A 461,373-nucleotide genomic window follows, 5' to 3' on the forward strand; every position below is an offset into this window, starting at 1 on the left:
ACCCACCGATGAACGACTCTCACACCGAGTGGATCAGTTCTCGGGGTCCGGCCACTCGAGCAGGCTGCTGCCAGCGGACTCGATGAGCTCGCGGAGCTCGGTGTCGGCGCTCTTCATCCGCTTATCGATCACCACCAGCTCGGCCACGTACTCGGCCGCCAGACGACGCCGCGTTCGTCCAGCGACGTCCCGCGGTCGCACGCCAGCGAGCAGCGTCTTGGCCTGCGTTGCGGACAGGTGCTTCCGCGCCCCGCCGGGCAGCAGCTCCAGTAACAGTCGGTGGATCCGGTTCACCGTCTGCGTGCGTGCGACGCCGAGCTCATCACGCCGGTCGATCAACAACCGCAACGCCACCGTGGCGTCATCGACGTCGATCACCCGCAGATCATGGCTGCGAAGTCCGACGAGAGCGACCGAGTGCGCGTCAACCGGGTCGGTCTTGCGGCCTTGCCCGGTGGAGAACACCCTGGCCCGCGCCGACAGCTTCGCGGGCACGTCCACCACCGGCTCACCATCAGCGACGAGGCGCTGCGCCAAGTGCCGCCCGACACCGTTGCAACCCTCGACGGCCCACACCCTGTCCGGGTGCTTGCGGCCGGCCGCGAGCATCGCCTGATAACCGTCGCGATCAGTACTGAACCGGCCCTGATCCAGCACACGCTCCCAGCCGTCGATCACCTCGATCGTCGCCGACCGCTTGTGCGGATCCATCCCGATAACCACTCGTCCCACGTAGATCAACTCCCCACTCGAACCGATAGAAGGTCGACGAGGAGGGCAGTGCTACTTCGAGCTGGGCAGTCCCCTCTTGAGCCTCTCCACGCCACGGTGACCGGCGGGACCGCATGCCATGAGTGAGTCTCACGAACAACGCCGTGGACAGCCGCATTGAGAGCGCCCCGCCGACCACCTCGACCGAGCCTTGGCCAGGCCCGACCGTGCGTCAATCAAACAAGTAGCCGCGTTGAGCGCGACCGCGCTGCCATCACGTGCTGTCGACTTCCGCTGCTCGCCGGATGCGCTCGCGGGCCTTATCAAGATAGGTCGCGCCCATCACGAGCCTCGCCCTTCCTGCTCGACAAGGTAACGCTGCTCGGCCACGAGGACGGCAAGAAGCTCATCACTACCACTGGCGTAATTCGGCCACAGGACTGAACCGTCGTCGCGGGTCAGATCTACGACGACATCGTCCCCCTCATGCCGAATGCTGAACCTTCCTCTGAGCACAGAACGAGCCTCGGCAATCAAGCTGTCCGTGACGTCGCGTTCGATCACTTCCCAAGAGTCTCAGACCCGAATGCCAAACGCACACTCATGCCGCGTTGAGCGCTCGCCTCCGGCACGGGGACTGTCCTGAAAACGGTGTTTCCGGCCTGACACGCTTGGCGGGAGCTGGGCGAGAAGGGTTGGCCTCTGATGCCGACAACACTGGACGGCGTGGCGAAGAAGAAGGCCGACGAGCAGTCGGCGGAGCAACAGGCTGCGGTCGAGTTGGTTCGGGCAGCGCGGGAGCAGGGGCTGTCGCTGACCGGCCCGAACGGGCTGCTCAAACAGCTCACAAAGACGGTGCTGGAGACCTCGTTGAACGAGGAGATGACCGAGCACCTGGGCTATGAGAAGCGTGACCCGGCCGGCGCCGGAACGGGCAACATCCGCAACGGCACCCGGCCGAAGACGGTGTTGACCGAAGCGTCCGGGCCGGTCGAGATCGACGTCCCGCGCGATCGGGCGGGGACCTTTGAGCCGCAGATCGTGCGCAAGCGGCAGCGGCGGCTCAACGGTGTCGACGAGGTCGTGCTCTCGCTCTACGCCAAAGGCTTGACCACGGGCGAGATCAGCGCGCACTTCGCCGAGATCTATGGCGCCTCGGTCAGCAAGGAGACGATCTCGCGGATCACCGACAAGGTGCTCGAGGAGATGCAGGAGTGGACGGCCCGGCCGTTGGACTCGACTTACGCGGCGATCTTCATCGACGCGATCGTGGTCAAGGTCCGTGACGGTCAGGTCGCGAACCGGCCGTTCTATGCGGCCATCGGGGTCACGTTGGCCGGCGAACGCGACATCCTCGGGCTCTGGGCCGGCACCGGCGGGGAGGGCGCGAAGTTCTGGATGGCGGTCCTCACCGACCTGAAGAACCGCGGCGTCAACGACTCGTTCTTCGTCGTCTGCGACGGGCTCAAGGGCCTGCCCGAGGTCGTGTCCAACATGTGGCCGCAGGCGATCGTGCAGACCTGCATCATCCATTATGCCGACCTCCGGGTTATGCCGATGTGGTCGCGGTATCCGTAGCAGGGCAACGGTTTCGTGCTGGCGAGGTCGGCATAATCAGAGTCCTTCGAGCCAGGCGATGATGCTGTCCGGCGCTTGGTATCGGCTCGGCGGACTACCGAGTGGCCGGGTCCGGGCGATCGCTCGCTCTTTGATGTCGAGGTCGGCGAACAGGTAGATCCGTGTTGTCTCGATGCTTTCGTGGCCGAGCCAGAGCGCGATGACGGCGGTGTCGACGCCGGCGTGCAGTAGCCGCATCGCGGTGGTGTGGCGGAGGACGTGGGCGGTGATTCGCTTGGTTGCCAGGCTCGGGCATCCGCGTGCCGCGGTCTGGGTGTGTTTGGCGATGCGGTGTTCCACGGCGTCGCGGCTGAGACGCTGGCCGGTCCGGCCGGGGAACAGTGGAGCGCCTGGTGGGCTGTCGTGCTCGGCGAGCCAGCTCCGAAGGGTGGTCACGGTGTCGGTGGTGAGCGGGGTGATCCGTTCCTTGCGGCCTTTGCCGCGCAGCTGACGTGCGCACCGGTGCCGAGGTGGACGTCGCGTGTGGTGAGGCCGGTGAGTTCGGAGATCCGTAGCCCGGTCTGGATGTCGAGTTGCAGCAGGGCGTGGTCGCGCCGCCCGGTCCAGGTGTCGGGGTCCGGTGCGCCCAGCAGGGCCTCGACCTCGGCGTCGGTGAGGTAGGTGACCAGCACGTGGTCGCCGCGTTTGGGTGGGATGGCCAGCACTCGGGAGATGCTGGCGGCGTGCTCGGGATGCTGCAGTGCAGCGAAACGGAACAGTGAGTGGATTGCGGCGAGGCGGGCGTTGCGGGTGCGGATGCTGTTGCCGCGCTGGTGTTCGAGATGGTCGAGGAAGGCGCCGATCATCGGTGCGTCGAGATCGGCGATGTCGAGGCGCGACGGGGGGACACCTGCCTGATCGGCGGCGTGGGCGAGCAGTAGCCGCAGTGTGTCGCGGTAGGCGGCGATGGTGTGGGCGCTAGCGTTGCGCTGGCGGATCAGCCGTTCGGTGAAGAACGCCTGCAGGGTCGGGGCGAGCGCGGTCATGACCGGCCTGCTCGGGGCCGTTCGAGGCGTTGCCCGGCCAGGGCGAGCAGCTCCGGTGAGGCGGACAGATACCAGTAGGTGCCGGCCGGGTCGACGTGACCGAGATAGGTCGAGAGCAGCGTGAGCCGTGTCTGCCCGTCCTGCCCGGCGGCGTAGGCGTCGAGCATCGAGGCGACCGCGAAGGAATGCCGCAGGTCGTGGATGCGTGGCCGGCACGACGCCGACCGGGCAGTCAGCCCGGCTTGCTGGACGAGACGGTGGAAGGTCCAGTGGACGTTGCAGTAGAGCAGCCGGGTGCCGGCGGTGGAGATCAGCAACGCCGGGCTGGTCGGGGTCGGGTGCATCCGGTCGCGTTCGCGCAGGTAGCCGCGTAGCCCGGCGACGGTGGAGGGATGCAGGACCAGTTCGCGGCTCTTGTTGAACTTGCCATGCCGGACCACCAGCAGTCCGCGACGCAGGTCGATGTCGGCGCGGTCGAGCGCGAGTGCCTCACCGACCCGCATCCCGGTGACCGCGAGCAGCCCGATCAGGGTGGCGATCGTGGCACGCCGCAGCGGCGTCGACAACGAGTCTGCCGCGGTCAGCAGCGCGGCGATGTCGGCTGTGGAATACAAGTACGGACTGGCCCGTCGGGCCCGCCAGGGCAGCAGGTCGGTTGCCGGGATCTCCGTCGCGGGGTCCAGGGTGTGCAGGTAGGTCGCGAAGCCGCGCACTACTGAGAGCCGGTAGGCCCACCAGTTCCCGTCGCCGCCGGCGGGTAGGCGCGACCAGGCCAACGACGCCTCGCTGGTCACGATCGTGACCCCGGTGGCGTCGAGATGGTCGAGGAACTGGTTGAGCAGCTTCTCCGGACGCACCAGCCGATACCCCAACGCCCGACGCATCGCCAAGTAGTCGCCCAGCGCATCGTGCAACGCCGTGGTCATGGCCGGTCACCCACGTTGGAACACGGCCTGGGCTGTGGCCAGGGCCGTGCGAGCACCTGCAACGCGTCGCGGTCCACCTTGGCGTAGATCGCGGTTGTCAGTGCGCGGCGCTGCCGCAGCACCAGCCCGACCTCGGTCAGCGGGGTCCCGGCGCGCAGCATCTGCGTCGCCGCAGTGTGCCGCAACCGGTGCGCGTGCATAGTGCCGAGCCCGGCGCGTTGGGCGGCGTCATGCACGACCATCGACACTCCGGCCGTGGTCAACGCCGAGTGCGGGGCTTTGGCGCGGACGAACACGCTGCGGCCCTGCGCAGTCGTTGGGCGCCCGCTCTGCAGGTAAGCGACGATCGCCTCACCGACATCGGCCGGCAGCGGCAGCCGTTCGGCGCGGTTAGCCTTGCTACGCACGACAATCTCGCCGGCGTGCCAGTCGAGATCGTCCAGCCCGAGCGCGGCGACTTCGCCCGCCCGCAGCCCGAGCCGGGACAGCAGCAACAAGATCGCATAGTCCCGGCGACCGCGGCGACGGCGCCGATCACAACTAGCCAACAGCCGCCGTAGTTGCTCCGGCTCGAGCGCGCGGGGCAGCCCGGCCAGCCGCCACCCGGCCACCGAGGGCACCGCGGTGGCCAACGGCGTCGCGATGACGCCGTCGATGTGCAGGAACGTCAACAGAGACCGCAGCGTGGTGACGATCAGCTTCGCCGTGCCCGGCGCCCGTCCCGGGCAGGCAGCCAGCACGAAGCCGGTCACGTCCGCGGCCGTCAACCCGGCCAGGTCCAATTGGTCGCCCCGCAGCCGGCCGGTAACGAACGGTCGCATCGCGTCGAGGTAGCAGCGAGCGGTGCCCGCCGTCAGGCCTCGCTCGCTGATCAAGTAGGCCCGGTAACGCTCCAGCAGCGCCGCCACCGGCCCGACCGCCACGTCTGCCACCGGCAGCATCCCGAGCTGATCGAGATAGCTCAGCAGCGGACGCATCGCCTTCATCGATCGGTAGTTCACATACCCCGCGGCCCGCCGCTCGCGCAGATACCGATCGACCACCGCGTCAGCCAGCTCGCCGACACCCAGCCGCTCGGCTGCAAGCCACCGATCCAAGTGCGCGATGAAACAGACGTGCTGCTCCAGCGAGCACCGCGTATAGCCGAGCCGTGCGAGCTCGTCGGCGAACCCCGACACGTGTGACTCCAGCGGCCCCCGCACGAACGACCGAAACAAAAACACCATGACGCTCTCCTCTCCACGATGGAGAGGCAAGCGTCGATCAGGTCACCGGATTATGCCGACCTCGCCAGCACGAAACCGTTGCCCTGCAACGGATACCGCGACCACATCGGCATAACCCGGCGGTCGGCATAATGCGTCTTATGCCGACGTCGGCATAAGGTCCATCTGATCCGCAACACCTTCCGGCTCACCAGGCGCAAGTACTGGGACGAGATCAAACGCGATCTGAAGCCGATCTACACCGCCGTCAACGCCACCGCCGCCAGGGCGGCGTTCGACGACCTGGCCGAGAAATGGGGCACCCGCTACCCGGCCGTCGTGCGGCTCTGGGACAACGCCTGGGCCGAGTTCATCCCGTTCCTGGACTACGACGTCGAGATCCGCACCGTCATCTGCTCGACCAACGCCATCGAATCCCTGAACGCCCGCTACCGCCGGGCGATCAAGGCCCGCGGCCACTTCCCCAACGAGCAGTCAGCGTTGAACATCCCTGCCTCTACCTGGTGACCCGATCACTGGACCCCACCGGCCAAGGCCGGGCACGATGGACCATGCGGTGGAAGCCAGCGCTCAACGCGTTCGCGATCACCTTCGCCGACCGATTCCCGGCCGCCGAAACCTACTGATGAACACCGCCGGAAACACCGTTTACGAGATAGACCCGAAGGTTGCGGAGAGTCTCTTCCGCCCAAACCTCGTGCAGCGACCGCAGATGGTCAGCATCGTGAACCGCCCCGGCGAGTCCGGAGACTCCGTTCCTTGGAAGGGTTGGAGTCATGTCGGCAAGAACATCGAAGAGGTACCCGGTCGAGCTGCGTGAGCGGGCGGTCCGGATGGTCACAGAGATCCGTGCCGAGCATGAGTCGGAGTGGGCGGCGATGGGTCGGGTCGCTGAGCTGCTCGGGATCGGGACGCCGGAGACGGTGCGTAAGTGGTGCCGTCAGGCCGAGGTCGATGTCGGTGCCCGGCCGGGCGTCACGTCGGAGGACTCGGCAGAGATGAAAAGGCTCAAGCGGGAGAACGCAGAGTTGAAGCGGGCGAATGCGATCTTGCGGTCGGCGTCGGCTTTCTTCGCGGCCGAACTCGACCGGCCACTGCACTGATCGTCGCGTTCATCGACGAGCACGTCGGCGACCGACAGGTCGACGCCGACGGTTCGGGTCTGCGCTGGGGTGTCGAGTCGATCTGCGAGCAGCTCACCGATATGGGCTGCAAGATCGCCCCTGCGACCTACTACGAGCACCGCTCCCGGACACCATCCAAACGGCAGATGCGAGACGAGGAGTTGAAGTCGCGGATCACCGCCGCGCACGCCAGCAACTACGGCGTGTTCGGCGCGCGGAAGGTCTGGCTGACCCTCAACCGGCAACGTGCTGACGGCGAGGCTGCGATCGCGCGGTGCACCGTTGACCGGCTCATGGCCGAGCTCGGGCTGGCCGGCGCGGCGCGGGGCAAGGTCAAACGCACCACGATCAGCGACCCACGCTCGCCGAAGCCGCACGACCTGGTGAACCGCAATTTCCGGCCGCTCGCGCCGGACCGGCTCTGGGTCGCCGACTTCACCTACGTCTCGACCTGGTCGGGCTGGTGCTACACCGCGTTCGTCATCGACGCCTACGCCCGACGAATTCTGGGCTGGTCGGTCGCGACCACCATGACCAGCCAGCTCGTCGTCGACGCCGTTGATCAAGCGGTCTGGACCCGACACCGCGACGGCAAGGACCTCACCGGCCTGATCGCACACCACGACCACGGAGTCCAGTACCTGTCCGTCGCCTACTCAGAACACCTCGACGTCGCCGGGATCAAACCCTCGACCGGCGCGGTCGGGTCGTCCTATGACAACGCGCTGGCCGAGTCCGTGATCGGCCTCTACAAGACCGAACTGATCAAGCCTCGACGACCCTGGAAGGGCTTCGACGACCTCGAGCTCGCCACCGCCGAATGGGTCGACTGGTTCAACCACCGCCGCCCGTTCGAGTACTGCGACGACCTCACACCCGTCGAGGCCGAACACGCTCACTACGCTCACCACCAGGCCCCAGCGACCGCCGGAGTCTCAGGTTAGAAAGTTTCCGGACTCGCCGGGGCGGTTCACTCTGCGAGATGACACGTGGAGCAATCGACGTTTGTTATTGATTGGCGTTGCTAGTGCGCGGCGGGATGAGCGGCTGCCCGGGTTTCCAGCGGCCTCTGGCACCGCGGGGGAGCCCGCGGCCGAGTTCATGAGAGGCTGCTACCAGCACAGGGCTTAGCGCGGTGGCCGCCGACCACCTGCCGGCGTCCAGCCCCGTGGCCGCCTGTGCCGCGGGTGAGTGCCGACTCGGCCGGACCGACTGCCGGGGTTGGCTGCTGGTCGCAAAGTGGCGTGACCGCGCCGGCGCAATGCCGGTCTCGGCGATGGCCCCGCCCATCTGTCACGGGGCCGCCGATGCTCGACGTCGCCCCGACACCCCGTTCCTTACCAGCTCGTTTGCCCCGCCCAACCCGCGCTCACAAGCGTTCACGCCGCCGATGCCGTCCGCCTGGACGCGTACTCAGAAACTCGGCACAACAGATAGGACACACCTCATGCATCCAGGTTTAGTTTCGTCGTGACGGTTTAGGATCGGCCGATGGCACGGAAGGCGGGACGGCGGCAGGAGGCCCTCCGGCGGGCCCGGGATCGGCAGCGCGCGACCGACGCAGCCGAGCCCGCACCCAGTCCGGTGACGCCCCGTCAGATCCTCATGATGGACCCGCGCGTCACCGACGGGGCCCGCCGCCGCTTGGCCGCCGCCGTGTGCGGGTGGTGCGACGGCCCGGTCGAGGTCAAGGCCCGTGGGCGGATCCCGAAGTGGTGTTCCGCGGCCTGCCGGCAACGGGCCTGGGAACAGGCGCGGGCAGCCACGTCAGGGCGCGGAGCGGTCGAGATCGTCGAACGACGCATCGAGGTGCCGGTCCCGGCGCCTCCGCGCCAGGCGGAATGGGCGCCGGTGCTTCGACACCTAGCCGACCAGCTCGCCTACCGCATCCATGAACGCAACCTCGACGAGATCGCCGCCGCTCTCGACGAAGCCCTCGACGTCCTGCGGCGACGACAGGCGGCCCGCACATCGAAGTGACACGTCACCTCGCCGCCAGTGACACGTCACTTCTCGGACCGCCCCGTCACTTCGGGCGAGCGACGATCAACCAGTCGGCCGTCGAAGGCCCGGCGGGGGCGACCGCCGGGCAACCGGACGGTGTATCCAATCGTCATGCCTGACGAGGTCAGACACTTCGAGGCCCGGATCCATTTGCGGGGCCGGACGCAAGGTGAAACCACCACGCCACCCGACAGATCATCGCTGCCCGGCTGGGCAACCGGGACGAGCACTGGGGAGTCTCGGGCCGGGCCAATCCCGACCGCTACGGCGTCAGCTTGAACCGGAACTGCGAGAAGACCTTGCCAGCATCCGTATGAAGCCAGACGCCGCTCATCGATGCGACACGCGCCGCCTTGCTGACGCTGATTGCGAATTGGTCGGGAATTCGAGATCCACACTTGACGGCCACAGGGTTCTGGCCGAAGCCTGGCATCTGCGAAACCGCCCCGTGATCGGGCACCATGATCGCGCCGTCTCTAGGTGGCCGGACGCCCCACGTCACGACTTTGATCCCGCCGGACGGCTTAGCGGCCGCAACCTTCGTGATCGTCACCGGGGCGCCTCGAGTGCAGATCGCCCGAATGACCACGTCGTAGTCCGGACCGGCAACGGTGTGCGGGAACGACGCTCCAACCTGGCCCGAGCCGAGCACCTTGAGCGCCTGGCTCTTGCTAGGCGCAGACGAGCAGGCTGCGAGCAAGGTCAGCGCGGCGAGAAACCCGCACAGCGTCCGCACAGTGAGCAGTCCGGAGTGCTGGCCGAGGACACCTGGTCGCCGTCCGCCGCTGAGTCCGGCGACGAGCACCCGCCTCCAGCGTTGCGCCAGACGCGCCGCCGCAAATCGCCGGTACTGCACGTCTGCCCGTTCCCCTGGTTTGGCTGCCTATTCCCAGTGCGGGTGGCCGTCGTGGTCGCTGTCGGTGCAGACGTAGGCGGTTCCGTTGGCGTCGTAACCGGTGTGGCCTTCGCTCGCGACCGGGCAGAACTCGCCGCCTTGGATGCAGGTGCCGCTGGAGGTGACGGTGCAGGAGTGGTGCACGGGCGTCGGCTTGGGCTTGTGGGTGACCTTGTTCTTGACGATCAGCGTGCGCCTCGGGCTGCTAAGGCGCCGGTATCGGGTGTACGCCTTGGCTCGATAGTGCTGGGTCGAGTAGGTGTAGTAGGCGTGGAAGCCGCTGGCGCACAAGTTGCCGTGCAGCGTCTCGCCCTCGGTGTACGGGGCCTGCTCGTCGGGGCAGAACGAGGCGCTGCCGTCCGTCTGGGATGAGTGGGTCGTCTGGCCTGGGTATTCCGATGCCGTGCAGTCGGCGGTCGTGACCTCGCTGTTGGAGTCGACCGCGGTGACGGTGCACAGGGTGTCGTCCGGTGCGAGACCGCCGTCGCCAGGGTGGAAGGTGCGCACCGTCCGGGTCTTGGCGACCCAGTGCCAATTGCGGTAGGAGACGTTTACCCTCAGGCGGTAGGTTCCTGGCCGCAGGCGCACGGTCTTGCCGTAGGCGACGCGGTGGCCGCCGGTGTAGGCGGCGATCTTGTAGGAGTGCACTTGTCGGTGCTGGCCGGCTTTGACGTGGACCGATGGCCGCACTGTCGTCTTCTTGCCGTTGTGCACCGTGCGGTTGTGCGGCGTCGTGATGACGATGCCGCGGACCGTGTTGGTGTTGGTGCTGGCCATCGCGTCTGTGGGGGTCGCGACCATCGTCGCGGCGGTCAGGATGCCGACGGCAAGCGCGGCGATTTTCTGTTTCATGGTTGCCCCCCGCCGGGTCATTCAGCCACGACTCCTCGCCGACAGCAAGCGCCGGGGGCGTCAACCCGCCGCCCCCGGCCAGCTCCACTGCTAGCGAGCCCCGGCGGTCGCTATAGGTAGCTGATCGACTCGGCTGCACAGTGTCGGACGGCGCGCCTGGCTTGTTCGCCCGGGAGGCGTGGCAGTACGCCTCCGTCAGCGAGCGCGCCTCAGATGATCGGAATGCGATTCAGACATTTCGGGCCTGGGTGCATGAGGTGTGTCGGGCCGAGTTGGAGGCCTTTCAGTTAGCGTCCGCCGGCCGGCAGCGTCGTCGGATGACCGTTTCCTAGTGGGCTGGCGGTGAATTCGGTGGCGAGAAGTTGGGCCGGCCGAGGCTCGGCATTCTCAGTCCCCCGCGCGAGCTGACGAGGCCACCGTCACTCATGCGCCGGTCGCAAGTGTCGCCAGGCCCTGGGCGCGAACCGGCCGCTGGTTAGCGATAGGCCGGCCGGTTGTCGATCCGCGGCCGATGCAGGTCGCCTACTTCGGTGTCCGCGAAACCGGGTCAGGCGCCGTCGGCGTAGACCTCGTTCAGGACGCGGGTGAAGCGTTGCGCTCGCGTTGTAGAAGCTGGCTCGGATGCCGGCCATGCCGCTGAAGCCCTGATCAGTGCTCCACCGCTGCGGAAGCGGCCCAAGAGGGTGTCGAGTACGCGCAACGAATCTCAGCAGTCAGGTGGACGTGGGCATGGTGTCGCCAACTTGCTACGGCCTTGTGACCTGTGCTAGTAACTTGTGTACCGCGAGGGCCAGATGCTGGCGGGGCAGCAGCAAATTATTTGCAGCTCCGCCAATATTGAGAGCTCGGCGTCTCGAGGCCGAGGCTCGGCACTTTCTCGGCTGGCCACCGCGCTTGCATTCTCATATTCGCCTGCGTTCCACATTTCGGCTTCGCTGTTACGTGCAAGCGATGAAAATACGCTACGGCCCCAACGCCAATTCGCCGACGTTCTGACCGGCTGAAGACAATCCGCCTAGACCAACTGCGTTAGGCGGCCTTCGAGTCGGCGTAGACGGCACTTCCCGTGACAGGTGACACCTGCCTATCTGGGTCTATGGCCGCGCGCCAAAGTTGGCGAGCGGAAAGGTAGCTTGCGCGATGGGTCCTTTAGAGCGAGTAGCACTTCCACGAATCTTTGGTGCCGTATTGAGCGAGTTGACCATTTGTGATCGCCTACAGGCGCAATGCTGAGGCCGATGCCAAGCCGGTCATGCTTGTCTCTCGAGAGCTGAGCTGCGTCGCTGGCCGCAAAATTCTTCTTGTTGCCGCCGATGGGTCGACGCCGACGACCACACGAGCGAAGCTCTCCATGGGCGGGGGAGTGCGGACACGGAGCTACTCCGTCTGCGGAGTGCTCCACTGAGCGCCTTTCACTCCTCAATGGCACCCCAGTTCCGTCTTCGAAAGCTTTCCGCAGACCGGTGTTGCGCATGGGCCGAAGCCGTTGCAGGTAGCTACGGTCGCGCTCGATCAGCTTCGGGGTTGTCTTCCAACCTCGCCGGCACGCAGCAGCGGGCGTAAGGGTCTCGGGATCTGTGCCGGTGGGTGCGGGCTTCCTACTTTCGTGATTGTCAAGAGGCTCTCGCCACCATCGCAACATCAGGCGTCTCGTACTTACCTGGGAGGTCGGAACAATTTAGAGGGTCAGTCGGATATATGTAAGCATTCTCATCGCCTCCCGAAACCGGATCGACGCTGAGAAAAATCTCCCTGTGCTAGGCAAGTAGACAAGTGCGCCCATGAGCACAACGCCGCCGAGCGCGTCCGAGCTTCGTCCGAAAGAGCTTTTCCATCCATCGACTAGCGGGTCCGAAGGGCCTCTTGCTTCGGAAGTCAGGCGCTGTTCGTACCTGTGGCCGGGATCGTGTCCCCGACGCGAGTTTCGTCGCGTGCGCCTCGAGGCGCTTTGGTCGCCTATGATCTCGTCGGCGTCTAGCGGCATCGGGTCGGACGCAGCTAGGCGGAAGGTGGGCGGGCATGGGCGCACGACACCGCGAATCCGTCGCTTCGCGCCCCCAATCTGTCAGCGAGCATCAGCCGGCACCGATAGCGTTTGACCGACTGGCGGGCAGGATCCACAGTGACTAGCTCGGGTCCGCACAGGGGGGAGCCGGCACCCTTCACGGACACCAGCGGAAAGCTCGCGGAGCTGACGAATTGGGTCTACGTCGGCAGCGGCGTCAGCGGCACTGTGTGGCGGGCCGATCAGCCACGCCTCAATCGCACGATCGCGGTGAAGCGCTTCCATGCACAGGTGACCGGACGACGCCACGTCGGGGCGTTCGAGGACGAGGTCAAGGCGCTCGGTGCGCTGTACCACAGGCCGGGCGTGATCGACCTGATCGATGCGCTCACCGATGACGAGGGTCATCCCGTGCTCCTTATGCGCTTTTACGGCCGCGGATCCTTCGATCAGATGCTGGCGAAGTTGGGTCCGCAGGACGCCAGAGAGATCACCGAAGTCGGCCGTCGTCTGGCAACCGAACTCGCGGCGGCTCATGCCATGCAGATCGTCCACCGCGACGTGAAGCCGGCAAACATCCTGATCTCGGACGATGACGAGCCGGTCCTATCGGACTTCGGCATCGCCGCAGTGGGCGGACGTCTGTCCGACACCCGGTACTGGGCGAGCACGCCGCTGCACGCGGCTCCGGAGATCCTCGAGCAGGGAGGCGTCTCGCCCGCGGCGGACGTGTGGTCGCTGGCCTCGACGATGGTCACGCTGATGACCGGCGCGGCGCCCTTCGAACCGGAGCCCGGCGACGGCGACGGCGTCGAAGAGCTGCTGCTGCGCATCCGCACCGGGAACATGCGCCCACTGCCGGAGCACCGGGTTCCCGCTGAACTGCGGGATGTACTCCGTCGCGCGCTCGACCCCGATCCCGCGAACCGGACGACGTCAGCTGCGGACTTCGCCGCGCGGCTGCAGGATGTTCAGTTGTCCCAACGCTGGTCTCGAAGCACCCCTGCCCCTCGGCCGCAGCCGCCCGACTCGGTGTTCGGACTGTCTCAGACCAATCTGACGCCGCTGACGCCTCAGCGGTCAACGTGCGGCGCGCCGCAGCCGCACGCCGAAAAGGGAACTGGCTGGGAGCACACATCACTCAACCCACTGGCACCCGAGCGCCCGCCGGACGCCGCTTCCCAGACAGACGAGGGCGACCGCAAGCGCCGCTGGGTGGTCGCCGCCGCGCTTGCGACGACAGCGGTGCTGGTATTCGCGGTCGTCGCCCTGATCGCGTCGCGACCCGGCGCCACGCATACGGCGACGACGCGCACGACGTCGCCGCGGACATCGCCAATCCCCTCGACCTCGCCGCAATCCGGCACAGCCGGCGCCGCGGCGACCCCGACCGGCGTCAAAGTCCACCAGGAGGGGACGACAGTCATTGTCACCTGGTCGGGCCAGCAGCCTGCCTCGGCAATAGCCACTGTCGTCAGCGACGGGACGACCACCCAGGTCGCGACCGGGCAGCGGTACGAAGCGACACGGGTTCCAGTCGGTGCACCGCGCTGCTACTCGGTCGGGTGGGTCGACGGGCTACAGGGAAGGCCACGCTACAGCGACCCGGTGTGCATAAACGGAGGGGCACCGGTGGCAGAGACCTCGAGCTGACACCCAAGCGATGCCGGACTGCTTAAACCAAGGCTGCAGGCACCTGCCGCGTGATCCAGATCGACCGAACTCCTCAGATCCGAAATCGTTGTTCTGAAGCACGAAACGACGTCCCCAGTGGAGGAAGCATGACGAGTCCGGCCACCGCACTTCTCAGCGCGGTGAATGCGGAGGTGATCGGCAAGGAACTCGCGGTCGAGCTCGCTGTCGTGTGCCTGCTGACCGAAGGGCACCTGCTGGTGGAGGACAACCCCGGAACAGGAAAGACGACACTCGCGCGCGCCCTGGCATCGGCGTCCGGCGGCAGCTGGAATCGAATCCAGTTCACACCTGATCTGCTGCCGACGGACGTCACCGGGGTGAGTATCTACAACCAGGGGACGACGCAGTTCGAGTTCCACGAGGGTCCGGTGTTCTCCAACGTGGTCCTGGCCGACGAGATCAATCGCGCGTCACCGAAGACGCAGAGCGCGCTCCTCGAGGTGATGGAGGAGCAGCAGGTTACCGGTGACGGCGTCACCCGACCTGTCCCGCGCCCTTTCACCGTGGTCGCGACACAGAACCCGGTCGAGATGGAGGGCACCTACCGCTTGCCGGAAGCCCAGCTCGACCGCTTCCTCATGCGCTTACGCCTCGGCTATCTCGACGCGGAGCACGAGCTGCGAGTCATCACCGGAAGTTACCGGGCTTCGTCGGTGGACCGACCGGCCCCGACGGCGTTCGGTGGGCACAGGCCTATCGGACATGCTCAGGCCGAGGCGATGCACTCCGCGATCGTCGAGATGGTCGCCGAGGCGGCCCGGGTCACGGTCAGCGATGCTCTTGGGCGCTACGTCGTCGAGTTGGCCGCGGCTACGCGCCACCACCCGCGGGTCCGGCTCGGGGTGAGCACACGAGGCGCTCTGGCGATGGTGCGCGCCTGCCGGTCGTTGGCGTTCGTTCGGGGTCGCGACTACGTGAACGCAAGCGATGTGCAGGAACTGGCGCCACACGTGTGGTCGCACCGGCTGATCCTCACACCGGAGGCCGAGTTGGGCGGCGTGACCGACGAGCAGCTGGTAGCGGAGGTCCTGGCAGGAGTGACTACGCCGGACGTTGCGCCAACGCAGTACACCCGACCGTGACCCCAGGGGCGGGGGGCCACGGCGCGCGCCCGCGTCTCGAGCGCACCGCGTATGGCGTTCTCGCCGGCGCGGTGATGCTCGGTGTTGCCGGGCTGGTGCTCGCCTATCCGGCGTTCGTCCTGGTTGGCTTGGCTGGTGTTCTGGTCGTCGCGTGGTCATTTCTGGTGGTGTTGCTGCCGGTCCGGCTCGAGGTGCGCCGCGTCGTACGACCGGCCCGTGTACCGCGATTGGAGCCCGCCGCCGGGGTGGCGACCGCGTCGAACGTCGGACGCCGGCGTTCGACGGCGGTTGAGGCGAAGGACACGGTCGATGACGTGGAAGTCCCCTTCGATCTCCCGGAGCTGCACCCGGGCAGGCAGGCGACGCGTTCGTTCGCTATCCCGACGAGACGACGCGGCTTGGTCCCAGTCGGGCCTCTGATTCTCACGCGACGCGACGGATTCGGGCTGGCGCGGCGAACGCTTCGGGTCGGTGACATGAGCGAGGTGCTGGTGCTCCCGCGCGCGCTTGACCTGCCTGAGGTAACGGCGAGCCTGCGGCACTCCATGGAGGGCGTCAACGACTCTCGCTCGGAGGGCGCGCTGGACTTTCACATTCTGCGGGACTACGTGCCGGGCGACGACCCGCGCCGGATCCACTGGAAATCCTCTGCGCGTACGGGCCAGCTCCAGGTGCGGCAGAACGTCGATCCGACTCGCCCGTCGGTGGTGGTCATCTGTGACGGCATCCAGCTTCGCGACGTTGCGGTCGACGAGACGGAGCAGGCCGGCCGTGCCGCCGGCGGGGACTTGAATCCCATCCGCGACGGTGCTGCCCGCGGTGCGGGGCGCTGCTCAAGTCGCGGTGCGGATCGCACTGCGGGCGGTTCGCCCGATGAGGGAAACGAAGCCGTCGAGGTGGCCGTGGACTGCGCCGCCAGCGTCGTTGTGTCCGCGAACAAGTCGGGCTCCCCGGTGTGGCTCGATGTGCTCGGCGGCGATCGTGTCGCGTTGCGTGACGGCTCTGGCGCGGCGATGGTTAGTCAGCTCTTGGACGCCTTGGCAATGACGAGGTTCCCGTCAACGTCGGCGTCCGGACGAGCTTCGCTGCTGTCCTCGGCCATCCGGCAGGCGTGTGCGCAGGGTCCGGGGAGTTTGGCCGTGGTCTGCACGGCGGCACGGCCCGAGTCGCTGCCGCCGACGGTGGCGTCGCTGGCAGCGCATTTCACCATGGCCGTTGTTGTCCACCCCGGCACCGGCGCACCGTCACAGGCCCCCGACAGCGGCCTGTGGTTCATGCCGATCGAGCGAGTGGAGCAGCTCGCCCGCCAGTTGCGGTTGACGCGGATGGCGGCGTGAGCCCCCCAAGCGCCGTTGGTGGACCGGTCCAACAGGCCGACTCGGTGGCCGCCGGATACGCCGAACAGGCGCGTGCGGCGGGCGCAGTCGGTGGCCGGCATGCTTCGGTGCGCCGCGACGCGGAGATGAGCACAGCGAGTTCGGTGATCGCGAGGCTGGCGACCGGGGTCGGGCTCATGGCAGCAGCCGGCGTCCCACTGCTCAATGTCTACGGCACCAGTCAGGGGATTCGGCTGGTCCTCCTTGCGGTGGTGCCGTCGACCGTCCTCAGCCTGGCACGGGAGGTCGCGGCCGCGCGAGGGCTGCGAGTCGTCGCGGCATTTCGGCTGCTCGCCGTCCTCCTGGGCGTCGTCGCGAGTCTCATCCTCGTTCCCGCCGGTAGTGCCGCGTCCGGCGCGCTGACGAGGCGTCTTCGCGACGCGCTTACCGGTACCTGGCACCGGGTGCTGAGCGTTGCGCTGCCGGTACCACTGTCACATCCCTACGCCGACGGGGTCGCGATCGTGTTGTCGTTGGCGACCGCCGCGGTGTGTTCACTGACAGCGCGACGGCGGGCGGGACAGGCGATCGGGGTCGCTGTCCTGGTCTGGGCCGGGGCCGTGTGTCTCGGCATTGGCGGCCAGTGGGGTGCGACCGTGCTTGGCTGTCCGCTCGCCGCCGCGGCGTGCCTGGCCCTCCTCGCCCGGGTCCCGTCGGCCGGTCAAGGGTCGCAGCCCGTCCCGGATCGCGACCGCGCACCGGGGCGGAACCGGCCGACCGGATCGGCCGCCCGACGCGTCTCGGCGTTGTCGGCTGCCGCGGTCCTTCTCGCGGCGTCGGCGGCCGTGATCGTAGGCCTGCCGCACGGTGTCGCCCGCGACCCGCGTGACGTGGCCGTGCCGGCGGATCGTCACCCGTTGGAGGCAAGTCCGCTCGCGTTGTTGTCCTCGCGGCTGCGTGCACCTGGGCAAGCGGCGTTCGTCGCGCGCGGAGGATCGAGCGACGCGGGCGCCGGCTGGCTGCTCCTGACCTACGCCGACTATGACGGCTCGCAGTGGCAGACTCCAATCCAGGCGCGCGACCTGCCAACGGCGGTACCCCCCCGGCTGCCCGCTGGGGCGCGTTACCGCGACGTGCTGACCCTGGTGTCGCCCCAGACCCTGATACCGCACAACGGGACGGTCGTCGCCTCCAATACCGCGGGACTGCGGTACGACCCGTCTGCGGGCTCGCTGGTGGCGCCGCTGCCGGTCAATTCAGCCTCCGTGGACACGATCGTGGAGTCGCCGACGTCGGCGCAGTTGGCGCGCGCCACAGTGCCGACCGGGGTGTCGCCCGAGCTGACCGCCGTGCCCTCGTGCACTCCGCCGGCCATCGCGCGCCTGGTGCAACAGGCGCGAACGGCGGGTGGACTGCCCGACGAGCAGGTTGTGCGGTTGGAGAGCGCTTTCCGCGCCACCCCGTTCGTCTTCGATGCAAGCGCCGTACCAGGAAGCGGGTGCGCGCGCCTCGACCAGTTCCTCTCGGCGCGACGAGGCACAAGTGAGCAATTTGCGTCGGCATTCGCCCTTGCCGTGCGCATGCTCGGGTTGCCTGCTCGGCTAGCCGTGGGCTACGGGCCCGGAGCTCGAGGACCAGGCGGCGCGACGATCGTAACCAACGCTGATGCGCGCGCGTGGGTACAAGTGGAGTTCACTGGCGCGGGCTGGGTCGACTTCTTCCCGACGCCGTCCGGTCACGGGGCCTACAGCCGACCGGCGGAGAAGCAGCCCGCGCTCTCGCACGTCCGGGGGGCGGTTGCGGAGGGCCGTAATTCGACGGCCACCTCGCATGGCCCGACACCGACGCCACCATCTCGACGCTCGGCGGGGGGCGCGCTCCCCGCGTGGCTGTGGGCACTGATCGGCGTTGTGGTCTTGATGATGGCGCTGCTGGCACCGTCGGTTGTGCGAGTGATGCGCCGGCGACGCAGACTCGCGGCCGGGCAGCCGGGTGCGCGCGTGCTGCAGGCATGGTCGACGTCACTGGAGCCGCTACGTCTCGGGACGCTGCTCACCGATGACGCCACGTTCACATCCATCGCCGCCATGAGGTTCTGGGGCGAGCCAGTCCAAGGCTCGGGGCGACCGACACGTCAGGATCGTGGACGGCAACTCGCGGCGGCCGTGACGGAACTTTCCCGGCTGGCCGAGGCGGCGCTCTACCGGTCAACGTCGGACGATCGTGCGGGCACCTATGACCCGGCATCGCGTGCGATCAGCCTCGGCAAGCACGTTCGGCGAGGTGCAATCAGGACGTTGCCGATCCGTCAACAAATTCGCCTCGCCCTGCGTTGGAATTGACAAGAAACAGAGCTCTCTCCATCGCCGCGTGCAGTTCCCGTTGCTAGGATCTTGCGAGATCTGCACGGCTTGAACGACCCATCGGGAGGAAAGGCATGTCCTACATTCGCGTGACCCCAGAAGAACTTGACGAGAATTCTACCGCCGTGTCCAACGGCGCGAACCAGGTAAACGAGATTTTGACCCAGCTGCTCGGGCAGATCAACGATCTCGCCTCACGGTGGCAGGGGTCCGGTGCAACGGCCTTCCAGCAGCTGTACGACGAGTGGAACCGGGGCGCCCAGATGACCCACGAGGGCATGCAGGGCATCGCCACATTCCTGTCCCAGGCCGCGAGGACCTACGAGGACGCGGACGGCACGATCGCCACTGCTGCTCAGAGTTCCTGATCGCCCTCGCGAGTCCAGAACCGTCGGGATGGCCGGCTTCGGCGTCGACACTGACGCGCTTCACCAATTCGGAGACCAGATCGCTGCGATCTGTCGCGACTTGGGTGACCTTCTGACCGGATCCCCACCGAACACCGCCGAGACCGGACACGGCGACCTTGCGCACGCGCTCGACCTGTTCCACCTGCACTGGTCGACGCAAGAATCAAGCCTGATCGAGAGCCTGATGAATGTGCGCAAGGTCGTACATGACGCACTCGCCACCTACCTGAAGGCCGAGGGTTTGGTTACCGGGGCGGCAGACGGGTCCACCTCGTGACCGCGCGGGCAGGTGCTGACGCGCAGCCCGCAGGACCGCTGATCGAACCCCGGACGATGGAGCGGCAATGAGCTCGTGGGACGACGTCGGCGGCGACCCGGTCCCGGGCGACCTCGGAGCGCTGCAGGGATACGTTAATCAGTTGCAGGCGGTCGCCGATCACGGCCGCGAGCTCGAGCAACAACTCCGCGCGCTCCATTCCGGTATGGGTGAGATTCGCTGGACGGGGGCCGGCGCGGCTGGAGTGAGCAGCGTCATCGAGAAGAACTTTCCGCCGCTGATCGCGTTTTGGTGCGCCCATCGTGACGCGGCGACCTCGTTGGCTCGCTACGCCAGTGAAGCGGAGGCTTGGCGTGTGCAGGCACAGGCCCAGCTTGCGGCGTACTCGTCGGCGGCGAATGATCTTGCGGCCGCACAGGCACGGGTGGGACCGGCGACATCGAGTCAGTGGAGCGCCGACGCACAGATCGTGGAACTGAACGCCGCGCTGAAGGTGCTCGAGGCACAACGCGCGACAACATCCGCGCTCGGACATCCGACAGCGCACATCGATTGGCAGATCCACGAGACGGCAAACGCTCTGATGGCCGAGCACCGGGCACGTTCCACCGCGGAGAACGAGCTGGCGGATGCGCAAAGATGTGTGGACGACGCACAAGGCCGGGAACACGCGGCGCGGGCGGCGATCGACCAGATCCGTGACGAGGTAAATCGAAGTGCGAATCAGACCCGCATCGAGATCCTCGGTCTCGTCGGTATCGTCCCGACGCACAACTGGTTGGTCAGGGGCGTTGACGACGTCATGAGCGGGTACCAGAAGACCCAGGTCCTCCGCGAGTCGTTCGTGGACGCTTGGACGACGACTGCCGGCTGGGTCAACGACGTGGCGTTGGCCACCAGCTGGATCCCCGTGTGGAACGTCGTGATCAACGGTGCTGCCCAAGCCATGAATGTCCCGATGGCGATCGGTTATACGATCGAGCTCTGCAGTGGCAACCACAAAGCCGCGACGATCGAGGGACTTATCGGTTCGATCCCATTCGGCGCTGCACTAGCCCGAAATGTTGAGCGGGGCATTAGGGTGCGAAACGCTGCCGGGTTCGTCGAACGGACGGGACAGGACCTGCTCAAGCCCGACGAATTCAACTCAATCCTCGGGAATCTGAAACGGGCGCGCTGGTATGACGATGCGCGGGAGGCGACGGGACTCATTCGTGGCGTGGAGGTGGCGCCTCGACTCGTCGGTAATTCGATCATGAATCGCTCTCTCCTGGTCGCCAAGTCGGTGCAGGACGGTTACGACCGATTCGATGAAACACGGCGCGCGGTTCATTACGCGAACGTGGTCTGGGACGCGGCAGGCAGGACACCCGCTGGGCGCGCCGTCGAGTCCAGTCTCGAGTCGATGCCCGTTGACACACTGCCATCGATACGGACCGTCCGAATTCACCTGCCCCGACCGGTGCCGCTGCCGTGATCGACTTCGGCGACAGTCGCACGATGGACGAGCGCGTCGAGTTCGAAATCGACCTCGTCGGTCCGTGGGAACCGATCAACTTCGATTCGCCCGAGTCCGCATCAGCGCTCCGATCCCTCGGGTTCGAACCGTCATCCCTTGCGGCGCGCGAACCTCGCGGCCAGGTCGTCCTCGCCGCAGCGATGATCGACAGCCCGATGGACGACGAGGACGTCCTTGCCGTCTCCGCCTCCCTCGTCATCTTTCATGTTCGTCAAGCCAGCAATTTGACGATCGGCGAGAATGGCCAGATCGTCCCCGAGGTGTCACGGCAGACGACCGAGGTCAATTGGCCGGATTCGCCTCCGCTTGGCATCAGGCGCATGACCTATGTCGTGCCGGCTCCTCAAGGTGACCAGAGTGTCGTCATCATGTTCGCGACTCCGAACCTGACCTTAATTGATGAGATGGAGACCATTTTTGATCTCATCGCGTCTACCGCGCGGTGGGTCTGGGCACCGCCTTCCTAGCAGGTGACGGTGCGGTCGGCCGGCCTTGCTAGCGATTCGCGAGCTGGATGGGGAGCGTCCGACCGTCTTGAACGATGATCGCGCGGCCTCGCGGTCCGCCCACGCAGAAGGCCGGGTTGATCCCCAGCTCGAAGTTGCGAACCTGTACCGCGTCGTCCGGCCGCAAGTAGAGCAGCGTCCCGGCGCGGGCTAGCGCCTTGATCGCGGCGGACGGGAATCGCCCAGCCAGGTGGGTTGCCGCAAACAGGCATCGGGGCGGACCCGATTCGAGTCGATGCACGAGGGCGTCCGGTAGATCTGAACCGTGCAGATCCTCGACCAAGACGACATCGTCGGGGTCGTCCAGCAGTTCCGTCCAGTCCGTTGCCTCGGCCGCCGACGGGTCGATGACGGTCGCCCCGGTGAGCGCCGCGAATGGCGTGCCGGCCCCGGCGAGCACGGTGAGCCGGCGCCGGCCGTCGTTGAGAGCCTCGCCGATACGCAGCAGAGCGGTGGTCCGGCCGCTCAGACCAGGACCGGTGATCAGTACCGGGAACTGCTCCAGACCAAGTTCGACCGGTCGCGCTTCATCGTCGCCGAGGCCCAAGACCATGATCCCGCGGGCGGGGGGCGCGAGCGCGTCGCTCGAAACCTCCTCAGGCAGATCCTGGATGCGCAGCGGACCCGCGTGACCTGACCGATCATACGAGTCGAGTTGGGAGGCGAGTTCGCGCAGCGCGTCGTTTTGAGCGGGTGCCTCGGCTGTGCCGCCGATCACGGCGACCTGCACCTGGCTTCCGTGCGCACTCTCGAAGCCACGGCCGGCCGAGAGCCCCGTCAGGGTCACGCGATGGCTCAGCCCGTACTGCGCCGGGGTCAGGCCAGCGTCGTCGCGCAGTACCAAGCGGTGCGGGAATCGCGCCAGCCACTTCGGGCGTGCCATGACATCATCGCCCGCGGCGAGCACGGTGACACCGGACGCGCTGCCAGTCCGCAGGATCCGTTCCAGGGGCGCTGTCAGCGGCGAGCTCTCGGCTGGTACGAGTTCCTCGAAATGATCGATGATCAAGACGATCCGCGGAAGCGGGGGTGCCTCCGAGAAATGGAGGTTGTACTCGGACAGGTTCCCGTACCCGTCGAGCACGCGAACCCGCCGATCGATCTCACTGACCAGGCGGCCGAGCAGCCGCACCGCGCGGGAGTCGGTCGTGCCGACGACGGTTCCCGTGTGCGGCAATGCAGTGAGCACCTGCAGACCTCGGGCGCCGTCGATCGCATGGATGTGCAATCGGTCAGCGCCGAGCTCCTGAGCCCAGGACAGCGCGGCGGTCCGCAAAGCCGTCGTGCGGCCGCTGCCGCCCGCACCGATGATCGCAACGTTGCCGGCGACCAGCGGCAGGCGGTAAGGCGGGTGGGTCCGGGTCGTGAGGTCATCACGTTGCCCGACAACCGGACCGGGCCCATCCGCGACGTCCGGAGTCGAGGGGTGACATGCGTGACCGGGGCTGATGCTCGCCAGCGGGACCAACCCGGGAAGCAGGTCGGTGAACGGTGCCGGCCGCTTGCGGTACCCGAGCATGTCCGAGGTGGCACGGATCGTGGAAACGAGGTCGTTCGCCTCGGTGCCGATCGCGACGGCCGGCGCGGACGGGTCCGCAGTGGGGCCGGGTGCCGATGAGGCGAATCGCGAGGGTGCGGCGGCGTCCCCCGCCGACCAACACCAGCCATTCAACGTGATGCCACCCAGTCGCTGGTGATCGAGCGGAGCGCGCGACCAGCCGGACTGGATCAGCACGGGAGGGCGATCACCTACCCTCACGAGGGCCCTCCCCGGGGCGTCCATCGGAATACGCGCAGCGTCCCTGTTCTCGATCACCGCGATCGAATCCTCGACGCTTCCCGCACGCAGACTGACCCTGATGGCGGCATTGCTGCTGATGTCGGCCGTGACGGCCCGGCCTACCTGTTGGGTGGCCAGGACGAGGTGAATGCCGAGAGACCGGCCGGCGCGCGCCATCGACACGATGCGCGGGATGAAGTCGGGCAGCGCGTCCTTGAGCTCGGCGAACTCGTCGAGCGCGATGACAAGCCGTGGTATCGGCTCGAGGTCGGGCTGGCGCTGGCGCAGCTCCCGGTAGGAGCGCAGGTCTATCGCGCCGGCGCCTTCGAACAGGCGCTGCCGGGTCTGCGCCTCGATCCGCAGTGCGTCGAGCGCGCGGGTCGTCATCTCGAGGGTGAGATTCGTCAGGGTCGCGACACAGTGCGGGAGCTCACGGACCGTGCGGAATGCGGACAGTCCCTTGAACTCGACGAACAGGAAGTTCAGATCGTCGGGAGAGCGATTGCACGCCGCCGCGAGGATCCAGCTCTGCAGGAGGTCGCTCTTGCCGGCGCCAACGGTGCCACCGATCAATGCGTGAGCAGTCTGGTCGGCGAAGTCCAGTCCGAGCGGCCCTTCGTCACTCATCCCGAACATCGCGGGTCTCGGTTCGGCCTCGGCCCATCGGGTCGCGATCCAGTCGCTGTCGGGCCGCTGCCCGAACACCTCATACAGGCTCACGGTGCGGGGCAGTTGACTCACGGCGCCCCGCCCGGTCACTGGCCGCCGTAACGGGGTGAGGCTGCGCGCCGCGACCACGGCGTCCTCGGCCGTGCAGCCTTCCGGGACTCCTCGCACCTCCTCCCTGGTCGCACGGTTGATCATCGTCAGGATGCCCGGTCCCACATCGAGATGGATGCGGGTCTGCTCGGGCAGCGAATACTGGTCACGCGCGATCACCACCGCGCTGACAGTGCTTCCGTCGCAATAGTCGAGGAGATCAGCGACGTCACGCCGCTGGGTGATTCGTTGATCGGTGTCATCGATGAGAACGACCGTGAACGTTCCGGACGATAATGCGGCGGTGGCTCGATTACCACTGCGGGAGTCGTCGATCAAGGCGCGCAGACGTGCGATGGTGTTGTGAATCTGATCGTCGGTGCGCGCTAGGTCGACGGCCCGCTGCTCGCGTAGCCAGCTGTGCGGCAACCAGCGGAACCACTCCCACACCTCGGACCGCGGCTGAGGCGACAGTCCGACGAGACGGACGTCCTCGGGCGTGTGCAGCGCGGCCAACTGGAGTCCCACCGACCGAAGGAGTGCATCACGCCCGGCCTCACTGCCGCTGATCGTTGTCACGGCGACATTGCGGAGGCTTGTGACTAAGGGTGCCTTCTCGTGAACCGGGCCAGTGGAATGAGCGTGGTCGCCGGCTATTTGTACGGTGGCCGCGACACGCCCCGTTCCGAGACGTACTTGAAGGAAGTCCTCGTCCTGTGGTGATCGCTCCCAAAGGCGTTCGAGTCGCTGCCCGGCGATCATTCGCACGAGTCCGGTTGTCGGAGCACACTCCTCGCGGCGACGGAGGTCCAACTCGATCGCAGTCGTGAGCTGCGTCTCAGCGGCGGCGACGGCAGAGCGGTGCGACGTCGACTTCTCTCTGTTCTGTTGACGTTCGGTGCGACGGGTGGACCACATGTTGGCGCCGATCGTGACTGGGCTGAGCAGGCCGAACAGCAGGAAGGTGGGTTGTCGCGTGACGGCGAAGATGACGCCGGCGAAGACCAGCGGGACGACGGCCATGATCCAGGGGAACTTGCGGGTCGCCGGCGCGGCGGAAGCACGGGGGAAGTCGACGGTGACCGGCGGGTGCGAGGTTCGTAGCGACGGCGTGCGGTCGAGGATGAGTCCGCCTTTGCCGTCCGGGGTCAGGGTGGCCGGACGGGAGCCTGGCCGGTCGCCGAACTCGGCGCGGAACCGCAGCGTGTACCCACCGATGACGATTGTGCTGCCGTCATGAATGATCGATGAGTTCTCGACCAATACGTTGTCGACCAGAACGCCATTGGTGCTCGTATCGGCGAGCGTGATCGCGCCTCGATGACGAGTGACTGTGGCGTGGTATCGCGAGACGTCACCGTGAGCCAGGACGATGTCGTTGTCCGGCGCCCGACCGATCGCCACCCGGTCGGCGCTGATCTCGAACCGCCGCCCGGTGTCGGCACCGAGGATGATCTCCAACCATCCGATTCGAGGTGCGGTGTGGCTGTCGCCCGCTGGGGCGAGCCCGCGGTCCGTGGTCCCGACGATTGCGCCGTCGGTGAGTCCGCACGCCGCGAGGCTCGCGTCCGGGTCCAATACCGTGGCGCCGTCGATCCGTTCCCCCGCGCGACGGTGAGTGAGGAGTGTGGGGGAACGGCTGTCGATGACCCGACCAGTGAGATCCGCGACCGAAAGGTCATCCGGTGCGTCCAGCACGCAGTCCACTGGTGCATTCGCGCCGTCCTCCAGCGTGATGCGCAGCTGCAAGGACTACCCCGTCGGTCTACTCGTCACGGCGATCATTGGTGGTCGTACCCGCTGATTGTCGCGCGCAGTTGGTCGGTGCTGCTGGAGTAGTTCGGCGCCCCGTCCGGACAGCTGTTCGACGCGGTGAATGTTCCGAGCGAGCCTGGGATCGTGTAGAGCGTGATGATCTTACCTGCGGTCGCGCTGAAGCTGAACGTGACGGACCCTTGCTCGCCAGCGCTGACATCGATCGGAGCGAAATGGAATGTCACGTCACCAGTCGCCGGCTCGGTGTCCTGCTCATTCACGCCCCCGATGCGCAGCGTTGCTGTCGTCGACACCGGCGCGGTGTCGACCTGCGTCGTGACGGTGTTCAGCGTCGCCACTCCGCTCGGCACGGTGAAGGTCTGCGTCGCCGTGCCCCCGGGGTCCGACAGTGAGTTGTTGGGGTTTCCCCGGCACATCGCGTGACCAGTCCTAGGATTGAGGGCGTAGTTGTCATAGGCGTTAACAGGTTGCGGGACGCCGCCGGTGGCGAACGATGTGCTCTGTTGTGTGCCGGTACCCGCACCGTTGTGCGCGGTGACCGTAACGGCGTACTGGGAATACCGGCTGAGCGGTGCGAGAGTCAGCACGGCGCTGCCGGAAGAGTCGGGCGTTGCACTCCCCTGAGCGACGGTCGTGCCGTCGCTCGCACGAGTGACGCTCCACTGGAACCGATCGATCGCCTCGCCCTGTTCGCAGGTCGTGTCACACTGCGCGTTCACCGTGGCGCTGCTGCCGTCGGAGCTGCTCTGGGGCGGGCCGACCGTCGGGGCGCTCGGGGCGCCGTAGGCGGTCACCGGCCCCGCCGGATCGGATGGAGGACTCTTGGCACCGCTGAGGCCGACGGCAGTCACGGTGTAGGTCTCAGGGGCGCCGATTGTGATGCCGTCGCTCGTCGTGATCGTGCGCCTCAGTTGTCCGGCGCCCGTCTCGTCGGCGTCGATGGTGACGCTGCTCCCGCTGCTGGTGGTCGCGATGATCTCGTATTTGCCAATGTTGTAACCGTTGTTGGGCGCCGTCCAGCTGACGAGGACCTGGCCCGCGGACGGCGCGCTCGCGTCCACCAGGGTGGGTGTCGAGGGCACGACGTTCGTCGGTATGACGTTCTCGCGTGTGGCTGCCGTGCCCATTCCGACACCGTTGCGCGCCGAGACGCTGACCGTGTAGGGCGTCCCGTTGTTCAGATTGGTGATCGCCTTGGTGTAGCTCGCGCGCTTGTGCGCGGCGATCGTCGCCTGGCCGACCGGTGCGCCGTTCTGCGACCACTGCACGGAGTAGTCGATCACCGGGGATCCATTGGGGCTGGCAGCCTGCCAATTGACGATGACCTTCTGATCGGCTGGTGTAACGTCGCCCAGTGGCGGCGCCCCCGGCGCAGCGGGTGGTTGGGACGACCCTGGCTTCGATGGTTGGCGCGGCGAAGATGACCCGGAGCCGCCGCCCCCACCAGCGCCTCCGGTAGGTTGCTGCGTCTGGCTGCCGGTCGGGGTTCCCGTCTGAATCTGGACCGGATTGCGCGGGGGGGTCTTTCCTGGCGCTGTTCGTAGCGCCTTACGCGTGGACCTAGCGGTGAACTTCTGGACCGGCACGAGTCGACCGCTTGGCTCCAGCACCATGGCGCTCGCCCCGCCGGTGTCGTTGACGAAAACCAGCCCGTCCTTGAGCACGAGCTGGTTCGCCCGGCCCGCCCGCAAGGTCCCGACCTGACGAATGGTTCGCAGCTCGGTGTTCACCACGAGCAGGCGTCCGCTGTCCTGATCGAGCAGATCCACGGTAACGCCGGTCATCACGGGCGACAGGGGTGTGATTCCGGTGGGTAGCGGGGTCACGGTCGGCGTGCCGTCCACCGGAACACCGATGACGCTGGTACCGGACACGAGGCTTACCGCGGGGACGGTGTCGGATCCGACGACGAGAGCCGTTTCCGGGATCGGTTGAGAGATCGTGGTTATGTGTCCGTAGTCGATGGGGTGGACCGTGCGAGTGGTGCTGTCGACGGCCACGACGTGCGTCGCGGCAAGGGTGACTGCGAGCCGATCTCCCGGATGTGCCCCAATCCCGACATCGCGGTGTGCGCCGTCGTGCACACGCGCGATGGTGCCGCGCGCCGGTAGTGCCGCCCAGAGGCGTCCTGAATCGTCGACGACCGCGGAGGAAACCGAACCGCCAAGCCTGATCTGCGGACCGACCGGGGTCAGGGCAGGGCTGCTGGCATCGAGCTGCTGGACGAGCCCGGTTTGTTCATCGACCGCGTAGATGGCGTGTTGACCGACCTCCGCGGTGGTGTTCGAGAACAGCACCTTCGGCAGGCCCGCCCGGAAGGAGGCGTTACTAACCTTGGTGACGTGACCGTTCGCGTCGACGACAACAGCACCATCCGGGCCGTTGACGACGCTGAGTTGCCCGGGACGGTTTGCCGCGCGCACCTGGGTAATGGTGGCTCCGGAGTACCCGTCGATCAGGCTGACGGTTCCGTTGACGGCATTGGCGAGCCAAGCCTGGCCGGTGCGAAGGATGATCGAGGTGCCGCCGGAGCCCTTGCCGAGCAGACCGAGTCCGGCGCCCAGCAGGATGACGATGCCGCCGATCGCTTTGTAGCGACGGGAGGGGCGTGCGAGTAGCAGCCGTAGTGGATCGGATCGGCGCGAGCTCTTGCGCGTGAACCTACCCATGCGCGCGGCTTCGTCCGCAACAGCGCTCTTCACCGTTGCGGCTCCCGTGGCCATGCAGCATTGATTTCCCTCCGCGGTCGGTTGAGAGTAAACCGCGGTTCCGGCCCCCACCACCTCGCGACACATTTTCTTGAAAGCGAGCCCTCAACCATCTTCTGGTCCAGCGGGTCCGCTGCCGGTGTGGTTGACAGCGGTTGCGAGTCGTCAGGACGCGGTGGCGGTGTGAACTCGCGTGATCACACGCTCCTGTTCGACCCATCTACGCTGGCGAAGATGCCTCGTCCTACCCATTAGCGGGACCGTCTGTGGGCCTACGACGCGGGTCCTGCGGACTCGAGCGGCGTCCACGTTTTCCTTCCCTAACACCCATCGGGTGGAGATTTACCGGACACGTACGTCAACCGGCGACGAGGCGGATACCGGCGTAGGGATAGTCAGAACGGAGGCGGGCGAGGACGTCGAAAGGCCCGCGGTCGCTGATCTCGGCCGGAGCGAACAGTCGTTCCCGACTACCTGCGTCGTGCCGACCGTGCCGCCAGCGTCGACCTGGTTGAACACCTAGGCGGCGACGGCGAGGGTGTTGTCGCGTTCCCGAGATTGCCGGGTAGCCCGACGTATTCCGACTGGCGGTCAACACCGCCAGTCGCTCACGCATGACAGTGACGCCCGACCTTCGGTGCCTGCTCCAAGAGGCGGCACCACCACAACCGCGGCTCGTCGCACGGCACCAACTTCGGCTGGCATCAGCTGCGCCGCCTCGACGATCAGATCAGCCGCGTCCAGACGGAAAGTGGGACTCCATGGCGGAGCGCAACGCTGCTCGGATACACGATGATCGAGACCAGAAGCTGCTCACCATCGACGAGGCCGCGGCCATCGTCCGCGCCCCTGTCGCCACCCTGCGCTACTGGAGACACCTCGGGACCGGACCCCGCAGCTTTCGCCTCGGCCGACGCGTTCTCTACCGCTACGACGACCTCACCTCTTGGATCAACAGCCACCACGACGGCCGCAACGAGATGTAGCCGCGAGCGAGCATTCGTCTAAGACGACGTCAGTATCGAACATGATCTTTGCCGGTCCGCGTTTGGTCCGCAGAAATTTCAGAAACGTCAGAAAACGGCAGGAGTCGATCAACGGTCTTCAACATCGTGAAGGCCAGTAAATCCGCGGCTTGCAAGCAGTTTCCGTCGTCGTTTCACGAGAATAGAAAACGCTCTGGGGCACTCTTCCAAACTGATTGTGCGGGTTCGATTCCCGTCGCCCGCTCCACCGTCGCCCGCTCCATCGCATGTCCGCGTTTTGGCTCGTCGAGCACGTTTGACGGCACAACCTCCGGCCCCGAGGCGCAACAGGGCTGACCGCAACTCGAACGGCGGTCGCGTGCGGCTTCCGCCGACGGCGGCGCCACGGGCAGGATGAACGCGTGACTGCCTACTGGATCAGTGTGTACAAGGAGATCGTCGACGAGGCCAAGCTCGCGGCGTACGCCAGGTTGGCGGGTCCTGCCCTCGAGGCCGCCGGCGGCACCTTCCTCGCCCGCGGCCTGCCCGAGCAGACCTACGAAGCGGGCGAGCAGACCCGCACAGTCATCATCGCGTTCGACTCCGTCGACGTGGCGAGGAACGCGCACGACAGCGCGGCCTACGGCGAAGCTCTCGCCGCGTTGGACGGCGGCGCGAGGAGGGACCTGCGCATCGTGCCCGGGCTCAGCTGAGCGCACCGGTCTGGCCGGCAGCGCCTGCGAGGTAGCCACGGCGCCGGGTATGGCGCGCGAGTCCCGACCGACCCCGCGCGGCCTGGCGGGGTCACCGTCTGCTTCGCGAGTCGACGCTCTTGCGGCTCGGTGGACAGTCCTTGGACACGGCCCGCGAGACGAGGATGCCAGGCGGGTCGCGCGGGATTGGTGCCATACTGGCACCATGAAGCGGATGAACCTGCGGGACGTGCCGGATGACGTTTACGCCGCGCTCTCCGCTGCGGCGTCGACGAACCGGCAGTCCCTCAACGCCTACGTCGTCGACCGGTTGACCGAAGCGGCTCAAGTCGCTCGATTGGACGACTATCTGGACGCGTATCGGCCTGCGGCTGCCAGCGCGGTGTCCCTCGAGGACGCCGCCGCGGCTGTACGCGAGGTGCGCGAAGCGTCGTGAGCCTCGCGGTCGTCGACGCCTCCGTTCTGGTGGCGTTCTATCTCTCTGACGACCGGCGCCGCGGTGACGTCGTGCATCGGCTTGCCGCCGGCGACGCGCTGTACGCGCCGGAGCATCTGGACGCCGAGGTCATCTCCGCTTTGCGCGGCCTTGCCCGGGTGAAGCCGGCCGTCGAGCCAACAGTGCCGGCCGCGCTGCGCCACCTCGCCGGATTCCCTGTGCGCCGCATGCCGCTGGCGCCGCATCTCGAGCGTATGTGGGAGCTCCGCGCCAACGTGACCGCCTACGACGCCGCCTACGTCGCGCTCGCCGAGCAGCTGTCGTCCCCGGTCATCACCTGCGATGCCAAGCTGGCCGCCGCTAGCGGAACCCGCTGCACCTTCGACCTGATCATCTGACGTCCGAGGCGCCAAGACCCTGCGGCTCTGAGACGACAGCGGCCGCCGACTCGGCGCCGCCGGGCAAGACATCGCCATGGATCGAGAGCACACCGCAGCCAGGCAAAGCCTTCGCAGACCGTCAGCCACGAACTCTCGCAGGACGACGGTGGGGAAGTGGCCCGCTACTTCAGCGATGACGGCGCCGACCGGCTGCGCAGCGTCGTGTTCGCTGCCGCCGTCTCGCCATTCCTGATGCAGACCAGTAAGCGCTGCTAGCGTCCGATCACGTTCGCCGACTTCACGCTCGACGAGATTGAGAGCGCACCGGCCACACTCTGCGTCAGGTGGGGTGGCGGTGGACCCGCAGTCGTGTTGCTGCATGGACATCCCCGCACGCACACGACTTGGCACGCCGTCGCGCCATTGCTCGCGAGGTCGCACACCGTCGTCGCACCCGTCCTGCGCGGCTACGGCCGCTCGACGCTGCCACCTGATCAACCCGATCATGCGCAGTCGTCCAAGCGTGCGATGGCCGCAGACGTCGCGGCTCTGATGACGAAGCTGGGACACGAGAATTCGCCGTTGTCGGACACACCCCAGAGGAAACGCAGAGCAAGGAAAGGAAGCGGATCTCGGGCGGCTCACGTCATCCTGGGTCGGTGAGCTTTGCGAGCGGGTCGTCAGTCGCACCCCCGGCCGGGTTGGCCGCCCTGGTGGTCGAGGACGAGCCGGACCTCGCCGACGTCCTGACGCGCGTGCTCACGTTGGAAGGCTGGTCGACCCGCACGGCCCGGGACGGCATCAGCGCGATCTCCGCGGCGCGGTCTCGACCGCCGGACCTCGTCGTGCTCGACGTGATGCTGCCGGACATGAGCGGACTGGACGTGCTGCGGCACTTGCGGCAGGCGAATCCGAAGGTGTGTGTGCTGTTCTTGACCGCCCGCGACGCGCTGGAGGACCGGATCGCCGGGATCACCGCCGGCGGCGACGACTACGTCACGAAGCCGTTCGCGATGGAGGAGCTGCTGGCTCGGCTGCGCGGTTTGGTCCGGCGCGCCGGGCTCGCGGCCGATGCCCCCGAGCCAGGTCTGGTGGTCGGCGATCTGGCGATGGACGAGGACGCGCGGGAGGTCACCCGGGCCGGTGAACCGGTCGACCTGACGGTGACGGAGTTCGAACTGCTGCGGTTCCTCATGCGCAACCCGCGCCGCGCGTTGTCGAAGGCACAGATCCTCGACCGGGTGTGGAGCTATGACTTCGGCGGTGACGCGCATGTGGTGGAGCTTTATATCTCCTATCTACGGCGCAAGATCGATCGCGGCCGCGAACCGATGATCCACACCGTTCGCGGCATCGGCTACATCCTCAAACCGGCGCTGTCGGCGGCGTCGCCGGGGGAGCCCGGGCCGTGAAGCTGGGTCGGCCTCGCGCGCCGCGCACGCTGCGCGGGCGTCTGGTCGCGTTGCTCGGTGTTCTCCTGACGATCGGGTTCGCCGCTGCCGCGCTGATCACGGTCTTGGTGGTGCGGCATGTGCTCATCGACCGTCTCGACTCGCAGTTGCAGGCGGCGGGCGACCGGTTCTCGGTGAGCCTGGAGCACGACGACCACGACGCCGACAACGGTCCGAGCCGCTACGGCGGCGTCGAGGGGCAGCTTGCTGGCACGCTCGGCGCCCGACTGCTCGACGGCACGGTCACCGAGGCGGCCATCGTCGGCGATCACGACACCTCCGACCAGGTGCCAGAGTCGGCAAAGGCTCGGCTACGGACGCTCACCGCGGACATGACCCCGCGCTCGATAGACCTGCCGGGCCTGGGCACATACCGCGTCATCGTCGCTCGAGGTCATGACAACGATCTTCAGGTGACCGGGCTGCCGGCCGAGCCGGTCGAGAACACCATCGACAAGCTCGTCCTCATCGAGATCGCGGTGTTCGCCGGGACACTGCTCCTCGTGGCGCTCGCCGCCACGGGACTCGTGCGCTTGATGCTGCGGCCGCTCGCGCGCGTGGCGGACACCGCAAGCGAGGTCTCGGCCCTGCCCTTGGGCTCCGGCGGGGTCTCCCTGCCCCATCGGGTTTCGACCGGGACCCACGGCAGCGAGGTCGACACGCTGAGCCGGGCTTTCAACACGATGCTCGAGCAGGTCGAGGCGGCCCTGCGCACGCGCGCCGCGAGCGAGGATCAGTTGCGCCGGTTCATCGCTGACGCCAGCCACGAGCTGCGCACGCCGGTCGCGGTCGTGCGCAGCCATGCCGAGCTGGCGCAGCGCGCCGGCGCGGCTGCCGACGGCGCCGGATCGATCCTTCCGGACGAGGTCGTGCACTCCCTGGAGAGAATCACCGCGCAGGCCGGCCGCATGGGCCGACTGGTCGAAGACCTGCTGCTGCTCGCCCGCCTCGACTCCGGCCGCCCGCTCGCCCACGGCGACGTCGACATCGTCCGAGTCGTTCTGGACGCTGTGGACGACGTGCGGCCCACAGCCGCCGAACACCGGTGGCGTCTGCGCCTGCCGCCGCACTCGGTGTGGGTCGACGGCGACGCCCACGCGCTTGGGCAGGCGGTTGCCAACCTGCTGGCTAACGCCGCAGCGCACACGCCGCCGGGCACGACCGTGACCGTGACCGTCGAGCTGGATGGCCTGGACAGCGCCGCAGAAACAGCTCGGCGCGTGCTCCTCGCCGTCGCCGACGACGGGCCGGGAATGAGCGAGGAGCTGGCCGCTCGGGCGTTCGACCGCTTCGTCCGCGGCGACCACGCCCGCGGCCTCAGCCGCGGCAGCAGCGGGTTGGGGCTGCCGATCGTGTCCGCAATCGTCGCGGCGCACAACGGCAGGATCACGCTCGACTCGACGCCGGCCGGCACGACTCTCCGCGTGACGCTGCCCGTGAGCGACAGTCCCGACGCGGCAGGGGCGGAGAACGACGCCGCGGATTTCCATGAGCGCTCCACAGGACGGTGAGAGAAACCCGAGAGGTTGCGTTGCGACGCTGATGTCCATCGCACCCGAGGAGATTCGTCCGCCGATGTCCGCGACCGTCAGCCAACCGCGTGCCCCGCGTGCCCTGCGTCCGCAGGACGCGCCGACGCCGACCCGCCCCGGCGCGCGGATCTCGCCGAACACAGCCCTGGCGGTCATCGCGACCGGCGGCCTCGCCGTGCTCGGCCTGTGGTGGCAGGACACCACCTTCGTGAACGGCCTGGGCGACTGGCTGACCAACGCCGGGCGCATCACCGGCCTGGCCGCCGGCTACACGATCCTCGTCGTCCTCGCCCTGATGGCCCGGGTGCCGGCGCTCGACCGCGGCGTCGGCTCCGACCGGCTCGCCCGCTGGCACGCCGCCGCCGGTCGCTACGCCGTCAGCCTCGCCGTCGCCCACACCCTGCTGATCATCTGGGGATACGCGGTCACGGCGCGCACCAGCGTGATCGCAGAGACCGGCGCCGTCGTGCTCAGCTATCCCGACGTGCTCATGGCCACCGTGGCGCTAGGGCTGTTTCTGCTTGTCGGCATCAGTTCGGCGCGCGCCGCCCGCAAACGCCTGCGGTACGAGACCTGGCACCTGGTGCACCTGTACACCTACCTGGCGATCGGCCTCGCGTTCAGCCACCAGTTCGCCACCGGGGCCGACTTCACCGACACCCGCGTCCAGGTGCTCTGGGCCGGGTTCTACCTCGTCGTCGGCGGCCTGCTCGTCTGGTACCGCGCCGTCACGCCGCTGGTCAACCTCGCCCGACACACACTGCGCGTGGTCGCCGTCGTCCCACACGGGCCGGACGTGCTGTCAGTGGTCGTCGCGGGACGCAATCTCGCCCGCCTCGGCGCGCAGCCGGGCCAGTTCTTTCGGTGGCGCTTCCTCACCCGGGATCTCTGGCCCGCGGCCAACCCCTACTCGCTGTCCGCGGCGCCGCGTGGCGACCAGATGCGGATCACCGTCAAGAACGCAGGCGCCCACAGCGACGCGCTGGCGCGGCTTCGGCCCGGCGCCCGAGTGCTCGCCGAAGGCCCCTACGGCGCGTTCACCGGCGACGCCGCCCAGCGGTCCCTTGCGGGCCGGCGCAGCGGCAAGGTGCTGCTCATCGGCGTTGGAATCGGCATCACGCCGATCCGCGCGCTACTCGAGACCATCCCCGCCGCGCCGGGCGGCATCACGCTGCTCTACCGCGCCCGGCACAGCGGCAACCTCGTGCTCCGCGAGGAGATCGAGCACGTCGCCGCCGCCCGCGGCGCCCGGGTCCACTACCTGCTGGGGTCGCGGCACGAGGGCAGCGGCCACCTGACGCCCGCGCAGCTCCTGCGGCTCGTCCCGGACCTCGCCGAGCACGAGGTGTATCTCTGCGGTCCGGACGAGCTCATCGGCCGGCTCGCCCGCGACCTGCGCAAAGCGGGAGTGTCCCGCGCCGCCATCCACTTCGAGTCCTTCACCTTCTGACCACCAGGTCGGCCATAACGAAAGCCATGTGATGAAACGCCTCGTCCTCTCGATCACCGGCACCATCGCCGGGCTGATCGCCCTGCTGTCGTTCAAGACCGAGACGCAGCCGACCGCCATCACCGGCGCGCTGCCCGCCGCTGGCCTCGGCGGCCAGAGCAGCAGCACAAGCACCACGACGAACGGCGCTTCGTCCCCGTCCAGCGAAGCGACCACCGGGAGCACTGGGAGCACCGCGAACGCGGCCAAGGCCTACCTCGGCTCCGCGATCACCACCCGGTACGGCGTCATCCAGGTCAAGGTCACCGTGCGGGCCAAGAAGATCACCAACGTCAGCTTCGCCCAGCTCACCGCCGATGACGGCCGTTCGGCGCAGATCAACTCCGACGCCGCGCCGCAGCTGCTGCAAGAGACGCTCAGCGCGCAGTCCGCGAACGTCGACACGATTTCCGGCGCCAGCTACACCAGCGACGGCTACCGCCAGTCCCTGCAGTCCGCCCTCGACAAGGCCGGCATCTGATGTCGCCAAGCTCGCCTGCCGACATCCATGTGACGGCGCCTCGATCGGCCCCCGGCCCGCTGCGGCACGTCGAGCAATGCATGGGCACGGCGTTCTCATTCCACCTCGCCGCCCCAGGCGTTACCCGCCACGACCTGCAGCCCGTGCTGTCCTGGCTGCACGACATGGACGCGCTCTTCTCCACCTACCGCCCAGAAAGCCAGATCAGCCGCATCAACGCCGGGCAGTTGTGCGAGGCCGACGCCGACGACGTGGTGCGCCACGTCCTCGCCGCCTGCGAGCAGCACCGCGCCGACACCGACGGCTACTTCGACGCCCGCGCCGACGGATACCAACTGGACCCGTCCGGCTACGTGAAGGGCTGGGCCATCCAGACAGCCTCCGACATGCTCACCGCCGCAGGCTCGGCCAACCACTGCGTCAACGGCGGCGGCGACGTCGTCTGCGTCGGCCGTCCGGCGCCGGACCGCCCTTGGCGAATCGGCGTCGCCGACCCGCACCATCGGGACACCATCGTGCGGACGGTGAGCGCCGCCGGCCCGATCGCCGTCGCCACCTCGGGACTCGCCGAACGCGGCGCGCACATCCTCGACCCGCACACCGGGCGGCCGGCCGTCGAACTCGCCTCCGTCACCGTGGCCGCACGCGACCTCGTCACCGCCGATGTCTGCGCCACCGCAGCCGCCGCAATGGGCGCTGAACGTGCGCAGGCTTGGCTGCGCGGCCGGCAGGGGTTGCTGTGCACGCTGATCACCGCCGACGGCGTCGTGATCGACTTCCCGGCCCGCGCAGTTTCCCCATGACATCCGTCGGGCTCACGAGCCCGGGTTGGGCAGGTGTTTCGGGAGCGAGCCGGTGGGCGGGCCGCGCCCGCCGCGCTCGCCCCGCCGACGAGCGCGCCGACGAAGGCGCCGGGCAACGTCACCAGTCCGACCGTGCGGGTCTGGTCCAAGGCAGGGACGAGCGCCTCAAACGCCGCGCCGGGCTATGTCGCGCACTGCCTGCCGCGAAGTCGCGCCCAACGCGAGCCACGCCTCGATCTCGTCTCGTCGACGCGCAAGGCCTTCGGCCAGCCGTCGACCGGTCAGGATCGCCGCAGTCATGGTCTCGCCGATAACGATCCCGGATACCGCGACCAGGTCCGCGAGCACGGCCGCGGCCGCTGCGGGCGCGGCGAACACGCCACGCAGAGCTGCGGCGACCATCGTCAACTGGACCGCGGCCTCGCGCTGGCCCATACGACCATCCGCCACTGTGGGATCTGGGCAATGGCCAACGTCGTGACGGCCACGCCGACGAGCAGCGCGAGGCCGACGCCCGGGCGCGTCCATGCGGCGACCGGCACGCAATTGATACTGCTTAGGTTGTAGTATTACGGATCGGGCCAGCCGGCCTAACTTGGTCAGCATCGAACGGTCGCGTCGGGCGCGCGGAGATCGTCGGCCGGCCGCTGGACGTCTGACCGGGTCGCCGAGACGGCGGCGACGAGCACAATGATCAGCGCAGACGCCACGGCGGTGACCACGCCGTCGCCGAAGCCGAGCCCGGAGCCGAGCGAGTGCGGCTTGCCGAGCCAATCCGCGATCGACGCGCCCAGGGGGCGCGTGAGGACATAGGCGAGCCAGAACGCGAGCACGCTGTTCATTTCGAAGCGAGTCCAGCCGAGCGCCGGGAGGAGCATCACCACGCCGAACAGGACCGCGGACGCGCCGAAGCCGAGGCCGAGTTCGGTGGCGGTGAAATCTCCGGCTGCGGTGCCCAGGGCAAAGGTCGCGAGCACCGTCGACCAGTAGAACAGTTCCCGGCGCGTGGTCGTGATCGAGTGGATCGACAACGTGCCCTCGCTGCGTCGCCAGCGCCAGAACAGGACGGTGACCACGCATCCCCAGAACAGCGTCGAGACCACGTAGGGCACGCCCACGCCGACGTGCAGCGCGTCGGCGAGCATGGTGCCGAAAACCGCGACCATGGCGACCGCGAGCCAATAGGCGGCGGCAACATACCTGCGGGTACGCAACTGGATCGCTAGAGCAAGGCCCAGGCCGCCGGCGCCGACAACGCCAGCGAGGGCCAGGTTCACCCCGCCGAGCCAGTCCGACGCGGCCTCGCCCATCCCGGTCGTGAGCAACTTGATCACCCAGAACAGCACGGTGACCGCAGGAACCTTTGCGGCGAGCGGCGTCGATGGGAGATGTCGGAGTGTCGGCATGTGGCGGGCTCGGCCCTTCTGATCGGAGCGACGATCCCGCAGAACCTACTATGTCGTTTGTAGTAAGTGGTTTCCGCGATGGCAGGGGCTCAGCACGCGATCAGCTCCGCCGCTCGACCACCACCTCCCCCCGGAGCTGGTCATCGCCTACGGCCCGCCGAGTGGTACGTCGGTCCGCCTGCTGCCGCGTGCCCGAGCGGCACGGCTCGGAAATCATGCCTGCCTCCGGGCGGATGCCCATGCGTATCGCGGCGAGCGGTGAGACATGACCGCATGCCTCGGACACAGCCCGCCGGCTGCGGACCGCGGGGCCATCTCCACGATGTTCGCCAATGTGCCGGTGAGCTTGTGGCTCGCGGTGGTCACCCGGGTTGTTTGTCGACCGACGCGGCGTAGATCTGCTCGATCGAAGCCGCCAGCTGAGCGCTGAACTGCTCGTCGCTCTGGTCGTCGCGCAGGCCCTCGAGCAGCGCCCGGGAGAAGCTCGCGATCATGCTGGCGTCCTTGCCCAGCTTCGCGCAGGCCTCGTCTCGGTCGTACCCGCCGGACAGCGCGAGCACCTGCAGCACGCGCGGATCGGCCTTGAGGTCGGCATAGAGATCTGGCTGCGTCGGGATCGTCAGCTTCAGCATGATCACCGCGTCCTCGCTGAGCGCGCCGACCGACGTGACCAGCGCGTCGTGCAACAGGCGCTCGGCCTCGACCTTGTGTGGGCTGTCGATGCTGACTTCCGGTTCGAGAATGGGGACCAGGCCGGCGGCGGAGATGTGCGCGCCGTACTCGAACTGCTGGTCGACGATGGCCGCCACGCCCTGCGCGTCGGCGTCCTTGATCACCGATCGCATCTTCGTGCCGAAGATCCGGTGCCGATTCGCCCGTTCGAGCAGATCGTCCAGCGCGTCGATCGGCTTCATCAGCTGCACGCCGTGCTTCTCCTCGGCCAGACCCTTGTCGACCTTGAGGATCGGCACGACCTGCCTGTCCTCCCAGAGGAATTGCCCGGTCGGCACGCCGTGCACGTCGCGATCCATCGTCTGCTCGAACAAGATCGCGGCGAGCACTCGCGATCCGTCGAAGGACGGGTCGGTGACGACCCGAGCGCGCATCGCGTGGACGAGGTCGAACATCTCCTCGTCCGTGCTGTAGCGGTCCTCGGCGACGCCGTATTCGGCCAACGCCTTCGGGGTGCTGCCGCCGCTCTGGTCGAGGGCCGCGAAGAATCCCCGGCCAGCGCGGATCTTCGCCAGCTGCGTCGTGTTCATGACGTCATCGTGCCCTCATCCAGCGCGGATGACTCGCAGCTCGGCTGAGCCGGCCCAGCCGGCCCAGCCGGCCCTCGAGTGAGGGCGCAGCCGATAGCGCCGACCGAGCGAGGACAGTGATCAACCATGCGCACCGGCATCGCCGTCCTGCTCGCGGTGGCGTCCGCCCTTGCCTTCGCCGTCGCGAGCGTGGGACAGCAGCGTGCTGCCGCCCGGACGTCGGATCAGGACGCCCGGGACGGCCGGTTTTTCCTCCAGCTGCTGCGGGATCCGAAGTGGCTCGCCGCGACCGGCGGCAACGCCGTCGGCTACGTGCTGCAGGGCGCCGCCCTTGGCGTCGGGTCGGTGGTTGTCGTGCAGCCGATCCTGGTGACCGCACTGCTGTTCGCGCTGCCGCTGAGCGCCCGCCTTAGCCACGAGCGGGTGCCCGCGAACGTCGTGCTGTCCGGGCTGCTGCTGACCGCGTCGCTGTCGGTGTTCGAGGTGCTGGGCAACACCAGCAAGGGCGTGAGCCACGGCGGCTACCAAGGCTGGCTGATCGTCGCGGCTATCGGGGTCCCGATCGTGGCCGGCTGCCTGATCCTCGCCCGAGCGCGGCATGGCGCGGTGCGCGCCGCCATGCTCGCCATCGCCGTCGGACTGCTCGGCGGCGTGCTCGCGGTGCTGACCAAGAGCGTCGTCGACGCCGGCGCCGGCGGCCTCGGGCAACTAGTCGGCGCCGGCGAGACCTACGGGCTGATCGTGGTCGGCGTGGCAGGCATCTACCTTCAGCAGCTCGCGTTCCAGGCCGGCGCGCTGCGCACCTCGTTGCCGATCATGACCGTCCTGGAGCCGCTCGTCGCCGCCGTGCTGGGCCTGACGCTGCTGCACGAGCATGTGCAATCGGGTGGGCTTCGGCTCTCGGCGGTGCTGCTCTCGGCGGCGCTCGCAACGGCTGCCACTGTCGCGCTCGCACGGGCGCAGGCCGGCGCGCCGACCTCCTGAGCCGGGCGTTGGGCGTTTTCGATCGCGCTCGGCGGCGGTCAGCATTCAGGTAGTCGTCAGGTGGGCGTACGCCGCGGCGAGAACCGAGGCGTCCGTAGGACAGCGGGCTGCGTTCGAGGGACCGTAACGCGGGTTGACGGCCCGAGTACGTCGGTTTTGGTGCCCGGGCCACGCGCGGCATGTCGACGGAACTGTCGGACGTGGCTGGGAGTCTGCGGGCAGGTCGAGCGGCTTGCGGGAACGGTTGACGGGCCCGCCAAGCTCGGGATATTATCGTACACATGTTCGAGAACGTGGATGGGGACGCGGGGGTGACGCTGCTGTCCGGGCTGGTCTCGAGGCTCGCGGATCTGGATCAGCGCGTCCAGGACGGGGTGCGGATCGACCGGATCCGCCTGTTGGAGCAGCTGAAGGCGGCGGCCGCCGCGGCGCAGGCCCGGGAGAGCTCGGCGTTCGCGGACTCCCAACGCGCCGCCCAACTGGCGGACGGGGTGCCCGCCGCCCGGGCGTCGCGGGGGGTCGCCGCGCAGGTGGCGTTGGCGCGGCGGGTCTCGCCGTACCGCGCGCAGCGCGAGCTCGGCTGGGCGCGGATCCTCACCGCCGAGCTGCCCGCCACCTTCGCCGCGCTGCAGGCCGGGCAGACCACCGAGTGGCGGGCGATGATCATCGCGCGGGAGACCGGCTGGCTGTCCCGCGAGCACCGCGCCCAACTCGACGCCCAGCTCGCCCCCGACCTGCCCCGGCTGGGCGACCGGCGGGTCGAGGCCGAGGCGAAGAAGCTCGCCTACCGGCTCGACCCACACGGCTACGTGGACCGGCTGCGCACGGTCGCGGACGAGCGGCGGGTCACCCTGCGCCCCGCCCCGGACACGATGACCCGGTTGACCACGCTGCTGCCCGTCAAACAAGGGGTCGCCGCCTACGCCTCGCTGACCCGCGCCGCCGACACCCTCATCGGCCAAGGCGATCCCCGCACCCGCGGACAGGTCATGGCCGACACCCTCGTCGAACGCGTCACCGGCCAAACCACCGCCGACACCGTGCCCGTCGAGATCAACCTCATCATCACCGACCAAACCCTCTTCGGCGACGGCGAACACCCAGGCGAACGCCCGCGCACCGACTCCGCCGGGCGCGGCCCGGCGGCCGGGGCGGACGAGCCGGGCGTGCTGATCGGCCACGGACCGATCCCCGCCCCGATCGCCCGCGACCTCGCCCTCGACCCGGAGGGCGCCCCCCGCTGGATCCGCCGCCTCTACACCGCGCCCGACAGCGGCCAACTGATCGCGATGGAATCCCGGCGACGGCTGTTCACCACAGCCCAGCAACTGTTCGTGCGGCTCCGCGACCACGGCAACTGCCGCACCCCCTGGTGCGACGCGCCGATCAGGCACACCGACCACATCCACCCCGCCGAACACGGCGGACCGACCAGCATCCACAACGGCCAAGGCGCCTGCGCCGCCTGCAACTACGCCAAACAAGCCCCCGGCTGGACCGCACGCACCAGCCCCGCCGGCGCCGGCGACCAAGTCACCATCACCACCCCCACCGGCCACCAATACCAAAGCCACCCACCAGACCCACCCGGCACGGCCAACCAGCGAAGACCCACCGAGGTCGATAGCCACAATGTGCGCCACACCGACGGCGACGGCGACGGCGAAGTCGCCGCCGGCCAAGCAGCCTGAGCCGCGCCGCGCCGCGCCGCGCCGGGTTGGCGCCGGCTCTCCCGCGCCAGCTTGAGCCACGTGGCGCGGTTGTGGGAGGGTGACGGGCGACGGCAGTGAAGGAAGTCCGGTGCGAATCCGGCGCGGTCCCGCCACTGTCACCGGGGAGCGAACCTCGACATGCCACGGCCACCCGGCTGGAAGGCGAGGCTAGCGTCGATCCGGGAGCCAGGATACTTCGGCCGTCGGCAAGTCCAGCACATCCAGGGGCGCGGAAACCCGACGGAGGACGTTCGTGAGCACCAATTCGCCACCACCCGATTTTCCGAGCGCCGGCATACAGCGACGCGCCGGCTGAATGCCCGCCCGTCTGGCCGTGCCCGCGGGCTTGGCCATCGGCTGTGCTCTTGACGCGCTGTTCGGCGACCCGTCCCGTCGGCACCCGGTCGCGCTGTTCGGCCGCGCCGCCGGCGCGCTCGAACGGCGTCTCTACGCCGACGACCGCCGATCGGGCGCGGTGTTCGCGGCAGCCGCGGTCGTGCCGCTGACCGCCGCCGCGTTTGTCGTCGACCGGGCTGCAACCCGCCGGCCGGTGGTGCGCGCCGGGCTGGTCGCCGCCGCCACCTGGGCCGCGCTTGGCGGCTGTAGCCTGCGCCGCGCCGGGGCCGCGATCGAAAGCCGCGTCCGCGCCGGCGACCTCGTCGGCGCGCGACAGCTCATCCCGACGCTGTGCGGGCGTGACCCGCAGTCGCTCGACCTCGACGGCGTCACCCGGGCCGCCGTCGAGTCCCTTGCCGAGAACACCTCCGACGCCGTGGTCGGCCCGCTCGTGTGGGGTGCGCTGGCCGGCCTGCCCGGCGTCGTCGGTTATCGCGCCGTCAACACTCTCGACGCCATGGTCGGGCACCGTACCCCGAGGTATGCACGGTTCGGGACTGCGAGCGCTCGGCTGGACGACTTCGCCAACCTCGCGCCGGCACGGTTGACCGGCGCAATCACCCTCGCCGCCGCGCCAGCCGTGGGCGGGGACGCCGCCGCCGGCTGGCGCGCTTGGCGAGCCGACGCGCCGCGCCACCCCAGCCCGAACGCGGGCGTCTGCGAGGCGACCGCGGCCGGCGTGCTCGACCTACAACTGGGCGGCCCGACCGTCTACGCCGGGCGGACCGAGCTGCGCCCCGTGCTCGGCTCCGGGCGTCGGCCCGGCGTCGGCGACATCGCCCGGGCCGCCCGGCTGTCCCGCGCGGTCCAACTCGGCGCGCTCGCGGTGTGCGCAACGGCGGCCGCGCTGCTGCCGGACGGGGCAGGCGCGTGAAGGGCGCGCTGCTCGTCGCCGGCGCGAGCTCAGACGCCGGCAAGAGCCTGCTGACCGCCGGCATCTGCCGACACCTCGCCGACCGCGGCGTCTCGGTCGCGCCGTTCAAGGCGCAGAACATGTCGAACAACTCCGCGGTCACCGCCGAGGGCGCGGAGATCGGCCGCGCGCAGGCGCTGCAGGCCCGCGCCTGCCGCATCGAGCCCACCGCGGACATGAACCCGGTGCTGCTCAAACCCGGCGGCGATCGGCACAGTCACGTCGTCCTGCGCGGCCGCCCGCACGCCGAGGCCAGCGCGCTCGGCTACCGCACGCTGAAGACGACGCTGCGCCAGGCCGTGCTCGACAGCTTCGACCGGCTGCGCGCCAGCTACGACGTCGTCGTCTGCGAGGGCGCCGGCAGCCCCGCCGAGATCAACCTGCGGGACACCGACGTCGCCAACATGTGGCTCGCCGACCAGCGTGACCTGCCGACGATCGTGGTCGGCGACATCGACCGGGGCGGGTTGTTCGCCGCCCTGCACGGCACGCTGGCGCTGCTGGACGAGCGCGACCAGTCGCTGATCGCCGGCTTCGTCGTCAACAAGTTCCGTGGCGACGACCGGCTGCTCGCGCCCGGCCTGCGAATGATCACCGAGCGCACCGGCCGGCCGGTGCTCGGCGTGCTCCCGTGGCTGCCGAACCTGGTGCTGGACACCGAGGACTCGCTGTCGGTCGCACGGACGGCGACCGGCGGTCCGCCGGTCGGCTCGGACATGCTCCACGTCGCGGCGATCCGGCTGCCGCGCACCTCGAACTCCACCGACCTCGACGCGCTCGGCTGCGAGCCTGGTGTCGTGGTGCAGTGGACGACGTCGCCGGCCGAGGCCGCCGCCGCCGACCTCGTCGTGTTGCCGGGCAGCCGGGCCACCGTGCGCGACCTGAAATGGCTGCGCGAGACGGGGCTCGCGGACGCGATCACCGACCGCGCCCGGGCCGGGCGGCCGGTGCTCGGCGTGTGCGGCGGCCACCAGATGCTCGCCGAGACGATCGTCGACGACGTCGAGTCGCGCGCGGGCACGACGCCCGGCCTCGCGCTGCTGCCCACCACCGTCCGGTTCGCCGCGGACAAGACCGTCCGGCGCTCGTCCGGCGTCGAGTACGGCGCCATCGTCGACACCGCCTACGAGATCCACCACGGCGTCACCGAGGCCATCGGCCCGTGCGAGCCGTTCCTCGACGGCCAGCGCCGCGGCGCGGTATGGGGCACGTCGTGGCACGGCAGCCTCGACTCGAACGACTTCCGACGGGCCTTTCTGCGCGAGGTCGCCGTGGCGGCCGGCCGCGACTTCGTCCCCGCGGCGGACACCGACGTCGCCGCGCTGCGCGAACGGCAGCTCGACCTGCTCGGCCGCGCTGTCGGCGAGCACCTCGACACCGCCGCGCTGGACGCGCTGATCGAAGGCGGCGCGCCGCCCGGTTTGCCGACGCTGTTCTCGACGCTCACGACGAAGGCGTTCGCATGATCCTCCTGCTCTCCACGTCCGACACCGACCTGCTCGCCGCGCAGGCGGCCGACGGACCGGTGGCCTATCGCTGCGCGAATCCGACACGCGTCGAGCCTGGCGACGTGTCCGCGCTGCTCGACGGCGTCGAGCTGGCAGTCGTCCGGCTGCTCGGCGGCGAGGCGACCTGGCCCGTCGGGCTGGCAGCGGTCGCCGCGTCCGGCGTGCCGACCGTCGTGCTCGGCGGCGAGGCCGCGCCGGACGCCGACCTGATGGCCCGCTCGACCGTTTCGACCGGGGTTGCGAGCACTGCTCTCGGTTATCTGGTCGAGGGCGGCCCGGCCAACCTGGCGGCGCTGGCCGCGTTCCTGTCCGACACCGTGCTGCGCACCGGGCACGGCTTCGACCAGCCCGTCTCGACGCCGGCGGTCGGCGTGCGCGGCGGCGCCGCACCGCCCGACCCGGACGGCCGGCCCCGCGTCGGCGTCGTCTATTACCGGGCGCACGAGCTGGCTGGGAACACCGCATTCGTCGACGACCTGGCTACGGCGCTCGAGGTCGCCGGCGCGCAGCCGGTGCCGGTGTTCTGCGCGTCGCTGCGCGGGTTGGCCAGCGCTGGCAGCTGGGACGCGCCGTTGCTGCGGCTGCTGCGCGGCTGCGACGCGCTGGTGATCACGGTGCTCGCCGCTGGCGGCGTCACGCCGGCCGACGCGTCCGCAGGTGGCGCCGAGGACGCGTGGAGCATCGGCGCGCTGGCCGACCTCGACATCCCGTTGCTGCAAGGGATCTGCCTGACGAGCAGCCGTGCCGCGTGGGCCGCCGCCGACTCGATGTCACCTATGGACGCGGCGATGCAAGTGGCGATCCCGGAATTCGACGGCCGGATCATCGGCGTCCCGTTCTCCTTCAAGGAGGCCGGCGACGACGGCATCCCGCGCTACGTGGCCGACCCCGAGCGCACCCGCCGGCTGGCCGGCCTGGCGCACGCCCACGCGCGGCTGCGGCACGTGCCCGCAGCGCAGCGGCGGATCGGCATCCTGCTGTCGTCGTATCCGACCAAGCACGCGCGCGTCGGCAACGCCGTGGGGCTGGACACGCCCGCCTCGGCGGTGCGGCTGCTCGCCGCGTTGGCCGACTCCGGCGTCGACGTCGGCGGGCCGCCGCCGCAGGACGGCACCGCGCTGATCCACCAGCTGATCGCGGCCGGCGGCCACGACGTCGAGTGGCTGACCGAGGCGCAGCTCGCCGCGGCGCCGGCGCGGCTGCCGGCTGAGGCCTACGCGCGGCTGTTCGGCGAGCTGCCGGCCGAGCTGCAGGCGGCCATGCGCGAGCACTGGGGCGAGCCGCCCGGCTCGCTCTACGTCGACGGCGGGGTCGGCGGCGGCGACATCGTGCTGGCCGGGCTGCTGCTCGGCAACGTCGCGCTGATGATCCAGCCGCCGCGCGGGTTCGGCGAGAACCCGATCGCGATCTACCACGACCCGCTGTTGCCGCCGAGCCACCACTACCTCGCCGCGTACCGGTGGCTGGCCGACGACTTCGGCGCGGACGCGATCGTGCACCTCGGCAAGCACGGCACGCTGGAATGGCTGCCGGGCAAGGGATTGGGCGCCTCTGCCGGGTGTGCGCCGGACGCGGTGCTCGGCAACCTGCCGCTCGTCTACCCGTTCATCGTCAACGACCCGGGCGAGGGCACCCAGGCCAAGCGGCGCGCGCACGCGGTGGTCGTCGACCACCTCATCCCGCCGATGGCCCGCGCCGACACCTACGGCGAGATGGCCAAGCTCGAGCAGCTGCTCGACGAATACGCCAGCGTCGCCGCGCTCGACCCGGACAAGCTCGCGACAGTGCGCGACCAGATCTGGGAGGTGGTGCAGGAGGCGCAGCTGCACCACGACATGCACGCCGACGCGATGCCCGACGCAGACGAGTTCGACGACTTCGTCCTGCACCTGGACGGCTATCTCTGCGAGATCAAGGACGTGCAGATCCGCGACGGCTTGCACATCCTCGGCGACGCACCGATGGGCGAGGCGCGGGTCAACCTGGTGCTCGCGATCCTGCGCGCCCAGCAGGTGTTCGGCGGCGCGGCGCCGGTCGACGGGCTGCGCGCGACGCTCGCGCGCGGCTTCGGCCTGGACGAAGCGGCGCTGCTCGCCGAGCCGGGCGCCCCCGCGCCACCGAGCGGTCGGCTGCCCGCGCTCGTCGACGGGCCGGCCGCGTCGGCCGCCGACCTCGTCGACCTGCTGGAGACGCTGGCTCGACGGTTGGTGCAGGGCATGGAGGACGAGGGCTGGACGTTGGACGCGGCCTCCGGCGTGCTCGAGCGGACGCTCGAGACGCAGGCGCCTGACGTCGCCGCGGTGCTCGACTTCGCGGTCCGTGAAATTGTGCCGCGCCTTGCCGCCACCACCGATGAGCTCGACCGGACGGTGGGCGCGCTCGAGGGCCGCTTCGTGCCGCCCGGCCCGTCCGGCTCGCCGACTCGCGGTCTGGTGTCGGTGCTGCCGACCGGCCGCAACTTCTACTCCGTCGACCCGAAAGCCATCCCCTCGCGCAACGCCTATGCCGTCGGCGTCGCCCTCGCGGACTCGCTGCTCGCGCGGCACCTCGCCGACCACGGGACGTATCCGGCGTCCGTCGGGCTCACGGTGTGGGGCACGTCGGCGATGCGCACGCAGGGCGACGACATCGCCGAGGTGCTCGCGCTGCTCGGCTGCCGCCCGGTCTGGGACGACGCGTCGCGCCGCGTCACCGGCTTCGAGGTGATCCCGCCGGCCGAGCTGGGCCGTCCGCGGATCGACGTCACGGTGCGCATCTCCGGCTTCTTCCGGGACGCCTTCAGCCACGTCATCGACCTGCTCGACGACGCGGTGGCCGCCGTGGCCGCGCTCGACGAGCCGGCCGAGCAGAACTACCTGCGCCGCCATGTGGAGGCAGATCTCGCCGAGCAAGGCGATTGGCGCCGTGCCACGCTGCGGATCTTCGGCTCCAAGCCGGGGGCCTACGGAGCGGGCCTGCTGCCGCTGATCGACGCGCGCAACTGGCACGACGACGCCGACCTCGCCGAGGTGTTCGCGGTTTGGGGCGGCTACGCCTATGGCCGCGGCCTCGCCGGCGTGCAGGCGCGGCCGGACATGGAACGCAGCTTCGCGCGCATCGCGGTCGCTGCGAAAAACGCGGACACCCGCGAGCACGACATCATGGACTCCGACGACTACTTCCAATATCACGGCGGCATGATCGCAATGGTGCGGCACCTGACCGGCCAGTCGCCGGAGGCCTACATCGGCGATTCGGCGACGCCGTCGGCCGTGAAGACCCGCACGCTCGCCGAGGAGACGCAGCGGGTCTTCCGCTCGCGCGTCGTGAACCCGAAGTGGATCTCGGCGATGCAACGGCACGGCTACAAGGGCGCGTTCGAGCTCGCCGCGACCGTCGACTACCTGTTCGGTTACGACGCCACCGCCGGCGTGGTGCCGGACTGGATGTATGAGAAGCTCGCCAGCGCCTACGTCTTCGACGACGGGGTCCGCGAGTTCATGCAGCAGGCCAATCCGTGGGCGCTGCGCGGCATCACCGAGCGGCTGCTCGAGGCCGCCGAGCGCGGCATGTGGGCCAAGCCCGAGGAGCAGACGCTCGACGGGCTGCGCGCCGCCTACCTCGCCGGCGAGGATGACCTGGAGGGACGCGAATGACCACCCCACGAAATCGCTCCGCACAGAACGCTCCACGATCCCGCGGGGGCCCCGGGTGAGCGGCTACCCGTTCAGCGCCGTCCTCGGGGCGGACGACATGCGCCTCGCGCTGGTCCTCAACGCCGTCTCGCCGCAGATCGGCGGTGTGCTCGTGCGCGGCGAGAAGGGCACCGCCAAGTCCACTGCGGTGCGCGCCCTCGCGGCGCTGCTGCCGCCGATCCGCGCCGTGGTCGGCTGCCGGTTCGGCTGCGACCCGGCCGCGCCCGAGCCGGGCTGCCCCGATGGCCCACACCCGGTCGGCGCCGCCGCCGCCGCATACCGGCCGCGGCTGGTCGAGCTACCGGTCGGCGCGTCGGAGGACCGGCTGATCGGCTCCCTCGACCTGCAACGCGCGCTCTCCGACGGGGTGCGCGCCTTCGAACCCGGGCTGCTCGCCGACGCGCACCGCGGAGTGCTCTACGTCGACGAGGTCAACCTGCTCGCCGACCACCTCGTCGACGTGCTCTTGGACGCCGCCGCAATGGGCCGCAACCACGTCGAGCGGGACGCCGTGTCCGTCACCCATGCGGCGCGCTTCGTGCTGATCGGCTCGATGAACCCGGAGGAGGGCGAGCTGCGCCCGCAGCTGCTCGACCGTTTCGGCCTCGCCGTCGACGTCGCCGCCAGCCGCGATCCGCAAGTCCGCGCCGAGGTGGTCCGCCGCCGGCTCGCCGCCGACGCCGACCCGGACGGGTTCGCCGCGCGCTGGGCCGACGACGAGGCGGCGCTTGCCGGCCAGATTGCCGCCGCCCGCCACCGGCTGACGTCGGTCGTGCTGCCGGACGCGGCGTTGCGGCAGATCGCCGAGGTGTGCGCGGCGTTCGACGTCGACGGCATGCGGGCCGACATCGTCACCGCGCGCACCGCGATAGCGCACGCCGCCTGGTCCGAGCGGGACGAGGTGGACGCCGACGACGTCCGAGCGGCCGCGCTGCTCGCGCTGCCGCACCGACGCCGGCGCGCCCCGTTCGACGAGCAGGGCATGGACACCGAGCTGCTCGACGAGGCGCTCGAGCGTTCCGCCGCGCAGCAATCGTCCGGGCCGTCCGAGCCGTCGGGCGCGTCCGAGCCGTCGGGCCCGGGACAGCCGGAGGACGACGGGCCGGAGGACGACGGGCCGGAGGACGACGGGCCGGGCGGCGGCGCTGCCCCGTCGGACGGCCCGCACCAGGCCGGCGCCAGCGGGTCGAGCGGCGCGCCGCCGCAGCAGAGCCCGCTCAGCCCCGCCGCTGCTCCGGCACGAGCGCTCACCGGCTCGACGGCTCGGCGGTTGGCCTCCGCCCCGGCCGGCCGCCGCGCTCCCGCCCGCACCGGCCGCGGCCGGATCGTCGGCATCCTGCCCCGCGGCGCGACCGACGGGCCGGTCCATCTGCCCGCGACGCTGTTCGCCGCCGCGCTCCGGCAGGCGGACGCCGGCAGCGTCCCGCGCTCGGCCGGCGTCGGGCGTTTGGCAAGTGTGGACGGGTTTAGCGCCTCCGGGGGCTTCAAGGCTTCCGGCAGTCGCGGCGCCCGCACCCGCCCGGTCCGCTTCGCCGTCGAGGACCTGCGCCGAGCCGATCGCCGCGGGCGCGAGGCCAACCTCGTGCTTTTCGTCGTCGACGCCAGCGGCTCCATGGGCGCGCGCAGCCGGATGGCGCAGGTCAAGGGCGCCGTCCTCGGGTTGCTCGTCGACGCCTACCAGCGCCGCGACAAGGTCGCGCTGATCACCTTCCGGGCAACCGGCGCCGAGGTCGTCCTGCCGCCAACCACCTCTGTCGAGTTCGCGCTGCGCCGGCTCGAGGGCATCGCCACCGGCGGCCGCACCCCGCTCGCCGCCGGCCTGACCAAGGCGTTGCAGGTAGTCCGGATCGAGCAGCTGCGCGACCCGTCGCGACGCCCGCTGATCCTGCTGCTCACCGACGGCCGCGCGGACAACCGGGCCGCAGTGCGCGCCGCGCCGGCGCTACGCGGCCACGATCTCGTCGTCGTGGACTGCGAGCAGGGTCCGGTGCGTCTCGGCCTCGCCCGCGGACTCGCCGCCGACCTCGGCGCGCAATGCGTTCCGCTCGGCGACTGCGCGCCTTCCGGACTGAGCGCCGCCTGATGCCGCAGGGCAAACCCGACACCGTCCCCGACGACGGGCTCACCACCCGGCAGCGCCGCAACCGGCCGCTGGTCGTCGTGCACACCGGCGCGATGAAGGGCAAGTCGACGGCCGCGTTCGGGCTGGCGCTGCGCGGCTGGAGCGCCGGGCTGCCCGTCGGCGTCTTCCAATTCGTGAAGTCAGCGAAGTGGCGCGTGGGCGAAGAGGCGGCGTTCGTCGCGCTCGGCCAGTCGTACGAGCGCACTGGCGAGGGCGCGCCGGTGGCCTGGCACAAGATGGGCGAGGGCTGGTCGTGGATTCAGCGGGCCGGGACGGAGCAGGATCACGCCGCCGATGCGCTCGAAGGCTGGCGGCAGATCCAGCGCGATCTCGCCGCCGAGCGGCACGGCGTCTACGTGCTCGACGAGTTCACCTATCCGCTGAAGTGGGGCTGGGTGGACGTCGACGAGGTCGTTGCGACGCTGGCCGCGCGGCCAGGCTTCCAACACGTGATCATCACCGGCCGGGACGCGCCCGCCGCGCTCGTCGAGGCAGCTGACCTCGTCGTCGAGATGACGAAGGTGAAGCACCCGATGGACGCCGGGCAAAAGGGCCAGCGGGGCATCGAATGGTGAGCGCTTCGGACCGCCGACCCCTAGACAGTGGTCAGTTGTGGCCTCAGTGGGCGGTGAAAGGTGACCACTGACCGACGTAACCGACCACTGTCGGGACATTCGAGCGGCAGGACGGCGTCCGCGCTGCCGCGCATCGTGATCGCCGCGCCGGCCAGCGGGTCGGGCAAGACGATGATCACCACCGGCCTGCTCGCGGCGCTGCGTCGCACCGGCCTGCGAGTCAGCGGCCACAAGGTCGGGCCGGACTACATCGACCCCGGCTATCACGCGCTGGCCAGCGGCAGGGTCGGCCGCAACCTCGACCCCTGGCTAGTCGGCGAGGACCGCGTCGCGCCGCTGCTGCTGCACGGCGCGCAGCACCTCGAGCCCGCCGACATCGCGGTCGTCGAGGGCGTCATGGGCCTGCACGACGGCGTCGTCGGCAGTGACGCGGGCTTCGCGTCCACCGCGCACGTCGCCCGGCTGATCGGCGCCCCGGTGGTGCTCGTGCTGGACACGACCGCCCAGGGTCGCACCGCCGCGGCGGTGGTGCACGGGCTGCAGTTGTTCGATCCGCGCGTGCGGGTCGGCGGCGTGATCCTCAACCGCGTCGGCAGTCCGCGGCACGAGAGCCTGCTGCGCGCGGCGATGGCCGAGGTCGGCGTGCCGGTGCTCGGCAGCGTCGCCCGATCGGCCGAGGCCGTCACGCCCTCGCGGCACCTCGGGCTGATCCCGGCCGCCGAGCGGCGGGCGGACGCCGAGCAGGCCGTGGCCGCGCTCGCCGATCTGGTCGCCGACGGCGTCGACCTGGCCGCCGTCATGGAGCTCGCCCGAACGGCGCCGCCGCTGGACGTCAAGGCGTGGAATCCGGCCCACGAGGTCGCCCGGGTCGGGGACGGGGTGCGCGTCGCGCTGGCCGGCGGCGCGGCGTTCAGCTTCGGCTACGCCGAGACAGCCGAGTTGCTGACCGCGGCCGGCGCCGACGTCGTGACCGTCGACCCGCTGCGCGACACCGCGTTGCCGGCCGGCGCCGCCGGGCTCGTGCTCGGCGGCGGCTTTCCCGAGGCGCACGCCGAACAGCTCGCGGCGAACACCGGTCTGCGCGCGGACGTCGCCGCCTTCGACGGGCCGATCGCCGCCGAGTGCGCCGGCCTGCTCTACCTGTGCCGCAGCCTCGACGGCGCGCCGATGGCCGGTGTGCTGGACGCCGCCGCCGCGATGACGCCGCGGCTGACGCTGGGCTACCGCGAGGCCGTCGCCGACGTCGACTCGCCGGTCGCCGCGGCGGGGGAGCGGGTGCGCGGCCACGACTTCCACCGCACCGCCACCGACCCGGCGCACGGGGAATCAGCGGCGTGGCGCTACGCGGGCGCCGGCCGCGGCAACCGGCACGGGTTCGCGTCGCGGCGCGTCCACGCGGCGTACCTGCACACGCATTGGGCCGGCCGACCAAGCGCCGCCGAGCGGTTCGCGGCGGCGTGCCGTGGCTGACCCGACCGCCGGCAACGGGCCGCTGCTGACCGGCGTCGGCGTCGGTCCGGGTGATCCCCAGCTGCTGACGCTGGCCGGCCTCGCCGCGCTGCGCGACGCCGATCTGGTGGTCGTCCCCGTCCGCGACGACGTCGACGAGGTCGGCTACGCCGAGCGGGTGGTGCGCCACCACCTGCCCGACGCGCGGATCGCGCGGGCGCCGTTCGCGCTGACCGAACGAGAGGGCGTCACCCCGCGCCGCGCGCAGGCGTGGGACGCGGCCGCGGCGCTCGTCGTCGACGCCTTCGCCGCCGGCGCGGCGACGATCGCGTTCGCGACGATCGGCGACCCCAACGTGTACTCGACATTCGGCTACCTCGCAGCCTCCGTACTTGAAGGTATGCCGACCCTGACGACCCGCACCGTCCCCGGCGTGACCGCGATGCAGGCGCTGGCCGCGGCGAGCGGCACAGTGCTCTGCGAGGGGCGCGAGCCGCTGGTGCTGATGCCGGTGCTCGGCGATCCGGCCGAGCTCGACGCCGTCCTCGCCTGCGACCTGCTCGCCGGCGCCACCGTCGTCGCGTACAAGGGCGGTCGGCGCTGGCCGGCGCTGCGCGACGTGCTCGCCGCGCGCGGCCGGCTCGCCCACGCAGTGGTCGGCAGCCACCTCGGCCGTCCCGACGAGAGCGTCGGCCCGGCGACGGCAGTCGACGCCGCGGCCGGCGCCGAGCTGCCGTACCTGTCCACCGTCCTCGCGCCGCCAGCCCGCGGTGGGCGAGGAGGCAAGCTCTAATGGGCACCGGAAACGTCGTGTTCGTCGGCGCCGGACCCGGCGCCGCGGACCTGCTCACGCTGCGCGCCGCGGCCGCGATCGCGCGCGCCGACATCGTCGTGTGGGCGGCCAGCCTCGTGCACCCGGACGTGTTGGCCCACGCCCGCGCGGACGCCGAGATCGTCGACTCCTCGCAGCTGCCGATGGAAGGCGTCCTCCCGCTGTACGAGCGCGCCGCCCGGGACGGGCTGACGGTCGCGCGGGTGCACTCCGGCGACCCCGCGCTGTGGGGCGCGGTCGGCGAGCAGATCGCCGAATGCGAGCGGCTGGGCCTTGCCGTCGAGATCGTCCCTGGTGTCTCGGCGTTCTCCGCGCTCGCGGCGGCCGAGCGGCTCGAGCTGACCGTTCCCGAGGTAAACCAGTCCGTCATCCTGACCCGCCTCGAGGGCGGCAAGACGCCGATGCCGGCGGGCGAGTCGGTTCGCGAGTTCGCCGCGCACGGCTCGACGATGGCGATCTTCCTGTCCGCCGCGCGGTCGAAGCAGCTGCAGGACGAGCTGCTCGCCGGCGGCTATCCCGCCGAGACGCCGGTGATCGTCGGCTACCAGGTCAGCTGGCCGGACGAGCTGATCGTGCGGTGCACCGTCGGCACGCTCGAGGAGACGACCAAGCAGCACAAGCTCTGGAAGCACACGCTGTTCCTCGTCGGCCGCGGTCTCGACGCGCACGGCACCCGCTCGCACCTCTACCATCCGGGGCACTTCCACGGCTTCCGGCGGGCCGACCGCGTTGCCCGGCGGGCGCTGAAGGGCGCGAGCCAATGACCGATGACCGTCCCGAGCTGCGCGAGCCGGACCTGCCGCGCACCGCGAAGTCGCGGCCGAACGCGCTGCGCACCGGCTGGACCACCGGCGCGTGCGCCGCGGCGGCGGCGAAGGCGGCGGCGACCGCGCTCGTCACCGACAAGCCGCAGACGAGCGTCGAAATCGCGTTGCCGTCCGGGCGCCGGGTCGGCTTCGACGTGCACCGCTGCGACGTCGTGTCCGGGCAACGTGCCGAGGCGGTCGTGGTGAAGGACGCCGGCGACGACCCGGACGTCACCCACGGCGCGCACCTGACCGCGCAGGTCGGCTGGCGCGCCGCCGCCGGCCTGGAGCTGCGCGGCGGCCCGGGCGTCGGCACGGTGACCAAGCCTGGCCTCGGCCTGACCGTCGGCGAGGCGGCGATCAACGACACCCCGCGGCGCATGATCGGCTACTCGGTGGCCGAGGTGCTGGACGTGTCGCAGCGCGGCGTGACGGTCGTGATCAGCGTGCCGGACGGCGAGAAGATGGCGCGCAAGACGACCAACGCCCGCCTCGGCATCCTCGGCGGCATCAGCATCCTCGGCACCACCGGCGTCGTGCGGCCGTTCTCCACCGCGTCCTGGCGGGCGAGCGTCGTGCAGGCGGTTGCCGTGATGGCCGCGCAGGGCGAGAGCGTCGCCGTGCTGTGCACCGGCGGGCGCAGCGAGCACGGCGCCCGCGCGCTGCTGCCCGAGCTGCCCGAGGTGTGCTTCGTCGAGGTCGGCGACTTCACCGGCGCCGCGATCACCGAGGCCGTCGAGCGCGGGCTGACGTCGCTGGTGTTCGTGGGCATGGCCGGCAAGTTGGCGAAGCTGGCGGCCGGCGTGCTGATGACGCACTACACGCGCTCGAGGGTGGACACCGACCTGCTGGCTCGCATCAGCGAGTCCGCCGGGCTGCCCGCCGCCGTCGTCGACGAGGTGTCCGGCGCGAACAGCGCGCGGCACGCCTACGAGATCTGGCAGCGCGAAGGCGTGCTGGCCGCAGCCGGCGCGGATCTGTGCGCCCGGGTCGCGGACGTGCTGCGCCGGTTCAGCGGCGAGGCGTTGGCGGTCGACGTGGCGATGGTGGATTTCGCCGGTAGCGAGCTGGTCGCCTCGTCGGGCAGGTGGGCCGCATGAGCGTCACGGTGGTGGGGGTGTCTTCCGCGGACGCGTTGACGGACGCGGGCCGTGCCGCGGTCGCGGGCGCCCGGCTGCTGATCGGGTCGCCGGCGAACCTGGCTACGGTCGGCGCGCCGGCCTCCGCCGAACACGTGGAGCTCGGACCGTTGGCGCCGGCGCTGGAACGGCTCGCGCGCGACGACGACGCGGTCGTGGTGGCCAGCGGCGACCCGGGTTTCTTCGGCGTCCTGCGGGCGCTGCGCGCGGCGGGCCATGATTGCGCGGTGCTGCCGGCGGTCTCCGCGGTCGCGGCGGCGGCGGCGCGTGCCGGGCTGAGCTGGGACGACGCGGTGGTGGTCTCCGCGCACGGTCGCGACCTGCGCCCGGCGCTCAACGCGTGCCGCGCGTTCGGGTCCGTCGCGGTGCTCACCGGGCCGGGCAGCGGGCCGGTCGAGATCGCCCGTGGCATTGCCGGGTGGCCGCGCGAGCTCGTCGTCGCCGCCGACCTGGGCCGCGCGGAGGAGCAGGTGGTGCGGCTGCCTGCGGACGTGGTCGCCGAGCGCGACCCGGCGGACTTCCCGGCGTCGACGGTGGTGTTCGCGCTCGCCGCCGACCGCCCGTCCGCGATGCGATGGAACAACCAGCCGGCCGCCGCGCCGGCGTCCGGCTGGGCGCTGCCCGAGCAGGCCTACCAGCACCGCGACTCGATGATCACCAAGGCCGAGGCGCGCGCCTTTGTCCTCGCCCGGCTGCGCCCCTCGCTCGGCCGGCTCGTCTGGGACGTCGGCGCCGGCAGCGGCTCGGTCGGCGTCGAGTGCAACCGGTTCGGGGCGGCCGTCGTCGCGATCGAGCGGGATCCAGCCGCCTGCGAGCTCATCGCCGCCAACGCCGCCGCGCACGGCGCGCACGTGCGGATCGTCAACGGCGTGGCGCCGGGCGCGCTCGCCGACCTGCCCGAGGCAGACGCCGCGTTCGTCGGCGGCGGCGGCCTGGCGGCGGTGCGCGGCGTCGTCGAGCGTGCGGTGCCGACGGTGGTCGCCGCGTTCGCCGCGCTGGATCGTGCGCTCGCCGCCCACCGGATTCTCGCCGACGCCGGCTACCGGGTCGAGGGCGTGCAGCTGTCCGCCGCGCGGCTCGCCGACCTGCCGGGCGGCTCGCTGCGGTTGGCCGCGGAGAACCCGGTGCTCGTGCTCGCGGCGGAGGGCGCATGACCGAGCGATCGCACACGGTCGGGCTGGTCGCCGTCACCGCCGCCGGAAACGCGCTTGCGGCGCGGATCGAGACGGCGCTGCCCGGCCGCGCGGCCAGGGTGGCGGCGGGGTCCACCGGCGCCGACTCGCTGCGCTCGGCGTTCGCCGAGTGCGATGCGGTCGTCGCCGTCATGGCGGCGGGCGCCGTCGTGCGCATCCTCGCGCCGCAGATCGCCGCCGGCTCGAAGCAGACAGACCCGGCCGTGCTCGTGGTGGACGACGCCGGCCGGTTCGTCGTGCCGGTGCTCGGCGGGCACGCGGCCGGCGCGAACGCGCTTGCCGTCGAGGTCGCCGAGGCGCTCGGCGCGCAGCCGGTGCTGACGACCGCCACAGACGCCCAAGGCCTGCCCGGCCTCGACGCGCTCGGCTGGCCGGCCCATGGCGATCTGGCCGGGGTGGCCCGCCGGCTGCTCGACGGCGAGCCGGTGCGGGTCACGATGCCGCGGCGCTGGCCGCTGCCGTCGCTGGGCCCGTCGGCGGTGGTCGAGATCGGCGACGACCCGTCCTCCGACGGCGTCGCAGTCTCCGACCTCGTCGACGTCGACGCCGCTGTCGTGCTGCGGCCGCCGTCCCTGGTCGCCGGCATGGGCGCTAGCCGCGGCGTCGAGGTGGACGAGGCGGACGAGCTGCTGCGCACGGCGCTGGCCGACGCAGGGCTCGCCGCGGAATCGGTCGCCGTGATCGCGAGCGCCGAGATCAAGGCCGACGAGGCGGGTCTCGTCGAGCTGGCGCAGCGCTGGGGCGTGCCGTTCGTCGTGCATCCCGCAACGCTGCTGGAGCGGGTGCGGGTGCCGAATCCGAGCGAGGTCGTCCGGCGCGCGGTCGGCGTGCCGAGCGTGGCCGAGGCCGCTGCGCTGCTGGGCACGCGCGGGCGTGCGGACGACGCCGAACTCGTCGTGCCGAAGCGGGCCAGCGCGCACGCGACCGTCGCGATCGCCCGGCACGCGCCGCGCGGGCGGCTCGCGGTGATCGGCCTCGGCCCCGGCTCGGCCGATCTGCTGACCGCGGCCGCGCGCAGTGAGCTGCGCCGAGCCGCGGTGGTCGTCGGCTTGGACCAGTACGTCGACCAGATCCGCCATCTGCTGCGGCCGGGCGTGGAGGTGCTGGCCTCCGCGTTGGGCGCGGAGGAGGAGCGCGCGCACACCGCCGTCGCAAAGGCCCGCGAGGGGCATGCGGTCGCGCTGATCGGCTCGGGCGACGCCGGCGTGTACGCCATGGCGGCGCCGGCGCTCGAGGTCGCCGACGACTCGATCGACGTGGTCGGCGTGGCCGGAGTGACGGCCGGACTCGCCGCTGCGGCGGTGCTCGGCGCCCCGCTCGGGCACGACCACTGCTATCTCAGCCTGTCCGACCTGCATACCCCGTGGCCGGTGATCGAGCGTCGCGTTCGCGCCGCGGCCGAGGCCGACCTCGTCGTCGTCTGCTACAACCCGCGCAGCGTGAAACGCGACTGGCAGCTGGACCGCGCGCTCGAGCTGCTCGCCGCGCACCGGCCGCCGGACACCCCGGTCGGCGTCGTGCGCAACGCCACCCGGCCGGACCAGACGGCGTGGGTCTCCACGCTGGCCGACCTCGACACCACGCGGGTCGACATGTACAGCCTGGTGATCGTCGGCGCGAGCACGACGCGGATCGTGGGGGGCCGGATGGTCACGCCGCGCGGCTACCGGTGGGCGCCATGACGGCGACGGCGACGGCGACGGCGATTCGCGCGGTCGTCGGCGCGTGCCAGGGCTGCGGCGGCTGCCTGCTGACCTGCCCCGAACGCGCCATCCGCCCAGTGGGTCTTGGCCCCGTGGCGAAGCGACACGCCGGGGCATCGGCCGGTGCCGGGCCGACCCTGGTGGTGCTAGACACCTGCACTGGATGCGGGGACTGCGTCGAGCTGTGCCCCGTCGACGCTATCGAGCTGGTCGAGCTCGCCGGAGGCGCGACATGAGGACTGTGCATCCGATCGAGGCCGAGTCGTATCGCATTCTCAACGCGAGAGTCGACCTCTCGGCCCTTCCACCGCTGACCAGAGCGGTCACCGAACGGGTGGTCCACGCCAGCGCCGACCTCGGCTACGTCGCCGACCTGCGCTGCGACGAGGGCGCGCTGGCCGCCGGCCGGGCCGCGCTGCTCGCCGGACGGCCGGTCGTGGCCGACGTCGAGATGGTCGCCGCGGGCATCACTCGGCGCGACCTGCTCGGGCCGGTGCTCTGCCGCGTCGCCGACCCGGCGGCGTCGGCGCTCGCGCAGGAGGCCGGCATCACGCGGTCGGCCGCGGCCGCGCGGCTGGCCGCCGACGAGGCCGGCCCGGGCGCGGTGTGGGTGATCGGCTGCGCGCCGACGGCGCTGTTCGAGCTGCTCGCGCTCGACGCCCGCCCCGCGCTCGTGATCGGCCTGCCGGTCGGCTTCGTCGGCGCTGCCGAGTCGAAGAACGCGCTGCGCGGATCCGGGCTGCCCGCGGTGACCAACGTGAGCGAGAAGGGCGGGTCGGCCGTGGCCGCCGCCGCGCTGAACGCCCTGCTGTACAAGGAGGAATCCACATGACTCACACGGATCAGAGCCGCGCCCTGCTGGTGGTCGGGCACGGCACCCGCAGCGCGGAGGGCGTCGGCCAGTTCACCGCCTTCATCGACCGGCTGAGCCGGCGCGCCGACGCTCCATACCCTGCGGTATCCGGCGGCTTCATCGAGCTGTCCGACCCGCCGGTCACCGAGTCGGTGGGCGCGCTCGTCGACGCCGGCCATCGCCAGCTCGCCGCGGTGCCGCTGGTGCTCGTGGCGGCCGGGCACGGCAAGGGCGACATCCCGGCCGCGCTGCTGCGCGAGCAGGTGCGGCACCCGGGAATGACCTACCGGTACGGACGTCCCCTAGGGCCGCACCCGACGCTGCTGCGCATCCTCGAACGCCGGGTCGACGAGGCGCTCGGCGGCGCCGCCGACCGCGCTGATGTGCACGTGCTGCTCGTAGGTCGCGGCTCGAGCGACCCCGACGCGAACGCCGAGGTCGCCAAGGTCGCCCGGCTGTTCTGGGAAGGCCGCGGCTTCGCCGGCGTCGAGCCGTCCTTCATCAGCCTCGCCGAGCCGAGCGTGCCCGCCGGTCTGGAGCGGCTGCGGCGGCTCGGCGCCGAGCGCATCGTGGTGGCGCCGTACTTCCTGTTCGCCGGCGTGCTGCCCGAGCGCATCGTCGAGCAGACCTTGAGGTATGCCGCAGAGCATCCCGAGCTCGTGATCGCCTGCGCCGAGGTCATGGGCGACACCGACGAGCTCGCCGAGCTGGTGGTCGAGCGCTATCACGAGACGCTGGCCGGCGACATCCGGATGAACTGCGACACCTGCATGTACCGCGTCGCGCTGCCCGGCTTCGACCACCGCGTCGGACAGCCGCAACGCCCGCACCACCATCCCGCGGACGGCGCGCACGACCACGGTGAACACGACCACGACGAGCACGACCACGCCCACGGCGACCACGGCCACCCGCACAGCCCGGATCACGTCGCCGTCGGACAATGACCGCGCTGTCCGAACTGCGCCATCACGGCGACGCAGAGCTGTCGCCGGGGCTGCTGGACCTGGCCGTCAACGTGCGGCCGGGGCCGATGCCGGCCTGGCTGTCGAGCGCCGTGCTGTCGGCCTGCGGGCGGTTGGACGCCTACCCGGACCCGACGGCGGCCCGCGCCGCCGTCGCCGACCGGCACGGCCGCCTGCCGGACGAGGTGCTGCTCACCGCGGGCGGCGCCGCGGCGTTCACGCTGATCGCGCAAGGCCTGCCGACCGGCCGTGCCGCCGTGCTGCATCCGCAGTTCACCGAGCCGGAACTCGCCCTGCGCGCGGCCGGCTGGACTATCGAGCGGGTGTTGCTCGAGCCCGGCGCGGCGCTCGACTCGGCGCAGGTGCCCGCCGACTGCGACCTCGTCGTGCTCGGCAACCCCACCAACCCCACCGGCGTGCTGCACCCGGCCGACGCGGTGCGCGCGCTACGCCGCCCCGGCCGCGTGGTCGTCGTGGACGAGGCGTTCATGGACGCCGTGCCGGGCGAACCGGCGAGCCTGGCCGGCGATAAGGACCTCGCCGGCGTGCTCGTCGTGCGTTCGCTGACGAAGACGTGGGGGCTCGCCGGGCTGCGGATCGGCTACCTGGTCGGCGATCCCGCCCTGCTCGACGCGTGCCGGGCCGTCGAGCCGCACTGGGCGGTGTCCACCCCGGCGCTCGCCGCCGCCGCCGCGTGCGTGACACCGGTCGCCCGCGCCGAGGTCGACGCCAGGGCGCACCGGGTGACGCAGCTGCGCGAGCACCTGCGTGCCGGTTTGACCGAGCGCGGATTCGAGGTCGTCGCCGGCTCGGTCGGGCCCTTCCTGCTCACCCGTCACCCGCGACGTCCGGACGTGCACGCGGAGCTGCGTCGGCTCGGTGTCGCGGTCCGCCGAGCGGACACCTTCCCCGGCCTCGACAGGGGCTGGGTGCGGATCAGCGTGCGCGATGTCCGATCCACCGAGCGGCTGCTGGCCGCTCTCGACGGCGATCCGGATCCCATACCTATAGGTATGGTCACGCTCGTCGGCGGCGGCCCTGGCGCCGACGGCTTGATCACCGTCGACGGGTTGCTCGCGTTGCAACGGGCGGACGTCGTGGTCGCCGACCGGCTCGGGCCGCTGGATCTGCTTGCGCAGCTGGGTCCCCACGTCGAGATCGTCGACGCGGCCAAGAACCCACGCGGGTCGGCGATGCCGCAGGACAAGATCAACGATCTGCTGATCGAGCACGCGCTGGCCGGCCGCGAGGTCGTGCGGTTCAAGGGCGGCGACCCGTTCGTGTTCGGCCGCGGCCACGAGGAGCTCGAGGCGTGCGCCGCTGCCGGCGTGCCGACCCGCGTGGTGCCGGGCGTCAGCAGCGCATTCGCCGGACCGGCCGCGATCGGCGTGCCCGTCACCCACCGCGGCGCCACGCACGGCGTCACGGTCGTCTCCGGCCACCTCCCGCCGGACCATCCGAACAGCCTGGTCGACTGGTCGGCCGTCGCGCGGTCCGGCACGACAATCGTCGTGCTCATGGGCGTCGCCACGCTGCCAGCCATCGCCGACGTGCTGCGTGCGGGCGGCCTGCCGGCGACCACCCCGGCGGCGGTGGTCGCCGACGCCGGCGGCCGCGCCCAGCGCGAGGCGCGCGGCACGCTCGCCACCATCGCCGGCACCGCGGCGGACGCCGGCATCGCGCCACCTGCGATCGCCGTCATCGGCGCGGTCGCCGCGCTGTCGACGCCACGGCCGGCCGAGGGCGGCGCGTCGGCATGAGCTGGCCTCGGCCCGTCGCGACCGTCGGCGACCGCACGTCCGCGGCCGAGCGCGCCGCCGACCCGACCGGATGGGCCATGCCGCCGGACACCGCCGCAGCGCTGCGCGAGGTCATCGCCGCGCGGCGCGACGTCCGGCGGTTCCGCCCCGACCCCGTGCCTGCGGCGCTGCTGCGCCAGGTGCTCGACGCCGGTCATCACGCGCCCTCCGTCGGGCACTCGCAGCCGTGGCGCTTCGTCGTCGTCACCGAGCAGGCGACGCGAGAGCGCGCCGCCGCGCTCGCCGACCGCGAACGGCTGCGCCAGGCCGAGCAACTCGATCCCGACCGCCGCGCCCGGCTGCTCGACCTGCAACTGGAGGGGCTGCGCGAGGCGCCGTTGGGCATCGTCGTCGCGTGCGACCGCCGCGCGCCCGCCGCCGGTGTGCTGGGCCGGGCCACGTTCGCCGACTCCGATCTGTGGAGCTGTGCCTGCGCGGTGCAAAACATTTGGCTCGCCGCCCGCGCCGTGGGGCTCGGCGTGGGCTGGGTGACGCTGTTCCGCCCCGCCGACCTCAGCGCGCTGCTCGGCCTGCCGGACGGCGTCGACACGCTCGGCTGGCTGTGCCTCGGCTGGCCGGACGAGCGGCCGCCCGACCCGGGCCTAGAGCGGCGCGGCTGGTCGCGCCGGCTGGACCTGGACGACGTCGTGTTGCGCGACCGCTGGCCAGCGGCCGATCCGCCCGCGCCGCCCCCGTCGCATCTGGCCGCGCCCGACCAGACTGCCGTCGTCGCCGGCCGAGACAGCGGCGACGAGCTGCTCGCCGCGCCCGGCTCGCTCGGCGTGCTGGACGCGGCCGTCGACCGGGTGCTCGCCCTGCCTGGGCCGCCGCCGACGACCGGTGCGCTCGTGCTCGCCGCCGGCGACCACCCGGTCGTGCGGCACGGCGTCTCCGCCTATCCCGCCTCCGTCACCGCCGACGTCCTCGCCGCGACCGTCGCGGGCGAATCGCTCGCCGCCGCGACCGCGCGCGCAGCCGGCCTGCGGATCGTCGCCCGGCACGCGACGGCGACGAGGCCGCAAGGCGACCTCGTGTCCGCAGACGCGCTCGCGGCCGCCGATGTCGACGCGTTGCTCGCCGAGGGCGCCGAGATCGGCCGCGCCGTCGCGGCGCACGGGCTCGTCTGTCTCGGCGAGGTCGGCATCGGCAACACGACTGTCGCCGCCGCGCTCGCCTGCGCGCTGCTCGACGTCGATCCGGACGATGTGGACGACCTCGTCGGTCTGGGCGCCGGGGCGGACGCCGCGATGCTGGCCCGCAAGGCCGATGTCGTCCGGCGCGCGCTCGTCCGGGCACGCGAGGCGCACGGCGAGGCGCTGTCCAGCCCGACCACATCGCTTGCGGCGGTTGGCGGCCCGGAGTTCGCGCTGCTCGCGGGCGTGGTGCTCGGCGCGGCCGACGCCGGCGTGCCGGTCGTGCTGGACGGGCTGGCGACGTCCGTCGCGGCGCTCGTCGCCGTCCGGTTGGAACCGGCTGCCCGCGCCTACCTCGTCGCCGGCCAGCGCAGTCGCGAGCGCGGGCACGGCCTGGTGCTGGCCGAACTCGGCCTCGAGCCGCTGCTCGACCTCCGGCTGCGGGCGGGCGAGGGGGTCGGCGCCTGCCTCGCGGCGCAGCTGCTGCTGTCCGCGCTCGCCGTGCGCGCGACCGCCGGCCGAACGCGGTGATCAGGCGGCGCCGACGCGCCGGTCGCGAGCTGGTGCTCGGCGGCGCGCGGTCGGGCAAGTCGCGTTTCGCCGAGCAGCGGTTGGCCCGCGCGCCGGCCGTCGACTACGTGGCGTGCGGCGCGCCGCCGTCGGCCGACGACCCGGAGTGGGCCCGCCGCGTCGCGCTGCATCGCGCGCGGCGGCCGTCGAGCTGGCGCACGGTCGAGACGCTCGACGTGGCCGGCGTGCTGCGCGCGCCCGGCGGCCCGGCGCTGATCGACTGCCTGTCCACCTGGCTGGCCCGGACGATGGACGAGTGCGGCGTGTGGACGCCCGAGCCGGGCGCCGACGACCGGCTCGCCGCGGCGGTCGACGACCTCGTCGCAGCGTGGACGGCGTCCCGGCGGCGGGTGATCGCCGTGTCGAACGAGGTCGGGTCCGGCATTGTGCCCGCGACCGAGTCCGGCCGGCGGTTCCGCGACGAGCTCGGCGTGCTCAACGCGCGGGTGGCCGCGGCGGCGGACGGCGTGTGGCTGCTGACCGCCGGCCTGCCGAGACGCCTGCGATGAAGGAGGCCGGCCCACGCGGCGCACTGCTCTGCGCGTTCGGGATGTTCAGCGTGCTGCCCGTCCCCGCGCGCTTCGCGACGCCCGGGCCACGCGTCGTGCGCTGGTTGCCGGTGGTCGGGCTGGTCGTCGGCGCGCTGGCCTTCGCGCCGGCGCTGGCGGTGTGGCGCGGCGGCCCGCACGGCGCGCCGCTGCTCGCCGCCGCGCTGGTGCTCGGCACGTCGGCGGCGCTGACCCGCGGACTGCATCTCGACGGATTGGCCGACCTCGCCGACGGCCTCGGCAGCGGCCGGGTCGCCGGCGAGGCGTTGACGATCATGCGACGATCCGACGTCGGCGCACTCGGCGTCGGCACGCTCGTGTTGGTGCTGCTCACCCAGCTCGCGGCGCTGGCGGCGGTGTTCGGCGCGGACAGCCGGCCGGCCGCGCTGGCCGCGGTGCTGACCGCTGCCGTCACCGGCCGGGTTGCCGTGGTGCTCGCCGCGCGCCGGGGCGTGGCCGCGGCCGCCGGCTCGTCGTTCGGCCGGCTGGTCGCCGGCAGCGTCGGGCCAGGGGAGTGCGGGCTGGCAGTGGTCGCGCTGCTCGCCGCTGCGGCCGGCGGTCGCTGGCTGGCTGGCGGCGACCTGCGCTGCTGCCTGTGGTCGGCCGGCGCGGTCGTCGTCGCGCTCGGCGTCGCCGAGGCGCTGCGCCGGCACGCCACCAGGCGGCTCGGCGGCGTCAGCGGCGACGTCTTCGGGGCCCTCGTCGAGGTCGGCGCGACGTCGGTGCTGCTCGTGCTCGCCGTCGAGACGGTCTGGCGATGAGCGGCGCCGCTGCTGGCTGCGAACGCGGCCCCGGCGCTCGATAGGGTCTGAGCCGATCCACCGCCCAGCGCGTTGAGGAGTGCCGAACATGTCCTACGCCGTCGCCCGTCCGCGCCGTCTGGTGCTCGCCGACCTGATCCCCGGCGCGCGCGTCCGCGACATCGCGCTGATCGCCGTCGGCGCGGGGCTCACCGGCGCCGCGGCGCAGGTCTCGATCCACACGTCGCTGTCCCCGGTGCCGTTCACCCTGCAGACGCTGGCCGTCCTGGTCGTCGGCGCGTCCTTGGGAACAGTGCGCGGGCTGCTGTCGATCGGGCTCTACGCGGTGGCCGGCGTCGCCGGCGTGCCGTGGTACGCCGACCACCACCACGGGTGGGGTGGCCCGAGCTTCGGCTACATCGTCGGCTTCGTGGTGGCCGCCGGCATCGTTGGCGAACTCGCTCGCCGCGGCAACAGCCGCTCGGTCACCGGGACGGTAGGGCTCATGGCCATGGGCACCGCCGTGATCTACCTCGTCGGCGCCGTCTGGTTGGCCAATGACCTACACCTGTCGGCCAGCAAGGCCGTCGAGCTCGGCGTCACCCCGTTCCTGGTCACCGACGCGATCAAGATGGCCGTCGCGGCGCTGGTGCTGCCCGCAGCCTGGAAGCTCGCCCGCCGCTGAGACTCGGAATGGCCGGCCGCCCGCCGGGGTTGCGCCGGACGTCAGCAGCACCCGCGAGAGAGGCGTCCGCCATGTCCGGCAAGACCGTTCTGCAGCCCGGCCCGGACCATCCGATCACGGTCGAGCCGAACTCGTCCCGCGTGGTCGTCAGCGTCGGCGGGAAGGTCGTCGCCGACACCACCCACGCCCTGCAATTGCACGAGTCGACTTACCCAGCGGTGCAGTACATCCCGCGCGCGGACGTCGACCTCACCCAACTCGAGCGCACCGACCACTCGACCTACTGCCCCTACAAGGGCGACGCGTCGTACTACAGCCTGCGGGCCGGCGACGACCTCGCCGAGAACTCGGTCTGGACGTACGAGGCGCCGCACGACGCGGTCGCTGCGATCAAGGACCACCTCGCGTTCTACGGCAACGTCGCCGACGTCGCCGTCTCGCCCGCCTGACCCGTTGGACGCATCGGCCGGTCACGGCGCCTGGCAGGACGGGCACCAGAACAGGTTGCGGCCGACCAACACCTCGGTGCGGATCTCGGTGCCGCACACCCGGCACGGCTCGCCCGCGCGGCGGTAGACGTACACCGACTCAGCACGGGTGAGCCGCCCGCGGCGCGGCCGGTCGTCGGGCCGGATCGTGACGATCCGGCCGGACCGCACGCCAGCGCGCATCAACTCCACAAGGTCGGCCCACATGTCGAGCCACAGCTCCTGCGGCACCCCCCGGCCGGTCGCGAACGGGTGCAGGCGGTGCCGGAACAGCAGCTCCGCGCGATAGACGTTGCCGACCCCCGCGAGCACCTGCTGGTCCATGAGCAGCGCGGCGATCGGCGTCCGGCTTCGGGTCACGCGCTGGAAACCGAGCAGCGGGTCGCTGCCGCGCCGCAGCGGGTCGGGACCGAGCCGGGCGAGCACGACCTCGACCTCGGCCGGCGACATCAGCTCGCATGCCGTCGGGCCGCGCAGGTCCGTCCACACCCTGTCCTTCATCGGGGCGTCGTTCGTCGCGGCGTCGTTCGTCGGGGAGTCGTTCATCTCCGCGTCGTTCGTCAGCCGCAGGCGCAGCGCCCCGCGCGGTTCCGGCGGCTCGCCGGCACCGGTGGTGAACTTGCCGTAGAGGCCCAGGTGGACGTGCAGGATCTCGCCCCCTATTCCGTCGGCCCGGTCATAGCGGTGGAACAGGTGCTTGCCGTAGGCCTCCGCTTTGATGAGGGTCGCGCCGTCGATGCGCGCCGCGCCGTCGGCAAAGCGGCCTTGCGGGCTGCTCGCGCGCACCGTGCCGCCGCCGAACAGCCGCTGCTGGTCGCGAGCCAGCCGGTGCAGCGTGTGGCCTTCGGGCATGCGGCGGCTCCGTCTCCTACACTCAGACACGCTTGGTTCGCCACGTTCCGGGGTGTGGCGCAGTTTGGTAGCGCACTCGCTTTGGGAGCGAGGGGCCGTGGGTTCGAATCCCGCCACCCCGACCAGGTTTCACCGTAGTTCGCAGGTCTTGCGGAGGTCGACGGCGGGCACCGCAGTAGCTCGCATCCCACGAACTCCCACGAACTCCCACGAACTCTCTCGTCGGGCTCGGCGTCGCCACCTCACCTACCGACACTCCGAATGAGGAGATATGAGCGCTGGAGACCGCCCGGTCGGCGCACAGCTTCAGGCGCTACCGTGCGCGGACCGACACCGGCAAACCAGCCCGGGTCGCCGGCTCTGGCGGGGGTACGGGTGAGCGGTCTCGTCGAGTCTCCACCGGGCGCGTCGCTATACGACGCCAAGCGCGATTCGCTCTACCTCAAGCCGCGGCTGCGAGGCTGGGCGCACCTGCTGTCCTTCGAGGTCGTGCTGGTCCTCGGCACGCTCTTGATCGCGTCCGCGAACGGCCCCGGGCAGAGCGCGGTCGCCGCGGTGTACGCCGTCTCGGTGGCCGGCATGTTCGGCGCCAGCGCGCTGTACCACCGGGGCAACTGGGGACCGGCGGCGATGGCTCGGCTGCAACGGCTCGACCACCTGATGATCTTCGTTGTGATCGCTGGCACCGCCACCCCGCCACTCGCCCTCTGCCTGCCGTCGCCGTACTCGGCGCTGGCGCTGTCCGGCATCTGGCTGCTGACCTCGGGCGCGGCGGCGCTGCGGCTGACCCGGATGAAGACGCCGGAATGGCTCGCCGGGGCTATCTTCATCGCCCTGGGCTGGACGGCCGGCGCGTCCGTGCCGGCGGTGTGGATGCACGCCGGAGTGGCGCCGGCCGTGCTGTTCGTGGCGGGCGGTCTGCTGTACACCGTGGGGGCGCTCGCTTATCACCGTCGCTGGCCAGATCCGATTCCGGCGGTGTTCGGCTATCACGAGGTCTTCCACACCTTCGTGTGCCTGGCCGCCGCCTGCCACTTCGTCGCCATCGCCTGCTTTTTGTTCTAGCGGGAGCCCACGGCTCGGACGCTGAGGCCGGTCACAGCTCATTCACGGTCCCAACGCCCCTGGCGTCGGGTAGAAAGCGATCATGCTGCTCCTCGTGCTGCACCGCTGCGCCCGTCGGGCGCGCGTCCGCGCCGCCCGGTGACCGGACCGGACGGGGCTGGACCGGACGGGGCTGGACCGGACGGGAGCGCGGCGTCGGACGCCCCGCGGAGCGGCCGGGCGCCCGAGCCGCCGACCCCCGACGCGACGACCACCCCCGCGGCCGACGCCCAGGACTCCGCCGATGCCGGCCGACGGCTCCGGCACGATCTCGACGCGCACTCGGCGGCCGCCGGCGACGGTCTCGCCCGGGCCGTCCGCGATGTCGATCCGACGCGCCGCGACGACGCCTCCGGCGGCGAGGACGCGACTGCGCCCGAAGGCTGACTGCTGAACGCTGAGAAGGCGTTCGACCGCCGGCTGGGACGCCGGCCGGCCGGACCGCCCCGAGCGGCTGCATAGACTGGCCAGGCGACGCGGCCGTTCTGCGGCAGCGGGCGGCGTCTCCTGGCGTTCGCGCGACCGGCCGCCGCGACGCCGACCACCTGACCCGCGCAAGGAGCACCCGCACGTGAAGAGCACCGTCGAGAACTTGAGCCCGACCCGGATTCGGCTCGCCGTCGAGGTGCCCTTCGACGACCTCAAACCGAACCTCGACAGCGCGTACAAGACGCTGGCCCAGCAAGTGCGCGTCCCCGGTTTCCGGCCCGGCAAGGTGCCAGCCCGCGTCATCGACCAGCGCGTCGGCCGCGGCACGGTGCTGCAAGAGGCCGTCAACGAGGCGCTGCCGCGCCTCTACGGCGAAGCCGCGCGCGAGCACGAGCTGCAGCCGCTCGGCCAGCCCGAGATCACCGAGATCACCAACGTCGAGGAAATAGTCGATGGGTCCGATTGGCACTTCACCGCCGAGGTCGACGTCCGCCCGGAGATCACCTTGCCCGAACTCGACGGCATCGCGGTGGCGGTCGACGACGTCGCGGTCGGCGACGAGGAGGTGCAGGAGCAGCTGGACGAGCTTCGCGAGCGCTTCAGCACGCTCGTCGGCATCGAGCGCGCGGTCCAGAACGACGACTACGTCTCGATCGACCTGACCTCCACCGTCGACGGCGCGGAGTTCGAGGGCGGTTCGGCGAAGGGGCGCTCCTACGTCGTCGGCTCCGACGACTTCATCGCCGGCCTGGACGACGCGCTGCTCGGCAAGTCCTCGGGCGACACCGCGGAATTCGTCTCGACGTTGCGGCACGGCGACCACGCGGGCGAGCAGGCGCAGGTCGTCGTCACGGTGAAGTCGGTGAAGGTGAAGGAGCTGCCCGAGGCCGACGACGAGTTCGCGCAGCTGGCCAGCGAGTTCGACACGATCGACGAGCTCACCGCCGACCTGCGCGAGCGGCTCGGCCGGGTCAAGGCGCTGGAGCAGGGCGCCCAGGCGCGCGACCGGCTGCTCGAGCACCTGATCGAGACGGTCGAGTTCCCGCTGCCGGAATCGGCCGTCACGTCCGAGGTCGAATACCGCGAGCACGACCTCGTGCACTCCCTCGGCCACGACGACGCCCTGTTCGAGCGCTACCTCGAGGCTCAGGGCAAGACGCGCGAGGAGTTCGACGCCGAAATGCGCGAGAGCGCGGAGAAGTCGGTCCGGGTGCAGTTCATCCTCGACGCGATCGCCGAAAAGACCCAGGTGCAGATCGGCGACTCAGAACTCACCGAGTACCTCGTCCGGCAGGCCGCGCAGTACCAGATGCCGCCGCAGGAGTTCGCCAACCAGATCGTCCAATCCGGCAACCTGCCGATGCTCGTGGCCGACATCCGCCGCAACAAGGCGCTGGCCGTGGTGTTGGAGAACGCCGCGGTCACCGACGCCTCCGGCAACCCCGTCGACCTGGCCGCGTTGGACAGCGAGCTAGCCGCAGACACCAGCGACGTCAACGACGAGGACGACGACGAGGCTGAGGACGACTAGTCAACTCGCGTCACGCCCTGAGCGAACGCGGCCCGTTTTCGGGCTTCCGTGTCGGCTCCCTTCGTTAGGGTCGGCAGCGAGCGACAAATCCAGCGAACACGGAAGGTTGGCCGCAGTGAACCGATTTGACCCGCAGCCGTTGCGCGTGACCGAGATGCGCGCTGACATGCGGTCGGCCGGCGCCGGGATGAACCTGAACGACTCGGTCTACGAGCGGCTGCTGCGCGAGCGCATCATCTTCCTAGGCCAGCAGGTCGACGACACGATCTCGAACCAGATCTGCGCGCAACTGCTGCTGCTCGCGGCGGAGGACCCCGAACGCGACATCAACCTCTACGTCAACTCGCCCGGTGGCTCGGTGACGGCCGGCATGGCCATCTTCGACACGATGCAGTTCGTCGAGTGCGACATCGCCACCTACGCGATGGGGCTCGCGGCCTCGATGGGCCAGTTTCTGCTGTCGGCCGGGGCCCGCGGCAAGCGTTACGCGCTGCCGCACGCGCGCATCCTGATGCACCAGCCCCTCGGCGGCATCGGCGGAACCGCGTCGGACATCGCGATCCAGGCAGAACAGATGAAGCTCATCAAGGTGCAGATGGCCGAACTGATCGCCGAGCACACCGGGCAGCCCCTCGAAAAGATCCAAGCCGACTCGAACCGCGACCGTTGGTTCACCGCCGACGAGGCGCTCGAGTACGGCTTCGTCGACCACGTCGTCAGCCGGGTCGCGCAGGTGCCCGGCAGCAACAGCCCGGCACCGGAATGAGGCCGGCGCCAATGAGGCCAGCAACCAATGAGAAGGGCCTGACATGACTCACCAGTCGCCGCAGAGCCGCTACGTGTTGCCGTCGTTCGTCGAGCGGACGAACTACGGCATCAAGGAGTCGAACCCGTACAACAAGCTGTTCGAGGAGCGCATCATCTTCCTCGGCGCGCCGATCGACGACGTCGTCGCCAACGACGTCATGGCGCAGCTGATTGTGCTCGAGTCGACCGACCCCGACCGCGACATCCAGATCTACATCAACAGCCCCGGGGGCTCGTTCACCGCGCTCACCGCGATCTACGACACGCTGCAGTACGTCCGCCCCGAGATCCAGACGATCTGCATGGGCCAGGCCGCGTCCGCGGCGGCGGTGTTGCTGGCGGCCGGCACGAAGGGCAAGCGGTTCGCGCTGCAGAATGCCAGGATCCTGATCCATCAGCCGTCCGGCGAGGGCCAGGGCCAGGTGAGCGACCTCGAGATCCAGGCCAACGAGATCCTCCGCATGCGCGCGTTGCTCGAGGACATTCTGGCCAAGCACACCGGTCAGACGGTGGAGAAGGTGCGTGCGGACATCGAACGCGACACCATCCTCACCGCCGAGCAGGCCAAGGATTACGGGATCGTCGACCAGGTGATCACCTCTCGCAAGTTCGTGCCCGAGGTCTGATCGGGCGACCCGGGCAACCGACGGCGGCGACCCGGTTTGCGGGCGACGCGTCGGTTCCCACAGGTTGATAACGAGCGACTTTCGCGCTGTTTGCGGGTAGCGTGCGTGGCCTGAGGCGACTCGGACGCGCGCCGGCCGCGGCGCTCTCCACCATTTTGCGAATCTGAAGCATCAGAGGGGACGGGCCGTTCAGTGGCACCACGTGTCGGCGAGACTGGCGACCTGCTCAAGTGCTCCTTCTGCGGGAAGAGCCAGAAGCAGGTCAAGAAGCTCATCGCCGGCCCCGGCGTGTACATCTGCGACGAGTGCATCGACCTCTGCAACGAGATCATCGAAGAGGAACTCGCGGAGAGCAGCGATTTCAGCTTCGACGAGCTGCCCAAGCCGAACGAGATCTACGAGTTCCTCAACGGCTACGTCGTCGGCCAGGACCAAGCGAAGAAGACCCTCGCCGTCGCCGTCTACAACCACTACAAGCGCGTCCAGGCCGGCGGGGACACCAAGCCCCGAAACGCCGACTCGGCGGTGGAGCTGGCCAAGTCCAACATCCTGCTGCTCGGCCCAACCGGCTCCGGCAAGACCCTGCTCGCGCAGACGCTCGCCCGGATGCTCAACGTCCCGTTCGCGATCGCCGACGCCACGGCGCTGACGGAGGCCGGCTACGTCGGCGAGGACGTCGAGAACATCCTGCTGAAGCTGATCCAGGCCGCCGACTACGACGTGAAACGCGCCGAGACCGGCATCATCTACATCGACGAGGTCGACAAGATCGCCCGCAAGGCGGAGAACCCCTCGATCACCCGTGACGTGTCCGGCGAGGGCGTGCAGCAGGCGCTGTTGAAGATCCTCGAGGGCACCGCGGCGTCGGTGCCGCCGCAAGGGGGTCGCAAGCATCCGCATCAGGAGTTCATCCAGATCGACACGACGAACGTGCTGTTCATCGTGGGCGGCGCGTTCGCCGGGCTGGACACGTTGATCGAGTCGCGGGTAGGCAAGAAGGGCCTGGGCTTCGGCGCCGAGCTGCACACCAAGTTCGACAAGGAGACGAAAGACGTCTTCGGCGACGTCATGCCCGAGGACCTCATCAAGTTCGGGCTGATCCCCGAGTTCATCGGCCGGCTGCCGATCATCACCTCGGTCCGCCCGCTCGACCGCGACGCGCTGGTGGAGATCCTGACCGAGCCGAAGAACGCGCTCGTCCGGCAGTACGGCAAGCTGTTCGAGCTGGACAATGTCGAGCTCGAGTTCACCGACGACGCGCTCGAAGCCATCGCCGACCAGGCCGTGCTGCGCGGCACCGGGGCACGCGGCCTGCGCGCGATCATGGAAGAGGTCCTGCTGTCGGTGATGTATGAGGTGCCGTCCCGCGAGGACGTCGCCCGGGTCGTCATCACCCGGGAGACCGTGCTCGACCACGTCTACCCGACCCTCGTGCCGCGCGAGGCGCCCAAGCGCGAGCGCCGCGAGAAGAGCGCCTGACCCCTTTCTAGTCTTGCAACCGCTGACCCTGCCCGCCGACGGCTGGCACGACTGGCTGGCCGCCCGCGTCGACGCGCAGCTCGCCGAGGCCGCCCGGCTGCTCGACGAGCTGCGTGCGATGGACACCGGCGACGCGCTGCGTGTGCTCGAGCTGTGGAACGACGCGGACATCGCGCTGCGCGGCGCGGACGCTCTCGCCGGGCTGCTGCAGGAGGTCCACCCCGATCCCGCGGTCCGCGAGCTCGCCGAGGAGAGCTCCCGGCGCGTCGACCGGGCCCGCACCGAGCGCGGCCAGGACCGCCGGCTGTTCGAGGTCGTCGAGGACGCCGGCTTGAGCAACTTGGAGTCGGACGCCCAGCGGCTGCGCGAGCACGTGCTGCGCGACTTCCGCCGGTCCGGCGTCGACCGCAGCGACGACACCCGGGCCCGGCTGCGCGCGATCTCCGAGCGGCTGACCGAGCTGGATCAGGAGTTCTCCCGGGTAATCCGCGACGACGTCCGCTCGGTCCGCCTCCGCCCGGAGCAGCTGGCCGGCCTGCCCGAGGACTTCGTCGCCGCTCACCCGGTCGACGAGGACGGGCTCGTCACGATCACCACCGACTACCCGGACTACCTGCCGTTCCGGGCCTTCGCCCGCGACGCCGCAGCCCGCCGCGCACTGACCGTCGCGTTCCTCGATCGCGGCTACCCCGCCAACGACGCGGTGCTGCACGAGATGTTCGCGTTGCGCAACGAGCAGGCCAGCATCCTCGGCTACCAGAGCTGGCCGGACTTCGACGCGGACGTGAAAATGATCGGCTCCTCGCCGGCCATCGCCGAGTTCATCGAGCGATTGGCTGACGCCGCAGCGCCGTCCGCCCAGCGCGACCGCGAGCAGTTGGTCGCTCGACAACGCCAGGATGAACCCGACGCGACCTCCTTCGACGCGTCGTGCTCGGCGTACTACCAGGAGCTGCTGCGCCGTGAGCGTTTCGACGTGGACGCCCAGCAGGTGCGGCGGTACTTCGACTTCGAACGGGTGCGCGCCGGCCTGCTCGACGTCACCGGCCGGTTGTTCGGCGTTGAATACCGCGAGCACGACGGGCCGAGCTGGCATCCGGACGTCGCCGGGTACGACGTGGTGGCCGACGGCCATCTGCGCGGCCGCATCTACCTCGACCTGCATCCGCGTGAGGGCAAGTTCAAGCACGCCGCGCAGTTCGACCTCGTCGGCGGAGTCCGCGGCCGGCAGCTGCCCGAGGGCGTGCTGGTCTGCAACTTTCCCCGCGGGCTGATGGAGCACACCGACGTCGTCACGCTGTTCCACGAGTTCGGCCACCTCGTGCACCACGTGCTCGGCGGCGACCAGCGCTGGGCGCGGTTCTCCGGCGTCGCCACCGAATGGGACTTCGTCGAGGCGCCGTCGCAGATGCTGGAGGAATGGGCGTGGGACGCCGACGTCCTGCAGACCTTCGCCACGGACGCCGACGGCCACCCCATCCCGCGCGACCTCGTCGAGCGGATGCGCGCCGCGAAGGACTTCGGCAAGGGCCTGTTCGTGCGGACGCAGCTGTTCTACACGGCGCTGTCCTACCTCGTGCACCGCGACCGGCCGGCCGACCTCGCGCGGACGACGCGCGACCTGCAGGCGCGCTATGACGTGCTGGACTACCTCGAAGGCACGCACTTCTACGCCTCGTTCGGCCACCTCGGCGGCTACTCGTCGGCGTATTACACCTACCTCTGGAGCCTGGTGATCGCGAAGGACCTGTTCTCCGCGTTCGACCCGGCAGACCTCTTCGCGCCCGACGTGGCGCATCGCTACCGCGACCGCATCCTCGCGGCGGGCGGCTCGAAGGACGCCGGCGACCTGGTCGCAGACTTCCTCGGCCGGCCGTTCACGTTCGACGCGTTCGCCGAATGGCTGGATCGCGCCCCGCAGCCGAGCAGCTGATCCCGTTCCCGTCAGTCCAGAAAGACCTGCGTCCGGTCGGCGACCGGCCGGTAGCCAAGCTGTTGGTAGATCTTGTTCGACGTCGGGTTCGTCAGGTCGGTGAAGAGCACCGGCACGTCACCCGCGGCGAGGATGTGCCGGGTCGCCTGCGCGGTGGCCGCCGACGCGAAGCCGTGCCCGCGCCGGTCGGGCGGCGTGTACACGGGACCGATCCGGGCCACGCCGAAGGCTGCTTGCTGGGCGACGGCCAACGAAACGGCCTCGCCGGCCGCGTCCACCCACAGCCACGGGTGGCGCACGCTCAGGATGCGCTCGGCCTGCGTTCGCGTCTCCTCGGCCGACGGCGCCCGCTCGTGCGCGTCCACGGCGAAGCCTGCGAGCCACTGCGCCAGCAGCCCGAGGTCGTCAGCGTCCGCCGGCCGCGCCGCTCCGGCCACGCCGACGGGCTCGGTCAGCTCGTCCAGGCGGAACAGCCGCTGGGAGTGGTGGATCGTCGCCGGCCGGCCGAGCCGGTCGAGGAGGTCCTCGACGATCGGCTGCGGCCCGGCGATCCCGGCCAGCGAGGCCAACGCGGCGAGCGCCTGGGCCAACCCGGCGAGGTCGGCCCAGCCGTCCGTCACGGTCACCGGCCACCTGGCGGCTGCGCGGGCGGCCAGCGAGCCGCCCTCATCCCAGGCGCACCAGCCGGCTGCGCGCAGGCCGTCTTCGTCGGCGCGCACCGTGCCGAGCACGGTGTGCAGCACCGGGTCCTCGGCGAGTTTGCGGTCCAGCCGCTCGACGATCTCGGCGACATCGGTGGTGGCGCGGACGCTCATGCCTCGATCGTCGCTGCCGATGCCGCGCTCGCGCCACCGGTTATCCGCGCGCGCGGCTTTCGTAGGATCGCAGACGTGACCGATCCCGCCGCGCCCTCGACCTTGCCGAGTCAGTACCGGCCGGCGGACGTCGAGGGACCGCTCTACGAGCGGTGGGTCGAGCGCGGGTACTTCACCGCCGACCCGAGCAGCGGCAAGCCGCCGTTCTCGATCGTGATCCCGCCGCCCAACGTCACCGGCACCCTGCACCTGGGGCATGCGCTCGAGCAGTCGATCATGGACGCGCTCACCCGGCGGGCGCGCATGCGCGGCTCGGACGCGCTGTGGCTGCCCGGCATGGACCACGCCAGCATCGCGGTGCAGAACCTCGTCGAGCGGCACCTCGCCGAGACCGAGGGCAAGGGCCGCTTCGACTACTCGCGCGAGGATTTCATCGGCAAGGCGTGGGAGTGGAAGGAGCGTTTCGGCGGCCAGATCCTCGGCCAGATGCGCCGCCTCGGCGACGGCGTCGACTGGAGCCGCGAGCGCTTCACCATGGACGACGGCCTGTCGCAGTCCGTCCAGACGATCTTCAAGCGGCTCTACGACGACGACTTGATCTACCGCGCCGAGCGGATCATCAACTGGTGCCCGCGCGACCTCACCGCGCTGTCCGACATCGAGGTGGAGCACGCCGACGAGCCCGGCGAGCTCGTGTCGATCCGTTACGGGGACGGCGACGCCTCGATCGTCGTGGCGACCACCCGCGCCGAGACGATGCTCGGCGACACCGCCGTCGCCGTGCACCCCGACGACGAGCGCTACCGCAGCCTGATCGGCACGCAGGTGCCGCTGCCGCTGACCAATCGCACGATCCCGATCATCGCCGACGAGCACGTCGACCCGGCGTTCGGCACCGGCGCGGTGAAGGTGACCCCGGCGCACGACCCGAACGACTTCGAGATCGGCCGCCGGCACGACCTGCCGATGCCGACGATCATGGACGAGCGCGCCGTGATCACCGCGCCCGGCCCGTACGCCGGCCTGGACCGGCTGGAAGCCCGCTACGCGATCGTCGCCGCGCTGCGCGAGGAGGGCCGCATCGTCGAGGAGAAGCGGCCCTACACGCACTCGGTGGGCCACTGCTCGCGCTGCGACACGGTGATCGAGCCGCGGCTGTCGCTGCAGTGGTTCGTGCGGGTCGAGACGCTCGCCAAGGCCGCCGGCGACGCCGTCCGCGACGGCCGCGTCGTGATCGAGCCCGAGTCGATGCGCGGCCGCTACTTCCAGTGGGTCGACAACCTGCGCGACTGGTGCATCAGCCGGCAGCTGTGGTGGGGCCATCGCATCCCGGTGTGGTACTCCCCGGATGGCGACGACGTGTGCCTAGGGCCGGACGAGACGCCGCCGGCCGGCTGGACCCAGGACGAGGACGTCCTGGACACCTGGTTCTCCTCCGCCCTGTGGCCGTTCTCGACGCTCGGCTGGCCCGCCGACACCGAGGATCTGCGCGCGTACTACCCGACCACGGTGCTCGTCACCGGTTACGACATCCTCTTCTTCTGGGTCGTCCGGATGATGCTGTTCGGCGTGTACGCGATGGACGACGGCGGGCCGGAGAACGCCATACCGTTCCGCACGGTCTTATTGCACGGGTTGATCCGCGACGCGTCCGGCAAGAAGATGTCGAAGTCCCGCGGCAACGTGATCGACCCGCTCGTGTGGATGGACGAGTACGGCGCCGACGCGGTCCGGCTGTCGCTGCTGCAGGGCGCCAACCCCGGCGCGGACCAGTCGGTCAACGAGGAATGGGTGGTCGGCGCCCGCAACTTCTGCACCAAGTTGTGGAACGCGACGCGGTTCGCGCTGATCTCGGGCGCGACGACGACCGGCGCGCTGCCGGCCGACCCGGTCGGGCCCGACGCGTGGATCCTGTCCCGGCTGCACGAGGTGATCGCCGAGGTCGACGCGCTCTACGCGGGCTTCGAGTTCGCGAAGATCGTCGACGTCCTCTACCACTTCGCGTGGGACGAGGTGTGCGACTGGTACATCGAGCTCGCGAAGCTGACGCTCAACGGCGGCAACGCGAGCGCGGCGGCAGCCACCCGGCGGGTGCTGGGCGAGGTGCTGGACGCGCTGCTGCGGCTGCTGCACCCGATGATCCCGTTTGTCACCGAGGCGTTGTGGACGGAGCTGACCGGCGGCGAGTCGGTCGTGATCGCGCCCTGGCCGTCCTCGTCGGCGGAGTTCGCCGCGCCGGCCGCCACCGCGGACGTCGAGTCGATCCAGGCCGTCGTCACCGAGGTGCGCCGGTTCCGCTCGGACCAGGGCGTCAAGCCCAGCCAGCGCGTGCCCGCCCGGCTGGCCGGGGCCAACGCGGCGACCGAGCCCGCGATCCGCGCGCTGCTGCGGCTGGCCCGGCCCGCCGACGGCTTCGCCGCGACCGCGTCGCTGACGACCAGCGCCGGCGTGCGCGTCGAGCTCGACCTGTCCGGCGTGATCGACGTGGCCGCCGAGCGCGCGCGGCTGGCGAAGGACCGGGCGGCCGCGGTGAAGGAGCGCGAGGTCAACGCCGGCAAGCTGGGCAACGCCGCGTTCACCGACAAGGCGCCCGAGCCGGTGGTCGCGAAGGTCCGCGCCCGGCTCGCCGCCGCCGACGCCGACCTCGCCCGCATCGACTCGGCGCTCGCCGCGCTGCCGGTTGGCTGAGGACCGCTGAGGACCGTCGATCGACACCGCCCGGCCGCCGGAGGACAGTTCGCCAACATGGCCCTGAGCAAGCAGCTGAGTTCTGGCGAGCTGAATCGACGGCGCGCCCGCGCGGCGCATCCGCGCAAGGCGGAGACGCACCCGCTCACCCCGGTGGGCACGCTCGCCGAGCACGGCATGCCGGCCGAGACGGCCTACGAGCTGATCTCGGCCGACCTGCTGCTCGACGGCATGGCCCGGCTTAACCTCGCGACCTTCGTCACCACCTGGATGCCGCCGTACGCCGCGCGCCTGATGGCGGACACCGCCGACAAGAACATGATCGACAAGGACGAGTACCCGCAGACCGCGGAACTCGAGTCGCGCTGCGTCAGCATCCTCGCTGATCTGTGGAACGCGCCGGCCGAGCGGTCGGCCACCGGCTGCTCGACGACCGGCTCGAGCGAGGCCGTCATGCTGGGCGCCCTGGCGTTGAAGTGGCGCTGGCGCGAGCGCATGCGCGCCGCCGGCAAGCCAGCCGACCGGCCCAACCTGGTGATCGGCGCCAACGTCCAGGTCTGCTGGGAGAAGTTCTGCCGCTACTGGGACGTCGAGGCGCGGCTCGTGCCGGTCGAGGGCGACACGCTGCACCTCACCGGCGAGCGCGCGGTCGCGCAGTGCGACGAGAACACGATCGGCGTCGGCGTGATCCTCGGTTCGACCTTCGACGGCAGCTACGAGCCGGTCAAGGAGATCGCCGACGCCCTGGACGACCTGCAGGCGCGCACCGGCCTGGACATCCCGATCCACGTCGACGCGGCGTCCGGCGGCTTCGTGGCGCCGTTCCTGCAGCCGGAGCTGGAGTGGGACTTCCGGGTGCCCCGCGTGCAGTCGATCAACGCCTCGGGCCACAAATACGGGCTGGTGTACCCGGGCGTCGGCTGGATCGTGTGGCGCGAGCCGGCCGCGCTGCCGAGGGACCTGGTGTTCGACGTGGCCTACCTCGGCGGCCACATGCCGACCTTCGCGCTGAATTTCTCCAGGCCGGGCAGCGAGGTGATCGCGCAGTACTTCATGTTCACGCACCTCGGGTTCGAGGGCTATCGCGCGGTCCAGCAGCAGTCCTCCGACGTCGCGCGGTACCTCGCCGAGCAGATCGAAAAGCTCGGCCCGTATCGGCTGATCACCCGCGGGGAGCAGCTGCCGGTATTCGCCTTCGCGCTGGCTCCGGAGGTGCGCAACTACACCGTCTACGACGTGTCCGACCGACTGCGCCAGAAGGGCTGGCTGGTGCCGGCGTACACCTACCCGGCGAACCGGGAGGATCTCGCCGTGCTGCGGATCGTGGTGCGTTCGGGCATGAACCACGACATGGCCGACCGGCTCGTCGCCGACTTGCGCGAGGACACCGAGTTCTTCTCCTCGCTGGACGCGCCGCTGCCCCGGCCAGGGAACTCGCACCCGTTCGCCCACTGATCCGCAGTTCTCCGGCGGCCGGCTCTACGTAGACTGACGGGTCGTGGCACCGGAGGACAACCCGCGCGACGCGGCGCAGCTGCGCGAGATCGAGGCGTCGATCTTCGGCCGGCGCGGCGAGGGGCACATCCGGCCGACCAACGAGCGCATGCAGGCCCTCGTCGACCTCCTCGGCGACCCGCAGCGCTCCTACCGCTCCGTCCACCTCACCGGCACGAACGGCAAGAGCAGCACTGCTCGGATGGTCGACGAGCTGCTGCGCGGCTTCGGCGTGCGCACCGGCCGCTACACCAGCCCGCACCTCGCGCGCGTCACCGAGCGCATCGTGGTCGACGGCCAGCCGGTCGGCGACCGCGCGTTCGTCGAGGGCTACCGCGAGCTGCAGCCTTACCTCGACATCGTCGACAAGCAGTTCGACGTGCCGCTGTCGTTCTTCGAGATCGTCACCGCCCTGGCGTTTTCGATCTTCGCCGATGCCCCGATAGACGTCGCCGTGGTCGAGGTCGGCCTCGGCGGCACGTGGGACAACACCAACGTCCTGGACGCCGACGTGTCGGTGGTGACGCCGATCGGGCTGGACCACATGCAGTACCTCGGCTCGACGGTCGCCGAGATCGCCGGCGAGAAGGCCGGGATCATCAAGCCCGGCGGCGTCGCCATCCTCGCCGCGCAACCCCCGGAGGCCGCCGCCGAGCTGCTGCGCAGGGCAGCTGAGGTCGGCGCGTCGGTCGCCCGCGAGGGCCTCGAGTTCGGCGTGCTCGACCGCCGGATCGCCGTCGGCGGCCAGTTCCTGACCCTGCAGGGCCTGGCCGGCCGTTATGACGAGATCTTCCTGCCGCTGCACGGCGCGCACCAGGCGCAGAACGCGGTGCTCGCGCTCGCCGCCGTCGAGGCGTTTTTCGGCGCCGGCGCGGAGAGCGGGCCGCTCGACATCGAGATCGTGCGCTCGGCGCTTGCCGCGGTGCGCTCGCCGGGTCGCCTCGAGCCGGTGCGCTCGGCGCCGACAATCCTGCTCGACGCCGCGCACAACCCGGCCGGCATGACAGCCTCGCTCGTCGCCGTCGCCGAGGCGTTCCAGTTCCGCCGCCTCGTCGCGGTCGTCGCGATGATGGCCGATAAGGACATCGCCGGCATGCTCGAGCTGCTGGAGCCGGCTGTCGACGAGCTCGTGGTCACCCAGACGTCCTCGGACCGCGGGCTGCCCGCCGACGAGCTTGCGGCCGCCGCGGTGCCGCTGTTCGGCGCGGACCGGGTGACAGTCGAACCGCGGCTGGACGACGCGATCGAGGCGGCCGTCCGGCTCGCCGAAACCGGCGACGACATGTTGGGCGGCGACGACGTGCTGGCCGGCGCGGGCGTTCTGGTGACCGGGTCAGTGGTCACCGCCGGCGAGGCGCGCACCCTGCTGGTGCGCGAGGGCCCCGGGTGAGCGAGCCCGACGCGCCGCTCGCCCCGACGCCCGAGCAGTACGCCGAACGCGCCCGGCGGGCGAACAAGGCGACCCGCGGCGCGCTCGCCGGCATCCTCGGTCTCGAGGCGGTGATCGTGCTGCTCATCCCGCGGGCCATCGCGTTCACGACCGGTCTCGGCCCGGTGCGCACCGGCCTGTGCTTCGGTCTGGCCGCGCTCCTGGTGCTCGGCGCCGGCCTGCTGCGCCGGCCCTGGGGCATCGCCGCGGGCTCAGCGCTGCAGGTGCTGTTCGTCGCCACCGGCGTCATGATCGCGACGATGTTCCTCATCGGCGCGATCTTCATCGCCATCTGGCTGCGCATCCTCATGCTCCGGCACGAGATCGTCGGCTCGCCCGGCGGCCTGCGGATGCTCGCCGGCTGACCCTCTCGCCGGCTGACCCTCTCGCCGGCTGACCCTCGCGCCCGCGCCGATAGGCTGCCGGACGTGAGCGCCGAAGCCGTCGAACGCACCCTTGTCCTCGTCAAGCCCGACGGCGTGGCGCGCAACCTGACCGGCGAGGTGCTGCGCCGGATCGAGGCGAAGGGCTACCGGCTGGTCGCGCTCGAGCTGCGCCCAGCGACCCCGCAGCTGCTCGCCCAGCATTACGCGGAACACGAGGGAAAGCCGTTCTACCAGCCGCTCGTCGACTTCATGCTCGAAGGCCCGATCGCGGCCGTGGTCGTCGAGGGCAATAAGGCGATCGCCGGCTTCCGCTCACTCGCGGGCGCCACCGACCCGACCGCCGCCGCGCCCGGCACCATTCGCGGCGACCTCGGCCGGGACTGGGGGCTGCCGGTCGTCCAGAACATCGTGCACGGGTCGGACTCGCCGGAGTCCGCCGCGCGCGAGATCGCGCTCTGGTTCCCGACCCTCGCCAGCTGAGCCCTCGCCGCTCCCTTTCGACCGATGATCTCGGCCGGAATCGACGGATGCGCAAGTCGGCACCGAGATCATCGCGAGCCGACAGTCACACCCGTATCACCAGTCTCGCGCGTCGCAGCCGAGAACTGACCCGCTGCGACCCTACGATCGCGAATAGCCGCCTCTGCCGCGCCGACCGCGATCTGCGCTTTGTCTTCGAAGGGTCCGACCGTGACGCTCGCCCCGCTGGCCAAGCGCGCGTTGGCCACGCGGGTCACCCAGCGGGGCGGGGACCTGCTCGGCGGCGACCTCGCGATCGATCTGGGCACCGCCAACACGCTGGTGTACGCGCGGGGGCGGGGCATCCTGCTGAACGAGCCCTCGGTGGTCGCGGTCGACACCTCGACCAATTCCGTCGTGGCGGTGGGCGCCGAGGCCAAGCGGATGATCGGCCGCACCCCGGACCACATCCGCGCGGTGCGCCCCCTGCAGGACGGCGTGATCGCCGACTACGACGTCACCGCGGAGATGTTGCGGCACTTCGTGCGCAAGGTGCTGCGCCGGCGCGGGGCCTTCACCGGCCCGCGGGTGATCGTGTGCGTGCCGTCCGGCATCACCAGCGTCGAACAGCGGGCGGTCAGCGAATCGGCTTACGCCGCAGGCGCGCGCAAAGTGCACCTGATCTCCGAGCCGATGGCGGCCGCGATCGGCGCCGGGCTGCCGGTGAACCAGCCGTGCGGCTCGATGGTCGTCGACATCGGCGGCGGCACCACCGAGGTCGCGATCCTCTCCCTCGGCGGCATTGTGGCGTCCACCAGCGTCCGGGTGGCCGGCGACGCGATCGACACCGCGATCGTCGACCACGTCCGCGCGCACTTCTCGCTGCTGATCGGCGAGCGCACCGCCGAGGAGCTCAAGATCTCCGTCGGCTCGGCGTACCCCGCCGCGGGGCCCAAGAACGCCGAGATCCGCGGCCGGGACGTCGCGACCGGCCTGCCCCGCAACGTCACGGTGTCCGGCGACGAGCTGCGCAAGGCGATGGACCCGCCGCTGCTGCGAGTGATCGCCGCCGTCCGGGCAACCCTCGACCGCTGCCCGCCGGAGCTGTCCGGCGACCTCGTGCGCGACGGCATCGTGTTGACCGGCGGCGGAGCATTGCTGCGCGGCCTGGACGCCCGGCTGGAGCACGAGCTCGGCGTGGCGGTCCATGTCGCCGACCGCCCGCTCGACTCGGTGGTGCTCGGCACCGCCACCGTCGTCGAGCACTTCGAACAACTGCAGAAGGTCGTCGTCGACGGCCATCGTCGGTAGCCGCGCGTCGTGCGTCGGCTCACGAAGCGGCAGCGCGTCGCGGCGATCGTCCTGACGGTTGTCGCGCTCGCGTTCATCACCCTCGACCTCGGCGGCGGCTCGCTCGGCAACGCGCACGACGGCGTGCGTGGCGCGCTCGGCTCGCTCTACCGCGGAACCGACTCGGTGCTCGGCCCGGTGCGGCGCTGGGTGCAGGGCGTGCCGGGCGCCGGCAGCAGCCAGAGCCGGATCGACGCGCTGCGCCGCAGCAACGCCGAGCTGCGCGCCCAGCTCGCCCGGGCGCAGGCCGACGCGCGGGTGTCGGCACAGGTGGCCCAGCTGCAGCACGCCGCGAACGCGTCCGGCGAACGCGTGCTGCCCGCTCTCGTCACCGCCTACGGGCCCGGGCAGGGCTTCGACTGGACGGTGACCCTCGACGTCGGCAGCACCAGCGGCGTGCGGGCCGGGCAGACGGTCATGAGCGGCGCCGCGCTCGTCGGCCGGGTGCTGCACGCCGACGCGGACAGCAGCGTCGTGCTCCTGGCCGCGGACCCGGGCTCCGGCGTCGGCGTGCGCGATCTGCGCACCGGGGAGCTGGGCGTGGTCACCGGCCGCGGCGCCGCCGGGTTCTCCTTCGCCCCGCTCAAACCGGGCGCCCAGGTCCACGTCGGCGACCGGCTGCAGACCGGCCCGACGAGCGCGAGCCGCTACCTCGCCGGGCTGTCCGTCGGCATCGTCACCAGCGTCCGCGCGTCGGCGGACGGCACGGTGCGCGCGGTCGTCGCGCCGACCACGTCGCCGACCGCGGTGGACGTGGTCGGCGTCGTCGTCGGCGCCCAGCCGGCGGTCGCCGACCGCGCGGCGCTGCAGCCGAAGGCCGCGCGGTGACCCGCGCCCGGGTGGCCGCGGCCGCGGCCGGCGTCGTCACCGCCTTGCTGCTGCAGGCGACCGTCGTCGGGCCGGCCGCCGCGCCGTGGCCGGTCAGCCTGCCGGCGGTGCTGGTGGCGGTGGTCGCGCTCGTGGACGGACCGGGCCCGGGCATGTCCTTCGGGTTCGCCGTCGGCCTGGTCGCCGACCTGGGCTCGCACCATGCTGCAGGAGTGCTGGCGCTGTGCTGGCTCGGCGTCGGGCTAGTCTGCGGCACACTCGCGCAGCGCCGGTCGGCGCGGCGCGACGCGCTGGTGGCCGCGGTCGTCTGCGCCCTCGCCGCCTCGCTCGCCACGTTGCTGCTCGCCGCGACGCACGGCGGCGGCTCGGCGGGCGACGCGCTCGGCTACCTTGCGCCGACGGCGGTCGGCGACCTGGTGCTCGCGCTGCTGCTGACGCCGCTCGTGCGCGCGATGCTGCGCGCGAACTCGCTGCGCGCGGCGCAACCGGTGTTCACCGAGCTGGTCCTCAGGCCGACCATGGGCGACCACCATGGGTGACCGCCGTGAGTGACCGCCGGCCGCCGACGCCGCGCCGGCTGGGCATCATCGTCACGTTGGTCGTGTCGCTGATGCTGACGCTGTTCGCCCGGCTCTACTACGTCCAACTCCTGGACCCGCACAAGCCGGCGCAGACGGCCGACCAGCTGCACGAGGGGACGATCATCCTGCCGGCGCCGCGCGGGCTGATCGTCGACGCGCGCGGCCGCCCGCTGGTGGCGAACACCTCCGCGCAGGTGGTGACCGTCGACCGCGACACCTTGCTCGCCCGGCCGGACAAGGGCGCGTCGGTGTTGCGCAAACTCGCCGCGCTGCTCGGCACCACCGCGACAGCGCTCGGCAAGCAGATCACGCCCTGCTCGCCGACCGTCCCGGCGCCGTGCTGGACCGGCGAGCCGTACGCACCGGTGCCGGTGGCGACCAACGCCTCGACGAAGATCGTGCTGGCCATCAGCGAGCGGCGCGAGGACTTCGCCGGCGTCGCGGTGCAGACGGTGACGCTGCCGAGCTACCCGAACGGCTCGCTCGCCGCGCAGCTGCTCGGCTACACCAACCAGATCACCGCGGCGGACAAGAAGCAGAACTCCGCGCTCACCGACGCCGACACGATCGGCGTCAGCGGCCTGCAGCAGGAGTACGACAGCGTCCTGCGCGGCGTCGACGGCAAGCAGCTCGTCGACCTCGACCCGCAGGGCTACACCGTTCGCAACGGCGCGCAAGTGCCGGCGACGCAAGGCGACACGCTCGTCACCAGCATCGATCTCGCGGTGCAGCAGCTGGCCGAGAAGTCGCTCGCGCTGCAGATCGCGGCCTCGCGTCGAGCCGGCAAGCCGGCGACCGGCGGCGCCGTGGTCGTGATGGACCCGAACACCGGGCGCATCCTCGCCGCCGCCAGCTACCCGACCTACGACCCGACGCTGTTCGTCGGCGGCATCTCGCAGGCCGACTACGCCAAGCTCACCAGCCCCGCCGCCGGCGCCCCGCTGCTCAGCAGGGCGATCAACGGCGCGTACGCGCCCGGCTCGACATTCAAGCTGATCACCGCGTCCTCGCTCGTCTCGCACCACGAGATCAACACGACCGACACCTATCCGTGTCCCGGGTCGCTCACGATCGACGGACGGGTGAAGACGAACTACGACTCCGAGGTGCTCGGCGACCTCAACCTGGAGAACGCGCTCGGGTACTCCTGCGACACGTTCTTCTACGGGCCGGCCGCGCGCGAGTACTACGCCGACCAGGCGCGCATCGCCAAGGGCGAGAAGGCACACGAGTACCTCCAGCGGACGGCGGCGGCGTTCGGCGTCGGCCGGGCGCCGGGCGTCGACCTGCCGAGCGGGGAGCAGACCGCCGGCAGCTACGCCGACCGGGAGACCCGGCTGGCGCGCTGGACAGCCGACCGCGCCGAGTACTGCGCCGCCGGACGGCGGGGCTATCCGGGCGTCAAGAACGCCGCCGACCGCGCCTACCTGACCCTGCTCGCGCAGCAGAACTGCACCGACGGCTGGCGCTACCGCGCCGGCGACAACGCCGACCTGGCGATCGGCCAGGGCGAGACGACCATGTCGCCGCTGCAGCTGGCGATCGCCTATTCGGCGATGCTCAACGGCGGCCGCATCTGGGCGCCCACGCTCGGCTGGGCGGTCGTCGACGGCGCCGGCACGGTCGTCAAGACGATCCGGCCGACCGTGCGCGGCCGTGTCCCGGTCAGCCAGAAGACGTTGAACTACATCGCGAAATCGCTCGACTTCAGCCGCGGCTGGGCGGTGTCCGGCGCGTTCGCATACCTGCACACGAAGATCCAGGACGAGCTCGGCGGCAAGACCGGCACCGCCGAGGTCTACGGCAAGGCCGACACGTCCTGGCTGGCGAGCTGGGGGCCCACCTACCAGCGGCACGGCAACGTCAAGGCGCGGTTCGTCGTGGTCGGCATGATCGAGCAGGCCGGCACCGGCGCGACCGCGGCCGGCCCGATGCTCAAGCGCATCTGGGAAGGCCTGCTCGGCGCGCACGGCAATGCGGTGATCCCCGACGCGAAGCCCGAGTCGGCGCTGCCGGCCATCGCCCCGCAGACCACGGTGACCACCCGATGACGCCGCCCCCCATGACCCTGGCCGCCCGCGACCCGCGCGCCCCGTTCCGGCTCACGCCCGCGCTGACGCCGCTCGAACGGCGGGTGCGCGGCTATGACATTCCACTGCTGCTGCTGGCGCTCGCGCTGTCGCTGATCGGCGCGCTGCTCGTCTGGGCCGCCACCCGCGACACCCAGCGGGCCGCGCACGCGGACCCGCAGGCGTTCCTGTACCGGCATCTGATCAACCTCGCGATCGCCGCGGTGCTGACAGCGCTGGCCGCTCGGCTCGACGCCCGGCTGCTGCGGCTGTTCGGCCCGGTCGTCTACCTGGCCAGCCTGCTCGGGCTGTGCGCGGTGCTCGTCGTGGGCACGACGATCAACGGGGCGCGCGCCTGGATCCGGCTCGGCGGCGGTGTCGAGCTGCAGCCGTCGGAGTTCATGAAGCTCGGGCTGATCGTCGGCATGGCGGTGCTGTTCAGCCAGCGGGCGGCCGAGCGGGACAACCGCGACCATGGCGACGGGCCGCCCACCATGTCGGACGTGCTGCTCGCCCTCGGGCTGATCGCCGTGCCGCTGGCGCTGATCCTGGTGCAGCCGGACCTCGGCTCGGCCATGGTGCTGGCCTGCGCCGCGTTCGGGGTGCTGGTGGCCGCCGGCGTCCGCGCCCGCTGGACGATCGGCATCCTCGTCGTCGGCGCCGTGCTCGCCGTGCTCGCCGTCAAGGGCGGGATGCTGCAGGGCTACCAACTGCAGCGCTTCCGCTCCCTCGTCGACCCGCAGCGCGACATCCAGGGCGCGGCCTACAACGTCAACCAGGCGCGCATCGCGATCGCCAACGGCGGCCTGTTCGGCACCGGGCTGTTCGCCGGGCCGCAGACGAACGGCGGCTACGTCCCTGAGCAGCGCACGGACTTCGTGTTCTCGGTGGCGGGGGAGGAGTTCGGCCTCGTGGGCGGCGGGTTGGTGATCGCCCTGCTCGGGCTGCTGTGCTGGCGCGGGCTGCGCATCGCCCGCGACGCCGACGACGCCGGCAAGCTCGTGGCGATCGGCGTCGTGTGCTGGTTCGCCTTCCAGACTTTCCAGAACGTCGGCATGAATCTCGGCCTGACGCCGGTGACCGGCGTGCCGTTGCCGTTCGTCTCCTACGGCGGCTCGTCGATGTTCGCCCAGGGCCTTGCGATCGGTCTGCTGCAGGCCGTCCGCCGCCATTCGTCGACCTCGCCCTGACGGCCCGCCGGCCACCCTTTCTCTTGCAAGTTGTCCTCGCTTGGCGGGGTCGGGACCCGGCGAGGCAAGGACAACTCGCGGTGCGTCAGGGTTGTGGCGACGCGGGCACGACGGCGCGCCGCGAAGACAGCGTCGAACCCGCGCTCGCGACGACGACGAGCGCGACCGCGATCGCCAGCGTGACCGTCAGCGGCTGGCCGAGCACCGCGACGCCGGCCAGCGCGGCCACGGCCGGCTCGATGCTCATCAGCAACCCGAACACCGCCGCGGTCAGCCGGCGCAGCGCGATCATCTCGAGCGTGTACGGCACCAGCGAGGACAGCATCGCAACGCCGAGGCACGGGCCGAGAACGTCGGCGTGCAGCAGCGCGGTCCCGCCTTCGACGATGCCGGCCGGCAGCACCAGCAACGTGCCGACTGCCGAGCCGAGCGCGAGCCCTTCCGCCGCGCCGAAATGGCGGCCGACGCGTTGCGCGAGCAGGATGTAACCGGCCCAGCAGCACCCAGCCACCAGCGCCAGCAGCACGCCGAGCGGGCGGACGCCGTTCTCGCCGCCGCGCAGTGCGAGCAGCGCCACGCCGCTGCCGGCGAGCACCACCCACACGACATCGCGCGGACGCCGCGAGCCGGCAATCGCGACACCGAGCGGGCCGAGGAACTCGATGGTCACCGCGACGCCGAGCGGCAGCCGATGCAGCGCCTCGTAGAAGCTCCAGTTCATCGCGGCCAGGTTCAACCCGTAGCCGGCGACCAGCGCCAGCTCGGCGCGGCTTCGCCCGCGCACCGACGGCCGGGTGATCACCAGCAGCACGAGCGCGCTGAGCAGCACCCGAAGCAATGCGACGCCGGCCGGACCGGCCTTCGGGAAGATCGTGTCCGCGAACGCCGAGCCGAACTGGACGGAGCACATTGCGCCCAGCAGCGGCAGCTCGGGCGGTATCGACGTCGCCCGGGGCACATCGCGATCCTGCCAGCCGAGCGCAGCGGCGCTCTACGCGTCAAAGGCGGTGGCGGATCCGCACCGGCCCCGCGAGCAACCCGCCCGCCTGTCGGTGGCGCATGGCAGCATCACCACATGCTCGCTTCCCGCCGTGCCGCAGCCGCGCTGACCATTGGCGCCGGCGTGCTCGCGTCCGTCGCCGTCCCACCGCCCGCCGGCGCAACGCCGCAAGCGCCGCGAGCGCCGCATGCGCACGTCGGCAGTTCCGGCGCCGGCGACCCATACTTCCCCCGTCAGGGCAACGGCGGCTACAACGTCCGGCACTACAAGCTCGCCATCGCCTACCGGCCGAAGGGCCACCACCTGCGCGGCGTAGCGAAGATCACCGCCCGGGCCACCGAGGCGCTGTCCCGTTTCGACCTCGACCTGCGCCGGAACCTGCATGTCTCCTCCGTCAAGGTCAACGGACGAGCGGCGCGGTTCCGCCAGCCGGCCGACCTCGTCCAAGAGCTGGTCATCACGCCGAAGAAGGCGCTGGCGAAGGGCCGCCGGTTCGTGGTGGTGGTCCGCTACGCCGGCGTGGCCAAGCCGATCACCGACCCGGACGGCTCGCTGGACGGTTTCATCCCGACCGACGATGGCGCGTTCGTGGCGAGCGAGCCGCAGGGCTCGCCCACCTGGTTCCCGGTCAACGACACCCCGCGCGACAAGGCGACCTACTCGGTGTCGATCACCGTGCCGAAGAGGCTCGTCGCGGTGTCGAACGGCCGGCACACCGGCACCCGCACGCACGGGCGCTTCCGAACCTGGTCGTGGCGGCTCGCCCAGCCGGTCTCCAGCTATCTGGTGACGGCGACGATCGGCCGCTTCCACGTCACCACCGGCAAGACGAAGAAGGGCGTCCGCTACTTCATCGCCGTCGACCCCCGTGAGGCCAAGGCGAAGACGGTGTTGAAGAAGCTGCCGGCCATCGTCGACTACTTCACCAAGATCTACGGGCGCTACCCGTTCAGCAGCACTGGCGCGATCGTCGATCACGCGCCCAACGTGGGCTACGCGCTCGAGACGGCAAGCCGCCCGCTGTTCGACAGCGCGCCGGACATCGCGACCCTGTCGCACGAGCTCGCGCACCAGTGGTTCGGCGACGAGGTCACGCTGCGGCGATGGCGCGACATCTGGCTGAACGAGGGGTTCGCCGAGTTCTCGTCCTGGCTGTGGGACGAGCACAGCGGTGGCAAGACCGCGGCGCAGCATTTGCGAGACCTGCTCGCGAAACCGGCGTCGGACGCCGACGAATGGCTGCCCGCGCCGGGCAATCCAGGCGCCGCGGACGAGATCTTCGCCGACTCCGTGTACGACCGCGGGGCCGGCACATTGGAGGCACTGCGGCAAAAGCTCGGCAACCGGGTGTTCTTCAAGATCCTCCGCGGCTGGGCCGCGAAACACCGCTACGGCAACGCGACCGTCGGCCAGTTCACCGCCTACGCCGCCGCGGTGTCGCACCGCGACCTGACCGCCTTCTTCGACAACTGGCTCTACCGCGCGGCAAAGCCGACGTCCTGACCGCAATCGCCCGCTGCCGACGCTGAGTGGCTCGCGGCGAACGAAGCAACATCGCGACGGAGTCAGAGGAAATTCAGGAGATACGCCTCGCGCGCCGCTCGGTTGGAGCCCTCCAATATCTCCTGCCACCGCTCCAGATGGTCGACGAGGTCAGGCGCAAGCCAGCTCGCGGCTCCACAGTGCTCAGCCTGGCCGCGGCCGCGAAATCCGTGCGGGAGATCCGGAACTCGCAGCTGGTCCAGCAACAGGGCTGTGGCGGCGGCTCCGGCTTCGAGGGGCGGTCGTCGAAGCGCTGTGCCAAGGCGACTCAGTTCTGCCGATCTCTGTTGTGGGAGAGCGTCGCGGTAACGCCTGAGCGGTCCGCGTCCATCGGCGTCCCAGACCCCCTCCTGGACGAGGGCGTCGGCGAACGTGCGGGCTGTGACCGGCGCGTGGTGCAGCCACCATGCCAACGGCTTGTCAGGCTCATCGGCGACCGCGGTCAGCAGCTGGTCGGCTGGCGTGAATCCAGTGGGAGTTGTGTCTATCTCCAGACCGTCGGTCAGCGCGCCGGCCAGGGCTAGGTCGATCAGCAGGGCGGCCCGCAGCGTTGGATCGACGGCCGACGAACGGGGCCGCGCGCAGACGAGGGGCGCAGCGAGGCGGGTCACGCGCAGCGCCACCCATTGGCCGGTCCCGTCCATAACGGTCAGGGTGCCACCCACCGTGCCAGGGCTCGGTCTGCTGGAGCGCCCTCGACGCTGCGCTGCTTCCACGTCAGTGGTCACTTGGACGGGTCGGTGGGCAGGACTTCGCGACCACTAACCCGTCAAATGACCACTGTCGGCGGGGTTGGGCGGCCCAGACACCCGTAGACTGCGGCGACGTGCCCGTCGAGTCGCTGTTCGCCAAGCTGGAGCCCCTCCTGCCGGCGGTGAGCAAGCCGATCCAGTACGTCGGCGGCGAGCTGAATTCGCGCAGCAAGGACTGGGACGCCGTCGACGTCCGCTGGGCGCTGATGTATCCGGACGCCTACGAGGTCGGGCTGCCGAATCAGGGCGTGCAGATCCTCTACGAGGTCCTCAATGAGCGCGCCGACACCCTTGCCGAGCGCACCTACTCGGTATGGCCGGACCTCGAGGCGTTGATGCGCGAGCACGGCATCGGCCAGTTCACCGTTGACGCGCATCGCCCGGTCGCCGCGTTCGACCTGCTCGGCGTGTCCTTCTCCACCGAGCTCGGCTACACCAACCTGCTCACGGCGCTCGACCTCGCCGGCGTGCCGCTGCATGCCGCCGACCGGACGCTCGAGCACCCGGTCGTCGTCGCCGGCGGCCACGCCGCGTTCAATCCCGAGCCGATCGCCGACTTCGTCGACGTCGCCGTCCTGGGCGACGGCGAGCAGATCGTCGGCGTCATCAGCGACATCGTCGGCGCGTGGAAGCGCGCCGGCCGGCCCGGCGGCCGCGACGAGCTGCTGCTGCGTCTTGCGGCGACCGGTGGGGTCTACGTGCCGCGCTTCTACGACGTCGCCTACCTGCCCGACGGCCGGCTCGCCGCGGTGACCCCGAACCGCGCCGGCGTGCCCGAGCGGGTCAGCAAGCACACCGTGCTGAACCTCGACGAGTGGCCCTACCCGAAGACGCCGCTGGTGCCGCTCGCCGAGACCGTGCACGAGCGCATGTCGGTGGAGATCTTTCGCGGCTGCACCCGCGGCTGCCGGTTCTGCCAGGCCGGCATGATCACCCGACCGGTGCGCGAGCGCTCGATCGACGGCATCGGCGAGATGGTCCGCGCGGGGCTCGCCGCGACCGGTTTCGAGGAGGTCGGCCTGCTGTCGCTGTCCAGCGCCGACCACTCCGAGATCGGCCCGCTGGCCAAGCAGCTCGCCGACCGGTACGAGGGGGAGCAGGTCGGGCTGTCGCTGCCGTCCACCCGCGTCGACGCGTTCAACATCGACCTCGCCAATGAGTTCTCCCGCAACGGCCGACGCTCCGGCCTCACGTTCGCCCCTGAGGGCGGCTCCGAGCGGCTGCGCCGCGTGATCAACAAGATGGTCAGCAAGGACGACCTGATCCGCACCGTCAGCACCGCTTACGGCCAGGGCTGGCGGCAGGTGAAGCTGTATTTCATGTGCGGCCTGCCCACCGAGACCGACGAGGACGTGCTCGAGATCGCCGAGATGGCGCACGACGTCATCCGCGCCGGCCGCGAGGCCGCTGGCCACAAGGACATCCGCTGCACGGTGTCCATCGGCGGGTTCGTGCCCAAGCCGCACACCCCGTTCCAGTGGGCGGCGCAGGCCGCGCCCGAGGTCGTCGACGCGCGGCTGCGCAAGCTGCGCGAGGCGATCAACGCCGACCGCTCGCTCGGGCGCAACATCGGCATGCGCTACCACGACGGCGAACCCTCGCTCGTCGAAGGGCTGCTGTCGCGCGGCGACCGGCGCGTCGGCGCGGTGATCGAGCGGGTGTGGCGCGACGGCGGCCGGTTCGACGGCTGGAGCGAGCACTTCTCCTTCGCCCGCTGGCTGACCGCGTGCGACGCGGTGTTCGGCGCCGGCGGCTCCGCCGGTGTCGACGGCGTCAACCTGGCCTGGTACACCACCCGCGAGCGCGACGGTGAGGAGGTGCTGCCGTGGGACCACCTCGACTCCGGGCTGGACAAGCAGTGGCTGTGGGACGACTGGCAGGACGCGCTCGGCGAGTTCGAGCAGGACGACTGCCGGTGGACGCCCTGCTTCGACTGCGGTGTGTGCGCCAACCTCGGCACCGACATCCAGATCGGCCCCACCGGCCGATCGCTGTTGCCGCTGGCTGGCGTCGCTGGGCGGGCTGATGGCGCGGCGCACGCCTGACGGACCACCTCCGCCGCCGGTCGTCCAACGGGTGCGGATCCGCTACGCGAAGCGCGGGCGGCTGCGGTTCGCCTCGCACCGCGACTTCGCCCGGTCGTTCGAGCGGGCGCTGCGCCGCGCCGAGGTCCCGATGGGCTACTCCGCGGGCTTCTCGCCGCACCCCAAGATCAGTTACGTCGGCGGCGCGGCGCCAACGGGCGTGGCCAGCGAGGCGGAATACGTCGAGATCGGATTGGCTCGGGAGGTCGACGTCGAGCAGTTGCGCGCCCGGCTGAACGCGGCGCTGCCGGACGGGCTCGACCTCCTCGACGCGGTGCTCGCCGGCCCCGGCTCGCTCGCCGAGCGGATCACCGGAACCGAATGGCACATCGAGTTGCCTGGCGTCCCGCTCGACGAGGCTCGGCGGGCCGTGCGGTTGTTTCTCGATCAGGTCGAAGTGGGCGTCGAGCGGATGACGAAGAACGGCCGGCGGACCGTCGACGTCCGCGCTCCGATCGTGCGTCTGAGCGTCGCCGACGACACGCCCGGCGAGGCTGGCGCCGCGCCCTGTGCCGAAGGCGCAGCACGATCAGGCGGTAGTCGTGCGATACTGACGGTGGTCGTCCGGCAGGTGATCCCTACCGTTCGACCCGACGATGTCGTTGCCGCACTGGCTGCCGTCGCCGGTCTCGCCCCAGCAGCACCGCCTCTCGCGGTGCGCTTGGCGCAGGGACCGCTTGACGACGACGGTGTGATCGGTGATCCGCTGGACGCGGATCGGATGAACGCCACGACCGCGTCGTAGCCGATCAACTGCACGACGTCGGCAGGCACGATCGCTGTATCCACGGGTCGCGAGCACGCAACCCATGCAGACTTCGCAGGCAGCACGCCGGCCCCGTCGGCCGTTGCCAGCCAGACCGCCTCTGCGCGGTCGCGGCGCCGGAGGGCGCCGCGCCCGGAGGCCGAACGGAGAAACGAGCCGATGCTCGAACCCGAAGACCCCACCAGCACCACAAACCCCGAGAACGAGTCGCCGTACGCGGCGGACTCGCAGGCCGCCACGGCGAACGCCGCGGACGCAGCTCCTGCGCCCCGCAAACGTGCGCCTCGCAAGGCGGCTGCCGACGGCGCCACCCCTCGCAAGCGCGCCCCCCGCAAGGCGAGCGCGGATCAGCCGACGCTCGGCGTCTCGGCCGAACCAGGGCCCGGCACGTCGACGACGCCGGCAGCCGACGACGCGCCGGCGGACCCCGGCGCCGCCGCGGGTTCGGCTGCCGCGGCGGCCGATGGGCCGGCCGCGGTCCCGGCGAAGAAGGCCGCTCGCAAGGCGGCGCCGCGCAAGGCCGCCGCGAAGAAGGCGGCCCCGCCCGCAGCCGACGAGTCAGGCCCCGCCGCCGACGAGGCCGCCGCCGATCCGCTCGCGACCGAGCCGCCCGCCGCGGAGCCGCCGGCCGAGGCCGCCGTCCCGGCGAAGCGGGCGCCGCGCAAGCGCGCGGCGAAGAAGGCCGCCGAGCCGATCGTCGCCGCCGACGCCGCCGACGCCTCTGCTGATGCCGCCGAGGCCCCAGCCGAAGGTCCGACTGCCGCGTCCGCCGCACCGGGCGTGCTGTTCAGAGCGCCGAGCGAGCCGACGGCCACGCGTCGCCGGCGTTCGCGGTCGACGGCGGACCCGGCGCCGATCGAGATCTCGGCTAGCGCGGATCCGCAGGCCGTCTTGGCCGATCAGCGCGCCGACCTGCCTGCCGATTCGGACGCGGACGAGGACGAGCTGCCCGGCGCAGACCCAGACGACGTCCGCGAGGCGGCCATCGAGCAGGCCAGCGGCGCGCGTCGTCGGCGCCGCCGCGGTCGCCGCGGCCGGGGCAGCCGCGCTGCCGAGGCCGAGCACGCGGACATCGAGGACGACTCCGACGACGCCGACGAGCCGGCGTCCGACGACGCGGCCACCGCCGATTCCGCGATCGACTCCGCCAGCGCGTCGAGCGACGACGCGGCCGGCGGCGACTCGCCCGGCTCGACCTCTCGCCGGCGCCGTCGGCGCAGGTCGGGCAACGGCGACGACCAAGGTTCCGACGACCCGCCGAACACGGTCGTCCACGTGCGCGAGAAGCGTTCCGACGGCCATGCCGACTCAGACGACGGCGTCCGCGGCGTCAAGGGCTCCACGCGGCTCGAAGCGAAGCGCCAGCGTCGCCGCGACGGCCGGGAAACCACCCGCCGCCGCGCGCCGATCCTCTCCGAATCGGAGTTCCTCGCCCGCCGCGAGGCCGTCGACCGCGTGATGGCCGTGCGGCAGACCGGTGAGCGCACCCAGATCGCCGTGCTCGAGGACGACATCCTCGTCGAGCACTACGTGACCCGGGCCAGCTCGACGTCCTACGTCGGCAACGTCTACCTGGGCCGCGTGCAGAACGTGTTGCCGTCCATGGAGGCCGCGTTCATCGACATCGGCAAAGGCCGCAACGGCGTGCTCTACGCCGGCGAGGTGAACTGGGACGCCGCAGGGTTGGAGGGCAAGTCGCGGGCGATCGAGCACGCGATGAAGTCCGGCGACTCCGTTCTCGTCCAGGTGACGAAGGACCCGATCGGCCACAAGGGCGCCCGGCTCACCAGCCAGGTCTCGCTGCCCGGCCGCTTCCTGGTGTTCGTGCCGGGCGGCGAGATGACCGGCATCAGCCGGCGGCTGCCGGACACCGAACGGCACCGGTTGAAGGCGATCCTGAAGAAGATCGTCCCAGAAGACGCGGGCGTCATCGTGCGCACCGCCGCCGAAGGCGCGAGCGAAGAGGACCTCGCCCACGACGTCGAGCGGCTCACCGCCCAGTGGGCGAACATCGAGGCGACGACCAAGCAGAAGTCCAACGCCCCGGTGCTCGTGCACGGCGAGCCGGACCTCGCGACCCGAGTCGTCCGCGACGTGTTCAACGAGGACTTCAAGCGGCTCGTCGTGCAGGGCGACGACGCCTGGACAACGGTGTCGGAGTACGTGTCCGGTGTCGCGCCCGACCTCGGCGAGCGGGTCTCCCGGCACGCGGGCGAGAACGACCTGTTCGCCGAGCTGCGCATCGACGAGCAGCTGCGCAAGGCGCTGGACCGCAAGGTGTGGCTGCCATCAGGCGGCTCGCTGGTCATCGACCGCACCGAGGCGATGACCGTCATCGACGTCAACACCGGCAAGTTCATCGGTTCCGGCGGCAACCTCGAGCAGACGGTCACCCGCAACAACCTGGAAGCGGCCGAGGAGATCGTGCGTCAGCTGCGGCTGCGCGACGTCGGCGGCATCGTGGTGATCGACTTCATCGACATGGTGCTCGAATCCAACCGCGAACTCGTGCTCAAGCGGCTGACCGAGTGCCTGGGCCGTGATCGCACCAAGCACCAGGTCGCCGAGGTCACCTCGCTCGGACTGGTGCAGATGACCCGCAAACGGGTCGGCGAGGGCCTGCTCGAGGCGTTCAGCGAGACGTGCGAGGTCTGCAACGGCCGCGGCGTGATCATCCACGGCGAACCGGTCGACAAGTCGTCGAACAACGGCTCGTCCGGGTGGGACGACGACGCCGACAACGGCCGGGGCAAGTCCGGCCGCCGCCGCCGCGGCGCGCGTGCCGGCGGCCCGGCCGAGCCGGTCGAGGTGCTGCCGCCCGCGACGGACGAACGTCGGCAGGCGGCGAACGCCGCCATCGCCGCCATCCACCGCGCGGCCAACGGCGTCGAAGAAGGCGATGTCGATGCCGATGTCGATGTCGACGACGCGGCGCCCGTGGGCGACAGCCTCCTCGACGAGCTCGCCAGCGGGCTCGTCGACGCTGCCCAGGTCGGGGAATCGCAGGACGGGGAATCGCGGGACGCCGTCCCGACCGCCGCGAACGGGCACGGCGTTGCGCCGGCGGTTGGTGCTGACTCGGTTGTCGCTGAACCGGTTCTCGCTGAGCCGATTCCTGCTGAGCCCGTTGCCGTCGAGCCGCCGTCCCAGACGACGACGGAAGCCGCTCAGCTCGCCGAGCAGGTGTTGGCCAGCGTCGCGATCGTCGAAAATGGCGCACAACCTCGCCCGGCAACCGCTGAGGAGCCCGAGCCGGCAGCGCCCGCGCGCCGTCGCCGGCGGGCGGCCAGCCGTCCGGCCGGCCCGCCCGTCGCCCCGCCCGGCGCCGGCTGACAGCACGATTTTGCCGCCGCACCCGATGGTGTCGTAATCTGAATGACGGCCCGCTGCGCGGTGGGCCTTGAACGCGAGCGGGCGCATTCGCAGTCCGCACCGCAATCCCAGCAAGGAGTGGATCCGCGATGTACGCCATCGTCAAGACCGGCGGCAAGCAGTACAAGGTCGCCGAGGGCGATGTGATCGAGGTCGAGAAGCTCAATGCCGCGCCGGGCGCCGAGGTGGCGCTCGCGCCCGTCCTGCTCGTGGACGGCGAGGCCGTCACCCACGACGCCGCGGCCCTGTCGGCCGCCACGATCACCGCCGAGGTGGTCGCGCAGACCAAGGGCCCCAAGATCCGTATTCACAAGTTCAAGAACAAGACCGGCTACCACAAGCGGCAGGGCCACCGTCAGCCGCTGACCCAGATCCGCGTCACCGGCATCAGCAAGTAGGGAAGAGCGACGACATGGCACACAAGAAGGGCGCATCCAGCTCCCGCAACGGCCGCGACTCGAACGCGCAGTACCTCGGCGTCAAGCGTTTCGGCGGCCAAGTGGTCAAGGCCGGCGAGATCCTCATTCGCCAGCGCGGCACCAAGTTCCACCCCGGCGCCGGCGTCGGCCGCGGCAAGGACGACACGTTGTTCGCCCTCGAGGCCGGCGCAGTGCAGTTCGGCACCCGCCGCGGCCGCAAGACAGTAAACATCGTTTAGGGTCGCCGGTCCGCCTCCCCGGGACTCCTCCGCCTCCCCGCCACTCGCCCGCCTCCCCGCCACTTTTCTGTTGTTGTCTCTTTCCAGCCCGAGGTTCCGACTCGTCGCTGCCTGACTGTTCCAGCGCGAGGTTTTGATGGCTAGTTTTGTTGATCGGGTTGTGTTGCATGTCGGCGCGGGCAACGGCGGGCACGGAGTCGCGTCCATCCACCGCGAGAAGTTCAAGCCGCTCGGCGGCCCCGACGGCGGCGATGGCGGCCGGGGCGGGGACGTCGTGCTGACGGTCGACAACAACGTCCACACCCTGCTCGACTTCCACCACCACCCACACCAGCGGGCCGGCAACGGCAAGCAGGGCGCGGGCAGCCACCGCAACGGCGCCGACGGCGGCGACCTCGAGCTGCAGGTGCCGGATGGCACGGTAATCCTGGACGAGGCCGGGACGGTGCTCGCCGATCTCACCGGCCAAGGCGCGCGGTTCGTCGCCGCGCGGGGCGGTCGAGGCGGCCTCGGCAACGCGGCGCTCGCCTCGACCAGGCGCAAGGCGCCCGGCTTCGCGCTGCTCGGCGAGCCCGGCGAATCCCGCGACCTCGTGCTCGAGCTGAAGAGCGTTGCCGACGTCGGGCTCGTCGGCTTCCCCAGCGCCGGCAAGTCCAGCCTGATCGCGGCGATCTCCGCAGCGCGTCCCAAGATCGCCGACTATCCGTTCACGACGCTCGTGCCGAACCTCGGCGTGGTCAGCGCCGGCGACGTCACCTTCACCGTGGCAGACGTGCCCGGGCTGATCCCCGGCGCCGCCGCCGGCAAGGGGCTCGGCCTGGATTTCCTGCGGCATGTCGAGCGATGCGCGCTGCTGCTGCACGTCCTCGACTGCGCCACGCTCGAACCGGGCCGCGATCCGTTGAGCGACCTCACCGCTCTGGAGACCGAGCTCGGCGAGTACGCCGGGACGTTCGGGGAGCTGCTCGCCAAGCCCCGGCTCGTCGCGCTGAACAAGGTGGACGTGCCCGAGGGGCGTGAGCTCGCAGAACTCGTCCGGCCCGATCTCGAGGCGCGCGGGCTGCGGGTCTTCGAGATCTCCGCGGTGTCGCACGACGGCCTGCGCGAGCTGACCTTCGCCCTCGCCGAGGCGGTCGCCGCGGACCGCGCCGCGCGGCCCGCGCCGGAGGCCCAGCGCATCGTGCTGCGGCCGACGGCGGTCGACGACAGCGGCTTCACGATCCATGCCGATCCGGAGATCTCCGGCGGATACGTTGTGCGCGGCGAGAAGCCGGAGCGGTGGATCAGGCAGACCGCCTTCGACAACGACGAGGCCGTCGGCTACCTCGCCGACCGGCTCAAGCGGCTCGGCGTCGAGGACGAGCTGGCCCGCTTGGGCGCGGAACCCGGCGCGGCGGTCACGATCGGCGGCGTCACCTTCGATTTCGAACCGACCGGCGGCGTCGACGATTCGGCCTACACGCCGACCCGCCGCGGGTACGACGTCCGGCTCGCCGACGACACCCGCAACCGCGCGCAGCAACGGCTCGCCGCCAAGAAGGCGCGCCGTTCGGGGGAGTGGGACGACGACGCGGACGCCGCGATCACCGAGCCGGTCGGCGCGGCCGTGGCCGACGGCGCGGCTGTGCGAGACGGCGCGGCTGTGCGAGACGTCGCGGCTGTGCGAGACGGTGCGGTGGGGGTGGCCGACGAGTGAGCCGCCCGGCCGTCGCGACCGCCCGGCGCATCGTGGTCAAGGTCGGCTCGTCGTCGCTCACCGCGCGCGGCCGGCTCGATCCGCAACGCCTCGACGCGATCGTCGACGCGCTTGCCGCGCGGGTGGCCGACGGCCGGCAGGTGGTGCTGGTGTCCTCCGGCGCTATTGCGGCGGGGATCGGACCGCTCGGTCTGAAGACGCGCCCGCGCGACCTCGCCACCCAGCAGGCCGCGGCCAGCGTCGGGCAGCTGTTGCTCGCCGAGCGCTACGGCCAGTCGTTCGCCCGCTACGGCCTGCGCGTCGGGCAGGTGCTGCTGACCGCAGACGACCTGCACCGGCGCGGGCACTACCGCAACGCGGACCGCACGCTCGAGCGGCTGCTCGCCCTCGGCGTCATCCCGATCGTCAACGAGAACGACACCGTCGCGACCCACGAGATCCGTTTCGGCGACAACGACCGGCTCGCCGCGCTCGTGGCGCACCTGGTGCACGCCGAGGCGCTGGTGCTGCTCACCGACGTCGACGGGCTCTACACCGGCAGGCCGGGCGCCGCCGGGTCGCAGTTCATCCCGGAGGTCACGTCGATGGCCGAGCTGGCCGGGGTGGACGTGTCGCGCGCCGGCAGCCACGTCGGCTCCGGTGGGATGTTGACCAAGATCGACGCCGCCGCGATCGCCACCAGCGAGGGCATCCCGGTGGTGCTGTCGGCGTCCGTCCGGATCGCCGACGCGATGGCTGGCCAGGCGGGCACGGTCTTCTCCGCCGCAGGCGACCGCAGCGCGTCGCGGCTGTTCTGGTTGCGGCACGCGACCACGCCGCGCGGCCAGCTGATTCTCGACGCGGGCGCGGTGGCCGCGGTGGTGCAGCGGCGGATGTCGCTGCTGCCGGCCGGCGTCACCGCCGTGCGCGGGGAGTTCTACTCCGGCGAGCCGGTCGACCTAGTCGGTCCGGACGGCGTGCCGGTGGCCCGCGGCCTCGTCGGCTATGACGCGGCGGACCTGCCGCCGCTGCTCGGCCACAAGACCAGCGAGCTACCCGCCGAATTCCGCCGCGAGCTGATGCATCGCGACGACGTCGTCCTGCTCTGATCGCCGACAGTGGTCATCTGCGAGCTCAGTGGTCAGACGTAATTGACCACTGAGGGCGGTAACTGACCACTGACGTCTGCCTGCACGGCTGGACAGCTAAAGTCCGCTCATGGGGTGGCCGGACTTCATCGTGATCGGCGCGCCGAAGGCCGGCTCCACGGCGCTGCACGTCGCCCTCGAGCAGCACCCGCAGCTCTACCTGTCGCAGCCAAAAGAGCCGAAGTTCTTCCTGACCGACGGCCGCCGGCCGCGCCGGGCCCAGCAGCGCGGGCCGGGTGACGCGCACAGCGCCCAGGAGTGGATCTGGCGCCAGGACCGCTACCAGCGGCTGTTCGACGCGGCGCCGCCCGGCACGCTGACCGGCGAGAGCACGCCGTTCTACCTCTGGGACACGGCGGCGCACGAGCGGATGGCGCGGCTCGTCCCGCACGCCAAGCTGATCGCGGTGATCCGCGATCCGGTCGACCGGGCCTACTCCAACTGGACCCACTTGCGGTCGGACGGCCTCGAGCCAGAAGCCGACTTCCTGCGCGCCTGCCAGCTCGAGCCGAGACGCGCCGCGCGGGGGTGGGCGCCGTTCTGGCGCTACCTCGGCCTCGGCCGCTACGGCGAGCAGCTGCGGCATCTGCACGAGCATTTCCCGCCCGAGCAGGTGCACGTCGTCCGCTACCGGGCGCTGATCGACGAGCCGGCGCAGACGCTCGACGCGATCACCGGCTTCCTCGGCGTCGCGCAGGGCGTGGTCACCTCGATCCCCGGCTCGAACGTGTCCGCCTGGGCGGGGCCCAACGCGGTGAACGCCGGCCTGCGCCGGCTCGTGCGCGCAGGCGCGGCCGTCGGCAGCTTCTTGCCGCCGGACGCGTGGCGGCAGGCGTCGCGGCCGCTGCTCGCTGCGCTGCACCGCGGCGACGCGCATCGCCCGAAGCTCGACGTCGGGGTGCGGCGCGAGCTCGTCGCGCAGTTCACCGACGACGTCGCCTTGCTGGAGCGGCTGCTGGACCGCTCGTTTCAGGACTGGCTGGGCGACAGCGGGCGCGGCACGTACGCGGTGCGCAAATCGTTGGCGCCGTCCGAGCGCGACGCCTCCCAGTAGAGCCGGGTGCCCGTCGGCGTCTCCGCCAGCGAGACATACCGCAAGGTACGGCCCGTCGGAGTAGGGCCGGCGATCGGCACGAAGCTCGACGGGTCGTCGCCTGCCGCGATCCCGGTCCGCTCGAACCAGTTCTGCGCGGCGTTCTCCCGCCCGTCGTAGAAGGCCAGCCACTGCGCGCCGCTGCGCAGCACGCTGGTGATCCGCGCGCCGCGGGCGTCCCAGCTGCCTGGCGTCGGCGACAGCGCGGTCGGGCCCTCGTCCCACGTCAGCCCGTCCTCGCTCGTGAGGTAGACGCTGGTCATCCGGTCGGCCTCGTCCTCGCCGCCGTCGAGCGGGTGCCGGCAGCACCACATCTGCCACTCGCCGCCGACGCGGCGGACCACCGGGTCCTTCCATGCGCTCGTCGCGCCGCCGGCAAGCACGACGGTCCGCTTGCCGTCGGCCAGGTCGGCCAGCTCGTCGGCGTCGATCGCCTCGACCCACCAGTGCTTCGACGCGAGGGTCGAGCAGGCGACGTAGAGCCGCCAGCCGCCGCCGTCGAGGGGGACCAGGGCGGGACGTTCGAGCGAGGCGCACTCGAACTGCTCGCTGGTGACCGTCGCGACCGTCTCGAACGACTGGCCGTCGTCCGAGCGGGCGACGACGTTGGCGTAGCCGCGGCCCTCGGTCACCGGCCGGCGCAGCCGGTAGGCCAGGTAATACCCGCCGGCTGACCACACCGCCGACGGGGCGCCCGCCCAGTAGCCAGGCCCCGATCCGGGCGGCTCGACGACGACCTCGGCGGCGGGATCGGCCAGCAGTTCGAGCAGTTCGGCCGCCTGAGTCACGTCCTCGAGGCTATCGACTGCCGCGATCGTGCCGGCCCACCCCCGTCCAGCGCGAGTTGTCCTCGCGTCGTCGGGCCGTGCGCCGACGAAGCGAGGACGACTTCGGCGTGTGGGGGTGGGTGATCGCGACGGTCCGGCTGGACCCGCCACGTGATGTGCACAACACTGGGTCGAACAGCGGTTCGACCCAGGAGAGCAGATGGCCTACTTCGTCACCGGCGCAACGGGCTTCATCGGCCGGTTCCTGCTCGCCGAGCTGCTCAAGCGCGAGGGCGCCATTCACTGCCTGGTCCGCGCGAGCTCGCTGGACAAGCTGGACGAGCTGAAGGCGCGGCTGGGCGCGGACGACGACCGCATCGTCCCGGTGGTCGGCGACCTCGGCGCGGAGCGGCTCGGCGTCGACCAGGACGACGTCGACCGGCTCGCCGGCCAGGTCGAGCACTTCTTCCACCTCGCCGCGATCTACGACCTGACCGCCGACGCGGACACGCAACGCGCCGCGAACGTCGAAGGCACCCGGCACGCCTTGCAGCTGGCCGAGGCCGTCGGGGCGGAACACTTTCACCAGATCAGCTCGATCGCCGCCGCCGGGCTGTACCGGGGCACGTTCACCGAGGACATGTTCGACGAGGCCGAGGACGTCGGCCACAACCCCTACTACCAGACCAAGCACGAGTCCGAGGCCGTCGTCCGGGCCGAGACGACCGTGCCCTGGCGGATCTACCGGCCGGGCGTCGTCGTCGGCAGCTCGCAGACCGGTGAGATCGACAAGATCGACGGGCCGTACTACTTCTTCCGCGCGATCCAGCGTGTCCGCGGGCTCGCGCCGTCCTGGCTGCGCACCGTGGGCGTGGAGGGCGGCGAGATCAACATGGTGCCGGTGGACTACGTCGCCCAGGCGTTGGACTACCTGGCGCACCAGCCCGACCTCGACGGCCAGACGTTCCACCTCATCGACCCCGACCCGTTGACCGTCGCCGGCGTGCTCAAGGCGCTGACGAAGGCCGCGAAGGCGCCGCAGCCCGCGCTCAACCTCGACGCCCGAGTGCTCGACGCGCTGCCGGCGCGCTTGACGGCGACTCTGACGAGCCTGCCGGGCACGCGCCAGGCGACCGATCTGCTGCTCGCCGAACTCGGCATACCTCGGGAGATGTTCGCTTACCTCACCTACCCCACGCACTTCGACTCGACGAAGACCCAGGCGGCGCTGGCCGGCTCGGACATCGAGGTCCCGCCGTTCGCCATGTACGCCCAGCAGCTCTGGGAGTACTGGCAGCGCAATTACAGCCCGGACCGGCGCAAGGACAAGCTGCTCGCCCGCGCCATCCGCGGCAAGACCGTGATGATCACCGGCGCCTCGTCGGGCATCGGCCGCGCGACGGCGCTGCGAGTCGGCGCCGCCGGCGGCAAGGTCGTCCTCGTCGCCCGCGGCGCGGACAAGCTGGAGCAGACCAAGATCGAGATCGAGGATCTCGGCGGCACCGCGTTCGTCCACCGCTGCGACCTGTCGGACATGAGCGACATCGAGCGGATGGCAAAGGAGGTGCTGCAGGAGCACGGCCGGGTGGACGTGCTGGTCAACAACGCCGGCCGGTCGATCCGCCGCTCGATCGCGCTGTCCTACGACCGCTTCCACGACTTCGAGCGGACGATGCAGCTGAACTACTTCGGGCCGGTGAAGCTGATCCTGGCGCTGCTGCCGGTGATGCGCGGCCGCAGCGCCGACGGCCGGCGGGGCGGGCACATCCTCAACGTGAGCTCGATCGGCGTGCAGACGAACATCCCGCGGTTCTCCGCCTACGTCGCCTCGAAGGCCGCGCTGGACGCGTTCTCGCGCTGCATCGCCTCCGAGGTGATCGACGACGGCGTGCACCTGACGACGATCCACATGCCGCTGGTCCGCACGCCGATGATCGCCCCGACGAAGATGTATGACCGGTTCCCGACCATGACGCCGGCCGAGGCCGCCGATCTCATCTGCAAGGCGATGATCCGCAAGCCGAAGAAGGTCGGGACCATGATGGGCAACGCCGGCGAGCTCGCGTACCAGATCGCGCCCCGCGGGGTGGACGTCGTGCTGAACGCCGGTTACAAGCTGTTCCCGGACTCGCATGCGGCGCGCGGCGACAAGCCCCACAGCGGCAAGGACCGGCAGCAGCCGTCGACCGAGAGCGTCGCGTTCGCGCACATCCTGCGCGGCGTGCACTGGTAGCGAGCGACGGCTGGGCCCGACGAGCCGCTCGGTGCGCATAGGTTGGCACGATGAGCGACGGCAGCCAGCCCAGCGAGCCCAGGACGGGCGACAGCGACGGCCGCCTGCCCGATGACTCGCCCGCTGAGTCCGTGGCGGAGCAATACCCGCGCCCCCCGCTGCACACCGAGCCGGCGAGCGCCGGCGGGTCCGACGTGCCCGTGCCGTTCCTGCCGCCGTCGCAACGCGGATTGAGCGGTGCGCGGCACTACGCAGCCGACCAGCCCTATTCGCCGCGCCAGCCCGCGCAGCCCGTAGTCCGGCCGGCGACCCCGCGGCCGGAGGACCTGCTCGTCCCGAATCACGCGCCGGAGACAGCCGAGCCCGCCAGCTGGGGGTGGCGCGGCAAGGTGCACCGCGGCACCGGCGGCCTGCTCAAGCCGAAGGCCGGCCGGCGGGAGCGCGCGTTCCGGGACGCGATCCTCCGCATCCGGCGCAGCTTCTCCCGGCCGATGACCGTCGTCGTCATCCAACCCAAGGGTGGCGCCGGCAAGACGCCCACGACGATCTGCCTGTCCGCGGCGTTCGGCGCCCACCGCGGCGGCTACGTCGTGGGCTGGGACGACAACGAGACCCGCGGCACGCTCGCCGTTCGGGTGGCCAATCCCGACGATCGGCGCACCACCGCGTGGGACCTGCTCGGCGATCTGGCGGCCTTCGAGCGCTTCGACGCGCGGGTCGGCGACCTCGGCCACTACGTCCGCTCGCAACCGGACGCGCACTTCGACGCGCTGGTCAGCGACGACCATCCGGGCAACATGTCGCAGATCGGCGAGCAGGAGTACCAGCGTCTGCACACCGTGCTGCAGCGCTTCTACCGGATGATCGTCGTCGACACCGGCAACAACGTCCGCTCCCCGAACTGGCAGGCGGCGGTGAATTCGGCCGACGCCGTCGTCGTGGTGTCCAGCTATCAGCGCGACGTCGGGTACAGCGGCTCGTGGGTGCTCGACCATCTGGCGCAGACGGGCCGCGAGCAGCTCGCGGCCAACGCCGTCACCGTGTTGACCGCGGCCGACCCGACCACCGACCGGGCGGTGCGCGAGCAGCTGCTGGCGCACTTCGCGGCCCGCACCCGGGCGGTGTGCGAAGTGCCCTACGACCCGCAGCTCGCCCACGGCGGCCCGATCAGATGGCACGACCTGTCGAGCGCGTCGCGCACCGCCTGGACGTTGGCCGGCGCGACCGTCGTCGACGTGCTGGTCGAGCGCGACGAGCAGGCGATCGCAGCGCGCCGCGAGGGCTGATCAGGCGTCCGTCGGTCAGGGTCAGCGCAGCGGTTAGCGTGGCGTGCATGCCTGCTGTCCCCGGACGTGCCCCGTTGTTGCTCGAGCTTGATCTGACCATACCTCCGATTGAGGTCGAGCCGGAGGACGTGCTGGGCAAGCTGCGCAGCCGGTCGCGGCCCCGCCTGCGCGCGGTGCTGCGCGCGCTGCACGAGGCGGGCGACAGTCCAAGGGTGCGCGGGCTGATCGTCAAGGTCGGGGGAGCGGAATTGCCGTGGGCGGTCATGCAGGAACTGCGCGCCGGCCTCGTCGCGTTCGCCGCCAGCGGCAAGCCGACGCTCGCCTGGGCGGAGTCGCTCGGCGAGGGCAACGGCACGGTCGACTACGTCCTCGCGACCGGCTGCGCGGAGATCTGGCTGCAGCCGAGCGGCGAGCTCGGCCTGCTCGGCGTCGCGGCCGAGACGACGTTCGTGCGCGGCGCGCTCGACAAGCTCGGCGTCGAGCCCCAGCTGGACAAGCGGCACGAGTACAAATCGGCGGCTGACCGGATCATGCAGACGGAGTTCACCCCGGCGCATCGCGAGGCGGTCGACCGGATCGTCGAGTCGACGTGGGACACCGGCGTCACCGCGATCGCGGCCGGTCGTTCGCTGTCCGAGCAGCAGGTTCGGGAGCTGGCCGACACCGCGCCGCTGAGCGCGCAGGACGCACTCGACGCAGGGTTGATCGACCGGGTCGGCTATCGCGACGAGGTGTACGGCGACCTGCGCAAACGGCTCGGCGCGGTCGAGCTGCTGTTCGCCGACCGGTGGTCCCCGCGCCGCTCGCCGGCCCAGCGGATGCGCCGCGGCGGAGTCGTCGCGCTGGTCGAGGGGCACGGCGAGATCGCCGGCGGCCGTAGCGGCTCGGGCCCGCGCGGCCGGCGGATGGGCAGCGACACGGTGTCGGCCGCCCTGCGCGCCGCCCGCGAGGACGAGAAGGTGCGCGCGGTGCTGTTCCGGGTGGACTCGCCCGGCGGGTCGGCCGTCGCCTCGGACACGATCTGGCGCGAGGTCGTGCTGACCCGCGAGGCCGGCAAGCCGGTGATCGTGTCGATGGGCGCGCTGGCCGGCTCCGGCGGCTACTACATCGCCTGCCCGGCCGACGTCGTGCTCGCCCAGCCGACGACGATCACCGGCTCGATCGGCGTGCTCGGGGGCAAGATCGTCCTCACGGAGCTGCTCGCCCGGCTCGGCCTGACGACCGGCGTGGTCGCCCGCGGCGGCAGCGCGCGGATGTACTCGCTGCGAGAGGGGTTCACCGACGGCGAGCGCGAGCGGCTGTCGGCGATGCTCGACCGGGTGTACGCCGACTTCGTGCAGAAGGTCGCCGACGGCCGCGGAATGTCCGTCGACGCGGTGGACAACGTCGCGCGCGGGCGAATCTGGTCCGGCGCGGACGCCGTCGGCAACGGCCTCGTCGACCAGCTCGGCGGCATCCGCGACGCGGCGCGGATCGCCCGCGAACGCGGCGGGCTGCGGCCGGACGCGCCGGTGCGGCCGGCGGTTCGCGTGTCCCCGCTCGAGCGGCTGCGCCGGCCCGCGTCCAGCGAGGACCCGCGGGCCGCCCGGGCTGTCGCCGGTTGGGGCGAGCTCGCCGCGCTCGCGCAGCTGCTGGAACTGCCGTTCGGCGGTCCGCTCTCGATGCCGGCGCTGCGCTTGGTCTGACGCTGCGCTTGGTCTGACGCCGCGCTTGGTCTGACGCCGCGCTTGGTCTGACGCTGCGCTTGGTCTGACGCTGCGCTTGGTCTGACGCCGCGCTTGTCGTTGGCACGGCGGGCGACCGTACGATCTCCTTCCATGGCCGGGCGCGTCGGGATCATGGGCGGCACCTTCGACCCCATTCACCACGGCCACCTGGTCGCGGCGAGCGAGGTGGCGTCGCTCTACGACCTCGACGAGGTCATCTTCGTGCCGACCGGCGAGCCGTGGCAGAAGACCGAACGGCGGGTCAGCCCGGCCGAACACCGCTACCTGATGGCCGTCATCGCGACCGCGTCGAACCCGCGGTTCTGGGTCAGCCGGGTGGACATCGCCCGCGCCGGCCCCACGTACACGATCGACACGATCCGCGACATCGCCGACCTGCGCCCCGGCGCCGAGCTGTTCTTCATCACCGGCGCCGACGCGCTCGCGCAGATCCTGTCCTGGAAGGACGCCGAGGACGCCTTGCAGCTCGCCCGCTTCGTCGGCGTGACCCGGCCGGGCTACGAGCTGTCCGACGCGCACCTGCCGATCGACGCCGCGCAGCTGCTCGACGTGCCGGCGCTCGCGATCTCCTCGAGCGGCTGCCGCGAACGCGTGGCCGACGGCCGGCCCGTCTGGTACCTGGTGCCGGACGGCGTCGTGCAATACATCAACAAGCACGAGCTCTACCGCACGTAGACTGGCTCGTCGTGACGGCGACCGAGGAAGCGACCCAGCTCGCGACGACGATCGCGCAGGCGGCCGCGGACAAGCTCGCCACCGACATCGTGCTCATCGACGTCAGCGACCGGCTGGCGATCACCGACGTCTTCGTCGTCGCCACCGGCAGCAACGAACGCCAGGTCGAGGCCATCGTGGACGCGGTGGAGGAGCAGGCCAGGCTCGCCGGCTCCAAGCCGATCCGCCGCGAGGGCCAGCGCGACGGCCGGTGGGTGCTGCTCGACTACGGCGATGTCGTGGCCCACATCCAACACTCCGAGGAGCGGGTGTTCTACGCCCTGGAACGGCTGTGGAAGGACTGCCCCTTCCTGCCCTTCACCGACGCCGCGCAGGCGCGCCGACCGGTCGGCGCAAGCTCTTCCGCCGGCTCCAGCGCGGGCTCTGCCGCGAGTTCCGACGCCGCCGTCGCCGACCGCGACGCCGACCGGCGCTAGGTGGGGCCGCGCCGGGTCGTCGTGCTCCGGCACGGCCGCACCACGTGGAACGCCGAGCGCAGGTTCCAGGGGCACGCCGACCCGCCACTGGACGACGTCGGCCGGATGCAGGCCTATGAGGTCGGCGAGATCCTCGCCGCGATTCGGCCGGACGTGCTGGTCAGTTCCGACGCCCAGCGCGCCGCGCAGACCGCCGACATCGTCGGCGCGGCCATCGGCCTGCCGGTGCTGCTCGACCACCGGCTGCGCGAGCGCGGGCTCGGGCACTGGGAGGGCCTCACCCGCGACGAGGTCGCGCAGCAATATCCGGACGAGTACGCGGACTGGGTGGCCGGGCGAGACGTCAGCCGACGGGGCGGCGAGTCCCGCGAAGAGGTCGCCGCCCGGGTGCTGGCGGCGTTCGCCCAGCTGCCGTCGGCGCAGCTCGCCTTGCTGGTCACCCACAGCGCGACGGCGATGGCGCTGACGAACGGGTTGCTGGGCATCCCGCAGTCGGCGCATCCGCTCGGCCCGCTGGCGAACTGCCACTGGACGGAGTTGATCGCCGAGCAGCATGAGGGCGACGAGCCGCGGTGGCGGCTGCGCGGGCACAATCTGGGCGTCCCGGGCGTGGTCGTCCCGCTGCCGGTGCGCGAGCCGGCGGGCGAGGACGAGACGAGCGACGCCGACGCCTGAGCAAGTGACCGACGCCATAGGTGGTTGAGCGTTCTGCTATCGGCGGAAAGCCTTTACAGTTCGACCTGGTGCCCCCGCGCCCGGTGGCGACGGACGGCGGGCGCGGGGCGCGCACCCCTTGGTTTCCTTGTCGTATCCTTGGCGACGTGATGACGGCTCACCTGCTTCTTACATAGGCCGCGCTGGCGTCCTAGACGACGGGACAGCGCGGCCGAGCCTCTGCCTGGTGCAGGGGCTCTTGCTATGTGCGAGACGTCCACCGCCGACGCGGACCAGTCGGGCGCCAGCCGCACCCGCCGCATATCACTGCACGAGGAGCCCACGATGACCACCGCCGCCGAACCCGGCGCCACCACGAAGGACGCCACCCCCAAAGACGTCACCGCGGAAGACGCCGTCCCGCCGTTCCGCTACACCGCCGCGCTCGCCAACCGCATCGAGGTCGACTGGCAGAAGCGTTGGTTCGAGCAGGGCACGTTCAACGCGCCGAACCCGGTCGGCGAGCTGTCCGACGGCTTCGACCGGGTGGCCATCCGCCCGCACTGTTACGTGATGGACATGTTCCCGTACCCGTCCGGCGCCGGGCTGCACGTCGGCCACCCGCTCGGCTACATCGGCACCGACGTCTACGCCCGCTACCGCCGGATGCGCGGCGACAACGTCCTGCACACGATGGGCTTCGACGCGTTCGGTCTGCCCGCCGAGCAGTACGCGGTCGAGACCGGCCAGCATCCGCACACCACCACCTACGGCAACATCGAGGTCTTCGTGGCCCAGCTGCGTCGCCTCGGCCTGGGTCATGACGAGCGCCGCCGGGTCGCCACCACCGACCCGGCGTTTTACCGGTGGACGCAATGGATCTTCCTGCAGATCTTCAACGCCTGGTACGACGCCGCGGCGGACAAGGCGCGGCCGATCGCCGAGCTGATCTCCGAGTTGGACGCCGGGACCCGCCAGCCGAACGACGGCGCGAACCCGTTCGACCGACCGTGGGTGGAGCTGTCCGAGGTGGAGCGCCGGCAGGTCGTCGACAACCATCGGCTGGCCTACCGCAGCGAGTCGACGGTCAACTGGGCGCCCGGGCTGGGCACCGTGCTGTCCAACGAAGAGGTCACCGCGGACGGCCGCAGCGAACGCGGAAACTTCCCGGTGTTCAAACGGCCGCTGCCGCAATGGATGATGCGGATCACCGCCTACGCCGACCGGTTGGTGCGCGACCTGGAAGAGATCGACTGGCCGGACAAGGTGCGCACGATGCAGCGCAACTGGATTGGCCGCAGCACCGGCGCGCAGGTGTCGTTCGCGACACCCGCGGGCGACCTGCAGGTCTTCACCACCCGGCCGGACACGTTGTTCGGCGCCACTTACATGGTGGTCGCGCCGGAGCACCCGCTGGTCGACGCGCTGACCGCCGACGCGTGGCCCGCCGGCGGCTGGCCCGAGGGCGTGGGCGACTCGTGGACCGGCGGGCACGGCGACCCGCGCTCGGCAGTCGGCGCCTACCGCGCTGCGGCCGCCCGCCGGTCCGAGCTGGACCGGCAGGCCGGTGACCGCGCCAAGACCGGCGTGTTCACCGGCTCGTTCGCGACGAACCCGGTCACCGGCACGCAGATCCCGGTGTTCGTCGCCGACTACGTGCTGATGGGGTACGGCACCGGCGCGATCATGGCCGTCCCCGCGCAGGACGAGCGCGACTGGGAGTTCGCGAAGGCGTTCGAGCTGCCGATCATCCGCACTGTCGCGCCGCCCGAGGGCTGGGCGGGGGAGGCGTTCACCGGCGACGGGCCGGCGATCAACTCCTCGATCGACGGGCTGTCGCTGGACGGGCTGGACGTCGCGACCGCCAAGGCGACGATGATCGAATGGCTGGAGGCGAACGGTCGCGGCCGCGGCACGGTCACCTACCGGCTGCGGGACTGGCTGTTCAGCCGGCAGCGCTACTGGGGCGAGCCGTTCCCGATCGTCTACGACGAGACCGGCCTGCCCATCGCGCTGCCCGAGTCGATGCTGCCGGTCGAGCTGCCGGAGACCGACGACTTCTCGCCCAAGTCGTTCCCGCCTGACGACGCCGAGTCGACGCCCGAGCCGCCGCTGGGCCGGCTGGCCCACTGGGTCGACGTAGAGCTGGATCTGGGCGACGGGCCGAAGGCCTACCGCCGCGAGACGAACACCATGCCGAACTGGGCGGGTTCCTGCTGGTACGAGCTGCGTTACCTGGACCCGACGAACGCCGACACGCTGGTCGACTCCGAGATCGAGCGCTACTGGATGGGCCCCAACGCCGACCGTCCGCTGGGCGGCGTCGAGCTCTACGTCGGCGGCGTCGAGCACGCGGTGCTGCACCTGCTGTACGCGCGGTTCTGGCACAAGGTGCTGTACGACCTGGGGCACGTGTCGTCGTCGGAGCCGTTCCACCGGCTCGTCAACCAGGGGATGCTGCAGCTGCCCGCGTACACCAACGCCGACGGGTTCTACGTGCCGGCGGCGGAGGTGGTCGAGACGCAGGGTCGCTTCTACTTCGACGGCGTCGAGGTGAACCAGGAGTTCGGCAAGATCGGCAAGTCGCTGAAGAACGTGGTCAACCCGGACGAGTTCATCGCCGAGTACGGCGCGGACACCTTCCGGATGTTCGAGATGTTCAGCGGGCCGCTGGAGCAGTCGCGACCGTGGGACTCCAAAGCGATCGTCGGGCCGTACCGGCTGCTGCAGCGGGTGTGGCGCGTCGTCGTCGACGAGCAGACCGGCGAGTCGCAGGTGTCTGACGAGCCGATCCCCGACGAGCTGAATCGCCTGCTGCACAAGGCGATCCACGCCGTGCGCGAGGGCTACGAGACGTTGCGTTTCAACACGTCCATCGCGCGCGTCACCGAGCTGAACAACGCGGTCACGCAGGCGTATCCGCGCGGCGGCACGCCGCGGGCGCTGGCCGAGTCGCTCGTGCTGATGCTCGCGCCGCTGGCGCCGCACGCGGCCGAAGAGCTGTGGTCGCGGCTGGGCCACGACACGTCGCTGGCGTGGACGCAGTTCCCGGTCGTCGACGAGTCGCTGCTGATCGAGGAGACGGTCGAGATCCCCGTCCAGGTCAACGGCAAACTGCGCGCGGTCATCAAGGTGGACGCCGGCGCCGACGCGGCGGCGCTGGAGGCCGCCGCGCGCGAGGACTCGCGGATCGCGGCCGCGCTGGAGGGCAGGGCGACCCGGCGGGTCGTCGCGGTGCCCGGCCGGCTCGTGAACTTCGTCGTCTGATGCCGGTGGGACTCTGATGTCGGTGGGACGGGTGGCCGTCGTCACCGACTCGACGTCGTGCCTGCCTGCGGACGAGCTGGGCCGCCTCGGCGTCTCCGTGGTTCCGTTGCGGGTGACCGTCGGCTCGCGCACCTGGACCGACGGCGTGGACATCACGGCCGGGGAGATCGCCCGGGCACTGCGCGACAAGCAGCAGGTCTCGACATCGCGCCCTTCGCCCGCGGAATTCGCGGCGGTGTTCCGGCGGCTGCTGGACGGCGGCGCGTCGCACGTGGTGTCGGTGCACCTGTCGGCGGCGCTGTCCGGCACGTGGGAGGCGGCGGTGCTGGCCGCGCAGGACTTCCCGCACGGCGCGGTGCGGGTCGTCGACTCGCGATCGACGGCGATGGCGCTGGGGTACGCGGTGCGGGCGGCGGCCGAACGCGCTCTGGACGGTTCGCCGGCCGCTGCGGTGCAAGGCGCCGCGGCGTCGACAGTCGACTCCACCCGGACGTTGTTCTACGTCCATACCTTGGAGTATCTGCGCCGAGGGGGGCGGATCGGGACGGCGGCGTCGTTGTTCGCGACGACGCTGTCCGTCAAGCCGCTGCTGCAGGTGGTGGAAGGGCAGATCGTCGCGCTGGAGAAGGTGCGCACGACGTCGAAGGCGCTGAGCCGCCTCGTGGAGCTGGCCGCGCAGGCGGCCGGCGACGGCAAGGTGGACCTCGCGGTGCACCACCTCGCGGCGGCGGAGAAGGCCACTGGGCTGGCGACCGCGCTGGCCGCGGCGATCCCGGGCGCGGGGGAGTGCGCGGTGTCCGAGCTGGGTCCGGTGATCGGCGCGCATCTCGGGCCCGGCGTGCTCGGCGTGGTGCTCGCCCGCCGCTGACCTGCTCGCGCGCGGGGCCCGGTAGCACTGACCGCCGACATTTTGCAGCCGAGTGTGCACAGCCGGCGTCCCTGTCCACAGCTGCTCGTGATCTGCGCCGGGAGCGTGGACGCCTGCCTAGCGTCGGGGCGGTGCGAGGCGAGTCGGCGCGGGTGGCTGCGCGAGTGCGGGAGCTGATCGACGCGGCGCATGCCGGCGACGAGGACGACGACGACGAGGGCGCCACTCGGGCGCGCCTCGGCTTCGGCGGCAGGCGCAGCGATCGCGTGCCGCTCGCGCGTCGGCTGCTCGCCCGGGTGCCGCTGCGCCTGGATCCGGGCCGGCGCGGCGCGCTCGGCGTCGGCCTGGCCGTCGCGGTGGCGGCGGTTGTGACCGCGATCTGGCTGGCCGCCCAGCGTCCGCAGTCGACTCCGGTGTCCGCGCGTGTGCCGGTGCTGCCGTCCTCCGCGACCCCGGTCGGCACAGATCAGCCGGCTGCACCGGCCAGCCCGGCTGTTCGGACGGGCGCACCGTCCGGGTCGCCGAGCGCCTCGCGCTCGACGGTCGTCGTCGTGGACGTGGCCGGCAGGGTGCGCCGGCCGGGTCTGTACCGCCTGCCGCTCGGGTCGCGCGTCGATGACGCGGTCACCGCCGCGGGCGGCGCGCGGCCAGGGGTGGAGCTCACCAACCTCAACCTCGCGGCTCGGCTTGCCGACGGGCAGCAGATCCTGGTCGGGCTGCCGGCGGCGAGCGGCGCGCCTGCGGCGCCCGGGTCGGGCGCGGTCGAGGCGGCCGGTTCGGGCGCGCCCGCCGGCGAGCTGGTCGACCTCAACACCGCGACGCTCGACGGGCTGCAGGCCCTGCCCGGCGTCGGCCCGGTGCTGGCCCAGCACATCCTCGATTGGCGGACCGAGCACGGCCGGTTCACCGCGGTCGACCAACTCAACGACGTCAGCGGCATCGGTGACGTCAAGTTCGCCGCGCTTCGCTCGCGAGTGACGGTCTGACGTGCGCGCACGGTCAGGTCAACCTGGCGGCCACCGTGTCGTCGCGACCCCGCTCGCGACCCCGCTCGCGACGGCCGAGCCGCTCGACTTCCGGCTGGCGATCGGAGCGATCGCGGCGTGGTTGGCCGTACTGGGTTTCGGCGGCCGCTCGCCGCTGGTGGTCGTGACGACAGCGGGAATCGCAGCTCTGGTCGGCGTCTTGGCGCTTGTCGCCGGCCGCCGGTTGCGGCGGGCGGGACCGGCGCTCGCGCTGATCGCATTTTGCGTCGCCCTGGTGCTCGTGCCGCTCGCGGCGAGGCTGACGCACGTCGCGGATTCGGCGCTCAGCGCGCTAGCCCGGGAACATGCGGTGGTCGTGCTGACGGCCCGGGTCGCCAGCGACCCGGCCGTGCTCGCCGCGAAGGGCATCGCCGGCGCGCCGCGTGTCGCCGTCGACGTCACAGCCGCCCAGGTGCGCGCGGCCGGCCGGACTGTCGGCTCGGACGGCGCGGTGCTCGTGCTCGCCGACGCGGCCTCCTGGCGCGACGTGCTGCCCGGCCAGCTCGTGCAAGTCGCCGGCGAGCTGTCGCCCGCGTTGGACCGCGCGTCCATGTCGGTCACGCTCTTCGCTCGCGCCCCGCCGCAGCTGCTCGGCGCGCCGCCGTGGTGGCAGCGACTCGCCGGCGACGTCCGCGGCGGGCTCCGGCAAGCCGCGGCTGGGCTGCCCGAGCAAGCGCGTGGCCTGCTGCCGGGGCTGATCGACGGCGACACCGCGAATCTCGACCCGGTGCTGGCCGAGCGGTTCCGGCTTGCCGGCCTCACCCACCTCGTGGCCGTCAGCGGGACGAACTGCTCGATCGTGGTGGGCGCCTTGCTGCTGGTGCTTCGCCGCGCGCGGCTGCGGCCGTGGCTGCAGGCCCTGCTCGGCGGAGCGCTGCTGATGATGTTCGTCGTCGTCGCGCGTCCGTCGCCCAGCGTGCTGCGGGCTGCGCTGATGGCGGCGGTCGCGCTGGTGTCGCTGGCGACCGGCCGACCGCGCTCGGCCATCCCCTCGCTGGCCGCGGTCACGCTCGGGCTGCTGCTGTGGGACCCGACATTGGCGGGCAGCGCGTCGTTCGCGATGTCGGTGTTGGCCACCGGCGCGTTGCTGGTCCTCGCGCCTGGCTGGGCGCTGGCGTTGCGCAGACGCCGGGTGCCGGTGGGCGTTGCCGAGTCGATCGCCGTCGCCGCGGCGGCGCATCTGGTCACCGCGCCAGTCGTGGCCGCGATCTCCGGGCGGGTGAGCCTCGTGGCGATCCCGGCGAACGTGCTTGCCGAGCCGGTCGTCGCGGTGACGACGGTGCTCGGCTTCGCCGCGGCGGTCGTCTCGCCGTGGTGGCTGCCCGGCGCGTCCGGGCTGGCCTGGCTGGCCGGCTGGCCGTGCCGCTGGCTGATCGCCGTCGCGGATTTCTTCGGCGGTCTGCACGGCGCCACCGCGCCCTGGCCGGGCGGCGTCGGCGGCGGACTCGCGCTGCTCGCCTTGCTCGCGGCGCTGGTGATCGGCGCGCTGCGCACCGGCCCGCGGCGCGCGCTCGCAGCCGCCGGGGCGACGTGCGTGGCCCTGGCCATCCCGATCCGCGCGGCCACCTCCGGCTGGCCGCCGCCGGGATGGATCTTCGTGGCGTGCGACGTCGGCCAGGGCGACGCGTTGGTGCTGAACGCCGGCGCCGGGGCCGCCGTCGAGATCGACGCCGGGCCGGATCCGGTGCCGATCGACCGCTGCCTGGGCGACCTGGACGTGACCTCGATACCGCTGCTCGTGCTCACCCACTTCCACGTCGACCACGTCGGCGGGCTGGCGGGCGCTGGCCGGGGGCGTCAGGTCGGCGCCATTCTGGCCGGCCCGCTGGACGACCCCGAAGCGGGCGCGTCAATCGTCCACCGCTTCGCCGCCCAGCGCGGGCTCGTCGTCCGCACGCCCCCGGCCGGGACCAGCGTGCAGGTCGGCGACGTCCGGCTCGATGTGCTCGGGCCCAGCCACCCCTACCGCGACACCCGCTCGGATCCGAACAACAGCTCGCTGGTGTTGCGCGCCACCGTCCGCGGCACCCGGATCCTGCTGCCGGGCGACGCGGAGGTCGAGGCGCAGCGGGCGCTGCTGGCCGCGCACGTCGACCTGCGCGCCGACGTGCTCAAGGTGCCGCACCACGGCAGCGCCTACTCCGACCCGCGGTTCCTCGCCGCGGCGCACGCGAGGGTGGCGGTGATCAGCGTTGGCCGGCACAACGACTACGGGCATCCGTCGCCGCTGCTGTTGCGCGAGCTGGCCGTGCTCGGGGTGCCGACACTGCGCACCGACCGCGACGGCGACGTCGCGATCACCGGTACGGCCGGGCAGGTGACCGCGGTCCCCCGCGGCGTCGCGGCCAGCACCGTCGGCCTGCGAGAGCCGGCGACGCCGGTCGGACCGGCGGTTCCGTTCGAGTCGGCGGCGCCAGTGCTCGCGCCGACCGAGGGGGCGCGGTGGTCCCAGCTGTCCGCCGCCGGTGACAGGATGGCGACATGCCCGCCCGCGCCGTCGGCGTCGACGACCTGCCCGACCCGCTGCCCGCGCTGGCGCTGGTCGTCGGGGACGAGGAGCTGCTCGTCGAGCGGGCCCTCGGCGCGTTCGCCGCCGCCGCCCGCCGCGCCGATCCCGGCGTCGAGGTCACCGAGCTCGCCGGCGCGCAGATCGACGGTCCGGAACTGCACGAGTTGCTCAGCCCGTCGCTGTTCGGCGAGCCCCGCCTGCTGGTGATCCGCGCCGCGCAAGACGTCCGGGCAGCCGCGGCCGCGATCCTCGGCCCCTACCTGCAGGCGCCGGGCGTCGGCAGCACCGTGGTGCTGCACCACGTCGGCGGCGCGAAAGGCAAGGCGGTGCTCGAGGCCGCGCGCAAAGCGAAGCCGCTGGAGATCGCAGCCACGAAGCTCACCCGGCCCGACGATCGCGCCGATTTCGTCCGCGACGAAGTGCGCCGACACGGCGGCCGGATCGCGGCGAACGCGGTCAGCGTGCTGATCGACGCCGTCGGCAGCGACCTGCGCGAGCTGGCGGCGGTCGCGGGCCAGCTCGTCAGCGACTCCGGCGGCGCGATCGACATCGATCTGGTTCGCGCCTACCACCGCGGGCGGGCCGAGGTGTCCGGCTTCGCGGTGTCCGACCTGGCTGTCGTGGGGCGCAGCGGCCCGGCGCTCGAGGCGCTGCGGTTCGCGCTGTCCGTCGGCGTCCCGCACGTCGTGATCGCCGACGCGCTGGCCGACGGCGTCCGCACGGTCGCGCGGGTCTCCTCGGCCGGCCGTGGCGACCCCTTCATCCTTGCGAAGAAGCTCGGCATGCCGCCGTGGAAGGTCAAGCGGGCAACGAGCCAGGCCCGCGGCTGGACCGAGGACGGACTCGGTCGGGCGCTCGGCGTCGTCGCGATCTTGAACGCCGACGTCAAGGGCGCGGCCGTCGACCCCGGCTACGCCCTGGAGCTCGCCGTCCGTCGGATCGGCGCCGCCCGCTCCTGAGGTCCCGGCATCCTGAGGTCCCGACCGGCACGACTGATCTGAAATGGAACGAGGCCGCGCAACCCGGTGGGGTGCGCGGCCTCGAATCGAGCGAAGATGTCGGACGTCAGATATTGGACGTCAGATCTTGCTGGCGAGCTGAGCCATCGCCGACTTCTTGTTGGCGGCCTGGTTGCGGTGGATGACGCCCTTGCTGGCGGCCTTGTCGAGCTGGCGAGACGCGGTGGCGAGCGCGGTCTGCGCGACGGCGGCGTCGCCGGATGCGGCGGCCTCGTGGAAGTGCCGGATCGCCGTCTTCAGCGAAGACTTCACGCTCTTGTTGCGCTGCCGCGCGATCTCGTTGGTGCGGATTCGCTTGATCTGGGACTTGATGTTCGCCACGAAGAAAGCCTCGACGTTCGCTGGTTGACTGATCCGGATGCTGTCTTGGGCGCTCGCGCCGACCCTGCGATCGGCGAGCGGACAACCACGCCAGGCTACCAGCGCGTCAGCCTGCCGCCCAAATCGCTCGTCAGTGGTCAGTTACGGCGTCAGTGGGCGCCTATACGTGACCACTGACCGCGCAAGTGACCACTGACGGGAGAACACGGCAAGGCCAGACGGCGGTCAGACCGCGCGGACGGACACGAGCTCGAACTTGGTGTAGAGGTAGGTGCGGATGCCGTCCTCGCCGCTGATGACCGCGGTGACCGGCTGGTCTTCGCCGTCGTCCTCGCCGTAGACCATCGCGATGTCGCCGTCGAAGTAGACCCCGCCGTCCACCGGCGCGAGGTCGGTGAGCTGCACGACGACGTAGCGGCCGCCGAGCGCGGACACCAGCCCGCGGATCTCGTTGCTGCGGGCGTCCTCAGACTTGCGGAACACGCCGACGACCTCCTGCCAGTCGTCCTCCCCCGGAGTGGTGTTCACCAGGTCGCCCGGCTTGAGGTCGACGGCGGGCAGACGGAATTCAACGGCGGCGCGCGGGTCGGTCATGGCGCACATCCTGCCGGACGCGGCCTCGCGACATCGTGCCGGGCGCGCTGAATCACTTCGCCAACCCGCTCGGCCGACGGCCAGGGCGCGAATCGGGTCTCAGTCGTCGATGCCGAACGGCAGCTGTGGCTGCGGCGGCGCGTGCGTCGGATCGACGCCGGCGAACATGCTGCTGATCGACTCCCCGCCGTGGATGCGGCTGATCGCCTCCGCGAACAGCGGCGCGACCGATCGGACCGTCAGCTCAGGCCATTCCTCCGACGGTGGCGGCACGGTGTCGGTCGTCACCACTTCGGTGACGAGCGGGTGGTAGCGCAGCCGCTGCACCGCCTTGCCGGCGAACAGCCCGTGCGTGCATGCGATCGCGGCGCCTGTGCAGTTCTGCTCGGCCAGCCGCTCCAGCAGCTCGAGGATCGACCCGCCGGTCGCGATCTCGTCGTCCAGCACGATCGCCCGCTTGCCGCGCACGTCGCCCACGATCGCGTCGATCACCACCCGGTCGTCAGCCAGCCGCTGTTTCGACCCGGCCGCCACCGGCAGCCCCAGCAGCCGGGCGAATTGGGTGGCGGTCTTCGCGTTGCCAAGGTCGGGGGACACGACCACGGTGTTGTCGAGGTTCTGCCCGCCGAAATGGTCGGCCAGCTCGCCGATCGCGGTCAGGTGGTCCACGGGCACCGAGAAGAACCCGTGCACCTGCGGCGCGTGCAGCGTCATCGTGAGCACCCGGGTGGCGCCGGCCGTCGTCAGCATGTCCGCGACCAGCCGGCCGGCGATCGAGATGCGCGAGGCGTCCTTCTTGTCCGATCGCGCGTACGAGTAGTGCGGGATGACCGCCGTGACCTCGGCCGCGGACGCCCCGCGCGCGGCGTCGAGCATCAGCAGCAGCTCCATCAGGTGCTCCTGCGTGGGCGCCACCAGCGGCTGGATCACGTACACGTCGCGCTGCCGGCAGTTCTCCTGCAGCTGCACGTACAGGCAGTCGTTGGAGAACCGGCGGATGTCCACCCCGCCGAGCGGGACGCCGAGGTGGTCGCAGATCCGCTGCGCGAGCGGGCGGTGGGCGTTGCCGGACAGCACCACCACATCGCGCATGCGAGCAGGCTAGCCGAGCCGAGCACGCCCCGACCCTCCGCGAGTTGTCCTCGCCTCGCGGGGTGATCGCCCGTCCACGCGAGGACAACTTCGGAGATCTTGCAGAGTTGTCCTCGCGTCGTCGGGTGATCGGCCGACGAGGCGAGGACAAGTCGAGGAAGGGCGGCGCGTGTCAAACTGGACGGGTGACCGCTGGCCAGACTGTCGGCCGGACGGACCCGGCTCGCATCCGCAACTTCTGCATCATCGCCCACATCGACCACGGCAAGTCGACCTTGGCCGACCGGATGCTGCAGCTGACCGGCGTCGTCGACGACCGCCACGCGCGCGCGCAGTACCTCGACCGGATGGACATCGAGCGCGAGCGCGGCATCACGATCAAGGCGCAGAACGTCCGCATGCCGTGGAGCGTCGGCGCGGCCGAGTTCGTGCTGCACATGATCGACACCCCGGGGCACGTCGACTTCACCTACGAGGTCAGCCGCAGCCTCGCCGCGTGCGAGGGCGCGATCCTGCTCGTCGACGCCGCCCAGGGCATCGAGGCGCAGACGCTCGCGAACCTCTACCTCGCGCTCGAGAACGACCTGCAGATCATCCCGGTGCTGAACAAGATCGACCTGCCGGCCGCGCAGCCCGACCTCTACGCCGCCGAGCTCGCCCACATCATCGGCTGCGAGCCCGGCGACGTCCTGCGAGTCAGCGCCAAGACCGGCGAGGGGGTCGCCGCCCTGCTCGACGTCGTCTGCCGCGACGTGCCCGCCCCGGTCGGCGAGGCCGACGCGCCCGCCCGCGCGATGATCTTCGACTCGGTCTATGACATCTACCGCGGCGTGATCACCTACATCCGCGTCGTCGACGGGAACTTCGCGCCGCGGCAGCGGATCAAGATGATGTCCACCGGCGCCACCCACGAGCTGCTCGAGATCGGCGTGATCTCGCCGGAGCCGGTGCCGACGGACGGGCTGTCCGTCGGCGAGGTCGGGTACCTGATCACCGGCGTGAAGGACGTCCGGCAGTCGCGCGTCGGCGACACCGTCACCGACGCCGTCAAGCCGGCGGCGACCAGCCTCGGCGCCTATCGCGACCCGAACCCAATGGTGTATTCCGGGCTGTTCCCGGTGGACGGCTCGGACTACCCGCTGCTGCGCGACGCCCTCGACCGGCTGCGGCTCAACGACGCCGCGCTGGTCTACGAGCCGGAGTCGTCGACGGCGCTGGGCTTTGGCTTCCGCTGCGGCTTCCTCGGCCTGCTGCACCTGGAGATAACCCGCGACCGGCTCGAGCGCGAGTTCGACCTCGTCCTGATCAGCACCGCGCCGAATGTCGTCTATCGAGTCTCGCTCGAGGACGGCGCAGAGCACGTCGTGACCAACCCCTCGGATTGGCCGAGCAAACTGAAGATCGCCGAGACCCGCGAGCCGATCGTCAAGGCGATGATCATCGCGCCGAGCGAGTACATCGGCGCGATCATGGAGCTGTGCCAGCAGCGGCGCGGCGCGCTGGGCGGCATGGACTACCTGTCCGAGACGCGCGTCGAGCTGCGCTACACGATGCCGCTGGCGGAGATCATCTTCGACTTCTTCGACCAGTTGAAGTCCCGTACCCGTGGGTATGCTTCGCTGGACTACGAGGCGGCGGGGGAGCAGGTCGCGGACCTCGTGAAAGTCGATATCTTGCTTCAGGGCGAGCCGGTCGACGCGTTCAGCGCGATCGTGCACAAGGACAAGTCGTACGCATACGGCACGTCGATGACCGGCAAGCTGCGAAAGCTGATCCCACGCCAGCAGTTCGAGGTGCCGATCCAGGCCGCGATCGGGGCGCGGGTGATCGCCCGCGAGAACATCAGCGCGATGCGCAAGGACGTGCTCGCGAAGTGCTACGGCGGTGACATCACCCGCAAGCGCAAGCTGCTGGAGAAGCAGAAAGAGGGCAAGCGCCGGATGAAGATGGTCGGCCGGGTCGAGGTGCCGCAAGAGGCCTTCATCGCCGCGCTGTCCACCGGCGAGACCGCCGACGCGGCCAAGAAGTGAGTCGGCAGCTCCGCCTGCTGCGATGATCTCGGCTGGCCCATGCGAATACGCGTGGGCCGGCCGAGATCATCGCTGACGGAGTCGACTGTGCGCCGAGTTTGGCCGGAACGCAGCGGCTGGCTGCGGCTGCGGCGCGACGGCGAGCCGTGGCGGCGCGTCGTCTCAACGGTCGTCGCGTTCGTGGCCGTCGTCGTCGCGCTCGCCGCGCTGCTCGCTCGGCAGGTCGCGTTCGACTGGCAGCCGTTGATCGTGCTGGCCGCGTTCAGCCATCAGCTGATGTGGGCGGCCGGCGTGGGGCTCGTCGCGGTCCTGGCTCGACGCTGGCTGCTGGCCGTGGTCGCTGTCGTGTGCTGCACCTTGGTGTTGCTCATCCAACTGCCGCCGGTGCTCCGCTCGCCGCCGTCGACGACCGGACGGCCGCTCGTCGTGCTGCAGGCCAACCTGAAGATCGGCTCGGCGGACGCCGGCGCGGTCGTGCGGCTCGTCCGGCAGCACCGCGTCGACCTGTTGGCGACCGAGGAGCTGACGACGGCTGAGCAGAGCCGGCTGCTCGCCGCCGGGCTCGGCGGCCTGCTGGCTCATCGCTACACCGCGCCGCTGCGTGACGGCGGCGGCGGCGGGCTCGGGATCTGGAGCCGGTATCCGGTGTCGGCCGGTCGCAACCTGCCGGGCTACGAACTCGGCGTGCTCGCCGTCCGGGTGGCGCTGCCGGCCGGCCCGACGACGTTCGTGGCGGTGCACCTGCTGCCGCCGTATCCGTATCCGGCCGGGACGTGGACGTCGGAGATCACCCGGCTGCGCGGGTTCCTGCGCGGGTTGACGGGGCCGGTCGTGGTGTCCGGCGACTTCAACGCGACCGTCGACCACGCCCGCTTCCGCGCGCTGCTCGGCGACGGGTACGCGGACGCGACGTCGCGCGCCGGCGAGGGCTACACCGCGACGTATCCGACGGACCGCTGGTTCCCGCCGCTGATCGCGATCGACCACGTGCTCGCCCGCTCGGTGGGCGTGGTGTCGACACAGACGGTCGCGTTGCCCGGCTCGGACCACCGCGGCCTGCTCGTCGAGCTGCGCCGCTGACCCGTCCACCAGCCGTCGACCCCTCCGCCGGCCGCCCGACCCCTCCGCGAGTTGTCCGCGTGTCGTCCGGCTGGGCGCCGAAGAGGCGAGGACAAGTCGCGAGGCAGGGAGGGTTAGCCGAGTGCTCGCGTTTCGCCGGTCGGCAGTTCGGTGACGGTGCGGTCCTTGACGCGCACGCCCGACTCGCCGAGTTCGAACGACGCGCGGAGCAGGCCGACGATTACCCGGGCCGCCGCAGCGTAGGACATTCCGTTCGGCGGGTGGATGTTGGACACGCAGTTGCGTTCGGCGTCGCTGCGGCCGGGCAGCGGGGCGTAGGTGAGATATGCGCCGAGGCTGTCGTTGACCGAGAGCCCGGGACGCTCGCCGATCAACACCAGCACCGCCCGCGCGGCGAAGGCCGAGCCGATGTGGTCGCCGAGCGCGACACGTGCCTGGGTCGCGATCACCGGCGGGGCTAGCGACGGGCCGTCCGCGCCCAGCCCGGTCAGCAACTCGGCCAGCAGCGGGACAGCGTGTGCCTGCGCGGCCCGGGCCGACAGCCCGTCCGCCAGCACCACGACGAGTTCCGCGCCCTCGGCTGGCTTGATCGGCTCGGCCGGCGTCCGCCCCAGGTCGGGCCGGCGCAGATACTCCGCCCGATCGGAGGCCTTGCTGGCGACAACCAGCGGGTCGCCGAGCCCAAGCGAGAGCACTGCTTCCGACAGCGCAGCGACATCCAGCGCGTCGTGCACGGCGTCGCGCGCAGCCGCGTGCGCGGCGCGGAACTCGAGCTCGGCCGTCGTCGGCAGGCCGTTGCCGGCGCGGCCCAGCCCGATCCGCGCCTGGGTGACGAGCCGCAGTCTCGCCCACAGCGGCTCGCTCATCTGCCGATGGCCAGCAGCGGCGAGGCTTCGACGGGCAGCACGTTCCCGACGTCGTCGAGCATCCCGAGATCGCGCAGCCAGGCCTCGAACTCCGGCGCGGGCCGCAACCCCAGCACGCTGCGCACGTAGAGGGCGTCGTGGAAGGAAGTGCTCTGGTAGCCCAGCATGACGTCGTCTGCGCCGGGCACCGCGATCACGTAGGTGCAGCCGGCCGCGCCGAGCAGCGTCAACAACGTGTCCATGTCGTCCTGATCTGCCTCGGCGTGGTTGGTGTAGCAGACGTCCACGCCCATCGGCAGGCCGAGCAGCTTGCCGCAGAAGTGGTCTTCCAGGCCGGCGCGGATGATCTGCTTGCCGTCATAGAGGTACTCCGGCCCGATGAAGCCGACCACGGTGTTGACGATGAGCGGCTTCAACCGACGCGCCAGCCCGTACGCGCGCGCCTCGAGCGTCTGCTGGTCGATCGGCCGGCCGTCCACGCCGAGGTGCGCGCCGGCGGACAGCGCCGAGCCCTGCCCGGTCTCGAAATACATGACGTTGTTCCCGACGGTCCCGCGATTCAGCTCCAGCGCAGCCGCACGAGCCTGCTCCAACAGCGCGAGGTCGACGCCGAACGCGGTGTTCGTGCCCTGCGTGCCGCCGATCGATTGGAAGACCAGGTCGACCGGCGCGCCCTGCTCGATCAGCTCCAGAGTCGTCGACACGTGCGCGAGCACGCACGTCTGCGTCGGGATCGCGTACCGGGAGCGCAGGTCATCGAGCAGGCGCAGCAGGTCGCCGGCAACGCCGGGGGAGTCGGTGGCCGGGTTGATACCCAGCACCGCGTCGCCGCAGCCGAGCAGCAGCCCGTCGAGCGTCGCGGCGGCAACGCCGCGCGGGTCGTCGGTCGGATGGTTCGGCTGCAGCCGCGTCGCCAGCCGGCCGGGCAGGCCGAGCGTGTCGCGGAAGGCGGTGACGACCGAGCACGCCCGGCCGACCGCGATCAGATCCTGGTTGCGCATCAGCTTGCTGACGGCGGCGGCCATCTCCGGCATCAGGCCGGGGGCCAGCGCGCCCAGCACGGCGGCGGCGTCCGGCCGGGTCGCGGTCGCCAGCAGCCAGTCGCGGAAGCCGCCCACCGTCATCGCTGCCACCGGGCGGCGCGCATCGTGATCGAGGTCGTCCACGATCAGCCGGCTGACCTCGTCCGTCTCGTACGGGACGACGAGGTCGTCGAGGAAGGCGGCGAGCGCGACGTCGGCGAGCGCCCACTGCGCCGCCGCCCGCTCGGCCGCCGACTCCGCGGCGCAGCCCGCCAGCTCGTCGCCGGAGCGCGGCGGGCTCGCCTTCGCCAGCAGCTCGGCGAGCCCGGCGAACTCGTAGGAGCGGCCGGCGAGCTGCTGGCGGTAGACCGTCATGGCGGCATTGTGTCCACAGCGTGCGGCTCCGCGGTCGCCGACCGGCGATGATCTCGGCCTCAGCCGGCGAATCCGGGTGGTCCGGCCGAGATCATCGCGTCGCTGTCAGGCATAGCTAGAGTTCGAGGACGATCTTGCCGACGAGGTCGCCGGCCGCCATCGCGGCCAGCCCGTCGGCGGCCTCCGCCAGCGGGATCGTCCGGTCGATCGTGGGCCGGAGCCCCGTCGTGTGCAGAAACGAGATCAGATCCGCCAGCTCGGCCTTCGTCCCCATCGTCGAGCCGATCAGCTCCAGCTGCAGGAAGAAGAAGCGGTTCAGGTCCGCCGGCGGGTTCGGCCCGGACGTCGCACCGGAAATGACGATTCGCCCGCCTGGCTTGAGCGACTTCGCCGAGTGCGCGTAGGTGGCGGCGCCGACGGTCTCCATCACCGCATCCACCCGCTCGGGCAGCCGCGCGCCGGAGGCGAACGCCTCGTGCGCGCCGAGTTCGAGCGCGCGTTGCCGCTTGTCCTCGGTCCGTGCCGTCGCGTAGACGCGAAAGCCGGCCGCGCGCGCCATCGAGATGCACGCGGTCGCCACCCCGCCGGTCGCGCCCTGCACCAGCACCGACTGACCCGGCCGCAGCCCGGACTTCGTGAACAGCATTCGGTAGGCGGTGAGCCACGCCGTCGACAGGCAGGCGGCCTCGGCGAATGACAGGTCGGCGGGCTTCGGCACGACATTGCGCTTCGGCACGATCACGTACTCGGCCAGCGAGCCCTGGTGCTTCTCCGACAGCAGCGAGCGGCCGGGGTCCACGGTGTCGTCGCCGGTCCAACCCGGCGCGTTGATCACCGCGTGCACGACGACCTCGTCCCCGGTGGACTCGTCGATCCCGGCGGCGTCGCAGCCGAGGATCATCGGCAGCTGCTCGGCCTTGATGCCGACCCCGCGCAGCGTCCACAGGTCGTGGTGGTTCAGGCTCGCCGCCTTGACCGCGACCCGGGTCCAGCCCTGCGGCGGCGTCGGCTCGGGCCGTTCGCCGACCACCAGACCGGCCAGCGGCTCGTCGGGATCGAACGACTCGGCGTAGACGGCTCTCATGAATCGCGACCCTAGCCGTCCGCGCCCGCCGGGCTCAGACCGTCATCTCGGCCGGCGCGCTGGCAAGCGCCGCCTGGATCGCGGCGACCAGTTCGCGCGCGGACTCGGCGGTGAGCTCGACGGCGACCCGCGCCGACGGGCCTCGCGCCGGGGCCGCGAGGTCGATGTTGAGGCTGTGCTCGGCCGGCGCGTGCACCGGGTGGTCGAAGTAGACGGTGGCGTCGGTGACCCGGAACCACGCGCCGTTCGGGCCCTTGGCGCTGCCGGTCATCGGCGCGGTCACGGTGGCGTAGGTGCACATCGTCAGCTCCCCAGCTTCGCGGCGTAGAACTCGGTGATCCGCTCCCAGCCGTCGACCGCGGCCTCGACCCGGTAGGACGGCCGGTCGGTCGAGAAGAACGCGTGCCCGGCGTCGGCGTAGCGGTGGAACTCGTACTCCTTGCCGTGGCCGTCGAGCAGGTGCGCCAGCTCGTCGATGTGCTCCGGGGACGGGAACTTGTCCTCATTGCCGAACAGGCCGAGCAAGGGCGCGCGGAGATTCGGCAGCTGGTCGACGAGGTTGGTCACCTTGAGCGGAAAACCTTCCGGCGGTGTTCCGGTGACGAACGCGCCGTAGCAGTCGACGGCGGCCTGCAGCTCGAGGTTGCACGCGGCGAGCACGCTCTGCCGCCCGCCGGAGCAGTAGCCGATCACGCCGATCTTGCCGTTGCTCGTCGCCAACCGGCGCAGGTGCGCCGCTGCGCCGGCCACGTCGCCGACCAGCTGCGCGTCCGGCACGCCGCCCTGCGCGCGGGCGAACGCCGCCGCGTCGTCCGGCGCGGCGCCGGGCGCCAGCCGCCAGTACAGGTTCGGGCAGATCGCGTCGTAGCCCAGCTCGGCGAAGCGCCGCACGATTTCCTTCGTGGCGCGGTCGTAGCCGGGCAGGTGGTGGATCACCACGACGCCGCCGCGCGATCCCTCGACGTCGTCGGGTTGCGCGAGATAGGCCTCGATCTCGTCCCCGTCGTTGCCCTCGATGCGAATCGTTGTCGCGTGCAGCGTGTCGCCCATACCGTGATCGAAGCACTCGCCACGGACGGCCGCGCAGCGGGTCTTCTACCGTGGCGGACGTGCGCAGCGTCCGGCGAGCCCGCCGCCCTTTGGTGGCGTTGGTCGCGTTGGTCGCCGCCCTCGCGGTCGGCTACGCGGTGCACGCGGGCAGCTCCGGTCAACCCGCCATCCACACTGTGCGGCTGTCGTCGCTGCCGCCGCAGGTGGCGACGACCGTGGACCTGATCCGGCAGGGCGGCCCGTTCCCGTACCCGCGCGACGACGGGGTGGTGTTCCACAACGACGAGCACCGGCTGCCCGGCGAGCGCGCCGGCTACTACCACGAGTACACGGTGCCGACGCCCGGTTCGCCGGACCGCGGCGCCCGCCGGATCATCACCGGCGCCGGCGGCCAGTTCTACTGGACGGCCGACCACTACGAGACCTTCGAGCGCGTCAAGGTCGACGGATGACGACCCCCGAGCAGGCGGCGTCGATCCGCGCCGTCTACGCCCAGGTAAATGCCCCCGCCTGGGCGGCCGAGAATTTGGACGCCCTCGCCGACGTGCTGCGCGACCTGTCCTGGCTGCCGGAGGGTCCCGTGCCGGTGCGCCTGCCGGCCGACGAGCGGGTCGTCGCGGTGCTGCGCCGGACGGCCGCGGAGACGGCCCGAGGTCCGCGCCCAATTTCGCCTCTCGAGCCACTCTGAGACGTCGCTTAGGAAAGGCCAAATCTTTTGCTTGCGCTGATCCAGAGATGCGTGTTGAGTCGCTGAACGTAGCCAACTCAACCTCGGCAATGGCGACCGTGCATGACCGCGCTGGGGCTCAGAGCTGACGCCGCTCGGGTGAATGTCTCGGGCGTTTTTGCGGCTGTTCGCCGAGCAGTCTGCGTATTTGAGGTGGGGCTTTTTATGGTTCGGTGGGTTTATTCGGCGCGTCTTCGTTCGCGTCGCTGTGTTGCGTTTGTTGCTGCGGCGGCGGGGGTGTTGTCTTTCGGTGCGGCGGTGACGTTCGCGGCGTCGCCGGCGGGTGCTACGACGTCGAATCCGACGCCGGCGGCGGGGTCGCGGAAGAGCGCGACGCGGTTGCCGTTTGCGATTTCTGGGACGGCGTCGTTGTCGGTGGATGTGGGCAGCGGGAACGCGTTGTTCACTGATCAGTTGTTGACGTTGCCGGGGATTGGGCAGGATGTGCCGGTGACGTTGTCCTACAACTCGAGCGTGTGGGGCACGTCGACGCCGTCGGCGGTCACCGGGGGCGCCGGCTCCGGATGGGCGATCTCGGGTTTCGACGAGCGGATGGTCACGAACGCCGACAACAGCGTCACGTTCTACGGCCCGGGCGGGCTTTCCGGCGTGTTCGCGAAAAGCGGGAGTAATTTCATTGCGCCGCCGCAATTCCAGGCGGATCTGACAGGCAGCGCGCCGCAGTACACGCTGACCGACCACCGTTCCCAGGAGGTCTTGGTTTTCAACCCCTCCGGGCAGCTGTCGACCGTCACCGATCGCAACCACAACACCACGAACTATTACTACAACTCCTCGACCGGTTACCCGCAGAAGATCACCGCGACCCGCGGTCCGACCGCCGGGCGTTCGGTGAACATCACGATGAGCGGCTCGAAGATTTCGTCGTTGACGCAGACGTCGGGGACCTTGAGCCGCACCGTGACATTCGGGTATTCGCCGAACGGCCATCTCGCCTCGGTGACGGACGCGACCGGCGGGGTCACGTCGTTTTCCAGCGGTTACGGCACCGACACCGGGCAGGTCGTGTCGATCACGAACCCGATGAACGAGGTGACGACACTGGGATTCACGAGCGGCGAGGTGTCCTCGGTTGCGCAGACGAACCCGCCGGTCGACGGCGGGGCGGGGACGTCGACGACCAGGTTGACCTACCCGACTACGACGCAGACCTTGGTCGCGGATCCCACGACGAGCCAGAGCACGGCGGTCGCGTCGGTGCCGCACACGACCTACAACCTGGACAGCGCGACCTCGCAGCGGGTGCACACCGCGCAGGACCCGGACGGCAACACTCGCAGCAAGACGTACACCACGATCGCGAATATCGCCTCGACGACGCCGGCCTCGGGCGGCTCGACGTCATACACCTATGGCTCGAACGGCGGCGAGTCGTTGACGAAGGTCGCGTTCCCGGGCGGCGCGGCCGATTCCGCGGCTTACAGCAACACCGGCGGCAAGGCGTATCTGCCGTCCTCGACGACCGACGACGCCAGCAACTCGCTGAACTACACCTATGACACGAACGGCAACCAGAGCGGCACCGCGCAGGGCACGTCGGGGCCGAGCGCGAAGGTCGACTACAACGCCAATGGCACGCCGATGGACTCGGCCCCGCCTGGCGCGGCCGCCGGCGTGCAGACGACTTATACCTACGGCAACAGCGATGGGGACCTGACCCAGATCACCCCGCCGTCGGGCACCAGCCTGGGCAACCGCTCCTACACGTGGGACGGGTTCGGCCGGCTGGCGACGGCCACGGACGGGGCGGGCGACACGATCACCTACACCTATGACAAGGCCGACCGGATCACCAAGGTGCAGTATTCCGACGGCACCCACGAGGTCGACTACACCTACAACCCGGACGGCCACGTCACCCAGCGGGTCGACGCCAACGGCACCACCACCTACACCTACGACGACCTCGGCCACCTGACCTCGGTCGCGAACACCGCGAACACCCACTCGGTCGCCTATGCCTACGACCTGGCGGGGGCGCTCGCGACGGAGACCGACGGGCTGGGCACCACGAGCTACGGTTACGACAACGCGCATCTGCTGACCTCGATGACCTATCCGCAGGACGGCACGACCAGCACCACCAACTTCGCCAACGACGCCAACGGCCGGCGCACGGACGCGTGGATGCAGACCAACGCCGGGAACACCGCGTGGGCCGCGCACGAACACTTGGGCTACGACAACTCCGGGCGGATGACCAGCGTGCTCGGCCAGATCGGCCCCGCGTCCGGACCGACCAACGCGCTCAACGAGACGGTCTGCTACGCCGCGAACTCGACCGCGCCGTCCTGCTCGACCGCCACCAGCAACGACCGCAACACCATCCAGTGGACCAAGGACACCGTGTCCGGAGAGACGAACACCTACACCTACGACACCTCGAACCGGCTGACGAAGGACGTGGTGACCGGGGGGTCGAACCCCCGCACGTTCACCTACACCTACGATGCCACCGGCAACCGCAAGACCGCCGCGGTGACCGGGTCCGCACCCTCGAGCCAGTCGTTGAACTACAACAACGGCAACCAGATCTCCACCACCGGCTACAGCTACGACGCGGCCGGGAACCTGACCGCCAGCCCGGTCCGGTCGGCGGTGTTCAACGCCGCCGGGCAGCAAACCAGCGCCACCACCAGCAGCGGCTACGGCGGGACGACCAGCACCTACACCTACGCCGGCACCAACATGAACGAGGTGCTGTCGGCGACCAACCAGGCCGGCCGCAACTACACCCTGTCCTACGGGATGCCCGACAAGAACGGGATCCCGGTGATCGACTCCGTGCAAGCCGGCACCGGCGTCGGCTACGTCCTGCACGACCCCTCCGGCGAGCCCATCCTGCTCCAAACCGCCGGCGGAGTCAGCTGCCTCTACCTCACCGACGCCATCGGCAACCCCATCGCCATGTCCACCGACTTCAACACCACCGCCGTCGCACTCCGATACGACCCCTACGGGGCGGCCACCCGCACCGACAGCGGCGGAGACAACGGCGCCTGGTCCGAAACCCCCTACCTGTTCGGCGAAGGAATCCAAGACCGCAACACCGGCGAAATCAAATTCGGCCAACGCGTCTACAGCACCGCCACCGGCAACTGGACCCAACAAGACGCCCTCAACGCACCCCTAGACCCCAACAACGCCAACCGCTACGCCTACGCCGCCGACAACCCAATCAACAACACCGACGCGACTGGCCAGTTCAGTTTTGGTGAAATCGTGGGCATTTTCGTTGGTGCCGTGGGAGCCCTCGCTTGCACCGGAATTACGAGTGGGCTGGGCACGGTGGCTTGCGCTGGAGTAGTGGGCACAGTAGCCACGGCCGTAGGCGACGCGGCAAACGGCGATCCAGCGGACTAGACGAGGAAAAGGAAGCTCGTCGAATGTGGGCACAAAGTGTCGTCATTTTCGTTACGGTCTTTGTGATCGTTGTTGGGTCGACAAGCCTGATCAACTGGCGTCGTCGTCGGCGGGCTAGGAAAGACTAGGGGTGCCGAAGAACCATGGGTTGGTGGTTTCGTTCAGTTCGGCTCGCCGTTGGCGAGCGGTTGGTCTACCAAGCTGCTGCCAACGGATTTCAGGGCGTCCGGGTGGTTGGCGGACGTCTGCACGTGAGCGACCGACGCATCATCTTCCTGCCAAATCGGCTCGATTCCGTGACGTGGGGAAAGGAGTGGGAGATACCGCGGAGCGACGTTATTGATGTAGAGGTACTAAAGCCGGGACCTCGGGCCGTGAAGCAGCGAGGTTTCGGTGCCGCATTTCGTCGCCAAGTCGCTATAAAGTTCATTGGGGGGGCATATGTGATAACGGTACGTGACGCTGATGCTCTACTCGAAAAGCTGGCTGAATCAGGAAATTCAGACGTTTAGGATTGCAGCTGAATCGGAAAGGGCGAGGGCGTGCCTGCGCTGCGGGTGCCGCGGTTTCGCTGTCATCAGGCCAGCCAGCAGTCACGGCATGCGCCGATGCAGCCAAAAGTACCGATGAGTTTGCCTTCTCGAGTTGGGAAGAACGCTATGACTAGGAAGTTGTTCTAAGCTAAGTGCGGCCGTACTTTCCACCGAGGTAGAGCCACAATTGCGGTCTGAAGGACCTCGGCATGCCTGACCCCGCACCGCCACGTTCAAGGCTGCGCCGGGACCAACATGAGCGACGTGCTGTCGGCGACCAACCAGGCCGGCCACAACTACACCCTGTCCTACGGCATCCCCGACAAGAACGGCATCCCCGTGATCGACTCCGTGCAAGCCGGCACCGGCGTCGGATACATCCTGCACGACCCCTCCGGCGAGCCCATCCTGCTCCAAACCGCCGGCGGAGTCAGCTGCCTCTACCTCACCGACGCCATCGGCAACCCCATCGCCATGTCCACCGACTTCAACACCACCGCCGTCGCACTCCGATACGACCCCTACGGGGCGGCCACCCGCACCGACAGCGGCGGAGACAACGGCGCCTGGTCCGAAACCCCCTACCTGTTCGGCGAAGGAATCCAAGACCGCAACACCGGCGAAATCAAATTCGGCCAACGCGTCTACAGCACCGCCACCGGCAACTGGACCCAACAAGACGCCCTCAACGCACCCCTAGACCCCAACAACGCCAACCGCTACGCCTACGCCGCCGACAACCCCATCAACAATTCAGATCCTTCGGGAAGTGTTCGTTATTCTCAAGCAATCCATCGAACAGCTGCATCGTCGAGTTCTTTGGCGATGAGGACGACGAAGACAACTCGGTGGGCGGAGGGATTGGATGCCTGGGTGGCGTGGTCAGCGTCGAGGAGTCTGGCGCGGGTGAATTTGCAACGTCGACGCTTGGGCCAGTGGGCGGTCTTTTCGCGAATATAGTCGGGTGCGGCGCTGGGGGGTTCGCGGAGGACCTCGCGCCAGACTATAGCGGCGGAAACTGACGACAAGCCGCAAGAGTGGACGGCACGATGGGAATCAGCCGGAACGAGGACGACAAAGCTAGACTCGTCAAGATGATGTGGAAGGGAGGATCACTAGAACCGTCAGACCGCGATGTCGCTGCAGAGGTTGCTCGAATGCCAGGTGCGTCGAGGCGATCCAAGTTGCAAATATTAGGCGGCAAAGCTTGCTGGCTATTCTGGCTCGTACTCATTATTAGACTTTTCGCGAACAACAATATTGGCACGGCCGGAGGTTTGATCGCCATCTCGATCTGTGTCGGCTTCTTGATTCTCCTCGCTTCGGGCGCGGGAGTTCGATATCGTCTAAGACGAAAGATTCGTCGTCTGGACCGGACCAGTGGCCCGTAGATAGGGGGTTCCACAGTGCAAGAGTCAGCAAGCAACAAGTGGACCCCACGGCGTTTCGGGTTCTTCCTCTTGGCCGCACTTATCGTAAGCATTTTTGGCGTGTTCGACGGTACATTGCTCCACCTTGATGGAGCTCATAGGCAGGTGACATTCTTCGCAGGCCTCATGTTGTTCGGCGACCTCGGCCTGATATATTCGGCGCTATCTCGCAAGGGGTGGAGGTGGCTAGCCGGAAATTCTGGATCGAAAGAAGACGACGTCGTCGATGGACCGACTGATTGACGACCTGCACTAAACCATCTTGCGGCCGTCAGGCGCCGAGGTGAACCCAGTTCTCTGACATGTAATAGAAGAGCCTGGCCGGGAGGTGTCTTAGGCCCTGCAAAACCGGTGCCACGTAATCGAGACGTGTTACCAGCCGCGCCACTTACATATCAGTAATTTTGCAATTACCCTACGAGCGATTAGCACCAGCCCGCACGACGTCAGTATCAAACTGATATCCGGAGGAATGGTCGGCGAAGTTCTGCAGATTCGATAAGCTTGCTCGGCAACCGATACCAATGGTGCTCGGCTTTTGCGGCGGTCGTCTGTTCGCGGGACCGAAACCCCTGCCCGTTCAGGGGGTCGGCAAAGTCGCGATCTTGAGCGTTGGTGGGTGACACGCACGGTGGTGGTGTAGATGCTGCGCGGGCACGGCGCCGCTGGCGATCACGAAGGTTCTCTGCGCCGTCGTGATCGCAGGAGCGTGTGCCGCGCACGAACATTTCGGCTACGACAACTCCGGGCGGATGACCAGCGTGCTCGGCCAGATCGGCCCCGCGTCCGGACCGACCAACGCGCTCAACGAGACGGTCTGCTACGCCGCGAACTCGACCGCGCCGTCCTGCTCGACCGCCACCAGCAACGACCGCAACACCATCCAGTGGACCAAGGACACCGTGTCCGGAGAGACGAACACCTACACCTACGACACCTCGAACCGGCTGACGAAGGACGTGGTGACCGGGGGGTCGAACCCCCGCACGTTCACCTACACCTACGATGCCACCGGCAACCGCAAGACCGCCGCGGTGACCGGGTCCGCACCCTCGAGCCAGTCGTTGACGTTCAACAACGGCAACCAGATCTCCAGCACTTGCAGAAATCTCAAAGGCCGGATGAAAGGAGCTGAACGGCCGCCAGACCACCCACCGGATCCTTGAGGAGGTTGGGACCGAGCGATATTTGGTCGCCGGGCCCGCAGCATATGATTTATACAGTCGTTCACCTTATTCAGCCGTTTGCGAATCCCTCGTCCGGCATCAAGAGTGTGCCCCTCACAGTAGCCATCTCCGTTCTTGTCGTCGTCGGAGGCGTATTTCTGGTCGTGCGCAATAAACGCAAGTGACGGCTAGCCCATTGCACAGGCTACACTTAGAAACATAGCCCGGAATTCATTTCGAAATCAAGAGGAGGACCAATGTTCGAGTCGGCCAGCTTCCACGTCACAGGCGCACCGGCGGTGCTGCTGATTCTTGTCATCCTCGCGCTGCTCGTAGTTGGTGCGGTGACTGTCGTGAGAGTAGTGAAACGTGAGAGTAGTGAAACGTAAGAGTGCTGGTAAATGATCGCAGCCGCTGTTAATCCAATGTTTACTTGTACGGTTTAGCATCGTGCCAGAACGCGCAGCTTCATTCATCGGCTATGGCGTCGGCTCGGCTCTTATCCTGGCCGGCTTACTTTTCGCGGAGCGACCTGCTATTCAATGGAAGCTGGTACAGCGGCGGCGGATGACTCGAACTACAGGTGACGCAGGGCCTGTGCGGCGCTTACTTCTCCGCTTAAGTGGTCTCCTGATAGTCGGAGTCGGAATCCGAATCATAGTAAACGCGGCCCGAAGCTGACGAAACGATCACCTTCCTCTTTTTGGCGATTGGCTGGGTCCACTGTCGAAATCGGCGATCGAGGATCTGGAAGTACGCGGAGGTAGATCCTCCTCGGACCTCTGCGTCGTGATTCTCCATGATCCGCTCGACGTAAGCGTCACCCTCGGCCCAGCGCCCCTGCGCGTCGCAGGCCATCATCAGGTCAAGCAGCGCGGTGTCCAGATACCTACTCAAAGTAGAGGTCTACTACACAACTGCAACCAGATCTCCCTCCGACTACGACGGCGCCGGGAACCTCACCGCCGGCCCGACCCGGATGGCGACGTTCAACGCGGCAAGGCAGCAGTGGACCGTCACCTGGGATCCACCACCAGCACCTACACCTACGCCGGCACCGATATGGACGAGGGAGCAGATCATCCTGCAGACCACCAGCGGAGTCAGCTGCCTCTACCTCACCGACGCCATCGGCAACCCCATCGCTATGTCCACCGACTTCAACACCACCGCCGTCGCACTCCGATACGACCCCTACGGCGCGGCCACCCGCACCGACAGCGGCGGAGACAACGGCGCCTGGTCCGAAACCCCCTACCTGTTCGGCGAAGGAATCCAAGACCGCAACACCGGCGAAATCAAATTCGGCCAACGCGTCTACAGCACCGCCACCGGCAACTGGACCCAACAAGACGCCCTCAACGCACCCCTAGACCCCGCCAACGCCAACCGCTACGCCTACGCCGCCGACAACCCCATCAACAACACCGACCCAACCGGGCGCGATGACAGTGACGACCTACCCAATTATGCGCGTGGATTTCTCGCGTTCGGCGGGTCGGGAGGCTTGGAAGGCGGCAGTGTTCTTATTGGCGGTGCCGCATCCGCGGCAACCACTATTTGGAACAGTGGCCGCAGCTGCGACCGGCGTGGGCTTGGTTGCGGCTGGATTTGCGGCAATCGGGTGCGCGCTATTCTGCTAGCGAGGAGGAAGATGCAAATATCGTTGGCGCGACAACGGAAAACTTTCATCGCCCTGATGATCGTATTCGCGGCGCTGGTGATTGTCTCACTATTGCTTGCTCGTTGGATTGTAGCGGTCGTGATGGGGTGCTTCTTGGTACTGAATATGACACTTGCCCTCCGTGCAACAACTAGAATTCAAGGTAGGGCAGAAAGATGACAAGGGGCGTCGGCACGAAAGTCACAGGTCTCGAAGCAATAAGCAACCTGCCCCCAGGTACTTGGCGCTGTAAGGGAATCTCCGCTGCCAAGGTATGGCCCCCGCGCCTCGTTACGCTGCTGGTAACGGAATTCTCTAGAAATAACCGCTGATAGGTCTCCGTCGAAATGTCGGCAAGTCCTGCCACGGATGGCACGAAAGGAGCGATTATAACTGGAACAGCCAATAACACGTCCACACCGCTTATTACCGGAGCCCGGTGGGGTCGATACCTTCTAGCAGAAGATGTCGCACCCAGAGCGAAGTAGCTACTGACGCGAGCGCATTGTCTCTACAAACCAAAAAATAAGAAATCCGAAGCCTGCCAGCAACATCAAAAGGAGTGTGAGAGCTAGCCAGTCTAGCCACGGCCTGATTTTGCGGACTGGCAGACGAGTACCAGGCGGGTAGGTCGGCCATATCGAAGAACGGTTTGGGTCATAGGTCGGCACCTTGTCCGACTCGTCGTCCATAGAATTATGGTACGCGGGCGGCCTCGGCCGCCCGAAGTGACGATGTGCTCGCCCGGATCGGCCAGCAGACCGCGATTCCCACCACCACCGGCAACTGGACCCAACAAGACGCACTCAACGCACTCAACGCACCCCTCGACCCCAACAACGCCAACCGCTACGCCTACGCCGCCGACAACCCCATCAACAACACCGACCCATCCGGCCGAGGTATTTTCAGCGACATTCTTGGCGGCGCATTGGCTGCCGTTGGGGTGGCAGTTGGAGCCCTAGCTATCTCCACAGGCGTCGGAGAAATTGCGGCCGCCGCGACTGGTGCCGAGGCAATAGTCGGATCTGCCGATATTGGTACCGGCGGCGTCATAGGATCGACATCGATATTCGCCAGAGATGAGGTCGGGAGCAGTTGACCGTCCTCATAAAGATTGCAGTGCGATCCTTCGGCACCAATGGGATCGGCACATGCATCTGCTAGGTTTTGCCTTACTCGTCGTAGGAGGAGCGTGGGCAATTGCCTGGGCGATTGAGCAGCTGCTGCATCGTCACGGTATTGCTCAGGCTTTTGGTTCGACTAGAACTCCGCGTGAGCGCAATGAAGCCGAGGAGCGAGGCGTACAGCACCAAGAACGTATGCTCGACGTGCTCAGTCGTGGCCTATGGTTTGCGCTTCTTCTCGCCGCCGGAGGAATCGTATTGCTAGCACTAGCAGATTAGCGCCTTCGACTGATTCTAGGATCCTGCACTTTCCTCCAGACATTTGAACTCCGCGCGATGTCTACCTCGCTGCAAAGACCGAAGCGAAAGCAGCATCAGCAGACGGTGCCCATACCGACCTTGACCCAGTTCGACTCGAAGTGCGCCGTAATTTGAGCGACTGGACTATATCTAACTTAGGAGCGCACACGACGCTCGCGCCTCTTCTTCAGGATCGCGCCGATCGCGCCGAGCACGATCGTCATCACCAGACAGAGAATCGCGAATGCCAGAACGCCGGCATAGAAATGGCCAGTGGCGAAATACAGGATGACACCGACCACGACGCCGGGCCCCCAAGCTAACAAGAACATTGCAAGCAATATAAGCCTGCGCGCTGCCGGCGAGCGACCGCCCCACGGCGTCAGATTTGCCACCGCCGCCCGTACTTTCCTTTTAGAGGTAATACTACGTGCTTTGTTGGCGAAGTGGTTGCGGCTCGAGATTGATGGCTACCGTTTCGATAGCTTGAGGGGGCTGCTTCCTCCGCGAGATACGGCAGGATGTAAGGGAGACCGTGGATCACCGCGCCAATCCTACAGAGGCACGTTGCCTAGACATATCTACCAGCTCCTACGCGGTCGATCACTCTAACGAGACTTTGCGTAGAAACGTCAAGATCGTTGGTTGGATCTGTTGGATGACTCGCCTGCCGTCGGGGTCAGTTTGGAGCATGACGGCCAATTTGGCTGGAGGTGCGTGATGGCGACTCGACTGGTGACGACGAAGGCCATTTTGGACGGAGCATGTAACCTGGATATCGAGTGTCTGGATCGGATCTCTCAGCGGTTACTTGGCGAATCTGGAGGTGGGCGGGCAGGGAGGTGAAGTTCCTGGCGGTTCGGGGTTTCCGAGTCCACCGCCAGCGGTGGTAAATCGGATCGGAAACGTTTCCGCGAGCGAGGGATATATTTTGCCTACCGCGATCATCGTGGTCTTTGTGGCAGTAGCGGTCGCATTTTTCGTCTTCGTCGCCGTGACGCGAGGTCGACGGTGAACCTGTTACAGCTAGCGGTGAAAAGTAAAGACAGCCCGTTCCACAGCACCGCATTCACAGTATTCGTGGTCGTTCTAGTCGTGGTCATTGCGGCAGCCTCGATCATTCGTAAGTTGCGGAAGTGAAACTTTGAAGCGCGCAAGCACGACCTGTGTGAGTTCACGAGACCATCGGATGAAGGATCCGGCGTCTTGTTGCTACTCGTAGGTTAGCGCCTGATCTCTTGTACGGGCAGTCGCGATTGGAGATGCTAGCTCGCGAGCGGGCTCGCTGAACCGGTATGACTTCCCGGCAGCTTCCTTTCGAGCCCGGAAGGATGGCGTTATTCCGGAGAAGATCGATCCCGCTGTTAAGGAGCGGGCTGTGCGCTGGGTGCTGGAGCATCGGGCTGAATGTTCGTCGTTGGCTGCTGCGGTAGCCCGGTCTCGTGAGCAACCGGTCGGCTGATCAGCTACAGCACCGCCGTATTTTCCTGAACATTGGCAGGAGTAGTTCTGTGGAAGCGGAAACCTTTGCAGCGGCCTGCCACCGCTCTAGTCCGGAGTTGTTTCTGGTGGTAGCAAGAGAATCACGCACGTTGCGTGACTATTGGTGGTGGGCGGGATTGGCCATCGCTTGCGCGGGCGTTGGGCTTGCTTTGCTATTTAGCGGTCACCCGACGCTGGGTGCCGCGCTTGTGACCACTGGCGCTGGTATACATGCCGTCGGACAGTTCAGACGCCAGAGACGCGGACGTGTCTGACCCAGATCCGCGAGTAGCCAGTCAGTTGCCACCAAGCCACCAAGCCACCGTGCTGCCTGGTGATAAGTGGGTAGTTGATTTTCGATTCAGGGCTGTGCTGGTGGTCAGGGCGAGTCGGTCGGAGATCGCTATTCGGTGACACTCGACGGGCTAAATGCTGAGCGCAAGCGTCAGTCCGTATGACCTGTTCTACCTACCCGCTCAGGGTCCGTGCCGGTCCGTCTGCCAGCCGACGAATCAGGGGCGGTGCCGAGCAGCCGAGGCCGTCGACGCCGAGACGCCTGACCGGCCCTGGCTGACTCTCGATCTTGTGCGGTTTCCGGTGTGACCTGACTTCGGCCAATTTAGTGCGCACTGCCGGTTCAGGTGATGACGGCGAGGGCGTCGCGTAGGTCGTCTGGCAGTGGGTCTTCGGCGGTGAGGACGTGTTGGCCCGCGCGGATGTGGACGGTGCGGTAGCGGCGGGCGGTGCGCACGAAGCGTTTGATGGACCAGCTGGTGCGGTCCTCGATCAGCCGGGTGATGGCGAGGGCGGCGAACACGACGTTGAGGTGGGCGTCGATGGACTCGCGATTGTGGTGATAGATCGGCCGTGCTCGCAGGTCGTGCTTGGACATCCGGAACGACTTCTCGATGTGCCAGAGCTGGTGGTAGGCGCCGATCACGAACTCTGGTGTCGGGTTGTCGATGTTGGTGATGTAGCCCTTGATCCCGGCCAGCCCACGCGCTTTCGCTTCCAGCTTTCGGTTGATCGACTTTTCCGCGCCGGTGAGAGTGACGAACCGGTTGCGTTTGACCGGGACCTTCCCGGCGACGGCCTTCTCGGCCTTGGCGATCTGCTCGTCGATGCCGTGCAGGGTCCGCCGGGCCCGGTCGGCGGTGAACTTGTAGTAGATGACCTGGTCACGGCGTTTGTCGCTCGCGCTGGCCGGCCAGCGTTGGGTGAACACGTGCCCGTCCGGGATCTCGGTTCCGGGGTTCGTGCGGCGCCATTCGGCTATCACGTAGGGGATGTCGGGGATCTTCGCGCCGAGGATGAACGACAACCCGGCCGCCTCGATCGCCCGCCGGTTGGCCTCGGACACCATTCCGGCGTCAGCGACGACCGTGATGTCTTTGAGGTTGTGGGCTGCCATGAACCGCTCGATGGTGGGCAGCATCGTGGCGGTCTCGGCCCGGTTGCCCTCGAAAGGCCTCCAGCTGCAGCGGGAACCCGGCCGCGTCGGTCAGCAACCCCACGGTGATCTGCGGCTCCAGACGGCGTTCCTTAGAGAACCCGGACTCCCGGAACCCGTCCCCCTCGTGGGCCTCGAAATACAGCGTGGTGACGTCGTAGAGCACCAGCGACGCCGGCCCCAACGCGGCGTGCGCCGCGCACGCCGCCGCCAGCTGCTCACGCCACTCGGGCGTCGCGTACTCGCGCAGCCGGCGGGTCAGCGTCCGGTAGACCGGCGGCTCGATCCCGGCCTCGCTCAGCACCCGCAGCGAGTCGAGCTTGCTGGTTGGCTCGATGATCCGGGCGAGCACGAGGCGACGGAACACCTCGTCACCGCCAGCTGCCCGGTCGAAGCCGAGCGTGTCGTAGGCCCGCGACAACGCCTCCCACAGATGCGCCGCACGCGAGGACACGATCTCCAGCGGTCCCGAGCTGGCCGCGGTGTCCAGCCCAAGATCGAACTGGCCTTGGCCCTCGACCAGCCGCTGGTTCGCGGCAGCCTTCAGCGCCGCCAGCTCCGCCTCGTCGTGGGCCGACCCGACATGCTCGATGTCGCGCGAGCCGCGCCGCGAGGCGTGCACAATCTGCACAGCCGTCGCGCCCGACGCCGTCCGGACCGTCCGCACGTAGGCCACCCCGGCAGGCTACGAGAACCGATTAGTGCACACATCCGGGCGCAGCCACCACCTACAGGCCAGCAAACACGGGCATCTGCCCATCAAGATCAACGATCTTGGCCGAAGTCAGGAGGGGCGGTGCCGAGCAGCCGAGGCCGCCGACGCCGAGACGCCTGACCGGCCCTGGCTGACTCTCGATCTTGTGCGGTTTCCGGTGTGATGACGCCGAAATCAGCACATCGTCACCAGTGGGTCGTGCCGACTATTGTCGCGGCGGCGGCGCACACTGGAGCGCGTGCCGTCAGCGCTGCCCCAGGGCGATCCGCCGCCGCCGGACGGCCGGCTGCCAGCCGCCGCGCTGGACGCCGCCCGGGACCGTCCGTTCGGCGTGTACGTCCATGTCCCGTTCTGCACGCGGCGCTGCGGCTACTGCGACTTCAACACCTACACCGCGACCGAGCTCGGGCCGGGCGTCAACCAGGGCAACTACGTGGACACGATGCTGCGCGAGATCGCGCTGGCCGCGGACGTTCTTGCCGGCGCCGCGCTGCCGCCGGTCAGCACGATCTTCTTCGGCGGCGGCACGCCGACCCTGCTGCCGGCCGAGCACCTCGGGCTGGTGATCCGCGAGGTCGCCGAGAGCTTCGGCCTCGCCGCGGACGTCGAGATCACCACCGAGGCCAACCCGGAGACGGTGGCGCCGGGCTATCTGGGCAAGCTGCGCGCCGCCGGGTTCACCCGCATCTCGGTCGGCATGCAGTCCGCCGTGCCGCGCGTGCTCGCCGTGCTCGACCGCGAGCACCGGCCGGGGCGCCCGGAACAGGTCGTGGCCGAGGCGCGCGCCGCCGGGTTCGAGCACGTCAACCTCGATCTGATCTACGGCGCGCCGCACGAGACGGACGCGGACTGGCAGGCCTCGCTGGACGCCGCCGTCGGCGCCGGCCCGGACCACGTCAGCGCATACGCGCTCGTCGTCGAAGAGGGCACCGCGCTCGCCCGGCAGGTCGCGTCCGGAGCGGTGCCGGCGACCGACGACGACGTGCAGGCCGACCGCTACGTCATGGCCGACGAGACCCTGCGCGCCGCCGGCTACGACTGGTACGAGATCTCGAACTGGGCGCGGACGGCGTCGGGCCGCTGCCGGCACAACGAGCTGTACTGGAGCGACGCCAACTGGTGGGGCTTCGGCCCGGGCGCGCACAGCCATGTCGGCGGCGTGCGCTGGTGGAACGTCAAACATCCGACAAGGTATGCCGCGCTGCTCGACGCCGGCGCGAGCCCCGCGGCCGGCCGGGAGACCCTGGACGCGGATGCGCGCTGGACCGAGCGCGTCATGCTCGGCGTCCGCCGCCGCGAGGGCTTGCCGGTGGCCGAGCTGCGCCAGCCCGCGCGCCAGGCGCTGCCGCAGTTGGCCACTTGGGGCCTGCTCGACCCGGGCAGTCTGCATGCCGGCCGGGTGACACTCACCCAGCGCGGCCGGCTGATGGCCGACGCGGTGGTCAAAGAGCTGCTGACGGCCTGAAAGACCCGGCTAGCAGGGCGCCTCAGCTGCCGGGCTTCAGCGCGTCCAGGTCGAGGATGCGCACGTGCAGGGTGTTGCGGCCCTGCAGCGCGGCCCGCAGCGCGCGGTGCAGGCCGTCCTCGAGGTAGACCTCGCCGTGGTAGTGCACGGCGTGCGGGAACAGGTCGCCGTAGAAGGTGGAGTCCTCGTCGAGCAGATGATCCAGCTCGAGCTGCCGCTTCGTGGTGGTCAGCTCGTCGAGCCGCACCGTCCGCGGGGCCACGCCGGCCCAATCCCGCGCGGACAGCCCGTGATCGGGATAGGGACGGCCGTCGCGCACCGCCTTGAAGATCACCGCCACGCCCCCCACAGGTCGGGCGCGCCTGGTTGGCCCCCCGCCTGGGAGCCTAGCGCTGGCGTGTGACGCCGCCGTTGCGGTTCTAAACTCGGACGGGAGACCAGGAGGCTGACGGTGGCTGTGGAGGATCGCAAGCTCGCGGTGCTGCGCGCAATCGTCGAGGACTTCATCGCCACGAACGAGCCGGTCGGCAGCAAGGCGCTCGTCGACCGGCACAACCTCGGCGTGTCCTCGGCGACGATCCGCAACGACATGGCGACCCTCGAGGACGAGGGGCTGATCGCCCAGCCGCACACCAGCGCCGGCCGGGTGCCGACGGACGCCGGCTACCGCCTGTTCGTCGACCGGCTCACCGACATCAAGCCGCTGACCGCCGCCGAGCGGCGCGCGATCTCGGCCTTCCTCGAAGGCGCGGTCGACCTCGACGACGTGCTGCTCCGCGCGGTGCGGGCGCTGGCGCAGCTCACCCGCAACGTGGCGGTGGTGCAGTACCCGACGCTCTCGCGCAGCCGGGTCCGCCACCTCGAGCTGGTGACCGTGTCGTCGACGCGGCTGATGGTCGTGCTGATCACCGACACCGGCCGGGTCGAGCAACGCATCGTCGACCTGCCGGCGCCGGTCATCGACACTGACGTCTACGAGTTGCGCGGCACGCTCAACGCGCAACTGCGCGACCGTCCGCTCGCCGAGACTCCGCAGATCGTGAGCGAGCTGCCCGGGCAAGTCGATCAGCAGCTGAGCGGCCTGCTGACCACGCTCACCACCGTGCTGCTCGAGGTGCTGGTCGAGCCGACCAGCGACCGGATGCTCCTCGGCGGCACCGCCAACCTCAGCCACCAGACGCTCGACTTCCCGGCGATCCGCCCGGTGCTCGAGGCGCTCGAGGAGCAGGTCGTGCTGCTGCGGCTGCTCGACCAGTCGGTGTCGTCGTCGAAGGTGTTGGTGCGCATCGGCAACGAGACCCAGCACGAGGGGCTCGCGGCGGCCGCCGTGGTGTCGTCGGGTTACGAGCTGCACGGCGCCGGCGTCGGCGCGGTCGGCGTGCTCGGCCCGCGCCGGATGGACTACGCGCACACCATGGCCAGGGTCGCCGCCGTGGCGCGCTACGTCGGCGACCTGCTCGAGGATCGCTGACTAGACTGGGCTGGCACTCATCCCGAACGAGTGCCAAGGCATCTCGAGGACGGATTGTTCGTGGCTGACGCCCCGCGCGACTACTACGGCCTGCTCGGCGTGCGCAAGGACGCGACCGCTGAAGAGCTCAAGCGCGCCTACCGCAAGCTGGCCCGCGAGCTGCACCCCGACGTCAATCCCGACCCGGCCGCGCAGGACCGCTTCAAGGCGGTGACCACGGCGTATGAGGTGCTTTCCGACCCCGAGAAGCGCCGCGTCGTGGACCTCGGCGGCGACCCGCTCTCCCAGGCCGGCGCGGCGGCCGGCGGGGGGAGCCCGTTCGGCGGCTTCGGCGGTTTCGGCGACGTGTTCGAGGCGTTCTTCGGCAACGGCGGCCCGATGGCTGGCGGCCGTGGTCGGCGCAGCCGGGTCCGGCCCGGCGCGGACGCGCTGTTGCAGCTGTCCCTGACGCTGGAGGAGGCGGCCTTCGGCGTGCGTCGCGAAGTGGTCGTCGACACCGCGATCGCCTGCGACAAGTGCCATGGCAACGGCTGCGCGCCCGGCACCTCGCCGCGCACCTGCCCAACCTGCGGCGGCGCCGGGGAGATCCAGTCGGTACAGCGCTCGTTCCTCGGCCAGGTTATGACAACGCGCGCGTGCTCGGCCTGTGGCGGGACAGGGGAGCAGATCGCCTCCCCGTGCTCGCAGTGCGGCGCCGAGGGCCGGGTCCGCGCCCGCCGGACCAAGACCGTCGACGTCCCGGCCGGCATCGAGAACGGCATGCGCATCCGGCTCGCCGGGCAGGGCGAGGTCGGCCCCGGCGGCGGCCCCGCGGGCGATCTGTACATCGAGATCTCCGAGCAGCCGCATGAAACCTTCACCCGCGACGGCGCCGATCTGCACTGCACGATCGGGGTGCCGATGACCTCGGCCGCGCTTGGCAGCGACCTCGTCCTCACCACCCTGGACGACGAGGAGAAGATCGAGATCCGGCCCGGCACGCAGAGCGGCGCGGTCCTGCACCTGCGCGGCAAGGGCGTCCCCAAGCTACGCAGCACCACCCGCGGCGACCTCTACGTGCACGTCGAGGTGCGCACGCCGACCCGACTCGACGAGGAGCAGGAGGCGCTGCTGCGCCAGCTCGCCGAGCTGCGTTCGGAAGACGTCGCGGTCACCTCGCGCGCCGGCGGGCTGTTCGGCAAGGTGCGCGACGCGTTCCGGCAGTGACGTCCTGACCGATGGTGACCTGAGCCGGTGACGCCGCCGCTGTTCCTCGTCGCCGAGCTGTCGGCCGATATCGGCGACACGCTGATTCTCGGCGGCGACGAAGGGCGGCACGCCGCTCGGGTGAAGCGGCTCGCCGTCGGTGAGACCGTGCTGGTCGGCGACGGGCGAGGCGAGCTGGCGGAGTGCCGGGTGACCGCTCTTCGACCGGACAGCCTGACCCTCGAGCTGACGTCAAGGCGAACGGTCCCTCAACCGTCTCCAGCGCTGGTGTTGGTGCAGGCTCTGCCGAAGGGCGAGCGGGCCGAGCTGGCGGTCGAGCTCGCGACCGAGCTGGGCGTGGACGAGATCCTCCCATGGTCGGCGTCCCGATCGATCGTGCGCTGGGACGGTCCGCGCGCGGCCAAAGCCATCGAGCGTTGGCAGCGGGTCGCGCGGGAGGCGGCCAAGCAGAGCCGGCGCGCCTGGGTGCCGGAAGTCGCCGCGGTGGCGACGACGGCGCAGGTGGCGGCGCGGATCGCGTCCTCAGCCGCCCTGGTGCTGCACGAGGACGCGGTTCAGCCGCTGGCGAGCCTCGCGGTGCCCGACGCCGGCGAGCTGCTCATCGTCGTCGGGCCCGAGGGCGGAATCGCGCCGGACGAACTCGCCGCCTTTGTGGCCGCCGGCGCGCTGCCGGTGCGGCTGGGCGATCCGGTGCTGCGCACGTCCACCGCGGGCGCGGCCGCGCTAGCCGCCCTGTCCCTGCGCCTCGGCCGCTGGAGCTGACGCGTTGGCGTTCGGCCGCACCTCGCCGCCTGCTTCTCCTGGTTCCGTGACGTCCGATTTCGGCCGGAAAACGAGCAGCACGGAACCAGGAGAAGGCGAACGCGCCAGGGAAGGCGCCGCGCTACGGTTCGACGCATGCCCGAGGACTGCGTCTTCTGCAAGATCGTGGCGGGCGAGATCCCGGCCACGTCCGTGTACGCGGACCAGCACAGCTACGCCTTCGCCGACACCAACCCGCAGGCCCCGACGCACGTCTTGGTCGTCCCACGCAAGCACCTGCAGGACCTGCCCGACCTGGCCGGCGACCCAGCGGCGGGCGCCGGGCTGCTCGCCGGCATCCGCGGTGTGGCCGAGCAGCTGCGGCTCAGCGACTTCCGGACGGTCTTCAACACCGGCGCCGGCGTGGGGCAGAGCGTGTTCCACGTCCACGCGCACGTGCTGGCCGGTCGGCCGATGACCTGGCCGCCCGGTTGATTTCCCTCGCTACGATGGAACTCGACCAGCGACGTCGAGAAGAAAGCTTGCCTTGACCGGACCCTCCGCCCCATCGGACAGCTCGGATCGCGTCTCCACGACACTCGTCGTGCCCGGTGAGCAGGCCATGGTCGCGCTGCTCGGCTCGCGCGATGAACTGCTGCGGGTGATCGAGAACCGCCTGCAATCCGACGTCCACGTCCGCGGCAACGAGATCACCATCACCGGCAAGGCCGCCGACAATGCGATCGCCGTCCGGCTGTTCGAGGAGCTGCTCGAGCTCATCAAGTCCGGCCAGAACCTCACGCCGGACTCGGTGACGCGCGCCCACGGCATCCTCACCGCCGACTCCGAGGAGCGGCCGGCAGAGGTGCTGAGCCTCAACATCCTGTCCCGCCGCGGCAAGAACATCCGGCCGCGAACGCTGAACCAGAAGCGCTACGTCGACGCCATCGACAACCACACGATCACCTTCGGCATTGGGCCGGCCGGCACCGGCAAGACCTACCTCGCGGTGGCGAAGGCGGTGCAGTCGCTGCTGGCGAAGGAGGTCAGCCGGATCATCCTCAGCCGTCCCGCGGTCGAGGCCGGCGAGCGGCTCGGCTTCCTGCCCGGCTCGCTGTTCGACAAGATCGACCCCTACCTGCGGCCGCTGTTCGACGCGCTGCACGACATGCTCGACCCGGATTCGCTGCCACGGCTGATGCAGGCCGGCACGATCGAGATCGCGCCGCTGGCGTACATGCGCGGCAGAACGCTCTCTGGCGCCTTCATCATTCTGGACGAGGCCCAGAACACCACCCCTGAGCAGATGAAGATGTTTCTTACCCGGCTTGGGTTTGATTCCAAGGTGGTGGTCACCGGCGATGTCACTCAGGTCGACCTGCCGGGCGACACTCGCAGCGGACTGCGCGTCGTGCGCGACATCCTCGGCGACCTCGAGGACGTCCATTTCGCGAACCTGACCTCGACCGATGTCGTGCGGCACCGGCTCGTCGGCGAGATCGTCGACGCGTACGAGCGGCACGACCGCGCCGCGGAGGCGACCGACGCTCAGCAACCCCGCTCGCGCGCCAACCCCAGACGATGACCAGACGACGATGACCAGACGACGATGACCAGACCCGCGACCGGCGCCGAGCGGTGAACCGGTGAGCATCGAGGTCAACAACGAGTCCGGCGTCGCCGTCGACGAGCCGGCGCTCGTCCAGCTGGGCCGATTCGTCTTGGACGGGCTGCGCATCGACCCGCTCGCCGAGGTGTCTGTGCTGCTCGTGGACGTCGACACGATGGCCGCGCTGCACAAGCAGTGGATGGACCTGCCCGGGCCGACCGACGTGATGGCCTTTCCGATGGACGCCGCGGACGGCCCGGCCGAGCGGTTCGACCCTTCCGCCCCGCCCGGGACGGACGAGAACCCTGGCGCGGCGATCCTCGGCGACGTCGTGCTCTGCCCGACGGTGGCCGCGGACCAGGCCGCTTCCGCGGGCCACTCCACCGAGGGCGAGCTGCAGCTGTTGTGCGCGCACGGCATCTTGCACCTGCTCGGCTACGACCACGGCGAGCCCGACGAGGAACGCGAAATGTTTGAACTCCAGGCGCGGCTGCTGCGCGACTGGACCAAGGCCACCAAGCGCGACCCGATCCGCACGCCGCGGCCCGGAACCGGCGGCGAGCTGCGCGACTCGCCGGGTCGACGGACGCCCCCTAAATCCGCAGAGGGCGCATGAGCACGGCGGACGTCATCGCCTTGATCGTCGCGATCGCCCTGGTGCCGATCGGCGGCCTGATCGCCTGCGTCGACTCCGCCTTGGGGCGCGTGTCGCGGGCGAGGGCCGACGAGTTCGTGCGCGAAGAGCGGCACGGGGCGGCGGCGCTGCTGACGATCATGAGCGACCGCGCGCGGTACACGAACCTGTTGTTGCTGCTGCGGATGTCCTGCGAGCTGACCGCCACCGTGCTCGCCACATTGGTGGCCCGCGGCGAGTTCGGCGCGCGCTGGCCGGTGCCGCTGCTGACGGTGCTGGTCATGATCGTCATCTGCTACGTGCTGATCGGCGTGGGGCCGCGCACGCTCGGCCGGCAGCACCCCAACACCGTCGCGCTCGCCGGCGCCGGCGCGGTGCGCCTCGTCGGCCGGCTGTTCAACCCGCTGGCCGCGCTGCTGGTGCTGCTGGGCAACGCGATCACGCCCGGCCGTGGCCTGCGCGAGGGGCCGTTCGACTCCGCCGTCGAGCTGCGCGAGCTGGTCGACATGGCCGAGCAGCGCGGCGTCGTCGAGCACGACGAGCGCCAGATGATCCATTCGGTGTTCGACCTCGGCGACACGATCGCCCGCGAGGTGATGGTGCCGCGCACCGAGGTGGTGTGGATCGAGCGCGGCAAGACCCTGCGGCAGGCGCTCGCACTGGCGCTGCGCAGCGGCTTTTCCCGGATCCCGGTAGTGGGCGAGAGCGCTGACGACGTCCTCGGCGTCACCTATCTGAAGGACCTCGTGCGTCGCGGCCAGGACGACGACCGGGCGCGCACCACGCCGGTCGAGGAGATCATGCGGACGATCGCGTTCGTGCCGGAGTCCAAGCCCGTGGACGTGCTGCTGCGCGAGATGCAGGCCGCCAGGGCGCACATCGCGATCGTCGTCGACGAGTACGGGGGCACCGCGGGCCTGATCACGATCGAGGACATCCTCGAGGAGATCGTCGGCGAGATCAATGACGAGTACGACGTCGAGCGCGCGCCGATCGAGCGGATCAGCGACGACGAGGCGCGGGTGGCGTCCCGGCTCGCCGTTGAGGACCTCGGCGAGCTGTTCGGCGTCGACCTGCCCGACCGCGACGACGTCGAGACGGTGGGCGGACTGCTCGCCGAGGCGCTAGGCCGGGTGCCGATCGCCGGGTCGTCGGCCGTGGTGCACGGGTTGGAGCTGACCGCCGAGGACGTCGGCGGCCGGCGCAACCGGATCGACACCATTCGGGTGCGCCGGGTGCCGGACCGCGAAGAGGCCGACCGGCACGACCGCGACGCGGAGGTGGCCGGGACGTGATGGCCGCAGGCAAGGACCGCTGGTGACCGAGCTCGACCCCGAGGACGCCAAGCTGGTGACGCTGGCCCGCTCGGCCCGCGCGCGCACCCGCGCTGATCAGGGCGCCGCGGTGCGCGACGGCGACGGGCGAACCTACGTCGCGGCCACCGTCGCGCTGCCCTCGTTGCGGCTGTCGGCGCTGCAGCTCGCGGTGGCGATGGCGGTGTCCTCGGGCGCGCCCGGCCTCGAGGCGGCCGTCGTGCTGGGCGACGACCCGGCCGACGAGGCGGGCGAAGCCGCCGTCCGCGACATCGCGCCGACGGCCGCGATCCTCCGCGCGAACCCCGACGGCGCTGTCATCTGACCGCTGCCTTGGTGCCTGAGTTGGTCGCGTTTCGGCGCGAAACGCGACCAACTCAGGCACCAAGACGGGGGAGGGCGTCGACGACCACTCGCCAGGCTGCGGACGTCACGTCGATGAGCGTGAAGTGGTCGCCCGGCACCTCGCGCAGCTCGGCCTGCCCGCCGGCCGTCTGCGCCGCCGACACGTAGGCCTCGCTCTGCGCGAACGGCACGATGTCATCGCCGCGCGCGTGCACGGCCAACACCGGCACGGCCAGCGGAACGCGGCCGAGCGGATCGGCGACGTCGTAGCGCTCGGGCACGTCGTCCGGGCCGCCGCCGAGCAGGTCCGGCACCGCGGCGCCGCCTACGCCGTCGCGGGCGGCGCGGCGCAGGTCGAGCACCCCCGCCTGCGAGACGACCGCGGTCACCGGCACGCGGGCGTCCGTCCGGCCGGCCGCCCACGTCGCGAGCTGGCCGCCCGCGGAGTGGCCGATCGCCACCACCGCCGACGTGTCGACGTCGAGCGTCGCGAGGTGGTCGACGCCGGCCGCGACGTCGTCGAACGTGGCCGGCCAGCCGCCGCCGTTGCCGACCCGGCGGTACTCGAGATTCCAGCAGACGTACCCCGCGCCGACGAGCGCCTGCGCCAACGGCTCGCCGAGAGACAGCCCGTACTGCGCGCGCCAGAACCCGCCGTGCACGATCACGACGACCCCGCGCAGCGGAGCGCCGGACGGCCGGTACAGCTGGCCGAACTGCGGCGGATCGGCGCCGTACGTGCTGCGGATCATCTGCACCCGCCCATCGTCGACGACATGACCCGGCCATTCGCCGCCGGGTGGGAGACTGGCGGCGTGACGTTCCGCTCCGGCTTCTGCTGCTTCGTCGGGCGCCCGAACGCCGGCAAGTCCACGCTCACCAACGCCCTGGTCGGCTCGAAGATCGTCATCACCAGCGACAAGCCGCAGACCACTCGACATGCCGTGCGCGGCATCCGCAACCAGGCGGACGGCCAGCTCGTGCTCGTCGACACCCCGGGCCTGCACCGGCCGCGCACGCTGCTCGGGCAGCGGCTGAACGACGTCGTGCGCGCCACTCTCGCCGAGGTGGACGTCGTCGGCTTCTGCGTGCCGGCCGACGAGCGCGTCGGCCCGGGCGACCGGTACATCGCCGCCGAGCTCGCCGGCCTGCGGGCGACCGCCGTCGCGATCGTCACCAAGATCGACGCCGCGCCGCGGGCGCGCGTCGCCGAGCAGCTGGCCGCCGTCGCAGGGCTGGGCGATTTCGCCGAGGTCGTCCCGGTGTCCGCGGTCGCCGGGGAGCAGGTGGGGCTGCTCGCCGACCTGCTCGTCGCGTTGCTGCCGGAGGGTCCGCAGCTCTATCCGGAGGACGTCACCACCGACAACGACGAGGACACCCGCATCGCCGAGCTCATTCGCGAAGCCGCGCTCGACGGGGTGCGCGACGAGCTGCCGCACTCCATCGCCGTGACGGTCGAGGAGCAGCGCCGCCGCACGTCCGGGCTGCTCGAGGTGTTCGCGACGCTGCACCTGGAACGGGACAGCCAGAAGGGCATCGTCATCGGCCACCAGGGCGAGCGGCTCAAGCGCATCGGCAGCACCGCGCGGGCCGGCATCGAGCAGCTGGTCGGCGAGCGGGTGCACCTCGACCTGCACGTCGCCGTGCAGCGCGACTGGCAGCGCGATCCGAAGAAGCTTGACCGGTTGGGCTTCTAGGCGATGCTCGGCCAGTACCGCGCGGTGTTCCGCGCGCCGGGTTCCGCCGCGTTCAGCGCCGCGTCGTTCGTGATGCGGCTGCCGATCGCCGTCTACCCGATCGGCATCGTGTTGATCATCTCCGCGCGCGACGGCCGCTACGCCTTCGCCGGCGTGCTCAGCGCCTGCTACACCTTCGCCGGGGCTGTCGGGATGCCCGCGCTGTCCGTGCTCATCGACCGCTTCGGCCAACGCCGGCTGGTGCTGCCGGCGACCGCCGTGCACGTCGCCGGGGTGGTCACGCTGGCCGTGCTGGTGCGCACGGACGCCGCGCACTGGCTGCTCGTCCTGCCGACCGTCCTGTTCGGCTTCAGCTACCTGTCCGTCGGCTCGCTCGTGCGGGCGCGCTGGAATTTCGTGCTGGACGACCAGCCTGAGCTGTCGACCGCGCTGTCGCTGGAGTCGGTGATCGACGAGGTGATCTTCGTCGTCGGCCCGCTGATCGCGACGGTGATCGCGACGCAAGTGGCGCCGGTGTTGGTGCTCTGGGTCGCCGCGGGCATCGTCGCCGCGGGCGCGTTGTGGTTGGCCACGCTGCACGCCTCGGAGCCGCCGGTGCATGTGCCGGACGGCACGGCCCACCCGTTCGCCCTGCGCGCCCGCGGCATGCCGCTGCTCGTGCTGACGACGCTGCCGATCGGCGCAGTGTTCGCCAGCGCGGAGCTGTCGGCGGTCGCGTTCTGCGGCCAGCACGGACACCGCGCGCTGAGCGGCGTCGCGCTCGCGGCGATCGCGGGGGCGAGCGCGGTGTCCGGCCTGTTCTACGGCGCGCGGGTCCGCGAGGGCGACGTGCTGACGCGGTTCTGGCGGCAGTCGCTGGTGTTCGCGGTGTTGCCGGTGGTGCTGCTCGCGGCCGTGAACGTGCCGCTGCTGCTGGTCGCCGATGTCGCGCTCGGGCTCGGCATCGCGCCGACGCTGATCACCGCCTTCGGGCTGGTGCAGCGGCTCGTCGCGCCTCGGGCGCTGACCGAGGGGCTGTCCTGGATCAACACCGGGCTCGGCGTCGGATACGGGCTCGGCTCGGCGATCGTCGGCGGCATCGCCGATCAGCACGGCGCGCGCAGCGCGTTCTGGGTGGTGATCGGCGCGGCGCTCGTGGTGGGCGTGCTCGCCACGGCCCTGCGCGCGCAGCTGCGAGTGGACCGGGACGGCGGCGCGGCCGGCGGCGGCGCGTCTGGGGTAGTCGGCGGCGGCGCGGCCGGCGCGCCGTCTGAGGCCGCCGCAGGCACGGGGTGGGACACTCGCTGAGTGCCGCTGTATCGCGACGACGCGGTCGTGCTCCGCGTGCACAAGCTCGGCGAGGCCGACCGGATCATCACGCTGCTCACCCGCCGGCACGGCCGGGTCCGTGCCGTCGGCAAGGGCGTGCGGCGGACGAGCTCGCGTTTCGGCGCTCGCCTCGAGCCAGGCAGCCACATCGACGTGCAGCTCTACAGCCGGCTGCCCGAGGGGCAGACGCAGGCCGGTGGGCGCCGCGGGCTCGACGTCGTGCAGCAGACCGAGTCGCTCGGCGCGTTCGGCGCCCAGCTCGCCGGCGACTACGCCCGGTGGACGTCGGCGTCGGCGATCTGCGAAACCGCCGAGCGGCTGACCGAAGAGGGCGAGCCCGCGCTGCGGCTCTACCTGCTCGTCGTCGGCGCGCTGCGGGCGTTGGCGGCTCGCGAGCACGATTCGACGCTGATCCTCGACGCGTTCCTCGTCCGGGCGCTGTCCAACGCCGGCTGGGAACCGGCGTTGCGCGAGTGCGCCAAGTGCTCACGTCTCGGGCCGCACGCGGCGTTCAACGTCCCGGCCGGCGGAGTGGTCTGCGAGGTGTGCCGACCGCCCGGCTCCAGCCGTCCGCAGCCAGCGACGATCGAGCTGCTCATCGCGCTGCTCGAAGGCGATTGGACGCTCGCCGACGCTAGCGAGCAAGGTCCGCGGCGCGAGGCGAGCGGGCTCGTCGCGGCGCACCTGCAGTGGCATCTCGAACGCGGGCTGCGCTCGCTGCCGCTCGTCGACCGCACCTGATCGATCCGTCCGGCGACGGTCGGCCCGCTCCGTGGGCAGGACGGGTCAGTAATGGGCGACGACGCGGCGGGCCGGCCCGTCGACGGTCGTCCGGCCGCCGTAGGGCAGCACCCACTGCGGCTCGGTGTGTCCGAAGTCGACGCCGAAGACGATCATCGCGCTTGGGTTGTACGCCTCGAAGGCGCGCAGCACCGCCGCCTGCTGCTCGGCGCGGTAGCGCGTCCGCTCGTCGCGGGTCCGGACGTCGAAGCGGGTCGCTGCCTTGGCCCGGCCGAACAGCACGGCCGGGAACTGGGCGAGCAACCCCCGCTCGCCGGCGTTGCGCAGCATCCAGAACACCTCCTGGGCCGGCGGCATCTCCTCCGACGTCTCGAGCAGCAGCACGCAGCCGGCGTAGTCGGCGACGGGACGGACGAACCGCGACACCGCGAGCGTCCAGGACAGGATCTCCAGATTGCCGCCCCACGTCGGCGCGGTCACGACGCGGTCGGCGTTGTGCCACGTCCACGGCTCGGCCGGCAACGCGGGCGGGAACTCGGTCAGCGCGCGCTCGTCGGTCCATTCCAGCTCGTCCTCGACGAAGTCCGCGACCGGCGTGACCTCGACGTCCGCGCGCTCGAACAGCGCCGCGCGCAGCGAGGCCAACGACACTGGCATCGGCGCCGGCCCACGGCCGAGCTGCACCTGCGTCGAACCACCGTGATAGGCGGCCGCGCCGTGGAACCACAGCCAGTTCAGCAGGTTCGTGTTGTCGCTGTAGCCGAAGTACGGCTTCGGGTCGGTGAGCAGCAGTCCCGGATCGAGGTGTGGCAGCACGGTGAGCTGGTCGTCGCCGCCCACGGTCGCCATGACGGCGCGGATCGACGGGTCGGTGAACGCCGCGGTCAGATCGGCGGCGCGATCGACGGCTGAGGCGCCGAGCCGCCGGGTCGTCGGGTACTCGACCGGCTCGAGGCCCAGCTCGTCGCGGATGCGGCGCATCGCCTGCTCGTGAATCGCCGGGGCCGCGGCCGGCGCGGCGAACGACGGCGAGACGACCGCGACCCGGTCGCCTGGCGCGAGCTTTGGCGGCGGCGTGAGCTGGATCGGCATCCGCCCATCCCATCACCCGGCTGCATCCGAAATACCGCCCGTCAGGCGCGGACGGCCGCCGCCCTCCTGCCGAAAGTTGTCCTCGCCAGGGCGGGCTGCGCGCCGACGAGGCGAGGACAACTCAGATGCTGCCCGCCGCCTTGCCGAAAGTTGTCCTCGCCAGGGCGGGCTGCGCGCCGACGACACGCGGACAAGTTGGGGGAGGGCGGCCGGGATAGCCTGGCGCGGTGACCGCGCCGGCTCGTCGATCCGCGCGGTGGCCGGACCCGCCGCCGCATCCATCCGGCGCGCGGCCGCCGGCGATCCCCGCCGCGCTGGTGCCGCAGCACGTCGCGATCGTGATGGACGGCAACGGCAGGTGGGCGCACGGTCGCGGACTGCCGCGCATCGAGGGCCACCGCGCCGGCGAGGCCAGCCTGATGGACGTGCTGCACGGCGCCATCGAGCTCGGCGTCGGCACCGTCAGCGCGTACGCGTTCTCCACCGAGAACTGGCGCCGCTCGCCGGAGGAGGTGCGCTTCCTGATGGGCTTCAACAAGGACGTCATCCGTCGGCGCCGCGACGAGCTGGCGGCGCTTGGCGTCCGGATCCGGTGGGCGGGGCGGCGGCCCAAGCTCTGGCGCAGCGTCATCAGCCAGCTCGAGGACGCCGAGGACTTCACCCGCGACAACGACCGGCTCACGCTGCAGTTCTGCGTCAACTACGGCGGCCGAGCCGAGCTCGTCGACGCCGTCCGGGCGATCAGCCGGAAGGTCGCCGCCGGCGAGCTGAATCCGGCCAAGATCGACGAGCGGACCATCGCCGCCCATCTCGACGAGCCGGGCCTGCCGGACGTCGACCTGTTCATCCGCAGCTCCGGCGAGCAGCGGACGTCGAACTTCCTGTTGTGGCAGTCCGCCTACGCCGAGCTGGCCTTCGTCGACACGCCCTGGCCGGAGTTCGACCGCCGGCATCTGTGGCAGGCGTGCCTCGAGTACGCGCGGCGCGACCGGCGGTTCGGCGCGGCGGGTCCGGTCGAGCCCGCGCCGCCGATCTCGCCGACCGCTTTCGCCGCGACCCCCTCCCCGACGCAAACCCCGACGCCGTGATCGCGCTCACCCACTTCGCCGACTCGTCGGCCGATTTCGCCGACCGCGCCCGCGCCGCGCTGGCCGCGCTCGCCGCCCGGCCGGGTTACCTGCGCGGCACGCTCGCCCGCTCGACCGACGACCCTGCCGCCTGGCTGCTGCTGACGGAGTGGGAGAACGTCGGGTCCTACCGGCGCGCGCTCGGCGGCTACGACGTCAAGCTGACCGCGACGCCGCTGCTTGCCTCGGCCGTCCCGGACCTCCCGGCCGGGTTCGAATCCCTCGCCGACATCGCGCCGGGCGGGGTGACCGTTCTGCACCGCAGCGACCGCGAGCCCCGCCCGAGTTGATCAGGTTTTCCTACCCGGGGGACGCGCGGACACATCGAGAACGACGCCAGCGCAGGAAGACCTGATCGTTTCCGCGGCCTGGATACGCTGGACCGCGTGCCCGCCGATCCATCCGCTGCCCGCAACGACGCTGCCCGCAACGACGCCGCCCGCAACGACGCCGCCCGCAACGACGCCGCCCGCAACGACGCCGCCCGCAACGACGCCGTCGTCAACCTGAGCAAGCGGCGCGGTTTCGTCTTCCCGTCGAGTGAGATCTACGGCGGCAGCCGTTCGGCGTGGGACTACGGCCCGCTCGGCGTCGAGCTGAAGGAGAACGTCCGCCGCCAGTGGTGGAAGGCGATGGTCACCGGCCGCGAGGACATCGTCGGCCTGGACTCCGCCGTCATCCTCGCGCCGCAGGTGTGGGAGGCGTCCGGCCACGTCGCGACATTCTCCGACCCGCTGACCGAATGCCAGCATTGCCATCGCCGCTACCGCGCCGACCACCTGGAAGAGGACTTCGAGGCGCGCAAGGGCCGCGCGCCCAAAGACGGGCTCACCGAGGTCGCCTGCCCCAACTGCGGCACCCGCGGCCAGTGGACGGAGCCGAAGCAGTTCAGCGGCATGCTGCGCACCTACCTCGGCCCAGTCGAGGACGAGTCCGGCCTGCACTACCTGCGGCCGGAAACCGCGCAGGGCATCTTCGTCAACTTCCTCAACGTGCTGAACACCTCGCGCAAGAAGCCGCCCTTCGGCATCGCGCAGACCGGCAAGAGCTTCCGCAACGAGATCACGCCGGGCAACTTCATCTTCCGCACGCGGGAGTTCGAGCAGATGGAGATGGAGTTCTTCGTGCCGCCCGGCTCGGACGAGGAATGGCACGAGTACTGGCTGCAAGAGCGGTGGAACTGGTACGTCGGGCTCGGCATCGACCCGGACAACCTGCGCTACTACGAGCACCCGAAGGAGAAGTTGTCGCATTACTCGAAGCGCACCGTCGACATCGAATACCGCTTCGGCTTCGGCGGTTCGGCGTTCGCCGAGCTCGAGGGCATCGCCAACCGCACCGACTTCGACCTGTCGACGCACGCCGAGCACAGCGGCGCGAACCTCACCTACCTCGATCCGGCGACGAACGAGCGGTACACGCCCTACGTCATCGAGCCGGCGGCCGGGCTCACCCGCGCGGTGCTCGCGTTCCTGCTCGACGCCTATGTCGAGGACGAGGCGCCCAACGCGAAGGGCGTGCTGGAGAAGCGCACCGTGCTGCGCATGGACAAGCGGCTGGCGCCGGTCAAGGCGGCGGTGCTGCCGCTGTCGCGCAACGCCGACCTGTCGCCGAAGGCGCGCGACCTCGCGGCCGCCCTGCGCAAGCACTGGAACGTCGACTTCGACGAGACGCAGGCCATCGGCAAGCGGTACCGCCGCCAGGACGAGATCGGGACGCCGTTCTGCGTCACCGTCGATTTCGACACCCTCGACGACGACGCCGTCACCATCCGCGAGCGCGACAGCATGACCCAGGAGCGGATCGGCCTCGATGGCGTCGTGCCCTACCTGGCCGCGCGTTTACTGGGGTGTTGACCATGTGTACGTTGAGTGTATGACGCGCACAAACATCGACATCGATGACGAGCTGATCACGGAGATCATGTCGACCTACCACGTGCCAACGAAGCGGGCAGCGGTAGACCTCGCACTGCGCATGGCTCGACGACCGGCGCCGATGACCCGCCAGCAGATGCTGGCGATGGAAGGTGTCGGCTGGGAAGGCGACCTGGACGCGATCAAAGGCGGTTTCCGGCCGGCGGGCGAATGATCACCTTGATCGATTCGTCCGCGTGGATCGACTACTTCCGCGACGCGGACTCGCAAGGGCGGTCGAGCGTGCGCCGCGTGCTGGCCGACGACGAAGCTGCCACCACTGACGCGGTGCGGCTCGAAGTGCTCGCCGGCACCTATCGCGGACCCACGCTGCGCGAATTGACCAGCTTCCTGGATGGGTGTCACGACCTGGGCCAGCTCGCGCGCGTCGATGTGGAGTCCGCAGTGCAGATCTACCATCGTTGCCGGCGAGCAGGAGAGACGGTTCGTTCCCTCAACGACTGCCTGATCGCGGCTGTCGCCCTGCGTCACGAGGTTCCCGTGCTGCACAACGACCGAGACTTCGATGTCATCGCCGAGTTCAGTGACTTGCGGGTGCTTCGAGCGTGACCGCGCTGGCCTTCGCGCCGCTCGTGCTGTCCGAGCGTGTCGTGGCGGACCCGCCGGTGGTGCTAGCCCCGATGGCCGGCATCACCAACACCGCGTTCCGCCAGCTGTGCCGCGAGGCGATGGCCACCCGGCTGGACGCCGACCAGGTCGGCGGTCTATTCGTCAGCGAGATGATCACCACTCGTGCGCTGGTCGAGCGCAACCCGAAGACGCTGCGGCTGATCCGGTTCGCTGCTCACGAGACTCCGCGTTCGATCCAGCTCTACGGCGTCGACCCGGCGGTCGTCGGCCGAGCGGTGCAGATGATCGTCGATGAAGACCTCGCCGACCACGTCGACCTGAACTTCGGCTGCCCGGTGCCGAAGGTGACGCGCAAGGGCGGCGGGTCCGCGCTGCCCTGGCGGATCGGGCTGTTCGACGACATCGTCCGGGCTGCGGTGCGTGAGGCGCGCGGCGCGATCCCGGTGACGGTGAAGATGCGGGTCGGCATCGACGCCGACCACGTCACCTATCTCGAGGCCGGCCTGCGCGCGCAGGACGCCGGCGTCGCGCACGTCGCGCTGCACGGCCGCACCGCGGCGCAGTTCTACGGCGGGCAGGCTGACTGGTCGGCGATCGCCGCGCTGGTCGACGCCCTCGACATCCCGGTGCTCGGCAACGGCGACATCTGGGAGGCCGACGACGCGCTGCGGATGGTCCGCGAGACCGGCTGCGCGGGCGTGGTCGTCGGCCGCGGCTGCCTCGGCCGACCGTGGCTGTTCGCCGACCTCGCCGCGGCCTTCGCCGGCCGTCCCGAACGCGCCCGGCCCGCGCTCGGCGAGGTCCGCGCGACGATGCGGCGGCACGCGCAGCTGCTCGCCGACTGGCTGGGGGAGGAGCGCGGCGTCACGGATCTGCGCAAGCACGTCGCGTGGTACCTCAAGGGCTTCGCCGTCGGCGGCGACCTGCGGCGCTCGATGGCCTCGGCGTCCTCGCTCGCCGAGCTGGACGACCTGCTGGACGGGCTCGACCCGGCGCAGCCGTTCCCGGCCGACGTCCTCGGCCAGCCGCGCGGACGGACGTCCGGCGCCCGGGCCGTCTCGCTGCCTGAGGGCTGGCTGCGCGACCGCGAGTCCCGCGCCGTGCCGGCCGGCGCGGAGACCGAGCACAGCGGCGGCTGATCGGCAGACGATCAGCTTTTCCGGCCGGAGCGCTGCTGCGCGCGCCGCGGAACGTCTCTCCTACCGGAAAACGTGATCGACTCAGGACTCGGCGCCGGTCTGGGCTCAGCAGGACTTGTAGTAGTAGCCGCGGTGGCCGCGCGGGACGAGCTCGCGGTCACGCAGGATGATCGACATCTTCTTTCCGTGCGCGGCGCAGGCCCGGCGGTACGCGGCTCGGCCGTTGTCGGTGTACTCGATCTCGAGCACGTGCCGGCCGTACACCCGCGTGTAGGCGCCGCATTCGCGGTACACCGCGCACTCCTCGGCGATCGCGAAGTCGAAGCCGATCGACCGACGCCCCGCCCGCCCGAGCTGCGGGGTGTTCTTCTGCGCGATCGCCAGCCCCAGCCGGTGCGCGGACGCGGTCAGCAGCCGGGCCAGCGCGACAGCGCCGCGGCGGTGCAGCATGCCCCGCGAGCGGGTCCACGAGTCGAGGTTGTCCGGCTCCACCGCCTGATAGCCATGGGCTCGGCAACCGCGAAACCAACGGCCGACGATTCGCGCGATCGCGGCGCGCTTCGCCGCGGTTCGGGTGTCGAGCAGCACCTCGTCCGGCCAGCCCGGGTCGTGGACGTAACGGCCGCCGGCGGTGCGCAGCAGCAGCGACTTGTGCCGCCGTTGCCAGAACCGCAACTCGCCGGGTTGGGTCTGGAAGCCGTTGACGTAGCAGATCGAGTAGCGTCCGCGAGCCGGCGGATCGGTGCGGTCGCGCTCGACCACGGTCACGCCCCGCGGCGGGCGATACGCGCCGCCCAGCTGGTAGTCGAAGCGCGCGTTCACCGGCGGAAGCGCGACTCGGCCGCCCGCGCGCGCCGCGCCCGCGCGCGCCGTATCCCCGCGCGCCGCGCCCGCGCGCGCCGCATCCCCGCGCCCGGACGCGTCCGCGCGCGCCGCCACGCCCGCGAACACGAGCGCGCCAACCGTCACGATCACGACGACGACCAGCGCCACCCAGCGCGAGCGGCCTTCTCCTGGTTCCGTGCCGTCGAATTTCGGCCGGATTCCGAACCCCACGGAACCAGGAGAAGCGGATCGCCACACAACCTTGGACGTGCCGGCCTACGGGAAGGCCGGCACCATCTCCTTGCGCCGCTGGATCTCGGCCTTCTGCTCTTCCGGCATCTTGTACGGACCGGGCTTCGGCCGCGGGCCGCCGCCGGGCAGCGACAGCCGCAAGATCGTGCGCTGAACGGTGCCCCACTGCTTGCCGAGGCGCCCGGTGTTATAGGGCAGGCCGTACTCCTCGCAGATCTCGCGGACGCGAGGCGCGATCTGGGAGTACCGCGAACTCGGCATGTCCGGGTAGAGGTGGTGCTCCACCTGGAAGGACAGGTTGCCGCTCATCACGTGGAAAAGCGGGCTGCCGTCGATGTTCGCCGAGCCGATCAGCTGCCGCACGTACCAGCCGCCGCGGGACTCGTCCGCGACCTCTTCCTCGGTGAAGGTGAAGGTCTGGTCCGGAAAGTGCCCGCAGAAGATGATCACGTTCGACCACACGTTGCGCACGACGTTGGCGATCGCGTTCGCCGCGAGCGTCGACTTGTAGCCCTTGCGGCCGGACAGCGCCGGGAAGGCGATGTAGTCCTTCAGGATCTGGCGGCGGCCCTTGCGGCCGATCGCCTTCAGCTCGTCCCAGACCTGCTTCTTCGACTTCTTGCCCTTCTTGATCGCGTCGAAGTCGAGGTCGTGCAGCGCCACACCCCACTCGAACAGCGCCATCAGCACGATGTTGCCGATGGGCTGCAGCAGGTAGGCCGGGCTCCACGGCTGGCGGGGGTCGACGCGGAAGATCTCGTAGCCGACGTCCTTGTCCTTGCCGAGCACGTTGGTGAACGTGTGGTGGACGTAGTTGTGCGAGTGCTTCCACGCGGCCGCGGGCGAGGCGGTGTCCCAGTCCCAGGTGGAGGAGTGGATGTTCGGGTCGTTCATCCAGTCCCACTGGCCGTGCATGACGTTGTGGCCGATCTCCATGTTCTCGAGGATCTTGGCGATCGACAGGCCGACGGTGCCGACCAGCCAGGCCGGCTTGTACCGGGAGAACAGCAGCACCGCGCGCGACATGGTGATCAGCCGGCGCTCCAGCGTGATCATGTTGCGGATGTAGCGTGCGTCGGTGTCGCCGAGGTCGTTGAAGATCTCGTCGTGCAGGGCGTCGAACTTCTTGCCGAGCTCGTCGAGCTGCTCGTCGGTCAGTGTGTACAGCGGATTAGCTGGGTCGTACGGCTCCGCAGGCAGTTTCGGCATGCTGAACCCCCTCCTGTGATAGGTCGATTTAAAGGTCGATCTCGATGTGGCCTTCGGGCGCGCTGATGCAGGTGCGCACCATCTGCCCGCTGGCCTCGGTCACCGCGCCGGTTCGGACGTCGCGGACCGCGCCGTCCTGCAACCGTCCGACGCAGGTGTGGCAGATGCCCATGCGGCACCCGAACGGCAGCTTCGCGCCGGCTTCCTCGCCACCGACGAGGATCGAGACGCCGGAATCGCACTCGGCCTCGCAGTCGGAGACCCGGAAATGCACCGTGCCACCGGACCCGTCGCCGCCGCCGTTGCCGAAGACCGGCTGGAAGCGCTCCTCGTGCAATTGCTTGGCCAGGCCCTCGTTCTCGTAGCGCTCCTCGACCGCGTCGATCATCTCGCGCGGGCCGGAGACGAACGCCTCGCGCTCCTGCCAGTCCGGCGCGTGCCGATCGAGGTCGTCCGGGACGAAGCGCGGCATCTCGCCGGTGTGGACCTCGACGAGACGGTAGCCGGGGCGCCGCTCGGCGACCTTGCGCAGCATCCGGCCGAAGATCATGTCGTCGGGTCCGCGGCAGCTGTGCACGTGCACGACGTCGTTCAGCGCGCCCCGCCGCTCGAGTTCGCGGATCATCGACATGATCGGCGTGATGCCGCTGCCGGCCGACAGCATGAGCAGCTTGCCGGGCAGCGGGTCGGGCAGCGTGAATTCGCCCTCGATCTCGCCGAGGTAGACGCGCTGGCCAGGCTGCACCTGCTGGCAGAACACCGGCGACATGCGGCCGCCCTCGGTGTACTTGACGGTCACGCTGACGACGCCCTCGGGATGCCCGGGGTCGGACGTGATCGTGTACGCGCGCCAGTGCCGGATGCCGTTGATCTCCATGCCGATCCGGAGGTACTGGCCAGGCAGGTGTTTCGGCCAGTCGAAGTCCGGCTTCACCACGATCGTCGCCGCATTGCCGTGATGGCGCATGATGCGCAGCACGGTTCCGGTCACCTCGCGGGTGGACCAAGTGGGCTTGACCAGCGCGAAATAGTCGTCGGGCAACAAGGGCGTGGTCAGGGCTCGGCCGATCTTCGAGACCTGCTGACGCACGAAGGACACGCGCGGGGTCGCGCCGGTCTCGACCAACATCGCCTCCAAAGGCTGCAAACACCCGACCTACTGACCCAAACATTTCGGTGCACGACTGTCAACTGAAGTTGTGACCCGTGCCCCGTCCGAACCGCTGCGGGCCGGTGGGATCTAGGCTCTCCCCACCACGGACGACGGAGGCCCCAGATGCCCGCAACGAACATCTATTCCCCCGATCGGGCCACGAAATACGTCTTCGACTTCGCCGAGGGCAATAAAGAGCTGAAAGACCTCCTCGGCGGCAAGGGCGCGAACCTCGCCGAGATGACGAATCTCAAGCTGCCGGTCCCCCCGGGCTTCACGATCACCACCGAGGCGTGCCAGGCGTACTTGCGCAGCGGCCGGGAGCCGGAAGACCTCGCCGACGAGGTCACCGAGCACCTGACGGCGCTCGAAGAGACGATGGGCAAGAAGCTCGGCCAATCCGACGACCCGCTCCTGGTGTCGGTGCGCAGCGGCGCCAAGTTCTCGATGCCCGGGATGATGGAGACCGTCCTCAACATCGGGCTCAACGACCAATCGGTGCGCGGCCTGGCCGCGCAGGCCGGCGACGAGCGGTTCGCCTTCGACTCCTACCGCCGGCTGATCCAGATGTTCGGCAAGACCGTCCTCGACATCGCGGGCGAGCACTTCGAAGACGCGCTGGACGCCGCCAAGGCCGCGCGGAACACGAAGAACGACCTCGACCTGGACGCCGAGGACATGCGCAAGCTCGTCGAGACCTACAAGGAGGTCGTCGTCGAGCGGGCCGGCCGGCCGTTCCCGCAGGAGCCGCGCGAGCAGATGGACATGGCCGTGCGCGCCGTGTTCGAGTCGTGGAACACCGAGCGCGCCGTCATCTACCGGCGCCAAGAACGCATCCCGGCCGACCTCGGCACCGCCGTCAACATCGTCGCGATGGTGTTCGGCAATCTGGACATGCAGTCCGGCACCGGCGTCGCGTTCACCCGCGACCCCGCCTCCGGCGCCCAGGGCATCTACGGCGACTACCTGCAGAACGCGCAGGGCGAGGACGTCGTCGCGGGCATCCGCAACACCGTCCCGCTGGCCGACCTGGAGCAGCTGGACAAGCGCTCCTACGACGAGCTGCTGTCGATCATGAAGATCCTCGAGGAGCACTACCGCGACCTGTGCGACATCGAGTTCACCATCGAGCGCGGCAAGCTGTGGATGCTGCAGACCCGGGTCGGCAAGCGCACCGCCGGCGCGGCGTTCCGGATCGCCACCCAGCTCGTCGACCAGGGTCTGATCGACTTGGACGAAGCCGTGTCGCGGGTCACCGGCGCGCAGCTGGCGCAGCTGATGTTCCCGCGCTTCGACGAGACCGCGAAGCGCAAGAAGCTCGCCCGGGGCATGAACGCCTCGCCGGGCGCGGCGGTGGGCAAGGTCGTCTTCGACTCCTACACCGCGGTGAAGTGGTCGCGCTCGGGCGAGTCGGTGATCCTCGTCCGCCGCGAGACCAATCCGGACGACCTCAACGGGATGATCGCCGCGGCGGGCATCCTCACCTCGCGCGGCGGCAAGACCTCGCACGCTGCGGTGGTCGCCCGCGGCATGGGCAAGACGTGCGTCTGCGGCGCGGAGACGCTGGACGTCGACACCAAGGCCCGGGTGCTGCGCGGGCCTGGCGGGGTGACGCTGCACGAGGGCGACGTGATTTCCATCGACGGCACCAGCGGCGACGTGTTCCTCGGCGAGGTGCCGGTCGTCGACTCGCCGATCGTCGAGTACTTCGAGACCGGCGAGGTGGGCAGCGGCGAGGACGCCGACGAATTGGTCGTCGCCGTCGACCGGCTGATGAAGCACGCCGACGGCGCCCGCCGGATGTCCGTGCGGGCCAACGCCGACAACCCGGAGGACGCCGCGCGGGCGCGTCGGTTCGGCGCCCAGGGCATCGGGCTGTGCCGCACCGAGCACATGTTCCTCGGCGAGCGGCGCCATCTGGTCGAGCGGCTGATCCTGTCCGACACCGATGAGGATCGCGACCGCGAGCTCGCCGAGCTGCTGCCGCTGCAGCGCGAGGACTTCGTCGGCATCCTCGAGGCGATGGACGGCCTGCCGGTGACCATCCGGCTGCTCGACCCGCCGCTGCACGAGTTCCTGCCGGACATCACCGAGCTGTCGGTGCGCGTCGCGGTGGCCGAGGCGCGCGGGGAGAAGCGCGAGGGCGACCTGCGAATGCTGCAGGCGGTGCACCGGCTGCACGAGCAGAACCCGATGCTGGGCCTGCGCGGCGTTCGGCTCGGCGTCGTCATCCCCGGCCTGTTCGAGATGCAGTCGCGCGCGATCCTGGAGGCCGCGGCGCTGCGGATCAAGGACGGCGGCGTGCCGCGCGTCGAGATCATGGTGCCGCTGGTGGCGAACGTGCAGGAGTTCGAGACCGTCAAGCAGGCGATCATCCAGGTGGCCCGCGACGTCCGCACCGAGACCGGCGTGCACCTGGAGTTCCTCGTCGGCACGATGATCGAGCTGCCGCGCGCGGCGCTGACCGCCGACGCGATCGCCGACGCCGCCGAGTTCTTCTCCTTCGGCACCAACGACCTCACCCAGACGACGTGGGGCTTCTCCCGCGACGACGTCGAGGCCGCGTTCTTCTCCGCCTACCTCGAGAAGGGCATTTTCGGTGTCAGCCCGTTCGAGTCCATCGACGTCGAAGGCGTCGGCGAGCTCGTGCGCATCGCCGCGGAGAAGGGCCGCTCGCACCGGCCGGGGTTGAAGCTCGGCGTGTGCGGCGAGCACGGCGGCGACCCGGACTCGGTGCACTTCTTCGAAGAGGTCGGCCTGGACTACGTCTCGTGCTCGCCGTTCCGGGTGCCGGTGGCGCGGTTGGAGGCCGGCCGGTCGATGGCCTCGGACTGATCGCGAACTCGTTCGGCGGGTAGGTTCGACGGCGTGTTCCGACGCCGTCCCCGCAGCGAGGAGACCGCCCAGCCGAGCCCCGCGCTGAGCTCGCGCCGCCATCAGCCCGGCGGCGCGACCATGGTGGCCCCGACGGTCGCGCTGGTGCAACAGCTGCTCGACGAGTTCGGCCTGCGGCACAGCGTCGACGACGACGGCGACCTCGTCGTGCGTTGGGAGAAGTGCAGCGTCTACTTCTTCTTCTACGGCGAGCGGCGCGAGGTGCTGCAGGCCCGGATGTACCTCAACCGGCGCTTCGACGTCGACAACCGCGCGTCGCTGACCCTGCTGCTCGACGAGTGGAACCGCACCAAGCTGTTCCCGAAGGCGTTCACGATCCTGCCCGACGACGGCATGGTCGGGATCTGCGCCGAGCACTGCTACGACTATGAGACCGGCGCCACCCGCGCGCAGTTCAAATACGCGATCGGGATGTGGATCGACACGCTGCTGCGCTTCTCCGACTGGATCGAGGAGCAGCTCTGAAGGACGGCCGACGATGACGGGTTGCGGGTGACCGGTTACGGCCCGTCGGCGCGGGCCCGGCTCGTCGCCGAGCCCGCCAAGCGCGCCGCCGCCGAGCGCTGGGCCGGCGAGCGCAGCGACTTCGCCCGGGACCGCGCGCGGGTGCTGCACAGCTACGCGTTCCGGCGGTTGGCCGACAAGACCCAGGTCGTCGTCCCGGGCGAGGACGACTTCCCGCGCACCCGGCTCACGCACTCCCTCGAGGTGGCGCAGATCGGTCGCGAGATCGCGCTCGCCCTGGGCTGCGACGCCGACGTGGTGGACGCCGCCGGCCTGGCGCACGACATCGGGCACCCGCCGTTCGGCCACAACGGCGAGCAGGCGCTCGACGCAGTGGCGCAGGAGTGCGGCGGGTTCGAGGGCAACGCGCAGACGCTGCGGGTGCTCACCCGCCTCGAGGTGCGGGCGCTGCGCGCGGACGGCGCGTCCGCCGGGCTCAACCTCACCCGCGCCGTGCTGGACGCGACCTGCAAGTACCCGTGGCCGCGGCGCGCCGGCACACCGAAGTTCGGCCGCTACGAGGCCGATCTCGCCGCCTTCGACTGGCTGCGCGCGGACGCCGTCGGTGACGCCGTCGGCGAGCGGCGCTGCCTCGAGGCGCAGGTGATGGATTGGGCCGACGACGTCGCCTACTCGGTGCACGACGTCGAGGACGGCGTTCACGCCGGGCAGATCATGGTGGGTGCGATCGGCGCCGGCGACCGCGAGCGGCTGTGCGAGATCGCCGCGCGGCGCCACCCCGGCATGTCCGCGGCCGAGCTCGCGCCGGTGCTCGACGCGCTGCTGGCCCTGGCGCCGCTGGTGGACCTGGGCGCGGCCGACGGCTCGTACCGCGCGCAGGCGGCGGCAAAGCGGGCGACCAGCGAGCTGGTGGGCCGCTTCGCCGGCGCCGCCGTGGACGCCACCCGCGCCGCCCACGGCCCTGGGCCGTTCGCCCGCTATGCGGCCGACCTGGTGGTGCCGGCCGAGATCGCCGCGGAGTGCGCGCTGCTCAAGGCGCTCGCCGTGCACTACGTCATGCACCGGCCGGGCATCGCCGAGCGGCAGGCGGAACAGCGCGCGCTGCTGACCCGGCTGGTCGACCGGCTGCGAGCCGGCGCGCCGGGCACGCTCGACCAGGGTCTGCGGGCCGACTGGCACGCCGCGCCGGACGACGCCGCGCGGTTGCGGGTCGTGATCGACCAGGTGGCGCAGCTGACCGACACCTCCGCCGCCGCCCGCGAGCACCGCCTGGCCGCCCGTTGACACCAAGGCAGGGGTCAGCGGCGGCGCCTAGACTGCGTGCTGTGGCAGGGCGGATCCGGGACGAGGACATCGCGCTGGTCCGCGAGAAGTCGCCCATCGCCGACGTCATCGGCGAGCAGGTGCAGCTGCGCAACGCCGGCGGCGGCAATCTGAAGGGCCTGTGCCCGTTCCACGACGAGAAGTCGCCGTCGTTCAACGTCACCCCGGCGCGCGGGCTCTTCCACTGCTTCGGCTGCGGCGTCGGCGGCGACGTGATCAAGTTCGTCGAAGACGTCGAGCACATCGGCTTCAGCGACGCGGTCGAGCGGCTGGCAGCGCGCGCGAACGTCCAATTGCGCTACGTCGAGGGGACGTCCGGGCCAAGCCATCAGCCCGGTCAGCGGCAGCGGCTGATCGACGCGCACCGCGAGGCCGCCGCGTTCTACGCCCAGCAGCTGGCGACGGACGAGGCGGAGCCCGCCCGCGAGTTCCTGCGCCAACGCGGCTTCAACTCCGTCGTCGCCGCGCGCTACGGCTGCGGGTTCGCGCCGTCGAGCTGGGACGCGCTCACCCGGCACCTGCTGGCGAAGAGGTTCACGCCGGCCGAGCTCGTGCTCGCCGGGCTGTCTCGCGAGGGCGGCCGCGGCGGCGTCATCGACCGCTTCCACCGACGGCTGCTGTGGCCGATCCGCGACATCCACGGCGACGTCGTCGGCTTCGGCGCGCGGCGGCTGTTCGACGACGACCGCGTCGAGGCGAAGTACCTCAACACACCCGAGACGCCGATCTACAAGAAGAGCCAGCTGCTGTACGGCGTGGATCTCGCCAAGAAAGACATCGCCCGCCAACACCGCGCGGTGATCGTCGAGGGCTACACCGATGTGATGGCCTGCCACCTCGCCGGCGTGCCCACCGCGGTCGCCACCTGCGGCACCGCGTTCGGCGCCGAGCACATCTCGATCATCCGTCGGCTGCTGATGGACTCCGACTCGTTCACCGGCGAGGTGATCTTCACCTTCGACGGCGACGCGGCCGGCATGAAGGCGGCCGAGCGCGCGTTCGGCGACGACCAGAAGTTCATGGCGCAGACCTTCGTCGCGATCGAGCCGAGCGGCATGGACCCCTGCGACCTGCGGCTGAAGTCCGGCGACACCGCGTTGCTGGACCTCGTCGCGGGGCGCATCCGGCTCGTCGAGTTCGTGTTGCGCTCGACGGTCAACCGCTTCGACCTCGACACCCCGGAGGGCCGCACCGCCGCCCTCGACCGCGCCGTCCCGCTGGTCGCGCAGATCAAGGACCACGCGTTGCGCGACGACTACGCGCGGCGGCTCGCCGGGCTCGTCGGCCTCGACGACCCGATGCGGGTGGTGACGCGCGTGCGGGGTCTCGTCCGATCGGGCGACAAGCGCGCCGAGGCCGACACGAAGCCGGCGCCCCGGCCGGAGACTGCTGCGGTCGATGAGACGGTCGCCGCGGTCGAGCGCGAGGTGCTGAAGGTGGCGCTGCAGATGCCGGGCGTCGCCGGGCCCGAGTTCGACGCGCTCGAGCCGGAGGCGTTTCTCGTCGACGCCCACCGGCAGGTACGCCGGGCGATCGCCGAGGTCGGCGGCACCAGCGCCGGGGTCATCGGTCCCGCCTGGACGGCGGCCGTGCAGGCGCGCCTCGGCGACGACCGGGTCAAGCGCGGCGTGCAGGCGTTGACGGTCGAGCCGTTGCCGTCCGGCCAGATCGGCGACGAGCGCTACGCGACGTTCGTGCTCGCCCGGATGCTCTCGAACGTCACCGGCCGGCAGATCCGCGCGATCAAGGGCAAGCTGCAGCGGATCAACCCGCAGGAGCGGCCGGACGAGCACGCCCGGCTGTTCGGCGAGCTCATCGCGCTGGAGAGCTATCACCGCGGGCTGCGCGAGCGCGCGAACGGCGGCGGATGACCGTGCGGGCGCTGTTGCGCCGGCGCGAGCGCCCGCCGGAGGCCGTGCTCGCCACGCTCACGCCCGACGAGCGGGTGGTGTCGTGGGCCGACGCCGGAGCAGAGGCAGTGGTCGCCACCCAGTTCGGGCTGTGGTGGCCGGAGGTCGACGGGCCGCGGCTGATCCGCTGGCAGCACATCGACAAGGCCACGTGGCATGACGACGTGCTGACGGTCATCGAGGCCGAGGTCGTCGACGACTTCCTGCTCGTCGACCGCGAGCCGGCCGCGGTGGCGCTGACCCGGCCGCGGGACCTGCCGCCGACGGTGCGCAAGCGGATCGAGCAGAACATCGTGCGCACCGAGTTGCTGACGATCGCCGGGGGAGCGGTGCGGTTCGTCGGCCGGCGCCGGCCCGGGCATGACGGCGTGGTCTGGTGGGCGCGGCTCGAGCCTGGCACCCCCGACGGCGAGCAGCTGCGGGCGGCGATCCGGGCCCGGTTGGCGATTCTGCGCGCGAGCGAGTCGCGCGACTAGTTGGGGTGGGCGCCGTTGCGCGCGGCGGGCTGACCGCTGAGCTTGGCCGCGATGGCCTGCTTCGCGCGGGCGGTCAGCTGGTCGAGCTGGGCCTGCGCGACGCCGGCGGTCGCCTGCACCGTTTGGCTGCCCGACACCCGGCGGGCGGTGCGGACGATCTGCTCGTACCGCTCACGGCCGGCGCGCGCGCCCAGCACGTAGCCGGCAGCGCCGTAGACGAGCGCCGAGAGCTTCACGATCTGCCTTTCGCAGTGGGTGTCGGCCAGCCTAACCCGGCGGCGGCGGCCCGCCGCCCTGGGCTATTCTTGCTCGGTTGTCCGCATGCGGACGCGCGCGGCAATCCCCCGTAGCTCAATTGGCAGAGCATTCGACTGTTAATCGAAGGGTTACTGGTTCGAGTCCAGTCGGGGGAGCTGAAGGCCCCGGATTCCGGGGCTTTCTTGCACTAATGGACCTCGTGAGGCACGCCTAGTCATCTTTTACTCATCTCTTATTAGATGACGGAGGTGGCGGGATCGGGCGTCCACCGCTGCCGATCGGACCGTCGGCAAGACCCTCTTCGTGTCGATGCCGAGCGGGCAGATCCAGGCTCGTGCGAAGTTCCGGGACGTCGACGGCCGGGTCCGTTTGGTCGCCAAGCACGGCCGATCACGCGCTGCGGTTGAGCGTGCGCTGAAGCTCGAGCTGGCGAACCGGCAGTCGCCGGCGGGCGGGGGAGCGATCGCCGCGTCGACGCGCGTCTCGGAGCTGGCCGTGCTCTGGCTCGACGCGCCGCACGGCTGGTCGACGGGAACCGAGCGCACCTACCGATCCGTCATCGGCAATCCGGTCGTTCCGGCGCTGGGGGAGCTGCGGGTGCGCGAGGTGACGACCGGCGTGGTCAGCCGGGCGCTTGCCGCGAATCAAAAGCTTGAGCCGGGCTCATCCCGCGCTTCGGCTTTCGCTGCAGCTGCATTAGCCCTGCTCAGCTCGGGGTGTAGGTGAGCACGCCGCAGTTGCTGACCGCGAAGACGCGGTGTTGGGCGATGGCCAGCTCCGATTGGCCGTATTGAGCGTTGCAGGGCTCGACGGTGCTGCTGCGGGTGGCGCCGGTGACCTCGTCCCAGGCGTCGATGTGGGCGGGCAGCCCGGTGTCGACCGCGTTCTCGGTCCAGATGAGCCCGTCCTCGATGAGGGGTGGGGCGTAGAGGGTGGTGGGTTCGGTGTCGCCGAATTTGTCGATGACGACGCGGGGCAGGGTGCGTGACCAGTACACGTGCGCGGTGCTGAGGTTGACGGCGGACACGGTGGCGGAGCTGTTCAGCGGCGTGGCGGTGAAGATGCCGATGGCGCCGTCGAAGGCGATGGGCTGGTCGGAGGTCGGCAGCGTGGCGACTTGTGTGCCGGTGTTCGGGTTGAGGACGACGGTCGCGGTGTCGTAGAGGGAGCGGACGTAGAGCAGGCCGTTGTGGTAGGCGGGCAGCGCGGTGCCGCTGCCGGGGGCGGTCACGTTGGCGCTGGATTTCCGGAACGACCAGTCGAGCGCGCAGTTGGTCGGGTTGTAGGCGTTCACTGATCCGTCGGAGTTGTAGAACAACCGTCCGTCTGCGACGAGGCTGGCGCCGTCGGTGTCGGCGTTGGGGTGCAGGCTGGCGATGCACGTCTGCTTGCCTGTCGTCGCGCTGACGAGCCGGTTCGCCCTGGCGAGCACGCCGGAACCGATCGAGGGTTCGGCTTGGTCGTACGCGTTGTCGGGTGACGACCACTTCAGCAAGCCTGTCGCTGGGTCGACCTCCTCGACGATTGGGTCGCGGTTTGCGTCGTAGGTGGTGAAGTAGAGGACCCCGTTGATGAGGTTCGCGCTTTCCGAGCCCGCGGCGGAGTACTTGTGCCGCCACAGCAGTGCGCCGGTGCTTGTGTTGTACGCGGACAGGTACGCGCATTGGTACTGCAGGTCGACGACGACCGTCCGGGATCCGACGACGCTGATCGACGCGGGTGTGTCGCCGCCTGCGTTCGGGCACAGCGGGGGCTGAGCTCGCCAGCTGGCTTTGATGCGGTAGCTGACGTCGTCGGCTAGTTGCGCGCCCTGATTGGCCGCGTCGACCGTGAGCCCCTCGACGGTCGTGCCACCGGAAGGATAGGGCGAATGGCCCGGCCTTATCGGCGCGGTGGCACCCTGGGCGGGCACGGACAAACACAGCCCGGCGACTGCCACGCCTGCGACAAACAGAGTGGTTCGAGCGCGCATATTGCCCCCACACGTTTAGCGCACGTTAATTCGATCACATCAGGTCGAGGTCCTGCTGGCAATAAGGATCGCACGTCCGCTCAGCGTTCTCAGGTCGCCCTCGGATTCAATGCAAGCCCACTCCTGGACGTTTGTCGCGAGGGACCGCGGGTCTGTGCATCGAACGGCGTGACGGAGGCGCGCGTGTTGACGGACGCGCGTGTTGACGGAGGAGCGCGACACCCCATGCCGAACGGCGGGCTACTTTCGCTGCGCCCCTAGGTGCCCCAGCGCGGCCTTGGTGCCACACTGGCACCACGAAGCGGATGAACCTGCAGGATGTGCCGGACGACGTCTACGCGGCGCTGTCGGACGCGGCTTCGACGAACCGGCAGTCGCTGAGCGCCTACGTCGTCGATCGGTTGACTGAAGCGGCTCAGGTCGCTCGCCTGGGCGACCGTTGACGAACAGCGTGAGATCGAGCGGGTCGGCCGGCCTGGACTCTCTATGGTGCAACTGCCTCACGACGGTCAGCCGGTTCGCGCGCACTGTTCTCGCCGCCGAGGCGGGCGGTCAGCTGCCGTGGCCCAACAGGTGCGACTCGATCGAGTCCTCGAACGAACGCTCGGACGTCACCGTGGCCATAGGCGGATTCTCCGGACCTCGCGACCCTTGTCCAGCATCGTCACGCTTCCACAAGGCGCATGCGCCCGCCGCGTGACGCGCGCCGGTCCAAGGTCATCGTGTGCTCGCACCCGGCGACGCGGCCAAGCTCGGCAATGACCGCGTCGGCGAAGTCGGCCCCGTCGTCTCGGCAGGCGCCGGCCGCGGCACGCACGATGGTGTCGCTCCCGACGCGGAGTTCGCGGGCGTCGAGCAGCCCGTCGATGAGTTCGGCGCAGCGCGGCCGGCTCTGTCCGTAGGCAGAGCGCAGCACCCAGTACGTCTCGACGACCGCGACGAGGCTGACGAAGCCGGGATCGGCTGTGGTCAGTCCGTCGATCAACTCCGTCGCCCGAGCCGACTGCTCCGGATCATCCTGGGCGAGGTACCGCACGATGACGTTGGTGTCGAGGCCGATCATCGCATCGAGCCCCGCGCGCCGGCTGCGATCGCGGTGTCCATGTCTTCGAGCGAGACGGGTGATGCCGGAGCCTCGACCGCTCCCTTCAGATCGCGGATCGTCGAACCCTCGGCATGGATCTCGTATCCGCCGTCGTCGGTGGGTTCGAAGGTCAGCCGTGAGCCGGGCTGCAGACCGAGCTTTCGGCGCACGTCGACGGGGATGGTGACTTGACCCTTGCTGGTGACCTTCGCCGACGACATACCGACTCCTTACCTTAGGTAAGGAACGATACTGCACCGCAAATGTCCCATTCCCTCGTACGCCGACTCGGCTGTCACCTTGGCCATTGCGCCACACGCTCACTCGTCCGCCGTTGGTGCGTCGGTGATCGTCGATGACTCGCGCCTCGACCGGCCCCTAGGCCACGTCCGGGGGGTGGGGTATCGCGACAACGGTCAGGCCGGTGATGCCCTCGAAGTCGCGCGGATTGCAGGTGTAGACGGGCAGACCGTTCGCGATCGCGGTGGCGGCGATGAGCGCATCGAAGGCCCGGGCAGTGGTCTTGCCAAAGGCTCGTGCCGCAGGTCGGCGACGGCGGCCCGCGCCCTCGCCGCGGGCGAGCGCGGCTCGGCCTTGTGGTGGGTCGTCGACGCCGCCGATCGACCAGACCTGTGGGCCGACGGCGCAGTCGACGTGCGGGCGGCCTGGCTGCACGAGCAGGTCGACGCCGATTGCGGTCAGCCCGACGAGCAGGAACACGAGCAGGGGCCCGACGGCCCGGCGGAGCCCCGGCCTGCCGGTGGGCTCGACGTCCGGCATCAGTCAATCATTCGCAGCCGACCCGGACAGTGCCGCTCAGCTCAACAGCATGCCGGCACGAGTGCGCTGTGAGTCACTCGCCCGCCACGTCCGAGCAGGACCGTCAGGAATGATCGTTCGGCGGACGCTCGCGCAGCCTGCCCGGTCCCGGCGAGCGGCGTCCGATGAGGTGGAATACCCGGCTGAGCTGGCGATAGGGGTCGCGCAGGCTGGCCTGGAGCTCGACGTTGGCGACCGCCATGATGTCGGTCGTGTCGAGCGGGAGTTCCATCCAGTCGGTGAACAACCACACGCCGTACCAGCCCTCAGGCTCGACCTCGGCGAGTTGCAGGAGGCTCGCCAGTCCCTCGACGGTGTCGCCACGGGTGTCCGCGCCGAGCACGCCGACCTCCGAGCCGGCTTCGAAGGCGGCGAGCGCGTCGGCCCAGCGGTGGTCAAGGGCCGGCCTTACCGCCAACGTCTTGGCGTTCAGCGCCATCACCGACACGACGCCGCCCGGCTCGACGCAGCGGCACAAGACGTTCACGAGCGGCTCGGGGTCGTCGAGGTACATCAACACGCCATGGCACAGGACGACGGCGAATCGCTCTCCACCAGTCGCGACCTCCGCCTGCTCACCGGCCGCCTCGATCAGCCGAATGCGCCGGCGGACCTGTTCAGGTTCGGCTCGCACCCGCTGATCAGCCTTGGCGAGCATCGCCGCAGACTGGTCGAGCACCGTGACGTCGTACCCGAGGCGGGCCAGCGGCAACGACTGATGCGCCGCGCCGCCGCCGACGTCCAACACCGTGGCCGGCGGGTCAGGCAGATGGCGAAGCAACTGCTGATGCAGGACGAACGTCCGAACTCGGCCCTTGACCGAGGAATAGGCCCCATCGACAAAGGCGTCCGCCAACGCAGCCCAGGCATCGTCCGGCACCGACCCATCCTCCCAGCGCCGGACCTCCTCGCAGCCGCGCAAAGCGCCTTTGGTTCGGAGCGCGCCGCGCTAGAGTCTTCGCCGCCTGCTTAGTCGATGGCACCTGGTTCAGGACTGTATTACGTCTGAAGCACAGTCCTGGGAACGAGGATGCTGCCGGGCGCGCTGTCGTCAGTCGAGCTGCTTGTGGCCATCCGCGGGCGGCGCGGGCGGTGGGCCGGTCGTCAACCCGCGCCGGATGGTGTCGAAGATCGTCATGCCCTGACCGACGAGCCCGGTGGCGAGCTCGCCGAGGCCCTCGGAGCCGTTCAGCACCGTCACGTTCGCCCGGGACAGGCCCTGCGCGGCCTCGCGGACGATCTGCGGCAGCTGTTCTATCAACAGCTGGTCGAGGGACACCCGATTGTTCGACGCGGCCGCCTCGGCCAGGATCCGCGTCTTCTCGGCGTCGGCCTGGGCGAGGATGCGCACCCGCTCGGCTTCCGCCTCGGCCGGCTTGACGACCTCGGCGACGAGCTGCTGCTGGCGCAGATCGCCGTTGCGCGTCGCGAGTTCGGTCTGCGCGGCCAAGACCTCGCGCTGGGCGGTCGCCTGGGCGAGCGGTCCGGACTGCGACGCCTCGCTCTCCGCCCGGTCGACCTCGGCCTTGGCCTTCGCGCGCACCACGGCGGTGTGTCGGTTGAACTCGGTTTGCGCGCGCTGCGACTCCTGCTCAGCCGCGGCCGCAAGTTGCGCGGCCTTCGCCTTGGCGATCAACACCTCCGAGTCGTACTGCGCCTGCACCACGTTCGTCTGCCGCTGGAACTCCGCCTTCGCGCGGGCCGCAGTCTGCTCGGCCTCGGCGGCGTCCTGGTCGGCCTTCGCCTTCGCCGCCGAGACCTCGGCCGCGAGCTGCGCCTGCACGATGGTGGTCTCCCGGACGTACTGAGCCTGCGCACGCGCTGATTGCTGCTGCGCCTCGGCGGAGGCCATGTCCGCCTGCGACTGCGCGATCTGCGCCTGCCGCTGGATCGCCGCGTTGTGCGGTGCCGCCATCGCGGTGATGTAGCCGAGCTTCATGTCGTCGATCGACTGGATCTGAAACGAGTCGACGGTCAGGCCGATCTTGGCCATCTCCTCTTTCGACCCGTCGAGGATTCCCTCGGCGAGCCGCTGCCGCTCGGTGACGATCTCTTCGACGGTCATCGAGCCGACGATCGAGCGCAGGTGGCCGGCGAAGATCCGGCCGACGAGCACCGCCATCTGGTTCTGATCGGACAGGAAACGCTGTCCTGCGTTGACGATGCTCTCGGTGTCGTTGCCGACCTTGAACGCGATCACCGCGCGGACGTTCAGCGAGATCCCTTGCCGCGTCACGCACGCCTCGGTCACCTCCGATTCGGCCATCGACAGGCTGAGGAACCGCGCCTTGCGGAAGAACGGCACGACGAACGCGCCATGGCCGGTGACGACCCGGAAGGGCGCGCCGTTCGCGCCCTTGCCGCCCGAGACGAGCATCGCCTCATCGGGTTCAGGGACCTTGTAGCCGAGCATCGGACCTCCTGATTTGCCGAGGCTCCCGGCGCCGCGCGCAGGTCGCGGCGGTCAGCGTACGACCGCCGACGACCACCGCGGCAGGGGGTGCAAAGCCCCAGCAGCGACCCCGACGGTTAGCGTCGCGCACGCTTCGGGCATGACCGGCATGCTCGGTTCCGGTCCGAGCACAACGGAAAAGAGCCATCGACATGATCGTGCTCGGAGTCATCCTGCTCATCATCGGCTTCATCGCCGCTGTCCACATCATCTGGATCCTGGGCATCATCGCCGTGGTGATCGGCGCTGGCTTGGCGATCCTCGGTTTCGTGGGCCGCGAAGTCGGCGGCCGCAAGCATTGGTACTGAGCCTCGCGGCGGCCTTTGGTGCGCCGCTACGCTGGGGGCTCGCCAGTGCTGGCCCGGACGCAGGAGAACCATGACGGCAACCGGCCGATCGAGGGGCGCCCTCGAACGCGAGGTGCTCGCCTGCCTCGGCGCCTCCGACCGGCCGATGACCGTCCACGAGGTGCTCGACGAACTCGACGCCGAGCTGGCCTACACCACCGTGATGACCACGCTCTCCCGGCTGCACGCCAAGAACGCCGTCGCCCGCGAGGCAGCCGGTCGCGCCTTCCGCTATTCGCTGCCCGGCGGCGCGGCCGCGGCCCAGGCGTCGATGACCGCGCACTCGATGCACCGCTTGCTCGAGCGCGGGGAGAACCGGCAGACCGTGCTGACCAAATTCGTCGATGAGCTCACGACCGCGGACGGCGAGCTGCTGCGGCAGCTGCTCGAGTCCGAGCGCAGGTCCGAGCGCGGGTCCGAGTCCGAGCCCGCACTCGAGTCCGAGCGCGGGTCCGCGCACGGAGATGAGGTGCCGCGGTCGTGATCGCCGCCGGCGTGTTGCCCCTGGTCGTCGGCGTGTTGCTCGCCCTCGCTGGGCCCGCGCTCGGCCGCCGATTGCCCGGTCGCGCCGCCGCGGTGCTGCTCACCCTCGTGGGCGTGGCCGACGCCTTGGCGACCGGCGTGGTGCTCTGCGCCGTCGCGGTGCTGGCGCTGGCGCAATGGAGGCCCCTCGCCTCGCTCGAGCACTGGTCGACGCGAGCCATCGCGTCGTCTGACCCGGTGCCGGCCGCGCCGGCGATTGCGTGCGGCGCGCTCGCCGTCGGGCTGCTGGCGGCGGCCGCCGTCCGCGCGCTCGCCATCGTCCGGGGGATCGCCGGCTCCGCGTCTCTGTGCCGGCGGCTCGGCCGCGAGCACGGCGGCCTGATCGTGCTCGACGGCCCAGATGCCGACGCCTACGCCCTTGCCGGGATGCCCGGCCGGATCGTCGTCACCCGGCCGATGCTGCGGACGCTGTCGGCGCAGGAACGCCGCGCGCTGCTCGCCCACGAGCACGCGCATGTCACGCACTACCACTTCCTGTACGTGCAGGTCATCCGGTTGGCCGCCGCAGCGAATCCGCTGCTCCGGCCGCTCGTGGCCGCGGTGCGAGTCGCCGTCGAACGCTGGGCCGACGACGAGGCCGCGCGTCAACTCGGTGACCGACGGCTCGTGGCGACGACGCTGGCCCGCGCCGGTCTCGCCCGCGGCAGCGCCGCCGTGCCCGCCGGCGCCCTTGCTGCGGCGGCGACCGACGTGCGACAACGCGTCGACGCGCTGCTTCGTCATGACGAGGTGCGCGGTCGCCGGGGCGCCGTCGCGGTGCTCGTCGCGATGGCCGCCTGCTGCGTCGTCGGGGCGGGCGTGGTCGGGTTGCACGCGCACGCCATCCTCGAGTGGGCGCAGGCCGTCGGCTGGCGGCGCGCCCGCTGATTGCGCGGGACGACCGTGCTGGGGCGCCGGTTGCCGCCGGCCGCAGCCGGGTAGCTCCCAACCATGGCGGACACGGTTGGCGACTTCATCCTGGCCCGGCTGCGAGAGTGGGGCGTCAAGCAGGTCTTCGGCTACCCCGGCGACGGGATCAACGGCCTGCTCGCGGCGTGGGGGCGCGCCGAGAACGACCCGCAGTTCGTCCAGTCCCGGCACGAGGAGATGTCGGCGTTCGAGGCCGTCGGCTACGCCAAGTTCAGCGGCGAGATCGGCGTCTGCGCGGCGACGAGCGGGCCGGGCGCGATCCACCTGCTCAACGGGCTGTACGACGCCAAGCTGGACCACGTCCCGGTGCTCGCGCTCGTCGGGCAGACGGAGCGCTCTGCGATGGGCGGCTCCTACCAGCAAGAGGTCGATCTGCTCAGTCTGTTCAAGGACGTCTGCAGCGAGTACCTCCAGATGTGCATGGTGCCGCAGCAGCTGCCCAACCTGATCGACCGGGCGATCCGCATCGCGCTCGCCGAGGGCGCGCCGACCGCGATCGTCTTCCCGTCAGACATCCTCGACGAGCAGTACGAGGCGCCCGCGCACGCCTTCAAGCAGGTGCCGTCCAGCCTCGGCCGCACCAGCGCGACGGTGCAGCCCGACCCGGCCGTGGTGCGGCAGGCTGCCGACATCCTCAACGCGGGCGGCAAAGTGGCGATGCTCGTCGGCCAGGGCGCCCGCGGCTGCGCCGACGAGATCGCGCAGGTGGCCGAGCTGCTCGGCGCAGGATGTGCGAAGGCGCTGCTGGGCAAGGACGTGCTCGCCGACGACCTGCCCTGGGTCACCGGCGCGATCGGCCTGCTCGGCACCACCGCGAGTTGGCACCTGATGACGGGCTGCGACACGTTGCTGACCGTCGGCTCGAACTTCCCCTACAGCCAGTTTCTGCCCGAGTTCGACCAAGCTCGCGGAATCCAGATCGACCGGTCGGGCAAGTGGCTGGGAATGCGCTACCCGTACGAGCTCAACGTCGTGGGCGACGCGAAAGCCACCCTGCGCGAACTCATCCCGCTGCTGCGTCGCAAGGACGACCGCTCGTGGCGCGAGCAGATCGAAAAGCACGTCGCCGACTGGCGCCAGACGGCCGAGCGGCAGGCGCTGACCGACGCGCAGCCGACCAACCCGATGCGCATGTTCCACGAGCTGTCGACCCGGTTGCCGGACAACGCGATCGTGACCGCCGACTCCGGCAGCGCCGCGAACTGGTACGCCCGGCACCTCGACTTCCACGGCGACGTGCGGGGGTCGCTGTCCGGCACGCTGGCGACGATGGGCCCGGCAGTGCCCTACGCGATCGGCGCGAAGTGGGCGCACCCCGATCGGCCGGCCATCGCGTTCGAGGGCGACGGCGCGATGCAGATGAACGGCTTGATGGAGATGATCACCGTCGCGCACTACTGGCGACAGTGGGCCGACCCGCGACTGATCGTCGCGGTGCTGCACAACAACGACCTGACTCAGGTGACCTGGGAGCAGCGCGGCATGGAGGGCATGCCGAAGTTCGCCGAGTCCCAGACGCTGCCGGACATCGACTACGCCGCCTTCGCCCGCGGCATCGGCCTCGTCGGCGTCAATGTCGACACCACCGACGACATCGGGCCGGCCTGGGACCAGGCGCTTGCCGCCGACCGCCCCGTGCTGCTGGACATCCGCTGCGATCCGAACGTCCCGCCGATTCCGCCGCACGCGACGTTCGCGCAGGCCAAGGCGCTCGCCACCGCCGTGCTCAAGGGCGACGAGGACGCCGCGCACCTCGTGAAAGAGGGCCTGAAGCAGAAGGCCCAGCAGTTCCTGCCAGGGCGCAAGGACGGCTGAGCGGCCGGCGCGCCGTCGGCGGGATTGGCTACGGTTCGACGATGAGCACTCTCGCTGATCGGCTGCGTGCCGGGACGGACAGCCTGGCCAAGCCCGTGGTCCGCTGGGGCGTCGGGCACCTGATGCCGCACACGGCGATGCGGCTGGCCGCCCGCCGCGGCGACCTGCAGGGCCGGCTGCTCATGGCCAGCCGTACGGGGGATCCGGCGCCGCTGTTCGACGAGCTGCGCAGCCACGGCCCGCTGTACCGGGGCCGCTTCGCCTACCTCACCGCGTCGCTGCCAGTCGTGCGCGAAGTGCTCTCGAGTAACGATTTCCGCACCGGGTTCGACGCCGAGCAGTTCCCCGGCCTGCTGGGCCGCGCGTTCCGCTGGGCCGACGACCCGGACCAGATGGGCCCGCTCGTCCCGCCGTCGCTGCTGGTCACCGAGCCGCCGGACCACACCAGATACCGCAAGCTGGTGACCCGGGTGTTCAGCGTCCGGGCAGTCGAGAAGCTACGCGCGCGCACCGAGCAGATCGCGACGGACCTGCTCGACCGACTCGACGGCGAGAACGTGGTCGACCTGATCGAGGCCTACTGCACCTTGCTGCCGGTGACCGTGATCGCCGAGATCCTCGGCGTGCCGATGTCCGAGCGCGAGCGGGTGCTGGGCTTCGGCGCCGCCGCGGCGCCCAGTCTGGACCTCGGCCTGTCCTGGCGGCAGTTCCGCGACGTCGAAGCGGCCCTGCGCGACTTCGAGGCGTGGCTCGGCGGGCACCTCGAGCGGCTGCGGGCAGAACCGGGCGACGACCTGTTGAGCGCGCTCGTCTCGGCTCGCGACGACGGGATCGGACTGGACGATCGGGAGCTTAAGGCGACCGCCGGGCTCGTGCTCGCCGCCGGGTTCGAGACGACCGTCAACCTACTCGGCAACGGCGTCGCCCTGCTGCACGACCATCCCGACCAGCTGGCGTTGCTGACCGCGGAGCCGGAGCGGTGGCCGAACGCCGTCGATGAGGTGTTGCGCCTCGACCCGCCCGTCTTGTTGACCGGCCGCACCGCCTCGCGCGCGACCGAGATCGCCGGGGTGGACATTCCCGCCGGATCGGTGGTGACGACGCTGCTGGCCGCGGCGAACCGCGACCCCGAGGTCTTCGCCGACGCCGACCGGTTCGACGTCACGCGCTCGAACGCGAAGGACCACGTGTCCTTCTCCGCCGGCCGGCACTTCTGCCTGGGCGCCGCGCTCGCCCGGATGGAGGGCGAGGTCGGCCTCCGCACCCTGTTCGAGCGGCATCCTGCGCTGCGCACGCTGCCGGGGGCCCAACGGCGCGGCACCCGGATCCTGCGTGGCTATGCGACGTTGCCGGTGCGATTGGGGGAGCGGGTCGCCACCTCAGTGTGAGCGCTCGGAAACGGGTCGCGCACGCGCGGCCCCCTGCGTTAGTTTTGTGTTAAGTGAATGACCGAAACGGGGATCGTGATAGGGCGTGCGCCGGGCGCGCTGTTGAAGCGGGGGCGCTTTGTTCCGGTGCGTCCGGCGCACGCCCCCCGCCACATGTGCGGTCTGCTTCAGGCGCCTTCAGCGGAACTGCGCGCGCGGCTCAAGCCGCGGTCTGCGCATCCTTCGCCGCGTCGGCCGACAGCGGCGCGCCCGAGGCGCCGAGCCGAAGCCGGCGGGGATTGGCCACTGGACCGGCCGGTGCTGCCATCGCGTGCGGTGTCCCGTGCCGGGCATCGGCGGCGGCGCGGCCGCTGTGGACCGAGATGGTGTCCGTCATGATCGTCATGGTTGCCTGCCTCGGTTACGCGGCGGTGTCCTGCGGACTACCGATCGTCTATCTGTCGTGAGCGTCACTCTCCGGCAGGCTGCCCAAATGTAACACCGACCACACATAGGTCAGCGGGTTCGGCGAGTCAGCTGATCCGCAGATCTGGTCCGTAGGGCAAAGCGCTGACTGTGGTGACAGCGCTGCTGCGCAACGCGGCGAACAGCCGCTTCCATGCTTGCGGGCTGGTCAGCGAGCCGCACGAGCGGGCTTGGGCGCAGGCGTGATGCTCGGTCAGCGGACCGCCAAAGGCGAGCCGCTGGTTGTGCACGGCCGAGATCACCTGCCACTGCCAGGGCATCGCCGCGTTGTAGATCTGTGGCAGCGCGATGATCCGCTTGGGACTCGCCGCGCCGGCCAGCCAGTGCAGGTCCGTCGTCGTCCAGCCGTTGTTGCACTTCGACTTGCCAGCGACAGTCGGGCAGCCGTCCGCCGAACCGTTGTAGACGAATTTCGCCGACCCGGCGGCGAGGTATCCGGCCAGCCAGCCTCGGGTTGCGGCCGGTGCGGCGCTGAAGCCGGGCTCGATGTCGTTGGCGCCGGCAACGGTGATGCGCTTGGTGTGCCCGCGCGCGAACGCGGCGAGCGGAGCGACCACTAGCTGCGCCCAAGCCCGACCCTGCGCCCGGGAGACCGACAGGTCGTTGTTGGTTCCGACGGCGACGATGGTCGGCGCGTTGTAGCGCTCGCCCGCCGAGTACCCGACCAGGTAGGCCTCGATCGCGCTGACGAGCTGGGCGTAGGTGAGCTGCCGGGTCGTCGCGGACAACATCACGCCGGTGCTCGTCTGGCCGCCGATGTCCAGCAGCACCAGGTAGCGGTGATAACCCGGATGCGCCTGCGCGTCAGCGGCGCCCATCGACTGCATCAGCGGCTGGTCGTGCGCGGCGACCCCGGTGAGCTGGCGCAGGTAGCGGCTGCGGCCGACCGGCGCAGGCGTCACCTGCGCCGGGATCGGCGGGTAGGCCGTCGTGAACGTCTTCAACGCCGCCGGCCCGCGGTGGGCGGTGTTCGACGCGCGGATTGCAATGGTGTAGCGGTGGGACGGCCTCAGCCTGGCCAGCGTCAGGCTGGCCGCAGTCGCCGGCGCGCTGAGCCGGCGCACGACCTTGCCGGCGTCACTGACCGTGATCCGGAATCGGTGCAGCACGCCGCCGCCGTGCCGTTTCGGTGCGCGCCAGCGCACGATCGCGCTGTGATAGGTGACCGACGAGCGAAGCCGCGTCGGAGCGCCGGGCAGCGTGTAGTTCGCGTGCACGTTCCAGCAACGAAGCTTCCGGTTGCGGCCCGGGCCGCGGTTCAGTGCCGTCACGCACAGCCGGTGCGCGCCCTGCGGGACCGTCACCAACGCCTTCCAGCCGTGCCGCGGGCCGGCCGCGACGTGCCGGCGGGCCAAATCGGCGCGATAGCGGTTTGCCTTGACCACCCGACTCTTTCGCGAGTCGATCCTGATGCGGACCCGCACGGCGCCGGTCGTGTCCGGGTCGATGACCCAGCCACTGAGATGGGCGACGCCGCCGCGCACGTGGATGGGGTCGGTGTGGGCGCGCGGGGCATGCCGGCCGAGGGCGGCGGCCGGCGGGGCTGCCGCCAGCGTCGCGCCGATCGCCGCGGCGAGCAGCGCGGCCAGCGTGGCGGCTGCACGGCGGCGGGGGGTCCTCAAGCGGGCGTCCTCACATCGGGCGGGTCGGCGGGCTTCGCAGGTGCCGCGACGGTAACAGCGTCGCCTGTGCGGCGCAGCTTGGTTGGTTCGCGGCGGCGACCGCGTTCGCCAGGATAGAGATCATGAGCGGGCCGCCGGAAGCCGACGACCAGCTGGACCCCAGACGCTGGTTCCTGCTCGGCGTATGCCTGTCTGCGCTGTTCATGACCTTGCTGGACGCCACCATCGTCAACGTCGCGCTGCCGTCCATCGGCGCGACGCTGCACGCCGACGCCGCTGAGCAGCAGTGGGTCGTGTCCGGCTACGTGCTTGCGTTCGCGATGGTGCCGATCATCGCCGGCCGGCTCGGCGACGACCGTGGCCGGCGGCGGATGCTGCTGATCGGCATCGGCGGCTTCGTGCTCGCCAGCCTGCTGTCCGGGCTTGCGCCCACGCCGCTGGTGCTACTCGGCGCCCGGCTGTTGCAGGGCCTGTCCGGCGGCCTGGTCAACCCGCAGGTCTCCGGGCTGGTCCAGCAGTTGTTCCCGCGCCGCGAACGCGGGCGGGCCTTCGGCCTGCTCGGCCTCAATGTGGGGCTGGCGCAGGCGGTGGGCCCGGTGCTGGGCGGTTTGATCATCGCGGCGGGCGGCCCGCAGCTGGGCTGGCGGCTGACCTTCCTGATCAACGTGCCGGTCGGCGCGGCCGCGTTCCTGCTCGCCTGGCGGATGCTGCCGAAGGACACGCCCCGGCCGAATCCCCGCCCGCTCGATCTGCCGGGCGCCGGGCTGCTCGCGCTGGGGCTCGCAGCGCTGCTGTTCCCGGTCGTCGAGTTCGACGCCGACCGCCGGGCCGGCCGGCTGGTGCTCGTCGTGCCTGCGCTCGCGGTGCTGGCCGGCTTCGCGTGGTGGGAGCGCGGACCAGCCCGGCGGCGTGGCCATCCGCTGATCGACACCGCGCTCTTCCGGATCCGCAGCTATTCCGACGGCCTCGGGCTGGCGCTGCTCTACTTCGCCGGCTTCACGGGCACCGCGCTCGTCCTGTCGCTGTTCCTGCAGGACGGCCTGGGCTTCTCAGCGCTGCAGTCGGGGCTTACCGCGTCCAGCCTCGCGCTCGGCGTCTCGGTCGGCGCGCCGGTGGCGGGGCGATTCGTCGAGAGCGCCGGCCGGCTGGTCACAGTCGTCGCGCTGGCCACCTTCGCGGCCGGCATCGCCGGCGCCGTCCTGTCCGTCCGGGCGAGCGCGGGGGACCTGCCGAACGCGGACGTCGCGTGGCTGCTCGCTCCGTCGCTGTTCGTGGCCGGACTGGGTGGCGGAGCGGTGATCACGCCGAACCAGGCGCTGTCGCTCGCCGACGTCGACGTGTCCGGCGGATCGACCGCCGGCGGCATGCTGCAGACCGCGCAGCGGCTCGGCGCGGCCGTCGGCTCCGCCACGCTGAGCGCGGTCTTCTACGGCGTGCTGGCGGGCAGCGTGCCCGCCGCCGCGGGGCCGCGGGCGGCCCGTTTCGGCGACGCGTACAGCGCCGCGCTGCTGGTGACCGTCGCGCTCGCGCTGGCCGGGTTGGCGCTCGCGATCGTCGACGCGCGCCGGGAGCGGCGCGGTCCGGCTACGGCAGGACGCGGGAGCCGCCGTGCGGGCGGATGACCCGGCGGCTGTGCAGCTCGAAGCTCGCGTCCAGGCCGTAGGTGCGGCCGACGATGATCGGCGCGTCGAATTCCCGGTACAGCCACACCGTGTCCGGCTTCAACAACGGCATATCCGCGAGCGTGAAACGCTCGCTGCGCCGCCCGTCCGGCCCGATCATCGTGAGCTCGTCGCCCACCTGAATCGTGTGAATCATCAGCCGCATAGCTTCAGCACCCCCCGGTTGCCGTGACCAGGCTAACCGATAACGTCGCGGCGTGACCTCTTCAACGACGGCGCCTTCTCCGACGACGGTGACCGTGACCGGCGCCGCCGGCCAGATCGGCTACGCGCTGCTGTTCCGCATCGCATCCGGGCACCTGCTCGGCCCCGACGTTCCCGTTCGGCTGCGGCTGCTCGAGATCCCGCCGGCGGTGAAGGCGGCCGAGGGCACCGCGATGGAGCTCGACGACTGCGCGTTCCCGTTGCTGGCCGGCATCGACGTCACCGAAGACCTGAAGACGGCGTTCGACGGCGTCAACGTCGCGCTGCTCGTCGGGGCGCGCCCGCGCACGAAGGGCATGGAGCGCGGCGACCTGCTCGAGGCCAACGGCGGCATTTTCGGCCCCCAGGGCAAGGCGATCAACGACCACGCGGCCGCCGATGTCAAGGTGCTGGTGGTCGGCAACCCGGCGAACACCAACGCCCTGATCGCCCAGCGCAACGCGCCGGACGTGCCGGCCGGCCGGTTCACCGCGATGACCCGCCTCGACCACAACAGAGCGCTGTCGCAGCTCGCCGGCAAGCTGTCGGCGCCGGTGGCCGCGATCGAGCACATGACGATCTGGGGCAACCACTCCGCCACCCAGTACCCCGACCTGTACACCACGCTGGTCAACGGGACGAGCGCCGCCGAGCAGGTCGAGGAGTCCTGGCTGAAGGACACGTTTATCCCGACCGTGGCCAAGCGCGGCGCGGCCATCATCGAGGCCCGCGGGGCGTCCTCGGCGGCCTCGGCCGCGAACGCGGCGATCGACCACGTCTACGACTGGGTGAACGGCGTCGACTGGACGTCGTCGTCGGTCGTCTCGGACGGCTCGTACGGCGTGCCCGAGGGCCTGATCAGCTCCTTCCCGTGCCGGGCCGTGGACGGCGAGTGGCAGATCATCGACGGCGTCCAGGTCAACGACTTCTCCCGACAGAAGATCGACGCCTCAGTGGCCGAGCTGGTCGAGGAGCGCGACGCCGTCCAGTCACTCGGCCTGATCTGACCATGTGAGCGGGTTCGACGACCTAGACTCGCCGCTTACCGGTTCGACGAGCCGAACGGAGCGCTGGGTTGAGACGTGGCCGTCGAGACGACCCCGGGCGCCGGCCCGCGCATGCGCAATCGCCTGACCCGCCGTCCCCGCGCCCACAGCCGCACTCGCGCCACGCCCGCGAGCCGGAACCGGAGAGCCTGGATGATCCGTCCCGGTTCAACGTGCTCTTTGTGTGCACCGGCAACATCCACCGCTCGGCGATGGCCGAGCGCCTGATGATCGGCCGGTCAGACCTCTCGCTGCCGGTGACGATCGCCAGCGCGGGCGTCAACGCGGTGGTCGGCCATCCGATGGCCGCGAACTCGATGACCGCGGCGGCCGAGCTTGGCGCGGATCCGAGCGAGCACATCGCGCGCCAGTTCGTGCCGCCGCTCGCGGAGCGCGCCGACCTCATCCTCACCGCCGAGCGCGCGCACCGCGAACGCATCCTCGAAGACAGCCCACGAGCCATGCGGCGGACGTTCACCCTGCGCCGCTTCTGCTGGCTGGCCGCCGCGCTCGGCCCGCCCGATTGCGCCCGGCCGACGACCGAGCAGCTGCGGGCGCGCGTCAGCCTGATCGCCGCCCAGCCCCGCACGCCGGCGCAAACCGATGAAGACATCGCCGACCCGGTGCGCGCCAGCCTCGAGGAGACGCGCCTGCGCGCCAGGGAGATCGCCGACTGCGTCGACGTCGTGGTGGCCACGCTCGGCCTGGGACGCCGCGACCCCGCTTGAGCGGCGTCGTGACCTTCACCCGCGAAGTTGTGCTCGCGTCATCGGCGCGGACGCCGTCCGGGCGAGGACAACTTTCCAGTTCGACTCAGCGGGCGCGGGCGGACCGGCGGGCCGGGCGGGAGTTCGAGTAGTACTCGTAGTAGGTGCCCGACTCGCGCGCAGACACCGCGTTCAGCACCACGCCGCCGAGCCGTGCCGACACCCGGGTGAGTGAGTCGGCCGCCTTCCGCAGCTGGTCGCGGTTGGTGCGCCGCGCCCGGACGACGAGCAGCGTGACATCGGCCACGGACGCGACCTCGCTGCCGTCGGCCACCGGCAGCAGCGGCGCGGTGTCGATCAGCACGTAGTCGGTCTTCTCGGCCAGCTCGCGCAGCAGCGTGCGGAAGTGGCCGGACGCGAGCAGTTCGCTCGGGTTGGGCGGGATCGGGCCCGAGGTGATCACGTTCAGGTTCGAGCTGACCGGCTGGAGCACGTCGCCGATCCCGGCCCGCCCGGCGAGGATCGAAGTCAGGCCGGGCGAAGCGTCCAGACCGAAGGCGCGGGCGATGGTCGGGCGGCGCAGGTCGGCGTCGACGAGGCAGACGGTGTAACCCGCCTCGGCCATCGCGGACGCCAGCCCGACGGCGGTGGTGCTCTTGCCCTCACCACTCATGGCGCTGGTGATCGCGATCAGCTTCGGCGGGGTGTCCACCGCGAGATACTGCAGATTCGTTCGCAGCTGCCTGATCGCCTCGGCGCGCGAGCCGAAGTCGTCCGAGCCGATCGTCGCCGACGTGGGCGAGCGGCGCTGCGCCGGCACCGCGGCCAGCACCGCCGCGCCGATGTGCTCGTTGATGTCCTCGCTCGTGCGCACCCGGGTGTCCAGGGTCTCGCGCAGCACCGCGAGGGCGAGGCCGACGAGCAACCCGGCCAGCCCGCCGATCGCGAGGTCGAGCGACACGTTCGGCGAGGTCGGCGACCCGGGCACCTGCGCGGGTTGGATGAGCGTCAGCTTGACCGGCGACTCCGCGGAGCCGGCGCTGACCCGCTCGATGTTCTCGACATCGGTGATCAGTCGCGTCGACACCGCGTTGGCGATGCTCGCCGCCAACCGCGGGGACGCGTCGGTCACGTGGATGTTGAGCAGCACCTTGTTCAGCGGCGCGTCCGCGGAAATCTTGGACGCGAGCTGGTCAGCGGTGAGTTTCAGCTTCAACTGCTTGACCACCGGCGAGGTGACATCCGGGCTGGTTGCGACGTTCGTGTACGACTGCACCCGTTGCTGCACGAATGTGTTGCCGTTGTTCAACGAGTCGGTGCCGTTGGCAGACGACGCGGCGACGAAGATCTGGGTCGAGGCGGTATACATCTTCGTGCTCGTCTTGACGATTCCGGCGGCCAGCGCGAGGCCGATGATGATGCAGGCGACGATCCAGTGCCAGCGTTTGCGCAGCAGCTTGACGTAATCCCGAACGTCCACGGATGTGACTCCCACCTGTCGGGCGGCTCGTGCTGCCGCGGCCGTCCGACCGCGATTCCGGTCAAGGATAGAAGTAAGTGTGCCGTCCGGGCGGACCAAAGACCAAACAAAGATGTGATCTGCTCAGCGGGCGCTCGGGCGCCGATTGCCCCGAACGCTGTTATGCGGCGCCGCGCAGATGCAGCGTTTGTAACGCAGCTAACAGTTTAGCGGCGAAGAGCGAGTGCCCCTCGTTGTTCGGGCTTTCGTGGTCCGCGCCCATGAATTTCGCGTTCGCGCCGTCGAACCAGCGCCCGGCGATCGGGTCGACGAATAGGGCAATTCGCCCACGCGCGGCCGCCTTCACCGCCTGCTCAGCAGTCCGCACTCCAGCCGGCGGCCTGCCGCTGTACGCAGGGCCTACCGCGATCACCGTGGCTTTTGGCAGGTTCGCCTTCAGCCGGGTGAACACCGACACCGCTCGACCTTGTATTTCGCTCTCTGGATACTGCTGGTCGCTCACGCTGCCCTCGACTATCACAACGTCGGGCTTTGCGCTGTACACATCGGTCAGGCGTGCGCCGAAGTCCTGAGGCGGTCGCTCGAGCGAGCGTCCGACATAGCCCGAACCCCCCTTGGCGAGGGTCGTCACCGACCAGCCGGTCTTGAACTGGAGGGCGGCAGCGTAGTTGTTGTCGCCGCAGCCGCCGCTGGGCTGACAGCCGGTGGTGCCGCCGCGCAGGATCACCACGCGCAGGGGGCGCGCAGGCGCTGACGACGACTGCGTGAGGCCCTGCGACGTCGGCGGGCTGAATGGCGGGGTCGTTCCCGCGCCCGGCGCGGCCTTGGGCCGCAACCAAATATAGGCGCCTGTGGCGACGACGGCGACCAGCACGACGCCGCCGAGAATCTTCGGCCACAGCGGTCGAGGCGGTCGGCCGCCGGGGAACTCAATCATGACGTCGGGAGTCTAAGCGGCAGCCTCCGCGCGTGCAGCCCGGTGTTCGTTTACCCGCCGCCGTCTGGCGGGAATCCCGCCGGTATGCCGAGCAAGAAGGTCGCTGCGCCGAGCGCGGAGCAAGGGACCTCGCCCGGGCGCCGCAGCGCACTGAGGCCGCAGCGCAATGCGTGAGCCTCGGCCGGGTCGCGGGCGCGTCCGCGTCATTTGCCGGTTTCGTGCCAGGATGTCGCGATGACGGGGCGCGCCGAGCTGGCTGAGGCGGGCACGCACGTCGGCCTGACCCGCGTGCTCTCCGACCGCCCGGCCGCCGTGCTGATCGTCGACCTCGACGCGGCGCAGGTCGTCTACGCCAACGACCTCGCCCAGCAGCTCGCTCCACAGGTCGCCCTGCCGATCGACGTCGACGCGTGGTCGCGGCGGGCGGGTCTGCAGAACGAAGCGGGCGACGAGCTCGAGGCGACGAGTACCCCGCTCCAGCGCGTCGCCGCCGGCCAGCCGGTGCACGGCGAGATCATGACGGCGAGCCGTGAGTCCGACCTGACCGCGGCCCGCGAGGAACTCTGGGTCGTCGGCACCCCGCTGGTGGACGCACCGGCGCCGTTAGGTCGGCGAGCCCTCGTCGCCTTTCTGCCGCTGAGCGACCAGAGCGGCATATTGCAGTTCCAGGTGGAAAAGGACCTGCGCCACCGCGCGGTCGTCGCCAGCGAGCTCGCGTTCTCCATCTCCGACCCCACGGCGCCGGACAACCCGCTCGTGTGGGTGAATCCGGCCTTCGAGCGGTTGACGGGCTACGCCGCGGCCGATGTCGTCGGCCGCAACTGCAGATTCCTGCAAGGGCCGCTCAGCGACCGCGCCGCGGTCGGCCGGATCGGCAAGGCCCTGCGGACGAACGGCATCGTGAACGAAACGCTGCTGAACTACCGCACTGACGGCACGGCGTTCTGGAACCACCTGGTCATCAGCCCGATCTTCGATGCGCACGGCCGGCTCACCCACCACGTCTGCGTGCACGCCGATGTCACCGCCCGGGTGGACGCCGACGCCGCCCGGGACGCCGCGCTCGTAGTCGCGAAGGCCGCGACGGCGCGGCAGCGGGCCGTGTCCGCCATCAGCCAGGAGCTCGCGACGCGGATCGACGACCCGACCGAGTTGCTCGCCGACCTGCCCGGCATCGTCGTCAGCCACTTTCCTGGCTGGGCGTTTGCCGTCGCGCTCGAGGACGGCGCGGTGCTGGACGCGGCTGCGGCCTGCTCCCCGTCCCTCGCAGGGTGGACAGACGGGCCCGGCGCCGGCGCCGATGTGGCCGGCGACGAGCTGCTGCCAGTCGTCCCCGTCGACATGGCGGGCAGAGATCCGGAGTCCGCCCTCAACGGGCTGCGAACGCTCCTGGCCGGCCGGGGCGCGGACCTGGCCGACCCGTGGTCGGCCATGGCGGGGCCGGTCACGCTCGAGCTGACGGCGGCCGAGGTCGACGAACTCGCCGCGGGGGCCGCGGTCGTCCCCGCCCTCGGGGACTCGAACGACCTGCGCACGCTCGTGGCGACGCCGATGCGCGCTCGCGGCCGGGTATCCGGCCTGCTCCTGCTCAGCCGAACCGGGAGCGGACACTTCCAGGACCCCGACGAACTCGCCGTGATCGCCGACATCGGGCTGCGCGCGGGCACCGCGCTGGAGAACGCGCAGCTCTACGCGCGCGAGCACGAGGCGGCGATCACCCTGCAGCGTGGGCTGCTGCCGCACCTGCCGACGCTGGCCAGCTTCGACGTCGCCGCCGCCTACCTCCCGGCGTCGGCGGCCGAGGTCGGCGGCGACTGGTACGACGTGCTCGACCTGCCCGGGCCGTCGGTGGGTGTCGCGGTCGGCGACGTCATGGGCCACGACCTCGCGGCCGCCGCCGCTATGGGGCAGTTGCGGTCGATGGTGCGCGCGCTCGCCTGGGCGGGTCGTCGGCCGGTTCAGCTCGTCGGCGAGCTCGATCCGCTCGTGCGGGGGCTGAGCGCGACGCCGCTCGCGACCCTGTTCTACGCGGTCCTGGACGACCCGGCCGACCACAACGGCGTCTGCCGCGTCGCCTACACCAGCGCCGGCCATCCGCCTGGCCTGGTGCGCCACCTCGGCGGCGCGGTCACGTGGCTCACCGAAGGCCGCACCTCGCCCATCGGCGTGCTGGACGACCGCGCGGTGGTCCAGGCGGAGACCGAGTTGCCTGCCGGCGGCGCGCTCGTGCTCTACACCGACGGGCTCATCGAACGCGCGGACGCCGACATCGAGGACCGGATCGGCGTGCTCGCCGACGTGCTCGCGGCCACGCCGGACGGGGCGCCGGCCGCGGACATCTGCGCCAGCATCTCCGCCGCGCTGATCGAATCGGTGCAGAACGACGACGCGTGCGTGCTGGTGCTCAGTCGCCCGGTCCCGGAATGAAGATCGTCTATCACAGCTTCGAGGGCCGCTACAGCGACAATCCGCGCGCGTTGCACGAGCGCTGGATCGCCGAGCGGCCGGGGGACGAGCACATCTGGCTCGTCGCCGACGACCATCGGGCGGCGTTTCCCGCACAGGTGTCGACGGTCGAGTGGGGCACGCCTGCGTGCGTGGCGGCGCTGGAGGCCGCGGACCTGCTGATCGCCAACACGCACACCGACCTCGAGTGGGCCAAGCGGCCGGACGCGCGGTATCTCCAGACCTGGCACGGCACGCCGCTCAAGCGCATTCACCACGACGTGCTGTGGGCGCCGCCGGGCCGGCTTGCCCGCCTCGACGAGGACGTCGCGAAATGGGACGTCCTGGTCTCGCCGAACGAGGCGAGCACGCCGCGGTTGCGGCACGCGTTCGGATTCGGCGGCGAGGTGCTGGAGACTGGATACCCACGCAACGACGTGCTGCAGTCGGCGGCGGCGCCTGCCGTGCGGCGCCGCGTCCGGGCTGAGCTCGGCTTGGCCGAGGACACGATCGCGATCCTGTACACGCCGACGTGGCGTGACGACGCGGTGTTCGACGACACCCGGCCGGTGCTCGGCTACGGGCTCGACATCGCGGCCCTGACCGACCAGCTCGACGACCGGCACTGCCTGCTGCTGCGCTCGCACGCCATGGAGACCGGCCGGCATTCCGTCGCGACCGGGCCGCGGTTGCGCGACGTGTCCTACTTCGGCGACATCGCCGAGCTGTATCTCGCCGCCGACGCGCTCGTCACCGACTACTCCTCGACCATGTTCGACTTCGCCGTCACCGGAAAGCCGCTGCTCTTCTACGCCTACGACTACGAGCTGTTCCGCGACGAGATCCGCGGCTTCTACTTCGACCTCCTCGACGAAGCGCCCGGCCCGGTGCTGCGCGACCACGACCAGCTCGCCGCGGCCGTGCGCAACCTGCAGGATGTCCGCAACGACTATGCCGGCCGCTACGCCGCGTTCGCCCGGCGGTACTGCGCGCTCGAGGACGGCCGGGCCGGCGAGCGCGTGCTCGAGCGGCTCTGGAAGGGCTGACCTGCGCCGACGCCGCGCCATTGCCCGTCGCGGTACATTCGCGACGATTCGGCGCCGCTCTTTCACTCCGCGAAAGCAGGGCGGCCGCCGCGGAGGGGAATAGATGACGCAGCAGTTGACGCCGATGTCGGCGACCCCGGATCCGGATCTGGACTCGAATCGGGTTCGGGTCGGGGCGGCTGGGCAGCTTCGGCCGCCCGCCTATGACCGGGACGCGCTGGCGCCCGCGGTCGTGCACATCGGTTTCGGCAGCTTCCACCGCGCGCATCAGGCGGTCTACTTCGACGACCTGGCGCGGTCCGGCTGCGCCGATTGGGGCGTCGTCGGAGTCGGCGTGCGCCGGCCCGAACTCGGACGGGTGCTCGAGGCGCAGGGCAATTTGTTCACGGTCGTGCAGCGCGATGGCCTGGTCAGCTCGGCGCGCGTCGTCGGCTGCGTCGTCGAGTACCTGCTGCTCGCCGACCGGCCGGGCGACGTCGTGCAACGGCTCGCGGACCCGCGCGCCAAGCTCGTCACGTTGACGATCACGGCCGACGGCTACGACACGCGAAGCGTCGAGTGCGCGGCGATCTTCGGCGCGCTGGCCGCCGCGCTGGCGGGCCGGCGCGCGGCGGGCGTCGCTCCCTTCACGGTGCTGTCCTGCGACAACACGCCGGACCCGCAGGCGGCGCGCCGCGCGACGCTGTGGGCCGCGCAGCGGCGTGATCCGGCGCTGGCGGAGTGGGTCGAGCGGCATGTGAGGTTCCCGGTCAGCATGGTCGACCGGATCACCCCGCAGACCTCGCTCGACGAGCGCGACCGCATCGCGTTGGAGTTCGACGTCCTCGATCGGTGGCCGGTCCTGACCGAGCCGTTCGCGCAGTGGGTGATCGAGGACGCGTTCTGCAACGATCGGCCGCCGCTGGACTCCGTCGGCGTGCGGTTCGTCGACGACGTGGCGCCGTACAAGCTGATCAAGACGCGGATGCTCAACGGCGTCCACACTGCCGTGGCGTATCTCGGCTACCTTGCCGGCGCGCGGCGGACCAACCAGGCGATGGCCGACATCGCGCTGCGCCGGTTCGCGAACGTGCTCATGCGCGACGAGATCGCGCCCGCGCTGCCCGGCGACGTGCGGGGGATGAGGCTGAAGGGCTACCGCAAACAAGTGCTGATTCGGCTGGCCAACCCGGAGATCGGCGACGAGCTGGCTCGGCTGTGCGCCCGCGGTTCCCGCAAGATGCCCGACTACGTGCTGCCCTCGCTGCATTCCGCGCGCGCCGAACGCCGGCGCGCCCCGCTGTGCACGCTCGCGGTCGCGGCGTGGATCCGCTACCTGGGCGGGACGGACCTCGACGGACGCCCGATCCAAATCGACGACCCGCTGCTCGACGAGCTGCAGCCGCTCGCGCGGGGCGGCGCTACGGGCATCCGCACTCTGCTCAGCCGCGACGAGCTGTTCGGCGGCCTAGGCGCGGACGCCGAGTTCGTCGAGGCCGTCCAGCGGTACGTCGAGTTGATCGACCTCCGCGGCGTCCGGACGGCGATCTCGTTCGCGACGGACGGCGGATGATCGCTGCTCGTGACCGAGCCGCGCGCTGTGGCTGACGGCGCCGCGGCCGACAGCGTTTGCGGCTTCGCGACCGGTCGCACCACGACGTTGCTGCTGGACGCGGACGGCACGTTGTTCCCGTCCGAGGAATCTGCGTTCGAGGCGTCCGCACTCGTGACCCAGGCGTTGGCCGACCATTACCGGTTGGCCGGCGACTTCCGGCCCGGCGCGCTGCGGGTCGAATCCACCGGCAAGAACTTCCGCAGCACGGTCGGCGAGCTGCTCGCCGCGGCGGGGGTCAGCGCGGCGCCCGCGGACGTCGAGCGGTGGATCGAACGGGAGATGCTGGAGGTGACGGCCCACCTGCGCGCGACGTTGCGGCCGTCGGCGCAAGTGAGCGCTGCGCTCACGCGGCTGAGCCGGCGGTTCCGGTTGGCCGCGGTGAGTTCCAGCGCGTCGACTCGGTTGACCGCCTGCTTCACCGCGTGCGAGCTCGACGAGCTGGTCCCGCCCGCTGTCCGTTACAGCGCCGAGGACAGCCTGCCCAGCCCGCTCGGCAAGCCCGATCCCGCGATCTACCGGCACGCGCTGGCCGAGCTCGGTGTCGCCGCCGACGAGGCGGTCGCGATCGAAGACTCCGGCAGCGGCGTGACGTCCGCGGTGGGCGCCGGCATCCGGACCCTGGGCATCGTGCAGTACGTCCCGCCGGCCGAGCGCGCCGAGCGCGCGCGGCAACTGCGGGCTGCGGGCGCCGTCGCGGTGGTCGAGAACTGGGACGACCTCGCGGACGGGTTGACCTCGTCGAGGTGAGCCGTCGCCACGCGTGATGGCGGCCTCACCCTGGCGGCGCGTCCTCCGGCGGCTCGGGCGCATCCGCGGCCTGCTGCCGCTCCTGTTCGCGGGTCAGCGCGGCGACGATCGCCTCGTCGGTGTCTGCCTGCCGGCGCAGATCGTGGGCCGCCTCGTCGCGCTCCTGCTGCTGAGATCGCCGCAGGGCCTCGTCGATCTGCGCCGTCCGCTCGTCCTCCTGCTCGTCCATGCGGCGCACTGTACGAAGCCAAGGTGAACAGAACGGATCGCCCGGCGCGCGGCCCTGCGCAGCGTCGACCGTCTGCCCATCGACAGCACACCTCGCTGCGCTGAGAATCGGCGTGTCGGCGAAGATAGAGCCGCCGGTCAACTCGCACTGGAAGGTTTCGTCGTGGCAGAGAAGTCGAGCACTGCGCAGCGCGAGCGCGAACTGAAGTTCGACGTCCCGGATGGGTGGACGGTTCCGGACCTGCGCAAGCTGATCGGCGTCGACGGCTCGGTGCGCGTCGAGGAGCGGACGCTGGAGAGCACCTACTTCGACACCGACGCCCGCGAGTTGCTCGACGCCGGGCTGACGTTGCGCCGCCGAACCGGTGACGACGACAGCGGATGGCACTTGAAGGTGCCCGCCGGCGACGCGCGCACCGAGATCCGCCTGCCGCTCGGCGGTCGTGGCGTTCCTCTCGAGCTGCGGGAATTGACGACCGGCATCCGCGGCCGCGCCGCGCTCAAACCGCTCGCCACTCTGCGCACGACGCGGATCGCGCACCAGCTCCTGGACGGCGACGGCACGCCGCTGCTCGAGGTCGTCGACGACACCGTGCGCTCCAGCACCCAGCGCGAATTCGCGGTGCTGCGGCACTGGCGCGAGGTCGAGGTCGAGCTTCTCGAGGGCGGTGCCGAGAAGTTGCTGCGAAGAGCCGCCGCGCTGCTGCGCAAGAACGGCGCCTGGCCGGCCGAGTCGGCCTCGAAGCTGGCGCGCGCGCTGGATGTGGCCACTCGGCGCCCGCGCGAGTCGGGCACGCTGTCCGGCGCCGTGGGGCGCTATCTCGACGAGCAGTACGAGGTCTTGCTGCGCGGCGACATCGCGCTGCGCCGCGGCGGCTCGGGCGACCCCGAGCATGGCGAGCTCATCCACAAGACGCGGGTCGCCACCCGTCGCTACCGAAGCGTGTTGCGGGTTTTCGCGGGCGCTCTGGACGAGGCTCGCGCCACCGGCCTCGACGGCGAGCTGGCGTGGTTCGCCGCCGCGCTCGGCGAGATCCGCGACCGCCAGGTGCTGCGCGCCCATCTCGACGCCGCGCTCGATGAGTTGCCTGCGGAGTTGGTGCTGGGCCCGGTGCGCACGCGAATTCACCAGACTCTCGCCGCGGAGCAGCAACGGGCCGAGGCCGAGCTGGCGCAGCACGTGCGCAGCCGCCGCTACGTCAACCTGCAGGCCGAGCTGCGCGCGTGGCGCGCGTCGTTGCCGCTGCTGGAGGACGCCTCCGACGCCGAGCTCGAGCGCTATCTCGACGACGCGGAGCGCAAGATCGCAAAACGCGTCCGGGCCGCCGAGTCGACCGACGACTCGGACGAGGCGTACCACCGGGTACGCAAGGCCGCAAAGCGGGCGAGGTACGTCGCAGAGCTGGCCGGTCCGGTGCTGGGCAAGCGCGCCGGCCGCCTCGAACGGCGGGCGAAAGAGGTGCAGACCCGTCTCGGCGACCGGCAGGACGACGTCGTCGCCGCGTCATTCCTGCGCCGGTTGGGCGCCGCCGCCGGTGTCGCGCCGGGGGAGAATGGCTTCACCTTCGGCCTGCTCTACCAGCGGGAGCGCACTCGGGGCGGACGGATCCACCCCCGCGGTTAGCGTCACAACGCAGGGCGTCGGGGCTGCGTCAGGCCGAGCAGAAGTCGGCGGCCGCGGGCCGGCCGGCTGGGTTAGCCTGCCTCAGCCCGGCGCTCGGCCCCGGTTTCCTCCGCGTAACCGAGGTCCTGCCCGGCGACGCGGCCGACGAACTCGTCGTTGGGGGTCGTCCCGGTCGTACTGCCCTGGTCTGGCTTGCGGGAGTCCGGCACGCCGCCGGTGTCCCGGCTGTCGACGCGCGCCTCGTCGGGTTCGACGTCGGACTCCGCGGTCCGTCGCTCGCTGTCGGCTGTGCCGCCGGCCTTGCTGCCATCGCTCATGAGCTGGACGTTCCCGGCAAGCCGTGCTTGTTATCACAAAGCGGGGCCGCTCGCGACGACGGACGCTTGCGGGCAACCGCCGACGTCCCTAAATTTCGGTGTGGGAGCGGACGAAGAATCGCGATTGCACCGGACGGAAGGCGAGGTCATGGCAGAACCTGTGGGCGTTCTCGACGCCCCGTCGGCCGGCGCCGTCGCCTGGCTCGACGTCTCAGCGGACAATCCGGACACCTTCACCGGTCGACGTCGCACCGGCCCGTTGGGCATGCAGATCGCCCCGCTGCGGCACGCCCGCGCGCCGTACTTCTTCAAGGGCGCTCGGCTACGCGGCTCGCGGTGCGTGTGGTCGGCGTCAACGGTCAGCGGCACGGAGCTCTACCGCGCGCCGCGCACGCCCGTGCAGGCGCCCTTCGACCAGGGCGTGCACCTGCTCGCGCGCCTCGAAGGCGGCGGCTCGGTGTTCGACCCGGTAGGGGTGTCCACCGGCGTGCTGGAAGTGTTCGAGGCGAGCGACGAGATCAGCGAGCAGTTCGTCACCAACACGCATCTGTTCACCCTGAACGTCCCGCTGGCCTCACTGGGCATGGACGCGTCGGTGGTTCGCTCGATGACTGAGCAGACCTACGAGCTGACCCCATTTCAGTCTCAGGTGTTGCGCGGCGCTGTAGGCCTGTTGCTGGTCGGCGGCGAGGAGCTGACCTCGTCGTCAAGCCTGATCGGCGTCGACCGCTTCCTCGCATCGACGGCCGCTCTGCTGCTGCGCACGTCGGTGCGTCGTGCCAACCCTGACCTCGCTCAGGTCGAGCACCTGCGGCTGCGCACCGACGCGATCATCTTCGAGCAGGCGGCCGACCCGAACCTGACGCCAGCCAGCATCGCCACGCAGCTCAGCATTTCGCTGCGCCAGCTCTACCGCGCGTTCACCGGCTCCGAATCACCGGCAGCCCGAATCCGCCGCCGGCGGCTCGAGCGAGCCGCGGAGATCCTCGCGACCCGATCCGGCCCAGGGCAGGTCGAGCGGGTTGCGCTGGAGTGCGGGTTCGCCTCCGCCGAATACTTCTCCCGCGCGTTCCGCCGGGAGTTCGGGTTGAGCCCGCGCGCGTACCGCTCGGCGCATCGCGAGTCCGCGCACCGCTGACGTCCGCCGGCCGGCCTATTCGCGTTGCGCGCGGTCGAGCTGCTGCTGGGCGGTGCGCCGTCGGCGCCGCGCGTCGCTTTGCTCGATGCGAGCCGCGGCCACCGCGCGCTTCGCGACGTCGAGCGCGGCGGACGCCGCGGCGACCGCGCGTTTCGCGCGATCGGCGTCGGCACGGGCGCCCGACTCCCGTTCCCGGGCGGCGGCCAGCTCGGCGTCGACGTCGTCCAGGTCACGTTGCAGAGCGGCGATCCTGCGCTCGGCCTGACGCTGCGCGGCCGACAGACGGGCCGGCGGCGGCTCGTCCGTCTGCGACGTCTTCGGACTCTTCGCCGCCTTCGGGGCCGCCGTCTTCGCCGCCTTCGGGGCCGCCTTCCGGCCCGCCTTCGTGGCAGCGGCCTGCTTCGGGTCGTCGCCGCCATCCGCGTTCCTGGCGCGCTCGGCCGGGACGCCGCGACCGCCGGGCACGAGCCTGAGCTGCGGCGCGGCGTCGGCGGAGAAGCCGAATCCCGACCACTGCTCCGCGCGCAGCAGCCGGCCGAGCCGCGCGGCGACGTCGTCGTCGGCGAGCGCGGCGTCGAACGTGCCGCTGACCTCGTCGCGGAGCGCGGCCGGCGGGTCAGCCCGGCCGGCGGCGCGCAACGCTGCGCCGGTCAGCTCTTGGACGAGCGCGCGACGCCGCCCGGCCAGCTCGCGCAGCAGCGCGGTGTCCAGCCGGTCCTGGGCGGCGCGCAGCTCCTCGCCCAGCGATCGCAGCTGCTCGACGGCGTCCGGGTGCGCGAGCGCGTACGCGTTTGCCACCCAGGCGGACACGGTCGGCTTGCGGGCCTTTGCCAGCGCTCGCGCGGTGTCGCCGTCGCCCGCCCGCTTGGCCTGTCCGGCCAGGTGCGTCCGCAGCGCGAGGAAGTCCTCCGGCGCGGCGGCATAGAGCTGCCGGAAGGCAGCTGTCAGCATGTCGTCGGACGTGGTCATCGCCGGTCAGTCTGACCTAGCTGCAATTGCGCCGTCGACGTCTAGCGAGCCGCGCTCACGTGTCGAGGGTGACCCGCGGGGTGGTGCGGTAGCGACGACGGTAGGTGGCGGTGAAGTGGCTCTGGCTGACGAAGCCCCAGCGGGTCGCGACCTCGGCGATGGTCAAGCCTGAGCGGGGGTCGGCGGCCAGCAACTCGTCGTGCGCGCCTGCCAGCCGGCACCGGCGCAGGTACTCGGTCGGCGTCATGCCGAGGTGCTGGCGAAAGGCGGTCTGCAGGCGGCGCGCGCCGACGCTCGCCGCGGACGCGATGTCGGTCAGCGAGATCTGCTGCTGGGCGTTGGCCTCGATGAACGCGCACGCCCGGCGCACAGCCGACGGCAGCGCGACGCGCTCGGCGTTCGGGACGACGTCGGCCGACAATTGGCCGGTGGTGATGACCTCCTCGGCCACCTCGCGAACGGTGACGCCGCGCTGCTCGCTCGCTCGGGCCAGCATGTCGAACGCGACCGTGTCGGCGATCGTCAGCGAATGCATCAGGATCCCCGCGGCGATCGAGACCCGCCGGTTGTCGATCAGCGTCGTCTGCAACGCCCGCCAGCGCACCGACAGCGACAGGCCCCACAGCGCTGTGTAGGCGTAATTGCGAACTAGGTCGAGATGCAGGGCGGGATGCGCGTCGGCCGTGATGGCAGCGCGCGCGTAGATCACCAGGGTCGCGGCCTGCGGCGCCACCGGCAGCACGTGGAGCACGCGCACGCCCGCGTCCGTGGCGATCGCGCGGGCGAAGAGGGTCCAGCCGACGGACTCGCCGCCGGCCGCGACGGCGGCCAAGTCCCCGATCGCCTCAGCGCGTTGCGCGTCCAGTCGAGGCGACAGCGGCTGCCCGCTGGCCACGAGCGCCGCGCCCTGCTCGTGGTGCAGGACGAGGTCGGCGGAGCAGCCGGTGAGCAACGCGTCCGTGAACTGCACGATCCGGCCAAGGGCGGACTGTTCGCGCGGGCCGCGGGCGAAAAAGAGATCGGCGGCGATCCGCGAGGGACCGCCGTGAGCGGCGTCGCCCTCGTGTGCCGGAGCGTGCACTCGCACTGTTTCGCTCATCCCCCCCGGCCTTTCCTGGGGCTCGCGGACTGCCCCCACCCCATTCAGATACCACGAAAGCAGGGCACGGGCGTCCGGGCAAATCTACACACAGCGCACGCACACGCGAATGTGTCGCAAATTGACCGCTCAGTCCCGTCGAGACACCCGAGCCGGCTGCCCCGAGCATGCCGTGCGCGGCAGCTGAGGCAAATGAATAGTCCGTGAACCCTCCGTCCGCAGGTGAGGCGCCGGCGCGGCGCGCGGGCAGCCTGCCACCATGCAGCACACCTGGTTGCTCGTCCTCGTCATCGTCTTGGCGGTGTCGTTCGACTTCACGAACGGGTTTCACGACACGGCGAACGCGATGGCGACGTCCATCGCGACCGGCGCCCTGAAACCGCGGGTCGCCGTCGCGCTGTCCGGTGTGCTCAATCTGGTCGGCGCCTTCCTGTCGGTGTCGGTCGCCGCCACGATCGCGAGCGGCATCGTGGACTCGGCGAGGGTGACGCTGCCGATCATCTTCGCCGGCCTGCTCGGGGCAATCGGGTGGAACGTGGCGACGTGGTACTTCGGGTTGCCGTCGAGTTCGTCGCACGCGCTCGTAGGCGGAGTCATCGGCGCGACGGTGGTGGCGGCCGGTTTCAGCGCGATCAAGGGATCGTCAATCCTGTCGAAGGTGATCGTGCCGGCGTTGCTCTCGCCGTTCATCGCCGCCCTCGTCGCCGGGTTGGCGACGTTTCTCGCGTACCGGATCTCCCAGCTGAACAAGCCCGCGCAGGCCGAGCGCACCAAGTCGACGTTCCGCTACGGCCAGCTCGCGTCAGCGTCGCTTGTCTCGTTGGCGCACGGCACGAACGACGCGCAGAAGACGATGGGCATCGTGACCCTCGCGCTGATCGCGGATCACCGGCTGGGCAAGCACGCCGGGCCGCCGTTCTGGGTGATCCTGATGTGCGGGCTAGCGATTTCGGCCGGAACATACCTCGGCGGATGGCGGGTGATCCGCACCGTCGGGCACCGGCTGTTCCACATCGAGGCGCCTCAGGGATTCGCGGCCGAGACCGCGTCCGCCGCGGTGCTGCTGATCAGCACGCACGCGGGCGCGCCGCTGTCGACGACGCAGGTGACGACCGGCGGCGTGATCGGCGCGGGTCTCGGCAAGAATGCGTCCGAGGTCAAGTGGGGCACTGCCGGGCGGATGGTCACGGCGTGGATCCTCACGATCCCGGCTGCGGCTGTTGTCGCGGCGGCTATCGGGCTCGTGACGAAGAACGGCAACGTGGTCGGGGTCGTCGTCATGACGGTCCTCGCCGCCACGGTGCTCGCCGGAGTGTGGCTGCGCTCGCGGACGTCGCCGGTCAACGCGGACAACGTCAACGAGGACGCCCGCCCGAATCCCGAGCCGGCGCGGGCCGGCGCGGCCGTGTGAGGGGAGCGGCGTCATGTCCGATGTCATCGACTGGGCCACGACCGGCCAGATCCTCGTCGAGTCCCTCGCCGCCGGGGTGCTGATCGTCGCTGCGTTCGCGCTGGGCGCCCGGCTCATCTCGTCGGCGCAGGACGGTTCCGCGCGGCCGGACGGCGCGGCGCAGACCGGCTTGGTCGGCAGATACGCCTTGGCGGCGCTGTGCTTCGCGCTCGCGGCCGCGGCGGTCGGCCTCGGCGTCTACCTGACGATCGACAAGTAGCCGGCGCCGCTGGCTGAATCGCCGCGCGGGTACTGCCGCCGCCCGAGTGGGTAGCGACATCCCAACGGTTCGGACAGGGAGCGCGGCATGGGCAAGCGCGGCACGAAAGGCGATCGCGCGGACGCGACCGTCACCGTCTACCCGGACGGGCCGTTGATCGTCCGCGGCGACGTCGAGATCCGCACCGTCGAGGGGCGGACGGTCGAGCGGTCGGGCTCGCCGATCGCGCTGTGCCGCTGCGGCCGGTCGGCGGTGAAGCCCTACTGCGACGGCAGCCACCAGAACGCCAGGCTCGCCGCGACCCGGGCGACCGAATAGCCCACTGTCGGTCGTCGTCTGCCGCTAGTATGTCGACTTATCCAGTAGGCAAAGAAGGGATTGTTGCCGTGGGTTGTCCGTGTCGTTTCGCCTGTTGTCACGCCGGCCCGGGAAGCACGCCTCGAATGACAAGGCGCGGATGACAACGCGCGCGTGCGTCGCCGTCATCGGCGCAGGCGCGAGCGGGACGATCGCCGCCGCGCACCTCGTCCGGCGGGCGGGCGATCGCGGCCGGCCGATCGACCTGCTGCTGATCGACTCCGCGCCGGCCGGCCGCGGCCTGGCCTACTCGACGACTGACCCGCGGCACCGGTTGAACGTCCCGGCGAAGGGCATGAGCGCCTGGCCGGATGAGCCCGACCACTTCCTGCGCTGGCTGCGCCGGCACGTCGCCGTCGACTTCCCGGCCGGCGGCTTCGCGCCGCGCGTGCACTACGCGCAGTACCTGTCCAGCGTGCTGGACGCCGCAGCCCGCACCGCGGGGGAACGCGCGGACGTGCGGCTCGAGCACGTGCGCGGCCGGGTCGCCGATGTGCGGCGGATCGGGCGCCGGCTGCGGCTCGCGTTCGCCGACGGCACCAACCGGCCTGCGGACGCCGTCGTGCTGGCGTTGGGGCACGGCGAGCCGGCCACGGCCTGGGCGCCCGCGCAGCTGCGCCGCGAGCCGCGCTTCGTCGCCGACCCGTGGCGACCGGCAGCCGAGCCGACCCTGCGACACGGTGACGAGGTCGTGATCGTCGGGGCCGGGCTGACCGCGGTCGACATGGCGCAGAGCTGGGGACGCGAAGGCGTGCGCGTCCACATCGTCTCCCGGCACGGGATGCTGCCCCTGCCGCATGCGAACGCGCCCCAACCCCCCGTGACGGTGCCGCTCCCGGCCGTCGGCGACCGGCTGCCCGCGACGCTGTCCGCGGCCCGACGGGAGGTCTTCGCGGCGATCCGGGCGGCCGACGGCGACTGGCGCCGCGTCGTCGACGGGCTCCGGCCGATCACCGCGACGCTCTGGGCCGGGCTGCCCGATGCCGAGCGGCGGGCGTTCCTGCGCGCGGCCGGGCGCAGGTGGGATCGCGTCCGGCACCGCGTCGATCCGGCGGTGCACGACTGGCTGGCGCAGCGCCGCGCGGATGGCTCGCTGGTCGTGCACGCTGGCACGGTGGCCGCGGCCCACTCCGACGGCGACCGGCTGGCGATCACGCTGTCCGACGGCACGGAGGTGCGCGCCGCCGCCGTGCTCAATTGCACCGGCAGCTGCACCAGCATCAATCGCAGCGCCGACCCGCTGATCATGAACCTGACGAGCTCGGGGCTGATCCGCTCGGGGCCGCTCGACCTCGGGCTCGCGACCGACGAGCGCGGCCGCCTGCTGCCGGACCGGACGAGCGGCGCGGCCGCGATCTCTGCGCTGGAACCGGCGGCGATGTGGACGCTGGGGCCGTTGCGGCGCGGCGAGCTCTGGGAGAGCACCGCGGTGCCGGAGATCCGCGCGCATGCGGCCCGACTCGCCGGCGACGTGCTGGACGCCTTGCCGAGCGAGGCGCTGCGCCGCCGCCCCCGCGACCCCTACGGGCTGCCGATCAGCGCGTCGGCGGGCGCGGCCGGCGCGTACGTCGGCGCGCTGCACCGGATCCTGCGCGTGCAGTCCGGCGCCGAGGCGCTCGTCGCCGACGCCGTGACCGTCGATCCGGAGTTCGCCCTCGGGCACGCCGTCCTCGCCGTGCTCGGCGTGGAATGGGGCGCGGACGTGGACGTCGAGGCGGCTCTCGCCAAGGCGCACGCGCCGGGCGCCCGCGCCGACGAGCGCGAGCGGCGCTTCATCGAAGTGGCGACCGCGCGGGTCCGCGAGCCCGGCCCGCAGTCCGCGGCCGCGCTGATCGCGTACCTGCAGACGTACCCCGAGGACGCGCTCGGGGTGAGCCTCGCGGTGCCGACCATCGCCTTCGGCGGCGCCACCGACGTGCCGACCGAGGCCTGGGCGCTCGTGGACACGCTGCAGCCAGCCTATGGCGACGACTGGTGGTATCGCGGCCTGCTGGCGTTCACCCGGCAGGAGCAGGAGCGTTACGCCGAGGCCGGTGAGCTGGCCGCGCTTGCGCTCGCCGCTGAGCCTGCCGCCGGCCACGCCGTCCATGCGAAGGCGCACGTGCATTACGAGACCGGCGACCACCAGGCCGGCCTCGACTGGCTGGACGCGTGGATCGCCACCTGCGGCGCGAAGGCCTCGCATCGCGCGCACTTCTCGTGGCACGCCGCGCTGCACGAGCTCGCGCTGGGGGAGGAGCACGCGGTCGTCGCACGCTACGCCGCCCAGCTCGCGCCGCCGCATGTGTCCGGCGTGCGCGCGCTGGTCGATTCCGCCGCGCTCTTGTGGCGAGCGCGGATGACGGGGACTGCGCCGCTCGGCGACATCCGCGCGGTGCTCGACGTCGTGCCGGCCGGTTTGCTCGCCGCCCCGCCGACGCCGTTCGTGGCGCTGCACGCCGCGATCGCGATGGCCGCCGCGGGCGATTGCGCCGGACTGGCGAGGTTGCGGCGCGACGCCCGCGCGCACGAGTCGGCCGCGTTCCGCGGCATCATCGCGCCGCTCGCCGCCGCGCTCGGAGACGTCGTCCACGACGATCCGGAGGCGGCGATGGCGACGCTGCTCGCACTCGGCGACGAGGCGGCGTTGACGCCGCTCGGCGGCAGCGCCGCGCAGCGGGAGATCGTGCGCGAGACGCTGCTGCACTGCGCCGTCGCCGGCGGCCGCCCAGACGTCGCGGTCGATCTGCTGTCCGAGCGGATCGGCCGGCGCGACTCTCCGGCGGACCGGGCGCGCCGAGATCAGCTGGTGCGGCTCAGCTGACCGTGAGCTTGCCGTCGGCGGCGCGTCGGAGCCGGCCGATCCGCAGCCGGGCCACCCGGCCGAAGGCGCGGATCGCCTGGGTGTAGCCCGGCGTCGGCCCATGCCAGCCGAGGAATCCGCGCGGGCCGGTGACCATCTCGCCGGTCGTCACGTCGTATCGGCTCCGGTGCCACGGGCAGACCAGGCAGCCGTCGGCGTCGACGCTGCCCCGCGACAGGTCGGCGAACTGGTGCCGGCAGCGGCGCGAGACGGCGAAATCCTGGCCGCGGCTGTTGCCGATCGCCCACCGGCCGAGCCGGCGCACCGTTCCCGGCGACAGCAGCGAGGCCGTCATGGCGCGGCCGCCAGCAGGTGCGGACCGAGTTCGGCGATCGAGGTCACGCCGCACAGCCCCAGCGTGAGGTCGAGTTCGGCGATCAGGTTGTCGAGCACGGCGGCAACCCCTTCCTGGCCGGCGACCGCCAGCCCGTATACGTATGGCCGGCCGACGAGCACCGCCTGCGCGCCGAGCGCGACCGCCTTGGCGATGTCGGCGCCGCTGCGCACGCCGCTGTCGAGCAGCACAGTCGCCCGGCCGTCGACCGCGGCCACCACGTCGGGCAGCGCGTCGAGCGCGGCAATCGAGCCGTCGACCTGCCGCCCGCCGTGCGTGGACACCACGATCCCGTCCACGCCGAGGTCGACGGCGCGCCGCGCGTCGTCCGGGTGCAGGACGCCCTTGAGCACGATCGGCAGGTTGGTGCGCGCGCGCAGCCCGGCGAGGTCGTCGAAGGTCAACGACGGCCGGGAGTAGATGCGCAAGAACGTCTCGACGGCGGCCCGCGGCAGCGGCGAGCGCAGATTGTCGGCGAACCGGCCGGGATAGTTGCGCGTCAGGTCGACCAGGGTGCGGACGGTCGCCGGCGTGATCCGCGGCCGCCCGGCGCTCGGCGCCACGCCGTCCAGCAGCCGGCGGAACACCGGGTCGGCGGTGTACTGCGCGATGCCCTCCCCGCGGGCGAATGGCAACGAGCCGAGATCGAGATCGCGCGGGCGCCAGCCGAGCATGGTGGTGTCGAGGGTGACGACGACGGCGCCGGCCTTGATCGCGGCGGCGCGGCCGAGGAAGGAGTCGACGAGCTCGTCGGACGTCGACCAGTACAGCTGGAACCAGCGCGGCGCGTCGCCCATCGCGGCGGCGGTGTCCTCCATCGCGACCGACGCCTGGTTGGAGAACACGAACGGGACGCCGTGGGCCGCGGCGGCGCGCGCGACCGCCAGGTCGGCGTCGGGATGGGCGAGGGACAGCACGCCGATCGGCGCGAGCAGCAGCGGAGCGGGCAACGCGGCGCCGAGCACTTCGGTGCGTAGATCGCGACGCGAGACGTCGCGCAGCACGCGCGGCACGAGTCGCCAGCGGTCGAACGCGGCGCGGTTCGCCGCCATCGTCGCCTCGCCGCCCGCGGCGCCCTCGACGTAGGCCCAAGCACGCCGCGACATCTTGCGTTTCGCCTGCAGGGCAAGGGTTTCCGCCGCCGTCGACACCCGTGGCCGGCGGCCGCTCACCCCGTCGCGATAGATGCGGTCCTGCACTCGCCGCCCGGCGCCGACCGCCGCCCCCACGACCGGATTGCCCATGACCCCAGCCTAAGCCGCTCCCGCAGTCCCAGACCGGCCGCGCCGCGGTCTCCTGGACATGATCGACCCACCCCGTCTACGCGAGAGGGCGAGCGGCAACAATGGACATGTGTCGGCGAGTAACGATCAGCCTCCCGGGCGACGGGGCGCCCGCGGTCTGTCGTTGGAGCGCATCGTCGCCGAGACGCTCGCCCTGATCGACGACGAGGGCATCGCGATGACCTCGATGCGCTCGGTCGGCGACCGGCTCGGAGTGCGCGCGATGTCGCTCTACCGCTACGTGCGCAGCCGCGACGAGTTGTTCGATCTGGTGGTCGAGCACGTCGTCGATGAGCTCGAAGCCGATCCGGAGGTGCGCCGCGACGCCTCGGCGGGGTGGCGCGATTACCTGTCCCGGCTTGCGTGGGGGGTGCGTCGCTACGCGCGCGCGCACCCGCACGCCTTCCCGCTCGTGGCGACCCGGCCGCCGGAGGCGCCGTGGATCAATCCGCCGTTGCGGTCGCTGCGCTGGGTCGAGGAGATGCTCGGCAATCTGCGCGCGGCGGGGTTCGACGACGAACAGGTGCTCTTCGCCTACCGCAGCTTCAACAGCTTCCTGCTCGGCTATCTCCTGCTGGAGACGAGCGCGATGGCGCTGCGCGATCCGAAGCCGGGCGACGGCTCCTTCCAGCGCGGCGGCCACACGGACAGCTCGGCGGCCGGCGACGCCGAGCCCGCCTCGGCAGCGGATCCGATCCCAGGCTCGCTCAGTCCGACCCGCACCGTCGACGACCGCGCCTCGCTGGACGCGGCCGAACACCCGCACGAGCTGATCGATCCGGTCGGGGAGGTCGACTCCGTTCGGTTCCCGATCGTGCGGGAGCTGCGGGCGGGGCTGACCGAGGACCGCTACGAGGCCGAGTTCGTGGCGGGCCTCGACCAGCTGCTCAATCGGATCCAGGAAGCCCTGCCTGCGGGCAGCTGAACGCCCAAGTTGCCCGTTTCGCGCCTCACGAGAATTACATCCCGACGAACCTGTTATCAGCGTCGCAAAGCGGGCAGGTTTCGGGTGTAAGGGCAGTGCGGTTCCAAACTCGGGACGCCACTGCTAGCGAAGCGATCGCCGGGCGCTGTGGCAGCGGCAGCGCTCCTCGATCGTCCAACCATCACCCGCACACGTCCTCGTCGGCCTGACCGGCCGACTGCTGGCGCGCGCTCGCGGGTCCAGACGTACTCGGAGAAACCATGACCGATCAGTCGTTCACCGGCCACGAGACCGGACACCCCTCCCCCTACTCCGAGCCGGTGCTGACCGTGCCCGGCCTGTCCGCCGAGCCGACCGCCGCCGACGGGTCGGACTCTGCCGCCGACTCGGCGAAGCAGAAGGCCGCGGACACCGCGCAGGCCGGCAAGCAGGCGGCCGGCGACGTCGCGTCGACGGCGGCCGACAAGGCGCAGGACGTGGCGCAGGAGGCGAAGGCGCAGGCCCGCAATGTGGTGGGCGAGGCCCAGTCGCAACTGCGCGAGCAGGCGAAGGCGCAGCATCAGAACGCCATCGGCACGCTGCGATCGCTGGGCGACGAGCTGAACTCGATGTCGAGCAGCGGCGACCAGTCCGGTCAGGCAAGCGCGCTCGTCGGCCAGGCGGGCGAGCGGGTGCACGGCGTGGCGTCCTGGCTGGAGTCCCGGGAGCCCGGGGACCTGCTGGGCGAAGCCCGGACATACGCGCAGCAGCATCCCGGCACTTTCGTGCTCGGCGCGTTGGCGGCCGGGGTGCTGGCCGGCCGGCTGACCCGCGGCGTGGTCGCCGTCCACCAGAACGACAGCGGTGACGCCGAAACCGCCACGAACACCGACGCCACGCCCGGCGGCCTGGCGTGACCGCGTCATCTGGCCCTGCCGCGCAGACCGCCGCGCCCACGGCGGACTCCGACATCCGCGAGGTGTCGGTCGGCCAGTTGCTGGGCGACGTGACCAGGGACCTTTCGACGTTGATGCGCCAAGAGGTGGAGCTCGCCAAGGCCGAGGTGAAAGCCGAGGTGGCCAAGGCGGGCAAGGGCGCGGGGATGCTCGGCGGCGCCGGTTTCGCCGGCTACATGGTCGTGTTGTTCCTGTCCTTCGCCCTGTGGTGGGGGCTGGCGAACGCGATGGACGTCGGGTGGGCGGCGCTGATCGTGGCCGTCGTGTGGGCGGCGATCGGCGCGGTGTTGTTCGTCGTCGGCCGCGGCACGTTGCGCAAGGTCAACCCGAAGCCGGAACGGACCGTGGAAACGGTGCGCGAAGTGCCCGGGGCGTTCAAGTCCCAGTGATCCAAGTGCGCGAATGCAGTGAGCCGGCCCGCTTTCGGCAGGCACCCGAGACTTCTTTGAGGAGACAGACGAGATGACGACCCCTGATGAGATCCAGCAAGAGATCGAGCGGACCCGCGCGCAGCTCAGCGGCGACGTGGACCGGCTCAACGAGAAGGTCTCGCCCAGCAAGGTGGTGGGCCGGCGCGTGGACAGCGTGAAGACCAGCGCTGCGTCGCTGCGCGAGAAGGTGATGGGCTCGGCGCAGGGCGCCAACGGCAACCTGGGTTCGGGCGTCTCGAACGCCCAGTCGGCGCTGCAGGACAAGGCCTCGAGCCTGTCGAGCGCGGCGAGCAACGCGCCGCAGGCGGTCAAGTCGCAGGCGCAGGGCAACCCCCTTGCGGTCGGGCTGATCGCGTTCGGCGTGGGCTGGCTGGTGTCGTCCCTCGCTCCCGCGTCGCAGGCGGAGCAACAGGTCGCGGCGCAGGCCGAGGCCAAGGCCAAGCAGCTCGCCGAGCCGGCCAAGCAGGTCGGTCAGGAGATCGCGCAGAACCTCAAGGAGCCCGTCCAGCAGTCGGTGGAGCAGGTCAAGACCGCAGCGACGGACGCCGCCCAGGACACCGCAGACCAGGCCCGGCACGCCGCGGACGACGTCAAGCAACCCCTCCAGCAGTAGGCGAATCCCCACTCTCCAGGAACCAGAGGAACCTCCATGGCCAGCACAGCGCACGCGAACGGCGCCGACGCGAAGCCGCCGAAGGGCGACTCGCGCGCCGCCGAGGACGGCTCAGAGCGGTCCGCCGAAGACGCCTCGGGCCAGTCGGCCGGGCGAGAGCCGGAGCAGCCGACGGACATGCCGAAGGCCGGCTGGGTTCAAGTGCTCAAGCGCTCGCTCAAGCAGTTCAAACACGATGACATCACCGACCGGGCGGCCGCCCTCACCTACTTCGGCGTGCTGGCCATCTTCCCGGCGATGTTGGTGCTCGTCTCGGTGTTGGGCCTGCTGGGCAAATCGACGACGCAGACCGTGCTGAACAACCTCGGCACCGTCGCCCCGGGCGGGGTCAAGTCCTTCCTCACGACGGTGATCAACCAGGTGCAGGGCAAGGCCGGCACTGCTGGCATCGCGGCGATCATCGGTATCGCGGTGGCCTTGTGGTCGGCGTCCGGCTATGTCGCCGCGTTCATGCGGGCGTCCAACGCCATCTACGACGTGGATGAGGGCCGGCCGATCTGGAAGACGGCGCCGGTCCGGCTGCTGACCACTCTGGCGCTGGTGATCATGCTGGTGCTGGCCCTGGTGCTGGTCGTCGTCACCGGCCCGATCGCCACCCAGGTGGGCAAGGCGTTCGGCATTGGCGACACCGCGGTGCTCATCTGGGACATCGCCAAGTGGCCAGTCCTGCTGATCATCGTCAGCGTGATGTTCTCGTTGCTCTACAAGGCCACGCCGAACGTCAAGCAGCCGAAGTTCAGGTGGGTCACGCCCGGCGGAGTGATCGCGGTTGTCGTGTGGCTGCTCGCCTCGGCCCTGTTCGCGGTGTACGTCGCCTTCTCCGGCTCGTACAACAAGACCTACGGCTCGCTCGCCACGGTGATCATCTTCCTCGTCTGGTTGTGGATCACCAACATCGCCATCCTGCTGGGCGCGGAGTTCAACGCCGAGACCCAGCGCGAACGGCACATCCAGGCCGGCATGCCGGAGGACCTGGAGCCGTTCGCCGACCTGCGGGACACCCGCAAGCTCGACGACGACGAGAAGGAGCGCGCCGAGCGCGCCAGCAAGGTCCGCGAACGCACGATGGGTTCCTCGGACGGCCGCTGAGCGCGGCGCATTCCAGCACGAAGTGACGACGCCGCCAGATCGCGGCTCGTCGCAGCCCGACCGGTGACGAGATCCGCCGCCGGAAACCCCCGAAAAAGGAGTTCCGCATGACCACCATCAGCGATCCCGCAACGATTGCCGGCGCCACGGTCGTAGACCGCGACGGCGACAAGATCGGCAAGGCAGGCCAGGTCTACCTGGACGACACCACCGGCCAGCCGGTGTGGGTGACCGTGAAGACCGGCCTGTTCGGCAACAAGGACAGCTTCGCCCCGCTCGCCGGCGCCAGCCAGGACGGCGAGAACCTGACGCTGTCGGTCGACAAGGCCAAGGTCAAGGACGCGCCGACCGTCGAGGACGACGGCCACCTGAGCGAGCAGGAGCAGGACGCGCTCTACGACTACTACGCCGAGGTGATCGGCAGCGCCCGGCCGGCCAACGAGGGCACGTTCGACGCCGACACCACCGGCGGCGCCGGCGGCCCGGGACACGACACCTCCGGCCCGAACACCGACAACGCCATGACCCGCTCGGAGGAGCAGCTGCACGTCGGCACCGAGCAGGTCGCCGCCGGCCGCGCGAAGCTGCGCAAGTACATCGTCACCGAGAACGTCACCCAGACGGTGCCGGTCTCGCACGAAGAGGTCCGCGTTGAGCGCGAGCCGATCACCGACGCCAACATCGGCGACGCGGCCGACGGCCCGGCGATCAGCGAGGAAGAGCACGAGGTCACCCTGCACGCAGAGCGGCCGGTCGTGCAGAAGGAGGCCGTGCCGGTCGAGCGCGTGCGCCTCGCCACCGAGACGGTCACCGACCAGGAGCAGGTCAGCGAAGAGGTCCGCCAGGAGCGGATCGACGTCGAGGGTGACGGCACCGCCACCCGCTAAAGCGAACATCTCGGGCCGGAGCGGGCGACCGCTCCGGCCCGGGCTCATGCCGCGGCGCCGAGGCCGCGCGGACGAGGAGATCCAAATGGACAACGAAGAACACGTCAGCCCGCGGCGCACCCTGCCGCGCACCCGCGGCGCGACGAGCGGGCTGTTGTTGCTGCTGCTCGGGTTGTGGGGCGCGCTGATCCCGTTCGTCGGCCCCTACTTCCACTTCTCCTTCACCCCGGACAAGGCGTGGACGTGGATGGCTGCGCGCTTTTGGCTGGAGGTGTTGCCCGGCGCCGTCGTCGTCATCGGCGGTGTCCTCCTGCTGCTGAGCCGCAGCCGGCTGACGACCCTGCTCGGCGCCTGGCTCGGCATCGCCGGCGGCGCCTGGTTCATCGTCGGGCCCAGCCTGGCCTCGCTGCTGCACCTCGGCTCGCCGGGCACGCCTGCCGGCTCGAGCAACGGCTTGCGCACGCTGGAGTCGCTCGCGCTGTTCAGCCTCTTGGGCGCCGTCATCCTCTTCCTCGCCGCCAGTGCATTTGGCCGGCTCTCGGTCGTCAGCCTGCGCGACGTGCGCGCCGCCGAGCGGGAAGAGCGTCAGCTGGCCGACCAGCGCGCCGCTGACGAGGCGATCCGCGAGCGGCGGATGGCCGAAGCGCGCCGTGAAGAGGAGCACGCTCGCGTCGACCAGCGACTCGCGGATGAGCGGCGCGGCGAGTCGGAGGCACCCGCGCGCCAGAGCGAAGATGTGTCCGAGCACGACGACGCCGCTCAGGACAACGACGAAAAGCCCGGGCTGGCCGAACGCCTGCACCTGCCCGGCCGCGGCCACCAGGACAACGATCAGGGCGGCGATCAGAGCAGCGGCCAGGACAGCGGCCGTCGCGAGGTGCCCGCGGTCCCGGCACAGGGGGGTCAGCAGCCGCAGCAGGGTTACCCGCAGCAGGGTTACCCGCAGCAGGGCTATCCGCAGCAGGGCTATCCACAGCAGGGATACCCGCAGCAGCCCGGCACCGGCGCGACGGCGGCCGAGGAAGCGGGCCAGCCGCCAAGTCGCTGAGCTGCGCAAGAGCTTGCGGACGACGAAAAGCGCCCCGCCGACCTGAGTCGGCGGGGCGCTTTCTTACGTCTGGTGCGTCAGACGGCGCGCACGTCCTCCGCCTGCAGGCCCTTCTGGCCCTGCGTGGTGGTGAACTCGACGCGCTGGTTCTCTTCCAGGCTGCGATAGCCGTTGCCGCTGATGGCGGAGTAGTGAACGAACACGTCCTTGCCGCCGTCGTCCGGAGCGATGAAGCCGAAGCCCTTCTCGCTGTTGAACCACTTGACGGTGCCTTGAGCCATTGCCGATCTCCTCGTGCAGGCGTGCGGTCGGCGCACCGTGCGCCGGCCGGGTCGTGCGAGTGCCTGACTCTCGAGAGAGACCAAGACGAACGCTAAGCAGAGCTCCTGCGCGCCTTCTTGACCGAGGAAACTTGCTGACAACCACGTCGATCGTAACAGCAAGTTCGCCGACTGCGGGAGTGTGGATCGCCGATCGGGGTATCCCTTGACCGAGTCGGCGTGCTTGGCGCATTCCGTGTCGTTCAGTCCGTGCCGTCCGGTTCGTTCACTTCCCATCCGTCTCAGCCCGAGGAGCCCGCATGTCCACCGACGCGATCGTGGTGCTGAAGAACGACCATAAGGAGATCCGCAAGGTCTTCCGCGACTTCGAGAAGGCCGGCGACAACCCCGACCGCAAGGCAGCGCTGGTCGCCACCATGATCGAACTGCTGACCGTGCACACCTACATCGAGAACGAGATCATGTACCCGGAGGTCCGCTCGCTGCTGCCCGACCTCGAGGACGACGTGCTCGAGAGCTACGAGGAACACCATGTGGCCGACCTGCTGGTGACGGAGCTCTACGCGCTGCCGGCAACCGCCGAGCGCTTCGACGCGAAGACCACCGTGCTGATCGAGAACGTCACGCATCACATCGAGGAAGAGGAGGACGAGTGGTTTCCGAAGGTGCGCGCCGGCCTCGGCCGCAAGCAGCTCGCCGACATCGGCGAGCGGTTGCTCGCGGCCAAGGAGCGCGCGCCGCGTTCGCCGCTGCAGCCCTCGGCGTTGAAGAAAACTATCGACGCCGTCATCAAATAGGGTCGGACCCTCTCGTTCCGCGGTGATCTCGGCTGGGCCGCGGTTTCGCACGGCGGGGCCGAGATCATCGGAGGCCGTAGGTCAGCTGGCGGCGAGCACGGCGGTCGCCACCGCCGGCGCGGCGACGCTCTCCAGCACCGCGAAGGTGCGCTCGCCCGCGCGCCAGCCGGCGACGGGCCACAGCTGCGCGGTTTCGGCGTAGCCGGCGAGCGAGTTGGCGCCGACGTTCGCCCAGCGGAAACCCCCGCCGATCGCCTCACTCGGCACTCGAAGGTGCAGACGCTCGTCCGCCGCCGGGTCGCGGGCGGTCTCCACGACCACGTGGCCGCCCGGCCGCAGCAGCTCGCCGGTCCGGCGAAGCAGCGCGAGCGGGTCGCCGCCGATTCCGATGTTGCCGTCGAGCAGCACCACTGTCGCCCACTCGCCCTCGCGCGGCATCGGCTCGAAGACGCTGGCCAGCACGGCGGGCGCCCCGCGCCGCCGGGTCATCGCCACCGCGGCGGGCGACACGTCGACGCCGAGCGCGTCCACGCCGTGCGCCTGCAGCGCCGCGACGAGTCGGCCCGGCCCACATCCGACGTCGAGCGTGGGGCCGGTGCAGTGGCGCACCACGGTCTGGTCCGCGTCGTCCGCACGGGCCAGCCAGGGCCGGACGTCGAAGCGCACGGCGCCGCCGTCCGCACCGCGCAGGTCGAGCGGCGATCCGGTGCGCAAGGCGTGCTCGTAGTGCCGCAGCACGCTGGCGAAGGCCGGCTGTCGGCGCGTCGACGTGCGCATCAGCCCGCGTCCTGGGCGATGCCGGGGCGCAGCCGGCTCAGCGCGCGGGCGAATCCGGTGTGCGGGGCGCGCTCGGCCACGTCGTATGCGTCAGCCGGAGTGTCGACGTCGACCAGCTCGTCGAGCAACTGCACCCGTAAGCCCAAAGCGACGAGTCGTTCCCGTTGCCGGGCGCCGGTGTCCGAGCAGGACATCGGCACGCCAATGATCGCCGCGCCGGCAAGTCGGATGTCGCGCAGCCCGAGCGTCCAGTAACCGCCGTCGCGAGCCAGGCCGAGGCAGGCGTCGAAGCGCGCCGGATCGAACGCGGCGAGCTGGGAGGCGTGCAGCTGAGGGGTGTCCATACCCACGAGCACGGCGTTGCCGGCGCCGGCCGCCTCGAACGCCGCAGCAAGCCGGACGTCCAAACCTCCTGCTGGTTGACGGGTCGTTCGCCAGCCTGCGGGGGCCCACGCCGCGGTCGGGCCGTCGAAGGCGAGCAGGCGACGGCGGGCGGGCACCTGCTCGACTGCGCTGAGCGTGTCGCGCAGCGCGGCAGCGGCGAGTTCGGCCGCCTGGTCCGGCGTGAAGCCGGGGGAGAGGCGGGTTTTCACCCGGCCGGCCAAGGGTTCCTTGGCCAGCACGATGCAGGTGTCGATCACGCGTCGAGCACCGCGCTCATGTCGCGCACGGCCTGGATGCTGCCGCGCAGCGTGCCGGTCACCTTCGACACCCCGATGCGCTCGCGATAGACGACGTCGACCTGCTCGATGCGCCATCCGCGTTTGACGGCGGCGACGACCGTCTCGACCGGATAGCCGGACCGACGGTCGGCGAGATCGAGAGAAAGCAGCGCTTCGCGCCGGGCAACTCGCATCGGACCCACGTCGACTATTCGCGCGCCGGTGCGGTGTCGGATTCGGCGCGCGAGCTCCTTATTCGCGATGCGTGCGAAGAGGGACCACGCGCGCCACGTCTGCGGACGCCGCCGGCAGATCACCAGATCCGCGCCCCCTTCGACCCGACGCTGCAACGCGGTCGCGTCCCGCGGGTCGAGCGAGGCGTCGCAGTCGCAGACCGCGACGAACTCTGCCGTCGCGGCGAGCAGGCCCGCGTGACACGCCGCTCCGTACCCCAAGGTCTGCGCGCGGACGACGGTCGCGCCCAGTTGCTCAGCCAGCTCCGCGGAACCGTCCGTCGACCCGTTGTCCACGACGATCGCCCGCGCGCCCTCGGGGATGCGGGCGAGGACCCAGGGCAGGGCCAGCGCCTCGTTGAGGCACGGCAGCACGATGTCCAGGTCGGTCATGCTGCGACGGTATCGAGCTGATAACGGGCGGAGATTCTTGAAAGCGGTGGAACCGTCCGCTCACAAATGGCGAATTCATTTGCAGAGCCACCTGGCCAGCCTCTCGAGATCCGAGGGGCGCACATTCAACACGCAAGGAGATCTCGTCATGCGCAAGATCACCAAAGTTCTCGTGGCGGTGGGCGTAAGCGCCGCCGTCGCAACCGGCGCCGCAGCCTGCAGCAGCAGCGGCGGCGACAAGAAGCCCGTCGCGACCCTCAAGACCGTGACCGGCAACACGACCGCGGTCAAGCTGGACGCCGGCTTCGTGTCGGCGCTCACCACGCTCAAGCTCACTCCTGGCATCACCGGCACGGCCAAGTTGGACGCTGCCACCGGAACGGTGTCCTTCCCGATCACCGGCGGACACGTGACGGTCTACAAGAAGGGCGCAGTCAACCCTTACGTCCAGGGCGAACTGGACCACAACGGCAGCGGCCTCACGCTGACCGCCGGCGCGACCAAGGTGACGCTCCAGAACTTCGTCGTCGACCCGGGCAAGAACTCGAAGCTGACCGGTGAGGTGCTGCTCAACGGCAAGACCGCCGCGCCGGCCGGCACCACCCTGTTCGACCTCGACGGCAGCACGCTCAAGCCGATCACGATCACCAACGGCGTGGCCGACCTGACCGGCACGCGCGTGCTGCTGAACAGCGGCGCGGCGAAGCTCCTCGACACCGCCTTCAAGACCACTGCGGTGAAGGGCGGCCTGCTGATCGGCGTCGCGACGATCATGGCGACCGGTTCCTGACCGATCGCTAGAAACACCACTCGATCGGGTGGCCACTACGGTGGCCACCCGATCGTTTTCGTAGCCGCCATGCCGTCGGCATGGCACCCAGACGAAGGGGCAGGACCGTGCGCGTGCTGCTGACCGGCGGAGCGGGCTTCATCGGCCGGCACGTCCTGTCCGAAGTGCTCGCCGGCGGCCATGACGTGCGGGTGCTCGACTCCTTGCGCGCCGACGTCCACCGAGGCGCACGGCCCGAGATTCCCGGTCTACAGGTGGGCGATGTCCGGGACGCGGCCGCTGTCGACGCGGCCCTGGCCGGCGTCGAGGTCGTGATTCATCTCGCGGCCAAGGTCGGCCTGGGCGTGGACGTCCAGGATCTGCCCGATTACGCCGACTCCAACGTGCACGGCACCGCCGTGCTGCTCGCGGCGATGGCCCGAGCCGGCGTGCGCCGGCTGGTGCTGGCCAGCTCGATGGTCGTCTACGGCGAGGGTCTGGGCGAGTGCGCCGAGCACGGCCTGACCCGGCCCGGCGTGCGCGCCGAGGCAGACCTGCGCGCCGGGCGGTTCGAGGCGCCGTGCCCACGCTGCGGCCGGCCGCTCGGCCACGCTCTCGTTGCGGAGGACGCGCCACTCGACCCGCGCAACGCCTATGCCGTCAGCAAGCTGGGGCAGGAGCAGCTGGCGACGGTGTGGGCGCGCTCGACCGATGGGCGGGTTGTCGCGCTGCGATACCACAACGTGTACGGCCCGGGCCTGCCGCGCGACACCCCGTATGCCGGTGTCGCGGCGCTGTTTCTGTCGGCGCTGCGGCGCGGCGACGCGCCCCGGGTGTTCGAGGACGGCGGGCAGCGGCGCGACTTCGTGCATGTGCGCGACATCGCCACGGCCACTGTCGCGGCCGCCGAATCGATCGCTGGAGAGTCGGCGGGGTCGGTTGCGACCGGCGCCGACGCTGGTCCGGCGAGCCTCGCCTACAACGTCGGGTCCGGAACCCCGCGCACCGTCGGCGACCTCGCCGGTGCGCTCGCAGCCGCGGTCGGCGGCCCGACCCCACATGTGACGGGGGAGTACCGGCTGGGCGACGTCCGGCACATCACCGCCGACTCGTCCGCGTTGCGCCGGAACCTCGCCTGGTCGGCCCGGACGCCATTCGCCGAGGGAGTTGCCGAACTCGCCGTCGGCTGAACCGCCGTCGGGCAGTCGGCTCTGCCGTCCTGCTCTGCCGTCCTGTCCCAATATAAGACGGCGCGGCGACTGGTTCGCTCGCTAGCTTCGGCCACCTGGAGGTGGTCGCGTTGTCATTCACCGACGAGGTCGTCGTCGTCACCGGCGCAGGATCGGGCATCGGCCGAGCCATGGCCCAGGAGTTCCACCGTGAAGGCGCCGCGGTCGTCGCGCTCGACGTGGACCTGGAGGCGGCGCGCAAGACGGCCGCAGACCTGGACGAGCGCGCGAGCGCCCACCACGTTGATCTGCGAGATCGCGGACGGATCGTCGAGGTCGTCGGCGAGATCGTCGACCGGTACGGGCGGATCGACGTCCTGTGCAACAACGCGGGTCTGCTGGATGGCTATGCGAACGCGCTCGACACCGACGATTCGCTGTGGGACCGGATCATCAGCGTCAACCTGACGGCGCCGTTCCTGATGTCCCGGGCAGTGCTGCCGACGATGCTCGCGCAGGGCAAGGGGTCGATCGTGAACACCGCGTCGATCGCCGGCTGGGTGGCTGGCGGCGGCGGCACCGCCTACACCGCGTCCAAGCACGGGGTCATCGGCCTGACGAAGCAGCTCGCCTACGACTTCGGCGCTCGCGGGGTCCGGGTCAACGCGATCTGCCCCGGCGCGATTTCGACCGGGATGACGGCCGACCTCGTCGATGACCCGCACGTCACCGAGATGATCGGCAAGACCCTGGCCGGCCGATGGGCCGAACCGGCCGAGATCGCGCATCTCGCGGTGTTCCTCGCGAGCGACAAGGCGGCGTTCGCGCACGGCAGCGTGATGGTGCTGGACGGCGGGTGGACCGTCGCCTGAGCCCCACCAGCTCGTGGTGTCTCAGATTGACACAGGGCGTTCATCGAGACGTAACTCACACTGAGCCCTAGGGAGGGACAAGGGGAAGAGGCATCATGGAGCACGGCACGGCTCGACTGGTGCGCGAAGCACGAGAGCAGTTCCTTGCCGACGGCGCCCTCAACCGGCGCTACGCCAGCGTGGTGCGTCCCGAGATCCTCACGTCGTGGCGTCGCTCGCGGCTGAGCGGCGCCTCGAACTCGGTCGATTCGCTGCCGCACGGCTCCGAGGTCAACGTCGGCAGCGCGCTGTGCCGGGCGGCCGAGCCGGTGTTGTCGCGGCTGGCTGAGCAGTTGTCCGGCCTGCAGGCCGGTGTGCTGATCGCCGATCGCAACGCCCGGATCCTGCGCCGATGGGCGCCGCAGACCGGCATCCTGCCGATGATGGACAAGATCAGCTCCGACACCGGCGGCTCCGGGTCGGAAGAAGTCGTCGGCACCAACGGCATCGGCTCGATCGTCGAGGACCGCAAGCCGCACCTGGTCTGCGGCGCAGAGCACTTCGCCGACATCCTCACGGACTTCACCTGTGTCGGCGCGCCCATCTTCAATCCGTTGAGCCGGAAGTTCGAGGGCGTCGTCACGCTCAATTCCGACTCGACCGAGGCGAGCCCGCTGCTCACCTCCTTGATCGCAAGCACCGCCCAGGAGATCGAGAGCCGGTTGCTCGACCTCTCGAGCCGGCGCGAACGCGCGTTGCTGGACGCCTTCATGCTGGCCGCCCGGGCTGGCCGGCACGTGGCGGTTGTCGGCGACGACGTGCTGCTCGCCGGACCCCAGGCGTCGCCCACGATCCGGGCGCTCGACCACCGAGACATCTGGGAGCGGATTCGCGAAGGCGTCGCGCGCACCCCGCGAGAGCGGACGCTCGTCGTCATGTCTGACAGCGGTGTCGCGAGCCTGACCTACACGCCGGTGCATCTGGACGATCGGCTCATCGGAGCGCTGCTCGAGGTGGCGCCGCCTCTGCGCGTGCCGTCGCCGCGAAGCGCGCCGTCCGCGCCCGCGGCCGGAGTGGCCACCCTGAAGTTCGACCGGCTGCCCGGGTCCAGCCCGCTCTGGCAGTCGTTCCTCGCTCACGTCTCGGCGCAGCGCACGCTCGGCGTGCCCTTGTTGATCACCGGCGAGCCCGGCGTCGGCAAGTTCGAGGTCGCCCGGGCTGTCGCCGGCGACCGGCCAATCGTGACCGTCGATTGCCTGGCCGCGGCCGGCGAGCCCGACTGGGCCGGCGAGCGCGACTGGGCCCGCCGGCTTGGCGCCGAGCTGCCGCCGAACGCGGTCCTGGTGCTGCGTCATGCGGACGAGGTCACCGGCGCCGGGGCGGCCGCGCTGTCCGTCCGGCTCGACGAGCTTGCCGAAGTCGCCGGCGTCCGGGTGATCGCCACGGTGACGCCGGACGCGGATTGGTCCGCGGATGCCATCCGCCGCCGGTTGCGCGATCAGCTCGGCGTCGTCTCCCTCGAGGTGCCGCCGCTGCGCGAGCGCCCCGAGGACGTGGCCGACATAGTCCGGCTGTTGGTCGCGCGGCACGCGGAGCCGGTGCCGCTGCGATTTTCCACGGCGGCGCTGCAGGCGTTGAGCCGTGCGCCTTGGCCGGGGAACGTGCGGCAGCTCGAGAACGTCGTCCGCGGTTTGAGCGCCGGCTCGCAGTCGCGCGAGATCACCCCCGAGCTGTTGCCGGACGGCCTCGGCGCGTTCGCGAAGAGTCGAAACCTCACCAAGATGGAGCAGCTCGAGGTCAACGCGATCATGGAGATGGTGGCGGCGACGCACGGCAACAAGGTGGAGATGGCCAAGCTGCTCGGCATCTCGCGTTCGACCCTGTACCGCAAGATGCGGCATTACCGCGTTGACCCGGACCACGTCGGCTGAGGCGTGCGAAAACGAGACATCTGACCGGCCTCGCCCACCGCCACGATGTGAGGCACGTGTCGACGGTCGAAAGGCGACGTAGGTGCTGGTCAGGGTCGGGCGCGGTCCGGCGCGGACGGTGGACATCCGCCTCGGCGATGTCGACGACCTGTCCTGCCTCACGATCGCGCTTGCGCCGGATGTGAGCCCCGCCGAGGGCGGTTACATCCTGTTCGAGAGCGGCGCCGCGGTGCAGCAGATCGGCGCCGACTTCCTGATCTCCTGCGAGTGGCTGCGCGGCCAACTGCCCGCGGGCTTGACGTGGTCGTCGCGGTTGGACACTGCGCTGCAGGACCAAACCTTGCGGTATGTTCCAGCGCTGGACGCCGTTCCCGCTTCGTTGCGGCAAGCCTCGGCCGGCTGGGCACCCAGCCGGCCGACGGTCTGACGCGTCAGCTCAGCGCCTTCTCGCGGAGCACGGCGTAGTCGTCGAGCTGGGTGAGCAACGCGTCGTCGCTGCCGGCGACGCAGGCGACATCCACGTGATCGAGACCCGCGTCGAGGTAGCTCGCGAGCGATGTCTCGTCGAGGCTGGCCGGTGCCACGCCAACGGTCAAGGCGGCCGGGTCGCGGCCGGCTTGCTCGGCGAGCTCGCGGAACTCCCGCACGGCGGCGGCGGGGGAGTCGTAGCCGGCCATCGAGGTGGGGAACCAGCCGTCGGCCCATCGGGCGGCGTGCCGCATGCTGCGCGGGCCATTGCCGCCGACGAGGACCGGCGGGTGGGGGACGCTGACTGGCTTCGGCCAGGCCCAGCTCGGCTGCAGCCGGAGGTGCGCGCCGTCGAACGACGCGACCTCCTGTGTCCACAGCGCGCGGAGCACGGCGACCTTCTCCTCCACTAGTGCGTGCCGGGAGCGGAAGTCGACGCCGTGCGTCGGGAACTCGTCGCGATTCCAGCCGAAACCGACGCCGAACACGAACCGGCCGCCGGACAGCCGGTCGACGGACGCGACCTCTTTGGCGGTGTGCACGGCGTCGCGCAGGGCGAGCAGGCACACCGCGGTGCCGATGCGGATTCGGCTCGTTGACGCCGCGGCGAAGGCGCAGGCGACGAACGGGTCGTACGTCCGCTGATAGAAGTCCGGCAACACGCCGCCGCCATATACCTCAGGGTATGGAGTTTCTCTGGCGACCGGGATGTGCGAGTGCTCGGTGAACATCAGCGCGTCGAACCCGCGGTTCTCGACCTCGACCGCGAAACGTCCGGGGGCCATGTCTCGATCAGTGGCGAACGTGAAGACGCCGACGCGCATGCAGGCCTCCCGGCTCACTCGAAACCCGAAGCCTAGGAGCGCCCAGGAACCGTCGCTGTCCCAATTCCGGACGGCGTCAAATGGGCCGCTGGCGAGGTGTGACCTGTGTCCCAACATGGGACAGGACCCCTACGCGGCCAGTGCCTACCGTCGTGCCACTACTTCGGCGCGGTCGGCGATTCGCTTGCCGCCAAAGGGAAAGGCAAAGGGGGCAGAGCCCGTGGACGTCTCACAGCGGATCCGCCCGCACGGGAGCGCAGTCGCGCTCTCCGAGTCCGAGTCCGCCGCCCTCCCGGCGAGTGGGGCCGAGCCCGTCGGCCGCCGCCGAGCGTTCGGCGGGAACATCCTGCTGATTATCTTCGGCGTCGACGTCGTGTTCGTGCTGCTGTCGCAGTTCGCGCTGGGCACGCACCTCCTCGGCCGCAGTTCGCTGTCCACGGTGACCCCGGTGCTCGGCGTGCTCGTCCTGGTCTCGCTCGCACAGGGCATCGTCATCGGGACCGGCGGCATCGACCTCAGCATCCCGGCAACGGTCACCCTCGTCGGCACGATCGTGTTGAAAGCGTCGAACGGCGCCAACAGCGGGATCGGCACCGCGATGGTCACCGCGCTGGTGGCGTGCGTGGTCATCGGGCTGGTCAACGGGCTGCTCGTGGAAGCCTTCCGGCTCAACGCGCTGGTGGTCACCCTCGCGACCGGGCAGTTGATCGGCGGCGTCACCAGGCTCTATCGCGGACCGGTTCCGTCGGTGTCCAACGTGCCGCCGGCGGTAGCCGACTTCGCGTCGCACAGCTGGGGCGGCGTCAGCTTGATCCTGTTTCTCGCGCTGGCGCTCGTCGCCGTGCTCTGGCTCGTGCTCAACCAGACCGTCCCGGGCCGCGTGCTCGTCGCCAGCAGCGCGTCCACCCGCGCGGCAACGCTTGCCGGGCTGCGGGCGCGCACCTACCGCATCGCGGCGTGGGTGTTGGCGACGGTCGTCTGCGGGTTCGCGGCCGTGTTGCTGTCCGGTCAGATCGGCAGTCCTGATCTGACCCTCGGCGACCCCTACCTGCTGTCAACAGTCGTCGCCGTCGTGCTCGGCGGCGCGATCCTGTCCGGCGGCCGCGTCAGCCCGGTCGGCATCGCGCTGGGCGCCGTGTTCATCTCCGTGCTCAACCAGGACCTGCAGGTGCGCGGCTACTCGACCGGAGTCGCGCAGATCGCGCAGGGCGCCGTGCTCGGCGTCGGCCTCGCCCTTCTCGGTTGGGTGCGCAGCCGGCGCGGCGCGCCGCCGCTGATGCGGCTTCGGCGTCGCAACGACGCCGCCGCCGGCAAGACCGCTTAGCCGCAAGACCGCTTAGCCGCAAGACCGCTCAGCCGCCCAACGACTGTCTCGAAGCCCATCGACCCACCCGGCCCAAACAAATGGCAACAGAAGGGGTAACCGACATGCACTCAACCGACGAGGTGCGCGGCAGAGCCGCCCGCACCGGGCGGCGGCGACCCGCCGCCGCGGCCGCGTTCGCGGCCGTCACCGCCTTCTCACTGGCGTTGAGCGCCTGCTCGTCGTCCGGAAGCGGCGGCGGTGGCGGCAGTACGACGCCCGGCGGAAGCACCGGCAGCTCCAGCTCATCCGGCGGGTCCTCGGCGTCCACCGCCGCCGTGCAGGCGACGGTCGACAAGGCCTTCCTGCAGCACGTGCCGCTCTCCTCGCTGCCGAGCACGGTGCAGGACGCGTTCAAGATCGCGAGCGAGCCGCTGACGCAGGCTCAGCTCGACCTCGCGCTGAAGTGTTGGCAGGGCACGAGCTGTTCCACCGGCACCGGCGGCTCCGTCACACTCGGGCTGGCGGACGGCTTCGGTGACAACACCTGGCGCAAGATCAGCAAGATGGAGATCACCCTCCAGGCGCTGCACTACAAGAACATCGGCAAGATCATCTACACGAACGCGCACGGCGACCTGTCCCAGATGAACGCCAACATCCGCAGCCTGACGGCGCAGGGCGTCAAGGCGATCGTCACCTACGACGACTTTGGCTCTGCCGTTCTTCCCGCGTTCACCGCGGCGCAGCGGGCGGGCGCGAAGGTGTCGTCTTTCGTCGGCGGCATCCCGGACGCGCCGACCAGCGCCGTTGCCAACCAGGTGCACGAGGACATCTGCACCGCCGGCACCGAGATGGCGAAGACCGCCTCGACGCTCGTCGGCGGCAGCGGCCAGGTCGCGTTCTTCAACGGGACGCCCGGCAACCCGCAGGGCGCCACCTGGAACAAGTGCGCCGAGAAGCAGTTCGCCGACAGCGGCGGCAAGATTAGCGTCGCCTACAAGGCGGACACCGATTGGACGCCAGCCGGCACCTTCAAGGCCGCGTCCGGCCTGGTGTCGACCGGTAAGCCGGTCAAGGCGATCCTCTACGACTACGCCGACCCGCTGCCGCAGGTGGTGAAGGCCTTCGAGCAGGCCGGCAAGGTGAGCCCGGCGCTCATCACATTCACCTCGAACAACGACCTGTTCGGAGTGTGGCAGAAGGCGCAGGGCACGCCGAAGGCCTTCGACCTCTACTACACGAGCGGCTTGAACTATCAGAGCCGGATCTCGGTGACCGCGGTCATGGACCTGCTCGCCGGTAAGAGCGTGCCGGGCCTGCTCAATGTCCCGATGCCGTTCGTCAAGGCAGTCAAGGGCGTCTACGCGCCGTCGCTGCCGGGCACCTACCCGGGTCCGAGCGTGCTGATCCCGTTGCCGCTGCTGACCAAGATGCTGAGCTAGGGACACGTTCTCATGACGGTGGTCGACGAGACCTCGGCCCGCACGGAGGGTCCCGGCAGCGAAGGCGCTGCCGGGACCGCCCGGCCGGCTCTGCAGGCCGAAGGAATCAGCAAGCGGTACGGGCCGGTGCAGGCGCTCGCGCCGACGCATTTGGAGGTGCAGCGCGGCGAGATCCACGCGCTGGTCGGGGAGAACGGGTCAGGCAAGTCGACCTTCGTCGCGATCGTCAGCGGGGTCGTCGCCGCCGACACCGGTTCGGTTCTGGTCGCAGGTCAGGGGCTAGCGCGTTCGCGGCCGGCCGCCTCGCAAGCGGCCGGCGTCCTCACGGTCTTCCAGGACGGGTCGCTGCTGCCCGACCTCACCGTCGCCCAGAACCTCTACACGGGCACGCCCCGCGCCCGTCGGCCGAGATTCGCGGCCATCGACACCTGGGCGGCCGCGCTGCTGTCCCGATACGAACTGAGCATTGACTCGCGCACGTTGGTGTCGAGCCTGCCGGCCGGCGACCGGCAGCTGCTGGAGATCGTGCGCGCGGTCGCCGCCGAGCCCGAGCTGTTGCTGCTCGACGAGGCGACGTCCGCGCTCGACAGCGACGGCGTCGACCGCGTTCTCGGCCTGGTTCGCGACGCCGCCGCGCACGGCACCGCGGTGCTGTTCGTGACGCACCGGCTGTCTGAGGTCTTTCGGGTGGCGCACCGGGTGAGCGTGCTGCGCGACGGCGTCCTGCGGGCCACGGTGCCGGCCCGTGACGTGGACGCAAAGGCGTTGGTAGAGCTGATGGCCGGCGCGAAGGTGGCCATGGAGTTTCCAGATCGCCGACCGCTGGACCCCGCCGCTCCGGTCGTGCTCGAGGCTCGTGGCCTGCGCGGTCCCGGCCTCGGCCCGGTGGACCTGCAGCTGCACGCCGGCCAGATCGTCGGCATTGCCGGCGCGGGCGGAAACGGCCAACCCGAACTGCTGCGCGCCCTGGCGAAGATCGGCTCGCCGGCCGGCTCGGTGCGGTTGGAGAACGCGCAGCTGCGCGGTTACCGCAGCGCCGTCGACCGCGGCGCGATCCTGCTCAGCAGCGACCGGCGCGCCGAGTCGCTGTTCCAGGCGCTGTCCATCCGCGAGAACGTCGTGGCCTCGACCCTGCCGAAGATCTCCTCGTTGGGCATCGTGCGACCGCGCCGGGAACGCGACTACGTCGCCGAGCGGATCACGCACTTCGGCGTGCGACTGGCGAGCCCGGCGCAGTTGCCGAGCGAGCTGTCCGGCGGCAACCAGCAGAAGGTCGCGCTCAGCCGGGTGCTCGCCACCGAGCCGAAGGTCGTGCTGATCGACGAGCCGACGCAGGGCGTCGACGTGCGGTCGCGACTCGACATCTACCGGCTCCTGCGCGACATCGCCGATTCGGGGAGCTGTGTCGTGATCGTCAGTTCCGACGCATCCGAGCTGGCAGGTTTCTGCGACCGCGTCGTGGTGCTGTCCCGCGGCCGGGTCATCGCCGAGCTGCCCGGTCTCGATGCGTCGGAGGACAAGATCGTGCACGCGTTCGCGGTCGAACTCGTCACGACCGACGACGAGAGCACGCCGACGACGACGGCTCCGCAGACAGCCGACGCCGCCGACCCGGCGCCGGCGCGCGCACGCGTCCGGCGCCGGCCGAGGCTGGGCGGCGACTTGCTCCGGCTGCTCGCGCTAGTCGTGATCATCGTGGCCGTCAGCGCGTACGCGCGCAGCGAGAGCAGCACGTTCCTGACCTCGCTGAGCATCTACAACGTGCTGTTGCTGGCGTTGCCGCTGATCGTGGTGGCGGCGGCGCAGTACTGCGTGCTGCTGGTGGGCGGCATCGACGTCTCGATCGGCTCGGTGATGAGTCTCGCCGTGGTGCTCGTGTCGTTCTGGGCTTCAAGCTCCTCGACCGGGTTGGCGATCGCCGGGGCGCTCGCCGCCGCGCTGGTGGGCGGCGTGCTCGTCGGGCTGGTCAACGCATGGCTCATCGAACGGCGCGGGCTTTCACCGGTGATCGCGACCATCGCCACGCTCGGACTGGCTGCCGGCGTGGCCCTCGTGCTGCGGCCCACGCCGGCCGGCACCGTGAGCGCCAGCCTCTCCGACTACCTGACCGACCGGCTCGGCTTCCTGCCGGCGCCGCTGATTGTGATCGTCGTGCTCCTCGTAGCCGGGGATGTGGCGCTGCGCCGCACTGGGCTCGGGCTGCGGGTGCGCGCCGTCGGGCTCAACGGCCAATTCGCTTACCGGCTCGGCACCAACACCGTGCTGGTGCGCTCGAGCGCGTATGTCGTGTGTGCGGTGTTGGCCGCTCTCGCCGGCGTGCTCCTCGCCGCGCAGGTCGGCGTCGGCGACCCCTCGACCGGCACCGGGTACACGCTGCTCGCGATAGCCGCGCCGGTGCTCGGCGGGGCCAGCCTGCTCGGCGGCCGAGGATCGCTCATCGGCACCGCGTTCGGCGCGGTGCTGCTCGTCCTGGCCCAGTCGCTCGTGCCGGTGCTCGGCATCAGTGACGCGACGAGCTTCCTGTTCACCGGCGGCCTGACGCTGCTCGGCCTGCTCGTCTACAGCGAGCTCTGGCGCGGCCGGCGAGCACGGAGCGCGTAGGCCGGCCACCACGTAGTCCATGTTGTTCGCCAGAATGGAGATCGCACGATGACCCTGGCTTTCGCCCGCCGCATGTGGGCGCTGGACTGCCCGAGCCTGACCGTCGAGGCGGTCACGCTGATGTACGGGCTGAGCGGCATGGTCACCATCCCGATGCCCTCGTTCCTGATCGAGCACCCCAAGGGGCTGGTGCTCTTCGACACCGGCATCGCGCCTGCCGCGATCGACGACCCAGTCGCGCTGTACGGGCAGGAGATGGCCGACGCGCTGGGCATCACCTCGACGCCGGACCAGCGACTGGACAGGCAGATCGCGGCCCTCGGCTACAAGTTGACCGACGTCACGCACGTCATCTCCTCACACCTGCACTTCGACCACTCGGGCGGACATCACCTGTTCCCGCAGGCCACCTTCTACTGCGGGCAGGGGGAGATGCGTTTCGCGCATTTCCCCGACCCGCTCGGCGACTTCTGCTTCATGCCGGACGAGCTCGCGGTGATGAGCAAGTTCACCTGGCGCGAGGTGCCCGGCGTGGACGTGGACCTGTTCGGCGACGGCAGCATGATCATCCTGTTCATGCCGGGCCACACGCCAGGAGAGCTGAGCCTGAAGGTGCGGTTGTCCTCGCGGACGTTCCTGCTCACCGGCGACGCCGTCCACCTGCGTGCCGCGCTGGATCAGGAGTTCCAGTTCCCGCTGGATTGCGACACGAAAAGCTCGCTGCAGACTTTGCGGCGGCTGAAGCGGATCGCCGAGGTCGAGGACACCACGGTGTGGATCACGCACGATCCCGACGACTGGGCCGAGTACAAGCACGCGCCGGCCTGTTACGAGTGAGCCGGCGATGATCCTCGTCGACTACACGTGCGGGCAGTGTCGTGGGCGGCACGAACGCTGGGCGCCCAGCCCGCCGCCGGCCCAGGTCCCGTGCCTGGCCTGCGGCGCGCAGGCGCGGCGCGCCTGGGCGCCTGTCGGACTCAGCGGCGCGCGGCCAAGCCCGCCGGCTGAGGACGCGACGCGCTCCTCGGCGGCCAAGTCCGCTGCCGCGCCACTGTGCACCCGGTACCCACAGGTTCCCGGGCTGTGCCACATGTCCGAGAGCGCTGGCCGGTTGTGGACGGCGCGGTACTTCAAGGACAACCGGCGCGTCGAATCGGAGCTCGCGCGGCAGGAGGCGCAGGCGGCGGTGCGCACGCCGACGATGGCGGACGCGGTGACCCACCACCACCACAACGTGGCCGTGCCGCCAGCGCCGGCAGGCTGACACTGGCGTCAGAAGTACATCCTGTCCGGGTCGACGTGGTAGGCCCGCAGCTTGCGGTAGAGCGTCGAGCGGGAAATGCCGACCTCGGCCGCGGCGGCGAACTTGTTGCCGCCGTGCCGCTGCAGCGCGTCGAGGATCGCGTTGAGCTCGAGGGTCTCCATCGGGCTCAGCGGCCGGCGTTGGACATGCGCGCGCAGCTCGGCCGGCAGGTCGTCCACACCGATCTCGCGCCGGGTCGCAGTGGCGACAAGCCCGCGCACGGTGCTGTCCAGCTGGCGTAGGTTGCCCGGCCACGGCGCGCGCATGAGCACCCGCAGCGCGGGTGAGGAGAACGCGTGTGACGTGCCGGCGTGCGCGGCCAGCATCGCGCAGGCGGCGTCGCCGATGTCCGCTGGGCGTTCACGCAGCGGGGGCAGGCTCACCCGGCCGAGCGCGATCAGATCGAGCAGGCGCTGTCGGGCGACCGGCTCGGCGCCGTCCCGCAGCCGCGTGTGCGTGACGATCAAGCGGGCGCGCCCCTCGCCGATCGCCCGTTCGAGCAGAGCCGCGGCGGCGGCCGAGCCTGTTTCGTCCAGCGTCTCGACATGCCGCACGAGCACCGCGTCGACATCGCCGCCCAGAGCGGCGCGCAGCGCGCGCAGGAACGCACCGGCCCCGTCCAACGTGGCCGTGGCGGCGTCGAGGCAGACGACGCGCGCCGGATCGATGTCCGCGGCGGCGAGCATTGCCTCGGCCAGCGTCCGCTTCCCCACGCCGGGCTCGCCCGCGATCAGGACCGACGGCTCTGTGGCGGCGAGCTGTGCGGCATGGGCGAGCGTCTGGACGAGCTGAGCGCTGCGTCCCGGCAGAGCCGGGCCGCCACCCGGCGCGGCGAGCGCGAAACGTGCCGGCTCCGGGGGCCGGATCGGTCGTGAAGTGGCGAGCGCGCGCGGTCGCTGGCGCCCGGGCGCCTCGAACTCCACGATTGCGCCGATCGCCTCGCCGTCGTCGTCGTGGACGAGCTCGCACTTGGCGATGCGCAGCCGGTCGGCGGCGACGACGTCGAACGCCGGATCGAGCGCCCGCGAGCTGCTCGCCACGGCGCTCACGTACTCCCAGAGCAGCGCCTGATCGAGGTTGCCCAGCAGCTCGGTGACTTGCGGGCCGGCCAGCAACAGATCGCGACCGACGGCCGCGACGGCGGCGCGGGTGGCCTTCGCGGCGCGCAGGTACGCGCTCAGCAACACTCGCTCGCGGGCCGAGGCGAGATCGAGCATGCGGTGCTCGATCTCGCGCGCGGTGCTGCTCAGCAGTGGGGTGAGCAGCTGGTTGCTGACGTCCGACAGGCAGGACAGGGTGATCACGCCTTCGATCCGGCGGGTCAGCGGATGACGAATCGGCGCGCCCACGCAGGTGAACCCGGACAGCGTCGGGGACAGGTGCTCCGGCCCGCTGATCTGGGTCGCCTCGCCGGTCTCGGCGACGGTGCCCACGCCGTTGGTGCCGACGGAGTCCTCGGCGAAGTTGTATCCGACGTCGGAGTTGACCCGGTCGAGCAGTTCGACGATCGACGTGTCCGGCACCCATCGGCGTAGCACCACGGCTTTGTGGTCGGCGATCAGCACGCCGGTGTCGAGACCGGCGAGCCGGTCAGCCAGTCCGCCGAGCACCGGGTCGGCAGCGCGGCGCAGGGCGGTGTGCGCCTGCCACCGATCGTCGTTCTCGCGGACCGCGACCGCGTGCGCCGCCCCCGACGCGATCGAGCGCTGCCACGACTGCAGCACTGCCGGGCGGACCCGCTCCCGCAGCCGCCGCGGCACCTTGCCGTCGGAGAGCAGCGCGTCTCGGGCTGCGAGCACCGTTCGGACGTCGACCACTGTTTGGCACCTCGCCGTTGGCGCGCACAGTCGCCCGCCGATCCGGCTATTACACCACCCGGGCGCCAGCCCGGCGGCGGTCTCGCTGCGCGCGCGTTTGTCTCAAAGTGACTCATCGGGCGGCTGGCGCGGTGCGGTCTGATGACGACCTCGGCACCTGATGCCGACCCGGCAGGCGTCCTGCGGACACGCACGAGGCGCGGGCGGACGAAGAAGGAGTACGGCGTGAAGGGTCGTCTGGTTGCCCTCGCGGGCCTGGAGAAGACCGAGATCCAGGAATACGACCTGCCCGAGGTCGAGCCGGGCGCCGGGCTGCTCAAGGTGCGCCGCGCGAACGTCTGCGGCAGCGACCTGCATATCTACCACCACCTCAGCGTGGCGTTGCGCGACATCGTCATGGGACATGAGTTCGTCGCCGAGATCGAGCAGCTGGGAGCAGGCCTGACCACCGACTCGGCCGGCGCGGAGCTGCGCGTGGGCGACCGGGTCGTCGTCGTGTACTTCTACACCTGCCACCGCTGCGCGGCCTGCGACCGCGGCGATTTCGCGATGTGCCTCAACTCGATGCGGTCGATGGCGTTGCGCCCGGAGACGGCGCCGCATTTCCACGGTGCGTTCGCGACGCACTTCTATCTGCCGCCCGGTCAGTACTTCTACAAGGTGCCGGACGACCTCGACGACGCGGAGGTCGCCGGGGCGAACTGCGGCCTGGCTCAGGTCATGTTCGCGTTGGACAAGATGGGCCTCGGCCGCGGCCAGACGGTGGTGGTGCAGGGCGCCGGCGGCCTGGGCCTCTACGCGGCGGCACTGGCCAAGACCAGCGGCGCGCGGGTCATCGTCGTGGAGGGCGAGCCCGCGCGGGTCGAGGCCGCGCGCAGGTTCGGCGCGGACGACGTCGTCGACTTCTCCGTGCACCGCACCGCGCAGGAACGCGCCGAGCAGGTCGCGGCGTTGACCGGCGGCCGCGGCGCCGATCTCGTCCTCGAGGTGACCGGCCGCGCCGAGGCGTTCCTGGAGGCCATCGAGTTCGCCCGCATCGGCGGCGGAATCGCGTCCGTCGGCAATCTCAACGTGGGCGAGCGCTTCCAGCTGACCTTCGCGCCGGCGCTGCTGACCCGAAAGCAGCTGCGGGTGCACGGCTACCTGCGTTACGACCCCTGGTATCTGCGCAAGGCGTTGGAGTTCCTGCAGGCGACCAAGGATCGCTTCCCGTTCGCCTCGCTCAGCGACCGCGTCTACACGATCGACGAGATCGACCAGGCGATCGCGCGCAGCGAGTCGCGCGACGTCGCGCGCGCGGCCGTCGTCCCCGGCTGAGCGCTGAGCCCACGCGACCCGCGACCACGCGACCACGATTCGAAAGGCTGAGATCTCGGTGACTGCAGAGAAGTACGGCAACTACGTCGTCGGCGCTTGGCGCCCCGCTGGCGAGGCGGGCGCCTTCGGCGTGTTCGACCCAGCCACGGGCGAGCTCGTCGCCGACGTCGCAACAGCGACGGCACAGGACGTCCGGGACGCCGTCGACGGCGCCGCCGCCGTGCAGCCGGTGTGGGGCGCGATGACCGCGCTGGACCGATCGGTGATCATCCGTCGAGCGTGCGCGATCATGACCGGCCGGCTGGACGAGCTGGCTCGGCTGCTCGTTCGGGAGCAGGGCAAGCCCTTGGCGCAGGCCGTAGGCGAGATCCAGTACGGCATCGGCTTCCTCGAGTGGTTCGCCGAGGAGGGCCGACGGGCGCACGGGATGACCATCCCGGCCACCAGCGCCGGCAAGCGCATCGCCGTGCTCAAGCAGCCCATCGGCGTGACCGCCGCGATCACGCCGTGGAACTTCCCGTCGGTGCAGCTTCTGCGCAAGCTCGGCGCGGCGCTCGCCGCCGGCTGCACCATGGTCGCCAAACCCGCGGAACTGACGCCGTTGTCGGCGCTCGAGATCGCCCGCGCGTTCGACGAGGCCGGGCTGCCCGCCGGCGTCCTGTCCGTGCTGTGCGCGCTCGAGCCGTACGAGTTCACCGACGTCGTGATGGCCGACCCTCGGGTGCGGGCCATCTCGTTCACCGGCTCGACCGAGGTCGGCAAGATCCTCATGCGCTCGTCGGCCGACACGATGAAGCGCGTCTCGCTGGAACTCGGCGGCCATGCGCCGCTGATCGTGTTCGACGACGCCGACCTCGACGCGGCGGTCGCAGACACGATGGCTTCGAAGTTCCGCAACATGGGACAGACCTGCGTGTCGGTCAACCGGATCTTCGTCCACGAGGCGGTGGCCGACGACTTCCGCGACCGTCTGCAGCACGCCATGTCGGTGCTAACGGTCGGCAACGGGCTGGACGAGAAGTCGGAGGTCGGGCCGCTCGTCGAACCGGCCGCGCTGGACAAGGTGGAACGGCACGTGGCGGACGCCGTGGACAAGGGCGCGAAGGTGTTGGTCGGCGGCGCCCGCGCCACCGGGTCGCACCTGCAGTCCGACCAGTACTTCGAGCCGACCCTGCTGGTGAATGTCGACGACTCGATGCTCGTCACGCAGGAGGAGACTTTCGGGCCGGTGGCGCCGATCCTGACTTTCGCGGACGAGGCAGATGTCGTCCGGCGCGCCAACGACACGCCGTACGGGCTGTCCGCTTACTGCTTCACCAACGACCTCAACCGCGCCATCCGGATGAGTGAAGCGCTCGAATACGGAACCGTCGGCATCAACGACGCGATGATCTCCGCGGTGCAGGCGCCGTTCGGCGGCATGAAGCAGAGCGGACTCGGCCGCGAAGGCGGACCGCTCGGCATGGAGGAGTACTTGGAGACCAAGTACGTGTCGATCGGCCAAGTCCGCTGAGCAACGCGGACGTGCCGATGCGCGGCGCCGAGGTGTTCTCCGACCCGGCGAGCGTCGCGCTGATTGGCGCCTCGGACAACCCGGATAAGGTCGGCGGCCGGCCCCTGTTCTACCTGCGCTCGCTCGGCTACCGAGGCGTGATCTACCCGATCAACCCCGTCCGCGACACCGTCCAGGGACTGCCCGCGTACCCGAGCGTCGCCGACCTTCCCGAGACGCCGGACGTCGCGGTCATCGCAGTGGCGGGCCGGGGAGCGGTCGACGCCGTCGCCGCCTGCGCCGCCCGCGGCGTCAAGGGCTGTGTCGTGATCACCTCCGGGTTCGCCGAGACGCGTGATCCGAACGGCGCGGCCATGCAGCAGGAGATGGTCCGCACCGCGCGAAACGCCGGCATGCGCCTCGTCGGACCCAACGCGCAAGGACTCGCGAACTTCGGCACCGGCACCGTGCTCACGTTCTCGACGATGATCATCGAGGAGCCTCCGCAGGACGGCCCGGTGGCGCTGGTGAGCCAGAGCGGCGGCATGTCCGCCATACCCTATGGTCTGCTGCGCGGTCGGGGCGTCGGCGTGCGCTACTTCCACGGCACTGGCAACGACAGCGACGTCAGCGTGGCCGAGCTGATCACCGCCACGGTCGCCGACCCCGACATCAAGGTCGTGTGCACCTACCTCGAGGGCGTCGCCGACCCGCCCGCGTTCGAGCGCGCGGCCCGGGCCGCGCTCGAGCGCGGCGTGCCGATCGTCGCGCTCGTCGGCGGCCGCAGCGCCGACGGCGCCCGCGCGGCCGCGTCGCACACCGGTTCGTTGGCCAGCGAAAGCGTCGTTGTCGACGCCTTCCTCGAGCGGCTCGGCGTGCGCCGGGTCGACACGATGACCGAGCTGGTCGAGGCGGTCGACCTCTACCTGACCGGGGCGTCGGTCACCGGCGAGCGGCTGGCGATTGTCTCGAACTCGGGCGGGTCTTGCGTGCTGGCATCCGATCAGGCCGGCGCGCACGCGCTGCCGATGGCAGTGTGGGACGCCGGCACCGAGCAGGCAGTCCGGGCCGCGCTGCCCGCCTTCGCGTCCGCGCCGAACCCGGTCGACATCACCGGCGCGCTGCTCACCGACAGCGGCCTCGTCCGACGGGTCCTCAGCTGTGTGCGCGCCGACAGCGGGGCCGACGCCTTCCTGGTCAGCCTGCCGGTGAGCGGCCGCGGCTACGACGTGCCCGAGTTCGCGAGCGCCGTGGCCGACTTCGCGGCGCGCGTCGACCGACCGGTCGCGGTCACCACCCCCCAGCCACGGGCGGCGCACGAGTACCGCAAGCATGGCCTGGCGGTCTACGCCGACGAGGCTGCTGGGATCCGCGCGCTCGCCGGCTACATTCGGCACGCTGACGTGCGCCGGCGCGCGATCGGCCGGGGCGTCCTCGACCTGCGCCGCCCAGGCGTCGGGCCCGGGATGGTGCGCAACGAGGCGGACAGCCTGGCCGTGCTCGACGGGCGGGCGGACGTCGTCCGGCACGTGCTCGTCGACGGACCGGCCGCGGCCGCTCAGGCGTTCACCGACCTCGACGCGGCCCGGGTGGTCGTCAAGGGGTGCACCACGACCGTCACGCACAAGTCCGACTTCGGCCTCGTCGAACTCGGCTGCGCGTCCGTCGAGCAGGTGGCCGCGGCCGCCGAACGCGTGCTCGACGCCATGCGCGCGAACGGCTTCGAGGTGGACGGCGTGCTGGTCGAGGAGATGCTGGCCGGGGCGTTCGAGGTCATGGTCGGCGGCCACCGCGACGGCAAGCTCGGCGCGGTGGTGCTCGTGGGCGCCGGCGGCAAGTACGTCGAGGCCGTGCCGGACTTCGCGATGCTGTTGCCGCCGTTCGACCGCGCCGACGCCCTGGCCGCCATCGGGTCGCTGCGGATGGCGCCTTTGCTGGCCGGCGTGCGGGGCGAGGCGCCGGTCGACGCCGGGCCGTGGGCAGACCTCGCGGTCGCGGTGGGCGAGCTGCTGATCGCGCCGGAATCGGTCGTCGAGAGCCTGGACGCGAATCCGGTGCTGTTGGTGCGCGACGGCGCCCGCACCCGGGCCGTCGTCGCGGACGCCGTCGTGGTGGAGCGGAGGGTGGCCGTCGGGGCGGGCTCGGGCTCGGGCCCGAGCGAGAGCGCGGCCGCGCGGTGAGCGCGCTGCTGCTCGGCGCCGGCGAGGCTGACCGCGTCCCCACCCCTGGCCGGACGGCGGTGGATCTTGGCGTCGACGCCGCGCTGGCCGCGCTCGCCGACGCCGGCCTCGAGGTTGGCGACATCGACGGTGTGGTCACCGGCTACTCGCTCGCCGAGCAGCACCTGGACTTCAGCGCCGATCTGGCCGAGAGCCTCGGCATCCGGCCGCGGTGGTCGCAGACGGTGTCGCGCAGCGGCGCCACCGGCGCGTCCGTGGTCGTGGACGCCGTGCTGGCAGTGTTAGGTGGCGCCTGCGACCGCGCGCTGGCCGTGTGGTCGGACAACCGCGCGTCGGGGCCGCCAGCCGACATCGCCGGCGTGCTCGCCGGCCAACTCAGCCGCTTCGAAGCGGCGTGCGGACCGCTCATCGCGACGCAATACGCCATGATCGCGCGGTCGTACATGGCCCGGTGGAAGGCGACGCCTGAAGACCTCGCCGGCGTCGCGGTCCAGTTCCGCAAGCACGCGGGACTCAACGAGCGGGCCAAGTACCGGACGCCGATCACTGTCGACGACGTGTTGTCCTCGCCGGTCGCGTCGTCACCGCTGCACCTGCTGGAATGCGCGCTGGTCACCGACTACGGCGGAGCGGTGGTGGTCTCGCGCCCAGGCGCGGCGCCCGCGGAGCAGGGAGCGGTGCGCGTCCTCGGTTTCGGCGAGGCGCTGTCGCACCAGTCCATCCTGCGCAACGACGACCTGTTCACCGACGGGGTCACCGCCGCGGCGCAGTCCTCGCGCACGGCGTTCGAGATGGCGGGCATGACGCCGGCGGACCTGCAGATGGCGCAGATCTACGACTGCTTCACGATCACCGTGCTGATGCTGATGGAGGATTTCGGCCTGAGCGAGCGCGGCGGCGCGGGCGCGGCCGTCGCGGACGGCTTCCTCGACCGCGAGGGGCCGCTGCCCGCCAACACCGGCGGCGGCATGTTGTCCAACGCGGCCGGCGGAATCCTGCACGTCACCGAGGCCGTGCGCCAGATGCGGGGCAACGCGGGCGCCCACCAGTTGCCGAGCACGCCGGAGACCGCGCTGGTCCATGGCAACGGCGGCATTCTCGGCGCGCAGACGACGTTGCTGCTGGCCCGGGCGTGATCGCGTGAATCGAGCGTCCGCGCAACTGTGGCAGCACTGGGCCGACGGCCGGCTGTGCCTGCAGCGCTGCGTCTCATGCGGGCGGGGGCAGCACCCGCCCGGCCCGGTGTGTTCCCGGTGCGGGTCCACCGACGTCGGATTCGACGACGTGACCGGCCCGGCCGAGCTGGTCGCCTGGTCGACTGTGCGGCGGGCGCCGTCGGCCGCGTTCGCCGGTGAGGTCCCGTACACGCTGGTCATCGCCCGGGTCGGCAGCGGCGCGCTCGTCGAGGCGCGCGCGACCGACGACGGCGCGGCCGACGCGTGGCAGGTCGGCGCCGAGGTGCGGCTGGCGCTCGGCGAGATCAACGGCGCCGCGCTGCCGGTCGCGACCGTCGGCGGGTGAACGGACGTGGGGAGCAGACGCCGATGACGCCCGAAACGCGGCCCAGGCCGTGGCGCAAGCTGTACCCGCCCGGTGTCGATCCCGAGCTGGCCGCGCCGTCGCGCACCGTGCTCGACAGCTTCCTCGACACGGTGGCCGCCGACCCGGACGCGGCCGCGGTGCACTATTTCGGCGCGACGCTCACGCGCGCCGAGGTCGCCGAGCACAGCGGCCGGCTGGCCGCCGTGCTGCGCGACGCGGGCGTCGTGCGGGGCGACCGGATCGCGGTGTCGTTGCAGAACACGCCGATCATGGCGGTCGCGCTGCTCGCCGCCTGGAGCGCCGGCGCGTCGGTCGTGCCGATCAACCCGATGCTCCGGCCGGACGAACTTGCGCCGATGCTCGCCGACTGCGGCGCCGTCGTGCTGATCGCGCACCCGGCCATGCGCGAGGTGGTCGAGTCGACCCGAATCCGGCTGGAGCGGCCGCCGATCACGCTGTGGTCCGATCCGGCCGACCTCGCCGGGGACTCGCCGACGTTGCCCTTCCCGGTCGACGTCCGGCTGCCGCCGGGCGAACGCACCGTGCTGGCGGAGTGCGCGGCGGCCCGGGTCGAGGATGGCCGGCCGCGTCCCGGGGCGGACGACACGGCGTTGATCACCTACACGTCGGGGACGACCGGGCCGGCGAAGGGCGCGATGAGCAGCCACGCGAACCTCGCCTACCAGATGGAGAACGCGCGGCAGTGGTTCGGCTGCGACGCCTCGACCTCGGTGCTGACGGTGGCGCCGCTGTTCCACATCACCGGCCTGGGGCTGCACGCCGCCCTCGCGCTCGGCAATGGCTATCCCCTGGTGATGACCTACCGCTTCGAGCCGCGGACCGTCCTCCAGCTGATCGAGCGGTACGAGCCGACGTTCACGATCGGCGCCATCACGGCGTTCATCTCGCTGCTCGAATCCGGACCGGACACCGGCCGGACGCTCGGCAAGCTGCAGATCCTCTATAGCGGCGGGGCGCCGGTGCCGGCCCAGGTGGTCGAGCGTTTCGAGCGGGCCACCGGCCGCTACATCCACAACATCTACGGCTTGACCGAGACGAGCTCGGCCTGCATCGGCGTGCCACTGGGTGCACGCGCCCCGATCGAGCAGCGCTCCGGGGCGCTGTCGATCGGCGTGCCGATGGGCGGGACCACCGTCACCGTTGTCGACGACGCCGGCCAGCCGGTGCCGAGCGGCGGCGAGGGCGAGATCGTCGTCGCCGGACCGCAGGTCGATCTCGGCTACTGGCGCAAGCCAGGCGAGACCGCCGCGGCTTTTCGACCCGACGGGATGCACACCGGCGACATCGGCGTGATGGACGCGGACGGCTGGGTCTACGTCGTCGACCGGAAGAAGGATCTCGTGGTCGTGAGCGGCTACAAGGTCTGGCCGCGCGACGTCGAAGATGTGCTCTACCGGCACCCGGCGGTGAAGGAGGCGGCCGTCGTCGGCCGGCCGGACGGATACCGCGGCGAGACGCTGCACGCTTATGTGTCGGTGCGTGCGGGCGAGGCGGTCACCGCGGCCGACCTGCGCGCGCACTGCCGCGAGCACCTGTCGGCCTACAAGGTGCCGGCCGAGTACTACTTCGTCGACGAATTGCCGAAGACGATCACTGGCAAGATCCTGCGCCGCACGCTGCGAGACGCGCCGACGCCGACGACCCAGTCCGCCCGCTGACCGCTGAATGGGAGCCGCTTGTGACCGCCGCCGAATCCCCGCAGAGCACGCGCGACCACCTCGACCTCGCCGCGCTGCGCGAGCGCGCCTACCGGTTGCGCCGGGCGATGCTCGGCATGGCGCAGGGCAAGGGGGAGGGCTACATCGCGCAGGGCCTGGGCATCGCCGACTGCCTGGCCGCGCTGTACTTCGGCGAGCTCCGGCACGACCCGCGCAATCCCGACTGGCCCGATCGCGACCGGTTTCTGCTTTCGACCGGCCACTACTCGATCGCCATGTACGCCGTGCTCGCCGAAGCTGGCTACCTGCCGCCCGACGAGCTGCCGAGCTACGGGCTGAACGGCTCTCGACTGCCGATGAGCACCTTCGACGACACGGTCGGCATCGAGATCGTCGGCGGCTCGCTCGGCCAGGGGCTCGGCCAGGCGGTGGGCATGGCCGTCGGCCTCCGGCTCGACGGCAGTTCGGCGCGGGTGTTCTGCGAGTTCTCCGACGGGGAGCTGCAAGAGGGCTCGACCTGGGAGGCGCTGATGGCCGGCGCCACCTTCCGCTGCGACAACCTCATCGCCCTTGTCGACTGCAACGGCATCCAGGCCGACGGCGTCGTCACCGTGCAGCTGGAGCCGGTTGTCGACAAGATCGCCGCCTTCGGCTGGGACACCGTCGAGGTGGACGGCAACGACCTCGCTGCGCTCACCGATGCGTTGGCGCGCGCACGACGCCAGGACGGCCGGCCCAAGGCGATCGTGTTGCGCACGACGCCCGGCTATCCGGTCCGCACGATCATGGAACGCGAGCGCGCGCACTTCGTCCGAATCGGCGACGACGAGTGGGACGCGCTGCGCGCCGAGCTCGACGCCGTCCACGCAGCCGAGCGCGCCGAGGACCACGTCGAGGCAGCCCATGTCTAGTGCCCGGACACATTCCGCCGCCGCCTCCGGCGCGCTGGACCTGCCTGGCCGCACCAGGGGGATGGGCGAGCTCGTCGACGTCGCCGGCAAGCAGACCCAGCTAGCGCCGTTCGGCAATGAGCTCGCCGAGCTCGGCCGGCAGCGCCCGGAGATCGTGGCGCTCACCGCGGACATGGGCCGCTACAGCGACATCCTGCCCTTCCGCGACGCGCATCCCGACCGGTTCTTCAACGTCGGGATGGCCGAGCAGAACCTCATCGCGATGGCCGCCGGGCTCGCCAAGGTGGGCAAGATCGCCTACTGCACCACCTACTCCGTGTTCGTCACCCGGCGCGCCTACGACTTCGTCGCGATCGCCTGCGCGCATTCGAAGGCGAACGTGAAGATCTTCGCCGGGATGCCCGGTCTGTTGAACGGCTACGGAGCGACCCATCAGGCCACCGAGGACCTCAACATGATGCGCGGCATCGCCGACCTCACGGTGATCGACCCGTGCGACGCGATCGAGCTGCGTCAAGTTGTCCGCGCGGTCGCCGACCTTCCCGGCACGGTCTACGTGCGGCTGCCGCGGGGAAAGGTGCCGGTCGAGCTGCCGACGGACTACCAATTCGAGGTCGGCCGGGCGACGCAGCTGCGCAGCGGGCGACAGGTCGGCGTCGTCTCCACCGGCTACATGACCGCGCGGGCGCTGGACGCCGCGCGCGTGGCACAGGAGCGCGGTGTCGACGCCGGGGTGCTGCACGTGTCGACGATCAAACCGTTCGACACCGCAGGCGTGCTCGACTTCGTGCGTCGACACGACCGAGTGGTCGTCGCCGAGAACCACAAGACGACCGGCGCGCTCGCCAGCCTGGTGGTCGAGGCGATGTTCGACGCTGGCGTGCACAAGCCGGTCGAACGAATCGGGCTCGCCGACTCGTTCTTCGAGTGCGGCTCGCAGGAGTACCTCGAGCACAAGTATCAGGTCGATCTCCCCCGTCTGATCAAAGCCCTGGCGGGGGAGTGACCGACGCGCCCGTGCGGGTGTTCGCCGCTCCGGGCCGTTACGTGCAGGGCCCGGGCGCTCTCGACCTGCTCGGCGAGCTGCTCCGCCCGTATGGCGACCGCCCCTTCATCGTGTGGGACGCGCCGGTCCGCCGGCTCTTGGCAGCGCGACTGGCCCGCGTCTTCGCGGCCGCCGGTCTGCGGCCGGTCCTCGCCGAACTTCCCGGCGAGATCACCTACTCGGCCGTCGAGGAACTGCTCGACGCGCGCGGAGCGGACGCGGACCAGGTTTGTGTCGGCATCGGCGGCGGCAAGGTGCTCGACGCGGCCAAAGCCGTGGCCCTGCGTGTCGGCGCGCCAGTCGTCACTGTCCCGTCGATCGCGTCGAACGACAGTCCGGCGAGCGGCGCCGTCGCGATGTACGACGACGATCACGTGATGATCAGCGTCGATCGACTGCCGAGGCACCCCGACCTCGTGCTGGTCGACACCCGACTGGTCGCCGAAGCGCCGGTGGAGTTCCTGCGCTGCGGAATCGGGGACGCGATCGCCAAGAAGTTCGAGGCCGACGCGTGTGCGGCCGGCACCGGATCGACGCCTGTCGGCGGCCGTCCGCTGCGCACGGCGGGCGCGATTGCCGACGCGTGTTACCGCACGATCGCCGCGCACGGCGTGGCGGCGCTCGCCGCCTGCGCCGGTGATCAAGTGACCGAGGAGCTCGAAGCGGTCGTCGAGGCGGTGGTGCTGATGAGCGGGCTGGGTTTCGAGAACGGCGGGCTGTCGCTGGCGCACGGGCTCACCCGCGGGCTGGTCCGCGCGCGGGGCGCGTCTCGTGCCGCGCACGGCCGCCACGTGGCGTGGGGGCTGCTCGTGCAGCTCGCCGCCGAAGGCCGGCCGGCCGGCGAACTCGCCGCGCTGATCGAGCTGCACGGGCGGCTCGGCCTGCCGACGTCGTTGGCCGAGCTGGGCATGCCGGACCCCACCGGCGCCGAGATCGGCGCGTTGGCCGAGCTGACGATGGCGGCGCCGCACGTGCGCAACATGCCGGCGCCAGTCGACGCGGCGCAGATCGCGACCGCCATCCGTCAGGTCGAGGAGCTCGCCGTTCGCTGACCGCCTCGGCTGGTTGCGACCCCGGCCGCGCAGACGGGCCTGCCCGCCGCGCAGGTGGGTGCGCGGCGGGCAGGCGGTCTGCCGGGCGTGGTCAGCTGGCGCCCACCGGCGTCCGGTCGGTCCGGAAGCCCGCGTACTTCGAGTCCACCGCGGCCTGCAGATGCTCCATGTACGCGCCCATGCCGGCCATGTAGAACATGACCGCCTTCGGCTTGCCGGGCACGTTCGCGCCGTTGATCCACGAGTCGGTCTCCGGGAACAGCGTTTGATAGGCGATCTCGTCGCACATCGCGAGCCACTGGTCCTCTGCCTCGTGCTCCGGCTCGATCGCCTCCAGACCCTGTTCGCGCATGTAGGCGATGACGTCGGCCACCCAGTTCACCTGCACCTCGTGCGCCGGCGGCTGGTTGGTGAACGGGCCCATCGGGCCGAAGATCATGAACAAGTTCGGGAAGTCGGCGCTCATCAAACCGAGGTGCACCCGCGGGCGATCGACCCACTTTTGTCGGAGCTCCACGCCGTTCCGGCCCCGATGGTCGATCTTGAAGAAGTTGCCGGTCACCGCGTCGAAGCCAGTGGCGAACACGATGATGTCGAGTTCGTACTCGCCTTCGTCGGTGCGCACGCCCTTCTCAGTGATCTCGAGGATCGGATGCGCGTTGGCGTCGACGAGAGACACGTTCGCCCGGTTGAACGTTTCGTAGTAGTTGTCGCAGCAGATTGGCCGCTTGGCGTAGAGGTCGTGCGGCGTCAGCTTGGCGGCAGTCTCGGGATCGGGAACGATCTGCGCGATCTTGCGACGGATGAAGTCGCAGGCGGCGTTGTTCGCCTCGCGGCTCGTCCCGATGTCGTTGAACGTCGCGAACATGAACTGGAAGCCGCCGCCGCTGTTCCATTGCTGCTCGAAGATCGCGTCACGTTCGGCGTCGGGCATCCCGGCGCCCGGCACGTCGCTCTCGTCGAAGCCGAACGCGGTGACCGAAGCCAGCACGCTGCGCCAGTAACCGTCGTAGTCGCTGTCGATGCGGGCAAGCAGGTGGGGATCGAGCGGGCCGTGTTGCGCGGGGACGATGTACTGGGGCGTGCGCTGGAACACGGTCAGGTGCCCGCACTCGGGCGCCACTTCGGTGATCACCTGCGCGCCGCTGGAGCCGGTGCCGACGACGCCGACGCGCTTGCCGCGGAAGTCCGGGTCCTGCTCTGGCCAGCGAGCAGTGTGGTGGATCTCGCCGCGGAAGTTCTCCTGCCCTGGAAAGTTAGGGACGTTCGTCGAGGACAACAGCCCAACGCCCTCGATCAGAAACTGCGCCGAGTAGCGCTGACCGGTGTCGGTGACCAGCAGCCAGCGTCCGGTGTGCTCGTCGAACGTCGCGCTCTCCACAGTGGTGTCGAAGACGATGCTGCGGCGCAGGTCGTAGCGGTCGGCGAACATGCTGAGATACGACCAGATCTCCTTCTGCCGCGGGTAGCGCTGCGACCAGCGCCACTCGCTAAAGAGTTCGCGGTCGAAGGAATAGCAATACGCGGTCACTTCGGTGTCCGACCGCGCGCCTGGGTAGCGATTCCAGAACCACGTGCCGCCGACGTCCGAACCGTTCTCAAACGATTGGACGTTGAGGTGCAAGTCGTTGCGCAGCTTGTGCAACGCGTACAAGCCGGCGAAGCCGGCGCCGATGACAGCGGCGTCCAGTTCGACGATCGCGCTGTCCTCGCTGGTTGATCGAAGGGATTCTGTGGCTGCGGGCATACGAGTGATCTCCTCTCGGGGAGGTCATCGTCTGCGGTGGACGCAGACCCGCGATGTCCCATTTCGAGACGGGCGCGGCAGCGCGCGGCGACGGCTCAGGCGGCGATCGGCAGCAACGCCCAGACCTGCTTCCCGTTCGGGCGATGCTCGACTCCCCAGCTCCTCGCGATCGTCGCCACGATGAGCAGTCCGCGACCGTGCGGCACGTTCGTAGCTGACGAGCCCATCGTGGGAGCGCCTCGCGCGTCGTCGGTCACAGCGATCCGCACGCCGTCGCTCTCGCGGCGCACCTCCACGGTCAGCGTTCCGCAGCCGGCTTGCACCGCGTTCGTCACAAGTTCCGACACGACGAGTTGCGCGTCGTCCAGCAGGTCCGGGCCGACGCCGGGAGTGCTCTGCAGGCAGTCCCGAGCCCAGGTGCGTGCGGCGCGCACGTCAGCCGCTTGGCAACCGAGTTCGACCTGGTGGGAAGAAGTCACGGACTCCTCGCTGACGGTCGCGGCCGATTGGTCGATCGCGGTGTACCCGAAACAACGCAAAGTCATGCAAAGCGGTCAGTTCCTATCGACCGCGACATTGCCGGTGAACCGGGCGTCGCGGAATGACTCAGCCAGGTGGGGCCGGGCCAGTGCTGGCCCGCGCCACCACGGTGGCCCGCAGCCGCGGGGCGCGCACCGACTCGCCGTCAACGATCCGCCGAGCCAGCCGGGCCGCGATTCGACCCTGGCCGAACAGATCGTGCGCGACGGTCGTCAGGGCCGGAGTGCTCGTCGCGGCCTCGGCAATGTCGTCATAGCCGGCCACCGAGAGCTCGCCCGGCACGCTCAGTCCAGCCTCGCGGGCCGCGTCCAGCGCGCCCAGGGCCAGGATGTCGGTCACCGCGAAGATCGCAGTCGGCCGATCGCTCGCCGCCCGGGCCAGCGCCGAACGCAGCGCCGCTCGACCGGCTTCGCGGGTGTTGTCAGCCGCGCGGAACATTGCTATCTCTGTGCGGCGGGCGTCGGCCCGGTTCCGCTGGGCCGCCGCGCCGATGGCGCGGCTGAAGCCGTTGACGCGATCGCCGAAGATGGGCCGGGCCGGACCCTGCCGATGACCACTGACTGTGGTGAGCACCGCGCAGCGCCGATGACCGAGTTCCAGCAGGTGGGCAGCCATCCCGGCGGCGGCCGCGCGATTGTCCGGGCCGACGCACGGGACCCTGGCTAGGCGCGGGTAGCCGACGGTCACCAGCGGCGCCCGGCGCTCGACCGCGGCCGCCACCGCCGGGTCGTCCGGACTTAGCGAGCAGAGGATCAGCGCGTCGATCAACGCGTGGCGCAGCAGCGACGCGCCGTCGGCGCCGTAGGTCGGGACGAGCAACAGCGCATTGCCGGCCGCGCTGAGTTCGGTGGCGATGCCGTGCAGGATCAAGATCAGGCCCGGGTCGGCGAAGGCCGACGGCAGCTGCTCGGTGAGCATCACCCCGACCGTGCCGGTACGGCCCAGCCGAAGCGAGGCGGCGGTCGGGTTGGGGCCGGCGTAACCCAGCCGCCCGGCGACCTCGAGCACCCGCCGCCGAGTGGCGGCGGAGAGCTGGTCGGGCCGGTTGTAGGCGTTGGAGACCGTCATCCGCGACACGCCGGCGGCCGCGGCTACCGTGTCGAGGGTCGGGCGGTCGGCGCCTGCCCGCGGATGACTCGCCATCGGTGCAGCCTAGCTGTATCGTTACAGCGGTGAGTGGTTCTGGATCGATCCAGTACGTAGGCTACCTTGCAGCCGCCCTCGGCGTCTGCATGGTCATCCCGCAGATCGCTCGCACCTATCGCAATCGAGCGCTCGGCGGCGTCTCGGTCCTGTCGTGGGCGCTGAGCGGGCTGTCGAGCTTCACCTGGTTGCTCTACGGCATCCGGGCAGCCGAACTGCCGCAGATCCCGGGCAATGTGCTCACCGTCAGCGGCACTGTGGTGATCGCGCTTGCGGTGCCCTCGGCGATCGGCCGGAGCCGGCGCGCGGTCGCGATCGCGCTGCCGGGGCTCGCGCTCGTCGCATTGGCCACGGTTCTGCCGCCGACAGCGCTCGGCTTCGTCGCGTTTGGCCTCGGCATCGTGTCGATGTTGCCGCAGACCCTGCGCTCACTGCGTCGCACGGCCGGTGAGGTGTCGGCGGTGTCGATCCCGACCTGGGTCCTGTTCGGGGTGTCGCAGGTCTGCTGGCTGAGCTACGCGTTGGTCGTGCACGACCTCGTCGTCACGATATCGGCCTGTTGGATCATCGCCAGCTCGGTGGCGATCAGCAGCAGCGAATTGCGCCAGCGGCGTCGCTCCCAGCCGTTCAATACGGAAGTTGTGGGGCGGGTGGGACTCGAACCCACGACCCAGGGATTATGAGTCCCCTGCTCTAACCGGCTGAGCTACCGCCCCGGGCGCGGCCAAACCTATCGCTTTCAGCGGCGATCACGCTCGGCGCGGTGCTCATGAAAGTCGATCCGGACGGCCCTGCCTGCCGACACTCGGACGATGGACATCCTGGACGAACCCGGCGGCAGATCGGGTTGCACGAGATCCCGCTGGCGCCGCGCTACGTGTTGCTGTGGGCTTCGGCTGTCAGTACCGCCGCAACCGCCGCCGCCCGGTGACCCCACCGCGTGACGTCCGCGGCCAGCGCCCAGTTCGGCCTAGGACCTCACGGCCGCTGCGGACGCGAAGGCGCCACTGATTACGCCGCCCGGAGCCGGTAGCACGCCGGTAGCACGCCGGTAGCACGCCGACTCCGAGGACCCGGTCACCAAGAGGTTGGCCAGCATCGCTGACGCCGCCGCGCCAATAGGTTGTAATGCTCCGGCTTTCGCCGGACACCTACCTGCTGAGCGTGCGTGTCGCGTTGTGAGGGGGGCCTGGATGCGGGACGAGGAGCGGCGAGCGCTGCTCGACGAGTGGTTCCGCGCCTATGCCAACCGAGTGCTGGCGTATCTGCTGCACAGAACCGATGCGCAGACCGCACAGGACGTACTACAGGAGGTATTCGTGACCGCGTTCCGTAAGGCAGAGGATGTGCCGCGGCCGCCGCTCGGCTGGCTGTTCGGCACGGCCCGGCGATTGCTGGCCAACAGGCATCGCGGCAATCGTCGCCACGACGAACTCATCGCGCGGCTGGTCGACGACGCCGGCCAGGAGGCCGACCCCGGCCTGGCGGAGGTCAAGGAGGCGTTTCTGCAGACGCTCGCGACTCTCTCGCCGGGCGACCGGGAAGTGCTGACCCTGACGGGCTGGTACGACTTGACGCCGCGCGAGGCGGCCGTGGCGCTGGGGACTTCGCCCGTCAACTACGCGGTCCGTCTGCATCGCGCACGCAAGCGTCTCGCCGCGGCCCTCGAGGAAGCCGGATACCGCGGCGAGACGCCTGCCGGTCAACTCGCCGAGGCGCTCCGTGGCTGAGGAACTGAAGCACTGGCTGCGCCGCGTCCGTCCGTCGACTGCGGCAGACGCCGACGGCTGGGCCGAGAGCGACGAGGGACTGCAGTCGCTGTCCGACGTCCACCGCCGTGTCGCGGCCATGCACGTCGGGCGGCGCAGGCGATTGTGGACGCTGCTGCCCACAGCGACGACCGCAATAGCCGCCGCCGCGGTCCTCATCGCGACTGCAGGGACGAGTTCTGACTCGCCGACTCACCAGGTGCGGACACCGACGCTCACCAAGATCCGCCCAGCCGCGATGCTGCTCAGCTCCTATTCCTCATGCGATGCGCTGCTCGATGGGCTCCGTACGCACGCGACGGCGCACCTGCAGGCGTTCGCGGCCTATGGCGGCGCCGTGTCCTCAGGCGTCGGGATGCCAGTGGACTCGCAGAAGGCGGCTGCCCCGTCCCCCGAGCCCCGTCCCGACCCGTCGAGCGCGGCGTCCGGCGGCAGCACCCAGACGTCCACCACCAATGTGCAAGAGGCAGGCGTCGACGAGCCTGACGTGGTGAAGACAGACGGCGACCGGGTGGTGACGGTGACCGACGGTTTCCTCCGCGTTCTCGACGTGACCGGCCGCCGCATCGTCGGCAGCCTCGACCTGCGGCAGTACGCCAACTCCGACAGCGCCCAACTGCTCACATCTGGCGACGACGCCGTCGTCCTGCTCTCACCGGGCGATTCCGGGTTCGCCGGCCCAGTGGCCGGACCGGCGCACGTAGGCCCCATGAGCCCGGGGCAGAGCACGGTCAGCCCGACCTCGACGTTGCTCTACGTCAACCTCTCCGGCACGCCGCGCGTCGTGGGCTCGCTGCAGATCACCGGCAGCATCCTCGACGCGCGCATGGTCGGATCGACGGCGCGGGTCGTGGCCTCGAACGCGCCGTCGATCGCGCTGCCGCAGAGTTACCGCAGCGAATCGCGGTACAAGGCGGAGTTGCGCGCCAACATCGACAAGGCGCCGCTGAAGTCGTGGCTGCCGTCGTACACGATGACCGGACCGGCCGGCTCGCGCACGGCAACCGTGCCCTGCGCCGCCGTCGATCATCCGAAGGATTTCACCGCCGCGTCGATGGTGACGCTCTACACGGTCGATCCGGGCAAGCCGAACACCGATCCGCAGCCGGTGAGCGTCTCGGCGGACGGGAACACCGTCTACGCGACGACGTCGAGCCTCTACGTCGCGAGCAGCCCGAACTGCGCGTGGTGCGTCGGCGCAAACGGCCCGACGACGACTGACATCCACCGGTTCGACATCGCCGGGACGGGCAAGCCCACGTACCTCGGTTCAGGCAGCGTGCGAGGGTCGCTGCTCAGCCAGTACTCGCTTTCCGACTATGCCGGATCGCTGCGCGTCGCGACGACCGTCACGGGCTCGCGCGGCGCGACGGTCAGCGGCGTGGACGTGCTCGACGCCGAGACGCTGAAGCAGACCGGCGCGGTCAGCGGCCTCGGCAGGGGCGAGCGTGTCTACGCGGTGCGCTTCCTCGGCAAGCTCGGCTACGTCGTCACCTACAACCAGCAGGATCCGTTGTACGTGCTCGACCTGTCGGACGCGACCAAGCCGCGTCTCGCGGGCTCGCTCGAGATACCCGGTTTCTCGAGCTATCTGGGCGATGCTGGCGACGGCCGACTGATCGGAGTCGGCCAGGACACGAGGCTCGTGAACGAGGGCGGCGGCCAGTACGCGCACAACGAGGGCCGCATGGTGCAGCTGTTCGATGTCAGCGACCCGAGCAAACCCACCCGCACGGCGAAGGTGGTGCTGCCCGGCACGGGCACGCCCGGAGACCCGGGCTTCGACCCGCACGCGTTCCTGTACTGGCCGCAATCGGGGCTCGTGGTCGTGCCGATCTCGAACTACGGCAACGACGGAGCATTAGCCGTGCGGCTGCAGGGCGACAAACTCGTCCAGGTCGGCACGGTGTCCAACCCGGGCGGCAGCGCGAACAACCAAAGCTCTGGGATCGAGCGGAACCTGATCGTCGACGGCAATCTGTGGACGTTCTCGTCGAGTGGCGTCCGCGTCAGCAGGCAGACAAACCTCGCCCAGCTCGCGTGGATCCCCTTCGGATAGCCAACTCACCCGTTGCGGGCGCGCGCCGCGGGCGCCGGCGAAGCTGTGCCGAGCCGCGACTCGGGCAGTTCGTCGTCGAGGCGCAGCTCTGGCCGGAACGTCGACCAAGTCGAACGACCTCGGCTAACCGCCACGCCGGCGATCACGACGAGCGCCACCCCGAGCACGAGCAGCGCGGCGATGCCCAACGTGATCAGCGCCGCGGCGAGCGTGCTGCCGTGCGCGCTCGGCACGTCGGGCGCGGCGGCCCGATTGAGCGCCACCCCGGCGAGGAACACCGCCCCGGCCGACGGCGTCGCCGAGACCCGCACCGCAGGGTTCGCCGACAGCGTGAGCGCCGCAGTCACCGCGTAGCAGCGGTTCTGCGAGGCGATCGGCGTGACGAAGCTGAAACTGCCGTCGCCGGTGGTGTCGACGATCTTCGCTTGCTGACCGGGCTCTGGCTGCGGGTCGGCGGCGAACACCGCGGCTCGGCAGCCCGTGAACGGCACGGGCGCCGAGACCAAAGCGATCGACACGGCGCCGGCGAAGCGGTAGGCGCCGGAGATCGTCACGCTGCCGGACATCGCCGCGCCCTGCTGCCCGTCGTAGGACGCGTTGGTCACCGTCAGCGTCGGCGCAAGCACCGACGTCGTGCTGCCGTCGCCGCCGATCGGCGAGACGGTCGTGAGCGTGTGGCCGTCGAGGGTGATCACGCTGTGCGCGGCCAACGCGTAGCAGCCGACGCGGCTCGCGGCCGGGGCGTGGATGTCAGCCGTCAGCGCAGTCTCGGCCGCGGCCGGCGGTGACGTGCCGATCGTCGGCGACGGCAGCACACTGGCGCCACCGGAGACGCCGGAGGCACCGGCGGCCGGCGTCGCGGTAGACGACGCTCCGGACGGCACAGCCGCCGGCGTCAGCGTTGCCGCCGCAGACTTGCCCACCACCGGCGCATGGGACCAATCGAGGGCGTCGCAGGCGCCGTCGTGACTGGCGAGGGGGCCGTACTCGGTGAGGGTCGATTGGACGCTGGCCTGGCCGGCGTTCGTCGCGGTGACCGTCGCCGACAGCGCGCCAACGGCAGCGACGCCCGGCCCGGTCGACGTGCTGAGCGTCATCCCGGACACCGTCACGGTCGCGGCGGGGGAGAAGGCTGCGCTCGCCTTCGCGGGCGGGTCGCTGTTGGTGGTCAGCACATCCGCCTCGAGCGCGTAACAGCCGGCGGCGAGCGGCGGTGTCGCGCCGGGCGCATGCGCGCCGTCGCCCGCGAACTGGAACGTGGCGGTCCACACCGGCGCGGCGGCGGCGAAGTCGGCGGCCGTCAGCGTCGAGCAGGGCCTGCTGCTGACGGTCCGCGCCGGACCCAACAGGGTGATCGTGCCGGCGCCGGAGTAGCCGTACGTCCCGGTCACCGACGCGCTTGGCCTGGCCACGCCATTGGCCAGCAGCAGGGGGTGGTCGACGGCGATCGACACGGTCGGATGCGGATGCGCGACGACGACGAGCGACCCGGTGTCCTGATAGGTGGATGGCGCGGCCGGCGCCACCGACGGCGGGTCGCTGCCGTAGACGGTCAGCCCGGTCGGTTCGCTGACGCTCGCAACGACTGGCGTCGGTGTCGGCGTGGACGCCGGCGCGCCGACGCCGAACCGCACTCGCGCCACTCCTGCGCGGTCGGTGCGCGCCGACGCGGTCTGGCCGGCGGCCGCGAACTGAACGGTCAGCCCCGGTGTGGGAACGCCCGCGGCAGAGGTGACCGTGGCGCTCACCGTCGGGGCCGAGCCCGGCCTCGTCGCGGACGGCTGGCCGAGCGCGACCGTGTAAGGCCCGGCATAGCGTTGCGCGCTCGCCCACCGCGCCGCTGCCCGGCGTGCGCTGGTGCCCTGTTGGCCGAGGCAGCGCGCCTGCTGTGCGCCGCCGCCGGCCGCCGCGGCGAGCACCGCGCTGGTCTCCGCGACGTCGGCCGAACCGCTCGACCCGTGCGCGATGAGGTAGGCGGCGGCCGCGATCTCCGACGCGTCGAGGCCGTCCACGCCGGCCGCCATCGGCGCGGGGGATCCGGTGACCGGCGCCGGGTCGAGCACGCCGTTGCGCTCGGTGATGTCCGCGAGGGCGTACACCGACTCGGCGGCAACCGACGCGGGGGCGCCCGGCGCGCCGTCGACCGTCCACCTCGCCATCGGCACTCGCACGCCGCCGGGCAGCGCGCACACGATGCCGCCCGCGTACTGCGCGCCGCTGTCGCCCCACGGGGCGCCGGCCGCAGCGGCGGCCGACAACCCGGTCGTGAGCACCGCCGTGCACACCGCCAGCCCGGCCGCGCCTGCGGCGAGCAGGCGCGCTGCGGTTCGCCTGCGGTGCGGCATGGGCGCCAGTCGACCACGCAGGGCGACCGATCGGCAGCAGGCGCACTGAACGGAACACGAACAACGAGCGGCCGGCTGTCGGCGTTCGCGCCGCCCCGGCGGGGTATGTAGACGCCGTGCAGGCCCAGCGACCCACGGCAGCCGAGCTGATCGCGACGCTCTACGACGACCCGGAGCAGTGCGCGAAAATCGCCAAGCTGCGCTATGTCAGTCCGGACATGCCGGGCATGACGCGGCTGCGGCGCGGGCGCGGCTGGACCTATCGCGACGAGCACGGGATGACGGTCGTGGACGTCGCGGTGCGCGACCGGATCACCAAGATCGCGATTCCGCCGGCCTGGCGCAATGTGTGGATCTGCAGCTGGGAAGACGCGCACATCGTGGCCGTCGGCGAGGACGAGAAGGGCCGCCGGCAGTACGTCTACCACGAGCGGTGGCGCTCGCTGCGCGACCAGTTGAACTTCTACCGGCTGATCGGCTTCGGCGCCGCGCTGCCGACCATTCGCGCCGAGGTCGATCAGCAGCTGCGTCGACGCACCATGGACGCCGACCGGGTGCTCGCGGCGATGCTGCGGATCATCGACGTCGCCGGGCTGCGCGTCGGCAACGAGGTCTACGCCGAGGAGAACGACAGCTACGGCCTCAGCACGCTCACCAAGAGGCATGTGCGGGTGCACGGCAAGACGATGGACTTCCGGTTCCCGGCGAAGTCCGGCAAGACCGCCGAGGTGTCGGTCACCGACGCCGGCGCCGCGCGGGTCGTCGAGCGCCTCGCCGCCCAGCGCACCCGGCGGTTGTTCACCGTGCACGGCCGGGCGGTCGACTCCGAAGACATCAACCGCCGGCTCGCCGAGCTGACCGGGGCGCACCTGACGGCCAAGGACTTCCGCACCTGGATCGGCACCAAGACAGCCTTCCGGCACCTCAGCGACAGCCTGCCCGCGGGCGACGACGCGGAGCAGCACGTGCTCGCGGCAATCGACGCGGCGTCGCTGGCGCTGGGCAACACCCGCGCCGTCGCCCGCTCGCACTACGTGCATCCCGACGTCGTCGAGGGCTACACCTCCGGCGAGCTCGAGCGCTTCCTCGGCGCCCAGCACCCGCAGCCGGTCCCATGGCTCGACGGCAACGAGCAGCTGTTGCTGGCGTATCTCGCGAATTCGCTCGAGCAGCGGGCCGGAGACCTGTTCGCCGCTGCCTGAGATGACATGCTGTCCGGATGCCGAACGTCCGGGTGATCGAGGGGCCGGCAGCGCCGCCGCCCTCGCTCGCGCGGGTGCGCGAGGCCGCCGCGGCATCGCGCGTCGCGCCCTTGCGCATTGGAGTCGTGCAACACGGGTGGGCCGCCGACGGGCTGACCGAATGGCTCGACGCCGCGATCGACGCGGTCGCCGGGCGGGGCGCGCGCATCGCGTTCCTGCCTGAGGTGACGCTGTCGCGCTATCCGGCCGATGTCCTGCCCGACGGCGCCGCCGCCGACCTCGCCGAGGATCTGGAGACCGGCCCGACCGTCGCGTTCGCCCGCAACGCCGCCGCCCGCGCCGGCATCTACCTGCACACCTCGCTGTACCGGCGGCCGCCCGAAGATGACGAGGGCGGCGACACGACCGACGGCCTCGGCCTGAACACCGCGATCATCGTCGCGCCGAGCGGTGAGATCGTCGCGGCCGCCAACAAGCTGCACATTCCGGTGACCGCCGGGTACTACGAGGACAAATACTTCCGGCCCGGTCCCGCCGGCCCGGACGATCCCTACCGCGTTTATGTCCTCGATGGCCTGCCCGGCGCGCGGCTCGGCCTGCCGACCTGTTGGGACGAGTGGTTCCCGGAGGTGGCCCGCGCGTACGCGCTCGGCGGCGCGAACATAGTCGTCTACCCCACGGCGATCGGCTCGGAGCCAGACCACCCGGATTTCGACACCCAGCCGCTGTGGCAGAAAGTGATCGTCGGCAACGGCATCGCGAACGGGCTGTTCATGGTGGTGCCGAACCGCACCGGCCAGGAGACCAAACCGGATGGTACGGCGGGCAACACCTTCTACGGCTCGTCGTTCGTGTCCGACCCCTACGGCCGGATCCTGGCGCAGGCGCCGCGCGACGAGCCGTGCGCGCTGGTCGCCGACCTGGACTTGACGCAGCGCGCCGACTGGCTCGACCTCTTCCCGTTCCTGCGCACCCGCCGCCCGGACACCTACGCCGCGCTCACCCGACCGGTCGATCCCGACCTGCCGTACGGCGCCCGGTGAGCCGCTGGCGAATGCCGCACGAGGGGGACCGGCAGGACCGGCTCTGGGTCGCGTGGCCGACGAAGGGGTACACGCTGGGCGACACCGCCGAGGACGCCGACGTCGCCCGCCGCACCTGGTCCGCCGTCGCGAACGCCGCCGCGCACTTCCAGCCGGTCACCGTCGTCGTCGACCCGCGCGCCGTCGGCATCGCCCGGCACTACCTCGACTCGCAGATCGACATCCGGGTCCGGGACATCGACGACGCATGGATCCGCGACAGCGGCCCGACGTTCGTCACCGACGGCGCGCGGCTCGGCGCCGTGACCTGGGTGTTCAACGGCTGGGGCCAGCAGGACTGGGCGACGTGGGACCTCGACGCGACACTCGGCCCCGCTGTCGCCGACTGGGCCGGGGCCGAACGCGTCGACTCCCGCCTCGTCAACGAGGGCGGCGGCATCCACGTGGACGGGCGCGGCACCGCGCTCGTCACCGACACCGTGCAACGCGACCCCGGCCGCAATCCCGGGCTGAGCCGGGCCGACGTCGAGGCGGAGCTGGTTCGCACGATCGGCGCGACGACGGTCGTCTGGCTGCCCCGCGGGCTGACTCGCGACTCGGACACCTTCGGCACCCGCGGCCACGTGGACATCGTCGCGACGTTCTCCTCGCCCGGCGTCGTGCTGCTGCACGACCAGCGCGACGACGCGCACCCGGACCACGCGGTGACCGCGGAGATTCGGACGGCGCTCGCGGACGCCGTCGACGCAGACGGTCGACGGCTGGAGATCGTCGACCTGCCGGCGCCCGCGGCCCTGCGCGACGCCGAGGGCTTCGTCGACTACAGCTACGTCAACCACGTCCTCGTCAACGGCGCGGTGCTCGCCTGCTCCTTCGACGACCCGCACGACGCGGACGCGGCGATGATCCTGCGCGACGTGTACCCCGGCCGCGAGGTCGTGCTCGTCGACGCCCGGCCGCTGTTCGCGCGCGGCGGCGGCATCCACTGCATCACTCAGCAGCAGCCCGCCGTCGCGCCCTGATCACAGCTCGAGGTGCGCGCCCATGACGACGGTGCGGTCCTCGGGCAGCGAGAAGTTCAACGCCGGGTTCGCCGCGTTGTGCGCAAGGCCGATGAACAGCCGCTTGCGCCATCTCGCCATGCCGGTGCTCGGGTTGTCCTCGCCGTGCTGGATCGTGAGCCGGGACAGGAAGTACGACGCGTCGTCCGGCTCGAACTGCAGCTCCGCGCTCTTGCCTACGGCGTGCCGCAGCATCTCGGGGATGTCTTGGTCGTCCTGGAAGCCGAACCGCACGTCGATGTGCACCACGCCGTCGTCGGCGTATTCGAGTGGGTCGACCTCGATTCGCTTGTCGATCGGGATGTAGGGGATGTTCTCCGAGCGCACCGACACCAGCACGACATGCTCGTGCAGCACGTGGTTGAAGTCGACGTTGGCGCGCAGCGCGAGCGGCGTCGTCTCCTTCGTCGGGTGCGGGAAGACCGCCACTCCGGGGACACGCTGCAGCTCGCGGTGCTGCAGCTCGTCGACGAAGTCCTGCAGTGGCCCTTCGAGTTCCGCCCGCCGCTTCGTGACGATCTCCCGCCCCCGTTGCCACGTAGTCATCACGGTCACGATCGCCGCCGCAATGACGAGCGGCAGCCACCCGCCGCTGACGACCTTCACCGCGTTGGCGCCGAAGTAGGACAGCTCGACGCCGCCGAAGACGACGCCGACCACGATCAGTTTCCACTTCGCCCAGTGCCACACCGTCCCGGCCACGATCAGGAACAGCGTCGTCGTGATCAGGAAGGTGCCGGTGACCGCGAGGCCGTAGGCGGTGGCCAACCGCTGGGACGAGCGGAAGGCGAGGATGAGGATCAGCACGCCGCCGAACAGCAGCCAGTTGATGCCCGGCACGTAGATCTGCCCGGACTCCTCTTTCGACGTGTGCCGCACGGTCAGGTTCGGCAGGAAGCCGAGGCGCACCGCCTGCCGGGACACCGAGTACGCGCCGGAAATCACCGCCTGCGAGGCGATCACCGTCGCGACCGTCGCGAGGACGACCAGCGGCACCCGCGCCCAGTGCGGCGCCATCAGGAAGAACGGGCTGCTGATCGCCTTCTTGTCATTAAGTACCAGCGCGCCCTGGCCGAGGTAGTTGAGGGTCAGCGCCGGGAACACGACGAAGAACCATGCCCGCCGGATCGGGGCGCGGCCGAAGTGCCCCATGTCCGCGTACAGGGCTTCGGCGCCGGTGATCGCCAGGACTACCGCGCCCAACGCGATGAACGTCAGGTAGGGGTGGTCGGCCACGAACGTCCCGATGTAGGTCGGCGACAGCGCCCGCAGGATGTCCGGATGCTTGATCACCTGCGCCAGTCCGGTCACCGCCAGCACGACGAACCAGAGCACCATGATCGGCCCGAAGGCGCGGCCGACCTTGTGGGTGCCCAGCCGTTGGGCGACGAACAGAAGGGTGAGGATCGCGATGCCGACCGGCAGCACCGCGTCCTTGAAGTCCGGCGAGATGACCTGCAGGCCTTCCACCGCGGACAGCACCGAGATCGCCGGGGTGATCACGCTGTCGCCGTAGAACAACGACGCGCCGAGCACGCCGAGGATGAGCGCGAAGCCGACGAGCGTGCGGCGGCCCTGCAGGGACCGGCGCGCCAGCGCCGCGAGGGCCATGACGCCGCCCTCGCCGTCGTTGTCTGCGCGCAGGATGAACGCGACGTACTTGATCGACACCACGAGCGTGATCGACCAGAAGATCAACGAGATGACGCCGTAGACGTCGCCGGTCGTCGGCTTGACCTTGCCGCCCTCGATGCTGAACACGGTCTGCAGGGCGTAGAGCGGGCTGGTGCCGATGTCGCCGAACACCACGCCGAGCGCTCCGACAGCGAGCCCGACGAGGCCGGCGCCGCGGGCGGCCGGGTGCGCCTTGCCGCCGGCGGGTCCGCGGTCTTTCGGAAGCGGGTCGTCGTTCTGCACCGGGCCCTCGGCGGCGGTCGTTGCGCTTTCGATGGCGGACTCGCCGCTCGGGTTGCCGGACACCCGATCAGTGTCCCCGCCGGCGCGCGGACATCACGCACGGCGCCCACTTGGGGCCGAACGCGGCGAAGGTCAGGCCGGTGTTCCAGTCGCAGCGCTGATGGCCGAGATCAGGCCGCCGGCGAGTTCTGGGCGGCAGATGAGCAGGTCGGGCAGGTAGGGATTCGGCTGGTTGTAGGCCAGCGGGGTGCCGTCGACCCGGGACGCGTGCAATCCCGCTGCCAGCGCGACGCCGACCGGCGCCGCCGAGTCCCATTCCCACTGGCCCCCGGCGTGCAGGTAGGCGTCCGCGTCGCCGCGCAGGACCGCCATCGCCTTGGCGCCGGCCGACCCCATCGGCGCCAGCTCGGCGCCGAAGGCGTCGGCGACCGCTCGCGCCCAGGCCGGCGGACGGCTGTCGCTGACCAGGAACCGCAGCGGGCCGCCCTGATCGGCCGGCCGACCGGCTCGCTGGCCGCGCGACGGCGCGTCGTCACTGGCGTAGACGCAGTCCAGCGACGGTTGGGCGACAGCCGCGGCAGTGATCGAGCCGGCCGCGCCGTTCGTGCCGTTCGTGCTGTTCGCGCGTGCCGTGCCGGCCGGCCGGCCGCCGCGTTGCCACAGCGCGACGTGCACCGCCCAGTCATCGCGATCCGGCAGGCCGAACTCGCGGCTGCCGTCCAACGGGTCGATGATCCACACCCGGGCCGCGGACAGCCGGGCGGGGGAGTCGGCCGACTCTTCGCTCAGCACCGCGTCGCTGGGCCTGGCGTCGGCCAGCTCGCGCAGCAGCAGCGCGTTCGAGTCCGCGTCGCCGCGCTTGCTGAGCTCCCGGCCGGTCAGCCCGCTCGCGGCGCGCAGCGTCAGCAGCAGCTCGCCCGCCAGGTTGGCGAGGTCGGCGGCGAGCCGCGCGTCGGACAGCGTGGAGGTCAACCCGAGATCCGCTCGATCAGGTCGAGAACGAGGGCGGCCTGCGCGCCGGCGTCGCCGTCGTGCGGGCGTAGCCGCAGGTGCGGCGCCTCGGGCGCCTCATACGGGTCGTCGACGCCGGTGAAGTTGCTGATCTGGCCGGCTCGCGCCTTCGCGTACATGCCCTTGGGGTCGCGGGTCTCGCACACCTCGAGGGGGGTGTCGACGAAGATCTCCAGGAACGGCAGGCTGGTCTCGCTGTGCGACTGCCGCACGCGCTCGCGGTCCACTGCGTACGGGCTGACCAGCGACACGATGGCGACGACGCCCGCGTCGGCGAGCAGCTTGGCGACCTCGCCGGTGCGGCGCACGTTCTCGGCGCGGTCCTCGGCGGAAAAGCCGAGTCCGGCGTTGAGGCCGTGCCGCAGATTGTCGCCGTCGAGCAGGTACGCCGGCCGGCCGGACGCGACCAGCCGCCGCTCCAGCTCGGCGCCGACGGTGGACTTGCCCGATCCGGACAGCCCCGTCAGCCAGACCGTCATGCCGCGCGAGGCGCGCTCCTCGCGGCGCACCGAGCCCTGATGCCAGACGACCTGCGACTGGTGCGCGCTCGGACCGGTGATCATGCCCGCCGCGACGGTGTTGTTCGTGGCCTCGTCGACGAGGATGAAGCTGCCCGTCTCCCGGCTGCGGCGGTAGGCGTCGAACAGCAGCGGCTGTTGGGTGCGCAATCGGATCCGGCCGATCTCGTTGAGCGCCAGCCCCTTCGCCGACTCGTCGCGGTGCAGCGTGTTGACGTCGAGCCGGTAGTCCAGCTCGCGCACCACCGCGCGAGTGGAGCGGGTCGTGTGCTGCACGGTGTATCGGTTGCCCGGCGACAGCGTGGTGTCGCCGGACAGCCAGCAGAGCATCGCGTCGATGTCCTGCCCGACGTGCGGACGGTTGTGCGGACGGCAGATCAGGTCGCCGCGGGCGACGTCGATGTCGTCGGCGAGTTCGAGCGTGATCGCCTGGCCGGCGAAGGCCTCGTCGAGCTTGCGGCCGCCCGGCGCCCACACCGCCGACACCGTCGTCGTGAAGCCGGACGGCAGCACGGTCACCTCGTCGCCAACACGGATGACGCCGCCGGCGACGGTGCCGGCGTAGCCGCGGAAGTCGTGCAGCGCGGCGTCGGCCGACTGCTGCGGACGGATGACGTACTGCACCGGGAAGCGGACGTCGATGAGGTTGCGGTCGGAGGCGACGTGCAGCTCTTCGAGGTGGTGTAGCAGCGACGCGCCCTCGTACCAGTCCATCGCGGCGCTGCGCTGGACGACGTTGTCGCCGCTCAGCGCCGACACTGGGATGAACGTCAAGTCGGTGATCTCCAGCTTGATCGCGAAGCGCCGGAAGTCCTCACGGATCTCGGCGAACCGGTCGAGGCTGTAGTCGACGAGGTCCATCTTGTTGATGCACACGACGAGGTGCGGAATGCCCAGCAGGCTGGCCAGGAACGCGTGCCGCCGGGACTGCTCCAGCACCCCCTTGCGGGCGTCGATGAGGATCAGCGCGACGTCGGCGGTCGACGCGCCGGTCACCATGTTGCGGGTGTACTGGATGTGGCCCGGGGTGTCGGCGATGATGAATTTGCGCTTGGGCGTGGCGAAGTAGCGATACGCGACGTCGATCGTGATGCCCTGCTCGCGCTCGGCGCGCAGGCCGTCGGTGAGCAGCGCGAGATCCGGCGCGTCCTGCCCGCGGCGGCGGCTGGTGACCTCCATCGCGTCGAGTTGGTCTTCGAAGATCGCCTTCGAGTCGTAGAGCAGCCGGCCGATCAGCGTCGACTTGCCGTCGTCGACGGAGCCCGCCGTCGCGATCCTCAAGAGGGCAGCCATGTTAGAAGTAGCCCTCTTTCTTGCGGTCTTCCATGCCGGCCTCGGAGATCCGGTCGTCGGCGCGGGTGGCGCCGCGCTCGGTCAGCCGGGCGGCGGCCACCTCCAGCACGACGTCGTCCGGCGTCGCGGCGTCCGACTCCACGCAGCCGGTGCACGTCGCGTCGCCGATCGTCCGGAACCGCACCGTCGCCTCGAACGGCTGCTCGCCCTCGATCGGCGAGATGAACCGGTTGACGGCCAGCAGCATGCCGTCGCGCTCGAGCACTTCGCGGCGGTGGGCGTAGTACAGCGCCGGCAGCTCGATGCCCTCGTCGCGGATGTAGGACCAGATGTCGAGCTCGGTCCAATTCGACAGCGGGAACGCCCGGATGTTCTCGCCCTTGCGGTGCCGGCCGTTGTAAAGGCTCCACAGCTCGGGCCGCTGGTTGCGCGGATCCCACTGGCCGAACTCGTCGCGGAAGCTGAACACGCGTTCCTTGGCGCGCGCCTTCTCCTCGTCTCGTCGGGCGCCGCCGAACACCGCGCCGAACTCGTTCTCGGTGATGCCGCGCAGCAGCGTCACCGTCTGCAGCCGGTTCCTCGTGGCGCGCGGGCCGAACTCCTCGACTGACCGGCCGGCGTCGATGTCGTCCTGCACCTTGGCGACGACCAGCTGCAGCCCGTACCTCTCGACCGTGCGGTCGCGGAACTCGATCACCTCGTCGAAGTTCTCGCCGGTGTCGATGTGCATCACCGGGAACGGGACGGGCGCGGGCCAGAAGGCCTTGACGGCGAGGTGCAGCATCACGACCGAGTCCTTGCCGCCGGAGAACAGCAGCGCCGGCCGCTCGATCGTCGCCGCGACCTCGCGGAAGATTTGCACGGCTTCGGATTCGAGCTTGTCCAGGTGCGTCAGCTCATAAGCCACGCTCATCCGGGGTCCCTGCGAAATCGTCCAGCGTTCTGTGCGTAGCGATTTCGTGGGGTGGTGGTCATGCTCACGCCTCTCGTATCGGGCTCGGCTCTGATGCAAGGCCGCCGGGACCCACCCTATTTCGCGCTTCGTGCGTCACCGACGGGGATAGCGCGACATAGCCCCGGGGCACGCTCGCCTGGTGAGCGAGGAGAAGCAGGCCGCGGACGGCGTCGAGGACGGCGTCGAGGACGGCGTCGAGGACGGCGTCGACCACGGCGTCGACCACGGGGAGAGCAGCTTCACCGTCCTGCTCGCCCTTGCCGCGAACGTCGGGGTGGGTCTGCTCAAGCTCGCCGCCGGCCTCATCTCGGGCTCCTCGGCGCTGCTGTCCGAGGCGGCGCACTCAGCCGGCGACAGCACGACCGAGGTGCTACTGCTCGTCGCGCAGAAGCGCTCGCGCAAACCGGCCGACCGTTCCCACCCGTTCGGTTACGGCAAGGAACGCTACTTCTGGTCCATGCTCGCCGCGGTCGCCATCTTCGTCTCGGGCGCCGGCTTCTCGATCTACGAGGGCCTGACGACCATGCTGGGCGAGGGCAGCGAGGCGAAGATGCTGTGGATCAACTATCCGGTGCTGGCGTTCTCGGCCCTGCTCGAGGGCGCGTCGCTGCGGCAGGCGGCCAAGCAGATGCGGCAAGAGACCGCCCGCACCCGGCGCAGCCTGCGCGGCTACCTGCGGCTGCCGCGTGATCCCACTTTGAACAGCGTGCTGCTCGAGGACTCCGCCGCGATCGTCGGCCTGGCCGTCGCCACGGTCGGCGTGGCGCTGCACCAGATCACCGGCTCGGCGATCGGCGACGGCGCGGCGTCTGTGGTCATCGGCCTGTTGCTGCTCAGCGTCTCGTTCGTCCTCGCCCGGGCGTGCGCCAATCTGCTGATCGGCCGGCAGGCGGATCCCCGCCTGCTGCGCGAGATCGAATCATGGCTGGAGGGGCAGGCGGAGGTGGACGACCTCGTCGACGTCTTGACGATGTTGGTCGGCGTCGACAGCATCCTGGTCTGCACCCGGGTGGACTTCGTCGACACGCTGACGGCCGCGGACCTCGAGACGGCGTGCGTCCGCATCGACGTCGACATGCGCGCCAAATTCCCCATGCTGTCCGAGGTGTTCATCCAGCCGGCCTCGCGCAAGGACGTCGACCTGCGCGCGCGGGTGACCGAGCGCTACGGCCACGCCCTCGCCGAGGAGTAGTTCCGGCACCATGGACGCCGTGATCGCCGCGCAGCCCGTCGCAGACCTGCAGGCACTCGCAGACCTGCAGGCACTCGTCGTCGCCGGCGGCGTGGTCGTGCTGTCCGGCGCTGGGCTGTCCACCGAGTCCGGCATCCCGGACTACCGCGGGCCGACGGGCGCGTTGCGCCGGCACACTCCAATGACGTACCAGACCTTCGTCGGCTCGGCGCAGGCGCGGCAGCGGTACTGGGCGCGCAGCCACCTGGGGTGGCGCCAGATCGGCGACGCCCGGCCGAACGCCGGGCACCGCGCCGTCGCGCGGCTGCAGCAACTCGGCGCGCTGGCCGGGATCATCACCCAGAACGTGGACGGCCTGCATCAGGCGGCCGGCGCGCGCGACGTCATCGAGCTGCACGGCGGGCTGGACGGCGTGGTCTGCCTCGGCTGCGGCGCGCGCGAGGCGCGACTGGCCCTCGACGCACGGCTGCGCGCGTTGAACGCCGACTTCGCGGCAGCGGTCGCGCGGATCAACCCCGACGGCGACGCCGAGCTGGCCGACGCCGGCCTGGACGGGTTCACCCTCGCGTGCTGCGTCGGCTGCGGGGCGGACCTGCTCAAGCCGGACGTCGTGTTCTTCGGCGAGAACGTGCCGCGGCCGCGCGTGGACGCCTGCTATGCGCTCGTCGAGTCGGCCCGCAGCCTCCTCGTGTTGGGTTCCTCGCTCACGGTGATGTCCGGGTTGCGGTTCGTCCGTCGCGCGCACACGCTCGGCGTTCCGGTGGCGATCGCGAACGAGGGCCAGACGCGTGGCGACCCGCTTGCCACGGTCAAGGTCGAGGCCCGGCTGGGCGAGCTGCTGCCGGCGCTGGCGGCTGGACTGGCATCCGCCGACGGCGAGTGCGCGTCCTCGGTGGCGCAACACGCGACTCATGCGTCACAATAGAAACGCACACCACCGCAGGAGCGACGGATCGCTGGGGAAGGCGTCACCGTCGATCAATGGAGGTGTGTCGATGACCAGCGCCCGCACCGGGACTTCCGGCTCCGCAGGCCACCGCGCCGTGCCAGGCACCCGCGGTGTCGTTTACGTGCACTGCTGCCCGTCCGCGATCGCCCCGCACGTCGAGTGGGCGATCGCCGGCGTGCTCGGCGTGCCCGCGCGCCTGCAGTGGTCCGCCCAGCCGGTCGCGCCGTCATTGCTGCGCGCCGAGGCCGCCTGGACGGGTCCGGTCGGCACGGCCGCGCGGCTCGCCGCCGCGCTGCGCGCGTGGCCGATGCTCGTCTTCGAGACCACCGAGCAGGGCACCGGCGTCACCGACGGCGAGCGGCTCGCGCACGTGCCAGGCCGCGGGTTCCACCGCAGCGCCGTCGCCGCGAACGGCGACGTCGTGGTCGGCGAGGAGCGGCTGCGCGGGCTCGCGGCCCGCGCGCGGACGGCGGACGAGTTCCGGCACGGCCTCGCCGAGCTGCTCGGCGCGGCGTGGGACGCCGAGCTCGAGCCCTACCGCCAGGGCGGCGACGGCGCGCCGATCAGCGTGCTGCACCAGGTCGGCTGAGGGCGTCCCGCCGGCGTCGCCTGCGGCATAGGGTGGCGCGGTGCAGCCCGACCCGGCCGCGCGCCGCACCAGTCCGCGCACGGCTCTGCTGACCGTCGACGACGATCCGGCAGTCTCGCGCGCCATCGCGCGCGACCTGCGCCGCCGCTACGGCGACGTGTACCGGATCGTCCGGGCCGAGTCCGGCGCGCAGGCCCTGGACGCGCTGCGCGAGCTGAAGTTGCGCGGCGACACCGTGGCGGTGCTGCTGGCCGACCACCGCATGCCGCAGATGAGCGGCCTGCAGTTCCTCGAAGCCGCGCTGGACATCTATCCCGCCGCGCGCCGCGTGCTGCTCACCGCCTATGCGGACACCAGCGCGGCGATCGACGCGATCAACGTCGTCGACCTCGACTACTACCTGCTCAAGCCCTGGGACCCGCCGGAGGAGAAGCTCTACCCGGTCATCGACGCCCAGCTCGAGGGGTGGGCGCGCCGCGACCAGCGCGCGGTCGTCGAGACGAAGGTCGTCGGGCATCGCTGGTCGGCGCGCTCGTCGGAGATCCGCGAGTTCCTCGCCCGCAACCAGGTGTCCTACCGCTGGTACAGCAGCGAGTCGCCCGAAGGCCGTCGGCTGCTCGCGGCCGCGTCCGCGGACGGCACGGAACTTCCGCTGGTCGTGACCGCCGACGGCACAGCGCTCGTCGCGCCGGCCGACGCCGAGCTGGCCGCCCGGGTCGGGCTCGCCACCACTCCGACTCAGGACTTCTATGACCTCGTCGTCATCGGCGGCGGGCCAGCCGGCCTCGGCTCGGCGGTGTACGGCGCGTCCGAGGGGCTGCGGACGGTGCTCGTCGAGCGCCTCGCCACCGGCGGGCAGGCCGGGCAGAGCTCGCGCATCGAGAACTACCTCGGCTTTCCCGACGGCGTCTCCGGCGCGCAGCTGACCGAGCGCGCGCGGCGACAGGCGGTCAAGTTCGGCGCCGAGCTGCTCACCACCCGCGACGTGGTCGGCCTGGAGGTGAACGGCGCGGGGCGCACCGTGCGCTTCGCCGACGGCGGCGCGATCGACGGGCACACGGTGATCCTCGCGACCGGCGTCTCCTACCGCCAGCTCGCCGCGCCGGGGTTGGCGTCGCTCACCGGCCGAGGCGTCTACTACGGCTCGGCGCTCACCGAGGCGGCGAACTGCGTCGGCGCCGACGTCTACGTCGTGGGCGGCGCGAACTCGGCCGGCCAGGCGGCCGTCCACCTCGCCGCCGGCGCTCGCTCGGTCACCCTGCTGGTGCGCGGCAAGTCCCTCGAGGACTCGATGTCCTACTACCTCGTGCAGCAGATCGCCGCGGTCGACAACATCAGCGTGCGCACCTGCACCGAGGTCGTCGAGGCGCACGGCACGGACCACCTGGAACGGCTGACGCTGCGCGACAGCGTCACCGACGAGACCGAGACCGTGGACGCCGGCTGGCTGTTCGTCTTCATCGGCGCCGCCCCGCGCACCGACTGGCTCGACGGCGTCGTGGCGCGCGACGCGGCCGGCTTCGTGCTCGCCGGGCCGGACCTGTCCGACGACGGCTCCGCGCCGCCGGGATGGACGCTGGATCGTTCGCCGTTGCATCTTGAGACGAGCGTGCCGGGCGTCTTCGTGGCCGGCGACGCGCGGGCCGAGTCGGCGAAACGCGTCGCGTCCGCGGTCGGCGAGGGCGCGATGGCCGTCATGCTCGTGCACCGATACCTCGGAGGACTGTGATGGTCGATCAACTGGTCTGCGATCCGCACGAGCTGCGCACGCTGTTCCTGTTCGAGCGCCTGACCGACGACCAACTCGACTGGCTTTGCGCGCGCGGGCGGGTCGAACACCGGCCGGCCGGCGTCGTGTTCACGCAGGGCGAGCCCGCCGAGCAGCTGTTCGTGCTGCTCGACGGCACGATCGCGCTGTCGCAGCGGGTCGGCGGCGACGACGTCGAGACGACGCGCACCGACCAGCGGGGCGCCTACGCCGGGGCTTGGGCCGCCTACCTGCGCGACTCCGACTCGCGCGGCTACAACGCGACGCTGCGCGCCGTCGCGCCGTCCCGGTTCTTCGTCCTCGCCGCCGCGGACTTCACCGAGCTGATGACCGAGTGGTTCCCGATGGCGTTGCACCTGCTCGAGGGGCTGTTCTACGGCGGCCAGAAGACCCGGCGGGTCGTCGGCGAGCGGGAGCGGCTGCTGGCGCTCGGCTCGCTCACCGCCGGCTTGACGCACGAGCTGAACAACCCGGCCGCGGCCGCGGTGCGCGCGACGTCCTCGCTGCGCGAACGGCTCGCCGGCATGCGGCACAAGCTCGCGCTCATCGCCGGCGGGGCGTGGGACCGCAAGCAGCTCGAGTCGCTGATCCAGCTGCAGGAGCGCGCGGTCGAACACGTCGCGAAAGCCCCGGATCTGGGTCCGCTCGAGACGTCCGACCGCGAGGACCAGGTCGCAGACTGGCTCGGCGACCACGACATCGGCGGCGGCTACGACCTCGCCCCGACTCTCGTCCAGGCCGGTCTGGACGTCGACTGGCTCGATCGCGACCTCGCCGCCACGACCGGCCCGGACATGCTCGAAGGCGCCGTGCGGTGGCTCAACTACACCCTCGAGACCGAGCTGTTGATGGACGAGATCGAAGACGCCGCGACCCGCATCTCGACGCTCGTCACCGCAGCCAAGCAGTACTCGCAGATGGACCGCGCCCCGCAGCAAGTGCTCGACGTGCACGAGCTGTTGAGCAGCACGCTGGTCATGCTCAGCAAGAAGCTCGCCGGGGTTCGGGTCGTGAAGGACTACGACAAGACGCTGCCGCCGATCCCGGTCTACGGGGCCGAGTTGAACCAGGTGTGGACGAACCTGATCGACAACGCGGTGCAGGCGATGGACGGCGCCGGCACGCTGACGATCCGTACCGAAAGGTATGGCGAGGACATGGTGCAGGTGACGATCGCCGACACCGGGCCCGGCATCGCGCCTGAGGCGGAGGGCCGGATCTTCGAGCCGTTCTTCACGACCAAGTCGGTCGGCGAGGGCACCGGCCTCGGCCTGGACATCTCCTGGCGCATCGTCGTCAACAAGCACCACGGCGACATCGCGGTCGAGTCCGAGCCGGGGGACACCCGCTTCCGGGTCCGACTGCCGTTGCACGAGGCGCTGGCCGACGCTGACCCTGTTGCCGGGGAGAGGACCCCGTGAGCGAGCCGGCGGCCATCAACCCCCAAGCGACCCCGAGCGGCCCGGGCTGCGCGGACTGCGAGGCCGGCGGCGGCTGGTGGTTCCACCTGCGCCGCTGCGCGCAGTGCGGGCACATCGGCTGCTGCGACTCCTCGCCCGCGCAGCACGCGAGCGCCCACGCCCGGGACGCCGGCCACCCGATCGTGCAGAGCTTCGAGCCGCGCGAGACCTGGTTCTGGGACTACGCGTCGGAGGATTACTACGACGGGCCGAGGTTGGCTGACCCGCAACACCATCCGATCGGCCAGCCGGTGCCCGGACCGGCCGGCCGGGTGCCCGCCGACTGGCGCAGCCTGGTCCACTGATCGTGCGGTGGGAGTGGGGGTGGCTTCGGACCCGCGATCCGCATTGGGCGTCGCTGCGCCGAGCCGTCCGCCCCGCGGTCGTCGTGCCGGCGAACTTCGCCGTCGGCTCGCAGCTGATCGGCGACGCCCAGGTGGCCACCTTCGCGGCGTTCGGCTCGTTCGCCATGTTGCTGTTCGCGAATTTCCCGGGCGGCCGGCGCGCGCGTCTCGCCGCCTACCTGCTGCTCGCCGGCGTCGGCGCCGGTCTCATCGCGCTCGGGTCGGCGGTGGCCTCCCCAGACTGGCTGGCCGTCGTGATGATGGCGGTGGTCGCGTTCGTGGTGCTGTTCGCCGGCGTTGTCAGCTCGGTGGTCAACGGCGGCGTGCAGGCCGCGTTGCTCGCCTTCATCCTCGCGGTGCTGCTGCCCGGCGGCGTCGCGGCCACGCCACACCGACTCGCGGGCTGGGGGCTGGCCGCGGCGGTGTCGATCCCCGTCGCGGTGCTGGTTTGGCCGCCCGGCGATCGGAACCTGCTGCGGGCCGCCGCCGGGCGAACCTGTCGAGCACTTGCCGGCATGCTGCGGCTCACCCCGCCCGAGCCGGGCGCCGGCGACCCGTTGGTGGCGCTGCGCCGAGCCGCCCGTGAACTGCGCACGGCGTTTCGCACCTCAGCGGCGAACACGTCGGCGTTGAGCACGGGCTCGCGGTTGGTGGTGCGCCTCGCCGACGAGCTCGAATGGCTCGCCACCCTGGTCGGCAACGCGTGCGCCGACGAACCAACGGGCTGGTCCGAGCAGGGCCGACGCTTGCGCACGACCGCGGCCGAGGCGCTCGACGCGTGCGCGGCGGCGCTGACGCACGACGCGTCGCGATCGCACGTGCGCGCCGAACTCGCCGGGTGGCAGACGGAGCTGGCGAAGGCGCGTCGCGCGGTCGCCGACGAGGCGCTCGACCGGCTGCGCGCGGCGACCGGCAGCCCGACGACCGGCAGCCCGACGACCGGCAGCCCGACGGACGGCAGCCCGACGGACGGCGCCGGCGAGTTCGGCCGCCCGTTGTACGCGGCGCACGAGCTCGGCTACGCGATCGCGCTCGTCGTGTCGACAGTGCAGGCGATCGCGGACGCCGATTCGCGTTCGTGGTGGAACCGGCTTGCCGGCCGTCGGGCCCAGCCGTCGACCGCGTTCGGCGCGGTGGCCGCCGCGCAACAAGTGGCCGCCGGGCACGTCGACCGGCATTCGGTCTGGCTGCAGAACAGCATTCGCGGCGCGGCTGGACTGGCGCTCGCGGTGCTGCTGGCGCGGGTGGTCGACGCGCAGAACGCCTTCTGGATCGGCCTCGGCGCGTTGTCGGTGATCCGCTCGAACGCGCTGTCGACAGGCGCGACCGTGGCACGCGCGCTCGCCGGCACGGCGCTCGGCTTCGCCGTCGGCGGCGCGTTGGTGGCGGCCATCGGGACGTCGCCGCCGCTGCTGTGGACGTTGCTGCCGGTGGCGATCCTGGTCGCGGCGTCCGCGCCCGCGCTCATCTCCTTCATCGCCGGGCAGGCGGCGTTCACCGTCTTCACGATCATCCTGTTCAACATCATCGCGCCGGCCGGGTGGCGGATCGGCGTCGTTCGGGTCGAGGACGTCGCGCTCGGCTGCGCCGCCAGCCTGGTCGCCGGCGCGCTGTTCTGGCCGCGCGGCGCGGGACAGGCGCTGGGCGCCGCCTACGCCGAGGCGTACCGGAGCGCCGCGGAGTTCCTGCGCCAGTCGATCGGCTCGGTGAGCGGGCGCCCGGTGCGGTCGGCCACCGCGGCTGCCGCCAACGCCGCCGGCATGCGGCTCGACGACGCGCTGCGCCAATACCTCGCCGAGCAGGGCGCGAAGCACGTCCCCTTGGCCAGCGTCACCACGCTCGCCAACGCCGCGACCCGATTGCGGCTTGCCGGCGTGGCAATCGCCGCCCTGGCGACACCGGCGCCGGCGGGCCAGCAGGTCGACGGCCCGGCGCCCACCGCGGCCACGGCGGCCACCGCGCCCGGCGCGACCTCCGCGGCGCCTGCTGACGGCCGGCGGTTGGCCGCCGCGGCGGCCGTGCTCGACCGGCGAACGACACAGGTGACCGACTGGTACCGCGCGCTGGCCGACGGGTTCGCCCGACGCGACGCGCCGCTGCCGCCCGGCTGTGAGCCGGCTGCTGCCGAGTCGTTCCTCGACGTGGTGGTGCCCGCCGTGGACGGCTGCGGCGATCCCGGGCAGGCCGTCCGCGCGCAGCAGCTGCTGTGGTCCGGCCAGTACCTCGGCGATGTCGACGTGCTGCGGCCCGGCCTGCTGGCGCTTGCCACCGAGGTGCGTGCTGCCCAGGCCATCCCGTGGTGGCGCCGCTGAGCACCGTCCCCGCGCGGGGTTGCAACGTGGCGCGCTACAGCGGGATGTTGCCGTGCGCGCCCCGGCCGGCCGGCGCCTCGGCGAGCGCTTCGGCCAGCGATCGACGGGTGGCGCTCGGCTCGATCAGCTCGTCCACCACGCCGAGGTCCATCGCTCGGCCGACGCCGCCGGCGATCCGTTCGTGCTCCTCGGCGAGCGCGGCGTGCAGTTGCTCGCGCTCGCCGGGCGGCGCGGCGGCGAGCCGCTTGCGGTGCAGGATGCCGACAGCCGCCGACGCGCCCATGACGGCGACCTCGGCGCCCGGCCACGCGAACACCTTCGTGGCGCCGAGCGAGCGAGAGTTCATCGCGATGTAGGCGCCGCCGTAGGTCTTGCGGGTCACCAGCGTCACGCGCGGGACGACCGCCTCGCCGAACGCGTGCAGCAGCTTGGCGCCTCGCCGCACGATGCCGTCCCATTCCTGCCCGACGCCGGGCAGGTAGCCGGGGACGTCGACCAGCACGACGAGCGGCACGCCGAACGCGTCGCACATCCGCACGAACCGCGCGGCCTTCTCCGCCGACGGCGAGTCCAGGCAGCCGCCGAGGCGCAGCGGGTTGTTCGCGATCACCCCGACGGTGCGGCCGGTGAGCCGGCCGAAGCCCGTGACGACGTTCGGCGCCCACTTCGCGTGCAGCTCGAGAAAGCCGCCGTCGTCGAGGATCGACGCGATCAGCGGATGGACGTCGTAGGCGCGCTTCGGGTTGGCCGGCAGCATCGCGCTGACGTCGTGCGCCGGGCCGAGCAGCGTGAGGTCGAACGTGCCCTGGCGCGCCAGCAGCGACGCGACGGATTGCGCGGCCGCGAACGCCGCGTCGTCGTCGTCGGTGGTCACGTGCACGACGCCGCTACGCCGGCCGTGGGTGTCCGAGCCGCCGAGCGATTCCATGTCGACGTTCTCGCCGGTGACCGAGCGGACGACGTCCGGGCCGGTCACGAAGACCCGGCCGCCGGTGGACATGATCACGACGTCGGTCAGCGCCGGCCCATAGGCGGCGCCGCCGGCGGCTGGCCCGAGCACGACCGAAATCTGCGGCACCCGGCCGGACGCGCGGATCATCGCCTGGAACACCAGCCCGACGGCGTGCAGCGCCTCGACGCCCTCGGCCAGCCGCGCGCCGCCGGAGTGCCACAGTCCGATCACCGGCGCCCGCTCGCGCACCGCGAGGTCGATGGCGTCGACGATGTGCCGGCAACCCGCCGAACCCATCGCGCCGCCCATCACCGTCGCGTCCGTGCAGAACGAGACCGCGGACGTGCCGTTGATCCGCCCGCGCGCGGCGACCACCCCGCTGCTGTCGCGCGGGCGGAGCAGCTCGAGCGAGCCGGCGTCGAACAGCTTCTCCAGCCGCAGCACCGGATCGCGCGGATCGAGCTCCGCGGCGGTCGCCAAAGCGGTCATGCGCCCTCCTTCGTCGGGCGATGACGGCGTGCTGGCCACCTCGATGACCTCGCAAGCTCGGTCATTCAGGCCTTCCGGAACAGCAGCGCGACGTTGTGGCCGCCGAAGCCGAACGAGTCGCTCAGCGCCGCCGGCACCGTCATCTCCCGCGCCTTCGCCGGCACGTCGACCCGCACGTCGTCGTCGATGTCGTCGAGGTTGATGGTGGGCGGCACGATGTCGTGCCGGACGCTGAGCACGGTCGCGACGGCCTCGATCGCGCCCGCCGCGCCGAGCAGGTGGCCGGTCATCGACTTCGTCGCGGTGACGACGGTCTGTTCGCCGAGCAGCTCGGCGATCCAGCGGGCTTCGGCGCCGTCGCCGGCCGGGGTCGAGGTGGCGTGCGCGTTGACGTGCACGACGTCGCTCGCATCGACGCCCGAGCGGCGCAACGCCGACTTCGCGGCCCGCGTCTGGCCGTTGCCGTCCGGCTGCGGCGCGACGATGTCATAGCTGTCGGCGGTGATGCCGGCGCCGCCGAGGATCGCGTAGGGCGTGCGGCCGCGGGCGGCCGCCGACGACGCGCGTTCGAGGACGATGGCGCCGGCGCCCTCGCCGAGCACGAAGCCGTCGCGGCCCTTGTCGAACGGGCGCGACGCGCGCTCGGGCTCGTCGTTGCGGGTGGACATCGCCCGCATCTGCGCGAAGCCGGCGATGTTCAGCCGGTGGATGCACGCCTCGGTGCCGCCGGCGACGACGACGTCGGCGCGGCCGAGCTGGATGAGGTCGAGGGCGTGGGCGATCGCCTCGGCGCCCGACGCGCAGGCGCTCACCGTGGTGTGCACGCCGGCCTGCGCGCCTACTTCGAGGCCGACATAGGCGGCCGAGCCGTTCGGCATGTTCATCGGGATCAGCAACGGCGAGACCCGCGACGGGCCCTTGCTCTGCAGGATGTCGTACTGCGCCAGCAGCGACGTCACCCCGCCGATGCCGGTGCCGATCACCACCGCGACCCGGGTGGGGTCGAGCCCGTTGTCCGCGGACGGGCCGGTGAAGCCGGCGTCCGACCACGCCTCGCGCGAGGCGACGATCGCCGCCTGCTCGGAGCGGTCGAGCCGACGCGCCTGCACCCGCGGCAGAACCTCGGCCGGGTCGACCGCCATCGGCGCGGCGATCCGCACCGAAAGGTCGCTGGCCCATTCCTGGGTCAGGGCGACAACCCCGGACCGGCCCTCGAGCAACGCAGACCAGAAGGACGCGGTGTCGCCGCCCAGCGGCGTGGTCGCGCCGAGGCCGGTGACGACGACGTCGTCGGGTGCTGCTGCGGTCACGGGTGATGCCCTACTTGCCTTGGTGCTGCTCGATGTAGGAGATCGCGTCGCCCACGGTCTTCAGCTCGGACAGCTTCTCGTCGGGGATCGTCGCGCCGAACTTCTCCTCGACCGCCATGGCCACCTCGACCATGGACAGCGAGTCGACGTCGAGGTCGTCCACGAAGCTCTTCTCCGGCGTGACGTCGGCCGGGTCGACGTCGGCGACCTCGTGGAGGATGCCGGCGAGTTCGCCGAGGATGTCGTCGGGCACAGGTGGTTCCTTTCGGGTGGTGGCCGCTCCGGGTGAGCGGACCATTCGCAACGTTACGGAGCGAGCACGACCTGGCCGGCGTAGGCGAGGCCGGAGCCGAAGCCGAGCAGCAGCACTGGCGCGCCGGACGCGATCTCGCCGGACTCGACCATGCGCGACAGCGCGAGCGGAATCGTCGCCGCGGACGTGTTGCCGGAGGTCACGATGTCCCGGGCGACGACCGCGTTCGGCAGCTCGATGCGGCGGGCGAGCGCCTCGATGATGCGCAGGTTCGCCTGGTGCGGGACGAAGGCCGCGATGTCCGCCGGCTGCAGCCCGGCGCGCTCGATCGCGGCGAGCGCGACCGGCGCCATCTGGCCGGTGGCCCAGCGGTAGACGGTCTGGCCTTCCTGGCGGAAGAAGTGGCTGTCCTCGTCGATCGCGACGCTGTCGAACTGCGCGCCGTCGCTGCCCCACACGGCAGGGCCGAGCCCGGATGCGTCCGACGGGCCGACCACCGCCGCGCCGGCGCCGTCGGCGAGGATGATGCAGGTGCTGCGGTCGGTCATGTCCAGCCAGCCGGAGAACCGCTCGGCGGCAACGACCAGCACGTTGCGCGCCTGGCCGGTGAGCACCGCGGCGGACGCCGCGTTCAGCGCGTAGACGAACCCCGAGCAGCCGGAGTTGACGTCGAACGCGCCGGGCGCGTCGATGCCCAGCCGCGCGGCGAGATTGGGCGCGGCGGCCGGCACCGGCGTCGGCATCGTGCAGGTCGCGACGAGCACGAGATCGACGTCGGCAGTCGACACCCCGCTCGCCGCCAGCGCCTTGCTGCCCGCCTGCTCGGCCATGTCGACGACGGTCTCGTCCGGGTCGGCCCAGTGCCGCTCGGCGATGCCGACGCGCGTCTTGATCCACTCGTCGTCGGTCTCGACGCCGCGGGCGATCAGGTCGTGGTTGGTAATTACATTCGCCGGCCGGTAGTGGCCGAGGCCGAGGATGCGGGTGGCGTGCGGGCCGGCACTCGTGGCGAGTCGGGTGGTCATGGTCAGTCCTCCGAGCCGGACGAGAGGCGGACGACGGGCAGACCGGCCGCGACGATGTCGCCGTCCTGGCGCAGCCACTCGGCGAGCACGCCGTCGCCGGGCGCGAGGATCGGGAACTCCTCGCGGTTGGTGCGCACGACGCCGAGGCGGGCGCCGCGGGGGACGCGGGCGCCCTCGTCGACGCCGTCCGAGCGGGAGAAGACGCCCTTTGCCGGCGTGACGACCACGCGGAAGTCGGGCGTGTGCTCGCCCTGCCCGTGCTGCGGGCGGCTCGCGACCAGCGTGCGGGCCTTGTCGAGGTCGGCCGGGGTCTTCACCGCCACGATCTCCACGCCGGGCAGCTCGCGCTTCGCGATGCCGGCCAGCACGCCGCCGGGCGCCAGCTCGACGACTGCGCTCACGTCGAGCTCTCGGCAGTTCTGCAGGCAGAGGTCCCAGCGCACGGGGAGGGTGACCTGCCGGACGAGCCGCGCGAGCAGGTCCGGTCCGCCGACCACGCCCGCGCCGTCGGCGTTGGACAGCAGGATCGGCCGCGGGTCTGCGAAGGCCAGCGTCGAGGCGAAGGCGGCGAGCGCCTGCTCGGCAGGCGCCATGAAGTGGGTGTGGAACGCGCCGGCGACCTGCAGCGGGCGCACCCGCGCGCCGGCCGGCGGCTCGGCCGCGAGCTTCTCGAGCGCGTCGAGCGCGCCCGCCGCGACGATCTGCCCGGCGCCGTTGCGGTTCGCGGGGCTCAGGCCGATTGCGTCGAGCGCGGCGAGGACGACGGCCGGTTCGCCGCCGAGCACGGCGGACATCCCGGTGGGGGTGAGCGCGCAGGCGGCAGCCATCTCGGCGCCGCGCCGGCCGGCCAGCGCGACAGCGTCGACCGGGGTGAGCGCGCCGGAGACCACTGCCGCGGTCAACTCGCCGACGCTGTGCCCGGCGACGACTCGCTCCTCGGACTCCGGGAAACCGAGCTGGCCAGCCGCGATCACGCCCAGCGCGACCAGCAGCGGCTGGGTGACGGCGGTGTCCTTGATCTCCTCGGCGTCGGCGGTGGTGCCGAGTCGGACCAGGTCCAGGCCGGTCGCCTCGGAGAACTCGGCGAGTTGGTCAGCGACGCCGGGCAGCTCCAGCCAGGGGCTGAGCATGCCCGGCGATTGCGCGCCCTGGCCCGGTGCGAATACCGCGATCACAGCACTCAGCCTCTCGCGGCCGGGGGCCTGGGCGCGACTGGGACACGGACAGCATTAGCCGTGTCGTCTTGTAGGAATCCTCCAGCCCGAAAGCGTTTGTTACCGGCGAGTTGCGCTGAGATGTTGTGGACTAGCTAACAGAATGCAGACGTCCGAGGGCGAGCGCGACCTGCAAGGTGAACGCCCCGCGTGGATCGGTGGGCGCCTCGCCGCACACCTCCGCCACCCGCCGCAGCCGGTAGCGGACGGTGTTCGCGTGCACGAACAACGCTCGCGCGGTCGCCTCGAGCGCGCCGCCCGCGTCGAGGAAGCCGCTCATCGTCTCGAGCAGCACGTCCCCCGCAAGCGTCAGCGGCCGGTAGACGTCGGCGACCAGTTGGGCGCGGGCCTCCGCGTCGCCGGCGATCGCCCGCTCGGGCAGCAGCGCGTCCGCGCTCACCGGACGCGGCGCGCCCGGCCACGCGGGCGCCGCCCGCAGCCCGCTCAGCGCGGCCCGGGTCACGGCGGCGGCGTCGGCCAGGTGCTTGGCGACGGGGCCGACGACGACCGGTCCTTCGGCGAAGCAGGGCAGCAGTTGATCAGCGAGCGGCAGCGGGTCCTCGACCCCGCTGACCACGATCACGAGCCGGTCGGCGTGCACCCCGACCATCGCGTCCAGGCCGAGGCGGCGGACCCGCGCGTGCACGCCGGCGAGCACGACGTCGGGGTGGCCGGCCGGCGCGCCTCCGACGACGGCGGCCACCGGCCCGACGTCGGCCCACCCGAGCGCGGCCAGCTGGCTGGGCAGCGGATCGCCGACGACCGAGCCGCTCACCAGGTTGTCGATGACCAGCGCCTCGAGGCGGCGGTCCCACGAGCCGCGGTTCTCCGCGGCGCTGGCGTACACCCGCGCGGCCGCGAACGCGATCTCGCGGCTGAAGCGCAGCAGCTGCTCGCGCACGATCGGCTCGTCCTCACTGCCGGCCAGCAGCGACATGTTCTGCTCCGCGACGGTGATCGTCTGCCGGATGAGCTCCACGGTCTGCTGCAGCGTCACGGACCGGGCCATCGCAGACGGCGCGGCGGCGAACACTCCGCCAGTCAGGCGCAGCACGTCGTCGTCGGTGCGCAGCCACTCCACGAACGACTGCAGGCCGGCTTGCGCCACGAGCGTCACCCACGAGCGCTGGCCCGACGGCAGCGCGCGGAACCAGGGCAGCTCGTCGTCCATCCGCGCGACGCTCTGCGTGGCGAGCCGGCCAATCGACTGCTCGATGCGACGCAGCGTCTCCGGCCGGACCCGCGGCGTGCCTGCGCTGTCACTCACGCTGTCGGTCACGCTGTTGCTCACTCAGCCAGCCTGCCAGCCCGTGGCCGGCGACGGCTACCTTTGCTGCGTGCCCGACGCGCGTGATCCGGCAGCCGATCTGCGGACGATCGCGTTCCTGCTCGAGCGCGCTCGGGAGCCGACCTATCGGGTGCGCGCCTTCCGCACTGCGGCCGGCGTGGTCGACGCGCTGCCCGCCGACGAGGTCCGGTCGCGCGCCGCCGCCGGGACGCTGAAAGAGCTTGCCGGCATCGGCGACAAGACCGCGCTTTGCGTCACCGAGTCGCTCGCCGGGACCACGCCGGCGTATCTGGCTCGGCTGCAAGCCGACGAGCCCGATCCGCTGGCCGAGGCGACGGCGGCGCTGCGCGCCTTGCTGCGCGGCGACTGCCACACGCATTCGGACTGGTCCGACGGCGGCTCGCCGATCCGCGAGATGGCCGAGACGGCGCGCGCGCTCGGCCACGAGTACGTCGTGCTCACCGACCACTCGCCGCGGTTGACCGTCGCGAACGGGCTGTCCGTCGAGCGACTCGAGCGGCAGCTCGAGGTCGTCGCCGAGCTGAACGAGGACTTCGCCTCGCAGGCGTCCTCGGACGACGCGCGGCCGTTTCGCATACTCACCGGTATCGAGGTCGACATCCTCGACGACGGCACGCTCGACCAGCAGCCGTCCCTGCTTTCCCGATTGGACGTCGTCGTGGCGAGCGTCCACTCGAAGCTGCGGATGCCGGCCGAGGAGATGACGCCGCGGATGATCGCCGCGATCGCCAACCCGCACACCGACGTCCTCGGGCACTGCACCGGCCGGTTGATCACCGGTGGGCGCGGGCAGCGGCCGCAGTCGGAGTTCGACGCCGAGCTGGTGTTCGCCGCGTGCGAGGCGTTCGGGGTGGCGGTCGAGATCAACTCGCGGCCCGAGCGGATGGACCCGCCGGCCGACCTGCTGCGGCTGGCGGTCGACGCGGGCTGTCTGTTCTCGATCGACACCGACGCCCACGCGCCCGGCCAGCTGGACTGGCAGCACAACGGCTGCGACAAGGCGGTCGAGGCCGACGTGCCGGCCGAGCGGATCGTCAACACCTGGGCTGCGGCCGAGCTGGTGGCGTGGGCCGCCGACCACGACGTCCGACCGGCCTGATGCGCTACGAGAGCGCGCAGCCGGGGATCCGCTCGCGGCACGAGTTCTCGGCCGGCGCGCACTACGACCCGGACAACGTGTCGTTCGGGCCGATCATCGGGTTGGACGAGCACGTGCTCCGGCCGGGGGCCGGCTTCGACTGGCACGGCCACCGCGGCGTGCACATCGTGAGCCTGGTGCTCGACGGAACGCTGCGGCACGCAGACGCCGCGGCGGGCGAGCGGCTGGTGCAGCCGGGCACGTTGCTGGTGCAGTCGGCGGCGGACGGGTTCCGGCACACCGAGGCCAACGCGTCGAACACCGAGCCGTTGCGGTTCGCGCAGCTCACCGTCCTCGACGACGCGATTGCCGAGTCCTCCTTGCGGGTTGCGCCGGCGCCGGTCGAGGTCGGCGGTGTGCAGGTGCGCGTCGAGCGGGGAGACGTGATCGTCGACGGCGACAACCCGACCGTCGTCCTGGTGCTGCGGGGTCGGTACGTCGAGGGCGTCGACCGGTACGGCCCCGGCGACTGCCTTCGCCGGGACTTCGGCTGGCCGGCGTTCACGGCCGGCGACGGCGAGCTGCTGCTGCTCGAGCTGCCCTCGCCGCCAGGTCCTACTGTCGAAGGATGACTATCGGAACGGCGCAACTCGGCGGGCTGACGGTGTCCGCGCAAGGACTCGGCTGCATGGGCATGAGCCAGAGCTATGGCAAGGGCGATTGGGACGAGTCGATCTCGGTCGTCCATCGCGCCATCGAGCTCGGCGTCACCTTCCTCGACACCGCCAACGTCTACGGGACGGGGCACAACGAGGTGCTGGTCGGCCGGGCGCTGGTCGGGCGCCGCGACCAGGTGCAGCTCGCGACGAAGCTCGGCATCGACAACAGCTCCGGGACCCGCGTGCTGCGCGGCAAGGCCGGCTACGTGAAGCAGGCCTGCGAGGACTCGCTGCTGCGCCTGGGCGTCGATCACATCGACCTCTACCAGCTGCACCGGCCGCCGCAGGACGCGGAGATCGAGGAGACCGTCGGCGCGATGGCCGAGCTGGTGCAACAGGGCAAGGTGCTGCACCTCGGCCTCTCGGAGGTCGACGGCGACCTGCTGCGCCGCGCGCACGCCGTCCACCCGATCGCGTCGGTGCAGAGCGAGTACTCGGTGTGGAATCGCGACCCGGAGACCGTCGTGGTCGACGCGATGCGCGAGCTGGGCGTCGGGCTGATCCCGTTCTCGCCGCTGGGTCGCGGGTTCCTGACTGGGACGCTCGACCGCACCAGCTTCGGCGCAGGCGACTTTCGCTCGTCCCTGCCGCGCTTCGTCGGCGAGGCGGGCGACGCGAACGAGGCGATCGCGCGCGCCGTGGTCGAGGTGGCGGCGCGCAAGGGCGTGCCGGCCGCGCAGGTCGCGCTGGCGTGGGTGCACCAGCGCTCGGCCGCGCTGGGCGTGTCGGTGGTGCCGATCCCGGGCACCAAGCGGATCAAGTGGCTCGAGCAGAATGTCGCCGCGCTCGACATCGAGCTGGACGACCAGGACCTGACAGCACTGAACGCGCTGGCCGACACGGTGACCGGCCCCCGCTACTGAACCTCTCAACCCCGCAACTTGTCCGCTGCAGTGGTCGTGATTTTCAGCTGAATCACGACCACTGCAGCGGACAAGTTGTCGGTGCCTGTGGACGACTGCGGACCGCAGTCTTTGCCGCGCGGACGATGTCCCGATGGAACTCAGCGGGTCGGCAGCAGAATGGCAACGTTGGTGGACCGAAGCAGCTGGACGAACTGCGCTCGCCGCCGAGGCAAGTCGATCGGGCTTCGTGTTGTCGACGGCTCGACTGGCTGAGCTGGGAGTCACTCGGAGCGCGACTCGCTGGGCGACGAGCTGCGGGCAATGGACGCAGGTAAGCCGTGGCGTTGTGGCGCCGATCGACCTTCGCGCCGCGTTGCCGGTCGTCGGTGGCGAGCACGCCCTGGCGCGCCGGCAGCATGCGCTGGCGGGCGCAGCTGCGACCCTGCGCCGGCCGGCGGACGCCGTGAGCGGGCGGACGGCCGCGATCATGCACGGCCTGCCAACGCTGGCCGTGCCGCTCATCCCCGAGCTGAACGCGCGGGACGAGACGGGCATGGGCCGCCGGAGCAAGGTTTGGCTGCGCGCAGGAACGCTGGACAGGTGGCAGATGACGTCGTGGTTCGGCGTCGACCTCGCGGACGTGGCTCGCACAGTTGTCGACCTCGCGCGCCGCAATCGACGCGACGGGCTTATGGCGGCTGACGCGGCGCTGCATGAGCGTCTGATGAATCTCGACGAGATGAACCGAGCCCTCGACCTCGCGAGGCAGTGGCCCGGCGTCTGCCAGGCGCGCGAGGTGCTGTCGCTTGCCGATGCGCGCGCCGAGTCACCGCTCGAGTCCCTTGTCCGGCTTGCGATCCACGACGCCGGTCTGCCTGCGCCCGAACCCCAGGTCTGGCTCGGCCACGATCGCGTCGACTTCTACTGGGCGGCCCAGCGGCTGGTGCTGGAAGCCGACGGCCGTCTCAAGTACTCGGCCGACGAGCGGTGGAAGGAGAAGAAGCGGGAGCAACGACTTCGTCGCCTGGGCAATCGTGTCGAGAGAGTCACGTGGCAGGACGTGACCACCGGTTGGTCGCAGACGCGTCGGATCCTCGAAGCCGCGCTGCGCTGACCACTTGTCCGCCGCAGTGGTCGTGATTTGCCGCCGAATCACGACCACTGCGGCGGACAAGTTCGGAAGGGTTAGGCGGCGCCTTCGGTGTTGCCGGCGCCGGCGGCGGTGATGGAGTCGAGCTGGTAGCTGTCAAACGCCTCGCGGGGCGCCTCTCGCTTGACCTCGCCGCGCCTCGCCAGCTGCTCCAGCACCGACACCACGATCGACTGCGCGTCGACGTGGAAGTAGCGCCGGGCCGCGCCGCGGGTGTCGGCGAACCCGAACCCGTCCGTCCCCAAAGACGTGTAGTCGCCCGGCACCCACCGCGCGATCTGGTCGGGCACGGCGCGCATGAAGTCCGACACCGCGACCACGGGGCCGGGCGCGTCGGCCAGCTGCGACGTCACGTACGGCACCGGCCCGTCGCCGGTGTCGGGATTCAGCAGCGCCGCCTGCTCGCAGACGACCGCGTCGCGGCGCAGCTCGTTCCACGATGTCACCGACCACACGTCGGCGTCGACGCCCCATTCCTCGCCGAGCATCCGCTGCGCCTCCAACGCCCACGGCATCGCCACGCCGGAGGCGAGCAGCTGCGCCCGCGGCCGGCCGGTGCCCTCGAGCCCGGGGGAGTAGCGGTACATCCCGCGCAGCAGCCCTTCGACGTCGAGGTTCTCCGGCTCCTTCGGTTGCACGATCGGCTCGTTGTAGATCGTCAGGTAGTAGAAGACGTCCCGCTCGACGTCCGCGGGCGAGGAAAACGCGCCGATGCCGAACATCCGCGCCAGGCCAGCCCGGACGATGTGCGCTATCTCGAAAGCCCACGCCGGGTCGTACGCGACGCACGCCGGGTTGGCCGAGGCGAGCAGCAGGGAGTGGCCGTCCGCGTGCTGCAGGCCCTCGCCGGTGAGCGTCGTCCGACCCGCCGTCGCGCCGAGCACGAACCCGCGCCCGAGCTGGTCGGCAAGCTGCCAGAACTGGTCGCCGGTCCGCTGGAAGCCGAACATCGAGTAGAAGATGTAGAACGGGATCATCGGCGTCGAGTGCGTGGCGTACGCCGTCCCCGCGGCGATCAGCGAGGCCATCGAGCCGGCCTCCGAGATCCCCTCATGCAGGATCTGGCCGGTCGTCGACTCTTTGTAGGACAGCAGCATGTCGCGGTCGACGGCCTCGTACTCCTGCCCGTGCGGGGAGTAGATCTTGGCCGTCGGGAAGATCGCGTCCAGGCCGAAGGTGCGCGCCTCGTCCGGGATGATCGGCACGAACCGCTTGCCGATCTCCTTGTCCTTCATCAGGTCCTTGAACAGCCGGACGGTCGCCATGGTCGTGGCCACCTGCTGCTTGCCCGAGCCGGCGCGGAACTCCGCGTACACCTTGTCGCCCGGATCGGGCAGCGGCTTCGCGCGCACGACGCGCTTGGGCAGCGCGCCGCCGAGCGCGGCCCGCCGTTCCTTCATGTAGGAGATCTCGTCCGACTTCTCGCCCGGGTGGTAGTACGGCGGCAGGTCCGCCTCGAGCTGCTTGTCGGTGATCGGCAGGTACAGCCGGTCGCGGAACGCCTTCAGGTCGGCGCCCGACAGCTTCTTCATCTGGTGGGTCGCGTTGCGGCCTTCGAAAGACTCCAGCGTCCAGCCCTTGACGGTCTTGGCGAGGATCACGGTCGGCTGGCCGGTGTGCGCCCGCGCCGCCTCGAACGCCGCGTACACCTTGCGGTAGTCGTGGCCGCCTCTGCTGAGTCGTCGGAGATCATCATCGGACTTGTCCTCGACCATCTTGCGCAGCCGCGGGTCGCCGCCGAAGAAGTGCTCGCGAATGTAGGCGCCGCTCTCGACCGTGTACGTCTGGTACTGCCCGTCCGGCGTCGCGTTCATCTGGTTGACGAGGGCGCCGTCGCCGTCGCGGGCCAGCAGCGAGTCCCAGTCGCGGCCCCAGACGACCTTGAGCACGTTCCAGCCGGCGCCGCGGAAGTAGGACTCGAGCTCTTGGATGATCTTGCCGTTGCCGCGGACCGGACCGTCCAATCGCTGCAGGTTGCAGTTGATGACAAACGTGAGGTTGTCGAGTTCCTCGCGGGCGGCCACGCCGATCGCGCCGAGGGACTCGACCTCGTCCATCTCGCCGTCGCCGAGGAACGCCCAGACGTGGGAGTTGGCGGTGTCGGCCAGGCCGCGGGCGTGCAGGTAGCGGTTGAACCGCGCCTGGTAGATCGCGCTGATCGGGCCGAGGCCCATCGAGACCGTCGGGAACTCCCAGAACGACGGCATCAGCCGCGGGTGCGGGTAGGACGAGAGCCCGTGCGGCGCCTGCGAGCGCTCCTGCCGGAAGCCGTCGAGATGTTGCTCGGTCAGCCGGCCCTCGAGGTACGCCCGCGCGTAGATGCCCGGGGCCGCGTGTCCCTGGAAGTACACCTGGTCGCCGGGGGTCGGCTCGCCGCGGGAGTTGGCGTTGTCCTTGCCGCGGAAGAAGTGGTTGAAGCCCACCTCGTAGAGTGACGCGGCCGAGGCGTAGGTCGCGATGTGCCCGCCGACGCCGACGGTCTTGTTCGCGCGCGACACCATGATGGCGGCGTTCCACCGGACGTAGGCGCGGATGCGGCGCTCGATGTCCTCATCGCCCGGGAACCAGGGCTCGCGCTCGGGCGGGATGGAGTTGATGTAGTCGGTGCTGCGCAGCGCCGGCACGCCGACCTGCCGCTCCCGGGCGCGCTCGAGCAGCTTCAACATCAAGAAGCGCGCCCGCTGCCGGCCGTCGGAGTCGATCGCGGCGTCGAGGGACTCGACCCACTCCCGGGTCTCGTCCGGGTCGATGTCGGGCAACTGGCTGGGTAGGCCGTCGGTGATGATGCTGAACCGGTCGTGGGTCACGGCCGAACTCCTTAACGTCCGAAGCTTGTGGCGTTCGTGTGCGGTCCAGTCAACACCCTGCGGAGCCGCTAGGGTCGGGCTGCTGGCCAGTTGTCGGTCGGCGCCGCACGATGGAACGCGCCACAATGGAGCGCAACAAGCGCGAGGAGGATGACGTTGTGAGCCCGACCCCCCCGTCCGGGACGGGGACAGCCGAGCGCATGGGACTGCAGCCCGGCATGATCGTGATGGAGTCCGGCTACGACGACGACTGCGACGACGAGCTGCGGGACAGCATCGCCGACGTCATCGGCGACGACATGGTCGACGAGGACACGGACGAGGTCGTCGACATGGTGCTCCTGTGGTATCGCGAAGGCGACGGCGACCTGGTCGACCTGCTCGTAGACTCGATCGCGCCGCTGGCCGACGACGGCTACATCTGGCTGCTGACGCCCAAACGCGGCCGCGACGACTACGTCGAGCCGTCGGACATCGCCGAGGCCGCGTCGATCGCCGGGCTCTCGCAGACCTCGATCACCACGATAGGCAATGACTGGTCGGCCGCTCGGCTGGTCGGCCGCAAGACCTCCGGAGGCAAGAAGTGACCCCACAGCTCGCCGTTGGCGACAGCGCGCCGGAATTCACGCTGCCCGACCAGAACAACGAGGAGGTCAGCCTCGCCGACTTCCGCGGTGAGAAGGCGGTGTTGATCGTGTTCTACCCGGCCGCGTTCACCGGCATCTGCACCGGCGAGCTGACCCGGGTGCAGGACGAGCTGGCGACGTTCCAGAACGACGACGTCCAGGTGGTCACCGTCAGCGTCGACTCCGCGTACTCGCACAAGATCTTCGCCGAGCGCGAGGGCTACGACTTCCCGCTGCTGTCGGACTTCTGGCCGCACGGCGCGGTCGCGCAGGCGTACGGCTCGTTCAACGAGACGGCCGGCATCGCGAACCGCGGCACGTTCCTCGCGGACAAGCACGGCGTGATCCGCTTCGCCGAGCTGAACGGCCCTGGCGAGGGTCGCGATCCGGCCGTCTGGCAGGCAGCCATCAAGGACCTCTCGGCCGGCTGAGCAGGGCCGCTACGAGGCGCGCTCCGGCGGCCCCCGCCGCGTACCCTGGCGTCGTGCTGCGCGCCGCCGTCTGGACGCTGCGCCAGCGGCGATACGCCGCCATCGCGGTGTTTATGGCGGTGCTCGCGGCGGTGTGCGTCTTGGCCGGCACGTTCGAGCTGCACCGGCTGCACGAGAAGCGGGCGGACAACGCCGCGTTGCTCGCGAACGCGCGCGCGTCGACCGCGCCGCTGACGCCGGCGCTCGTGCCGCTCACCGACCGCGGTGCCCCGCCGGCGGCGACGGCCATCCGCTTCCGGACCGTCACGATCATTGGCCGCTACGACCTAGGCGGGCAGCGCTATGTCGGCAACCAGGCGCAGGGCGGCCGGCAGGGCTTCTGGGTGCTGACCCCGTTGCGGACGCCGTCGGGCGTCCTGCTGGTCGTGCGTGGGTTCGTGCCTGCGGACTCGGCCGGCGCCCGGCCCGCAACGGTGTCGGCGCCACCGGCTGGAGCGGTGCGCCTGGCCGGTCGGCTGCAGACTGCTCCGGCGGGCGGGGACGACGGGTCGCAGGGGCTCGGCGACGGCGAGATCACCTCGATCGTCCCGACGGTCGAGGCGGCGCGGCTCGGCGCGCCGGTGTACCAGACCTACCTGACGCTGCGCGCCGGCCAACCGGGCGCCACCGGGTTGCGCGCCCTGCCCGCACCCGGGCTCGGCAACCCGACCGGCGGGGCGAGCGAGTGGCAGCTGGTGTCCTACGTGGTGCAGTGGTACGTCTTCGCGCTGCTCGCGCTGCTCGCGCCGTTCCTGTTCGCCCGCGCGGAGATCCGCGAGGCGCACCGCCGATTCCTCGGTGTCGACCCGGACGCCGGCGAGTTCGACCTGGACGGCAGGCGCCTCGCCGCGCTCAGCGCGCTCGGCGGCGGCGGTGGCGGCGGCGGCGGCGGCGGTGGCGGCGTTTCGCTGGCAGTGCGCGGCTCGGGCGCGGTGACGGTCGCCGGTGAGGTCAGTCCGCAACGACGGCAGCGGGCCGCGCGGCTGGCCGACCGGTACGGGCTTTCCCTCGGCCCGGGGAGCACTCCTACGGCCGCCCCTGTGGCGGGCTCCCCTGTGGCGGCGGAGGAGCCGGCGCCGCCGCGCGGGCCGCGTCGTGTCCGGCCCGACGTGCCGGTCGAGCCGCCGACGCGAAACAGCGCCACGACCCTGCACCGCAGCCCGGACACCTATCACGGCAGCTACAACGACTACCTCTGGCAGCTCGCGCTGGCCGACGGCGAATTGGTCGCGGACGGGGAGCGGACCGACGACGGCCGAAACCCGAATGCCCCGACGGCCGAGCTTCCCGCGCCGCCCCCGCGGCGGACGATCGCAGGCGACGTCGCACGGCCGGACGAGCGCGGCGCGGACCGTCGATGAGTCGCTACCCTGGCGCGCTGACGGGCGTTTAGCTCAGCGGAAGAGCACTCGGTTTACACCCGAGCGGTCGCTGGTTCGATCCCAGCAACGCCCACCGTCGACACCCCCTGGATTGCTGGACTGCAGGTCGAGATCGTCGTCAAATCGATCGGCGGAGGTGTCCAGCGTCATCGCCGCGCACGCGTGACCGAGCATCGACTGCACCGCCTGACGTTCGCTCCCGCGCTGACCGCGAGAGAAGCCGCCGTGTGCCGCAGTTCGTGCTGCGTCAGGCCCGCCGCGCCGATCTCAGCCGCCGCCGCGTCGAACCAGGCGCGACGAGCGTTGCGGTTGCGAAGCGGCGAACCGGTTGCGGTCGTGAAGACGAGGTCGTCACGTTTCTTGTCAGCGACCTGCGCGGCGAGGTCGTCGATCAGTCCGGGGATGCGCACCGACCGAGCTTCGTACGACTTCGGGGTTCCCCAGACGAGGCGACCGTGGACCTCGGTCATCGACTCGGAGATGAACAGCCGCCTCCGCAGGAAGTCGATCGAGCCAACGCGCAGCGCGGCGAGTTCACACCAACGAAGCCCGCAATAGGCGAGCACGAGGATGACAAGTCGTCCGTCCGGGCCGGCCGCGGCGGCGAGCGACTCGACTTCGTGCGCCGCGAGGTACCGACGCCGGCGCTTCTGGATGCGAGGCAGGTCGGTGCCGAGGGCCGGGTTCGAAGGCAGTCGTCGATCCCGCACGGCTAGGCCGAGGACGCCGGCCAGCACCCCACGACGTCGCGTACATGGCTGGCCGACAAGCCGGACGTGGCCAGCCTCGCGACCCAGGCCTGGACGTCACCGTGCTCGACTCGCGTAAGCGGGACTTCGCGCCAACGCGGAAGGACATGCGTCGAGAGTATGGACTCGTAGAGCGCCGACGTCGACGGCTTCAGGTTGACCTTGCCCGATAACCATTGATCAGCCAACGTGCCGACAGTCATCCGAGACCGCGCGGGGTCGACGTACGCACCGGTCTGAACTGCCGTGGTGACCCCGTCCAGCCACGCCTGGGCATCGACCCTCCGAGCGAAATGGCGGGAGTGCTCCGCGCCGGCGCCGGCGCTGTCGCGGTAGCGAGCTCGCCACGTGCCGTTCGGCCGCTCTTGGATATTGGCCACGTGAGGTCGCCCTGCCGGCTGACGTTCTACGCCGAGATGCGCCGCACGATCGTAGATCCGACTGCTGACACTCGCTGTCGGAAACCTCGTCCTTCAAATCCGCGCCTCCGGAAAGCGAGAGGAGGGTGATTGAGAGGCGATGAAGGACGCTGAAAGCCTTGCCTTGTAGGGGATTCAGCGTTTGACGGCGTTGGCTGAAAGCCACTATTGATGGACGTCCGGTTGTCCAGTGTTTGCCCGACGGAGATCCACTTCCGTTAGGTCCTCCCGCGTTGATGGCGATGCGTCTACGCTCAGTTCGTTCGCATCGCCGAGCACACGACATCTCGTCCGCCTCAGCGGAGTCGTGCGGATACGCGTCCCGCAAAGGGTGCCCGGTCGGAGATCTTCACCGGGCGGTTCTACCGGATTGGGTGGCACCCGAACTGCGTTGGGCCGTGACCGAGCGAATCGTCGCCGTTCGGCGATCCCCTTGGGGGCACATTGACGGACTGCACCCCTCCTTCACCGTCAAGATCAAACGCGCTCTTCTAGCCGATGACCGCCTGGCATGGGCGGCAGGTTCGCTTAGTCTTCTTCCCTGCCCTGTACGCGGTAGGACATCAACGCCAAGGAGGCAGCTTGTGGAGGCTCAGTACCTTGCCGTTCGGTACCCCGAGCGGTCCGCCGACGGCGGGGGCGGCGATGCTCTCACTGATGGCCGCGTCTATGAGGTGCAGGAGGTCGGGGCGGACCCGGGCGGACACAATTGGCTTCGCATCGAAGGCGACGACGGCACACCGGCTCTGTTCGACTCGCGGTGCTTCGTCCTCGTCAACAGTCACCTGCCTCCTAGCTGGCAGGTTGAGCTTCTCGATAGCGGCAGCGTGACCATCGGTCCACCCCAATTCTTGCGACAAGGATTCTGGGAGGCGTTCTTCGATCGTGACCCGAGCGCAGAGGCCGTGTACGCCGAGGTCGTTGGGCATCCACGACGCTGGACATGAACGCCCTCTCCTGCCGCGGACCGGGCGACTCTGGCAGCGCGGCCTGCCACGAGCTAGCGGGCGCCGACGTACACGATTACCGAGAGGAGAAGTACGGCGAACGTGATACCTGAAAATGACCAGGCCAACGCTGGTCGCGCGGCGGTTGGCGGTGTGTCTGACGGCAGCGGTCGCCCTTCCGCTTTGAGCTTGTCGCGGTGCTGACGGTCGCGCTCAGGCCACTGCGGGTCCATCCACGCCACGCCGAGATGTACATACCCGACCGTTACGAGCCCGCCGTGGCAGGCTCTCAGGCCGCGAAGCGCTCGGGCGGCGCAGCGTTCGGTTCAAGCCACGGAAAGTGCGCGGAGCGGCCAAAAACAGGCCGGACGGCGGACGGCTGGACAACGGGCGGAAGCCCGCCGCAGGGGACGGAGGGGCCGCATAATCTGTGCGTGATGAGTACCGCGGCCGCGGCAAGCGCGCTGAAGAGCCGGCTGCTGGCGCGCCCATTCGGAACGACAGCGGCAGCGGCCAGCGCGATGTTGCTGGTCGCGTGTGCGCATTCCGGTTATCAGGAGAACACCTACCCGATCGCGGCCGGGCACTACAGCCATTCGGAACCCATTGGACACGGCGCTGTCGGCGCCAACACCTGGACATTGGTCGCGTCGCAAAACGCCGAAGGGCAGCTGTGCATGTGGATGCGGTGGCATCCGTACGCCGGCTTACAGGATCAGGGCTGTGGTTTCGGATCCAACCAGGTCAATGACGAAGGTCGTGGCACCGAACCCATCGACACCACCGAAACCAGAGACGGCACCGTTCTCGCCTACGGGCCTTCACCGGCCGGAGCAGTGCGCGTCGTGCTGACAAGCCCGCCCATCGACTCCCAGTGCCGCTCGAGCACTGTGCCACGAACAGTGGTGACCATCTCCCACCGCATGCCTGATTGGCTCCCGCCGCACGGGATGGGGTGGTTCACCACCGTCGTGCCCGCCGGCGCACTCGACTGCGTCATTGACGCGCGCTTCGTCGACGCGCATGGGCACACGGTCGCGCAGCCCAACGACTACTGACGTCCTCTGCATATCGATGTGCCTGCGGCACTAACCCCATGTGTCGCGAACCGGCGACTCTGCCGATGAGCGGTTAGAGGAAAATCGTCGACCCGACCGCAATGGCGGCCGCAGCTCCCAGCAGAGCGAGTGCAACGAGTCGGATACGACCGACGCGAGACGGCAGCCGCGACCACACCACGCCGATAACAATTGCGGCGATCGCAGGTCCGAGAAACAGAGCACCAGGGCCGGACTCATAGGTCTCCAGCCCAACGACGCCGCCGAGGCAGGCGCTGGCCACCGTCAGCAGTGCGTCCACAGCACGCGTGATGCGGTGGGCTCGGAACGCGGTGACTACGACCGCGACGACTAAGAACGTTCCTGCCAGGACGGCCCAAACCAGCCCGGAGAGCACTGCGAGGACCACGAGCAGCGCACGAACCCAACTCGTGGTCTGAGTAACGCCGACGATCGCAATCGGGCAAATCACGGTGACAACGAGCAGCGCAACGACGGCGCTTAGGTCGGTCGATGAGCTTTCGTCCCACTCGATGACGCGAACCCGGCGGCCATCCTCGACCCGCTGGACCAGTTGCATGATCGTGATTATGCGACACCGGACGCGCCGCGTTAACGCCACCGGGCGAGGAACCCAGGGTCCGGCACGGACTACGAGGGACCTCGATCGCAGGTCTCGCGACAGGTCTCCCGTCTCTGCCCTTTACTCGTGCCGGTTCGGCTTGCGCCTCGGGTGCCCCGGAGCACCTGTTGTCGGGATCCGCCCAGTGTGCCGGAGGGCACCAGTGGGAAACAACCGCTTCTGCCGCACTGAGCGCTACCGCGCTCTCATAGCCGCATAGAGCGCTACCGCCTGGAGACCGCCGAGGCGACGCCGCCCGCACTGTTGGTGCCACCGCGCATCGCCGACAAGCCGGTGGACATAGACCGGGCGACATCCGGCGCGGTGCGCGCAAGGTCAGTCAGGGAGGCGCTGAGGGTCGATCGACTCGGCTAGGCGCTTGAGTGCTCTGCTGCTGTCCCCCCAGTCGGTCGACTGAGGGGACCTTCCGAGGCGTCGATTCTGGTCACGCCGTCCGCTTGATCGTCCAGGTCGAGCACCAACTCCGTCACCCACTCGAAAGTGTCGTCCGGCAGCGGACTATGACGCGCTCGGGGGTGCTTTCAGACGTGATCCGCCAGCCCCGCCTTGCCGCCACCACATTGCCTATCCGACGTGCCACTACCTGACGGTCCGCCTGGGCAACGAAGCGCAGGCGGGCGTGGACGCGCCACGAGCGTCGCCGCAACGACCAGCCCATGAGCTGAGCAGACATGAAGCCGACGGCCACGAAGACAACCCAGAAGACAAGCAGACCGCATTAGACAGCGGTCGCTGATCGCGCGCTTCGGGAGGAAGCTCTTCGCGCCTAGCTGACTGGCGGAAGAAGGTTCACCGAGACTAAGCCGAACCACTCCTCAATGACTTGATCATCCGGATCGTCATCCGCCAGCTCCCCAGCAGAATCCACCGAGTGGACCTCGACACTCGTTCTGACTGCGGGTCGCCACAAACCGTCGCCAGCGGAAACGATCCGATCGAGAAGCTCGGAAGCGGCGGCAAACGTCTCGCCTGGCGTCGGATAGCTCAACTTGGTAGTTGCCTTGACGGACAGTCGGAGTTCGGTGCCCTCCACCTCCCAAGCGGCAATGTCCACAGCATGTCGAGCGCCAAGAAGCTCGGCATCGAAGTCTGCGTAGTCGTACGCGTGATCCGCCAGGACCTCGGTGAGTTCGCTGACGCGTCTAGCCCAGAAAGCCGGTGTCGCCACGCCATGACGGTACGTCGCCCCTCGCGGATCGCTTTGAAAAGACACGCCTGCTCTGCCGACAGCAGCAAGAAGCCCGCCAGTTCTCGCGAAGGACGGACCACGCCTCGGCGCAATAGCGCTCGTGGATGAGTCAGTGAACCGGATCGGTGCACCATCTGTGGCCCACCACGCCGGGGCCGCCGAGACTTCTTGGACATGATCAGACCGTAAACGACTTCCGATATAGCTCGACATAGGTCGGACGCCGCGAGCGACGCTCATCGGCAAGAGTCGGGCGTCGTCGAACGCGGAACTGCGGCATCAGCGTCTGAGTGAATCGCATCTTGATCTTCGGTCGTCTGGAGGCGGCGGTGCGGCCGAGGAGTTGGTAGGCGGGGGCGTAGGTGGCACGGCCCAACGATCTGGATCGCGTCGATGAGGGCTGCGCTGCCAGGCAGATTCTAGGCAAGTTGGTCGACGAGTTGGGCAAGCTGGGGGAGGCCCCCGGCGTTGCTCATGCTCGCGGCGATGTCTTGTGCGTTGGCGCGGAAGGCGGGGCCGTCCAGTACCGAGCGCACCGCCTCGCCGACGGCGGCAGGTGACGGTCTCTCCATCTTGAGGCGAACCCCGACGCCTGACCAAGCGATCCGGGCGGCCACCTCGGGCTTGTCTTCCTGACCGCTGCTCGTGACGATCGGGACGCCATAACGCAGCGCGTACTGGACCCCGCCATAGCCGCCGTTGGTGACGTAGACGGCGGTCTTGGGCAGCAGCGCGTCGTAAGGCAGGTATTCCGCGGCGCGCGCGTTGGCCGGCAACGGCGGAAGAGTGTCAAGCGGGCGTCCGCCGGTGGACACCACCACGCTCACGTCGTCTTCGGCGAGTGCTTCCAACGTCGGGGCGATGATCTGGCGGTAATCGCGGTTCGCGATCGTGCCTTGGGTGACGTGGACGATCGGCCGCGGCCCGGAGATCTCGTCCCACCACGGCGGCAGCGAGGCCTGCGACCCAGAGGCGGAAACGGGGCCGACGAAGTGCAAATGGGCGGGCGCATCGCTACGGGGGTACTCGAATTCCGGGACGGTGAACTGAGCGATCAAGTCAGCGTGTCGAGGCCAGTCCATAGCTGGGAACGGCAATGGCCGTCCGAACAGCTCGCGGCCGATCTCGTTGGCCTTTCGCTCCGGGCGCGGAAACACGGTGCGGGCAGCGAGTCCATTCAGCAGTGCGTTTCGGACTCGGCCGACGGGACCGCGCAGCGGAGTCAGTCCCATGCCATAGGGCGCGGTGTCGCGGCTCGCGATTCCCAGTGGAACCACGCCGCACGCGACGACGGGCGGCCGCACGCCGATAGGATTCCCGAGCAGAAACGCGCCGCCCGCGAAGGCGCTGTCCGTGAGCACGGCGTCGGCCGGCTCATCGGTGTGCAGAGCCATGACCGCGTCGTGATGGCTGCGCCCGGGACGGACGAAAATGTGCTCCACATCGAACGCGATCGCCTTTACCCCCTTGAGCCCCACCCGAGCAGGGAATGTCAGGTTCCAGTCCTGTCGATCGTCGAAGTCCGCCTCCGAGGGGAGCGGCACGTGCTGAGCGCCGGCAGCTTCCACGACCGCGGCGAAACGAGAGCCGGTGAGAAACCTGACTCGGTCCCCACGTTCGGCGAAGTGGCGGGCAACGGCCACGAGTGGCATGACGTGCCCGTGGATCGGCACGGCACCGATAATGAGCGACGCCATAGCCCCCTCAAGAGTCCGGAGGGCGCAATAGATACCACAGCGGGCTGGCCGTTCTGGCGCGGTGACCGATCCGAAGTTTGAAGTTGTGGCTAACTTCTGAGCAGGCTGCGTAGAACGTTGGTCGGACGCTGTTGCTCGCCGGCGAAGGAGCTGATGACGACCAGCGTTCCGGTCAGCGCCGGCGCCGCCCACTGCAGCAGGGCCAGCTGCTTCTGCGCGGCTGCGACGTCGGGCGGTGTCGACTGCGCCGGAGTGGTCGCATCATTCACCGGGACGTCCGTGTGGGCGGAAACCTTCTTGCCGAGCAGCCGGCTGTACGCCGTCACGCCGAGCGCGGCTGCCGTCACGCCGGTCTTCACGATCGCCATCGTGCCGACCCCGGACTGCCCGGCCAGTCGAGACTTGTTGGCGCTGAGCTGACCGATCGATCCGGCCAGGTGGATCGCGATCGCGGCGGCGTTGACCGGCGTCCATCGATCCCACCCGATGTTTGCCACCCGTCCGCTGTCCGCTGGGTTCGAAGTGTGCCCAGACGCGGTGTTCAGCGCGACCGCGTTGGCCAACGTCCCGCCGAACCATGCAGCAAGACCCACATCGTGCAGAGACCGCGACACGGTGCTCGAAGCCATCATCCTTCTCCTTCGACAAGCGCCGCGAGCGATGGACCCGCTCCCTGGCATAGGCGACCTACCCCGATCAGCCGGCACCCGAACCGACGGTCACTGCCACTCAGTCAGTTCAGCCGAAGGTGAAGTCGTATGCCTGGACACCTGGACTGGCGCTGAGGGTGAGCACGTGTCGGGTCGAGGCTGGCGAGCTCGCGAGCGGGTAGAGCCTGGGCACGCCGGACACGGCGATCGAGCGTGTGCTCCGGCCGTCGATCGAGGCCGTGACGCTGCCGGACCCGCCGAGCACGAGGTACACGTGCCGGGCCAGGTAGCTCAGCTCGAGGCGCGCGTCGGCGTCGGCGGTGAGCGTCTCGGGGTCCTGCGTCCACCGGCCGGCGAGCGCGAAACGATCGGCATCGAGGTGGGCGGGGAAGTCGTAGGTCGTGGGCCGGGTCCCGGTGATCGTGAGGCCGGACGTCGTGCGCAGCGGCGCGTACCGGTAGCCGAGGTAGGTCTCCGGCGTCTGGTCGTCGTCCAGGCTGGCGGTCGGAACGTCCGTCGACGGGGCCAGCGTCGTCTTCGGGTTCGCCTGACGGAGCAGCTGGCGGATCAGTGACTCGGTGGCGCCGTACTCGCCCTCGCCGAAGGACACGTGTCGGATCACGCCCGTCGCGTCAACGAGGTACTCGGCCGGCCAGTACTCGTTCTGATAGGCGTTCCACGTCGCGTAGTCGTTGTCGATGGCGATCGGATATTTGACCCCGAGCGCGGCGGCCTGGTCCGCCACGTTGGAGCGGACGTGCTCGAACGCGAACTCCGGAGTGTGCACGCCGATGACCACGAGCCCGGCTCGCGCGTAGTCGCGGTACCAGCTCTCGACGTGTGGCAGGGTGCGCTGGCAGTTGATGCAGCTGTAGGTCCAGAAGTCGATCAGCACGACCTTGCCGCGCAGCGACGCCAGCGACAGCGGCCGGTCGCCGCTGGTGTTCAGCCAGCTGGAGATGCCGGTGATGGCAGGCGCCCGGCCGCAGTTCTCCAGCGCCGTGCCGCCCGGGCTGCAGGCGCCGCCTAGGTTTCCCGCCGCCGCCCGGGTCTTCGTCCCGCCCGCTGACGAGGTGACTTGCCGCAGCGCGGCCCGGGCCTGCGCGCCGCCCTCGACGCTGTTCTGCAGCGCCGCCGGGTAGCCGGTGACGTCGCGTTGCAGGGCGTCGGTGAGATTGAACGCGAGCAGGACGGCGAGCACGAGCATGAGCGCGCCGCTGCCCATCCGCAGGCCGCGCGCCCGCCGGCGCAGTGCGCTCACGCGGGTGGTGATGGCGGCCCCGGCGAGCGCGACGATCAGCAGCGGGATGCCCGCTCCGACGCCGAAGGCCGCGGTCAGCAGCACCGCTCGCCAGCCGATGTGGTGAGTAGCCCCGACGACCGCGATGGTGGCCAGGACCGGGCCGGCGCACGGGACATACAGCAGGCCCAGACCGAAGCCGAGGACGACGCCGTTGCCGCGCGGCGCCCGCGCCGAGCGCGGCACGAGCCGTCGGAACGGTCGCTCGACGAGGTCGGCTGCCTGCGGGACGAGCAGCGTGACGCCGATGATGATGAGCACCGCGATGCCGAGATCGCGCAGCAGATCCTGCGGCAACCCGAGCGCGCTGAGCACGAGCGAGCCGAGCAGCGTCGACAGGCAGAAGCTGACCACGAGCCCGACCACCACCCACACCGGCCGCCAGGACCGCGACGACCGCGATGACCGCAGGTCGCCGCCGTCGTCGGTGGCGTGGTTCGTGCGATCGCCGGCCCGCGCGGTCAGGACGATCGGCAGCACCGGCAAGACGCACGGCGAGATGCTCGTGATCAGCCCGGCCGCCAGCCCGATGATGACCAAGGTGAACAATGAAGGCCCCTGACGCGCGTCCGGCAGACGCCCACAGTAAGTCGGAACACCAGCACCGCTGCTGAGCCGGACGACTAACCCGCCGACCGATCAGCCAACCGTCCACGGATCGAGGTCAGGGCCGGCCGGTCGTCTGCAGGCGCCACAGGATCCGGGCGGCATCGCTCGCGTTGCAGAAAGCCGGCCAGGTCGAGCGCCGGGGCCGGCCGGCCGATGAGGTAACCCTGCGCCTGGTGGCAGTCGAGCTCGATCAGCGCTGCCGCCACCTCCGGGGTCTCGACGCCCTCGGCCATCGTCTGCAGCCCGAACGACGTGGCCAGCTGGATGATCGAGCGGACGATCGCCTGGTCGTCACGGTTCTGGACCAGGTTGGTGACAAAACCGCGGTCGATCTTCAAGGTCTCGACTGGCAACGTCTTGAGCTGGGCGAACGAGCTGTAACCGGTCCCGAAGTCGTCGATGGCCAGGTGAACGCCGAGATCAGTCAGCGCCAGCAGGGTCTCCCGAGCGCGGCCGATGTCGGCGACCACCGCGGTCTCGGTGATCTCCAGGGTGACATTGCGCGCGTCGACGGAGTGCCGCTGAAGCGTCGCGGCCACATCCGCGGCGAGGTCGACGGTGATGAGCTGGGCCGCGCTGACGTTGACGCCAAGACAAAACCCAGTCAGGTCGTACTTCCGTTGCCACTGTGCGAGTTGCGCGCACGCGGAGTCCAAGACCCATCGGCCCAATTCGCCGGACAGGTTCGTCAGTTCGGCGATCTCGACGAAGGAAGCGGGAGGCAACAGGCCGCGCGTGGGGTGGTGCCAGCGGACCAGCGCTTCGGCGCCGATCAGTTTTCCCGTCACGAGGTCGATCTGCGGCTGGTAGTGCAGCCTGAGTTCGCCGTGCGCGATCGCATCGCGCAGGTGGAGTTCCACATCGGCACGTTCGTCGTTGTCGACGCGCATCTGCTCGGTGAAGGCGAGGATCTGGTTGCCGCCCGCGGTCTTGGCCGCGATTGCGGCCTGAGCGGCCTGGGCGAGCAGGCCCGAAACGGTCTGGTCCCCCGGTCGGCAGACGGCCACGCCCACGCTGACCGTTCTGGAGACCTCGTTGTCGCCCAGGCTCACGGGCGCGTTCACGACGTGCCGAATTCGCTCGGCCGTGTCCAGCGCGGCGTCGGGTTCGGTCGGCGAACCCAACACGACGACCAGTTCGTCGCCGCCGAAGCGAGCTAGGAAGTCAGTCGGCCCTGCGGTCTCCTGCAGACGTTGCGCCACGCTCTGCAGGAACTGATCGCCAGCGGTATGCCCGAGAAGGTCGTTCATCGCCTTGAGCCGGTCCAGGTCCAGGAACAGCACCACGACCGGATTTTGCGCGCCCGGTCCGAGCCGGTCCCCTAGGTGGTCGAGCAGGGCACGCCGGTTGTAGAGGCCGGTCAACTCGTCGTGATAGGCGAGGTAGCGCAACTGCGCCTCGGCGGTCACGCGTGACAACGCCTGGGCAAGCAGGGCGGCCATGGCGGTGAGTGCGGTGATCTCAGTCGGAGTCCATTCGCGGTCCCCGTACTTGAGCAGGCCGAGCACCCCCGTCGTCATGTCTCGCCCCAACATGGGAACGGTCACCGCTGACACCCCGAGGACGCCGGACGCCGCACGAACTCGCTCCTGGTAGCTCGTGGTCTTCACGTCGGGGCGGACGATCAAGACCTCGGTCAAGTCCTCGAGCGCGGCGAACACGGGGTCGCTGTCAGCAAAGAAGATCACGCCGAGGGGGTCGGGATCTGGCACCTCGGTCCGCGGCGGCCACTCCGCCAGCAGAATCGTCGCGCCTAGTTCGTGGTCGTTGCGGCGTACGTAGCTGACGTCGACGTCGAAGTGCGACGTCAGGCGTCGCAGTACCAGTTGGCAGGTCTCGACCAGGGTCGACGGGCTGACGGTCATCAGCGAAGTGGCGACCTCGGTCACCAGCTCGGTCAGGCTGCGGGGCCCTGCGCGCGCGTTCAACCGCGGCCCGGCACGCGTGCGGTGTGCCGCCGTTTTCTCTTCTGCTCATACATCGACTGGTCAGCGGCGATGCAGGCGTCTTTGATGCCGACACCAACCTGCACCGGCGCCCACCCGATCGAGGCCTCGATCCCAGCACTGCTGCAGGCCTCGACCATTCGATCGACCAGCGCGCCCGCCTGGGCGGGCGAGACACCCTTTGCGAAGACCCCGAACTCGTCCCCGCCAAGGCGCGCCAGCGCGTCGCCGGCTCGCACATGCCTGCGCAGTGTCTCCGCGGCGCGCCGCAGATGCTGATCGCCGGCAACATGACCCTGGACGTCGTTGATCGTCTTCAGCCCGTCGAGATCGATGACGAGAACCGCCGCGGGGTCGCCGAACCGCTCGTACCTCGGCGCTTCGAGGCTGACGTAGCGATCCCAACCCCGGCGGTTCAACAGGCCGGTGAGCTGGTCGCTGTCGGCCTCACTTTTCAAGAGTTCGATGTCGCGGGCCGCGTCGGTCGAGACCAAGTCCGCGGTCAGCACCGCGGACAACAGGACCGCGACCAGTCTGAAGAGCGGCTCATTGCTGAGCAGGGTCGACGGTTGCGGGCTGGGGTCGTACCCGCACACTGTGCCGAACAGTTCCCCGTCGGCCAATGTGACGGGGAATCCGACGTAGGCGCCCAGCGGCGCCAGGCGGGCGAATCCAGACTCCGCGTATGCCGGCACGAGCGTCGCATCCGGTGCGATCGGCGGCGCTCCCGCCGTCACCATGGCGTGACATGGCATGTCGACGAACGGCAACGCGGCGCCCTTGCCGAATCCGTACGCGTGATCTTCGGCGGCTAGCAGGACGGATTGGCCATTGGCGACGCGGGTCACGGCCCACAATCCCATCGGGATCAGCCGCGACAAATACTTCACCACCTGAATGCACGCGAGGTCGAACGCCTGCGCCGGTATCAGGTCCTCGGGCACTACCACCGCGTCCTCGCGACCGCTGTCCACGTCACCGCCTCCGTCTTCCCGTTGTCTGTAATACAACCGCAATATCGGCCGAAAACACCCGAACATGAGCGGCGCTCTGGCCCGAGACCGCGGTGATCCCGGGCCCGGGCGTGGCGTCAGCTCGCCAGCGCCAAGCCGAGCCCTGCTGCACCGACCGTGGTGAGAACGGAACCGACGCCGTACAAGACAGCCCATGACGTCGCGCCGCGCTGCACCAGCCGCACCGTTTCGAAACTGGCCGTGCTGAACGTGGTGTAGCCGCCGCAGAAGCCGGTGCCGGCGATATGGGCGAGATCAGTCGGGCTGTGCCGGAAGAGCACCAGCCCGGTGAGCACGCCGAGCAGCAGCGAGCCGCTCACGTTGATCGCGAAGGTGGCGATCGGAAACGTCGCGGACCATCGTTCGCGGATCGCCCCGTCGACGACGAGCCGGGCAACGGCGCCGAGGCCGCCCGCGAGCGAGATCCACACCGCGATCATGAGCTGGACTGCCGTCGCCGCAGCCTGTGGTGGCCGGCCGCAGCTGCGATGCCCGCGACGCTCGCCAGTCCGCCGGCGATCAACGTCGCCGCCAGATAGGCGACGGCGAGCGTGCTGTCGTGCGCGCGGACCAGCAGATCGGCCTCGACCGCCAGGGTGCTGTAGGTCGTCAGGCCGCCGCAGAAGCCCGTGCCGAGAAGCAGCCGGGCGCGCTGCCGCCGGCCGCGGTCCGGGCCGGCGCGGGCCAGCCATTCGAGCAGCACGCCGAGCAGGAACGCCCCGACGATGTTCGCGATGAACGTGCCCCACGGGAAAGAGCGGGCACGCGTCGGCTCGAGCTGCGCCAGTTCGTACCGCAGGAGGGTCCCGACGGTTCCCCCGAGCGCGACCAGCAGGGCAGCGTCGAGACGGAAGTGCACTGGGCGCGCAAGGGCGTCCGGATCGACTGGCAACTCGAGATGCTCGTCGGCCGGCTCGGACATAGCTCTCCTCCTTGATCCAAGGAGGAACCATCAGCCCCAGTCGGGCGGTTCAGGCCAATTGCGCGCCTCGGCGGAGTCCCATCGCCGGGGCTGATGTTATCAGTCGGCGACGGCGGGCGGCTCGTCGCGGCCGGCCTCGCGGCCGCGCCTGCGCTGCTCCTCGGCGCGCGCCCGGAGGCCGGCCAGGAACTCCTCGTCGTCGTCCGGATTCGTCGCCCGCGCACGCGTGCCAGACCTGGCATCCGCGGGCCTTGCCGCCGCTGGCGCCGCAGGACGGCCCCGGTTGCCCTTGTAGGGAAGACCCGCGTTCGCGCCCTGCCACGGCCGCCCGGCGACCAGCCAGGCGATCGAGCCGACGTCCGGCAGGATGATCACGATAAGCAGCCACATCAGCTTGGGCAGGTTGCGGGTGGCGCCGTCCGGAGTGGTGATCACGTCGATGATGCAGAACACCCAGAGCCCGAACAGCAGGATCCCGATACCGCCGTCGAAGTACAACATCGCTCGTGACTCCCGTCGTGAAGTGGCTACAGGGTACGGCTTTCGCCGGCCGAGCCGGCAAGGCCGGTAGGTTCGCGACGTGCCCCGCCTCGCCGAGCTGATCGCCGCGCTCGACGAGTGGTTCGACCCGCGCTGGGCCGAGCCGTGGGACGCGGTCGGCCTCGTCTGCGGCGACCCGGCCGAGCGGGTTGAGCGCGTGCTTCTCGCCGTCGACCCGGTGCCGGCCACCGTCGCGGAGGCGATCGACGGCGGCGCGCAGCTGTTGATCACGCACCACCCGCTGTTGCTGACCGGCGTCCACGGCGTGCCGGCCGACGACCGCAAAGGCGCGCTGGTGCACCGGCTGATCCGCACCGGCGCCGCCCATTTCGTGGCGCACACCAACGCCGACGTCGCGGCGCCTGGAGTGTCGGACGCGCTCGGCCGCCGGCTCGGGCTCGCCGACCTGCGTCCGCTCGAACCGCAGGACGACGAGCCGATCGACAAGCTCGTCGTGTTCGTCCCGCACGCCGACGCCGAACGGCTGGTCGACGCGCTCGCCGCGGCCGGCGCCGGCCGGCTCGGCGACTACGATCGCTGCGCCTGGACGACCCCCGGCGAGGGCACCTTCCGTCCGCTCGCCGGCGCGCGTCCGGCGATCGGCGAGCGGGGTCGCATCGAACGGGTGCCCGAGACCCGGGTCGAGATGATCGCGCCGCGCCGGACCCGCACCGCGATCGTCGCGGCCCTGCGCTCGGCCCATCCCTACGAAGAGCCGGCCTTCGACCTGCTCGCGCAGCAGCCGCTGCCCAGCCGGCGCGGCCTCGGCCGGGTCGGCGAGCTGCCGGCCGCCGCCACGTTGCGCGCGTTCGTCGAGCGGGCCGCCGCGGCGCTGCCGGCCACCACCTGGGGGGTGCGCGCCGCCGGCGACGCCGACCGACTGGTGCGCACGGTCGCGGTGTGCGGCGGATCCGGCGGCTCGCTCGCCGGTCGCGCGAGCGACGCGGACGCCGACGTGTTCGTCACCGCCGACCTCAAGCACCACCCCGCCGTCGAGGCGGTGTCCGAACGCGGCCCGGACGCGATGGCGCTCGTCGACGCCGCCCACTGGGCGACCGAGGCGCCGTGGCTGGACGCGGTCGCGACGGCGCTGCGCGCGCGGTTCGGCACTACGGTGGACGTCCGGGTCTCCGCCCAGGTCACCGACCCCTGGACGCTCCACGTCCCGTCCGACCACTCCGCCAAGCCGTGAAGCGAGTCCTAACGCAGCCGTGAACGCCGACCACGAAACCCAGCTTCGGCTGCTCGACCTGCAGGCCGCGGACACCGCGCTCGCCCAGCTCGCCCACCGGCGGCGGACGCTGCCCGAGCTCGCGGCGATCGCCGAGCGCGTCAAGACCAAGGCGCGGCTGCACGACGCCGTCGTCGACGCCCGCACGCGTCTCCAAGATATCGCCGGGGAGCAGCGCCGGATGGAGAACGACGTCGAGACCGTCCGCAACCGGGCGGTGCGCGACGAGGCGCGGCTGCAAGCCGGCGGCCTGCCCGCGCGTGAACTGGCGAGCCTGCAGCATGAGATCGCCTCGCTCGCCCGTCGGCAGTCGACGCTCGAGGACGAACTGCTCGACGTCATGGAACGCGCTGAGGAAGCCGCCGCCGATCTGCGGCGGGCCAGCGCGGAACAGGATGCGGTCGACGCCGAGATCGCCGAACTGGAGGCGAAGCGCGACGCCGCGTTCGCCGAGATCGACGCGGCCGCGGGACAACGCACGCCGCAGCGCGCGGCCGTCACCGGCCAGCTGCCCGCCGACCTGCTCGCCCTCTACGAGCGCGGCCGGGCGCAAACCGGCACGGGCGCCGCGATGTTGCGTCAGCGCAGCTGCGAGGCGTGCCATATCGAGCTGTCCGGCAGCGAGCTCGGCACGGTCCGCGACGCGCCGCCGGATGCCGTGCTGCGCTGTGAGAACTGCCGCGCGATCCTCGTCCGGACCGCCGAATCCGGGCTGTGAGCAACCCGTTGGAGCCGGTTGTCAACCCGGTTGTCGATTCGGTCGTCGAGTTCGTCGTGGTGGAGGCCGACGGTGGCTCGCGCGGCAACCCCGGCCCGGCCGGCTACGGCGCCGTCGTGCTCGACCCGGCGACTGGCGAGGTGCTCGCCGAGCGCAGCGAGAGCATCGGCGTCGAGACGAACAACGTCGCCGAATACCGCGGGCTGATCGCCGGCCTCGACGCCGCCCGCGAGCTCGGCGCTCGCCGTGTCGCGGTGCGGATGGACTCCAAGCTCGTCGTCGAGCAGATGAAGGGCGCCTGGCAGATCAAGCACGCCTCGATGCGCGAACTTGCGCGGCAGGCGGGCGTCCTGCGCCGCGGCTTCGACGACGTCTCGTTCGAGTGGATTCCGCGGGAGCTCAACAAGCGCGCCGACCGGCTTGCCAACGAAGCGATGGACCGGGCGGCCGGCAAGCCCACGACAGCGGCCAAACCCGCCGCGACGCGCCCGGCCGCACCTGGCGCGCGCCCGGGCGCCGCGGCGAATCTCGCCGCCGCGCCCAGTTGGACGCCGCCGGTCGACACGGCGACCCGGCTGATCCTCGTGCGGCACGGCTCGACGGTGCACTCGGCGCGCCGGCGCTTCTCCGGCCGCAACGACCTGCCCCTCGACGATCCGGGGCGCCAGCAGGCGGCTGCGCTGGCCGCGCGTCCATTCGGCGCCGTGGCCGCGGTCGCGGCGTCGCCGCTGCGCCGTGCGCAGGAGACCGCAGCGGCGATCGCCGCCCCGCTCGGCCTGCCGCTGCAGACGGTCGACGACCTGGTCGAGACGGACTTCGGCGAGTGGGAGGGCAAGACGATGGCCGAGGTCGCAGCCGCGGATCAGGCCGCGCTCGACGCCTGGCTCGCCTCGCCGGACGTCGCGCCGCCGGGCGGGGAGCCGTTCACCGCCGTCGACGTCCGGGTGCTGCGCGCCCGCGACGCGCTGCTGTCCGCACACGCCGGCCAGACGGTCGTCGTCGTCACGCATGTCACGCCGATCAAGGTCCTGGTGCGCTTCGCGCTCGACGCCCCGCCGGTCGCGCTGTACCGGCTGCACCTGGACACCGCCTCGGTGTCGATCGTCGACTACTACGTCGACGGGAACTGCTCGGTGCGGCTCGTCAACGACACGTCCCATTTGCCGCGTTGAACGGCGAGTTCACGTCCCGAGGACCGACAACGAGCCCCACAGCGCGACGATCGCGACGGCCAGCAGCACGGGGGTCGTCGTGAGGCCGAGGGCATGGAACTGCCGAGCGCTCGGCTTGTCCCGCGCCGGGAGCAGGCGGCGCCACAGCAGCGTCGCAAGCGAGCCGACATAGGTCGCGTTCGGCCCGATGTTCACGCCGACCAGCACCGCCAGCACCGCGGCCGGCTGGCCGACGACGAGCGGGATCAGCGCGAGCGTCGCCGGCAGGTTGTTCACGACGTTCGCGAGCACCGCCGCCACGCCCGCGATCGCCAACAGAGCAGGTAGCGAAACGCCGCTCGGCAACACGTTCCGCAAGCCGTCGGCGAGCCCATGCCGGGTGACGCCGTCCACCACGACCGCGAGCGCCAGCACGAAGACGCAGAAGCCGGGGGACGCCGCGCTCACCAGCCCGCGCACGCGCGCCGCCGAGGGGGTGGCGCGTTGCGCCATGCGCGGCGCCAGCAGCGCGAGGCAGCCCGCGAGCGCGGCCCACGCCGGCGCGATGTCGAGCGAGGACGCGACGACGAACAACGCGACGGTCACCGCGAGCACGGCGAGGGCGTAGCGGGGCACGGCCGTCGGCGGCGGGACGGCGTCTCCCTCCGACGTCAGGTCGCGGCGGAACGCGACCCGCAACGCGATCCACTCCAACGCGCACACGAGCAGCCAGGGCGCCAGCATCAGCGCGGTGAACCGGCCGAAGGACAACCCGGCCGCGCCGAAGGCAAGCAGGTTGGTCAGGTTCGAGACCGGCAGCAGCAGCGATCCGCTGTTGGCCAGCCGAGTGCAGGCATACAGGTGCGGGCGGGCCGGCACGTGCAGTTGGCGAGCGGTGGTCAGCACCACCGGGGTGAGCAGAACGACGGTGGCGTCGAGGGTCAGCGTCGCCGTCACGGCGGCGGCCAGGGCGACGACCAGCGCGAGCAGGCGGCGCGGCCGGCCCCGGCTAGCGCGCGCCGCCACGCCGCCGAGGAAGACGAACACGCCGGCGTCCGCGCACAGCGTGCCGAACACGAGGATCGCGGCGAGGAAGCCGACCGTCGGGCCGATCTCGCGCACGGTGTCGACGGCCGAGGACCAAGGGACGATGCCGAGGGCGACGATCAGCGCCGCCGCGGGCAGCGCGCCGAAGGCCTCGCTGATGCCGCGCGGACGGACGACGGCGACGCCGAGACTGACCAGCAGCAGCGCGGCCGCGACCACCTCAGCGGGAGCGCCGGACACTCCGCGAAACCTATCGGCAGCCAGCCCGCGCGGGTGCCGGGATACGATTCGGGCGCGGCGGACGAGCCGACCGGACGGCCGCGTCAGCGTCCCAGCATCAGCGGGGCGCTGCCGAGGAAAGTCCGGACTCCACAGGGCAGGGTGGTTGCCAACGGCAACCCGGGGCGACCCGCGGGACAGTGCCACAGAAAACAGACCGCCGGCATGCGTGCCGGTAAGGGTGAAACGGCGGTGTAAGAGACCACCAGCGTTCCGGGCGACCGGAACGGCTAGGTAAACCCCACCCGGAGCAAGGTCAAGAAGAGCTGGCTTGCCAGCTCGCGCAGACGATCGAGGGCGGCCCGTCCGATGTCTGCGGGTAGATCGCTCGAGCCTGCCGGCAACGGCAGGCCTAGATGGATGGCCGTCGCCCGGCGTTCGCGCCGGGCACAGAATCCGGCTTACAGGTCGACTCGTCCGCCGCCCTGGTCAAGCCTGACGGCGCGCTTCACTTTTCCGAGAGCAATGCTCTCGAAGGGACGTCGCCCGCCATGGCGGCGCTCGATCGGCGCTTTTCCATACCTATAGGTACGGAAAAATCTTCGTCACAGTCGCGCGGCTGTCGCGTCGAGAGTGAGCCGACGCTTCATCGCGGATTTGCCTGCGTGGCAAGGGAAGGCGCGCGCTGCCGCAAGCGGACGCGCGATGCGGCAGCTGGCTCGCCCCAACGTCGACGCCGAGTAATACGGCGCGTCGTATTGACGCTGCGTAGAACACCTCGTCAACCTTGATCTACAGGTGGAGCGATCCGCCCGCCAGAAGTTTCTCGAGGAGGCCCCCGCATGACCGCACCCACGAAGAAGGCGCCGGCGAAGAAGGCCGCTGCCAAGAAGGCGCCGGCGACGAAGTCCGCGGCGGCCAAGAAGTTGGCCACGAAGAAGTCCGTGCCAGCGACGAAGTCCGTTGCGGCCAAGAAGTTGGCCACCAAGGCGCCGGCGAAGAAGGCCGCCGCGAAGAAGGCCGCCGTGAAGAAGGCGCCGGCTAAGAAGGCGCCGGCTAAGAAGGCGCCGGCGAAGAAGGCCGCTGCCAAGAAGGCGTCGGCGACAAAGTCCGTCGCGGCCAAGAAGTTGGCCACGAAGAAGTCCGTCCCGGCGACGAAGTCCGTTGCGGCCAAGAAGTTGGCCACCAAGGCGCCGGCCAAGAAGGCCGCCGCGAAGACGGCGCCGGCGAAGAAGACGGCCGCGAAGAAGGCCAGCGCCGCCAAGAAGACCGTGGCGTCGAAGGCGAGCGCCGTGAAGAAGGCCGTGACGAGGAAGACCACGGCGCGCAAGAGCGCTCGCTGACCCGTCCCGGCGCCTGAGCACCGCCTCCCACACCCAGCGGTCGATGTCTTTAATTTCGACCACGCGGTGTGGGAAGGCGGGCCGGCCGGCTGGGTCGGGCGTCCGCCGAACCCGGATCAGCCGCGGATGATCAGTGGTACTCGTGCTCGGCCGACGGATACGCGCCGTTGCGCACCTCGTCGCCGAACCGGCTGGCCGCGTCGCGCAGCACGTCGCCGACCTGCGCGAACTCCTTCACGAACTTGGCCGGCTTGCCCGAACGCAGCCCGGCCATGTCCTGCCACACGAGCACCTGCGCGTCGGTGGCCGGCCCGGCGCCGATGCCGACCGTCGGGATGTTCAGCAGCCGGGTGACCTGCGCCGCGGCCTCGCTCGGCACGACCTCGAGCACGACGGCGAACGCGCCGGCGTGCTGCAGCGTCTTGGCGTCCTGCAGCAGCCGGTGGGCGCCTTCGTCGCCGCGGCCCTGCACCCGGTAGCCGCCGAAGGCGTTCACCGACTGGGGGGTGAGGCCGATGTGCGCCATCACCGGAATGCCCGCGGAGACCAGCGCCTCGACCTGCGGCGCCACCCGTGCGCCGCCCTCGAGCTTCACGGCCTGCGCGCCGCCCTCTTTCATGAAGCGCGCCGCGGTCTCCAGCGCCTGCTGCGGCGAGGCCTGATACGAGCCGAAGGGCAGGTCGGCGACGACCAGCGCGCGGGACGTGCCGCGGACGACGCCGCGGACCAGGGGGAGCAGCTCGTCGACGGTCACCGGCACTGTCGTGTCGTAGCCGTAGACGACGTTCGCCGCGGAATCGCCGACGAGCAGCGCCGGAATGCCGGCCTCGTCGAAGACCCTCGCGGTCGAGTAGTCGTAGGCGGTGAGCATCGGCCAGCGTTCGCCGCGGTCCTTCGCCGATTGCAGGTCGCGGATCGTGATCCGCCGACTGATGACGCCGCCGTACAGGGTGGCCTCGGCCATGTCTCGCTCACTTCCTCGAGGCCGCTCGCGCGGTCCCCGGGCATGAAATCTGGACGCAACAATCATGTCCGCTACCGAGCGGTAAGTCGCCGGTGAATTCTGAGAGACATGTCACCCGGCTGACAAGAGACGGAAACGTGGCGTCAATCAGCCGGATTCGCGCCATTTGCTGGTGATCGGCAGCCGGCGGTCGCGGCCGAAGGCCTTGTAACTGATCTTGGTGCCAGGCGGGTACTGGCGGCGCTTCCATTCGGCGGCGTCGACGAGCCGGGCGATCTTCTCGACCAGTGCCCGGTCGAAGCCGGCGTCGACGATCTGCGGGCTGCCCTCGTCGCGGTCGACGTAGCGCGCCAAGATCGCGTCGAGCACCTCGTACTCGGGCAGCGAGTCGGTGTCCACCTGTCCGGGCCGCAACTCGGCCGACGGCGCCTTGCTGATCGAGTTCGGCGGGATGGGCGGCGTCTCGCCGCGCTGCTCCGCCAAGCTGTTGCGCCAGCGGGCCAGCGCCCACACGAGAGTCTTCGGCACGTCCTTGATGGGCCCGAACCCGCCGACCGCGTCGCCGTAGATCGTCGAGTAGCCGACCGCGAGCTCGCTCTTGTTGCCCGGCGCGAGGACCAGGTGGCCCTCGGAGTTCGACAGCGCCATCAGCGTCGTGCCGCGCACCCGGGCCTGCAGGTTCTCCTCGGCCAGCCCGGTCAGCTCGAGGCCGGACAGGTAGGCCTCGACCATGGGCTTGATCGGCGCCTCGCGATAGTGGGCGCCGAGACGCCGGGCGAGGTCCTCGGCGTCCGAACGTGAGTGGTCGGAGGAGTAGACGCTCGGCATCGAGACGCCGTAGACGTGCTCGCCCCCGATCGCGTCCGCGGCGACCGCGGCGACGACGGCCGAGTCGATGCCGCCGGACATGCCGAGCACCACCGAGTCGAAGCCGTTCTTGCGCACGTAGTCGCGCAGGCCGACCACGAGCGCGTGCCAAACCTCGGCCTCGTCGGGCATCCGGTCGGCGACCGCGCCGGGCCGGATCTCGCGGCCCGCGCGGGCCGGCACCCCGGTGCTGATGCGCACCAGGTTCATCTCGGCGTGTTCGGGCGGCGACTCGAGCGCCAGCTCGGGAGGCGGCTGGGCCGGCGCCTCGGCCACCGGCACGTCGACGAGGTAGACGTCTTCGACGAACTGCGGCGCGCGGGCGAGCACGACCCCGTTCGGCGCGACCACCATCGAGTCGCCGTCGAACACCAGCTCGTCCTGGCCGCCCATCAGGTTGACGTACACGATCGGCGCGTGCGCCTCTGCTGCGCGCCGCTGCAGCAGCCGCAGCCGCACGTCGTCCTTGTTCCGCTCATAGGGCGAGGCGTTGACGTTGACGACCAGCCCCACGCCCGCCGCGCCGGCGACGCTGAACGGGCCGCCCTCCTGCCAGACGTCCTCGCAGACCGTCAGCGCGATGTCGACGCCCAGGTGCCGCACGATCGTCAGGTCCAGTCCCGGAGCGAAGTAGCGGCGCTCGTCGAAGACGCCGTAATTTGGCAGGTGGTGCTTGAAGTACCGCGCGACGACCTCGCCGCGGAGCAGGAAGGCCGAGGCGTCGCGGGGGAAACCGTCGTCGTCGACGAAGCCCACGACGACCGCGAGCTCGCCGAGCCCCGCGGCGGCGAGGCGGCTGGCCAGCGCGTCGAGCGCCGCTTTCGACGCCGCGCGGAACGACGGCCGGAGCACGAGGTCCTCGACCGGGTAGCCGGTCAGCATCATCTCCGGGAACGCCACCAGGTCGGCGCCGGCGGCGGCAGCCTGCTCGGCGGCGGCAACGACCCGGTTCGCGTTGCCGGCGAAGTCGCCGACCGTCGAATTGACCTGGGCCATCGCCACTCGCAGCGCGATCACCGGCCAATTGTGGCAGCGTCGCCTGATGAGCGGCGGCTGAGCCGACCGCCGACGCGCGCGGCGAGCAGGCGGTCGGCGGCGTCGTGCGGCAGAATGGCGGACAGCTCGTTGGTGACGATTCGATCTCGGACGCAACCCGCCAGCCGGCGGCGGCGTCTTCGCTAGGAAGACCTCGGCCCTCGGCTCGCCGCGAAGCCACGCGGTTCGCGGGACACTGGAAGCGCGGCCGGAGTGTGAGAACGCCTCATCACCGCCAGCCGCAGGCACGCAATTACGGAGGATTGATGCATCGGGTCCCCAATTCGGACCGCTCACCGTCTCGGCGGCGGATCTCGCTCGCCGGGGCCACGACAGCCTGTTTCGCGGCCCTGGCGCTGCTCGCCGGCTGCACCGGCGGCGGCGCCGGCGACTCCACGGGCACCCCCACCGGATCGGCCACGCCGACGTCCACGGGCGGCTCGTCCTCGGCGCCCGCGCCGGTCGCGCTCGCCGCCGTCATCACCACGAGCCCGCAGGGTGACGGCAAGAAGATCAGCCCGGCCAAGCCGGTGACGGTGTCGATCGCCAACGGCAAGCTGACCTCGGTGACGATGACCAGTCCTTCCGGCAAGGCCGTCAAGGGCGTCGTGTCGCCCGACGGCGCCTCGTGGCACAACACCGAGGTCCTCGGCTACAGCAAGACCTACTCGATCTCCGCCACGGGCGCGAACGGCGACGGCAAGCCGGTGACCAAGCGCGAGACGATCACCACCGTGACTCCGGACAACATGACGATGCCGTATCTGCAGCGCATCGGCGGGTATCCGCTCGGCCACGGGGCGACCTACGGCGTCGCGATCGTGCCGATCGTGCACTTCGACGAGCCGATCGGCAACGAGACCGCCGCCCAGAAGGCGCTGACCGTCACCACCACACCGCACGTCGACGGATCGTGGTACTGGTCCGATTCGCAGAACGTCCACTGGCGGCCGCAGCACTATTGGGCTTCCGGCACGAAGGTGACCGTGACGGCCAAGGTCTACGGCAAAAAGCTGGGCGACGGTCTCTACGGGCAGGCGGACACCAGCGCGTCGTTCACCATCGGCCGCCGGCAGGTCACGATCGCGCACGACACCGCGCCGAAGTCCGTCAACAAGGTGAAGGTGTACAACGCGGCCGGCCACTTGATCCGGACGATGAACACGTCCATGGGCGAACACAGCGGCGTCAGCGTCAAGGGCAACTACATCAACTTCTACACACTCGACGGCACCTACACGGTGTTGGCCCACGAGCAGCCCGCCAAGATGTGCTCGGCCAGCTACGGGCTGCCGGCGAACGCGCCGGGCGGCTACGCCTGCGAGAATATCTACAACGCCACCAAGATCAGCACCGACGGCATCTACCTGCATGAGCTGCTGACGACCATCTACGCGCAGGACAACGGTTACGACGTCTCGCATGGGTGCCTCAACCTCAACGCCGCCAATTCGATGTGGTTCTTCAAGCACTCGATGATCGGCGACCCGGTGGAGATCAAGGGCGCGAAGCACGCTCCCACACTGCAGGTCGACCAGGGCGGCGACTGGACGGTGCCCTGGTCGAAGTGGCTGAAAGGCAGCGCCCTCTAACCCGACGCCGAAACGCACCGGCAACAACGTCGCGTCACGATCGCTGGGTCTGGACGACAGCAGTTAAGGTCGGCGAGGCGGAACAGAGAGGCGGAACGGTTTGGATCGGCAGCAGGAGTTCGTGCTTCGCACGCTCGAGGAACGCAACATCCGCTTCGTGCGGTTGTGGTTCACCGATGTGCTCGGCACGCTGAAGTCGGTCGCTGTCGCGCCCGCCGAGCTCGACGGCGCGTTCGAAGAGGGCATCGGCTTCGACGGCTCGGCGATCGAGGGCTTCACCCGGGGCCGGGAGAGCGACATGCTCGCCCGTCCCGACCCGTCCACCTTCCAGGTGCTGCCCGAACAGGACGGCAGCCCGGCCGACTCAGCCCGGATGTTCTGCGACATCCAGATGCCCGACGGCTCGCCGTCCTGGGCTGACCCGCGCTATGTGCTGCGCCGGGCGCTGTCGCGCGCCGCCGAACGCGGCTTCACCTTCTACACGCATCCGGAGATCGAGTTCTTCCTGCTCAAGAACCGGCCGACGGACGGCACCGAGCCGCTGCCGATCGACACCGGCGGCTACTTCGACATGACCAGCCACGACGTCGCCCATGACTTCCGCAGGGCGGCGGTCAGCGCGCTGGAAGGCCTGGGCATCTCGGTCGAGTTCAGCCATCACGAGGTCGCGCCCGGGCAGCAGGAGATCGACCTGCGCTACGCCGACGCGCTGTCGACCGCCGACAACCTGATGACGTTCCGGCACGTCATCAAAGAGGTCGCGATCGCCCACGGCGCGCACGCGACATTCATGCCGAAACCTTTCATGCACCAGCCGGGCAGCGGCATGCACACCCACCTGTCGCTGTTCGAGGGCGACCAGAACGCGTTCCACGACTCCTCCGACCCGCTCAACCTGTCGAAGACGGCACGGGCGTTCATCGCCGGCTTGCTCACCCATGCCCGGGAGATCACCGCGGTCACGAACCAGTGGGTGAACTCGTACAAGCGGCTGTGGGGCTTCGGCGCGCCGGGCGCGCTCGTCGAGGCGCCGACGGTCATCTGCTGGGGACCTGCCAACCGTTCCGCGCTCGTCCGGGTGCCGCGCTACAAGCCGGGCAAGGCCAACTCGACGCGCGTCGAGATCCGCTCGCCGGATGCGGCGTGCAACCCCTACCTGGCGTTCGCGGTGCTGCTCGCCGCCGGCATGAAGGGCATCGAGCAGGGCTACGAGCTCCCGCCCGGCGCCGAGGACGACGTCTGGTCGCTGTCGGACACCGAGCTGCGCGCGTTGGGTTACGGCACGCTGCCGCACAACTTGTCCGACTCGCTGCGCGCGATGGAGGACTCCGAGCTGCTCGCCGAAACGCTCGGCGAGCACGTCTTCGACTTCTTCCTGCGCAACAAGCGCGAAGAGTGGAGCGACTACCGCTCCGAAGTCAGCCCGTTCGAGTTGCGCAGGTACCTGCCCGTTCTTTGATTTGCTGCCCTTATCCGCCGGGGTACGGGCCGCGATCTGACCCCTCGCAAGCTCAGGGCCGGCCCCCTTGCGGCGGGCTCTTCCCGCGAGCGCTCTTCGCTGGGGCAGCTGGCTAGAGTCGACAGCGTGACGGGGTCCGCGCAGCCGTTGGTGCTCGTGGTCGAGAACTCGCCGAGCGACCCGGTCGGCCGGCTGGCCGAGTGGCTGCGCGCGGCGGACTTGCGGCTCGAGATCGTCAGCGGCGCCGACCTGCCGGCCGACCTCGCCGGTTTCGCCGGCCTGGTCGTACTGGGCGGGCCGATGGGCGCCAACGACGACGTCATCGCACCGTGGCTGCCGCATGAACGCGCCCTGCTGCGTGCAGCTGTGAGCAGCGAGCTGCCCACGCTCGGCGTCTGCCTCGGCGCTCAGCTGCTGGCCGCGGCCAACGGCGGGCGGGTGCAGCGCAATCCGGCCGGCCCGGAGGTCGGCGCGCAGCTGGTCGCGAAGCGCGGCGCGGCGGCGAACGACCCGCTGTTCCGCCCGCTGCCGATCACCCCCGATGTGTTGCAGTGGCACTTCGACGCGATCACGTCGCTGCCGCCCGGCGCCGTCCAGCTCGCGAGCTCGCCCGGCGCGGAGCATCAGGCGTTCCGCCTCGGCCGGGTCGCGTGGGGCGTGCAGTTCCACATCGAGACGACCCCGGCGACGGTGCGCGCCTGGGCCCGTGGCGACGCCGCGGAACTCGCCGACTACGACCTGGACGCGATAGTCGAGCGCGCCGTGCGGGTGCACGACGATCTCGCCGAGACCTGGGCGCCGTTCGCCGCGGCGTTCGCCGGCGTCGTCCGCGATCCGGCGTCCGCCAATGCGCCGGACGCAGCGCCGGACGACCCGATCGCCGCCGCCCGCGCCGCCCTCGCGGCAGAGGCCGGCGCCGCCCGGATGCCGCTGCCGATGCCCGGTCTGCGCCACGACGATGGCTGAGACTCCAGCGGGGGCGGCGCAGGCGGCGCCCGCGGCCCGGCTTGCCGCCCGGCTGGCTCGACTGTCCTTCGCCGACGGCGCCCGCGCGGGCGAACTGCTCTCCAGCCCGCCGCTGGAATGGTGGCGCGCCGACGGCGCAGGGCCCACCAGCGACGAGGCGGCGGTCGTGGTCGCCGCGCTCGGCCGCTGCGCCGACCCCGACGGCGCGCTCGAGGCGCTCGCCGCCATCGCCGCGACCGACGACGGCGCCGCGCTGCGCGACGCGCTGCAGACCCGCGTCGACGTCCGCACCCGGTTGCTCGCGTTGCTGGGAGTGTCCGCGGAGCTCGCCGAGTACCTGCGGCACCGCCCGGGCGACTGGCAGGTGCTGGCCGGCGACCTGGACGCGGCCGGCATGCCGGGTCGGCTCGCGGCCGCCGTCGGCGCAGACGTCACCGATCCCGCTGTGGGCAGCGCCGGGCCGGCGGCGAAGCTGTGCGGGGACGACGCCGTCGCCGCGCTGCGCGACGCCTACCGCCGCGAGCTCATGGCCATCGCCGGCCGCGACCTGGCCGGCGACCTCGACCTGCAGGTGGTCACCGAACTGCTCGCCGACCTCGCCGGGGCAACCCTGCAAGCGGCGCTCGACGTCGCCGCCGCCAACCTCCCGGCCGACACCGCGCCGTGCCGGCTGGCCGTCATCGCCATGGGCAAGACCGGCTCGCGCGAGCTCAACTACGTCTCGGACGTGGACGTCGTGTTCGTCGCCGAGCCGGTGGGCGGGGGGGACGAATCGAGCCGGGACGAGTCGACGGCCGCGCTCGCCGCCGCGACCCGGCTTGCCGCGGAGACGATGCGCATCTGCCGCTGCGTCGCGTGGGAGGTGGACGCCAACCTCCGCCCGGAGGGCAAGGCCGGCGCGCTCGTGCGCACGCTCGCCAGCCACCAGGCGTACTACCAGCGGTGGGCGAGCACCTGGGAGTTCCAGGCGTTGCTGAAGGCCCGGCCGGTCGCCGGCGACCTCGAGCTGGGGCGGGCCTACTGCGCGGCGATCACGCCGCTGGTGTGGAGCGCCGCCGAGCGGGCCGGCTTCGTCCCCGACGTCCGGGCCATGCGGCGCCGCGTCGTCGAGCACATCCCGGTGTCCCTTGCCGAACGCGACATCAAGCTGGGCAGCGGCGGCATCCGCGACGTCGAGTTCGCGGTGCAGCTGCTGCAGCTCGTGCACGGCCGCGGCGACGAGTCGCTGCGCACGCCCGAGACGCTGCCGGCGCTCGCCGCGCTGCGCGACGGCGGGTATGTCGGCCGCGACGACGCGGTGAGCCTGATCGACGCCTACCGCTTTCTGCGGGCGGTGGAGCATCGGCTGCAGCTGCGCCGGTTGCGCCGCACGCACGTGCTGCCCGACGTCCCGGACCAGCTGGCCTGGCTGGCCCGGGCGATGGGCTACCGGCCGGATCGCCGCGGCGACGCCCGCGCGGTCTTCGACGCCGAATGGCGGCTGCACAGCCGCGAGGTGCGCCGGCTGCACGAGAAGCTGTTCTACCGGCCGTTGCTCGAGGCGGTGGCCCGGGTGCCGTCGGCGGACCTGCGGCTGACCGCGGCCGAGGCGGGCCGGCGGCTCGCGGCGCTCGGTTTCGCCGACCCGGGCGCGGCGTTGCGGCACATCGAAGCGCTGACCACCGGGCTCAGCCGGCGCGCGGCGCTGCAGCGCACGCTGCTGCCGGTGTTGCTCGCCGACTTCGCCGACGCCCCCGATCCGGACGCCGGCCTGCTCGCCTACCGGCGGTTGTCCGAGGAGCTCGGCTCGACGCCGTGGTATCTGCGCCTGCTGCGCGACGGCGACGCGGTCGTGTCCCGGCTGGCGTACGTGCTGGGCGTCAGCCGATACGTCGCGCGCATGCTCGGCCGGGCGCCCGAGGCGCTGCAGATGCTGTCCGCGCCCGAGCAGCTGCGCCCGGCGCTCGCCGAGGAGCTGCGCTCGGCCATGTGGGAGTCGGCCGCTCGGCAGGGCGACCCGGGCGCCGCGGTCGCCGCCGCCCGCGGTCTGCGGCGCCAGGAGCTGCTGCGCACCGCGTTCGGCGACCTGCTCGACGTCTGCGACGTGGACGACGTCTGCCGCGCGCTGAGCGTGACCACCGAGGCGACGCTCGAGGTGGCGCTGCGGGTGGCCGTACGGGCGGTCGCCGCCGACCAGCACCTGGACGTCCTCCCGCTGCGCTTCACGATCGTCGCGATGGGCCGGCTCGGCGGCGCGGAAGTCGGCTACGGCTCGGACGCCGACGTGCTGTTCGTCCACGAGCCGGTCGACGACCACGGGCACGCAGCCGACCGGCTGGCGCACGAGGTCGCGGCGCGGGTGCGCGCGCTGCTCACCACGCCGTCCTCGACCGATCCGCCGCTGTCAGTCGACGCGTCGCTGCGTCCGGAGGGTCGCAACGGCGCGCTCGTGCGCTCGCTGAACTCCTACGAGCGCTACTACGCCCGCTGGTCCTCGGCGTGGGAGGCGCAGGCGCTGCTGCGCGCCCGCCCGGTGGCCGGCGACCGCGACCTCGGCGCGCGGTTCGTCGAGATGATCGACCCGGTCCGCTACCCGGCCGGCGGGGTGGCGCCGGACGACCTGCTCGAGATCCGGCGGCTCAAGGGGCGGGTCGACAGCGAGCGGCTGCCGCGCGGCGCCGATCCCACCACCCACACCAAGCTGGGCCGCGGCGGCCTCGCGGACATCGAGTGGACGATCCAGCTGTTGCAGCTGCGCCATGGCGATGTGGTGGCGGGGTTGCAGACCACCCGCACGCTGGACGCGCTGGCCGCCGCGGCGGCAGCCGACCTGCTCGACGCGGACGACGCGGCGACCCTGGCGCTGGCCTGGCGGTTCGCGACGCGCGCGCGCAACGCGCTGATGCTCGTGCGCGACAAGCCGGCCGATCAGCTGCCGGCGTTGGGCGCGGAGCTGATCGCGGTCGCGCGGGTGCTCGGCTACCCGCCGGGCACCGACCCGGGCCAGCTCGTCGACGACTACCGCCGCGCGGCACGCCGCGCCCGCAAGGTCGTCGAGAACGTGTTCTACGGCGCCTGAGCCGCGCCGGACACCGGAGGCGCCGGCTTCGGCAGGCCGAAGTCGGGCGCATCGACCGGCCCGACGTACGCGCCGTGCCCGGACAGCAAGTACTGGGCGCCGAACGCGAGCGCGACGACGATCGCCCCGCCGACCGCGTCGAGGATGAAGTGGTTGGCCGTGCCGACGATGACGGCGAGGGTGGCGACCGGATAGGCGATGCCGAGCACGCGCACCCACAGGTGGCGGGCGCAGACGAACAGCGTGATGCCGCACCACAGCGCCCAGCCGATGTGCAGGCTCGGCATGGCGGCGAACTGGTTCGACTGCTTGGCGATGTCCGGGTCGGCGAGCGACCCCCACGTGTGGAACTTCAACACCGTGTCGATGTAGCTGTACTGCGGCAGCAGCCGGGGCGGCGCGGTCGGGTAGAGGTAGAAGCCGAGCAGCGCCAGCAGCGTCGTCGTCACCACGACCGTCCGGGCGCCGCGGTAGACGTGCGGGCGGCGGACGAACAGCCACACCATGACGACCGGCGTGACCAGGAAGTGCAGCGTGGCGTAGTAGTAGTCCATCGCCTGCGCGAGCCACTCGTGCGCGGCGACGAAGTGGTTGACCGACAGCTCCCAATTCAGCCCGAGGTCCTCCTGCAGGTGCTGAATTGCTCGCCCGTGCCGCAGCGCGATGGAGGCCTGCTCCGGGATGGCGTTGCGGCCGAGGGAGTAGAGCCAGTAGCCGAACGCGATGATCGCGATCTCCTGCCACCACACCGGGCGGCGCCAGCGCAACATCCGCGAGGGCAGGATGCCGGTGAACCGGCGGGACCCGTCCGCGATCGCCATCCGGCGAGGCGTCTGGGTCGCGACCATCCCGTTATCTTTCCACCTGTCACGCCCTAGGTAGGGGCATGGCACGGTCCACGCTCATCGCCGGGCGTTCACCGGTCGTTCGCGCAGCGTCTCAGTCACGATTTCGTGCACGCAACGCAACGTTTCGGCGCGGGCCGTGATCGCGCCGAACCGTGCGGTGAGGTCCAGCAGGGTGGCGCCGGGCGGCGCGTCGGCCGCCACGCTGCCGGCCACGCTGCCGGCCACGACGACGACGGGGACGCCCGCTTCGGCGCACCGGGCAAGCAGCGCGCCCGGGCCCTTGCCGGCGAGGCTGGTGGCGTCGAAGCGGCCCTCGCCGGTGAGGACGAGGTCGGCGCCGGCGATTCGCGCATCGAGGCGCAGCTGGTCGGCGACCAGGTCGAAACCCGGCCGCAGGCTCGCGCCGGCGGCGGCCAGTCCGCCGGCCAGCCCGCCGCCCGCGCCTGCCCCGGGGAGCTGGCGGACGTCGCGGCCGAACTGCGCGAGGTAGCGCTCGGCGAGGCGTTCGAGACGCGCGGTGAGGACGGCGACCTGCGCCGCGTCGGCGCCCTTCTGCGGCGCGAAGACGGCCGCGGCGTCGAGGAACGGCGTCCGGACGTCGCAGGCCACGGTGACTGCGACGCCGCGCGAGCCGTCGAGCGGGACGAGTTCGCGCAACTCGGCCAGCGCGTCCGCGCCGCCGTCGGTCGTCGCCGAGCCGCCGACGCCGGCCAGGATATGGCGGGCGCCGGCGGCGGCCGCGGCGGCGACAAGCTGGCCGGCGCCGCGAGCGGTCGCCGCGAGCGGCTCATTGCGGCCACCGACCAGGGCCAGGCCGCAGGCCGCGGCGGTCTCGAGAACCGCCAGGTCGCCGGCCAACCGCCACGCCGCGGCGACCGGCTTGCCCAGCGGCCCGACCACCGTGGTGATCCGGTTCGCGCCGCCGAGGCACTCGACCAGGCCCTCGCCGCCGTCAGAGATCGGCGCGCGGTCGACCTGCCAGCCGACGCCTTCGGCTGCGGCGGCCATCGCGTCGGCGACCTGCGCGGCCGTGGCGGTGCCGCGGAACTTGTCCGGCGCGGCGAGCAGCCGCGGCACGGCGGCGGGCGCGGTCATCGCCGGCCAGTCTGACAGCTCGCCAGTCTGACGGCCGGGCAGTCTGACAGCTCGCCAGTCGGACAGCCGGGCAGGATGAGTGTCGTGGACACCGCTGCCGCCGATCCGTTGCGCGAACTCGCCGACTCCTATGGCGTCGACACCGAGTACTACGACTGGCGTGGCGAGCACCGGATCGTTAGCGCGGACAGCCTGCGCGCGGTGCTGGCGGCCTTCGACGTGGACGCCGGCAGCGATGCGAGCTGCGCCGCCGCGCTGGAGCGGCGGCAGGCCGACCGCCTGTCCGTTGTGCTGCCGCCGTGTCTCGTCGTGCGCGCCGGCCGGGCGCACACGGTGGACGTGGCCGCCGTCGAGCCGCGGATCGAGCTCGAGAACGGCGAGGTCGTCGAGGCGGCCGCGACGTCTGCATACGTCGAGCTGCCGGCGGATTTGCCGACGGGCTACCACCGGCTGGTGGTCGTCGTCGCCGGCGAGCGGCACTTCTGCGAGCTGATCGTCACGCCGAGCCGGCTCGCGCTGCCGCCTCAGCTTGCCGAACCTGGTTGGGGACTGGCCTGCCAGCTCTACAGCGTCCGCTCGCGCGGATCATGGGAGGTGGGCGACCTCGCCGACCTCGCTCAGTTGGCGGCGTGGTCCGCGCGCGAGCACAGCGCCGACTTCGTGCTCGTGAACCCGCTGCACGCGGCCGAGGTCACGGCGCCGATGAACCCGTCGCCGTACCTGCCGACGAGCCGGCGCTTCGGCAATCCGGTCTACCTGCGGATCGAAGACGTCCCCGGCTACGCGCGGCTCGCCGCCGACCGCAAGGCCGAGGTCGACGCGCTCGGCGAACAGCTTGCGCGACGGCGCAGCGACGACCGGCTCGACCGCGACGCCGCTTGGACAGCCAAGTTGGCCGCGCTCGAGCTCGTCCACGACGCCGACCTAGACGCCGACCTGGACGACGGGCGCGCCGCCGCGTTCTCCGCCTACTGCGAACGCGAGGGCGCGCCGCTCGACCGGTTCGCGACCTGGTGCGCGCTGAGCGAGCAGCACGGCCCGGATTGGCGCGAGTGGCCCGCGGAGCTGCGCGATCCCGCGTCGCGCGCGGTAGCCGGCTTCGCCGCCGCGCACGCCGACCGCGTCGACTTCCACCGCTGGCTGCAGTGGCTGCTGGGGGAGCAGCTGACCGCCGCACAGCACGCCGCGGCCGACGCCGGCATGCGGTTGGGCGTGATCCACGACGTCGCCGTGGGCGTGTCGGCGGGCGGCGCGGACGCGTGGACCTACCAGGACGTGCTCGCCACGGGCGTCCGCGTAGGCGCCCCGCCGGACGCGTACTCCCAGCTCGGCCAGGACTGGCAGCAGCCGCCGTGGCGGCCGGACCGGCTGGCCGAACTCTGCTACGCGCCGCTGCGCGAGTTGTTCGCCGCCGCGTTGCGGCACGCTGGCGGCGTGCGCGTCGACCACATCATCGGGCTGTTCCGGCTGTGGTGGATTCCGGCTGGCAAGGACGCGCTGGATGGGACTTACGTCCGTTACGACTACGACGCGTTGGTCGGCATCCTGGCGCTCGAGGCCGAGCGCGCCGGCGCAGTGATCATCGGCGAGGACCTCGGCAACGTCGAGCCGTGGGTGCGCGACTACCTGAGCGAGCGCGGCCTGCTCGGCACCAACATCCTGTGGTTCGAGACCGACCACGCCGACGGCTCGCCGTTGCGGCCGCAGCAGTGGCGGCCGAACTGCCTCGCGTCCGTGACCACCCACGACCTGCCCCCGACGACGGGCTACCTCGCCGGCGATCACATCCGGCTGCGGCAGCGGCTCGGCCTGCTGACCCGGTCCGCGGACGAGGAACTCGCCGCCGCTGAGCAGGAGCGAGTCGCCTGGCGCGCCGAGTTGGTGCGCGCCGGCCTGCTCGACGACCTCGACGACGACGACGACGACGGCGGCGGCAGCAACAGCGACAGCGGCGACGGCGGTGACGAGTTGAGCCCGGAGCGGCTGGTGATTGCACTCCATGGCTTCCTGAGTCAGACGCCGGCGCTGCTGCGCTGCGTGGCGCTCACCGACGCGGTGGGCGAGCGGCGCACGCAAAACCAGCCCGGCACCCAGGACGAGTACCCGAACTGGCGAATTCCACTGGGCCGCGCGGACGGCACGTCGATCCTGCTCGAGGACATCGAGCGCGACCCGCGGGTCGCCGAGATCATCGCCGCGACCCGTGGCGATCGAGCGCTCGATTAGCCGGCTCGTCGATGAGCCGGGCTTCAGAGCGCGGACGCGCGCTTTCGCCGGCGGCGCACCACGAGCAGCACGAGCAGCGTCACGCCCGCACCGGCGGCGATCTTGCCGCGGTGCGGCTCGGCCTTTGCGGCCACCTGCTGGGCGACTGGGCCGGCCTTCGCCCCGACACTGTCCAGCGCGTGTTGCACCGGCGGCGGCGCGGCGGCCTTGGCCTGGTGGGCGGCGGTTGCGACTTTCTCTTTGGCCGCGGCGCCGGCCGCGTGTGCTTTGTCGCTGGCCTGGGCTTTCACGTCGAGCTTGGCGGTGAGGGCGTCGACGGTGTCCGCGAGCTCGGCACGCGTCGCCTCGATGTCCGCGCGGATCGCGTCCGGCTCGGTGGGCGGCGGCGTGTCGGTCGACGGCTCGGCTGGAGCGTCGGACGCCCCGTCAGCGGCGGATCCGTTGTCGTCGGCAGAGGTCACCTGTTCGCTCCCGGCTTGAGGGTGTCGACATCTCGTTTCAGGCCCGCGATCGCCTCGGTCGGCATGGGCGGCGTCGCTTGCTGCACTTCCTTCTTGCCGATCAAAGCGGCGATGCCCGCGACGACAAACAGCGCGCCAGCGACGATGAGCGCCGCCAGCCAGGCCGCGACCGGATGGGCGAGGCCCAGGATCGCCGCCGCGACGAGCGCGCCAAGGCCGTAGAAGGCAAAGACGCCGGCGCCGCCGAACAGGCCGGCGCCGATGCCGGCGCGCTTGCCCTTCGCGGTCAGCTCCGCCTGCGCCAGCCGCAGCTCGTCGCGCAGGAGCCTGCTCGTCTGCTCGGACACCCGGCCGATCAGCTCGCCGATCGACGCGTCGCCGGCGCTGTTCGGCCCCGAGCTGTTGGGCACGGCGTCGGCCGTCGTGGCGCCGGGCGCCCCGCTGCCGGTGGACGGGGTAGCCGTCATCGCGACCTCCATGCGAGTCGAAAAGATTTTTGTTGCCTACCCGCTCGCTCGTCTGGACTCACGCACCCGCGTGCGCTCAGGGCGTGCGCTGGTCCTTCGGGGTGTTGCGCTTGAGCGCGCGGCGCAGCTGGAAGATCCGGATCGAGCCAGGAATGGCGGCCAGCAGCACGCCGAACACCGCGGCGATCAGGATGATCAGGCCGAGGCTGAGGCTGCCCGACCCGCCCAGGTAGTGGATCGTCGCCTGGCGTGAGTTCTGTGCGATGAAGATGATCAGCAGGATCAGCACGACAGCGGTGGCGATCGTGGCCACCCAGGCTGCGCTCACCCGCCCACGCCGCACCCGCCCCTTGTCGTCGAAGCCCGCCGCGGGCTCGGTTCTCGTCGGCGCCTGCGCGTCCGTCGGCGCGCCCGGCCCGGCGCCTGGGCTGACCGGGGGGCCGCCGTAGGCCGGCGGATAGCCCTCCGCCGGCTGGCCCGGCTGGCCCGGTTGGCTCGGCGGACCAAATGGCTGGGCAGCCTGCGGATGCGGGCCTTGCTCGGGGGGATAGGGCGGCGGTACGGGCGTCGAACTTGTCACGGCGTTTGCCTCTACTTCCATTGCGGCTCGTGGGGGGCTTACCCACTAGCGTGCTCCCTCCCGGCGCTGTCTGACGAAATTGGCGGCAAGCGGTGTTTACGCCCAGACAACGGGGCCGGTAGTACATTTCGACACGGAACGCCGTAGGGCCGTTCCGTCCTATCCAATCCTGGGTCGGATTCTGCCGCAGGGAAAAACCATGACAGCCGAACTCGCTCTCGCGATCGGCGACACCGAGCCGGCCTCGTCGGTTCGCACCCTCTCCGCCGACGACTGGCGCGCTGTCGTCGAACTCGCCGGCGACTTCGACCTCGCCAGCGCCGACGCGTTGCGCGCCGAGCTCGATGCGCATCTCGACGCCGGCCGGCGGGTGCTGCGCCTGGACATGAGCGGTGTCACGTTCTTCGACTCCACCGCGATCGGCGTTGTCTTGGGCGCGCACAAGCGCTGCGCCGCCGACCGCGGAGCGGTCATCGTCGCTGCCGCGTCGCCGAGCTTGCGCCGATTGCTGCGGCTGACCCGACTCGACGCGGTTCTATTGGTGGACAGCCAGTAAGCCATCCCGGCTGCCGGGTTCTCGATCTTCCCCCGCTGGTCTGCGCGGCCGCGAGCAGCAGCCCGTGACGTGACAGGGCCTGCGGGTCACCGGCGGGGGTGCCGCTCATCAGCTGTCGAGGTCTGCTCGCATATACGTGCGCAGACCCTGACAGCGCGCCGACGACCCGTCCAGGCAGGTAGCGCCGCGGCGAGATGGTGAAGATCGGCGACGGCCCCGCCGGCGGCTGCGCGCATTTAAATTACCGAGGGTGCATGGTGTTAGCTCTGGGTAGTTTTAGGTTAGAGTGAGATCGAGGTCAAGTCTGGTGACAGCGGCGGGGTGCCCCTGCCGCGATGAGCTCTTCGCCCCGAGGGTCGACGAGCACGCCTGCTGACGCTCAGGGGACCGCTCGCCCGGCACTCGCCGACGCGAAGTCCTTCGGGGGCTAGTGCTCGACGAAGGACAAGCAATGAGCACTATCCCCGTCTCGGCTGCTGCGGCCTCCCGATTCCCGCGCCACCGCTCGATCATGGCGGCTGCCATGCTGACGAGCCTCGTCGCGATCGGCGTCTCGTGGGCGCAGCCGGCGTCAGCCGCCACCGGGACCGTCAACCTCGCGACCAGCGCCGAGTACTCGGTGCTCGCCGGTCAGGGGGTCACCAACACCGGCGCCAGCACGCTGAACGCCGACCTCGGCTCCAGCCCCGCGCCCGCCAGCTATGTCACCGGGTTCCCGCCAGGAATCGTCGGCGGATCGCAACACTTCGCCGACGGCCCCGCACTGCAGGCGCAGTCGGACCTCACCACCGCCTACAACGACGCGGCCGGCCGGCCGGTCACCGCGAACGTCCCCGGCGACATCGCCAACAGGACGGTGGTGGCTGGCGTCTACAAGGCGAGCACATCGCTCGGGTTGAGCGGCGCGCTCACCCTGAACGGACAGCACGATCCGAGCTCGGTGTTCATCTTCCAGGTTCCGACGGCGCTCACCACCGCCTCGGCGAGTTCGGTGAATCTGATCAACGGCGCGCAGGCGTGCCACGTCTTCTGGCAGATCGGCAGCTCCGCGACGCTGGGCACAAGCTCGGTTTTCCGCGGCACGATCATGGCCCTGCAGTCCATCAGCATGAACAACGGCGTGCAGGTCCAGGGCCGCGCGCTGGCTCGCAACGGCTCGGTCACCCTGATCAACGACACGTTCACCTCCGCGCGGTGCGCGGCTACGCCGCCGGCCACATCCACGACCACGACCACGTCGTTGCCGTCCGGCCCCGTGCACGTGGGCGGCACGATCCCAGTGCGAGTCAGAGTGTCCGGAACCGGCGGCACCGTGCCGACCGGCCGCGTCACCGTGCTCGACAACGGCAAGGTGGTCGGCAGCGGAACGCTCGACAGCACCGGGCGCGTGACGGTCAAGATCCCGACCGGGTCGACCCCGGGAACCCGGACGATCACCGCCCGCTACGGCGGCAGCCCGGTTGCGCTGACGTCGACCTCGACGGGGCGCACCGTGACCGTCCGGGCCGCGCCATCGACGCCGACCTCGTCCACAGCGTCCGGCACGCCGTCTACCTCGACGCCGACTTCCACCTCGAACTTGACCCATACGACGGTGCTCGCCTCCACCGGTGTGCATGGCCTTCCGCCACTCATCGTCGTGGCCGTGGCGCTGCTCGCCCTCGGGCTGGTCTTCGTCTGGGCCGCGCGCCGGCCGGCACGAGGGCGACACCGGGATCAGTGAACGGCCATCACTGTTTCCTTCCGGTCTTGCGCCGCAGTCCGCGCGGGTAGAGCAGCGCACCAGCGCCGCCGCGGCCAGCAGCCAACGCGTCGACGAACGAGCTGAGCACCTCGGCGCCGTCATGCGCCGGCGCCCAGCCGAGCGCGCGCAACCGGCTGGTGTCGAGCAGCGGCATGCCGATGGCGAGGTCGACCCAGCCCGGGTCGGTCGGCTGAATCCGGGCCCGCCAGGTGAGGTCGGTGACCGCGCGCAGCAGCTTCGGCGGCAACGCCGGTCCGACGCCGCCGAACAGCGTCGCGAACGCCGCGCGATCGATAACCGGGTCGGCGGCGACGTTGAACGCGCCGCCCGCGCCCGCGGACAACACGGTGTCGATGGCGGCGGCGACGTCGTCGGAGTGCACGAACTGCAGCGCTAACTCACGCGGCCAGGGCGCCAGGCGCAGCAACGACCGGCGCACGAGTTGCGGCGGGATCAGCGGACCAAGGAAGTACCGGCTGATCTCGCTGGCCGCGCTGTCCTGCAGGACCAGCGTCGGGCGCAGCCGGCTGATCGTCATCGACTGTTCGTAGTCGTCCAGGATGCTTTCAGCCGCTGCTTTGTCGACGCTGTAGGGCGAGGTCTCGAAGCCGGTGTTCGGCCAGCTCTCGTCCACCGGCGTGGACGACGTCGCCGGCGCGTACGTGCCGATCGACGACACGTGGACGAGATGGCGGACACCGGCGCGCTCTGCGGCGGTCGCGACCGCGCGGGTGCCGCCCTGATTCGCCCTGCGCATCAGCTCGCGATCGTGGCTCGGCTGCAGCAGGAACGCCAGGTGCACGACCGCGTGCGCGCCGGCCATCGCCGGCGCGAGCGCGTCTGTGGCATCCGGCTCGCCGAGGTCGGCTCGCGTCCACTCGAGCCCAAGGTATGGCTCGGTGTCCGGCGGCGGCCGCCGGGTGACGCCGACGACCTCGTGCTCGCCTGTGGTCAGCCTGCGCAGCAGAGCGGTGCCGAGATTGCCGGTCGCGCCGGTGACGACGATGCGCATGCGCTGGGAGATCAGCCCTCGGCCGGCGGCGCGGCGTTCGGGTCGGGTATGTCGCTCACTCGGCCGAGGTACCCCTCGACCGGTCCCGCTTACCGCCGTGCCCGCGGTAACCCATTCGATCAGCCACGTTCACCGGACGGCGAACCAGACCAGGCACGCCGCGCCAGCGGCCACGCAGTACGCCCCGAACGGACGCATCGAGCGGCTGGCGAAGTAGCGGGTGAGGAACCGCACGGACACGTAGGCGCCGACGCCGGACAGCACCGAGCCGAACAACACCTGCGGGCGGATGCCATCGCCCAGCGGGCCCGCGAGGTCGCCGAGCTTGAGCACGCCGGCGGCGAGGATCACCGGCGTCGCGAGCAGGAACGCGAAGCGCGCGGCGTCCTCGCGCGAGAGCCGCGCGCTCAGCCCCGCCGCCGTGGTGACGCCGGAACGAGACAGGCCCGGCGCCAGGGCCAGGATCTGCGCCGCGCCGATCGCGACGGCCTGAGTCGTCGGCAGTCCGGCGAGGCGCCGGTCGGACTCCGCGCCGCTGACCCGCTCGTCCACGTACTCCTCGTCCGCCGGCTGGCCGCCGCGGAAGTGCTCGATTCCGAGCAGCACGAAGCCGTTGACCACGAGGAAGACCGCCGTCGGCACGGGACGGGCGAGGGTGGTGCGAAACGCGTGCTCGGCGAGCAGCCCGACGACCCCGACCGGAATAGTGCCCAAGACGAGCAGCCAGGCGAGCCGCTCGTCCGCGGTGTCGATCCGACGGCGGGCGATGCTCCGCACGAGTCCGCGCACGATGCGCACCCAGTCCCGCCAGAAGTAGATGATCAACGCGATCGCCGTCGCCACGTGCAGCCCCACGATGTAGGCCAGGTACGGCGATTCCGGCGCCCGGACGTCCAGGTCGTGCTGCCAGGCGCCGCCGACGACGGCGGGCAACAGCACGCTGTGTCCGAGGCTGGACACCGGGAAGAGCTCGGCGACGCCCTGCAGCAAGCCGACGACGCCGGATTCCAGCCAGCTCAGGTGAGACACCCGCGCAGCCTACTACGACAATCGTCGTAGTAACGACGGCGGTCAGGCGCGTCGTTCGGCCCACTGCTCGGCGAGCCCGGCCACCTCTAGCACGCGACGCACCCGGTTGGACGGGTTGCGCAGCGCGAAGCTCTTCTCGCCGTCCTCGGCGACCTGGGCCAACTGGACGAACACGCCGATCCCGGTCGAGTCGAGGAACGACACCTGCCCCAGGTCCAGGATCAGGCCCTCGACGTCGTCGCGCCCGAGCGCCTGCCGCCCGGCGTCGAGCAGAGTCCCCCTGCTGCCGAAATCGACGGAGCCCGTGACGAGCAGCACGCTGCGCTCGTCCTCGTCTGCGTCTTCGATGACGTCCAAGTCCATAGCTGGAGGCTAACCAGTCCGCTCGCGACGTGCTGACCGGGTGCCGGCGTGTCACCCTGGCTCAGTGACGACGATCGCCGCTGTGCGCGCAGCGTTGCCCGCCCACCGCTACCCGCAACAGGTGCTGACGGCGGAGTTCGCGCGCCATCTCGAACCGCGTCGGGCCCGCGTGCTCGAGCGTTTCCACCGCAGCGCGCAGGTGCGCACCCGGCACCTCGCCTTGCCGCTCGAGCGCTACGCGGAACTCGACGGGTTCGGCGCGGCGAACGAGGAGTTCATCAGGGCCGCGGTGGACCTCGGCGCGCAGGCGCTCACCGGCGCGCTCGCCGACGCCGGACTCGAGCCGCGCGACGTCGACGTCATCTACTTCACCACCGTCACCGGTGTCGCCGCGCCGTCGATCGACGCGCGGATCGCCACCCGGATCGGGCTGCGGCCAGACGTCAAGCGGGTGCCGATGTTCGGCCTGGGCTGCGTGGCCGGCGCGGCCGGGATCGCCCGGCTGCACGACCACCTCAAGGGCGCGCCGGACGACGTCGCGGTGCTGGTGTCCGTCGAGCTGTGCTCGCTCACCATCCAGATGACTGACGACTCGATCGCCAACCTCGTCGCGAGCGGGCTGTTCGGCGACGGCGCGACCGCCGTCGTCGCGGTCGGCGACCAGCGGGTCGGATCGGTGCCGAACGTGTCCGGGCCGCGAGTGCTCGACTCGCGCAGCCACCTCTATCCCGACAGCCTGCGCACCATGGGCTGGGACGTCACCGGCGCCGGGTTGAAGATCGTGCTCGACGCCGACGTCCCGACGCTCGTGCGCGCCTACCTGGGCGACGATGTCCGCGGCTTCCTCGGCGATCACGGGCTGGCGGTCGGCGACGTGTCGACGTGGGTCAGCCACCCGGGCGGACCGAAAGTGATCGAGGCGATCGAGGAGACGCTCGAGTTGCCCGACGGCGCGCTCGAGCTGACCTGGCGCTCGCTCGCGACGATCGGCAACCTGTCCTCATCCTCAGTGCTGCACGTTCTGCGCGACACGCTCGACAAGCGACCGGCGCGTGAGACGACGGGCGTGCTGATGGCGATGGGCCCCGGCTTCTGCTCCGAGCTCGTGCTGCTGGAGTGGATCTGAGGCGATGGCCTGGTTCGTGCTGCTGGTCGCGCTGGTCGGCGCCGAACGCGTCGGCGAGCTGGCAGTGGCCCGCCGCAACGAACGCTGGAGCGTTGCCCGCGGCGCGGTCGAGGCGGGCGCCGGGCACTATCCGGCGATGGTCGCGTTGCACACCGGCCTGCTCGTCGGCGCGCTGCTCGAGGCGTGGCTCGGCGACCGCCGGTTCCTCCCGGCGCTCGGCTGGCCGATGCTCGCCCTCGTCGTCGCCGCGCAGGGGCTGCGGTGGTGGTGCATCTCGACGCTGGGCAGGCAGTGGAACACCCGCATCTTCGTCGTCCCCGGCCTTCGCCGGGTGACCGGCGGCCCGTACCGGCTCTTCGCGCATCCGAACTACGTCGCCGTGGTCGTCGAGGGGTTCGCCCTGCCGCTGGCGCGCTCGGCGTGGATCACGGCGCTGGCGTTCACCGCGCTGAACGCCCTCCTGCTGTCGGTGCGCGTCAACGCCGAGAACGCCGCGCTGCGCGGGCTGGCGGCGGGCGGCTGACGTGCTGGACCTGCTGGTCGCCGGCGGCGGTCCGGCCGGCCTGGTGACCGCGCTACACGCGCGCGCCGCCGGCCTGTCGACGGCGGTGCTCGAACCGCGGCACACACCGATCGACAAGGCTTGCGGCGAAGGGCTGATGCCAGGCGCGGTCGCCGCGCTGCGCCGGCTCGGCGTCGATGTCGGCGGTTGGCCGTTCGCCGGCATCACCTATCACGCCGACGGGCGCAGCGTCGCCGCGGCCTTCCGGCGGGGCAGCGGGCTCGGCGTCCAGCGCACCGAGCTTTCCGCCCGGCTGCACGAGGCCGCCGTCGCGGCCGGGGTGGACATCGTCGCGCGCGCCGCCGGGGAGGTGCGGCAGGACGCCGAATCGGTGAGCGCCGCCGGCCTGCGCGCCCGCTACCTCGCCGCCGCCGACGGCCTGCACTCGCCGATCCGCCGCGGGCTCGGCCTCGATCCGGCGCCCGCTCCTGCTCGGCGTTACGGCCTGCGCGCGCACTTCGCGTGCTCGCCGTGGACCGATCACGTCGAGGTGCACTGGGCCGACGACGCCGAGGCGTACGTGACGCCGGTGGCGGCCGGCTGCGTCGGCGTCGCCGTGCTCGGCGGACCAGGCGCGTCGTTCGCGCGGCGGCTGGCGGCATTTCCGGACCTGCGCGCTCGGCTGCCCGCCGAGCCGCTCGAGCGGCCGCGGGCGGCCGGCCCGCTGCGCCAGGACGTCACGCGCCGGGTGGCCGGCCGGGTGCTGCTAGTGGGCGACGCCGCCGGCTACGTCGATGCGCTGACGGGGGAGGGGCTGGCCATCGCGTTCCGCTGCGCCGAGGCGCTGACCGCCCGCGTGCGAGCAGACCGGCCGGCGGCCTACGAACGCGACTACCGGAAAATCGCGCGCCGCTACCGGCTGCTGACGCTCGCCCTCCTGCACGCCTCGCAGCGACCGGCGGTGCGTCGGCGGTTGGTGCCGGCCGCTACCCGTGCGCCCTGGTTGTTCGACCTCGCCGTCAACGCGCTCGCGCACTGAGGCTCGCGGCGGTGCTCGGCGCGGGTCTCCTCACGCGCTGGGCCGAGGCTGCGCGTAATGAAGTCGGCCGCGGCCGCCTAGGGGCAGTCCGGCGGCACGCAGGTCGACGTCGCCGGAGTCGATGTTGGCTCAGACGTCGTCGACGGCGAATCGGTCGGGCTCGACGGGGCGGTCGTGGCTGTGTCCGAGGGTTGGCCGGCGACCGTGGTGACCGGGCCGCCGCCGACGCGGCCGGTCGGCGTCGGCGACGCGCCGGTGCGCGTCGCCGAGGAACTGGGCTCCGGGGTGCGCGTCGGATGGCCGCCACGGTGGCTCACGGCGGTCGGCGCGCCCGGGTTCACCGGCGGCAGGGGACCGTGTCGGCGCACCGGCGCCAGCGGCCCCTGGGTGACGCCGACCGGCGCGCCGGACACGCCGACGTGGACCGCGTAGGCGTTCGCGAGCGCCAGCACCTGGTCGACGTACTCGTTGGAATGGTTGTAGGCGAGCAGCGCGCGCACCTGTCCGGCTCGGCCCCGCAGGTTGCCGCCGGCCGCGCAGAGGTAGCGAGCCGCGCCGAGCGTCGCGTCGTTGATGTCGAAGACGTTCGCCCGCCGATCGCCGTCGCCGTCGGCGCCGTACAGCGCCCAGGTGGACGGAATGAACTGCATCGGCCCGAGCGCGTGCGCGTAGACGGCATCGCCGTCCAGGGCCAAGCCGTTCGGCGGCGCGGCGATGCGGTCCCCGTTCGCGCCGTCGAGCGCCGGGCCGATGACGGGCGGCGTGGACAGGCCGTCGGCGCTCAGCACGGCCCCGTTGGCCCGACCGTGATCGGACTCCTCCCGTCCGATGCCGGCGAGCAGGTACCACGGCAGGCCGCAGCTCGGATCAGCGTTCGACAGCCTGGCTGCGGCGACGCGATAGGCGTTCAGCGCCACCTGGGGAATGCCGTCGGAGGTGAGCCCGGTCAGCACGGCGCGGTCGGCCGGCGCTGGCACGGCCGCCGTGACAGGCGACGCCGCGAGGGTGAGCGGCGCCGTCGTCGCCGGGTAGGTCGGCGGCGGGGTAAGCCAGCTTGGCTCGGCGGCTGCTGCCGGCAGGACTTGCCGGCCGCCGCTGTCGCGGCGCGTCGCCGGCGCAGCCCCGTCGGCGGTCGCGCCCAGCGCCGCCGACGACACCGCCAGCACAACTGCGATCGTGACGCCGGCGGCGAATTGAGCGGTCCGCGGATGCCTGGCCGGGGTTGGCGGGGCCTGGGTTGGCCCGGCCTGGATCGGCCCGGCCTGGGTTGGCGGGGCCTGGGTTGGCGGGGTTGGCTGCCGCGCGTGGCGCGGCGGCTGCCGCGGTGGTGTCTCGACTTCGTGGCGCCGGCGCCGGCGCCCGGCGCGTCGCTCGGGTCGACTATCGACGTTCGGCATGCGGTTACCGTCCTTGACTTCTTCGATCGCAGACATCTAGTGCCGCCGCCGGCGACGGCCGAGCAGGGCCAGCAGTCCGCCGGCCGCGACGGCGCCCACGGCTGCGGCCAGCAACCGCTGCAGATCCTGGCCCGTCGTCGACAGCGACCCGGACCCCGGCTGCGCCGGCCGGCTGGCGGACTCGCCGAGGACGCCCAATCCGCCGCTCGACGCGCGCGACGCGCTGACCCCGGACACGCCTAGGGAGGGCGAGGTGCTGCCGGTCGACGCCGACGCCGCCGGGGTGATCACCTGGAAGGCGATCGTCACGACGCGCGGGACGCCCACCACGACGTCGCCGGGCGGCGCCGTCGACTGGTCGCGCGCGCTGCCCGAGGCGAGTAGGCGGTACCGGCCCGCGGTGCGCGGCGCGGGGTAGCTCGCGTGCACCGAGCCGGTGTCGTCGGCGTGCACGGTCGCCGAGCCGGCCCGGCCGGCCACCTGCAGGATGACCGCGGTGTCGGGCCGGAAGCCGGACGCGTTCACCGGCAGCGCTCCGCCCGGCGACACCAGGGGAGTGGCGTGCACCGGCGCGGCGAGGGCGAGGCCGACCGCAGCGACGATGCCGGTAAGCGCGGCGGCGCAACCGACGGCTGGACCGGAAGGCGCATGTCTCAACCGAACCGTCCGTGCACGTAATCGGCGGTGCGCTGGTCCTGCGGGCTGCCGAAGATCAGCTCGGTCGGGCCGTGCTCGACGATCACCCCTGGCGTGCCTTGCTCGGCCAGGAAGAAAGCGCAGCTGTTCGACACCCGCGCCGCCTGCTGCATGTTGTGCGTGACGATCACGATCGTCACCTGCGAGGCAAGCTCGGCGATGGTCTGCTCGATCACCCGGGTCGAGGTCGGGTCGAGCGCTGAGCAGGGCTCGTCCATCAGCAGCACCCGCGGCCGGACGGCCAGTGACCTGGCGATGCACAAGCGTTGTTGCTGGCCGCCGGACAGCGCGCCGCCGGGAGAGGACAGCCGGTCCTGGACCTCGCGCCACAGGCCGGCCCGGGTCAACGATTCCTCCACCAGCCCGTCACGCACGGCGCGCGGCACTCGAACACCGGTGAGCTTCAGCCCGGCGACGACGTTGTCGTAGATGCTCATCGCCGGGAACGGGTTGGGCTTCTGGAACACCATCCCGATCGCCTTGCGCGCGTCGGTGAGCCGACGCCCCGCGGCGTAGATGTCCTCGCCGTCCAGGTTCACCTCGCCGGCCAGCTTCGCCGACGCCACCAGTTCGTGCATCCGGTTCAGGATTCGCAGGAACGTCGACTTGCCGCAGCCCGACGGTCCGATCAGGGCTGTCACCTGTCCGGCCGGCATGCGCAGCGAGACCCGGTCGAGCACCTTGCGCTCGCCGAACCACGCGGAGATCGAGCGCGCGTCGAGTTCGGCGAGCGGGGCCGGCGGCTCGGCCGCCGCGTGCGGCGCGTCGACGAAGATCGGGATCTCGGCGGTCTCGGCGATCGGACTGGTCATGTGCCGCGCACCGTGATCCGTTTGGAATGGCCAGCCGCCAGGCTCGACCGGGCACCCTTGTACAGCCGGAACTTCGTCGTGCCCTTGCGCAACTTGTAGCTGATGACGAAGCCGGTGCGGGTGTGCCTGTTCGGCATCTTCTGCTTGCGGACGACCACCTTCTTGACGGTCTTCCACTTGCCCTTGACCAAGATCTGCAGCGCCACCCGCTGCCCCTTGGCGTTCGGCGAGACCGTGCCGTAGAACTTGACGCGCTTGCCGTGCTTGCGATGCTTCGCCGTCACGTGCGCGGCCACGACCTGGGTGACGGTCACCGTCTTCACGGCGCTGGTCACCGCTTTGTGCGTCGCGGCGCCGGAGTAGACCCACTCGAACTGCTCGGTGGAAGTCGGCTTGACGCTGGCCGTGGCGACACCGCGCGAAGACGTGGTCACCGTGGTGATCGCCGCAAACGCGGCGGAGCCTCGCCGGCCGTACAGCTTGACCTTCTGGCCGCCTATCGCGGCGGACGTCCGAGCGTCTGTCAGCGTGCCACTCACCGACACGGCCGTACCATACTTCACGGTACTGACGGCGGTGATCGTCAACTTCGACGCGTCGACCACCGGCGCGGACGGCGTGATCGGGGCGGACGCGGCGGAGTAGGCGCCGGCGCCGGCCGAGTTGATGGCGGCTACGCGGAACTCGTAGGTGGTGCCGTTGGTCAGCCCGGTCACGTTCCCGGTGGTGGCGGTGCTGGTGTGGAAGCTGGGCGACACCGACGCCCACGTGCCGCCGTTGTTCGCCGAATACTCGAGGTCGTAGCCGATGATCGCCGCGCCGCCGTTGCTGGCGGGCGCTGTCCAGGAGACGGTTGCCGAGGCGTTGCCAGCGGTGGCGTGCACGGCGGTGGGCGCGCCTGGCGCGGTGGGCGGCGCGGGGGTGACCGCGGATGACGCGGCGGAGTAGGCGCCGGTGCCGACCGAGTTGATGGCGGCGACCTGGAACTCGTAGGCGGTGCCGTTGGCGAGGCCGGTGACGGTCGCGGTGGTGGCGGTGCTCGACTGGGCGCTGGCCGGCCCGTCGGCCCAGGTGCCGCCGTTGTTTGCGGAGTACTGGACGTGGTAGCCGGTGATCGCGGCGCCGCCGTTGCTGGCGGGCGCGGTCCAGGAGACCGTCGCCGAGGCGTTGCCGGCGATCGCGTGCGCCGCGGTGGGCGCGCCTGGCGCGGTGGGCGGCGCGGGGGTGACCGCGGATGACGCGGCGGAGTAGGCGCCGGTGCCGACCGAGTTGATGGCGGCGACCTGGAACTCGTAGGCGGTGCCGTTGGCGAGGCCGGTGACGGTCGCGGTGGTGGCGGTGCTCGACTGGGCGCTGGCCGGCCCGTCGGCCCAGGTGCCGCCGTTGTTTGCGGAGTACTGGACGTGGTAGCCGGTGATCGCGGCGCCGCCGTTGCTGGCGGGCGCGGTCCAGGAGACGGTCGCCGAGGCGTTGCCGGGCGACGCGTGCACGGCGGTGGGCGCGCCCGGCGCGGCAGCTGTGGGCGCCGAGCCGGGCGAATAGACGAGCGTCCAGGTGTGGGTCGTGTTGTTGACCGAGATGTCGGCGTAGTCGTAATGCACCGAGCCGGACGAGCCCGCGGCGCTGGTGTAGAGCCGCGCCTCGTAGACGCCTTGGTAACCGGTCGTCGTCGAGGTGTTCGGGTAGTCGCTTTCGACGCTCTCGATCGTCAGGTCGCCGTTCGAGCCGGTGTTGAGCGGGCCTGCGGTGGCGAGCGACCCCGGAGCCTGCGAGTTCGGGTAGTTCGTGCTGCCGCCCAGCTGGTCGGCGTCGTGCCAGCTCTCTTGGTTAAGTCCCTCGTGCGGCAGGTAGAGGTAGACCGTGGCGGTGGGATTCGACAGCGAGGAGTCCTGCGTCGCCGCGCGACCGAGCACATAGTTCGCAAAGGGCGCCGAATTGGTCGAGCCGGAGGTGATCGCCGCCCCGGCCGCGTTGTAGAACGTCAAGCCGCCGACCGCGTTTGGGTCCGAGTTCGCGCCCACCCATGGCGGGGGCGTGCCCTGCGCGTCGGCCACCGACCCTGCCACGAGAAAGGCCGAAGCGACTACGCCAACGGTGGCGACCGCCGCGCCCAAGACGGCAAGGCGACGTTTCATCATGGTCCTCTCAGAACGTGAACGCGGTCGAGCCCATTCGAACCCGACGAGGTCGACGGGCCGCGCACGCTCGGTGAACAGGGGACGAATCAGCGTCGCCGGGCCGCCGAGACGAAGATCAATCGGGCGATGATGCCGCCGACGAGCAGCAGGCAGGCGAGTGCCACCCACAGCCACGCCCCCGGTCCCGACGAGCTGCTGTGCTCGGCGGCGGCGTGTGAATCCGCCGCCGCCGACTCATTCGCCGCAGGGTTGACCGAAGCGGCCGTCGGAGTGGCCCGAGTCGGCTGGCTGGCCGAACCTGTCTTCGTCACGGCCGCAGGCCCGGCGACGTCGGTGGTGGCGTTCGGCGCCGGCGTGGGCAGCGCGGCGACCGAGCGCAGCGCCAGCTCCCCAGATCGCGCCGATCCCGAGTCGCAACCGGTGCGGCCGCCGTTCACCAACGTCCAGGCATTGCCGGACACCCGGATGGTCGCGGTGCTGTAGGCCGTGGCAAGTCCGGGTAGTCCCGGCGCGCCGACGAACAACCGCAACTGCAGCAGGCCGTCCCACTTCGTCGGATAGTCGCCAAGCAGGTCGGCAAGGGACGGGTCGGCCGGCGTAGCGGCCGCCATCGGCCTGCTCTTGCTCGTGTAAGCGGCGGAGAAGGTCAGGTATTCGCCGTTCCACTGCTGCGGGTCGACGTTCTCGATCGGCTGGTAGCCGTACAGCGCGGCGGTGCGACCGGGCCCGGCGTAGGCGCTGGGCGGCGCGGCGGAACCGACCGCGCGCCACACGAAGGGCTTGGTGTGGATGTCGCCGTGCGTCGCGACCTGCCCCGTGACGCCGCACAGCGTCACCGTGCCGACCGATTGCGGATCGGTGTACGGCACCGGTCCCGCCGACGCGGCCGGCGCGAACCAGGTCAATGCCGCGGCGATGGCCGCGCCGATCGCGCCAACCCGGCGGATCATCGCGTCGCTCCGCTGCGGGCGAGCGCCGAACTCTTGCGGTGCGAGCTGGCTCGGCCCGCCGGCGCCGGTTTCGGCCGGTGCCACCACCACAACGCGCCGCCGAGGCCGCCGATGACCACGAGCAGCAGCACGAGCAGCGTCCACGGGATCGCCCACAGCCCGGCGGACGCCGACGCCTGGCTCAGCTTGGGGTCGCTCGCGCCGACCGGCGGCACCGGCGTCAGGTGCACGGCTGCGCTCAGGTGGATGCCGGGGAAGACGTCCGGCACCCGGCGCTCGATCGTGACGCTCGCGCCGGGCAGCAGCGGCGGGACGACCGGCAGGTTCGTGAGCGCGGTCGTTCCGCCGATCAGCGAGCTGACGCTGGCCCGCTGCGTCGCGCCGAGCAGCACGTTCCCGGTGTTCTGCACGCGGTAGCTCAGCCGTGCCACGCCGACGCCCAGCGGATTGCCGAACGCCGGCCCGTCGAACTCGAAGCGGAGCTGCCGCACGGCGAGGCCCGCGTGGATGGGGCCGGACACCCGGACGTACACCCGCAGGCCGACGCGCTGGTCCAGTTGGACGAGCACGCCCTGCTTGTTGCGCACGCTGCTGCGCAGCGAGACGACGACGCCAGCGGCGTGATCGCCGGGCGTCGCGGTGCGCGGCACGAACAAGCTGATCGGCACGATGACGTGCGAGGGTCCCTTCGCGGTGCGCGCGGGCACGCGGACGCTGCTGGCGCCGACCGTCAGCCACGTCGCGAGGTCGGTGGGCGCGACCGCCGCCGGTTGCAGCGCGAAGTTGCCGTCCGCGTCGGCCGTCGCCGCCGCGGCGTACACGCGCAGGCTGAGCGGGCGCGGGCCCAGATTGGCGACCGCGACCTGGTCGGCGAGCCGCGCCCCGGGCGTCGCGCTGTACGTGAGTTGGGCGCGGGTGTCGGGCTTGCCGCGGGTCGCGGCCTGAATGCCGAACTCGGCGTTGGCCGACTTGGTCGCTGGCTTGCGGCCGGGCACACCGTGGCGCGGCGCCGCGCCCGCGGCGGCGCCGAGCACGGTCGGCGCGATCACGAGGAGGCCGGCCAGCAGCGCGGCCGGTCGTCGGTAGGTCACGCGGGTGAGCGAAGTCGGGCGTGGCGAACGAAGCGCCACGCGAACCTGAACGGGGGACGACGGTGTTCGGGCCACCCGGCTAGCCGGGTGGCCCGGGTTAAACGACCAGGGCGGGACGGGGTGACCCGTCCCGCCCTGGCGGAAACGTCCGACCGTCAGGCGACGGTGAACGTGATGATGCCGCTGTACGCGCCTGGCGACGTGGAGGTCGGGGCGTGCAGGGTCAGCGTGCCGTAGATGCCCACGCTGCCTGCGCCACCGTGGGTGGTCGTGGCAAACGCGTGGGCTGTGCCGCCACCGAGACCTTGAGTGCCGGTGGCGGTGGGCGCCACTGCCGGCTCGGCAGCCGGGTTGTCGGTGAACGCCAGCGAACCCTGCTGCAGGGCGTTGCCTGGCAGGTAGACGCCGTTGAGGCTGGTCAGCCCGACGTTCTGGCTATTGATCGAGTGGCTGTGCCCGTCCGTCAGATCCGACGAGGAGGCCGACGCGGTCCAGTTGGCGCCGCCCACCCGAGTGTCCACGACCTGGATGCTGCCGGTGCCGTCCGGTTGGCTGCCGGTCGGGCGCGACGCGTAGCCGTTCTGACCGAACTGCGCGGTCGCCGAGAGTTCGGTGCCGTTGGCGTTCAGCACCATGTTGCCGAGGTTCAGCGGGTGCGCCGTGGTGTACGGCGTGGTGATGGCGATCGTGCCGGGCGGCACGGTCACCTGGATCGGCTGCGGGTCTGGCGTGGCCCCCACAGGCGCCCCGGCGTTGTAGTCGACTGCCGGCGAGACCGACGGGTTGTACGCAGCCGTGTTGGTCGGCGTGAAGGACGCGGTGATCGACGGGTGGTCGCCCTGCGTGAACCCGCTGTAGGTGATGGACGCCGATCCGCCGCTGACTGTCTGCGGCGAGCCGATCTGCTGGCCGGCGTCGAAGAACGTCACCGTGCCCGCCGCGGCAGACGGCGTGATTGTGGCCGTGAGCTGCACCGGTGCGAAGGCCGGCCCGCTGGTCGGGTTCGCCACGAGCGCGACCGACGTGTTTGTGGCCGGGGCGGTCGTCGCGGTGATCGTCTTGGTGTTGCTGGTTGAACCGGCGAAGCCGGACAACCCCGCAGGCGAGTAGACAGCAGTGATGGGGTGACTTCCGACCCCGCTGATCAGCGCAGTAGTCGTCGCCACGCCGCTGCTGTTCAAGGTGACCGGTGAGCCGATGGCGGTGGAGCCGTCCTTGAACTGGACGGTGCCCTTTGGCGTTCCAGAGCCCGTGTACGGCGCAACAGTGTCCGAGAGCGTCACCGACGTGCCGTCCGTGACCGAATCGCTCGGGTCGGCCGACGTGGTCAGCGTGCTTGTCGTCGCGGTGCCCTGCGCGTCCGGTGTGTAGACCAGCGACCAGGTGTGCGCGGTGTCGTCGAGCTTGATGTCGGCGTAGTCGTAGTTCGTCGTGCCGCCCTTGCCGGCCGCGCCGGTGTAGAGCCGGATCTCATAGACGTGGTCGTAATTGGCGTCGCTCGACGAGTTCGGGTAATCGCTCTCGATGTCGGTGAGCTTGAAGTCGCCGGGGTCGCCGGTGTAGACCGGCAGCGAGGTCGACTTGATCGGTTCCGGCGCCGAGGTGTTCGGGTAGCTTGGGCTGCCGCCGACCTGCTCGTTGCTGGAGAACGACTCCTGCTTCGTGCCCGGCGTCGGGACGTAGGCGTAGATGGTCGCGGTGGTGTCGTTCGCGCGCAACTGCGTCAGGCCGGCGACGTACTTGGCGAACGGCGCGCTGTTCGTCGGTCCGCTGGTGATCTGGCTGCCGTCGCTGGCGAAGAACGCCAAGCCGCCGACCCCGTTCGGGTCTGGATTGGTCGCGACCCAGGGCGGTGCGGTTCCGGTGGCCGAGGCGGCTCCGGAGGTGGCGACGAGCCCCGCGCCGGCGGCCGCCAAAAGCGATCCGCCGATCAGCACTGCTGTCAAGGATTTCATCGAGCTTCTTGTCTCCCCTATGAGTGTGACGTCGAGTCCCGCTGTCGGGATCTCGGGTTGGGTGCGCCGGCTCGCGCAGCCGCGAGCCGGCGCACCCGGATGGTGCGTGCGAGCGGTGGCAGCGCCTACGGGCAGGCGCTGGCGCCGAGCTGGTCGACCCCGCAGTCGTCGTAGGCAGGCGTCACGCCGGCCGATTGGAGCAGTGTCTTGCCGGCCGGCGAGTTGAAGAACGGCGTTCCGCCAGAGGCGCCGGCGAGGAACAGGGTGTTCACCCAGTTCTTCGTCGAGCCGTTGAAGTGCGTGGTGCTGTTGACGTCGGAGTCCCGGAAGTCGACGTACAGCCCGCGGGTCTGCGTGTAGACGTCGCCGCCGTCGCTGGCGGTGCCGGTGGTCGGCAGCAACGCGACGTCCGGAGACAGCACTGAGTCGTCGCCGGCCGTCGGGCCCTTTCCGAGCGCCTGGTTCGGGTTGTAGAAGTAGCCGTTTTGGTACAGCGTCAAACGCCCGCCGGAGATGGGCTCGATGGCGTCCGCGTTCGGCTTGAGGCCGGCGACGTAGGGGTCCGCGACCTGGTTGCCGCTGCTGTCGAGGAACAACGCGTACGGGTCGTTCTCCTCATAGGTCTTCACGCAGCCGCCCACGGCCTGCGTCACGTTTCCGTTGCCGTCCGTGGTGAACCCGATAGCCGTGAGGAAGGTCTTGCGGGTGCCCGACCCGTTCTGCGGGATGACCGGGATGATCGTGTCCGTGGACGTGCCGCCGACACCCGAGTCGCTCCAGTGGGTGTAGCCGCTCGCGCACAGGTAGATCTGCTTGAGCTGGGCCTTCGACAGCGGCACCGCGTGGGTGGTGTTGCCGGCCGCGATGCTCAGGGTGTCGTTGGCGAGGCGGACCTCGTGCAACGCGCCCGAACCGCCGGTGCCGGTGGCGTTGGTGACATCGCCCTGGCCCAACGGAGACGACGACCGCGCGAAGTTGATCTGGTTCGCGCTGTCCAGTTCGAGCGCGAGCAGGCCGGCGCCCGACCCGTTCGGCCGCTGCCGAGGGCTCGAGCCGGCGCGCAGGAAGATGGTCGGGTTCAACGCCAGCAGGGCACTGGACGTGCTGCCGTTGAGGTAGCCGGCGCGCGCGTTGGCGTCCGGCGTTGCGTCGAAGTTGGCGATCCGGCTCGTCTTGCCGAAGTTGTAGCCGTTGTGGCCGTTGACGTCGCCGTCCGCGCCGAAGTCGAGCATGTACTGCAGCGTGTCCGACCCGACTCCGACGATGTCGCTGCTGCCGGGGGCGGGATCCGCGTGCGCGGCGGTGCTGGCGGCGGTCATTAGACCGAACGCCAACGTGCTGGCCGCGAGCGCGGCCACACTGGCCGCGCCCTTCCTCTTGGTCATCCTCATGTACGAGCCACCTTCCGAGGGCGCTTGATCCAGCGCCTTCTGCGCTGGGCGAGGCAAGCGTCGGCGAGCGGTTCTACGTGCGGAGGGGCTTGTACTTAACGGAGGATGAAGGCTGGCTTCGCAACGCACGTCGCGCGGTCACAGCACGTTGGGCAGCAGCTGAGCGGCGGCGTTGGACAGCCCCCACAGCGCGGCCAGAACGATCGGCGCGGCGACCAGCCACAGCTGCCCACGCCGCCAGCGCTTGGCCAGCCACACCGAGCCGACCAGCGCCACCACCAGCAGTTGCAGCCACAGCACGACCTGGGTCAGCGTCACCGGGTCGGTGTCGTTCGCCATCAGCCGTTCCTGCGGGCCCAACGTCGTAGGGCGTCCGCCCGGATCGCCGGCCGGCTTCCCGGACAGCGCGGCGTCGACATACACGATCCGGTCAGGCGTCCACCCGCCTGCGGTGCTGACCAGGGTGAGCGACGCGGTGCCCGCCGCCGGCACGGTGAACGCGTCACCGGGTCGTCGCACGTCGCGCACGTGGAAGTGGAAAACGCCCTGGTCGGTGCTGACCGTGATGGCGTCGCCCGCTTTGAGGCCGACGAGCTCGGCGAACGGAGCGCCGAAGGACAGGCTGCGCCCGTACAAGACGCTGGTGCCGATCTCGCCGGGCAGCGGTGTGGTGCGCAGGTGGCCAGGACCGCTGCGCAAGGCTGACGGCGTGGTTCCCTCCACCACGACCTCGCCGTGCAGCCCGGCAGCCGGGATCGAGAGCACGGCCACCGGCGCTCCGATCGAGATCGGGCCGGCCAACGGCGCCGTCGCCTGCGCGAGCTCCGCGCGCAGCTTCGTGTAGAGCTCGTGCTGGATGCGCGCGTGCTGCAGGCTGCTCACGATCAACAGGTAAACGAGCGACCAGAGCGCGAGCGCACACAGCGTCAGGGCCACCACCATGATCGTCATCCGTGACTGGCCCAGCGCGGCCGCGGGCGGCTTCGGCCGCAGCAGCCGGCTGGTCGCCAGCGCGCGAAGTCGGCGGCGGCGACCGGACGTCGTCGCGTCCGTCCAGGTTTGCTCTGCCGGGGCCGTCTGGGGCGGCGAATCGCTCTGCGGGGTCTCGGCCGGCGCCTCCAGCGTGGTGGTCATCGGCTGCGCCGGTGCTTGCGGCCGACCCGCTGCGGCGTCCATACGCTCGCGCCGGCGAGCAGGCTGCCGAGCACGCCGACGCCGAACAGCAGCGGCAAGAACACGCCGCCGAAGCCGAGGGAGAAAGCGGGTGTGCGGAAGGTCTGCGCGGCCAGAGCCGGCTTGGCGGAACCGCCGGCCGCCGCCGCCGCGGCGCGCGCGCCCGCCCGGGCCACCGCCGCGGCGGCGCCGGCCGGCGTGACGGCACCGGTCCCGCCCACGACAGCGCCGACGATCGGCGCCGGGGTGGACGATCTTCCGGTCCCGCTGTGTCCGCCCGGCGTGGACCCGCCAGACGAGGACTTCGATGGGTGCAGCGGCGGCACGACGCCCTTCTGCGCGGCCACCGCATCCGCCGCGGTCCGCGTGTAGGCCGCTTCGGCCGCGAGGTTGTTGGCGGCCGTCATCGGCAGGTAGCCGGCCGGCAGCTGGCCGATGCTCGGCCCGGACTGCTGACCGGGGCCGGCGGCGAAGGACAGCAGCTTCGAGTAGTCCGCGGCCTGGGTCGAGCTGAGGCCCTTGGTCGGCACGTCGGCGCTGACGAGCATGAAGCCCGGATAGGCGGCAACCTTGGTTCGCAGTGCCGAGGCCCGTGTCGTGAACGACTGCGTCGTCGTGTCGGCCACGACCGTGCTTGCGCCGGCGGCGAGAGCGGCGTTGGTCGGCCCGACGAAGGTACGGCCCGCTCCGTTGGTGAACTTGTGCGTGGCGTCGGTCGAGTCGGAGTGGGTTTGCAACGCGGCACTCTGCAAGTCGTAGCGCCGGGCCTCGCCGAGCGAGGTGATTCCGATGACGAACCGATCGCCGGGCGTCGCTCGCCCAGTGGAAACCCATTGCACCGATTGCCCCGCGGGGGAGCCTGCTTCGCCGAGGGTGGTGCACGCGACCTTGCCGGTCGATGCGGCGAACTGGACGTCGACGGCGCTCGTGGCGAGCGTCGGCGTCGGCGACGCGACGAGCGGCAGCCACGGTGTCGGGTCGACCCCGGTGCACGGGACGTTCGGACCGAAGTCCGGCACGGTCTGGTCGAGCAGCGGCCACCGGAGCACCGGTAGGGCGATGCCCTTATAGGCGGGATTCACGACCATTCCCCACGGGTCGGGGGCGCCGTTGAGCCAGGCACGAGCTTCCGGGTCTGCGTTGAGGTAGTCGGTCAGCGCGTAGGTCACGTCGGACTCGGCGGACAGCATGATCATCGCCGCGGCGCCCGGCGTGCCGAACTCCGCGGAGATGCCCGGGTTGAGCGCCTTGAACTCCGGGTCGCCGGTGATGTTGTACGGGCTGTGCGTCAAGTAGGGGTACTGGCCCGATTTGAACCGGTCGAACTCTTCCTCCGGATAGGACTCGGTGAGCAGCTTGGCGATCAACCGCGGCGTCAGTCGCAGATTCGCGACGGGGTTGCCGTTGTCGTCGTCGACGTTGTAGCTGATCGAGAAGCCGGTCGCGGCCACCGGCGCCTGGACGACCGGGCCGGTGAATCCCGCCGCTGGCGGCAGCGAGCTGAATGCGGCGTGCACGCCGCTGGTCGGATCGTTGAGCAGGCTCTGCGCCAGCGGCTCGCCGGTCTGCACGTGGGTGAACTTGAACAGCTTCGGGTCGAGGCAGAACTTCGGCGCCCACTGGGTCGTCGCCTCGGCGAGCGTCTCCGACCCGTACACGGTCTGCGGGGTACCGCTGCTGACCTGCTCGCAGGCGTTCGAGCTGGGCGCGAGGTTCAACGGCACCGAGATCCGGTTGCGCCAGTTAGACGGGCTCCACCACAGTGCGCCGCTCACGGCCGGCGCGATGGCCTGCGAGCTGTCCGCGATCGTTCCGGACAGGTAGTTGCCGGTCGACTCGCAGGAGTTCGTGGCCTTGTCGATGTCGTCCGGTCCGGGCACGTCGTCAGCCGGCACACCGCCCGCAACGCCCGAAGGGTCGCAGGAGACTCCCATGATCGGGATGATCTCGAGGGTGCAGGCGACCGTCGCCGAGCAGCCCAATGAGGCGTCCTCCGCCTCCGTCCAGATGTCGAACTTCGTCGCGCCGCGGCCGTCCAGGTGGGTTGCCGCAAACGTGGCGTTCTGCGGCACGACCTGCTGCGAGGTGTCCGAGTTGAAGTCCTCCGGCGGTATGCCGGCGCACGACTGAAGGCCGTAGTAGTACTTGGCGCCGTCCACCGCCTGGAATGGCAGCCAATGCTGCGCCACCGGCAGGCTGCCGCAGCTCGCCGGCACCGGCGACGGCTGGCCGACGACGGCGGCGCGGTCGTTCGGGGCGGCATAGCGGTCGAGGCGCCACGGCGGGAACGCGAAGGTCGAGGACGTGTAGCGCGGGTCCGGCCCGTGCGTCCAGCAGGTCTGCGGTGTGACCTGCGCGCCGCTCGCTGAGCCGTCGCTGCCGCGGCACTCGAGCAGCGCCATCGGGTATTCCTGCTGGTCTGCGACGGCGCTGTTCGGGTCGGGCTGGATGCCGCCCGTCGGCTGGGCGCCCGACCACGAGACGTTGACGTCCTGTCGCCCGTACAGATTCTTGGTGGTGTCGACGCGGACGGTCACCTTCTTGCTCTCAACCACCTGGTTGGAGCCGTCCGCCGCCAGATGAACGCGGGTGACGGTCTTCGTCGCCGTGAAGGCCGAACTCGTCGGGTTGGCGCCGGCCGGGCCGCCCGCGGCACCGGGCAGGCAGCCGACGCCGACGCCGATCACGCCGAGCGCGAGCAGCGCGCGGATGGCTCGCTGCGCCTTCCTCGTCATGGCTTCGAGCCCGCGCGTCGAGTAAGGAAGCGGTTGAACAGCACCGGCGCGACGAGTACTCCGAGCAGCAGGACGACCGCCAGAACGTAGAGCAGGGCGCTGAACGCGCTGCTGGTCTGCTCGGCCGCCAGCGTCACGGGCTGCGCCTCGGCTTGGCCGCCGGCGGCCGTCCCGGCTGTCCCGGCGGCTGCGGCCGCGCCGCCGTCGCTGACAACCTGGCCGGTGTTCGGGTCGATGTGCGTGCCGGTCGCGCCGGCGCCGCCCGCGCCGGCCGTTGCGGCGGCGCCGCCCGCGCCTGCGGCTGCTTGGCCGCCCGATCCGGCTGCGCTGCCGCCGCCCGCGCCGCCCGAGCCGGCCGTGCCTCCCGCAGCCGAGCCGCCGGTCGGCGCCTTGCCGTTGGAGCCGGGGTTCGCGGTGACGACGCCGACGCCGGCGCCGCACGGGCCGGCCCCCTGCTTGTCGCACGCCGGCGGCTGCGGCGCGATCTTCGCCAGGTGGTTGGCGCTCGGCTGGCCGGCGATGAAGGTCGGGTTGTGGCACGTCGTCACGTTGCGCGATGTCAGGTCCACGCCGCTGTCGGCCTGCTTCAACTTCGCTATCTGGCCGAACCCGTCCTGCACCAGGTTGACCGGCAGCGGCGAGTAGCCGATCGGGCCCATCTCGGACTGCCCCTGGCAGATCGAGTAGTAGAGGAAGTCCGCGATCGTCTGCCGTTGCGCCGTGCTCGTCGTCTTCTGCTCCACGCCCTTCCCCCCGGTCGGGATGATCATGTAGGAGTACGACGACATCGGATAGGTGCGCGAGTCGCCGTAGCTGTAGACGTTGTTGAGATTCTGCGTCAAGTAGTTCGGCGAGCTCTTGTCCTGGTTGATCACCGCCTTGGTGAGGGCGACCGCGACGTTGTACTGCGTCGGGGCGGTGTAGTAGCCGGCCGCGTTCTCGATCTTGGCGACCGGGAAGTTCGACAGCAGGGCGTAGGAGTATTCGTCGAAGCCGATCGACCCGCTGCCTGCGGACGAGGTGATGAAGTTCATGACTCCGTCCGAGCCGCTCTGCGCCTCCTGGCTGCCCTTGCGCGGGAAGTACTCGGTCGGGTTGCTGTACCCGGCGAACGACGACCATACGCTGGGGTATTGACGCGCGAGATACGCGGTGAACTGGTAAGTCGAGCCGGACCCCTCCGAGTGCACCACGGGGATGATCGGGATGTGTGGCAGCAGCAGCTTGTTGTTGTTGTCAGCCTTGATCTGCTTGTCGTCCCAGTAGGTGATCTTGTTGGTGAAGATCTCGGCGAGCGTCTGGCCGGACAGCCGCAGGTTGCGGATGCGCTGGCCGGCGTAGCTGAGGTTGTACGGGAACGACGTGCCGCCGGCGACGATCGGCAGGTACGCGTACGGCCGGCCGTTCGGACTGTCCTGCTGGCCGGTGACCGGGTCGGTGCCCTGGTAGCCGATGTCGCTGACGCCGAAGTCGGTGGTGCGGTAGGCGAAGTCCTTGCGGCCCTGGGCGGAGCCGGTCGAGGTGAACACCACCTGCAGGCCCTGCTTGTTCACGTCGGAGATCCACTGGTTGACCGCGTTCGCCGCCCAGGACGAGCCCGACCCGGTGATCTGGGTGTGGCTCGGCGCGGCCCCGGCTGCCGGCAGCGCGATGGCGGTGGCAGCCAAGCCGGCTGCGGCGGCGGCCGCGGCGAGCGCGGCCAGCCTGACTGCGTGGAGCTTCACGGGTATCCCTGAGTAGACGGTGACTGATGAAAGAGAGAGTGGTCAGCGCACTCGCTGTCGGGCGAGCAGCCGCGCCGTGATGAACAGCAGCAGCACCAGGATCAGCAACACGCAGGCGGTGGCGAAGCCGCGCTCGATGTACATCGGCTCCCCGCTGCGCACCGCGAAGTACGTCTGCAGCGGCAGCGAGTCCATCGGTTGGCTGAACGGGTTGGCGTTGAAGAAGCTCGAGTTGCCTGACGTCAACAGCACCGGCGACGTCTCGCCGATGCCGCGGGCGACGCCGAGGATGACGGCCGTGGCGAGGCCGGGGCGAACAGTGGGCAGCACGACTCGCCACACGGTCTGCCACCGCGACGCGCCGAGCGCGAGGCTGGCCTCGCGCAATCCGCCGGGCACCACCCGGAGCACCACGTCGGACGCCCTGGCGATGATCGGCAAGATCATCACCGCCAGCGCCATGGCCGCGGTGAAGCCGGTCTTCGGAATATGCAGGTCGACGATCAACAGCGTGTAGATGAACAGTCCGGCGACGACCGATGGCAGGGCGGTCATCGCCTCGACCACGGTGCGGACGACGCGGGCGAACTTGCCGCCGACCTCGCTCATGTACACGGCCGCGCCGATGCCGAGCGGCAGCGCGATGATCAGCGCGATACCGATCTCGATGAGCGTCCCGACGATCGCGTGCAACACGCCGCCCCGGTTGAACGCGTCCTGTGGCCCGACGCCGCCCATGTCCGAGGTGAGGAAGTTCAGGTGCACCAGCGCGTGATAGCCGCGAATGAACGGGAACGTCACCGCACTGGCGAGTGCAAGCGCGGTAAGGCCGGCGCCCGCCTGCACGAGGGTCGAGGCGAGCCGATCGACGACCACGGTCCTCGGGTTGCTGAGCGCCGTGGCGCCGAGGTACATCCCGAGGAACAGCAGGTACCAGCAGAGGAAGAACCCGAGCCGGCCGTCGAAGGGCAGCACGAACTCGTAGAGGATGTACGTCGTCGCCAGCGAGCCGGCGAAGGCGCCGGCAAGACAGGCGATGTCGTCAAACGTGCGGGATCTGATCGCCCGCGGACGGACTCGCTTCGAGTCGAGGTCGACGTCGCGCAGCGCCGTCGTGGGCTCGACTGCGTCGACGCCGCCGCTGGGGCTGGGCTCGGCCGCCGGCGGACGCACCAAGGTCTCGGTCATGCCGGCCTCACGCGTCCGTGCCGGCGCCGCTGCGGCTGCGGTTGACGATGGTCGCGGCGAAGGTGTTGACGACCAGGGTGATCAGGAACAGCACGAACCCGGCCGTCAGCAGGGCCGACAGCTGGGCGGGGGAGGAGTCGCCGAACCGGCCGGCGATCAGCGACGACACCGAGATCGTGCCGTTCTCGAGCGGCCGGAACTTCAGCGAGAAGTCCGGCGAGATGATCAGCACGACCGCGATCGTCTCGCCGAGCGCGCGGCCGAGCGCGAGCATCATGCCGCCGATGATTCCGCCGCGGCCGAACGGCAGCACCACTGCGCGGACCATCCCCCAGCGCGTCGCCCCGAGGGCGTATGCCGCCTCGCGCTCGCCGATCGGCGCCTTGGCGAAGACCTCGCGCATGACCGCGCAGCCCATCGGCAGCACCATCATCGACACCGCGATGCCGGCGATGAACGCAGAGGAAGAGTAGTTCTTGCCTGTCCAGATCGGTTCGTGCGTGCCGCCGACCGCGTGGAAGAACGGCAGCCAGCCGAAGTTCTGGTGCAGCCAGTAGGCCGTCTTGGCGGCCTCCGGCTGGATGAGGAAGTAGCCCCACAGCCCGTACACGATGCTCGGCACGGCGGCCATCAGGTCGACCATCGACACCAGCACGGGCTTGATGCGGGCCGGGGCGTACTCGCTGATGTACAGCGCGGACATCAGCGCGAGCGGGAAGGCGATCATCAGCGCGACGAGGGCGATCGTCAGCGTGCCGAGCAGCACCGAGGCGATGCCCACGATGCCGCGGTCAGGCGACCACTGCGATTGGGTGAAGAAGCCGAAGCCGTAGTGCTTGAGCGTCGGATACGCCTGAACGGCGAGGAACACGCCGATCGAGCCGGTGATGACGAGTACGGAGGCGCCGATCAGGCGCGCGCCGCCGTGAAAGATCCGGTCGGCCGTACCGGGGTTCGCCCGGATGCGCCGCGGGGTGTCGACACTGCTGGGCAGGTCCGGGCCGTCGAGAACGGGGGCGCCGCGGGGGCCGGGAGCGAGCGGTCCCGGCTGCGGCCGCGGGGCCACGGTCGGCAAGCTCATCGCGCGGTGTCCGCCGGCCGTGGTCGCATGACGACAGCGAATCCGGGCACTGCGACCTACCGACGGCCGGTTGCTGAACGCAGGACGAACAGGCCCGCGCGACACAACCCGGGGCAGCGAGCGGTCACGACGCGGCGCTTCCCCAGCGCCGCGCGCCGAACACCACGACGTCCTCGCACACGCGAGCGTCCGGAAGGTTGACCATGAACTGGGACAGCGCCTGGTCGCACCTGATCAGCCGGTCGAACGCGTGCGCGGCAGTGGCGACCGGGCGTTCGGCGTAATGGAGTTCCCAGATCCAGCGGTTCGGGTCGACCCGCCGTACCCGGACGGCCAACTCCTGCGCCTGCGCCTGGAGCCGCGCGACGCCCTGCCGGCAGGACCTCTCGTCGGCATAGCCGCGAGCGCTGCGGCCGCACTCTCGGTTGTTGCCGCTGAGCAGGCGCCAGTGCACCGGGCCGCCCGCCGACTGCGAGTACAGCTGAACCTGGAATCCAGCGGCGTTCATCGCGACCCGAGGTGCATCGAGAACGCCGGCTCGTTCTCATATTCGCGCAGTGACCGCGCCCCGAAATGTCGAATGATCCCGGCGTCCGGCTGCGCGCGTTCGAGCGCCAGCATGAATTGCGCGAGACCACGCGCGCACTCGACTCGACGCACGTAGCCATGAGCGGACGTGACGACCGGAACGCCGGCCAGGCTGCCGCGCCACTTCCACATGCTCCGCGCGGCGTCGGCGGAGACCACCGTCTCGAGGCTTGCCATGCCGTCTCGCACGACCAGGGCGTGTGCCTGGCACTCGGCCACGGAGTCGCTGAGGGTCGTGCCTCGGCCAAGCGGTCGATTGTTCGCCGCGACGAGCCGCCACCCGAATTTCACCCCGGCGGCGTGCGAATCGAATCGGCCCGGTCGCGGAGCGTCGGACAGGAAGACGAACCGCGGCGCTCGTTGCGCGACAGTGCCAGTCATCGAACCCCCGAACAGCAATCGCCGTCCCCGCGGACCGGCAGGCAGAGCGTCGGGGCGCCAGGGCTCCTTTCGGTTGCCGGCGAGTGAACGACGCACGGTCAGCGCACAGCGAACTGCGTGCAAACGGACACGTTGGGCACAACCGGCCAGATCGGGCAGCGCGGACCAGGGGCATCCGCGCGTGAGTGGTCAGTTACGGGTGTCGGTGGTCAGCCCAGCCCGCCCACGGTGGTCCGAAAATGACCACTCTCGAGCACTGTGGCGCAGCGGGCCGGGCGGCACGCGCTGCTTGCGCGCCAGGCCCTGACAGCGCCGCGCCAAGGTGGTAGCTTCGCGTGGTTGCGTGACGGCGCGCGGAAGCTGGTGAGAGTCCAGCACGGTAGCGCCACTGTGAGTCAGCCGGCCGGCCTGGGCGGTGGATGAGTCAGATACGACGTCGTCACGACGCCCCTACATCGATGGGACGCATAATCCCAAAGGAGGCTCCACCATGACGAGCATGCGCGTGTCCGGAAGCACCCGGATCCCGCAGGTCCAGGTCTCCCCTGAGGCGATCTCCAAGGGCCGGGTGGCGCTGATCCTGAGCATCACCGTCTTCATCGCGCTGGCCTGCTACTACTTCGTCGGCGTCGATGAGGGCATGACATCGATCTTCGGCAAGTCGATGGTGATCCACGAGTGGGTGCACGACGCTCGGCACTTCCTCGGCTTCCCGTGCCACTGACCGGGCGACCGGAACCAGATCAGTGGAGATTCGCCTAATTCTGCGTGGCGCGCTGTCCGGATTCGTCGCCGGAGTGCTCGGCTTCGTGTTCGCACGCATCTTCGCCGAGCCGATGATCGACAAAGCGATCGCTTACGAGTCGGGCCGCGACGAAATCCTCGACAAACTCAACCGCGCCGCCGGCCGCCCAATCGCGCCAGACGGACCGGAGATCTTCTCCCGCTCGATCCAATCGACCGTCGGCGCCGCCTCCGGCATCATCGCCTTCGCCACCGCGATGGGCGCGCTCGTCGCCGTCGCATACGTCCTCTTGCACGGGCGTTTTCAGGTCCGGCCCCGCAACTTGGCCTGGCTGGTCGCCGCGTTCGGCTTCTTCGGCGTGTATCTGCTGCCGTTCGTCAAGTACCCGGCCGACCCGCCCGCGATCGGGCACACCTTCACGATCACCACTCGCGGGCACCTGTACTTGATCATGGTCGCCGCCTCGTTGGTCCTGCTCGGTGCGGCCGTCTATGTGGCGCGGCGTCTGATGCGCCGTTTCGGGTTGCTCACTGCCGTAGTCCTTTCGGCGGCGGGGTTCCTCGTCGTCTTTGGAGTGCTGATCGGGCTGTTGCCGTCGTTGGGCAACCTAGCCGCGAACGTCGCTCACGCGAACCAGTTCGGCTTCGCGCGCGCGGCCACCGAGACGCCGCAGCCGATCACGAACATTCTCTCGACGCCGCTGACGATCGACGGCAAGACGGTAGGACCAGGCCAGCTCGTGTATCCCGGTTTCGATCCGGACGTGCTCTGGAAGTTCCGCTGGTACTCGATCATTAACCAGCTGCTCATCTGGACCACCATCGCGCTCGTCTTTGGCGCGCTGCTCGAGCGCTTCTTCCTCGGCCGACGCGACCCGCGGCCGCGGGCAGCGGCGATGCCTGAGTCTCTGCCGGTCTGATCGAACTGCACTCGCCCTCGCCCAACTCGTCGGGCGCGCCTGACGTCGTGCTGGACGAATTCGGCCCGTTCTTCGCCGTCGCCACCCACGGTGACGAGCGACCGTCGCCACCGTGGCGCCCGCTTGGCGAGCTGATCGACGATCGGACGCGCCTCGACGCGCGTGTCGCCAAAGTCCGTGCGGCTCTCGCGCGACACGGGGATCCCGAACAAGTCGAGCGGCGGGTCGCTGTCTCGGTCGCTCATCTCGGCCTGATCGCTCGGCTGCTCGCACCGCAGTTGGCCGCCGACGTCCTCGGCCGGGGCAACCCGAGCTGCGAGCTCGACAAGCTGTGGTGGCAAGACGTGCTGGGCGGCCCGTTCCCCTTGTCCGCGGAGATAACCGGGCCGACTGACGTGCCGGACCACTCGCTGACCGGGACTGCGGCCGAACAGATCACGCAGTCGTTCGCGCACCGCTACGCCATCGCCCCCCGGGTCCTCTGGGGCAACGTCGGGTCAGCCGTCAACAGCGCAGCCCGCCAGATGGCGAGCAGACGACCAGAACTCGCGGACACCGTCATGCGGGCGGCCGACCGGCTCTTGGGCGACCCGCGCGTGGACGACGGGCTCACCCGCGCGGGCGCCGGATTCAGACGCCGCAGCTGCTGCCTGATCTATCGACTGGCGCGATCACCGAGCGCCTCGTGCGGCGACTGCGTGCTGCGCCGCTGATCTGCCGTCAGGGTCGTTGGTGGCGTGTTGTTGTGTTCTCGACGATGTGGCGGCGGCGGCTAACTCGGTCGTCCGCCGCCTGCGCCAGTCACCGTCGGGTGGACCTGCACGTCGCACGAGTAGGCCCGGAACGGGATTCGGGTCGAGTGCCTGGTGTTCGGCGGGGTGACCAGCAGCGCTTCGCCGCGCAAGCATTCGTTGCCGCCGCCGTTGTCGCCTTCGATCCGGGCGGAGGCCTGAGCGCCCGGCCGCAGCGTGACGGTGCGGGGGGCCCCGACGTTCCCGCCGAGGAAACCTCCTTGCGTGCGTTTCGCCTGTTCGATCTGCCTGCCCGCGCCGTTGAGCACCGCAGCGCCTGGATAGCCGAACAAGGTGCACGTCGCGGAGCTGGCGTTGGTGAACACGACGACGACGGCGCCGTGACCAGTCGCGCCGCCCGTAGGGCCATGGCTGACCTTGAGTTGCGCGCTCGTGCACGCGTGCGGGCCCGCTGGTGATCTGCCGGTCGCGGAACTCGTTGACGCGGTACTCGACGCGGAGCTCGCCGCCGTCGTTGGTTGCGGCGCCGCCGCTGTGGTCGTCGTCGTCACAGTTGTGGCGCGCGGGGCGTCGGTCGCTTGCGGCCGATGGTCGTCCGTGCGGGACGAGGTGCACGCAGCAAGGGCTGTCGCCAAGCCCAACAGGCCGACCGTGTTCCACACAGCCACAGGCTTCATGCCGTCGGCATACCCATCCGCATCGCCGCTCCCTATTGCGAACAGTTCGCAGTGACGGCAAGATCCTCGAGGAAGCTGGTCAGGCCGCACTTCGCGGCCCAGCATTCCTTGGGGGTAACCGCGTGGCCACACAAGCGGTGGAGCTGTCCTTCGGCCAGCGGGTGTCGCAGTTCCGCCGCGGTCTGACCCGCGCTGAGTGGATCAAGCTCGGCGGGATGGCCGCAGTCATCATCGGCCTGCACGTGATCGGCTGGGTGACGATCGCCGCGTTCGTCGCCCCACACCATTACAGCCTCGGCAACAAGACCTTCGGGCTCGGCGTCGGGCTGACCGCTTACACCCTCGGGATGCGGCACGCCTTCGACGGCGACCACATCGCCGCCATCGACAACACCACCCGCAAGCTCATGGACGACGGCAAACGCCCGATGTCGGTCGGCTTCTGGTTCTCCCTCGGCCACTCGACCATCGTGTTCACCCTGGCCTTCCTGCTGTCTCTCGGCGTCAAGGCGCTCGTCGGGCCGGTGCAGAACGACAGCTCCGGCCTGCACCACTACACCGGCCTGATCGGCACCTCGGTGTCCGGGACCTTCCTGCTGGTCATCGCGGTCATCAACATCGTCATCCTCGCCGGCATCCTCAAGGTGTTCCGCGACATGCGCCGCGGCCTCTACGACGAGGACACCCTCGAGGACCACCTCAACAACCGCGGCCTGATGAATCGCATCCTGCGGCCCGTCATGAAGTCGATCACCCGACCCGGGCAGATGTACCCGGTCGGGGTGCTGTTCGGGCTCGGCTTCGACACCGCCACTGAAGTCGCGCTGCTCGTGCTCGCTTCCGCCGGCGCGGCCGGCGGGCTGCCCTGGTACGCGATCCTGGCGCTGCCGATCCTGTTCGCCGCCGGCATGTGCCTGTTCGACACGATCGACGGCACTTTCATGAACTTCGCGTACGGCTGGGCGTTCTCCAAACCCGTCCGCAAGGTCTTCTACAACATCACCATCACCACGCTGTCGATCGTCGTCGCCCTCTTCATCGGCGGGCTCGAAGCCCTGCAGGTGCTGTCCGGACAACTCAACCTCACCGGCGGCCTGTGGGACTTCGCCACCAACTTCAACCTCAACACGGCCGGATTCATCATCGTCGGGCTGTTCGTCGTCACCTGGATCATCGCGTTGAGCGTCTGGCGTTTCGGCCACATCGAAGAGAAGTGGTCCGCCCACGTCCGACAAGCCGAGGCCCAACCCACCGGCGCCGACTGAGCGCGCCGCGGCGGGCGCGGGGCCACCGCGCCGCGGTCTGCCGGGACGTGCCCGATGCTCCGTGCGGTGAGCAGCGCGGTGCGGCAGCTCATCCGGCAGCACGATCCTTAGGTCGCGGCTGGGCGGGCTCGGGCCAGTGCGAACGTCGCGGCGCTGCGCACTCCCTGCACCCGTCGGTATGCTGGCATACATGAAGCGGACCACGGTCAAGATTCCCGATGCACTTGATGCCCGGTTACGGCATGAGGCTGAGCGCAGGGGAACAACGATTGCCGACATCAGCCGAAAGGCTCTTGAGGCGTACCTAGGTGGCTCGTCGACGCGGCGCCGGCTGGGCGCGGCAGGTTCTGGGCGCAGTGGCCGCAGCGACGTCTCTGAGCGCATCGAGGAGATCCTGGCCGCCGAGGTCGCCCGATAGCCGCGATCGTCGTCGACGCTGGGCCCCTGTACGCCTACGTCGACGCCGACGACGCCCACCACGCGGTTGCACTCGAACTGCTCGAAACGCACCCCGGTCCACTCATCGTTCCGACCCTGGTCATCACCGAGGTCGTCTACCTGCTCGCGACTCGCCTCGGGACCGAACCCGAAGTCCGGTTCTTGGGCGATCTCGCCGGCGGCGCCTTCACCATCGTGCCGGTGGCAGCCGGCGACTGGTTGCGCATCGCCGAACTCGTCGCGCGTTACCGCGACCTACCCCTGGGCACGGTAGATGCCGCGGTCATCACCGCGGCTGAACGTTTAGACATCACAGACATCGCGACAGTTGACCGACGCCACTTCGCCGTCGTACGCCCAAACCACGTCGCGGCCTTTGCGCTTCTGCCGTAACCACGCGGACTCATAAAGCCGTTCATTCGCCGCGTGTCGCCATTGAACAACTGGAGGCCCCGGAATCCGGGGCCTCCAGCGCCTAGTGGCTTAGATGTTGTAGTACAGGTCGAACTCGTAGGGGTGCGGACGCAGCCGGACCGGGTCGACCTCGTTGGTGCGCTTGTAACCGATCCAGGCCTGGATGAGGTCCTCGGTGAACACGCCGCCCTCGAGCAGGTAGTCGTGGTCGGCCTCCAGCGAGTCGAGCACCTCGCTCAGCGAGCCTGGCACCTGCGGGATGGACGCGGCCTCATCCGGGGGCAGCTCGTAGAGGTCCTTGTCGATCGGCGCCGGCGGCTCGATCTTGTTCTTGATGCCGTCGAGGCCCGCCATGAGCATCGCCGAGAACGCGAGATACGGGTTGCAGGATGGGTCCGGCACGCGGTATTCGATGCGCTTCGCCTTCGGGTTGGTGCCGGTGATCGGCACCCGGATGCAGGCGGAGCGGTTGCCGGCCGAGTACACCAGGTTCACCGGCGCCTCGTACCCCGGCACCAGGCGGTGGTAGGAGTTGACCGTCGGGTTGGTGAATGCCAGCGCGGACGGCGCGTGCTTGAGCAGCCCGCCCACGTAATAGCGCGCGATGTCGGACAGGCCGGCATAGCCGAGCTCGTCGTAGAACAGCGGCTCGCCGTCCTTCCACAGCGACTGGTGGCAGTGCATGCCCGAGCCGTTGTCGCCGAACAGCGGCTTCGGCATGAAGGTCGCGCTCTTGCCGTTGCGCCACGCGACGTTCTTGACGATGTACTTGAACAGCAGGATCTCGTCGGCGGCGTGGGTGAGCGTGTTGAACTTGTAGTTGATCTCCGCCTGGCCGCCGGTGCCGACCTCGTGGTGGGCCCGCTCGAGGTCCAGGCCGGCCGCCATCAGCTCGGTGCTGATCTCGTCGCGCAGGTCGGCGAAATGGTCGTAGGGCGTGACGGGGAAGTAGCCGCCCTTGACGCTGGTCTTGTAGCCGAGGTTGCCGCCCTCTTCGACCCGCCCGGTGTTCCAGTAGCCCTCTTCGGAGTCGATGAAGTACGAGGACTTGTTCATGCCGGTCTCGTAGCGCACCTCGTCGAAGATGTAGAACTCCGCCTCGGGGCCGAAGTACACGGTGTCGGCGATGCCAGTGGAGGTCAGGTACTCCTCGGCCTTTGTGGCGACCTGGCGCGGGTCGCGGTCGTACTTCTCGCCGGTGCGCGGCTCGTAGATCGAGTGGTTGATGTTCAGCGTCTTCGCCGCGCGGAAGGGGTCGACGTAGGCCGTCGTCGGGTCCGGGATCAGCTTCAGGTCGGACTTGTCGATCGACGCGAAACCGCGGATCGACGAGCCGTCGAACATCTGGCCCTCGGTGAACGAGTCCTCGGAGAAGTTCGAGGCAGGGACGTTGAAGTGCTGTTGGACGCCGGGGAGGTCGGTGAAGCGGATGTCGATGAACTCGACGCCCTCGTTCTTGATGTAGGCCAGGACCTCTTCGGAGCTTGTGAACATCCGTCCTCCGTACGCGCGGTGTCAGTTGGCGGAGCCTGTCTATACCCGGTCGATTTCGTGGACGTTAATCGCGCGCGAGCGGCTCAGGCTCGGACGACCGCGGTGTCGGCCAGCCGGTCGTGCAGGCCGCGTCCGTCGCGGTCGAAGACGAGCGCGGGCACGAACAGGCACAGCAGGAAAGTGCGCAGCAGCGCGCGGCCCGGATCGACCGCGACGTTCGGCGTGACGCGGATTAGCCGCAGCCCGAACAGGTACATGCCGAGGGTGCGGCCGGCGACGATCGCGCCGATCAGGTAGTCGAGCGCGAACGGGATCAGGCTCCAGGTGCCCGGCAGGCGGTGGGCGAGCGACGACCCGGCGCCCGTGCCGCGGACGAATAGGGCGGCCACCAAGCTGGACGCGATGGCGTCGACCACGAACGCCCAGAGCCGCCGGCCGGTCGGGGCCAGCGAGCCGGGTCCGGTCTGCGGCAGACCGACCTGCTCGCCGCGGTAGGCCTGCGGCGCGGTCATCGGTCCGCTCACGAGCGGCGGCGGACGGTCCGCTGGACGTTGCGCATCTTCGCGCCCTGCGGCATGGGCCCCTTGGGCAGCGCGGCCGCCCGGCTGCCGCCCAGCGCGGCGAGGCGCTTCTCGAGCGTCGCCACCTGGTCCTTGGAAAGGTTCGACGGGAGCTTCACCAGGTAGCGGTTGAGCCGCGACAGCCGGATGTCACCCTCGCCGGTGCCGACCGTGATGTCGTAGATCGGCGTCTCGCCGACGACCCGCGCGGTGCGCTTCTTCTCCTGCGCCAGCAGGCCGCGCACCCGGTGCGGGGCGCCTTCGCCGACGAGCACCACCCCCGGCCGGCCGACCAGCCGGTGCACCGCGTCGAGCTGGGTGGTGCCGGCGACCGCTTGGGTCAGCCGCCAGTCGCCGCGCAGCTGCTGTTGCAGCATCCACCCGGCGGCCCCGGCCTGCCCTTCGGCTTGGGAGAACATCGACTTCTGCGCTCGGCGGGAGAAGACGAACATCCCTGCGGCCAGTCCGAAAATCAGGGCGAGCGGGATCGGGATGTACACGGAGTCGGTGATCAGGAAGACGACCGCATACACGACCGCGATCGCCAGGACCACTGTCGCGATGATCACCGGCAGGAATCGCGAGTCCTGCTGGCGAGTCAGCGTGAACGCCTGCCGGACATTGCTGAACGTCTCGCGCCGCTTCGCGCGCTTCGCGACCCGCGCCGCCTTCTTCTCCGCGGAGGTGAGCTTGGCGGGCTTGCCTCGCCGGGCGGATGTGGCCATGGCGCCAGGATAGTTGCGCCGAGCAGTGCCGCTGATTCGGCGCCCGCCTAGGCGGGTAGGCACCAGCTGCACCCCGCGCCCCCGGGTGCCATGCCGCTAGGAGATTCACCGTTGCTGCGCCGAGCCCTGCTCGCCCTCGTCCTCGTCCTGGTGTCGATCGTGGGCGCGGCGCCGGCGCTGACTGCCGCCGCGGACGCCAAGCCGCGGCTGAGCGCGGGCCAGCGGATCGTAAAGCTCGCGAAGTCCTACGTCGGCAAGGCGCGCTACGTCGAGGGTGGCGCGTCGCCGAAGACCGGCTTCGACTGCTCGGGCTTCACCCGCTACATCTACCGCCGCGCCCACGTGCGGCGGCTGCCGCACAACGCGGAGGCGCAGCGCCACGTCAAGCACATGCGCCGGATCCCCAGGGCGAAGGCGCGCCCCGGCGACCTGGTGTTCTACCTCAGCGGCGGCCGCGCCTATCACGTCGCGATCTACGCCGGGCACGGCATGCAGTACGCGGCGGCCACCGAGCGCGACGGCATCCGGCACCAGCACATCTGGTCCCACCAGGTCGAGTTCCGCACCCTGACGCACTGATCGCCGACCACGCAGAGAGGCCGCAGAAAACCGCTCAGCGGGCGGCGACGGCCTGCTGGTAGAGCCGGCCCGCGCGATAGGAAGAGCGCACGAGCGGCCCGCTGAGGACGCCGGCGAAACCGATCTCCTCGGCCTCCTCGCTCAGTTCGGCGAACTCCTCGGGCTTGACCCACCGCTCGACCGGATGGTGCCGCGGCGACGGGCGCAGGTATTGGGTGATCGTGATGATCTCGCAGCCGGCGTCGTGCAGGTCTTGCAGCGCCGCGCTGACCTCGTCGCGGGTTTCGCCCATGCCGAGAATCAGGTTCGACTTGGTGACCAGGCGGTCAGCTCGGGCCGCGGTGATGACGTCGAGCGAGCGCTGGTAGCGGAAGCCGGGCCGGATGCGTTTGAAGATCCGCGGCACCGTCTCCACGTTGTGCGCGAACACCTCGGGCCGCGACGCGAACACCTCGCCGAGCTGCTCGCGAACCGCGTTGAAGTCGGGGGCGAGCAGCTCGACTCCGGTGCCTGGGTTGACGGCGTGGATCTGCCGCACGGTTTCGGCGTAGAGCCAGGCGCCGCCGTCGGCGAGGTCGTCGCGGGCGACGCCGGTGACCGTGGCGTAGCGCAGCCCCATCGCCTGCACGCTCGCGGCCACCCGGCGCGGCTCGTCGCGGTCCAGCGCGGCCGGCTTGCCGGTGTCGATCTGGCAGAAGTCGCAGCGCCGGGTGCACTGGTCGCCGCCGATGAGGAACGTCGCCTCGCGGTCCTCCCAGCATTCGTAGATGTTCGGGCAGCCGGCTGCCTGGCAGACGGTGTGCAGGCCCTCGCGCTGCACCAGCGAGCGGAGCTCGGTGTACTCCGGCCCCATCACCGCCCGGGTTTTGATCCACTCGGGCTTGCGCTCGATCGGCGTCTGCGTGTTGCGCGCCTCGACGCGCAGCAGGCGGCGGCCGTCCGCAGCGGCAGATGGCGCAGCGGTGAGCGGTGCGGCGGTCACGCTGTCTGTCACCGGGCCGAGGCTACGCCGCGCAGGATCGTCAGGACGGTGGCGTCGTCGGACACCCCGCCCGGCCCGACGGCCTCGCCGATGGTCCGCGCGTCCGCCGTGCCGAGGCGGCCGACGAGGGCGGCGAGCCGCTGCACGCCGATGCCGAGCTCCTCGTCGCGACGCTCGATCAGGCCGTCGGAGAAGAGCAGCAGGCCCTCGTTCTCCGCCAGCTCGAACTCGCTGGCGACGTAGGCGGCGCCGGCCACGCCCAACGGAGGCGACGTGGCGACCGGCACCTCGACCGGCACCGCGACCGGCGCGCCGCCCGGCGACAGCAGCAGCGGATTCAGATGGCCGGCCCGGGTCGCGGTGACGCGTCCGTCGGCGAGGTCCACGCACGCCACCAGCGCCGTCGCGAACGCCGACGGGAGCAGGTCGAGCATGAAGTCGTTGAGCCGCGTGACCGCGTCCTGCGGCGTCGGCGCGTCGAGCAGGTAGCTGCGCAGCGCGTTGCGCAACTGGGCCATCGTGCCGGCCGCGGATATGCCGTGCCCGGCCACGTCGCCCAGCACCACCGCGAGCCGTCCGTCGCGCAACTGGAACGCGTCGTACCAGTCGCCGCCGATATTGCCGCCCTCGGCGGGCTCGTAGTGCGCCGACAGCGTCCAACCGCGCAGGTGCGGCAGCTCGGGCAGCAGGCTGCGCTGCAGGTTCTCGGCCAGCCGCAGCTCGGCGCGCGAGTGCTGGTACATGGCCTCGATGACGTTGCGACGAAGGCCGTTCGCGGCGTCGATGTCAGCGGCCGTCCACGGCTCGCAGCGTTCGCGAACCACCTCGCGCCAGCGCTCGAAGGACTTGCGCGGGCTGATCCGCACCTCGGCGCCCTCGGCCACGGCGATCGCCTTGTTGCGCGGGTCGCCGCCCCAGTCGACCGCCTGCCGGGCCTCGCGCCGGAACCACATCGCGTACTGGCCGTGGGGCAGCGTCATCGCCAACGCTCCGCTGCACTGCTCGGGCGCGACGGCGAGATCGGGCAGGGTCTGGGCGAGCGAGACGGTGGCGGTGACGCCCTCGCCCGACGTGCGAGCCCATTCCGCGATCTCGCCGGCGACGTCGAGGGAGGGCGTCGCGCCGCGGGCCTCGACGCGCTCTTGGGTGACCACCAGCGCTCCGTCGGCGCGGACGAGGTCCAGCAGCCCGGGCGGGCCCAACAGAGCCGCGGACAGCGCGCCGTGCTGGTCGGACATCGCCGCGGTGAGCCTGGTGAGCACGGCCTGCACGGTGAGCTTGTCGCGCAGCTCGTCGTCAGCCGCGCGGTCGACGAGCCGAAGCGACATCGCCGAGCCGAGGAACTCCGCCGCCGCGCGAGTCCCGTAGGGCGGCAGATGCGGGCCGGCGTAGTGGTGGCACGCGATCAGCCCCCACAGCCTGCCGTCGCGCAGCAGCGAGATCGACATCGACGCCCGGACGCCCATGTTGCGCAGGTACTCGACGTGAATCGGCGACACGCTGCGCAGCGTCGAATAGGTCATGTCGAGTGGTCGGTCCGGCGCCGAGCCGCCCGCGGCGACGAGCGGCACCGGGACGTAGTCGACGTCGTCGATCAGGCGCAGCCAGTTCTTCTCATACAACGCCCGTGCCTGCGCCGGGATGTCGGACGCCGGGTAGTGCAGGCCGAGGAAGGAGTTGAGGTGAGCGCGTTTTGCCTCGGCGACGACCTCGCCGTTGTAGTCCGCGTCGTAGCGATACACCATCACGCGGTCGAACCCGGTGAGCTCGGCGACCGCGCGCGCGGTGATGTCGTAGAGGGCGGCGAGCTCGCTTTCCCGGTTGAGCTCGGCGACCGCGCCGCGGACGGCCAGATACGTGTTCGGGAAGGAGAACGGCCGCGGCCCCGACGCGACCTCCAACTCGAGCAGCAGCAGGCCGCCGTCGGCGCGATGCAGGATGGCGTCGAAGCTCTCCATGCGGCCCGCTACCGGCACCGCGACCTCGAGCGGATTGCGGTCGCGCAGGTCGCCGAACACGGTGGCCGCCCGCTCGATCTGCGCCGCGGCCGACGCGCCGACGACGCTCGCGAGCGGCGCGCCCAGCGCACGCCCCGCGGGCACGCCAAGCGCTTCGCCGATGTTCGCGCTCACCTGCACGACGACCTCGTCCGGCTCCCGCAGGACGATCAGGACGCCGCGCGGCTGGATGCTGCCGGGGATGTGGATCGGCTCGCGCGCGCAGTTGTCGAGGTCGATCGGCGTGCCTGGCGCGACGAGGTCGTCCGATGCGCGGTCGTCTCGGGCGCTCATCGGCTCGTTCACGCCGCGGCTTCGCGGCGAAGTGGCGCCAGCCAGGCCTCGAGCGCGGCGAACACCTGCCGCGCCCGGCGCGCCGTCTCGCCGATCCGGCGCGCGTCCTGGCCGGCCCATTCTTCGACGATGGACCGGTAACTCGTCCACATCGGGCCGGGCCCCTCGGGGTAGGGCGAGAAGAAGCGCAACGGCGCCGGCAGCGGAGGCGTCAGCGGCCCCAGCTTGCGGGCGAGCACCGCGCCGCCGAGCGTCGAGCCCTCGGCCACGTACAGCCAGCCGAGCGCGGCTGCGGTGTCGACGTGCGCCAGTGCCGGTTGCGCGATCGGCGCCTCGGCCGGGTCGCCGCCGAGCGCGCGCACGTCTGCGCGCAGGCCGTCGCAGCGTGCCCGTCGGCCCCATTGCAGGGTGGCGGCAAGCCGCGGATCTGCTGCGAGGCACCGGCCGACGGCTGCCTCGTTGCCCGCCCAGAAGCCGTACAGCCGCGCGAGCACGGCGCGCAGCCGATCGGTGGTGAGCCCGGGGTCGAGCAGGTCGAGAGCGTCCTCGACCTGCCGGTGGGCGGTGGCTGTGGCGGCTTTCAGCTCGGCCAGCGCGCCACCCTGCATCTGCCGTCGTCCTCCCGGATCGCGCCGCTGCGGCGCGGATTGCTGCCCCGGCGCGGCGACTCGATCACCCTAAACGCAATTTCGGCACTTTGTCCGGTTGAAGCGCCGCTCAGCTGTCGGCTGGCACGGGGGTGTCCACGAGGATCTCGAGACGCCGTTCGACCAGCGGCAGCACCTCATCGACTCCCACGACGCGGCCGAGTTCCTTGGTCAGCGAGGTGACGCCGGCGTCGGCGATCCCGCACGGGACAATCCGATCGAACCAGGACAGGTCAGGGGCGCAGTTCAGCGCGAAGCCGTGCAGCGTCACGCCCCGGGCGACACGGATGCCGACCGCGCCGATCTTGCGTTCAGGGCCGCTGCCGTCGGCGGGAAGCCAGGCGCCGCTGCGGCCGGCCACCCGCTCGGCCCGGACGCCGAGGTCCGCGCAGACGCCGGTCATCAGGTCCTCGATGCGGCGGACGTAGGCGACGACGTCGATCGGATCGGGCAGCCGCACGATCGGGTAGCCGACGAGTTGGCCGGGGCCGTGCCAGGTGATCTTGCCGCCACGGTCGACGTCGACCACCGCGGTGCCGTCGACCGGTCGTTCCCAGGCTTCGGTGCGCTTGCCGGCGGTGTAAACGGGCGGGTGCTCGAGCAGGAGCACGGTGTCCGGCGCCGCGCCGGACACGACCTCGGCGTGGATCTCACGCTGGCGTGCCCACGCGCGCTCGTAATCGACAACGCCGGCGCGGACGACTCGCAGTTCGGCCATGGCCTCACGGTAACCCGAAGTCCGAGCATGACCAGGCGCGGTCAGGTCAGCCGGCGGGTGTCCAACCGCGTCTCGACGGCCGTGCCGTCGGCGCCGCGCTCGACAAAGTAGGCGGACTTGTCGTCCTGCTCGGTGACCGCCTCGACGAACGTCGCGTCGCGGTAGAGCACGCCGACGCCGTCGTCGGTGGCGTAGCCGGCCGGCAGCGTGCCGTCGGCGACCAGCGACTGGAACAGCGGCCGGCGCTGCGCTTCGGAGTCGTAGTGGACGCCGTTGGCGAACGGCACGAAGCCCAGCCCGTTGGTGACCGCCCGCAGGTCCGGGCCGAAGGAGTCGGTCGTGCCGCCCACGTGCCAGCACAGCGAGCCAGCCGACACCCCGGTCAACACCACGCCGGCCCGCCACGCCTGGCGCAGGGCCGTGTCGAGTTCGTGCAGGCGCCACATGGCCAGCAGGCCGGCGACGCTGCCACCGCCCACCCACACGACGTCCTGGTCGAGCAGATGGGCGGCCACATCGGCCACGTTCGGCATCGGGAACAGCGCGAGGTGCGACGCCCTCAGCCCGCGCACCTGGGCGGCGGCGTAGAAGTTCGCGATCGTGCCCGCGTCGTCGCCGACGGCGGTGGCGACGAAGGTGACCCGCGGCGCGCGGCCGTCGACCCCGGCGAGTTCGATGGCGTACTCGGTCAGCGGGCCGAGTTCCCACTTGGTGCGGCGGCCGGCGATCAACCCGCCGGAGGTCGCCAGGATTGTCGGCGTTCGAGCTGTCACGACAGGCGATCTTAGGGCTGTGGATAACTCCGGTCTCGCGTCGCGCGGTCGATTAGCGTCGCTGCCGTGTCCGAATCGTGGCGGCTGCGCGGTTACGTGGTCGAGTCGTTGTTGGGCGCGGGCGCGACCGGCGACGTGTGGCGGGCGCGGATCGCGGCCAGCGGCGAGCCGGTCGCGTTGAAGCGGCTGCCCACACCCTCGGCGCAGGAGGCGGCTCGCGCGCAGACCGAGGCGGCGCTGCTCGGCGCGCTTGACCACCCGAACCTCATCCGCCTGCACTCGGCGCTGCCGGGCGACGGCGCCACGGTGCTCGTTCTGGATCTCGCCGACGGCGGCTCGTTGGCGCAGCTGCTGATCGCCCGCGGCCGGCTCACGCCGGGGGAGACGATCACCGCCCTGGCGCCGATCGCCGCGGCGCTCGCCTACCTGCACGACGAGGGCGTCACCCACGGCGACGTCAGCGCCGGCAACATCCTGTTCACGGCCGGCGGGGTGGCGATGCTCGGCGACGTCGGCGCCGCCCGACTAGCAGCCGACGACCGGGAGGTCTGCGCCACGCCGGGGTACGTCGACCCGGTGGTCGCCGCCGGCGGGCTGCCTGGCCCGCCGAGCGACGTCTTCATGCTCGCGGCGGTGGCGGTGCACGCGCTGACCGGCCAGGCGCTGTGGCACGCCGGCGACGCCGACGCCGACGCCGCGCTGGCGCTGGCCGCCCGCGCCGATCTCCGCGATCTGCCCGATCGCCTTGCAGCCGCGGAGGTGCCGCCGGCGATGCAGGCGGTGCTGCGCCGGACGTTGTCTGTGGATCCTGGGCGGCGCGGTTCGGCAGTGGACTTCGCGCTCGATCTGCGGCACTCGGCGCAGGCGGTCGCCGTCGAGCTGGCGGCTGGGCAGGACCGGCCGACGCCGCGGCTGCCCGCTGGCTTCGGCCCCCGGCACGCTGCGCGCCCACCCGATGCGGCGCGCCGTGCCGATGCTGCGCGCCGTGCCGATGCTGCGCGCCGTGCTGATGCTGCGCGGCCGCCCGATGCGGCCCGGCCTGAGTTCGAACGCCCGGCTCTGCTGCCGAGCGGCGGCCTTGCGCCGCCGACCCGGCAGGTCGAGCCGCGCCCCCGCCCGCTGTTGCCGCGGTCTGCGCGTCGTTCGGCGCCCGCGCCGCGGTGGCTGCTGGGCGCGTTCGTCGCGGCGGCTGTGTTCGGCGCCGGCGTCCTCGCGTGGACGCAGCGCCGCCCGGCGCCGAAGAGCCCGGCCACGCTGGCCGTCCAGACTGCCCCGCACGCCCAGACTGCCCCGCACGCCCAGACTGCCGAGACCGCTCCGACGGCGCCGACCACTCTGACGCCGCACCCGGCCGCGGTCGAGCTGCCGGCGGACTGGGTGGCGGCGCTGCGCGCTTTAGACGCGGTCCGCGCGCGGGCGTTCGCGACCCGCGACCCGGCCCTGCTCGCGCAGGTCTACCAGCCCGGTGCCCTGCTCATCGCCGACCGCCGGCGCTTGACGACGACTGTGCCCGCCGGCTGCACGCTGTCCGGCGCGCGAACCCGCTACGCCGGGCTACGGGTCCGCGCGTCAGCCCGCGGCGCCGTCGTCGAGGCGGTCGCGACGCTGCCGCCCACCCGGCTGGCCTGCGGCGGGACGCCGAGGGGCGTCGCGCCAGGCCTCGGCCCGACGCGCCTGCGGATCGCCCTGAGCGCGACCGCCGCGGGGCCGCGCATCACCGACGAGCGCGCCGATTGAGCGGCTGCTGCGCTCCACTCACGCCAATTCCGCGCGCAGCGCGGACTCCAGGTCGGTGTGGGCGAACTCGAAGCCGGCGGCCAGCAACGCCGTCGGCACCGCGCGTTGGCCGACGAGCACCTCGCCGGCGAACTCGCCGAGCGCCAGGCGCGCGGCGAAGCCCGGCACGGCGAACACCGTGGGTCGGCGCAGCACCCGGCCGAGCGCGCGGGTCAGCTCAAGGTTCGTCGCCGGCGTCGGGGCGGTCAGGTTCAGCGGCCCGGAGACCTGCGAGCGCAGCGCGAACTGAATCGCGGCGACCTCGTCCGCGATCGAGATCCACGGCATGTACTGCTGGCCGCTGCCCAGCCGCCCGCCGATGCCCGCCTTGACCACGAGGCGCAGGGTCTTGAGCAAACCGCCCCGCTTGCTCAGCACCAGCCCGGTGCGCAGGTGCACTACCCGCACGCCGGCGTCGCGGGCCGGCTGTGCGGCGGCCTCCCACCGCACGCACACCTCGGCGAGGAACGAGTCGCCCGGCGGCGCCTGCTCGTCGACAACTCGGTCCCCGGTGTCGCCGTAATAGCCGACCGCCGAGGCGCAGATCAACGTTCGCGGGCCGCCGTGCTCGGCTAGCGACCGGGCCAGCGTGCTGACGGTGTTCACCCGGCTGGACAGGATCTGCTGCTTGTACGAATCGGTCCACCGCCGGTCGCCGACGCCCACGCCGGATAGGCACACCACGGCGTCCGCGCCGGCCAGGAAGTCCGGGTCGACCAGACCCTGTTCGGGATCCCAGCTGTCCTCGTCCGGTCGCTGCGGCGGGCGGCGCACCAGCGTCGACACCTCCACGCCGTCCGCGCGCAGCGCCGACGCCAGCGCCGTGCCGATCAGGCCGGAGGCGCCGGCGAGAACAACTCGCATGCTCAGCCGAGCCCGAGGGCGTTCTCGAACGCCCCCGTCTCCAGCCGCTCCTTGATGGTGACCAGGAACCGCGCGGCGTCCGCGCCGTCGACGATCCGGTGGTCGTAGGACAGCGCGAGGTAGACCATCGAGCGGATCGCCACCGTCTCGCCGAATTCCTCGCTGTGCACGACGACCGCTCGCTTCACCACCGCGCCGGTGCCGAGGATGCCCACCTGCGGCTGGTTGATGATCGGCGTGTCGAACAGCGCGCCGCGGCTGCCGGTGTTCGTCAGGGTGAAGGTGCCGCCGCCCAGCTCGTCGGGCGACACCTTGTTGGCGCGCGTCCGCTCGGCGAGGTCGGCGATCTTGCGGGCCAGCCCGCCGAGGTTGAGGTCGCCGGCGTCGTGGATCACCGGCGCCAACAGCCCGCGTTCGGTGTCGACCGCGATGCCGAGGTGCTCGGCGTCGTGATAGGTGATCGTCTTCGCCTCGACGTCGACCGAGGCGTTGACAACAGGATGGGCTTTCAACGCCTCGATGGTGGCGACCGCGAAGAAGGGCAGGAACGACAGCTTGACGCCCTCGCGCTTCTCGAAGTCGGCTTTCGCCGCGCTCCGCAGTCGGGCGATCTTGGTGACGTCCACCTCGACGACGGTTGTCAGCTGGGCAGAGGTCTGCAGCGACTCGACCATCCGCGCGGCGATGACCTGCCGCATGCGCGACATCGGCTCGACCTTGCCGCGCAGGTGGGCGCTGGTCGAGGTCGCCGTGGTGCTCGGCGCGGCCTGCGCTCGGCCCGCGGCGGCCGTCGACGCCGGTGTGGCGGCGGGCGCCGGCTGCTGGGCGCGCGCCTGCTCGGCCGCGGCCAACACATCGGACTTGCGGATCCGGCCGCCCACGCCGGTGCCCTGCACCTTCGCCAGGTCGACGCCGTGCTCACTGGCGAGCTTGCGGACCAGCGGGGTGACGTAGGCCCCGGCGACCTCGTCGTCGTCCTCGGCGCTCGCGCCGTTGGCCGACGGGCCGCTGGCCGCCGGGCTGGCCGCCGGCGCCGCGCTCGGCGCGGGCGTCGCGGCAGGCGAGCCGTAGTCGGCGAACGCGGACGCGCTCGGGCCGGCCGGCGCCGGTTCTGGAGCGGCCTCGGGCGCCGGCTTGGGCGCCGGCTTGGGCTCGGTCTTCGGCGCGGCGGCCACGGCGGGCGCCGGCTTGGGCTCAGGCTCGGGCTCCGGAGCGGCGGCGGCGGGCTCCGGCTCTTGCTCGGCGGCAGCCGGCTCGGGTTCCGGCTCGGCGTCGGCTGCGCCGTCGTCGCCGCTGCTGTCAGCGTCGCCGGCGGCGCCGATGACCGCCAGCTCGACGCCAATCTCGACCGTCTCGTCCTCCTGCACCTTGATCGACAGCAGCGTGCCGGAGGCAGGCGACGGCACCTCGGTGTCGACCTTGTCGGTGGAGACCTCGAGCAGCGGCTCGTCGGCGTCGACGTGCTCGCCCTCGGCCTTCAGCCAGCGGGTCACGGTGCCCTCGGTGACGCTCTCTCCCAAGCGTGGCATGGTCACGGACGTCGGCATCGCGGGCAGCTCCTCGTGCGGGGACGGGCGGAAGGTGGGATGCGGCAGGTCAGTCGTGCACGTGCAGCGGCTTGCCGGCGAGCAGCAGGTGGGCCTCGCCGATCGCCTCGGACTGCGTGGGGTGCGGGTGGATCAGCTGGGCGACCTCGCTCGGCAGCGCCTCCCAGTTGTAGATGAGCTGCGCCTCAGCGATCAGCTCCCCGACCCGGTCGCCGACGATGTGCACGCCGACCACCGGGCCGTCCTTCTGGGCGATCAGCTTCACGGCGCCCTTGGCGTTCAAGATCGCGCTGCGGCCGTTGCCGGACAGGTCGTAGGTGACGGTCTTGATCGCGTCCGCGCCGTACTTCTGTGCCGCGTCCGCCTCGGTCAGGCCGACCGACGCGACCTCGGGCTGGCTGTAGGTGATGCGCGGGACGCCGGCGTAGTCGATCGGCACGACCGGCAACCCGGCGATGTGCTCGGCCACCAGGATGCCCTCGGCGAAGCCGACGTGCGCGAGCTGCAGGGTGGGGATGAGATCGCCGACGGCATAGACGCCGTCGACGTTCGTGCGGCAGTACTCGTCGGTGAGCACGAAGCCGCGCTCCATCGCGATGCCCTGTTCCGCGTAGCCGAGATCGGCCGATGTCGGGCCGCGGCCGACCGCGACGAGCAGCAGCTCGGCCTCGATCGGGTCGGCGCCCTCGAGGTGGACCCGCACGCCGTTGTCGGTGTGCTCGACCTTCTGGAATCGGGTGCCGAGCTTGAAATCGATCTTGCGCCGCCGAAAGGCCCGCTCGAGCAGCTTGGAGTTGGCTTCGTCTTCGAGCGCCACGAGATGCGGCAAGGCTTCGACGATGGTGACCTTGGTGCCGAAAGACGTCCACGCCGACGCGAATTCGCAGCCGATGACGCCGCCGCCAAGCACGATCGCGGACTCCGGGACGTGGTCCAGTTGCAGGGCGTGGTCGCTGGTGATGACCCGGTTGCCGTCCAGGTCGAGGCCGGGAAGGGTGCGGGCGTAGGAACCGGTCGCGAGGACGACGCTGGCGCCGGTGTAGCTCTGGTCGCCGACCTGCACGGTCGTCGGGGCGACCAGCTTGCCCTCGCCCTCGACGATCTCGATGCCGCGGCTCTTGATGAGCCCGGTGAGACCCTTCCAGTTCTTGCTGATCACGCCGTCCTTGTACTTGTGGACGCCGGCCATGTCGACGCCCTCGAAGGTGGCGTTGACGCCGAAGTTCGCGCTCTCCCGCGCGCCGTCGGCGATCTCGCCGGCGTGCAGCAGGGCCTTGGTGGGGATGCAGCCGCGATGCAGGCAGGTGCCGCCGACCTTGTCCTTCTCGATCAGCACCACGGACTTGCCGAGTTCGGCCGCGCGCAGCGCCGCGGCATAACCGCCGCTGCCGCCACCGAGGATGACGATGTCGGACTGGTGGTCTGCCACAGTTGCTCCTGCTTTCTGCTCGGCTTCGCGCGCCGACGTCCATCTTGGCACTGCGCGCGACACGCGGTGCACCCATGGCCCGCCCTCAGGCGGGTCGGGCACGCTGTCCGGGTGCGACTACTTCTCTGGCGGGGGGGTCTGCGGCGCCGGGCCCGACCAGGAACGCTGCGCACCGCCGGGTCGGCCGACCTCGCGCACCTCGCCGAGTTCGCGCAGAGCCGGCCCGGGGTCGAGGCCTACCTCGAGCCGCGCACGACCGTCACTGACGCGACGGTGGTGCTGGTGGCCCCGACCGGCGAGTGGACCCGCCGGCGGATCGGCGGGGAGCAGCAGGCCGCGTCGTTCGCCAAGAAGCACGCGATCCCGCTCTACGACGCGGTGAAGGTCGGGTATCCCGCCCGGATGCGGGAGTGGTCGGCCCGGCACAAGGACTGACGGCAGCCGGGTCGGCAGTCGGGCCGGCCGGGTGGGCGCTGCGCTCAGCGTCCGGCGAACCGCTCCGCCGCGGACACCAGCGTGCGCACGCCCGCGCCGGTGCCGCCCTTGGGCGTGTAGTCGCGCGGGCTGCCGTTGTTGTACGACGGCCCGGCGATGTCCAGGTGCGCCCACGGTAGGCCGTCGGGCACGAACGAGGCGAGGAAGTGGCCGGCGACGAGCATGCCCGCGCCGCCCTCGGTGGCCACGTTGACGAGATCGGCGACGGGGGAGTCGAGCCCGGCGCGCAGCTCCGCCGGCAGGGGCATCGCCCAGGCGGCCTCGCCGGCGGCGTTGGCCGCGGCGACGACCTCGTCGCGCCAACCGTCAGAGCCCATCGCCCCGATGACGCGATCGCCGAGCGCGACGACCTGGGCGCCGGTGAGCGTGGACAGCTCGATCAGCCGGTCCGGCTCGTCCTCGGCAGCCCGGGTGATCGCGTCGGCGAGGATGAGCCGGCCCTCGGCGTCGGTGTTGCCCACCTCGACCGTCGTCCCGTTCTTCAGCGTGAGGATGTCCGACGGGCGGTAGGACGTCGCCGACGGCAGGTTCTCGACCATCGGCGTCGTCACCGTCACCGCGACCGGCACCCGCAACTCGGCGAGCGCGACGACCGCGCAGATGGCTGCCGCCGCGCCGCCCATGTCCGACTTCATCCACAGCATGCTCGACCCCGGCTTGAGGTTGAGTCCGCCGGAGTCGAAGGTGACGCCTTTGCCGACGAAAGCGAGATGGCCGCGCGCCCGCTTCGGCCGGTAGCTGATCCGCACCAGTCGCGGCGGCCGGCTGCTGCCCTGGCCGACGCCGCGCACGCCGCCGTAGCCGCCGCGCTTGAGCGCGCGCTCGTCGAGCACCTCGACATCCAGGTCGCGGGCGCCGGCGAGCGCGGCGGCGCGGGCGGCGAAGGACTCCGGGAACAGGTCGTTCGGCGGGGTGTTGACGAGGTCGCGGCAGACCGCGACCGCTTCGCCGAGCACCGCCGCGCGGCGCACGTCCGCGCGCGCGGACGCCGGCGCTGACACGGTGACGGTGCGCAGCGCCCGCTTCGGCGGCGCGGATTTATACGCCGGGTAGCTGTAGGCGCCGAATAACGCGCCTTCGGCCAGCGCTCCGGCCGGCGCGTCGATCGCGACGTGCACCCGGCGACGGCCGGTCAGCACGCGCAGCGCCGCGCCGACCGCGCGGCGCGCGGTCTCTGCGTCGATCTGCGTGCCGTCCGCCGGCGCCGGCCCGAGACCGGTCGCGACGAGCAGCGGCGCATCCGCGAGGCCCAACGTCGGGATCTTGAGCACCTCGCCCGGACGCCCCTCGGCGTCCAGCGCGTCGAGCGCGGCGGCCAACCGATCGCCGAGAGCGTCGGCCAGCGGCCCCGCCCCGGCGGCCAGCGTGGCGCCGGCGCCCGACTGGTGCAGGCCGATCACCACCGCGTCCGCGCGGCCTGACGCGTCGGGCGCGGCCGTCGTCACCCTCGGCAGCGGCGCGGCCGGCAGCGGCGCGGCCGGATCTGTCACGGCAGCGGACCCGGCGGCGGAATTCGATCGGGTCTGCGCGGCGGAGCGCGAGGCGGTCTGCGCGGCGGAGCGCGAGCGGGGCGGCATGGACGTCGATGCTATGGGTGCGCCATGGCGGCCCGACGTCCCGGCACCCGACGTGTCGGTAGGTTGGCCGGGTGGTCTCGCCGGATTCGCAGCGTTCGCCGCTGCACGATCGACACCTCGCGCTGGGCGCGAAGCTGGCCGATTTCGGCGGCTGGCAGATGCCGATCGAGTTCGCCGCCGGCGGGGTGCTGAAGGAGCACGCCGCGGTGCGCGAGGCGGTCGGCCTGTTCGACGTGTCGCACCTGGGCAAGGCGACGGTGCGCGGCCTGGGCGCCGCCGCGTTCGTGAACGCGTGCCTGTCCAACGACCTCGCCCGGATCGCGCCGGGCCAGGCCCAGTACACCCTGTGCTGCGCCGAGAGTGGCGGCGTGGTGGACGATCTGATCGCCTACCTGGTCGGCGGGGACGAGGTCTTCCTGGTGCCCAACGCCGCCAACACCGCCGCGGTCGTCGCGCTCCTCGCCGACGCGGCGCCGGCCGGCATCGAGGTGGTCGGCCAGCATCACGACTACGGCGTGCTCGCCGTGCAGGGCCCCCGCTCGTCGGAGGTGTTGCGCCGGGTTGGCCTGCCGGCGGCGCAGGACTACATGGCCTACGCCGACGCGCAGTGGGACGGCCGATTCGTGCGCGTCTGCCGCACCGGCTACACCGGCGAGCACGGCTACGAGCTCATCCCGCACGCCGCCGACGCCGGCGCGCTCTGGGACGCCCTGCTCGAGGCGGTCCGCGCGCTCGGCGGCCTGCCGGCCGGCCTGGGCGCGCGCGACACGCTGCGCACCGAGATGGGCTATCCGCTGCACGGACAGGACCTCTCGCTCGACATCTCGCCGGTGCAGGCGCGCTCCGGGTGGGCGGTCGGGTGGCAGAAGCCGGAGTTCTGGGGTCGGGATGCGTTGCTGGCCGAACGCGCGGCCGGCCCGGCGCGGCTGCTGCGCGGCATCGAGGCGCTCGAGCGCGGCATTCCGCGCGCGCACATGTCGGTGCTGTCCGCCGACGGCGACGCCGTCGGCGAGGTCACCAGCGGCACGTTCTCGCCCACCCGGCGGGTCGGCATCGGCCTGGCGCTGCTCGATTCGGCTGCCGGCGTGCAAGACGGCGACGAGCTGGCGCTGGACGTGCGCGGCCGGCGCAGCGCGGTGCGGGTCGTGCGGCCGCCGTTCGTCGAGTCGCACGTTCGCTGACGACCGGTCTCGCCTCAGCCGCTCTCCGGCTGCGGGGCCATGTCCTCCGCCTCGCCGCGCGGCGAGGTCTTCTGCTGCACGGGGAAGCCGGAGTCGCCGACCGGCACGGCCGGGCTCGCCCGCAGCGCGTGAATGGTCGTGTTGACGAATGCGACGAACGGCACGGCCAGCAGGGCACCCACGATGCCCGCGACGAGCGTGCCGGTCAGCACCGACAGCGCGATCGCGAGCGGGTGCACCTCGACGCTGCGGCTCATGATCAGCGGCTGCAGCAGGTGCGCCTCGAGCTGGACGAGCACGATGATCGCGATCCCGACGACAAGCGCCCCCGTGACGCCGTTTTCCAGGAGCGCGACGGCGACACACAGCGCCCCGGTGACTGTTAGGCCGACCAGCGGGACGAACGAGCCGAGGAAGATCAGCACGCCCAGCGCGGCGGCGAGCGGCACCTGCAGGATGAACAGGATGATCGTCACCGAGACGCCGTGGAACAGCGCGATGAGCACCTGGCCGCGCATGTAGCCGCCGAGCGTGTGCCAGCCCGCCCGGCCGGCGACATCGAGCCGCTCGTGCGCGCGCCGCGGGAACAGCCGGACAGTCCATGCCCAGATCTGCTCGCCGTCCCGCAGCAGGAAGAAGGTCGACAGCAGGATCAGCAAGAGCGCGCCGAGGGCCTCGACGACGGTCTGCACGGTGGCGATCGCGCCGCTGATCAGCTGGCTCTGATGCGATTTCACCGCGTTGGTGATGTTGTCGGCGATCTTGTCCAGGTCGGCGCTCTTCAGATGCAGTGGCCCGGTGCGCAACCAGTTCCGCAACCGGTCGACCAGGCTGGTGATCTGGTCGCCGAGCTGCGTGGAGTGCGTGGTGATCTGCCACGTCACGAAGTACGCGATGCCCACCAGCACGGCGACACCGATCAGCAGGGCGAGCGCGGAGGACACCGACCGCGGGCCCGGGATCTTGCGTAACAGCCTCTCCAGCGGGTGCAGCACCGCGGTGAAGAAGAGCGCGAGGACGAAGGAGAAGGCGACGAGCTCGACCCGCAGGAAGATCCGGCTCAGGACGTAGAGGCCCGCGCCGATCACCAGCAACCGCCAGCTCCACGCCGCCCCGACCCGCACTCCCCAGGTGACCGTGTCGAGCGCGTCCGAGTGGCGTCCGTCGTCGCTGTGGCCGCCGGCGGCTCGGGTGGGCTCGCTGCTGGCGGTCATGTCGCCGCCGCCGGTGGGCTCGGTGCCGGTGGGCTCGCCGGTGGCGGTCATGTCAGCGCCGCTGGCTGTAGTCGCGTCGCGGCCCGCAGGAGCGGCACGCCCAGCACCGCCGCGAGGCCGTCGCCGCGGGCGGTGTCGAAATCGAGGACGGGGGTCGCGTCCAGCTCGGCGACCGCGCGTCGGTGCGCCGGGTCGGGAGAGGAGTCCGCGACCAACCACCAGCGGCGCGCGCGCGGATGCGACTGCGCGCCGAGCAGCGCCCCGGCGACGGCGGACAGCCCGTCAAGGACCACCGGCGTGCGTCGGGCCGCCGCGGCGAGCGCGACGGCCGTCGCCGCGGCCAGTGTGGGGCTGCCCAGCGTGGCGAGCAGCTCGTCCGGGCGCTCGCGCAGGCCGACGATCCGTCGGCGGATGTCGCGCAGGTAGGTCGCGCCGGCGATCCAGTGCGCGGTGTCCACCGCGGCGGCGCCACGGGGCAGCAGGGCGACCGGCTCAGCTGCGGTCAGCGCGCCGATGGTCGCCGCCGCGGGCAGCTCGTCGGCCGGCGCCGCGAGCAGCACGAGGTCGACGCCGGCGTCGACCGCGGCGTCGGCGGCCGCCGCGCCCGCAGCAATTGCCGTGGACAGCTGCGCGTCGGGCAACGGCAGCGGATGCACGGCGACGTCGGCCGACTCGGCGGCCTGCAGCACCGCCTCCGAGGGCTCGCCCAGCAGCAGCAGCCGGATCCGCGTCGGCTCGCCGGTCAGCAAACCCGACAGCCAGTGGCCGAGCTCGCCGAGCCGGCCGTCGCGCGGGTCACGGTCGCCCTGCGCCGGTCGCGCGCTGAGGTCGGCGTCGCCGATCCGGGCCGCCAGCTGGTCGATCGACGCGCGCGCTTCGGTCACCGGCTCGCCCATCCGGCCAGTATGCCCAGCACGGCCAGTATGCCCAGCACGCCCAGCACGCCCAGCACGCCCAGCACGCCCAGCACGCCCAGCACGCCGATCGGTGTCGCCGCTGACGCCGCTGCGGCGATACTGCTAGTCGAGCGCGCCGACGAGTTCCCGCGGCGCCGAGCGACCGCTGCGCAGGGAGACCCGGATGAGCTGGACATGGCGGATGGAGTCCCTCGACGGCGCCGAGCTTTCCGCGCCCGTCTCGCCGCCGCACGGCAACCAATCCGACGCGGAAAGCTGGCTCGGCGAGCAATGGCGAGAGCTCGCCGATGCCGGCGTGGCTGCGGTCACCCTCTTCGAGGACGACCGCAAGGTCTACGGCCCGATGTCGCTGGCCGAGAGCTGAGCGCCGTCGCCTGACGCCGACGTCAGATCGTGTCGCCGCGGGCGACCTGCGGCGCCGGCATCCGCCACTTGCGTGGCAGGTAGGCGCGGCCGCCGGCGTAGAAGCCGATCGTCATGTTGCCGCCCTGCGTCGAGCCGAACCGCTCGATCGCGAGGGCGCGGATACGCCGGCCGATGATGTACCACTCGACGAGCAGGCCGAGGAAGGCGAGCAGCACGGCAAACTGCACGATCTGCAGGCCGCGCACGAATGCGCTGGCGACCATGAGCGGGAACAGCCAGAGCAGGTAGTTGCTGAACAACCGCCTGGAGTCGACGTAGTCGCGGGCCAACTTGCGAGTTGGTCCCTGGTCACGGCGCGGCAGCGCGGACGGGTCGCCGCGCTTGAGCGCAGCCCGTTGTTCGGCGACGCTGCGCGGCTTTGCGGTCGTCGCCCGAGCGGCGGTCTTTTGCTGGCGCCCCAGCTGCTTCTGCCGGGCGTACGCCTCCTTGCGGGTGCGCGGCGCGCTGACCGGGCCGCGCTTGCCCTGCGACTCGCGGCGCTTCGGCGTCGGCCGCCCCTTGCCGCCCGGAACGTCGTCGACGGCGACGCCCGCGCTCTCGGTCTCCGCGCTGGCGGACTTGTCCCGACGTGACAGCTTCACGCATCGCAGAATACCGAGTCGACGGCCGCCGGGCCGACACGGTGGTTACCATGGGAGCAGCCGCCGGAGACGGCCGGTTGCAGGAGCTACTGACCGCCAGCCATCGGGAGCGACATGACCAGCACGCAAACCCCTGTCGAGTTGACGAGCACACCGGTCGACGCGCCGGGCGCCGAGCTTGCGCTGACCCCGAACGCCGCCGTCAAGGTGCGCACGCTGCTCGATCAGGAGGGCCGCGACGACCTGCGCCTGCGGATCGCCGTGCAACCCGGCGGCTGCTCCGGCCTGCAATACCAGCTGTTCTTCGACGAGCGCAGCCTCGACGGCGACATCGAGCTCCGGTTGCACGAGGTGCCGGTCGTGATCGACCGGATGAGCGCCCCGTACTTGGGCGGCGCGACGGTCGATTTCACGGACACGATCGAGCAGCAGGGCTTCACGATCGACAACCCGAACGCCGGCGGCGGCTGCGCGTGCGGCAACAGCTTCTGCGGCTGACCGTCGGTTCTCTTCCGTCCTAAGGTCTGTCTTAAGGGGCGGCGCTTCGCGCGCCGCCCCTTAACTTCCTGTCCGTCCAGTTGGCTTGTCCTTCCAGTTGGGTAGCGTGCGCGCCATGCCAGTGCTCGTCGCCGGGTCGATCGCCACCGATCACCTCATGCACTTTCCGGGCAGCTTTTCCGAGCAGTTGATCGCCGACCAGCTGGACAAGGTGTCGCTGTCCTTCCTGGTGGACGAGCTCGTGATCCGGCGTGGCGGCGTGGGCGCGAACATCTGCTACGGCATCGCCCAGCTCGGCGGCGAGCCGGTGCTGCTCGGCGCGGTCGGCGCCGATTTCGCCGAATACGGCGAGTTCCTCACCGCGCACGGGGTCAACTGCGAGCACGTCTACGTCTCGCCCAGCCAGCACACAGCCCGCTTCGTCTGCACGACCGACGAGCAGATGTGCCAGATCGGCTCCTTCTACGCCGGCGCGATGCCCGAGTCGACGCGCATCTCGATCACCGACGCGTGGCACGCCACCGGGGCCGACCTGGCCGTGATCAGCGCCTATGACCCCGACGCGATGGTGCAGCACAGCGCCGAGTGCCGCGAGCAGGGCTTCCGCTTCGTCGCCGACCCGTCCCAGCAGATCGCCCGGATGAGCGGCGAGCAGCTCCGCGCGCTGGTCGAGGGCGCGGACCTGCTGTTCACCAACGACTACGAGAAGAGCCTGCTCGAGTCCAAGACCGGGCTGTCCGAGGCAGACGTGCTCGGCCTCGTCGGCGTGCGCGTCACGACGCTCGGCAGCAAGGGCGTCGAGATCGTCGGCGCCGACGTCGAGCGGGTGCACGTGCCGGTCGCCGCCGAGCGAGCCCGGCAGGACCCGACGGGGGTCGGCGACGCCTTCCGCGCCGGCCTGCTGACCGGCCGCGAGTGGGGACTGTCCTGGGAGCGCGCGGCGCAGGTCGGCAGCATGCTCGCGACGATGGTGCTCGAGACGGTCGGCACGCAGGACTACACGATCGCCAAGGACGAGTTCAGCAGCCGGCTCGCCGAGTCCTACGGCGACGACTGCGCCGCGGACGTCCTGCCCTACTTGAGCTGAGCGTCACTGCCGGACGGGGTAGACCGGCTCGGGCACCTCGGGCCGGATCCGTTCCTCGACGAAGATCCCGTGCCAGATGAGGAACACCAGCAGCGTCCAGATCTTGCGCGAGTAGTCGTGCGGGCCGGTCCGGTGGGCGTCCAACAGCCGCAGCGCGGCGTCCCGGTCGAGCAAGGCGTCAGCCTGCGACTCGAGGATGACCGCCCGGGCCCACTCGTACATGACGTCCTTGAGCCAGTGCCGGATCGGCACCGGGAAGCCCAGCTTGGGCCGGTTCAGCACGTGCGGCGGGACGATGTCGGCCAGCGCCTGGCGCAGCGCGTGCTTCGTGGTCTGCTTGGTGATCTTCAAGCTTGTCGGGATGGTGGACGCGACCGCGAAGACCTCGGTGTCGAGGAACGGCACCCGCAGCTCGAGCGAGTTGGCCATCGTCATCTTGTCGGCCTTGACGAGGATGTCGCCGCGCAGCCAGGTGAACAGGTCGACGTACTGCATCCGCGTCGAGTCGTCGAGGTGCGTGGTGCGCTCGTAGAGCGCGCGGGTGACGTCGGTGTAGGAGACGCCGGCGTCGTAGCCGCGGAACAACGACTGCATCTCGTCCGGGCGAAAGATGCGGGCGTTGCCGTAATAGCGCTCCTCGATGCCGATCGCGCCGCGGCGCAGCAGGTCCTTGCCGCGGCGGCCTTCGGGGATGCGCGTCGACAGCGCGCCGAGGCCGCGGCGCACCGAGTTCGGCAGATGCTCGAAGGCGCGCAGCGAGATCGGCTCGCGGTAGATGGTGTATCCGCCGAACAGCTCGTCCGCGCCCTCGCCGGACAGCACCGCTTTCACCCGGGTGCGGGCCTCGCGGGCCACGAAGTACAGCGGCACCAGCGCCGGGTCGGCCACCGGGTCGTCGAGGTACCAGATGATCAGCGGCAGCGTCTCCATCATCTCCTCGGCGCCGACCACTTTCGTGACGTGCTCGACGCCGATGGCGGCGGCCGACTCGGCGGCGACGTCGATCTCGCTGTAACCCGCCCGCTCGAATCCGGTGGTGAACGTGATCAGGTCGGGCTTGTGCCGCTTCGCGAGGGCCGCGATCGCTGTCGAGTCGATGCCGCCGGACAGGAACGAGCCGACCGTGACGTCCGGGTCGGCGCGCATGTGCTTGGCGACGGAGTCCTCGAGGGCTTCAGCGATCTCGCGGTAGAGCTTCTGCTCGTCGGGCGCCGCGCGGATGGCGAAGTCCGGGTGGAAGTAGCGGTGCGCGCGCAGCGCCTCGCCCGGCCGCATGGCGAACCACGTGCCGGACTCGACCCGGCGGATCGCCCGGTGCATCGACGCGGGCTCCGGGACGTACTGCAGGGTGAGGTACTGCTGCAGGCTGGTCGTGTCGACATCGGCGTGGACGGCCGCCGGCGCGACGTCGAGCAAGGACTTCTTCTCGCTCGCGAAGAACGTGCCGCGCTCGTCGGCGTAGGTGAACAGCGGCTTGATGCCGAACCAGTCCCGGGCGCCGAACAGCGTGTGCTCCTGGGAGTCCCAGATCAGGAAGGCGAACATGCCGCGCAACTCGCGCACGATCTTCGGGCCGAGGAAGTGGTAGCCGGCGACGATCGCCTCGCCGTCGCCCTCGGTGTCGAACACCGCGCCGAAATCGCGGGCCAGCCGCTCGCGCAGCTCGACGTAGTTGTAGATCTCGCCGTTGAAGATCAGCTGGTAGCGCCCCGCGAGCCAGGGCAGCGGCTGGTGCGAGCGGTCGATGTCGATGAAGGCGAGCCGGCGGAAGCCGATGGCGACGTCGCCGTCGTGCCAGACGCCGCCCTCGTCCGGGCCGCGGTGCCGCATGTCGGCGAGGGCCTCGTCGATCGCCGGGGCTGCCTGCGCCGCCGATCCGGTCGCCGACAGGAATCCGATCAGTCCGCACACGGTGCCCAGTATCGCGGGTCGGCGCCGCGGCGCCGCACGGGGACGCGCGCGGCGACGTGCCCCGCTCCGGGCAGCTGGGCGGCGGTCAAGTACCCTCAGCGGCGTTCGGGATTACGTCCGGAAGGCGGTTGCAGTGCGGCGTAAGCGATGGGCTCGGGGTGGCCGCGGCGCGGTCCTGCTGAGCATCGTGGCGGTCCTGTTGACCGGCTGCTCCGCGAGCGACTGGGAGCGGAACCTGCGCTTCGGCTGGCCCACCGGCGCCACCCGGCAGGGCACCGAGATGCGGGTGCTCTGGACCTGGACCGGCGTCACCGCCCTCGCCCTCGGCATTGTGGTGTGGGGCCTGATCTTCTGGTGCTGCATCCGGTACCGGGCAGGCAAACGCGCCGAGGACTACTTGCCGCGGCAGACGAAATACAACTTCTGGATCGAGCTCATCTGCTTCACGTTCCCGTTCCTCGTGATCGCCGGCCTGTTCTACCGGACGGTCGTCGTCGAGGACAACGTCGACCACCTGTCCAAGCACCCCGACGTCCAGGTGCAGGTCGACGCCTTCAAGTGGAACTGGCAGTTCGAGTACCACGGCTATCAGGGCGCGGACGGTCAGCAGCACTCGACCGTGTATCCGAACGCCAAGGACGTCGCGGACGCCGCCGGCAACACCCAGGACAGGGGCAACGTCACGGTCACGAAGCAGACCTGCGACGAGGCGTCGAGCAACGGCTCGTACAACTGCGGGTCCACCGTCGGCGCGAACAACGCGTCCGGCGCGCTGTACCTGTCCACGGTCGGCTCGCAGAACGAGGTTCCCGTCCTGGTGATCCCAGTGGGCCGCACGGTCCGCTTCGTCGAGCACTCCGAGGACGTCATCCACTCCTTCTGGGTGCCGGACTTCCTGTTCAAGCGCGACGTCATCCCCTACGGCACCGCGTCGACTGCGCGCGACAACCAGTTCGAGATCACCCCGACCCACGAGGGCAGCTTCGTCGGCCGGTGCGCGGAGCTTTGCGGCACGTACCACTCGCAGATGAACTTCGAGGTGCGGGTCGTGTCGGAGCCGACGTTCGAGAAGTACCTGACGGCGCTGCAGAAGATCGGCCCGACGGCGCCGAACCGGCAGTCCCGCGCGCTGACCGCGGCCGGCATGGCGCCGTACGCCACCACGACCTATCCGCTGCAGTCCTCGCTGACCACGCGCAGCCAGTCGCTGCGACCGACAGGAGAGTGACGTGAAGATCGAGGCTCGGCTGTTCCTCGGCGTCGCGCTGTTCTGCTGGGTCGCCGCCGCCGGCTACGGCATCTGGACGCACGTCACGCAGCACCACGTCGAGGTCGTCGGCGTCGCGGGGCTGATTCTGTCCGGCGGCCTGCTGGGCATCCCGGGCTCGTTCTTCATGTTCGTGTCGCGGCGCATCGATCCGCGCCCGGAGGACCGCAGCGACGCCGAGATCGCGGAGGCGGCTGGCGACTACGGGTTCTTCAGCCCGGGCAGCTACTGGCCGGTCACCCTGGCGGCAGCGGCTGCCGTCATCGGGCTGGCCTTGGCCTTTTTCCAGATCTGGCTGGTGATCGTCGGCGTCGTTTTCTTGATGTTCTCGATCGGCGGGCTGCTGTTCGAGTACTACACCGGCGGCCGACGGCCGATCTAGGCAAGCGCGAGTTTCGGTCGGGATTTGGCGTAAAGTCCGCCGTTTCGGCGCCGATCAGCAGGTAGGCCCACGTCCTTTCGCCGATGTGCGGCCGAGCCATGCCGACGCACCGAAGGACGCCCGCCTGATGCGCTTTCTCATCCGCGCTGCCCTGCCTGCCTCTGCTGCCCGGCCTGCCTCTGCTGCCCGGCCTGCCTCTGCTGCCCTGCCTGCCTCTGCTGCCCGGCCGGTCAGGCCAAACGGGCGCGCCGGCGCGGCTCGGCCCGTGCAGAGAGCTGCCGCCGTCGCCGCCGGGGTAGCCTGCCTGGCCGCTGCCGCGATGGCGACCGCCGGCTCGGCCACCGCAAACCCGCCTGGGCCGCACGACCCGTTCGGCTCGGCGAAGACCGTCGTCGCCGTTCCCGGTGGCGTGCGGTTCACCGGCTGGAGCGCCGACCCGGACGCGCTGACCACCAACCTGAAGATCACTGCGGTCGTCGACGGGTTCACCACCGCCACGTCGACGCACACCTCGCTGCCGAACGCGGCGGTGGTGCAGAAGTACCACACCGGCGCGACGCCCGGCTTCGCGCTGACCGTCCCGGTCACCGGCGTGCACACGGTGTGCGCCGCCGCGGCGTCGGTCGGCGCCGGCTATTCGACGGTGCTGAAGTGCGTGGTGACACCGCTCGGCACGAAGCTGACGCGGGCGCAGAAGCTCGCGCACCGCCCGGTCGGCGCGATCACCCGATCCTGGGCGAACCCCCATTCGCTCCACCTGTTCGGCTGGACGACCGACCCGGACGTCGTGAACCGCCACCAAAGCGTCGTGGTCTATGTCGACGGACACGCGGCGGTGACCGCGACGACGCGCGCCTACCCGCGGCATGCCGACCCGCGCAAACGCTGGCCGAGCCCGCGCCCCGCGAACGCCGGCACCAAGTCGGCGTTCAACATCTTGGTGCGCACGGCTGTCGGCACGCACATCGCGTGCGTGTGGGCGGTGAACATCGGCATCGGCTCGGGCAACTCCTTCCTCGGCTGCAAGGCCTTCGACAACCGCGGCCGAGCGGGCGCCGGGCCGGTCGCGACGCCGAAGCTCAACGCCAAGGTTGTCGCCGAGGCCAAGAAGCACATCGGGCAGCCCTACGTGTGGGGCGCCACCGGCCCGAAGAAGTTCGACTGCTCCGGGCTGGTCGTGTACAGCTACACGAAGTTCGGTTTTACGCCGCCGCGGGTGTCCGAGAACCAGGCCTTCGCGGCGCGGCTGATCCCCGCGTCGCGTGCGGTGCCGGGCGACCTCGTCTTTTATCACGACGAGCAGGGCGACGTTTACCACGTCGGCATCTATCTCTCGCCCGGCAAGACGGTCGCCGCGATCGACGAGCAGGAAGGCGTCGACTACCAGCCAATCTGGGACCCGACGACGGCCACCTACGGCTCGTTCACGCACACCTGAGCCACCGCGCGACCGCCGGTTCGGCGGCCGCGGCTCGAAGGTCTTGGCCGCGGCGCGGTCCGGCACGCTGCGGTGAACGCCGCAGCGGGGCCAAGGCGGGATGGGGGCGTTACCCGACGTGCGCGAGCCAGTTCCTGATCGGCGCCAACCCGTCGGCGGCGGGGTCGACGACGGTGTTGCCGTCGCGCAGGCGGCCGCTCGGCGCGCCGCTGACGATCAGGACCGGGCCGGGATGCCGCGCGGCGAGCAGCCCGAAGTCGCCGTCGCCGGTGATCAGCAGCAACGGCTGGTCGCCGGGGGAGTAGGCGGCAGCCAGCGCGAGATCGGCCTGCTGCCAGCCGGCGTGGGCCAGCAGCTGCGCGCCAGCCGGCCAGCTAAGCCGGTCGAGCGCGCTGCGCCGGCCGCTCGCGGTGATCTGCGCCGGCGCGCCTGCCTCGACCAGCAGGTCCAGCACCGGCTGCACCCGTCGCGGCTGGACGTTGTCGGCGTCGACCAGCACCCGCAGCACGGTCCCTCCTCCCCGGCGACCCCGTGGCCCGTCGCCGGGGTCATGCTCAGGGGTCGTCATGGCGCACACGGCACGACGGTGACGCGACAGCGCCCCTGACTACGGCGGTCAGGGGCGCTGCCGATGAGCCCGTCGATCAGTTGATCGGTGATCAGTTGATCGGTGATCAGTTGATCGGTGATCAGTCGGTCAGCTGGCGCTGTTCTTCGGTCTTCTCGACCTCGCGGCGGTGCTCCTCGCGCTCGTGCTCGTCGAGGGCCGCCTGGATTTCCGGCTTCTCCTGCACGGGGTAGAAGAACCCGCGCACGTGCCTGAGCGGCGAGGATGCGCCGAGCTGATTCATCCGCTTGGGCACCGGGGTGCCGGCGTAGGACAGCACGCCGTGGCCGTGCTCGTCGGTCGGGCCGAGTGGCTGGTGCACCTCGATGTACTCGCCGTTCGGCATCGCCTTGATGATGCCCGTCTCGATGCCGTGCTCGAGCACTTCACGGTCGTGCCGTTGCAGTCCCAGGCAGACCCGGTAGGCGACGAGGTAGGCCAGCGGCGGGACGGTGAACAGCGCGATCCGGCCGCCCCACGTCATGGCGTTCAGCGAGATGTCGAACGCCTTGGCGATGATGTCGTTGCCGCCGGACAGCAGCAGCACGATGTAGAACGCGATCGCCATGCACCCCAGTGAGGTGCGCACCGGGACGTCGCGGGGTCGTTGGAGCAGGTGGTGTTTGGACCTGTCCTTCGTCAGCTTCGCCTCGAGAAACGGATAGGCGCCGGCGAGGGTGAACAGGATGCCGGGGAGCACGACCGTCGGCCAGAAGAGCGCCGGGATCGTATGGTGGAAGACCCGGATCTCCCACGACGGGAATAGTCGTGTCGATCCGTCGAGGAACATCATGTACCAGTCCGGCTGGGAGCCTGAGGACACCTGCGCCGGGTTGTACGGACCGAACAGCCACACCGGGTTGATCTGCGCGAGGCCGCCGAGCAAGGCGCAGACGCCGAACACCAGGAAGAAGAAACCGCCGGCCTTCGCGGCGTAAAGCGGGAAGACGCGCTCGCCGGTGACGGTGTCCTCGGTGCGGCCAGGGCCCGGGAACTGGGTGTGTTTCTGCCGCACGACGAGCGCCAGGTGGGCGCCGATCAACGCCGCCAGGATCGCCGGGATCAGCAGCACGTGGGCGATGTAGAACCGGCCGATGATCACGTGGCCCGGGAATGGCCCGCCGAAGATCAGGAAGGACACCCAGGTGCCGATGACCGGGATGCTCAGCATGATCGCGTCCGCGATCCGCAGGCCGGTGCCAGAGAGCAGGTCGTCAGGCAGCGAGTAGCCGGCGAAGCCCTCGATGATGCCCAAGCCGACCAAGCCGAGGCCGATCAGCCAGTTCAACTCGCGCGGCTTACGGAACGCGCCGGTGAAGAACACCCGGAACATGTGGATCAGCATCGCCGCGAGGAACAGCAGCGCCGCCCAGTGGTGGATCTGGCGGATGACCAGGCCGCCGCGCACGTCGAAGCTGATGTCCAACGTGGACGCATAGGCCCGCGACATCGTCACGCCGTCCATCGGGATGTACCGGCCGTGGTAGACGACGTCCGCCTGCGACGGGTCGTAGAAGAAGGTCAGGTAGGTGCCGGTGAGCAACAGGATGATGAACGAGTAGAGCGCGATCTCGCCCATCATGAACGACCAGTGGTCCGGGAAGACCTTGTTCAGCTGCTTGCGGATCGGGCCGCCCATGTTCAGGCGGTCGTCGGCCCATTTCGCGGCCTTGCCCTGCGGGGTGCGCGGCTTGTCGTAACGCCGCACCTCGGTATCGGTCATGAGGAGCCACCCTTCACGAGCATCGCAGGGCCGTCCGCGGCCCGAGGAACTGCGGGGTCCCCGAGCAGGCGCGGCTCTTTCCATGCGCCTGATTGGGGTGCAGGTGCGGAGTGGAGGGCGGCGACGGGGTGCAGAGTCATGGCCGCTCCCAGAAGCCTGGTCCGATGGCTTCCTTGTAGTCGGATCGAGCATAGAAGTACTGCCGGCCATCGGCGCCGGTCTGCACTGTGATGGGCAGCTTCGGCAGGCTCCGCGACGCCGGGCCGAATACCGGCTTGGCGTCCTCCAGGACCTGGAACTGCGACTGGTGGCATGGGCACAGCAAGCGGCCCGTCTGCTGCTCGTACAGCGACGCGGGGCAGCCGGCGTGCGTGCAGATCTTGGAGAACGCGACGTACTCGGGATTCACCTCGGGCCAGCCGAACGTGCTCTGGCCCTTGCGCGACTTGATCTGCTGGCCCGGCCGCAGCCGGATCAGCAGGGTGGGCGAGGACGCGTCGGTCACGCCGTTGTAGCCGTCGCTGTTCTCCGCTCGCACGCCCGGGAAAACCGTGGCGATGCCGCCCGGCGCCAGGTCGGCCGGCGTCACCTTCCGGAAATCGGAGTAGACGATCGGCACCAAGCCGCCGGACTCGGGGAACAGCTTCTTGTTCGGCGTGAACAAGGTGTGCAGCAGTTGGGTGCCGGGCTTCTTGATCATCGCGCCGACCAGCGCGACCAGCGGCACCGTCGCCATCGCGCCGCCGGCGAGCAGCAGCGACTTCAAAATGAGCCCGCGGCGTGGCAGCCCGGTGTCCTGCAGGCCGACGGTGAACGTCGCCTCGGTCATCAGCGAGTCTTCTTCGCTGGTGGGCGTGTCGTGCCGGTCCTGGACCACCTCTTCTTCGGGCATCAACCATTTGGCCCAGAGGACGAGACCGACGCCGAGGAACACCAGCATGATCGCCAGCAGACCGCCGAGCGCCGGGGTGTAGAAGCGGAAGTTCTGCGGGGTGCCAGGCAGGTGCCACTGGTAGGGGATCGCGATGAAGGCGACGATGAAGCCGACGCCGGCCAGCGCGGAGATCGCGAACGCGAGCGCCACGCCGCGTTCGGCGCGTTTCTCGGCCTTGGTTCCGCGCACCGGGAACCGGTCGCGCCGGTGAACGATGTGGATGCCGTCGGCCTCGGCGCCGGCGACCATCCGCTCCTCGGCGCTCAGCTGCCGAAGCTCGTCGGCCGAGGCGACCTGCTGGCCGTGGGTGGTTTCGCTCATCGGACCCTCGCCCCGATCCACAGGATGGCAATCATGAGCACGCCGACGCCGCCCGCCCAGATCACGATGGCCTCGGACACCGGGCCGATGCGGTCGACGCCGGCGCCACCCGGATCGGCGGAAGACCTCAGCGCCTGGACATAGGCGATGATCGACCGCTTCTGCGCTGGGGTGATCTCCTGATCGGAGAAGACCGGCATGCTCTCCGGGCCGGACAGCATCGCCGTGTAGAACTGCTTGTCGGTCGCCTCATTCAGCGACGGGGCGATCTTGCCGGCCGACAGCGGCGCGCCCTTGCCCGTGGTGCCGTGGCAGGAGGCGCAGTTGAGCCGGAACAGGCTGCCGCCCGCCGCGATCGTGGCGGACCCGCCACGCAGCTCGCCGGTCGGGATCTTCGGGCCGCCGCCGACGTTCTCGACGAACGCGGCCAGCTGCTCGGTCTGCGCCTCGTCGTACTTTGCTTCCTTGCGGGCGGCGTAGGCCCCCTGGGCGGCGAGCGGCATGCGGCCGGTCGACACCTGGAAGTAGACAGCCGCGCCGCCGACGCCGATCAGCGACGGCCCCTGGTTCTTGATGCCCTGCAGGTTCGCGCCGTGGCAGGTGATGCAGCTGACCTGGTAGAGCTGCTGGCCGGCCGTGATCTGCTGGGCGCTGGTCGAGGACTCCTGCGCGCCGGAAGAGGTCGCGAACGCCGCGTACGCGCCGCCCATCGCCGCGAGGGCGCCGACCATGATGGCCAGTGCGCTCAGCTTGCGGCGCACCGCCGAACGGCGCGGGCGCCTGCCCCAGGACGCGCCAGCGCCGCGGTTCAGCCGCGCGGCCGGTTGGGCCGCGGGCGCGCCGGTCGCCGAGACGGCGGGTTCGAACCCGTAGTCGGCGTCGACGTCGGTTTCCTCGGTCACGATGCCCCTTCGCAGCAGTCCAACGGTTCGGTCGGGAACAGATGCGGTCAGCGGATGATGTAGATGACGGCGAACAGCCCGATCCACACCACGTCGACGAAGTGCCAGTAGTAGGAGACCACGATGGCCGCGGTCGCCTGCGCCGGGGTGAACTTGCCGAGCGTCGTGCGGATCAGGAAGAAGATGAAGGCGATGAGACCGCCGATGACGTGCAAGCCGTGGAAGCCGGTGGTCAGGTAGAAGACCGAGCCGTAGCCGCTGGCCGAGATGGTGTTGCCGTCGTTGACCTGCATCCGGTATTCGTTGGCCTGCCCGAGCACGAAGATCAGGCCCATGAAAAAGGTCAGGACGAACCAGCGCCGCAGCTTGAAGACGTCGCCCTTCTCCGCGGCGAACACGCCCCACTGGCAGGTGAAGCTGGACGCGACCAGGATCACCGTGAACGGCGTCGCGTAGTCGAGGCTCAGTTTGATCGAGTCGCCGTTGGGCAGCGTCATCGGCCAGTCGCCCGGGTGCACCGAGCGGACGGTGAAGTACATGGCGAACAGCCCCGCGAAGAACATGAGCTCGCTGGACAGCCACACGATGGTGCCCACGCTGACGATGTTCGGGCGGGTCAGCGAGTGGACCTTGCTCGAGTCGAAGGCGGGCGCCGTGGCAGTCGAGGTCACGAGGGAATTATGTACTGCCAGACTGACAAAAGAGCGGCCGGGGTGGGTCGTGTCAGCCACCTGTGGAAAGCGCCAGATCGCGGGCCCTGCGAAGGCGCGCCGCTGAAGCGCCATAGGCCCCGCGAAGCCCCGGCGCGGCGGCCGCGGTCACGCCGTATCGGCCGCCGATACGATTTGCGGCGTGAGCACCGTCCCGGACCGCGTGAACGTCCTCGTCTACAGCAATTTGGCCGAGGTGCGGGCGACGATCCGCACCGCCGTCGGCCGCCGGCCGGCCCCCGACACCGGCCGGATCGACTGGATCGAGTGCGCGAGCACGGCCGATGTCCAGCGCGAACTCGACGAGGGCGACATCGACTGCGCGATCCTCGACGGCGAGGCCCAGCCGACCGGTGGCATGGGCCTGGCCAGGCAGTTCAAGTTCGAGCTGGACGACTGCCCGCCGATCGTCGTCCTCATCGCCCGGCCGCAGGATGGCTGGCTCGCCAGCTGGTCGCTCGCCGACGCGGTCATCCACACGCCCATCGACCCGGTGGAGAGCGCGTCGGTGGTGGCGCAGCAGCTGCGCGCCCGGCACACCGGCATCCCCGTCGTCCGGTGACGGCCCGGTGAACGGCCCGGCGCGGAGCTGGCCGGCCGTCCTCACCGACCTGATGGCCGGCCGCGAGCTGGCGCCCGACGACACCGCGTGGGCCATGGACGAGATCATGTCCGGCAACGCCACGCCGGCCCAGCTCGCCGCCTTCGCCGTGCTGCTGCGGGCGAAGGGCGAGACGCCCGGCGAACTTGCCGGCATGGTGCGCGCGATGCTCGAGCACGCCGCCCCCCTGGTGGTCGACGGGCCGGCGGTGGACGTGGTCGGCACCGGCGCGGATCGCGCGCACACCGTCAACATCTCGACGATGGCCGCGCTGACCGTCGCCGGTTCCGGGCGCCGGGTGGTGAAGCACGGCGGTCGCGCCGCGTCCTCTGCCTGCGGGACCGCCGACGTGCTCGAGGAACTCGGCGTCGCGATCGACCTGCCGCCGGACGGCGTGCGACGCAGCGTGGACGAGGTCGGGATCGGGTTCTGCTTCGCGCCCGTCTTCCACGCCGGCATGCGCCACGCCGGCGGCCCGCGGCGCGAGCTCGGCGTGCCGACCGCGTTCAACTTCCTCGGCCCGCTCACCAACCCGGCCCGGGTGACTGCCGCGGCGGTCGGCTGCGCCGATTTGCGGATGGCGCCGGTCATGGCGGCGGTGCTGGCCGGGCGCGGTGACACGGCGATCGTCTTTCGCGGCGACGACGGCCTGGACGAACTCACCACCACGACGACGTCCAGCGCGTGGGTCGCCGCCGGCGGCGAGGTCGAGCCGGCCACCGTCGACCCGACCGCGCTGGGCATCGAGCCCGTCGAGCCGGCCGCCCTGCGCGGCGGCGACCGCGCCTTCAACGCCGCCGTCGTCCGGGACGTGCTGGCCGGGGGCGGCCCGGGGGTTCGCGACGCCGTGCTGCTCAACGCCGCCGCCGCGATCGCCGCGTTCGACGGTCGCCGGGAAGCCGCCGGCGCAGGCACTGGCAACGGCGCCGATGGAACCGGGAACGGCCTCGCGGCCGGCCGGCTGCACGACGCCCTCGCCCGCGGGCTGCGCATCGCGGCCGAGACGATCGACTCCGGCGCCGCCGCCGACCTGTTGGGCCGCTGGATCGCCGCAAGCCGCACAGCCGCCACCTGAGTGGTCACTTGCGCGGGTCAGTGGTCGGCGATTCGGTGCCACTGACCGCTGCAAGTGACCACTGACGTAGTGCCGGCCCGATCGCGCACAGTCGGGCCTTGCGATACTCGACGGTGTGAGCGCGCGCAGGCTGCCGAGGCTGGTGGTCGGCGCGTGGGCGTTCGCCGCGCTGGTGCTGGCCGGACTCGCCGTCGTGGTCGCCCGCAACCTCGGCCACCGTCTCGCCAGCGGCGGCATGGGCCACATGCAGATGGGCACAGCCGACGCGCTCACCCGCGGCACCGGGGCGACACCGGCGAGCGCGCTGGCCGGCGCGCGGCTGTTCACCGCCTGGCAGCTGGACGCCGTGGCCATCGCCGTGCTGATCCTCGCTGCTGCCGGGTATCTGACCGGCGTTGCGCTGGTGCCCCTGCGCAGCCCCGGCGAGCGGTGGCCGATCGGCCGCACTGTCGCCTTCCTGCTCGGCCTCGGCGTCTGCGCGTTCGCCACCTGCGGCAGCATCGCCGTCTACGACCAGGTGCTGTTCACCGCGCACATGGCCGGCCACCTTTTGCTCGTGATGGTCGCGCCGGCGTTGCTGGCCGCCGGCCGCCCGCTCGGCCTGGCGGTCGCCGCCGCGCCGCCCGCGCGACGCGAGCGGCTGCTGCGCGTCGCCCGAGGTCGGGTCGTCGGCCTGCTGACCGCGCCGCCGGTCGCGCTGGCCACCTATGCCGCGGTGATCGTCGGCAGCCACCTGACCGGGCTGATGGACGACATCATGCGCTCCACCTGGGCCGGGCAGGTCGAGCACGTGGTGTACCTCGCCGCCGGTTATCAGTTCTTCGTGCTGATCGTCGGCGACGAGCCGATCCGCTGGCGGCTCGCCTCGCCGGCGCGCTGGCTGCTGCTCGCGGTCGCGATGGCCGTCGACACCATCACCGGCATCGTGCTGATGCAGGGCACCGACGCCGTACGGCTCATGCCGTCCGCCCTCGGAGTGGACGCGTTGTCGGACACCCGCACCGGCGGGGCGGTGATGTGGCTCGGCGGCGACGCGATCATGGCCGGGATCATGATCTTGCTCGTCGTGCGCTGGTTGCGGACCGTCGACCGGGTGCCGGTCGAGCGCGGCTGGCTCGAGCAAGCCCGCGGCGCGACGTTCGCCGCGCACACCGGCGCTGCCGACCCCGGCGAGACTCTCGACGACGACGACGACGCGCGGGCCGCCTACAACTCCTGGCTCACCCAGCTCGACCGTCGATAACGGCCTACTCGGCGCCGATCGAGAAGGTGGCCTCGAGGTCGTGCCGGGAGTACGCGCGAAACGCGATGTGCGTGTCGGTGTGCACCACGCCGGCGAGCTTGGAGATGCGGCCGGCGATGACGTCGGCGATCGCGTCGAACTCGCGCACCCGGACGATGGCGATCAGGTCGGTGTCGCCGGCCACGGAATAGACCTCGCTCACGCCGGCCAGCTCGGCGATCGCCTGCGCGACCTCGGGGATCCGGTCGGCCTCGGCGGCAATCATGACGATCGCGGTGATCACGCGGTCAGTCTAGGTCTGGCCGGCCGCGCCGCCATGGGCAGCCGCCGCCGGTCGGCGAGCGGGTCTCCGGCACTGCGCGCCCGCCCGTCCCGGGAGTGCGCGAGGTAGCCGCGCAGCCGGCCGGCGCCGTACGCCGGCATCGCCCACGGCTCGGTGGCGAGCACCAGGCGGGCGCCGTCCTGCTCGAGCCAGGCCAGCACGCACTCGGTCTCCTCGGCCAGCGGCACGTGTGCGGCGTCGACGACATCGGCCGTCGCGCGCAGCGCGTCGACCATCGGCCAGGGCGGCACGCCGCGCCGCGCATGCCCGGCGGCGGCGAGCCGGCCGGACCGGACCACCGACAGCTCCCACCCGCCCTCGCCGTCCGGGCGCGCGGCGACCAGCTCGGCGACGGCCTGCAGGGCCGCCAGCCGCTGCATGCGCGCGCAGGCGCGGACGACGGTCGAGATGCGGTCGCGCACGACGCCGGCCTGCTCGTAGCGCTGCGCCGCGGACAGCGCGGCGAGCTTCGCCTCGAGCGGCTCGACGAGCGGGCGGATGTCGCCCGTCCACGCCGTCGCGACCAGGGAGACCAACGCTGCGTAGCGCGCCGGATCCACGCCGCCCTCGCACGGCGCGGCGCAGCGGCCGATGCCCGCCAGCACGCACGCGGCACGCACGACCCTGCGCAACGACAGCCGGTCGGTGCACTGGCGCAACGGCACGGCGTCGTGGATCGCGTCGCGCACCGCCTCGGCCTGGCGCTGTGAGCGCAGCGGGCCGAGGTAGCGCCCGCCGTCGTCGCGGCGCTCGCGGACGACAGACAACCGCGGGAACGGCTCGACCGTCAGCTTCAGCCACACCGCGCGCTCGGGGAATTTCGAGCGGCGGTTGTAGCGCGGTTTGTGCGCGGCGATCAGCCGCAGCTCGCGCACCTGCGCTTCGAGCGGGTGAGCGCACTCGATCGGGTCGACCCGCTCGGCCAGGCCGACCATCTCGCCCATCCGGCTGCGGGTCTCACTCGACACGAAGTACTGCCGCACCCGCGCGCGGATGCTGCGGCTGGTGCCGATGTAGAGCGGGCGGCCCTGCGCGTCGCGGAAGATGTAGACACCCGGCCCGGTCGGCAGGCCGTCGGCCAGGTGCCGCTTGCGACGCTGCCCCTCGGTCACTTGCGTGGTGAACGAGCGCAGCTCGGGCAGCGAGCGCACGCCGAGGTTGCCGAGCCGGGCGATCAGCCCGTGCAGCACGTCGACGGTCGCTCGCGCGTCGGCCAGCGCGCGGTGGTTCGGAGCGGTGCTCGCGTGGAAGAACGGCGCGAGCGTCGCCAGCTTGCAGTTGGGGACCTCGTCCTTCGTCAGCACCCGGCGGGCTAGCACGGCGGTGTCGACGACGCCGAAGCCCGGCCACGGCAGCGCCAACGAGGTGCAGGCCGCCTTGAGGAAGCCGACGTCGAACGGCGCGTTGTGCGCGACGAGGACGCTGCCGCGGGCGAATTCCAGGAACGCCGGCAGCACGGCGGCGATGCCGGGGCAGGACGCCACCATCGCGTCGGTGATGCCGGTGAGCACGCTGACATAGGGGTTGATCGGCGCGCCGGGGTTCACCAGCGTCTGGAACTCGCCCAGCGTCTGGCCGCCGCAGACCTTCACCGCGCCGATCTCGGTGATCGCGTCGCCGCCGGCCGCCGCGCCGCCGGTCGTCTCGAGGTCGACGACGACGAAGGTGGTCGTCCGCAACGGCTCGCCGAGCTCGTCGACGTCGAAGGCGAGCTGTTGAGGCGCCCCCATCGCTGTGCCGGCAGCCGCTGTGCTGGCAGCCGCCGGCATCGCCGTTCCCGTCATGGTCGCCGAAGCTAGGCCGGGGGTCCGACGAAATCGCGCAGACGCGCCCGCTGCCGCCCCGCGCCGTACCCTGCGCAGGTGTCCGAGGCCGCCAGCGACAGCCACGAGCCAGCCGACAGCTTGCCGGCCGCCGGCGTCATGCTCGTCGAGCCCGCGCGGGCCCAGCTGCTCGAACTCGCCGCCCAGGTCGTCGCAGGCCTGCCGATCGACGAGGTGCCGCCGGCGCTGCGGGCGATCGCCCGCTTCGCGCCGGCCAAAAGGGTGCGGCTCGGCGGCCCGGCGCTGGCCGCCGCGCTCGACGGCCACGAGGCGTTTCGCGCGGCGGTGGCCCGCACCCTCGCCGACGCCGCGCCCGATCTGGTGGCCGCCGTGCGCGACGGCCGGCCGACGCCGGCGGCCGACCCGGTGGATCTCGTCGTGGTGGCATACCTGACCCGGCCGGACGGCTGGCAGGACACGATCGAGCTGGCCACCCGGCGGTGGGCGGCCGAACGCGACGCGGGCGCGGTGGCGCGTGTCGAGCTCGAGACGGCCCGCGCCGAACTGGTCGAACTGCGCGCCCGTGCGAAGAGCGAGCCGGCGCGGCTGCGCGAGGCGGCGCGCGCGGCGACCGCGACGCTCGAGGACCAGCTGCGCGCGGCGCAGCACGCGCTGCGTGAGCGGACCCGGGAGCTGCGCGCCGCCGAACGCGACCACGCCGGCGCGGTGGTCGAGGCGGCCGACGCCGCGCGGCGGCTCGCCGGACAGGCCGCGGCGCACGAGGCCGAGCTGCGCCGGCTGCGTGGCCGGCTGGCCGAGGCCGAACGCAGCGCCGAGACCGCGCGGCGGGGCGCCCGCAGCGAGCGCGACCTCGACGACGCGCGGCTGTGGCTGCTCGTCGACTCGGTGGTCCAGGCAGCGGGCGGCCTGCGCCGCGAGCTCTCGCTGCCCGCGCCTGCGCTGCGCCCGGCCGACGCGGTCGCGGCGACGACCGGCGTGGCCGGCGCGGCCGGCGCGCGCGGCGTGCGCTCGCCGGCCGAGCTGGACCGGCTGCTCGCGCTGCCGCACGCCCACCTGATCGTCGACGGCTACAACGTCACGAAGACCGGCTACGGCGAGCTGTCCCTCGCCGACCAGCGCGCCCGCCTGGCCGGCTCGCTCGCCCCGCTGGTGGCGCAGTCCGGCGCCGAGGTCACGGTGGTCTTCGACGGCGCGGCGCGGCCCCCTGCGCAGCCGCCTGCCCCGCGGGGGGTGCGCGTGCTGTTCAGCGCGCCGGACGAGATCGCCGACGACCTCATCCGCCGGCTGGTCGCCGCCGAGCCCGCCGGCCGCACGCTGATCGTCGTCACGAGCGACTGGCAGGTGGTCACCGACACCGCCCGGGACGGCGCCTGGACCGCCGCGTCGACGGTGCTGCTCGAGCGGCTGGCTTGAGCGAAGACCGACCGGCCGACCCCGGCCGACCCCGCGGCGCGCTGAACAGCGGATCGATCATTACTGTCAGACGGCGTCCTTAGCGTCGTGATCCGAGTCGGCACGGCGCCGGCCGGGAAGCGAGGTGTGCGGATGCTCATCGACTGCGCAAGCTGTGTCGCCCGGGACATCGCCTGCGGCGAATGCGTCGTGCGCGTGCTGCTGGACGCGCCACCGCTGAACCCGCCCGCGTCAACAGCTGCCGTCGTCGAACTCGACGCGGCCGAGCAGGCTGCCATCGTCTTGCTGGCTGAAGCCGGGCTCGTGCCTCCGCTGCGTCTGGTGCGCCCGCTCGCCGGAGCGGAGACCGACGGGACTCGCGAAGCAGATTTCAGCGCCGATTTCAGCGCCGATTTCAGCGCCGACCTGGGGCCGGGCGGGATTTCGCCGGGTTCACCGGGTTCGGCTGGTTCGGCGTCGCGCGGCATCGCGTGACGTAGATCTCGTCGGTTTCGTGCTGTTCTCCACCCAATTCGGGGGGGCGCGTTGCACAGCTTGGGGCGGCGCCCGTAATCTTTCCGAGACTTTCCGGCTGCCTGACGTCCACCTAGGTCGTCACCGGATAGTCCCGCCGAATCGCACTCGTCAGTCGGCCGTCGCGCACCAGCGCGGAGGTCGCGACGCGAGCCGGGGACCCACTTTCCCCTGGGGTGAATCAGCGTGCGTTTGCCGCTTTGCCGGATCGCGGTAGACCACGCCGTAGGGCAACTTCCTGCCCGAACCCGTCAGCTAACTCGGTAGGCGGGGAGGAAGAAGGAGTTCCGCCAACAGTGGCGAACCGTCTCACGCGTTCTCTGCGTCCGCTGCTCGCTGTCGTCGCCGTGGTCGGCGCGCTGGCCGTGGCGCCCGGCCTGGCCTTTGCCACGCCCGATCACCACAAGACCAAGCCCACTGTCGACTCGGTGCAGAAACAGCTGGGCACGCTCGCGCTGCGCAACACCCAACTGGTCGAGAAGTACAACCAGGCCCAGGTCGCCGTCACCCGACTCGACAAGGCCGCGAAGGCCGCGCAGAGCGCCGCCGCCGCCGCCGGCCGGCGCTACCTCAGCACGCGAACCGAGTTTGTGCAGATCATCCAGGCGCAGTACGAGGACCAGTCGTTCGGCGCCGCCGGCGCGCTGTTCGACAGCCAGAGCGGCACGAACTACGTCGACCGGCTGAACACGCTGAACATGGTCACCGACCACACCGCGCAGCTCGTCAGCCAGGTCACCAGCGCGCGCAACACGGCTACCCGATCGGCCACCCGCGCAAAGCACGCCCTGTCCGACGCGCGCCGCCAGCGCGACGCTCTCGGCGCCAAACGCAAGTCGGTCGAGAAGCAACTGGACAAGTACCGCGTGCTGCTCGCCACCCTGAACTCGGCGCAGCGCGCGGATTATCAGCGGGCGGCGAATCCCGCCGTCAGCAAGACGAAGATCCAGAAGATCCACGTGACCGCGGCGGGCACGGGCGCGGCCCGGCGTGCTGTGCGGTTCGCCCTCGACCAGGTTGGCAAGCCGTACGTCTTCGGCGCCGCCGGTCCGGGTTCCTACGACTGCTCCGGCCTCACCATGGCCTCATGGGCGCACGCCGGCGTCAGCCTGCCGCACTCGGCTGCCGAGCAGTACAACTACGGCCACCACGTCTCGCGCGACGACCTCGAGCCCGGCGACCTGATCTTCTTCTACTCGCCGATCGGGCACGTCACGATCTACATCGGCGACGGCATGATGGTCTCGGCGCCGACCGAGGGCGAGAACGTGTCCGTCGTCCCGCTGAGCGCGTTCAACAGCAGCTACGCCGGCGCGACGCGGCTCACCTGACCCGCCGATCGTCGCGCCGGCTCGCACGGGCCGGCGCAGCTCTCGTCGCCGCCGTGGTCGCCTCGACCGCGGCGGCGGCGTGCACCTCGGGCTCGTCCGCCGCGCCGTCGCTCGGGGCGATCCGCTCGCTGTTAGCGGCCCATGCCGCGGCCGTGCGCGGGGACGACGCCGCGGCATACTCCGGCGACCTCGCGGCAGGCGCGGCGTCGTCGGCGTTCCGCGCCCGCCAGCGCAGCGTGATCGCGAATCTCGGCCGGCTGCGATTCGCCAGTTGGATTTATGTCGCGCCGCTGCGCACCGACGACCGGCAGGCCGAACGCGCCGCGAGCGCCAAGTACCGCCGGCCGGCGGTGATCGTGCGGGTGACCCTGCGCTACGCGCTGCGCGGTTACGACACGCGGCCGGCGGAAGAGGATCTGTACTGGACCTTCGTCGAGCAGGGCGGCCGCGCGCGCATCGCCGGCGACACCGACCTCGTCAGCGCGGGCGGCGACTCCTGGCGCGGGCCGTGGGATTTCGGCGAGTTGGCGGCGGTGCGCGCCCGAGACACCATCGTGCTCGGCCACCCGGCCCAGCTGCCGTTGATGCGGACGGCAGCTGCCGCCATCGCGGCCGCGGTCCCGGCCGTCACCGCAGTCTGGGGCGACGATTGGCCGCGCCGGGTGGTGGCGCTGGTGCCCGCCTCCAACGCCGAGCTGGCGGCCGACGTGGGGGAGACCGACGACGACCTGAGCGCGGTGTCCGCGCTCGCCGTCTCGGCCGACAAGTCCACCACGACCGGCGCCGTCAGCGGTCAGCGGCTGATCGTCAACCCGGCCCAGTTCGACCGGCTCAGCGCGCTCGGCCGGCGGATCGTGGTGCGGCACGAGACGACGCACATCGCGGCCGCCGTCGCGACCTCGGACATCATGCCGCGTTGGGTGGTCGAGGGCTTCGCGGAGTACGTCGGCAACCTAGGCGCCGGCCAGCCGACGGCGGTCGCCGCGAGCGAGCTGCGCGCTCAGGTGCGCCGCGCGGGGCCGCCGCAGGCGCTGCCGGGCGACGCCGCGTTCGACTCGACGACCGCCGCCCAGGCCTACGAGGAGGCCTGGTTGGCCTGTCGGCTGATCGCCGCCCGCGCGGGGCAGAGTGGGCTGGTGCGCTTCTACCGGCTCGTCGGCTCGCCGTCCGCCCCGTACGACGACCCGGTCGGCCCCGCGCTGCGCTCGACGCTGGGGGAGTCGGCGGCCGCGTTCACCGCCCAGTGGCGGCGTTATGTCGGCGAGCAGCTGCGATGACCGTCCCGACATCGCTGCCGGCGTCCGCCTCAGGCCGGACGCTGGTCGTGACCAACGACTTCCCGCCCCGGCAGGGCGGCATCCAGTCGTTCGTCCACGAGCTGGCGCTGCGCCAGCCGAGCGGGTCGGTGGTCGTCTACACCTCCGATCACGCCGGCGCCGCGGCCTTCGACGCGGCGCAGCCGTTCCCGGTGCTGAGGCACCCGACCAGCCTGCTGCTGCCCACCCCGGCCGCCCGACGCCGGGCGGTGGCCGCGTTCGCGGAGTTCGGTTGCGACTCGGTCTGGTTCGGCGCCGCCGCGCCGCTCGGCCTGCTGGCACGGCCGCTACGCGCGGCCGGCGCGCGGCGGATCGTCGCGACGACGCACGGCCACGAGGCCGGCTGGGCGATGTTGCCCGCCGCCCGGCAGTCGCTGCGGCGGATCGGCGCCGACGTCGACGTCGTCACCTACCTCGGGGAGTACTTCCGCAGGCGACTCGCCATGGTCCTCAATAGGCCGGAGAAGCTGCAACAGCTCACACCTGGAGTCGAGGTCGAGACTTTTCGGCCGGACGTCGACGGGTCGGCGGTGCGACGCCGGCACGGGCTGGCCGACCGGCAGGTCGTGGTCTGCGTGTCCCGGCTGGTGCCGCGCAAGGGCCAGGACATGCTCATCCGCGCGTTGCCGGCCGTCCGCCGGCGGGCGCCCGGCGTCGCGCTGCTGCTCGTCGGGGACGGCCCCTATCGGGCGGAGCTCGACGAGCTCGCCCGGCGGGTCGGCGTCGCGGACTCGGTCGTGTGGGCCGGCGGCGTGCCGCACGCCGACCTGCCCACCCACTATGCCGCCGGCGACGTCTTCGCGATGCCCTGCCGGACCCGGCGGGCCGGGCTGGACGTCGAGGGCCTGGGCATCGTGTTCCTCGAGGCGTCGGCGACCGGGCTGCCGGTGGTCGTCGGCGACTCCGGTGGGGCGCCGGACGCCGTGCGCGACGGGGAGACCGGCTACCTCGTGGACGGGACGGACGTGGACGCGATCGCCGCGCGGTTGACCGAGCTGCTCGCCGACGCCGAGCTCCGCGCGCGGATGGGCGCGGCCGGCCGGGCCTGGGTGGAACGCGACTGGCAGTGGTCGACGCTGGCGGCCCGGCTGCGCGGCATGCTCACCGCAGGCTGAGCGACAGCGTGGGCTTCGCCCGACCGCGGGCTGTGCCTATTTCGGGCGGGGGCCGTCGTAGAGCGCGGCGATCTGCTGTTCGGCTTCCTTCATCACCACGTTGCGCTTGAGCTTCATCGACGGCGTCAGCTGGCCGCCCTGCTCGGTCCAGTCCTCCGGCAGGATCGTGAACTTGCGGATCGACTCGGCCTTGCTGACGGACTTGTTCGCGTCGTCGACGGCCGTCTGGATCTCCGCGCGAAGGTCGTCGTCGTCGACGAAGTCGGCGACCGGCGCGTCCGACGGGTGGCCGTTCTTCTCCAGCCATGTCGGCCAGGACTCCGGGTCGATGGTGACGAGCGCGGCGATGTAGGGCTTCTGGTCGCCGACGACCAGGCACTGGCTGACCAGCCAGTGGCCGCGTGCGCGATCCTCGAGCACGGCCGGCGCGACGTTCTTGCCGCCGGCGGTGACGATCAGCTCCTTCTTGCGGCCGGTGATCCGCACGAAGCCGTCGTCGTCGATCTCGCCGATGTCGCCGGTGTGGAACCAGCCGTCCGCATCGAGCGTGTCGGCCGTGGCGTCCGGGTTCTTCCAGTAGCCGCGGAAGATGTGCGCGGCCTTGAACAGCAGCTCGCCGTCCTCCCCGATCCGCGCCGTGGTGCCGCCGACCGGCCGGCCCACAGTGCCGACCTTGATCGCGTTCGGCCGGTTCACCGTGACGCCGGCGGTGGTCTCGGTGAGGCCGTAGCCCTCGTAGATCGTCACGCCGATGCCGCGGAAGAAGTGCCCGAGCCGCGCACCCAGCGGGGCGCCACCTGACACCGCCGCGACGCACTCGCCGCCCAGCGCCGCCCGCAGCTTGCTGTAGACCAGCCGGTCGAACACGGCGTGCGCGGCCTTCAGCGGCAGCCCGACCCGGCCCTTGCCGATGGCTTCGGAATAGGCGATCGCGACCGCTTCGGCACGGTCGAAGATCGGCCCCTTCTTGTCGTTGTGCGCCTTCTGCTTGGCCGAGTTGTAGACCTTCTCGAACACCCGGGGGACGGCCAGCACGAACGTCGGCTTGAACTCTCCGAGATCGGCCATCAGGTTCTTGACGTCCGGGGTGTGGCCGAGCGTGCACCCGGCCGCCAGCGAGCCGATCTCGATGACCCGGCCGAACACGTGCGCGATCGGCAGGAACAGCAGCGTCGAGGTTCGCTCGTTGAAGAAGTCCGCGAGCAGGTCGAGCAGCTCGACGGCCTCGACGACGAAGCACCGGTGCGTGAGCTCGCAGCCCTTGGGGCGCCCCGTGGTCCCGGACGTGTAGATGATCGAGGCGAGGTCGTCCAGGTCGACCGACCCGCGCCGGTCGTCGACGTCGGCGTCGCGCACCTCGCCGGCCTCGCTCGACAGCGTCTCCAGCGCGCCGTCGTCGAACGTCCAGACCTGCTCGAGATCCGGGACGTCGGCGCGGATCTGCTCCACGATGCCGGCGTGCTCGTCGGTCTCGACGAAGATCCCGCGGGCGCCGGAGTCGGACAGGATCCATTGGACCTGCTCGGCGCTGGAGGTCTCATAGATCGGCACGACCACCGCGCCGACGGTGAACAGCGCGAAGTCGGCGAGCGTCCACTCGTAGCGGGTCTTGCTCATGACCGCCACGCGGTCGCCGGCCTCGATGCCGGCGGCGATCAGGCCCTTCGCGGCCGCTCGCACCTCGTCGGCGAACTGTTCGGCGGTGACGTCGGCCCAGCCGGACCCGACCCGCCGGCGCAGGGCGACGTGCTGCGGGTCGCTGGCAGCGTTGTCGAAGACGAAATCCGCGGTGTTCGACTGGCTCAGCGACTTGATGTTGCTGGCGACATGCTGCTCCTGCACTGGGTCACGGTAACCCGTCAGTAGCAACTTGTCCTCGCCAGGCGGCGTCCCACCCCGACCAGGCGAGGACAAGTCGGTGGAGGTGCTGGCATGCTCGCCGGATGCCGGTCATCGATGTCGTCGACTCGACGTGGATCGCCGCGCGCCCGCCCGTGGTCGGCGCCGTGCTGGCGCAGCCGGCCAACTGGCGCCGCTGGTGGCCCGAGCTCGAGTTGCGCGTAGACGAGCAGCGCGGCGAGAAGGGCGTGCGGTGGCTCGTGCCGGCGGTGGCCGGCGACCGCGGCCGCGGGCTGCGCGGCAGCGCCGAGGTGTGGCTGGAGCCCGCCCTCGACGGCGTCGTCGCCCACTTCTTCCTCCGGCTGGACCCGGCGCTCGGCCGACGAGTGCCGGGTCGGCTCGTCCGTCGGCTGACCGCCCGGTCGCGCCGGCGGGCGAAAGAGGCGTTCTGGTCGGTGGGGGACGCCCTGGACCCCGCTCGCGCCGCCCGGCTCGTCTGCTGAGCCCGCCCGGCTCGTTCGCTGAGCCCGGCGGGTGCGTCTGCTGAGCCCGGCGAGCGCCGGGCCGGCTGACCCGTCGCGGGTAGCCTCTCGGCCATGCCGGATGAGTCCACGCAGTCGATCACTATCGACGCGGACCCGGCGCAGATCATGGCCGTCATCGCCGACTTCGCGAACTACCCGACCTGGACCGGATCCGTGAAACAGGCGCAGGTGATCGAGATCGGCGCGGACGGGCGCGCGCAGCGGGTCGAGTTCCAGCTCGACGCCGGCATCGTCCGCGACCGGTACGAGCTCGCATACGTCTGGACGGCCGACGAGCACGTCGAGTGGAACCTCGTCGAGGGGCAGCTGATGCGCGCCCAGCACGGCTCGTACGCGCTGCGGCCGGACGGCGCGGGCCGCACCCACGTCACGTACTCACTGTCGGTCGACCTGATCATCCCGATGCTCGGCCTGCTCAAACGCAAGGCCGAACGGGTGGTCATGGACACCGCGCTGAAGGAGCTGAAGAAGCGGGTCGAGGGCCTGCGAGTCTGATGCGGATCGTCCTGTTCACCGGCAAAGGCGGCGTCGGCAAGACGACCACGGCCGCGGCCACCGCGCTGCGCCTCGCCGACCGCGGCTGCAAGACGCTGCTGCTGTCCACCGACAGCGCGCACTCACTCGGCGACGCGCTGGACACGCCGCTCGGCGGCACGCCGGCCGAGGTGGCGCCGAGCCTATGGGCGCTGCAGCTCGACACCCAGGCGCGGTTCGAGACGGCGTGGCGTGAGGTGCAGTCCTTCCTGATCGACCTGCTCGCCCGTGGCGGCGTGGACCCGATCACCGCCGACGAGCTGACCGTGCTGCCCGGGGTGGAGGAGGTGCTGGCGCTGCTGGCGGTGCGCGAGCTCGCGGTGACCGGCGACTGGGACGCCCTCGTCGTCGACTGCGCGCCAACCGCCGAGACGCTGCGGCTGCTGGCGCTGCCGGAGGCGCTGGCCTGGTACCTGCAGCGGGTGTTCCCGGCGCAGCGGCGGCTGGCCCGCGGCATCCGGCCGGTCGCAGCGTTGTTCGGGCGCGGCGCCGTCGTGCCGCCGGACACGGTGTTCGACGCGCTGCTGCGGCTCAACGACGAGCTGGCCGGCGTGCGGGAGCTGCTCGGCGACCCGACGGTCACCTCGGTGCGGCTCGTGCTGACGCCGGAGGCGGTCGTCGTCGCCGAGGCGCGGCGCACGTTCACCGCGCTGGCGCTCTACGGCTACGCGGTCGACCTCGTCGTCGCGAACCGGGTCTTCCCGCCCGGCGCGGACGAATGGCGCCAGGGCTGGGCGCGGGCGCAGCAGGCGCAGCTCGCCGGCATCCGGGAGTCCTTCGCCGGCCTGCCGGTGCGCGAGGTGCCCTACCGCGCCGCCGAGCCGGTGGGCGCCGGCGCGCTGCGCCAGGTGGCCGACACGCTGTACGGGGCGCTGCCGGGGGACGATCCCGCGCCAACGCCGTCGGGCCCGCCGCTGGTCGTGGTGGAAGCCGACGGCGCGGACTACCTGCTGCGCCTGGCGTTGCCGCTGGTGGCGCCTGCCGAGGTCGAGGCGGCGCGGGTCGGCGACGACGTCGTGATCCGGGTCGGCGGCCACCGCCGGGTGCTGACGCTGCCGAGCGTGCTGCGCCGTTGCGAGGTCGTCGACGGCCGGTGCGCCGACGGCCGGCTCGAGGTGCGGTTCCGGCCTGAATCGGGACGGTGGCCGGCAGAGGTCCCCCCGCGGCGGCCGCGGCCGAACGGCGCGGGCGGCCCGTCGTGACCGACCAGCCTGCCGACGGGTCGACCGACGGGTCGACCGACGGGTCGACTGGCGGTCCGGAGGCCGGCGGTCCGGAGGCCGATGCGCTGGGCGCTGAGGCGCGGCGGCTGCTGGCGGCCGTGCAGGACTGGGCCCGCCGCGCGGCGCCCGCGCCGCCGTCCGGGCACGCCGGGCCGGAGTGCCAGTGGTGCCCGCTGTGCCAGCTCGCCAGCGTGCTGCGCGGCGAGCACCCGGAGCTGGCCGAGCGGATGATCGAGGCCGGCGCGGCGCTCGCCGGCGCGCTGTCCGCCCTGGTCGAGGCCGCCGCCGCTAGGTCACCGGGGGGTGCGCCGTCGACCGGGCGCGGCGCCCGCCCGCGCCCGCGGCCGACACCGCGCGTCCAGCCGATCAGGCTCACCGGGGACGGCGGGTCGCCGGACGGCGGGCCGACGGACGGCGGATCGACGGCGCGCAGGGACACGCCGTCATGACGAACCTGGCGATCGGCGTCGACATCGGCGGCACCAAGCTCGCCGCCGGCGTGATCGACGAGGCGGGCGCGGTGCTCGACGTCGAGCATCGCGACACCCCGGACAGCGACGTCAAAGCCACCGAAGAGGCGATCGTCGAAGCGGTCGAGGCGCTCGCCGCCCGGCACGAGGTGCGCGCGGTCGGCGTCGGCGCGGCCGGTTGGATCGCGACCGACCACGCAACCGTGTTGTTCAGCCCGCACCTCGCCTGGCGCGGCGAGCCGCTGCGCGACGAGCTCGCCCAGCGCATCGCGCTGCCGCTGATCGTCGAGAACGACGCGAACGCCACCGCGTGGGCCGAATACCGCTTCGGCGCGGGCCGCGGCGAGCCGGTCGTCGTGTGCGTGACCCTCGGCACCGGGATCGGCGGCGGACTGGTCGTGGACGGCTCGGTCTACCGTGGCGCGTTCGGCATGGCCTGCGAGTACGGGCACATGACGCTCGTCCCGGACGGCCGCCGGTGCGCCTGCGGCAACCGCGGCTGCTGGGAGATGTACGCCAGCGGGAACGCGCTGGCCCGCGACGCGCAGGAGCTCGCCGCCGAGTCGCCGGTGGCCGCCGCGCGGATGGTCGAACTCGCCGGCGCGGCGGAGGCGATCACCGGCACGGTCGTCACGGCTGCGGCCGCCGCGGGCGACCCGGCCGCCGAATCGATCTGCACCACGATGGGCCGTTCGCTCGGCCGCGGCCTGGCCAGCCTGGCCGCGATCATCGATCCGTCCGTGTTCGTGATCGGCGGCGGCGTGTCCGCCGCGGGGGAGCTGCTGCTGCGGCCCGCCCGCGCGGAGTTCGCGCACACGCTCACCGGACGCGGATTCCGGCCGGAGGCCAAGGTCGTCGCGGCGTCGCTGGGGCCCGAAGCCGGCATGGTCGGCGCGGCCGACCTCGCTCGGCGCTACCTCACCGGCTGAGCCGCGACCCGGCGGCACCCGGCGCGACCCGGCGGCACCCGGCGCGACCCGGCGGCACACTCGCGAGCGGTGGTGCGGAAGGATCGCGGTATGCGCCTGCTGTCCGTCGACGCCCGGGCTGTCGACGAGCGCGGGGTGGGTTTCGCCCAGCTGATCGAGTCCGCCGGCGCCGACGTCGCGTGCATCCACGGCGCGCCGCACCTGCTGCGGTGGCGCTCGAAATGCGCGGCGATCGCCCGGCGCAGCGGCCTGGTGGTCGTCGGCGGCGGACGCCTGGCCGGCGGCAATCTGCTGCTCTCGGCCCTCGGCGTCGACGAGCTCGATTACCAGGACCTGCGCCTGCCGGGCGGCACTCGGCTCGGCCCGGCCGGCGCGGCGCTCGGCGTGCTGCGCGTCGCGGGCCGCGACGTGGTCGTCGCGGCGACGACGCTGCTCGGCACCGTGCCGCAGCGGGTCGCGCAGGCCCGCCATCTCCAGGACGCGCTGGCCCGGCTGACCGCCGACACCCCGCCCGCCGTCGTCAGCGTGCGCGGCGTCGACCGGCCGGGCACCGCCACCTGGGCCTCGGTCGCCGCCGGCCGGACCCCGGTCGGTGGCCGGGTTTTCGTCGACACCCGGATCACCGTCGCCGCGCACGCCGACCTCGACGGTCACGCCGGCGCGCAGCTCCCACCCGTCGTCCTCGACCTCGAGCTGGGACAGCAACCCACATCGCGACGATCTCGGCCGGACCACCCGATACCGCAAGGTCCAGCCGAGATCATCGATGAGAGTCGGGGCTAGATCGCCGCGCCGTCGTCGTCCTCGTCGCGGTGGTGCTCGCGCACCCGGCTGAACAGGATCCCGGCCGCGACCACCAGCCCGCCGACGCCGAGAACGAGGGTGAGGTCGTTCGCGAGGCCGATCTGGCCGCCGAGGCCCAGCACCAGGATCGACAACACCAGCACCGTCATCGCGATGATCGTCGGGCCGGCCAGCCGCGGCAGCGGCGGGGGCGGCGGCGGCACGTAGTGGTCTTCGTCCAGCCACACCTCGTCGCTCGCGACGGGCTTGTTCAGCCGGCCGCGCCAGTCAGCGTCCTCGCGGCTGAGCTCACGCTCGGCGTCGCGCACGGCGGCCACCGTGTCCACGTGCCAGTCCGCGACCAGCTCGTCGAACGCGCGGGCGGTGTCGATGCCGGCCAACGGGTCGGCCGCCGACAGCCCAGCCGAGTCGCCTGCCGGATGGACTGTCGCATCTCCTGTCGCGCCGAGGCCGCGGATCGCCGCCGCGACGATCGTGCGCGCGTCCACCCGCTCGTCGGCCGAGACGTAAAGCCGCCGCCGGTCGGCCGCGGCCGCGGGGATCAGATAGGCGGCGATCCGCGCGCGGCCCAGGGCGGCGAGCAGGTCGTGGCCCACCTCGGCCGCGACCTCCGTCAGCGCGACATAGGCCGGTGCCCGCAGGCCGTTGTCCAGCCGGCCGCCCTCCGGCACGTCGCGGCGGTTCACAGCTCGCCCCGGGTGGGCGCGGCGGTGAGCGAGTCGATGAACTCGACGCTGCCGCGGAAGATCGTCGGGGCGTCGTTGTCGAGCGTCGCGACGTGATAGCTGTCCTCGAGCAGGACCTCGCGCACCGTGGTGTTGACGGCGCCGCCCTTGAGCAACTGGGCCGACAGGTCGTCCACGACGTGATCTTCCCGCGAGCGGTACAGCAGGATCGGCGCCCGCACCGACGGCAACTCGGCGAGCGTGACCTTCCACAGCTTCTGCAACGAGGCGAACGCGGCGACCGGCGTCCGGTCGTTGGCCGGCTCGACGACGCCCGGCTTCTTGATGTCCCCGCCGATCGACGGCCGCGAACGCACCGCCCAGGAGATGTACGGGGCGAGCCGGGCGTCAAGGCGGCGGGTGGCGTAGGCGGGGTTGACCAGCACGAGTCCGGCGATCTCGCCCGGGTGCTCTTCGGCCAACCGGGTGACGAGCGTGCCGCCCATCGACAGGCCGGCCGCGAAGACCGTCTCGCACCGCGACCGGACCTCGCGGTATGCAGCCTCGATCACGGCGTACCAGTCGGGCCAACGGCTCGCGTTGGTCTCGCGCCAGGTGGCGCCGTGCCCGGCTAGCAGGGGCAGCCGCACGGTGTAGCCGGCCGCGGCGAGGTGCTCGGCCCAGGGGCGCATCGTCGCCGGGGTCCCGGTGAAGCCGTGGCTGACGACGACGCCGACCGGACCGCCGTCGGCGGCGAACGGCTCGATGTCCGCCGGGATTGCCACCGCGACCTCCGCGCTCTCGTTGCCGCACTCTCGTTGCGCGGCGACACGCCGCGGTCGCCCCATTGTGCCTGCCAACGCCGCCCGCCGTTCAGTTGTTTCCTCGCGACTTGTCCTCGCCTCCTCGGCCGCCGGCACGACGAAGCGAGGAGAACTTCGGAGGGGACGAGGCGGGCGCGGGATACCTGGTGGCCGCTGCCACCTGCGCATTAGTCTTTGAGGTTCGGACCCGACGAGGGCCCGCGACCAGCGGGGGTGACGGCGGTGGGTTTCTGGCTCGCCAAGTTCGTCTTCCTCGGCCCCCTGCTCCGGCTGATCTGGCACCCCTGGATCGAGGGGCGTGAGAACATCCCCGACGACCGGCCGGCGATCCTCGCCAGCAACCACCTGTCGTTCTGCGACTCGTTCTTCCTGCCGCTGCTGATGCCGCGCAAGGTGACGTTCCTGGCCAAGTCCGAGTACTTCACCACCCCCGGTCTGAAAGGGCTCGTCTCCCGGCTGTTCTTCTCCGGCGTGGGCCAGGTGCCGATCGACCGGTCGGACAAGGGCGCCTCGCAGGCGGCGCTCGACACCGGGGTGCGAGTGCTGCGCGCCGGGCAGAACAACCTGCTCGGCATCTATCCCGAGGGCACCCGCTCGCCGGACGGGCGGCTCTACCGCGGCAAGACCGGGGTGGCGCGTTTGGCGCTCGAGTCCGGGGCGGTCGTCGTCCCGTGCGTGATGGTCAACACCGACGTCATCCAACCCGCCGGCCGGCTCCTCCCGCGGCTGCGGCCGCGCCCGGGCGTGCAGATCGGCAAGCCGCTGGACTTCTCCCGCTACGAGGGGATGGCCGGCGACCGGTTCGTGGAGCGGTCGATCACCGACGAGATCATGTACGAGCTGATGCAGCTGTCCGGCCGCGACTACGTCGACCGCTATGCGGCGGAGGTCAAGAAAGCCAAGGGTCTGGACACCGGTTTCGGCGCCCGCGAGCGGGAGACCGGAATCGCGCAGGCCGCTGATGCCGCGCAGGCGGCCGAGGCGGCGGACCGGCTGCCCGACAGCCGCGCGTCGTAGGCCGCGGCGACGCGTGCGGTTCTTCTACGACTGCGAGTTCATCGAGGACGGCGCCACGATCGACCTCGTCTCGATCGGCGTCGTCGACGAGACCGGCCGCGAGTTCTACGCGATCTCGACCGAGTTCGACCCGGCCCGCGCCGGCGAGTGGGTGCGCCGCAACGTGCTGGACAAGCTGCCTTCGCCGGGCGACCCGGTCTGGCGCTCACGCGAGCGCCTCCGCGAGGACCTCGTGGCGTTCCTGCGCGCGCCGGGGGCGCCGATCGAGTTGTGGGCCTGGATGGCCGCGTACGACCACGTCGTCCTGTGCCAACTGTGGGGCGACATGCGAGCCTTGCCGCGGGACATCCCGCGGTTCACCCACGAGCTTCGGCAGCGCTGGGAGGACGCCGGCAGCCCGCCGTTGCCCGCGGCGCCGCCCGACCAGCACGACGCGCTCGCCGACGCCCGGCACAACCTCGCCCGCTGGAACGCCATGCATAGTGAGACGAAGCTGGAAGCCGAAGGCAAGAGCGATACGCAAGGATCTGCCGGATCGCGACGACAACAGTGAAGGCCGGGGTGGCGGAACAGTGAAGGCCGGGGTGGCGGAACAGTGAAGGCCGGGGAGGCGGAACAGCGGTGAGGATCGGAGTGCTGACCGGAGGCGGCGACTGCCCTGGCCTGAACGCGGTGATCAGGGCCGTGGTGCGCAAGGGCGCCGGCGTCTACGGCCACGACTTCGTCGGCTTCCGCGACGGCTGGCGCGGCCCGCTCGAGAACGCGACGATGCCGCTCGGCATCGCCGAGGTGCGTGGCATCCTGCCGCGCGGCGGGACGATCCTCGGCTCGTCGCGCACCAACCCCTTCAAGGTCGACGGCGGCGTCGGCCGCATCGTCGAGAACCTGCACGCGCTCGGGGTCGACGCTCTGGTCGCGATCGGCGGCGAGGACACCCTCGGCGTCGCGACCAAGCTCGCGGACAGCGGCGTGCACGTCGTCGGCGTGCCGAAGACGATCGACAACGACCTCGGCGCGACGGACTACACGTTCGGCTTCGACACGGCCGTCAACATCGCGATGGAGGCGATCGACCGGCTGCACACCACCGCGGAGTCGCATCACCGCGCGCTCATCGTCGAGGTGATGGGCCGGCACGCCGGCTGGATCGCGCTGCACGCCGGCATCGCGGGCGGCGCGAACGTCATCCTGATCCCCGAGCAGCCGTTCTCCCTGGAACGGGTCTGCGCGTACGTCGAGAGCCGCTTCCAGGCGCATTACGCGCCGATCGTCGTCGTCGCCGAGGGCGCCACCCCGGACGGCGGCGAGAACGCGACCGTCGAGAAGGGCTTGGACGCGTTCGGGCACGCCCGGCTCGGCGGCATCGGCGAGTGGCTGGCCGGCGAGATCGAGAAGCGCACCGGCAAGGAAGCCCGCACCACGGTGCTCGGGCACATCCAGCGCGGCGGCACCCCGACGGCGTTCGACCGGGTGCTCGCCACCCGCTTCGGCCTGCATGCCATCGACGCCGTCGGCGAGCACGACTGGGGCACGATGGTGGCGCTGCGCGGCACCGACATCGTCCGCGTGCCGCTGGCCGAAGCGACCGCCGAGCTGAAGACCGTGCGCCCCGAGCTGTACAGCGAGGCCGAGGTCTTCTTCGGCTGACGCTTACGCTGGGCGGGTGAGTGCGCTGCCCGCCCCGCCCGTCGACGCCGCGAATGCCGCCAATCCCGACGACCTCGGGCTCGACGCCTGGCGCGCGCTGCCCGCCGCGCAGCAGCCGAGCTGGCCGGATGCGGTGGCGCTGCGCGAGGCCGCGCTGACGCTTGCCGGCATGCCGCCGCTGGTCGTCGCGTCCGAGGTCGACCAGCTGCGCGCGCGGCTGGCGGCGGTGGCGCGCGGCGAGGCGTTCCTGTTGCAGGGCGGCGATTGCGCGGAGACGTTCGCGACCAGCTCGCAGAGCGACATCGCCGGCAAGGTCCGCGTCCTGCTGCAGATGGCGGTCGTGCTCACGTATGGCGCGTCGATGCCGGTGGTGAAGCTCGGCCGGATCGCCGGCCAGTACGCGAAGCCGCGCTCGTCGGACATCGACGCCAGCGGTCAGCAGTCCTACCGCGGCGACATGGTCAACGAGCTGTTCGGCGACCGCACGCCCGACCCGCGCCGCATCGTGCGCGCCTACTCGACCGCCGCGTCGACGCTCAACCTGCTGCGCGCCTACGCCGGCGGCGGCCTCGCCGCGCTCGACCGGGTGCACGCGTGGAACGCGGCCTTCGCGCGCTCGACCGACACCGGCGCGCGGTATGAGAAGCTCGCCGCCGAGATCGACCGCGCGGTGCGGTTCATGCGCGCGTGCGGCGTGCACGACTCGGCGCTCGAGGGCGTCGAGCTCTACGCCTCGCACGAGGCGCTGATCCTCGAGTACGAGCGCGCGCTGACCCGGATCGAGACAGACACCGCTGGACGGGCCAGCGCCTACGACCTGTCCGCCCACTACGTCTGGGTGGGCGAGCGCAGCCGGCAGATGGACGGCGCGCACCTGGACTTCGTCTCGCGCATCGCCAACCCGATCGGCGTCAAGCTCGGGCCGACGACGACGCCGGAGCTCGCCGCGGAGCTCGTCGAGCGGCTCGACCCGGCCAACGAGCCCGGCCGCCTGACGCTGATCAGCCGCATGTCGAACGCGTTGGTGCGCGACGTGCTGCCGCCGATCGTCGAAAAGGTCGAGTCGACCGGCCACCGCGTCGTCTGGCAGTGCGACCCGATGCACGGCAACACCGAGGAGACCGCGGACGGCGTGAAGACGCGGCACCTCGATCGGATCATCGACGAGGTCGACGGCTTCTTCGACGTCCACTCCGAGCTCGGCACCCACCCCGGCGGGCTGCACGTCGAGCTGACCGGCGACGACGTCACCGAGTGCATCGGCGGCACCGCCGACCTCACCGCCGCCGACCTCGGCCGTCGCTACGAGACCGCCTGCGATCCGCGGCTGAACATCGAGCAGTCCCTCGAGCTGGCGTTCCGCGTCGCGGAGCGGCTGGTGGCCGACCGCCGCCGGCGCGAGCAGGCTGCGCGCTGACCCCGCATCAGTGGTCACTTGCGGCGGTCAGTGGCCGCGCGAGAGCGACCACTGACCGCGCCAAGTGACCACTCATGGAGGTTTCGTGACGACCGTCGATCTGCGCTCGGACACCGTCACCCGGCCGAGCCCGGCGATGCGCGCCGCGATGGCCGGGGCCGAGGTCGGCGACGACGTCTACGGCGAGGACCCGACTGTCGCTGCGCTGGAACAGCGGGTCGCGGCGCTGCTCGGCCACGAGGCCGGGCTGTTCGTGCCCTCCGGCTCGATGGGCAACCAGCTCGGGCTGCGGCTGCTCGTCAAGCCTGGCGAGGAGATCGTGTGCGACTCGATGGCGCACATCGCCCGGGCCGAGCTCGGTGCCGCCGCGGTGTTCAGCGGCATCACCTTCCGCACCTGGCCGGCGCGGCGCGGGCTGCTGGACGTCGCCGACGTGCGCTCGCTGATCAGCCCGGACGCCGGGCCGTACCTCGTGTCCACCGCGGCGATCGAGGTGGAGAACACGCACAACTTCGGCGGCGGGACCGTGCAGCCAGCCGAGCAGGTGGCCGCCGTCCAGCAGCTGGCCCGCGCGCACGGGCTCGGGCTGCACCTGGACGGCGCGCGGCTGTGGAACGCGCACGTCGCCACCGGCCGGCCGCTCGCCGAGCTGGCCGGCGGGTTCGACACGGCGTCGGTCTGCCTGTCCAAGGGCCTCGGCGCGCCGGTGGGCTCGGTGCTGGTCTCGACCGTCGGGCGGATCGCCGAGGCGCGGATCTGGCGCAAGCGCTACGGCGGCGGCATGCGCCAGGCCGGCATCCTCGCCGCCGCTGGGCTGCACGCGCTGGACCACAACGTCGGGCGGTTGGCCGACGACCACCGGCGCGCTGCCGAGCTGGCCCGCGCGTTGGGGGCGGACCCGGCGAGCGTCGAGACGAACATCGTGGTGCTGGACGTGCCGGACGCCGCCGCCGTGGCCGGCGCCGCCGCCGAGCAGGGCGTGCTGGTGTCGGCGCTCGGACCGCGGTTCCTCCGCCTGGTCACCCACCTCGACGTCGACGACGACGGGCTTTCGCGGGCGATCCACGCGCTGCGCCCGCTGATCGCGTCCGCCGGTGCGGCCTGAGCTCGTCGGCGGCATACTGTGCCGCGTGACGACACCGCCGCCGCCCGGACCGCCCGGCTACAACCCGCCCGTCCACAACCCGCAGCCCTATGGGGCCGCGCCGTACCCGCAGCAGCCGGCTGCCGGTGGAAAGGTCCGGCTGCGCGGCCGCACGCCGCGCCGGCTGAGCCTGATCTTCCTGATCGCGGCGGTTGCGGCCTTCATCGCCGGCGGCGTAGTGCTTGCGACGAAGTCGCTCGGCAAGGTCGACGGCTTCCACCGGGTCTCCGTCGCCGCCGGCCAGGGGACGGTCACGCTCGACGGCACGGGCAAATGGGTCGGCTACTACGAGGCGAGCAACGTCACCAGCTCGATCGACCGAATCCCGGAGTTTTCCGTCGCGATCGCCGATCCGGCGGGCCAAGCGGTGCAGTTGGACAAGTTCGGCAAGCGCAGCGACGGCAAGGTCGACAAGCTGACCTACGACTACAACGGCCATCACGGCGCCGCCGCGTTCCAGTTCACCGCGAAGCAGCGCGGCAAGTACACGATCCGGCTGCAGGCAGACGAGACGCTGCCGTCAGACGCCGGGGTGGCGATCGGCCGCGACATCACCACCGGGACGGCGGTCGGCGGCCTGCTTATCGTGCTCGGCGTGCTGCTGTTGATCGCCGCCATCGTCCTGCTCATCGTCGGGCTGGTGAAGCGGAGCCGGCACAAGCGCGAGCTTGAGTCCGGGGGATACCCGGGCGGCCCGCCGCCCGGCGGCCAGTGGGCGCCGCAGCAGCAGGGTGGCCAGTACGACCAATACGGGCCGCAACCGGGATCCGGCCAGCCGGGGCAGTACGGCCAGCCGGGGCAGTACGGGCAGCCCGGCCAGTACGGGCAGCCGGGCCAGTACGGGCAGCCGGGGCAGTACCCTCCGCCGGGGTATCCGCCGCCCGCTGCAAACAGCTGACAGAGTCAGTCGGCCCTGCGTCAGCCGGCTAAGTGTGCCGCGGACGTGCGGCCGAGCAGCGGCGGGATCGTCGCCACCGCCTGCGCCAGCTCGTCCAGCGACTCACCGACGAGGGCCTGCGCGCCGTCGCACAACGCGGACTCCGGCCGCGGATGCACATCCACCATCACGCCGTCGGCCCCGGCGGCGATGCCGGCCCGCGCCAGCGGCACCACGAGGTCGCGGCGGCCAGCGGCGTGCGACGGGTCGACGATCACCGGCAGGTGCGACTGCCGCTGCAGCATCGCGACCGCCGACACGTCGAGCATGTTGCGGATCGACGGCTCGAAGCTGCGCACGCCGCGCTCGCACAGCACGATGTCGAGGTTGCCGCGCTGGGCGATGTACTCGGCGGCCATCAGCCACTCCTCGTACGTCGCGGTCAGGCCGCGCTTGAGCATGACCGGCTTGCCCACGGCGCCGACCGCCTGCAGCAGCGCGAAGTTCTGCATGTTGCGGGTGCCGATCTGCAGCATGTCGGCGTGCTCGGCCACGACGTCCACATCTGCGGCGTCGGTGACCTCCGTGACGACGGGCAGCCCGATCTCCTCGCGGACGTCGGCAAGGATGCGCAGGCCCGCGACGCCGAGGCCCTGGAACGCGTAGGGCGACGTGCGCGGCTTGAACGCGCCGCCGCGCAGCAGCGTCGCGCCGGCCCGCTTGGCCATCAGCGCGGACTCGAGGGTCTGCTCGGCGGTCTCGACGGCGCAGGGGCCGGCGATGAGCGTGAACGTATCCGGGCCGATCGGCACGCCGCCGACCCGGATCGTCGTGCGCTTGCGGTGGTTCTGCGCCGACACCAGCTTGTACGCGGCGGTGATCCGCATCGTCTCGGCCACGCCGGGCAGGCTGCGCAGGTTGCTCTCGTCGAGTGTCTCGAGCACGTCCTCGGTGCCGACCACGCCGACGATCGTGCGCATCACCCCTCGGCTGACGAAGGCCTGCCCGCCGTGCGTCTCGATGTGGCCGACGGTGGCCTGCACGTCGGCGTCCGTGGCGTCCGGCGCCATCACGATCACCATGGCAGCCAGCCTAATGCGGGCCGCGGCGCCGGCCGGTGTGGTTTCCAGCCCGCGGGCGGCTCCGACTCAGTAGGCGAAGAGCTTGACGGTCGAGCCCACTGCCACCGAGGCGCCACTCTTCGGGCTGAGTTTCAGCACCCGCGCGTCCGGACCTGGATCCGGATTGCCGAGAATTCCGCCCGCCGCCGCCGGCAACACCTGAGCCTTCAGTCCGGCCGCGAGGAGCGCGTTCTCCGCGTCCGCGACCGTCGTGTAGTAGACCGGGATCTCCGGCACGGTCACCATTCGCGGACCGCGGGATACGTGAATGGTGATCTTGCTGCCGGCCGGTTGCTGGCCGTTGGGGCTGACCGAGATGACCTGGCCCGCGGCATAGACATCGTCGTAGCTGCGGGTCGGCGCCGGCACGAACTTCGCGTTGCGCAGCGTGTGCTCGGCGTCGCTCAACGGCGTGCCCGGGTCGATCTCCGGCACCTGCAGGATCGGCGGCCCGGTGGACAGGATGATCGTGATGGGCTGCCGCTTCGTCACCTGCGCGCCCGCCGCGGGGATCGTGCCGATCACCTTGTTCTTGCCGACGGTCATGCTCGACTCGAGCTTCGGCCGTTCGGCGATGTCGAGCGGGCCGACGGCCAGCAGCGTCGAGCGGGCGCCTGCCTCGCTCTGGTTGCGCACCCTCGCGACCGAGTAGTAGTGCGGGCCGGCGGACAGCACGACGGTGACCACGGTGCTGCTGACCGCCCGGGTCGTCGCGCTGGGGTTGGTGCGCAGCACCTGGTCCTTCGGCACCTTGCCCGAATCGTCGAACTCCGGCCCCGGCGCCACCTGCACGTGGCCGAAGCCGGCCTGGTGCAACGCGGTCACCGCCTCGGCGCTGCTGTCGCCGCGGACCGACGGCACCCGCGCGTAGCGGCCGGCCGCGAACCACCAGCCGGCCCAGCCGGCGCCCAACCCGAGCAGCAGGATCAGCAGGACGACCAGCAGCGCCCGGCGTCGGCGGCGGGGCTGCCCGCCGCGCTGGCCCGCGGCGTTGCGGGAAGCGCCGGGCGGGATGACGATCGGCGGCGGCGGTCCACCGGCGGCCCGGCCGGCGACGGGCGGGCGGCCGCTGCCGCCGGGCAGCGCGCCGCCGGCCGGCAGCGTGGCGTCGGCGCCGCGCTGCCCGCCGGCGCGTCGCGGGCTGTCCACGCCGCGGCCGAATCGGCGCGGCGGCGCCACCGTCCCCGCGGCGCCGGCCAGCGGCCCGTCGCCGGCGACCACGGTGTCGTGCCGCGTCGCGATCCGGCCCATCGTGTCGGTGGTGGCGAGGTCGGGCGTCCGCGGGCGGCTCTGGTGGTGCGCCCGGCGGTCGCGGCTCGCGCCGCGCTCGCGCGGCGGCACGGGCACGACTGGCAGCGACAGCTCGGCGCGGACGTCGGCCAGCTCGGCGAGCATCGCGCCGGCGTCGCCCGGCCGCGCGGTCGGGTCGCTGTCGGTCGCGGCGACGACGAGCTCGTCGAGCTGGTAGGGGATTCCCCCGGCCGGTTTCACCTTCGACGAGGGCGCGGGCACCCGTGAGTGGACGTGCTGCCATGCGACGTTCATCGCCGAGTCGCCGCGGTAGGGCGGCTCGCCGGTGAGCAGCTCGAACAGCACGATGCCAGCGGAGTAGACGTCCGAACGCGGGTCGGCGGCGCCGCGGGAGATCTGTTCCGGCGAGCAGTAGGCGACGGTGCCCATCATCAACCCGGTGCGGGTGGACGCGGCGTCGGACTCGACGGCCCGGGCGAGGCCGAAGTCGGCCACCTTCACCACGCCGTCGTCGGACAGCAGGATGTTCTCCGGCTTCACGTCGCGGTGCACCAGCCCGGCGCGGTGCGCGGCGGACAGCGCGCTCAGCACCGGCTCCATGATCGACACGGCCTGGGCGGCGCTGAGCCGGCCGCGCTCACGCAGCAGCTCGCGCAGCGTGCGGCCCTCGACCAGCTCCATCACCAGGAACACGTGGTGGCCGTCCGGGCCGTGCTCGTGGCCCTGGTCGTAGACCGAGACGGCGTTGAGATGCGTCAACCGCGCCGCGGCACGCGCCTCGCGGGCGAACCGGTCGTTGAACGCCGGGTCCGCCGACAGCGCCGACGCCATCACCTTGACGGCGACAAGCCGATCGAGCCGCTCGTCGACAGCGGCGTACACGGTGGACATCCCGCCCCGCGCGACGCGGTCCAGGATCCGGTAACGCCCTTCCAGCGAGCGGCCGACCAGGATGTCCCGAGCCGCCGTCTGCACGGCCGCGATTCTACGGTCGCCGGGCGCATCCGTCCGGTGACGCACCGTGCGCGCTCAGAGTGGCCGGTCCGCGCCCGGCTAGCGTGGGCGTCGTGGCAGCACCCGACGGCGCGGGCAGCGCGACCCTCGGGACGGCCGAACTGCTCGCCGACGCCGAGCGCCCAGGCGGCTGGGTCCTGCTCGTCGACCGCATCCGGCAGTCCTACGTCGACCTCGACGACCCGACCTACCTGGACTTCGAGTACAGCCAGGTGTGCGCCGACGTCCTTGCCGCGCTGCCGGCGCCGCCGCCCGCCGCGCTGGCCGTCACGCACGTCGGCGGCGGCGCGTGCACGCTGGCCCGCTTCATCGCCGCGACCCGTCCCGGCTCCTCGCAGATCGTGCTGGAGCCGGACACCGCGGTCACCGCGCTCGTCCGGGCCCGGCTGCCGCTGCCGCGCAACGCCCGGATCCGCATCCGGCCGGTCGGCGGCCGCGCCGGGATCGGCGAGTTGCGCGACGCGAGCGCCGATGTCGTGGTGCTCGACGCCTTCCTCGGCGGCCGGGTGCCCGGCGAGCTGACGACGCTGGAGTTCCTGACCGACGTCGCCCGGGTGCTGCGCCCGGACGGCGTGCTGCTCGCCAACATCGCCGACGGGCCGCCGCTGACCTACACCGCGCGGGTCGCCGCCACTATGCGCGCCGCGCTGGCCGGTCGCGACAACAGCGTCGTGGCGATCGCCGACCCCGCGGTGCTCAAGCGCCGCCGGTTCGGCAACGTGGTGCTGGCGGCGTCCCGGGCGTCGTTGCCGCTGCCCGCCCTGCGCGCCGCGGCGGCTCGCGCGCCGTTCCCGCGCAGCGTGACCTCGACGCTCGGCCGCGGCGTCGCGCCGCTGCGCGACGCCGACGCACAACGTTCGCCAGCGCCGCCGGAGGACTCCTGGCGGGTGGAGCTCGACTGGCCCGACGACGTCGACGCCTGAGCGAATCGATCGATCTGCCGGATGGGACGATGTGCGGGTGAGCGTCTCGCCCGAGCTGCACCGCAACCGTGCGCGGGCCCAGTCCTTCGGCAGCGTCGCAGCCGAGTACGACCGCGTCCGCCCGACCTATCCCGACGCGCTGATCGTCGAGCTGCTCGGCCGCGGCCCGCGCGACGCGCTGGACGTCGGCTGCGGCACCGGCAAGGCGGCGCGTTTGCTCGCTGCTCGCGGCCTGCCCGTCCTCGGCGTCGAGATCGACCCGGCGATGGCCGAGGTCGCGCGGGCGCACGGCATCGAGGTGGAGGTCGGCGCCTTCGAGACCTGGGACAACGCGGGGCGCCGGTTCGACCTGCTCACCTGCGGCCAGGCCTGGCACTGGGTCGACCCGGCGCGCGGCGCGGCCAAGGCCCGCGAGGTGGTGCGCCCGGGGGGCACCGTCGCGCTGTTCTGGAATCGGGTCAGCCACGCTGACGACGTGCACGAGGCGCTGCAGCAGGTGTACGAGCGCATTTCGCCGGACCTCGCCGACCAGCCCGACCGGCGCCTCGCGCGGGACCGGTCGGCGGCGACGGACGGTCTGGCCGCGGCCGGTTTCATCGACCTGACCGAGCGCGAGTTCACCTGGCAGCGGGACTATTCGCGCGCGGAGTGGCTGGCGCTGCTCAGCACGTTCAGCGACCACCACCTGCTGCCGGCCGACCAGTGGCGGCAGCTGTCTGCCGGCGTCAGCGAGGTCGTCGACGCCCGTGGCGGGACGATCACCGCGAGCTACCGCACCGTCTGCATCCTGGTCCGCGCGCCCGGCGAGCGAGCGTGAGCGCCGAACCGGTGAGCGGCGTGGACCTGCTGCCCGTCCCCGAGGTCGCCGAGCTGCTCGGGATCAAGGTCAACCGGGTGCATCAGCACGTGCGGGACGGCCAATTGCTGCTCGTCAGGCGGGCGGACGGCACGCGCGGCGTGCCCGCCCTGCTGATCCTAGACGGCGCCGTGGTCAAGCACCTGCCCTCGGTGATCACCCAGCTGCGCGACGCCCGCTTCGCCGACGACGAGATCGTCGACTGGCTGCACCGCGAGGACGACTCGCTGCCCGGGTCGCCGATCGAGGCGCTGCGCGCGAACCGCGGCGCAGAGGTCAAGCGGCGCGCCCAGGTGGCGGGTTACTGACGCCGGCGATGGGGCACGGCGCCTACCTGCTGATCCTCGCCGCGTGCCTGGTCGGGACGCTGCCGCTGGAGCTCGTGCTGCGCGTGCGCGTCTACGCGCGCTGGCGGCGGCTGCTGGCGGCGTTGCTGCCGGTGGCGGTCGTGTTCACCGCCTGGGACGTCGCCGCGATCCACGCCGGCTGGTGGCGCTACGACCCGCGCCGCACGATCGGGGTCACGCTGTTCGGCCGACTGCCGCTGGAGGAGCTGTTGTTCTTCCTCGTGATCCCGGTGTGCGCGGTGCTGACGCTCGAGGCCGTGCGGGCGCGTCGGCCGACGTGGCTGATTGGCGACGAGCTGAGCGGCGACGAGCGGTGACCTACACGCTGGCCGCCCTGCTCGCCGTGGCGGCGGTCGCGGCGCTCGACCTCGCCGTGCTGCGCACCCGGCTGCTGGGCCGTCGCGCGTTCTGGACCGCCTACGGGATCGTGCTGTTCTTCCAGCTCGTCGTGAACGGGCTGCTGACCGGATTGCGGATCGTGCGCTACGACCCGGCGGAGATTGTCGGGCTCCGGATCGTCTACGCGCCGGTCGAAGACCTGCTGTTCGGCTTCGCGCTCGTGCTTGCCACGCTCAGCCTGTGGGTGTGGACGGGTCGGTTGGGCGGGGCGCGCGGCGGGCCAGGTAGGCGCGCCGGGCGCCGGCCAGTCCCACGGCGGCGCGGCGCGGCAGCCCGACGCTCACCCGGCCGCTGAACACGTCGTAGTCGGCCCGTTCGATCTGCTCGAGGATCTGCGCGTAAAGGGTGAAGGCGGTGCGCAGGCAGTCCCGCGAGGACGCGTCGACCAGGTCGATGCCGGGCGCCGCCTGCGCGTAGATCTGCCGGGCGCGCTCGATCTCCCACGCGAGCAGGTTGCGGATCGACTCGTCGACCCGGCCGCGGGCGAGCCGGTCGCGGTCGACGCCGAAGCGGCGCAGCGACTCCTGCGGCAGATACACCCGGCCGCGGCGCAGGTCCTCGCCGACGTCGCGCAGGAAATTGGTCAGCTGGAACGCCACGCCGAGCGAGATCGCGTGCTGCTCGAGCAGGTCCCAGCGCACGTCCTCGTCGGCCCGGCCGAGGATCGGCAGCATCTGCAGCCCGATCACCGCGGCCGAGCCCCACATGTACTTCTCCAGGTCGGCGTAGGTCTCGTAGGTCGTGACGGTGAGGTCCGCCGTCATCGCCGTGACGAAATCGGAGAGATAGCTGCGCGGGATCGACCAGCGGCGCACGGTGTCGAGCACTGCGCGGCCGATCGGGTCGCTGGTGGCGCCCCACTCGAGGTCGGCGAAGAAGTCCGCACACCAGTCGCCCAGCCGCTGCGCGCGTCGCTCCGGCGCCAGATTCGGCTGCTCGTCGACGAGGTCGTCGAGATAGCGCGCGAAGCCGTACAGCGCGTGCACGTAGGGGCGCTTGGCCGGCGGCAGCAACAGGGTCGCGAGGTAGTACGTCCGCCCGTGCGCGGCGTTGAGCCGCCGACAGCGCGCGTAGCTGTCACGCAGCGCCGCGTCGGTGATCCCGGCCGCGTCGAGCTCCCGGCCGGCGACCGGGCCGACCCCTCGCACGCCGACCGGTCCGGCCCGTCGCGTGCCGTTCATTGGGGCTCGTTCATCGGGGCTCGTTCATCGGGGCTCGTTCATCGCGGCAGCGGGCCGGCGATCCGCTCGGCGGCGAGCCGGCCGGACACCAGCACCATCGGCACGCCGACGCCGGGTTGGGCGTTCGAGCCGCAGAACACCAGGTTCTCCGGTCCGCGCCGCCGCAGCGTCGGGGAGCGGAACGGGCCGGTCTGCGCGAAGTTGTGGGCCGCGGCGAACGGCGCGCCGGCGGCGAGCCCCTGCGCCTGCCAGTCCGCCGGGGTCACCAGGTGCTCCACCTCGATGCCGTCGGCGAATCCCGGGTAGCCACGGCTCTCCAGCGTGGCCAGCATGTGCTCGCGATACGCCCCGCGGTCGGCGCGCCAGTCGACCAGGCCGCGGGTGTTCGGCGCGGGGAACAGCGCGTAGTAGGTGTGCTTGCCGTCCGGCGCGAGGGACGAATCGGTGCGCGTGGGCGTGGTCAGCAGGAACGACGGGTCGCTCATCACCCGGCCCTGGTCGATGATCTCGTCGAACGTCGACTCCCAGGCCGCGCCGAAGTCGATCGTGTGATGGGCGGTGTCCGGGAACTGCGCGGAGGAGCCCGCGTGCAGCACGACCGCGGACGGCGAGTACCGCAACCGGCGCACCCGGCCCGGGGCGCGGACGCCGGGCAGCAGCTCGTCATAGGCCGTCGGCAGGTCGGCGTTGAGCACGACGACGTCGGCCGCGATCCGCTCGCCCGCCGCGGTGCGCACAGCGTGGGCGCGGCCGTTGGCCGTCTCCACCGACGTCACCTGCGTGTCGAGGCGGAATTCGACGCCGTGCTTGGCGGCCGCGCCGGCGAGCGCACGCGGCACCGCGTGCATGCCGCCCTCGGGGAAGTACACCCCCTCGACGCAGTCCATGTAGGTGATCACCGCGTAGATCGCGAGCGCTTGCGACGGCGCGAGTCCGGCGTACATCGACTGGAAGGACAGCAGCCGGCGCAGCCGCTCGTCACGGACGTACTGGCCGAGCTTGGGCGCGAGTCGGCGGAACGCGCCCATGGCCACCAACCGGGCGAGCGGCGGGCCGACCAGCTGTAGCGGCGAGTCGAGGTTGCGCTCGATGAAGTGCGGCATCTCGACCCGGTACAGCTCGCGCAGGAACTCCACGTAGCGCAGCCAGCCGTCGGCGTCGGCCGGTCCGCATGCGCGCTTGATCTCATCCGCCATGTCGTGCACGTCGGCCCGCACGTCGATCGTCGAGCCGTCGGCGAACTTCGCGCGGTAGGCCGGGTCGAGGCGGCGCAGCGTGAGCCAGTCCTCGAGCCGCTCGCCGACGGCGCGCAGCGGCTCGGCGACCAGCTGCGGCATGGTCAGCACGGTCGGTCCGGTGTCGAACCGGAAGCCGCTGTCGACGTGCAGCCCGCACCGGCCGCCGGGCACGGACTCGCGCTCCAGCACGACCACCTCGCGGCCCGCGCCGGCGAGATGCAGCGCGGCGGACAACCCGCCGAGGCCCGCACCGACGACCACCACGCGGTCGGTCGGGCCCTCGACGCAGCGCATGCGCCCGACGCTACGTGGCACTGTGCTTCTCCTGGTTCGGTGCTGCTCGATTTCGGCCCAGAATTGAGCAGCACGCAACCAGGAGAAGCCAACACGGAGTCGCGATTAGGCTGACGTGAATGCGCACCGTCCGCGACTGCCTCGCCGAGGGTCGGCCCACGATCTCGTTCGAGTTCATGCCGCCGAAAACCGTCGAGGATGAGCGGCGCATCTGGAAGACGATCCGTGAGCTCGAGCCGCTGCGGCCGTCCTTCGTGTCGGTCACCTACGGCGCGGGCGGGTCGACGCGGGACAACACGATCACGATCACCGAGCGGATCGCCGCGGACACGACGCTGCTGCCGGTCGCGCACCTGACCGCGGTCAACCATTCCGTCGCCGAGTTGCGCACGATCATCGGCCGGTTCGCCGCGGGCGGCATCGTGAACATGCTCGCGCTGCGCGGCGACCCGCCCGGCGACGTCGACGGCGACTGGGTGCGGCACCCCGAGGGTCTCGAGTTCGCGTCCGACCTCGTCGAGCTGCTCGCGAGTTCCGGCGACTTTTGCGTCGGCGTCGCCGCGTTCCCCTACAAGCACCCACGGTCGACGTCGATCGAGGCGGACACCGATCAGTTCGTCGCGAAGTGCCGCGCGGGCGCCGACTACGCGATCACCCAGATGTTCTTCGACGCCGACGACTACCTGCGGCTGCGCGACCGGGTGGCGGCCGGCGGTTGCTCCACGCCGATCATCGCGGGGCTCATGCCGGTGACGAACATGAACACCATCGCGCGCTCCGAGCAACTCTCCGGCGCGCCGTTCCCGGCAAAGCTCGCCGCCAAGTTCGCCGAGGTGGCCGACGACCCGGCGGCGGTGCGCGCGCTTGGCATCGCCGAGGCGACGAAGCTCGCGCAGCGGCTGCTCGACGAGGGCGCGCCCGGGCTGCACTTCATCACCTTCAACTTCTCGAAGGCGACGCGCGAGGTGCTGGCCGGGGTGTCCGCGCAGTCCCGCGTCTGACTCACCACGCGCGGGCGACGCCGCGCAGCACGGGCCGCACGGTCGGCGAGCTGCGCGGCTGGCTGCCCGCGACGATCTCCTCGACGAACAGCGGCGAGCGCTCGAGCAGCTCGCCGAAGCGGCGGTTCGGCGAGCAGCCGCCGGCCAGCGCGCGGTGCGGGGCGGCGAGAACGTCCTGCGCGAGCGCGAGCAGTCGGCTGTCGGGGGACCGGACGTGCTCGAGGAACAGGTAGTGCCCGCCCGGCCGGAGTACGCGGGCGATCTCGGCGAGCGCGGCCGACGGGTCGCCCACCGAGCAGTGCACGAAGGCCCCGACGACGGTGTCGAAGGCGGCGTCGGCGAACGGCAGCCGGCCGGCGTCGGCCAAGGCGAGGTGCCAACCGCCGACCGGCGGCCGGTGCTCGCGCAGCTGCTCGCCCAACAGGGCCAGCATCGCGCGGCTCGAGTCGGTGACCACCAGCTCGCTGACCGTCGCCGGATAGTGCGCCAGGTTGTAGCCGCTGCCGGCGCCGATCTCCAGCGTGCGGCCGCACGCCTGCCCGACGAGTTCGGCGCGGACCTGGCGCTGGCCGGCGCGCTCAGCCCAGCCGGCCACGACGGGATACCAGCCGGCGAACACCCGCTCGCCGAGCCGCGCCCTGTTCAGATCCACCTGCTCAGATCGCTCTGCTATTCGATTGCTCGAGCGGCAGCCGCGCGCCGAGGACTGCGAACGGGCGCGCGTCGCCCGGGAAGAGATAGTTGCGGGCAAGATCGACGAAGCCGAGGTCGCGGTACAGCCGGAACGCGCGGGTGTCGCTGTCCGGCGTCGACAGCAGCATCGCGGTGTGCGGGATACCGCCGGCCAGCGAGGTGAGCAGCTGCCGGCCGATCCCGGCGCCCTGATGCTCGGGCAGCACGTGCAGCTCGGAGAGCTCGAACGCTTCGACCAGCCATGCGGCTGCGGCTTCGGCGCTGAGCGCCCGGCGCACGAGGTCGTGCCACCACTGGCCGGGCCGGGTGGTGTAGCCGTAGCCGAAGCCGATCAACGTGCCATCGTCGGTCAGCGCGGCCCGACAGGCGAAGCCACCGTGCGTCACGTGCTTGCGGGCGCTGACGCCGCGCTGCGCCCCGGTGTGCGCCGGATAGCGCATCGCGCTGGCGTAGATGCGCATCGCCTCGTCGAGGTGTCCGGCGAACTGCCGGCCGGTCCAGTTCTCGATGCGCGTGCCCGCGGTCGGCGTGCGGGAGGCAGGGCGCATGTTTCCGATGGTGCCAAAGCGGGCGAGGTTCGTCACTGATCGCACGTGGGCCGGGGCGCGCCGGCTCAGAGCCGGGACTGCGTCGCGGCGTCGCGCTCGCCGTCGAACTGGTGGTCGAGCACCTGGACGAACACCGAGTGGCCGGGGTGCGCGTGCGCGAACAAGGTCATCGACGACTGCAGCTTGCGGGCGTCGATGCCGCCGAAGATCCGGGTCGGCCCGGCCGGCAGCGCCGCGACGATCTCGGCGCACTCGGCGAGCCGCGGCCCGAGCACCGGGTGCGCGAGGTAGGCCTGGGCCTCGGCCAGGGACGCGATCGCGTAGCGAATCGACATCGAGCTGTGGCCCAGCCCGGCGAGCTGCGGGAACACGAACCACATCCAGTGGCTCTCCTTGCGGCCGCGGCGCAACTCGGTGCGCACCCGCTCGTAGGTCTCGCCGGCGTCCTGGGCGTCGACGAACCGCTGCAGGTCGTGCGGATCTGTCATCGCGTCGCCTCGTCTCGCTCGGCGCAGGCCGTCAGTGCAGGCCGCACTCGACCTTCTGGGTGCCGGACCAGCGGCCGGCGCGAGCGTCCTCGCCCGGCGCGATCCGACGCGTGCACGGCCAGCAGCCGACCGAGCCGTAACCGTCGGACAGCAACGGGTTGACCAGCACGCCGTTCGCGGCGATGTAGGCGTCCACGTCGTCCTGCGTCCAGGCGGCGATCGGGTTGAGCTTCACCATGCCGCGCTGCTCGTCCCATTCGACGACCTTGGCGCCCGCGCGGGTAATCGCCTCGTCGCGGCGCAGCCCAGACGCCCACGCGACGTAGTCCGCGAGGGCGTTGCGCAGCGGCATGACCTTACGCAACGCGCAGCACTGGTCTGGATTGCGCTCGTAGAGCCGGGCGCCGAAGGACGCGTCCTGTTCGGCGACGCTCTGCCTGGGGGTGATCGATCGGACAGTGACCGGCAGCGTCGCGGCCACGGCGTCGCGGGTGCCGAGGGTCTCGGCGAAGTGGTAGCCGGTGTCCAGGAAGAGGATGTCGACGCCCGGGCGGACCTGGGCCGCGAGCGAGGGCACGACCGCGTCGGCCATCGACGAGGCGACCGCCCAGGCCGGGCCGAACTGGTCGTCGGCCCAGCGGAGGATCTCCAGTGCGGACGCGCCGTCCAACTCCTCGCCGGCCTGGGTGGCGAGAGCCTTCAGCTCGTCCTTCGTGCTCAGAGCAACCATGCCTCGTCGGCGCGCGACACATAGGCCGCGAACGCCTCGCCTCCTTCCCGGCGATCGAGGTAAGTGCGAAGCACCCGCTCGACGTAATCGGGCGCCTCGTCTGCTGTCACCTTCAAACCGCGGAACTTGCGGCCGAATTCCGCCTCGGCGCCCAGGACGCCGCCGAGGTGGACCTGGAAGGCTTCTTGATCGCCGTCCGGCCCCTTCTGGATCATGCCCTTGAAGCCGATGTCGGCGACCTGGAAGCGGGCGCAGGAGTTGGGGCAGCCGTTGACGTTGATCGTGATCGGCGTGTCGAAGTCGGGCAGCCGCTTCTCGAGCTCGGTGCGCAGGGCGTCGGCGCGGCCCTTCGTCTCGGTCAGCGCCAGCTTGCAGAACTCGATGCCGGTGCACGCGATCGTGCCGCGGCGGAAGGCGGACGGCCGGACGGAATAGCCCAGCGCCGCCAGCCCGTCGACGACCGCGGTCTCGTTCGCGCGCGGCACGTCCAACACGACCAGGCCCTGCTGCGCGGTCAACCGCACCCGGCCGGCGGCGTGCCGCTCGGCGAGCGCGGCTACCTCGCGCAGCGCGGAGCCGGAGGTGCGGCCGGCCTTCGCCGTGGCGCCGATCGCGAGCTGGCCGTCGAGCTGCTCCTCGACGCCGATGTGATCGCGGTGCGGCGGCGAGAGCGCCGGCGCGGGGCCGTCGGGCAGCGCGCGCCCGAGGTATTCGTTCTCCAGCACCGCGCGGAACTTCTCCGGACCCCAGTCGGCCATCAGGAACTTCAGCCGGGCGTGGTTGCGCTGGCGGCGGTAGCCGTAGTCGCGGAACACCGACGTGACGCCGGCCCACACCTCGCTGACCTCTTCGGGCCGGACGAACGCGCCCAGCCGCTCGGCGAACCGCGGGTTGGTCGACAGCCCGCCGCCGACCCACAGGTCGAAACCGGGGACGCCCTCGGGCCCGACGACGCCGACGAACGAGACGTCGTTGATCTCGTGGTTGGTGCAGTGCCGCGCGCAGCCGGAGATCGAGGTCTTGAACTTGCGTGGCAGATTCGAGAACTCGGGATCGCCGAGGTACGTCTCGACCGTCGCGCGCAGCGCCGGCCCGGCGTCCAGCACCGAGTCGGTCGCGACGCCTTCGAGCGGGCAGCCGAGCAGGACTCGCGGGCAGTCGCCGCAGGCCTCGGTGGTCGACAGCCCCACCGCCTCGAGCTTGGCCCAGATCGTCGGGACGTCCTCGATGCGGATCCAGTGCAGCTGGACGTTCTGCCGGTCGCTGATGTCGGCGATGTCGCGGCCGTAGACCGTCGAGATCTCTGCGACGACGCGCAGCTGCTCGCTGGTCAGCGCGCCGCCGTCGATCCGGATGCGCAGCATGAAGTGCGAGTCCTCGAGTTCCTCCGGCTCGAGCGTGGCGGTCTGGCCGCCGGGGATGCCGGCCCGGCGCTGGGTGTACAGCCCGTGCCAGCGGAACCGGCCGCGCAGGTCGGCCGGGTCGATACTGTCGAATCCCCGCTTGCTGTAGATGTCCTCGATGCGCTGACGGACGTTGAGCGGATTGTCGTCCTTCTTGCTGCGCTCGTTGGGGTTGAGCGGCTCGCGGTAGCCGAGCGCCCACTGGCCCTGGCCGCGGCGCGGGGGCGCGGAACGTGCGCGGCGGGGAGCGGCGTTCGCGCGGTCGGATTGCGCCGGCATTGCGGCGTCCTCTCGAGAGTTCGGGTGTGCGGCGGCGAGCTGGGGCGGTGCTGCGACGCGTCGTGCCAGTGGCGACGAGACGTGGCAGCGGTCGCGAATGCGCTCAACAGGCCGCGGCGACGACCCGGAGCAGATCGATGTGGCGGCGCGTCGTGAGCAGCGTGCTGCGAAGCGCCATGCGTCGATCGTCCCACACCCTGGCGGCGCGGCCGCGACGTCGTACGTCTGCTGGAAACCCGGTTTCCCCTGTAGGAAAGGAACTTCGGGACAATGGAGCGGTGACCGACCTGCCGTTGTTGCTCGACGTCCGCGGACGGCGGGTCGTCGTCGTCGGCGGCGGCGTGGTCGCGACCCGGCGTGCGCGCACGCTCGTCGAGGCGGACGCCGACGTGCTGGTGGTCGCGCCGGCCGTCGCCGACGAACTGATCGAACTGGTCGCGGTGGGCGTGCAGATCGCCCGCCGGCCGTTCGCCGACGCCGACCTGGACGACGCGTGGCTCGCCTTCGCCTGCGCCGACGACCCGGCGGTCAACGCGGCGGTTGCCGCATCGGCCCATGCTCGGCGAGTGTTCTGCGTACGCGCCGACAACGCGGCGGCGGGCACCGCGCGCAGCGCCGCCGCACTGCGCCGGGACGGAATGACCGTCGCGGTCAACGGCGGCGACGACCCGCGTCGCGCCGTCGCGTTACGCGACGCGATCGCCACGGCCCTGGACCTCGGCGACCTGCCGGCCCGCCGACATCGGCGGACCGGTCGGGCGGGCCGGCTGGGCGCGGCGGCGGTGGGCGACGTGGCGGTGGGCGCGGCGGCGGTGGGCGCGGTGGCGGTGGGCGAAGTGGCGCTGGTGGGCGGCGGCCCGGGCGATGCCGAGCTGATCACCGTGCGCGGGCGCCGGCTGCTCGCCGACGCCGACGTCGTGGTGGTCGACCGGCTGGCGCCGCGCGACCTGCTCGCCGGGCTGCCCGACGACGTCGAGGTCGTCGACTGCGGCAAGTCGGCGCACCGGCACAACCTGACGCAGCAGCAGATCAACGAGGTGCTCGTCGACCGGGCCCGCGCCGGCAAGCGGGTGGTGCGGCTGAAGGGCGGCGACCCGTTCGTGTTCGGCCGCGGGGGAGAGGAGTGGCTCGCCTGTGTGGCCGCAGGCGTGCCGGTGCACGTCGTCCCCGGGCTGAGCTCGGCGTTGGCGGCGCCTGCCGCAGCCGGCATCCCGCTGACGCACCGTGGCGTCGCGGCGGACTTCACCGTCGTGTCCGGCCATCTCGATCCGGGCCGGCCGGGCGACGCGGGGGTCGATTGGGCGGCGCTGGCCGCGACGCCGGGAACGCTGGTGCTGCTGATGGCCATGGACCGGCTGGGCCCGATCGCCGGCCAGCTGATCGCACACGGTCGCTCAGCGGCGACGCCAGCCGCGGTGGTGCACGGCGCGAGCACCGCGGCGCAGCGAGTCGTGCGGGCGCCGCTAGCCGAGATCGACGCCGCGGCCCGACGAGCGGGGGTGGGCGCGCCGGCCGTCGTGGTCGTCGGCGAGGTCGTCGACGTGCTCGGCATCTCCGTTCCCACGTGGGTGGTCAGTTCCGATGCTCAGTGGTCGGCTCGAAGCGACCACTGAGCTTCCCAAGTGACCACTCACGAAGGGCTGGTCGCTCGGCGGCGAAACTGTCGCACCGTGACGCGACCCTTGGCCGACACGGGCGGTGCGTGCTGGCAAATCGGCCGGGCGCGCCGTACTATCGAACAGAGGTTCGAACATCACTAGGGGGTCTGGCATGGGCACGGATTTCTCGCCCGCGGCGACCGGCTCGGCGCTCAGCCTGTTGTCGGCTGCCCGGGCGGTGCTGCTCGAGGCGGTGGCGGCGCGCGAGCCGGGGGAGCGCTTCCGCCTCGCCCACCTGTCCGCGTTGCGCACGGCGGCCGCGGTGTCGGCGCAGCGCGGCCGGCCAGGTGGCGTCCGGCGCAAGTTGGTCAGCGTGTGGGTGCTGCTCGACCGGGTGGCGCCCGAACACGCCGAGTGGTCTGCCTACTTCGCCGCGGGGGCGTCGGTCCGGGCGGCGATCGAGGCGGGCGCGCTTTCAGCGGTGACGCCACGCGTGGCCGATGACCAGGTGCGCGCGGCGACGGAGTTCCTCGCCCTGGTCGAAGGCTCGCTTGGCCTGCTCGCGGCCTGAGCGCCGGTGTCGGCGCCCGGCACTACGCTCGCCTGGTGCAGATCCAGGCGGGTCGGGAGCGGCCGGGCGCCAGCCGGCAGGCGCTCGTCACCGGGCTGCTCGCCGACGCGCTTGCCTCTGTCACGCCAGCTGGCCGCGCGCCCGAGCTGCTCGACTGCGGCGGCGGCAGCGGCACCTACGCCGTGCCGCTCGCGGTGGCCGGGGCGAGCGTGACCGTGGTCGACATCAGCGCCGACGCGCTGGCCACGCTCGTGCGCCGCGCTGGCGAGGACGGCGTGTCCGACCGCGTCCGACCTGTGCAGGGCGACGCCGAATCGCTGGGTGACCTCGTCCCGGCCGACTTCTTCGACCTGGTGCTGGCGCACGGCGTGCTCGAAGCCGTCGACGACGTGCCCGGCGCCTTCGCCGGGCTCGCCGCCGCCGTCCGGCCGGGCGGCCTGCTCAGCGTGCTGGTCGGCAATCCGGCGGCCGGCGTCGTGGCTCGCGCGCTCGCCGGCGAGCCGGCAGCGGCGCTGGCCGAGCTGCGGGCGCTCGACACACCCGGCACCCGGGTCGGTCCGGACGCCGTCGAGCGGCTCTGCTCCGCCGCCGGCCTGGCGGTCGAAGCGCGGCACGGCATCGGCGTCTTCTCCGACCTGGTCCCCGGCGCGGCGCTGGACGCGCCCGGCGCGCGGGCCGCGCTCGTGCAATTGGACGCGGCCGCGGCCGACCGGTCGCCGTTCGCCGAGATCGCCGGCCGGGTGCATCTGCTCGCCCGCAGGCCCGGCTGAGGCGCCGGCGTGGGCCGCAGCGCGGACCTCCCGCGCACCGCGGGCCGGTGGGACGGCGACGACACCGGGTGCACGATGCTGCACGTCGACATGGACGCGTTCTTCGCGAGCGTCGAGATCAAACGCCGGCCGGAATTGCGCGGCCGGCCGGTGGTCGTGGGCGGCGGTCAGCGCGGCGTCGTCGCGGCGGCGTCCTACGAGGCGCGGGTCTTCGGCGTGCGCAGCGCCATGGCGATGAGCCAGGCGTTGCGGCTGTGTCCCCGCGCGGTGGTGCTGCCGCCCGACCGCGCCGCCTACTCTGCGGCCTCGCAGCAGGTGATGAGCATCCTGCGCGACGTCACCCCGCTGGTCGAGCCGCTCTCGCTCGACGAGGCGTTTCTCGACGTGGCCGGCGCGATCAGGGTGCGTGGCCGGCCCGGGGCCATCGCCGCGGCGATCCGCGCCCAAGTCGAAGAGCGGCTGCAGCTGACCTGCTCGGTGGGCGTCGCGCCGACGAAGTTCGTCGCCAAGCTCGCCTCGGCGCGCTGCAAACCGGACGGCATGCTCGTCGTGCCCGCCGCGCGTGTGCTCGACTTCCTGCACCCCCTGCCGGTCACCGCGCTATGGGGCGTCGGCGCGCGCACCGCCGAGCCGCTGCACCGACTCGGCATCCGCACGGTGGGCGACCTGGACGCCACGCCGCTCGACACGCTGCGCCGAGCGGTCGGCGCGGCAGCGGCCGAACACCTGTCGGCTCTCGCCGCCGGCCTCGACCCGCGACCGGTGCAGCCGCACGAGGTCGAGAAGTCGATCAGCAGCGACCGCACGCTCGACGTCGACCTCACCGCCGAGGCGGACGTGCGGCGCGAGCTGCTGCGGCTGTCGGAGGAGGTCGGTTCGCGGGTGCGCGACCGCGACTTCGCCGCGCGGACTATCGGCATCAAGATCCGCTTCGCCGATTTCCGGACCGTCACCCGAGTGCGCACGCTGCCCAACCCGACCGCTGCGAGCTCGGACATCTTCCGGGTGGCCGCCGAGCTGTATCGGGGCCTGAGCCTGGACCGCCCGCGCGTTCGGCTCGTCGGCGTCAAAGCAGAGGGGCTCGTGGCCGTCGCGAACGCCGTCGAGCAGCTCGCGCTCGACTGGCCCCCAGCCCCAGCCCCAGCCCCAGCCCCAGCGCCGGAGGCGGCCGGCCCGAGCGCGGCCGGCCCGAGCGCGGCCGGCGCCCGGCGCGTCGGCCGCGCCTCGTCGGCCGCCGCGCGCGAGCGCCCTCGCCGCGGGGAGGTGTACGCCGCCTTGGACAGCGCCCGGGAGCGCTTCGGCCCGGCCGCCGTTCGGCCGGCCAGCCTGTTGGCATCGCCCGAGCCGACGCCTGCAGCATCGCCCGAGCCGTCGCCCTGAACGGCTTCGCGGCAGCTGATGCGGACCGTCTAGCCAGGTCCGCTACCGATCCGGCGCAGCGCCTCGTATGCTCGTAGGTGTCCTCCGTAGCACGTAGCGGGGTACACCGGTAATCGACCACATCAGCACTTTCCGCGAATCGACCGATCGCGGACGAAGGAGGGCCCGGTGCCGCTCTCCGACCACGAACAGCGCCTTCTCGACGAGATCGAGCAGGCGCTGTACGCCGAGGACCCCAAGTTCGCCTCATCCGTGCGCGCCGTGCGGGCCCGGAACCGAACACGACGTTCGGCCGTCATCTGCGTCGCGGGCGTGCTCGCCGGCCTCGCGCTCGTCCTCGTCGGGTTGCTGACTCAGCTCATCGCGTTGAGCGTCGTCGGTTTCGTGTTGGTCGTGGGCGCCTGCGGGTACGCCGTCCAGGCCCTGCGTGGTCGCAACCGGCCCTCGGGCGGCCAGTCCGCAGAGTCCAGTCCGGCGGCGCGCAACGCCCCCGGCGGCGGCCTGCGCAGCCGGATGGAAGAGCGGCTGCGCCGCCGCTTCGAAGAAAGCTGATCCCGCCCCGGCCCTTGCCGGTGGTTCAGGGCCGGATGTTCAGTGCAGCTGTTTCAGTGCCAGTTGTGTAGTGACAGTTGTTCGTGTCGGCTGGTCAGTGCCGGCGCCGGCCCGCTGCCTGGAACGTAGCGCCCACGCGCAGCGACGCGGGCCACAAGCGGGCGCGTAACCGCACCCGCCCGGCCCGGCCAGATCTGAGCGCGGACGTGGCGCGGGTCAGCTCCCGAGTGAGTTCCGACGACGCCGACGACTCCGACGACCTCGACGACGCCGGGTCGCCGGCGCCGAGCGCGCCGACCTCCTCAGGCGGCGCGAACCGGCGCCGCTCCACCGCCGCGGCCAGCGCGGTCAACTCTGCGCCGCCGCCGGCATCGTCGGCTAGCCAGGCGGCCACCTGCCGCGGCGAGCGCGCCCGCGACCAGACGTAGCCCAGGTCGACGGCGGTGTCCGACAGCTCTGCCCACAGCGCGTCCGGATCGCCCAGCCGGCCCGCCGCGAGCCGCCGCCGCCGCCGCGCCAGCCGCAGTCCGGCCGGCGTCAGCGCAAGCAGCACGGCAAGGAGCACGCCGAGCGACACCCACAGCGGCGCCAGGTCGGCGGCCGAGCCCGTCGCCGACGAACCCGCCTTCGCAGGCGCCGCGCTGGACGCGCTGCTCGAAGCCTTGGCCGGGGCGGTCGTCGAGGCGGAGTTGGTCTGCTTGCCCGGATCGACGTTGCTGGCGCCGCTCGGGTAGTCGTGCGGCGCGTAGCCGAGGTCGCTCTGCGAGCCGCCGTTCAGGCCCTCGACGGGCGTCGGGTCGAACGGGACCCAGCCGATGCCGCCGAAGTAGGCCTCCACCCACGAATGGGCGTCGAAGGAGGTGATGGTGAACTCGCCGCTCTTGTCGGGAACGTCGTGCATGTAGCCGAGCACCACCCGAGCCGGGATGCCGGCCTCGCGCAGCATGACGCCCATCGCGCCGGCGTACTGCTGGCAGTAACCGGTCTTGTTCTTCAGGAAGTCGACCAGGTCGCTGCCGGAGTCGCCCTTCTTCGTGGTCAGGCTGTACTGGAAGCCGTTGTCGGGGTTGGCGAAATAATCGCTGATCGCCCGCGCCTTGGCGTAATCGTTCGCCTTGCCCGCAGTCAATGTCCGCACCAGATCGCGCGCGTAGGTCGGCAGGGTCGGCACCGCCAGCCACCGGTTCAGACCGTCGGGGTTTTCACTGCATCCGCTGGCGCAGGCCGACGCCGGGATCGCGTTCGCGAGTTCGGCGGCGTCGGGCGCGGGCTGGGCGAAGGTCTCGACGAAGGTGTCGCCACGGCCGACCGATTTGCCGAGCAGCAGCCCGTCCCGCGGGCTCCACGTCGTCCCGCCGGCGAGCCCGGTGAACGACAGCGGGTTGCTGAACACCGGCGCGTTCCCGTCGAGGTTCGTGACTGACACCTTCGCCTCGTAAAGGCGGGTGGTCCGCTGGGTCGAGGGCGGGTCGGTCGGGAAGTCGGAGGTCTGCGCGTCTTCGGTAGAGCCGTGGTCGCTGACCCGCCAGCCGGATCCGGTGAACTGATCGAGGACATTGGTGCGCAGGTAGAACGGCGGCACCTTGGCCGACCCGGCGAGCACGTCGACCGTCATCAGATTGGTCGGCTTGTCCCGGGTGAGCTGGCCCTTCAGATCGACGTAGGGGCTGATCGACCTGCCGGACCCCGAGCCGCTGCCGCTGCCGCTGCCGCCGGCGTTGTGAAAGGCATTGGCCAGGATGTTGCGCGGGTGCGCCGGCACCGCCAGCGGCAAGATCACCGCGACGAGGATCGCAACGAGCGCGATCCGCGGCGCGGACACCGGCAGCGACAGCCGGGTGACAGCGCCGTCGGGACGTGGTATTCGCCGGCCCCACCGCTCGAGCTCGTCGTCGGCGTTGACGGCCAGCAGCAGCAGGAAGCCTGCCGCGGCGGCGGCGAACCACGCCCAGGCGACCGGGGTTCGCGGGACGGCGCCGGCGATCGTGTACACGACCAACAGCGGTGCGCCGGCGAGCGCGCCGCGGCGGCCGACGACCGCGATCAGGTCGACGAGCGCGGCGAGCAGGCCGAGCAGGGCGCACAGCACCAGGCGGACGGCGGGCGTGCTGTGCACCGGCGCGACGCCGTCGTGGGTGGTGTGGTGCAGGCTCGTCATCAATGCCTGCAGGTCGTGCCACGTCCCGCTGGTGGGGATCATGCCGAGCAGCGCGTGACCCGGCACGAACCGCGCGGTCAGCCAAGGCACCAGCAGCAGCACCCCCGGCCAGATGTCCAGCGCGCCGGGCGGCCGGCGCAGCCGCAGCAGCGCCGCCGGCGCGATGACCAGCGCCATGGCGAACCACACGTCGAGCAGCCAGGAGTCGTCGCTCAGCAGACCCTTGAGCGGCACCGCGCCGAGCGCGCTGGCGAGCAGCGCCAGCAACGTGCGCCGCGTCGCCCACGACGACGGTCGACGCGCCGGCCGCACCGGCCGCTTGGCCTCGGCGGGCTCGCGGCCGGCCGGCCGGGTCGCGTAGGAGGCGGTCACCGCAGGCGCCCCGCGGCGGACGCGCCGAACCCGGCGAGCAGCAGTTGCCACACCTGGGCGACCGAATCGTCGCGCCGGGCCACGACGACGCGCCAGCCCGCGGTGCGCAGCATCGCGGCGCCGGCGCTCACCCGATCGATGCGGCCGGGGGAGTCGATGCGGCCGGGGGAGTCGATGCGGCCGGGGAAATCGATGCGGCCGGGGGAGTCGATGCGGCTGAGGGAAACGGACCGGTCGTCGACTGGGCGGGACCAGCTGTCGGTGTCGAGCAGGACCGCCAGCGCCGGCGTCGAACCGCCGCCCGCGTGGGCGGCGGCGAGTTCGCGCAGATCGCTCGGGTCGAGGCGACCGAAGACCGCGATCAGCGTCGAGTCCCGGCCGGCGGATCGGAGCAGGCCGGCCACCGCGCGCAGGTCGTCGCGGGTCGAGGTCCGAATGTCGGCGAGGGCGGTCGCGAGGCGCGCCGGCTCGCCGTAGCCGACGCGTTCCGTCGGGTTCGGGTCGGCGACGACACTGATCTTGCGGCCGCCAGCGAGCAGGTGCGTGCCGAAGCTCGCGATCGCGCTCACCGCCCACTCGAAGCTGCTCACGACGCGCGGGTCGTTGCCGGCTTCTCGAGGGCCGGCCGGCTCGGCGTGTGCGCCGGCCCGGACGTCGAGCACGAGCGTGTTGTGGCCCTGCCAGGGACGTTCCTCCTGGCGGACCATCAGCGACCCGGTCCGCGCCGAGGACCGCCAGTGGATCTTGCGCAGGTCGTCGCCGATCCGGTACTCGCGGGTCGACTGGTCGTCCGCGCCGTGGCTGCCGACAGACCGGCTGCCCGCGTTGTCGCCGATGTCGTCCGAGCGCGGCGGGTTGCCGCTGGGCAGCGCCTCGATGACCGGCGTGATCACGAACTCGTCGGTCGCGGAGAACGAACGGGTGAGGTCGATCAGCCCGAAGGGATCGCTCACCCGCATGCTGAGCGGGCCGACGCGGTAGCGGCCCCGACCGAGCGAGGGGATTCGGTAGGCCACCATGCGCGTCTCACGCGCGGCCAGGGCGTCGACCACGAATCTCGCCCGGCCGACGACGTGGTCGGGCAGCCGGTCCTCCAGCATCAGCGCGGACGTCCGCAGCATGCTCTGGTTCGTGATCGTCAGATGCACGGTGACCGGGTGGCCGGCCTGCGCCTGAGCCGGCTCGACGCGGCGCCGGTTGGCGATGCGCACCCGCGAACGGTGCGCGGCCACCGCCGCGACACACGGGATCGCGGCGGCCAGCACGCCGGCCCGCACCAGGTCCACCTCGCCGAACAGCAGCCCGCACAGGATTGCGGTGGCGCCCGCCGCGAGCAGGCACGTGGCGCGGGTCGTGAGGCCGACGCGTCGGATCACTCAGCGCCCGCCGGAGCCCGCGGCGGCCGGGATAGATGTCTGCTGCGCGATGCGCGCGAGCACGTCTGCGGCGCTGCGCCCCGCGACGTGCGCCTCGGCGGTGAGCAGCAGCCGGTGGGCGAGCACCGCCGTCAGCAGGTACTGCAGGTCGTCTGGCAGCACGTACTCCCGCCCGGACAGCGCGGCCCACGCCTTTCCGGCGCGCAGCAGCTGCAGCGTGGCCCGCGGCGAAGCGCCGAGCCGGATCTCCGGCGCCCGCCGGGTGGCCTCGGCGAGGTCGACGGCGTAGCCCTTGATCGACTCGCTGACGTAGACCGCGCGCACGGACTCGATCAGCTGGCGCACCTCGGTCGCGTCGGACACCGGCCGCAGGGCGTCGAGCGGGTCCATGGCCGCGTGCTCGGAGAGCATCGCGATCTCGGCCGTGCGATCCGGGTAGCCCATCGAGATGCGCGCGGTGAACCGATCGCGCTGGGCTTCCGGCAGCGGGTAGGTGCCCTCCATGTCGATCGGGTTCTGCGTGGCCAACACCATAAACGGCGTCTCGAGCCCGTAGGTGACGCCGTCGACGGTGACCTGCTGCTCCTCCATGCACTCGAGCAGCGCGGCCTGCGTCTTCGGCGACGCGCGGTTGATCTCGTCGCCGACGACGATGTTGGCGAACACCGGGCCGGGTTTGAATTCGAAGTCGCGCTCCTCGCTGTTGTAGACGCTCACGCCGGTGACGTCGCTGGGCAGCAGGTCGGGCGTGAACTGCACCCGGCGCACCGAGCAGTCGATGGAGCGCGCGAGCGCCTTGGCGAACTTGGTCTTGCCGACGCCGGGGACGTCCTCGATGAGCAGGTGCCCCTCGGCCAGCAGGACGGCCAGCCCGACGAACACGGCCTCGCGCTTGCCTTCGATGACCTGCTCGATGTTCGCGCCGATGCGCGCGCCGGCCTCGCGGACGGCGCTGACCGGCAGCGTCGCGGCCGGTGGCAGCGTCGTAGTCGCCGGCGCCGACGGTCCGGCGTGCCGGGGCCGGGGCGGGGAGGAGAGGTCGTCCACTGCTGTGTCCCTTGATCGCTCGCGCGGTGCGCCCGCGTCTCGTCAGTCGAGTATGCCGAGCGCGTCTCGATTCGGACACGTCTCGTCCGGTCGATCGGTTCGACGCGCGAGACGACCGATTCGTCCCCGCGCCGACCCGCCGGGTGCCAGCGCCCGGTTGACGGTGGCGTGGTGTGGGTTACAGTGGGGGGCAGTGGGGAGAGTTGGGTAGAGTCGGCCCAAGCAGGGGACGAATCGGGGTGCAGCGCGGATGTTTCTTGGCACGCACACGCCCCGACTCGACGACAAGGGCCGGCTCGCTCTTCCCGCCCGTTTCCGATCGGAGTTGGAGGGCGGCCTCGTGATCTGCAAGGGCCAGGACCGCTGTCTCTACGTCTTTCCGGCGACGGAGTTCGGCCGGGTGACCGAGGCGCTGCGCACCGCGCCGGTGACCGACCGCAAGGTTCGTGACTACAGCCGCGTCCTGTTCGCCAGCGCGTCCAACGAGACCCCCGACGGCCAGGGTCGGATCACCGTGCCGCCGCAGCTGCGCGCCTACGCCGGGCTGACGAAGGACTGCGTCGTGATCGGCGCGAACACTCGCATCGAGGTGTGGGACTCCGGCGCCTGGCAGGACTACCTCGACGCCGCGGAGCCCGCTTTCGCAGACGTCGCGGAGGAGGTGCTGCCCGGGGTGCTGTGACGCGCGTGCCGCGACGGCCCGCCCGGTTCGGCCTCCTCCCGTTCCATCCTGACGCCCCTTCCCCGGCGCCAGGCGGCACGGGCGGGGACCCGATCGGACGACTCCGGCCGCGATCCCCACCGCTCCCCACCCTCGCTGCACCCACCCACGCTGCACCCACCTCTGCTCGCCGGGCACCGACCGGCGGGCGCCCGACTGGCGAGAGAGAGCGACACCCGCATGGACGAACCGGCCGGCGCGCCGCAGCACGACGGCGGCAGCACGTCCGCGGCCGCCGTGCACGTGCCGGTCCTGCTCGACCGGGTGCTCGCCCTGCTCGCCCCCGCGCTCGCGGACCGGCCGGCGATCGCCGTCGACGCGACGCTCGGCCTCGGCGGGCACGCCGCGGCCCTGCTTGCCGCGCACCCGCGGCTGACGCTGATCGGCCTCGACCGCGACCCGGTCGCGCTCGAGCGCAGCCGGGACCGGCTGGCCGCGTACGCGGCGCGCGTCCACCTCGTGCACGCGGTGTACGACCGGATGCCCGAGGTGCTGGCCGAGCTCGGCCACCCGGGGGTCGACGGCGTGCTGTTCGACCTCGGCGTGTCCTCGATGCAGCTCGACGTCGCCGACCGGGGATTCGCCTACAGCCAGGACGCGCCGCTGGACATGCGCATGGACCAGACCGCCGGCCGCACCGCCGAGCAGGTCGTTAACGACTACCCGGTGCCTGAACTTGCGCGCGTGTTACGCGAATTCGGCGAGGAGCGGTTCGCGATGCGGATCGCACAGGCCATCGATCGCGAGCGCCGGGTGGCCCCGCTGCGATCGACAGCGCAATTGGCAGACCTGGTGCGGACGGCGATTCCCGCCGCGACGCGTCGGGCCGGGGGCCACCCAGCCAAACGCACCTTCCAGGCGTTGCGCATCGAAGTGAACGGCGAACTCGCCGCGGTGCGCGCCGCGGTGCCCGCCGCGCTCGACGCGCTCCGGGTCGGCGGCCGCGTCGTCGTGCTCGCCTATCACTCGTTGGAGGACCGCATCGTCAAGCAGGAGCTGGCTGCGCGCGCGGCCGACACCACCCCGGTGGGCCTGCCGGTCGTGCTGCCCGAGCATGGGCCGCAGCTGCGGCTGCTGACCAGGGGGGCCGAGTCCGCCGGCGACGGCGAGATCGAGGCGAACCCGAGGGCGGCGTCGGTGCGGCTGCGCGCCGCCGAGCGCGTCCGGGCGGCGTCGTGAGGGGCGTCAAGGGCCGGTCTGAGCAGCGCGGACAGCGCGGCGGCATCAGCAGCAGCGGGATGGGTGCGGGCCCCCGCCGGTCGCGGCCCCGGCACGCCGGCCCGGGCGTCGGCCGCCTGCCGTTCGCGCTGCTGGTGCTCGGCCTGCTGGTCGGCGGCCTAGCCCTGCTGCTCGTCCTCAACACCGCGTCGGCCGCGAACGAGTTGCGCCGGCACACGCTGGCCGTCCAAGACGTCAGCGTCGCGGCCATGGTGCAGCAACTGGCCAACGAGGTGGCGGCGAGCGCGGCGCCCGGCAACCTCGCCGCGGCCGCCGCGCAACTCGGCATGGTTCCGGCGCACGATCCGGCGTTTCTCGTGCTCGAGCCGGACGGCTCGGTGGGCTTGCTGGGCCACCCCGGCCCGGCAACCGCGCCGCCGCTGGCCGCGCCGAAGAAGCCGAAGGCCAGCCCTTCGACGAGCGCCAAGCCGTCGCCCGGCGCCAAGTCGTCCGCGAAGCCCGGCGCGAAGTCGTCCGTCAAGCCCGGCGCCAAGTCGTCCGTCAAGTCGTCGCCGAAGCCGGGCGCATCGACATCGGCCAAGGCGTCGCCGAGCCGCACCACCCCGCCGCCGACGCCCACCGTCACGCTGCCGGGAGGCGACCGGTGACCGAGCGCCGTCAGCCGCCTCGCGGGACAGCCGATCGCGGCGCCGCGCCGCGCGCCACGACAGCTCGCGGCGCCGCGCCGCGCGCCACGACAGCTCGCGGCGCCGCGCCGCGCGCGACGACAGCTCGCGGCGCCGTGCCGCGGGCCGCAGCCCCGCGTGACACGGCGAGCCGGTCGGCGGCGCCGCACCGCGCGACCCGGCCGACCACGCGCCAGCCCGTCGCCTCGCGGACGTCGCGGACGTCGCGGACGCCGTCGCGGCCGGCGCGCGTGCCGGCCAGCCGGGCCGCGCCAGCCCGGCCGCCGCGGGCGCCTCGGCCGCCGCGTCGCCTGCGGCTCGGCAGCGTGCACGGCCGGCTGCGGTGGGGCCTGATCGCGATCTGCGTCCTGCTGCTCGTGCTGGCCGGCCGCCTGGTGCAGATCCAGGGCGTCGACCACCACAACTACGCCGGCGCGGCCGCGGCCCAGCGCGTCAACACCGTCGCGCTGCACGCGATGCGCGGCTCGATCGTCGACCGCAACGGCGTCGCGCTCGCTTTCACCTCCGATGCGCAGGACATCACCTCGGACCCGAAGCAGATCAAGGCCGAGTACCGCGCGCGGTACGCCGAGCAGCTGGCGCCGCTGCTGGGCGTGTCCGCGACCTCGATCGTCGCGGCGCTGTCGCGCAATACGCAGTACGCGTTGCTCGGCACCGCGCTCGCCCCGCCGGCGGCGCAAAAGGTCATGGCACTCGATCTCGCCGGCATCTACACCCAGGCCACCACCCAGCGGCAGTATCCGGGCGCGACGACCGCGGCGAACGTGATCGGCACCGTCCACTCCGACGGAACCGGCGCGGCGGGCATCGAGTCGGCCTACAACTCCATCCTGGCCGGCCACGACGGCGAGCTGACCTACTCCGTCGACAACGTCGGCAACGTCAACCCGAGCAGCGCGACGACCAGCAAGCCCGCGCAGAACGGCGCGACCGTCCGCCTGACGATCGACCAGAACCTGCAATACGTGGCGCAGCGCTACCTCGACAAGGCCGTCCCCGAATCCAACGCGAAGAGCGCGGAGCTGGCAGTGCTCGACGCGCACAACGGCCAGGTGCTCGCGCTCGCGTCCTCAGGCACGTTCGACGCGAGCAACCCCGACACCATCGACCCGAACACCCCGATCGACCCGCCGGTGATGTCGGCCTTCGAGCCCGGCTCGGTGCAGAAGGCGATCACCTTCGGCGCCGCCCTGCAGCAGAAGCTGATCACCCCCAAGACCGTGCTCAGCGTCCCGGACAAGATCCGCACGGGCGGGGTGACCGTCCGCGACGCATGGGTGCACAAGACGGAGAGGTTCACCGCGACCGGCGTGCTCGCCGAGTCCTCGAACGTCGGCACGCTGAAGATCGCCCACCTGATCGGCCCGGCGGAGTGGTACCGGTACGAGAAGCTGTTCGGCGTCGGCACGAAGACCGGCGTCGAGCTGCCCGGCGAGAGCGCCGGGTACGTGCCGCCGTTGTCGCAGTGGTCGGATTCGACGTTCGCGAACCTGCCGTTCGGCCAGGGCGAGAGCATGACGATCCTGCAGCTGGCGTCGATCTACCAGACGATCGCGAACAACGGGGTGCGGGTGCCGCCGCGGATCGTCCAGAGCGTCGCAAAGCCGGGCGGCGGCACGAAGGCGACCGCGACGCCCACAGGCGTGCGGGTGCTCACGCCGGGCGTCGCGACAACGCTGCGGACGATGCTCGAGTCGGTCACCATGGCCGGTGGGACCGGCGTCAAGGCGGCGATCCCCGGCTACGTGGTAGCCGGCAAGACGGGCACCGCGCAGCAGCCCGACCCGGCGCACGGCGGCCGGTACTCCAGCTACAAGAACTGGGACACCTTCGCCGGCATGGTGCCCGCCGACGATCCGCAGTTCGTCGTCGCGATCATGGTCGACAACCCGGCGCACGGCGTCGAGGGCGGCGACGTCGCCGCGCCGTTGTTCAACCAAATTGCGACCTACGAGGTGCAGCACGCCCGGGTGCCCCCGACCGGCGCGCGCGGGGTGCACGTGCCGTTGCAGGACTGCGCCGGGCAGAACCGCGCGTTCCTGCCAGCTAACGTGTGCTGACGTGGCAGCGAGCTCGGCCGGCGGAATTCCCCGCCCTGCGCACGTGCTGCCCGTCCAGCTGCGACTGCTGGCCGCTGATCTGGTCGGCAAAGCCGGGCGACCGGACGTCGTGGTCGACGACGCGAACACCTCCATCACCGGCATCACGGCGTCGTCCGATCTCGTCCGACCGGGCGATCTATTCGCGGCGCTGCCAGGCGCCCGAGCGCACGGCGCGAGCTTCGTCCGCGCGGCGATCGACGCCGGCGCAGCTGCTGTCCTCACCGACGCCGAAGGCTTCGGCATGCTGCCGGCGGACACCCCGGCCGTTCTGGTGTCCGCCTACGACCTGCGGGAGCGGCTCGGGGATCTCAGCTCACGGATCTACGGCAATCCCAGCGCCCACCTTGGGCTGCTCGGCGTCACCGGCACCAGCGGCAAGACGACCACGGCATACCTCATGCGGGCGGGACTGCGAGCCGCTGGCCGGGTGCCCGGTGTCATCGGGACAGTGGCCACGATGATCGGCGACGAGGAGGTGCAAACCGGCTTCACCACGCCAGAGGCGCCGGAGCTGCAGGCGCTGCTCGCGGTCATGCGCGAACGCGGCGTCACTGACGTCGCGATGGAGGTGTCCAGCCATGCGCTGGCGCTCGGCCGGGTGCACGGCACGTCCTTTCAGTCCGCGGGTTTCACCAACCTGTCCGAAGACCACCTCGATCTGCACGGCTCGATGGAGGAGTACTTCGCCGCCAAGGCGTCGCTGTTTCTGAATCAGCGCTACACCGAGCGGGCGGTCGTCGTGGTCGACGACGAGCGCGGGAAGCTGCTGGCCGACATGCTCGGTTCCGACGTCGTGACGGTGGCCACGGACGAAGACGAGCGGGGGGATTGGCGAGCACTCGATGTGCGTCAGGCAGCGGATGGCACGACCACGTTCCGCGTCGAGGGACCAACCAGGGGCGACAGGCCGCCGCTTCAGCTGAAGATGGGCTGCGCGATCCCGGGTCGCTACAACGTCGCCAACGCGCTGCTCGCGCTCGCGCTGCTGGACGAGGACGACGTCGACCGGCACGTCGCGGCGCCGGCGATCTCGACGGCGACCGTACCCGGACGTATGGAACGGGTTGACGCGGGCCAGCCGTTCCTCGCCGTCGTCGACTACAGCCACAAGCCGGCCGCCGTCGACGGCGCGCTGCGGGCGCTGCGGCCGCTGACCCGCGGCCGGCTGATCATCGTGCTGGGCTGCGGCGGCGACCGGGACCGCGGCAAGCGGCCGCACATGGGCGAGATCGCCGCGCGTGGCGCCGACCTGCTGATCGTCACCGACGACAACCCGCGCTCGGAGAATCCGGCGGTGATCCGCCGGGCCATGCTCGACGGCGCGCTCGGTGTCGCACCAGGCGAGCGCGGCGAGGTCGTCGAGGTCGGCGGCCGGGCCGACGCCATCGCCGCCGCCGTCGACGCAGCGCGCGAGGGCGACACCGTGCTGGTCGCCGGCAAGGGGCACGAAAGCGGGCAGGAGATCGCCGGCGTCGTGCACGCGTTCGACGACCGGCTGGTCCTGCGCGCGGCGATCGAGGCGGCGCGATGATCGAGCTGACGCTCGGCGAGGTCGCTGCCATCGTGGGCGGCAGGCTGTCCCGCGCCGACCCGGCCACCGTCGTGACCGGGAGCGTCGAGTTCGACTCGCGCGCCGTGCCACCGGGCGGGCTGTTCCTCGCGCTGCCCGGCGAGCGGGTCGACGGCCACGACTACGTGGCGCAGGCGCTGGCGGCGGGCGCGGTAGCCGCGGTGGTGGCGCGCCCGGTCGACGGCCCGGCGATCGAGGTCGCCGACGGGTTCGCCGCGCTCGCCGCCTTGGCCGCCGAGGTGCTGCGGCGGCTGCCCGACGTGCTCGTGATCGGCGTGACCGGCTCGTCCGGCAAGACCTCGACGAAGGATCTGCTCGCGCAACTGCTGCGCCGGCTCGGCTCGACGGTCGCGCCGCCCGGCTCGTTCAACAACGAGCTCGGCCACCCGTACACGGTGCTGCGCGCCACCGACGACACCCGTTACCTGGTGCTCGAGAACAGCGCGCGCGGCATCGGGCACATCCGGCACCTGACCGAGATCGCGCCGCCGAAGATCGCGGTGGTCCTGAACGTCGGCTCCGCGCACCTCGGCGAGTTCGGCTCCCGCGCGGCCATCGCCCAGGCGAAGGGCGAGCTGGTCGAGGCGCTGCCGAGCGACGGCGTCGCCGTCCTCAACGCCGACGACCCGCTGGTCGCCGCGATGGCCGCCCGGACCCGGGCGCGGGTCGTGCTCGTCGGCGAGGCCGCCGGCGCGGACGTGCGCGCCTCGGACGTCAGCCTCGATGAGCTGGGTCGGGCCACGTTCACGCTCCGGGCGGCCGGCGCCGAAGCCACGGTTCGGCTGCGGCTGGTCGGGGCGCACCATGTCGGGAACGCGCTCGCAGCTGCGGCCGTCGCGCTCGAGTGCGGCCTTCCGCTCGACGCGGTGGCGGCGGCGCTCGGCGAAGCCAAAGCCCTGAGCCGGTGGCGGATGGAGGTCACCGAGCGGCCGGACGGCGTCGTCGTCATCAACGACGCCTACAACGCGAACCCGGAGTCGATGCGCGCCGCGATGAAGGCGCTGGCCGAGGTCGCCCGGGCCCGGCGGGCGACCGGCGGCCGGTCGTTCGCGGTGCTGGGCGAGATGGCCGAGCTCGGCGCGGACAGCCGGGCCGAGCACGACGCGATCGGCCGGCTGGCGGTGCGCTTGGACATAGCACGCGTGGTGGCCGTGGGAGATGTCGCCCGGCCGATCCAGCACGGCGCGGCTCTGGAAGGCTCGTGGGACGGCGAGTCCAGCTGGGTGCCGGACGCCGACGCCGCGGTGGCGCTGTTGCGGGCCGAGCTGCGGCCCGGTGACGCGGTGCTCGTCAAGGCCTCGCGGGCGGCGAGCCTGGAACGCGTGGCGCTGGCGATCATCGCCGACGCGAGCACCGACGCGAGCACGGACGCGAGCACCAACGCGAGCACCAACGCGAGCACGGACGGAGGCGACGGATGAAGACCATCCTGATCGCCGCCGTCATCGCGCTGCTCACCTCTGTCCTGTGCACCCCGCTGGTCGTCGTCTACTTCCGCAAGCGCGGCTTCGGCCAGGAGATCCGCATCGACGGCCCCCAGACGCACCTGGTCAAGCGCGGCACCCCGACGATGGGCGGCGTCGCGATCATCGGCTCCACCGTCGTCGGCTACGCGGCGGCGCACGTGATCATCGCGATTCGCGGCGGCGGCGGCCCGAACGCGTCCGGGCTGCTCGCGCTGTTCCTGATGGTCGGCCTCGGCGCGGTCGGCTTCCTGGACGACCTGATCAAGATCCGCCGGCAGCGCAGCTTGGGACTGCGCGCCCGGACGAAGTTCCTCGGCCAGCTGCTCGTCACGGTGGCGTTCGCGATCATGGCGATCCAGTGGCCCAACCGCTACGGCGACACTCCGGCGTCGACGCACCTGTCCTACGTGCGCGACATCAGCGTCATCGGGCTCGGCTCGGTCGGGTTCGTGGTGCTCGCGTACCTGATCATCTCCGGCACGTCGAACGCGGTGAACCTCACCGACGGGCTCGACGGGCTGGCCGCCGGCGCCGCGGCCATGGTGTTCGGCGCGTTCACGTTGATCTCCTTCCTGCAGTACCGCAACCCGTGTGGCAGCCACCCGCTTTCCGGCTGTTACACGGTGCGCGACCCGCTCGACCTGGCGCTGGTCGCGGCGTCGGCGATGAGCGCCTGCTTCGGCTTCCTGTGGTGGAACGCCTCGCCCGCGCAGATCTTCATGGGCGACACCGGCTCGCTGGCGCTCGGCGGGCTGATGGCCGGCCTCGCGATCCTCTCGCGCACCGAGCTCCTGCTGATCGCGCTCGGCGGGCTGTTCGCGGCGATCACGCTGTCCTCGATCATGCAGACCGGTTGGTTCAAGCTGACCCGAAGACGAACCGGCACCGGACGACGCATCTTTCGAATGGCGCCGCTGCACCACCACTTCGAGCTCGCGGGTTGGGAGCCGGTCACCATCATCGTCCGGTTCTGGATCATGGGCGGAATGGCCGTGGCGTTCGGGATGGGCCTGTTCTACGCGGACTTCATCGGCAATGGCTGACGGGGTAACCGAGGCGCACGCGGCCTTCTGCGGGCTTCGGGTGCTCGTCGCCGGTTACGGCGTGGCGGGTCGGTCCGCGGTCCGCGCGCTCCGCGCCAGCCATGCGATCGTCATGGTGACGAGTGACAGCCCGGTCGACCTCGGTGACGTCGCCTCCGATGTCGAGTTGCACGGTCCGCTCGACCGCCTACCCGACGATCCCGACGCCCCGGGTGAGACCGATGTCGACGTGTTGGTCGTCTCACCCGGCTATCGGCCGACGCATCCCCTGCTGCGCGACGCCGCAGCGCGCGGCGTGCCGGTGTGGGGCGAGGTGGAGCTGGCCTGGCGGCTGCGGGCCGCCGGCGCCGCGCCGTGGCTCGCGCTCACCGGCACCAACGGCAAGACGACGACGGTGCGCATGCTCGAGTCGATGCTGCGCGCGGCCAGCCTGCGCGCAGCGGCGGTCGGCAACGTCGGCGAGCCGCTGATCGACGCGGTGTTGGCCGATCCGCCGTTCGACCTGTTGGCCGTCGAGCTCTCCAGCCAGCAGTTGCAGTTCGCCCCGTCGCCACGCCCGCGCGCCGGGGCGCTGCTCAACCTCGCGCCCGACCATCTCGACTGGCACGGCTCGTTCGAGGCGTATGCGGCTGCCAAGACGCGGGTGTGGGCGGGCGAGGTCGCGATCGGCAACGCCGACGACCCGCGAGTCGCCGCGCTGCTGCCCGCCGGCGCGACCACGTTCACTCTCGATGAACCAGGCCCCGGGCAGCTCGGCGTCGTCGACGGGCAGTTGACGTGCCGCGCGTTCGGCGACGACCGGCTGGCGCTCGGCCCGGTCACCGAGGTCCGGCCCGCCGGCCGGCACAACGTCGCCAACGCGCTCGCCGCGGCCGCGCTCGCCCGCGCCGCAGGCGTGGACGCGGAAGCGATCGCGGCCGGGCTGCGCGCCTTCGTGCCCGACCCGCACCGCAACTCGCTCGTCGCGACGCGCGCCGGCGTGCGGTGGGTGGACGACAGCAAGGCGACGAACCCGCACGCCGCCGCGGCCTCGCTCGCGGCCTACGACCGTGTCGTGTGGATCGCCGGCGGCCAGCTCAAGGGCGTGGACATCGATCCGTTGGTCGCCAGCACAGCCGACCGGCTGGCGGGCGCGGTGCTGCTCGGCCGGGACCGCGTCGCCATCGCCACCTCACTGCGGCGACACGCGCCCGAGGTCCCCGTGATCACCATCGACAGCACCGACGATGGGGCGATGACCTCTGTGGTGCGCGCAGCGGCCCAGCTGGCGCGGCCCGGCGACACCGTGCTGCTCGCGCCGTCCGCCGCGTCCTACGACATGTTCGCCGGGTACGGCGCGCGCGGCGACGCGTTCGCTGCCGCCGTCGCGGAGCTCGGCGGGGCATGAGCACCCCAGGATGAGCGCGTCCACTGCCGGCCAGGCGTCGGTCTCGGCCGAACCCGTGCCGCGCGGGCGTCTCACCGCGCGGTTGCGCGCCGCGCTGCCCCGGCGATCACCTGACCGCGACGTCGCCACGGCAAACACGGCCACCCGGTTCCTGGACCGGCCGTTCGCGTCGGTTCAGCTGCTGCTGCTCGCGTCCGCCGGGCTGCTCGTGTTCGGCGTCCTGATGGCGATCTCGACGACGATCTCCGCGGTGTACGGGCCGAACGGGTCCGGCTCCATCTGGGGGCAGTCGATCAAAGAGGTCGAGTTCATCGCGATGGGGTCGGTGCTGTTCTGGTTCGCGGTTCGGCTCTCGCCGCGCGCCTTTCGGCTGTTGACGTATCCGATCCTCGGCCTCGCGACGGCCGCCCTGCTCGCAGTGCTCGTCCCCGGTGTCGGCGTCGGCGTGTCCGGGGCGCGCCGCTGGATCGACCTCGGCCCGTTCCAGCTGCAGCCGTCGGAGCTGGCGAAGGTGGCCATGCTGCTGTGGGGCGCGGACCTGCTCGCCCGCAAGCAGCAGCTCGGCACGCTGCGCCGCGCCCGGCATCTGTTCGTGCCGCTGCTGCCCGGTTTCGGCTTCGTCACGCTGCTCGTCATGCTCGAGCCGGACCTCGGCACCACCTGTTGCTTCATGCTCATCCTGCTCGGCCTGCTGTGGATGGTCGGCATGCCGCTGCGTTACTTCGCGCTGGTGATCGGCGCGGTCGCCGCAGCGATCACCGTGCTCGCGGTGACCGCCCCCTACCGGCTGGCTCGGCTGACGTCGTTCATGGACCCGTTCAAGGACGCCAAGGGCAGCGGCTACCACACCGTCGAAGGCCTCTACGCCCTCGCGTCCGGCGGGCTGTGGGGCGTCGGGCTCGGACAGGGCACGTCCAAATACACCTGGGTGCCGAACGCGAACTCCGACTTCGTGTTCGCCATCATCGGCGAGGAGCTCGGCATGCTCGGCTGCGCAGCGGTGCTCGCCCTGTTCGGCCTGTTCGCCTACACCGGCTTGCGCGTGGTGCGGCGCAGCGCCGACCCGTTCGTCCGGCTCGCGGCCGGCGCCGCGACCATCTGGCTCTGCGGGCAGGCGGTCATCAACATCGGCTACGTCACCGGCATGCTGCCGGTCACCGGCATCCCGCTGCCGATGATCTCCGCAGGCGGCACCTCGCTGCTCGTGACGTTCTTCGTCCTCGGCATGCTCGTGTCCTTCGCCCGGCACGAGCCGGCGGCCGTCCAGGCCTGCCGACGGGCGCAGCGGCTCGGGCGCCGCAGCCGGCTGCAACGGTGGGCCGCCATCCCGGTGCCGCGTGGATACGCGCCGCCCAAGCGCGCGTCGGCGCGTTCGACGGCCGCTGCGCGTCCTCCGGCGCCGGCGGCCGCCGCCCCGGCCCGTGCCCGTGCGGGCAACGCAGCGTCGGCTCGTGCGGGCAAGGCGGCGTCCGCTCGCCCGGGCAAGCCGAACCGGGCCGCGGCCGCGCCGCTGCGGCCGACCGGCACCGAGAGCCGACGGCGGTGAGCGCGCCGCGCATCGTGGTGGCCGGCGGCGGGACGGCCGGGCACATCGAGCCGGCGATGAATCTGGCCGATGCCGTCCGCCGGCTCGAGCCGTCCGCGCAGATCACCGCCCTCGGCACCACCAGAGGCCTGGACAGCACGCTCATCCCGGCGCGCGGCTACCCGCTCGAGCTCGTGCCGCCGGTGCCGCTGCCGCGCCACATCAACCGGGCGCTGCTCGGCACGCCGGGGCGGCTGCGCGACGCCGTCGTCGCGACGTCTGCCGTGCTCGAACGCGTCCGGGCCGAGGTCGTGGTCGGCTTCGGCGGCTACGTCGCGGTGCCGGCCTATCTCGCCGCCAAGCGGCACAGCATCCCGATCGTCGTCCATGAGGCGAATGCCAAACCAGGCGTCGCCAACCGTGGCGCCGCGCGGCTGACCACGCATGTCTTCACCGCATCCGCCGCGGCGCGGCTGCCGCACGCGAGCGTCATCGGCATCCCGCTGCGGCCGGCCATCTCGCAGCTCGACCGTGCCGCGTTGCGGCCGGCGGCGCGCGCCCGCTTCGGGTTGCGCCCGGACCTGCCGACGCTGCTGGTGTTCGGCGGCTCGCAGGGCGCGCAGTCGATCAACCGCGCGCTCGCCGGCGCCGCCGACGGCCTGCGCGCGGCCGGCGTGCAGGTGCTGCACGTCGTCGGGCCCAAGAACGACCTCGACGTCGCGCCGCTCGGCGCCGCGGACGCCCCGCCGTACGTCGCCGTGTCCTACGTCGAGCACATGGAAATCGCCTATGCCGCAGCGGATTTCGCGGTGTGCCGGTGCGGCGCCATGACCTGCGCGGAGCTCGCCGCGGTCGGTTTGCCCGCGGCGTACGTGCCCTACCCGGTCGGCAACGGCGAGCAGCGGTTCAACGCGCTGCCGACGGTCTCCGCGGGCGGCGGCCTGCTGGTCGACGACGCGGCGCTCTCACCGGCCTGGCTGCTGGCCAACGTCGTGCCCCGGCTGACCGACCCCGACATGCTCGCCCGGATGTCGGCCGCCGCCGAGGGGGCTGGCGCGCGCGACGCCGACGTCGTGCTGGCCGAACGAGTGCTGGCCGTCGCCGACGAGCACCGGCGGTTCGGCCGATGACCCGCCCCACTCGCGACCACGAGGGCGAGCGGCCCGAGAACTGGGCCGCCCCTGGCGCCGCGCTGGTGCGCAGCGCGGCGACCGACGCCATCCCGCCGCTCGCCGACCTGGGCCGGGTGCACATCATGGGCATCGCCGGCTCGGGCATGAGCGCGCTGGCCCGCATCCTGCTCGAACGCGGTCTGCCGGTCAGCGGGTGCGAGGCGCGCGATTCGATCACTGTCGCCGGCCTGCGCGCGCTCGGCGCGAGCGTGGACATCGGCCATTCGCCCAGCCATCTCGACGACGCCGACACCTTCGTCTACACGACCGCGATCAATCCTAAGCACGAGGAGTTCGCCGCGGCCCGGGCGAGCGGCAAGCGGGTGTTGCGCCGCGCCGCCGCGCTCGCCGCCGCGCTCGAGGACTACCGCGCGATCGCAGTCGCCGGCACGCACGGCAAGACGTCGACGACATCGCTGCTGGTCGTCGCCGCGCAGGCGTGCGGCGCGGACCCCTCGTTCGCGATCGGCGGGAACCTCTACGAGACCGGCAAGAACGCGCACCTGGGCACCGGCGAATTCGCCGTGGTCGAGGCGGACGAGAGCGACGGCTCGTTCCTGCTCAGCCGGCCGACCTCGGCCGTCGTCCTCAACGTCGAAGCCGACCACCTGGAGAACCACGGCGACCTCGACGGGATCTTTCGCGCATTCGAGCAGTTCGTGGACCGCGTGGACCCGGCTGGCCTGCTGCTCACCTGCGCCGACGACCCGGGCGCCCGGCGCATCGCCGAGCACGCCCGCGCCGCCGGCCGGCACGTCCGCACCTACGGCTTGGCTTCGGACGCCGATGTGCGGTTGTCCGACGTCGTCACCCGGGCAGACGCCGTCGAGTTCACCGTCGTGGGGATCGGGCCCGAGCCGCGCCGGGTGCGGGTGGGCGCGCTGATCGGCGCGCACATGGCGCTCAACGCCACCGCAGCGCTCGTGTTGGCCGAACACCTCGGGCTCGACCTCGAGGTCGCCGCCCGGGCCTGGGCCAACTTCGGCGGGGTGCACCGCCGCTTCGAGTTCTACGGCGCGGGCGGCGGCGTGCGGGTCTATGACGACTACGCCCACCACCCGACCGAGATCGCGGCATCGCTCACCGCGGCCAAGCAGGCTCTCGCCGGGGAGGGCCGGCTGATCGCGGTGTTCCAGCCGGGCACCTACAGCCGGACGCAGACTTTCGCGCGCGAGTTCGCCGACTCGCTGACCATCGCCGACGTCGCGGTGGTGATGGACATCTTTCCGGCGCGCGAGGAGCCGATTCCGGGTGTCACGGGCGCCACGATCGCCGACCTGATCGAACTGCCGCCGGAGCGGGTGGTCTTCGAGCCGCGCTACGACGACGTGCCGCGCCGGATCGCCGACGTCGCGCGGGCCGGCGACCTCGTGGTGACCATGGGCATCGGCAACATCTACCTGCTGTGCCCGGCGATCCTCGAGGCGTGCCGCGAGCGGCTGGCGGGCGCGCCGTGAGCGCGTCGCCGGAAGTCGGCTACGGCTTCGCCGACGCCGACGACAGTTATGTCGAGAGCGGTGCTCTCGACGGCGCCGGCTTCGACGGCCCCGATGTCGGCGATGGCGATTTTGGCGGTGGCGGTGGCGGTGGCGGTGTGCGACGGTTCGGCCGCCGGGTGCGCCGACGATTCGTGCTGATCGCTGTGGCGCTGATCGTGCTGCTCGCCGCGGCCGCGATCTGGCTGGTCGCCTTCAGCTCGGTCTTCGGCGTCCGGACCGTGACGGTCCGCGGCACGCATGTGACGAGCGCCGCCCAGGTGCGGGCGGCCGCGAAGGTCGTGATCGGGACGCCAGTGGTCCGGGTCGATACGAACGCGATCCGGCAGCGCGTCGAGCGCCTGGCTGTCGTCGCGCGCGCCGAGGTGTCCACGTCGTTCCCGCACACCGTGACGATCACGGTGGTCGAGCGTCAGCCGGTCGGGTACGTGCGCAGCGCCGGAAAGGTCGAGCTGATCGACCGCGCCGGCCTTCGGTACCGGACGGTCCCCGCCGCGCCGCACGGCTTGCCGCGGCTCGTGCTGCCGTCCGGGCGATCGGCGGCCAGCCGGTCGGTGGCGCGGGTCGCGGCGGCGCTGCCGGCCTCGCTGCGCGCCCGGCTGAAGTCGATCCAGGCCCTCGATCCGGTGGCAATCACTTTGGTGTTGCGCGACGGCCAGCTCGTCCAGTGGGGGAGCGCCACCCGCAACGTTGCCAAAGCCCGGGTGCTCGCGCCGCTGCTGCGCCACCAGGTGGCGCAGGTGGACGTCAGCGATCCCGACCTGCCCTTTACCCGATGATCAGCACCCGATGATCAGCACCCGATGATCAGCACCCGCATCAGCGTCGCGCTGATCAGCTTCTGCGCGTGTCGCGCGGCGCGCCTGCGCGGATAACCCGACCGCGCGTTCTAACTTCGTGCCTATCACCCCAGGTTGACATAACGTTAAGCGTCTACTTGAGGGTGAGGGTTTGCACAGGTCGCCCGCCCACACGCACTCAGGAGCACTGAAGCCATGACAGCACCGCACAACTACCTCGCGGTCATCAAGGTCGTCGGCGTCGGCGGCGGCGGCGTGAACGCCGTGAACCGGATGATCGAGGTCGGCCTCAAGGGCGTCGAGTTCATCGCCGTCAACACCGACGCGCAAGCGTTGCTGATGTCCGACGCGGACGTCAAGCTCGACGTCGGCCGCGAGCTCACCCGCGGACTCGGCGCGGGCGCGCAGCCCGAGGTCGGCCGTAAGGCCGCCGAAGACCACCGCGACGAGATCGAAGAGGTGCTCAAGGGCGCCGACATGGTTTTCGTGACGGCGGGCGAGGGCGGCGGCACCGGCACCGGAGGCGCGCCGGTGGTCGCCAGCATCTCGCGCAAGCTCGGCGCGCTGACCATCGGCGTCGTCACCCGACCGTTCAGCTTCGAAGGCAAGAAGCGCGCCACCCAGGCCGACGAGGGCATCGACGCGCTGCGCGCCGAATGCGACACGCTGATCGTGATCCCGAACGACCGGCTGCTGCAGATCAGCGAGCGCAACGTGTCGGTGATGGACGCCTTCCGCTCCGCCGACCAGGTGCTGCTGTCCGGCGTCCAGGGCATCACCGACCTGATCACCACCCCCGGTCTGATCAACCTCGACTTCGCCGACGTGAAGAGCGTCATGAGCGGCGCGGGGTCGGCGCTGATGGGCATCGGCGCCGCCCGTGGCGACGACCGCGCCCGGCAGGCCGCCGAGATCGCCATCGCGAGCCCGCTGCTCGAGGCGAGCATGGAGGGCGCGCACGGCGTGCTGCTGTCCATCTACGGCGGGTCCGACCTTGGCTTGTTCGAGATCAACGAAGCCGCGTCGCTGGTGGCCGAGGCCGCGCACCCGGACGCAAACATCATCTTCGGCGCCGTCATCGACGACACGCTCGGCGACGAGGTCAAGGTGACGGTGATCGCCGCCGGCTTCGACAGCGGCCAGCTGCCGTACAAGAAGGTCGACATCCGCCGCGAGCCGTCCGCCTCGACCCGCGCAGCGCACACCGCCGAGAGCGCCGGCCGCGGGTCGAGCGGGGGGTACGGCGACGCGACGCGCGGGGCGACATCTGAAGCCGACCGTCCGACGGCCGACTACTCCTCGCCGCAGTATTCCGCTCCGGCCAACGGCGCCCGCGCGCTCGAACTGGACGACGAGCTCGACGTCCCCGACTTCCTCAAGTCCTGAGTCGGGGAGGCGACGCGTCGTCCGGCTCGGGGCCGGCTGTGCCCGCGAACGACCCCGGCACCCGGGAAGCGCAGATCGTCTCCGCCCTCGGCGCGGTCCGCGCGCGCATCGCGGCGGCGTGCGCGGCGGCTGGTCGCGACCCCCGCGGGGTGACGCTCGTCGCGGTGACCAAGACTTATCCGGTCACCGACGTCGTCGCGCTCGCCCGGCTCGGCGTGCTCGACGTGGGCGAGAGCAAGGACCAGGAAGCGCGGTCCAAGATCGCCGAACTCGGCAGGCAGACGGATCCGCCGGCTGATCTTCGCTGGCACCTGGTCGGCCGGTTGCAGACCAACAAGGCGCGCAGCGTCGTCGCCTATGCGCACGCCGTCCACTCGGTGGACCGGCTCCGGCTCGTGCACGCCCTCGCCGAGGCCGTCGAGCGCGAAGGTCGCGAGCCGCTCGAGGTCTTCGCGCAGGTCAGCCTGGACGGCGACCCGGCGCGTGGCGGGGCGCCGGTCGCCGACCTGGACGCGCTCGTGGACGCGGTGGCCCAGCGAACCCAACTGCGGCTGCGCGGACTGATGGCGGTGCCGCCGATGGGCACTGCAGCCGATGCCGAGTTCGGCCGGCTGGCCGAGCTCGCCGCCGCCGTGCGCGCGCGGCACCCCGGCGCCGACGCGCTCTCGGCAGGCATGAGCGCCGACCTCGAGGCGGCCATCGCCAACGGCGCGACACACGTACGCGTCGGTACGGCGTTGCTCGGACGTCGAAGCCCTTCTTTCAGCTAGCGTCCCCAGCAGGTTCTCAAGCCCGAAGTACTGGAGGAGCAATGCCCGGAGCGATGCACCGCATGGGCGTCTACCTCGGCCTCGTCGAGGACGACGAGTACGCCGAGGCCGACGGCTACGGGCAGCCAGCCGAACGCCCTCCGTCGCGGCGCGAGGAGTACGCCGAACGCGAGTCCCGTCCGCCGCGCGAGTCGCGCGGGGAGCTTGCGAGCTACAGCCGCGAGTACCCGGCCAACGGGCGCGGCGACCACGGCTATGGCGAGGCGGCGTACAGCGGCGGCAGCCAGGCGACCTACGTCGACGACCTGCCCCCGCAGCCGACCTATCAGATCACAGCTCTGCATCCGCGCACCTACAACGAGGCGCGCACCATCGGCGAGCAGTTCCGCAAGAACACGCCGGTGATCATGAACCTTTCGGACATGGACGACGCCGACGCCAAGCGGTTGGTCGATTTCGCCGCCGGACTCACCTTCGGCCTGCACGGGCGCATCGAGCGGGTGACGGCCAAGGTCTTCCTGCTCAGCCCGCACAACGTGAGCGTCACGGCCCAGGACAAGGCGCGGATCGAGAACGGCTTCTTCAACCAGTCCTGACGACCCGGCCACCGCGCGTCGGCGGCCTGCCACAATTGGCGCGCGTAGTGACGGCACTCTTGCGCACGCCGGCCCGTTGTACCCGACGAACGTTGCCGGGGCGGGGCTCGTCGGCAGTGCTGGTCGGACAAGCCGACGGCTCGGGTAGGAGGGATTCGCGATGACGCTGGTCTGGGGCGTCGTCGGCTATGCCCTATACGTGTACATCCTGCTGATCCTGGCGCGTCTGGTGATCGACTGGACGCGGCAGTTCGCGCGCAAGTGGCGGCCGGCGGGCAGCGCGGCCATCGGGCTCGAGCTCGTCTACGTGGTGACGGATCCGCCGATCCGTCTCTTGCGGCGATTGGTGCCGCCGCTGCACCTGGGTACTGTAAGCCTCGACTTGAGCGTCATCATCCTGCTGATCGTGCTCATCGCACTGCGCCAGGTGGCCCTGACGCTCAGTTAGTCCCCATCCATATGATCGGTCAGCCATAGGATCGACCAGCACGAACGACCAGCACGACGATGCACGTTTCGAACCACGACGCCGGCGCGCCGGCACGCGACGAACCATGAGGTGACCGAATGCCGTTGACACCAGCTGAAGTCCACAACGTCGCCTTCAAGAAACCACCGATCGGCAAGCGGGGCTACGACGAGGAAGAGGTCGACGCCTTCCTCGACATCGTCGAGGTCGAGCTCGCGCGTCTGATCGAGGAGAACAACGACCTGCGCGCCAACGGCGGCGGTGGCGGCCAGCCGGCCGCGCCGGTGCGCGAGGCGCCGGACAACACCGCAGAGCTCAACGGGCTGCGTGCTGAGAACGGTCGGCTGCAGAACCGCGTCGGCGAGCTGGAGCGAGCGCTCAACCAGGGCAAGAACGGCGCGCAGCAGCAGGTCGTTCAGCTGCAGCAGCAGCTCGCCCAGACCGAACAGCAGCTCAACGAAAGCCGTCAGCAGCTGCAGCAAGCGCAGCGCAACCTCGCCGATGCCCAGCAGGCGGCCGCCGCATCTCCGCAGCCGCAGCGCGACGGATCCGCCACGGCCGCCGAGCACCACACGCAGGCGGTGCAGATGCTCGCGCTCGCGCAGCAGACCGCCGACCAGCACCTGGCGCAGTCCAAGGCCGAGGCCGAGCGGCTCGTCAAGGAGGCGCAGGCGAACGCGTCGGCGACCCTCGCGGAGGCCAACGACAAGTCGAGCCGGCAGGTCGCCGAAGCCGAGAACCGGGCGAAGCAGCTGCACGACGAGAGCTCCGCGCGCGCCACTCAGACCGTGCAGGACGCTGAGCAGCGCGCCGCCACGATCACCGCGCAGTTCGAGCAGCGCAAGGCCGCGCTCGAGCGGCGGGTCGAGGAGCTGCGCACGTTCGAGCGCGAGTACCGCACCCGGCTCAAGAGCTACCTCGAGTCGCAGCTGCGCGATCTCGACGCGAGCGGCAAGGCGGCGGAACCGGCCAGTTCGCCCAGCGAATACGCCGACGCCCAGCAGGGCTGAGCCGGCACGCCAATCAGGTTCTCGCGACGACCCGTGTTGACCCGATGCCTGGCGCTGAACGGTGACCCACGTCGGCTCGTGCTGGGAGTGACTCGATGGTGCTGATCGGCCTGTTGCTGCTCGCCGTCGTGAGCCTCGTGCTCGGATTGGTGTTGAGCAGCTCGGTCTGGTTGATCATTTCGCTGGCGTCGAGCGTGCTTGCCGCGATCGCGCTGTTCATCCTCGTGCGCCGGCAGGGCAGCGGCGGCGAACCCGCGGCGAAGTCCGAGCCCGCCAAGTCCGAGCCCGCGAAGTCCGAGCCCGCGAAGTCCGAGCCCGCGAGGTCGGACGCGGCCTGGTCAGATTCGGCTGGGTCGGATTCGGGTGGCGCTGACTCGACGTCGTCGCCGGCTGCCGCGGCGAGCAGGCCTGGCGAGCCCGCGCTCGCCGGCGTCGGCTCGGGGCCGGCCGCGTCCGCGCGGCAGAGCGGCGGCGGCCGGTTCAGCGGTCGGCGGTCCGGCCGACGATCCGGAGGCGATTCGCCGGGCGGTGGCAGCGACGGCCGGCCCGCGCAGCAACCCGGCGCACCGGCCGGCCGGGACAGCGCCCTGGCGCCAGGCGAGGTGTTGGTGGTGGACGGTCGTCCCGAGTACCACCTCGGCGGGTGTCCCACCGTGGCCGGCGCCGCCTCAGTGGCGATTCCGCGCGGCCAGGCGGTCGAGGACGGTTTCCAGCCGTGCGCCACCTGCCGGCCCGCCGTCGGCGCACGTCAGCAGGTGTGGGTTGCCGACGGCTATCCCGAATACCACGTCGAACAGTGCGGCGCGCTGGTTGGGCTGCAGTCCGAGGCGGTGCCCTACGAGCAGGCGGTCGAGGACGGCTTCCAGCCCTGTGTGGTCTGCAATCCCAATGCCGTCTTCGCCGCGGCCGAGGCCTCGGCCGGCGCCTCGACGAGCCGCGCCTCGAACGGCGGCGCGTCGTCCGTGGCCGCGGCCGGCGCGCTCGGTGAGGTCTGGGTCGTCGACGGGCGCCCCGAATACCACCGGCAGACGTGCGGGCGGATCAGCGGCTTCGCCGCCGAAGCGATCCCGTCGAGCCAGGCGGTCGACGACGGCTTCGTCGCGTGCGCCGCCTGCGACCCGGACTGGAGCGGCCCGGCAGCGGCGCCGGAGACCGCGCCGGTCCCCTCGACGGTCACCGCGCCGGAGTTGGCCGTGCCAACCGCCGCTGCGGCCGCCGAGCAGACCACCGTGCTGCCGGCGGTCGAGGAGCCTATCGTCGAGCCGGTCGCCGCCGCCGCGTCCGCGGGCGTCGCGGCGCCGGCCGAGGTGTGGGTCGCCGACGGCTATCCCGAATACCACCTCGCCGGCTGTGTACAGCTGAACGGGCTCGGCTCCGAGCCGGTGCCCTACGAGCAGGCGGTCGAAGACGGCTTCCAGGCGTGCCCGGTGTGCGAGCCGGACACCGCCGGCGCGGCAAGCGCCCCGCCGTCGCCAAGCGCGCCCGACGCCCTCCCGCCAGGGGAGGCGGAGGTCTGGGTTGTCGACGGGTTCCCGGACTTCCACCGCGCGGACTGCCGGGAGATCGTCGGCCTCGACGCCGAGCCGATCCCGCACGGGCAAGCCGCGGAGGACGGCTTCAGCGCGTGTCCGGTGTGCGCGCCCGAGTCCGCCGAACCGCCGGCCCAGCAGGCCCGGCCAGCGCCGCCGGCCGCGGCCCGCGACGATGTGGGCGCCGGCGAGCGTTTGCGTGAGGTGTGGGTCGTCGACGGGTTGCCAGACTTCCATCGGGAAAGCTGCCGGCTCATCGCCGACCTGCCGGCCGAGCAGATCCCCTACGACCAGGCAGTCGAGGACGAGTTCACGGTGTGCGCCGTCTGCCGGCCGGACAACGGCCTGGCAACCGCCTCCGGGCAGCCGCCGTCGCAAACCCAACCCGCGGTCGAGCTGGATGTCTGGGTGGTGGACGGGTTCCCGGACTACCACCGCGAGACGTGTCGCACCCTGACCGGCTTGGCCGCCGAACCGGTGCCGCATGATCAAGCGGTCGAGGACGGCTTCACACCCTGCGCGGTCTGCCAGCCTGAAGCCGCCGAGGCGCCGGCCCGCGACGAGGCGCCACAAGGGCCCGGGGCGCCGCCGGCCGGCGGCCCGGACACGACCGACGAGCGCATCGTGTGGGTGGCAGACGGATTCCCGGACTACCACCTCGCCGGCTGTGCCGCCCTTGCCGGCCTCGACAACGTGTCGGTGCCCTACGACCAGGCCGTCGAGGACGGGTTCGCGCCGTGCCCGGTGTGCAAGCCGGCCGCCGCGTTCGCCGTCGGCGAGCCAGTCGGCGCTCCCGCGCCGGTGCCAGCCCCGGCCGCCCAGAGCGTCCCGGTAATTCAGAGTGTTCCGGTGGTTCAGAGCGTGCCGCAGCCCGAGCCCGAGCCGCAGCACGCGCCCCAGCCCGCGCCCAAGCCCCAGCCAGAGCCAGAGCCAGAGCCGGAACCCGTGCCAGAGCCGGAGCCAGAGCCGGAACCCGAGCCCGAGCCCGAGCCAGAGCCAGAGCCAGAGCCAGAGCCAGAGCCAGAACCGGAGCCGGAGCCGGAGCCGGAGCCGGAGCCAGAACCGGAACCCGAGCCAGAACCGGAGCCGGAGCCAGAACCGGAACCCGAGCCGGAACCGGAACCGGAGCCCAAGCCGGAGCCCGAGCCAGAGCCAGAGCCGGAACCCGAGCCAGAACCCGAACCCGAGCCCGAGCCCGTGTCAGCGGCGGTGGGCAACGCGGGCTCGGCCGGCACGACGACCGACACCCGCCAGGTGTGGGTGCTCGACGGGCGCCCCCGGTTCCACGTCCAGGACTGCCTGATCATCAAAGGCCAAGCCGCGACGACGATGGCGTACGACGACGCCGTCGCCGAGGGGTTTGCGCCCTGCTCGCTCTGCTCACGTCCCGATCGCTTCTAGGCCGCAGGCGTCGATCAGGTTTTCCGGTCGAATGGTCGCTTAGCCGCCCGCGGAACGGACCTCTCACCGGAAGACGTGATCATCGCGGCGGCGGGCCGCGGCAGCCACGCCGGCCTGCGGCGGCAACCTCAGGCCTTGCGCAGCCACACCCGCAGCCCTAGTTCGTCGTCGGCGGCAGTGAACAGCTCACCCTCCGGGGCGCCTTCGGTCAGCGTCACGGCCAACACTTCGGCGCGCAGTTGGTCCGCGTGCGTGCGGATCGCGTCGGCGGCGGTGGGCGAGCCGCCTACCCGCCACCACAGCTCGATCCGATCGCTGACGTCGAGTCCGGCGTTCTTGCGGGCTTCCTGCACCAGGCGCACGATCTCGCGCAGCACCCCGGCCAGCCGCAGCTCATGCGTCAGCTCGAGATCCAGGGCAACGGTGTCCGTGCCGGAGCGGGCCACTGCCCAGCCGGACACTGGCGCGTCGGAGACGATGATCTCGTCCGGCCCGAACTCCGCGCCGTCGATGACGACGGGGCTGCCGACCGAAAAGCTCGCCGAGATCGCGTCGGCGTCGAACGCGGCGATCTTCGCCGCCCAATCCTTGGTCGCGCTGCCGAACCGGCGGCCCAACGCCCGGAAGTTCGGCTTGGCGTGCGCCGCGATCACCTCGCCGGCCGACGCGAGCGTCGCCAACTCGACCACGTTCAGCTCGTCGCGCACCTGCTCCCGCAGACCGTCCGGCAGCGCAGACCAGCCCGGCGCCGAGATCAGCGCCTGGCGCAGCGGCTGACGCGTCTTCATCTTCGAGTCCGCGCGCGCCGAGCGCCCGAGCTCGACCAGCCGTCGCACGAGGTCGACCTGCTCGGCCAACGTCTCGTCCACGACCGAGACGTCGCCGCCCGGCCAGGACGCGAGGTGCACCGAGTCGACCGATCCGGTCGCCGTGAATAGCGCGTCCCACACCTGCTCGGTCACGAACGGCACAAAGGGCGCCAGCAGCCGGGTCAGCACGTCAAGGCACTCGTGCAGCGTGCTCAACGCCGCCGGGTCGCCGTCCCAGAAGCGCCGCCGCGAGCGGCGGACGTACCAGTTCGACAGGTCGTCGATGTAGCCGGCGAGCGCGCGGCCCGCGCGGGCGGTGTCGAAATCCTCCAGCGCCGCCTGCACGTCCGCCGCCACGCGATTGACCTCCGACAACGCCCATCGGTCCAGCACCGACCGCTGCGCGCCCTCGTTGCCCGCGCCGGGCGCCCACCCGTTGGCTCGCGCGTAGAGCGACTGGAAGGACGCGACCGACCAGTACGTGCGGATGACCTTGGACGCGATCTCGTCGAGCACCTTGTGCCCGACGCGGCGCGAGGACCACGGCGAGCCGCTGCAGAGCATGAACCAGCGCAAAGCGTCGGCGCCGTGCTCGTCCATCAGCGGGATCGGCTCGAGGATGTTGCCGAGATGCTTGCTCATCTTCCGGCCGTCCTCGGCGAGGATGTGGCCGAGGCAGACGACATTGCGATAGGACGACTCGCCGAACGCCAGGGTGCCCACCGCCATCAGCGAGTAGAACCAGCCGCGGGTCTGGTCGATCGCCTCGCAGATGAAGTCAGCCGGGTACGCGGCCTTCGCCTGCTCTGCGTTGCGATAGGGCGCGCCGAACTGGGCGAAGGGCATCGCGCCGGAGTCGAACCACGCGTCGATCACCTGCGGCACCCGGCGATACGTGCCCTCCTCGCCCGGCACCGTGAAGCTGACGTCGTCGACAAACGGCCGGTGCGGGTCGTCGAGGTCGACGCCGGACAGCTGCGCCAGCTCGGCCAGCGACCCGACGCACACCATCCGGGATGGTTCGGCGTCGTTACGCCAGATCGGCAACGGGGTGCCCCAGAACCGGTCGCGGGACAGCGACCAGTCGATGTTGTTGGTCAACCAGTCGCCGTAGCGGCCGTGCTTGATCGTCGCCGGATACCAGTTCGTCGCCTCGTTCTGCGCGAGCAGCTGATCCTTGATCTCGGTGGTGCGGATGTACCAGGCCGGCAGCGCGTAGTACATGAGCGGCGTGTGGCAGCGCCAGCAGTGCGGATACGCGTGTTCGAACGGCACATGCCGGTAGAGCTGGCCGCGGGCGCGCAGGTCGGCCATCACCGGCTCGTCCGCGTCCTTGAAGAAGAGCCCGCCAACCAGCGGCAGGTCGGGTTCGAAGTGCCCGTCGCGGCCGACCGGGTTGACCACCGGCAAGCCGTACCGGCGGGCGGTGCCGAGGTCCTCGGCGCCGAAGGCGGGGGACTGGCCGACCAGCCCGGTGCCGGAGTCGACGGTGACGTACTCGGCCAGCGCGATGTAGTGCGCGCCGTCGATGCCGGCCAGCTCGTACGGGCGCTGGTAGCGGGTGCGCTCGAGGTCGGCGCCGGCGAACCGCGCGACGACGTCGGCGCTCTCGCCGAGCACCGTCGACATCAGCGGCTCGGCCACCACCAGCACCGAGCCGTCGGGCATCCGCGCGGCGACGTATTCGACGTCCGGGTGCACGGCGACCGCGGTGTTGACGTAGATCGTCCAAGGCTGGGTCGTCCAGACGAGCAGCTCGGCGCCGAGGTCGGCGAGCGGCCCGTCGAGCACCGGCAGCCGGAAATACACCGAGGGGTCGGTGATGTCCTCGTACCCCTGGGCGACCTCGTGGTCGGAGAGCCCGGTGCCGCAGCGCGGGCAGTACGGCGTGACGCGATGATCCTCGACCAGCAGGCCCTTGTCGAAGATTGTCTTCAGCGCCCACCACACCGACTCGACGTAGTCCGGCGTCATCGTCCAGTAGGCGTGCTCGTAGTCGGCCCAGTAGCCCATCCGCTCGCTCATCGCGAGGAACGCGTCTACGTGGCGTTGCACGTTCTCCCGGCACCGCGCGTTGAACTCGGCGATGCCGTAGGCCTCGATGTCCGGTTTGCCGGTGAAGCCCAATTCCTTCTCGACGGCGAGCTCGACCGGCAGGCCGTGGCAGTCCCAGCCGGCCTGCCGGGCCACGTGATAGCCCTGCATAGTGCGCCAGCGGGGGAAGACGTCCTTGAACACCCGCGCCTCGACGTGATGCGTGCCGGGCATCCCGTTAGCGGTCGGCGGTCCCTCGTAGAACGTCCAGGCCGGCCCGTGCGCGGTTGCGTCCAGGCTGCGCTGGAAGACGTCGGCGTCGTTCCACCGCGTGATGACCTCGTGCTCGAGCTTCGGCAGGTCGACGTGCGGCGGCAGCGGGCGGTAATGCTGGGTCGCGTCGGCGGCTGGTTCGGCGGCTGGTTCCGTCGCTGGTTCGGTGGCCATCGGGCGGTGCTCCTTCGAGTTCGTCGTCATGCGGAACTCGAGGGACGACGCGCTGTCGCCCGGCTCGCGGCCGGTGCGAAAGCGGCACCGCGGTACCACCCTCGTTGGCGCGCCGGATCGGCGCGCCCGCTTCGTTGTGCCCGGTTCTACTGGGGTCGCGATGGCCGCGGCCCGTTCTTCCGGTGCTCGGAGGTGATTTCGCGGGCGGTTCCGACCCCGGGCTCACACCGTCCCCGGGTCGCTTCGGCCAGATCGCCGCCGCTACTTGTCCTCGTCGTCGCGTCGTTCTACAGCTGTCCTACGGCGCTTATCGTAGCTGTCGGGCCGGCCGGATTGCCCGACTTTTCGCATCGGTGCGGGCCTCGATGGCTGCGGCGTGCTGGCGAGCGCGGTGATTGCCCCATATATTGGCCGCCTTTGCAGACGCGGATGGCGGCTACATTTTCAGTGCCCGCAGCGTGTCGGCGACGAGAGGGGTGCGCCGATGGCTGCCGTCGGACGGATCAGTCGGGCGTTGCGGCAAATCGGCGCCAGCGGTCGGCGGCCGTCCGCTGCCGCGGCTGGGACCCCGGCAGTGAAACGCGCCGCCGCGAAACGTCCAGCGGAGCGGCCGGCCCCCGCCAAGAAGGCGGTCGCCAAAAAGGCGGCGCCGGTGAAGAAGACGGTCGTCAAGAAGGCGGCCGCCAAGAAGGCCGCGCCGGTCAAGAAGGCCGCCGCGACGAAGGCGACGCCGGTGAGGAAGGCGGCCGCCAAGAAGGCCGCGCCGGTCAAGAAGGCGGTCGCCAAGAAGGCCGCGCCGGTGAAGAAGGCCGCCGCGACGAAGGCGACGCCGGCGAAGAAGGCCGCCGTCAAGAAGGCGGCGCCCGCGCCGGCGAAGAAAGCCGCGTCGGCGAAGACGGCGGCGCCCTCGGCCAACCGTGCCGCGCCCGACCCGATCAAGGATCCAATCGCGGCCATCGCCACGAAAAAGTTGCCGCCGCAGAAGCCGGCAGCCGCTGTCGAGGCGCCCACGGGCTCGGAGTGGAGCAAGGCCGAGCTGGCCGAGATCCGCGGGCAGCTCGTCGACGAGCTCACCGAGATGCGCGGCGCCTACGAGATCTCCATGCGCGATCTCGACAACCTCCAGCGGTCGAGTACGGATGGCGCAGGTGACGACCAGGCCGATGCCGGCAGCAAGACCTTCGAGCGCGAGCAGGAGCAGTCGATCGCGGCCAACCGCTTCGACCTGATGAGCCAGATCGAGCGCGCGGTCGAACGCATCGACGGCGGCACCTATGGCTACTGCGAAAACTGCGGCAAGCCCATTCCCAAGGCGCGGCTCAGGGCGTTTCCGGCGGCCACCTTGGACGTCGCCTGCAAGCAACGCGAAGAGCGCCGCTAATCGGGAGAGCCGCTACGCCGTACTACCCTCCCGCGCATGTGTTACCGATGTAACACAGGTCTAGAACCAACAGGTGCCCCGGGAGCAGGTCGACAGATCAAGCGCAGGGCCGCTGGGTCGCGGCTGGTGTCGACTCAAGCGAGCAGGATTGAGACGTGCGCACTCAGCCGCTCGGCGTCGCCGAACTTGCTCGTCGGCTGCAGGGGCCCCCGGCGCCGTCGACATCTCGCGGCAGTCGAGGTTGTCAGCCATGCTCGCCGCGGCGAGCACGTCACGTCGTCACGGCTGCGCACCGCGCGCGTCGCGCTCCGCGCGCGTCGCCTACCGGGACGCCCGACGCACCACCGCCG

403 protein-coding genes, 4 tRNA genes, 1 other RNA gene, 13 pseudogenes and 3 riboswitches are annotated in these 461,373 nt (G+C 71.1%); of the genes and pseudogenes, 267 read left to right on the top strand and 154 right to left on the bottom strand.

The window, feature by feature from the left end:
• Positions 1 to 33: 33 nt before the first annotated feature.
• Complete coding sequence (locus ACFFBG_RS00005; protein ID WP_375474356.1) at positions 34 to 711, bottom strand: transposase; 678 nt, start codon at positions 709 to 711, stop codon at positions 34 to 36.
• 342 nt (positions 712 to 1,053) lie between these two features.
• A complete protein-coding gene (locus ACFFBG_RS00010) occupies positions 1,054 to 1,275 on the bottom strand; it encodes a hypothetical protein (RefSeq protein ID WP_375474358.1) in 222 nt (73 codons plus the stop codon).
• Between the two features lie 141 nt (positions 1,276 to 1,416).
• On the opposite strand from ACFFBG_RS00010, the pseudogene ACFFBG_RS00015 reads away from it, so the two are divergent.
• Positions 1,417 to 2,244: pseudogene (locus ACFFBG_RS00015) on the top strand (IS256 family transposase); the annotation flags it as partial.
• Positions 2,245 to 2,325: 81 nt separating this feature from the next.
• Here ACFFBG_RS00015 and ACFFBG_RS00020 read toward each other — a convergent pair.
• The 3 genes and pseudogenes from ACFFBG_RS00020 to ACFFBG_RS00030 form a co-directional block, all read right to left on the bottom strand.
• A pseudogene (locus ACFFBG_RS00020) lies at positions 2,326 to 3,314 on the bottom strand (tyrosine-type recombinase/integrase).
• Positions 3,311 to 4,240 carry a tyrosine-type recombinase/integrase gene (locus tag ACFFBG_RS00025; protein ID WP_375474360.1) on the bottom strand — a complete coding sequence of 310 codons (930 nt, stop codon included), beginning with the start codon at positions 4,238 to 4,240 and terminating at the stop codon, positions 3,311 to 3,313. The pseudogene ACFFBG_RS00020 and the gene ACFFBG_RS00025 overlap by 4 nt, the downstream one beginning before the upstream one ends.
• On the bottom strand, positions 4,237 to 5,466 hold the full coding sequence (locus ACFFBG_RS00030; protein ID WP_375474362.1) for a tyrosine-type recombinase/integrase: 1,230 nt from the start codon (positions 5,464 to 5,466) through the stop codon (positions 4,237 to 4,239). The genes ACFFBG_RS00025 and ACFFBG_RS00030 overlap by 4 nt, the downstream gene beginning before the upstream one ends.
• 159 nt (positions 5,467 to 5,625) lie before the next feature.
• Between ACFFBG_RS00030 and ACFFBG_RS00035 the strand changes: the two are divergent.
• From ACFFBG_RS00035 to ACFFBG_RS00045, 3 genes and pseudogenes are all read left to right on the top strand, one after another.
• Positions 5,626 to 6,092, top strand: a pseudogene (locus ACFFBG_RS00035) (transposase); the annotation flags it as partial.
• Positions 6,093 to 6,242: 150 nt separating this feature from the next.
• Positions 6,243 to 7,534 (top strand): IS3 family transposase gene (locus ACFFBG_RS00040; RefSeq protein ID WP_375474364.1). Its coding sequence is split into 2 segments (ribosomal slippage): positions 6,243 to 6,531 and positions 6,531 to 7,534, totalling 1,293 coding nucleotides; the frame shifts between segments, so codons are not numbered across the junction.
• Positions 7,535 to 8,081: 547 nt separating this feature from the next.
• Entirely contained in the window at positions 8,082 to 8,570 is a 489-nt protein-coding gene (locus tag ACFFBG_RS00045) for a hypothetical protein (RefSeq protein WP_375474366.1), read from the top strand.
• A 286-nt stretch (positions 8,571 to 8,856) separates the two neighbouring features.
• Here ACFFBG_RS00045 and ACFFBG_RS00050 read toward each other — a convergent pair whose 3' ends face one another.
• Positions 8,857 to 9,399, bottom strand: coding sequence for a hypothetical protein (locus ACFFBG_RS00050; protein WP_375474368.1), 543 nt, complete (start codon positions 9,397 to 9,399; stop codon positions 8,857 to 8,859).
• Positions 9,400 to 9,477: 78 nt separating this feature from the next.
• Positions 9,478 to 10,341, bottom strand: coding sequence for a hypothetical protein (locus tag ACFFBG_RS00055; protein ID WP_375474370.1), 864 nt, complete (start codon positions 10,339 to 10,341; stop codon positions 9,478 to 9,480).
• A gap of 2,122 nt (positions 10,342 to 12,463) precedes the next feature.
• Between ACFFBG_RS00055 and ACFFBG_RS00060 the strand changes: the two genes are divergently transcribed.
• The 8 genes from ACFFBG_RS00060 to ACFFBG_RS00095 all read left to right on the top strand — a co-directional run bounded on the left by ACFFBG_RS00060 (position 12,464) and on the right by ACFFBG_RS00095 (position 21,475).
• Positions 12,464 to 13,999 carry a serine/threonine-protein kinase gene (locus tag ACFFBG_RS00060; protein WP_375474372.1) on the top strand — a complete coding sequence of 512 codons (1,536 nt, stop codon included), beginning with the start codon at positions 12,464 to 12,466 and terminating at the stop codon, positions 13,997 to 13,999.
• 50 nt (positions 14,000 to 14,049) lie between these two features.
• On the top strand, positions 14,050 to 15,123 hold the full coding sequence (locus ACFFBG_RS00065; RefSeq protein WP_375474374.1) for an AAA family ATPase: 1,074 nt from the start codon (positions 14,050 to 14,052) through the stop codon (positions 15,121 to 15,123).
• Positions 15,120 to 16,460, top strand: a complete 1,341-nt coding sequence (locus ACFFBG_RS00070) for a DUF58 domain-containing protein (protein WP_375474376.1) — start codon at positions 15,120 to 15,122, stop codon at positions 16,458 to 16,460. The genes ACFFBG_RS00065 and ACFFBG_RS00070 overlap by 4 nt, the downstream gene beginning before the upstream one ends.
• 44 nt (positions 16,461 to 16,504) lie before the next feature.
• On the top strand, positions 16,505 to 18,781 hold the full coding sequence (locus tag ACFFBG_RS00075; RefSeq protein WP_375474378.1) for a transglutaminase family protein: 2,277 nt from the start codon (positions 16,505 to 16,507) through the stop codon (positions 18,779 to 18,781).
• 95 nt (positions 18,782 to 18,876) lie between these two features.
• The gene (locus tag ACFFBG_RS00080; RefSeq protein WP_375474380.1) at positions 18,877 to 19,170 is read left to right on the top strand and encodes a WXG100 family type VII secretion target; all 294 of its coding nucleotides are present in this window, start codon (positions 18,877 to 18,879) and stop codon (positions 19,168 to 19,170) included.
• 28 nt (positions 19,171 to 19,198) lie between these two features.
• A complete protein-coding gene (locus ACFFBG_RS00085) occupies positions 19,199 to 19,489 on the top strand; it encodes a hypothetical protein (RefSeq protein WP_375474382.1) in 291 nt (96 codons plus the stop codon).
• A 67-nt stretch (positions 19,490 to 19,556) separates the two neighbouring features.
• Complete coding sequence (locus tag ACFFBG_RS00090; protein WP_375474384.1) at positions 19,557 to 20,966, top strand: hypothetical protein; 1,410 nt, start codon at positions 19,557 to 19,559, stop codon at positions 20,964 to 20,966.
• On the top strand, positions 20,963 to 21,475 hold the full coding sequence (locus ACFFBG_RS00095) for a hypothetical protein (RefSeq protein WP_375474386.1): 513 nt from the start codon (positions 20,963 to 20,965) through the stop codon (positions 21,473 to 21,475). Before ACFFBG_RS00090 ends, ACFFBG_RS00095 begins: the two co-directional genes overlap by 4 nt.
• 28 nt (positions 21,476 to 21,503) lie before the next feature.
• On the opposite strand, the gene ACFFBG_RS00100 is transcribed toward ACFFBG_RS00095, so the two are convergent.
• A complete protein-coding gene (locus tag ACFFBG_RS00100) occupies positions 21,504 to 25,802 on the bottom strand; it encodes an FtsK/SpoIIIE domain-containing protein (protein WP_375474388.1) in 4,299 nt (1,432 codons plus the stop codon).
• A 32-nt stretch (positions 25,803 to 25,834) separates the two neighbouring features.
• On the bottom strand, positions 25,835 to 28,531 hold the full coding sequence (locus ACFFBG_RS00105) for a fibronectin type III domain-containing protein (RefSeq protein ID WP_375474390.1): 2,697 nt from the start codon (positions 28,529 to 28,531) through the stop codon (positions 25,835 to 25,837).
• A gap of 767 nt (positions 28,532 to 29,298) precedes the next feature.
• Here ACFFBG_RS00105 and ACFFBG_RS00110 point away from each other — a divergent pair.
• The 11 genes and pseudogenes from ACFFBG_RS00110 (at position 29,299) to ACFFBG_RS00160 (ending at position 36,787) form a co-directional block, all read left to right on the top strand.
• Positions 29,299 to 29,523, top strand: a complete 225-nt coding sequence (locus tag ACFFBG_RS00110; protein WP_375474392.1) for a helix-turn-helix transcriptional regulator — start codon at positions 29,299 to 29,301, stop codon at positions 29,521 to 29,523.
• Positions 29,524 to 29,924: 401 nt separating this feature from the next.
• Positions 29,925 to 30,215 (top strand): DUF1330 domain-containing protein, encoded by a 291-nt coding sequence (locus ACFFBG_RS00115; protein ID WP_375474394.1) that lies wholly within the window; start codon positions 29,925 to 29,927, stop codon positions 30,213 to 30,215.
• Between the two features lie 205 nt (positions 30,216 to 30,420).
• Positions 30,421 to 30,651 (top strand): hypothetical protein, encoded by a 231-nt coding sequence (locus ACFFBG_RS00120; protein WP_375474396.1) that lies wholly within the window; start codon positions 30,421 to 30,423, stop codon positions 30,649 to 30,651.
• On the top strand, positions 30,648 to 31,049 hold the full coding sequence (locus ACFFBG_RS00125) for a type II toxin-antitoxin system VapC family toxin (protein WP_375474398.1): 402 nt from the start codon (positions 30,648 to 30,650) through the stop codon (positions 31,047 to 31,049). Before ACFFBG_RS00120 ends, ACFFBG_RS00125 begins: the two co-directional genes overlap by 4 nt.
• Before the next feature lie 147 nt (positions 31,050 to 31,196).
• Positions 31,197 to 31,292: pseudogene (locus ACFFBG_RS00130) on the top strand (alpha/beta hydrolase); the annotation flags it as partial.
• A 21-nt stretch (positions 31,293 to 31,313) separates the two neighbouring features.
• A pseudogene (locus tag ACFFBG_RS00135) lies at positions 31,314 to 31,624 on the top strand (alpha/beta fold hydrolase); the annotation flags it as partial.
• Between the two features lie 66 nt (positions 31,625 to 31,690).
• Positions 31,691 to 32,443, top strand: a complete 753-nt coding sequence (locus ACFFBG_RS00140; RefSeq protein WP_375474400.1) for a response regulator transcription factor — start codon at positions 31,691 to 31,693, stop codon at positions 32,441 to 32,443.
• A complete protein-coding gene (locus ACFFBG_RS00145) occupies positions 32,440 to 33,993 on the top strand; it encodes a sensor histidine kinase (protein ID WP_375474402.1) in 1,554 nt (517 codons plus the stop codon). Before ACFFBG_RS00140 ends, ACFFBG_RS00145 begins: the two co-directional genes overlap by 4 nt.
• A 31-nt stretch (positions 33,994 to 34,024) precedes the next feature.
• Positions 34,025 to 35,464 carry a ferric reductase-like transmembrane domain-containing protein gene (locus ACFFBG_RS00150; RefSeq protein ID WP_375474404.1) on the top strand — a complete coding sequence of 480 codons (1,440 nt, stop codon included), beginning with the start codon at positions 34,025 to 34,027 and terminating at the stop codon, positions 35,462 to 35,464.
• Between the two features lie 31 nt (positions 35,465 to 35,495).
• The gene (locus ACFFBG_RS00155) at positions 35,496 to 35,984 is read left to right on the top strand and encodes an FMN-binding protein (protein WP_375474406.1); all 489 of its coding nucleotides are present in this window, start codon (positions 35,496 to 35,498) and stop codon (positions 35,982 to 35,984) included.
• Positions 35,984 to 36,787, top strand: a complete 804-nt coding sequence (locus ACFFBG_RS00160; protein WP_375474408.1) for an FAD:protein FMN transferase — start codon at positions 35,984 to 35,986, stop codon at positions 36,785 to 36,787. Before ACFFBG_RS00155 ends, ACFFBG_RS00160 begins: the two co-directional genes overlap by 1 nt.
• Before the next feature lie 165 nt (positions 36,788 to 36,952).
• Here the strand turns inward: ACFFBG_RS00160 and ACFFBG_RS00165 are convergent, their stop codons facing one another.
• The 3 genes from ACFFBG_RS00165 to ACFFBG_RS00175 all read right to left on the bottom strand — a co-directional run bounded on the left by ACFFBG_RS00165 (position 36,953) and on the right by ACFFBG_RS00175 (position 39,455).
• Entirely contained in the window at positions 36,953 to 37,222 is a 270-nt protein-coding gene (locus ACFFBG_RS00165) for an ABC transporter permease (protein ID WP_375474410.1), read from the bottom strand.
• A 164-nt stretch (positions 37,223 to 37,386) separates the two neighbouring features.
• The gene (locus ACFFBG_RS00170) at positions 37,387 to 38,193 is read right to left on the bottom strand and encodes a hypothetical protein (RefSeq protein ID WP_375474412.1); all 807 of its coding nucleotides are present in this window, start codon (positions 38,191 to 38,193) and stop codon (positions 37,387 to 37,389) included.
• A 362-nt stretch (positions 38,194 to 38,555) separates the two neighbouring features.
• Positions 38,556 to 39,455 (bottom strand): fructose bisphosphate aldolase, encoded by a 900-nt coding sequence (locus ACFFBG_RS00175; protein WP_375474414.1) that lies wholly within the window; start codon positions 39,453 to 39,455, stop codon positions 38,556 to 38,558.
• Positions 39,456 to 39,581: 126 nt separating this feature from the next.
• Between ACFFBG_RS00175 and ACFFBG_RS00180 the strand changes: the two genes are divergently transcribed.
• The 23 genes and pseudogenes from ACFFBG_RS00180 (at position 39,582) to ACFFBG_RS00290 (ending at position 66,203) form a co-directional block, all read left to right on the top strand.
• Positions 39,582 to 40,439 (top strand): DMT family transporter, encoded by an 858-nt coding sequence (locus ACFFBG_RS00180; protein ID WP_375474416.1) that lies wholly within the window; start codon positions 39,582 to 39,584, stop codon positions 40,437 to 40,439.
• Between the two features lie 281 nt (positions 40,440 to 40,720).
• On the top strand, positions 40,721 to 42,130 hold the full coding sequence (locus ACFFBG_RS00185; RefSeq protein ID WP_375474418.1) for a DUF222 domain-containing protein: 1,410 nt from the start codon (positions 40,721 to 40,723) through the stop codon (positions 42,128 to 42,130).
• 98 nt (positions 42,131 to 42,228) lie between these two features.
• Positions 42,229 to 42,348: riboswitch (cobalamin riboswitch) on the top strand.
• 119 nt (positions 42,349 to 42,467) lie between these two features.
• Positions 42,468 to 43,421 carry a cobalamin biosynthesis protein gene (locus tag ACFFBG_RS00190; protein WP_375474420.1) on the top strand — a complete coding sequence of 318 codons (954 nt, stop codon included), beginning with the start codon at positions 42,468 to 42,470 and terminating at the stop codon, positions 43,419 to 43,421.
• Positions 43,418 to 44,926 (top strand): cobyric acid synthase, encoded by a 1,509-nt coding sequence (locus ACFFBG_RS00195; protein WP_375474422.1) that lies wholly within the window; start codon positions 43,418 to 43,420, stop codon positions 44,924 to 44,926. The genes ACFFBG_RS00190 and ACFFBG_RS00195 overlap by 4 nt, the downstream gene beginning before the upstream one ends.
• Positions 44,923 to 48,603, top strand: coding sequence for a cobaltochelatase subunit CobN (gene cobN / locus ACFFBG_RS00200; RefSeq protein ID WP_375474424.1), 3,681 nt, complete (start codon positions 44,923 to 44,925; stop codon positions 48,601 to 48,603). Before ACFFBG_RS00195 ends, cobN begins: the two co-directional genes overlap by 4 nt.
• On the top strand, positions 48,581 to 50,725 hold the full coding sequence (locus ACFFBG_RS00205) for a magnesium chelatase subunit D family protein (protein ID WP_375474426.1): 2,145 nt from the start codon (positions 48,581 to 48,583) through the stop codon (positions 50,723 to 50,725). Before cobN ends, ACFFBG_RS00205 begins: the two co-directional genes overlap by 23 nt.
• Positions 50,725 to 51,339 (top strand): cob(I)yrinic acid a,c-diamide adenosyltransferase, encoded by a 615-nt coding sequence (gene cobO / locus ACFFBG_RS00210; RefSeq protein ID WP_375474428.1) that lies wholly within the window; start codon positions 50,725 to 50,727, stop codon positions 51,337 to 51,339. Before ACFFBG_RS00205 ends, cobO begins: the two co-directional genes overlap by 1 nt.
• A gap of 123 nt (positions 51,340 to 51,462) precedes the next feature.
• Positions 51,463 to 52,809 (top strand): cobyrinate a,c-diamide synthase, encoded by a 1,347-nt coding sequence (locus ACFFBG_RS00215; protein WP_375476167.1) that lies wholly within the window; start codon positions 51,463 to 51,465, stop codon positions 52,807 to 52,809.
• Positions 52,802 to 53,581 carry a precorrin-2 C(20)-methyltransferase gene (cobI, locus tag ACFFBG_RS00220; protein ID WP_375474430.1) on the top strand — a complete coding sequence of 260 codons (780 nt, stop codon included), beginning with the start codon at positions 52,802 to 52,804 and terminating at the stop codon, positions 53,579 to 53,581. The genes ACFFBG_RS00215 and cobI overlap by 8 nt, the downstream gene beginning before the upstream one ends.
• On the top strand, positions 53,581 to 54,384 hold the full coding sequence (cobM, locus tag ACFFBG_RS00225; protein WP_375474432.1) for a precorrin-4 C(11)-methyltransferase: 804 nt from the start codon (positions 53,581 to 53,583) through the stop codon (positions 54,382 to 54,384). The genes cobI and cobM overlap by 1 nt, the downstream gene beginning before the upstream one ends.
• Positions 54,381 to 55,526: a cobalt-precorrin-5B (C(1))-methyltransferase gene (locus tag ACFFBG_RS00230; RefSeq protein ID WP_375474434.1), complete on the top strand. Its 1,146-nt coding sequence runs from the start codon at positions 54,381 to 54,383 to the stop codon at positions 55,524 to 55,526. The genes cobM and ACFFBG_RS00230 overlap by 4 nt, the downstream gene beginning before the upstream one ends.
• Positions 55,517 to 56,719 (top strand): annotated as a pseudogene (cbiE, locus tag ACFFBG_RS00235) (precorrin-6y C5,15-methyltransferase (decarboxylating) subunit CbiE); the annotation flags it as partial. The gene ACFFBG_RS00230 and the pseudogene cbiE, both read left to right, overlap by 10 nt.
• Positions 56,716 to 58,440: a precorrin-3B C(17)-methyltransferase gene (gene cobJ, locus ACFFBG_RS00240; RefSeq protein WP_375474436.1), complete on the top strand. Its 1,725-nt coding sequence runs from the start codon at positions 56,716 to 56,718 to the stop codon at positions 58,438 to 58,440. The pseudogene cbiE and the gene cobJ, both read left to right, overlap by 4 nt.
• On the top strand, positions 58,437 to 58,697 hold the full coding sequence (locus ACFFBG_RS00245; RefSeq protein ID WP_375474438.1) for a 4Fe-4S dicluster domain-containing protein: 261 nt from the start codon (positions 58,437 to 58,439) through the stop codon (positions 58,695 to 58,697). Before cobJ ends, ACFFBG_RS00245 begins: the two co-directional genes overlap by 4 nt.
• Positions 58,694 to 59,293 (top strand): precorrin-8X methylmutase, encoded by a 600-nt coding sequence (locus ACFFBG_RS00250; protein ID WP_375474440.1) that lies wholly within the window; start codon positions 58,694 to 58,696, stop codon positions 59,291 to 59,293. Before ACFFBG_RS00245 ends, ACFFBG_RS00250 begins: the two co-directional genes overlap by 4 nt.
• Positions 59,290 to 60,261, top strand: coding sequence for a sirohydrochlorin chelatase (locus tag ACFFBG_RS00255; RefSeq protein ID WP_375474442.1), 972 nt, complete (start codon positions 59,290 to 59,292; stop codon positions 60,259 to 60,261). The genes ACFFBG_RS00250 and ACFFBG_RS00255 overlap by 4 nt, the downstream gene beginning before the upstream one ends.
• Positions 60,258 to 61,262 (top strand): annotated as a pseudogene (gene cobC / locus ACFFBG_RS00260) (Rv2231c family pyridoxal phosphate-dependent protein CobC); the annotation flags it as partial. The gene ACFFBG_RS00255 and the pseudogene cobC, both read left to right, overlap by 4 nt.
• 30 nt (positions 61,263 to 61,292) lie before the next feature.
• Positions 61,293 to 62,039 (top strand): uroporphyrinogen-III C-methyltransferase, encoded by a 747-nt coding sequence (gene cobA / locus ACFFBG_RS00265; RefSeq protein WP_375476169.1) that lies wholly within the window; start codon positions 61,293 to 61,295, stop codon positions 62,037 to 62,039.
• Positions 62,036 to 63,742, top strand: a complete 1,707-nt coding sequence (gene bluB / locus ACFFBG_RS00270) for a 5,6-dimethylbenzimidazole synthase (RefSeq protein WP_375474444.1) — start codon at positions 62,036 to 62,038, stop codon at positions 63,740 to 63,742. Before cobA (ACFFBG_RS00265) ends, bluB begins: the two co-directional genes overlap by 4 nt.
• Positions 63,739 to 64,290 carry a bifunctional adenosylcobinamide kinase/adenosylcobinamide-phosphate guanylyltransferase gene (locus ACFFBG_RS00275; protein ID WP_375474446.1) on the top strand — a complete coding sequence of 184 codons (552 nt, stop codon included), beginning with the start codon at positions 63,739 to 63,741 and terminating at the stop codon, positions 64,288 to 64,290. Before bluB ends, ACFFBG_RS00275 begins: the two co-directional genes overlap by 4 nt.
• Entirely contained in the window at positions 64,287 to 65,090 is an 804-nt protein-coding gene (locus tag ACFFBG_RS00280) for an adenosylcobinamide-GDP ribazoletransferase (protein WP_375474447.1), read from the top strand. The genes ACFFBG_RS00275 and ACFFBG_RS00280 overlap by 4 nt, the downstream gene beginning before the upstream one ends.
• An 88-nt stretch (positions 65,091 to 65,178) precedes the next feature.
• Positions 65,179 to 65,754: a biotin transporter BioY gene (locus ACFFBG_RS00285; RefSeq protein ID WP_375474449.1), complete on the top strand. Its 576-nt coding sequence runs from the start codon at positions 65,179 to 65,181 to the stop codon at positions 65,752 to 65,754.
• Between the two features lie 71 nt (positions 65,755 to 65,825).
• Positions 65,826 to 66,203 carry a DUF427 domain-containing protein gene (locus ACFFBG_RS00290; protein WP_375474451.1) on the top strand — a complete coding sequence of 126 codons (378 nt, stop codon included), beginning with the start codon at positions 65,826 to 65,828 and terminating at the stop codon, positions 66,201 to 66,203.
• A gap of 21 nt (positions 66,204 to 66,224) precedes the next feature.
• Here the strand turns inward: ACFFBG_RS00290 and ACFFBG_RS00295 are convergent, their stop codons facing one another.
• Entirely contained in the window at positions 66,225 to 67,094 is an 870-nt protein-coding gene (locus tag ACFFBG_RS00295; protein WP_375474453.1) for an Fpg/Nei family DNA glycosylase, read from the bottom strand.
• A 48-nt stretch (positions 67,095 to 67,142) separates the two neighbouring features.
• Here ACFFBG_RS00295 and ACFFBG_RS00300 point away from each other — a divergent pair.
• From ACFFBG_RS00300 to ACFFBG_RS00335, 8 genes are all read left to right on the top strand, one after another.
• Positions 67,143 to 67,219: transfer RNA gene (locus tag ACFFBG_RS00300), tRNA-Pro, on the top strand.
• Between the two features lie 250 nt (positions 67,220 to 67,469).
• Positions 67,470 to 68,159, top strand: a complete 690-nt coding sequence (locus tag ACFFBG_RS00305) for a hemolysin III family protein (RefSeq protein ID WP_375474455.1) — start codon at positions 67,470 to 67,472, stop codon at positions 68,157 to 68,159.
• 138 nt (positions 68,160 to 68,297) lie between these two features.
• Positions 68,298 to 68,585 (top strand): hypothetical protein, encoded by a 288-nt coding sequence (locus tag ACFFBG_RS00310; protein ID WP_375474457.1) that lies wholly within the window; start codon positions 68,298 to 68,300, stop codon positions 68,583 to 68,585.
• A gap of 184 nt (positions 68,586 to 68,769) precedes the next feature.
• Complete coding sequence (tig, locus tag ACFFBG_RS00315; RefSeq protein ID WP_375474459.1) at positions 68,770 to 70,158, top strand: trigger factor; 1,389 nt, start codon at positions 68,770 to 68,772, stop codon at positions 70,156 to 70,158.
• A 166-nt stretch (positions 70,159 to 70,324) separates the two neighbouring features.
• Positions 70,325 to 70,924 (top strand): ATP-dependent Clp protease proteolytic subunit, encoded by a 600-nt coding sequence (locus ACFFBG_RS00320; RefSeq protein ID WP_375476171.1) that lies wholly within the window; start codon positions 70,325 to 70,327, stop codon positions 70,922 to 70,924.
• Positions 70,925 to 70,967: 43 nt separating this feature from the next.
• Positions 70,968 to 71,591 carry an ATP-dependent Clp protease proteolytic subunit gene (locus ACFFBG_RS00325; protein ID WP_375474461.1) on the top strand — a complete coding sequence of 208 codons (624 nt, stop codon included), beginning with the start codon at positions 70,968 to 70,970 and terminating at the stop codon, positions 71,589 to 71,591.
• Between the two features lie 192 nt (positions 71,592 to 71,783).
• A complete protein-coding gene (gene clpX / locus ACFFBG_RS00330; RefSeq protein WP_375474463.1) occupies positions 71,784 to 73,070 on the top strand; it encodes an ATP-dependent Clp protease ATP-binding subunit ClpX in 1,287 nt (428 codons plus the stop codon).
• Positions 73,071 to 73,083: 13 nt separating this feature from the next.
• Positions 73,084 to 75,003, top strand: coding sequence for a M3 family metallopeptidase (locus tag ACFFBG_RS00335; protein WP_375474465.1), 1,920 nt, complete (start codon positions 73,084 to 73,086; stop codon positions 75,001 to 75,003).
• Positions 75,004 to 75,014: 11 nt separating this feature from the next.
• On the opposite strand, the gene ACFFBG_RS00340 is transcribed toward ACFFBG_RS00335, so the two are convergent.
• Positions 75,015 to 75,818: a GNAT family N-acetyltransferase gene (locus ACFFBG_RS00340; protein ID WP_375474467.1), complete on the bottom strand. Its 804-nt coding sequence runs from the start codon at positions 75,816 to 75,818 to the stop codon at positions 75,015 to 75,017.
• A 75-nt stretch (positions 75,819 to 75,893) separates the two neighbouring features.
• Here ACFFBG_RS00340 and ACFFBG_RS00345 point away from each other — a divergent pair, with 75 nt between their 5' ends.
• From ACFFBG_RS00345 to rodA, 10 genes are all read left to right on the top strand, one after another.
• On the top strand, positions 75,894 to 78,506 hold the full coding sequence (locus ACFFBG_RS00345) for a valine--tRNA ligase (protein ID WP_375474469.1): 2,613 nt from the start codon (positions 75,894 to 75,896) through the stop codon (positions 78,504 to 78,506).
• A gap of 57 nt (positions 78,507 to 78,563) precedes the next feature.
• Entirely contained in the window at positions 78,564 to 79,961 is a 1,398-nt protein-coding gene (locus ACFFBG_RS00350; RefSeq protein WP_375474471.1) for a glutamate decarboxylase, read from the top strand.
• Between the two features lie 43 nt (positions 79,962 to 80,004).
• Entirely contained in the window at positions 80,005 to 81,390 is a 1,386-nt protein-coding gene (locus ACFFBG_RS00355; RefSeq protein WP_375474473.1) for a bifunctional folylpolyglutamate synthase/dihydrofolate synthase, read from the top strand.
• Positions 81,387 to 81,794, top strand: a complete 408-nt coding sequence (locus ACFFBG_RS00360) for a DUF4233 domain-containing protein (protein WP_375474475.1) — start codon at positions 81,387 to 81,389, stop codon at positions 81,792 to 81,794. Before ACFFBG_RS00355 ends, ACFFBG_RS00360 begins: the two co-directional genes overlap by 4 nt.
• Positions 81,795 to 81,857: 63 nt before the next feature.
• Entirely contained in the window at positions 81,858 to 82,295 is a 438-nt protein-coding gene (gene ndk / locus ACFFBG_RS00365) for a nucleoside-diphosphate kinase (protein WP_375474477.1), read from the top strand.
• 273 nt (positions 82,296 to 82,568) lie between these two features.
• Positions 82,569 to 83,585, top strand: a complete 1,017-nt coding sequence (locus ACFFBG_RS00370; RefSeq protein ID WP_375476173.1) for a rod shape-determining protein — start codon at positions 82,569 to 82,571, stop codon at positions 83,583 to 83,585.
• A gap of 9 nt (positions 83,586 to 83,594) precedes the next feature.
• Positions 83,595 to 84,452, top strand: coding sequence for a rod shape-determining protein MreC (mreC, locus tag ACFFBG_RS00375; RefSeq protein WP_375474480.1), 858 nt, complete (start codon positions 83,595 to 83,597; stop codon positions 84,450 to 84,452).
• Positions 84,449 to 84,991: a hypothetical protein gene (locus ACFFBG_RS00380; RefSeq protein WP_375474482.1), complete on the top strand. Its 543-nt coding sequence runs from the start codon at positions 84,449 to 84,451 to the stop codon at positions 84,989 to 84,991. Before mreC ends, ACFFBG_RS00380 begins: the two co-directional genes overlap by 4 nt.
• A 5-nt stretch (positions 84,992 to 84,996) precedes the next feature.
• Entirely contained in the window at positions 84,997 to 87,084 is a 2,088-nt protein-coding gene (locus ACFFBG_RS00385; protein ID WP_375474484.1) for a penicillin-binding transpeptidase domain-containing protein, read from the top strand.
• On the top strand, positions 87,081 to 88,292 hold the full coding sequence (gene rodA, locus ACFFBG_RS00390) for a rod shape-determining protein RodA (protein WP_375474486.1): 1,212 nt from the start codon (positions 87,081 to 87,083) through the stop codon (positions 88,290 to 88,292). The genes ACFFBG_RS00385 and rodA overlap by 4 nt, the downstream gene beginning before the upstream one ends.
• An 85-nt stretch (positions 88,293 to 88,377) precedes the next feature.
• Here rodA and ACFFBG_RS00395 read toward each other — a convergent pair whose 3' ends face one another.
• Positions 88,378 to 89,250, bottom strand: a complete 873-nt coding sequence (locus ACFFBG_RS00395) for a DMT family transporter (protein ID WP_375474488.1) — start codon at positions 89,248 to 89,250, stop codon at positions 88,378 to 88,380.
• A 117-nt stretch (positions 89,251 to 89,367) separates the two neighbouring features.
• On the opposite strand from ACFFBG_RS00395, the gene ACFFBG_RS00400 reads away from it, so the two are divergent.
• The gene (locus ACFFBG_RS00400; protein WP_375474490.1) at positions 89,368 to 90,795 is read left to right on the top strand and encodes a M1 family metallopeptidase; all 1,428 of its coding nucleotides are present in this window, start codon (positions 89,368 to 89,370) and stop codon (positions 90,793 to 90,795) included.
• A 62-nt stretch (positions 90,796 to 90,857) separates the two neighbouring features.
• On the opposite strand, the gene ACFFBG_RS00405 is transcribed toward ACFFBG_RS00400, so the two are convergent.
• On the bottom strand, positions 90,858 to 91,478 hold the full coding sequence (locus ACFFBG_RS00405) for a GPP34 family phosphoprotein (protein WP_375474492.1): 621 nt from the start codon (positions 91,476 to 91,478) through the stop codon (positions 90,858 to 90,860).
• Between the two features lie 182 nt (positions 91,479 to 91,660).
• Between ACFFBG_RS00405 and ACFFBG_RS00410 the strand changes: the two genes are divergently transcribed.
• The 8 genes from ACFFBG_RS00410 to ACFFBG_RS00445 all read left to right on the top strand — a co-directional run bounded on the left by ACFFBG_RS00410 (position 91,661) and on the right by ACFFBG_RS00445 (position 102,343).
• Positions 91,661 to 93,631: a TIGR03960 family B12-binding radical SAM protein gene (locus tag ACFFBG_RS00410; protein ID WP_375474494.1), complete on the top strand. Its 1,971-nt coding sequence runs from the start codon at positions 91,661 to 91,663 to the stop codon at positions 93,629 to 93,631.
• Positions 93,612 to 94,415, top strand: a complete 804-nt coding sequence (locus tag ACFFBG_RS00415) for a TIGR03936 family radical SAM-associated protein (protein WP_375474495.1) — start codon at positions 93,612 to 93,614, stop codon at positions 94,413 to 94,415. The genes ACFFBG_RS00410 and ACFFBG_RS00415 overlap by 20 nt, the downstream gene beginning before the upstream one ends.
• Before the next feature lie 180 nt (positions 94,416 to 94,595).
• Positions 94,596 to 97,769, top strand: coding sequence for an Rne/Rng family ribonuclease (locus tag ACFFBG_RS00420; RefSeq protein WP_375474497.1), 3,174 nt, complete (start codon positions 94,596 to 94,598; stop codon positions 97,767 to 97,769).
• Positions 97,770 to 97,897: 128 nt separating this feature from the next.
• Positions 97,898 to 98,206 (top strand): 50S ribosomal protein L21, encoded by a 309-nt coding sequence (rplU, locus tag ACFFBG_RS00425; protein WP_375474499.1) that lies wholly within the window; start codon positions 97,898 to 97,900, stop codon positions 98,204 to 98,206.
• Positions 98,207 to 98,220: 14 nt separating this feature from the next.
• Positions 98,221 to 98,466 (top strand): 50S ribosomal protein L27, encoded by a 246-nt coding sequence (rpmA, locus tag ACFFBG_RS00430; protein WP_375474501.1) that lies wholly within the window; start codon positions 98,221 to 98,223, stop codon positions 98,464 to 98,466.
• A gap of 136 nt (positions 98,467 to 98,602) precedes the next feature.
• Complete coding sequence (gene obgE, locus ACFFBG_RS00435; RefSeq protein ID WP_375474503.1) at positions 98,603 to 100,162, top strand: GTPase ObgE; 1,560 nt, start codon at positions 98,603 to 98,605, stop codon at positions 100,160 to 100,162.
• Positions 100,159 to 101,250, top strand: coding sequence for a glutamate 5-kinase (gene proB / locus ACFFBG_RS00440; RefSeq protein WP_375474505.1), 1,092 nt, complete (start codon positions 100,159 to 100,161; stop codon positions 101,248 to 101,250). The genes obgE and proB overlap by 4 nt, the downstream gene beginning before the upstream one ends.
• A gap of 109 nt (positions 101,251 to 101,359) precedes the next feature.
• Entirely contained in the window at positions 101,360 to 102,343 is a 984-nt protein-coding gene (locus tag ACFFBG_RS00445; RefSeq protein WP_375474507.1) for a sulfotransferase, read from the top strand.
• Here ACFFBG_RS00445 and ACFFBG_RS00450 read toward each other — a convergent pair.
• Entirely contained in the window at positions 102,259 to 103,170 is a 912-nt protein-coding gene (locus ACFFBG_RS00450; RefSeq protein WP_375474509.1) for a hypothetical protein, read from the bottom strand. The two genes, ACFFBG_RS00445 and ACFFBG_RS00450, sit on opposite strands and share 85 nt — an antisense overlap.
• A 199-nt stretch (positions 103,171 to 103,369) precedes the next feature.
• On the opposite strand from ACFFBG_RS00450, the gene ACFFBG_RS00455 reads away from it, so the two are divergent.
• From ACFFBG_RS00455 to holA, 11 genes and pseudogenes are all read left to right on the top strand, one after another.
• The gene (locus tag ACFFBG_RS00455; RefSeq protein ID WP_375474510.1) at positions 103,370 to 105,382 is read left to right on the top strand and encodes an SDR family oxidoreductase; all 2,013 of its coding nucleotides are present in this window, start codon (positions 103,370 to 103,372) and stop codon (positions 105,380 to 105,382) included.
• 50 nt (positions 105,383 to 105,432) lie between these two features.
• Positions 105,433 to 106,668: a cobalamin biosynthesis protein CobQ gene (locus ACFFBG_RS00460; RefSeq protein ID WP_375474512.1), complete on the top strand. Its 1,236-nt coding sequence runs from the start codon at positions 105,433 to 105,435 to the stop codon at positions 106,666 to 106,668.
• Between the two features lie 47 nt (positions 106,669 to 106,715).
• On the top strand, positions 106,716 to 108,353 hold the full coding sequence (gene sppA / locus ACFFBG_RS00465; protein ID WP_375474514.1) for a signal peptide peptidase SppA: 1,638 nt from the start codon (positions 106,716 to 106,718) through the stop codon (positions 108,351 to 108,353).
• Between the two features lie 132 nt (positions 108,354 to 108,485).
• The gene (gene nadD / locus ACFFBG_RS00470; RefSeq protein WP_375474516.1) at positions 108,486 to 109,070 is read left to right on the top strand and encodes a nicotinate-nucleotide adenylyltransferase; all 585 of its coding nucleotides are present in this window, start codon (positions 108,486 to 108,488) and stop codon (positions 109,068 to 109,070) included.
• Between the two features lie 11 nt (positions 109,071 to 109,081).
• Entirely contained in the window at positions 109,082 to 109,546 is a 465-nt protein-coding gene (gene rsfS / locus ACFFBG_RS00475; RefSeq protein ID WP_375474518.1) for a ribosome silencing factor, read from the top strand.
• Positions 109,547 to 110,221, top strand: coding sequence for a histidine phosphatase family protein (locus tag ACFFBG_RS00480; RefSeq protein ID WP_375474520.1), 675 nt, complete (start codon positions 109,547 to 109,549; stop codon positions 110,219 to 110,221).
• A gap of 324 nt (positions 110,222 to 110,545) precedes the next feature.
• On the top strand, positions 110,546 to 113,467 hold the full coding sequence (locus tag ACFFBG_RS00485) for a leucine--tRNA ligase (protein WP_375474522.1): 2,922 nt from the start codon (positions 110,546 to 110,548) through the stop codon (positions 113,465 to 113,467).
• A 22-nt stretch (positions 113,468 to 113,489) separates the two neighbouring features.
• Positions 113,490 to 114,335: a DegV family protein gene (locus ACFFBG_RS00490; protein WP_375474524.1), complete on the top strand. Its 846-nt coding sequence runs from the start codon at positions 113,490 to 113,492 to the stop codon at positions 114,333 to 114,335.
• 131 nt (positions 114,336 to 114,466) lie between these two features.
• Positions 114,467 to 115,321 (top strand): ComEA family DNA-binding protein, encoded by an 855-nt coding sequence (locus ACFFBG_RS00495; protein WP_375474526.1) that lies wholly within the window; start codon positions 114,467 to 114,469, stop codon positions 115,319 to 115,321.
• Between the two features lie 589 nt (positions 115,322 to 115,910).
• Positions 115,911 to 117,491, top strand: a pseudogene (locus ACFFBG_RS00500) (ComEC/Rec2 family competence protein); the annotation flags it as partial.
• A 350-nt stretch (positions 117,492 to 117,841) separates the two neighbouring features.
• Positions 117,842 to 118,828, top strand: coding sequence for a DNA polymerase III subunit delta (gene holA / locus ACFFBG_RS00505; RefSeq protein ID WP_375474528.1), 987 nt, complete (start codon positions 117,842 to 117,844; stop codon positions 118,826 to 118,828).
• A 120-nt stretch (positions 118,829 to 118,948) separates the two neighbouring features.
• Here holA and rpsT read toward each other — a convergent pair whose 3' ends face one another.
• The 3 genes from rpsT to ACFFBG_RS00520 all read right to left on the bottom strand — a co-directional run bounded on the left by rpsT (position 118,949) and on the right by ACFFBG_RS00520 (position 120,895).
• Positions 118,949 to 119,209, bottom strand: a complete 261-nt coding sequence (gene rpsT, locus ACFFBG_RS00510) for a 30S ribosomal protein S20 (protein ID WP_375474530.1) — start codon at positions 119,207 to 119,209, stop codon at positions 118,949 to 118,951.
• Between the two features lie 225 nt (positions 119,210 to 119,434).
• Positions 119,435 to 119,803, bottom strand: coding sequence for a hypothetical protein (locus ACFFBG_RS00515; protein WP_375474532.1), 369 nt, complete (start codon positions 119,801 to 119,803; stop codon positions 119,435 to 119,437).
• A gap of 99 nt (positions 119,804 to 119,902) precedes the next feature.
• Positions 119,903 to 120,895 (bottom strand): ribose-phosphate diphosphokinase, encoded by a 993-nt coding sequence (locus ACFFBG_RS00520; protein ID WP_375474534.1) that lies wholly within the window; start codon positions 120,893 to 120,895, stop codon positions 119,903 to 119,905.
• A gap of 185 nt (positions 120,896 to 121,080) precedes the next feature.
• On the opposite strand from ACFFBG_RS00520, the gene lepA reads away from it, so the two are divergent.
• A complete protein-coding gene (lepA, locus tag ACFFBG_RS00525) occupies positions 121,081 to 122,925 on the top strand; it encodes a translation elongation factor 4 (protein WP_375474536.1) in 1,845 nt (614 codons plus the stop codon).
• Between the two features lie 87 nt (positions 122,926 to 123,012).
• Positions 123,013 to 124,005, top strand: a complete 993-nt coding sequence (locus ACFFBG_RS00530; RefSeq protein WP_375474538.1) for an endonuclease/exonuclease/phosphatase family protein — start codon at positions 123,013 to 123,015, stop codon at positions 124,003 to 124,005.
• Between the two features lie 113 nt (positions 124,006 to 124,118).
• On the opposite strand, the gene eutC is transcribed toward ACFFBG_RS00530, so the two are convergent.
• The 5 genes from eutC to ACFFBG_RS00555 all read right to left on the bottom strand — a co-directional run bounded on the left by eutC (position 124,119) and on the right by ACFFBG_RS00555 (position 128,402).
• The gene (eutC, locus tag ACFFBG_RS00535; RefSeq protein WP_375474540.1) at positions 124,119 to 124,871 is read right to left on the bottom strand and encodes an ethanolamine ammonia-lyase subunit EutC; all 753 of its coding nucleotides are present in this window, start codon (positions 124,869 to 124,871) and stop codon (positions 124,119 to 124,121) included.
• The gene (locus ACFFBG_RS00540; protein WP_375474542.1) at positions 124,868 to 126,268 is read right to left on the bottom strand and encodes an ethanolamine ammonia-lyase subunit EutB; all 1,401 of its coding nucleotides are present in this window, start codon (positions 126,266 to 126,268) and stop codon (positions 124,868 to 124,870) included. The genes eutC and ACFFBG_RS00540 overlap by 4 nt, the downstream gene beginning before the upstream one ends.
• Before the next feature lie 115 nt (positions 126,269 to 126,383).
• Positions 126,384 to 127,352, bottom strand: coding sequence for a zinc-binding dehydrogenase (locus ACFFBG_RS00545; protein WP_375474544.1), 969 nt, complete (start codon positions 127,350 to 127,352; stop codon positions 126,384 to 126,386).
• 34 nt (positions 127,353 to 127,386) lie between these two features.
• Positions 127,387 to 127,653 (bottom strand): DUF6295 family protein, encoded by a 267-nt coding sequence (locus ACFFBG_RS00550; protein WP_375474546.1) that lies wholly within the window; start codon positions 127,651 to 127,653, stop codon positions 127,387 to 127,389.
• A gap of 2 nt (positions 127,654 to 127,655) precedes the next feature.
• Positions 127,656 to 128,402 (bottom strand): dienelactone hydrolase family protein, encoded by a 747-nt coding sequence (locus ACFFBG_RS00555; protein ID WP_375474548.1) that lies wholly within the window; start codon positions 128,400 to 128,402, stop codon positions 127,656 to 127,658.
• Between the two features lie 59 nt (positions 128,403 to 128,461).
• Here ACFFBG_RS00555 and ACFFBG_RS00560 point away from each other — a divergent pair, with 59 nt between their 5' ends.
• Positions 128,462 to 128,854, top strand: a complete 393-nt coding sequence (locus ACFFBG_RS00560; protein ID WP_375474550.1) for a ribonuclease domain-containing protein — start codon at positions 128,462 to 128,464, stop codon at positions 128,852 to 128,854.
• On the top strand, positions 128,851 to 129,090 hold the full coding sequence (locus ACFFBG_RS00565; protein WP_375474552.1) for a barstar family protein: 240 nt from the start codon (positions 128,851 to 128,853) through the stop codon (positions 129,088 to 129,090). Before ACFFBG_RS00560 ends, ACFFBG_RS00565 begins: the two co-directional genes overlap by 4 nt.
• Before the next feature lie 218 nt (positions 129,091 to 129,308).
• Here the strand turns inward: ACFFBG_RS00565 and ACFFBG_RS00570 are convergent, their stop codons facing one another.
• A complete protein-coding gene (locus ACFFBG_RS00570) occupies positions 129,309 to 129,536 on the bottom strand; it encodes a hypothetical protein (RefSeq protein WP_375474554.1) in 228 nt (75 codons plus the stop codon).
• A 43-nt stretch (positions 129,537 to 129,579) separates the two neighbouring features.
• On the opposite strand from ACFFBG_RS00570, the gene ACFFBG_RS00575 reads away from it, so the two are divergent.
• The 5 genes from ACFFBG_RS00575 (at position 129,580) to ACFFBG_RS00595 (ending at position 138,407) form a co-directional block, all read left to right on the top strand.
• Positions 129,580 to 132,513, top strand: a complete 2,934-nt coding sequence (locus ACFFBG_RS00575; RefSeq protein WP_375474556.1) for an RHS repeat domain-containing protein — start codon at positions 129,580 to 129,582, stop codon at positions 132,511 to 132,513.
• Positions 132,514 to 133,301: 788 nt separating this feature from the next.
• A complete protein-coding gene (locus tag ACFFBG_RS00580; RefSeq protein WP_375474558.1) occupies positions 133,302 to 134,006 on the top strand; it encodes an RHS repeat-associated core domain-containing protein in 705 nt (234 codons plus the stop codon).
• A 1,165-nt stretch (positions 134,007 to 135,171) separates the two neighbouring features.
• On the top strand, positions 135,172 to 135,642 hold the full coding sequence (locus tag ACFFBG_RS00585) for a hypothetical protein (RefSeq protein WP_375474560.1): 471 nt from the start codon (positions 135,172 to 135,174) through the stop codon (positions 135,640 to 135,642).
• An 877-nt stretch (positions 135,643 to 136,519) separates the two neighbouring features.
• Entirely contained in the window at positions 136,520 to 137,485 is a 966-nt protein-coding gene (locus ACFFBG_RS00590) for an RHS repeat-associated core domain-containing protein (RefSeq protein ID WP_375474562.1), read from the top strand.
• Between the two features lie 556 nt (positions 137,486 to 138,041).
• Positions 138,042 to 138,407 carry a hypothetical protein gene (locus ACFFBG_RS00595; RefSeq protein ID WP_375474564.1) on the top strand — a complete coding sequence of 122 codons (366 nt, stop codon included), beginning with the start codon at positions 138,042 to 138,044 and terminating at the stop codon, positions 138,405 to 138,407.
• 480 nt (positions 138,408 to 138,887) lie between these two features.
• On the opposite strand, the gene ACFFBG_RS00600 is transcribed toward ACFFBG_RS00595, so the two are convergent.
• Together ACFFBG_RS00600 and ACFFBG_RS00605 are read right to left on the bottom strand one after the other, a co-directional pair.
• A complete protein-coding gene (locus ACFFBG_RS00600; protein WP_375474566.1) occupies positions 138,888 to 139,127 on the bottom strand; it encodes a hypothetical protein in 240 nt (79 codons plus the stop codon).
• A gap of 1,724 nt (positions 139,128 to 140,851) precedes the next feature.
• Positions 140,852 to 142,295: pseudogene (locus tag ACFFBG_RS00605) on the bottom strand (IS1634 family transposase).
• 322 nt (positions 142,296 to 142,617) lie between these two features.
• Between ACFFBG_RS00605 and hemW the strand changes: the two are divergent.
• Positions 142,618 to 143,844 carry a radical SAM family heme chaperone HemW gene (gene hemW, locus ACFFBG_RS00610; RefSeq protein WP_375474568.1) on the top strand — a complete coding sequence of 409 codons (1,227 nt, stop codon included), beginning with the start codon at positions 142,618 to 142,620 and terminating at the stop codon, positions 143,842 to 143,844.
• A gap of 22 nt (positions 143,845 to 143,866) precedes the next feature.
• Here the strand turns inward: hemW and ACFFBG_RS00615 are convergent, their stop codons facing one another.
• Positions 143,867 to 144,178, bottom strand: a complete 312-nt coding sequence (locus ACFFBG_RS00615; RefSeq protein WP_375476175.1) for a type II toxin-antitoxin system VapB family antitoxin — start codon at positions 144,176 to 144,178, stop codon at positions 143,867 to 143,869.
• A gap of 117 nt (positions 144,179 to 144,295) precedes the next feature.
• Here ACFFBG_RS00615 and hrcA point away from each other — a divergent pair, with 117 nt between their 5' ends.
• From hrcA to ACFFBG_RS00655, 8 genes are all read left to right on the top strand, one after another.
• Entirely contained in the window at positions 144,296 to 145,315 is a 1,020-nt protein-coding gene (gene hrcA / locus ACFFBG_RS00620; RefSeq protein WP_375474570.1) for a heat-inducible transcriptional repressor HrcA, read from the top strand.
• Positions 145,316 to 145,375: 60 nt separating this feature from the next.
• Positions 145,376 to 146,521 (top strand): molecular chaperone DnaJ, encoded by a 1,146-nt coding sequence (gene dnaJ / locus ACFFBG_RS00625; RefSeq protein ID WP_375474572.1) that lies wholly within the window; start codon positions 145,376 to 145,378, stop codon positions 146,519 to 146,521.
• A gap of 27 nt (positions 146,522 to 146,548) precedes the next feature.
• On the top strand, positions 146,549 to 147,283 hold the full coding sequence (locus ACFFBG_RS00630; protein ID WP_375474574.1) for a 16S rRNA (uracil(1498)-N(3))-methyltransferase: 735 nt from the start codon (positions 146,549 to 146,551) through the stop codon (positions 147,281 to 147,283).
• A gap of 135 nt (positions 147,284 to 147,418) precedes the next feature.
• Positions 147,419 to 147,757 (top strand): HIT domain-containing protein, encoded by a 339-nt coding sequence (locus ACFFBG_RS00635; RefSeq protein ID WP_375474576.1) that lies wholly within the window; start codon positions 147,419 to 147,421, stop codon positions 147,755 to 147,757.
• Positions 147,758 to 147,809: 52 nt separating this feature from the next.
• On the top strand, positions 147,810 to 148,847 hold the full coding sequence (locus ACFFBG_RS00640; RefSeq protein WP_375474578.1) for a PhoH family protein: 1,038 nt from the start codon (positions 147,810 to 147,812) through the stop codon (positions 148,845 to 148,847).
• Between the two features lie 61 nt (positions 148,848 to 148,908).
• Positions 148,909 to 149,487 (top strand): rRNA maturation RNase YbeY, encoded by a 579-nt coding sequence (ybeY, locus tag ACFFBG_RS00645; RefSeq protein WP_375474581.1) that lies wholly within the window; start codon positions 148,909 to 148,911, stop codon positions 149,485 to 149,487.
• A complete protein-coding gene (locus ACFFBG_RS00650; protein WP_375474583.1) occupies positions 149,484 to 150,800 on the top strand; it encodes a hemolysin family protein in 1,317 nt (438 codons plus the stop codon). Before ybeY ends, ACFFBG_RS00650 begins: the two co-directional genes overlap by 4 nt.
• Positions 150,801 to 150,822: 22 nt before the next feature.
• Complete coding sequence (locus ACFFBG_RS00655; protein ID WP_375474585.1) at positions 150,823 to 151,143, top strand: cytidine deaminase; 321 nt, start codon at positions 150,823 to 150,825, stop codon at positions 151,141 to 151,143.
• Positions 151,144 to 151,195: 52 nt separating this feature from the next.
• Here ACFFBG_RS00655 and ACFFBG_RS00660 read toward each other — a convergent pair whose 3' ends face one another.
• On the bottom strand, positions 151,196 to 151,915 hold the full coding sequence (locus ACFFBG_RS00660; protein WP_375476177.1) for an alpha/beta hydrolase family protein: 720 nt from the start codon (positions 151,913 to 151,915) through the stop codon (positions 151,196 to 151,198).
• Between the two features lie 24 nt (positions 151,916 to 151,939).
• Here ACFFBG_RS00660 and era point away from each other — a divergent pair, with 24 nt between their 5' ends.
• From era to recO, 3 genes are read left to right on the top strand one after another with little or no spacing between them, the layout of a single operon-like run.
• Positions 151,940 to 152,860, top strand: coding sequence for a GTPase Era (gene era / locus ACFFBG_RS00665; RefSeq protein ID WP_375474587.1), 921 nt, complete (start codon positions 151,940 to 151,942; stop codon positions 152,858 to 152,860).
• A gap of 3 nt (positions 152,861 to 152,863) precedes the next feature.
• Positions 152,864 to 154,147, top strand: a complete 1,284-nt coding sequence (locus ACFFBG_RS00670) for an MFS transporter (protein WP_375474588.1) — start codon at positions 152,864 to 152,866, stop codon at positions 154,145 to 154,147.
• Complete coding sequence (recO, locus tag ACFFBG_RS00675) at positions 154,148 to 154,909, top strand: DNA repair protein RecO (protein ID WP_375474590.1); 762 nt, start codon at positions 154,148 to 154,150, stop codon at positions 154,907 to 154,909.
• Between the two features lie 45 nt (positions 154,910 to 154,954).
• Here recO and ACFFBG_RS00680 read toward each other — a convergent pair whose 3' ends face one another.
• Positions 154,955 to 156,001, bottom strand: a complete 1,047-nt coding sequence (locus ACFFBG_RS00680) for an LD-carboxypeptidase (protein WP_375474592.1) — start codon at positions 155,999 to 156,001, stop codon at positions 154,955 to 154,957.
• Positions 156,002 to 156,228: 227 nt separating this feature from the next.
• Here ACFFBG_RS00680 and ACFFBG_RS00685 point away from each other — a divergent pair, with 227 nt between their 5' ends.
• The 6 genes from ACFFBG_RS00685 (at position 156,229) to dusB (ending at position 160,774) form a co-directional block, all read left to right on the top strand.
• Positions 156,229 to 157,089 (top strand): isoprenyl transferase, encoded by an 861-nt coding sequence (locus ACFFBG_RS00685; protein ID WP_375474594.1) that lies wholly within the window; start codon positions 156,229 to 156,231, stop codon positions 157,087 to 157,089.
• Entirely contained in the window at positions 157,086 to 157,418 is a 333-nt protein-coding gene (locus tag ACFFBG_RS00690; RefSeq protein WP_375474596.1) for an antibiotic biosynthesis monooxygenase family protein, read from the top strand. The genes ACFFBG_RS00685 and ACFFBG_RS00690 overlap by 4 nt, the downstream gene beginning before the upstream one ends.
• Positions 157,419 to 157,514: 96 nt before the next feature.
• Complete coding sequence (locus ACFFBG_RS00695; RefSeq protein WP_375474598.1) at positions 157,515 to 158,984, top strand: glycine--tRNA ligase; 1,470 nt, start codon at positions 157,515 to 157,517, stop codon at positions 158,982 to 158,984.
• Positions 158,985 to 159,003: 19 nt separating this feature from the next.
• On the top strand, positions 159,004 to 159,219 hold the full coding sequence (locus ACFFBG_RS00700; RefSeq protein WP_375474600.1) for a type II toxin-antitoxin system VapB family antitoxin: 216 nt from the start codon (positions 159,004 to 159,006) through the stop codon (positions 159,217 to 159,219).
• Positions 159,216 to 159,614 (top strand): PIN domain nuclease, encoded by a 399-nt coding sequence (locus tag ACFFBG_RS00705; protein WP_375474602.1) that lies wholly within the window; start codon positions 159,216 to 159,218, stop codon positions 159,612 to 159,614. The genes ACFFBG_RS00700 and ACFFBG_RS00705 overlap by 4 nt, the downstream gene beginning before the upstream one ends.
• Complete coding sequence (dusB, locus tag ACFFBG_RS00710) at positions 159,611 to 160,774, top strand: tRNA dihydrouridine synthase DusB (RefSeq protein ID WP_375474604.1); 1,164 nt, start codon at positions 159,611 to 159,613, stop codon at positions 160,772 to 160,774. Before ACFFBG_RS00705 ends, dusB begins: the two co-directional genes overlap by 4 nt.
• A gap of 105 nt (positions 160,775 to 160,879) precedes the next feature.
• On the opposite strand, the gene ACFFBG_RS00715 is transcribed toward dusB, so the two are convergent.
• From ACFFBG_RS00715 to ACFFBG_RS00725, 3 genes are all read right to left on the bottom strand, one after another.
• On the bottom strand, positions 160,880 to 161,713 hold the full coding sequence (locus ACFFBG_RS00715) for an endo alpha-1,4 polygalactosaminidase (protein WP_375476179.1): 834 nt from the start codon (positions 161,711 to 161,713) through the stop codon (positions 160,880 to 160,882).
• Positions 161,714 to 161,875: 162 nt separating this feature from the next.
• Positions 161,876 to 163,060, bottom strand: coding sequence for a fatty acid desaturase family protein (locus ACFFBG_RS00720; protein WP_375474606.1), 1,185 nt, complete (start codon positions 163,058 to 163,060; stop codon positions 161,876 to 161,878).
• A 28-nt stretch (positions 163,061 to 163,088) separates the two neighbouring features.
• A complete protein-coding gene (locus ACFFBG_RS00725) occupies positions 163,089 to 164,189 on the bottom strand; it encodes a ferredoxin reductase (protein WP_375474608.1) in 1,101 nt (366 codons plus the stop codon).
• 147 nt (positions 164,190 to 164,336) lie between these two features.
• Here ACFFBG_RS00725 and ppdK point away from each other — a divergent pair, with 147 nt between their 5' ends.
• The 5 genes from ppdK to ACFFBG_RS00750 are packed head-to-tail and all read left to right on the top strand — an operon-like array spanning position 164,337 to position 171,282.
• Positions 164,337 to 167,048 carry a pyruvate, phosphate dikinase gene (gene ppdK, locus ACFFBG_RS00730; protein ID WP_375474610.1) on the top strand — a complete coding sequence of 904 codons (2,712 nt, stop codon included), beginning with the start codon at positions 164,337 to 164,339 and terminating at the stop codon, positions 167,046 to 167,048.
• 33 nt (positions 167,049 to 167,081) lie between these two features.
• The gene (locus ACFFBG_RS00735) at positions 167,082 to 167,573 is read left to right on the top strand and encodes a YbjN domain-containing protein (protein WP_375474612.1); all 492 of its coding nucleotides are present in this window, start codon (positions 167,082 to 167,084) and stop codon (positions 167,571 to 167,573) included.
• 27 nt (positions 167,574 to 167,600) lie between these two features.
• Positions 167,601 to 168,857, top strand: a complete 1,257-nt coding sequence (locus ACFFBG_RS00740; RefSeq protein WP_375474614.1) for a deoxyguanosinetriphosphate triphosphohydrolase — start codon at positions 167,601 to 167,603, stop codon at positions 168,855 to 168,857.
• 41 nt (positions 168,858 to 168,898) lie between these two features.
• Complete coding sequence (gene dnaG / locus ACFFBG_RS00745) at positions 168,899 to 170,767, top strand: DNA primase (protein ID WP_375474616.1); 1,869 nt, start codon at positions 168,899 to 168,901, stop codon at positions 170,765 to 170,767.
• Positions 170,764 to 171,282 carry a hypothetical protein gene (locus ACFFBG_RS00750; RefSeq protein ID WP_375474618.1) on the top strand — a complete coding sequence of 173 codons (519 nt, stop codon included), beginning with the start codon at positions 170,764 to 170,766 and terminating at the stop codon, positions 171,280 to 171,282. Before dnaG ends, ACFFBG_RS00750 begins: the two co-directional genes overlap by 4 nt.
• Here ACFFBG_RS00750 and ACFFBG_RS00755 read toward each other — a convergent pair.
• A complete protein-coding gene (locus ACFFBG_RS00755) occupies positions 171,279 to 171,518 on the bottom strand; it encodes a hypothetical protein (protein ID WP_375474620.1) in 240 nt (79 codons plus the stop codon). The genes ACFFBG_RS00750 and ACFFBG_RS00755 overlap by 4 nt on opposite strands.
• A gap of 104 nt (positions 171,519 to 171,622) precedes the next feature.
• Between ACFFBG_RS00755 and ACFFBG_RS00760 the strand changes: the two genes are divergently transcribed.
• Positions 171,623 to 171,695: transfer RNA gene (locus ACFFBG_RS00760), tRNA-Asn, on the top strand.
• A gap of 148 nt (positions 171,696 to 171,843) precedes the next feature.
• Positions 171,844 to 172,266, top strand: a complete 423-nt coding sequence (locus ACFFBG_RS00765) for a hypothetical protein (protein WP_375474622.1) — start codon at positions 171,844 to 171,846, stop codon at positions 172,264 to 172,266.
• On the opposite strand, the gene ACFFBG_RS00770 is transcribed toward ACFFBG_RS00765, so the two are convergent.
• Positions 172,247 to 173,452: a PQQ-binding-like beta-propeller repeat protein gene (locus tag ACFFBG_RS00770; protein ID WP_375474624.1), complete on the bottom strand. Its 1,206-nt coding sequence runs from the start codon at positions 173,450 to 173,452 to the stop codon at positions 172,247 to 172,249. The two genes, ACFFBG_RS00765 and ACFFBG_RS00770, sit on opposite strands and share 20 nt — an antisense overlap.
• 380 nt (positions 173,453 to 173,832) lie before the next feature.
• On the opposite strand from ACFFBG_RS00770, the gene ACFFBG_RS00775 reads away from it, so the two are divergent.
• Complete coding sequence (locus tag ACFFBG_RS00775) at positions 173,833 to 173,955, top strand: hypothetical protein (RefSeq protein WP_375474626.1); 123 nt, start codon at positions 173,833 to 173,835, stop codon at positions 173,953 to 173,955.
• A 221-nt stretch (positions 173,956 to 174,176) separates the two neighbouring features.
• On the opposite strand, the gene ACFFBG_RS00780 is transcribed toward ACFFBG_RS00775, so the two are convergent.
• The 5 genes from ACFFBG_RS00780 to ACFFBG_RS00800 all read right to left on the bottom strand — a co-directional run bounded on the left by ACFFBG_RS00780 (position 174,177) and on the right by ACFFBG_RS00800 (position 177,828).
• Complete coding sequence (locus ACFFBG_RS00780) at positions 174,177 to 174,575, bottom strand: PIN domain-containing protein (RefSeq protein WP_375474628.1); 399 nt, start codon at positions 174,573 to 174,575, stop codon at positions 174,177 to 174,179.
• Positions 174,572 to 174,817 (bottom strand): AbrB/MazE/SpoVT family DNA-binding domain-containing protein, encoded by a 246-nt coding sequence (locus ACFFBG_RS00785; protein ID WP_375474630.1) that lies wholly within the window; start codon positions 174,815 to 174,817, stop codon positions 174,572 to 174,574. Before ACFFBG_RS00785 ends, ACFFBG_RS00780 begins: the two co-directional genes overlap by 4 nt.
• A 157-nt stretch (positions 174,818 to 174,974) precedes the next feature.
• Entirely contained in the window at positions 174,975 to 175,376 is a 402-nt protein-coding gene (locus ACFFBG_RS00790) for a hypothetical protein (protein WP_375474632.1), read from the bottom strand.
• A 103-nt stretch (positions 175,377 to 175,479) separates the two neighbouring features.
• Positions 175,480 to 176,295: a methyltransferase domain-containing protein gene (locus tag ACFFBG_RS00795; RefSeq protein ID WP_375474634.1), complete on the bottom strand. Its 816-nt coding sequence runs from the start codon at positions 176,293 to 176,295 to the stop codon at positions 175,480 to 175,482.
• A 171-nt stretch (positions 176,296 to 176,466) separates the two neighbouring features.
• Positions 176,467 to 177,828, bottom strand: coding sequence for an SPFH domain-containing protein (locus tag ACFFBG_RS00800; protein ID WP_375474636.1), 1,362 nt, complete (start codon positions 177,826 to 177,828; stop codon positions 176,467 to 176,469).
• 191 nt (positions 177,829 to 178,019) lie between these two features.
• On the opposite strand from ACFFBG_RS00800, the gene ACFFBG_RS00805 reads away from it, so the two are divergent.
• The 5 genes from ACFFBG_RS00805 (at position 178,020) to ACFFBG_RS00825 (ending at position 182,869) form a co-directional block, all read left to right on the top strand.
• Positions 178,020 to 178,175 carry a hypothetical protein gene (locus ACFFBG_RS00805; protein ID WP_375474638.1) on the top strand — a complete coding sequence of 52 codons (156 nt, stop codon included), beginning with the start codon at positions 178,020 to 178,022 and terminating at the stop codon, positions 178,173 to 178,175.
• A 70-nt stretch (positions 178,176 to 178,245) separates the two neighbouring features.
• A complete protein-coding gene (locus ACFFBG_RS00810) occupies positions 178,246 to 178,698 on the top strand; it encodes a BlaI/MecI/CopY family transcriptional regulator (protein WP_375474640.1) in 453 nt (150 codons plus the stop codon).
• Positions 178,695 to 179,624 carry a M56 family metallopeptidase gene (locus ACFFBG_RS00815; RefSeq protein WP_375474642.1) on the top strand — a complete coding sequence of 310 codons (930 nt, stop codon included), beginning with the start codon at positions 178,695 to 178,697 and terminating at the stop codon, positions 179,622 to 179,624. Before ACFFBG_RS00810 ends, ACFFBG_RS00815 begins: the two co-directional genes overlap by 4 nt.
• Before the next feature lie 63 nt (positions 179,625 to 179,687).
• Positions 179,688 to 181,481 carry a thiamine pyrophosphate-requiring protein gene (locus tag ACFFBG_RS00820; RefSeq protein WP_375474644.1) on the top strand — a complete coding sequence of 598 codons (1,794 nt, stop codon included), beginning with the start codon at positions 179,688 to 179,690 and terminating at the stop codon, positions 181,479 to 181,481.
• Between the two features lie 41 nt (positions 181,482 to 181,522).
• Positions 181,523 to 182,869 carry a cytochrome P450 gene (locus ACFFBG_RS00825; protein WP_375474646.1) on the top strand — a complete coding sequence of 449 codons (1,347 nt, stop codon included), beginning with the start codon at positions 181,523 to 181,525 and terminating at the stop codon, positions 182,867 to 182,869.
• Between the two features lie 199 nt (positions 182,870 to 183,068).
• Here the strand turns inward: ACFFBG_RS00825 and ACFFBG_RS00830 are convergent, their stop codons facing one another.
• Together ACFFBG_RS00830 and ACFFBG_RS00835 are read right to left on the bottom strand one after the other, a co-directional pair.
• A complete protein-coding gene (locus ACFFBG_RS00830) occupies positions 183,069 to 183,254 on the bottom strand; it encodes a hypothetical protein (RefSeq protein WP_375474648.1) in 186 nt (61 codons plus the stop codon).
• A gap of 127 nt (positions 183,255 to 183,381) precedes the next feature.
• Positions 183,382 to 184,956 carry a fibronectin type III domain-containing protein gene (locus tag ACFFBG_RS00835; protein WP_375474650.1) on the bottom strand — a complete coding sequence of 525 codons (1,575 nt, stop codon included), beginning with the start codon at positions 184,954 to 184,956 and terminating at the stop codon, positions 183,382 to 183,384.
• Positions 184,957 to 185,078: 122 nt separating this feature from the next.
• On the opposite strand from ACFFBG_RS00835, the gene ACFFBG_RS00840 reads away from it, so the two are divergent.
• Positions 185,079 to 186,578 carry an MFS transporter gene (locus ACFFBG_RS00840; protein WP_375474652.1) on the top strand — a complete coding sequence of 500 codons (1,500 nt, stop codon included), beginning with the start codon at positions 185,079 to 185,081 and terminating at the stop codon, positions 186,576 to 186,578.
• Here the strand turns inward: ACFFBG_RS00840 and ACFFBG_RS00845 are convergent.
• On the bottom strand, positions 186,541 to 186,783 hold the full coding sequence (locus ACFFBG_RS00845; protein ID WP_375474654.1) for a hypothetical protein: 243 nt from the start codon (positions 186,781 to 186,783) through the stop codon (positions 186,541 to 186,543). The genes ACFFBG_RS00840 and ACFFBG_RS00845 overlap by 38 nt on opposite strands.
• 52 nt (positions 186,784 to 186,835) lie before the next feature.
• Between ACFFBG_RS00845 and ACFFBG_RS00850 the strand changes: the two genes are divergently transcribed.
• Both ACFFBG_RS00850 and ACFFBG_RS00855 read left to right on the top strand, forming a co-directional pair.
• Entirely contained in the window at positions 186,836 to 187,828 is a 993-nt protein-coding gene (locus ACFFBG_RS00850) for a malate dehydrogenase (RefSeq protein WP_375474656.1), read from the top strand.
• Between the two features lie 221 nt (positions 187,829 to 188,049).
• Positions 188,050 to 188,595 carry a hypothetical protein gene (locus ACFFBG_RS00855; RefSeq protein WP_375474658.1) on the top strand — a complete coding sequence of 182 codons (546 nt, stop codon included), beginning with the start codon at positions 188,050 to 188,052 and terminating at the stop codon, positions 188,593 to 188,595.
• A gap of 85 nt (positions 188,596 to 188,680) precedes the next feature.
• Here ACFFBG_RS00855 and ACFFBG_RS00860 read toward each other — a convergent pair whose 3' ends face one another.
• The gene (locus ACFFBG_RS00860) at positions 188,681 to 190,054 is read right to left on the bottom strand and encodes a polysaccharide biosynthesis tyrosine autokinase (protein WP_375474660.1); all 1,374 of its coding nucleotides are present in this window, start codon (positions 190,052 to 190,054) and stop codon (positions 188,681 to 188,683) included.
• Positions 190,055 to 190,214: 160 nt separating this feature from the next.
• Positions 190,215 to 190,991 carry an SGNH/GDSL hydrolase family protein gene (locus ACFFBG_RS00865; RefSeq protein WP_375474662.1) on the bottom strand — a complete coding sequence of 259 codons (777 nt, stop codon included), beginning with the start codon at positions 190,989 to 190,991 and terminating at the stop codon, positions 190,215 to 190,217.
• A 234-nt stretch (positions 190,992 to 191,225) separates the two neighbouring features.
• Between ACFFBG_RS00865 and ACFFBG_RS00870 the strand changes: the two genes are divergently transcribed.
• The 4 genes from ACFFBG_RS00870 (at position 191,226) to ACFFBG_RS00885 (ending at position 196,823) form a co-directional block, all read left to right on the top strand.
• Positions 191,226 to 193,418 (top strand): SpoIIE family protein phosphatase, encoded by a 2,193-nt coding sequence (locus ACFFBG_RS00870; RefSeq protein ID WP_375474664.1) that lies wholly within the window; start codon positions 191,226 to 191,228, stop codon positions 193,416 to 193,418.
• On the top strand, positions 193,415 to 194,482 hold the full coding sequence (locus ACFFBG_RS00875; RefSeq protein WP_375474666.1) for a CDP-glycerol glycerophosphotransferase family protein: 1,068 nt from the start codon (positions 193,415 to 193,417) through the stop codon (positions 194,480 to 194,482). Before ACFFBG_RS00870 ends, ACFFBG_RS00875 begins: the two co-directional genes overlap by 4 nt.
• Positions 194,483 to 194,585: 103 nt before the next feature.
• Positions 194,586 to 196,034, top strand: a complete 1,449-nt coding sequence (locus ACFFBG_RS00880; protein ID WP_375474668.1) for a mannitol dehydrogenase family protein — start codon at positions 194,586 to 194,588, stop codon at positions 196,032 to 196,034.
• 9 nt (positions 196,035 to 196,043) lie between these two features.
• Entirely contained in the window at positions 196,044 to 196,823 is a 780-nt protein-coding gene (locus ACFFBG_RS00885; RefSeq protein WP_375474670.1) for an HAD family hydrolase, read from the top strand.
• 25 nt (positions 196,824 to 196,848) lie between these two features.
• Here ACFFBG_RS00885 and ACFFBG_RS00890 read toward each other — a convergent pair whose 3' ends face one another.
• Entirely contained in the window at positions 196,849 to 197,052 is a 204-nt protein-coding gene (locus ACFFBG_RS00890) for a hypothetical protein (RefSeq protein ID WP_375474672.1), read from the bottom strand.
• Positions 197,053 to 197,214: 162 nt separating this feature from the next.
• Between ACFFBG_RS00890 and ACFFBG_RS00895 the strand changes: the two genes are divergently transcribed.
• Positions 197,215 to 198,675, top strand: coding sequence for a CHAD domain-containing protein (locus ACFFBG_RS00895; protein WP_375474674.1), 1,461 nt, complete (start codon positions 197,215 to 197,217; stop codon positions 198,673 to 198,675).
• A 71-nt stretch (positions 198,676 to 198,746) separates the two neighbouring features.
• Here ACFFBG_RS00895 and ACFFBG_RS00900 read toward each other — a convergent pair whose 3' ends face one another.
• Positions 198,747 to 198,992, bottom strand: a complete 246-nt coding sequence (locus ACFFBG_RS00900; RefSeq protein WP_375474676.1) for a hypothetical protein — start codon at positions 198,990 to 198,992, stop codon at positions 198,747 to 198,749.
• 148 nt (positions 198,993 to 199,140) lie between these two features.
• On the opposite strand from ACFFBG_RS00900, the gene ACFFBG_RS00905 reads away from it, so the two are divergent.
• Positions 199,141 to 200,130, top strand: coding sequence for a helix-turn-helix domain-containing protein (locus ACFFBG_RS00905; RefSeq protein ID WP_375474677.1), 990 nt, complete (start codon positions 199,141 to 199,143; stop codon positions 200,128 to 200,130).
• A 15-nt stretch (positions 200,131 to 200,145) separates the two neighbouring features.
• Here the strand turns inward: ACFFBG_RS00905 and ACFFBG_RS00910 are convergent, their stop codons facing one another.
• Both ACFFBG_RS00910 and ACFFBG_RS00915 read right to left on the bottom strand, forming a co-directional pair.
• Complete coding sequence (locus ACFFBG_RS00910; RefSeq protein WP_375474679.1) at positions 200,146 to 201,099, bottom strand: hypothetical protein; 954 nt, start codon at positions 201,097 to 201,099, stop codon at positions 200,146 to 200,148.
• Positions 201,100 to 201,154: 55 nt separating this feature from the next.
• Entirely contained in the window at positions 201,155 to 202,180 is a 1,026-nt protein-coding gene (locus ACFFBG_RS00915; RefSeq protein WP_375474681.1) for a helix-turn-helix domain-containing protein, read from the bottom strand.
• A 277-nt stretch (positions 202,181 to 202,457) separates the two neighbouring features.
• Between ACFFBG_RS00915 and ACFFBG_RS00920 the strand changes: the two genes are divergently transcribed.
• The 4 genes from ACFFBG_RS00920 (at position 202,458) to ACFFBG_RS00935 (ending at position 207,028) form a co-directional block, all read left to right on the top strand.
• Entirely contained in the window at positions 202,458 to 203,609 is a 1,152-nt protein-coding gene (locus ACFFBG_RS00920; protein WP_375474683.1) for an anion permease, read from the top strand.
• Positions 203,610 to 203,622: 13 nt separating this feature from the next.
• Positions 203,623 to 203,868 carry a hypothetical protein gene (locus tag ACFFBG_RS00925; RefSeq protein WP_375474685.1) on the top strand — a complete coding sequence of 82 codons (246 nt, stop codon included), beginning with the start codon at positions 203,623 to 203,625 and terminating at the stop codon, positions 203,866 to 203,868.
• Positions 203,869 to 203,955: 87 nt separating this feature from the next.
• Positions 203,956 to 204,186, top strand: a complete 231-nt coding sequence (locus ACFFBG_RS00930; RefSeq protein ID WP_375474687.1) for a CDGSH iron-sulfur domain-containing protein — start codon at positions 203,956 to 203,958, stop codon at positions 204,184 to 204,186.
• 139 nt (positions 204,187 to 204,325) lie between these two features.
• Positions 204,326 to 207,028, top strand: coding sequence for an FAD/NAD(P)-binding protein (locus ACFFBG_RS00935; RefSeq protein ID WP_375474689.1), 2,703 nt, complete (start codon positions 204,326 to 204,328; stop codon positions 207,026 to 207,028).
• On the opposite strand, the gene ACFFBG_RS00940 is transcribed toward ACFFBG_RS00935, so the two are convergent.
• Both ACFFBG_RS00940 and ACFFBG_RS00945 read right to left on the bottom strand, forming a co-directional pair.
• The gene (locus ACFFBG_RS00940) at positions 207,021 to 207,362 is read right to left on the bottom strand and encodes a Rieske (2Fe-2S) protein (RefSeq protein WP_375474691.1); all 342 of its coding nucleotides are present in this window, start codon (positions 207,360 to 207,362) and stop codon (positions 207,021 to 207,023) included. The genes ACFFBG_RS00935 and ACFFBG_RS00940 overlap by 8 nt on opposite strands.
• Entirely contained in the window at positions 207,359 to 208,645 is a 1,287-nt protein-coding gene (locus tag ACFFBG_RS00945) for an alpha-hydroxy-acid oxidizing protein (RefSeq protein WP_375474693.1), read from the bottom strand. Before ACFFBG_RS00945 ends, ACFFBG_RS00940 begins: the two co-directional genes overlap by 4 nt.
• Before the next feature lie 163 nt (positions 208,646 to 208,808).
• On the opposite strand from ACFFBG_RS00945, the gene ACFFBG_RS00950 reads away from it, so the two are divergent.
• The 7 genes from ACFFBG_RS00950 to ACFFBG_RS00980 all read left to right on the top strand — a co-directional run bounded on the left by ACFFBG_RS00950 (position 208,809) and on the right by ACFFBG_RS00980 (position 214,672).
• Positions 208,809 to 209,609 (top strand): TetR/AcrR family transcriptional regulator, encoded by an 801-nt coding sequence (locus ACFFBG_RS00950; RefSeq protein ID WP_375474695.1) that lies wholly within the window; start codon positions 208,809 to 208,811, stop codon positions 209,607 to 209,609.
• A 260-nt stretch (positions 209,610 to 209,869) separates the two neighbouring features.
• The gene (locus ACFFBG_RS00955; RefSeq protein ID WP_375474697.1) at positions 209,870 to 210,505 is read left to right on the top strand and encodes a hypothetical protein; all 636 of its coding nucleotides are present in this window, start codon (positions 209,870 to 209,872) and stop codon (positions 210,503 to 210,505) included.
• A complete protein-coding gene (locus tag ACFFBG_RS00960) occupies positions 210,502 to 210,933 on the top strand; it encodes a phage holin family protein (RefSeq protein WP_375474699.1) in 432 nt (143 codons plus the stop codon). The genes ACFFBG_RS00955 and ACFFBG_RS00960 overlap by 4 nt, the downstream gene beginning before the upstream one ends.
• A 73-nt stretch (positions 210,934 to 211,006) precedes the next feature.
• Positions 211,007 to 211,588, top strand: coding sequence for a DUF3618 domain-containing protein (locus ACFFBG_RS00965; RefSeq protein WP_375474701.1), 582 nt, complete (start codon positions 211,007 to 211,009; stop codon positions 211,586 to 211,588).
• A 36-nt stretch (positions 211,589 to 211,624) separates the two neighbouring features.
• Positions 211,625 to 212,737 carry a YihY/virulence factor BrkB family protein gene (locus ACFFBG_RS00970; protein ID WP_375474703.1) on the top strand — a complete coding sequence of 371 codons (1,113 nt, stop codon included), beginning with the start codon at positions 211,625 to 211,627 and terminating at the stop codon, positions 212,735 to 212,737.
• Positions 212,738 to 212,844: 107 nt separating this feature from the next.
• On the top strand, positions 212,845 to 213,624 hold the full coding sequence (locus ACFFBG_RS00975) for a DUF2382 domain-containing protein (RefSeq protein WP_375474705.1): 780 nt from the start codon (positions 212,845 to 212,847) through the stop codon (positions 213,622 to 213,624).
• A gap of 85 nt (positions 213,625 to 213,709) precedes the next feature.
• The gene (locus ACFFBG_RS00980) at positions 213,710 to 214,672 is read left to right on the top strand and encodes a hypothetical protein (protein ID WP_375474707.1); all 963 of its coding nucleotides are present in this window, start codon (positions 213,710 to 213,712) and stop codon (positions 214,670 to 214,672) included.
• 77 nt (positions 214,673 to 214,749) lie between these two features.
• On the opposite strand, the gene ACFFBG_RS00985 is transcribed toward ACFFBG_RS00980, so the two are convergent.
• Positions 214,750 to 214,953 carry a cold-shock protein gene (locus tag ACFFBG_RS00985; RefSeq protein ID WP_375474709.1) on the bottom strand — a complete coding sequence of 68 codons (204 nt, stop codon included), beginning with the start codon at positions 214,951 to 214,953 and terminating at the stop codon, positions 214,750 to 214,752.
• A 299-nt stretch (positions 214,954 to 215,252) separates the two neighbouring features.
• Between ACFFBG_RS00985 and ACFFBG_RS00990 the strand changes: the two genes are divergently transcribed.
• Complete coding sequence (locus ACFFBG_RS00990) at positions 215,253 to 215,750, top strand: hemerythrin domain-containing protein (protein WP_375474711.1); 498 nt, start codon at positions 215,253 to 215,255, stop codon at positions 215,748 to 215,750.
• An 81-nt stretch (positions 215,751 to 215,831) separates the two neighbouring features.
• Here ACFFBG_RS00990 and ACFFBG_RS00995 read toward each other — a convergent pair whose 3' ends face one another.
• Genes ACFFBG_RS00995 through ACFFBG_RS01005 form a run of 3 tightly spaced genes read right to left on the bottom strand, consistent with a single transcriptional unit; the run spans position 215,832 to position 217,815 of the window.
• Positions 215,832 to 216,527: a class I SAM-dependent methyltransferase gene (locus ACFFBG_RS00995; protein ID WP_375474713.1), complete on the bottom strand. Its 696-nt coding sequence runs from the start codon at positions 216,525 to 216,527 to the stop codon at positions 215,832 to 215,834.
• Positions 216,527 to 217,165 carry a DUF2064 domain-containing protein gene (locus ACFFBG_RS01000; protein ID WP_375476181.1) on the bottom strand — a complete coding sequence of 213 codons (639 nt, stop codon included), beginning with the start codon at positions 217,163 to 217,165 and terminating at the stop codon, positions 216,527 to 216,529. The genes ACFFBG_RS00995 and ACFFBG_RS01000 overlap by 1 nt, the downstream gene beginning before the upstream one ends.
• Positions 217,165 to 217,815 (bottom strand): glycosyltransferase family 2 protein, encoded by a 651-nt coding sequence (locus ACFFBG_RS01005; protein ID WP_375474715.1) that lies wholly within the window; start codon positions 217,813 to 217,815, stop codon positions 217,165 to 217,167. Before ACFFBG_RS01005 ends, ACFFBG_RS01000 begins: the two co-directional genes overlap by 1 nt.
• 148 nt (positions 217,816 to 217,963) lie before the next feature.
• Between ACFFBG_RS01005 and ACFFBG_RS01010 the strand changes: the two genes are divergently transcribed.
• The 5 genes from ACFFBG_RS01010 to ACFFBG_RS01030 all read left to right on the top strand — a co-directional run bounded on the left by ACFFBG_RS01010 (position 217,964) and on the right by ACFFBG_RS01030 (position 222,962).
• A complete protein-coding gene (locus tag ACFFBG_RS01010) occupies positions 217,964 to 218,605 on the top strand; it encodes a hypothetical protein (protein WP_375474717.1) in 642 nt (213 codons plus the stop codon).
• 107 nt (positions 218,606 to 218,712) lie between these two features.
• Positions 218,713 to 219,774, top strand: a complete 1,062-nt coding sequence (locus ACFFBG_RS01015) for an NAD-dependent epimerase/dehydratase family protein (protein ID WP_375474719.1) — start codon at positions 218,713 to 218,715, stop codon at positions 219,772 to 219,774.
• Positions 219,775 to 219,875: 101 nt separating this feature from the next.
• The gene (locus ACFFBG_RS01020) at positions 219,876 to 220,625 is read left to right on the top strand and encodes a glucose 1-dehydrogenase (RefSeq protein WP_375474721.1); all 750 of its coding nucleotides are present in this window, start codon (positions 219,876 to 219,878) and stop codon (positions 220,623 to 220,625) included.
• A 95-nt stretch (positions 220,626 to 220,720) separates the two neighbouring features.
• A complete protein-coding gene (locus tag ACFFBG_RS01025) occupies positions 220,721 to 222,535 on the top strand; it encodes a sigma-54-dependent Fis family transcriptional regulator (RefSeq protein ID WP_375474722.1) in 1,815 nt (604 codons plus the stop codon).
• Positions 222,536 to 222,617: 82 nt separating this feature from the next.
• The gene (locus ACFFBG_RS01030; protein WP_375474724.1) at positions 222,618 to 222,962 is read left to right on the top strand and encodes a hypothetical protein; all 345 of its coding nucleotides are present in this window, start codon (positions 222,618 to 222,620) and stop codon (positions 222,960 to 222,962) included.
• 4 nt (positions 222,963 to 222,966) lie between these two features.
• Here the strand turns inward: ACFFBG_RS01030 and ACFFBG_RS01035 are convergent, their stop codons facing one another.
• Positions 222,967 to 223,827 carry an LLM class F420-dependent oxidoreductase gene (locus ACFFBG_RS01035; protein ID WP_375474726.1) on the bottom strand — a complete coding sequence of 287 codons (861 nt, stop codon included), beginning with the start codon at positions 223,825 to 223,827 and terminating at the stop codon, positions 222,967 to 222,969.
• 220 nt (positions 223,828 to 224,047) lie between these two features.
• Between ACFFBG_RS01035 and ACFFBG_RS01040 the strand changes: the two genes are divergently transcribed.
• The 5 genes from ACFFBG_RS01040 (at position 224,048) to ACFFBG_RS01060 (ending at position 230,440) form a co-directional block, all read left to right on the top strand.
• Positions 224,048 to 225,151, top strand: a complete 1,104-nt coding sequence (locus ACFFBG_RS01040) for an ABC transporter permease (protein ID WP_375474727.1) — start codon at positions 224,048 to 224,050, stop codon at positions 225,149 to 225,151.
• Positions 225,152 to 225,255: 104 nt separating this feature from the next.
• The gene (locus tag ACFFBG_RS01045) at positions 225,256 to 226,575 is read left to right on the top strand and encodes a substrate-binding domain-containing protein (protein ID WP_375474729.1); all 1,320 of its coding nucleotides are present in this window, start codon (positions 225,256 to 225,258) and stop codon (positions 226,573 to 226,575) included.
• Positions 226,576 to 226,587: 12 nt separating this feature from the next.
• Complete coding sequence (locus ACFFBG_RS01050; RefSeq protein ID WP_375474731.1) at positions 226,588 to 229,176, top strand: ATP-binding cassette domain-containing protein; 2,589 nt, start codon at positions 226,588 to 226,590, stop codon at positions 229,174 to 229,176.
• Between the two features lie 48 nt (positions 229,177 to 229,224).
• Positions 229,225 to 230,013, top strand: coding sequence for an N-acyl homoserine lactonase family protein (locus ACFFBG_RS01055; protein WP_375474733.1), 789 nt, complete (start codon positions 229,225 to 229,227; stop codon positions 230,011 to 230,013).
• A gap of 253 nt (positions 230,014 to 230,266) precedes the next feature.
• Entirely contained in the window at positions 230,267 to 230,440 is a 174-nt protein-coding gene (locus ACFFBG_RS01060; protein ID WP_375474735.1) for a hypothetical protein, read from the top strand.
• A gap of 8 nt (positions 230,441 to 230,448) precedes the next feature.
• On the opposite strand, the gene ACFFBG_RS01065 is transcribed toward ACFFBG_RS01060, so the two are convergent.
• Positions 230,449 to 232,296 (bottom strand): sigma-54-dependent Fis family transcriptional regulator, encoded by a 1,848-nt coding sequence (locus tag ACFFBG_RS01065; protein ID WP_375474737.1) that lies wholly within the window; start codon positions 232,294 to 232,296, stop codon positions 230,449 to 230,451.
• A gap of 225 nt (positions 232,297 to 232,521) precedes the next feature.
• Between ACFFBG_RS01065 and ACFFBG_RS01070 the strand changes: the two genes are divergently transcribed.
• From ACFFBG_RS01070 to ACFFBG_RS01110, 9 genes are all read left to right on the top strand, one after another.
• Positions 232,522 to 233,613 (top strand): zinc-binding dehydrogenase, encoded by a 1,092-nt coding sequence (locus ACFFBG_RS01070; RefSeq protein WP_375474739.1) that lies wholly within the window; start codon positions 232,522 to 232,524, stop codon positions 233,611 to 233,613.
• Between the two features lie 58 nt (positions 233,614 to 233,671).
• Positions 233,672 to 235,126: an NAD-dependent succinate-semialdehyde dehydrogenase gene (locus tag ACFFBG_RS01075; RefSeq protein ID WP_375474741.1), complete on the top strand. Its 1,455-nt coding sequence runs from the start codon at positions 233,672 to 233,674 to the stop codon at positions 235,124 to 235,126.
• A 17-nt stretch (positions 235,127 to 235,143) separates the two neighbouring features.
• Positions 235,144 to 237,285, top strand: a complete 2,142-nt coding sequence (locus ACFFBG_RS01080) for an acetate--CoA ligase family protein (protein ID WP_375476183.1) — start codon at positions 235,144 to 235,146, stop codon at positions 237,283 to 237,285.
• Positions 237,282 to 238,421 (top strand): thiolase family protein, encoded by a 1,140-nt coding sequence (locus ACFFBG_RS01085; protein WP_375474743.1) that lies wholly within the window; start codon positions 237,282 to 237,284, stop codon positions 238,419 to 238,421. The genes ACFFBG_RS01080 and ACFFBG_RS01085 overlap by 4 nt, the downstream gene beginning before the upstream one ends.
• Positions 238,422 to 238,425: 4 nt before the next feature.
• Complete coding sequence (locus ACFFBG_RS01090; RefSeq protein WP_375474745.1) at positions 238,426 to 238,806, top strand: Zn-ribbon domain-containing OB-fold protein; 381 nt, start codon at positions 238,426 to 238,428, stop codon at positions 238,804 to 238,806.
• A 23-nt stretch (positions 238,807 to 238,829) separates the two neighbouring features.
• Positions 238,830 to 240,506: a class I adenylate-forming enzyme family protein gene (locus tag ACFFBG_RS01095; RefSeq protein WP_375474747.1), complete on the top strand. Its 1,677-nt coding sequence runs from the start codon at positions 238,830 to 238,832 to the stop codon at positions 240,504 to 240,506.
• Between the two features lie 107 nt (positions 240,507 to 240,613).
• Complete coding sequence (locus ACFFBG_RS01100; RefSeq protein ID WP_375476185.1) at positions 240,614 to 241,417, top strand: transketolase; 804 nt, start codon at positions 240,614 to 240,616, stop codon at positions 241,415 to 241,417.
• A complete protein-coding gene (locus ACFFBG_RS01105; RefSeq protein ID WP_375474749.1) occupies positions 241,410 to 242,423 on the top strand; it encodes a transketolase family protein in 1,014 nt (337 codons plus the stop codon). Before ACFFBG_RS01100 ends, ACFFBG_RS01105 begins: the two co-directional genes overlap by 8 nt.
• Positions 242,420 to 243,514, top strand: coding sequence for a glycerol dehydrogenase (locus tag ACFFBG_RS01110; protein ID WP_375474751.1), 1,095 nt, complete (start codon positions 242,420 to 242,422; stop codon positions 243,512 to 243,514). Before ACFFBG_RS01105 ends, ACFFBG_RS01110 begins: the two co-directional genes overlap by 4 nt.
• Before the next feature lie 91 nt (positions 243,515 to 243,605).
• Here ACFFBG_RS01110 and ACFFBG_RS01115 read toward each other — a convergent pair whose 3' ends face one another.
• The 3 genes from ACFFBG_RS01115 to ACFFBG_RS01125 form a co-directional block, all read right to left on the bottom strand.
• Entirely contained in the window at positions 243,606 to 245,261 is a 1,656-nt protein-coding gene (locus ACFFBG_RS01115) for a flavin-containing monooxygenase (RefSeq protein ID WP_375474753.1), read from the bottom strand.
• Positions 245,262 to 245,356: 95 nt separating this feature from the next.
• A complete protein-coding gene (locus tag ACFFBG_RS01120; protein WP_375474755.1) occupies positions 245,357 to 245,740 on the bottom strand; it encodes an ATP-binding protein in 384 nt (127 codons plus the stop codon).
• Positions 245,741 to 245,867: 127 nt separating this feature from the next.
• Entirely contained in the window at positions 245,868 to 246,944 is a 1,077-nt protein-coding gene (locus ACFFBG_RS01125) for a LacI family DNA-binding transcriptional regulator (protein ID WP_375474757.1), read from the bottom strand.
• An 89-nt stretch (positions 246,945 to 247,033) separates the two neighbouring features.
• Here ACFFBG_RS01125 and ACFFBG_RS01130 point away from each other — a divergent pair.
• Positions 247,034 to 247,099 (top strand): annotated as a pseudogene (locus ACFFBG_RS01130) (hypothetical protein); the annotation flags it as partial.
• A gap of 38 nt (positions 247,100 to 247,137) precedes the next feature.
• Here the strand turns inward: ACFFBG_RS01130 and ACFFBG_RS01135 are convergent.
• Positions 247,138 to 247,344, bottom strand: a complete 207-nt coding sequence (locus ACFFBG_RS01135; protein WP_375474759.1) for a hypothetical protein — start codon at positions 247,342 to 247,344, stop codon at positions 247,138 to 247,140.
• A 242-nt stretch (positions 247,345 to 247,586) separates the two neighbouring features.
• Positions 247,587 to 247,660 (bottom strand) — tRNA-Ile (locus ACFFBG_RS01140).
• Between the two features lie 477 nt (positions 247,661 to 248,137).
• Between ACFFBG_RS01140 and ACFFBG_RS01145 the strand changes: the two genes are divergently transcribed.
• Together ACFFBG_RS01145 and ACFFBG_RS01150 are read left to right on the top strand one after the other, a co-directional pair.
• The gene (locus tag ACFFBG_RS01145) at positions 248,138 to 248,674 is read left to right on the top strand and encodes an RNA polymerase sigma factor (protein ID WP_375474761.1); all 537 of its coding nucleotides are present in this window, start codon (positions 248,138 to 248,140) and stop codon (positions 248,672 to 248,674) included.
• Positions 248,667 to 250,772, top strand: a complete 2,106-nt coding sequence (locus tag ACFFBG_RS01150) for a beta-propeller domain-containing protein (protein WP_375474763.1) — start codon at positions 248,667 to 248,669, stop codon at positions 250,770 to 250,772. Before ACFFBG_RS01145 ends, ACFFBG_RS01150 begins: the two co-directional genes overlap by 8 nt.
• 5 nt (positions 250,773 to 250,777) lie before the next feature.
• Here the strand turns inward: ACFFBG_RS01150 and ACFFBG_RS01155 are convergent, their stop codons facing one another.
• On the bottom strand, positions 250,778 to 253,117 hold the full coding sequence (locus ACFFBG_RS01155) for a hypothetical protein (protein ID WP_375474765.1): 2,340 nt from the start codon (positions 253,115 to 253,117) through the stop codon (positions 250,778 to 250,780).
• 116 nt (positions 253,118 to 253,233) lie between these two features.
• Here ACFFBG_RS01155 and ACFFBG_RS01160 point away from each other — a divergent pair, with 116 nt between their 5' ends.
• Genes ACFFBG_RS01160 through ACFFBG_RS01170 form a run of 3 tightly spaced genes read left to right on the top strand, consistent with a single transcriptional unit; the run spans position 253,234 to position 256,384 of the window.
• Entirely contained in the window at positions 253,234 to 254,319 is a 1,086-nt protein-coding gene (locus ACFFBG_RS01160; RefSeq protein WP_375474767.1) for a DNA topoisomerase IB, read from the top strand.
• A 17-nt stretch (positions 254,320 to 254,336) separates the two neighbouring features.
• The gene (locus tag ACFFBG_RS01165) at positions 254,337 to 255,362 is read left to right on the top strand and encodes a nitrilase-related carbon-nitrogen hydrolase (RefSeq protein WP_375474769.1); all 1,026 of its coding nucleotides are present in this window, start codon (positions 254,337 to 254,339) and stop codon (positions 255,360 to 255,362) included.
• An 11-nt stretch (positions 255,363 to 255,373) separates the two neighbouring features.
• Positions 255,374 to 256,384, top strand: a complete 1,011-nt coding sequence (locus ACFFBG_RS01170; RefSeq protein WP_375476187.1) for an agmatine/peptidylarginine deiminase — start codon at positions 255,374 to 255,376, stop codon at positions 256,382 to 256,384.
• Here ACFFBG_RS01170 and ACFFBG_RS01175 read toward each other — a convergent pair whose 3' ends face one another.
• The 4 genes and pseudogenes from ACFFBG_RS01175 to cysD form a co-directional block, all read right to left on the bottom strand.
• Positions 256,385 to 258,340: a potassium transporter Kup gene (locus ACFFBG_RS01175; RefSeq protein ID WP_375476189.1), complete on the bottom strand. Its 1,956-nt coding sequence runs from the start codon at positions 258,338 to 258,340 to the stop codon at positions 256,385 to 256,387.
• Between the two features lie 141 nt (positions 258,341 to 258,481).
• A pseudogene (locus ACFFBG_RS01180) lies at positions 258,482 to 259,312 on the bottom strand (3'(2'),5'-bisphosphate nucleotidase CysQ); the annotation flags it as partial.
• Positions 259,309 to 261,162: a sulfate adenylyltransferase subunit CysN gene (gene cysN / locus ACFFBG_RS01185; protein ID WP_375474771.1), complete on the bottom strand. Its 1,854-nt coding sequence runs from the start codon at positions 261,160 to 261,162 to the stop codon at positions 259,309 to 259,311. The pseudogene ACFFBG_RS01180 and the gene cysN, both read right to left, overlap by 4 nt.
• A gap of 1 nt (position 261,163) precedes the next feature.
• Entirely contained in the window at positions 261,164 to 262,075 is a 912-nt protein-coding gene (gene cysD / locus ACFFBG_RS01190) for a sulfate adenylyltransferase subunit CysD (RefSeq protein ID WP_375474773.1), read from the bottom strand.
• A 181-nt stretch (positions 262,076 to 262,256) separates the two neighbouring features.
• On the opposite strand from cysD, the gene ACFFBG_RS01195 reads away from it, so the two are divergent.
• From ACFFBG_RS01195 to ACFFBG_RS01225, 7 genes are all read left to right on the top strand, one after another.
• Entirely contained in the window at positions 262,257 to 263,309 is a 1,053-nt protein-coding gene (locus ACFFBG_RS01195; protein WP_375474775.1) for a cation diffusion facilitator family transporter, read from the top strand.
• A gap of 10 nt (positions 263,310 to 263,319) precedes the next feature.
• A complete protein-coding gene (locus ACFFBG_RS01200; RefSeq protein ID WP_375474777.1) occupies positions 263,320 to 264,234 on the top strand; it encodes an NAD-dependent protein deacetylase in 915 nt (304 codons plus the stop codon).
• A gap of 70 nt (positions 264,235 to 264,304) precedes the next feature.
• Entirely contained in the window at positions 264,305 to 264,847 is a 543-nt protein-coding gene (locus ACFFBG_RS01205) for a DUF3145 family protein (protein ID WP_375474779.1), read from the top strand.
• 40 nt (positions 264,848 to 264,887) lie between these two features.
• Entirely contained in the window at positions 264,888 to 266,576 is a 1,689-nt protein-coding gene (locus tag ACFFBG_RS01210; protein ID WP_375474781.1) for an FAD-dependent oxidoreductase, read from the top strand.
• Positions 266,576 to 268,036 carry an ATP-binding protein gene (locus tag ACFFBG_RS01215; RefSeq protein WP_375474783.1) on the top strand — a complete coding sequence of 487 codons (1,461 nt, stop codon included), beginning with the start codon at positions 266,576 to 266,578 and terminating at the stop codon, positions 268,034 to 268,036. Before ACFFBG_RS01210 ends, ACFFBG_RS01215 begins: the two co-directional genes overlap by 1 nt.
• On the top strand, positions 268,033 to 268,380 hold the full coding sequence (locus ACFFBG_RS01220) for a UBP-type zinc finger domain-containing protein (protein ID WP_375474785.1): 348 nt from the start codon (positions 268,033 to 268,035) through the stop codon (positions 268,378 to 268,380). The genes ACFFBG_RS01215 and ACFFBG_RS01220 overlap by 4 nt, the downstream gene beginning before the upstream one ends.
• Before the next feature lie 2 nt (positions 268,381 to 268,382).
• Positions 268,383 to 270,731, top strand: a complete 2,349-nt coding sequence (locus ACFFBG_RS01225; RefSeq protein WP_375474787.1) for an FUSC family protein — start codon at positions 268,383 to 268,385, stop codon at positions 270,729 to 270,731.
• Between the two features lie 34 nt (positions 270,732 to 270,765).
• On the opposite strand, the gene ACFFBG_RS01230 is transcribed toward ACFFBG_RS01225, so the two are convergent.
• The 6 genes from ACFFBG_RS01230 to ACFFBG_RS01255 all read right to left on the bottom strand — a co-directional run bounded on the left by ACFFBG_RS01230 (position 270,766) and on the right by ACFFBG_RS01255 (position 277,241).
• On the bottom strand, positions 270,766 to 272,172 hold the full coding sequence (locus ACFFBG_RS01230; protein WP_375474789.1) for an acyl-CoA carboxylase subunit beta: 1,407 nt from the start codon (positions 272,170 to 272,172) through the stop codon (positions 270,766 to 270,768).
• Between the two features lie 65 nt (positions 272,173 to 272,237).
• Positions 272,238 to 273,482 (bottom strand): beta-ketoacyl-[acyl-carrier-protein] synthase family protein, encoded by a 1,245-nt coding sequence (locus ACFFBG_RS01235; protein ID WP_375474791.1) that lies wholly within the window; start codon positions 273,480 to 273,482, stop codon positions 272,238 to 272,240.
• A 10-nt stretch (positions 273,483 to 273,492) separates the two neighbouring features.
• Complete coding sequence (locus tag ACFFBG_RS01240) at positions 273,493 to 273,780, bottom strand: acyl carrier protein (RefSeq protein ID WP_375474793.1); 288 nt, start codon at positions 273,778 to 273,780, stop codon at positions 273,493 to 273,495.
• An 8-nt stretch (positions 273,781 to 273,788) separates the two neighbouring features.
• Positions 273,789 to 274,760: a beta-ketoacyl-ACP synthase III gene (locus ACFFBG_RS01245; RefSeq protein WP_375474795.1), complete on the bottom strand. Its 972-nt coding sequence runs from the start codon at positions 274,758 to 274,760 to the stop codon at positions 273,789 to 273,791.
• A 2-nt stretch (positions 274,761 to 274,762) separates the two neighbouring features.
• Positions 274,763 to 275,935 carry an acyltransferase domain-containing protein gene (locus ACFFBG_RS01250; RefSeq protein ID WP_375474797.1) on the bottom strand — a complete coding sequence of 391 codons (1,173 nt, stop codon included), beginning with the start codon at positions 275,933 to 275,935 and terminating at the stop codon, positions 274,763 to 274,765.
• A 130-nt stretch (positions 275,936 to 276,065) separates the two neighbouring features.
• Entirely contained in the window at positions 276,066 to 277,241 is a 1,176-nt protein-coding gene (locus tag ACFFBG_RS01255) for a PucR family transcriptional regulator (RefSeq protein ID WP_375476191.1), read from the bottom strand.
• A gap of 70 nt (positions 277,242 to 277,311) precedes the next feature.
• Here ACFFBG_RS01255 and ACFFBG_RS01260 point away from each other — a divergent pair, with 70 nt between their 5' ends.
• From ACFFBG_RS01260 to ACFFBG_RS01275, 4 genes are all read left to right on the top strand, one after another.
• Positions 277,312 to 278,382 (top strand): PHP domain-containing protein, encoded by a 1,071-nt coding sequence (locus ACFFBG_RS01260; protein ID WP_375474799.1) that lies wholly within the window; start codon positions 277,312 to 277,314, stop codon positions 278,380 to 278,382.
• On the top strand, positions 278,382 to 278,993 hold the full coding sequence (locus tag ACFFBG_RS01265) for a pirin family protein (protein ID WP_375474801.1): 612 nt from the start codon (positions 278,382 to 278,384) through the stop codon (positions 278,991 to 278,993). The genes ACFFBG_RS01260 and ACFFBG_RS01265 overlap by 1 nt, the downstream gene beginning before the upstream one ends.
• Positions 278,990 to 279,943, top strand: a complete 954-nt coding sequence (locus ACFFBG_RS01270) for an aldo/keto reductase (protein WP_375474803.1) — start codon at positions 278,990 to 278,992, stop codon at positions 279,941 to 279,943. Before ACFFBG_RS01265 ends, ACFFBG_RS01270 begins: the two co-directional genes overlap by 4 nt.
• A gap of 328 nt (positions 279,944 to 280,271) precedes the next feature.
• Positions 280,272 to 281,039: an endonuclease domain-containing protein gene (locus tag ACFFBG_RS01275; RefSeq protein WP_375474805.1), complete on the top strand. Its 768-nt coding sequence runs from the start codon at positions 280,272 to 280,274 to the stop codon at positions 281,037 to 281,039.
• 71 nt (positions 281,040 to 281,110) lie between these two features.
• On the opposite strand, the gene aceE is transcribed toward ACFFBG_RS01275, so the two are convergent.
• Positions 281,111 to 283,882, bottom strand: a complete 2,772-nt coding sequence (aceE, locus tag ACFFBG_RS01280) for a pyruvate dehydrogenase (acetyl-transferring), homodimeric type (RefSeq protein WP_375474807.1) — start codon at positions 283,880 to 283,882, stop codon at positions 281,111 to 281,113.
• Positions 283,883 to 284,082: 200 nt separating this feature from the next.
• On the opposite strand from aceE, the gene ACFFBG_RS01285 reads away from it, so the two are divergent.
• From ACFFBG_RS01285 to ACFFBG_RS01300, 4 genes are all read left to right on the top strand, one after another.
• Positions 284,083 to 284,469 carry a DUF3052 domain-containing protein gene (locus ACFFBG_RS01285; protein ID WP_375476193.1) on the top strand — a complete coding sequence of 129 codons (387 nt, stop codon included), beginning with the start codon at positions 284,083 to 284,085 and terminating at the stop codon, positions 284,467 to 284,469.
• Positions 284,466 to 284,939 (top strand): peroxiredoxin, encoded by a 474-nt coding sequence (locus ACFFBG_RS01290; protein WP_375474809.1) that lies wholly within the window; start codon positions 284,466 to 284,468, stop codon positions 284,937 to 284,939. The genes ACFFBG_RS01285 and ACFFBG_RS01290 overlap by 4 nt, the downstream gene beginning before the upstream one ends.
• A gap of 53 nt (positions 284,940 to 284,992) precedes the next feature.
• A complete protein-coding gene (locus tag ACFFBG_RS01295; RefSeq protein ID WP_375474811.1) occupies positions 284,993 to 286,339 on the top strand; it encodes an SURF1 family protein in 1,347 nt (448 codons plus the stop codon).
• A gap of 22 nt (positions 286,340 to 286,361) precedes the next feature.
• A tRNA-Val gene (locus ACFFBG_RS01300) sits at positions 286,362 to 286,433 on the top strand.
• A gap of 73 nt (positions 286,434 to 286,506) precedes the next feature.
• Here ACFFBG_RS01300 and ACFFBG_RS01305 read toward each other — a convergent pair.
• From ACFFBG_RS01305 to ACFFBG_RS01315, 3 genes are all read right to left on the bottom strand, one after another.
• Complete coding sequence (locus ACFFBG_RS01305; RefSeq protein WP_375474813.1) at positions 286,507 to 287,097, bottom strand: tyrosine-type recombinase/integrase; 591 nt, start codon at positions 287,095 to 287,097, stop codon at positions 286,507 to 286,509.
• On the bottom strand, positions 287,073 to 287,312 hold the full coding sequence (locus tag ACFFBG_RS01310) for a hypothetical protein (protein WP_375474815.1): 240 nt from the start codon (positions 287,310 to 287,312) through the stop codon (positions 287,073 to 287,075). The genes ACFFBG_RS01305 and ACFFBG_RS01310 overlap by 25 nt, the downstream gene beginning before the upstream one ends.
• Positions 287,313 to 288,091: 779 nt before the next feature.
• Positions 288,092 to 288,457 carry a hypothetical protein gene (locus ACFFBG_RS01315; RefSeq protein WP_375474817.1) on the bottom strand — a complete coding sequence of 122 codons (366 nt, stop codon included), beginning with the start codon at positions 288,455 to 288,457 and terminating at the stop codon, positions 288,092 to 288,094.
• Positions 288,458 to 288,672: 215 nt separating this feature from the next.
• On the opposite strand from ACFFBG_RS01315, the gene ACFFBG_RS01320 reads away from it, so the two are divergent.
• The gene (locus tag ACFFBG_RS01320) at positions 288,673 to 289,533 is read left to right on the top strand and encodes a hypothetical protein (RefSeq protein WP_375474819.1); all 861 of its coding nucleotides are present in this window, start codon (positions 288,673 to 288,675) and stop codon (positions 289,531 to 289,533) included.
• Positions 289,534 to 289,606: 73 nt separating this feature from the next.
• Here ACFFBG_RS01320 and ACFFBG_RS01325 read toward each other — a convergent pair whose 3' ends face one another.
• The 10 genes from ACFFBG_RS01325 to ACFFBG_RS01370 form a co-directional block, all read right to left on the bottom strand.
• Positions 289,607 to 290,113, bottom strand: coding sequence for a hypothetical protein (locus tag ACFFBG_RS01325; RefSeq protein ID WP_375474821.1), 507 nt, complete (start codon positions 290,111 to 290,113; stop codon positions 289,607 to 289,609).
• Positions 290,114 to 290,942: 829 nt separating this feature from the next.
• Positions 290,943 to 291,344, bottom strand: coding sequence for a hypothetical protein (locus ACFFBG_RS01330; protein ID WP_375474823.1), 402 nt, complete (start codon positions 291,342 to 291,344; stop codon positions 290,943 to 290,945).
• A 440-nt stretch (positions 291,345 to 291,784) separates the two neighbouring features.
• Entirely contained in the window at positions 291,785 to 293,038 is a 1,254-nt protein-coding gene (locus tag ACFFBG_RS01335; RefSeq protein ID WP_375474825.1) for a glycosyltransferase, read from the bottom strand.
• 113 nt (positions 293,039 to 293,151) lie between these two features.
• Complete coding sequence (locus ACFFBG_RS01340; protein WP_375474827.1) at positions 293,152 to 293,691, bottom strand: hypothetical protein; 540 nt, start codon at positions 293,689 to 293,691, stop codon at positions 293,152 to 293,154.
• 109 nt (positions 293,692 to 293,800) lie between these two features.
• Complete coding sequence (locus ACFFBG_RS01345; protein WP_375474829.1) at positions 293,801 to 295,561, bottom strand: cytochrome c biogenesis protein DipZ; 1,761 nt, start codon at positions 295,559 to 295,561, stop codon at positions 293,801 to 293,803.
• A 74-nt stretch (positions 295,562 to 295,635) separates the two neighbouring features.
• Positions 295,636 to 297,486 (bottom strand): putative bifunctional diguanylate cyclase/phosphodiesterase, encoded by a 1,851-nt coding sequence (locus ACFFBG_RS01350; protein WP_375476195.1) that lies wholly within the window; start codon positions 297,484 to 297,486, stop codon positions 295,636 to 295,638.
• A 59-nt stretch (positions 297,487 to 297,545) separates the two neighbouring features.
• Positions 297,546 to 298,541, bottom strand: a complete 996-nt coding sequence (locus ACFFBG_RS01355) for a GGDEF domain-containing protein (RefSeq protein WP_375474831.1) — start codon at positions 298,539 to 298,541, stop codon at positions 297,546 to 297,548.
• Positions 298,542 to 298,657: 116 nt separating this feature from the next.
• On the bottom strand, positions 298,658 to 299,020 hold the full coding sequence (crcB, locus tag ACFFBG_RS01360; RefSeq protein ID WP_375474832.1) for a fluoride efflux transporter CrcB: 363 nt from the start codon (positions 299,018 to 299,020) through the stop codon (positions 298,658 to 298,660).
• Entirely contained in the window at positions 299,017 to 299,502 is a 486-nt protein-coding gene (locus tag ACFFBG_RS01365) for a CrcB family protein (protein ID WP_375474834.1), read from the bottom strand. Before ACFFBG_RS01365 ends, crcB begins: the two co-directional genes overlap by 4 nt.
• A 14-nt stretch (positions 299,503 to 299,516) precedes the next feature.
• A riboswitch (Fluoride riboswitch) is annotated at positions 299,517 to 299,597 on the bottom strand.
• Between the two features lie 4 nt (positions 299,598 to 299,601).
• Positions 299,602 to 300,003 (bottom strand): PLD nuclease N-terminal domain-containing protein, encoded by a 402-nt coding sequence (locus ACFFBG_RS01370; RefSeq protein ID WP_375474836.1) that lies wholly within the window; start codon positions 300,001 to 300,003, stop codon positions 299,602 to 299,604.
• A gap of 79 nt (positions 300,004 to 300,082) precedes the next feature.
• Between ACFFBG_RS01370 and ACFFBG_RS01375 the strand changes: the two genes are divergently transcribed.
• The 3 genes from ACFFBG_RS01375 to ACFFBG_RS01385 are packed head-to-tail and all read left to right on the top strand — an operon-like array spanning position 300,083 to position 303,163.
• Complete coding sequence (locus tag ACFFBG_RS01375; protein WP_375474838.1) at positions 300,083 to 301,234, top strand: Nif3-like dinuclear metal center hexameric protein; 1,152 nt, start codon at positions 300,083 to 300,085, stop codon at positions 301,232 to 301,234.
• 19 nt (positions 301,235 to 301,253) lie between these two features.
• A complete protein-coding gene (locus ACFFBG_RS01380) occupies positions 301,254 to 301,991 on the top strand; it encodes a zinc ribbon domain-containing protein (RefSeq protein ID WP_375474840.1) in 738 nt (245 codons plus the stop codon).
• Positions 301,988 to 303,163 (top strand): bifunctional RNase H/acid phosphatase, encoded by a 1,176-nt coding sequence (locus tag ACFFBG_RS01385; protein ID WP_375474842.1) that lies wholly within the window; start codon positions 301,988 to 301,990, stop codon positions 303,161 to 303,163. The genes ACFFBG_RS01380 and ACFFBG_RS01385 overlap by 4 nt, the downstream gene beginning before the upstream one ends.
• A gap of 9 nt (positions 303,164 to 303,172) precedes the next feature.
• Here ACFFBG_RS01385 and ACFFBG_RS01390 read toward each other — a convergent pair whose 3' ends face one another.
• A complete protein-coding gene (locus ACFFBG_RS01390) occupies positions 303,173 to 304,429 on the bottom strand; it encodes an SLC13 family permease (RefSeq protein WP_375474844.1) in 1,257 nt (418 codons plus the stop codon).
• Between the two features lie 62 nt (positions 304,430 to 304,491).
• Here ACFFBG_RS01390 and rnpB point away from each other — a divergent pair.
• Positions 304,492 to 304,888: RNase P RNA component class A (gene rnpB, locus ACFFBG_RS01395), an RNA gene on the top strand.
• Between the two features lie 362 nt (positions 304,889 to 305,250).
• Entirely contained in the window at positions 305,251 to 305,751 is a 501-nt protein-coding gene (locus ACFFBG_RS01400) for a histone H1-like repetitive region-containing protein (protein WP_375474846.1), read from the top strand.
• A gap of 130 nt (positions 305,752 to 305,881) precedes the next feature.
• Here the strand turns inward: ACFFBG_RS01400 and panB are convergent, their stop codons facing one another.
• Both panB and ACFFBG_RS01410 read right to left on the bottom strand, forming a co-directional pair.
• Positions 305,882 to 306,715, bottom strand: a complete 834-nt coding sequence (gene panB / locus ACFFBG_RS01405) for a 3-methyl-2-oxobutanoate hydroxymethyltransferase (protein ID WP_375474848.1) — start codon at positions 306,713 to 306,715, stop codon at positions 305,882 to 305,884.
• A 147-nt stretch (positions 306,716 to 306,862) separates the two neighbouring features.
• Positions 306,863 to 308,599 (bottom strand): NAD+ synthase, encoded by a 1,737-nt coding sequence (locus ACFFBG_RS01410; protein ID WP_375474850.1) that lies wholly within the window; start codon positions 308,597 to 308,599, stop codon positions 306,863 to 306,865.
• A gap of 284 nt (positions 308,600 to 308,883) precedes the next feature.
• Here ACFFBG_RS01410 and ACFFBG_RS01415 point away from each other — a divergent pair, with 284 nt between their 5' ends.
• The 4 genes from ACFFBG_RS01415 to ACFFBG_RS01430 all read left to right on the top strand — a co-directional run bounded on the left by ACFFBG_RS01415 (position 308,884) and on the right by ACFFBG_RS01430 (position 315,692).
• Positions 308,884 to 310,209 (top strand): Ig-like domain-containing protein, encoded by a 1,326-nt coding sequence (locus tag ACFFBG_RS01415; RefSeq protein WP_375474852.1) that lies wholly within the window; start codon positions 308,884 to 308,886, stop codon positions 310,207 to 310,209.
• 100 nt (positions 310,210 to 310,309) lie between these two features.
• Positions 310,310 to 311,668: a type I glutamate--ammonia ligase gene (glnA, locus tag ACFFBG_RS01420; protein ID WP_375474854.1), complete on the top strand. Its 1,359-nt coding sequence runs from the start codon at positions 310,310 to 310,312 to the stop codon at positions 311,666 to 311,668.
• Positions 311,669 to 311,794: 126 nt separating this feature from the next.
• Positions 311,795 to 312,634, top strand: a complete 840-nt coding sequence (locus tag ACFFBG_RS01425; RefSeq protein WP_375474856.1) for a type 1 glutamine amidotransferase — start codon at positions 311,795 to 311,797, stop codon at positions 312,632 to 312,634.
• Positions 312,627 to 315,692 carry a bifunctional [glutamine synthetase] adenylyltransferase/[glutamine synthetase]-adenylyl-L-tyrosine phosphorylase gene (locus ACFFBG_RS01430; protein ID WP_375474858.1) on the top strand — a complete coding sequence of 1,022 codons (3,066 nt, stop codon included), beginning with the start codon at positions 312,627 to 312,629 and terminating at the stop codon, positions 315,690 to 315,692. Before ACFFBG_RS01425 ends, ACFFBG_RS01430 begins: the two co-directional genes overlap by 8 nt.
• Here ACFFBG_RS01430 and ACFFBG_RS01435 read toward each other — a convergent pair.
• Positions 315,680 to 316,540 carry a phosphatase PAP2 family protein gene (locus ACFFBG_RS01435; protein WP_375474860.1) on the bottom strand — a complete coding sequence of 287 codons (861 nt, stop codon included), beginning with the start codon at positions 316,538 to 316,540 and terminating at the stop codon, positions 315,680 to 315,682. The genes ACFFBG_RS01430 and ACFFBG_RS01435 overlap by 13 nt on opposite strands.
• Before the next feature lie 54 nt (positions 316,541 to 316,594).
• Positions 316,595 to 317,635 (bottom strand): glycerate kinase, encoded by a 1,041-nt coding sequence (locus tag ACFFBG_RS01440; protein WP_375474862.1) that lies wholly within the window; start codon positions 317,633 to 317,635, stop codon positions 316,595 to 316,597.
• 75 nt (positions 317,636 to 317,710) lie between these two features.
• On the opposite strand from ACFFBG_RS01440, the gene malQ reads away from it, so the two are divergent.
• Entirely contained in the window at positions 317,711 to 319,861 is a 2,151-nt protein-coding gene (gene malQ, locus ACFFBG_RS01445) for a 4-alpha-glucanotransferase (protein WP_375474864.1), read from the top strand.
• A gap of 23 nt (positions 319,862 to 319,884) precedes the next feature.
• Here malQ and ACFFBG_RS01450 read toward each other — a convergent pair whose 3' ends face one another.
• From ACFFBG_RS01450 to ACFFBG_RS01460, 3 genes are all read right to left on the bottom strand, one after another.
• Positions 319,885 to 320,322: a DUF3618 domain-containing protein gene (locus tag ACFFBG_RS01450; protein WP_375474866.1), complete on the bottom strand. Its 438-nt coding sequence runs from the start codon at positions 320,320 to 320,322 to the stop codon at positions 319,885 to 319,887.
• Positions 320,319 to 320,789, bottom strand: coding sequence for a phage holin family protein (locus ACFFBG_RS01455; RefSeq protein WP_375474868.1), 471 nt, complete (start codon positions 320,787 to 320,789; stop codon positions 320,319 to 320,321). Before ACFFBG_RS01455 ends, ACFFBG_RS01450 begins: the two co-directional genes overlap by 4 nt.
• Before the next feature lie 76 nt (positions 320,790 to 320,865).
• Positions 320,866 to 321,369, bottom strand: coding sequence for a lipopolysaccharide assembly LapA domain-containing protein (locus ACFFBG_RS01460; protein ID WP_375474870.1), 504 nt, complete (start codon positions 321,367 to 321,369; stop codon positions 320,866 to 320,868).
• A gap of 199 nt (positions 321,370 to 321,568) precedes the next feature.
• On the opposite strand from ACFFBG_RS01460, the gene ACFFBG_RS01465 reads away from it, so the two are divergent.
• Both ACFFBG_RS01465 and ACFFBG_RS01470 read left to right on the top strand, forming a co-directional pair.
• Positions 321,569 to 321,925 (top strand): STAS domain-containing protein, encoded by a 357-nt coding sequence (locus tag ACFFBG_RS01465; RefSeq protein WP_375474872.1) that lies wholly within the window; start codon positions 321,569 to 321,571, stop codon positions 321,923 to 321,925.
• A gap of 451 nt (positions 321,926 to 322,376) precedes the next feature.
• Positions 322,377 to 323,648, top strand: coding sequence for an ice-binding family protein (locus ACFFBG_RS01470; RefSeq protein WP_375474874.1), 1,272 nt, complete (start codon positions 322,377 to 322,379; stop codon positions 323,646 to 323,648).
• A 7-nt stretch (positions 323,649 to 323,655) separates the two neighbouring features.
• Here ACFFBG_RS01470 and ACFFBG_RS01475 read toward each other — a convergent pair whose 3' ends face one another.
• The 3 genes from ACFFBG_RS01475 to ACFFBG_RS01485 all read right to left on the bottom strand — a co-directional run bounded on the left by ACFFBG_RS01475 (position 323,656) and on the right by ACFFBG_RS01485 (position 326,073).
• Positions 323,656 to 324,681, bottom strand: coding sequence for an NAD-dependent epimerase/dehydratase family protein (locus tag ACFFBG_RS01475; protein ID WP_375474876.1), 1,026 nt, complete (start codon positions 324,679 to 324,681; stop codon positions 323,656 to 323,658).
• Between the two features lie 129 nt (positions 324,682 to 324,810).
• Positions 324,811 to 325,710, bottom strand: a complete 900-nt coding sequence (locus ACFFBG_RS01480; RefSeq protein ID WP_375474878.1) for an undecaprenyl-diphosphate phosphatase — start codon at positions 325,708 to 325,710, stop codon at positions 324,811 to 324,813.
• A gap of 42 nt (positions 325,711 to 325,752) precedes the next feature.
• The gene (locus ACFFBG_RS01485; protein WP_375474880.1) at positions 325,753 to 326,073 is read right to left on the bottom strand and encodes an STAS domain-containing protein; all 321 of its coding nucleotides are present in this window, start codon (positions 326,071 to 326,073) and stop codon (positions 325,753 to 325,755) included.
• 64 nt (positions 326,074 to 326,137) lie between these two features.
• Between ACFFBG_RS01485 and ACFFBG_RS01490 the strand changes: the two genes are divergently transcribed.
• The 3 genes from ACFFBG_RS01490 to ACFFBG_RS01500 are packed head-to-tail and all read left to right on the top strand — an operon-like array spanning position 326,138 to position 328,740.
• A complete protein-coding gene (locus tag ACFFBG_RS01490) occupies positions 326,138 to 327,199 on the top strand; it encodes a type III polyketide synthase (RefSeq protein ID WP_375474882.1) in 1,062 nt (353 codons plus the stop codon).
• A 4-nt stretch (positions 327,200 to 327,203) separates the two neighbouring features.
• A complete protein-coding gene (locus ACFFBG_RS01495) occupies positions 327,204 to 327,722 on the top strand; it encodes an isoprenylcysteine carboxyl methyltransferase family protein (protein ID WP_375474884.1) in 519 nt (172 codons plus the stop codon).
• Position 327,723: 1 nt separating this feature from the next.
• On the top strand, positions 327,724 to 328,740 hold the full coding sequence (locus ACFFBG_RS01500; protein WP_375474886.1) for an NAD(P)/FAD-dependent oxidoreductase: 1,017 nt from the start codon (positions 327,724 to 327,726) through the stop codon (positions 328,738 to 328,740).
• A 77-nt stretch (positions 328,741 to 328,817) separates the two neighbouring features.
• Here the strand turns inward: ACFFBG_RS01500 and ACFFBG_RS01505 are convergent, their stop codons facing one another.
• The 15 genes from ACFFBG_RS01505 to ACFFBG_RS01575 all read right to left on the bottom strand — a co-directional run bounded on the left by ACFFBG_RS01505 (position 328,818) and on the right by ACFFBG_RS01575 (position 347,836).
• The gene (locus ACFFBG_RS01505; protein WP_375474888.1) at positions 328,818 to 329,906 is read right to left on the bottom strand and encodes a lytic murein transglycosylase; all 1,089 of its coding nucleotides are present in this window, start codon (positions 329,904 to 329,906) and stop codon (positions 328,818 to 328,820) included.
• Between the two features lie 267 nt (positions 329,907 to 330,173).
• On the bottom strand, positions 330,174 to 330,794 hold the full coding sequence (locus ACFFBG_RS01510; protein ID WP_375474890.1) for a hypothetical protein: 621 nt from the start codon (positions 330,792 to 330,794) through the stop codon (positions 330,174 to 330,176).
• The gene (locus ACFFBG_RS01515) at positions 330,791 to 331,645 is read right to left on the bottom strand and encodes a phosphate ABC transporter ATP-binding protein (RefSeq protein WP_375474892.1); all 855 of its coding nucleotides are present in this window, start codon (positions 331,643 to 331,645) and stop codon (positions 330,791 to 330,793) included. The genes ACFFBG_RS01510 and ACFFBG_RS01515 overlap by 4 nt, the downstream gene beginning before the upstream one ends.
• Positions 331,642 to 333,699 (bottom strand): fibronectin type III domain-containing protein, encoded by a 2,058-nt coding sequence (locus tag ACFFBG_RS01520; protein WP_375474894.1) that lies wholly within the window; start codon positions 333,697 to 333,699, stop codon positions 331,642 to 331,644. The genes ACFFBG_RS01515 and ACFFBG_RS01520 overlap by 4 nt, the downstream gene beginning before the upstream one ends.
• A 170-nt stretch (positions 333,700 to 333,869) precedes the next feature.
• Positions 333,870 to 334,733 (bottom strand): hypothetical protein, encoded by an 864-nt coding sequence (locus ACFFBG_RS01525; RefSeq protein ID WP_375474896.1) that lies wholly within the window; start codon positions 334,731 to 334,733, stop codon positions 333,870 to 333,872.
• Positions 334,730 to 335,824: a DUF916 domain-containing protein gene (locus ACFFBG_RS01530; protein WP_375474898.1), complete on the bottom strand. Its 1,095-nt coding sequence runs from the start codon at positions 335,822 to 335,824 to the stop codon at positions 334,730 to 334,732. Before ACFFBG_RS01530 ends, ACFFBG_RS01525 begins: the two co-directional genes overlap by 4 nt.
• Positions 335,825 to 335,979: 155 nt before the next feature.
• Positions 335,980 to 337,779 (bottom strand): Ig-like domain-containing protein, encoded by a 1,800-nt coding sequence (locus ACFFBG_RS01535; RefSeq protein ID WP_375474900.1) that lies wholly within the window; start codon positions 337,777 to 337,779, stop codon positions 335,980 to 335,982.
• A 125-nt stretch (positions 337,780 to 337,904) separates the two neighbouring features.
• Complete coding sequence (locus ACFFBG_RS01540; RefSeq protein WP_375474902.1) at positions 337,905 to 339,164, bottom strand: substrate-binding domain-containing protein; 1,260 nt, start codon at positions 339,162 to 339,164, stop codon at positions 337,905 to 337,907.
• A gap of 144 nt (positions 339,165 to 339,308) precedes the next feature.
• Complete coding sequence (locus ACFFBG_RS01545) at positions 339,309 to 340,304, bottom strand: sortase (protein ID WP_375474904.1); 996 nt, start codon at positions 340,302 to 340,304, stop codon at positions 339,309 to 339,311.
• On the bottom strand, positions 340,301 to 343,078 hold the full coding sequence (locus tag ACFFBG_RS01550; protein WP_375474906.1) for a hypothetical protein: 2,778 nt from the start codon (positions 343,076 to 343,078) through the stop codon (positions 340,301 to 340,303). The genes ACFFBG_RS01545 and ACFFBG_RS01550 overlap by 4 nt, the downstream gene beginning before the upstream one ends.
• Entirely contained in the window at positions 343,075 to 344,802 is a 1,728-nt protein-coding gene (locus ACFFBG_RS01555; protein ID WP_375474908.1) for a substrate-binding domain-containing protein, read from the bottom strand. The genes ACFFBG_RS01550 and ACFFBG_RS01555 overlap by 4 nt, the downstream gene beginning before the upstream one ends.
• A 42-nt stretch (positions 344,803 to 344,844) precedes the next feature.
• Entirely contained in the window at positions 344,845 to 345,990 is a 1,146-nt protein-coding gene (gene pstA, locus ACFFBG_RS01560; protein WP_375474910.1) for a phosphate ABC transporter permease PstA, read from the bottom strand.
• Between the two features lie 7 nt (positions 345,991 to 345,997).
• Entirely contained in the window at positions 345,998 to 347,071 is a 1,074-nt protein-coding gene (gene pstC / locus ACFFBG_RS01565; protein ID WP_375474912.1) for a phosphate ABC transporter permease subunit PstC, read from the bottom strand.
• Between the two features lie 124 nt (positions 347,072 to 347,195).
• On the bottom strand, positions 347,196 to 347,579 hold the full coding sequence (locus ACFFBG_RS01570) for a DUF1508 domain-containing protein (protein ID WP_375474914.1): 384 nt from the start codon (positions 347,577 to 347,579) through the stop codon (positions 347,196 to 347,198).
• Positions 347,576 to 347,836, bottom strand: coding sequence for a hypothetical protein (locus ACFFBG_RS01575; RefSeq protein ID WP_375474916.1), 261 nt, complete (start codon positions 347,834 to 347,836; stop codon positions 347,576 to 347,578). The genes ACFFBG_RS01570 and ACFFBG_RS01575 overlap by 4 nt, the downstream gene beginning before the upstream one ends.
• Before the next feature lie 694 nt (positions 347,837 to 348,530).
• Here ACFFBG_RS01575 and ACFFBG_RS01580 point away from each other — a divergent pair.
• From ACFFBG_RS01580 to ACFFBG_RS01590, 3 genes are read left to right on the top strand one after another with little or no spacing between them, the layout of a single operon-like run.
• Positions 348,531 to 348,764: a CbtB-domain containing protein gene (locus tag ACFFBG_RS01580; RefSeq protein WP_375474918.1), complete on the top strand. Its 234-nt coding sequence runs from the start codon at positions 348,531 to 348,533 to the stop codon at positions 348,762 to 348,764.
• A 22-nt stretch (positions 348,765 to 348,786) separates the two neighbouring features.
• Positions 348,787 to 349,704, top strand: coding sequence for a CbtA family protein (locus ACFFBG_RS01585; protein ID WP_375474920.1), 918 nt, complete (start codon positions 348,787 to 348,789; stop codon positions 349,702 to 349,704).
• 47 nt (positions 349,705 to 349,751) lie between these two features.
• The gene (locus ACFFBG_RS01590; protein WP_375474922.1) at positions 349,752 to 350,417 is read left to right on the top strand and encodes a (2Fe-2S)-binding protein; all 666 of its coding nucleotides are present in this window, start codon (positions 349,752 to 349,754) and stop codon (positions 350,415 to 350,417) included.
• Between the two features lie 59 nt (positions 350,418 to 350,476).
• On the opposite strand, the gene ACFFBG_RS01595 is transcribed toward ACFFBG_RS01590, so the two are convergent.
• Positions 350,477 to 351,238 (bottom strand): DUF4232 domain-containing protein, encoded by a 762-nt coding sequence (locus ACFFBG_RS01595; protein WP_375474924.1) that lies wholly within the window; start codon positions 351,236 to 351,238, stop codon positions 350,477 to 350,479.
• Positions 351,239 to 351,315: 77 nt separating this feature from the next.
• On the opposite strand from ACFFBG_RS01595, the gene ACFFBG_RS01600 reads away from it, so the two are divergent.
• The 3 genes from ACFFBG_RS01600 (at position 351,316) to ACFFBG_RS01610 (ending at position 353,229) form a co-directional block, all read left to right on the top strand.
• Positions 351,316 to 352,398: a HoxN/HupN/NixA family nickel/cobalt transporter gene (locus ACFFBG_RS01600; protein ID WP_375476197.1), complete on the top strand. Its 1,083-nt coding sequence runs from the start codon at positions 351,316 to 351,318 to the stop codon at positions 352,396 to 352,398.
• 190 nt (positions 352,399 to 352,588) lie between these two features.
• Entirely contained in the window at positions 352,589 to 352,816 is a 228-nt protein-coding gene (locus ACFFBG_RS01605; protein WP_375474926.1) for a ribbon-helix-helix protein, CopG family, read from the top strand.
• 5 nt (positions 352,817 to 352,821) lie between these two features.
• Complete coding sequence (locus tag ACFFBG_RS01610) at positions 352,822 to 353,229, top strand: type II toxin-antitoxin system VapC family toxin (protein WP_375476199.1); 408 nt, start codon at positions 352,822 to 352,824, stop codon at positions 353,227 to 353,229.
• A 90-nt stretch (positions 353,230 to 353,319) separates the two neighbouring features.
• Here ACFFBG_RS01610 and glnA (ACFFBG_RS01615) read toward each other — a convergent pair whose 3' ends face one another.
• From glnA (ACFFBG_RS01615) to ACFFBG_RS01625, 3 genes are all read right to left on the bottom strand, one after another.
• The gene (gene glnA, locus ACFFBG_RS01615) at positions 353,320 to 354,744 is read right to left on the bottom strand and encodes a type I glutamate--ammonia ligase (RefSeq protein ID WP_375474928.1); all 1,425 of its coding nucleotides are present in this window, start codon (positions 354,742 to 354,744) and stop codon (positions 353,320 to 353,322) included.
• A gap of 83 nt (positions 354,745 to 354,827) precedes the next feature.
• Positions 354,828 to 355,256: an RDD family protein gene (locus ACFFBG_RS01620; RefSeq protein ID WP_375474930.1), complete on the bottom strand. Its 429-nt coding sequence runs from the start codon at positions 355,254 to 355,256 to the stop codon at positions 354,828 to 354,830.
• Between the two features lie 8 nt (positions 355,257 to 355,264).
• Positions 355,265 to 356,029 (bottom strand): DUF4191 domain-containing protein, encoded by a 765-nt coding sequence (locus ACFFBG_RS01625; RefSeq protein WP_375474932.1) that lies wholly within the window; start codon positions 356,027 to 356,029, stop codon positions 355,265 to 355,267.
• 111 nt (positions 356,030 to 356,140) lie between these two features.
• Here ACFFBG_RS01625 and ACFFBG_RS01630 point away from each other — a divergent pair, with 111 nt between their 5' ends.
• On the top strand, positions 356,141 to 356,608 hold the full coding sequence (locus ACFFBG_RS01630; protein ID WP_375474934.1) for a C40 family peptidase: 468 nt from the start codon (positions 356,141 to 356,143) through the stop codon (positions 356,606 to 356,608).
• 34 nt (positions 356,609 to 356,642) lie between these two features.
• Here ACFFBG_RS01630 and lipA read toward each other — a convergent pair whose 3' ends face one another.
• From lipA to ACFFBG_RS01655, 5 genes are all read right to left on the bottom strand, one after another.
• Entirely contained in the window at positions 356,643 to 357,602 is a 960-nt protein-coding gene (gene lipA / locus ACFFBG_RS01635) for a lipoyl synthase (protein ID WP_375474936.1), read from the bottom strand.
• Positions 357,599 to 359,881, bottom strand: coding sequence for a SpoIIE family protein phosphatase (locus ACFFBG_RS01640; RefSeq protein ID WP_375474938.1), 2,283 nt, complete (start codon positions 359,879 to 359,881; stop codon positions 357,599 to 357,601). The genes lipA and ACFFBG_RS01640 overlap by 4 nt, the downstream gene beginning before the upstream one ends.
• 8 nt (positions 359,882 to 359,889) lie before the next feature.
• Positions 359,890 to 360,489, bottom strand: coding sequence for a biliverdin-producing heme oxygenase (locus ACFFBG_RS01645; protein ID WP_375474940.1), 600 nt, complete (start codon positions 360,487 to 360,489; stop codon positions 359,890 to 359,892).
• Between the two features lie 109 nt (positions 360,490 to 360,598).
• Positions 360,599 to 361,246: a lipoyl(octanoyl) transferase LipB gene (lipB, locus tag ACFFBG_RS01650; RefSeq protein ID WP_375474942.1), complete on the bottom strand. Its 648-nt coding sequence runs from the start codon at positions 361,244 to 361,246 to the stop codon at positions 360,599 to 360,601.
• A gap of 41 nt (positions 361,247 to 361,287) precedes the next feature.
• Positions 361,288 to 362,019, bottom strand: coding sequence for a Type 1 glutamine amidotransferase-like domain-containing protein (locus ACFFBG_RS01655; RefSeq protein ID WP_375474944.1), 732 nt, complete (start codon positions 362,017 to 362,019; stop codon positions 361,288 to 361,290).
• A gap of 66 nt (positions 362,020 to 362,085) precedes the next feature.
• Between ACFFBG_RS01655 and ACFFBG_RS01660 the strand changes: the two genes are divergently transcribed.
• Complete coding sequence (locus tag ACFFBG_RS01660) at positions 362,086 to 363,756, top strand: serine/threonine-protein kinase (RefSeq protein WP_375474946.1); 1,671 nt, start codon at positions 362,086 to 362,088, stop codon at positions 363,754 to 363,756.
• 18 nt (positions 363,757 to 363,774) lie between these two features.
• Here ACFFBG_RS01660 and ACFFBG_RS01665 read toward each other — a convergent pair whose 3' ends face one another.
• The 3 genes from ACFFBG_RS01665 to lpdA are packed head-to-tail and all read right to left on the bottom strand — an operon-like array spanning position 363,775 to position 367,635.
• Positions 363,775 to 364,659 (bottom strand): TIGR01777 family oxidoreductase, encoded by an 885-nt coding sequence (locus ACFFBG_RS01665; protein ID WP_375474948.1) that lies wholly within the window; start codon positions 364,657 to 364,659, stop codon positions 363,775 to 363,777.
• Positions 364,660 to 364,661: 2 nt separating this feature from the next.
• A complete protein-coding gene (gene sucB / locus ACFFBG_RS01670) occupies positions 364,662 to 366,206 on the bottom strand; it encodes a 2-oxoglutarate dehydrogenase, E2 component, dihydrolipoamide succinyltransferase (RefSeq protein ID WP_375474950.1) in 1,545 nt (514 codons plus the stop codon).
• Positions 366,207 to 366,255: 49 nt separating this feature from the next.
• The gene (gene lpdA / locus ACFFBG_RS01675; RefSeq protein WP_375474952.1) at positions 366,256 to 367,635 is read right to left on the bottom strand and encodes a dihydrolipoyl dehydrogenase; all 1,380 of its coding nucleotides are present in this window, start codon (positions 367,633 to 367,635) and stop codon (positions 366,256 to 366,258) included.
• Positions 367,636 to 367,746: 111 nt separating this feature from the next.
• On the opposite strand from lpdA, the gene ACFFBG_RS01680 reads away from it, so the two are divergent.
• Positions 367,747 to 368,070: an oxidoreductase gene (locus ACFFBG_RS01680; protein ID WP_375474954.1), complete on the top strand. Its 324-nt coding sequence runs from the start codon at positions 367,747 to 367,749 to the stop codon at positions 368,068 to 368,070.
• 44 nt (positions 368,071 to 368,114) lie between these two features.
• On the opposite strand, the gene ACFFBG_RS01685 is transcribed toward ACFFBG_RS01680, so the two are convergent.
• The gene (locus ACFFBG_RS01685; RefSeq protein WP_375474956.1) at positions 368,115 to 369,620 is read right to left on the bottom strand and encodes a leucyl aminopeptidase; all 1,506 of its coding nucleotides are present in this window, start codon (positions 369,618 to 369,620) and stop codon (positions 368,115 to 368,117) included.
• A 158-nt stretch (positions 369,621 to 369,778) separates the two neighbouring features.
• Here ACFFBG_RS01685 and gcvT point away from each other — a divergent pair, with 158 nt between their 5' ends.
• A complete protein-coding gene (gcvT, locus tag ACFFBG_RS01690; protein ID WP_375474958.1) occupies positions 369,779 to 370,888 on the top strand; it encodes a glycine cleavage system aminomethyltransferase GcvT in 1,110 nt (369 codons plus the stop codon).
• A 14-nt stretch (positions 370,889 to 370,902) separates the two neighbouring features.
• On the opposite strand, the gene ACFFBG_RS01695 is transcribed toward gcvT, so the two are convergent.
• Both ACFFBG_RS01695 and ACFFBG_RS01700 read right to left on the bottom strand, forming a co-directional pair.
• Entirely contained in the window at positions 370,903 to 372,153 is a 1,251-nt protein-coding gene (locus tag ACFFBG_RS01695; RefSeq protein ID WP_375474960.1) for an AI-2E family transporter, read from the bottom strand.
• Positions 372,150 to 372,998, bottom strand: a complete 849-nt coding sequence (locus tag ACFFBG_RS01700) for a nicotinate-nucleotide--dimethylbenzimidazole phosphoribosyltransferase (protein WP_375474962.1) — start codon at positions 372,996 to 372,998, stop codon at positions 372,150 to 372,152. The genes ACFFBG_RS01695 and ACFFBG_RS01700 overlap by 4 nt, the downstream gene beginning before the upstream one ends.
• Positions 372,999 to 373,182: 184 nt before the next feature.
• Here ACFFBG_RS01700 and ACFFBG_RS01705 point away from each other — a divergent pair, with 184 nt between their 5' ends.
• Positions 373,183 to 373,383, top strand: a complete 201-nt coding sequence (locus tag ACFFBG_RS01705) for a hypothetical protein (RefSeq protein WP_375474964.1) — start codon at positions 373,183 to 373,185, stop codon at positions 373,381 to 373,383.
• Positions 373,384 to 373,405: 22 nt separating this feature from the next.
• On the opposite strand, the gene ACFFBG_RS01710 is transcribed toward ACFFBG_RS01705, so the two are convergent.
• Entirely contained in the window at positions 373,406 to 374,026 is a 621-nt protein-coding gene (locus tag ACFFBG_RS01710; RefSeq protein WP_375474966.1) for a DUF3043 domain-containing protein, read from the bottom strand.
• 114 nt (positions 374,027 to 374,140) lie between these two features.
• Between ACFFBG_RS01710 and ACFFBG_RS01715 the strand changes: the two genes are divergently transcribed.
• The gene (locus ACFFBG_RS01715; RefSeq protein WP_375474968.1) at positions 374,141 to 374,524 is read left to right on the top strand and encodes a HesB/IscA family protein; all 384 of its coding nucleotides are present in this window, start codon (positions 374,141 to 374,143) and stop codon (positions 374,522 to 374,524) included.
• A gap of 115 nt (positions 374,525 to 374,639) precedes the next feature.
• Complete coding sequence (locus ACFFBG_RS01720; RefSeq protein ID WP_375474970.1) at positions 374,640 to 375,611, top strand: carbohydrate kinase family protein; 972 nt, start codon at positions 374,640 to 374,642, stop codon at positions 375,609 to 375,611.
• 3 nt (positions 375,612 to 375,614) lie between these two features.
• Here ACFFBG_RS01720 and asnB read toward each other — a convergent pair whose 3' ends face one another.
• Positions 375,615 to 377,522 carry an asparagine synthase (glutamine-hydrolyzing) gene (gene asnB, locus ACFFBG_RS01725; protein WP_375474972.1) on the bottom strand — a complete coding sequence of 636 codons (1,908 nt, stop codon included), beginning with the start codon at positions 377,520 to 377,522 and terminating at the stop codon, positions 375,615 to 375,617.
• Between the two features lie 187 nt (positions 377,523 to 377,709).
• Here asnB and ACFFBG_RS01730 point away from each other — a divergent pair, with 187 nt between their 5' ends.
• From ACFFBG_RS01730 to ACFFBG_RS01740, 3 genes are all read left to right on the top strand, one after another.
• Complete coding sequence (locus tag ACFFBG_RS01730; RefSeq protein WP_375474974.1) at positions 377,710 to 378,750, top strand: cytochrome c oxidase subunit II; 1,041 nt, start codon at positions 377,710 to 377,712, stop codon at positions 378,748 to 378,750.
• A gap of 1 nt (position 378,751) precedes the next feature.
• A complete protein-coding gene (locus tag ACFFBG_RS01735) occupies positions 378,752 to 379,171 on the top strand; it encodes a cytochrome c oxidase subunit 4 (RefSeq protein WP_375474976.1) in 420 nt (139 codons plus the stop codon).
• 265 nt (positions 379,172 to 379,436) lie between these two features.
• Positions 379,437 to 380,609 carry a C40 family peptidase gene (locus ACFFBG_RS01740; RefSeq protein WP_375474978.1) on the top strand — a complete coding sequence of 391 codons (1,173 nt, stop codon included), beginning with the start codon at positions 379,437 to 379,439 and terminating at the stop codon, positions 380,607 to 380,609.
• A 109-nt stretch (positions 380,610 to 380,718) separates the two neighbouring features.
• On the opposite strand, the gene ACFFBG_RS01745 is transcribed toward ACFFBG_RS01740, so the two are convergent.
• The 5 genes from ACFFBG_RS01745 to ACFFBG_RS01765 form a co-directional block, all read right to left on the bottom strand.
• Positions 380,719 to 381,117, bottom strand: coding sequence for a hypothetical protein (locus tag ACFFBG_RS01745; RefSeq protein WP_375474980.1), 399 nt, complete (start codon positions 381,115 to 381,117; stop codon positions 380,719 to 380,721).
• Between the two features lie 181 nt (positions 381,118 to 381,298).
• Positions 381,299 to 382,939 (bottom strand): cytochrome bc complex cytochrome b subunit, encoded by a 1,641-nt coding sequence (locus ACFFBG_RS01750; RefSeq protein WP_375474982.1) that lies wholly within the window; start codon positions 382,937 to 382,939, stop codon positions 381,299 to 381,301.
• A gap of 136 nt (positions 382,940 to 383,075) precedes the next feature.
• Positions 383,076 to 384,194: a ubiquinol-cytochrome c reductase iron-sulfur subunit gene (locus ACFFBG_RS01755; RefSeq protein ID WP_375474984.1), complete on the bottom strand. Its 1,119-nt coding sequence runs from the start codon at positions 384,192 to 384,194 to the stop codon at positions 383,076 to 383,078.
• Complete coding sequence (locus ACFFBG_RS01760; protein ID WP_375474985.1) at positions 384,191 to 385,096, bottom strand: c-type cytochrome; 906 nt, start codon at positions 385,094 to 385,096, stop codon at positions 384,191 to 384,193. Before ACFFBG_RS01760 ends, ACFFBG_RS01755 begins: the two co-directional genes overlap by 4 nt.
• A 47-nt stretch (positions 385,097 to 385,143) precedes the next feature.
• The gene (locus ACFFBG_RS01765; protein WP_375474987.1) at positions 385,144 to 385,767 is read right to left on the bottom strand and encodes a heme-copper oxidase subunit III; all 624 of its coding nucleotides are present in this window, start codon (positions 385,765 to 385,767) and stop codon (positions 385,144 to 385,146) included.
• A gap of 181 nt (positions 385,768 to 385,948) precedes the next feature.
• Between ACFFBG_RS01765 and ACFFBG_RS01770 the strand changes: the two genes are divergently transcribed.
• The 3 genes from ACFFBG_RS01770 (at position 385,949) to ACFFBG_RS01780 (ending at position 388,725) form a co-directional block, all read left to right on the top strand.
• Positions 385,949 to 386,368, top strand: a complete 420-nt coding sequence (locus tag ACFFBG_RS01770; protein ID WP_375474989.1) for a hypothetical protein — start codon at positions 385,949 to 385,951, stop codon at positions 386,366 to 386,368.
• A gap of 7 nt (positions 386,369 to 386,375) precedes the next feature.
• Complete coding sequence (gene trpD / locus ACFFBG_RS01775) at positions 386,376 to 387,482, top strand: anthranilate phosphoribosyltransferase (protein WP_375474991.1); 1,107 nt, start codon at positions 386,376 to 386,378, stop codon at positions 387,480 to 387,482.
• A gap of 115 nt (positions 387,483 to 387,597) precedes the next feature.
• Positions 387,598 to 388,725 (top strand): cytochrome c oxidase assembly protein, encoded by a 1,128-nt coding sequence (locus ACFFBG_RS01780; protein ID WP_375474993.1) that lies wholly within the window; start codon positions 387,598 to 387,600, stop codon positions 388,723 to 388,725.
• 4 nt (positions 388,726 to 388,729) lie between these two features.
• Here ACFFBG_RS01780 and ACFFBG_RS01785 read toward each other — a convergent pair whose 3' ends face one another.
• Together ACFFBG_RS01785 and ACFFBG_RS01790 are read right to left on the bottom strand one after the other, a co-directional pair.
• A complete protein-coding gene (locus ACFFBG_RS01785; protein ID WP_375474995.1) occupies positions 388,730 to 389,008 on the bottom strand; it encodes an Lrp/AsnC family transcriptional regulator in 279 nt (92 codons plus the stop codon).
• Positions 389,005 to 390,831 carry a DEDD exonuclease domain-containing protein gene (locus tag ACFFBG_RS01790; RefSeq protein ID WP_375474997.1) on the bottom strand — a complete coding sequence of 609 codons (1,827 nt, stop codon included), beginning with the start codon at positions 390,829 to 390,831 and terminating at the stop codon, positions 389,005 to 389,007. The genes ACFFBG_RS01785 and ACFFBG_RS01790 overlap by 4 nt, the downstream gene beginning before the upstream one ends.
• A 78-nt stretch (positions 390,832 to 390,909) precedes the next feature.
• On the opposite strand from ACFFBG_RS01790, the gene ACFFBG_RS01795 reads away from it, so the two are divergent.
• The 5 genes from ACFFBG_RS01795 to ACFFBG_RS01815 all read left to right on the top strand — a co-directional run bounded on the left by ACFFBG_RS01795 (position 390,910) and on the right by ACFFBG_RS01815 (position 396,519).
• The gene (locus ACFFBG_RS01795) at positions 390,910 to 392,244 is read left to right on the top strand and encodes an NYN domain-containing protein (RefSeq protein ID WP_375474999.1); all 1,335 of its coding nucleotides are present in this window, start codon (positions 390,910 to 390,912) and stop codon (positions 392,242 to 392,244) included.
• Between the two features lie 126 nt (positions 392,245 to 392,370).
• Entirely contained in the window at positions 392,371 to 392,718 is a 348-nt protein-coding gene (locus tag ACFFBG_RS01800; protein WP_375475001.1) for a hypothetical protein, read from the top strand.
• A 162-nt stretch (positions 392,719 to 392,880) separates the two neighbouring features.
• Positions 392,881 to 393,041: riboswitch (cyclic di-AMP (ydaO/yuaA leader) on the top strand.
• 12 nt (positions 393,042 to 393,053) lie between these two features.
• Complete coding sequence (locus ACFFBG_RS01805) at positions 393,054 to 394,088, top strand: C40 family peptidase (RefSeq protein WP_375475003.1); 1,035 nt, start codon at positions 393,054 to 393,056, stop codon at positions 394,086 to 394,088.
• Positions 394,089 to 394,141: 53 nt separating this feature from the next.
• Positions 394,142 to 395,365 (top strand): hypothetical protein, encoded by a 1,224-nt coding sequence (locus tag ACFFBG_RS01810; protein WP_375475005.1) that lies wholly within the window; start codon positions 394,142 to 394,144, stop codon positions 395,363 to 395,365.
• Entirely contained in the window at positions 395,362 to 396,519 is a 1,158-nt protein-coding gene (locus ACFFBG_RS01815; RefSeq protein WP_375475007.1) for a glycosyltransferase family 4 protein, read from the top strand. Before ACFFBG_RS01810 ends, ACFFBG_RS01815 begins: the two co-directional genes overlap by 4 nt.
• Positions 396,520 to 396,555: 36 nt before the next feature.
• Here ACFFBG_RS01815 and ACFFBG_RS01820 read toward each other — a convergent pair whose 3' ends face one another.
• The gene (locus ACFFBG_RS01820) at positions 396,556 to 398,361 is read right to left on the bottom strand and encodes an AMP-dependent synthetase/ligase (RefSeq protein ID WP_375475009.1); all 1,806 of its coding nucleotides are present in this window, start codon (positions 398,359 to 398,361) and stop codon (positions 396,556 to 396,558) included.
• A 101-nt stretch (positions 398,362 to 398,462) separates the two neighbouring features.
• Here ACFFBG_RS01820 and ACFFBG_RS01825 point away from each other — a divergent pair, with 101 nt between their 5' ends.
• The 6 genes from ACFFBG_RS01825 to ACFFBG_RS01850 all read left to right on the top strand — a co-directional run bounded on the left by ACFFBG_RS01825 (position 398,463) and on the right by ACFFBG_RS01850 (position 402,842).
• Positions 398,463 to 398,861, top strand: coding sequence for a polyketide cyclase / dehydrase and lipid transport (locus ACFFBG_RS01825; RefSeq protein WP_375475011.1), 399 nt, complete (start codon positions 398,463 to 398,465; stop codon positions 398,859 to 398,861).
• A gap of 93 nt (positions 398,862 to 398,954) precedes the next feature.
• Positions 398,955 to 399,398: an SRPBCC family protein gene (locus tag ACFFBG_RS01830; protein WP_375475013.1), complete on the top strand. Its 444-nt coding sequence runs from the start codon at positions 398,955 to 398,957 to the stop codon at positions 399,396 to 399,398.
• The gene (locus ACFFBG_RS01835) at positions 399,398 to 400,639 is read left to right on the top strand and encodes an ArsA family ATPase (protein ID WP_375475015.1); all 1,242 of its coding nucleotides are present in this window, start codon (positions 399,398 to 399,400) and stop codon (positions 400,637 to 400,639) included. Before ACFFBG_RS01830 ends, ACFFBG_RS01835 begins: the two co-directional genes overlap by 1 nt.
• Positions 400,636 to 401,109 carry a hypothetical protein gene (locus ACFFBG_RS01840; protein ID WP_375475017.1) on the top strand — a complete coding sequence of 158 codons (474 nt, stop codon included), beginning with the start codon at positions 400,636 to 400,638 and terminating at the stop codon, positions 401,107 to 401,109. Before ACFFBG_RS01835 ends, ACFFBG_RS01840 begins: the two co-directional genes overlap by 4 nt.
• Positions 401,106 to 402,059: an ROK family glucokinase gene (locus tag ACFFBG_RS01845; RefSeq protein WP_375475019.1), complete on the top strand. Its 954-nt coding sequence runs from the start codon at positions 401,106 to 401,108 to the stop codon at positions 402,057 to 402,059. Before ACFFBG_RS01840 ends, ACFFBG_RS01845 begins: the two co-directional genes overlap by 4 nt.
• A 90-nt stretch (positions 402,060 to 402,149) precedes the next feature.
• Complete coding sequence (locus tag ACFFBG_RS01850) at positions 402,150 to 402,842, top strand: hypothetical protein (protein WP_375475021.1); 693 nt, start codon at positions 402,150 to 402,152, stop codon at positions 402,840 to 402,842.
• Here the strand turns inward: ACFFBG_RS01850 and ACFFBG_RS01855 are convergent.
• A complete protein-coding gene (locus ACFFBG_RS01855; RefSeq protein ID WP_375475023.1) occupies positions 402,839 to 403,549 on the bottom strand; it encodes a hypothetical protein in 711 nt (236 codons plus the stop codon). The two genes, ACFFBG_RS01850 and ACFFBG_RS01855, sit on opposite strands and share 4 nt — an antisense overlap.
• On the bottom strand, positions 403,546 to 404,313 hold the full coding sequence (locus ACFFBG_RS01860; protein ID WP_375475025.1) for an alpha/beta hydrolase: 768 nt from the start codon (positions 404,311 to 404,313) through the stop codon (positions 403,546 to 403,548). The genes ACFFBG_RS01855 and ACFFBG_RS01860 overlap by 4 nt, the downstream gene beginning before the upstream one ends.
• A gap of 261 nt (positions 404,314 to 404,574) precedes the next feature.
• On the opposite strand from ACFFBG_RS01860, the gene ACFFBG_RS01865 reads away from it, so the two are divergent.
• The 6 genes and pseudogenes from ACFFBG_RS01865 (at position 404,575) to ACFFBG_RS01890 (ending at position 410,475) form a co-directional block, all read left to right on the top strand.
• A complete protein-coding gene (locus ACFFBG_RS01865) occupies positions 404,575 to 405,369 on the top strand; it encodes a lysophospholipid acyltransferase family protein (protein WP_375475026.1) in 795 nt (264 codons plus the stop codon).
• A 13-nt stretch (positions 405,370 to 405,382) separates the two neighbouring features.
• Complete coding sequence (locus ACFFBG_RS01870; RefSeq protein WP_375475028.1) at positions 405,383 to 405,922, top strand: polyadenylate-specific 3'-exoribonuclease AS; 540 nt, start codon at positions 405,383 to 405,385, stop codon at positions 405,920 to 405,922.
• A gap of 68 nt (positions 405,923 to 405,990) precedes the next feature.
• Entirely contained in the window at positions 405,991 to 407,016 is a 1,026-nt protein-coding gene (locus ACFFBG_RS01875) for a 6-phosphofructokinase (protein WP_375475030.1), read from the top strand.
• 53 nt (positions 407,017 to 407,069) lie between these two features.
• Positions 407,070 to 408,433: pseudogene (locus tag ACFFBG_RS01880) on the top strand (class II 3-deoxy-7-phosphoheptulonate synthase).
• A 136-nt stretch (positions 408,434 to 408,569) separates the two neighbouring features.
• Complete coding sequence (locus tag ACFFBG_RS01885) at positions 408,570 to 409,538, top strand: threonine aldolase family protein (RefSeq protein WP_375476201.1); 969 nt, start codon at positions 408,570 to 408,572, stop codon at positions 409,536 to 409,538.
• Positions 409,539 to 409,563: 25 nt separating this feature from the next.
• The gene (locus ACFFBG_RS01890) at positions 409,564 to 410,475 is read left to right on the top strand and encodes a hypothetical protein (RefSeq protein ID WP_375475032.1); all 912 of its coding nucleotides are present in this window, start codon (positions 409,564 to 409,566) and stop codon (positions 410,473 to 410,475) included.
• A 20-nt stretch (positions 410,476 to 410,495) separates the two neighbouring features.
• Here the strand turns inward: ACFFBG_RS01890 and aroF are convergent, their stop codons facing one another.
• Together aroF and ACFFBG_RS01900 are read right to left on the bottom strand one after the other, a co-directional pair.
• Positions 410,496 to 411,536 (bottom strand): 3-deoxy-7-phosphoheptulonate synthase, encoded by a 1,041-nt coding sequence (gene aroF, locus ACFFBG_RS01895; RefSeq protein WP_375475034.1) that lies wholly within the window; start codon positions 411,534 to 411,536, stop codon positions 410,496 to 410,498.
• Positions 411,537 to 411,602: 66 nt separating this feature from the next.
• Positions 411,603 to 413,801 (bottom strand): protein kinase, encoded by a 2,199-nt coding sequence (locus ACFFBG_RS01900; protein WP_375475036.1) that lies wholly within the window; start codon positions 413,799 to 413,801, stop codon positions 411,603 to 411,605.
• Between the two features lie 92 nt (positions 413,802 to 413,893).
• Between ACFFBG_RS01900 and ACFFBG_RS01905 the strand changes: the two genes are divergently transcribed.
• From ACFFBG_RS01905 to ACFFBG_RS01925, 5 genes are read left to right on the top strand one after another with little or no spacing between them, the layout of a single operon-like run.
• On the top strand, positions 413,894 to 414,763 hold the full coding sequence (locus tag ACFFBG_RS01905) for a spermidine synthase (RefSeq protein ID WP_375475038.1): 870 nt from the start codon (positions 413,894 to 413,896) through the stop codon (positions 414,761 to 414,763).
• Positions 414,764 to 414,800: 37 nt separating this feature from the next.
• On the top strand, positions 414,801 to 415,580 hold the full coding sequence (locus ACFFBG_RS01910; RefSeq protein WP_375475040.1) for a class I SAM-dependent methyltransferase: 780 nt from the start codon (positions 414,801 to 414,803) through the stop codon (positions 415,578 to 415,580).
• A complete protein-coding gene (locus tag ACFFBG_RS01915; protein WP_375475042.1) occupies positions 415,577 to 415,927 on the top strand; it encodes an Rv2175c family DNA-binding protein in 351 nt (116 codons plus the stop codon). Before ACFFBG_RS01910 ends, ACFFBG_RS01915 begins: the two co-directional genes overlap by 4 nt.
• Before the next feature lie 8 nt (positions 415,928 to 415,935).
• The gene (locus ACFFBG_RS01920) at positions 415,936 to 416,283 is read left to right on the top strand and encodes a lycopene cyclase domain-containing protein (protein ID WP_375475044.1); all 348 of its coding nucleotides are present in this window, start codon (positions 415,936 to 415,938) and stop codon (positions 416,281 to 416,283) included.
• Positions 416,280 to 416,660, top strand: coding sequence for a lycopene cyclase domain-containing protein (locus tag ACFFBG_RS01925; protein ID WP_375475046.1), 381 nt, complete (start codon positions 416,280 to 416,282; stop codon positions 416,658 to 416,660). The genes ACFFBG_RS01920 and ACFFBG_RS01925 overlap by 4 nt, the downstream gene beginning before the upstream one ends.
• 34 nt (positions 416,661 to 416,694) lie before the next feature.
• Here the strand turns inward: ACFFBG_RS01925 and ACFFBG_RS01930 are convergent.
• Positions 416,695 to 417,546: pseudogene (locus ACFFBG_RS01930) on the bottom strand (phytoene/squalene synthase family protein); the annotation flags it as partial.
• A 38-nt stretch (positions 417,547 to 417,584) separates the two neighbouring features.
• The gene (crtI, locus tag ACFFBG_RS01935) at positions 417,585 to 419,078 is read right to left on the bottom strand and encodes a phytoene desaturase family protein (protein WP_375475048.1); all 1,494 of its coding nucleotides are present in this window, start codon (positions 419,076 to 419,078) and stop codon (positions 417,585 to 417,587) included.
• Positions 419,079 to 419,197: 119 nt separating this feature from the next.
• Between crtI and metF the strand changes: the two genes are divergently transcribed.
• Positions 419,198 to 420,079 carry a methylenetetrahydrofolate reductase [NAD(P)H] gene (metF, locus tag ACFFBG_RS01940; RefSeq protein ID WP_375475051.1) on the top strand — a complete coding sequence of 294 codons (882 nt, stop codon included), beginning with the start codon at positions 419,198 to 419,200 and terminating at the stop codon, positions 420,077 to 420,079.
• 1 nt (position 420,080) lies between these two features.
• Here metF and ACFFBG_RS01945 read toward each other — a convergent pair whose 3' ends face one another.
• The 5 genes from ACFFBG_RS01945 to ACFFBG_RS01965 form a co-directional block, all read right to left on the bottom strand.
• A complete protein-coding gene (locus ACFFBG_RS01945) occupies positions 420,081 to 420,731 on the bottom strand; it encodes a class I SAM-dependent methyltransferase (RefSeq protein ID WP_375475053.1) in 651 nt (216 codons plus the stop codon).
• A gap of 4 nt (positions 420,732 to 420,735) precedes the next feature.
• A complete protein-coding gene (locus tag ACFFBG_RS01950; protein WP_375475055.1) occupies positions 420,736 to 421,320 on the bottom strand; it encodes a GNAT family N-acetyltransferase in 585 nt (194 codons plus the stop codon).
• 65 nt (positions 421,321 to 421,385) lie between these two features.
• Positions 421,386 to 421,808, bottom strand: a complete 423-nt coding sequence (locus tag ACFFBG_RS01955) for a DUF1810 domain-containing protein (protein ID WP_375475057.1) — start codon at positions 421,806 to 421,808, stop codon at positions 421,386 to 421,388.
• A 31-nt stretch (positions 421,809 to 421,839) separates the two neighbouring features.
• The gene (locus tag ACFFBG_RS01960) at positions 421,840 to 422,538 is read right to left on the bottom strand and encodes a phosphoadenylyl-sulfate reductase (RefSeq protein ID WP_375475059.1); all 699 of its coding nucleotides are present in this window, start codon (positions 422,536 to 422,538) and stop codon (positions 421,840 to 421,842) included.
• Complete coding sequence (locus ACFFBG_RS01965; protein WP_375475061.1) at positions 422,526 to 424,220, bottom strand: nitrite/sulfite reductase; 1,695 nt, start codon at positions 424,218 to 424,220, stop codon at positions 422,526 to 422,528. The genes ACFFBG_RS01960 and ACFFBG_RS01965 overlap by 13 nt, the downstream gene beginning before the upstream one ends.
• 278 nt (positions 424,221 to 424,498) lie before the next feature.
• On the opposite strand from ACFFBG_RS01965, the gene cobA (ACFFBG_RS01970) reads away from it, so the two are divergent.
• The 5 genes from cobA (ACFFBG_RS01970) (at position 424,499) to ACFFBG_RS01990 (ending at position 429,091) form a co-directional block, all read left to right on the top strand.
• Complete coding sequence (gene cobA, locus ACFFBG_RS01970) at positions 424,499 to 425,833, top strand: uroporphyrinogen-III C-methyltransferase (protein WP_375475063.1); 1,335 nt, start codon at positions 424,499 to 424,501, stop codon at positions 425,831 to 425,833.
• Between the two features lie 157 nt (positions 425,834 to 425,990).
• A complete protein-coding gene (locus tag ACFFBG_RS01975) occupies positions 425,991 to 426,389 on the top strand; it encodes an SAV_6107 family HEPN domain-containing protein (RefSeq protein ID WP_375475065.1) in 399 nt (132 codons plus the stop codon).
• 35 nt (positions 426,390 to 426,424) lie between these two features.
• Positions 426,425 to 427,159 (top strand): class I SAM-dependent methyltransferase, encoded by a 735-nt coding sequence (locus tag ACFFBG_RS01980; protein ID WP_375475067.1) that lies wholly within the window; start codon positions 426,425 to 426,427, stop codon positions 427,157 to 427,159.
• Between the two features lie 9 nt (positions 427,160 to 427,168).
• Positions 427,169 to 428,539, top strand: coding sequence for a DNA polymerase IV (gene dinB / locus ACFFBG_RS01985; RefSeq protein ID WP_375475069.1), 1,371 nt, complete (start codon positions 427,169 to 427,171; stop codon positions 428,537 to 428,539).
• A gap of 168 nt (positions 428,540 to 428,707) precedes the next feature.
• Positions 428,708 to 429,091: a DUF3040 domain-containing protein gene (locus tag ACFFBG_RS01990; protein WP_375475071.1), complete on the top strand. Its 384-nt coding sequence runs from the start codon at positions 428,708 to 428,710 to the stop codon at positions 429,089 to 429,091.
• Between the two features lie 94 nt (positions 429,092 to 429,185).
• Here the strand turns inward: ACFFBG_RS01990 and ACFFBG_RS01995 are convergent, their stop codons facing one another.
• Genes ACFFBG_RS01995 through ACFFBG_RS02005 form a run of 3 tightly spaced genes read right to left on the bottom strand, consistent with a single transcriptional unit; the run spans position 429,186 to position 433,978 of the window.
• The gene (locus tag ACFFBG_RS01995) at positions 429,186 to 431,621 is read right to left on the bottom strand and encodes a transglutaminaseTgpA domain-containing protein (protein WP_375475073.1); all 2,436 of its coding nucleotides are present in this window, start codon (positions 431,619 to 431,621) and stop codon (positions 429,186 to 429,188) included.
• The gene (locus ACFFBG_RS02000) at positions 431,618 to 432,997 is read right to left on the bottom strand and encodes a DUF58 domain-containing protein (RefSeq protein ID WP_375475075.1); all 1,380 of its coding nucleotides are present in this window, start codon (positions 432,995 to 432,997) and stop codon (positions 431,618 to 431,620) included. Before ACFFBG_RS02000 ends, ACFFBG_RS01995 begins: the two co-directional genes overlap by 4 nt.
• Positions 432,998 to 433,978 (bottom strand): AAA family ATPase, encoded by a 981-nt coding sequence (locus ACFFBG_RS02005; RefSeq protein WP_375476203.1) that lies wholly within the window; start codon positions 433,976 to 433,978, stop codon positions 432,998 to 433,000. It lies immediately after the preceding gene.
• Between the two features lie 316 nt (positions 433,979 to 434,294).
• Here ACFFBG_RS02005 and mraZ point away from each other — a divergent pair, with 316 nt between their 5' ends.
• The 18 genes from mraZ (at position 434,295) to ACFFBG_RS02095 (ending at position 456,352) form a co-directional block, all read left to right on the top strand.
• Positions 434,295 to 434,726, top strand: a complete 432-nt coding sequence (gene mraZ, locus ACFFBG_RS02010) for a division/cell wall cluster transcriptional repressor MraZ (protein WP_375475078.1) — start codon at positions 434,295 to 434,297, stop codon at positions 434,724 to 434,726.
• 219 nt (positions 434,727 to 434,945) lie between these two features.
• Positions 434,946 to 435,944, top strand: a complete 999-nt coding sequence (gene rsmH, locus ACFFBG_RS02015; RefSeq protein WP_375475080.1) for a 16S rRNA (cytosine(1402)-N(4))-methyltransferase RsmH — start codon at positions 434,946 to 434,948, stop codon at positions 435,942 to 435,944.
• Positions 435,941 to 436,591 (top strand): septum formation initiator family protein, encoded by a 651-nt coding sequence (locus ACFFBG_RS02020; RefSeq protein ID WP_375475082.1) that lies wholly within the window; start codon positions 435,941 to 435,943, stop codon positions 436,589 to 436,591. Before rsmH ends, ACFFBG_RS02020 begins: the two co-directional genes overlap by 4 nt.
• Positions 436,588 to 438,690: a penicillin-binding transpeptidase domain-containing protein gene (locus ACFFBG_RS02025; protein WP_375475084.1), complete on the top strand. Its 2,103-nt coding sequence runs from the start codon at positions 436,588 to 436,590 to the stop codon at positions 438,688 to 438,690. Before ACFFBG_RS02020 ends, ACFFBG_RS02025 begins: the two co-directional genes overlap by 4 nt.
• Position 438,691: 1 nt before the next feature.
• Positions 438,692 to 440,263 (top strand): UDP-N-acetylmuramoyl-L-alanyl-D-glutamate--2,6-diaminopimelate ligase, encoded by a 1,572-nt coding sequence (locus tag ACFFBG_RS02030; RefSeq protein ID WP_375475086.1) that lies wholly within the window; start codon positions 438,692 to 438,694, stop codon positions 440,261 to 440,263.
• Positions 440,260 to 441,723, top strand: coding sequence for a UDP-N-acetylmuramoyl-tripeptide--D-alanyl-D-alanine ligase (gene murF, locus ACFFBG_RS02035; RefSeq protein ID WP_375475088.1), 1,464 nt, complete (start codon positions 440,260 to 440,262; stop codon positions 441,721 to 441,723). Before ACFFBG_RS02030 ends, murF begins: the two co-directional genes overlap by 4 nt.
• Positions 441,720 to 442,811, top strand: a complete 1,092-nt coding sequence (gene mraY, locus ACFFBG_RS02040) for a phospho-N-acetylmuramoyl-pentapeptide-transferase (RefSeq protein ID WP_375475090.1) — start codon at positions 441,720 to 441,722, stop codon at positions 442,809 to 442,811. The genes murF and mraY overlap by 4 nt, the downstream gene beginning before the upstream one ends.
• On the top strand, positions 442,804 to 444,198 hold the full coding sequence (murD, locus tag ACFFBG_RS02045) for a UDP-N-acetylmuramoyl-L-alanine--D-glutamate ligase (RefSeq protein ID WP_375475092.1): 1,395 nt from the start codon (positions 442,804 to 442,806) through the stop codon (positions 444,196 to 444,198). The genes mraY and murD overlap by 8 nt, the downstream gene beginning before the upstream one ends.
• Before the next feature lie 10 nt (positions 444,199 to 444,208).
• Positions 444,209 to 445,744 (top strand): putative lipid II flippase FtsW, encoded by a 1,536-nt coding sequence (gene ftsW / locus ACFFBG_RS02050; protein ID WP_375475095.1) that lies wholly within the window; start codon positions 444,209 to 444,211, stop codon positions 445,742 to 445,744.
• Entirely contained in the window at positions 445,741 to 446,853 is a 1,113-nt protein-coding gene (locus ACFFBG_RS02055) for a glycosyltransferase (protein WP_375475097.1), read from the top strand. The genes ftsW and ACFFBG_RS02055 overlap by 4 nt, the downstream gene beginning before the upstream one ends.
• Positions 446,850 to 448,352, top strand: a complete 1,503-nt coding sequence (murC, locus tag ACFFBG_RS02060; protein WP_375475099.1) for a UDP-N-acetylmuramate--L-alanine ligase — start codon at positions 446,850 to 446,852, stop codon at positions 448,350 to 448,352. Before ACFFBG_RS02055 ends, murC begins: the two co-directional genes overlap by 4 nt.
• Complete coding sequence (locus ACFFBG_RS02065; RefSeq protein WP_375475101.1) at positions 448,349 to 449,170, top strand: cell division protein FtsQ/DivIB; 822 nt, start codon at positions 448,349 to 448,351, stop codon at positions 449,168 to 449,170. Before murC ends, ACFFBG_RS02065 begins: the two co-directional genes overlap by 4 nt.
• 216 nt (positions 449,171 to 449,386) lie before the next feature.
• The gene (gene ftsZ / locus ACFFBG_RS02070; protein ID WP_375475103.1) at positions 449,387 to 450,577 is read left to right on the top strand and encodes a cell division protein FtsZ; all 1,191 of its coding nucleotides are present in this window, start codon (positions 449,387 to 449,389) and stop codon (positions 450,575 to 450,577) included.
• Between the two features lie 38 nt (positions 450,578 to 450,615).
• Positions 450,616 to 451,347, top strand: a complete 732-nt coding sequence (locus tag ACFFBG_RS02075; protein WP_375475105.1) for a YggS family pyridoxal phosphate-dependent enzyme — start codon at positions 450,616 to 450,618, stop codon at positions 451,345 to 451,347.
• Between the two features lie 41 nt (positions 451,348 to 451,388).
• Positions 451,389 to 451,943 carry a cell division protein SepF gene (locus ACFFBG_RS02080; RefSeq protein WP_375475107.1) on the top strand — a complete coding sequence of 185 codons (555 nt, stop codon included), beginning with the start codon at positions 451,389 to 451,391 and terminating at the stop codon, positions 451,941 to 451,943.
• 160 nt (positions 451,944 to 452,103) lie between these two features.
• Positions 452,104 to 452,391 (top strand): YggT family protein, encoded by a 288-nt coding sequence (locus tag ACFFBG_RS02085; protein WP_375475109.1) that lies wholly within the window; start codon positions 452,104 to 452,106, stop codon positions 452,389 to 452,391.
• 119 nt (positions 452,392 to 452,510) lie between these two features.
• Positions 452,511 to 453,422 (top strand): DivIVA domain-containing protein, encoded by a 912-nt coding sequence (locus ACFFBG_RS02090; protein ID WP_375475111.1) that lies wholly within the window; start codon positions 452,511 to 452,513, stop codon positions 453,420 to 453,422.
• Between the two features lie 95 nt (positions 453,423 to 453,517).
• Complete coding sequence (locus ACFFBG_RS02095; RefSeq protein ID WP_375475113.1) at positions 453,518 to 456,352, top strand: hypothetical protein; 2,835 nt, start codon at positions 453,518 to 453,520, stop codon at positions 456,350 to 456,352.
• Between the two features lie 128 nt (positions 456,353 to 456,480).
• Here the strand turns inward: ACFFBG_RS02095 and ileS are convergent, their stop codons facing one another.
• Complete coding sequence (gene ileS, locus ACFFBG_RS02100) at positions 456,481 to 459,642, bottom strand: isoleucine--tRNA ligase (protein WP_375475116.1); 3,162 nt, start codon at positions 459,640 to 459,642, stop codon at positions 456,481 to 456,483.
• Positions 459,643 to 460,018: 376 nt separating this feature from the next.
• Here ileS and ACFFBG_RS02105 point away from each other — a divergent pair, with 376 nt between their 5' ends.
• Positions 460,019 to 461,023 (top strand): TraR/DksA family transcriptional regulator, encoded by a 1,005-nt coding sequence (locus tag ACFFBG_RS02105; RefSeq protein ID WP_375475118.1) that lies wholly within the window; start codon positions 460,019 to 460,021, stop codon positions 461,021 to 461,023.
• Positions 461,024 to 461,373 lie beyond the last annotated feature (350 nt).

It is taken from the genome of uncultured Jatrophihabitans sp., assembly GCF_964251945.1.
Classification (GTDB): domain Bacteria; phylum Actinomycetota; class Actinomycetes; order Mycobacteriales; family Jatrophihabitantaceae; genus Jatrophihabitans.

Coding starts and splice junctions, on each gene's coding strand:
- ACFFBG_RS00175 (WP_375474414.1), bottom strand. CDS start 39,455: ATGAACACGACGCAGCTGGCGAAGATCCGCGCTGGCCGGGGATTCTTC.
- bluB (WP_375474444.1), top strand. CDS start 62,036: ATGAGCTGGCCTCGGCCCGTCGCGACCGTCGGCGACCGCACGTCCGCG.
- ACFFBG_RS00485 (WP_375474522.1), top strand. CDS start 110,546: ATGACCACCGCCGCCGAACCCGGCGCCACCACGAAGGACGCCACCCCC.
- ACFFBG_RS01115 (WP_375474753.1), bottom strand. CDS start 245,261: ATGCCCGCAGCCACAGAATCCCTTCGATCAACCAGCGAGGACAGCGCG.
- ACFFBG_RS00170 (WP_375474412.1), bottom strand. CDS start 38,193: ATGCCGACACTCCGACATCTCCCATCGACGCCGCTCGCCGCAAAGGTT.
- ACFFBG_RS00325 (WP_375474461.1), top strand. CDS start 70,968: ATGACTCACCAGTCGCCGCAGAGCCGCTACGTGTTGCCGTCGTTCGTC.
- ACFFBG_RS00635 (WP_375474576.1), top strand. CDS start 147,419: ATGCCCGAGGACTGCGTCTTCTGCAAGATCGTGGCGGGCGAGATCCCG.
- glnA (WP_375474928.1), bottom strand. CDS start 354,744: ATGTTCACAAGCTCCGAAGAGGTCCTGGCCTACATCAAGAACGAGGGC.
- ACFFBG_RS01055 (WP_375474733.1), top strand. CDS start 229,225: ATGACCCTGGCTTTCGCCCGCCGCATGTGGGCGCTGGACTGCCCGAGC.
- ACFFBG_RS01310 (WP_375474815.1), bottom strand. CDS start 287,312: ATGACTGTCGGCACGTTGGCTGATCAATGGTTATCGGGCAAGGTCAAC.
- sppA (WP_375474514.1), top strand. CDS start 106,716: ATGCCTGCTGTCCCCGGACGTGCCCCGTTGTTGCTCGAGCTTGATCTG.
- panB (WP_375474848.1), bottom strand. CDS start 306,715: ATGGCCGAGGCCACCCTGTACGGCGGCGTCATCAGTCGGCGGATCACG.
- ACFFBG_RS00405 (WP_375474492.1), bottom strand. CDS start 91,478: ATGGACGGGACCGGCCAATGGGTGGCGCTGCGCGTGACCCGCCTCGCT.
- ACFFBG_RS00090 (WP_375474384.1), top strand. CDS start 19,557: ATGAGCTCGTGGGACGACGTCGGCGGCGACCCGGTCCCGGGCGACCTC.
- ACFFBG_RS00955 (WP_375474697.1), top strand. CDS start 209,870: ATGACCGATCAGTCGTTCACCGGCCACGAGACCGGACACCCCTCCCCC.
- ACFFBG_RS01025 (WP_375474722.1), top strand. CDS start 220,721: ATGGAGCACGGCACGGCTCGACTGGTGCGCGAAGCACGAGAGCAGTTC.
- pstC (WP_375474912.1), bottom strand. CDS start 347,071: ATGAGCTTGCCGACCGTGGCCCCGCGGCCGCAGCCGGGACCGCTCGCT.
- ACFFBG_RS00580 (WP_375474558.1), top strand. CDS start 133,302: ATGAGCGACGTGCTGTCGGCGACCAACCAGGCCGGCCACAACTACACC.
- ACFFBG_RS01100 (WP_375476185.1), top strand. CDS start 240,614: ATGCTCGGCATGGCGCAGGGCAAGGGGGAGGGCTACATCGCGCAGGGC.
- cobA (WP_375476169.1), top strand. CDS start 61,293: ATGGTCACGCTCGTCGGCGGCGGCCCTGGCGCCGACGGCTTGATCACC.
- sucB (WP_375474950.1), bottom strand. CDS start 366,206: ATGCCGACGTCCGTGACCATGCCACGCTTGGGAGAGAGCGTCACCGAG.
- ACFFBG_RS01570 (WP_375474914.1), bottom strand. CDS start 347,579: ATGAACGCCGCTGGATTCCAGGTTCAGCTGTACTCGCAGTCGGCGGGC.
- ACFFBG_RS00230 (WP_375474434.1), top strand. CDS start 54,381: ATGACCGATGACCGTCCCGAGCTGCGCGAGCCGGACCTGCCGCGCACC.
- ACFFBG_RS00190 (WP_375474420.1), top strand. CDS start 42,468: ATGCCCGCCCGTCTGGCCGTGCCCGCGGGCTTGGCCATCGGCTGTGCT.
- ACFFBG_RS01540 (WP_375474902.1), bottom strand. CDS start 339,164: ATGACCAAGAGGAAGGGCGCGGCCAGTGTGGCCGCGCTCGCGGCCAGC.
- nadD (WP_375474516.1), top strand. CDS start 108,486: ATGGCCGGGCGCGTCGGGATCATGGGCGGCACCTTCGACCCCATTCAC.
- ppdK (WP_375474610.1), top strand. CDS start 164,337: ATGCCCGCAACGAACATCTATTCCCCCGATCGGGCCACGAAATACGTC.
- ACFFBG_RS01720 (WP_375474970.1), top strand. CDS start 374,640: ATGCCAGTGCTCGTCGCCGGGTCGATCGCCACCGATCACCTCATGCAC.
- ACFFBG_RS00785 (WP_375474630.1), bottom strand. CDS start 174,817: ATGTCGTCGGCGAAGGTCACCAGCAAGGGTCAAGTCACCATCCCCGTC.
- ACFFBG_RS01455 (WP_375474868.1), bottom strand. CDS start 320,789: ATGACGGCTACCCCGTCCACCGGCAGCGGGGCGCCCGGCGCCACGACG.
- ACFFBG_RS01885 (WP_375476201.1), top strand. CDS start 408,570: ATGCGCGCCGCGATGGCCGGGGCCGAGGTCGGCGACGACGTCTACGGC.
- ACFFBG_RS00025 (WP_375474360.1), bottom strand. CDS start 4,240: ATGACCACGGCGTTGCACGATGCGCTGGGCGACTACTTGGCGATGCGT.
- eutC (WP_375474540.1), bottom strand. CDS start 124,871: ATGAGCGAGCCGCTGTGGGCGAGACTGCGGCTCGTCACCCAGGCGCGG.
- ACFFBG_RS01545 (WP_375474904.1), bottom strand. CDS start 340,304: ATGACCACCACGCTGGAGGCGCCGGCCGAGACCCCGCAGAGCGATTCG.
- ACFFBG_RS00245 (WP_375474438.1), top strand. CDS start 58,437: ATGACGGCGACGGCGACGGCGACGGCGATTCGCGCGGTCGTCGGCGCG.
- ACFFBG_RS00925 (WP_375474685.1), top strand. CDS start 203,623: ATGTCCGATGTCATCGACTGGGCCACGACCGGCCAGATCCTCGTCGAG.
- ACFFBG_RS00780 (WP_375474628.1), bottom strand. CDS start 174,575: ATGATCGGCCTCGACACCAACGTCATCGTGCGGTACCTCGCCCAGGAT.
- ACFFBG_RS00550 (WP_375474546.1), bottom strand. CDS start 127,653: ATGTGCACCTACGCCACCGTGACCGCGCCGATGACCGGCAGCGCCAAG.
- ACFFBG_RS01050 (WP_375474731.1), top strand. CDS start 226,588: ATGACGGTGGTCGACGAGACCTCGGCCCGCACGGAGGGTCCCGGCAGC.
- ACFFBG_RS01485 (WP_375474880.1), bottom strand. CDS start 326,073: ATGGACTTGGACGTCATCGAAGACGCAGACGAGGACGAGCGCAGCGTG.
- rodA (WP_375474486.1), top strand. CDS start 87,081: ATGACGCCGCCCCCCATGACCCTGGCCGCCCGCGACCCGCGCGCCCCG.
- ACFFBG_RS01605 (WP_375474926.1), top strand. CDS start 352,589: ATGAAGCGGACCACGGTCAAGATTCCCGATGCACTTGATGCCCGGTTA.
- ACFFBG_RS01170 (WP_375476187.1), top strand. CDS start 255,374: ATGCCGCACGAGGGGGACCGGCAGGACCGGCTCTGGGTCGCGTGGCCG.
- ACFFBG_RS00205 (WP_375474426.1), top strand. CDS start 48,581: ATGACCTGGAGGGACGCGAATGACCACCCCACGAAATCGCTCCGCACA.
- ACFFBG_RS00155 (WP_375474406.1), top strand. CDS start 35,496: ATGAAACGCCTCGTCCTCTCGATCACCGGCACCATCGCCGGGCTGATC.
- ACFFBG_RS00055 (WP_375474370.1), bottom strand. CDS start 10,341: ATGAAACAGAAAATCGCCGCGCTTGCCGTCGGCATCCTGACCGCCGCG.
- ACFFBG_RS00420 (WP_375474497.1), top strand. CDS start 94,596: ATGCTCGAACCCGAAGACCCCACCAGCACCACAAACCCCGAGAACGAG.
- ACFFBG_RS00180 (WP_375474416.1), top strand. CDS start 39,582: ATGCGCACCGGCATCGCCGTCCTGCTCGCGGTGGCGTCCGCCCTTGCC.
- ACFFBG_RS01265 (WP_375474801.1), top strand. CDS start 278,382: ATGCGCTACGAGAGCGCGCAGCCGGGGATCCGCTCGCGGCACGAGTTC.
- ACFFBG_RS01470 (WP_375474874.1), top strand. CDS start 322,377: ATGAGCACTATCCCCGTCTCGGCTGCTGCGGCCTCCCGATTCCCGCGC.
- ACFFBG_RS01125 (WP_375474757.1), bottom strand. CDS start 246,944: ATGGCGAGTCATCCGCGGGCAGGCGCCGACCGCCCGACCCTCGACACG.
- ACFFBG_RS00515 (WP_375474532.1), bottom strand. CDS start 119,803: ATGACCGACCCGCGCGCCGCCGTTGAATTCCGTCTGCCCGCCGTCGAC.
- ACFFBG_RS01965 (WP_375475061.1), bottom strand. CDS start 424,220: ATGCCGGCGCAATCCGACCGCGCGAACGCCGCTCCCCGCCGCGCACGT.
- crcB (WP_375474832.1), bottom strand. CDS start 299,020: ATGATCGCGGTGTGGATCTCGCTCGCGGGCGGCCTCGGCGCCGTTGCC.
- ACFFBG_RS00320 (WP_375476171.1), top strand. CDS start 70,325: ATGCGGTCGGCCGGCGCCGGGATGAACCTGAACGACTCGGTCTACGAG.
- ACFFBG_RS00825 (WP_375474646.1), top strand. CDS start 181,523: ATGAGCACTCTCGCTGATCGGCTGCGTGCCGGGACGGACAGCCTGGCC.
- aroF (WP_375475034.1), bottom strand. CDS start 411,536: ATGGTGATCGTGATGGCGCCGGACGCCACGGACGCCGACGTGCAGGCC.
- ACFFBG_RS01270 (WP_375474803.1), top strand. CDS start 278,990: ATGACTATCGGAACGGCGCAACTCGGCGGGCTGACGGTGTCCGCGCAA.
- ACFFBG_RS00840 (WP_375474652.1), top strand. CDS start 185,079: ATGAGCGGGCCGCCGGAAGCCGACGACCAGCTGGACCCCAGACGCTGG.
- ACFFBG_RS01325 (WP_375474821.1), bottom strand. CDS start 290,113: ATGCAACTGGTCCAGCGGGTCGAGGATGGCCGCCGGGTTCGCGTCATC.
- obgE (WP_375474503.1), top strand. CDS start 98,603: ATGGCTAGTTTTGTTGATCGGGTTGTGTTGCATGTCGGCGCGGGCAAC.
- ACFFBG_RS00725 (WP_375474608.1), bottom strand. CDS start 164,189: ATGTTGGTCGAGACCGGCGCGACCCCGCGCGTGTCCTTCGTGCGTCAG.
- ACFFBG_RS01435 (WP_375474860.1), bottom strand. CDS start 316,540: ATGGTCGCGACCCAGACGCCTCGCCGGATGGCGATCGCGGACGGGTCC.
- ACFFBG_RS01665 (WP_375474948.1), bottom strand. CDS start 364,659: ATGCGAGTTGTTCTCGCCGGCGCCTCCGGCCTGATCGGCACGGCGCTG.
- ACFFBG_RS00940 (WP_375474691.1), bottom strand. CDS start 207,362: ATGACGGCCTCGCTGCTGTCGCCGGGAACGGTGCGCCGGCTCGGCCGG.
- ACFFBG_RS01595 (WP_375474924.1), bottom strand. CDS start 351,238: ATGCTGGGCCGCGAAGTGCGGCCTGACCAGCTTCCTCGAGGATCTTGC.
- ACFFBG_RS01155 (WP_375474765.1), bottom strand. CDS start 253,117: ATGCCGCACCGCAGGCGAACCGCAGCGCGCCTGCTCGCCGCAGGCGCG.
- ACFFBG_RS01340 (WP_375474827.1), bottom strand. CDS start 293,691: ATGGCTTCGAGCACCGTGTCGCGGTCTCTGCACGATGTGGGTCTTGCT.
- ACFFBG_RS01095 (WP_375474747.1), top strand. CDS start 238,830: ATGACGCCCGAAACGCGGCCCAGGCCGTGGCGCAAGCTGTACCCGCCC.
- ACFFBG_RS01245 (WP_375474795.1), bottom strand. CDS start 274,760: ATGACCACCCGACTCGCCACGAGTGCCGGCCCGCACGCCACCCGCATC.
- ACFFBG_RS00415 (WP_375474495.1), top strand. CDS start 93,612: ATGGCGCGGCGCACGCCTGACGGACCACCTCCGCCGCCGGTCGTCCAA.
- ACFFBG_RS00660 (WP_375476177.1), bottom strand. CDS start 151,915: ATGATCCGCAGCACGTACGGCGCCGATCCGCCGCAGTTCGGCCAGCTG.
- ACFFBG_RS01285 (WP_375476193.1), top strand. CDS start 284,083: ATGGGACTGCAGCCCGGCATGATCGTGATGGAGTCCGGCTACGACGAC.
- ACFFBG_RS01005 (WP_375474715.1), bottom strand. CDS start 217,815: ATGACCGACCTGGACATCGTGCTGCCGTGCCTCAACGAGGCGCTGGCC.
- ACFFBG_RS01755 (WP_375474984.1), bottom strand. CDS start 384,194: ATGAGCGAAACCACCCACGGCCAGCAGGTCGCCTCGGCCGACGAGCTT.
- ACFFBG_RS00965 (WP_375474701.1), top strand. CDS start 211,007: ATGACGACCCCTGATGAGATCCAGCAAGAGATCGAGCGGACCCGCGCG.
- ACFFBG_RS01370 (WP_375474836.1), bottom strand. CDS start 300,003: ATGTTGTACTTCGACGGCGGTATCGGGATCCTGCTGTTCGGGCTCTGG.
- ACFFBG_RS02095 (WP_375475113.1), top strand. CDS start 453,518: ATGGTGCTGATCGGCCTGTTGCTGCTCGCCGTCGTGAGCCTCGTGCTC.
- ACFFBG_RS00290 (WP_375474451.1), top strand. CDS start 65,826: ATGTCCGGCAAGACCGTTCTGCAGCCCGGCCCGGACCATCCGATCACG.
- cobJ (WP_375474436.1), top strand. CDS start 56,716: ATGACCGAGCGATCGCACACGGTCGGGCTGGTCGCCGTCACCGCCGCC.
- ACFFBG_RS02080 (WP_375475107.1), top strand. CDS start 451,389: ATGCCCGGAGCGATGCACCGCATGGGCGTCTACCTCGGCCTCGTCGAG.
- ACFFBG_RS00185 (WP_375474418.1), top strand. CDS start 40,721: ATGTTCGAGAACGTGGATGGGGACGCGGGGGTGACGCTGCTGTCCGGG.
- murC (WP_375475099.1), top strand. CDS start 446,850: ATGACCCGCCCCACTCGCGACCACGAGGGCGAGCGGCCCGAGAACTGG.
- ACFFBG_RS00160 (WP_375474408.1), top strand. CDS start 35,984: ATGTCGCCAAGCTCGCCTGCCGACATCCATGTGACGGCGCCTCGATCG.
- ACFFBG_RS00540 (WP_375474542.1), bottom strand. CDS start 126,268: ATGACGGTCTACCGCCAGCAGCTCGCCGGCCGCTCCTACGAGTTCGCC.
- ACFFBG_RS00445 (WP_375474507.1), top strand. CDS start 101,360: ATGGGGTGGCCGGACTTCATCGTGATCGGCGCGCCGAAGGCCGGCTCC.
- ACFFBG_RS00460 (WP_375474512.1), top strand. CDS start 105,433: ATGAGCGACGGCAGCCAGCCCAGCGAGCCCAGGACGGGCGACAGCGAC.
- rpmA (WP_375474501.1), top strand. CDS start 98,221: ATGGCACACAAGAAGGGCGCATCCAGCTCCCGCAACGGCCGCGACTCG.
- ACFFBG_RS01960 (WP_375475059.1), bottom strand. CDS start 422,538: ATGGTTGCTCTGAGCACGAAGGACGAGCTGAAGGCTCTCGCCACCCAG.
- ACFFBG_RS00980 (WP_375474707.1), top strand. CDS start 213,710: ATGGACAACGAAGAACACGTCAGCCCGCGGCGCACCCTGCCGCGCACC.
- cysD (WP_375474773.1), bottom strand. CDS start 262,075: ATGAGCGTGGCTTATGAGCTGACGCACCTGGACAAGCTCGAATCCGAA.
- ACFFBG_RS00455 (WP_375474510.1), top strand. CDS start 103,370: ATGGCCTACTTCGTCACCGGCGCAACGGGCTTCATCGGCCGGTTCCTG.
- ACFFBG_RS02090 (WP_375475111.1), top strand. CDS start 452,511: ATGCCGTTGACACCAGCTGAAGTCCACAACGTCGCCTTCAAGAAACCA.
- ACFFBG_RS01430 (WP_375474858.1), top strand. CDS start 312,627: ATGGCTGAGACTCCAGCGGGGGCGGCGCAGGCGGCGCCCGCGGCCCGG.
- ACFFBG_RS01835 (WP_375475015.1), top strand. CDS start 399,398: ATGCGGATCGTCCTGTTCACCGGCAAAGGCGGCGTCGGCAAGACGACC.
- ACFFBG_RS01695 (WP_375474960.1), bottom strand. CDS start 372,153: ATGACCGCCACCGGCGAGCCCACCGGCACCGAGCCCACCGGCGGCGGC.
- ACFFBG_RS00910 (WP_375474679.1), bottom strand. CDS start 201,099: ATGACCACGTCCGACGACATGCTGACAGCTGCCTTCCGGCAGCTCTAT.
- ACFFBG_RS01440 (WP_375474862.1), bottom strand. CDS start 317,635: ATGACCGCGCCCGCCGCCGTGCCGCGGCTGCTCGCCGCGCCGGACAAG.
- ACFFBG_RS01550 (WP_375474906.1), bottom strand. CDS start 343,078: ATGACGAGGAAGGCGCAGCGAGCCATCCGCGCGCTGCTCGCGCTCGGC.
- ACFFBG_RS01135 (WP_375474759.1), bottom strand. CDS start 247,344: ATGCCGAGGCCAAACGCGACGAAGCCGAGCGCTGTCGGCGGCAGAACC.
- ACFFBG_RS00005 (WP_375474356.1), bottom strand. CDS start 711: ATGGATCCGCACAAGCGGTCGGCGACGATCGAGGTGATCGACGGCTGG.
- ACFFBG_RS00820 (WP_375474644.1), top strand. CDS start 179,688: ATGGCGGACACGGTTGGCGACTTCATCCTGGCCCGGCTGCGAGAGTGG.
- ACFFBG_RS01640 (WP_375474938.1), bottom strand. CDS start 359,881: ATGAGCGCCCGAGACGACCGCGCATCGGACGACCTCGTCGCGCCAGGC.
- ftsW (WP_375475095.1), top strand. CDS start 444,209: ATGAGCGCGTCCACTGCCGGCCAGGCGTCGGTCTCGGCCGAACCCGTG.
- ACFFBG_RS01700 (WP_375474962.1), bottom strand. CDS start 372,998: ATGGGCGAGCCGGTGACCGAAGCGCGCGCGTCGATCGACCAGCTGGCG.
- ACFFBG_RS01465 (WP_375474872.1), top strand. CDS start 321,569: ATGACAGCCGAACTCGCTCTCGCGATCGGCGACACCGAGCCGGCCTCG.
- ACFFBG_RS00110 (WP_375474392.1), top strand. CDS start 29,299: ATGGCGGAGCGCAACGCTGCTCGGATACACGATGATCGAGACCAGAAG.
- ACFFBG_RS01705 (WP_375474964.1), top strand. CDS start 373,183: ATGAGCTGGACATGGCGGATGGAGTCCCTCGACGGCGCCGAGCTTTCC.
- rplU (WP_375474499.1), top strand. CDS start 97,898: ATGTACGCCATCGTCAAGACCGGCGGCAAGCAGTACAAGGTCGCCGAG.
- ACFFBG_RS01105 (WP_375474749.1), top strand. CDS start 241,410: ATGTCTAGTGCCCGGACACATTCCGCCGCCGCCTCCGGCGCGCTGGAC.
- ACFFBG_RS00295 (WP_375474453.1), bottom strand. CDS start 67,094: ATGCCCGAAGGCCACACGCTGCACCGGCTGGCTCGCGACCAGCAGCGG.
- ACFFBG_RS00900 (WP_375474676.1), bottom strand. CDS start 198,992: ATGAGCGATGGCAGCAAGGCCGGCGGCACAGCCGACAGCGAGCGACGG.
- ACFFBG_RS01080 (WP_375476183.1), top strand. CDS start 235,144: ATGCGCGGCGCCGAGGTGTTCTCCGACCCGGCGAGCGTCGCGCTGATT.
- ACFFBG_RS00875 (WP_375474666.1), top strand. CDS start 193,415: ATGAAGATCGTCTATCACAGCTTCGAGGGCCGCTACAGCGACAATCCG.
- ACFFBG_RS00255 (WP_375474442.1), top strand. CDS start 59,290: ATGACTCACACGGATCAGAGCCGCGCCCTGCTGGTGGTCGGGCACGGC.
- murF (WP_375475088.1), top strand. CDS start 440,260: ATGATCGAGCTGACGCTCGGCGAGGTCGCTGCCATCGTGGGCGGCAGG.
- mraY (WP_375475090.1), top strand. CDS start 441,720: ATGAAGACCATCCTGATCGCCGCCGTCATCGCGCTGCTCACCTCTGTC.
- ACFFBG_RS00650 (WP_375474583.1), top strand. CDS start 149,484: ATGAGCACGGCGGACGTCATCGCCTTGATCGTCGCGATCGCCCTGGTG.
- ACFFBG_RS00045 (WP_375474366.1), top strand. CDS start 8,082: ATGGCACGGAAGGCGGGACGGCGGCAGGAGGCCCTCCGGCGGGCCCGG.
- ACFFBG_RS01825 (WP_375475011.1), top strand. CDS start 398,463: ATGCCGGTCATCGATGTCGTCGACTCGACGTGGATCGCCGCGCGCCCG.
- ACFFBG_RS00920 (WP_375474683.1), top strand. CDS start 202,458: ATGCAGCACACCTGGTTGCTCGTCCTCGTCATCGTCTTGGCGGTGTCG.
- ACFFBG_RS00545 (WP_375474544.1), bottom strand. CDS start 127,352: ATGAGAGCCGTCTACGCCGAGTCGTTCGATCCCGACGAGCCGCTGGCC.
- ACFFBG_RS00555 (WP_375474548.1), bottom strand. CDS start 128,402: ATGGGCGACACGCTGCACGCGACAACGATTCGCATCGAGGGCAACGAC.
- malQ (WP_375474864.1), top strand. CDS start 317,711: ATGAGTGTCGTGGACACCGCTGCCGCCGATCCGTTGCGCGAACTCGCC.
- ACFFBG_RS01955 (WP_375475057.1), bottom strand. CDS start 421,808: ATGACAGATCCGCACGACCTGCAGCGGTTCGTCGACGCCCAGGACGCC.
- ACFFBG_RS00250 (WP_375474440.1), top strand. CDS start 58,694: ATGAGGACTGTGCATCCGATCGAGGCCGAGTCGTATCGCATTCTCAAC.
- ACFFBG_RS01415 (WP_375474852.1), top strand. CDS start 308,884: ATGCATCGGGTCCCCAATTCGGACCGCTCACCGTCTCGGCGGCGGATC.
- ACFFBG_RS00150 (WP_375474404.1), top strand. CDS start 34,025: ATGTCCATCGCACCCGAGGAGATTCGTCCGCCGATGTCCGCGACCGTC.
- ACFFBG_RS00845 (WP_375474654.1), bottom strand. CDS start 186,783: ATGCGGCTGATGATTCACACGATTCAGGTGGGCGACGAGCTCACGATG.
- ACFFBG_RS01315 (WP_375474817.1), bottom strand. CDS start 288,457: ATGCCCAACGACCTCGGCGTACACGGCCTCTGCGCTCGGGTCACGATC.
- ACFFBG_RS01950 (WP_375475055.1), bottom strand. CDS start 421,320: ATGCGCCCTGCCTCCCGCACGCCGACCGCGGGCACGCGCATCGAGAAC.
- ACFFBG_RS00520 (WP_375474534.1), bottom strand. CDS start 120,895: ATGCGCGATGTGGTGGTGCTGTCCGGCAACGCCCACCGCCCGCTCGCG.
- ACFFBG_RS00870 (WP_375474664.1), top strand. CDS start 191,226: ATGACGGGGCGCGCCGAGCTGGCTGAGGCGGGCACGCACGTCGGCCTG.
- ACFFBG_RS01715 (WP_375474968.1), top strand. CDS start 374,141: ATGACCAGCACGCAAACCCCTGTCGAGTTGACGAGCACACCGGTCGAC.
- ACFFBG_RS00930 (WP_375474687.1), top strand. CDS start 203,956: ATGGGCAAGCGCGGCACGAAAGGCGATCGCGCGGACGCGACCGTCACC.
- ACFFBG_RS00165 (WP_375474410.1), bottom strand. CDS start 37,222: ATGGGCCAGCGCGAGGCCGCGGTCCAGTTGACGATGGTCGCCGCAGCT.
- ACFFBG_RS01575 (WP_375474916.1), bottom strand. CDS start 347,836: ATGGCAAGCCTCGAGACGGTGGTCTCCGCCGACGCCGCGCGGAGCATG.
- cobM (WP_375474432.1), top strand. CDS start 53,581: ATGGGCACCGGAAACGTCGTGTTCGTCGGCGCCGGACCCGGCGCCGCG.
- ACFFBG_RS00120 (WP_375474396.1), top strand. CDS start 30,421: ATGAAGCGGATGAACCTGCGGGACGTGCCGGATGACGTTTACGCCGCG.
- ACFFBG_RS00810 (WP_375474640.1), top strand. CDS start 178,246: ATGACGGCAACCGGCCGATCGAGGGGCGCCCTCGAACGCGAGGTGCTC.
- mraZ (WP_375475078.1), top strand. CDS start 434,295: ATGTTTCTTGGCACGCACACGCCCCGACTCGACGACAAGGGCCGGCTC.
- ACFFBG_RS01200 (WP_375474777.1), top strand. CDS start 263,320: ATGGACGCCGTGATCGCCGCGCAGCCCGTCGCAGACCTGCAGGCACTC.
- ACFFBG_RS01230 (WP_375474789.1), bottom strand. CDS start 272,172: ATGACCGCTTTGGCGACCGCCGCGGAGCTCGATCCGCGCGATCCGGTG.
- cysN (WP_375474771.1), bottom strand. CDS start 261,162: ATGGCTGCCCTCTTGAGGATCGCGACGGCGGGCTCCGTCGACGACGGC.
- ACFFBG_RS01165 (WP_375474769.1), top strand. CDS start 254,337: ATGCCGAACGTCCGGGTGATCGAGGGGCCGGCAGCGCCGCCGCCCTCG.
- ACFFBG_RS01625 (WP_375474932.1), bottom strand. CDS start 356,029: ATGGCCACATCCGCCCGGCGAGGCAAGCCCGCCAAGCTCACCTCCGCG.
- ACFFBG_RS00340 (WP_375474467.1), bottom strand. CDS start 75,818: ATGAGCGTCCGCGCCACCACCGATGTCGCCGAGATCGTCGAGCGGCTG.
- ACFFBG_RS01045 (WP_375474729.1), top strand. CDS start 225,256: ATGCACTCAACCGACGAGGTGCGCGGCAGAGCCGCCCGCACCGGGCGG.
- ACFFBG_RS00085 (WP_375474382.1), top strand. CDS start 19,199: ATGGCCGGCTTCGGCGTCGACACTGACGCGCTTCACCAATTCGGAGAC.
- rsmH (WP_375475080.1), top strand. CDS start 434,946: ATGGACGAACCGGCCGGCGCGCCGCAGCACGACGGCGGCAGCACGTCC.
- ACFFBG_RS00830 (WP_375474648.1), bottom strand. CDS start 183,254: ATGACGATCATGACGGACACCATCTCGGTCCACAGCGGCCGCGCCGCC.
- ACFFBG_RS00945 (WP_375474693.1), bottom strand. CDS start 208,645: ATGGGCAATCCGGTCGTGGGGGCGGCGGTCGGCGCCGGGCGGCGAGTG.
- ACFFBG_RS00720 (WP_375474606.1), bottom strand. CDS start 163,060: ATGCCGAAACTGCCTGCGGAGCCGTACGACCCAGCTAATCCGCTGTAC.
- ACFFBG_RS00790 (WP_375474632.1), bottom strand. CDS start 175,376: ATGCCGGACGTCGAGCCCACCGGCAGGCCGGGGCTCCGCCGGGCCGTC.
- ACFFBG_RS00350 (WP_375474471.1), top strand. CDS start 78,564: ATGGCCCTGAGCAAGCAGCTGAGTTCTGGCGAGCTGAATCGACGGCGC.
- ACFFBG_RS00030 (WP_375474362.1), bottom strand. CDS start 5,466: ATGGTGTTTTTGTTTCGGTCGTTCGTGCGGGGGCCGCTGGAGTCACAC.
- murD (WP_375475092.1), top strand. CDS start 442,804: ATGGCTGACGGGGTAACCGAGGCGCACGCGGCCTTCTGCGGGCTTCGG.
- ACFFBG_RS01975 (WP_375475065.1), top strand. CDS start 425,991: ATGGGCACGGATTTCTCGCCCGCGGCGACCGGCTCGGCGCTCAGCCTG.
- cobN (WP_375474424.1), top strand. CDS start 44,923: ATGATCCTCCTGCTCTCCACGTCCGACACCGACCTGCTCGCCGCGCAG.
- ACFFBG_RS01205 (WP_375474779.1), top strand. CDS start 264,305: ATGACCAGCGCCCGCACCGGGACTTCCGGCTCCGCAGGCCACCGCGCC.
- ACFFBG_RS00890 (WP_375474672.1), bottom strand. CDS start 197,052: ATGGACGAGCAGGAGGACGAGCGGACGGCGCAGATCGACGAGGCCCTG.
- ACFFBG_RS01145 (WP_375474761.1), top strand. CDS start 248,138: ATGCGGGACGAGGAGCGGCGAGCGCTGCTCGACGAGTGGTTCCGCGCC.
- ACFFBG_RS01035 (WP_375474726.1), bottom strand. CDS start 223,827: ATGCGCGTCGGCGTCTTCACGTTCGCCACTGATCGAGACATGGCCCCC.
- ACFFBG_RS01645 (WP_375474940.1), bottom strand. CDS start 360,489: ATGCAGGGTGGCGCGCTGGCCGAGCTGAAAGCCGCCACAGCCACCGCC.
- ACFFBG_RS01215 (WP_375474783.1), top strand. CDS start 266,576: ATGGTCGATCAACTGGTCTGCGATCCGCACGAGCTGCGCACGCTGTTC.
- ACFFBG_RS00975 (WP_375474705.1), top strand. CDS start 212,845: ATGACCACCATCAGCGATCCCGCAACGATTGCCGGCGCCACGGTCGTA.
- ACFFBG_RS00565 (WP_375474552.1), top strand. CDS start 128,851: ATGACGACCCCCGAGCAGGCGGCGTCGATCCGCGCCGTCTACGCCCAG.
- ACFFBG_RS01580 (WP_375474918.1), top strand. CDS start 348,531: ATGACGAGCATGCGCGTGTCCGGAAGCACCCGGATCCCGCAGGTCCAG.
- ACFFBG_RS00750 (WP_375474618.1), top strand. CDS start 170,764: ATGACCGTGCGGGCGCTGTTGCGCCGGCGCGAGCGCCCGCCGGAGGCC.
- ileS (WP_375475116.1), bottom strand. CDS start 459,642: ATGGCCACCGAACCAGCGACGGAACCAGCCGCCGAACCAGCCGCCGAC.
- ACFFBG_RS01010 (WP_375474717.1), top strand. CDS start 217,964: ATGCGCAAGATCACCAAAGTTCTCGTGGCGGTGGGCGTAAGCGCCGCC.
- metF (WP_375475051.1), top strand. CDS start 419,198: ATGCGCACCGTCCGCGACTGCCTCGCCGAGGGTCGGCCCACGATCTCG.
- holA (WP_375474528.1), top strand. CDS start 117,842: ATGCCCGCCCGCGCCGTCGGCGTCGACGACCTGCCCGACCCGCTGCCC.
- era (WP_375474587.1), top strand. CDS start 151,940: ATGACCCGGCCATTCGCCGCCGGGTGGGAGACTGGCGGCGTGACGTTC.
- ACFFBG_RS00800 (WP_375474636.1), bottom strand. CDS start 177,828: ATGCTCGGCTACAAGGTCCCTGAACCCGATGAGGCGATGCTCGTCTCG.
- cobO (WP_375474428.1), top strand. CDS start 50,725: ATGCCGCAGGGCAAACCCGACACCGTCCCCGACGACGGGCTCACCACC.
- ACFFBG_RS01535 (WP_375474900.1), bottom strand. CDS start 337,779: ATGAAATCCTTGACAGCAGTGCTGATCGGCGGATCGCTTTTGGCGGCC.
- ACFFBG_RS00680 (WP_375474592.1), bottom strand. CDS start 156,001: ATGCCGATCCAGCTCACGCCGCCGCCAAAGCTCGCGCCAGGCGACCGG.
- ACFFBG_RS01845 (WP_375475019.1), top strand. CDS start 401,106: ATGACGAACCTGGCGATCGGCGTCGACATCGGCGGCACCAAGCTCGCC.
- ACFFBG_RS00935 (WP_375474689.1), top strand. CDS start 204,326: ATGACAACGCGCGCGTGCGTCGCCGTCATCGGCGCAGGCGCGAGCGGG.
- pstA (WP_375474910.1), bottom strand. CDS start 345,990: ATGACCGAGACCTTGGTGCGTCCGCCGGCGGCCGAGCCCAGCCCCAGC.
- ACFFBG_RS00970 (WP_375474703.1), top strand. CDS start 211,625: ATGGCCAGCACAGCGCACGCGAACGGCGCCGACGCGAAGCCGCCGAAG.
- ACFFBG_RS01475 (WP_375474876.1), bottom strand. CDS start 324,681: ATGCGCATCGTCGTCACCGGCGCGACCGGCAATCTCGGCACCGCTCTG.
- ACFFBG_RS01850 (WP_375475021.1), top strand. CDS start 402,150: ATGCGCCTGCTGTCCGTCGACGCCCGGGCTGTCGACGAGCGCGGGGTG.
- ACFFBG_RS00805 (WP_375474638.1), top strand. CDS start 178,020: ATGATCGTGCTCGGAGTCATCCTGCTCATCATCGGCTTCATCGCCGCT.
- ACFFBG_RS00080 (WP_375474380.1), top strand. CDS start 18,877: ATGTCCTACATTCGCGTGACCCCAGAAGAACTTGACGAGAATTCTACC.
- ACFFBG_RS01830 (WP_375475013.1), top strand. CDS start 398,955: ATGCCGGATGAGTCCACGCAGTCGATCACTATCGACGCGGACCCGGCG.
- ftsZ (WP_375475103.1), top strand. CDS start 449,387: ATGACAGCACCGCACAACTACCTCGCGGTCATCAAGGTCGTCGGCGTC.
- ACFFBG_RS00285 (WP_375474449.1), top strand. CDS start 65,179: ATGTCCTACGCCGTCGCCCGTCCGCGCCGTCTGGTGCTCGCCGACCTG.
- ACFFBG_RS01060 (WP_375474735.1), top strand. CDS start 230,267: ATGTCCGAGAGCGCTGGCCGGTTGTGGACGGCGCGGTACTTCAAGGAC.
- ACFFBG_RS01495 (WP_375474884.1), top strand. CDS start 327,204: ATGGCCTGGTTCGTGCTGCTGGTCGCGCTGGTCGGCGCCGAACGCGTC.
- ACFFBG_RS00880 (WP_375474668.1), top strand. CDS start 194,586: ATGACGCAGCAGTTGACGCCGATGTCGGCGACCCCGGATCCGGATCTG.
- ACFFBG_RS01240 (WP_375474793.1), bottom strand. CDS start 273,780: ATGGTCCGCTCACCCGGAGCGGCCACCACCCGAAAGGAACCACCTGTG.
- ACFFBG_RS01350 (WP_375476195.1), bottom strand. CDS start 297,486: ATGACCGTCAGCCCGTCGACCCTGGTCGAGACCTGCCAACTGGTACTG.
- ACFFBG_RS00700 (WP_375474600.1), top strand. CDS start 159,004: ATGACGCGCACAAACATCGACATCGATGACGAGCTGATCACGGAGATC.
- ACFFBG_RS01620 (WP_375474930.1), bottom strand. CDS start 355,256: ATGACCGCGCCGCAGGCCTACCGCGGCGAGCAGGTCGGTCTGCCGCAG.
- ACFFBG_RS01515 (WP_375474892.1), bottom strand. CDS start 331,645: ATGACCAGTCCGATCGCCGAGACCGCCGAGATCCCGATCTTCGTCGAC.
- ACFFBG_RS02085 (WP_375475109.1), top strand. CDS start 452,104: ATGACGCTGGTCTGGGGCGTCGTCGGCTATGCCCTATACGTGTACATC.
- ACFFBG_RS01790 (WP_375474997.1), bottom strand. CDS start 390,831: ATGACGGGAACGGCGATGCCGGCGGCTGCCAGCACAGCGGCTGCCGGC.
- ACFFBG_RS00990 (WP_375474711.1), top strand. CDS start 215,253: ATGTCCACCGACGCGATCGTGGTGCTGAAGAACGACCATAAGGAGATC.
- lipB (WP_375474942.1), bottom strand. CDS start 361,246: ATGGCCGAACTGCGAGTCGTCCGCGCCGGCGTTGTCGATTACGAGCGC.
- ACFFBG_RS00670 (WP_375474588.1), top strand. CDS start 152,864: ATGCTCGGCCAGTACCGCGCGGTGTTCCGCGCGCCGGGTTCCGCCGCG.
- ACFFBG_RS00985 (WP_375474709.1), bottom strand. CDS start 214,953: ATGGCTCAAGGCACCGTCAAGTGGTTCAACAGCGAGAAGGGCTTCGGC.
- ACFFBG_RS00865 (WP_375474662.1), bottom strand. CDS start 190,991: ATGATTGAGTTCCCCGGCGGCCGACCGCCTCGACCGCTGTGGCCGAAG.
- ACFFBG_RS00400 (WP_375474490.1), top strand. CDS start 89,368: ATGCTCGCTTCCCGCCGTGCCGCAGCCGCGCTGACCATTGGCGCCGGC.
- ACFFBG_RS00905 (WP_375474677.1), top strand. CDS start 199,141: ATGGCAGAACCTGTGGGCGTTCTCGACGCCCCGTCGGCCGGCGCCGTC.
- crtI (WP_375475048.1), bottom strand. CDS start 419,078: ATGCGCTGCGTCGAGGGCCCGACCGACCGCGTGGTGGTCGTCGGTGCG.
- ACFFBG_RS00280 (WP_375474447.1), top strand. CDS start 64,287: ATGAAGGAGGCCGGCCCACGCGGCGCACTGCTCTGCGCGTTCGGGATG.
- ACFFBG_RS01400 (WP_375474846.1), top strand. CDS start 305,251: ATGACCGCACCCACGAAGAAGGCGCCGGCGAAGAAGGCCGCTGCCAAG.
- ACFFBG_RS01525 (WP_375474896.1), bottom strand. CDS start 334,733: ATGATCCGCCGGGTTGGCGCGATCGGCGCGGCCATCGCCGCGGCATTG.
- ACFFBG_RS01920 (WP_375475044.1), top strand. CDS start 415,936: ATGGGGCACGGCGCCTACCTGCTGATCCTCGCCGCGTGCCTGGTCGGG.
- ACFFBG_RS01365 (WP_375474834.1), bottom strand. CDS start 299,502: ATGTCCGAGCCGGCCGACGAGCATCTCGAGTTGCCAGTCGATCCGGAC.
- ACFFBG_RS00705 (WP_375474602.1), top strand. CDS start 159,216: ATGATCACCTTGATCGATTCGTCCGCGTGGATCGACTACTTCCGCGAC.
- ACFFBG_RS01750 (WP_375474982.1), bottom strand. CDS start 382,939: ATGACCGATACCGAGGTGCGGCGTTACGACAAGCCGCGCACCCCGCAG.
- ACFFBG_RS00995 (WP_375474713.1), bottom strand. CDS start 216,527: ATGCGCACGTCGACGCGCCGACAGCCGGCCTTCGCCAGCGTGCTGCGG.
- ACFFBG_RS01815 (WP_375475007.1), top strand. CDS start 395,362: ATGACCGTCCCGACATCGCTGCCGGCGTCCGCCTCAGGCCGGACGCTG.